General features: G+C 41.5%; 444 protein-coding genes, 4 pseudogenes and 4 riboswitches (2 of these 452 cut by a window edge). Of the genes and pseudogenes, 97 read left to right on the top strand and 351 right to left on the bottom strand.

Translation table 11 applies throughout. The features are described from left to right. The 3 genes from ABFG93_RS14635 to ABFG93_RS14625 all read right to left on the bottom strand — a co-directional run. Positions 1-2,541, bottom strand: the 5' portion of a protein-coding gene (locus tag ABFG93_RS14635; RefSeq protein WP_347548763.1) for a cell wall-binding repeat-containing protein. 1,605 nt of this gene lie to the left of the window's left edge; 2,541 of the gene's 4,146 nt are visible here — the first part of the coding sequence; it begins with the start codon at positions 2,539-2,541; its stop codon lies off the left edge, out of view. 257 nt (positions 2,542-2,798) lie between these two features. Next, the gene (locus ABFG93_RS14630; RefSeq protein ID WP_347548762.1) at positions 2,799-4,703 is read right to left on the bottom strand and encodes a cell wall-binding repeat-containing protein; all 1,905 of its coding nucleotides are present in this window, start codon (positions 4,701-4,703) and stop codon (positions 2,799-2,801) included. 333 nt (positions 4,704-5,036) lie between these two features. Then, positions 5,037-5,180, bottom strand: a complete 144-nt coding sequence (locus tag ABFG93_RS14625; protein ID WP_347548760.1) for a hypothetical protein — start codon at positions 5,178-5,180, stop codon at positions 5,037-5,039. Between the two features lie 214 nt (positions 5,181-5,394). On the opposite strand from ABFG93_RS14625, the gene ABFG93_RS14620 reads away from it, so the two are divergent. After that, positions 5,395-6,657: a helix-turn-helix domain-containing protein gene (locus ABFG93_RS14620; protein WP_347548759.1), complete on the top strand. Its 1,263-nt coding sequence runs from the start codon at positions 5,395-5,397 to the stop codon at positions 6,655-6,657. Positions 6,658-6,917: 260 nt separating this feature from the next. Beyond that, a complete protein-coding gene (locus ABFG93_RS14615) occupies positions 6,918-7,691 on the top strand; it encodes an HAD family hydrolase (RefSeq protein ID WP_347548758.1) in 774 nt (257 codons plus the stop codon). Between the two features lie 70 nt (positions 7,692-7,761). Here the strand turns inward: ABFG93_RS14615 and ABFG93_RS14610 are convergent, their stop codons facing one another. From ABFG93_RS14610 to ABFG93_RS14590, 5 genes are all read right to left on the bottom strand, one after another. Then, positions 7,762-8,751, bottom strand: coding sequence for a Gfo/Idh/MocA family protein (locus ABFG93_RS14610; RefSeq protein WP_347548757.1), 990 nt, complete (start codon positions 8,749-8,751; stop codon positions 7,762-7,764). A gap of 201 nt (positions 8,752-8,952) precedes the next feature. Further along, a complete protein-coding gene (locus tag ABFG93_RS14605) occupies positions 8,953-9,234 on the bottom strand; it encodes a hypothetical protein (protein WP_347548756.1) in 282 nt (93 codons plus the stop codon). 168 nt (positions 9,235-9,402) lie between these two features. Beyond that, complete coding sequence (locus ABFG93_RS14600) at positions 9,403-11,640, bottom strand: cell wall-binding repeat-containing protein (protein ID WP_347548755.1); 2,238 nt, start codon at positions 11,638-11,640, stop codon at positions 9,403-9,405. 221 nt (positions 11,641-11,861) lie between these two features. After that, positions 11,862-12,350 (bottom strand): VanZ family protein, encoded by a 489-nt coding sequence (locus ABFG93_RS14595; protein WP_347548754.1) that lies wholly within the window; start codon positions 12,348-12,350, stop codon positions 11,862-11,864. A 45-nt stretch (positions 12,351-12,395) separates the two neighbouring features. Further along, entirely contained in the window at positions 12,396-12,851 is a 456-nt protein-coding gene (locus ABFG93_RS14590) for an SRPBCC family protein (protein ID WP_347548753.1), read from the bottom strand. A gap of 187 nt (positions 12,852-13,038) precedes the next feature. Here ABFG93_RS14590 and ABFG93_RS14585 point away from each other — a divergent pair, with 187 nt between their 5' ends. Next, positions 13,039-13,176 carry a hypothetical protein gene (locus tag ABFG93_RS14585; RefSeq protein WP_347548752.1) on the top strand — a complete coding sequence of 46 codons (138 nt, stop codon included), beginning with the start codon at positions 13,039-13,041 and terminating at the stop codon, positions 13,174-13,176. Positions 13,177-13,187: 11 nt separating this feature from the next. Here the strand turns inward: ABFG93_RS14585 and ABFG93_RS14580 are convergent, their stop codons facing one another. The 4 genes from ABFG93_RS14580 to hutU form a co-directional block, all read right to left on the bottom strand. Beyond that, positions 13,188-13,322: a hypothetical protein gene (locus ABFG93_RS14580; RefSeq protein WP_347548751.1), complete on the bottom strand. Its 135-nt coding sequence runs from the start codon at positions 13,320-13,322 to the stop codon at positions 13,188-13,190. A 118-nt stretch (positions 13,323-13,440) separates the two neighbouring features. Continuing rightward, positions 13,441-14,448: an agmatinase family protein gene (locus ABFG93_RS14575; protein ID WP_347548750.1), complete on the bottom strand. Its 1,008-nt coding sequence runs from the start codon at positions 14,446-14,448 to the stop codon at positions 13,441-13,443. 11 nt (positions 14,449-14,459) lie between these two features. Continuing rightward, complete coding sequence (hutI, locus tag ABFG93_RS14570) at positions 14,460-15,719, bottom strand: imidazolonepropionase (protein ID WP_347548749.1); 1,260 nt, start codon at positions 15,717-15,719, stop codon at positions 14,460-14,462. After that, positions 15,719-17,398, bottom strand: coding sequence for a urocanate hydratase (gene hutU / locus ABFG93_RS14565; RefSeq protein WP_347548748.1), 1,680 nt, complete (start codon positions 17,396-17,398; stop codon positions 15,719-15,721). The genes hutI and hutU overlap by 1 nt, the downstream gene beginning before the upstream one ends. A gap of 195 nt (positions 17,399-17,593) precedes the next feature. Continuing rightward, positions 17,594-17,678, top strand: a riboswitch (cyclic di-GMP riboswitch). A gap of 46 nt (positions 17,679-17,724) precedes the next feature. Between hutU and ABFG93_RS14560 the strand changes: the two genes are divergently transcribed. Then, entirely contained in the window at positions 17,725-17,862 is a 138-nt protein-coding gene (locus ABFG93_RS14560; protein ID WP_347548747.1) for a hypothetical protein, read from the top strand. Positions 17,863-18,025: 163 nt separating this feature from the next. Here the strand turns inward: ABFG93_RS14560 and ABFG93_RS14555 are convergent, their stop codons facing one another. The 3 genes from ABFG93_RS14555 to ABFG93_RS14545 form a co-directional block, all read right to left on the bottom strand. Beyond that, positions 18,026-18,439, bottom strand: coding sequence for a hypothetical protein (locus ABFG93_RS14555; RefSeq protein WP_347548746.1), 414 nt, complete (start codon positions 18,437-18,439; stop codon positions 18,026-18,028). A 208-nt stretch (positions 18,440-18,647) separates the two neighbouring features. Next, positions 18,648-18,800, bottom strand: a complete 153-nt coding sequence (locus ABFG93_RS14550; protein WP_347548745.1) for a hypothetical protein — start codon at positions 18,798-18,800, stop codon at positions 18,648-18,650. Positions 18,801-18,983: 183 nt separating this feature from the next. Next, positions 18,984-20,306 (bottom strand): UDP-glucose dehydrogenase family protein, encoded by a 1,323-nt coding sequence (locus tag ABFG93_RS14545; protein ID WP_347548744.1) that lies wholly within the window; start codon positions 20,304-20,306, stop codon positions 18,984-18,986. Between the two features lie 271 nt (positions 20,307-20,577). Between ABFG93_RS14545 and ABFG93_RS14540 the strand changes: the two genes are divergently transcribed. Next, positions 20,578-21,045: a VanZ family protein gene (locus tag ABFG93_RS14540; RefSeq protein ID WP_347548743.1), complete on the top strand. Its 468-nt coding sequence runs from the start codon at positions 20,578-20,580 to the stop codon at positions 21,043-21,045. 51 nt (positions 21,046-21,096) lie between these two features. Here ABFG93_RS14540 and ABFG93_RS14535 read toward each other — a convergent pair whose 3' ends face one another. From ABFG93_RS14535 to ABFG93_RS14500, 8 genes are all read right to left on the bottom strand, one after another. Then, positions 21,097-21,627 (bottom strand): DUF1641 domain-containing protein, encoded by a 531-nt coding sequence (locus ABFG93_RS14535; RefSeq protein WP_347548742.1) that lies wholly within the window; start codon positions 21,625-21,627, stop codon positions 21,097-21,099. Beyond that, on the bottom strand, positions 21,611-24,577 hold the full coding sequence (gene fdhF, locus ABFG93_RS14530) for a formate dehydrogenase subunit alpha (protein ID WP_347548741.1): 2,967 nt from the start codon (positions 24,575-24,577) through the stop codon (positions 21,611-21,613). Before fdhF ends, ABFG93_RS14535 begins: the two co-directional genes overlap by 17 nt. Positions 24,578-24,924: 347 nt before the next feature. Next, positions 24,925-25,791, bottom strand: coding sequence for a transglutaminase family protein (locus ABFG93_RS14525; protein WP_347548740.1), 867 nt, complete (start codon positions 25,789-25,791; stop codon positions 24,925-24,927). After that, on the bottom strand, positions 25,788-26,753 hold the full coding sequence (locus ABFG93_RS14520) for an alpha-E domain-containing protein (RefSeq protein ID WP_347548739.1): 966 nt from the start codon (positions 26,751-26,753) through the stop codon (positions 25,788-25,790). The genes ABFG93_RS14525 and ABFG93_RS14520 overlap by 4 nt, the downstream gene beginning before the upstream one ends. 21 nt (positions 26,754-26,774) lie before the next feature. Then, entirely contained in the window at positions 26,775-28,220 is a 1,446-nt protein-coding gene (locus ABFG93_RS14515; RefSeq protein ID WP_347548738.1) for a circularly permuted type 2 ATP-grasp protein, read from the bottom strand. A 158-nt stretch (positions 28,221-28,378) separates the two neighbouring features. Further along, on the bottom strand, positions 28,379-29,200 hold the full coding sequence (locus ABFG93_RS14510; RefSeq protein ID WP_347548737.1) for a carbohydrate ABC transporter permease: 822 nt from the start codon (positions 29,198-29,200) through the stop codon (positions 28,379-28,381). Next, entirely contained in the window at positions 29,200-30,165 is a 966-nt protein-coding gene (locus ABFG93_RS14505; RefSeq protein WP_347548736.1) for a carbohydrate ABC transporter permease, read from the bottom strand. Before ABFG93_RS14505 ends, ABFG93_RS14510 begins: the two co-directional genes overlap by 1 nt. A 58-nt stretch (positions 30,166-30,223) precedes the next feature. Continuing rightward, positions 30,224-31,525 (bottom strand): ABC transporter substrate-binding protein, encoded by a 1,302-nt coding sequence (locus tag ABFG93_RS14500; RefSeq protein ID WP_347548735.1) that lies wholly within the window; start codon positions 31,523-31,525, stop codon positions 30,224-30,226. Between the two features lie 388 nt (positions 31,526-31,913). On the opposite strand from ABFG93_RS14500, the gene ABFG93_RS14495 reads away from it, so the two are divergent. Then, positions 31,914-32,513, top strand: a complete 600-nt coding sequence (locus ABFG93_RS14495; protein WP_347548734.1) for a YdcF family protein — start codon at positions 31,914-31,916, stop codon at positions 32,511-32,513. Between the two features lie 48 nt (positions 32,514-32,561). Here the strand turns inward: ABFG93_RS14495 and ABFG93_RS14490 are convergent, their stop codons facing one another. From ABFG93_RS14490 to pcp, 12 genes are all read right to left on the bottom strand, one after another. Then, positions 32,562-34,127 carry a response regulator gene (locus tag ABFG93_RS14490; protein ID WP_347548733.1) on the bottom strand — a complete coding sequence of 522 codons (1,566 nt, stop codon included), beginning with the start codon at positions 34,125-34,127 and terminating at the stop codon, positions 32,562-32,564. Beyond that, positions 34,120-35,568 carry a sensor histidine kinase gene (locus tag ABFG93_RS14485; protein ID WP_347548732.1) on the bottom strand — a complete coding sequence of 483 codons (1,449 nt, stop codon included), beginning with the start codon at positions 35,566-35,568 and terminating at the stop codon, positions 34,120-34,122. The genes ABFG93_RS14490 and ABFG93_RS14485 overlap by 8 nt, the downstream gene beginning before the upstream one ends. Next, positions 35,565-36,563 (bottom strand): sugar-binding protein, encoded by a 999-nt coding sequence (locus ABFG93_RS14480; RefSeq protein ID WP_347548731.1) that lies wholly within the window; start codon positions 36,561-36,563, stop codon positions 35,565-35,567. The genes ABFG93_RS14485 and ABFG93_RS14480 overlap by 4 nt, the downstream gene beginning before the upstream one ends. A 162-nt stretch (positions 36,564-36,725) precedes the next feature. Further along, positions 36,726-40,115: a hypothetical protein gene (locus ABFG93_RS14475; protein WP_347548730.1), complete on the bottom strand. Its 3,390-nt coding sequence runs from the start codon at positions 40,113-40,115 to the stop codon at positions 36,726-36,728. A gap of 136 nt (positions 40,116-40,251) precedes the next feature. Next, on the bottom strand, positions 40,252-42,009 hold the full coding sequence (locus tag ABFG93_RS14470; RefSeq protein ID WP_347548729.1) for an ABC transporter ATP-binding protein: 1,758 nt from the start codon (positions 42,007-42,009) through the stop codon (positions 40,252-40,254). Beyond that, a complete protein-coding gene (locus ABFG93_RS14465) occupies positions 41,984-43,726 on the bottom strand; it encodes an ABC transporter ATP-binding protein (RefSeq protein WP_347548728.1) in 1,743 nt (580 codons plus the stop codon). The genes ABFG93_RS14470 and ABFG93_RS14465 overlap by 26 nt, the downstream gene beginning before the upstream one ends. A 148-nt stretch (positions 43,727-43,874) precedes the next feature. Beyond that, complete coding sequence (gene manA / locus ABFG93_RS14460; protein ID WP_347548727.1) at positions 43,875-44,840, bottom strand: mannose-6-phosphate isomerase, class I; 966 nt, start codon at positions 44,838-44,840, stop codon at positions 43,875-43,877. Then, positions 44,840-45,763 carry an ROK family protein gene (locus ABFG93_RS14455; RefSeq protein WP_347548726.1) on the bottom strand — a complete coding sequence of 308 codons (924 nt, stop codon included), beginning with the start codon at positions 45,761-45,763 and terminating at the stop codon, positions 44,840-44,842. Before ABFG93_RS14455 ends, manA begins: the two co-directional genes overlap by 1 nt. Positions 45,764-45,959: 196 nt before the next feature. Beyond that, on the bottom strand, positions 45,960-47,444 hold the full coding sequence (gene xylB, locus ABFG93_RS14450; RefSeq protein ID WP_347548725.1) for a xylulokinase: 1,485 nt from the start codon (positions 47,442-47,444) through the stop codon (positions 45,960-45,962). Between the two features lie 75 nt (positions 47,445-47,519). Then, positions 47,520-48,851 (bottom strand): xylose isomerase, encoded by a 1,332-nt coding sequence (gene xylA / locus ABFG93_RS14445; RefSeq protein WP_347548724.1) that lies wholly within the window; start codon positions 48,849-48,851, stop codon positions 47,520-47,522. A 228-nt stretch (positions 48,852-49,079) separates the two neighbouring features. Next, entirely contained in the window at positions 49,080-49,379 is a 300-nt protein-coding gene (locus ABFG93_RS14440) for a TIGR04104 family putative zinc finger protein (RefSeq protein ID WP_347548723.1), read from the bottom strand. A gap of 99 nt (positions 49,380-49,478) precedes the next feature. Continuing rightward, entirely contained in the window at positions 49,479-50,090 is a 612-nt protein-coding gene (gene pcp, locus ABFG93_RS14435; RefSeq protein ID WP_347548722.1) for a pyroglutamyl-peptidase I, read from the bottom strand. Between the two features lie 332 nt (positions 50,091-50,422). Here pcp and ABFG93_RS14430 point away from each other — a divergent pair, with 332 nt between their 5' ends. After that, the gene (locus ABFG93_RS14430; RefSeq protein WP_347548721.1) at positions 50,423-50,587 is read left to right on the top strand and encodes a hypothetical protein; all 165 of its coding nucleotides are present in this window, start codon (positions 50,423-50,425) and stop codon (positions 50,585-50,587) included. Positions 50,588-50,651: 64 nt separating this feature from the next. Here the strand turns inward: ABFG93_RS14430 and ABFG93_RS14425 are convergent, their stop codons facing one another. Continuing rightward, positions 50,652-52,058 carry a zinc ribbon domain-containing protein gene (locus ABFG93_RS14425; protein WP_347548720.1) on the bottom strand — a complete coding sequence of 469 codons (1,407 nt, stop codon included), beginning with the start codon at positions 52,056-52,058 and terminating at the stop codon, positions 50,652-50,654. Between the two features lie 151 nt (positions 52,059-52,209). Between ABFG93_RS14425 and ABFG93_RS14420 the strand changes: the two genes are divergently transcribed. Together ABFG93_RS14420 and ABFG93_RS14415 are read left to right on the top strand one after the other, a co-directional pair. After that, the gene (locus tag ABFG93_RS14420) at positions 52,210-52,695 is read left to right on the top strand and encodes a zinc ribbon domain-containing protein (RefSeq protein WP_347548719.1); all 486 of its coding nucleotides are present in this window, start codon (positions 52,210-52,212) and stop codon (positions 52,693-52,695) included. A 14-nt stretch (positions 52,696-52,709) separates the two neighbouring features. Beyond that, on the top strand, positions 52,710-54,269 hold the full coding sequence (locus ABFG93_RS14415) for a zinc ribbon domain-containing protein (protein ID WP_347548718.1): 1,560 nt from the start codon (positions 52,710-52,712) through the stop codon (positions 54,267-54,269). A 9-nt stretch (positions 54,270-54,278) separates the two neighbouring features. Here the strand turns inward: ABFG93_RS14415 and galE (ABFG93_RS14410) are convergent, their stop codons facing one another. The 9 genes and pseudogenes from galE (ABFG93_RS14410) to galE (ABFG93_RS14370) form a co-directional block, all read right to left on the bottom strand. Further along, positions 54,279-55,265 (bottom strand): UDP-glucose 4-epimerase GalE, encoded by a 987-nt coding sequence (gene galE, locus ABFG93_RS14410; RefSeq protein WP_347552854.1) that lies wholly within the window; start codon positions 55,263-55,265, stop codon positions 54,279-54,281. Between the two features lie 63 nt (positions 55,266-55,328). After that, a complete protein-coding gene (locus ABFG93_RS14405) occupies positions 55,329-55,643 on the bottom strand; it encodes a hypothetical protein (protein ID WP_347548717.1) in 315 nt (104 codons plus the stop codon). A gap of 76 nt (positions 55,644-55,719) precedes the next feature. Continuing rightward, positions 55,720-56,048 (bottom strand): annotated as a pseudogene (locus ABFG93_RS14400) (beta-galactosidase trimerization domain-containing protein). A gap of 45 nt (positions 56,049-56,093) precedes the next feature. Further along, positions 56,094-56,363 carry a beta-galactosidase gene (locus tag ABFG93_RS14395; RefSeq protein WP_347548716.1) on the bottom strand — a complete coding sequence of 90 codons (270 nt, stop codon included), beginning with the start codon at positions 56,361-56,363 and terminating at the stop codon, positions 56,094-56,096. Between the two features lie 249 nt (positions 56,364-56,612). Beyond that, positions 56,613-58,148: a UDP-glucose--hexose-1-phosphate uridylyltransferase gene (galT, locus tag ABFG93_RS14390; protein ID WP_347548715.1), complete on the bottom strand. Its 1,536-nt coding sequence runs from the start codon at positions 58,146-58,148 to the stop codon at positions 56,613-56,615. 24 nt (positions 58,149-58,172) lie between these two features. Then, entirely contained in the window at positions 58,173-59,351 is a 1,179-nt protein-coding gene (locus ABFG93_RS14385) for a galactokinase (RefSeq protein ID WP_347548714.1), read from the bottom strand. 23 nt (positions 59,352-59,374) lie between these two features. After that, the gene (locus ABFG93_RS14380; RefSeq protein WP_347548713.1) at positions 59,375-60,364 is read right to left on the bottom strand and encodes a LacI family DNA-binding transcriptional regulator; all 990 of its coding nucleotides are present in this window, start codon (positions 60,362-60,364) and stop codon (positions 59,375-59,377) included. A gap of 257 nt (positions 60,365-60,621) precedes the next feature. After that, positions 60,622-61,185, bottom strand: a complete 564-nt coding sequence (locus ABFG93_RS14375; protein ID WP_347548712.1) for a class I SAM-dependent methyltransferase — start codon at positions 61,183-61,185, stop codon at positions 60,622-60,624. A gap of 151 nt (positions 61,186-61,336) precedes the next feature. Further along, on the bottom strand, positions 61,337-62,371 hold the full coding sequence (gene galE, locus ABFG93_RS14370) for a UDP-glucose 4-epimerase GalE (RefSeq protein WP_347548711.1): 1,035 nt from the start codon (positions 62,369-62,371) through the stop codon (positions 61,337-61,339). A gap of 340 nt (positions 62,372-62,711) precedes the next feature. On the opposite strand from galE (ABFG93_RS14370), the gene galU reads away from it, so the two are divergent. Beyond that, positions 62,712-63,605, top strand: a complete 894-nt coding sequence (galU, locus tag ABFG93_RS14365) for a UTP--glucose-1-phosphate uridylyltransferase GalU (RefSeq protein WP_347548710.1) — start codon at positions 62,712-62,714, stop codon at positions 63,603-63,605. Positions 63,606-63,642: 37 nt separating this feature from the next. Here the strand turns inward: galU and ABFG93_RS14360 are convergent, their stop codons facing one another. After that, the gene (locus ABFG93_RS14360) at positions 63,643-64,026 is read right to left on the bottom strand and encodes a DUF4870 domain-containing protein (RefSeq protein ID WP_347548708.1); all 384 of its coding nucleotides are present in this window, start codon (positions 64,024-64,026) and stop codon (positions 63,643-63,645) included. Positions 64,027-64,167: 141 nt separating this feature from the next. Between ABFG93_RS14360 and ABFG93_RS14355 the strand changes: the two genes are divergently transcribed. After that, positions 64,168-66,147, top strand: coding sequence for a LuxR C-terminal-related transcriptional regulator (locus ABFG93_RS14355; RefSeq protein WP_347548707.1), 1,980 nt, complete (start codon positions 64,168-64,170; stop codon positions 66,145-66,147). A gap of 74 nt (positions 66,148-66,221) precedes the next feature. Next, positions 66,222-66,788, top strand: coding sequence for a histidine phosphatase family protein (locus ABFG93_RS14350; RefSeq protein ID WP_347548706.1), 567 nt, complete (start codon positions 66,222-66,224; stop codon positions 66,786-66,788). An 80-nt stretch (positions 66,789-66,868) separates the two neighbouring features. Here the strand turns inward: ABFG93_RS14350 and ABFG93_RS14345 are convergent, their stop codons facing one another. Further along, positions 66,869-67,366 carry a DUF6843 domain-containing protein gene (locus tag ABFG93_RS14345; protein WP_347548705.1) on the bottom strand — a complete coding sequence of 166 codons (498 nt, stop codon included), beginning with the start codon at positions 67,364-67,366 and terminating at the stop codon, positions 66,869-66,871. A gap of 238 nt (positions 67,367-67,604) precedes the next feature. Between ABFG93_RS14345 and ABFG93_RS14340 the strand changes: the two genes are divergently transcribed. Continuing rightward, positions 67,605-67,802 (top strand): hypothetical protein, encoded by a 198-nt coding sequence (locus tag ABFG93_RS14340; RefSeq protein WP_347548704.1) that lies wholly within the window; start codon positions 67,605-67,607, stop codon positions 67,800-67,802. 39 nt (positions 67,803-67,841) lie between these two features. Here the strand turns inward: ABFG93_RS14340 and ABFG93_RS14335 are convergent, their stop codons facing one another. From ABFG93_RS14335 to ABFG93_RS14305, 7 genes are all read right to left on the bottom strand, one after another. Then, positions 67,842-68,933 carry an iron-containing alcohol dehydrogenase family protein gene (locus tag ABFG93_RS14335; RefSeq protein ID WP_347548703.1) on the bottom strand — a complete coding sequence of 364 codons (1,092 nt, stop codon included), beginning with the start codon at positions 68,931-68,933 and terminating at the stop codon, positions 67,842-67,844. A 62-nt stretch (positions 68,934-68,995) separates the two neighbouring features. Then, positions 68,996-69,670: a methionine ABC transporter permease gene (locus ABFG93_RS14330; RefSeq protein ID WP_347548702.1), complete on the bottom strand. Its 675-nt coding sequence runs from the start codon at positions 69,668-69,670 to the stop codon at positions 68,996-68,998. Then, a complete protein-coding gene (locus ABFG93_RS14325; RefSeq protein ID WP_347548701.1) occupies positions 69,660-70,694 on the bottom strand; it encodes a methionine ABC transporter ATP-binding protein in 1,035 nt (344 codons plus the stop codon). Before ABFG93_RS14325 ends, ABFG93_RS14330 begins: the two co-directional genes overlap by 11 nt. Before the next feature lie 21 nt (positions 70,695-70,715). Continuing rightward, a complete protein-coding gene (locus ABFG93_RS14320; RefSeq protein ID WP_347548700.1) occupies positions 70,716-71,522 on the bottom strand; it encodes a MetQ/NlpA family ABC transporter substrate-binding protein in 807 nt (268 codons plus the stop codon). 169 nt (positions 71,523-71,691) lie between these two features. After that, a riboswitch (SAM riboswitch) is annotated at positions 71,692-71,800 on the bottom strand. Positions 71,801-71,901: 101 nt separating this feature from the next. Next, positions 71,902-72,819: an alpha/beta hydrolase family protein gene (locus ABFG93_RS14315; protein WP_347548699.1), complete on the bottom strand. Its 918-nt coding sequence runs from the start codon at positions 72,817-72,819 to the stop codon at positions 71,902-71,904. A gap of 49 nt (positions 72,820-72,868) precedes the next feature. Beyond that, positions 72,869-73,423, bottom strand: coding sequence for a TolB family protein (locus ABFG93_RS14310; RefSeq protein ID WP_347548698.1), 555 nt, complete (start codon positions 73,421-73,423; stop codon positions 72,869-72,871). Then, positions 73,389-73,919, bottom strand: coding sequence for a TolB family protein (locus ABFG93_RS14305; RefSeq protein WP_347548697.1), 531 nt, complete (start codon positions 73,917-73,919; stop codon positions 73,389-73,391). Before ABFG93_RS14305 ends, ABFG93_RS14310 begins: the two co-directional genes overlap by 35 nt. 338 nt (positions 73,920-74,257) lie before the next feature. Between ABFG93_RS14305 and ABFG93_RS14300 the strand changes: the two genes are divergently transcribed. Next, positions 74,258-74,404: a BH0509 family protein gene (locus tag ABFG93_RS14300; protein ID WP_347548696.1), complete on the top strand. Its 147-nt coding sequence runs from the start codon at positions 74,258-74,260 to the stop codon at positions 74,402-74,404. 74 nt (positions 74,405-74,478) lie between these two features. Here the strand turns inward: ABFG93_RS14300 and ABFG93_RS14295 are convergent, their stop codons facing one another. The 55 genes from ABFG93_RS14295 to ABFG93_RS14025 form a co-directional block, all read right to left on the bottom strand. After that, positions 74,479-75,471 (bottom strand): nucleotidyltransferase family protein, encoded by a 993-nt coding sequence (locus tag ABFG93_RS14295; protein WP_347548695.1) that lies wholly within the window; start codon positions 75,469-75,471, stop codon positions 74,479-74,481. Positions 75,472-75,498: 27 nt separating this feature from the next. Then, positions 75,499-77,304, bottom strand: coding sequence for an ABC transporter ATP-binding protein (locus ABFG93_RS14290; protein ID WP_347548694.1), 1,806 nt, complete (start codon positions 77,302-77,304; stop codon positions 75,499-75,501). A gap of 18 nt (positions 77,305-77,322) precedes the next feature. Then, positions 77,323-77,778 carry a S24/S26 family peptidase gene (locus tag ABFG93_RS14285; protein WP_347548693.1) on the bottom strand — a complete coding sequence of 152 codons (456 nt, stop codon included), beginning with the start codon at positions 77,776-77,778 and terminating at the stop codon, positions 77,323-77,325. Beyond that, complete coding sequence (locus ABFG93_RS14280) at positions 77,768-78,034, bottom strand: PqqD family protein (RefSeq protein WP_347548692.1); 267 nt, start codon at positions 78,032-78,034, stop codon at positions 77,768-77,770. Before ABFG93_RS14280 ends, ABFG93_RS14285 begins: the two co-directional genes overlap by 11 nt. 119 nt (positions 78,035-78,153) lie before the next feature. Further along, positions 78,154-78,810 (bottom strand): hypothetical protein, encoded by a 657-nt coding sequence (locus tag ABFG93_RS14275; RefSeq protein ID WP_347548691.1) that lies wholly within the window; start codon positions 78,808-78,810, stop codon positions 78,154-78,156. Between the two features lie 70 nt (positions 78,811-78,880). Further along, on the bottom strand, positions 78,881-79,072 hold the full coding sequence (locus tag ABFG93_RS14270; RefSeq protein WP_347548690.1) for a hypothetical protein: 192 nt from the start codon (positions 79,070-79,072) through the stop codon (positions 78,881-78,883). Between the two features lie 202 nt (positions 79,073-79,274). Further along, complete coding sequence (locus ABFG93_RS14265; protein WP_347548689.1) at positions 79,275-80,273, bottom strand: metallophosphoesterase; 999 nt, start codon at positions 80,271-80,273, stop codon at positions 79,275-79,277. Between the two features lie 31 nt (positions 80,274-80,304). Then, on the bottom strand, positions 80,305-82,092 hold the full coding sequence (locus ABFG93_RS14260; RefSeq protein WP_347548688.1) for an ABC transporter ATP-binding protein: 1,788 nt from the start codon (positions 82,090-82,092) through the stop codon (positions 80,305-80,307). After that, a complete protein-coding gene (locus tag ABFG93_RS14255; RefSeq protein WP_347548687.1) occupies positions 82,089-83,285 on the bottom strand; it encodes a nucleotidyltransferase domain-containing protein in 1,197 nt (398 codons plus the stop codon). Before ABFG93_RS14255 ends, ABFG93_RS14260 begins: the two co-directional genes overlap by 4 nt. A 26-nt stretch (positions 83,286-83,311) precedes the next feature. Further along, the gene (locus ABFG93_RS14250) at positions 83,312-83,752 is read right to left on the bottom strand and encodes a lasso peptide biosynthesis B2 protein (protein ID WP_347548685.1); all 441 of its coding nucleotides are present in this window, start codon (positions 83,750-83,752) and stop codon (positions 83,312-83,314) included. 47 nt (positions 83,753-83,799) lie between these two features. After that, a complete protein-coding gene (locus tag ABFG93_RS14245) occupies positions 83,800-84,090 on the bottom strand; it encodes a lasso peptide biosynthesis PqqD family chaperone (RefSeq protein ID WP_347548684.1) in 291 nt (96 codons plus the stop codon). Continuing rightward, on the bottom strand, positions 84,083-85,018 hold the full coding sequence (locus ABFG93_RS14240) for an aldolase (RefSeq protein WP_347548683.1): 936 nt from the start codon (positions 85,016-85,018) through the stop codon (positions 84,083-84,085). The genes ABFG93_RS14245 and ABFG93_RS14240 overlap by 8 nt, the downstream gene beginning before the upstream one ends. Before the next feature lie 93 nt (positions 85,019-85,111). After that, entirely contained in the window at positions 85,112-85,885 is a 774-nt protein-coding gene (gene istB, locus ABFG93_RS14235; RefSeq protein ID WP_347548682.1) for an IS21-like element helper ATPase IstB, read from the bottom strand. Between the two features lie 2 nt (positions 85,886-85,887). Next, positions 85,888-87,426: an IS21 family transposase gene (gene istA / locus ABFG93_RS14230; RefSeq protein WP_347548681.1), complete on the bottom strand. Its 1,539-nt coding sequence runs from the start codon at positions 87,424-87,426 to the stop codon at positions 85,888-85,890. A gap of 195 nt (positions 87,427-87,621) precedes the next feature. Continuing rightward, a complete protein-coding gene (locus ABFG93_RS14225) occupies positions 87,622-87,747 on the bottom strand; it encodes a paeninodin family lasso peptide (protein ID WP_347548680.1) in 126 nt (41 codons plus the stop codon). A gap of 14 nt (positions 87,748-87,761) precedes the next feature. Continuing rightward, positions 87,762-89,690 carry an asparagine synthase-related protein gene (locus ABFG93_RS14220; RefSeq protein WP_347548679.1) on the bottom strand — a complete coding sequence of 643 codons (1,929 nt, stop codon included), beginning with the start codon at positions 89,688-89,690 and terminating at the stop codon, positions 87,762-87,764. Between the two features lie 238 nt (positions 89,691-89,928). Further along, the gene (locus ABFG93_RS23125) at positions 89,929-90,063 is read right to left on the bottom strand and encodes a transposase (protein WP_431522094.1); all 135 of its coding nucleotides are present in this window, start codon (positions 90,061-90,063) and stop codon (positions 89,929-89,931) included. A gap of 256 nt (positions 90,064-90,319) precedes the next feature. Next, positions 90,320-90,688, bottom strand: coding sequence for a hypothetical protein (locus ABFG93_RS14210; RefSeq protein ID WP_347548677.1), 369 nt, complete (start codon positions 90,686-90,688; stop codon positions 90,320-90,322). Positions 90,689-90,753: 65 nt separating this feature from the next. Then, positions 90,754-90,888: a hypothetical protein gene (locus ABFG93_RS14205; protein ID WP_347548676.1), complete on the bottom strand. Its 135-nt coding sequence runs from the start codon at positions 90,886-90,888 to the stop codon at positions 90,754-90,756. A 132-nt stretch (positions 90,889-91,020) separates the two neighbouring features. Then, on the bottom strand, positions 91,021-91,329 hold the full coding sequence (locus ABFG93_RS14200) for a sugar transferase (protein WP_347552853.1): 309 nt from the start codon (positions 91,327-91,329) through the stop codon (positions 91,021-91,023). A gap of 366 nt (positions 91,330-91,695) precedes the next feature. Next, entirely contained in the window at positions 91,696-93,255 is a 1,560-nt protein-coding gene (locus ABFG93_RS14195) for a lipopolysaccharide biosynthesis protein (protein WP_347548675.1), read from the bottom strand. An 85-nt stretch (positions 93,256-93,340) separates the two neighbouring features. Further along, positions 93,341-95,767 (bottom strand): right-handed parallel beta-helix repeat-containing protein, encoded by a 2,427-nt coding sequence (locus ABFG93_RS14190; RefSeq protein WP_347548674.1) that lies wholly within the window; start codon positions 95,765-95,767, stop codon positions 93,341-93,343. An 87-nt stretch (positions 95,768-95,854) separates the two neighbouring features. Beyond that, on the bottom strand, positions 95,855-97,072 hold the full coding sequence (locus ABFG93_RS14185; RefSeq protein ID WP_347552852.1) for a glycoside hydrolase family 88 protein: 1,218 nt from the start codon (positions 97,070-97,072) through the stop codon (positions 95,855-95,857). A 24-nt stretch (positions 97,073-97,096) separates the two neighbouring features. Then, a complete protein-coding gene (locus ABFG93_RS14180; RefSeq protein WP_347548673.1) occupies positions 97,097-97,306 on the bottom strand; it encodes a hypothetical protein in 210 nt (69 codons plus the stop codon). After that, positions 97,299-97,565, bottom strand: a complete 267-nt coding sequence (locus tag ABFG93_RS14175; RefSeq protein ID WP_347548672.1) for an acyltransferase — start codon at positions 97,563-97,565, stop codon at positions 97,299-97,301. Before ABFG93_RS14175 ends, ABFG93_RS14180 begins: the two co-directional genes overlap by 8 nt. Positions 97,566-97,685: 120 nt before the next feature. Further along, on the bottom strand, positions 97,686-98,879 hold the full coding sequence (locus tag ABFG93_RS14170; protein WP_347548671.1) for a glycosyltransferase: 1,194 nt from the start codon (positions 98,877-98,879) through the stop codon (positions 97,686-97,688). Positions 98,880-98,883: 4 nt separating this feature from the next. Further along, complete coding sequence (locus tag ABFG93_RS14165; protein ID WP_347548670.1) at positions 98,884-100,083, bottom strand: glycosyltransferase; 1,200 nt, start codon at positions 100,081-100,083, stop codon at positions 98,884-98,886. 3 nt (positions 100,084-100,086) lie between these two features. Further along, on the bottom strand, positions 100,087-101,253 hold the full coding sequence (locus ABFG93_RS14160; RefSeq protein ID WP_347548669.1) for a polysaccharide pyruvyl transferase family protein: 1,167 nt from the start codon (positions 101,251-101,253) through the stop codon (positions 100,087-100,089). Positions 101,254-101,266: 13 nt separating this feature from the next. Continuing rightward, positions 101,267-102,298, bottom strand: a complete 1,032-nt coding sequence (locus ABFG93_RS14155; protein ID WP_347548668.1) for a glycosyltransferase family 2 protein — start codon at positions 102,296-102,298, stop codon at positions 101,267-101,269. A 56-nt stretch (positions 102,299-102,354) separates the two neighbouring features. Then, entirely contained in the window at positions 102,355-103,557 is a 1,203-nt protein-coding gene (locus tag ABFG93_RS14150; protein ID WP_347548667.1) for a glycosyltransferase, read from the bottom strand. A 15-nt stretch (positions 103,558-103,572) separates the two neighbouring features. Next, a complete protein-coding gene (locus tag ABFG93_RS14145) occupies positions 103,573-104,202 on the bottom strand; it encodes an acyltransferase (protein ID WP_347552851.1) in 630 nt (209 codons plus the stop codon). Between the two features lie 14 nt (positions 104,203-104,216). Then, the gene (locus tag ABFG93_RS14140; RefSeq protein ID WP_347552850.1) at positions 104,217-104,957 is read right to left on the bottom strand and encodes a glycosyltransferase family 32 protein; all 741 of its coding nucleotides are present in this window, start codon (positions 104,955-104,957) and stop codon (positions 104,217-104,219) included. An 18-nt stretch (positions 104,958-104,975) separates the two neighbouring features. After that, the gene (locus tag ABFG93_RS14135; protein ID WP_347548666.1) at positions 104,976-105,326 is read right to left on the bottom strand and encodes a helix-turn-helix domain-containing protein; all 351 of its coding nucleotides are present in this window, start codon (positions 105,324-105,326) and stop codon (positions 104,976-104,978) included. A gap of 25 nt (positions 105,327-105,351) precedes the next feature. Further along, entirely contained in the window at positions 105,352-106,482 is a 1,131-nt protein-coding gene (locus tag ABFG93_RS14130) for an aminotransferase class I/II-fold pyridoxal phosphate-dependent enzyme (RefSeq protein ID WP_347552849.1), read from the bottom strand. A gap of 22 nt (positions 106,483-106,504) precedes the next feature. Then, on the bottom strand, positions 106,505-107,143 hold the full coding sequence (locus ABFG93_RS14125; protein ID WP_347548665.1) for an acetyltransferase: 639 nt from the start codon (positions 107,141-107,143) through the stop codon (positions 106,505-106,507). Position 107,144: 1 nt separating this feature from the next. After that, the gene (locus tag ABFG93_RS14120) at positions 107,145-107,744 is read right to left on the bottom strand and encodes a sugar transferase (RefSeq protein ID WP_347548664.1); all 600 of its coding nucleotides are present in this window, start codon (positions 107,742-107,744) and stop codon (positions 107,145-107,147) included. 8 nt (positions 107,745-107,752) lie between these two features. Continuing rightward, positions 107,753-107,917, bottom strand: a complete 165-nt coding sequence (locus tag ABFG93_RS14115) for a hypothetical protein (protein WP_347548663.1) — start codon at positions 107,915-107,917, stop codon at positions 107,753-107,755. A 33-nt stretch (positions 107,918-107,950) separates the two neighbouring features. After that, positions 107,951-109,024 carry an EpsG family protein gene (locus ABFG93_RS14110; protein ID WP_347548662.1) on the bottom strand — a complete coding sequence of 358 codons (1,074 nt, stop codon included), beginning with the start codon at positions 109,022-109,024 and terminating at the stop codon, positions 107,951-107,953. A gap of 29 nt (positions 109,025-109,053) precedes the next feature. Further along, positions 109,054-109,950, bottom strand: a complete 897-nt coding sequence (locus tag ABFG93_RS14105) for a glycosyltransferase family 2 protein (protein ID WP_347548661.1) — start codon at positions 109,948-109,950, stop codon at positions 109,054-109,056. After that, positions 109,913-111,064, bottom strand: coding sequence for a glycosyltransferase family 1 protein (locus ABFG93_RS14100; RefSeq protein WP_347548660.1), 1,152 nt, complete (start codon positions 111,062-111,064; stop codon positions 109,913-109,915). Before ABFG93_RS14100 ends, ABFG93_RS14105 begins: the two co-directional genes overlap by 38 nt. Next, positions 111,049-112,203: a glycosyltransferase family 4 protein gene (locus ABFG93_RS14095; protein WP_347548659.1), complete on the bottom strand. Its 1,155-nt coding sequence runs from the start codon at positions 112,201-112,203 to the stop codon at positions 111,049-111,051. Before ABFG93_RS14095 ends, ABFG93_RS14100 begins: the two co-directional genes overlap by 16 nt. A 56-nt stretch (positions 112,204-112,259) precedes the next feature. Continuing rightward, positions 112,260-114,080 carry a polysaccharide biosynthesis protein gene (locus ABFG93_RS14090; RefSeq protein ID WP_347548658.1) on the bottom strand — a complete coding sequence of 607 codons (1,821 nt, stop codon included), beginning with the start codon at positions 114,078-114,080 and terminating at the stop codon, positions 112,260-112,262. Positions 114,081-114,101: 21 nt separating this feature from the next. Then, positions 114,102-114,245, bottom strand: a complete 144-nt coding sequence (locus ABFG93_RS14085) for a hypothetical protein (protein WP_347548657.1) — start codon at positions 114,243-114,245, stop codon at positions 114,102-114,104. 267 nt (positions 114,246-114,512) lie between these two features. Further along, on the bottom strand, positions 114,513-115,169 hold the full coding sequence (locus ABFG93_RS14080; RefSeq protein ID WP_347548656.1) for a CpsD/CapB family tyrosine-protein kinase: 657 nt from the start codon (positions 115,167-115,169) through the stop codon (positions 114,513-114,515). After that, positions 115,156-115,890 (bottom strand): YveK family protein, encoded by a 735-nt coding sequence (locus ABFG93_RS14075; protein WP_347548655.1) that lies wholly within the window; start codon positions 115,888-115,890, stop codon positions 115,156-115,158. Before ABFG93_RS14075 ends, ABFG93_RS14080 begins: the two co-directional genes overlap by 14 nt. A 466-nt stretch (positions 115,891-116,356) precedes the next feature. Continuing rightward, entirely contained in the window at positions 116,357-117,265 is a 909-nt protein-coding gene (murQ, locus tag ABFG93_RS14070) for an N-acetylmuramic acid 6-phosphate etherase (protein WP_431522093.1), read from the bottom strand. 18 nt (positions 117,266-117,283) lie between these two features. After that, positions 117,284-118,252: an N-acetylglucosamine kinase gene (locus ABFG93_RS14065; protein WP_347548653.1), complete on the bottom strand. Its 969-nt coding sequence runs from the start codon at positions 118,250-118,252 to the stop codon at positions 117,284-117,286. Beyond that, positions 118,239-119,063 (bottom strand): carbohydrate ABC transporter permease, encoded by an 825-nt coding sequence (locus ABFG93_RS14060; protein ID WP_347548652.1) that lies wholly within the window; start codon positions 119,061-119,063, stop codon positions 118,239-118,241. Before ABFG93_RS14060 ends, ABFG93_RS14065 begins: the two co-directional genes overlap by 14 nt. Before the next feature lie 15 nt (positions 119,064-119,078). Then, positions 119,079-120,029: a carbohydrate ABC transporter permease gene (locus tag ABFG93_RS14055; protein ID WP_347548651.1), complete on the bottom strand. Its 951-nt coding sequence runs from the start codon at positions 120,027-120,029 to the stop codon at positions 119,079-119,081. A 19-nt stretch (positions 120,030-120,048) separates the two neighbouring features. Next, complete coding sequence (locus ABFG93_RS14050; RefSeq protein ID WP_347552848.1) at positions 120,049-121,317, bottom strand: ABC transporter substrate-binding protein; 1,269 nt, start codon at positions 121,315-121,317, stop codon at positions 120,049-120,051. Between the two features lie 21 nt (positions 121,318-121,338). Then, a complete protein-coding gene (locus ABFG93_RS14045) occupies positions 121,339-122,361 on the bottom strand; it encodes a serine hydrolase domain-containing protein (RefSeq protein ID WP_347548650.1) in 1,023 nt (340 codons plus the stop codon). Next, entirely contained in the window at positions 122,354-123,205 is an 852-nt protein-coding gene (locus tag ABFG93_RS14040; RefSeq protein ID WP_347548649.1) for a MurR/RpiR family transcriptional regulator, read from the bottom strand. Before ABFG93_RS14040 ends, ABFG93_RS14045 begins: the two co-directional genes overlap by 8 nt. A gap of 149 nt (positions 123,206-123,354) precedes the next feature. Next, on the bottom strand, positions 123,355-124,626 hold the full coding sequence (locus ABFG93_RS14035) for an exo-beta-N-acetylmuramidase NamZ family protein (protein WP_347548648.1): 1,272 nt from the start codon (positions 124,624-124,626) through the stop codon (positions 123,355-123,357). A 51-nt stretch (positions 124,627-124,677) separates the two neighbouring features. Beyond that, positions 124,678-126,774 carry a glycoside hydrolase family 3 N-terminal domain-containing protein gene (locus ABFG93_RS14030; RefSeq protein WP_347548647.1) on the bottom strand — a complete coding sequence of 699 codons (2,097 nt, stop codon included), beginning with the start codon at positions 126,772-126,774 and terminating at the stop codon, positions 124,678-124,680. Positions 126,775-126,798: 24 nt separating this feature from the next. Continuing rightward, positions 126,799-128,478: a serine hydrolase gene (locus ABFG93_RS14025; protein ID WP_347548646.1), complete on the bottom strand. Its 1,680-nt coding sequence runs from the start codon at positions 128,476-128,478 to the stop codon at positions 126,799-126,801. 447 nt (positions 128,479-128,925) lie between these two features. Here ABFG93_RS14025 and ABFG93_RS14020 point away from each other — a divergent pair, with 447 nt between their 5' ends. From ABFG93_RS14020 to ABFG93_RS14010, 3 genes are all read left to right on the top strand, one after another. After that, complete coding sequence (locus ABFG93_RS14020) at positions 128,926-129,939, top strand: tripartite tricarboxylate transporter substrate binding protein (protein ID WP_347548645.1); 1,014 nt, start codon at positions 128,926-128,928, stop codon at positions 129,937-129,939. A gap of 62 nt (positions 129,940-130,001) precedes the next feature. Next, the gene (locus ABFG93_RS14015) at positions 130,002-130,451 is read left to right on the top strand and encodes a tripartite tricarboxylate transporter TctB family protein (RefSeq protein ID WP_347548644.1); all 450 of its coding nucleotides are present in this window, start codon (positions 130,002-130,004) and stop codon (positions 130,449-130,451) included. 15 nt (positions 130,452-130,466) lie between these two features. Continuing rightward, entirely contained in the window at positions 130,467-131,984 is a 1,518-nt protein-coding gene (locus ABFG93_RS14010; protein ID WP_347548643.1) for a tripartite tricarboxylate transporter permease, read from the top strand. A gap of 48 nt (positions 131,985-132,032) precedes the next feature. On the opposite strand, the gene ABFG93_RS14005 is transcribed toward ABFG93_RS14010, so the two are convergent. The 20 genes from ABFG93_RS14005 to ABFG93_RS13910 all read right to left on the bottom strand — a co-directional run bounded on the left by ABFG93_RS14005 (position 132,033) and on the right by ABFG93_RS13910 (position 151,098). Next, the gene (locus tag ABFG93_RS14005; RefSeq protein ID WP_347548642.1) at positions 132,033-132,713 is read right to left on the bottom strand and encodes a response regulator; all 681 of its coding nucleotides are present in this window, start codon (positions 132,711-132,713) and stop codon (positions 132,033-132,035) included. 3 nt (positions 132,714-132,716) lie between these two features. After that, on the bottom strand, positions 132,717-134,312 hold the full coding sequence (locus ABFG93_RS14000) for a sensor histidine kinase (protein WP_347548641.1): 1,596 nt from the start codon (positions 134,310-134,312) through the stop codon (positions 132,717-132,719). Positions 134,313-134,474: 162 nt separating this feature from the next. Continuing rightward, entirely contained in the window at positions 134,475-135,764 is a 1,290-nt protein-coding gene (locus ABFG93_RS13995; RefSeq protein ID WP_347548640.1) for a TRAP transporter large permease, read from the bottom strand. After that, positions 135,761-136,240 (bottom strand): TRAP transporter small permease, encoded by a 480-nt coding sequence (locus ABFG93_RS13990; protein WP_347548639.1) that lies wholly within the window; start codon positions 136,238-136,240, stop codon positions 135,761-135,763. Before ABFG93_RS13990 ends, ABFG93_RS13995 begins: the two co-directional genes overlap by 4 nt. 85 nt (positions 136,241-136,325) lie before the next feature. Next, the gene (locus ABFG93_RS13985) at positions 136,326-137,348 is read right to left on the bottom strand and encodes a TRAP transporter substrate-binding protein (RefSeq protein WP_347548638.1); all 1,023 of its coding nucleotides are present in this window, start codon (positions 137,346-137,348) and stop codon (positions 136,326-136,328) included. A 13-nt stretch (positions 137,349-137,361) separates the two neighbouring features. Further along, positions 137,362-138,027 carry a bifunctional 4-hydroxy-2-oxoglutarate aldolase/2-dehydro-3-deoxy-phosphogluconate aldolase gene (locus ABFG93_RS13980; RefSeq protein WP_347548637.1) on the bottom strand — a complete coding sequence of 222 codons (666 nt, stop codon included), beginning with the start codon at positions 138,025-138,027 and terminating at the stop codon, positions 137,362-137,364. Between the two features lie 10 nt (positions 138,028-138,037). Further along, a complete protein-coding gene (hxlB, locus tag ABFG93_RS13975) occupies positions 138,038-138,592 on the bottom strand; it encodes a 6-phospho-3-hexuloisomerase (protein ID WP_347548636.1) in 555 nt (184 codons plus the stop codon). Further along, positions 138,561-139,214 carry a 3-hexulose-6-phosphate synthase gene (gene hxlA / locus ABFG93_RS13970; protein ID WP_347548635.1) on the bottom strand — a complete coding sequence of 218 codons (654 nt, stop codon included), beginning with the start codon at positions 139,212-139,214 and terminating at the stop codon, positions 138,561-138,563. Before hxlA ends, hxlB begins: the two co-directional genes overlap by 32 nt. 5 nt (positions 139,215-139,219) lie before the next feature. Next, on the bottom strand, positions 139,220-140,176 hold the full coding sequence (locus ABFG93_RS13965; RefSeq protein WP_347548634.1) for a sugar kinase: 957 nt from the start codon (positions 140,174-140,176) through the stop codon (positions 139,220-139,222). Between the two features lie 18 nt (positions 140,177-140,194). Beyond that, positions 140,195-141,202, bottom strand: coding sequence for a LacI family DNA-binding transcriptional regulator (locus ABFG93_RS13960; protein WP_347548633.1), 1,008 nt, complete (start codon positions 141,200-141,202; stop codon positions 140,195-140,197). 172 nt (positions 141,203-141,374) lie between these two features. Then, positions 141,375-142,652, bottom strand: coding sequence for a serine hydrolase (locus ABFG93_RS13955; RefSeq protein WP_347548632.1), 1,278 nt, complete (start codon positions 142,650-142,652; stop codon positions 141,375-141,377). Between the two features lie 12 nt (positions 142,653-142,664). Then, positions 142,665-143,852, bottom strand: coding sequence for a phosphopentomutase (locus tag ABFG93_RS13950; protein WP_347548631.1), 1,188 nt, complete (start codon positions 143,850-143,852; stop codon positions 142,665-142,667). 1 nt (position 143,853) lies between these two features. Next, a complete protein-coding gene (locus ABFG93_RS13945) occupies positions 143,854-145,008 on the bottom strand; it encodes a YhfX family PLP-dependent enzyme (protein WP_347548630.1) in 1,155 nt (384 codons plus the stop codon). 52 nt (positions 145,009-145,060) lie between these two features. Next, on the bottom strand, positions 145,061-146,155 hold the full coding sequence (locus ABFG93_RS13940; RefSeq protein ID WP_347548629.1) for an aminotransferase class V-fold PLP-dependent enzyme: 1,095 nt from the start codon (positions 146,153-146,155) through the stop codon (positions 145,061-145,063). Continuing rightward, entirely contained in the window at positions 146,152-147,075 is a 924-nt protein-coding gene (locus tag ABFG93_RS13935; RefSeq protein WP_347548628.1) for a phosphotriesterase family protein, read from the bottom strand. The genes ABFG93_RS13940 and ABFG93_RS13935 overlap by 4 nt, the downstream gene beginning before the upstream one ends. A gap of 14 nt (positions 147,076-147,089) precedes the next feature. Further along, a complete protein-coding gene (locus ABFG93_RS13930; protein WP_347548627.1) occupies positions 147,090-148,385 on the bottom strand; it encodes a YhfT family protein in 1,296 nt (431 codons plus the stop codon). 21 nt (positions 148,386-148,406) lie between these two features. Next, positions 148,407-148,766, bottom strand: a complete 360-nt coding sequence (locus tag ABFG93_RS13925) for a DUF2620 domain-containing protein (RefSeq protein WP_347548626.1) — start codon at positions 148,764-148,766, stop codon at positions 148,407-148,409. A gap of 13 nt (positions 148,767-148,779) precedes the next feature. Then, entirely contained in the window at positions 148,780-149,142 is a 363-nt protein-coding gene (locus tag ABFG93_RS13920; protein WP_347548625.1) for a PRD domain-containing protein, read from the bottom strand. A 69-nt stretch (positions 149,143-149,211) separates the two neighbouring features. Further along, positions 149,212-150,144 (bottom strand): GntR family transcriptional regulator YhfZ, encoded by a 933-nt coding sequence (gene yhfZ, locus ABFG93_RS13915; protein ID WP_347548624.1) that lies wholly within the window; start codon positions 150,142-150,144, stop codon positions 149,212-149,214. Between the two features lie 147 nt (positions 150,145-150,291). Further along, positions 150,292-151,098, bottom strand: coding sequence for a histidinol-phosphatase (locus tag ABFG93_RS13910; protein WP_347548623.1), 807 nt, complete (start codon positions 151,096-151,098; stop codon positions 150,292-150,294). Positions 151,099-151,418: 320 nt separating this feature from the next. Between ABFG93_RS13910 and xylE the strand changes: the two genes are divergently transcribed. Both xylE and ABFG93_RS13900 read left to right on the top strand, forming a co-directional pair. Beyond that, positions 151,419-152,828 carry a D-xylose transporter XylE gene (xylE, locus tag ABFG93_RS13905; RefSeq protein WP_347548622.1) on the top strand — a complete coding sequence of 470 codons (1,410 nt, stop codon included), beginning with the start codon at positions 151,419-151,421 and terminating at the stop codon, positions 152,826-152,828. Positions 152,829-152,971: 143 nt separating this feature from the next. Then, on the top strand, positions 152,972-154,153 hold the full coding sequence (locus ABFG93_RS13900; RefSeq protein ID WP_347552847.1) for an ROK family transcriptional regulator: 1,182 nt from the start codon (positions 152,972-152,974) through the stop codon (positions 154,151-154,153). 83 nt (positions 154,154-154,236) lie between these two features. Here the strand turns inward: ABFG93_RS13900 and ABFG93_RS13895 are convergent, their stop codons facing one another. Continuing rightward, positions 154,237-155,286 (bottom strand): aldose epimerase family protein, encoded by a 1,050-nt coding sequence (locus tag ABFG93_RS13895; RefSeq protein WP_347548621.1) that lies wholly within the window; start codon positions 155,284-155,286, stop codon positions 154,237-154,239. A 655-nt stretch (positions 155,287-155,941) separates the two neighbouring features. Here ABFG93_RS13895 and ABFG93_RS13890 point away from each other — a divergent pair. Next, positions 155,942-156,433, top strand: a complete 492-nt coding sequence (locus ABFG93_RS13890) for a GNAT family N-acetyltransferase (RefSeq protein WP_347548620.1) — start codon at positions 155,942-155,944, stop codon at positions 156,431-156,433. Between the two features lie 80 nt (positions 156,434-156,513). Here ABFG93_RS13890 and ABFG93_RS13885 read toward each other — a convergent pair whose 3' ends face one another. Together ABFG93_RS13885 and ABFG93_RS13880 are read right to left on the bottom strand one after the other, a co-directional pair. Beyond that, positions 156,514-156,762, bottom strand: a complete 249-nt coding sequence (locus ABFG93_RS13885; RefSeq protein ID WP_347548619.1) for a hypothetical protein — start codon at positions 156,760-156,762, stop codon at positions 156,514-156,516. 136 nt (positions 156,763-156,898) lie between these two features. After that, a complete protein-coding gene (locus ABFG93_RS13880) occupies positions 156,899-157,402 on the bottom strand; it encodes an ankyrin repeat domain-containing protein (protein WP_347548618.1) in 504 nt (167 codons plus the stop codon). 135 nt (positions 157,403-157,537) lie between these two features. Here ABFG93_RS13880 and ABFG93_RS13875 point away from each other — a divergent pair, with 135 nt between their 5' ends. Further along, positions 157,538-158,014 carry a hypothetical protein gene (locus ABFG93_RS13875; protein WP_347548617.1) on the top strand — a complete coding sequence of 159 codons (477 nt, stop codon included), beginning with the start codon at positions 157,538-157,540 and terminating at the stop codon, positions 158,012-158,014. Between the two features lie 231 nt (positions 158,015-158,245). Here the strand turns inward: ABFG93_RS13875 and ABFG93_RS13870 are convergent, their stop codons facing one another. Both ABFG93_RS13870 and ABFG93_RS13865 read right to left on the bottom strand, forming a co-directional pair. Further along, positions 158,246-158,821, bottom strand: a complete 576-nt coding sequence (locus tag ABFG93_RS13870) for a transposase (protein WP_347548616.1) — start codon at positions 158,819-158,821, stop codon at positions 158,246-158,248. Positions 158,822-159,014: 193 nt separating this feature from the next. After that, entirely contained in the window at positions 159,015-159,977 is a 963-nt protein-coding gene (locus ABFG93_RS13865; protein WP_347552846.1) for a 2-hydroxyacid dehydrogenase, read from the bottom strand. A gap of 165 nt (positions 159,978-160,142) precedes the next feature. Between ABFG93_RS13865 and ABFG93_RS13860 the strand changes: the two genes are divergently transcribed. Further along, positions 160,143-160,571: an acyl-CoA thioesterase gene (locus ABFG93_RS13860; protein ID WP_347548615.1), complete on the top strand. Its 429-nt coding sequence runs from the start codon at positions 160,143-160,145 to the stop codon at positions 160,569-160,571. 60 nt (positions 160,572-160,631) lie between these two features. On the opposite strand, the gene ABFG93_RS13855 is transcribed toward ABFG93_RS13860, so the two are convergent. From ABFG93_RS13855 to ABFG93_RS13800, 12 genes are all read right to left on the bottom strand, one after another. Continuing rightward, the gene (locus ABFG93_RS13855; protein ID WP_347548614.1) at positions 160,632-162,098 is read right to left on the bottom strand and encodes a sodium:solute symporter family protein; all 1,467 of its coding nucleotides are present in this window, start codon (positions 162,096-162,098) and stop codon (positions 160,632-160,634) included. Beyond that, entirely contained in the window at positions 162,098-162,319 is a 222-nt protein-coding gene (locus ABFG93_RS13850; RefSeq protein ID WP_347548613.1) for a DUF3311 domain-containing protein, read from the bottom strand. The genes ABFG93_RS13855 and ABFG93_RS13850 overlap by 1 nt, the downstream gene beginning before the upstream one ends. After that, on the bottom strand, positions 162,316-163,920 hold the full coding sequence (locus ABFG93_RS13845) for an amidohydrolase (protein WP_347548612.1): 1,605 nt from the start codon (positions 163,918-163,920) through the stop codon (positions 162,316-162,318). Before ABFG93_RS13845 ends, ABFG93_RS13850 begins: the two co-directional genes overlap by 4 nt. A 4-nt stretch (positions 163,921-163,924) precedes the next feature. Beyond that, complete coding sequence (locus tag ABFG93_RS13840; RefSeq protein ID WP_347548611.1) at positions 163,925-165,169, bottom strand: Zn-dependent hydrolase; 1,245 nt, start codon at positions 165,167-165,169, stop codon at positions 163,925-163,927. Between the two features lie 378 nt (positions 165,170-165,547). Next, a complete protein-coding gene (locus tag ABFG93_RS13835; protein WP_242057220.1) occupies positions 165,548-165,640 on the bottom strand; it encodes a putative holin-like toxin in 93 nt (30 codons plus the stop codon). A 201-nt stretch (positions 165,641-165,841) separates the two neighbouring features. Continuing rightward, positions 165,842-167,215: a M28 family peptidase gene (locus ABFG93_RS13830; RefSeq protein WP_347548609.1), complete on the bottom strand. Its 1,374-nt coding sequence runs from the start codon at positions 167,213-167,215 to the stop codon at positions 165,842-165,844. A gap of 300 nt (positions 167,216-167,515) precedes the next feature. After that, a complete protein-coding gene (locus tag ABFG93_RS13825) occupies positions 167,516-168,961 on the bottom strand; it encodes an aldehyde dehydrogenase family protein (protein WP_347548608.1) in 1,446 nt (481 codons plus the stop codon). 24 nt (positions 168,962-168,985) lie between these two features. Further along, positions 168,986-169,729 (bottom strand): SDR family NAD(P)-dependent oxidoreductase, encoded by a 744-nt coding sequence (locus ABFG93_RS13820; RefSeq protein WP_347548607.1) that lies wholly within the window; start codon positions 169,727-169,729, stop codon positions 168,986-168,988. Between the two features lie 14 nt (positions 169,730-169,743). Continuing rightward, the gene (locus tag ABFG93_RS13815) at positions 169,744-170,802 is read right to left on the bottom strand and encodes a tartrate dehydrogenase (protein ID WP_347548606.1); all 1,059 of its coding nucleotides are present in this window, start codon (positions 170,800-170,802) and stop codon (positions 169,744-169,746) included. A 9-nt stretch (positions 170,803-170,811) separates the two neighbouring features. Continuing rightward, on the bottom strand, positions 170,812-172,029 hold the full coding sequence (locus tag ABFG93_RS13810) for a M20 family metallopeptidase (RefSeq protein WP_347548605.1): 1,218 nt from the start codon (positions 172,027-172,029) through the stop codon (positions 170,812-170,814). Positions 172,030-172,041: 12 nt separating this feature from the next. Beyond that, positions 172,042-173,508 (bottom strand): sodium/pantothenate symporter, encoded by a 1,467-nt coding sequence (panF, locus tag ABFG93_RS13805; RefSeq protein ID WP_347548604.1) that lies wholly within the window; start codon positions 173,506-173,508, stop codon positions 172,042-172,044. After that, positions 173,505-173,789, bottom strand: a complete 285-nt coding sequence (locus ABFG93_RS13800; protein ID WP_347548603.1) for a YhdT family protein — start codon at positions 173,787-173,789, stop codon at positions 173,505-173,507. The genes panF and ABFG93_RS13800 overlap by 4 nt, the downstream gene beginning before the upstream one ends. Positions 173,790-174,017: 228 nt before the next feature. On the opposite strand from ABFG93_RS13800, the gene ABFG93_RS13795 reads away from it, so the two are divergent. From ABFG93_RS13795 to ABFG93_RS13785, 3 genes are all read left to right on the top strand, one after another. After that, a complete protein-coding gene (locus ABFG93_RS13795; RefSeq protein WP_347548602.1) occupies positions 174,018-175,211 on the top strand; it encodes a PucR family transcriptional regulator in 1,194 nt (397 codons plus the stop codon). Positions 175,212-175,619: 408 nt separating this feature from the next. Beyond that, positions 175,620-176,621, top strand: coding sequence for a glycosyltransferase (locus ABFG93_RS13790; RefSeq protein WP_347548601.1), 1,002 nt, complete (start codon positions 175,620-175,622; stop codon positions 176,619-176,621). A gap of 212 nt (positions 176,622-176,833) precedes the next feature. Beyond that, positions 176,834-177,424, top strand: a complete 591-nt coding sequence (locus ABFG93_RS13785) for a polysaccharide deacetylase family protein (protein WP_347548600.1) — start codon at positions 176,834-176,836, stop codon at positions 177,422-177,424. Positions 177,425-177,777: 353 nt separating this feature from the next. Here ABFG93_RS13785 and ABFG93_RS13780 read toward each other — a convergent pair whose 3' ends face one another. The 5 genes from ABFG93_RS13780 to ABFG93_RS13760 form a co-directional block, all read right to left on the bottom strand. Next, positions 177,778-178,452 carry an MgtC/SapB family protein gene (locus ABFG93_RS13780; protein WP_347548599.1) on the bottom strand — a complete coding sequence of 225 codons (675 nt, stop codon included), beginning with the start codon at positions 178,450-178,452 and terminating at the stop codon, positions 177,778-177,780. Positions 178,453-178,682: 230 nt separating this feature from the next. Further along, positions 178,683-179,357 (bottom strand): MgtC/SapB family protein, encoded by a 675-nt coding sequence (locus ABFG93_RS13775; protein ID WP_347548598.1) that lies wholly within the window; start codon positions 179,355-179,357, stop codon positions 178,683-178,685. Positions 179,358-179,563: 206 nt separating this feature from the next. Further along, entirely contained in the window at positions 179,564-180,421 is an 858-nt protein-coding gene (locus ABFG93_RS13770; RefSeq protein ID WP_347552845.1) for a YitT family protein, read from the bottom strand. A 110-nt stretch (positions 180,422-180,531) separates the two neighbouring features. Continuing rightward, the gene (locus tag ABFG93_RS13765; RefSeq protein ID WP_347548597.1) at positions 180,532-180,675 is read right to left on the bottom strand and encodes a hypothetical protein; all 144 of its coding nucleotides are present in this window, start codon (positions 180,673-180,675) and stop codon (positions 180,532-180,534) included. Positions 180,676-180,805: 130 nt separating this feature from the next. Then, positions 180,806-181,144 (bottom strand): hypothetical protein, encoded by a 339-nt coding sequence (locus ABFG93_RS13760; protein WP_347548596.1) that lies wholly within the window; start codon positions 181,142-181,144, stop codon positions 180,806-180,808. A 425-nt stretch (positions 181,145-181,569) separates the two neighbouring features. Between ABFG93_RS13760 and ABFG93_RS13755 the strand changes: the two genes are divergently transcribed. Continuing rightward, positions 181,570-182,991 carry a peptide MFS transporter gene (locus ABFG93_RS13755; RefSeq protein WP_347548595.1) on the top strand — a complete coding sequence of 474 codons (1,422 nt, stop codon included), beginning with the start codon at positions 181,570-181,572 and terminating at the stop codon, positions 182,989-182,991. 101 nt (positions 182,992-183,092) lie between these two features. On the opposite strand, the gene ABFG93_RS13750 is transcribed toward ABFG93_RS13755, so the two are convergent. Beyond that, complete coding sequence (locus ABFG93_RS13750; RefSeq protein ID WP_347548594.1) at positions 183,093-184,631, bottom strand: plasmid pRiA4b ORF-3 family protein; 1,539 nt, start codon at positions 184,629-184,631, stop codon at positions 183,093-183,095. A 168-nt stretch (positions 184,632-184,799) separates the two neighbouring features. Here ABFG93_RS13750 and ABFG93_RS13745 point away from each other — a divergent pair, with 168 nt between their 5' ends. Next, positions 184,800-185,522: a hypothetical protein gene (locus tag ABFG93_RS13745; protein WP_347548593.1), complete on the top strand. Its 723-nt coding sequence runs from the start codon at positions 184,800-184,802 to the stop codon at positions 185,520-185,522. A gap of 100 nt (positions 185,523-185,622) precedes the next feature. On the opposite strand, the gene ABFG93_RS13740 is transcribed toward ABFG93_RS13745, so the two are convergent. The 6 genes from ABFG93_RS13740 to gabT (ABFG93_RS13715) all read right to left on the bottom strand — a co-directional run bounded on the left by ABFG93_RS13740 (position 185,623) and on the right by gabT (ABFG93_RS13715) (position 193,374). Beyond that, entirely contained in the window at positions 185,623-187,005 is a 1,383-nt protein-coding gene (locus ABFG93_RS13740; protein WP_347548592.1) for an APC family permease, read from the bottom strand. Next, positions 187,005-188,366: a 4-aminobutyrate--2-oxoglutarate transaminase gene (gene gabT, locus ABFG93_RS13735; protein ID WP_347548590.1), complete on the bottom strand. Its 1,362-nt coding sequence runs from the start codon at positions 188,364-188,366 to the stop codon at positions 187,005-187,007. The genes ABFG93_RS13740 and gabT (ABFG93_RS13735) overlap by 1 nt, the downstream gene beginning before the upstream one ends. Before the next feature lie 13 nt (positions 188,367-188,379). Continuing rightward, positions 188,380-189,039, bottom strand: a complete 660-nt coding sequence (locus ABFG93_RS13730; RefSeq protein WP_347548589.1) for a GntR family transcriptional regulator — start codon at positions 189,037-189,039, stop codon at positions 188,380-188,382. 200 nt (positions 189,040-189,239) lie between these two features. Further along, complete coding sequence (locus tag ABFG93_RS13725; RefSeq protein WP_347548588.1) at positions 189,240-190,355, bottom strand: NAD(P)/FAD-dependent oxidoreductase; 1,116 nt, start codon at positions 190,353-190,355, stop codon at positions 189,240-189,242. 204 nt (positions 190,356-190,559) lie between these two features. Next, complete coding sequence (locus tag ABFG93_RS13720; protein ID WP_347548586.1) at positions 190,560-191,993, bottom strand: aldehyde dehydrogenase family protein; 1,434 nt, start codon at positions 191,991-191,993, stop codon at positions 190,560-190,562. Between the two features lie 19 nt (positions 191,994-192,012). After that, positions 192,013-193,374 carry a 4-aminobutyrate--2-oxoglutarate transaminase gene (gene gabT / locus ABFG93_RS13715; protein ID WP_347548585.1) on the bottom strand — a complete coding sequence of 454 codons (1,362 nt, stop codon included), beginning with the start codon at positions 193,372-193,374 and terminating at the stop codon, positions 192,013-192,015. Between the two features lie 146 nt (positions 193,375-193,520). Between gabT (ABFG93_RS13715) and ABFG93_RS13710 the strand changes: the two genes are divergently transcribed. From ABFG93_RS13710 to ABFG93_RS13680, 7 genes are all read left to right on the top strand, one after another. Further along, positions 193,521-194,918 (top strand): sigma-54 interaction domain-containing protein, encoded by a 1,398-nt coding sequence (locus ABFG93_RS13710; protein ID WP_347548584.1) that lies wholly within the window; start codon positions 193,521-193,523, stop codon positions 194,916-194,918. 342 nt (positions 194,919-195,260) lie between these two features. Continuing rightward, positions 195,261-196,238, top strand: a complete 978-nt coding sequence (gene speB, locus ABFG93_RS13705; RefSeq protein WP_347548583.1) for an agmatinase — start codon at positions 195,261-195,263, stop codon at positions 196,236-196,238. A gap of 91 nt (positions 196,239-196,329) precedes the next feature. After that, on the top strand, positions 196,330-197,745 hold the full coding sequence (locus ABFG93_RS13700; RefSeq protein WP_347548582.1) for a sodium:solute symporter: 1,416 nt from the start codon (positions 196,330-196,332) through the stop codon (positions 197,743-197,745). Then, complete coding sequence (locus ABFG93_RS13695) at positions 197,742-199,190, top strand: aldehyde dehydrogenase family protein (protein ID WP_347548581.1); 1,449 nt, start codon at positions 197,742-197,744, stop codon at positions 199,188-199,190. The genes ABFG93_RS13700 and ABFG93_RS13695 overlap by 4 nt, the downstream gene beginning before the upstream one ends. Positions 199,191-199,264: 74 nt before the next feature. Next, on the top strand, positions 199,265-200,638 hold the full coding sequence (locus tag ABFG93_RS13690) for a purine-cytosine permease family protein (RefSeq protein ID WP_347548580.1): 1,374 nt from the start codon (positions 199,265-199,267) through the stop codon (positions 200,636-200,638). 29 nt (positions 200,639-200,667) lie between these two features. Continuing rightward, a complete protein-coding gene (locus tag ABFG93_RS13685) occupies positions 200,668-201,459 on the top strand; it encodes a carbon-nitrogen hydrolase family protein (protein WP_347548579.1) in 792 nt (263 codons plus the stop codon). A gap of 13 nt (positions 201,460-201,472) precedes the next feature. Further along, a complete protein-coding gene (locus ABFG93_RS13680) occupies positions 201,473-202,123 on the top strand; it encodes a cyclase family protein (RefSeq protein ID WP_347548578.1) in 651 nt (216 codons plus the stop codon). Positions 202,124-202,203: 80 nt separating this feature from the next. Here ABFG93_RS13680 and ABFG93_RS13675 read toward each other — a convergent pair whose 3' ends face one another. Then, positions 202,204-202,617, bottom strand: a complete 414-nt coding sequence (locus tag ABFG93_RS13675; RefSeq protein WP_347548577.1) for a hypothetical protein — start codon at positions 202,615-202,617, stop codon at positions 202,204-202,206. Between the two features lie 132 nt (positions 202,618-202,749). After that, positions 202,750-203,958 carry a Ger(x)C family spore germination protein gene (locus ABFG93_RS13670; RefSeq protein ID WP_347548576.1) on the bottom strand — a complete coding sequence of 403 codons (1,209 nt, stop codon included), beginning with the start codon at positions 203,956-203,958 and terminating at the stop codon, positions 202,750-202,752. A 161-nt stretch (positions 203,959-204,119) separates the two neighbouring features. On the opposite strand from ABFG93_RS13670, the gene ABFG93_RS13665 reads away from it, so the two are divergent. The 4 genes from ABFG93_RS13665 to ABFG93_RS13650 are packed head-to-tail and all read left to right on the top strand — an operon-like array spanning position 204,120 to position 208,252. Then, positions 204,120-205,715, top strand: a complete 1,596-nt coding sequence (locus ABFG93_RS13665; RefSeq protein WP_347548575.1) for a spore germination protein — start codon at positions 204,120-204,122, stop codon at positions 205,713-205,715. Between the two features lie 39 nt (positions 205,716-205,754). Beyond that, positions 205,755-205,988: a hypothetical protein gene (locus ABFG93_RS13660; RefSeq protein ID WP_347548574.1), complete on the top strand. Its 234-nt coding sequence runs from the start codon at positions 205,755-205,757 to the stop codon at positions 205,986-205,988. A 30-nt stretch (positions 205,989-206,018) separates the two neighbouring features. After that, complete coding sequence (locus ABFG93_RS13655) at positions 206,019-207,116, top strand: GerAB/ArcD/ProY family transporter (RefSeq protein ID WP_347548573.1); 1,098 nt, start codon at positions 206,019-206,021, stop codon at positions 207,114-207,116. Positions 207,117-207,142: 26 nt separating this feature from the next. Beyond that, positions 207,143-208,252: a GerAB/ArcD/ProY family transporter gene (locus ABFG93_RS13650; RefSeq protein WP_347548572.1), complete on the top strand. Its 1,110-nt coding sequence runs from the start codon at positions 207,143-207,145 to the stop codon at positions 208,250-208,252. Between the two features lie 98 nt (positions 208,253-208,350). Here ABFG93_RS13650 and ABFG93_RS13645 read toward each other — a convergent pair whose 3' ends face one another. From ABFG93_RS13645 to ABFG93_RS13605, 9 genes are all read right to left on the bottom strand, one after another. Beyond that, complete coding sequence (locus ABFG93_RS13645) at positions 208,351-209,832, bottom strand: cell wall-binding repeat-containing protein (protein ID WP_347548570.1); 1,482 nt, start codon at positions 209,830-209,832, stop codon at positions 208,351-208,353. A gap of 192 nt (positions 209,833-210,024) precedes the next feature. Continuing rightward, complete coding sequence (locus ABFG93_RS13640) at positions 210,025-210,837, bottom strand: alpha/beta fold hydrolase (RefSeq protein WP_347548568.1); 813 nt, start codon at positions 210,835-210,837, stop codon at positions 210,025-210,027. A gap of 217 nt (positions 210,838-211,054) precedes the next feature. Next, positions 211,055-212,098, bottom strand: a complete 1,044-nt coding sequence (locus ABFG93_RS13635) for a Gfo/Idh/MocA family protein (RefSeq protein ID WP_347548567.1) — start codon at positions 212,096-212,098, stop codon at positions 211,055-211,057. 14 nt (positions 212,099-212,112) lie between these two features. Further along, positions 212,113-213,198, bottom strand: coding sequence for a Gfo/Idh/MocA family protein (locus ABFG93_RS13630; RefSeq protein ID WP_347548566.1), 1,086 nt, complete (start codon positions 213,196-213,198; stop codon positions 212,113-212,115). 25 nt (positions 213,199-213,223) lie between these two features. Beyond that, complete coding sequence (locus ABFG93_RS13625) at positions 213,224-214,045, bottom strand: carbohydrate ABC transporter permease (protein ID WP_347548565.1); 822 nt, start codon at positions 214,043-214,045, stop codon at positions 213,224-213,226. Next, positions 214,045-214,983, bottom strand: coding sequence for a carbohydrate ABC transporter permease (locus tag ABFG93_RS13620; protein ID WP_347548564.1), 939 nt, complete (start codon positions 214,981-214,983; stop codon positions 214,045-214,047). The genes ABFG93_RS13625 and ABFG93_RS13620 overlap by 1 nt, the downstream gene beginning before the upstream one ends. Before the next feature lie 206 nt (positions 214,984-215,189). Further along, entirely contained in the window at positions 215,190-216,461 is a 1,272-nt protein-coding gene (locus tag ABFG93_RS13615; RefSeq protein WP_347548563.1) for an extracellular solute-binding protein, read from the bottom strand. Between the two features lie 40 nt (positions 216,462-216,501). Further along, positions 216,502-217,257, bottom strand: coding sequence for a sugar phosphate isomerase/epimerase family protein (locus ABFG93_RS13610; protein WP_347548562.1), 756 nt, complete (start codon positions 217,255-217,257; stop codon positions 216,502-216,504). A gap of 201 nt (positions 217,258-217,458) precedes the next feature. Further along, the gene (locus tag ABFG93_RS13605; protein ID WP_347548561.1) at positions 217,459-218,463 is read right to left on the bottom strand and encodes a LacI family DNA-binding transcriptional regulator; all 1,005 of its coding nucleotides are present in this window, start codon (positions 218,461-218,463) and stop codon (positions 217,459-217,461) included. Between the two features lie 698 nt (positions 218,464-219,161). Here ABFG93_RS13605 and ABFG93_RS23120 point away from each other — a divergent pair. Beyond that, positions 219,162-219,339, top strand: a pseudogene (locus ABFG93_RS23120) (IS5/IS1182 family transposase); the annotation flags it as partial. 432 nt (positions 219,340-219,771) lie between these two features. Continuing rightward, positions 219,772-220,185, top strand: a complete 414-nt coding sequence (locus ABFG93_RS13600; RefSeq protein ID WP_347548560.1) for a hypothetical protein — start codon at positions 219,772-219,774, stop codon at positions 220,183-220,185. 236 nt (positions 220,186-220,421) lie between these two features. On the opposite strand, the gene ABFG93_RS13595 is transcribed toward ABFG93_RS13600, so the two are convergent. Then, on the bottom strand, positions 220,422-220,625 hold the full coding sequence (locus ABFG93_RS13595; RefSeq protein WP_347548559.1) for a hypothetical protein: 204 nt from the start codon (positions 220,623-220,625) through the stop codon (positions 220,422-220,424). A 401-nt stretch (positions 220,626-221,026) separates the two neighbouring features. Beyond that, complete coding sequence (locus ABFG93_RS13590) at positions 221,027-221,305, bottom strand: hypothetical protein (RefSeq protein ID WP_347548558.1); 279 nt, start codon at positions 221,303-221,305, stop codon at positions 221,027-221,029. 577 nt (positions 221,306-221,882) lie between these two features. Between ABFG93_RS13590 and ABFG93_RS13585 the strand changes: the two genes are divergently transcribed. Further along, positions 221,883-222,227 carry an enoyl-CoA hydratase/isomerase family protein gene (locus ABFG93_RS13585; RefSeq protein ID WP_347548557.1) on the top strand — a complete coding sequence of 115 codons (345 nt, stop codon included), beginning with the start codon at positions 221,883-221,885 and terminating at the stop codon, positions 222,225-222,227. Continuing rightward, the gene (locus ABFG93_RS13580) at positions 222,227-222,379 is read left to right on the top strand and encodes a hypothetical protein (protein ID WP_347548556.1); all 153 of its coding nucleotides are present in this window, start codon (positions 222,227-222,229) and stop codon (positions 222,377-222,379) included. Before ABFG93_RS13585 ends, ABFG93_RS13580 begins: the two co-directional genes overlap by 1 nt. A gap of 233 nt (positions 222,380-222,612) precedes the next feature. On the opposite strand, the gene ABFG93_RS13575 is transcribed toward ABFG93_RS13580, so the two are convergent. From ABFG93_RS13575 to ABFG93_RS13545, 7 genes are all read right to left on the bottom strand, one after another. After that, positions 222,613-223,230, bottom strand: coding sequence for a malonate decarboxylase holo-ACP synthase (locus ABFG93_RS13575; RefSeq protein ID WP_347548555.1), 618 nt, complete (start codon positions 223,228-223,230; stop codon positions 222,613-222,615). Beyond that, positions 223,224-224,906, bottom strand: coding sequence for a biotin-independent malonate decarboxylase subunit beta (gene mdcD, locus ABFG93_RS13570; RefSeq protein ID WP_347548554.1), 1,683 nt, complete (start codon positions 224,904-224,906; stop codon positions 223,224-223,226). The genes ABFG93_RS13575 and mdcD overlap by 7 nt, the downstream gene beginning before the upstream one ends. Next, positions 224,872-225,195 (bottom strand): malonate decarboxylase subunit delta, encoded by a 324-nt coding sequence (locus ABFG93_RS13565; protein ID WP_347548553.1) that lies wholly within the window; start codon positions 225,193-225,195, stop codon positions 224,872-224,874. The genes mdcD and ABFG93_RS13565 overlap by 35 nt, the downstream gene beginning before the upstream one ends. An 18-nt stretch (positions 225,196-225,213) precedes the next feature. Beyond that, complete coding sequence (locus tag ABFG93_RS13560; protein ID WP_347548552.1) at positions 225,214-226,071, bottom strand: triphosphoribosyl-dephospho-CoA synthase; 858 nt, start codon at positions 226,069-226,071, stop codon at positions 225,214-225,216. Between the two features lie 14 nt (positions 226,072-226,085). Next, on the bottom strand, positions 226,086-227,735 hold the full coding sequence (gene mdcA, locus ABFG93_RS13555) for a malonate decarboxylase subunit alpha (protein WP_347548551.1): 1,650 nt from the start codon (positions 227,733-227,735) through the stop codon (positions 226,086-226,088). Positions 227,736-227,764: 29 nt separating this feature from the next. Next, positions 227,765-228,685: a malonate decarboxylase subunit epsilon gene (gene mdcH / locus ABFG93_RS13550; protein WP_347548550.1), complete on the bottom strand. Its 921-nt coding sequence runs from the start codon at positions 228,683-228,685 to the stop codon at positions 227,765-227,767. 67 nt (positions 228,686-228,752) lie between these two features. Next, the gene (locus tag ABFG93_RS13545; protein ID WP_347548549.1) at positions 228,753-229,430 is read right to left on the bottom strand and encodes a GntR family transcriptional regulator; all 678 of its coding nucleotides are present in this window, start codon (positions 229,428-229,430) and stop codon (positions 228,753-228,755) included. A gap of 324 nt (positions 229,431-229,754) precedes the next feature. Here ABFG93_RS13545 and madL point away from each other — a divergent pair, with 324 nt between their 5' ends. Next, complete coding sequence (gene madL / locus ABFG93_RS13540; RefSeq protein ID WP_347548548.1) at positions 229,755-230,171, top strand: malonate transporter subunit MadL; 417 nt, start codon at positions 229,755-229,757, stop codon at positions 230,169-230,171. Continuing rightward, complete coding sequence (gene madM / locus ABFG93_RS13535; RefSeq protein WP_347548547.1) at positions 230,152-230,916, top strand: malonate transporter subunit MadM; 765 nt, start codon at positions 230,152-230,154, stop codon at positions 230,914-230,916. The genes madL and madM overlap by 20 nt, the downstream gene beginning before the upstream one ends. 177 nt (positions 230,917-231,093) lie before the next feature. Here the strand turns inward: madM and ABFG93_RS13530 are convergent, their stop codons facing one another. After that, positions 231,094-231,438 (bottom strand): helix-turn-helix domain-containing protein, encoded by a 345-nt coding sequence (locus ABFG93_RS13530; RefSeq protein ID WP_347548546.1) that lies wholly within the window; start codon positions 231,436-231,438, stop codon positions 231,094-231,096. 417 nt (positions 231,439-231,855) lie between these two features. Here ABFG93_RS13530 and ABFG93_RS23115 point away from each other — a divergent pair, with 417 nt between their 5' ends. Together ABFG93_RS23115 and ABFG93_RS13525 are read left to right on the top strand one after the other, a co-directional pair. Beyond that, a complete protein-coding gene (locus tag ABFG93_RS23115) occupies positions 231,856-231,972 on the top strand; it encodes a hypothetical protein (RefSeq protein ID WP_431522092.1) in 117 nt (38 codons plus the stop codon). 37 nt (positions 231,973-232,009) lie between these two features. Beyond that, positions 232,010-232,228 (top strand): DUF2922 domain-containing protein, encoded by a 219-nt coding sequence (locus tag ABFG93_RS13525; protein ID WP_347548545.1) that lies wholly within the window; start codon positions 232,010-232,012, stop codon positions 232,226-232,228. A 1,973-nt stretch (positions 232,229-234,201) separates the two neighbouring features. Here ABFG93_RS13525 and ABFG93_RS13520 read toward each other — a convergent pair. Beyond that, a complete protein-coding gene (locus ABFG93_RS13520) occupies positions 234,202-234,978 on the bottom strand; it encodes a TerC family protein (RefSeq protein WP_347548544.1) in 777 nt (258 codons plus the stop codon). A 924-nt stretch (positions 234,979-235,902) separates the two neighbouring features. Then, positions 235,903-236,784, bottom strand: a complete 882-nt coding sequence (locus tag ABFG93_RS13515; RefSeq protein WP_347548543.1) for a phosphatidylinositol-specific phospholipase C/glycerophosphodiester phosphodiesterase family protein — start codon at positions 236,782-236,784, stop codon at positions 235,903-235,905. Positions 236,785-237,379: 595 nt separating this feature from the next. On the opposite strand from ABFG93_RS13515, the gene ABFG93_RS13510 reads away from it, so the two are divergent. From ABFG93_RS13510 to ABFG93_RS13495, 4 genes are all read left to right on the top strand, one after another. Next, complete coding sequence (locus ABFG93_RS13510; RefSeq protein WP_347548542.1) at positions 237,380-239,032, top strand: PhoX family protein; 1,653 nt, start codon at positions 237,380-237,382, stop codon at positions 239,030-239,032. Positions 239,033-239,311: 279 nt separating this feature from the next. Beyond that, positions 239,312-239,521 (top strand): twin-arginine translocase TatA/TatE family subunit, encoded by a 210-nt coding sequence (locus tag ABFG93_RS13505; RefSeq protein ID WP_347548541.1) that lies wholly within the window; start codon positions 239,312-239,314, stop codon positions 239,519-239,521. 76 nt (positions 239,522-239,597) lie between these two features. Continuing rightward, positions 239,598-240,320 (top strand): twin-arginine translocase subunit TatC, encoded by a 723-nt coding sequence (gene tatC, locus ABFG93_RS13500; protein ID WP_347548540.1) that lies wholly within the window; start codon positions 239,598-239,600, stop codon positions 240,318-240,320. A 401-nt stretch (positions 240,321-240,721) separates the two neighbouring features. Beyond that, positions 240,722-242,449, top strand: coding sequence for an alkaline phosphatase D family protein (locus ABFG93_RS13495; protein ID WP_347552844.1), 1,728 nt, complete (start codon positions 240,722-240,724; stop codon positions 242,447-242,449). A gap of 525 nt (positions 242,450-242,974) precedes the next feature. Here ABFG93_RS13495 and ABFG93_RS13490 read toward each other — a convergent pair. The 4 genes from ABFG93_RS13490 to ABFG93_RS13475 form a co-directional block, all read right to left on the bottom strand. Continuing rightward, complete coding sequence (locus tag ABFG93_RS13490; RefSeq protein WP_347548539.1) at positions 242,975-244,108, bottom strand: Ger(x)C family spore germination protein; 1,134 nt, start codon at positions 244,106-244,108, stop codon at positions 242,975-242,977. Next, complete coding sequence (locus tag ABFG93_RS13485) at positions 244,105-245,211, bottom strand: GerAB/ArcD/ProY family transporter (protein ID WP_347548538.1); 1,107 nt, start codon at positions 245,209-245,211, stop codon at positions 244,105-244,107. Before ABFG93_RS13485 ends, ABFG93_RS13490 begins: the two co-directional genes overlap by 4 nt. Then, entirely contained in the window at positions 245,192-246,709 is a 1,518-nt protein-coding gene (locus ABFG93_RS13480; RefSeq protein WP_347548537.1) for a spore germination protein, read from the bottom strand. The genes ABFG93_RS13485 and ABFG93_RS13480 overlap by 20 nt, the downstream gene beginning before the upstream one ends. A gap of 382 nt (positions 246,710-247,091) precedes the next feature. Next, entirely contained in the window at positions 247,092-248,147 is a 1,056-nt protein-coding gene (locus tag ABFG93_RS13475; protein WP_347548536.1) for a M14 family metallopeptidase, read from the bottom strand. Positions 248,148-248,599: 452 nt separating this feature from the next. On the opposite strand from ABFG93_RS13475, the pseudogene ABFG93_RS13470 reads away from it, so the two are divergent. Further along, positions 248,600-250,362, top strand: a pseudogene (locus tag ABFG93_RS13470) (sulfatase-like hydrolase/transferase). Positions 250,363-250,681: 319 nt separating this feature from the next. On the opposite strand, the gene ABFG93_RS13465 reads toward ABFG93_RS13470, so the two are convergent. The 7 genes from ABFG93_RS13465 to ABFG93_RS13435 all read right to left on the bottom strand — a co-directional run bounded on the left by ABFG93_RS13465 (position 250,682) and on the right by ABFG93_RS13435 (position 257,834). Then, complete coding sequence (locus ABFG93_RS13465) at positions 250,682-251,866, bottom strand: Gfo/Idh/MocA family protein (protein ID WP_347552843.1); 1,185 nt, start codon at positions 251,864-251,866, stop codon at positions 250,682-250,684. Next, positions 251,863-252,831, bottom strand: coding sequence for a sugar phosphate isomerase/epimerase family protein (locus ABFG93_RS13460; RefSeq protein WP_347548535.1), 969 nt, complete (start codon positions 252,829-252,831; stop codon positions 251,863-251,865). The genes ABFG93_RS13465 and ABFG93_RS13460 overlap by 4 nt, the downstream gene beginning before the upstream one ends. Before the next feature lie 31 nt (positions 252,832-252,862). Next, on the bottom strand, positions 252,863-253,978 hold the full coding sequence (locus tag ABFG93_RS13455; protein ID WP_347548534.1) for a Gfo/Idh/MocA family protein: 1,116 nt from the start codon (positions 253,976-253,978) through the stop codon (positions 252,863-252,865). 31 nt (positions 253,979-254,009) lie between these two features. Then, positions 254,010-254,660 carry a ThuA domain-containing protein gene (locus ABFG93_RS13450; protein WP_347548533.1) on the bottom strand — a complete coding sequence of 217 codons (651 nt, stop codon included), beginning with the start codon at positions 254,658-254,660 and terminating at the stop codon, positions 254,010-254,012. Positions 254,661-254,697: 37 nt separating this feature from the next. After that, positions 254,698-255,525, bottom strand: coding sequence for a carbohydrate ABC transporter permease (locus ABFG93_RS13445; protein WP_347548532.1), 828 nt, complete (start codon positions 255,523-255,525; stop codon positions 254,698-254,700). Then, complete coding sequence (locus ABFG93_RS13440) at positions 255,526-256,479, bottom strand: carbohydrate ABC transporter permease (RefSeq protein WP_347548531.1); 954 nt, start codon at positions 256,477-256,479, stop codon at positions 255,526-255,528. Positions 256,480-256,547: 68 nt separating this feature from the next. After that, on the bottom strand, positions 256,548-257,834 hold the full coding sequence (locus ABFG93_RS13435; RefSeq protein ID WP_347548530.1) for an extracellular solute-binding protein: 1,287 nt from the start codon (positions 257,832-257,834) through the stop codon (positions 256,548-256,550). Positions 257,835-258,508: 674 nt separating this feature from the next. Between ABFG93_RS13435 and ABFG93_RS13430 the strand changes: the two genes are divergently transcribed. After that, positions 258,509-258,769: a GlsB/YeaQ/YmgE family stress response membrane protein gene (locus tag ABFG93_RS13430; RefSeq protein ID WP_347552842.1), complete on the top strand. Its 261-nt coding sequence runs from the start codon at positions 258,509-258,511 to the stop codon at positions 258,767-258,769. Positions 258,770-258,997: 228 nt separating this feature from the next. Here ABFG93_RS13430 and trxB read toward each other — a convergent pair whose 3' ends face one another. From trxB to ABFG93_RS13390, 8 genes are all read right to left on the bottom strand, one after another. Then, positions 258,998-259,945 (bottom strand): thioredoxin-disulfide reductase, encoded by a 948-nt coding sequence (gene trxB, locus ABFG93_RS13425; RefSeq protein WP_431522004.1) that lies wholly within the window; start codon positions 259,943-259,945, stop codon positions 258,998-259,000. A 44-nt stretch (positions 259,946-259,989) separates the two neighbouring features. Further along, on the bottom strand, positions 259,990-261,714 hold the full coding sequence (gene arsA / locus ABFG93_RS13420) for an arsenical pump-driving ATPase (protein ID WP_347548529.1): 1,725 nt from the start codon (positions 261,712-261,714) through the stop codon (positions 259,990-259,992). An 11-nt stretch (positions 261,715-261,725) separates the two neighbouring features. Next, on the bottom strand, positions 261,726-262,091 hold the full coding sequence (gene arsD / locus ABFG93_RS13415) for an arsenite efflux transporter metallochaperone ArsD (protein WP_347548528.1): 366 nt from the start codon (positions 262,089-262,091) through the stop codon (positions 261,726-261,728). Positions 262,092-262,153: 62 nt separating this feature from the next. After that, positions 262,154-262,576, bottom strand: a complete 423-nt coding sequence (gene arsC, locus ABFG93_RS13410) for an arsenate reductase (thioredoxin) (protein ID WP_347548527.1) — start codon at positions 262,574-262,576, stop codon at positions 262,154-262,156. Positions 262,577-262,611: 35 nt separating this feature from the next. Next, complete coding sequence (locus ABFG93_RS13405; RefSeq protein WP_347552840.1) at positions 262,612-263,910, bottom strand: arsenic transporter; 1,299 nt, start codon at positions 263,908-263,910, stop codon at positions 262,612-262,614. A 7-nt stretch (positions 263,911-263,917) separates the two neighbouring features. Continuing rightward, a complete protein-coding gene (locus ABFG93_RS13400; RefSeq protein ID WP_347548526.1) occupies positions 263,918-264,262 on the bottom strand; it encodes an ArsR/SmtB family transcription factor in 345 nt (114 codons plus the stop codon). 205 nt (positions 264,263-264,467) lie between these two features. Next, the gene (locus ABFG93_RS13395; protein ID WP_347548525.1) at positions 264,468-264,971 is read right to left on the bottom strand and encodes a GNAT family N-acetyltransferase; all 504 of its coding nucleotides are present in this window, start codon (positions 264,969-264,971) and stop codon (positions 264,468-264,470) included. A 300-nt stretch (positions 264,972-265,271) separates the two neighbouring features. Further along, entirely contained in the window at positions 265,272-265,541 is a 270-nt protein-coding gene (locus tag ABFG93_RS13390; RefSeq protein ID WP_347548524.1) for a hypothetical protein, read from the bottom strand. Between the two features lie 430 nt (positions 265,542-265,971). On the opposite strand from ABFG93_RS13390, the gene ABFG93_RS13385 reads away from it, so the two are divergent. From ABFG93_RS13385 to ABFG93_RS13360, 6 genes are all read left to right on the top strand, one after another. Then, positions 265,972-267,525 carry an acyl-CoA carboxylase subunit beta gene (locus tag ABFG93_RS13385; protein ID WP_347548523.1) on the top strand — a complete coding sequence of 518 codons (1,554 nt, stop codon included), beginning with the start codon at positions 265,972-265,974 and terminating at the stop codon, positions 267,523-267,525. A 38-nt stretch (positions 267,526-267,563) separates the two neighbouring features. Then, positions 267,564-267,791 carry a hypothetical protein gene (locus tag ABFG93_RS13380; RefSeq protein WP_347548522.1) on the top strand — a complete coding sequence of 76 codons (228 nt, stop codon included), beginning with the start codon at positions 267,564-267,566 and terminating at the stop codon, positions 267,789-267,791. Next, a complete protein-coding gene (locus ABFG93_RS13375; RefSeq protein WP_347548521.1) occupies positions 267,779-268,849 on the top strand; it encodes an AMP-binding protein in 1,071 nt (356 codons plus the stop codon). The genes ABFG93_RS13380 and ABFG93_RS13375 overlap by 13 nt, the downstream gene beginning before the upstream one ends. Before the next feature lie 122 nt (positions 268,850-268,971). Then, positions 268,972-269,295, top strand: a complete 324-nt coding sequence (locus tag ABFG93_RS13370) for an AMP-binding enzyme (RefSeq protein WP_347548520.1) — start codon at positions 268,972-268,974, stop codon at positions 269,293-269,295. Between the two features lie 649 nt (positions 269,296-269,944). Next, positions 269,945-270,424: a transposase family protein gene (locus ABFG93_RS13365; RefSeq protein ID WP_347548519.1), complete on the top strand. Its 480-nt coding sequence runs from the start codon at positions 269,945-269,947 to the stop codon at positions 270,422-270,424. Between the two features lie 19 nt (positions 270,425-270,443). Further along, complete coding sequence (locus ABFG93_RS13360) at positions 270,444-271,517, top strand: transposase (RefSeq protein ID WP_347548518.1); 1,074 nt, start codon at positions 270,444-270,446, stop codon at positions 271,515-271,517. Between the two features lie 808 nt (positions 271,518-272,325). On the opposite strand, the gene ABFG93_RS13355 is transcribed toward ABFG93_RS13360, so the two are convergent. The 14 genes from ABFG93_RS13355 to ABFG93_RS13290 all read right to left on the bottom strand — a co-directional run bounded on the left by ABFG93_RS13355 (position 272,326) and on the right by ABFG93_RS13290 (position 287,772). Further along, positions 272,326-273,351: an SDR family NAD(P)-dependent oxidoreductase gene (locus ABFG93_RS13355; protein ID WP_347548517.1), complete on the bottom strand. Its 1,026-nt coding sequence runs from the start codon at positions 273,349-273,351 to the stop codon at positions 272,326-272,328. After that, entirely contained in the window at positions 273,326-274,702 is a 1,377-nt protein-coding gene (locus ABFG93_RS13350; RefSeq protein WP_347548516.1) for a UDP-glucose dehydrogenase family protein, read from the bottom strand. The genes ABFG93_RS13355 and ABFG93_RS13350 overlap by 26 nt, the downstream gene beginning before the upstream one ends. Before the next feature lie 142 nt (positions 274,703-274,844). Then, entirely contained in the window at positions 274,845-276,200 is a 1,356-nt protein-coding gene (locus tag ABFG93_RS13345) for an oligosaccharide flippase family protein (protein ID WP_347548515.1), read from the bottom strand. A 19-nt stretch (positions 276,201-276,219) separates the two neighbouring features. Further along, the gene (locus ABFG93_RS13340; protein ID WP_347548514.1) at positions 276,220-277,446 is read right to left on the bottom strand and encodes an O-antigen ligase family protein; all 1,227 of its coding nucleotides are present in this window, start codon (positions 277,444-277,446) and stop codon (positions 276,220-276,222) included. A gap of 49 nt (positions 277,447-277,495) precedes the next feature. Next, positions 277,496-278,644, bottom strand: coding sequence for a glycosyltransferase family 2 protein (locus tag ABFG93_RS13335; protein WP_347548513.1), 1,149 nt, complete (start codon positions 278,642-278,644; stop codon positions 277,496-277,498). 150 nt (positions 278,645-278,794) lie between these two features. After that, positions 278,795-279,766 (bottom strand): glycosyltransferase family 2 protein, encoded by a 972-nt coding sequence (locus tag ABFG93_RS13330; RefSeq protein ID WP_347548512.1) that lies wholly within the window; start codon positions 279,764-279,766, stop codon positions 278,795-278,797. Between the two features lie 37 nt (positions 279,767-279,803). Then, a complete protein-coding gene (locus ABFG93_RS13325) occupies positions 279,804-280,910 on the bottom strand; it encodes a glycosyltransferase family 4 protein (protein ID WP_347548511.1) in 1,107 nt (368 codons plus the stop codon). Between the two features lie 33 nt (positions 280,911-280,943). Beyond that, the gene (locus tag ABFG93_RS13320; protein WP_347548510.1) at positions 280,944-281,513 is read right to left on the bottom strand and encodes a CatB-related O-acetyltransferase; all 570 of its coding nucleotides are present in this window, start codon (positions 281,511-281,513) and stop codon (positions 280,944-280,946) included. 33 nt (positions 281,514-281,546) lie between these two features. Further along, positions 281,547-282,866: a nucleotide sugar dehydrogenase gene (locus tag ABFG93_RS13315; RefSeq protein WP_347548509.1), complete on the bottom strand. Its 1,320-nt coding sequence runs from the start codon at positions 282,864-282,866 to the stop codon at positions 281,547-281,549. 5 nt (positions 282,867-282,871) lie between these two features. Beyond that, a complete protein-coding gene (locus ABFG93_RS13310) occupies positions 282,872-283,801 on the bottom strand; it encodes a glycosyltransferase family 2 protein (protein ID WP_347548508.1) in 930 nt (309 codons plus the stop codon). Between the two features lie 445 nt (positions 283,802-284,246). After that, positions 284,247-284,915, bottom strand: a complete 669-nt coding sequence (locus ABFG93_RS13305) for a sugar transferase (RefSeq protein ID WP_431522003.1) — start codon at positions 284,913-284,915, stop codon at positions 284,247-284,249. A gap of 382 nt (positions 284,916-285,297) precedes the next feature. Further along, positions 285,298-285,999, bottom strand: a complete 702-nt coding sequence (locus ABFG93_RS13300) for a CpsD/CapB family tyrosine-protein kinase (protein WP_347548507.1) — start codon at positions 285,997-285,999, stop codon at positions 285,298-285,300. Further along, positions 285,989-286,732: a YveK family protein gene (locus ABFG93_RS13295; RefSeq protein WP_347548506.1), complete on the bottom strand. Its 744-nt coding sequence runs from the start codon at positions 286,730-286,732 to the stop codon at positions 285,989-285,991. The genes ABFG93_RS13300 and ABFG93_RS13295 overlap by 11 nt, the downstream gene beginning before the upstream one ends. A 272-nt stretch (positions 286,733-287,004) precedes the next feature. Continuing rightward, positions 287,005-287,772 carry a tyrosine-protein phosphatase gene (locus ABFG93_RS13290; RefSeq protein WP_347548505.1) on the bottom strand — a complete coding sequence of 256 codons (768 nt, stop codon included), beginning with the start codon at positions 287,770-287,772 and terminating at the stop codon, positions 287,005-287,007. 259 nt (positions 287,773-288,031) lie between these two features. Between ABFG93_RS13290 and ABFG93_RS13285 the strand changes: the two genes are divergently transcribed. Continuing rightward, positions 288,032-288,937, top strand: coding sequence for an LCP family protein (locus ABFG93_RS13285; RefSeq protein ID WP_347548504.1), 906 nt, complete (start codon positions 288,032-288,034; stop codon positions 288,935-288,937). A 37-nt stretch (positions 288,938-288,974) separates the two neighbouring features. On the opposite strand, the gene ABFG93_RS13280 is transcribed toward ABFG93_RS13285, so the two are convergent. The 4 genes from ABFG93_RS13280 to ABFG93_RS13265 form a co-directional block, all read right to left on the bottom strand. After that, the gene (locus tag ABFG93_RS13280) at positions 288,975-289,139 is read right to left on the bottom strand and encodes a hypothetical protein (protein WP_347548503.1); all 165 of its coding nucleotides are present in this window, start codon (positions 289,137-289,139) and stop codon (positions 288,975-288,977) included. A gap of 492 nt (positions 289,140-289,631) precedes the next feature. Further along, positions 289,632-289,760 (bottom strand): hypothetical protein, encoded by a 129-nt coding sequence (locus ABFG93_RS13275; protein ID WP_347548502.1) that lies wholly within the window; start codon positions 289,758-289,760, stop codon positions 289,632-289,634. Positions 289,761-289,879: 119 nt separating this feature from the next. Continuing rightward, on the bottom strand, positions 289,880-290,047 hold the full coding sequence (locus tag ABFG93_RS13270) for a hypothetical protein (RefSeq protein ID WP_347548501.1): 168 nt from the start codon (positions 290,045-290,047) through the stop codon (positions 289,880-289,882). A gap of 148 nt (positions 290,048-290,195) precedes the next feature. Continuing rightward, positions 290,196-291,593, bottom strand: a complete 1,398-nt coding sequence (locus tag ABFG93_RS13265) for a cell wall-binding repeat-containing protein (RefSeq protein ID WP_347548500.1) — start codon at positions 291,591-291,593, stop codon at positions 290,196-290,198. A gap of 566 nt (positions 291,594-292,159) precedes the next feature. Between ABFG93_RS13265 and ABFG93_RS13260 the strand changes: the two genes are divergently transcribed. Then, the gene (locus tag ABFG93_RS13260; RefSeq protein WP_347548499.1) at positions 292,160-292,777 is read left to right on the top strand and encodes a cell wall hydrolase; all 618 of its coding nucleotides are present in this window, start codon (positions 292,160-292,162) and stop codon (positions 292,775-292,777) included. A 30-nt stretch (positions 292,778-292,807) separates the two neighbouring features. On the opposite strand, the gene ABFG93_RS13255 is transcribed toward ABFG93_RS13260, so the two are convergent. The 10 genes from ABFG93_RS13255 to ABFG93_RS13210 all read right to left on the bottom strand — a co-directional run bounded on the left by ABFG93_RS13255 (position 292,808) and on the right by ABFG93_RS13210 (position 303,151). Then, positions 292,808-294,490 (bottom strand): glycoside hydrolase family 13 protein, encoded by a 1,683-nt coding sequence (locus ABFG93_RS13255; RefSeq protein ID WP_347548498.1) that lies wholly within the window; start codon positions 294,488-294,490, stop codon positions 292,808-292,810. Between the two features lie 125 nt (positions 294,491-294,615). After that, on the bottom strand, positions 294,616-295,635 hold the full coding sequence (locus ABFG93_RS13250) for a LacI family DNA-binding transcriptional regulator (protein ID WP_347548497.1): 1,020 nt from the start codon (positions 295,633-295,635) through the stop codon (positions 294,616-294,618). 45 nt (positions 295,636-295,680) lie between these two features. After that, positions 295,681-297,150: a glycoside hydrolase family 32 protein gene (locus tag ABFG93_RS13245; protein ID WP_347548496.1), complete on the bottom strand. Its 1,470-nt coding sequence runs from the start codon at positions 297,148-297,150 to the stop codon at positions 295,681-295,683. Positions 297,151-297,207: 57 nt separating this feature from the next. Beyond that, positions 297,208-298,656, bottom strand: coding sequence for a sucrose-specific PTS transporter subunit IIBC (locus ABFG93_RS13240; protein WP_347548495.1), 1,449 nt, complete (start codon positions 298,654-298,656; stop codon positions 297,208-297,210). Positions 298,657-298,959: 303 nt separating this feature from the next. Next, positions 298,960-299,736, bottom strand: coding sequence for a sorbitol-6-phosphate dehydrogenase (gene srlD, locus ABFG93_RS13235; RefSeq protein ID WP_347548494.1), 777 nt, complete (start codon positions 299,734-299,736; stop codon positions 298,960-298,962). A gap of 27 nt (positions 299,737-299,763) precedes the next feature. After that, positions 299,764-300,129, bottom strand: coding sequence for a PTS glucitol/sorbitol transporter subunit IIA (locus ABFG93_RS13230; RefSeq protein WP_347548493.1), 366 nt, complete (start codon positions 300,127-300,129; stop codon positions 299,764-299,766). Between the two features lie 28 nt (positions 300,130-300,157). After that, positions 300,158-301,171 (bottom strand): PTS glucitol/sorbitol transporter subunit IIB, encoded by a 1,014-nt coding sequence (srlE, locus tag ABFG93_RS13225; protein ID WP_347548492.1) that lies wholly within the window; start codon positions 301,169-301,171, stop codon positions 300,158-300,160. A gap of 13 nt (positions 301,172-301,184) precedes the next feature. Beyond that, positions 301,185-301,733: a PTS glucitol/sorbitol transporter subunit IIC gene (gene srlA / locus ABFG93_RS13220; RefSeq protein ID WP_347548491.1), complete on the bottom strand. Its 549-nt coding sequence runs from the start codon at positions 301,731-301,733 to the stop codon at positions 301,185-301,187. Between the two features lie 13 nt (positions 301,734-301,746). Then, positions 301,747-302,175: a transcriptional regulator GutM gene (locus tag ABFG93_RS13215; RefSeq protein ID WP_347548490.1), complete on the bottom strand. Its 429-nt coding sequence runs from the start codon at positions 302,173-302,175 to the stop codon at positions 301,747-301,749. A gap of 28 nt (positions 302,176-302,203) precedes the next feature. After that, entirely contained in the window at positions 302,204-303,151 is a 948-nt protein-coding gene (locus tag ABFG93_RS13210) for a sugar-binding transcriptional regulator (RefSeq protein WP_347548489.1), read from the bottom strand. Between the two features lie 346 nt (positions 303,152-303,497). On the opposite strand from ABFG93_RS13210, the gene fbpA reads away from it, so the two are divergent. Next, a complete protein-coding gene (gene fbpA / locus ABFG93_RS13205) occupies positions 303,498-303,659 on the top strand; it encodes a Fur-regulated basic protein FbpA (RefSeq protein WP_347548488.1) in 162 nt (53 codons plus the stop codon). Between the two features lie 116 nt (positions 303,660-303,775). Here fbpA and ABFG93_RS13200 read toward each other — a convergent pair whose 3' ends face one another. From ABFG93_RS13200 to ABFG93_RS13090, 23 genes and pseudogenes are all read right to left on the bottom strand, one after another. Beyond that, positions 303,776-305,368 carry an ABC transporter substrate-binding protein gene (locus ABFG93_RS13200; protein WP_347548487.1) on the bottom strand — a complete coding sequence of 531 codons (1,593 nt, stop codon included), beginning with the start codon at positions 305,366-305,368 and terminating at the stop codon, positions 303,776-303,778. A 24-nt stretch (positions 305,369-305,392) separates the two neighbouring features. Then, positions 305,393-306,601, bottom strand: coding sequence for a M20 metallopeptidase family protein (locus tag ABFG93_RS13195; protein ID WP_347548486.1), 1,209 nt, complete (start codon positions 306,599-306,601; stop codon positions 305,393-305,395). Positions 306,602-306,735: 134 nt separating this feature from the next. After that, complete coding sequence (locus ABFG93_RS13190) at positions 306,736-307,197, bottom strand: hypothetical protein (protein WP_347548485.1); 462 nt, start codon at positions 307,195-307,197, stop codon at positions 306,736-306,738. 117 nt (positions 307,198-307,314) lie between these two features. After that, positions 307,315-307,787 (bottom strand): annotated as a pseudogene (locus ABFG93_RS13185) (GNAT family N-acetyltransferase). Between the two features lie 282 nt (positions 307,788-308,069). Then, the gene (locus ABFG93_RS13180; RefSeq protein ID WP_347548484.1) at positions 308,070-308,468 is read right to left on the bottom strand and encodes a VOC family protein; all 399 of its coding nucleotides are present in this window, start codon (positions 308,466-308,468) and stop codon (positions 308,070-308,072) included. Positions 308,469-308,543: 75 nt separating this feature from the next. Beyond that, positions 308,544-309,266 carry an ATP-binding protein gene (locus ABFG93_RS13175; protein WP_347548483.1) on the bottom strand — a complete coding sequence of 241 codons (723 nt, stop codon included), beginning with the start codon at positions 309,264-309,266 and terminating at the stop codon, positions 308,544-308,546. Further along, positions 309,263-309,748, bottom strand: a complete 486-nt coding sequence (locus ABFG93_RS13170; RefSeq protein WP_347548482.1) for an ECF transporter S component — start codon at positions 309,746-309,748, stop codon at positions 309,263-309,265. Before ABFG93_RS13170 ends, ABFG93_RS13175 begins: the two co-directional genes overlap by 4 nt. 2 nt (positions 309,749-309,750) lie before the next feature. Then, on the bottom strand, positions 309,751-310,341 hold the full coding sequence (locus ABFG93_RS13165) for a cob(I)yrinic acid a,c-diamide adenosyltransferase (RefSeq protein ID WP_347548481.1): 591 nt from the start codon (positions 310,339-310,341) through the stop codon (positions 309,751-309,753). Positions 310,342-310,353: 12 nt separating this feature from the next. Next, positions 310,354-310,788, bottom strand: a complete 435-nt coding sequence (locus tag ABFG93_RS13160) for a bifunctional adenosylcobinamide kinase/adenosylcobinamide-phosphate guanylyltransferase (protein WP_347548480.1) — start codon at positions 310,786-310,788, stop codon at positions 310,354-310,356. Beyond that, a complete protein-coding gene (locus ABFG93_RS13155; RefSeq protein ID WP_347548479.1) occupies positions 310,740-311,345 on the bottom strand; it encodes a histidine phosphatase family protein in 606 nt (201 codons plus the stop codon). Before ABFG93_RS13155 ends, ABFG93_RS13160 begins: the two co-directional genes overlap by 49 nt. Then, positions 311,303-312,094, bottom strand: coding sequence for an adenosylcobinamide-GDP ribazoletransferase (gene cobS, locus ABFG93_RS13150; RefSeq protein WP_347548478.1), 792 nt, complete (start codon positions 312,092-312,094; stop codon positions 311,303-311,305). The genes ABFG93_RS13155 and cobS overlap by 43 nt, the downstream gene beginning before the upstream one ends. After that, on the bottom strand, positions 312,091-313,581 hold the full coding sequence (locus tag ABFG93_RS13145) for a cobyric acid synthase (protein WP_347548477.1): 1,491 nt from the start codon (positions 313,579-313,581) through the stop codon (positions 312,091-312,093). The genes cobS and ABFG93_RS13145 overlap by 4 nt, the downstream gene beginning before the upstream one ends. Next, entirely contained in the window at positions 313,578-314,141 is a 564-nt protein-coding gene (locus ABFG93_RS13140) for a bifunctional adenosylcobinamide kinase/adenosylcobinamide-phosphate guanylyltransferase (RefSeq protein WP_347548476.1), read from the bottom strand. Before ABFG93_RS13140 ends, ABFG93_RS13145 begins: the two co-directional genes overlap by 4 nt. Beyond that, on the bottom strand, positions 314,132-315,193 hold the full coding sequence (cobD, locus tag ABFG93_RS13135; RefSeq protein WP_347548475.1) for a threonine-phosphate decarboxylase CobD: 1,062 nt from the start codon (positions 315,191-315,193) through the stop codon (positions 314,132-314,134). Before cobD ends, ABFG93_RS13140 begins: the two co-directional genes overlap by 10 nt. Next, positions 315,168-316,130 carry an adenosylcobinamide-phosphate synthase CbiB gene (gene cbiB, locus ABFG93_RS13130; RefSeq protein WP_347548474.1) on the bottom strand — a complete coding sequence of 321 codons (963 nt, stop codon included), beginning with the start codon at positions 316,128-316,130 and terminating at the stop codon, positions 315,168-315,170. Before cbiB ends, cobD begins: the two co-directional genes overlap by 26 nt. Next, a complete protein-coding gene (locus tag ABFG93_RS13125; RefSeq protein WP_347548473.1) occupies positions 316,127-317,596 on the bottom strand; it encodes an adenosylcobinamide amidohydrolase in 1,470 nt (489 codons plus the stop codon). The genes cbiB and ABFG93_RS13125 overlap by 4 nt, the downstream gene beginning before the upstream one ends. A gap of 2 nt (positions 317,597-317,598) precedes the next feature. Further along, the gene (locus tag ABFG93_RS13120) at positions 317,599-318,636 is read right to left on the bottom strand and encodes a FecCD family ABC transporter permease (protein ID WP_347552838.1); all 1,038 of its coding nucleotides are present in this window, start codon (positions 318,634-318,636) and stop codon (positions 317,599-317,601) included. Continuing rightward, positions 318,620-319,603, bottom strand: coding sequence for an ABC transporter substrate-binding protein (locus ABFG93_RS13115; RefSeq protein WP_347548472.1), 984 nt, complete (start codon positions 319,601-319,603; stop codon positions 318,620-318,622). The genes ABFG93_RS13120 and ABFG93_RS13115 overlap by 17 nt, the downstream gene beginning before the upstream one ends. 133 nt (positions 319,604-319,736) lie before the next feature. After that, positions 319,737-319,918: riboswitch (cobalamin riboswitch) on the bottom strand. 115 nt (positions 319,919-320,033) lie between these two features. Then, entirely contained in the window at positions 320,034-320,447 is a 414-nt protein-coding gene (locus ABFG93_RS13110) for a ferritin-like domain-containing protein (RefSeq protein ID WP_347548471.1), read from the bottom strand. A gap of 140 nt (positions 320,448-320,587) precedes the next feature. After that, the gene (locus tag ABFG93_RS13105; protein ID WP_347548470.1) at positions 320,588-322,006 is read right to left on the bottom strand and encodes an NAD-dependent succinate-semialdehyde dehydrogenase; all 1,419 of its coding nucleotides are present in this window, start codon (positions 322,004-322,006) and stop codon (positions 320,588-320,590) included. An 18-nt stretch (positions 322,007-322,024) separates the two neighbouring features. Further along, positions 322,025-323,413 carry a hypothetical protein gene (locus ABFG93_RS13100; RefSeq protein ID WP_347548469.1) on the bottom strand — a complete coding sequence of 463 codons (1,389 nt, stop codon included), beginning with the start codon at positions 323,411-323,413 and terminating at the stop codon, positions 322,025-322,027. 95 nt (positions 323,414-323,508) lie between these two features. Next, the gene (locus ABFG93_RS13095; protein WP_347548468.1) at positions 323,509-324,657 is read right to left on the bottom strand and encodes an iron-containing alcohol dehydrogenase; all 1,149 of its coding nucleotides are present in this window, start codon (positions 324,655-324,657) and stop codon (positions 323,509-323,511) included. Between the two features lie 168 nt (positions 324,658-324,825). Beyond that, positions 324,826-326,433 carry a sigma 54-interacting transcriptional regulator gene (locus ABFG93_RS13090; protein WP_347548467.1) on the bottom strand — a complete coding sequence of 536 codons (1,608 nt, stop codon included), beginning with the start codon at positions 326,431-326,433 and terminating at the stop codon, positions 324,826-324,828. Positions 326,434-326,827: 394 nt separating this feature from the next. Here ABFG93_RS13090 and ABFG93_RS13085 point away from each other — a divergent pair, with 394 nt between their 5' ends. The 16 genes from ABFG93_RS13085 to gvpU all read left to right on the top strand — a co-directional run bounded on the left by ABFG93_RS13085 (position 326,828) and on the right by gvpU (position 335,135). Beyond that, complete coding sequence (locus ABFG93_RS13085; RefSeq protein ID WP_347548466.1) at positions 326,828-327,106, top strand: hypothetical protein; 279 nt, start codon at positions 326,828-326,830, stop codon at positions 327,104-327,106. Continuing rightward, positions 327,093-327,554, top strand: a complete 462-nt coding sequence (locus ABFG93_RS13080) for a hypothetical protein (protein ID WP_347548465.1) — start codon at positions 327,093-327,095, stop codon at positions 327,552-327,554. The genes ABFG93_RS13085 and ABFG93_RS13080 overlap by 14 nt, the downstream gene beginning before the upstream one ends. 602 nt (positions 327,555-328,156) lie before the next feature. Continuing rightward, a complete protein-coding gene (gvpJ, locus tag ABFG93_RS13075) occupies positions 328,157-328,417 on the top strand; it encodes a gas vesicle protein GvpJ (protein ID WP_347548464.1) in 261 nt (86 codons plus the stop codon). Between the two features lie 37 nt (positions 328,418-328,454). Further along, on the top strand, positions 328,455-328,937 hold the full coding sequence (gene gvpT / locus ABFG93_RS13070; RefSeq protein WP_347548463.1) for a GvpT/GvpP family gas vesicle accessory protein: 483 nt from the start codon (positions 328,455-328,457) through the stop codon (positions 328,935-328,937). 33 nt (positions 328,938-328,970) lie between these two features. Beyond that, the gene (gene gvpQ, locus ABFG93_RS13065) at positions 328,971-329,432 is read left to right on the top strand and encodes a gas vesicle protein GvpQ (RefSeq protein WP_347548462.1); all 462 of its coding nucleotides are present in this window, start codon (positions 328,971-328,973) and stop codon (positions 329,430-329,432) included. 22 nt (positions 329,433-329,454) lie between these two features. Beyond that, the gene (gene gvpJ / locus ABFG93_RS13060) at positions 329,455-329,715 is read left to right on the top strand and encodes a gas vesicle protein GvpJ (RefSeq protein ID WP_347548461.1); all 261 of its coding nucleotides are present in this window, start codon (positions 329,455-329,457) and stop codon (positions 329,713-329,715) included. A 67-nt stretch (positions 329,716-329,782) separates the two neighbouring features. Further along, complete coding sequence (gene gvpO, locus ABFG93_RS13055) at positions 329,783-330,055, top strand: gas vesicle protein GvpO (RefSeq protein ID WP_347548460.1); 273 nt, start codon at positions 329,783-329,785, stop codon at positions 330,053-330,055. 21 nt (positions 330,056-330,076) lie between these two features. Continuing rightward, a complete protein-coding gene (gene gvpN, locus ABFG93_RS13050; protein ID WP_347548459.1) occupies positions 330,077-330,994 on the top strand; it encodes a gas vesicle protein GvpN in 918 nt (305 codons plus the stop codon). Positions 330,995-331,007: 13 nt separating this feature from the next. After that, positions 331,008-331,775: a GvpL/GvpF family gas vesicle protein gene (locus ABFG93_RS13045; RefSeq protein WP_347548458.1), complete on the top strand. Its 768-nt coding sequence runs from the start codon at positions 331,008-331,010 to the stop codon at positions 331,773-331,775. After that, positions 331,775-332,029: a gas vesicle protein GvpG gene (locus tag ABFG93_RS13040; protein ID WP_347548457.1), complete on the top strand. Its 255-nt coding sequence runs from the start codon at positions 331,775-331,777 to the stop codon at positions 332,027-332,029. Before ABFG93_RS13045 ends, ABFG93_RS13040 begins: the two co-directional genes overlap by 1 nt. Before the next feature lie 10 nt (positions 332,030-332,039). Beyond that, complete coding sequence (locus ABFG93_RS13035; protein ID WP_347548455.1) at positions 332,040-332,846, top strand: GvpL/GvpF family gas vesicle protein; 807 nt, start codon at positions 332,040-332,042, stop codon at positions 332,844-332,846. A gap of 24 nt (positions 332,847-332,870) precedes the next feature. Beyond that, on the top strand, positions 332,871-333,146 hold the full coding sequence (locus tag ABFG93_RS13030) for a gas vesicle protein (protein ID WP_347548454.1): 276 nt from the start codon (positions 332,871-332,873) through the stop codon (positions 333,144-333,146). Continuing rightward, positions 333,112-333,396, top strand: a complete 285-nt coding sequence (locus ABFG93_RS13025; protein ID WP_347548453.1) for a gas vesicle protein K — start codon at positions 333,112-333,114, stop codon at positions 333,394-333,396. The genes ABFG93_RS13030 and ABFG93_RS13025 overlap by 35 nt, the downstream gene beginning before the upstream one ends. A gap of 28 nt (positions 333,397-333,424) precedes the next feature. Next, complete coding sequence (gene gvpJ, locus ABFG93_RS13020) at positions 333,425-333,751, top strand: gas vesicle protein (RefSeq protein WP_347548452.1); 327 nt, start codon at positions 333,425-333,427, stop codon at positions 333,749-333,751. An 18-nt stretch (positions 333,752-333,769) separates the two neighbouring features. After that, positions 333,770-334,714, top strand: a complete 945-nt coding sequence (locus ABFG93_RS13015; RefSeq protein WP_347548451.1) for a YtxH domain-containing protein — start codon at positions 333,770-333,772, stop codon at positions 334,712-334,714. Positions 334,715-334,742: 28 nt separating this feature from the next. Further along, positions 334,743-335,135 carry a gas vesicle accessory protein GvpU gene (gene gvpU / locus ABFG93_RS13010; protein ID WP_347548450.1) on the top strand — a complete coding sequence of 131 codons (393 nt, stop codon included), beginning with the start codon at positions 334,743-334,745 and terminating at the stop codon, positions 335,133-335,135. 21 nt (positions 335,136-335,156) lie between these two features. Here gvpU and ABFG93_RS13005 read toward each other — a convergent pair whose 3' ends face one another. The 14 genes from ABFG93_RS13005 to ABFG93_RS12945 form a co-directional block, all read right to left on the bottom strand. Beyond that, positions 335,157-335,474: a hypothetical protein gene (locus ABFG93_RS13005; protein WP_347548449.1), complete on the bottom strand. Its 318-nt coding sequence runs from the start codon at positions 335,472-335,474 to the stop codon at positions 335,157-335,159. A gap of 145 nt (positions 335,475-335,619) precedes the next feature. Continuing rightward, the gene (locus ABFG93_RS13000; protein WP_347548448.1) at positions 335,620-338,358 is read right to left on the bottom strand and encodes a cell wall-binding repeat-containing protein; all 2,739 of its coding nucleotides are present in this window, start codon (positions 338,356-338,358) and stop codon (positions 335,620-335,622) included. A 200-nt stretch (positions 338,359-338,558) separates the two neighbouring features. Next, positions 338,559-339,839 (bottom strand): D-serine ammonia-lyase, encoded by a 1,281-nt coding sequence (locus ABFG93_RS12995; RefSeq protein WP_347548447.1) that lies wholly within the window; start codon positions 339,837-339,839, stop codon positions 338,559-338,561. 116 nt (positions 339,840-339,955) lie between these two features. Beyond that, positions 339,956-341,803, bottom strand: coding sequence for a cell wall-binding repeat-containing protein (locus ABFG93_RS12990; RefSeq protein WP_347548446.1), 1,848 nt, complete (start codon positions 341,801-341,803; stop codon positions 339,956-339,958). 217 nt (positions 341,804-342,020) lie between these two features. Continuing rightward, a complete protein-coding gene (locus ABFG93_RS12985) occupies positions 342,021-343,901 on the bottom strand; it encodes a peptidoglycan-binding protein (protein WP_347548445.1) in 1,881 nt (626 codons plus the stop codon). 176 nt (positions 343,902-344,077) lie between these two features. Then, entirely contained in the window at positions 344,078-346,849 is a 2,772-nt protein-coding gene (locus tag ABFG93_RS12980; RefSeq protein ID WP_347548444.1) for a cell wall-binding repeat-containing protein, read from the bottom strand. Between the two features lie 141 nt (positions 346,850-346,990). Further along, a complete protein-coding gene (locus ABFG93_RS12975) occupies positions 346,991-348,604 on the bottom strand; it encodes a cell wall-binding repeat-containing protein (RefSeq protein ID WP_347548442.1) in 1,614 nt (537 codons plus the stop codon). Between the two features lie 198 nt (positions 348,605-348,802). Beyond that, complete coding sequence (locus ABFG93_RS12970; protein ID WP_347548441.1) at positions 348,803-351,253, bottom strand: cell wall-binding repeat-containing protein; 2,451 nt, start codon at positions 351,251-351,253, stop codon at positions 348,803-348,805. A gap of 337 nt (positions 351,254-351,590) precedes the next feature. After that, a complete protein-coding gene (locus tag ABFG93_RS12965; protein WP_347548440.1) occupies positions 351,591-355,565 on the bottom strand; it encodes a cell wall-binding repeat-containing protein in 3,975 nt (1,324 codons plus the stop codon). A gap of 471 nt (positions 355,566-356,036) precedes the next feature. Then, entirely contained in the window at positions 356,037-356,204 is a 168-nt protein-coding gene (locus tag ABFG93_RS23110; protein ID WP_431522091.1) for a hypothetical protein, read from the bottom strand. Between the two features lie 188 nt (positions 356,205-356,392). Further along, on the bottom strand, positions 356,393-361,915 hold the full coding sequence (locus ABFG93_RS12960) for an alpha amylase N-terminal ig-like domain-containing protein (RefSeq protein ID WP_347548439.1): 5,523 nt from the start codon (positions 361,913-361,915) through the stop codon (positions 356,393-356,395). 184 nt (positions 361,916-362,099) lie between these two features. Then, on the bottom strand, positions 362,100-362,486 hold the full coding sequence (gloA2, locus tag ABFG93_RS12955) for an SMU1112c/YaeR family gloxylase I-like metalloprotein (RefSeq protein WP_347548438.1): 387 nt from the start codon (positions 362,484-362,486) through the stop codon (positions 362,100-362,102). A gap of 89 nt (positions 362,487-362,575) precedes the next feature. Continuing rightward, positions 362,576-363,343, bottom strand: coding sequence for an SDR family oxidoreductase (locus ABFG93_RS12950; RefSeq protein ID WP_347548437.1), 768 nt, complete (start codon positions 363,341-363,343; stop codon positions 362,576-362,578). A gap of 116 nt (positions 363,344-363,459) precedes the next feature. Beyond that, complete coding sequence (locus ABFG93_RS12945) at positions 363,460-363,753, bottom strand: hypothetical protein (RefSeq protein ID WP_347548436.1); 294 nt, start codon at positions 363,751-363,753, stop codon at positions 363,460-363,462. 205 nt (positions 363,754-363,958) lie between these two features. After that, positions 363,959-364,053: riboswitch (cyclic di-GMP riboswitch) on the top strand. Positions 364,054-364,075: 22 nt separating this feature from the next. Here ABFG93_RS12945 and ABFG93_RS12940 point away from each other — a divergent pair. Both ABFG93_RS12940 and ABFG93_RS12935 read left to right on the top strand, forming a co-directional pair. Continuing rightward, positions 364,076-364,198: an anti-repressor SinI family protein gene (locus ABFG93_RS12940; protein ID WP_347548435.1), complete on the top strand. Its 123-nt coding sequence runs from the start codon at positions 364,076-364,078 to the stop codon at positions 364,196-364,198. A gap of 120 nt (positions 364,199-364,318) precedes the next feature. Continuing rightward, positions 364,319-364,654 (top strand): helix-turn-helix domain-containing protein, encoded by a 336-nt coding sequence (locus ABFG93_RS12935; RefSeq protein WP_347548434.1) that lies wholly within the window; start codon positions 364,319-364,321, stop codon positions 364,652-364,654. A gap of 268 nt (positions 364,655-364,922) precedes the next feature. Here ABFG93_RS12935 and ABFG93_RS12930 read toward each other — a convergent pair whose 3' ends face one another. Together ABFG93_RS12930 and ABFG93_RS12925 are read right to left on the bottom strand one after the other, a co-directional pair. After that, positions 364,923-365,186 carry a hypothetical protein gene (locus ABFG93_RS12930; protein ID WP_347548433.1) on the bottom strand — a complete coding sequence of 88 codons (264 nt, stop codon included), beginning with the start codon at positions 365,184-365,186 and terminating at the stop codon, positions 364,923-364,925. Between the two features lie 12 nt (positions 365,187-365,198). Continuing rightward, positions 365,199-365,321: an anti-repressor SinI family protein gene (locus tag ABFG93_RS12925; RefSeq protein WP_347548432.1), complete on the bottom strand. Its 123-nt coding sequence runs from the start codon at positions 365,319-365,321 to the stop codon at positions 365,199-365,201. Positions 365,322-365,630: 309 nt separating this feature from the next. On the opposite strand from ABFG93_RS12925, the gene ABFG93_RS12920 reads away from it, so the two are divergent. After that, positions 365,631-365,960: a helix-turn-helix domain-containing protein gene (locus ABFG93_RS12920; protein ID WP_347548431.1), complete on the top strand. Its 330-nt coding sequence runs from the start codon at positions 365,631-365,633 to the stop codon at positions 365,958-365,960. A 75-nt stretch (positions 365,961-366,035) separates the two neighbouring features. Here ABFG93_RS12920 and ABFG93_RS12915 read toward each other — a convergent pair whose 3' ends face one another. The 23 genes from ABFG93_RS12915 to ABFG93_RS12805 all read right to left on the bottom strand — a co-directional run bounded on the left by ABFG93_RS12915 (position 366,036) and on the right by ABFG93_RS12805 (position 386,976). Beyond that, positions 366,036-366,203: a hypothetical protein gene (locus ABFG93_RS12915; RefSeq protein ID WP_347548430.1), complete on the bottom strand. Its 168-nt coding sequence runs from the start codon at positions 366,201-366,203 to the stop codon at positions 366,036-366,038. Between the two features lie 324 nt (positions 366,204-366,527). Then, positions 366,528-366,950, bottom strand: a complete 423-nt coding sequence (gene fabZ, locus ABFG93_RS12910; RefSeq protein ID WP_347548429.1) for a 3-hydroxyacyl-ACP dehydratase FabZ — start codon at positions 366,948-366,950, stop codon at positions 366,528-366,530. Positions 366,951-366,968: 18 nt separating this feature from the next. Beyond that, positions 366,969-367,256, bottom strand: a complete 288-nt coding sequence (locus ABFG93_RS12905; RefSeq protein ID WP_347548428.1) for a DNA-directed RNA polymerase subunit beta — start codon at positions 367,254-367,256, stop codon at positions 366,969-366,971. A gap of 49 nt (positions 367,257-367,305) precedes the next feature. Next, positions 367,306-368,307, bottom strand: a complete 1,002-nt coding sequence (locus tag ABFG93_RS12900) for a rod shape-determining protein (RefSeq protein WP_347548427.1) — start codon at positions 368,305-368,307, stop codon at positions 367,306-367,308. Between the two features lie 138 nt (positions 368,308-368,445). After that, on the bottom strand, positions 368,446-368,718 hold the full coding sequence (spoIIID, locus tag ABFG93_RS12895; RefSeq protein ID WP_048311390.1) for a sporulation transcriptional regulator SpoIIID: 273 nt from the start codon (positions 368,716-368,718) through the stop codon (positions 368,446-368,448). 504 nt (positions 368,719-369,222) lie between these two features. Further along, a complete protein-coding gene (locus ABFG93_RS12890) occupies positions 369,223-370,884 on the bottom strand; it encodes a sodium:solute symporter family protein (RefSeq protein WP_347548426.1) in 1,662 nt (553 codons plus the stop codon). A gap of 12 nt (positions 370,885-370,896) precedes the next feature. Further along, positions 370,897-371,196: a DUF4212 domain-containing protein gene (locus tag ABFG93_RS12885; protein ID WP_347548425.1), complete on the bottom strand. Its 300-nt coding sequence runs from the start codon at positions 371,194-371,196 to the stop codon at positions 370,897-370,899. Between the two features lie 453 nt (positions 371,197-371,649). Beyond that, a complete protein-coding gene (locus ABFG93_RS12880) occupies positions 371,650-372,543 on the bottom strand; it encodes a M23 family metallopeptidase (RefSeq protein ID WP_347548424.1) in 894 nt (297 codons plus the stop codon). Between the two features lie 242 nt (positions 372,544-372,785). Beyond that, complete coding sequence (gene spoIID, locus ABFG93_RS12875; RefSeq protein ID WP_347548423.1) at positions 372,786-373,784, bottom strand: stage II sporulation protein D; 999 nt, start codon at positions 373,782-373,784, stop codon at positions 372,786-372,788. Between the two features lie 173 nt (positions 373,785-373,957). Beyond that, on the bottom strand, positions 373,958-375,286 hold the full coding sequence (murA, locus tag ABFG93_RS12870; RefSeq protein ID WP_347548422.1) for a UDP-N-acetylglucosamine 1-carboxyvinyltransferase: 1,329 nt from the start codon (positions 375,284-375,286) through the stop codon (positions 373,958-373,960). A 29-nt stretch (positions 375,287-375,315) separates the two neighbouring features. After that, positions 375,316-376,065: a YwmB family TATA-box binding protein gene (locus ABFG93_RS12865; protein WP_347548421.1), complete on the bottom strand. Its 750-nt coding sequence runs from the start codon at positions 376,063-376,065 to the stop codon at positions 375,316-375,318. Between the two features lie 168 nt (positions 376,066-376,233). Next, complete coding sequence (locus tag ABFG93_RS12860) at positions 376,234-376,467, bottom strand: DUF1146 family protein (RefSeq protein WP_347548420.1); 234 nt, start codon at positions 376,465-376,467, stop codon at positions 376,234-376,236. A 200-nt stretch (positions 376,468-376,667) separates the two neighbouring features. Further along, on the bottom strand, positions 376,668-378,197 hold the full coding sequence (gene nuoN / locus ABFG93_RS12855) for an NADH-quinone oxidoreductase subunit NuoN (RefSeq protein ID WP_347548419.1): 1,530 nt from the start codon (positions 378,195-378,197) through the stop codon (positions 376,668-376,670). A gap of 3 nt (positions 378,198-378,200) precedes the next feature. Continuing rightward, positions 378,201-379,700: a complex I subunit 4 family protein gene (locus ABFG93_RS12850; RefSeq protein WP_347548418.1), complete on the bottom strand. Its 1,500-nt coding sequence runs from the start codon at positions 379,698-379,700 to the stop codon at positions 378,201-378,203. After that, positions 379,697-381,523 carry an NADH-quinone oxidoreductase subunit L gene (gene nuoL, locus ABFG93_RS12845; RefSeq protein WP_347552837.1) on the bottom strand — a complete coding sequence of 609 codons (1,827 nt, stop codon included), beginning with the start codon at positions 381,521-381,523 and terminating at the stop codon, positions 379,697-379,699. Before nuoL ends, ABFG93_RS12850 begins: the two co-directional genes overlap by 4 nt. A 40-nt stretch (positions 381,524-381,563) precedes the next feature. Beyond that, the gene (nuoK, locus tag ABFG93_RS12840) at positions 381,564-381,878 is read right to left on the bottom strand and encodes an NADH-quinone oxidoreductase subunit NuoK (protein WP_347548417.1); all 315 of its coding nucleotides are present in this window, start codon (positions 381,876-381,878) and stop codon (positions 381,564-381,566) included. Continuing rightward, positions 381,875-382,390 carry an NADH-quinone oxidoreductase subunit J gene (locus ABFG93_RS12835; RefSeq protein WP_347548416.1) on the bottom strand — a complete coding sequence of 172 codons (516 nt, stop codon included), beginning with the start codon at positions 382,388-382,390 and terminating at the stop codon, positions 381,875-381,877. The genes nuoK and ABFG93_RS12835 overlap by 4 nt, the downstream gene beginning before the upstream one ends. Continuing rightward, positions 382,387-382,806, bottom strand: a complete 420-nt coding sequence (gene nuoI, locus ABFG93_RS12830) for an NADH-quinone oxidoreductase subunit NuoI (protein WP_347548415.1) — start codon at positions 382,804-382,806, stop codon at positions 382,387-382,389. The genes ABFG93_RS12835 and nuoI overlap by 4 nt, the downstream gene beginning before the upstream one ends. Before the next feature lie 19 nt (positions 382,807-382,825). Beyond that, a complete protein-coding gene (gene nuoH, locus ABFG93_RS12825) occupies positions 382,826-383,833 on the bottom strand; it encodes an NADH-quinone oxidoreductase subunit NuoH (protein WP_431522002.1) in 1,008 nt (335 codons plus the stop codon). Then, positions 383,833-384,930, bottom strand: coding sequence for an NADH-quinone oxidoreductase subunit D (locus tag ABFG93_RS12820; RefSeq protein WP_347548414.1), 1,098 nt, complete (start codon positions 384,928-384,930; stop codon positions 383,833-383,835). Before ABFG93_RS12820 ends, nuoH begins: the two co-directional genes overlap by 1 nt. Before the next feature lie 2 nt (positions 384,931-384,932). Further along, entirely contained in the window at positions 384,933-386,093 is a 1,161-nt protein-coding gene (locus ABFG93_RS12815) for an NADH-quinone oxidoreductase subunit C (RefSeq protein WP_347548413.1), read from the bottom strand. Continuing rightward, a complete protein-coding gene (locus ABFG93_RS12810; RefSeq protein ID WP_347548412.1) occupies positions 386,090-386,608 on the bottom strand; it encodes a NuoB/complex I 20 kDa subunit family protein in 519 nt (172 codons plus the stop codon). Before ABFG93_RS12810 ends, ABFG93_RS12815 begins: the two co-directional genes overlap by 4 nt. After that, positions 386,599-386,976: an NADH-quinone oxidoreductase subunit A gene (locus ABFG93_RS12805; RefSeq protein ID WP_347548411.1), complete on the bottom strand. Its 378-nt coding sequence runs from the start codon at positions 386,974-386,976 to the stop codon at positions 386,599-386,601. Before ABFG93_RS12805 ends, ABFG93_RS12810 begins: the two co-directional genes overlap by 10 nt. 587 nt (positions 386,977-387,563) lie before the next feature. Here ABFG93_RS12805 and tnpA point away from each other — a divergent pair. The 3 genes from tnpA to ABFG93_RS12790 all read left to right on the top strand — a co-directional run bounded on the left by tnpA (position 387,564) and on the right by ABFG93_RS12790 (position 389,627). Then, entirely contained in the window at positions 387,564-387,962 is a 399-nt protein-coding gene (tnpA, locus tag ABFG93_RS12800) for an IS200/IS605 family transposase (RefSeq protein WP_347548410.1), read from the top strand. Positions 387,963-387,973: 11 nt separating this feature from the next. Beyond that, the gene (locus ABFG93_RS12795; protein ID WP_347548409.1) at positions 387,974-389,086 is read left to right on the top strand and encodes a transposase; all 1,113 of its coding nucleotides are present in this window, start codon (positions 387,974-387,976) and stop codon (positions 389,084-389,086) included. A 145-nt stretch (positions 389,087-389,231) separates the two neighbouring features. After that, complete coding sequence (locus ABFG93_RS12790; RefSeq protein ID WP_347552835.1) at positions 389,232-389,627, top strand: DUF1697 domain-containing protein; 396 nt, start codon at positions 389,232-389,234, stop codon at positions 389,625-389,627. Between the two features lie 46 nt (positions 389,628-389,673). On the opposite strand, the gene ABFG93_RS12785 is transcribed toward ABFG93_RS12790, so the two are convergent. From ABFG93_RS12785 to ABFG93_RS12715, 15 genes are all read right to left on the bottom strand, one after another. Further along, positions 389,674-390,075 carry a F0F1 ATP synthase subunit epsilon gene (locus ABFG93_RS12785; RefSeq protein WP_347548408.1) on the bottom strand — a complete coding sequence of 134 codons (402 nt, stop codon included), beginning with the start codon at positions 390,073-390,075 and terminating at the stop codon, positions 389,674-389,676. A 303-nt stretch (positions 390,076-390,378) separates the two neighbouring features. Then, positions 390,379-391,788, bottom strand: coding sequence for a F0F1 ATP synthase subunit beta (gene atpD / locus ABFG93_RS12780; protein WP_347548407.1), 1,410 nt, complete (start codon positions 391,786-391,788; stop codon positions 390,379-390,381). A 310-nt stretch (positions 391,789-392,098) separates the two neighbouring features. Further along, positions 392,099-392,962: a F0F1 ATP synthase subunit gamma gene (locus ABFG93_RS12775; protein WP_347548406.1), complete on the bottom strand. Its 864-nt coding sequence runs from the start codon at positions 392,960-392,962 to the stop codon at positions 392,099-392,101. A gap of 49 nt (positions 392,963-393,011) precedes the next feature. Then, positions 393,012-394,520, bottom strand: a complete 1,509-nt coding sequence (atpA, locus tag ABFG93_RS12770; RefSeq protein ID WP_224590839.1) for a F0F1 ATP synthase subunit alpha — start codon at positions 394,518-394,520, stop codon at positions 393,012-393,014. Between the two features lie 19 nt (positions 394,521-394,539). After that, positions 394,540-395,094: a F0F1 ATP synthase subunit delta gene (locus ABFG93_RS12765; RefSeq protein ID WP_347548405.1), complete on the bottom strand. Its 555-nt coding sequence runs from the start codon at positions 395,092-395,094 to the stop codon at positions 394,540-394,542. After that, positions 395,091-395,600 carry a F0F1 ATP synthase subunit B gene (gene atpF, locus ABFG93_RS12760; protein ID WP_347548404.1) on the bottom strand — a complete coding sequence of 170 codons (510 nt, stop codon included), beginning with the start codon at positions 395,598-395,600 and terminating at the stop codon, positions 395,091-395,093. Before atpF ends, ABFG93_RS12765 begins: the two co-directional genes overlap by 4 nt. Before the next feature lie 107 nt (positions 395,601-395,707). Then, positions 395,708-395,920: a F0F1 ATP synthase subunit C gene (gene atpE, locus ABFG93_RS12755; RefSeq protein WP_121681967.1), complete on the bottom strand. Its 213-nt coding sequence runs from the start codon at positions 395,918-395,920 to the stop codon at positions 395,708-395,710. 66 nt (positions 395,921-395,986) lie between these two features. Beyond that, positions 395,987-396,697 carry a F0F1 ATP synthase subunit A gene (gene atpB, locus ABFG93_RS12750; RefSeq protein WP_347548403.1) on the bottom strand — a complete coding sequence of 237 codons (711 nt, stop codon included), beginning with the start codon at positions 396,695-396,697 and terminating at the stop codon, positions 395,987-395,989. Between the two features lie 19 nt (positions 396,698-396,716). Then, the gene (locus tag ABFG93_RS12745; RefSeq protein WP_347548402.1) at positions 396,717-397,085 is read right to left on the bottom strand and encodes an ATP synthase subunit I; all 369 of its coding nucleotides are present in this window, start codon (positions 397,083-397,085) and stop codon (positions 396,717-396,719) included. Next, the gene (locus ABFG93_RS12740; protein WP_224884423.1) at positions 397,086-397,274 is read right to left on the bottom strand and encodes an AtpZ/AtpI family protein; all 189 of its coding nucleotides are present in this window, start codon (positions 397,272-397,274) and stop codon (positions 397,086-397,088) included. A 366-nt stretch (positions 397,275-397,640) separates the two neighbouring features. Continuing rightward, on the bottom strand, positions 397,641-398,270 hold the full coding sequence (gene upp / locus ABFG93_RS12735; RefSeq protein ID WP_347548401.1) for a uracil phosphoribosyltransferase: 630 nt from the start codon (positions 398,268-398,270) through the stop codon (positions 397,641-397,643). Positions 398,271-398,447: 177 nt separating this feature from the next. After that, positions 398,448-399,695 (bottom strand): serine hydroxymethyltransferase, encoded by a 1,248-nt coding sequence (gene glyA, locus ABFG93_RS12730; RefSeq protein ID WP_347548400.1) that lies wholly within the window; start codon positions 399,693-399,695, stop codon positions 398,448-398,450. A gap of 137 nt (positions 399,696-399,832) precedes the next feature. Then, complete coding sequence (locus ABFG93_RS12725) at positions 399,833-400,405, bottom strand: TIGR01440 family protein (protein WP_431522001.1); 573 nt, start codon at positions 400,403-400,405, stop codon at positions 399,833-399,835. Between the two features lie 14 nt (positions 400,406-400,419). Then, positions 400,420-400,863 (bottom strand): ribose 5-phosphate isomerase B, encoded by a 444-nt coding sequence (rpiB, locus tag ABFG93_RS12720; RefSeq protein WP_347548399.1) that lies wholly within the window; start codon positions 400,861-400,863, stop codon positions 400,420-400,422. A gap of 2 nt (positions 400,864-400,865) precedes the next feature. After that, the gene (locus tag ABFG93_RS12715; RefSeq protein WP_347552833.1) at positions 400,866-401,492 is read right to left on the bottom strand and encodes a low molecular weight protein arginine phosphatase; all 627 of its coding nucleotides are present in this window, start codon (positions 401,490-401,492) and stop codon (positions 400,866-400,868) included. Positions 401,493-401,646: 154 nt separating this feature from the next. On the opposite strand from ABFG93_RS12715, the gene hflK reads away from it, so the two are divergent. Both hflK and hflC read left to right on the top strand, forming a co-directional pair. Continuing rightward, entirely contained in the window at positions 401,647-402,609 is a 963-nt protein-coding gene (gene hflK / locus ABFG93_RS12710) for an FtsH protease activity modulator HflK (protein WP_347548398.1), read from the top strand. Beyond that, entirely contained in the window at positions 402,602-403,534 is a 933-nt protein-coding gene (gene hflC / locus ABFG93_RS12705; protein WP_347548397.1) for a protease modulator HflC, read from the top strand. Before hflK ends, hflC begins: the two co-directional genes overlap by 8 nt. Positions 403,535-403,633: 99 nt before the next feature. Here the strand turns inward: hflC and ABFG93_RS12700 are convergent, their stop codons facing one another. Continuing rightward, a complete protein-coding gene (locus tag ABFG93_RS12700; RefSeq protein ID WP_347548396.1) occupies positions 403,634-404,191 on the bottom strand; it encodes a manganese efflux pump MntP in 558 nt (185 codons plus the stop codon). Positions 404,192-404,331: 140 nt separating this feature from the next. On the opposite strand from ABFG93_RS12700, the gene ABFG93_RS12695 reads away from it, so the two are divergent. After that, entirely contained in the window at positions 404,332-404,592 is a 261-nt protein-coding gene (locus tag ABFG93_RS12695) for a DUF2533 family protein (RefSeq protein WP_347548395.1), read from the top strand. 45 nt (positions 404,593-404,637) lie between these two features. On the opposite strand, the gene ABFG93_RS12690 is transcribed toward ABFG93_RS12695, so the two are convergent. The 5 genes from ABFG93_RS12690 to prfA all read right to left on the bottom strand — a co-directional run bounded on the left by ABFG93_RS12690 (position 404,638) and on the right by prfA (position 409,006). Next, positions 404,638-405,678 (bottom strand): L-threonylcarbamoyladenylate synthase, encoded by a 1,041-nt coding sequence (locus ABFG93_RS12690; RefSeq protein WP_347552832.1) that lies wholly within the window; start codon positions 405,676-405,678, stop codon positions 404,638-404,640. Positions 405,679-405,866: 188 nt separating this feature from the next. Beyond that, the gene (locus ABFG93_RS12685) at positions 405,867-406,307 is read right to left on the bottom strand and encodes a GNAT family N-acetyltransferase (protein WP_347548394.1); all 441 of its coding nucleotides are present in this window, start codon (positions 406,305-406,307) and stop codon (positions 405,867-405,869) included. A 73-nt stretch (positions 406,308-406,380) separates the two neighbouring features. Continuing rightward, entirely contained in the window at positions 406,381-406,989 is a 609-nt protein-coding gene (gene spoIIR / locus ABFG93_RS12680) for a stage II sporulation protein R (protein ID WP_347548393.1), read from the bottom strand. Positions 406,990-407,082: 93 nt separating this feature from the next. Continuing rightward, the gene (gene prmC / locus ABFG93_RS12675) at positions 407,083-407,931 is read right to left on the bottom strand and encodes a peptide chain release factor N(5)-glutamine methyltransferase (protein WP_347548392.1); all 849 of its coding nucleotides are present in this window, start codon (positions 407,929-407,931) and stop codon (positions 407,083-407,085) included. A gap of 4 nt (positions 407,932-407,935) precedes the next feature. Beyond that, complete coding sequence (gene prfA, locus ABFG93_RS12670) at positions 407,936-409,006, bottom strand: peptide chain release factor 1 (protein ID WP_347548391.1); 1,071 nt, start codon at positions 409,004-409,006, stop codon at positions 407,936-407,938. Positions 409,007-409,148: 142 nt separating this feature from the next. On the opposite strand from prfA, the gene ABFG93_RS12665 reads away from it, so the two are divergent. After that, on the top strand, positions 409,149-410,483 hold the full coding sequence (locus ABFG93_RS12665) for a CoA-disulfide reductase (RefSeq protein WP_347548390.1): 1,335 nt from the start codon (positions 409,149-409,151) through the stop codon (positions 410,481-410,483). A 37-nt stretch (positions 410,484-410,520) separates the two neighbouring features. On the opposite strand, the gene ABFG93_RS12660 is transcribed toward ABFG93_RS12665, so the two are convergent. From ABFG93_RS12660 to ABFG93_RS12620, 9 genes are all read right to left on the bottom strand, one after another. Continuing rightward, positions 410,521-410,889 (bottom strand): hypothetical protein, encoded by a 369-nt coding sequence (locus tag ABFG93_RS12660; protein ID WP_347548389.1) that lies wholly within the window; start codon positions 410,887-410,889, stop codon positions 410,521-410,523. Between the two features lie 236 nt (positions 410,890-411,125). Continuing rightward, complete coding sequence (locus tag ABFG93_RS12655) at positions 411,126-411,752, bottom strand: thymidine kinase (protein WP_347548388.1); 627 nt, start codon at positions 411,750-411,752, stop codon at positions 411,126-411,128. A 296-nt stretch (positions 411,753-412,048) separates the two neighbouring features. Further along, on the bottom strand, positions 412,049-412,255 hold the full coding sequence (gene rpmE, locus ABFG93_RS12650; RefSeq protein WP_347548387.1) for a 50S ribosomal protein L31: 207 nt from the start codon (positions 412,253-412,255) through the stop codon (positions 412,049-412,051). Between the two features lie 155 nt (positions 412,256-412,410). Beyond that, the gene (gene rho, locus ABFG93_RS12645) at positions 412,411-413,676 is read right to left on the bottom strand and encodes a transcription termination factor Rho (RefSeq protein WP_347548386.1); all 1,266 of its coding nucleotides are present in this window, start codon (positions 413,674-413,676) and stop codon (positions 412,411-412,413) included. Positions 413,677-414,125: 449 nt separating this feature from the next. After that, positions 414,126-415,094, bottom strand: coding sequence for a class II fructose-bisphosphatase (gene glpX / locus ABFG93_RS12640; protein ID WP_347548385.1), 969 nt, complete (start codon positions 415,092-415,094; stop codon positions 414,126-414,128). Between the two features lie 93 nt (positions 415,095-415,187). Continuing rightward, the gene (locus ABFG93_RS12635; RefSeq protein WP_347548384.1) at positions 415,188-416,477 is read right to left on the bottom strand and encodes a UDP-N-acetylglucosamine 1-carboxyvinyltransferase; all 1,290 of its coding nucleotides are present in this window, start codon (positions 416,475-416,477) and stop codon (positions 415,188-415,190) included. A 109-nt stretch (positions 416,478-416,586) separates the two neighbouring features. Further along, entirely contained in the window at positions 416,587-417,240 is a 654-nt protein-coding gene (fsa, locus tag ABFG93_RS12630) for a fructose-6-phosphate aldolase (RefSeq protein ID WP_347548383.1), read from the bottom strand. Between the two features lie 186 nt (positions 417,241-417,426). Next, positions 417,427-418,290, bottom strand: a complete 864-nt coding sequence (gene fba / locus ABFG93_RS12625) for a class II fructose-1,6-bisphosphate aldolase (RefSeq protein WP_347548382.1) — start codon at positions 418,288-418,290, stop codon at positions 417,427-417,429. 296 nt (positions 418,291-418,586) lie between these two features. Then, entirely contained in the window at positions 418,587-418,955 is a 369-nt protein-coding gene (locus ABFG93_RS12620) for a response regulator (RefSeq protein ID WP_347548381.1), read from the bottom strand. A gap of 190 nt (positions 418,956-419,145) precedes the next feature. Between ABFG93_RS12620 and ABFG93_RS12615 the strand changes: the two genes are divergently transcribed. Next, a complete protein-coding gene (locus tag ABFG93_RS12615; protein WP_347548380.1) occupies positions 419,146-419,676 on the top strand; it encodes a DUF2529 family protein in 531 nt (176 codons plus the stop codon). A 147-nt stretch (positions 419,677-419,823) separates the two neighbouring features. Here the strand turns inward: ABFG93_RS12615 and ABFG93_RS12610 are convergent, their stop codons facing one another. The 10 genes from ABFG93_RS12610 to ABFG93_RS12565 form a co-directional block, all read right to left on the bottom strand. After that, a complete protein-coding gene (locus ABFG93_RS12610; protein ID WP_347548379.1) occupies positions 419,824-421,440 on the bottom strand; it encodes a CTP synthase in 1,617 nt (538 codons plus the stop codon). A gap of 330 nt (positions 421,441-421,770) precedes the next feature. Next, entirely contained in the window at positions 421,771-422,253 is a 483-nt protein-coding gene (gene rpoE, locus ABFG93_RS12605) for a DNA-directed RNA polymerase subunit delta (protein ID WP_347548378.1), read from the bottom strand. A gap of 364 nt (positions 422,254-422,617) precedes the next feature. Beyond that, positions 422,618-425,878: a fused isobutyryl-CoA mutase/GTPase IcmF gene (gene icmF / locus ABFG93_RS12600; RefSeq protein ID WP_347548377.1), complete on the bottom strand. Its 3,261-nt coding sequence runs from the start codon at positions 425,876-425,878 to the stop codon at positions 422,618-422,620. 13 nt (positions 425,879-425,891) lie between these two features. After that, complete coding sequence (locus ABFG93_RS12595; protein WP_347552831.1) at positions 425,892-426,506, bottom strand: TetR/AcrR family transcriptional regulator; 615 nt, start codon at positions 426,504-426,506, stop codon at positions 425,892-425,894. A 42-nt stretch (positions 426,507-426,548) separates the two neighbouring features. After that, entirely contained in the window at positions 426,549-427,502 is a 954-nt protein-coding gene (gene meaB, locus ABFG93_RS12590; RefSeq protein WP_347548376.1) for a methylmalonyl Co-A mutase-associated GTPase MeaB, read from the bottom strand. A 14-nt stretch (positions 427,503-427,516) separates the two neighbouring features. Continuing rightward, a complete protein-coding gene (locus ABFG93_RS12585; RefSeq protein ID WP_347548375.1) occupies positions 427,517-428,659 on the bottom strand; it encodes an acyl-CoA dehydrogenase in 1,143 nt (380 codons plus the stop codon). A 70-nt stretch (positions 428,660-428,729) separates the two neighbouring features. After that, positions 428,730-429,872, bottom strand: coding sequence for an acyl-CoA dehydrogenase (locus ABFG93_RS12580; RefSeq protein WP_347548374.1), 1,143 nt, complete (start codon positions 429,870-429,872; stop codon positions 428,730-428,732). 20 nt (positions 429,873-429,892) lie between these two features. Beyond that, complete coding sequence (locus ABFG93_RS12575) at positions 429,893-430,747, bottom strand: 3-hydroxybutyryl-CoA dehydrogenase (RefSeq protein ID WP_347548373.1); 855 nt, start codon at positions 430,745-430,747, stop codon at positions 429,893-429,895. An 18-nt stretch (positions 430,748-430,765) separates the two neighbouring features. Continuing rightward, a complete protein-coding gene (locus ABFG93_RS12570; protein ID WP_347548372.1) occupies positions 430,766-431,944 on the bottom strand; it encodes an acetyl-CoA C-acetyltransferase in 1,179 nt (392 codons plus the stop codon). Positions 431,945-432,119: 175 nt separating this feature from the next. Beyond that, positions 432,120-434,222 carry a heterodisulfide reductase-related iron-sulfur binding cluster gene (locus tag ABFG93_RS12565; RefSeq protein ID WP_347548371.1) on the bottom strand — a complete coding sequence of 701 codons (2,103 nt, stop codon included), beginning with the start codon at positions 434,220-434,222 and terminating at the stop codon, positions 432,120-432,122. A 204-nt stretch (positions 434,223-434,426) separates the two neighbouring features. On the opposite strand from ABFG93_RS12565, the gene cls reads away from it, so the two are divergent. Beyond that, positions 434,427-435,611 carry a cardiolipin synthase gene (cls, locus tag ABFG93_RS12560; RefSeq protein ID WP_347548370.1) on the top strand — a complete coding sequence of 395 codons (1,185 nt, stop codon included), beginning with the start codon at positions 434,427-434,429 and terminating at the stop codon, positions 435,609-435,611. Between the two features lie 82 nt (positions 435,612-435,693). Further along, positions 435,694-436,650, top strand: coding sequence for a UV DNA damage repair endonuclease UvsE (uvsE, locus tag ABFG93_RS12555; RefSeq protein ID WP_347548369.1), 957 nt, complete (start codon positions 435,694-435,696; stop codon positions 436,648-436,650). Here uvsE and ABFG93_RS12550 read toward each other — a convergent pair. The 7 genes from ABFG93_RS12550 to bacA all read right to left on the bottom strand — a co-directional run bounded on the left by ABFG93_RS12550 (position 436,622) and on the right by bacA (position 442,820). After that, positions 436,622-437,395, bottom strand: a complete 774-nt coding sequence (locus ABFG93_RS12550; protein WP_347548368.1) for an alpha/beta fold hydrolase — start codon at positions 437,393-437,395, stop codon at positions 436,622-436,624. The two genes, uvsE and ABFG93_RS12550, sit on opposite strands and share 29 nt — an antisense overlap. A 28-nt stretch (positions 437,396-437,423) precedes the next feature. Beyond that, the gene (locus ABFG93_RS12545) at positions 437,424-437,594 is read right to left on the bottom strand and encodes a XapX domain-containing protein (RefSeq protein ID WP_347548367.1); all 171 of its coding nucleotides are present in this window, start codon (positions 437,592-437,594) and stop codon (positions 437,424-437,426) included. A gap of 256 nt (positions 437,595-437,850) precedes the next feature. Next, positions 437,851-439,512 carry an arginine--tRNA ligase gene (argS, locus tag ABFG93_RS12540; RefSeq protein WP_347548366.1) on the bottom strand — a complete coding sequence of 554 codons (1,662 nt, stop codon included), beginning with the start codon at positions 439,510-439,512 and terminating at the stop codon, positions 437,851-437,853. Then, positions 439,509-439,934: a DUF1934 domain-containing protein gene (locus ABFG93_RS12535; protein WP_347548365.1), complete on the bottom strand. Its 426-nt coding sequence runs from the start codon at positions 439,932-439,934 to the stop codon at positions 439,509-439,511. Before ABFG93_RS12535 ends, argS begins: the two co-directional genes overlap by 4 nt. Before the next feature lie 232 nt (positions 439,935-440,166). Continuing rightward, complete coding sequence (speB, locus tag ABFG93_RS12530; protein WP_347552830.1) at positions 440,167-441,045, bottom strand: agmatinase; 879 nt, start codon at positions 441,043-441,045, stop codon at positions 440,167-440,169. An 8-nt stretch (positions 441,046-441,053) separates the two neighbouring features. Beyond that, positions 441,054-441,881, bottom strand: a complete 828-nt coding sequence (speE, locus tag ABFG93_RS12525) for a spermidine synthase (RefSeq protein ID WP_347548364.1) — start codon at positions 441,879-441,881, stop codon at positions 441,054-441,056. A 156-nt stretch (positions 441,882-442,037) separates the two neighbouring features. Then, a complete protein-coding gene (gene bacA, locus ABFG93_RS12520; protein WP_347548363.1) occupies positions 442,038-442,820 on the bottom strand; it encodes an undecaprenyl-diphosphate phosphatase in 783 nt (260 codons plus the stop codon). Between the two features lie 174 nt (positions 442,821-442,994). Here bacA and ABFG93_RS12515 point away from each other — a divergent pair, with 174 nt between their 5' ends. Then, the gene (locus ABFG93_RS12515) at positions 442,995-445,067 is read left to right on the top strand and encodes a transglycosylase domain-containing protein (RefSeq protein WP_431522000.1); all 2,073 of its coding nucleotides are present in this window, start codon (positions 442,995-442,997) and stop codon (positions 445,065-445,067) included. Positions 445,068-445,096: 29 nt separating this feature from the next. On the opposite strand, the gene ABFG93_RS12510 is transcribed toward ABFG93_RS12515, so the two are convergent. Both ABFG93_RS12510 and ABFG93_RS12505 read right to left on the bottom strand, forming a co-directional pair. Beyond that, positions 445,097-445,351, bottom strand: a complete 255-nt coding sequence (locus tag ABFG93_RS12510; RefSeq protein WP_347548362.1) for a DUF2164 domain-containing protein — start codon at positions 445,349-445,351, stop codon at positions 445,097-445,099. Between the two features lie 194 nt (positions 445,352-445,545). After that, the gene (locus ABFG93_RS12505; protein ID WP_347548361.1) at positions 445,546-446,073 is read right to left on the bottom strand and encodes a YwhD family protein; all 528 of its coding nucleotides are present in this window, start codon (positions 446,071-446,073) and stop codon (positions 445,546-445,548) included. A 187-nt stretch (positions 446,074-446,260) separates the two neighbouring features. On the opposite strand from ABFG93_RS12505, the gene ABFG93_RS12500 reads away from it, so the two are divergent. Then, positions 446,261-447,574, top strand: a complete 1,314-nt coding sequence (locus ABFG93_RS12500) for an NCS2 family permease (RefSeq protein ID WP_347548360.1) — start codon at positions 446,261-446,263, stop codon at positions 447,572-447,574. A gap of 53 nt (positions 447,575-447,627) precedes the next feature. Here the strand turns inward: ABFG93_RS12500 and ABFG93_RS12495 are convergent, their stop codons facing one another. Beyond that, the gene (locus ABFG93_RS12495) at positions 447,628-448,656 is read right to left on the bottom strand and encodes an oxidoreductase (RefSeq protein WP_347548359.1); all 1,029 of its coding nucleotides are present in this window, start codon (positions 448,654-448,656) and stop codon (positions 447,628-447,630) included. A gap of 171 nt (positions 448,657-448,827) precedes the next feature. Between ABFG93_RS12495 and ABFG93_RS12490 the strand changes: the two genes are divergently transcribed. Beyond that, positions 448,828-449,262 carry a hypothetical protein gene (locus tag ABFG93_RS12490; protein ID WP_347548358.1) on the top strand — a complete coding sequence of 145 codons (435 nt, stop codon included), beginning with the start codon at positions 448,828-448,830 and terminating at the stop codon, positions 449,260-449,262. A gap of 99 nt (positions 449,263-449,361) precedes the next feature. On the opposite strand, the gene ABFG93_RS12485 is transcribed toward ABFG93_RS12490, so the two are convergent. The 3 genes from ABFG93_RS12485 to ABFG93_RS12475 form a co-directional block, all read right to left on the bottom strand. Then, positions 449,362-449,856, bottom strand: a complete 495-nt coding sequence (locus ABFG93_RS12485) for a YwgA family protein (protein WP_347548357.1) — start codon at positions 449,854-449,856, stop codon at positions 449,362-449,364. 111 nt (positions 449,857-449,967) lie between these two features. Further along, complete coding sequence (locus ABFG93_RS12480) at positions 449,968-451,281, bottom strand: HD domain-containing protein (protein WP_431521999.1); 1,314 nt, start codon at positions 451,279-451,281, stop codon at positions 449,968-449,970. Between the two features lie 178 nt (positions 451,282-451,459). Further along, positions 451,460-452,692: a dicarboxylate/amino acid:cation symporter gene (locus ABFG93_RS12475; RefSeq protein WP_347548355.1), complete on the bottom strand. Its 1,233-nt coding sequence runs from the start codon at positions 452,690-452,692 to the stop codon at positions 451,460-451,462. A gap of 557 nt (positions 452,693-453,249) precedes the next feature. On the opposite strand from ABFG93_RS12475, the gene ABFG93_RS12470 reads away from it, so the two are divergent. Further along, positions 453,250-454,083: a lipoate--protein ligase family protein gene (locus ABFG93_RS12470; RefSeq protein WP_347548354.1), complete on the top strand. Its 834-nt coding sequence runs from the start codon at positions 453,250-453,252 to the stop codon at positions 454,081-454,083. 48 nt (positions 454,084-454,131) lie between these two features. On the opposite strand, the gene pta is transcribed toward ABFG93_RS12470, so the two are convergent. Next, positions 454,132-455,103: a phosphate acetyltransferase gene (gene pta, locus ABFG93_RS12465; protein ID WP_347548353.1), complete on the bottom strand. Its 972-nt coding sequence runs from the start codon at positions 455,101-455,103 to the stop codon at positions 454,132-454,134. Between the two features lie 335 nt (positions 455,104-455,438). Here pta and hemQ point away from each other — a divergent pair, with 335 nt between their 5' ends. The 3 genes from hemQ to gerQ all read left to right on the top strand — a co-directional run bounded on the left by hemQ (position 455,439) and on the right by gerQ (position 457,294). Continuing rightward, positions 455,439-456,185 carry a hydrogen peroxide-dependent heme synthase gene (hemQ, locus tag ABFG93_RS12460; protein ID WP_347548352.1) on the top strand — a complete coding sequence of 249 codons (747 nt, stop codon included), beginning with the start codon at positions 455,439-455,441 and terminating at the stop codon, positions 456,183-456,185. 210 nt (positions 456,186-456,395) lie between these two features. Next, positions 456,396-456,827 (top strand): cell wall hydrolase, encoded by a 432-nt coding sequence (locus tag ABFG93_RS12455; protein ID WP_347548351.1) that lies wholly within the window; start codon positions 456,396-456,398, stop codon positions 456,825-456,827. Between the two features lie 20 nt (positions 456,828-456,847). Further along, complete coding sequence (gene gerQ, locus ABFG93_RS12450; protein WP_431521998.1) at positions 456,848-457,294, top strand: spore coat protein GerQ; 447 nt, start codon at positions 456,848-456,850, stop codon at positions 457,292-457,294. Between the two features lie 232 nt (positions 457,295-457,526). Here gerQ and ABFG93_RS12445 read toward each other — a convergent pair whose 3' ends face one another. The 7 genes from ABFG93_RS12445 to ABFG93_RS12415 all read right to left on the bottom strand — a co-directional run. Then, entirely contained in the window at positions 457,527-457,895 is a 369-nt protein-coding gene (locus ABFG93_RS12445) for a DUF423 domain-containing protein (protein WP_347548350.1), read from the bottom strand. An 82-nt stretch (positions 457,896-457,977) separates the two neighbouring features. Continuing rightward, positions 457,978-459,228 (bottom strand): ABC transporter permease, encoded by a 1,251-nt coding sequence (locus ABFG93_RS12440; RefSeq protein WP_347548349.1) that lies wholly within the window; start codon positions 459,226-459,228, stop codon positions 457,978-457,980. Beyond that, positions 459,225-459,917, bottom strand: coding sequence for an ABC transporter ATP-binding protein (locus tag ABFG93_RS12435; protein WP_347548348.1), 693 nt, complete (start codon positions 459,915-459,917; stop codon positions 459,225-459,227). The genes ABFG93_RS12440 and ABFG93_RS12435 overlap by 4 nt, the downstream gene beginning before the upstream one ends. 53 nt (positions 459,918-459,970) lie before the next feature. Further along, positions 459,971-460,210 carry a helix-turn-helix domain-containing protein gene (locus ABFG93_RS12430; protein WP_347548347.1) on the bottom strand — a complete coding sequence of 80 codons (240 nt, stop codon included), beginning with the start codon at positions 460,208-460,210 and terminating at the stop codon, positions 459,971-459,973. Between the two features lie 2 nt (positions 460,211-460,212). Continuing rightward, positions 460,213-460,359, bottom strand: a complete 147-nt coding sequence (locus ABFG93_RS12425) for a YvrJ family protein (protein ID WP_347548346.1) — start codon at positions 460,357-460,359, stop codon at positions 460,213-460,215. After that, positions 460,356-460,919, bottom strand: a complete 564-nt coding sequence (locus ABFG93_RS12420; RefSeq protein WP_347548345.1) for a sigma-70 family RNA polymerase sigma factor — start codon at positions 460,917-460,919, stop codon at positions 460,356-460,358. Before ABFG93_RS12420 ends, ABFG93_RS12425 begins: the two co-directional genes overlap by 4 nt. A 156-nt stretch (positions 460,920-461,075) precedes the next feature. After that, positions 461,076-461,373, bottom strand: partial view of a YaaR family protein gene (locus ABFG93_RS12415; RefSeq protein ID WP_347548344.1) — the 3' portion only. The gene runs 134 nt beyond the window's last position; the window shows 298 of its 432 coding nt (coding positions 135-432); the start codon falls outside the window, past its right edge — the gene reads right to left on this strand; it ends in the stop codon at positions 461,076-461,078.

Raw genomic sequence — 461,373 nt, 5'->3', positions numbered from 1 at the left:
TTTGTTCATATCATATCCATCTACTGGGTCAGCTGTACCGTAAACCGCTACTTCCCAAACACCTGATTTAGGACTTTTCGCTACATAGTCTTCTACTCCAAGGCCCTCATAACCAGCATAACCCTGGAACGCATTAACCTGGTCCCCATCAGGATTCATAACAAGCATGCGGACACGGCCCTGGAACTCATCGTTTTCTTTAAGAGCTTCAAGCGCAAAACGCACTTCCTGAGCACCTTCTTCTACATTAAAGAAATAGCTCTTAGTCTTAGAAGACTGTACTTCATCTTCATGGGTTAAACGGAAGCGATCTTCAGATGTAAAATCTTCTCCAAGAATGATTGTCTGGAATGAACGAGCTTCTGCATAAGCCGTATCTGGGTCATCAATTAACAGAGTTCCAGCATTCACACCAACGCTCATTTTGCTCTTATCATAAGTTACGGTCATTTCTTTAAATTCACCCGGTGCGAGCTCGATGCTATCAACGGAAGGTGTAAACCATTCAGAGTCTGAAGTGATGTTAAGGCTCTTTGGTTCATCCGTTGGATTTTCAACCGTAACAGTCACTTCTTCTGGTACTTCTTTGTTACGAACATAAAGACCAGGACCGCCTGAAACTTTCTCACCGTGGTAAACAGTGACGTTCACTTCTTTAACTTCATTGATATAGTGTTTGCGAATGTATTCATAAGCAGCGGGAACATCAATTAGTCCCGCTCCTTCTGCTACTCGCGTATAGCCATCAACGTGTACAGCTGTTTGGATTAATGCTTCACGAGCAAGCTCATAATCAAAAGGAATACGATCCTTTAATGCCGCTTGCTTCAAAGTTGCTACAGCTCCTGCAACATAAGGAGAAGACATACTAGTACCCTGAAGAACTGCATAGTTACCTAAATGCTCGGGGTATGAAGCATATGCTGATCCCGGAGCAACAAAGTCCGGTTTCTGCTGGCCGTCTTCCGTAGGTCCATTCGCTGAGAAATACCAGAGTCCTTCGCCTTGAACAGGAGAACCGTCAGCATTTTTACCATACGGATAGTAGCCATATTCAGTTGCCCACATCTTGCTATTAATGTATGCACCGATGGATAGTGCCTTCATGCCATCTCCAGGAGCGCCAACTGAGTCGACCCCAGGACCATCATTACCAGCAGATGTGACATAAATCGTATCGAACAGTTCACCCATGTCTTCAATGATTTTCGCATAGGCTCCTGAACCATCGTTTAGGTCTGGCGAAGAACCAAGACTCATGTTTACAACATCTGTTCCGAATCCACCCAATTCTTCAGGTACTGCCGCTAGATACATAGCATTTGCAATGCTCCAGCCATACGTTCTTCCAGCCGAGTCAAACACTTTAAGTCCGTAAAGATCTGCTCCAGGGGCTACTCCTTCAGCAGCTACAGCACCTGTTTCATTTTCATTCGCAGGGCCATTCGCAGCTGTGATACCTGAAACATGTGTACCATGTCCATCTCCATCAAAGAAAATGGAAGCTACAGGCCATGGATAAAGAGTTGAATCCGGGAATTGATGTCCTGGATAAGTAGGGCTTGGTGAAGCAACTCTAAAGTTCGCACCTGCGATTTCATCTTCCTCATTTAGATCTAAACTATCTACGTCCCCTTCTCCGTACGGCTGTTCATCAGTAAAATCTATATCCTGGTCTGTATCAATATAGATCTCATCGTCAACGAGAAGAACTCCGAACTCTGCATCGCCTTTTTCATCGCCATTCAAATCTCTATACATAGGATTTCCGTCTTGATCTGAATCATACGGAGCGGGATTCAACGTACCGAAATAATATGTATCATCTTCAGCATCAATACCCTCAGTATTGTACGTGTTGTCTCCAACAGTAATAGAGTCACCTTCTTCTCCACTGTCCTGGAACCAAACATCACCTTCACCAACAGTATCCACTACACCTTTAACTTTTGAAGAAATAACTTCTCCATCGTCACCATACTGAGTAAATGCTTCGTGGCCAGGATCCACACCGGTATCAATAATACCTACTTTTACACCTGTCCCATCATACTTATCATGAAACTCATCAACACCGGTTGCTGAATGTGTTTCTTCTGTTGCAGGCTTCACAATTTCTTCGGGGTTTTTCACCTTAGGTTTAAGATCGGTATCTTCATTCTCACTCTTCTCTAGGACTATTTCACTATTCGCTCCAATCATTCCAACAGAATCCAGGCGGTAAACCTGCAGAACCTTGTGAGTTGGAACTTCAGCTAAATACAAATAGTTATTTGTATTCTTCTTCACTGTTACTCCAAGACTCTCTAGTTCCTTTGTTAGATCCGGACCACCATGTTTATTAGCAACAATAATTAGTTCTTGCTTTGCCTGTTCACTCGCAGCAAGAGATGCAATTTCTTGAGTTACCGGAAGCTTAAATTTCTTTGTTTCAGAGAGAGCAGCCTCAGCTTTTTCGGGGCTATAGCTCATACCAGCGAATGAAGAAGCAACGAGTGAAGCGCCTGCAACAACAGACAGGACTTTTTTCTTAAACGTCATTAATAAAAATCCCCCTTAGTTTTTGTAAAATCCGTCTAATCTCCCCTCCTCAAGCGATTGATTATTATAATAATTCACTATTTTCAGTTTAATTATAATTAGATTAAGAGTCAATCTATAACTGTAAAAAATGTGAAAAAAATTGATATTTTGTAGATATTTTAGGACTTTTGTCCATAAAAGCATAATAGTGGAAAGAGCAAAAAAAGTACTTTTGATACAAAAAACGCCATGATTTACATGGCGTTCTCTCCTATCTATTCAAAAAGTATTTGATCTAGATTCCAGGCCTTTTCCAGAGGGATGGCTTCTGAACCTCCGAGAATGCGATAGTCATTTATTCCCTGGTTATTTAAATAGAGTAGGGACTTTTTAAGTGAATCGTACTCTCTTGTAGGATGAACGAGGACAATTGACTCCCCAGTTAACGAGGCAGCTGCCCCTCCTGTCAAAGCGTCAGGATATTTCATTCCGGTGGCAAAATACACTTTTTCACTCGAATCTGATAAGCCAAAGTGGAGCAGCACTTTAAAATTCGTATCATAGCGGTCTTCTCCACCAATACGCTCACGCTCCATTGCAGGTATAGATGCAAATACGTTAGCGTCAACTACTTCTTCTCCACCAATCACATAGGCTGTTTCTTTAACATCCTGCTTTAGATAGGTTATCGACTCTTCAGGCAGAACATGATCTTTGGTAAATACCACAGGTGCTTCCAGTCTTGCTGCAAATGATGAAATTGAAAGAGCGTCCGGGAACTTTTCACCTGAAACGATGAATGTTTGATTTGTATCACCATCAACGATTTGAGCTATTTCGGTTGCTGTGTCATATCGATTATCACCGGCAATGCGAGTCGTATTGATTCCGACTGATTCGATCCCATTTAACACCTTCTCTGGTATAGCATTTTCTCCGCCTATGATAAGCACATGATCAGGAGAAAGTCTCTCTATTTCACCCATTACATCAGCTGAAAGCTCATTTCTTTTTGTTAGTAAAATCGGACTTTCTAGTTTTGAAGCTAGAGGAGACGCTGCAAGACTATCTGGAAATTCATCTGAGCGTGCAAGTACGATAAACTTTCCTTCAAGACTTTGACCATCTATTTCAAGCGTTTGGTTCTTTAAAGTCCTCCAGCTATTTCTTGAAATTTCAATAGCCGTCTGAATGGCTGTGTCACCATAGACCCGCTTATATTCTGAAACCTCGTTAACAGCTGACTCAACATTTAATAAGCCGCTTCCGAGTAAATAACTGCCACTTAACTCTTCAGCAGTTGATTTCATTAACTTAAAAGTTTGCTTGTTTGTTAGATATGGGGCATGTTTTTTCAATAGAACGGCTGATGACATTGCAATCGGTGCTGCAACACTTGTGCCATCATCAAAGGCATATGTACCATTGAGAGATGTACTATAGATATCCGTACCTGGAGCTGCTATGTCAACTAATGAACCGTAATTAGAAAAAGAAGCTTTCTCCGTGGTCCCAGTCTCTACTGCAGCTACTGATAAAACCTCCGGATATGCAGCGGGATAAACAACAGCTGAATCATTATCGTTCCCAGCAGCCCCTACAACTAATATGTTATTAGCTATAGCTTCATCAATTATCGTTCGTAGCGCGAATGAATGATTGTAACTTCCAAGACTGAGATTAATCGCATCTGCTCCATGGTCAATGGCATATCGTATGCCCTCAACTACTGTTGATAACTTTCCCGTTCCATTCTCTGTCACCTTCACCGGCATAATCATTACCCCTCGAGAAGGTGATGCAATCCCGATCTTATTATTCGTTTCAGCTCCAATAAGTCCGGCTACCCTGGTTCCGTGTCCATCGACGTCCTGAGGCAATTTAGCTGGTGTTATTAAATTCACACCCTCCGTTATATTCGCTTTCAGATCTGGATGGTTTAGATCTACCCCAGAATCAATAACCGCTACGACTGAGGAAGTATCATTTTCTCGTACAAGATCCCATGCACCCGATAAGTCGATCTGCTCAACCCACGCTTTTTGATAAGAAAACAATGGGTCATCAGGTTGTGCATTCATCAGGTAGACCGGCTGATCTTCTTCAACATGTTCCACTTCTTTATTTGTTTGAAGGCGATCAATTGTTTCATCCACCTCTGTCGCTGGGACCTCGATCACCCTCACTTTACTCGGTGTTTCTGAGACCCGAGACGGTGCCCTTTTTTGCTCATATGTAATGAGGAGCTTCTCTGTATCTTTGCCAGCTGCTCGCAGCTCCTCATGGTTCAATGAAAATATGAAACTAAAAAAACATAAAAATAGAATCGTTTTCGACTTCAGTTGTAACACCTCTCTCTAACAAATCGTCCTGTCGATCCATTGCATAACGAATATTTCGACAAATCACTAGAATAGTATCACACTGAGGTTCAGAAGAAAATGGAGAACTTTATGGAATGAGTTAATGGGGTGTATTAATATGTCACGTTTATTGGGGAATTATTATAAAAACTATACACGTTCCTGATGTAAATGTTGTTGCTGGATAGTTTGAAGTTTTTCTTCGAGGATATGCTGTTCTTTTCGTACACTTCCAATAATTTGAATTAAATTTGTGATGATTCTTTCCAATCGTTCAACCCGATCTTCCTGCAATTTCGACACCTCCTTTTCATTTTCATCATTTTACCATATAATGGTCAGTATAGTTCGAAAATTCATTCGACATTCAATGTTGGGAAAACGATTTGGAAAAAGGGCAGTTAAACGGCCAAAACACATCTATATTTCCCAATCTCAAAACTATTCTCTTTTCTGAGAATTTTTAGTAAACTGTAATCAAATAGTTCTAGGAGAAAGGGAGCAAAGAATGATTGGGGCAAAAATCCGATACTTTAGACAAATGAAAGGCATCACGCAGGAACAACTTGCTTCCGGTATCTGTTCTATTCCTTACTTAAGCAAAATTGAACATGGACTTGCCCAGCCAAGTGAAGAATTAGTCGAACATTTATGTAATGAATTAGGTGTCTCTCTTGATCAAGTTGATGATGAGGACAAGATGAAACAACTGCACAATGACCTGGATTCCTGGTACAAAGAAATGCGTTTGCGAAATTTTGAAGAGGTTATTAGTTATAAAAAGCGCATTGATGAGGAGATTGATACAGTAGAAGATCCTGATATGCTTACTAAGTATTTACTCCTTTCTTTTAGATACCACATCCTTTTCAGAGAGTCCGATAAGGCCAATGACCTTTTAGAACGACTTTATCATGTTCAGGAAAGATTATCTGAGGATCTTGAATACTTCTATTATTATTTTTTAGGTTTATATTACTACCAAAACACCAAATTTAAAGAAGCAAATGAACAATACAAGAAAGCTCATTTTCTATTAATTTCTATGAAATCTAATAGTGCAGAATGGGCAGAATTTTATTATCAGCAGGCACTTGTTCATAATCGACTTAGTCAAATTACACTATCAAACAACCTGGCAATAAAGTGCCTTGATTTATTTAATAAAGAATACAATTTTAAAAGAGCTTCTGATACAGAAATTCTATTAGGTATAAATAATAGAGTAATATTAAATTACGGTGAAGCAGAACACCATTTCCAAAACGCATTAAAATATGCTGAATCATTCAACGATAAACGTCTAAAAAGTATTATTTATCACGATCTTGGTTACGTTTATTCCTTTCAAAACAATTCGGAAATGGCCTTACAATACTACCAATCTGCACTTCAAAATAGTGAAATGCACGAAATTGAAGATCGAGCTAAAACCATTTATCTAATTGCATCAGAATATTTAAAAATTAATAACTTTGAACTTGCAAGTCACTGGATTGATGAAGGTATGGATTTAGTGAAAAAAACAGAGTTCCTGGAATATATACATCATTTTAAAGTTCTGATATTGAAACTTAACAATAGTCAGTTTGACAACCAGGAACTTCTCTTAAAAAACGCTGTGAAGTATTTTGAAGAGAAAAATCATTGGTTTTACGTTTCAGAATATGGTGAAATGCTGGCAGACCATTATTTTAATAATGGCCAATATAAAAACTCAAGTTTTTATTTTAGATTAGCTAATGATGCCAGAAAAAAAATCATGAATTAGAAAAGGAGAAATAAAATGAAAAAGCTAATTGTAAACGTATTACTAATTACGAGTATGGTGGGAATCGTAACATTGGGACAACATGATAGATTTCCTGATTCACACGATAGAGTACCTGACTCAAGCCCAGCTAAAGCTGAATTGCACATTTAATAGTAAAAAGCCTGATGCAGATAAAAACGGCATCAGGCTTTTATTTGCCCTACATTCCCTCCAAAGGATATACTAGTCATAACTTATAAAAACAGGAGCGTGCTGAAATGGCCTTTTATATGTTTGATGTAGACGGTGTTCTGACAGACGAGAATGCCAGACCAGATAAAGATGCGGTAGCGTTAATTGAAATTCTTGCAAAAGAAGGTCATGTTCTTTCCTTCGTAACAGGACGATCACGCGGATGGCTTGGGGATTATTTATTCCCTTTATTTGATGACAATATTGACTGGTCCTCGCTTTATTGTGTGTCAGAGCATGGAGCAATTAAGGGACGTGGAACGGATGTCTCTTCATGGAATTTCGATGATCACTATGATATTTCTGAGGAAGTTAAAAAGAAATTATATGAAGTGAGTCAGAATGAAAAATATGAAGACCTGATCCAATGGGATAATACGAAAGAAGCAATGGGGACGGTTGAGGCTGTACATGGTGAGCCTGGAAATAAGGAGCATTTAGAGAACACGCGTAAAGCGCTTCGTGAATATGCTGAGGAAGTTGAATCCATTGCTAATGATTCTAATAATAAAACAGTCGTTTCTACTTACGGAGTTGATGTAATCCATCCTGATTTATCCAAAAAAATCGGTGCGGAATGGATTATTGATGAAATCAAGTCAGCTGAGGAAGTCTTTGTTTTCGGTGATAGCGGCGGTGATATGGTGATGGCTACTACCGCTAGAGACAAAGGGTTATCGAACATTACTTTCCACTGGGTTGGTGAAGGTGATTCACCTGAGGAAGACGGAATTAAAACGATCTCAAGCTCAAATTCCTATTCAGAGGGTACAATCGAATTATTAAAAAAACTTGGCTAACCTTCTGAAAAGCAATCATTCTTAAAGTATTAGAAAAACACATTGGCTCTTAAGCCAATGTGTTTTTTGGTTAGCCGATTTCTTCCGGACTATTTTTTTCAATTGAACGATAGCATGCTTCAATGGCTTTCAAATTATTAATTGTTGCTTCGCCTGAATAGGATGGTTGTTGGTTATTTTGCACACAATCTGCAAAATGGTCAATCATCAGTGTATATTGTTCCCCATCGGCTACTTCTTCTCGTGTCTCCCCATTACTATTCGTAACGTAAACGAATCCACCCGCATCAGGGGCATCTGGACGATAAGCGAATGGCACTTTAATGCTTCCTTTCGTTCCGAGCACTTCATAGGTGTTACTCATCTGACGCTCAAAGCTACAATCGAATGAAGCTGTTACACCATTTGCGAATGTGAAAATACCTGCTGCTGACATATCCACACCAACATCAGGTGGCACCTGAGCTTCAGCATAGACTTTTTTCGGCTCATTAAGAATGAATCGAGCTGAGTGTATACAGTAGCACCCAACGTCCCAAATGCTTCCTCCTCCAAGTTCACGGTTAAGCCTTATGTTTTCGGGCTTATCGCCAATGAAAAACGAAAAGTTTGTTCGCATGTGTTTTACGTCACCAATCTCACCCGATGCGATCACATCTCTGACAAGGTCGTGCTGAGGATGAAATTGGTACATAAACGCTTCCATGAACGTTACACCATTTTCTTCACACACCTGAACCATCTCACTCGCATCCTGAGCTGTGATTGCTGCAGGTTTTTCACAAAGCACATGTTTCCCTTTTCTAGCTGCTTCAATTGTCCATTTTTTGTGGAGCGCATTAGGTAACGGAATATAAACTGCATCAATAGAATCGTCTTCAAGCATTGCCTCGTAGCTATCATGATAACCGTCAATTCCCATTTCCTTAGCGAATTTTTTCGCACGCCCGCTTCCACTTGCCACACTCACCACTTTTGCATTGCTTGAATTGATAATCGCAGGGATTACAGCTTTCCTTGCAATGTTCGCAGTACCCATGATGCCAAACCTCACTACCATCTAAATATTCCCCTCTCTATGTATTGACTTTTCACCTTAAATTTACCAGAAAAATCGATTCATTTACAATTTTACACCGTCATCCTTATCCACCCCCAAGGAGTAAAGCGTTAAACCGAAACATTAAGTAATCCCTTTAATCCCCCCTTTTGATTATAAGGAAAACAGGAGGCGGCCTCATTTTGAGGCCGCCTCCTTTTATTAATCTACGAATTTCCTAATAACATCAATCAACTCGGGACGAATACTTTTCTCAAGATCTCTAATCTGTGACTCATTACGATATTTCTTTTCAATAAGATCTCTTTGACTGCTGTTTTCAAGCATCCAGTGAAGCCAATTCTGATCTTCTGTTTCTGTGAATTTATCACGATTTTCATATTTATCATGCAAATCATTTAATAAGTGTCCTAGATTCTTTTCAGGATGCTCATTCCAATATGTTTGTAGAGCATCGCATAGGATTTCAATTTCCTTGTGCATTGCATCACATCCTTTTGAGTAAAAATGATATTTCTGGCTGGTTTAGTTTAAATGGGTTAAAACTATACCTGGCACAGTGATACACCTGTCACCCTTTCTAACAAGAGCCTATTTCTAATAGAATACCATAAAAAACAGCCCACCATAATAGTGGGCTGTTTTTCCTAACTATTTAGCCAATTTATTTATTCGATCTTCAACTGGTTTACTAATAGCTGCTTCTCCACCAAGGAGATAATATTCACGGCTAATGGAAGAGTTTAAATAATCCTCTACTTCCTTTGTAAGGCCGTCCTGTTTCATTAAGATGACTGGGGCACCCATTGCAGCTGCAAACGGGGAGCCTGGAAGTGCGTCAATAAAGATATCTCCATTTGCAAAGAATACACTGACGTTCTCAAAATCAAACGTTTCAGCAATTTTGACACTTGTTTCGTAACGGTTATTTCCTGCCACACGCTTAACCGTTGATACTTGACCTATTTCTTCCTGAACAGCAGGTGATACCGCATTGTCCCCTCCGATAATGGTTGCCTTTACCGGTTTAGCTGCATTCATGTACACCTTCGCTTCTTCACTTAATTTTGCTGCTGAGGTTAATAATATTGGAATTTGTTTCGACGCTGCATAAGGAGCAATGGAAAGAGCATCTGGTGACTGATCATCTCCGGTCGTTACGATGATCTCATTGCTGTTCCCAACCTCATTTGCAACAGCTACTGACGTTTCATAGCGATTACCTCCACTAATACGTTCAATATCAGCAAGATATCCTTTCGAAGCAAGCTGCTTTTCTACTGTTTCAGAAATGGCTGCTTGTCCTCCAAGGATATAAACTTTTTCTGGTTTTAAACGATCTAATTCAGCCTCGACTAGAGCCGGAAGCGCATCACTTTCCGTTAATAATAATGGGGCATTGTGCTTTTTCGCAAGAACACTACCTGTAAGAGCATCCACTGATAAATCTCCTCTTCCAATAACGACAACATCAGAAGATTGTTTCCATCCTTCTTTCGAAATTTCAACGCTTGTTTCATAGCGATTATTTCCTGCAAGGCGTTTCGGTACTTGAATTGAACTTGACTCTGTTACTAAGTCTGTTTCAGGATAATAGAATGATAGAATTTCATTAAATGTACGGCCGTCTTTCGATTGCTGATATGCTCCGTACTGACTCATTCCAATTCCATGGCCATATCCACTTCCTGATACGACAATTGAGTCACCTTTGGTTTCAATGCTCTTAATATAAGGGCTCTTCATAATCGTCGTTCCAATCATGAATCGAATATTATAGGAAGTGTCTTCAATTTTCATTGTATGATTCTTTAAGATTCCATCTGCATTCAATACAAATCCATCTTTGTTTTTGAGAAAATAGGTAATCGTCATACTGCCCTTCAACACTTCATCAGATGTAAATGGTGGCAGGGTGAATGACACATTTGAAATCTCAGTGATTTTGATTTCATCTGTTGACTGGATTTTCCCCTTTGATGTCAGCCATGATTTCATATTCTTGATTTCCGTTGCATCAGCACTTAGTTCACTAACGCTATTCCACCAGGATTCAGGTTTCTTCAAATCAAGCTGGCTCGTCTCAATTTGCTTTTTGCCCAGTGTATAACTCCATGAGTCATATCTCGTCACTATTTTTTCATCATACGGATCAGCTTTTGTCTGTAAATAAGGTAATAATCTGCTTCCCCAGGAATTCGTATTCGACATGACCATACCACCGTTAGTAGAAGAATAGAATGCCCCTATGTATGAGCCATTGCTCTTCAAGGTTTTTCCAGCTGTCGCATCAATCGCTTCATTCGTTGTTTTTTCCCAGTCATATCCTTTGTAGACCTGACTCGATTGACTATCTGTCAACTTGTCTTTTCGTGGAATAGCAAAAGTTCTTGCTGCGATCGACTGGGCTTTTAAGGCTTCCATTCCACCTTCGTACCCCCATGAAGCAGGCATCTCACTTGGAACGACACCCTTTAAATACTCCTCCATTGAGAGTGTATTAATTGGGCGAATGTACTTGCCTTCGACTACAAATTCCATTTCGCCTAGATACCTTTTTTCCCCAAGTTCCACAAAGCTGTCCATGGCATTCGTTATGGTTGGGACAAGCTTCATAGATGATCCAAAATTCTTTAGTTGCAAGCTTCCTCTGTAAAGAACCACATTGCCTGCTTCTGCCTTAACGCTGTACTCATTTAATCGATCGCTTTCGAGTACAATGTCGCTTCCCTCAATTTGATAACTGCCATACACGTTAAATGCCAGCATCGAGTTATCTTTAATGTAGTTTACAAGTTTAACAGAAACCGTCTCCCCTGCTGCCTGTACGCCGTTCATCGACAAAGAAAATGCTAAAATGCCAACCAAAAGTGACGTGAGAATTTTCAAACCCTTTTTCCCCCTGAGATTTATTATGATATGAAAAACTAGAGATTTTCTCCCTTTTTAACACTTTAGCATAAATTTGCCATTAAAATATCAATCATATTACAAATCTTACAAAAATAACATAGAAGACCCATGAAACATGTCGAATGGAAAAGATCAATAGGTTATTTTAACTATAAAAGTTTTTCAATTGCATTATTCCAACACAAAAAGCCCTCCAATCAGAGAGCTTTCCATTTGCGACATAGTTGCCATGAAAGATATAGTAAAACGCCATGCACTCCTCCTGCCGTATCTACGAAAACATCCATCATGAGTGCCGTTCGAGATGGCAGAAATGCCTGAATGAATTCATCCATCACACCCAAAACACACGTTACAAGAACAATGAGGAAGGGTTTTAAGACTAGTGGTTTCATATGTAATAAGGACATTAAGACAATCGAAACGAAACTATAAACAAAAAAGTGACCAAGCTTTCTAATTATAAAGTAAGTAACTCCGGCTTCTCCATTGGTAGCAATACTAAGAGTTAACGGTCCATAATGAATTTCTTTCGACTTTAGATAAGAGGAAACCACACCTTCGAAATGAGATGATGGATCCACTCCGACCAGAGTCAATACAGCTATGGATGACAGCATTAGTCCGAAGAAAAACCACGCCAACGCCAGTGCTAACATAGCTGTTTTCGATACATAAGCAATCATGATCCCTGCTCCTCTCAGGGCAAGTATAGCCTTAAAGAAAACATGTTATTCAGCTGTTTCAGCCATGATTTTTAATTGACGCGCACGTTCTTCAAGTAACTTCCTCATGTATTTTTTCAAAAATAGCGCATCAGCAAGTGAGCCTACTAACCCAAGTGGAGATCGATAGATAAATTGATCAACCATCAATGTCACATGCTCGATTTGCTCAAACCTGTGTGTATGAACAAATGATTTAAAAGCGCCTGAAACCATTTCATCTATAAACCAATCTGGCTCATGCATAGCAGTGATTTGAGCTGTTAATTTCTGTTTGATTCCAAAATGAACAGCTTCCCAGGTCACTTGATCTCCATTTTCAAGAAGTCCTTCCGTTACACCGTCCACGGCTCGTTCATGCGTTTGTTCAGTACTTTTCACGTGTGCCTCAACATTTCTTGCGAGGTTGAAGCATGTTTCAATCGGAGCATCAATCAATGTTTCGAGATAAATAACAGGCAATCTTCCACTCTCCTATGAAATTTGACATAATTAATTACCATTTTATTGAATAAGTCTGTGGCATAAAGATTATTTAACATGATTCGACAAAAACGACTAACTTTTTCGTTCCATTTAACCGATAATAAGCATAACACGATTAAAATGCCTACATTGCGAACCATGCAGGTAAACGAGGTGGAATGAAATGAACAAAAACTGGAAAACACCAGAAGAAATCCATTTTCTAAAAAAACGAAAGGAAAAGCTACTTCTCATAGCGATTCCTTTACTATCTATATTACTCGGAGTACTAATTGCGATTGTTTCTAATAAGGGAATTTAAACAGTGAGGCGTTATCCTTCATATTTAGGTGCAGTAACCTGTTTATGCTTGCTTCTCTTGTACTCAGCTTCGGGATTCGGCAAGCTTTCAACAGGTGTTTGATTGTTTGTTATAGCAGCATTTGGTTGAGCTTTGCGCTTTTTCATAAACAACCTCCTTTCGTTTCGCTTTAGTGTTCCTCACATATGATTTCTTTATGAGAGTGTAAAACGTTCCTATATCACTGATAAGGGATACAAAAAGAAACAGAAAGAAATGAACATTTTAGTCAATGCTCATTTCTTTCTGTTTACGATCCCAGTATCCTGAGAGGAAGCAAAGCATGACATGGACGCCGGCTTTTATAGTGGCTTCTCTAACGTCTAATCTTGGGTCAAGACATACAATATCCATGGAAGCTGCCTTACTTGCCTGACCAGCTAAAAAAACGGCCTCAAAAAGCTCATCTGTTCGCATCCCGCCAGGCGTTGCAGCTGGTGCGCCAGGGGCAAAAGCAACATCAAGAACATCCATATCTACCGTGACATATATAATATCTACGTCCTCACTTAAGGCATCAAGGGACTCTTTAACCGTTCTAGAAATCCCATACTTTCTCATTTGCGTCATCGTTTTATAGGTCACACCGGACTGATCAGCATAGTGTTTCAGCGCCTGGCTGTTGAAAAAACCGTGTACTCCAAGCGTATGGATATGCTCTCCTTTCACAATGCCTTCTTCAATCAGAAGTCGCATAGGCGTTCCGTTCGTTGGTCCCTCATCAAGGGATCGCAAATCGAAATGAGTGTCAAACTGTAACAAGCCAATTGTTTGCTCTGGATGTGCCTTCTTCCAGCCTTGAACTAGTCGGGCGGTAACAGAGTGATCCCCTCCCAGGCAGATTGGAAGGGTGTGGGGATGGTTCATTCTCATCGCATACATGACTTCACGAATCGCCTTATAAGAAGCGGCAATATCCGTGATTGACTGTTTAACATCGCCAATATCAAGGATTCCCATCCCATTCAGTTCAACATCCGCTTCGATGTGGTATGTGGAGAAGTACTTCCAAGCGCTTCTTAAAGCATTCGGCGCTTCACTGGCTGCTGAAGCACTGATGGAAGAGCGTGATAAGGGAATTCCAAGAATAACGGCATCGTAATTTTCAAAGCGATATTCCCCTGAAGGTGGAAGGGTTTGAATCCATTCGCTTACATTTCGAAAGGGTTTTCCTTCGGCTTTCCGAAACTCAACAAATGGCCTTTCAAGCATCGGATAAGGGTATGTGCTCATACAATCCTCCCCTACTCCATAATAATATGGCCGTTTTTTATCACCTTATCAATATGATTTTCTCCAAAATGGTAGTGAAGATGATGATGGGTGGGCACGGAAAAAATAAGTAAATCTGCTTTTTTCCCAACCTCGAGACTTCCAATACTACTGCCCCTTTTAATCGCATGGGCAGCATTAATCGTAACAGCTGCCATCACTTCAGAAGGTGTCATCTTCATCATCAAGCAGCCAAAATTCATCATAAGTGAGGTCGAGACAGTTGGTGAGGATCCCGGGTTACAATCAGTAGAAAGCGCCACCGGTACACCCCGATCAATCATCATTCTTCCCTTTGCCATCTTCTTTTGCAAGAAAAAAGCTGTTCCCGGAAGTAATACAGCTACAACACCTGCTGCTGCCATTTGGCTCGTTCCAGCTTCTGATGCGCATAGTAAGTGATCTGCCGAAACAGCCCCAACCTCTGCTGCTAGCTCCGCACCTCCAAACGCCTCCAGTTCATCTGCATGAATTTTAGGTAAAAGTCCGTAGCGTTTTCCTGCATGTAGAATTTTCCGTGATTGATCGACTGTGAAAACGCCTTTCTCACAAAAGACGTCATTAAATTCCGCTAAGGATTCTTTAGCAATTATAGGAATAACGGCTTCGATTAGATAGGCCACATACTCATCTGGAGTTTTCTTGTAAGGTGCAGGTACAGCGTGTGCGCCCATAAATGTACTAACGACATCAATAGCATGGCTACGGTTTAACTCTTTAGCTACCTCAAGCTGCTTTTTCTCTGTTTCAAGATTAAGTCCATACCCACTTTTCGCCTCAACTGTTGTTACACCCTGTTTAATTAAACGATCAAGACGTGTCAGACTCTGATCATATAGCTCGTCAAAGGAAGCTTTGTTCGTTTGCTCAGTCGTTGCATAGATCCCGCCACCAGCGTTCATGATATCCATGTAAGAAGCACCTTTTAACCTCATCGCAAATTCTCGCTCTCTTGAACCAGCAAAAACAAGGTGTGTATGCGGGTCTACGAAACCTGGTGTTACAAGTGAACCGCTCGCATCAATCACTTCTGCTTCACTGATTAGACCCGGATAGATTGATTCAAGCTCAGCAGTTTTTCCTACTGCTACAATCTTGCCTTCTTTAATAAGAAGGCTCCCATTTCTTATAATGGAGAGATCTGATTCATCTGGCCTTATAAGAGGCTTGACTGAATGCCCCTTTAACGTGATAAGCTCATTGGCGTCTCGAATAAAAAGAGGTTGATCCATCAGACTCCCTCCTGACCGAGCGACGGCATTTCAATCCCATGCTCCTTTGCGAAGGTAATGGCTTTTGGATAACCTGCATCTGCATGTCTTACAACCCCTAAACCAGGGTCAGTCGTTAAGACACGATTTAGCCTCACCTCTGCTGTTTTCGTTCCATCCGCTACAATCACCATGCCTGCATGGAGTGAATAACCCATCCCTACACCACCACCATGATGGAAAGAAACCCAGCTTGCTCCACCTACAGCATTAATCAGGGCATTTAATATTGGCCAATCGGCTATAGCATCGCTACCATCGCGCATGCTCTCCGTTTCTCTGTTTGGTGAAGCGACTGACCCCGCATCAAGGTGATCCCTTCCAATCACAATCGGAGCGGTTAACTCACCTGAAGCGACCATATCATTGATCATTTTTCCAAATCTCGCCCGTTCTCCATAACCGAGCCAGCAAATTCTTGCAGGAAGACCCTGAAAAGCAATTCTTTTCTGAGCCATCTTAATCCATTTACAAAGGTCTTTATTATCGTTGAATTCAACGAGTAACCGTTCGTCAACCTTCCGAATGTCTTCTACATCTCCTGATAAAGCTACCCAGCGAAAAGGTCCTTTGCCTTCACAAAACTGTGGACGAATGTATTCTGGCACAAAGCCTTTGATTGAAAAAGCCTCCGCCACTCCTTCGTCAAACGCAACCTGACGTATGTTATTGCCATAATCAAAAGCGATTGTCCCTTTTCGTTGTAAATCAAGCATCGCCCTAACATGAATAGCGATGCTTTCATTAGCACGCTTGCGATATTCATCCGGGGAAACCTCCCTTAATCGCTTTGCTTCTTCTACAGAAAAGCCCGATGGAATGTAGCCATTTAGTGGATCATGTGCGGAGGTTTGATCTGTTACAATTTCCGGTATCACGCCCTTTTTCACAAGTTCAGGAAGTAGGAGCGCAGCATTTCCTGGAACACCAATTGACAATGCAGATCCAGAAGCCTTTGCCTTTTCTGCTTCCGCAATCGCTTCATCAAGATTTTCAATCATTTTATCGAGATAGCCCGTCTCAATTCGTTTTTGAATTCTGGCCGGTTCAGCTTCAATACATAGACTTACCCCTTCATTCAGTGATACTGCAAGGGGCTGTGCGCCCCCCATCCCTCCAAGTCCAGCCGTGACAGTTAATGTTCCTTTTAAACTCCCCTTGAAATGCTGCCTTGCACATTCAGCAAATGTTTCATACGTTCCCTGAACGATTCCCTGACTCCCAATATAGATCCAGCTTCCTGCTGTCATCTGTCCGTACATCATTAAGCCTTTTCGATCCAGTTCATGAAAGTGCTCCCAATTTGCTTTTGATGGAACAAGATTGGAATTTGCAAGCAGGACTCTTGGCGCCTGCGTATGTGTACGAAAAATGGCAACTGGCTTACCAGATTGAATAAGAAGAGTTTCATCTGACTCTAACCTTTTAAGAGAATCAATAATGGCCCCAAAAGCCTGCCAGTTGCGTGCTGCTTTTCCAATTCCCCCATAGACAACGAGGTCCTCAGGTCGTTCAGCAACTTCCTCATGAAGATTATTCAATAGCATTCGCAGTGCTGCCTCTTGCTCCCAGCCCTTTGTGTGAAGTCTTATACCAGTATAAGGATGATTAGCTACAAAACGTTCATAGTATCCTGTCATACCTTCACCTCTTCTCAGGTAGTTGAAGTTAGACATTGGGAAATAACGTTTACAAAACGGTAATATGATTAAGCATATTAATCACATTTTCCCAATATACATGTTCAATGGAATAGGGTATACTAATGATTGAAGTCATTTTTCGACAATTTCCATGGTCAGATGACATCGTTTTCTTATAACATTTTGCAAATCGTACGAGAATGGCAAAATCATTGAAAAATGATGACGCAAAGCTTTAGGGACTTCTCGGTGTTCCGAAAGTCAGCCAGCTGCCGAATACGGCCTCCACTGCGATTTAGTAAGGAACTAGGGGGAGTTTTAAGATGAGGGGATCCTGGGCTACACCTGAAGAAATCCAATACCGAAAAGAGCGCAAGGAAAAATTGATCTATCTTCTTTTACCTGTATCCGCTATTGCTATTGGTGGTGCAATTGCGTTTCTAACCCAAATGACTTATTAATGAAGTAGATGGAGAGCTAAATGGTTCTCCTATTTTAATGCCTTCATTCATCTTGTAATCATTTTCTTTCAGTTAGTTTCTATTTCGGCGTTTGACATGCCATTTCCTTTTCTCTTTTGTCCATAAAAAAGAAGCCACAACCAAATGTGGCCCCTGATCGAAATTATTTAATGTTAGTTTTCTTGCTAGATGGCTTAATAAACTTCTTTATTCCAATTAAAATCAGTCGAATCACTAAATAGATCAAGAAAAGAACTATAAACCCCTGAAGACCAATGACAGCATCTGCAAACTCCATATTTCCTCGACCTGTAATTTTCTGCTGAATTTCAATTGCAAATACAACAACAAGCAAAACAGTAATGGTATAGATAAATGAAATGGCTGTGATGCTCCATTGTGATAGAATTCGAAATAGCATTTGAACAACAATAAACCCTGCCATTCCAAGCAATCCGATCACCCAGAAATGGAGGTCTTTATCAGTTGCTGAAAAACCAAGACCAAGCATGATCTCAATGAGCACGTCGTGAAGCTCATTAACAATTGCTACAATTAATTTGATAAATTCGCTCATATCTCACGTTCCCTCTTCATCCCATTAATTCTATTCTAGACAGATTGAGAACAGGTTACAAGCAAAATAAGTGAAACTTCATCAGAGGGGCTTTATCGCACTCTGAGAGTTGGGTGAACCAATGGGGCACAGTAGTTGGCATCACCTAAATGTCTAACTTACGTCGCCCTTAAGAGTGGAAAAAAAGAAGCGATTGCGCTTCTCTCTCCTATTCCTTATTGGACGCGACCTGGTCAATATACGCTTCATTATTCACGGGAACTTTAGTCATATCGATACCGCAATAAGGAAAAATCCATTCTCCCTGGTAATTGCTACTGTAGGACGGCTTGTTACATTCAGTACACGTTTTTTCTACCATTCTCCCACTCCATTCAGGCGGCATCCTTCATTACTGCTCTCTTTTTATTAGAATGCTATTCAATGCCCTTATTCACAAGCTAACAAAACATATTTTACCAAACTACATAATATTTTCAAGTTTCCTATTCAGAATAATAATGGGGGTAGAGTGAAACTTCCATCTGCAGGGTTGGTTCTTTTGCTAGAGAGGGACGAGCTTGCTAATAATGGTAGGGCGCCCAATTGAGATATAATGAATTGGAAACCTGGATACTTCATGTAAGGAATAACAATTTCTTCCGTCAATTACTACTGGAGATTTCATCAATCTTTGAAAAGTAGAAAGGTCGATTTCTTTAATTTCTGCCCATTCTGTGAGGATAAAAACAGCATCTGTGTCAATTAACGCCTCTTCGATCGTCTCTTTGAATACGACTTCCTCAGGAAGGAAGCCCTTTGCATTAGGGATGGCTATCGGGTCGTAAGCCACGACTTTAGCACCTGCTTCAACAAGCGATCGTGCAATTGGGATCGATGCCGCTTCCCTCATATCATCCGTATTTGGTTTAAAGGCAAGACCAAGCAGTGCGATAGTCTTTCCTTGAAGATCTCCAATCGTTTCCTTCGCCTTTTGGAATAATTTCAGCTGCTGTGAATTGTTTACTTCGATGACGGACTTAAGAAGTTTAAAGTCATGATGGTTATTTCCAGCAAGCTGAACGAGTGCATTGGTATCCTTAGGAAAACAGGAGCCTCCATAGCCAATTCCTGCTTTTAGGAATTGCTCACCTATACGCTTATCTTTTCCCATCCCTAAAGCAACGTCTTCAATATTTGCCCCCACTTTTTCACAAATTGCAGAAATTTCATTAATAAAACTGATCTTTGTTGCGAGAAATGCGTTTGACGCGTATTTAATCATTTCAGCACTTTTAAGGTCTGTATGATAGATAGGAAGCCCAAAAGGAGCATTAATGCTTTCAATCACCGATGCGGCTCGTTTATTTTCAGCGCCAATAACTATTCGATCTCCGTTAAATGTATCATGAATGGCTGAGCCTTCTCGTAAAAATTCAGGGTTTGAGACCATTTCAATGGTTATGTTTGAAGCAGCCGCTTCCTGAATGATCGTTTTTATCTTATCATTTGTTCCAACAGGTACCGTACTTTTCATGACGACAATCGTATCCTGGGTAATAGAGAATGCGATGTCATGTGCAGCTTGCTCAATAAATTGCAAATCTGCTGTTCCATCCGGAAGCTGAGGTGTCCCTACTGCAATATAAACCACATCCGCTGATGAAAGCCCGTTAAGATAGGAGGTCGTAAATGATAAATGACCGGATTGAAGGTTCTTCTGCATCAGATGCTCCAGGTGAGGTTCATAAATAGGGGACTGACCATTATTCATCACCAATACTTTCTGTTGATCAATATCGATACAGATAACATGATGACCAATTTCCGCTAAACTAACACCTGTTACTGACCCTACATACCCTGTGCCAACCACAGAAATATTCATGACACATCCCCTTTCCTTTGTTGTCTACTTTCTATTATATAAAATTTGAATTAAAGAAAGAGACCATACACTGATTCCAAACAATACTTTAACATTTATCCCCTCCACCATTAAGGGCAGTAATATACAAGCTCAACTGCCCCTAAAGGTCCGAATGGTTCAACTAATCATCAAATAGCCCCTTCTAATGGAATATCATGAAATCTCTACCTACTATGCACAAAATCCGGTATGATAGTGACTAAACTGCTCAATAGAAAGTGTGAAAAGTGTGACGTTCTTTACCTATTGGAAGTGGCCAATTCTTGCTCTTATCATGATGGGCGTTCTTTTCATCTCCTCTCATACGCCCTATCAGGAACAGGATTTGAAACCATTCTTTAAAGATTTCATCACGATTACCGAAAATGATTTACCTGATGTAGAATTCACTTACGACGGTGCACTTGTCACGCCATCCGAACCATATCAATACGTTGAGTTCTTTCTAAGAAAGGCTGCCCACGTTGGCTCCTTTGGACTTCTTGCGTTTTTCTGTGTGATGACTTTTAAGAAAAGGTCATATGGTCCTATATATGGCTCTCTTGTTGCATTTGGATACGCGATGTTTGATGAATTTCATCAAAGCTTGATCGAGGGAAGGACAGGTCATTTAATTGATGTTCTTGTACCGGATACAATGGGTATCCTCATAACGTTTCTGGCAACGACTATCCTATTAAAACGCCGCACAACATGAAAAAGCCCCGCTCAGCGGGGCTTTTTACAACTATATAAGGTTGGTGTAAGACTAAATATCCTGTCTCGTTTCTGACGCTCTCGCTTTATCACTAACCTGTTCTTCTTGCTCAGTCGACTGGCCCATTCCTTTTAGAAACGTGATCAGAATCGTTAAGGAGCGATTCACTTCCGGATCTTTCAGGAGTCTAAGCAAATCCAGATAACCTGTCTTTTGAGCATCTTCCGAATGCTTTGAAACATTTTCAATCCCCTTATTTACTTTTAAAAGAAGAGGTTCGAGTTCCTCAACATTGATTTTTCCAGCAACACCGAACAGGAGCATGAGGTTCTTTAAAGCAGTCGTATTTTCGGGCACATTCAATAAATCAACAATCACTTTTAGAACACGGTCACCTTCCCCAAACAATCCACTAAGAAGAGAAAGGACACCTCGCTCCTTCATTCCCCCAACAACATTTAGAGCCTGGAGAAGCGCATCTTTGTTCTCAATCAGAGCATCTTCAATCTCTCTTAAATCATTTGCTCGTTGTTCCTCTGCCGAGAGCTCAATCCGTCTGATTTGCTTAATGGCTTTTGCCATAATTGGTTGCCTCCTTCGTCACCATATCCCCGGGGAACATATAGTCTTTTCTTGCCCATTTTCGTTCAACCATAACACCTTTCTGTGGTTGCGGGTTCCCATATCGGTGATTGATCTTTGGAAGAGGAGAGGTTCCCTTATCTTGAAGAATTTCCATCTTCGCTTTTAATTCTTTATATACTGGAGTATCCGTATCTTTATCAGCATAACTGCTTGTTAATAGGTTGACAGCTGCATCATCACTATCATTTAGCGGAATATAGATTTCTTTTCCTTGAACACGATTGGTTACTAAACATTTGATTTTTACAGCTCCATAAGGAGAAGTTAATCTTACTAACGTGCCATCTGTAAGTCCGCGTTCCTCGGCAAGCTCAGGTGACACTTCAACAAACGTACTCGGTGTTTTTGACGTGATGCCTTCGTTTTTGTATGTCATATTGCCTTCGTGGAAATGTTCGAGTAAGCGTCCATTATTAACATGAAGATCATACTGGTCTTCAAATTCAAGCGGCTTCGTCCATTCAACAGGGAAGAGACGTGCTTTTCCATCAGGGAACGGAAACTCATCCATGAATAAGAGTGGAGAATCTTTCCCATCTGCATAAACCGGCCACTGTTGACTGTTATATCCTTCAAGACGCTCATACGAAACACCTGCGAACATATTAGCAAGCTGAACAGCTTCAGTCATAATCTCGCTCGGATCTGAATAGTCCCATCCTGCGCCCATCTCATTCGCAATGTCCATAATGATTTGCCAGTCAGGTTTAGAATCTCCTAGTGGTTCAAGTGCCTGGTATAAACGCTGGAAACGACGCTCTGTGTTCGTAAATGTCCCTTCCTTTTCAAGACTCGGACTTGCTGGAAGAACCACATCAGCAAATTCTGCGGTCTTCGTTAGGAAAAGATCCTGTACAACGAAAAAGTCCAGCTTTTCGAATGCAGCATGTACATGGTTGATGTTTGAGTCAACAATCCCCATATCCTCTCCTTTTAAGTACATCGCTTTTAATTTTCCTTCATGGATATGCTCAACCATTTCGTGGTTGTTCAAACCAATTTCCTGCGGTAATGGTGTACCCCATGCTTTTTCATACTTTTCGCGTACCTTCTCGTCAGTGACATTTTCATATCCAGGCATTTTATCTGGCATACTTCCAAAGTCACTTGCACCCTGAACGTTGTTATGTCCGCGAAGTGGGTAAGCACCTGTCCCCGGTTTTCCATAATTTCCTGTCACAAGAAGCAGATTGGAAATAGCTGTACTTGTGTCAGCCCCTCCACCATGTTGCGTCACTCCCATAGCCCAGAGAGCAACGGTTGTCTTCGCTTCATGGATCATTTCAGCAATCTGAATTAACTTTTCTTCAGCGATTCCAGTTACCTCAGAAGCATAGCTCATCGTGTATTGATCAAGACTTGCGATATAGTCATCAAGTCCATTAACGCGATCCTTCAGAAATGCTTCGTCAGCCCAGCCCTGGTCGATGATGTATTTTGTTACAGCAGATAACCAGACAAGGTCAGTCCCTGATGATGGGCGAACAAATAGATCCGATCGTTCCGCCATCTCATGCTTCCTTAAGTCAGATACAATTAGTTTTTGGCCATGAAGCTTATTAGAACTTTTCACTCTTGTTGAAAGGACCGGATGTGATTCAGATGTATTCGACCCAATGACAATGACGAGTTCTGACATCTCAATGTCTTTAATTGAGCCCGCATCACCACCATGGCCAACTGTTCTAAATAAACCTACCGTTGCAGGCGTCTGGCAATAACGTGAGCAGTTATCAATGTTATTCGTTCCAATAATGCTTCGACCAAGTTTCTGCATTAAATATGACTCTTCATTCGTACACTTGGAAGAACTAATGAAGGACAACGCATTCGAGCCATGGTTCTCTTTGACTTCAGCGAATTTGCTGCTAATGAGCTGAAGTGCTTCTTCCCATTCTGCTTCACGGAAAGAATCCCCTTCTCTAATGAGAGGTTTAGTTAGACGCTCGTCACTGTTGACGTAGTCCCACCCAAACTTTCCTTTCACACATGTTGAAATGCCGTTCGCTGGCGCTTCAGCCTGTGGCTCTACCTTTAAAATATCGCGGCCTTTAGTCCAAACATCAAAGCTACAGCCGACACCACAATATGTACAAACGGTCTTTGTTTTCTTAATGTCATTTTCGCGCATGGCAGATTCCATATCTGAAATCGCAAGAATTGAATTATAGCCAGTTTCAACGTTTTTCGTTAACTCAATCATTGGACGTAGCGTGTCTTTTTGAATCCCTGTTAATAATCCTGTTTCGCCTTCCATACCCTTCTCCATCATCGCATTACATGGACATACGGTTGAACAGTGTCCACATGAAACACAAGAAGATTCGTTGATTGCAACATCGTTATCCCAGATGACACGAGGACGTTCTCGTTCCCAGTCAATCGTGAGCGTTTCGGTTACCTGTACATCCTGACACGCCTCAACACAGCGACCGCATAGAATACATTGATCTGGATCGTAACGATAGAAGGGGTTTGAATTGTCAACAGGATCTGGCTTTGATTCAAACGGGATACTCTGGTGATTCATTTTCATTTGTTTAACTGTATTATGTACTTCACACGTTCCGTTGTTGTAATCACATACGGTACAATAAAGCTCGTGATTATAAAGAATTCGGTCCATAGCAATGTTTTGAGCTTCCTTCACGTGCGAAGCAGTCATATTAATGCTATCTCCATTGGATAATTTCGTCGAACAACCCCTTACAATCTCTCCGTTCACCTCAACCATACACGTGTCACACGTTTCAATTGCCCCAAGACTTGGATGATAACAAATGCTTGGCAAATCAAGCTCGTTTTCGTTCAATGCCTGAAGAACACTCTTGCTCTCGTCAACGGCAGTGCTTCGACCATTAATCGTTATATGAATGGAATCTGACAAATGACATCACCCTTTTCTAATATTCTGAACTCACTCCTCTTCATTTACCCTACATCTAGAAACTTTAGACATATTTTTGCAAGATAATGATGAAGAATTTTGATCGTTTTCTCTGTTATTTAAGTTAATTAGGGATCGCGTGAAACGCATGCTTGCATAAAGTGAAACTTCCATCAGAGGGGGTTTTGCTTCATCCCCCTCTGATGATTAGTTGAACCAATCGGACCTTTAGGGACAGTTGACCCCCACCTAAACGTCTCGATTGATTTATACTTTAGGTGTGGGTTTTACTGACCCTTAAGGCTGGGTTCACAAGTAACGTGGAACTAAAAAAACGGGCAGCATTCTTACCCGCTGACCCGCTCTTCTAAATTTTTCACGCCAACGCTTACGTTAAGCGTATGTGCCCCGCCAATATAGACACCTTTTAACGGAGAAATGTCACGATAATCCCGACCTACCGCAATACGAATATGCTGTTCGGCTGCAATTGCGTTATTAGTAGGGTCGAGCCCGATCCATGGTAATCCCGGAAACTTCACTTCAAGCCATGCATGCGTAGCGGCATCTCCGCGGTAAGCTGAATTTTCACCAATGTAGATATAACCGCTTACATAGCGGGCAGGGATACCCCGATACCTGCAAAGCGCAAGCATAAGATGGGTGTAATCCTGACAAACGCCTGTCCTGTGCGTTAAAATTTTCTCTGCTGTTGTTTCAACGTTTGTTGCTCCAGAAACATATTCCATTGTGTTATAAATATGTTCGTTTAACTTCACAGCAAAATCAAGCTCATCTCTGGCGTTTTCCAAGAGGCTTGCTGTTTCCTCTTCCATCACACGGTTTGAGATCGTTGTATATTCCGTTTCGACCATAAACTCATTATGAGCTTGCTTGAACGACTCAGAATGGAGTTCATTTCGCTGTTCATCAGTAAGTGGTAAGGTGACATCAATGTTGAGAGGTTGTATTTCCACTGTAGATACCGTTTCAATCTCAAGGTCCTGATGCTCCCCCCACAGATAGAACGTTTCAACATAATTACCCCAATAATCCGTATGGCCATAAGTTTCACTAACAGGGTTAATCAGAACGTTGTAGGCGTGAAGCGTCTGCTGCTGATCATGAAGTGGCCTCAACCTGAACTGATTAATACTCTGCCTTACTGGCAAATCATATTGGTAGGTGTTCGTTTGGGTAACTTCGTATTTCATGGTATCACAACTTCCCCCAGATAATAGGTTTTTGTAATATGCATGCCAATTGTCATGCACCTGTGCTGAAAGCTTTGAAGAAATGTATGGGCGCCCTGGCCCAGAATTTCTTCAATTGAAAAGTCATACAAATCATTCGCCAGGTGCTCCAGTTCCTGTGCAAGCGATTCTGAGTAATGTTCAACATGACCATCTTCAAGCGCTACGAAGGCATTACGGACCTTCTGAATGCAGTACATCATCGAGCGAGGAAATTCTGCGTTCAAAATGAAAAATTCTGCTACATTACGACTCTTGATCAGCGGTCTGTACGTTTTAATATACGCTTCATGGCCACTAACCGATTGAAGAACAGACCACCAGTGATGATACTCAACAATTTCCTTATTCTGATAGCTTTCTAAATCTTTATGATAGTAGACGTCCAATATGCGGGCTGCTTTCTCAGCTCTTTCCAGATGTTTACCCATTTCCATGAAAAGATAAGCATCTCCTCGTGGCATTGTTGCTTCCACGATTCCCTGAAAAAGCAGTGATTCCTTCTTCACAAGTTCACAGATGTCACTGACATCATCCATTGTCCAGGGAGTATGGCTATGTCGCTTTAATTTTAAATAAAACGAATTAATGCTTTCCCATAGTTCGTTGGGGATGATTTCACGGACAGCACGAGCGTTTTCTCTTCCGATCGTTATCGCATTTAAAATCGAGTTCGGATTTTCCATTGAAAAAAGTAGAAATTCTATCACATTATGGTCGCTTGAACGCTCATACTTCTGATCAAATACTTCCTGAAACCCACTTATCTCAATAAGCTCATACCAGTTTTGATTCATTTCCTCAATCGGATTCGCATTCTCAAGACGACTCGTCAACTTAACCGCAATTAACCTCGCATTGTTTTCTGCACGTTCTACATTTCGTGTTAACCAATACAGTGAATCTGCCACTCGGCTGAGCATGAATGCCACTCCTTCCCTTATTTACACATTAATCGGATTTTCTTCAAGTACCCACGTATCCTTCGCACCGCCGCCCTGTGAAGAATTCACTACGAGGGAACCTTCTTTCAACGCCACACGTGTGAGTCCACCCGGGAATACATGGGTCTTTTCTCCTCCAAAAATAAAGACGCGAAGATCGACATGGCATGCTGCAAAGCGATCCTCCTTAAAGGCTGGAAGTCGCGATAGCTTAATCGTTGGCTGGGCGATAAATTCAGATGGATTTTCAAGAATCTGCTTCCTGTAAGCTTCGATCTCTTCCGGAGTGGCATGCGGACCAATTAACATGTTATAGCCACCTGAAGCATTTGTATGTTTAACGACCAGTTCAGAAAGATGATCAAGCACATAGTTCAACTGATCTTCATATCTAAGGAGATAGGTGTCGACATTCTTTACGAGTGGTTCTTCATTTAAATAATAGCGGATCATATCAGGAACAAAATGATAAATCGCTTTATCATCTGCCACACCATTTCCAATCCCGTTTAGAATCGAGACGTTTCCTGCTCGATAAACATCAATTAGTCCTGGAACTCCTATAAGAGAGTCCTCACGAAATTCTAATGGATCCAGGAATTCATCGTCGATTCTACGATAAATGACGTCTACTTTTTTCAAGCCACGAGCCGTTTTCATATATACTTCACGCTCACGGACGACAAGATCTCTACCTTCAACAAGCTCAATCCCCGTTCTTTGAGCAATGAAAGAATGATCATAATAAGCAGAGTTATGCACGCCTGGCGTTAGCAATACAATCGTAGGATTTTGACTGCTCTCTGGTGCGAGTGAAGCCATCGCTGAGTGAAGATATGAGAACTGCTGTTCAAGCGATTGAACAGAATACTGGTTAAAAAATTCCGGATAAACTTTTCGCATGACATATCGGTTCTGGAAGACATAAGAGAGGCCAGAAGGATTGCGGAGATTATCTTCTAATACACGATATTCTCCACTGTCATCTCGAATCAAATCGATGCCCGCCATAAAAATGTGCTGCCTTCTAGGAAGGTCAATGCCTGCGACCTGGTGGAAGAAATGCTGGCAATTTACCACAATATCACGCGGAATGATGCCGTCTTTTAAAATGTTTTGTTCATGATAAACATCATCAAGAAAGGCATTAAGCGCATCAAATCGCTGCATTAATCCGCGTTCAAGCTCCTGCCATTCTTCTGGAGGAATAATTTTCGGAACAAAATCAAACGGCATCGTTCGTTCAGTTCCTTCGTTATCACTATAAACGGTAAACGTAATGCCCTGACGGAGAAAATCACTCTGCGCAAGCTCATATCTCGATTGAAGTTCTTCAGGTGAAACTTCGTTTATCTTTTCATGGAATGGCTTGCAATGCCCTCTCGGTTCCTTGCCGTTTTCAAGCATTTCATCAAAATACCCATCGATCTTATACGAATTAAACACTCGCACTCCCCCTCCACTTATGTATCATATTTTCGTAAACCTTACCCATTTTTCGCACTATTCTAACAAATTTCAAGATTGAGAGTCAAAATTCCTCTATTTTGATTATATTTCAAACAAAAAAGAACAGCATCTGCTGCTCTTTTCAATCTCTCTAATTATCCTTTTACAGAACCGGCAAGCAGTCCTTTCACAAAGAATTTCCCGAGGAAAATGTATACAAGTAAGGTTGGAAGTGCGGCAAGAAGCGCACCTGCCATCTGAACATTCCACTGAACAATCTGACTGCCGGATAAGTTCTGAAGGGCTACCATAACAGGCTGCTGATCAGATGTTGTAATGGTTACGGCGAACAGGAATTCATTCCAGATATTCGTAAACTGCCAGATTGCGACAACAACAAATCCCGTAATCGACAGGGGTACCATAATGAAACGATAGATTCCGATAAATCCAGCACCATCAATTTTCGCAGATTCAATCATAGAATCCGGTATACTCGCATAAAAATTCCGAAACATAAGTGTTGTAATTGGAATGCCGTACACCACATGAACAAACACCAGTCCAGCAATCGAGTTATAGAGCCCAATTTCTCTAAGGAATTGAATAAGCGGAATTAAAATGCTCTGATAAGGAATAAACATTCCAAATAAAATAATCGTAAACAATGCGTTTGCACCTTTAAATTTCCACTTTGAAAGAACATATCCGTTTAAAGAGCCAATAAGGGCAGATAGGAAAGTTGCTGGAATAACGAGATAAAAACTATTTAATAGATTCGGAGCAAGCTTCGTAAAAGCTTCTGCATAGCTGCTAAAATCAAATGTAGTTGGTAGCTGCCACATCTGACTTAACGTTACTTCATCAAGTGGTTTGAGACTCGTAATAATCATGACGTAAACGGGCATCAAATAAAAACATGATAAAGCGATTAGTAGCACATAAAGAAGCGGGCGTGTGAACGATCTTAGCGCCATTATGCTTCCCCCTTTCGACTCGACCAAAGATAAGGAACAATAAAGATTGCTACGGCAAGAAGCATCACAATTGCAATCGCGGCACCGTTCGCATAGTAGTTTCCGCGGAACGTTGTCTCATACATATATACACCGGGAACATCTGTAACAAAATTCGCTCCAGGACCGGTCATGGCATAAATCAAATCGAAAATCTTCAATGAGATGTGTGCCATAATGATAATAACGCTTACCGTAATCGGTCGAAGAATTGGCATAATGATTTTCCAGTACACTTGAAATTCATTTGCGCCATCCATTCGTGCCGCTTCACGTACTTCTTCCGGAACGCCACGTAAACCGGCAAGATACATCGCAACAGAGAAGCCGGTCATTTGCCAGACAGCTGCAATCACAACCGCAATCATTGCAATAGGGATTCCAAACTCAATCTTCCCCCAGCCAATTGCGGGGAAAATGGTCGTATCGGTATACCATTTGGAATCAAGTCCTATCTTTTCAAGAAACAGATTCACTCCGGTTGAAGGGTTTAGCAACCACTGCCACACAACCCCTGTTACGACGAAGGAAAGCGCCATTGGAAAGAAGAAAATGTTTCTGAACAGGGACTCCTGCTGAATTTTTTGATCAAGAAGAATCGCAAGAAATTGACCAACAACAATGACCGCTAGAATAAAGAGAATCGTAAAAAATAACGTATTCCTCAAATCAGCCTGAAAGCGAAAGTCACCAAACAGGTAAATATAATTTTTAAGTCCAACGAATGAAAAATCCGGCACAAGCGAGTTCCAATTGCTCAACGATACATAACCGGTCCAGCCTATAAACCCGTATACGAAAACACCGACTAATAGAATCGAAGGAACAAGGAAGCCAATCGCAAGCCAGTGGTCTTTCGTTAAAGAACGCCTTTTGCGAGTTGTTGCTGTACGTACTGACTGTTCCACCGTCGTTTCACTTTTCATAGTTTATTTCCTCCCGCTATAGAAAAAGGGAGAAGAACGATCCTTCTCCCAGCTTTTTTTACTTTAGATCACCAGACGCATCTTCCAACGAGCTAATGAACTGATCAACCTCCTGTTGGGTAACAAAGATATTAATCGCCTGATTCACTTTTGTAACAAAGCCTTCAGGTGCTGCAGATCCGTGCGCAAGGCTTGGTGCTAGACTTGCACTCTTAAAGTCTTCAATTGTTTCTTTTCCATACTCATCATAGTTCGATAGATCCGCATCGACACGAGCAGGAATGGACCCTTTTAAAGGATTAAACGCATCCTGTCCTTCAACAGAACCGAGTACAGATAAGAATTTCTTAACGTCTTCAGGATTTGAAACGCCTTTTGGCAGGCCAAATGTATCTGTGATAACCATAAACATACCGTCTGTACCTGGCGTTGCTACCCACCCAAAGTCTTCTTTCACTTTTAGGTTAAGATCGTTTACAAAATAACCTTTTGCCCAATCTCCCATCACATTCATAGCAGCTTCACCATCTGCGACAAGCTGAGAAGCATCCTGCCAGTTTCTCGAGCTATGATCTTCATTTATATAGCCTAGCATTTTCTTGAAATTTTCAACGGCTTCTTTTACTTTAGGATCGCTAAAGGACAGCTCACCAGTAAACAGCTTTTTATAATCATCTGCTCCAAGTGTACCTAGAAGCGCCGTTTCAAATAGATGAGTCGCAGTCCATGGTTCTTTGTCTCCAAGTGCAAGCGGTGTTACGCCAGCTTCTTGAAGCTTATCGGCAGCGGTGAAAAACTCTTCGAACGTGGCAGGCGGCTCTACGCCATTCTCTTCAAATACTTTCGTGTTGTACCAGAGCACATTTCCGCGGTGAATATTAACTGGCACAGAGTAAATATCGCCATCTTTACTAACTAGCTCAATTAAATCCTCAGGAAACTTATCTTCCCATCCTTCAGCTTCATAAAGGTCGTTAAGCGTTTCCATTTTTCCCGCAGCTACCCAACCATCATTTAGCTCGGAACCACCGTGAACCTGGAACGTTGCGGGAGGATCGTCACCCTGCATACGGCTAGCAAGGACTGCCTTTGCATTTGTACCTGCTCCTCCAGCAACAGCTGCATTTTCTACTTCAATATCTGGATATTTTTCCTTAAATAAGTCGATTAACGCATTCAGACCGTCTTCTTCACCAGCTCCTGTCCACCAGCTGAAAATATCCAGTGTTTCCTCACCTCCGGAGCCTCCCTCGCTTCCGCTACTATTCGTTTCTCCGGAACTAGAACAGGCAGCAAGCGGCACAAGTGCCAAAATGAGAACAAGAAACCATCCCGTGAACTTACTAAATCTACCTCTCATACGTTAAATCCCCCCAGGTCATTTATTACTATTAGTTTATCAAAGGGGATTACGCACTAACTTTGTAAGCGCCTTCATATTTTTGTCATCATCTTCACTTTCTTGTGGTCGTATACATAAGCTAGTACATATCCTGAAGCTTCTTACGTTCAGGAGGATCATGTGAAACTTCCTTCAGAGGGGGTTTTGCTTCATCCCCCTCTGATGGTTAGTTGAACCAATCGGACCTTTAGGGGCAGTTGACCCCCACCTAAACGTCTCGATTGATTTACATTTTGAGGTGGGGGTTTTACTGACCCTTAAGGCTGGGATAAAAGGTCTTTTACTGGATAGAGTCGAATGTGATAGTAAGAGAAGAATTGATCGTATAGGACGAGGAGAGAGAGCAATGAGGTTATCAGAAATGAACACTGATCGTCTATCAATAGAAGAGCTGACGACTTTTATGTTTGATGACACGAGCGATGACGGAAAGTCTGGGGACTGTATTCTCATATTTGGTGCGAAAACCATTCATCGAGTCGAAAAGGCAGCCAGATTGTATCACAATAAGCGCGCTCCCGCTATCCTTGTAACAGGATCGGCAGCACGATGGGGGGAAAATGAGACACCTGAAGCTATCTGGATGAGAAATCATCTGATTGATTTAGGTGTGCGCGAGGAACACATTCTTCTTGAACTTGAAGCGGCCAACACAACTGAAAATGTGTTAGCTTCGCTTATGGTCCTTCAACGGGCATTCGGTCTGCATACGTTAAAAAGGCTGCTGATTGTAAGCTCGCCTTTCCATATGAAACGCTGTTTATTAACGTTAAAAACGTACATGCCTGACTGGATTGATTACACACTCTGTGCAGATGATCGCAAAGTAGGACAGCGTTCGAATTGGTGGACAGATCCTATTGAGAAAGCACGAGTATTGAAAGAGGTGAACTCGATTTCAAACTATGTAAAAAAAGGCATTATTAAAGATGGTCCGGCCATATGAAACCTGTGGCCTTTTATGCTCTGTTAGCTGGACGAGCTAACAGAGCTTTTATGACTTAATAACGTTTAACCTATCACGGTACTGCGATGGAGACACACCTGTTTTTCGTTTAAACACTCTACTAAAATAGTTAGGATCTTTGTACCCAACCTCATAACAAATTTCTTTAAGGCTTTTTAAAGGATCAATCATCGTACGCTTTGCCGCTTCAACCCTTACTTCAGTGACGTAGTCAATAAATGTCATGCCGCTCCTGTCTTTAAATAATTTGCTTACATAATAAGGACTGAGACGAACGTGCTCAGCAGCATCCTCGAGGGTTAACTGTTCATGGTAATGGAGGTGAATGTATTGCTTCACCTGTTCTAAACGATCTCCGCCATGCATTGAACGCCACGACTGCACACTTTCATTTAACTTATGCAGCTTTTCTCTTGCAAACTTTCTACCATCTTTTATGTTTTCTGCATGAAGATATGTATAAGAAGCGAGGGAGATGCCATTATTCTTCATCATGCGCTCTGCAACAAGGAAAAGTTCATTTAACTTTTGGACAAATCCTGCACACTCAAATCCTGATAACGCCTCAAAATAAAACTCCAATTCCTGTGTGGCTTTCGCAAAGTCTCCATTATTAATCGCAGTAATAAGTTTCGTTTCCTGCTCGTGGATCACATCCTGTTCTTGATGTATGAGGTTGTTTCCTTCCTGATAGAACACATAGGTGACTTCGTCATCGTGAGCCACCGTATTAACAGCATGAAGTGCTTCTCGATAAGAGTCGACATACTGAGATGCTACTGTATAAGGTCGTCCTATTCCAGCACATACGGCAGCATCGAACTCTTTTGAAAACTGATGAAGCAGATTCCTAAGATACGGCTGTAGTATTCCTTTGATCCGCTTATCCTTCTCTTTAAGGGTTTCGCTAAAAAGAAAACATGGAAAGTAGCGCTTCTCTCGCACACCAAACATTACTTCACCAGGGCCCCTCTCTTTCATCTTTTTCTTTATCCGATGACACATGTCACTCCACACCTTGTCGTCTTCACCGGGAAATTTAAACACAAGGGCAAACCCTGCTGTTAGAGGAACACCGAGCAGTTCACTCCACTCATCTGGACTAAATTCCGTCACTTGATTCATCAATATAGAGTTCACCCACTCGCTCTCAAGGAAATGAATGGCTTTCGCAAGTTGATGCTCCATATGTACTTTTTCAGCCTGCTGCTTTCGTTCAACCATAAGCTCGGCTGAAATTCGCTCAAACGCAGCAAGAATTTCCTTTTTGCGTCCTGGCTTTAGTAAATATTCCTTCACCCCCTGCTGCATAACCTCTCGCGCATAGTCGAATGTATCGAAGGCAGACAGCATAATAAAGCGAACACCAGGCAGTTGCTTTTTAATGGTTTTAACTGCTTCAACCCCATCGATCCCCGGCATTTTAATATCCATGAACATAATATCCGGTTGAAAAATTCCCGCACGTTCTATCGCTTCTCGTCCATTTTTCGCTTCTTTAATGGTGACATGATCTCCATATTCACGTGTGATCATCGTCCCGAGCGCTTCCCTTTCTACTTGCTCATCATCGACTACCATCACTTTAAGCATATCGCTCGCCTCCTCTGACGACGGAATAAGGCAGATTCAAACGGACAATCGTCCCTGATTCTGGAGAAGATTCAACCGTCATTTTTCCAGCCTGACTGGTAAAAAGTTCAATTCGTTTCTTCACGTTTTTCATACCAAGACCAGTGGAGTGTCCCCGTCTGTTCTCCTGTTCTACTCTTTCTTCATCTGAGAGAATTTCTACTAAACGTTCCTTAGCCATTCCTACACCATTGTCAATCACTTCAACGACCACTTCTCCCTGAATCGCATAGACGTGTAAGGCAATTTTCCCGCCTTCTTCGTATGCTTCAACTCCGTGAATAAACGCATTTTCCACAATCGGCTGTAACGTGAGCACGGGGATTTTACAATCAAGCACCTCATCATCTGTAATGACATCAAAGGACACACGATCACCAAACCGGGACTGTTGGATAAAAAAGTACTCTTTTACAATATTGATTTCATCTCTTAGCGTCACATCTTTATTAAGATTTCCAAGATTGTAACGAAGTAATGCTGAAACAGATTCAATAAGCTCACTCGTTCGATCGGCTCCTTCAATATAGGCTCTCCGTGAGATCGTGTTTAACGTGTTGAATAGAAAATGTGGGTTGATCTGACTTTGAAGACTCTTAAGCTCCATTTCTTTTAAAAGCTGATCGAGTTCAGACTTTTGCTTGATTTCTTTAATTAAACCTCTTATGTTTTCCTGCATCCGATAGAATGTATCTGCGAGCAATTGAAGTTCATTCTTGGATTTAACAACGACCTTTTCAGCAGTGAAATCTCCTTTTGAGAGTTTACGAGCTGCAGCAGCAAGCTCATGGATAGGAGCAGTAATGCCGCGAGAAAACCAGAATGCCATGACAAGACTAAACAAAATCATCGATACGAATAGAGAGATGCCCATCCATTGTAAATAATTACTTTTCTGATCCATCTGGTTATAAAACGATCGGTATTCTGTGAGCTCCGAGTTAATAAGGGTCAGTGTGGTCTCCTGAATATACTTTGAAATCTGGGCTGATTCATTCAAATGACCTGAGTACTGATTGATGTCCTGTCTTTGAAAAGCTTGAACAGTAATGTCACACTCAAGCAAAAAACTCTCAATCATATTCTCATAGTTGGTTACTGTAAGGTAATTCGATTCATTCTTCACATTTTCAAGAAGCTCGTCTTTCTTCCTGGATAATGTTTTACGTTCTTCAGCATACGCTTTCAATTCATTCTGCGTTCTTTCTGTCAGATACGCATTCATCGCCTCATACACCTTATTCGTTTGTTGTGAAAGCTCGTTTAAGACTATAAATCGCTGAAAGCTAGTGTGATAGTCATCTATCGTTCGCTGACTATTATGAAAGAGGTAAAAGGCGACACCGTTCATGAGGACAACAAGCAGTGTGAAAAAGAGAATAAACCTTGCCTGGATTTTCATGGCAGCCTGATCCCTCCTGGGGTAGTGTCGTTGATTCGATTGATGTCTTCTAAATGAATTACCTCTGTGAGTGTGTGATGATAAGTGGAAACTTCTTTCCCTTCTTTTAATTCAACCATCAGCTTCACCGCTTCAAATCCCATCTCATATGGTTTTTGAACAACTGTCGCTTCAAGCTTTCCCTCTTCTATTAGTTTAATGGTTTCAGGAAGAACATCGAACCCGATAACGTAGACCCGATCAGTCATACCAATGCTTTCAAGTACCTGTACAATTCCAATGGCGTCCAGTGCACTGGTTCCATAGAAAGCATTTACCTCCGGATGCTCTTTGATCATTTCATAGGTTTTCTCTGCAGCCTGAATTCTAGTAATCTGGGAGGCGTCAATCGCGACGACTTTTACTCTTTCATCGTCTTGGATGGCATCTTTAAACCCTTCCACGCGCAGCTTCTGATTGGCAGAGTCGAATCTTCCTGTAATGATGCCAACATTCACGTCTCCCTCTGTATCTTTCAATAGGGCCTGCCCTGCAAGAAAGCCGGCATAGTAATTATCTGTGCCAATGTACGCAAAACGTTTGCTGTTAGGTGCATCCGTATCAACTGTGAGAAAAGGAATGCCTTTTTCAACAACGCGGTTAATAAGCGCTGGAGATACATCCTGATTCAGTCCCTGTGCCATGATGCCATCAACTCTTGCAGCGGCTGCCATTTCGATCGTTTTGATATGCTCAGCAAGATTGGCTTGCTTCGGGCCTGTGTATTCCAGCGCAACATTGTATTCTTCCGCTGCCTTTCGCGCCCCCTCTTCAACAAGACGCCAGTAATCATTGTCCATCTCCTCTGTTACAAGAACAAAATGATAGTCTGGCTCAACATAGGAAGCAGAAGATCGCTCAGGCGTGATGTTGAAAGCCCTTACAGAATAGAAAACAAAAAAGGAAAATGACAGAATTACAAGCAAACTACCAACACCATATACCAAGCGTGCCATTCTTCTTCCTCCCTTATATTTTATCGTCACCGGTAACGTGACTGACCCCCTAAAATGATTTTAAACCTATTATATCGCTAATTCACCCCTCGTCATCAACCACTTTTCAAATAAAAAAGCGCTGTCCCCGGATAAGTACTTTTTCGGGAGACAGCTTTCTTTTCATCGCCAACTGTTCCAGCGAGCAAGCCACTGCTGCTTTTTCAATTGCAGTAGCGTGTTTCCTTCTTTATCTTTGTTTTGCTTTTGCCATTCATAAAAGCTTGCAACAGCAATAAGCGTTGAACCTGCGATCAATAGATACGCCCACCACGGCATGTTTCCCCAGTATGGCCGGGTCTGTAGAAACAGGTTTAGTAATAGCACACTACTCCCTATAATGAAGTAAGATTTAATCCGGTAAAAGAAGCCTGCTAGGAGAGAAATAAGCGATAGGCTTCCTGCAATAAGCGCATCGATGATGGTGTTGCTCATCAAGGCGTCTGCTACTAAAATGGCAGCTACAATTGAAAGGACCAACCACTCAACCAATCTCATGATTCGCTCTTCATTTACCCATGTTCGTTTGGAAAGATAAATAGCAAGCCCTATCCATGGCAGGATATACACTTCGGTTACAATGTATTCGTTCAGGTCAATATGACGGAGAAGCGTATAGTATGGAATCAACAAGCTTACTGTTGTCACACTTTTTACAACGCGAGATGGTAACCCAACTGGAACTCTTCTAATTTGAAGGGCAAGAAAAGCAACGATAAAGATTGCTGGTAGCTCCTCCACCCAAAGAGTTTGGGTAAGGGCATTTCCATACACGTTTAATACAAGCAAGAAAGCCGCTACTGAATACCAGTCGAGATGATTTCCAAGCATCCTTTTCGCCTGAAACGAGAAAAGCTTTTGATGAATAAACAACCCTGCCGTAAGAATGAACGAAGCCGATACCACGTAGACAAGAGAAATCGTTTCAATGTTGTCGAGTGGAAGCAACATGATGAACAATATGATAAACAGGAGCGGCAAGACCGTAAACAACTGCCATCCTGACCTGTGCATCACATATAGCGTGATGATGGCATAACTAACAGCGAGTGCGAACGGAAGTAAAGGAATAGCGATGTATTGCACCGCAAATGGCACAAGACCAATCACCGCAAACGGCACTGCATACCACTTAATCCGCTCCTTCCACTTTTCGTCCAGGATGAGCCAGAGTCCGAATATGACAAGACCTGAAGCAAATCCAATATACGTCATAGCCTCTTCATTCAGTTCAAATGTGGTAACAATCGAGTAATAAAGAAATGGAAGCATAGTAAACCCTGCATAGAGAAACGTACGGATTTCCCATTCCCTTTTTCTTGTCAGAATCGTGTACAGATAGATTAGCAATGCAATTCCGTATAGAATGGGATCATTTTCTTGGTCAATAGCCGTATAGAAAATAGCCATCGGTAAATATAGATGCGCAGAATAGAAGAATGCTTTCTTTACAAACTCATGTTTACCTGCTATTTCTGCAATCCCAATCAGCACAATACTGCCTATCACCCACTGTAAAGTCCCCTGTAACGGAAACGCCTCAGCGGCAGAAAGATAAGCACCAAGAGTGAAGGCGCTGATAAGGTACCAGAGCATTAATTCATTTGTTCTCTTCACTATTAAAAACAGAACACCGGTCGCTCCAAGCAGCATTGTTGTTCTAATAAACAACTCATTGATTGGCGTGGTGATCAGGAACAAGAGGGCAAGTCCATAGACGCTAACACCCGTCCAAAACGTCGTCTCAGCAAGCTTCTCCTCTCCCTCACCTTTTTGATGCCATGCGTAATGGATAAGAATGATAATAACTCCTGTGATCCCTGCATGGAAGGGGAAGCCAAACACATTTTCATAGACCCTTGCTTGTGCCAATAGAGGAAAAAGGACAAGCAAAGCAAGCGACCAACTAACAGGGTTTAACCCTCGTGCTGAGACGCGAAGCCATGACCATTTTGCTTTTCTAGAGATCGTATAGTGAATCATGCCAACTATTAGGAAAAATAAACTGGTTAGCAGCCAGCTTTCTGTGACAAGCCCGATCAGAACAGCAAGGCTCATTGGCCCAAATGAAACAAACAGTGAACCTGTTTGAATATGTTTCGTATAACGCCAACTATTCCAGTAATACCCTCCTCCATAGAGGAGAAGCGCTGTTACAAACATGTGTGTCATTACAGTTTGACTTGAAGGATTTTGATAAAGCAGAGCGATTGGATACAGCCCGGCTGCTGCAAGGAAAACCGGTGCAAGCAATCCGAACACACGGAAGCGAGATAGATTAGCAAGGTATATATAATTCAAGCTGATTAAGAAATAGCTCAGCACGAGCAGCCATGAAGGATCATCCCATCTTAAGATTAAGCCTTTATAGCTAATAAAAAAGAACGCGCAAAATGAGACGATCGCACTCGTAAACTGAAATGACTTTTTCAGATACCCGGTTTGGAAGGGTTCAAGCATCTGTATCCCAATAAACAGAAAGCCAACAAGTGCGTATACCATAACGTCAACTGTGCCAAGGAGGGAATGCTCGATTAGCTGATAGATGCCATAGATCAAAAGGAAAGTGAAAACGAAATGGTATTCTTTTTGCTTTCCTATATACACCATTGCAAGATAGAGCACGGCAGTAAGAATCACGTTAAAACTATAGAAAACTTCACTTTCGTAAAAGAATAGGAGAAGCAAGGTTGATAGAACAAGATTTCCCTGCGCATAAATCGGAAGCTCTTTCGTGAAAAGCGCGACACTTTCTATGTGCTTTGTTTTCGTATAAGTAAGCAACAACAACCCATTAAACAGCACGATTCCAAAATAAAAGATATCTATAGAAGGATTGAACATCCCAATGAAAAAGTGAGCTCCAATACTGAGTGTTACAAACGAAAACCAGACAAACAATCTTGAACGCTGACGCATCGCCTGTAAGACGTAAAGCGGCAAGCAGAGGAGCACCCCGAAGAGTCCGAGCACTTCATTTCCATCTCCTGTAACAGAAAGCCATTCCCCGAACAGTTGGAAGTACCCTGCTGAAAGCACAACAATCGGCAGAAAAAGGCTGCCGAGGATCAGAAAAGCAAACGCGGTTTTCTCAATTTTCAACTTGTGTCCACTGAGCCAGCTTATGCCGAAGAACACAGCAGATATACCGGCGATCAGCGCGGTTTTCATGGCTGATGTCATCACTTCCCAGGTGCTGGTGGCCAGAACCAATGCCCCAAGCAATAGAAAGACTACGCCTATAATCAAAATCCAGGTTAGATTACGATCGCGCAGTTCCTGAGCTGATTTCACCTTTTTCTCTTTCTTTGGTTTTGCAGGTGGTTCAATTGCTTTTTGGTGTTTGGAAGATACCTCTGGCATTGGTTCAGCATGGTCCAGGTCCTCTGCAGGTTGTACCATCTTTTGATAAGCTGTTGCAACGACTTCATACGTATTCCCTGTTATGTAATCCTGAAGCCTGAGTCGTTTTAACTCTGATCGAAACGCTTCCTCTCTCTCTTTTGTTTCCAAGTTTCCCACCTCCACTAATTAACAACTTTTTCCTGCTTCTATTCTTAGTTTACTCATACTCGAAACTAGCTGACAATATGATTATTGGATTTTTCTTTTTGTTCAGTTAATTTATTGCAAGAAAAAAGAGAGGGGGTCAGGTACCGACCTGACCCCCTCTCTCGTTATACAATTCATCATAAGTCCCTCTATCAACGATCTCACCCTTTTCTAACACAAGGATTTGATCAGCACGCTGAATCGTATTGAGGCGATGGGCGATGACAAAGCTTGTTCGTCCTTCCATAAGCGCCCAAAGAGCTTTCTGGATGTGAATTTCAGTTCTTGTATCAATACTGCTTGTTGCTTCATCAAGGATAAGAATCGCAGGATCAGCTAGTACCGCCCTTGCGATTGAGAGAAGCTGACGCTGACCATGGCTGATTCCGCCGCCATCCTGTTTCAAAATAGTATCGTAACCATCTGACAATCTTGAAATAAACGAATGGGCGTTAGCAACACGTGCTGCTTCCTCCACTTCCTTATCACTTGCATCAAGCCTTCCGTAGCGAATGTTTTCCCGTACGGTCCCTTCAAATAAGAAGGTGTCCTGAAGCACAAACCCCATTTTGGCTCGCAGACTGTCTCGCTTTATTTTTCTAAGATCGTGACCGTCAACTTCAATTGTGCCACTGTTCACTTCATAAAACCGCATCAGCAAGTTAACAATCGTTGTTTTACCAGCCCCGGTAGGTCCTACAATCGCAACCGATTCCCCGGGATTCGCTAGAAAAGACACGCCTGATAATGTCGACTCGCCTTCTTCGTATGAAAAAGAAACGTTATTGAATGCTACTTTACCCTTTATCTGATCAAGCGTAATCGCATCCTGATCGTCCACTTGCTCGACTTCTTCATCGAGTACTTTGAAAACTCGTTCAGCCCCTGCAACGGCTGACAATATTGTATTAAACTGATTTGCAAGATCGTTAAGCGGTCGAGTAAACAGACGAGAATATTGAATAAAGGCTACGATCACCCCGATCGAGACCATGCCTTTCAAAGAAAGCCATCCTCCAGCTGCCGCAACTAATACAAAACTCAAGTTATTCAGGACATTCATCAGTTTTGGGATAAACCCCGAATACGTCATCGCCCAGAACCCAGACGTTCTGAGTGCTTCGTTCTTTTCATCAAGCTGCTTTAAAACTCGCTTTTCCTGAGAAAAGGATTTCACGATTTGCTGTCCAGAAAGCGTTTCTTCAATCACACCATTTAGATCACCAAGATTCCGCTGTTGTTCCTTAAAATAATAGCCAGTATGTTTTGTAATCCATTTCATCCCAATCAGCATAAGTGGAATGATGGTAAAGGTGATGGCTGAGAGCAACGGACTAAGCCAGAGCATAAGTGAGACGGCTCCAATAAGGGTTAAAACGCTTGAGAAAATTTGAATAACCGAAGTGTTCAACGTTTTACTCACATTCTCAATATCATTGGTTAACCTGCTCATAAGCTCTCCATGTGTCTTCTTATCAAAGAAAGGAATCGGGAGACGATGGAGGTGGTGAAACAAATCTTTCCGCATTCGATAAACGGTCTCCTGAGCAATTCCAATCATCCAGTAATTTTGAAAAAAAGTAGCTGCAGACTGCAAAATATACACCAGTACGAGTACACCTAAAATGAGCGGAAGACCATTCAAGTCACCAACAACAAGGTAGTTATCGATCGCTAGGCTCGTCAGATATGGACCAAGCAGACTAAATCCTGAACTTATCACAACCATGAGAAAGACAACGGTTAAAAGTCCCTTTCGCTTTGACAGATAACGCCAGATTCTTGCAACAGTACCTTTCAAATCATCTGGTCGCTTCTTACCAGGCTGTTTAGAAAGATTGTTGTTTGAGCTCATTGAATGCCTCCTCTCCATACTGAGAAATATAAATATCACGGTAGACCGGATGATTCATAAGCAGGTCATCATGCGTTCCTTCGCCAATGATTTCTCCTTCATCAAGTAGGAGAATGTGATCCGCCTCTTTAATCGAACTGATTTTTTGAGCAATAAGGAAAATCATCCCAGGAAACTCCTGCCCCTTTAATGCTTCTTGAAGTCTCGCTTCTGTGCTCTGATCAAGCGCACTTGTACTGTCATCTAGAATCAAAATGTCCGGGGTGCGAATAAGCGCGCGGGCGATTGACAGTCGCTGCTTTTGCCCACCTGACAGGTTAACTCCTTTTTGACCAAGGATCGTGTCATATTGCTTCGGAAGCGACATAATAAAATCATGAATTTGCGCTGCTTTAGCAGCAGCCTCGACTTCTGTTTGATCGGCCTCTTCTTTCCCCCACCGAATGTTTTCGCCAATCGTACCGCTAAACAGAACCACCTCCTGTGACACCATGCCGATTCGACTTCTTAACTCTTCAAGATCAAGGTCATGTAAATCAACATCATTTACTTTAATGACACCCGATGCAGGATTGTATAGCCCCGGGATAAGCTGAACGAGTGACGACTTTCCTGCACCTGTCGCTCCGATCACGCCAATCAGCTGACCAATTTGAGCGTTAAAACTGATGTCTCTTAATACATCATCTTCTGAATCAGGATAATGAAAATGGACGTTTTCAAACTGGAGCTTTTCGATCTTATGAACGGATACACCGCCCGCGTCTCTTTTGGTTGTAGGTGTCACGAGCACCTCCTGCATTCGCTCTGCGGAAGCTTTTGCTCGCGATAAAAGCATGAGAATAAACGAAAACATTGTCAGTGCAACAGTTATGCGCGTGCCGTAAGTAATAATAGCTGCTACTTCCCCGACCTGCGCGCCTCCTCCAACAACCTTCAAGCCACCAAACCAGATCACAGCTACAATGGCCGCATTCATTAGAATTAATAATACTGGTGTAGCAAGCTCGATTAGACGAAGAGATGTAACCGTTTGGTTCATTAAATTGTCATTCACACCTTGAAAACGCCCCTGTTCATGATCGCTTCTCCGATAGGCTTTCACGAGCCGAACGCCTACGAGATTTTCACGCAAGACACCGTTTACGCGATCAAGTTTGTCCTGTACTGAACTGAAGAGAGGCACCCCCTTTTTCATCACAAAATAGAGAAACACGCTGACGAGCGGGATCGCAGCTGTTAACAATAGGGCCAATTGAACATCAACGACAAATGCCATCACGACGCCACCCACCACTAACAAGGGTGCCCTCACCATAATGCGAAGACCCATAAATACAACCAGCTGAACCTGGTTTACATCATTTGTTAATCTTGTAATAAGCGAAGAAGTAGGAAACCGATTGAAATCTGCGAATGCGAAAGACTGCACTTTTTCGAAGAGGGCTTTTCTTAAGTCGAAGGCATAATGTTGACTTACATAAGAGGCGAGAAACGTGTTGATAATTGAACCAACAAATGAAATCACCGTGAGTACGAGCATGAAAATCCCCAATTTAGTGACTACATTGAGATCTTCTTTTACGATACCATTATCAATAATGTCCGCCATTAATAACGGCAGCCACAGTTCAACAACTAGCTCAACTAACATCAAAAGAGCCGCAATAAACGCAGCTACTCGGTATGGTTTAATAAACGATAATACATTCCGCATGGCACCCTCCTGATTTCCCTAAGACCTGCCTTAAAATACGATCATTATACCATTTATACCATTCTAAATGGTATTTAGGGACTCGAAGAAATATGTATACAGGGTCCTGAATGAAAAATGAAACCAGCTCTATGAGCTGGTTTCCACCTTATGCTTTATTACTCTTTGATACGATCATTTCTAGATCGCCTTCAAGTTTAAATTCCTTCATTGTTGATGGGATAATAAAATGATCGCCCTGGTTCACTGAAAAAGAAGCTTCTCCTGAAGAGATATGCCCTTCGCCGCTCAACACACTTACGAGCAAATAAGAATGATCCACAGTGCTGTTATATTCTCCATCAACTTCCCAGCGATAAACTGTAAAGTACTCGGATTCTACAAGTTGAATTTGCTTCAGCCCGTCGTTTTCTTTCACCACTGGATGAAAACCAGGATCCACGTGAGGAATCGTCGAGACGTCGATTGACCGTTCAATGTGTAGCTCTCTTGTGTTCCCATTTCCATCTGTCCGATTGTAGTCATAAACACGATAAGTAGTGTCTGAACTCTGCTGTGTTTCAAGGATCATCGTTCCCGCACCAATCGCATGAATGGTTCCGCTTGGCACAAAGTAAAGTTCACCTGGCTCAATCGGAACCCGTCGAAGCAAGCTGTCCCATTCTCCGTCTGCAATCATCTGCTCGAATGATTCCTTCGACTTGGCATGATGTCCAAAGATTAATTCAGAACCTGGGTCACAGTCAATGATGTACCAGCACTCCGTCTTTCCGTATGCTTCTCCTTCTATTTCTCGTGCATATGTATCATCAGGATGGACCTGTACTGATAAGTCACGATCCGCATCAAGAATCTTCACTAATAATGGAAAATGATCTCCTGCTTCATCATTAAATAATTCTCGATTACTTTGCCAAACTTCGTTCAATTTTTTCCCGGCAAGTGGACCATTTCTTACTTCACTTGGTCCATTTTGATGTGCTGAAATCCCCCAGCATTCCCCTGTCGTCTCGGTTGGGATCGAATAGCCAAATACATCCCTTAGCTTCGTGCCGCCCCAGAGCCGGTCTTTAAATTCTGGATTTAAAAAAAGTGGTTCGTGTTGATACATCATTATTCCTCCTTACGATTATTTTCTGCCTTCTGACGACCGTGCATCGCAGCGCCAACGATACCTGCCTTATCATGAAGCTTAGCCGATTCAATGGTTATTTTTCCACGAAGACCTTCATAGACATAGCCATCAACTTTTTCACGAAGGAGTGGAAGAATCATTTCTTTTGCCTTCATGACACCTCCGCCAAGTATAAAAACATCTGGATCGACAGAATGAACAAGATTTGCAATGCCAATTGCCAGGGCATCGACTGCTTCATCTATAATAGCAATGGCCATTTGGTCTCCTTCTTCAGCATACCGGAACACCTCTTCAGTACCACCACTTATACCGAGTCGTTCTCTTCCTTCCCGTGCAATTGAAGTACCTGAAGCCAGTGCTTCAAGAGAACCAGCATTCATATTGGCATGTTTCGGACCACCAGGTTTAATGATCATATTGCCAATCTCAGCACTATATCCGTGTTCACCCTGAATCAGGCGATTATTTTGCACGTATCCACCGCCAATTCCTGTACTAACAGTTATGTAAAAGGAGCTGTCTTTACCGTGGCCACCGCCAAACATGGCTTCACCAAGCGCAGCAGCATTTGCATCATTCACAAGATAAACCGGAATTCCAATTTCCTTTTCAACAAGCTTTGTAATCGGTATGTCCTTCCAGCCTGGTAGATTCGGCGGTGATACAACAATGCCATCAAACGGATTGAGAGGACCGGGACAGCCAATCCCAATCGATTTAGCTGAGTATGCCTTCTTTACATCCTTAATTAATGCGATCATTCGCTCAATTATTGTTTCGTAACCCGCCTCTGCTTCTGTAGGAATTTGCTTATACTGAAGCATCTGGCCGTTCTGATCGACAAGTCCGACACGAAGATTCGTGCCTCCAAGATCAACACCAATGTAAACGTTCTCCAACGACCTACCTCCTTAAGAATCTTTTCTATTATATTATCATGAAAAGCGCTGAAACGAAGGGGTCCAATTAAAATGTGACTATTCGCTTAAGATATTTTAGAAGTTATTGAGGGGAGATCCACGGTATAAGGTGGATCTGAATCAAATCAGCATACAAACAGCGAGTGCCGAAGCACTCGCTGTTTGGTTATGTTTTTTAGATTCGGTATTCGTTTAACTTTTGATTTAACTCTTTTGTTTGTCCATATACGGACTGGTATAACGAAAATAGCTTATGATAAGCTTTTACATTCTCATCATTCGGTGTAAACTGCTTTTTGACTTTTAGAAAAGAGTCCGCACATGCTTCTAGAGTCGGAAACCATCCGCATCCAAAAGCTGCAAGCATTGCCGCCCCAAGCGCTGGTCCTTCTTCACTTTCATGTCTCGTGACAGTCGCGTTAAAAATATCAGCCTGCATTTGAAGCCAGCTGTCATTCTTCGCACCACCGCCAATTGAAACAATCTCATCAATTTCTTTGCCACTCTCTCTAAAAATAGCCAGAGACTCATTCAATGAGAAGGTAATGCCTTCAAGGACTGAACGAACGAGATGCTTTCGTGTGTGTGAAGCATCGATGCCGATAAAACTTCCTCTTATAAGAGCGTCAGCATGTGGACTTCTCTCTCCTGATAAATAAGGAGTGAATAGGAGCCCATTCGAGCCTGCAGGGACGTCATCTAGATCAGATAAAAGTTCTTCAAAAGGGGTATCTTCAGCAAATTGCTCTTTAAACCAGCTTAAGCTCTGGCCTGCAGAAAGAGTCACACCCATCGTATAATATGCATTTGCTTTTCCATGATTAAAATAATGAATTTTACCATCAACAGTAAGATCAGTATCCTCCTCATAAGAAAGGATTACACCCGAGGTTCCGATACTGCAAAGTGTTTTTCCCGGTTCGAGAATCCCTGCCCCGATAGCTCCGCAAGCATTATCAGCCCCACCTGCAAAAACACTAACATTCGTTAGACCTTCTACAAGACCATCCTTAAAAGCGCCAACCCTTTCAGTTGATTCTATTAAGGGAGGGCATAGTGATCGACTGATACCTGTCCTGGATGCAATTTCATCACTCCAGGTTTTCTCACTTACATTCATTAATAGCGTCCCTGCTGCATCCGAATAATCCATGTAAAGCTCACCCGTAAACCGATAGCGCACATAATCTTTCGGCAAAAGAAAGAGGGTTGCTTTCTCATATAGATCAGGTTCATTCTCCTTCACCCAGAGTAATTTAGGGAGTGTAAACCCTTCAAGTGCAGGATTTTTTGCTATCTCGAGAAGACGTTCCTTCCCCACCTGTTCCTCAATGGTACGGCATTGTTCTGTTGTACGCGTATCATTCCAGAGAATAGCCGGACGTAGCGGTTGATACTGTTCATCCAACAAAACAAGACCGTGCATTTGACCTGAAAAACTCATTCCATCAATGTCTGATGCCGGGATCTCCTTTGTCAATTCATGTAATGCATCAAGTGTTTTCTCTACCCAGTCTCCGGGATTTTGTTCGCTAACCCCCGACTTTGGATGATGAAGCGGATAGCTTCTTGATACCTCAGCCTGAACCCGCCCAGTGCGATCAACAGCAATCACTTTCACCGCACTTGTTCCAAGATCAATTCCTACGACATAGCTCAAGGGAGTTCCTCCTTACCTGGATCCATGCTTACCATTTGAATCCTTTACTTATTTAACTGTTTAGTCCACTCTAACTTATACACGAACATTAGAGAAAGCGTTCAATAAGTATGAATTGATTTCTGCTTTTAACTTTTCCATACGTCCAGATTTTGTCTCAATATTTGAAAGACCTAATGCATACTGTTCAAGCTTGTGAAAATCCGTTTTTCCTTCGATAATTTCTTTACCGATTCCTTCAGAAAAGCTGGAATAGCGATCCGATATAAAGTTCTCAAGTACACGGTCTTCAAGCATCTGATGTGCAGCCTTTAAGCCGATTGCAAAGCTGTCCATTCCAGCAATATGTGCATGGAATAAATCTTCAGGATCAAAAGAGTTTCGACGAACTTTTGAATCGAAATTCAGACCACCTTTTCCAAGTCCATCATTCTTAAGAATCTCATACATCGCAAGGGTTGTCGCATACAAATCCGTTGGAAATTCATCTGTATCCCATCCAAGCAGCGTATCACCCTGATTCGCATCAACAGAGCCCAGCATTCCATTGATTCGAGCGGTATGAAGTTCATGTTCAAAGGTGTGCCCAGCAAGCGTTGCATGATTAGCTTCAATATTAAATTTAAAATGATCCTGCAAATCATAGTTTTGTAGGAATGATAGAGATGTTGCTACATCAAAATCATATTGATGTTTAGACGGTTCTTTTGGTTTTGGTTCAATGAGAAATTGTCCAGTAAAATTAATTTCGTTCGCATAATCAAGCGCCATGTGAAAGAAACGCCCAAGATTATCAAGCTCAAGCTTCATATCTGTGTTGAGCAACGTTTCATACCCTTCACGTCCACCCCAGAAAACATAATTCTCTGCGCCAAGCTCTTTCCCAACTTCTAGGCCTTTTTTTACCTTAGCAGCTGCATAAGCAAACACATCTGCTTCAGATGTTGTCGCAGCACCATGTGTAAATCGCGGATGCGTGAACATGTTTGCCGTATTCCATAGAAGTTTAGTAGAGCTTGTCTTCATATAATCCTTTATCATCGATACAATTGTATCAAGGTTGTCATACGATTCTTTAAGTGTTTCTCCTTCTGGTGCTACATCTACATCGTGGAAACAAAAGAAAGGTGCGTCAAGCTTATCAAACAATTCAAAAGCCGCTTCTACTCTTGCTTTCGCTTGATCCATGCCGCTATATTCACTCCAAGGACGCAGCATTGTTCCAGCCCCAAATGGATCTGCTCCATCTGCGGTAAACGTGTGCCAGTATGCGATCGAAAAGCGAAGATGCTCTTTCATCGTTTTATGACCAATTTTTTCGTCAGGATTGTAATATTTAAATGCGAATGGATTGGAAGACTGCGCTCCCTCATACTGAATGCGGTTAATATTGTTGAAATACGCCATAATATATTCCTCCTTGAGTATAATTAAAGCTTCTAATAACGATTTTCTCACTTTATAAGTTAACTCTGAACTTCCTGTCAAGCTACTTTCGATTCTGATTAATCGTGTTTCACAGAATCAATTATGTAACTGCTTTCATAATGAATTATAGCACCACTCTGTTAGTTTGTCTATTAGATAAACAAAGATTTAAGAACACGTTATTGTTCTTACTAAGTTAAGGTTATTTCACCACATCGACTCTTCTTCATTCGTTACCTTATAAAAGAAAGGCAAAAGTAATAACACTATCAAGCTCGTGGTGATCTCAATAGCTATAATGATTGGGAACTTAATCCCAACTAACACTAGAGGCAACCAGAGCATCGCAACAAAGGTCGGAATGATCGATAAATTATTTCTTGAGTCACGTGTTATATACTGCTTGCCTCGGCATTTTGGACAAGTGATTGCTTTCTTAAATGTAAACATTGAAGCGAACGTCTCTTTCCACGTCCATTTCTTGTGGCATCGTTGACAAATTGCCATTACTATCACTCCCTACTCTTTCTACGATTTAGAGGCGATTGTGGTTTCACGGTTCAAAAAAAGCTGAACCAGATGGCTCAGCTCTTTTTGAAAACGATACTATTCTTCATCTGAAAGGGTATTTATGATAATCCTGACCGAGTCACGTATACTCGTAAATGGGAAGCCGGTATGTGCAGAGTGATGGAGTGTCATCTCGAAAGTAGGTGGCACATGTACGAAGCCCGCTGGAATATCAAGCCCTTTTTGTTCGAGTGCATAGAGCACGCTATACATCACGTTGTTACACAAATACGTTCCTGCGGTATTTGAAATCTCTGCTGGAATGCCATTTTGTACGAGTGCGTCGGTCATTTTTTTAATAGGAAGCGTTGAGAAATAAGCAGCTGGTCCCCCCTCAACAATTGGTTGATCAACCGGAGCATTTCCTGAATTATCTTCCACACTGTCATTCACATTGATCGCAATCCGCTCAGGCGTTACCTTCGTCCGATCTGCTGCAAGTCCCAGCATAATGAGGGCAATCGGTTCGCATTGCTCAATATACTCAATCAACATTTCCGATGCCCGTTCGTAGTCTACTGGCAGGACTCGTGAAATAACCTCAAACCCTCCAACTACTTCTTCATCAAATTCTCTAACGATTTGCTCGGTTGGATTATGACGATGTTCAAGAAAAGGTTCAAATCCAGTTAAAAGCAACTTGCTCATCCAATTCTCCCCTTTCACATAGTAGTAAGAGTCCAAGACAGGTGCAGACTAGTTTGCATACTGTTCTATTACCTAAAAGGATGAATTTCAACCTTGAATTTTTAGTAAATTTCTACCATAGCGTAGTGAGTAGCGTCACTGGCGTCACCGGTAACGGGTCTGTCCCCCACCCCTTTAAAGCAGAGATTTATCTACTTAAATGAGAATCACCGTCATATAGACTATTAGCACTATTTCAAAGGAAAGTGATTCATTAACAGAGGACGGAGTGAAATGATTGATTCATAAGCTCATAGGGAACACCATTAAAAACAGAACTGGTGGTGTAACCTTTGGGCTATTTCTTACTTCTTATTCTTTCACTCGCAATCCTCATTTTTCTGATCCGAGTGCCGTTAACAGAACGATTTCCACCTGCCATTCGCAAAATGGGAGTGATCTTTCTCGGAGCAATCTCGCTCGTATTTCTTGCGTTACTGATTTCTTCGTTTATCTAAAAGTGGGGGTCAGGCGCAAGCCTGACCCCCACTACACTACCGCATTAATAAAGTGGAACTTCTATCAGGGAAATATAACAGCGTTTGTTAAGTCAATATGTTCCACTTCTTCTCGGCTATTGATCAACCAATTTCCATTACTCTTCACTAGCTTATAGTGAAAAGCACTTGAAGTAACTTCTGTTCTAACGTTTTGATCACCTGGTTCATGGTTAGCGGAATCCATTGTAATGAGAACATCTACCTCTGCCACTTTCCCTGAAGAATGGATCACGAGACTATCCATATCAAATGCAGCTTCTAGCACCTCTCCCGTGAATGCCCCATTATTTTGTCTAACGGAGACAAAGCGATCTTCGAAATAGGAATAAAGCTCTGGCGTCAGGTTCGTAAAATAACTGGTGTCCAGATGTTCATATGCATTAATCCAATCTCTCAAATACGTATTCACTGCCTGAATAATTGGTTCAGATTGATTAACGCTGGCAAATACCTCTGTCGTTTCAGATGGCACTTCCTTCTCGATTACAACCGGTTCTGGCTCACTATAATCAATTGCTAAATAGACATCTTCCCCCTCCAAACGGACTGAAGGACTTTTCACAACACCTACTTCAAACGTCTTTTCAACGTGCATGACAACAGATCCGTCGATTGGAAAAGGTCCAATTTCGCCTGTTTCCCCCACCGTATTACCCGTACCTTTTCCATTAATAAATAGAACAGCATCTTCATAATTAGAATTCGGAGATACATACGCCCCATTCACAGGAAGATCGATTTGTTCTGTTTCCCCAGGGTATATTAATTCGACTTCGGCTTCTCCCCGCATCTTATACCCTTCATTCTCTAGTTCTGCTTTTAACTGATAGAAGCCAGGTATGAAAGGGCCTGTTTTCTTCGCAGTACCATTAAATTCGCCAGCTTCTTCCTCATTAACAAAAAGGGTTGTATCTGGAAACTGCGTGTACACCTCTACGTAAATTGGAACAGGTGTGATCGCGTAATTATTGAATATCAAAAATGTTTTTCCCTCTTCTACTAACTTCATTTGAATAAGTAAGTCTTTATTAGGTTTCACGTATTCATGATCCTTTAAAGCCTTCGCTTGACGCTCAAGATCTTGAATAAGAAGCATACGCTGCTCGGGATGATTCTTAATTAAATTCGTAAAACTTACGATTTCTGACTTATGTGAGAGAATGGGATTCACATGAGTGACCATCGTGGCCATCTCATCGTAATCCTCCTGCATCATCGCCTCTCGAAACCGATCAACTGTGCGCTCAGGAGATGATAGTACTCGTAACGTGTAGAAACTTCCACCCAAAATAATAACCAGCGCGACTACAATCATTACCCAGATCCCCCATTTTCCATGGCGTACCTGGTCTGATTTCGTTACCTGACGTCCGCATTTCACACAAAATGCACTGGTCTCTTCCCTGCTACAGTACCCACACCAATTCATTCTCCCACCTCCTGCCATTATTCCAAATCATATGGCAGAAATTACTATTTATGACCTCTTTTTCATACGATCTTCTTATGCACTTTTTTAACATGTATAGTGACTTTTTACATAACTATGAAAAAGTACACGCTAAAAAGGGGGGACGGTCATGTCTGATTTACAGACCAAAATTGGTGGAGGGTTATCCAAACTTCAAGACGGCTTACAGCAAGGGAAAAACAAACTTCAAACTGCACAGGAGGTATCTCAGCTTAAAAAAACCGCAAGTGACGCTGCTACAAATCGATCAAAAATTATCAATCAGCTCGGTGAACTTGCTTATCGTCTCGTAAGGAAAGGCGAAGTTCAGCATTCTGAACTAAATGAACAGGCTCAGCGCGTTCAACAATATGATCTAGAACTCTATCAGGCGAACAAAGCTCTAGAAATGCAGCTACGAAAAGAATCTAGCGGTCAGGCTTGTGAGTGCGGAGCCACTGTTAGCGACGAAGATAGCTTTTGTGGAAGCTGTGGAAGCAAGGTACAAACTTCTGAAGCACCAACTTCAGTTCCTATCAGATCATGCTCACTATGTCAGGAAGATGTCCCTCAAGCCGCTCTATTTTGCGGTTGTTGTGGGGCTAAAAATGGGTAGGAGGCGTTTACAGCATGTATTGCAGAACCTGCGGTAACGAGGTTCCATTTGGAGATAATTATTGTCCGTTCGATGGGACATTTCAGCAACATGATCAGCAACCACATGTAACCACAGAAATTACCCCGAAATTCTGTTCTGATTGTGGCACTTCTAATACAGGTGAGCACCTTTATTGCATCCAGTGTGGAACATTCCAATTAACCTTTATCCCATTTAGATATGAACGTGTTAAAGAAGCGGCTGATCCAACTAAAACACTTCCAGACCTAAACCGCATCAACAAAAGAATGGCTATACTTTGCGCCTTTCTTGCATTTTTAATGGTGGGGATCGCGTCACTTCTCTTTGCAGAAGGGTTCCAGGAGCAAGCAGTTGCCTTTCAAGAAACCTTTGAAGAGAACACGGGCCTCGCCCCGGATGACGTCGTGAATAGTTTTTATTTCGATTACAGTGGGGAAAGCTCTGTAATTCCAACTGATCCTTTCATCGGAATGACCGATTACTGGATGTCAGCGCATCTGCTCAATTCCAAGCTTTCGTTTGATCTACAAGCAGGACCTGAAACATTTACCGGTGGCGTACACATACAGTCAGGAGCACTGATCCTTTTACTCCTTCCAATCGCCGCCCTGCTGGTGACGGGCTATTTCTACGGTAGAAGAAATGATCTTGATACACAGCAATATTGGATATCCTCCCTCTTGATCGGAGTCATTTACGGTGGCCTAACAGCCATTATTGCGCTATTTGCAGGTTTTTCATTCGATGGATCGGTAAAAGAAGAACTGATGACAGCAAGTTTAGCGATTGAAAATAGTTATCCTTTTTTTAGAGCACTACTTGTCGGATTTTTAATCGGAACGATCTTTTCCTTTATGGGAATTTTATTTGGCAGCGGGACTATGAAATCACTTACGTCCTCCCCACTTAAAGAAGGATTACGAACAATCCTTATTGGAATCTCAACCTCTATCGTGATCACGGTTTTTCTGCTCTATCGCTATATAACGGACACCGAAGTGGCCTGGCTAACCTATGAAACCATGCCGGCTAGCGTCTTCATCATTATCGCTGTCCAGGGTGGCTTGCTTCTCTGGAACGTCCTTAACCTCTCTCCACTAACCATCGAAGTGAACGGAATCGGTGAAAATATGCAGGTCATTTACTCGATTTTATCTGGCCTCAAAATAGATTCCAGTGACCCTTTGTTTACACTGGCATTCAGTGATCCAGGAAACCTGAAGTATTTGTTAGTCGGATTACTGATTCCGATCACTCTCTTTATCTGGTCAGGATATCGTCTCCAGCAGCAAGGTCCCATTCAATTTCATCGAATGGTGCTGTTTGGTTTTATTTACGCGTTTCTCATCGGATTACTTACAGCAGGGACGAATACTGGATTTGAGTTTTACGGAAGAGACATGATAGAAACGATGAGCTTCACAGATATCCCTTCTCTTTTCATAGGGTTCTCTTTCATTAGCACTTTCTTCAAATGCTTTATCTTCTCAACACTACTCGCCATCGCGGGGGCTTATTGGAAGAAAGTAAGGGGTCAGACACGTGTCTGACCCCCTTTTTCAATCGTCATACCCTCCTGGATTACTCTGATGCCATCTCCAGGCGTGCTCAACAATTTGGGAAAGTTCCGGATAAACGGGGTTCCAACCAAGCTCATTGATCGCATGTGCTGATGATGCAATGAGAATAGCAGGATCTCCTGCTCTGCGAGGAGCAGTTTCAGCCTTTATCTCTTTTCCAGTCACACTTCTACATGTATCAATCACTTCTTTCACCGTGAACCCTTTTCCATTTCCAAGATTGTAGATTCCACTTTCATTCGTTTCCTTCATCTTTTTCAGTGCAAGGTAATGAGCCTGCGCAAGATCAAGAACATGGATGTAATCACGCACACACGTCCCGTCCTTCGTATCATAATCATTTCCAAAAATGGACACTTTCTCACGTTGACCAAGTGCAGCCTGGAGAACGATCGGAATTAAATGAGATTCCGGATCGTGGTCTTCGCCAATCCTTCCCTCAGGATCTGCACCAGCTGCGTTAAAATAACGAAGTGAAACTGACTTAAAGCCGTATGCATCATCACACCAGCGAAGCATTTTCTCGATGGCAAGCTTTGTTTCTCCATAAGGATTCGTCGGTTTTGTAACGTCATCTTCTTCGATTGGTATCCGTTCTGGATTACCATATGTTGCCGCTGTCGACGAAAAGACGATGTGCTTCACATTATGTTCCACAAGCTTCGACATAAATGCCTGCGAACCCGCCACATTATTCCGATAATATTCGAGTGGATTCGTAACACTCTCTCCTACAAGTGAACTTGCCGCAAAATGAACCACAGAATCGATCGAATGATCCGCAAAAATTTGATCAAGCACTTTGCCATCTGTTAGGTCCCCTTTGTAAAACGGAACATCAAGCACTGCCTGTTCGTGCCCTTTCGATAAATTATCCAATACTACTACTTCTTCGTCCATCTCGCGTAAATACAGAACGGTGTGGCTCCCAATATAACCGGCGCCTCCTGTGACCAAAATCGCCATCATTATCCCTCCATTTTGTAAAATCAGGGTCGAATCCCCTCGTTATTTCCCGGAAAATACTACTTACTTCGAACGAAGCACATGAGCTGCGAGTGGAGCTAAAAGCATCTCCCCTGAAAACTCCTTATGTGATACAGGATCGACCCACGTTCCCTCCGGAAGCGTCAATGTACCTGCTTCTTCAGTTGAATGGTTCACAACACTCAAGAAAACGGATTCATCAGCCCCAGTACGCGTAACTGCTTCAATGTTATCGCCTGAAGAGGCCATAATGCCTACACCTTTTTCTTTAAATATATCCAAATACAGTGCATCCATTAGTTCATTATCAAGCGCAGAACCGATATAATAAAAGTTTCCTTTACCAAATTGATTCATCGTAACCGCCGCCGTTTTTTCATAGAAGCAGTTACGTTATTCAGCAAGTACTTCAGCTGTCGTTGGTTCAACGAGATCACACCAGGTCCCAGGTCGAAGCAACTGAGTTCACACCGGAAACAGCACCTCTAACTCCTTCAACCGTATTGCATTGGCCAAGTTGAAGCGACTCATATTCGTTAATTCCCACTCCTGCAAGCTCTCGAAGAACACCAGGAAGGGTATCTCCCACAACAAAATTATTCTGTTCCTTCACACCGGAACGATAGGACAAAATCACCGTTCCGCCTTGCTTAGCAAAACGCGAAATCTTCTCGTTAACCGTTGATCAGTCAGGAAATAAACCGGTACAACAAGCACTTTATACCTATCAAGGTTGCTTTCCTTCGTAACGATATCCGTCATCGCATTCAAATGGTGAGCTGGACTATAGAAACGAAGGAAGTCTCGCTACACGTCACTATTTACCGTATAATGCCGTCTGGCTCCAAAAGAAATAACCGTCCCATTCGGATCAACCGGCAAAATGTCAGGGTACTTCTGAACCATCCACGCAGGTGGCGTTGCCGTTGGGATCCCAAGAACAACCTTGATGTCATTCGCCGTCAAAAGCTCAATCGCTTCATCGTACAACGAAAAATCATACTTTCCTTCTTCAGGATCCATTAACTGCCAGCCGAACTCGGCAATCCGAACAACGTTTACACCAAACTCTTTCATCAGTCGAACACCTTCCGTCTATCGCTCTTTCGGCCACTGCTCCGGGCAATAATCAACGTCAATATACATATCATCAGCTCCTTCTGTATCAATACTATTGCGTGAAACTAAGGATCAGAGTGGTTGCTTCATCCTCCTCTGATCGTTGGATCTTTAGGGACAATTGCCCCCACTTAAACGTCTTAATTGACCTACATTCCTGAGCTGGTGGGTTACTTAAAGAAGCCAGCCAGATGCCGGCCAGTAGGATTATTTTTCAGTTAAGTACGTGTTCAGAGCAACTGTAAATCGATCAAACGCCGCCTGGCCGGAAGGATCCCGCTTGAAAACTCCTGCGTGACTTAGAATGTCAGAGAATACTAACCCCACTTCATCACGTAAACGCGATGCGACGTTCACTTCCGTAAACTCAGTGTACTTTTCTAAAAGCCCTTCCGCCCATGTTGCATGCTTCCTAATCCGATCATCCTTTTCAATGCAGCTAATCGGATCATCAGAGAGAAAACATTCTCCTAGAAGCTGAAGCTCTTCTTGTAGTCTTCCCGGTAGCACCGCAAGCCCCATTACTTCAATTAAACCAATGTTCTCTTTTTTAATATGATGAACCTCTGCATGGGGATGAAAAAGCCCCATCGGATGCTCTTCTGTCGTACGATTGTTCCGAAACACAAGATCAAGTTCAAATAATGTCCCATTTCTCCGTGCGATCGGTGTAATCGTGTTATGGGGTTCATCACCCGTAAACGAACGAATGTTAGCATCTTCGTCACTGTACCCCTTCCAGAAATGGAGAATGCCATCAGCTAATTCTGCTAGATCTTCTCTGTTTTCACCCTGCAACCTGAGAACAGACATTGGCCATTTCACAATTCCTGCTCTCACATGAGAATAAGTCGAAAGTGAAACAGAACGCTCCATTTCTGCTTTCGCCATCGGTAAATCGTGTTTGCCACCCTGGAAATGATCATGACTCAGAATCGAACCACCTACAATTGGTAGATCTGCATTCGACCCGATAAAGTAGTGTGGAAACTTCATTACAAACTCAAGCAATCTGTCAAACGTTCCACGCGAGATTTTCATCGGCTCATGCTCCCCATATAACACGATCGCGTGCTCGTTGTAGTAAACGTAAGGAGAGTACTGTAAATACCACTTTTGCGCTTCAAGCGTCACAGGAATAAGGCGAAGATTCCGTCTTGCAGGATGATTGGCGCGTCCCGCATAGCCGACATTTTCTTTACAAAGCAAGCATTCCGGGTAACCGCTTGCTTTTACCTTTTTGGCTGCCGCAATCGCTTTTGGGTCCTTCTCTGGCTTGGAAAGATTAATGGTTATTTCCATATCGCCATAGTCAGTAGAGGTTAGCCAGTCTTCATTCTTCGCAATTCGATCGGTGCGAATGTAATGAACACCTTTTGAAAACTGGTAAAATTCTGCCGTCGCAGCTTCTGGGCCTGTTTCCTTATACGTCTTTTCGAACTGATGCACTACACCTGAAGGTCGCTCTGTTAAACAGCCCATCAGTTTCGTATCGAGTAAATCACGAAATGTAACAGTGTTTTCTACTAATCTCCCATTTCGGGAAGCCCAGTCGAGGATGTTTTCTAGTATCTCAACTGGACTTTCTGGAATATCAGGATGCTTTTCCACGCCTTGATACTCATCTAACTCGAGTACATCAAGAAGCTGATTTCGAGCGTACGCCAGGTCCCATTCACTGATGAGCTTTTTCTTTATCCCGTAACGGAGGAGACGATCGATTTCGTGATAGATGACAGTCATGGTTTCTTTCCACCCCTCTAAAAATTACAGTGCTTCAGTTATGTGATTTATTTCTCTTGCACCAGCACCTATTTCAACCACGTAAAATTCAGGTAATAATCCAGTTTTCTTTTTATATGTGTTTGCTGTGTTTGTTTGAAATGCTTCGAGGTAACAATTTTCGACAATGCTAATTGTGCAACCACCAAATCCCGCCCCGGTCATACGTGAGCCTATCACGCCATCTTCTGCCCAAGCAGCTTCAACTAACGCATCAAGCTCAAAGCCAGTTACTTCATAGTCATCTCGTAAAGAAATGTGCGACTCATTCATCAGCTGACCAAAAGCATTAATATCTCTTGCCTTCAAACGCTTTGCCGCTTCAATCGTGCGAGCGTTCTCATAAACCGCATGTTTTGCCCGCTTTTTATCAACATCATTTGTTATGATGTGCTTATGTGCTTCAAATGCTTCAATTGTTAAATCACCGAGCGATTGAATGCTGAGGTGATCCTGCAGCTGTGAAAGTGCGCGCTCGCACTCAGACCGGCGTTCATTGTACTTAGAGTCCGCGAGCCCCCTTCGTTTGTTTGTATTCGCAATAACAAGCGAGGCATCTTTTAGTTCAACAGGACTATAGCTGTAATCGAGAGTATTACAATCAAGAAGTACAGCGGAATTTTCTTTCCCCATCCCAATCGCAAATTGATCCATGATCCCACAGTTCACACCAATGAATTCATTCTCTGCACGTTGGTTCATTTTCACCATCTCAACCATGTCGACGTTTAGCTCGTTTAATTCATTTAGTAACACAGACGTTGCAAGTTCGATCGAAGCAGATGAAGAAAGACCGGCACCGTTCGGGATATTTCCGAAATAAAGGACGTCAAATCCGCTTACAGAAAAGCCCTGTTGCTTAAAGATCGACACGACCCCTTTAGGGTAATTCGCCCAATCGTGCGCTGCTTCATAGATCAGATTTTTCGCATCAACTTCAATGACGCCCTGTGATGCAAAGTTCATCGAGTAAAAACGAAGCAAAGAATCATCTCTTTTTCTAGCGACAGCATACGTCCCAATACTCAGTGAGCATGGAAAAACATGGCCGCCATTATAATCTGTATGTTCACCAATCAGATTGACACGCCCTGGCGAGAAAAAGCTTCTGAGACTTCCACCCTCTCCAAAAACTTTTGAAAATTGTTCGAATAACGCTTTCATATTAATCACCCAACCTCATTTAATTATTTGCTGCTTTTCCGTAGCTTTAGCTTTGTAGACATCGTCACTTTCTTAGCGATCTTTCGTCCTGAAATACGCTCCATTAAAAGGCCAACTGCCGTCTCACCCATTAATTCTGTATAGACTTTCACCGTACTTAAAGCAGGGTACACATACTTTGATACACTAATATCATTTACGCCAATTAAGCTCACACGCTCTGGTATAGTTATACCTTGTTCATGAAGAGCGCGAAGACAGCCGATCGCCATTGTGTCATTTCCGACGAAAAAAGCAGTAGGAAGTTCATCTCCAAACTCATCAATCGCCTGGTTCATAAGGGCATATCCATCATCAACCGTAAAGGAACCGGTATAAACGTAAGCTTCATCCGCTTCACCGCGTGCATCCATATAAAGTTTAAACGTTGACTCACGTTCATCCTGAAGCTCAGCGCTCGCATCACGGAAAGTCTCTCTTCCACCAATATAGCCGATGCGTTCGTGCCCTCTACTCACAAAGTAATCAAGCACTTTATAAGTCGCCTTTTCAAAATCAACGACAACAGAATCATACATCTCTTGACCAGGGTCATAATCGACGAAAACGATATTCGGTGTCACCTTTGTGAGCGAAGCAATTTCATCATTACTGAATTTCCCAACAGCAATCATGCCCTGAATATTTTCTTTCTCAAGATCCTCATAGTTATCTTTAAAAATTTTCACGAGGTCAAGTCGTTCTTCCTGACAGCGCTGCTCAACCCCGAGTCGAATCGACATGTAGTAGAGATCGTTTAGCTCTTCCTTTTCCGTATACCAATGGATAACCGCTATTTTCGGAGTTAGCGACTTTTTACCGCTTTTCTTACTATAAGAAAGCTCTTCCGCTACTTCGAAAATGCGTTTCTTTGTATCATCTGAGACAGATAAGGTTTCATCATAGTTCAGGACACGTGAAACGGTCGATGGAGAGCATTTCACTTTTAGTGCGATGTCCTTAATCGTTGCCATGGCCATCATCCTTTTTCATTCTCTTAGTCTGCTTCCAATCAAAATACCTTCGATTGATAATCAGTACATATTTCAGCTTTAGCATCATTTGAAAGTGAATGTTTTTATAATTGTCTTAATTTTTACATATCGAGGTGAAGACAGTCAAGTAAATATTTACTAAAAATTTACTTAATGGGGGTCAGACCCCTCTCTGACCCCCACCAGTTGCATAGAAAAAACCCTTTCTTTTATACAAAAAAGAAAGGGCCTTTTATTTATACTTTTGCTAACACTCCGTATACCGCTTCATGAAAATGATGCACCTCTGGCTTCAAGCCGTTCTCTTCAAAAATTCTCATCATCTCTTCAGAAGAAATCCGTTCATGTAAAGGCGGACCCATGTCCATCTCAATCGCTTCCCATTCAAGTGAAAGGAACATTTGTCCTGGTTTTAAGATCCGTTTAAACTCTTTAAATGCCTTGGTAAGATCTGGCACTTCATGAAGCACAAAAGCTGCAATCGCTTTATCCGCGACTTGATCGGGCAGGTTAATACTTTCAAGGTCGCTCACAACATAGTCAATGTTATTTCCACTTTGCTCTAAAGCACGCTTACGAAGAAGATCAAGCATTTGTTTTTCAATGTCAACCGCATAAACCTTCTCAACTGCACCTGCAAATGGCAGGGTAAGATACCCATTTCCAGCACCTAAATCTGCCACATGATCTGTCGCTTGCAGATCTAGAAGTGACATGACCTGTTCTGGCGAAATGATTTCTCTTCGCTTTGGATCTAGAAGTCGATCCGCTTTCCCGGGCTTAAAGCGTCTACCAACCATCTGAATACCTCCCTATATAAATGTCTTTCAAATCTCTGTTCACTTTACAAGTATTATATAGAGCACTATTCTTAAACACAAAAGGTCTGCTTCCAATAAAGGAAGCAGACCAGATTGTCCTCTGCACGAAGACAAATGTCTTTCGAGGGGGTCAGGTACGTACCTGACCCCCTTCCCGTTTATACCCATCAGGGTTGCCCGACTGCCAGCGCCAGGTGTCACAGCACATTTCTTCAATTCCTCTTTCTGCCACCCATCCAAGTTCTTTCCGTGCTTTCGTTGGATCGGCATAGCATTCCCCAATATCACCAGGGCGACGTGGAGCGATGGAATAAGCTACTTCTTTTCCAGTCACTTCTTCAAACGCTTTGACCATCTGAAGAACACTGTAGCCATTTCCTGTTCCGAGATTATAAGCGTTGACACCAGTTGTACCAAGAACATGCTCAAGGGCTCTTAAATGACCATTTGCAAGATCAACCACATGAATATAATCACGGATTCCCGTGCCATCAGCTGTGTCGTAATCGTCTCCAAACACGCTAAGCTGTTCAAGCTTCCCAACAGCAACCTGACTAATAAACGGCATCAGGTTATTCGGAATTCCGTTAGGATCTTCTCCAATTCGCCCGCTTACATGGGCACCGATCGGATTAAAATAGCGCAATAAAGCAATACTCCAGTTCGAATCAGCCACATGAAGATCACGAAGGATCTGCTCAATCATGAGCTTCGTCTGGCCATAAGGATTTGTCGCGCTGAGTGGCGCCTCTTCTGTAATAGGCATCACATCTGGCATACCGTACACAGTAGCCGATGAGCTAAACACAATGTTTCGAACATTGTACTTTTCCATTACTTCACAAAGTACAAAGGTCCCTGTGAGGTTGTTGTGATAATAATGAAGTGGCTTTGCTACGGATTCACCAACAGCTTTCAATCCTGCGAAATGGATAACAGCTTCAATATGGTTCTCTTCAAAAACCCGTTCAAGCGAAGCACGATCGAGCAAATCAACTTCATAGAAAGGAAAATCTCTTTCTGTTAGCTCACGTACACGATCTAGCGACTCCATTTTACTATTTGAAAAATTGTCCACTACTACGATATCAGATCCGTGATCTAGTAACTGTACACACGTGTGACTCCCTATGTATCCTGCTCCACCTGTTACCAAAACAGCCATTTAAATCCCCCCATTAACAATAATCGAACACCAATAAATCCCTTCTTATCATACCATATGCATAATGGGTTTTCATGGGAAATCATCAAAAAACGAGCTACAGGAAGAAGGTCAGACAATAAGTTCTCAATAATTTAATTAATTTACGAATACTTTGTGAGAATAAGAAGGAAACCAATCGTTCCTGTCGAAAAATCTGAGTATAAGGAATTCCCTCTTGGAGTCTGTCCCTGCTCAGTGCTCAAGCCGTGATAAAGCAGGAAAAAAGTCGGGGAATATGTTAATATTAGTAAGCACTTAAATGAAGTTTGAAATCATATAGTTACTGGGAGGATTCAACATGAGAGTTAGGAAAGCGATCATACCGGCTGCTGGTCTGGGAACAAGGTTCTTACCAGCAACTAAAGCCCAACCTAAAGAAATGTTACCAATCGTGGACAAACCAACAATACAATATATTGTTGAAGAAGCTGTCGCTGCTGGTATTGAAGATATTATTATTGTAAGCGGTCGCGGAAAACGAGCGATTGAGGATCATTTTGATAAATCCTATGAACTTGAAGAAACGTTAATTAAGAAACAAAAAGACGAAATGTTAAAAGAAGTTCAGCAAATTTCTAACCTTGCAAACATTCACTACATCCGTCAAAAAGAGCCAAAAGGACTTGGCCACGCGATTAACTGCGCAAGTCGTTTTATCGGAAATGAACCTTTCGCAGTTCTACTCGGAGACGATGTCGTGAAATCGGAGCAACCATGTATTGGACAGTTAATGGATAGCTATAACCGTTACCGCACTTCCATTGTCGGCGTTCAACAGGTTGCAGATGACGCAGTTTCAAAATATGGCATCATTGCACCTAAAGGGGAACAAATTGATAACGGCATTATTCCGATTAAATCACTTGTTGAGAAGCCGTCCCTTGAAGAAGCTCCTTCTAACTACGCTATTTTAGGTCGTTACATTTTAACGCCTGAAATTTTCACGATCCTTGAAAACCTTCCTAAAGGTGCTGGCGGTGAAATTCAACTAACGGATGCGATTAAAGTGCTTAACGAGCAACAGGCTGTATTCGCACATGAATTCGAAGGTCAGCGTTACGATGTAGGTGATAAATTCGGATTCATTAAGGCAACAATCGACTTTGCACTTAATCGTCCCGACCTTCAAAAAGATGTGATGAACTATTTAAAGCAAGTTGTTGATCAGGAGTTAACAACAAAACAGTCGTAAAAAAAACCGCATTCCCTATAAAGGGAAATGCGGTTTCTTAGTTATTCATCTTTTCAAGCTGTTTTAGAGAGAACTCACCGGCTACAGGAAGCTTATACATTTTCCCCTGATACGCTTTTACCATTAACACAATCCAGACAACCAGACTGAGCGGCGGTAAAATAAGCACCGATACGATTGTTCCGATAACCGGGATCACATTCAATACAAGACTTGCAACGAAAAGTGCTCCGAACACCACAATTGACTGCATTGCGTGAAAGCGAACAAATTTGTTTTCCTTTTCAATTAGTAAAAAGATAAGTCCTGTAATAAATCCAAGTACATAGGTCAACAGTCCTGCGACATTTTCATCCATTCCACTGGATGTTTTTCGAGGTGTTTGTTCCACTTTTTCGGGACCATTATTGCCGACTTCCATTGATACCCCTCCCTAATTTAGTTAATTCTGAATATTTCATAAATTAATTTTATCAGAAGCAGGATTGAGGGGGTAGTATACGAAAGTATACTACTTATACTATAGGATGCAACTTTATGCATAGGAGTGTGAAATAAAATTATGCTTCCAGATCTTCCAGTTTATGACGAAGATGACCATGGAAAACCCTTTCCGTTTAACATTACTAGAGAGAAAGAGCTTGCTATTTTTTCCCATTTGATTAACGAAGGCAAGAGTGGGATTTTATCCATTTACGGACAGCCCGGAACTGGGAAAAGCGAATTGATTATTCATTATCAAAAGGAAGCCCTGAATAGAGGTGTCGAATTTTATCTAGTTAATGCCCAGTATTCAAGAGCAGAACCGGGTTCTTTCTTAAGATTGTTGCTCGAGCAAATTGGAGTCTCCAATCCTTACGTCCCCCCCCTTGAAGCGATCAACATGCACATTCACCAACTCGAAAAAAAAGGAATTCGATTTGTGGTGGCAATTGATTCTTATGAGCGTTTTGAGAAGCTTGATGAATGGTTTAGACAATCGTTCCTTCCTTCCCTACCTGCATCAAGTATCCTGATTTTTTGTGGACGTAAGCCGCTCAATGCGTCATGGAAGGCTTCAATCTGGTACCCGTTCATTCAGTCCATAGAGCTAACAAATTTTACGATTGGACAATATGATGCTGCATTCCAAACGCTTGATTCTGAGCTCACGAAAAAGGCTTGGCACTTCTCATCAGGAAATCCTTATGCTCTCTCCCTTTGCGTACAAAAGTTACATCAAACAAATGAATGGAAAGAAAGTGACGAACAATCCGTCTATCGAACAGTAGTAAAAGAGTGGCTTAGTGAATTAGAGGATGATCATTTACTTCCTTATATTGAAGTGGCATCGATTGGACGGTACATTCAACAGGAGAAAATAGAAGTGATGCTTGATCGAGAGATGCCACGAAAGGACTTTGAAGCGCTTGTTTCTCTTTCATTTTTTGAAGAAACAGAGTCGGGATGGTATTTAAATTCGCTGTTTAAAAGAGCGATGAGAGATGACCTCCGCAGAAGAAAGCCTTCGTACTATGAACACCTCTGGAAACGTGCCCTAATCTATTGTCGAACGTTCATTCAACAGCAGGATCGCTTAATGGAGTCAGCTGAAATTAGTGAATTTTTCTATCTTCTCAATGAACCAATGATGCGAGCGGCGCTATTTGATCACGAATCCCTTTCATCTTATAGTATGACATCCGCGAGAAATGAGGATTGGCCAGAAATTCTTCCTTTTCTAAAGGAAAACTCGCTTATAAAGTCTCAAGTTAGCACGGATTTTGTTGATGAAATGAGTGGCAAAACTTATCAACATCACGTACCGGAGAACATTAATCAACTGGAGTCATCGTTCGTTACGCAAGAAATGATCGAGTCAATTGGTGTTCAACATGTTAAACTGCTCTGGAATCATGACGGTGTTGTTTCAGGTGTCGCATTCCTTATCCCGATCCAGGCATCAACACTTCCAGATTTAAAAAGAAGACCTGTTACACGAAGCTATTTTAACCAATTATCACTAACAGAAGAAAAGCGAATTTCGGCTAGGAAAACACCCTCCGGTTGGGTCATACGGTACCTTGGCGTCAAGGACGTTACACGAATGGAGGATCGAAAAGCTTTACTTTATCATCTCCTTCCACTCATTCTGACAGAAGGAATCCTGATCGCCTCCACGCCACTCCCTTTTTACCAGGAGTTATTAAACCAATTTCGTTTTGAAGAAATACCTGAAGCCGAGCACTATGATTACGGTCCATCAAGACCATCAAAAACCTATGAATTGGATTTGCGAAACTCGCGTCTGCCGCTATATCTTGAAACCTTCGCGAAAGCTCTAGGAGTAAACTTGATCGAAACGCCACTCGACCACTTCGAGTTCACACCTAGAGAAAAGGAAGTTGCTACCCTTGTCATTCAGGGGTACTCAAATGCGAAACTCGCAAAAGAACTATCCCTGAGCGAAGTAACCATCAAGAAGCATCTGAGCCGTCTTTATGAAAAAACAGGTGTAAAGAATAGAACACAGTTAACTAAGGTGATTTTGGAAAGGAGGTAGGTGGTGGTGGGTGGGGGTCAGACACGTGTCTGACCCCCACCACATCACCACTTTAAAGAGGTGATACAATTCAAATGAAAACGACAGAAGTTTATCTTGTGCGCCATGCCCATTCTATCTACAATTCTGATGAGTACGGGCGTGGACTTTCAGAAGAAGGACGTGAGGATCAGAAACGATTAACTGAGCTGATGAAGAATATCCATGTTGATGTGATCCTCTCAAGCCCGTATAAGCGTGCAATTCAAACGGTAGAGGGCATAGCAAAACATATTAATAAACCTGTGCAGACTATAGCAGGTTTTAAAGAAAGAGCACTTGCAGACGGGCCCGTTGAAAACTTCCAATCAGCGATTGAGTCTGTTTGGTCAAATGAGCATTTCAGCTTACCAGGTGGTGAATCCAATGAAGGAGCAAGACAGAGAGGCATTCTGGCACTGAAAGAAGTGCTACATAGGTATAAAGGAAAACGTATTGTGATTGGCACTCATGGAAACCTGATGGTGTTGATGATGAGCTATTTTAATAGATCCTATGATGTTCACTTCTGGAGAAATCTTGATATGCCTGATGTCTATCGATTAACATTTGTTGGAGAGGAATTAATGCAAGTGGATCGAATCTGGCAGCGTCAGACATAACAAAAGCAAGGCACTAGGCGTGAAAACGCCTATGCCTTGCTTTTTCTTCTATTACATAACGAGACACATATGTTTCTATATTATTCAAGAAGACCTTCTTCCCTCACTTTTGCTTCTACTGTTTGCCCTACATTCCGATTCCCTTCATTTTCTGGCCCATTACTAAAGAAGCTTTCACTACAATGGGATTGCGTCAAATAGTAAGCGTTATACAGGAGACGCCGATCCTCTATTGAAATTCCACCATTCGGAAACAAGTACGTACAGTGCTTTTCAATTGGCGTTCGCTTATCCTTTTGATCAACATAATAGAAAGTATCCGTAACAGCGCCATACTCCATATCTTCTGTTGATGTGAGGTACATACCATCCTCTTCATAAGGGATTAGCGTAAATCCCTTCTCCTTTTTTAATTTCGGTGCCCCTTCCACGTTGTAAATAACGATCAACTGGCCTTCAAAACCTTCTGGAACAAGATGAATCATATCGGTTTGGTCATGATTGACGGCAGATTTTGATGCACACGAAGCAGTTACCATAACGACAAGCATCCATACAAGCAGCATGACCCATTTCATCAACTTCTCCCCCCGGCTTATCAATGTCCCTTTTCTTTTTCGACGGGGATAACGCCTCTTCCTTCATTTTAGTAGTGCCTGTCACCACCCGCATTAGCTCAGAAGTTGTCGAACTGGAGTGGGCCTTATGAAATCTCCATCTTCAGACTGAGATGAAAACCAATCCAGTGGCCGGTTTATTTAAACCTTTATCAGCGTAAACTGAAATTAAGGAAAGTGACGAAGGGAGGAACAAAACATGGAGAACATTTACGCGTACTTGAACAAGAAATCATTAACCGTAGGTAATCACACTAATTTAAAAGGAGGAGTTCAAATGACGATTCTTTTACTCATTAAAAACTTTTTCAAGTCTAATCCAAAGCAAGATAGGCAAATCGCACAGCATCGTAACCGTCACATCGATCATCTAGCGAATCACACATATCACATTTAACCCCTGGCATCTTCAATGATCGCCAGGGGCATTTTTTATTCAACTTAATGTCACACTTAATGCTTCAAGTCCCAGAATAGCTTCTAACACGTCTTTCTTTGTGACTGGTTCAGGAAAGTGGATCGATTCTCCTTCTTTTGTTGCGTGTTCAGCGATCACTTCTCCTACCGCTTCAATTCGCTCTGATTCAATTCCAATTGTTTCAAGAGAGAAAGGCAGTCCTACCTGCTTGTAGAATGTAAATAACCCCCTAATCTCTTCCCACTCCCCTTCAAGGACAAGCTGTACGAGAATGCCGTACGCTACTTTTTCACCATGAAGGAAAGAATGCGCTTCGCTCACGTTTGTGAGGCCATTATGAATCGAGTGTGCGCCTGCAATTCGACCATATCGATCACCAAGGCCGCCAACCATTCCCCCCGTAAGAAGGTTCGTTTCAATAACCCGAATGAACGCTTCACTTAGGTAACCTTTCTGATGGTCCTCTACCGCCTTTTCACCATCCCGAATCAGCGTATCGCGACAGTTTTTTGCCGCTTCATACGCGAGGCGAACCGGGATCGAAGTAGAAGGGAGCTTGTCAATTAACGCTCTTGCTTCATACCATTTTGCTAGCGTATCTCCTATTCCTGCTTTCAAATATGCACCAGGAGAGTTCAGAAGAATGTTCGGCTCAACGAGAACAAGATATGTGCTTCTTGGGAAAATCGTGTACGTATTGAACTTGCCATCATCGGTATATTTCACGCTTAACGGCGTAGTAGCTGCACAGGTAGAAGCAAGTGTGGGAATGAGCGCGGTGTCAATACCCAGTTCATTCGCAACCGCTTTAGCTACATCAAGAACTTTCCCACCGCCGACACCGATCACAAGATCCGCACTATGAATCCTTGCTAATTCAGCCTGCCTTGCAATTTCGGTATCTGAGCATTCTCCAGTGTATGTAGAATAAGCATGCTGAAACTCTGATAAATCAGGAAAGTACTCCTTAGCTGCTTCCCACGAACGATATCCAGTTATAATAAAAACCTTTTGAAATCGCCCTTCATTAAGAAAACGTGGCAGATCCGTTAATACACCGGGGTAGCACCGATAATGTCCCGGTGTGCCCCTTACTTGAATTGGTTCCATCTGTTCATCTCCCTACAGTTACTAAACTCAATTTCCATTCAGTTTGTTTTAAGACCATCGGTTTAATCCTTCTTCAAACGTGCTGACAGGACATTACCAAACGATTGAAGCCCCTGAACAAGCACAATTAAAAGAAAGACAGTGACATACATAACATCCACTTCATATCGCAAATGTCCGTATCGATACGCGAGATCTCCCAGTCCTCCTGCACCGACCAGACCAGCCATCGCCGTTGCACCGATTAATCCAATCGTTGCAATCGTAAGTCCAAGTACAATCGAGGAACGTGATTCCCTGACAAGCACATGCCAGATGATATGCCGCGTCTTCACACCCATCGCTTCATACGCTTCAACAACCCCACGATCAACTTCTAGAAGCGCTGACTCCATGAGACGGGCAATGTAAGGAGCAGTAAACACAACAAGCGGCACAATCACTCCTTTTACACCGATTGTCGTACCTGCAATCATCTTTGTAAAAGGTAGAATGAAGAATAGTAGAATAATAAATGGAATCGATCGAATCACATTGATGACCGCGTTCAGTAGGCGAAAAAGTAATTTGTTTTCAAGCGCTTTTTCCGGTCTCGTTAGCACCAGCAGTACCCCTAACGGAAGGCCGATCAGAACCGAGATTAGTAACGAAATACCTACCATCTGAAACGTTTCAATAATCGCTTTCCAGATGTCGACACCCCATAGATCAATGAATTCTGAAATTTTAGCTGACATGTGTTTTCACCTCCGGAACATAGCCTTCAACGACAACACCTTTATCTTCTAAAAATGCTACAGCCCTCGCCGTTTCGGAAGCTTCACCATCGAGATGAACGACGAGTCTTCCAAACGGTTGATCTTTCAGTTGAGTAATGTTCCCGGCGAGAATCGAAGGATACACGTCAAATTTCTTACTAACTAGAGCCAGTGCCGGATTTCCGGAACTCTGACCGACAAAGGAGAGCGTTACAATCTGGCCGCGTTCTTTTAAATTTTCAACTAATGATTCTGGGAGCTCGTCCTGAAATAACGACTGAACGAAACGTTTTGCGGTCCCTGTTGCAGGCTTGCTGAAAATATCAATCACACGCCCCTGTTCAATAACCTGGCCGTTTTCCATCACGGCTACTTCATGGCAAATCTTTTGCACAACATGCATCTCATGTGTAATGAGCAGAATTGTAATCCCGAAGTCGCTGTTGATCTGCTCTAATAAGGAGAGGATCGATTCTGTTGTATCAGGGTCAAGTGCACTCGTTGCTTCATCACAAAGAAGCACTTCAGGCTCATGTGCTAGAGCTCGCGCAATGGCTACTCTCTGTTTCTGACCACCGGAGAGCTGGGCAGGATAAGCATCACGCTTATCCGATAGCCCAACAATCTCCAGGTATTTCGTTACCCTTGACTCAATTTCTTTTTTTGGAACGCCCGTCAGTTTAAGGGGGACGGCGATATTTTGATAGACCGTCCCTGTTTTTAATAGATTAAAAGATTGAAAAATCATCCCTATCCGCTGCCGCGTTTTCTGAAGCTTTCCTGTTGATAATGAAGTGAGTTCTACATCATTAATAAACACTCGGCCCTCAGTGGGGCGTTCGAGAAGATTCACCATGCGCACAAGAGTACTTTTCCCCGCTCCACTATAGCCAATGACGCCATAAATGCTGCCTTTCTTGACTGTTAACGAAACATCATCCACTGCTTTCGTAACAGTATGACCACTCTTATATGTCTTCGTAATGTTTTCTAATCGAATCATCTTGTTCGCTCCCTCCACTGATTACCAGGATGCTACGACAGAACCGTTAAATTCATCCTCGATAAACTGCTTCACTTCATCAGATTGATAATATTCCACAAGCTTCTGAATTCGCTCGCTATCCTTATTTTCCGTTTGCGTTGCAATAACATTGACCCACGGTGAATCCTCTGGCTCCATCACAAGGGAGTCCTCAGTAGGTACTCGTCCACTTTCCATCGCAAAATTCGTATTAATAGCTGCAATAGCTAGCTCACCTAGCTGTCTCGGAATCTGTGAAGCTTCAAGTGGGACAAACTCCAGATTATGAGGGTTTTTTTCAATGTCTTTAATAGTAGCCTTGACTCCAACTCCGTCTTTGAGTTCAATAATGCCGGCTTCCTCAAATAGCATTAGTGCTCTCGGTTCTCCAGTAGAATGGTTCGGCAAACCAACTTTATCTCCATCCTGCAACTCATCCAGACTGTCGTATTTATCGGAATAAATGCCCATTGGGAAATTAATCGTTGTTGCCACTTTTGAAAGTTCCAGACCACGTTCTTTCACAAAGTCATTTAGATAAGGCTCATGTTGAAAAACATTCGCGTCAATTTCCCCTTCATCAAGTGCTGTGTTCGGCATTACATAGTCATTAAACGCGATCACTTCAATCTCAAAACCATCTTCCGCCGCAACTTCCTTCACTTTGTTCATCACATCTTCATGTGGACCTGCTGTTACACCAACCTTTAGAGGACCTTCCTCCGCATCACCCGAAGCCTCGCCCCCCGAACAGCCAGCTAAAATAACTAAAATAAGTGCACCCAGTAAATAAAATGATTTCTTCATTCTCCATTCCCCTCTCTTTTATATAACTATTTAAAGCGTTCTAGCACTAAAATCCCAAAGCGTAAAAGAACCTCGGCTTTAAACAAGTCCCCCTCTCAAATAAAAAACTCCCCCTGTAACGTACAGAGAGAGTTGAGTGATTTAGAATAATCATTCATGCTTGAACTCCCTCTCATCTTTCAAACGATCACTCGTTTGCTGGAATTAGCACCTTTCTCACGAACTGAGATGGTTGCCGGGCGTCATAGGGCCAGTCCCTCTGCCACTCTTGATAAGAGTTTTCAATATTATTTAACTATTTAAAATAGTATAGTACCTTTTGTGTAGCGCGTCAAGTACCGAGTGCCTGTCACCACCCGCTATTTGTCGAAGAATGTCATCATTCTTCTTTAACACTAGCTAAGTTATCTTCAAACCATCCTGCAAGATGCTTTAATCTTTCCACTCTCAATTCGGGATGACCACTTCGAGAAAGGTTATGATCTGAATCAGGAAACCTCACAAACGTCGTCTTCTTCCCACGGTGCTTTAGGGCGATGTATAATTGCTCGCTCTGTTCAATTGGGCAGCGGTAATCTTTCTCACTATGAAGAATAAGAAGCGGTGTTTGAATCCGGTCAACATACTTCAATGGCGAATGTTCCCAGAGTTTTTCTGGATCTTCATCAAGATCACTTCCTACCTCCCACTTCGTGAAAAAGTAGCCGATGTCACTTACGCCATAGAAGCTCTGCCAGTTGGAAATAGAACGTTGCGTCACAGCGGCTTTGAAACGATCGGTTTTCCCAACAATCCAGTTTGTCATAAACCCGCCGTAACTACCTCCTGTCACAAAAACCCTCTCTTTATCAAGAAAGCTCTTTTCACTAAGAACAGCCTCCACACCTGCCATTAGATCCTCATAATCTCCACCACCATAGTCACCACGGCACCCGTTTACGAAGTCCTGTCCATACCCATGACTACCTCTAGGATTCGTATACAAAATAGCAAATCCCTTCGCTGCAAGAAGCTGAAATTCATGCACGAATGAATTCCCATACATCATGTGAGGTCCGCCATGAATTTCGAGAATCATAGGATAGCTTTTCTCTTCCTCAAATCCGATCGGCTTCATAAGCCATCCCTGAATCTCCCACCCATCCTTTCCAGTGTATGTAAACGATTCTGGTGTTGAGAGTGACTGACTTTGAAAAAGTTTACGATTACTCTCTGATAAACGGCATTCTTTCACTTGATCTCCACCAAAGGTAAACGTATAAATGTCTCCTACATTCATCGGGTCACTAATCACCACAGCCGCTTCGTCCGTGGCTGCCAGGTAGTGAAACGCGTAGTGGTGCCTGTCACCCCCCCGCTATTTGTCGAATGGTGCGATCTACTCCTATAAAGTAAATGCCGTTATTGCCGCGTTCACTTGCTTGGAAGTAAAGGCCTGTCCCATCCGAATTCCACATCGCACCAGGTGACGCACCTCCCCAGTGCATGTCTGAAATTAATACATCTGTACATTCAAGGTCATATGCCTCAGTAAGGCACCTAAAAGCTCCTGAAGATAAATCAACTGTCCAGACTTTATTTAAGGTTGCACCTTCATGCTGAAAATCATGACCAATAAAGGAAAGAGAACTTCCATCTGGTGACCAGTTTGGAGCCGTAAAGCTTCCTCCTTTTGTGTTCAATTGCTCTGGCTCACCTCCTTCCTCCAATCGATGAACAAGTAAATCAGATCGCATATAGGAACCCGGCTCTTCATAGCGACTTCTCTCATACGCAACCCTTTTGCCATCAGGTGACCAGCTTAGATTAGAATGATCATAAGGAGCATCTGTGAGCCATTTAACCTTACCGGTTCTGGACGTAAAGTCAACGAGCACAAATCTGCACATGGGTGCCATCAAGAAAACCTTTCCCATCCGCCTTGTACTGCAGATCGTTCACTACTAAAGGTTTACGCCCTTCGGTTTTCTCATCTTCGCCATCTCCATCACTACTCAACACCAGGAGCGACGTGCCATCGGGCTTCCAAATTGGCTTACCAGACACTCCACGAACGAGTTCTGTCAACTGCCTTGCTTCTCCACCATCAGTCGAAATCAACCAGACCTGATTTTCTCCTGAGCGATCTGAAACAAATGCGATCGTTTTCCCATCTGGTGACCAGCGTGGGGAATGATCTCTATGCTTGCCAGAAGCAGCTGTCCAATCATGCTTAATCTCCGTGTTTCGGTTCATAATGACTAGATTTGAAGCATACTCCTTTTTATCTGTGATCACTTTTTTCACATACACAATATAAATCCCATCAGGTGAAAATTGGGGATCTCCGAGAAATGTTAGATCATAAAGAGAGCTCTCGTTCATAATTGCCTTTTCCTGTTCCATTTCAGCTTCCATCCTTCACACTTCCTTCCTACTCTTTTTAGTTCCATTGCATAACTTAAACTCCTGCATATATAAAAAGAGTTAACCTGTCCCTAAATAGTACAAGCTGATTATTCCTGTATCTCATTCTTTTAATCAATCACACCTCCAGAAAGCGAACACCAGTTCCTGTTTTTTGATTTTTCCGCTGAACCTCCGCTCACTTTCATAACAAAATCACATCAGTTATATACGATACATCTCAAAATGGTATTTGAATCATCTCATTGTGAGATGTATAATAAAATTAACAAATTGAAAGCGGTTACCGAATCGGAAAACTACCGCTTAAAATACAGGGAGGATTTACAATGAGCCAGCAAGCACGAAACCAATTTATTGATCTTTTGTGCGACAGAACAACAATGAACAGGGAAGAAGTTCTAAGAATGTCTGATGCGGAAGTAGAATATTTTCACTGGCTCTACTTTGATGACTCACCAGCGGACTTGATGTAAGATAAATAGAAAAGAGCGCCGGATGCAAGATCAAACTTTGATCTTGCATCCGGCGCTCTTTGTTTAAGTAAGCTTCATTTCTTATTAGCTGGAATTAGCTCCTTCACTCCAGTATATAAGCCAATAACCCTATGTTTAGAATTATCATAGCTTAGCAGATGATAATCAACAAAATTTAAATACTTTAAAACACCGTTTGTATTCCTTGAAATAAAATAACGGTTTTGTCGTTCATACGGAAAACACCTTATTTTTCTCATGAAAGGAAAATCCTGATATAAGATTGAGAGTGTACGAACGACTCTAGTCCAGGTCTGGTGACCCTTTGCATCTTGCTTCAAACGAGTAAAATCAATACTCTCGTCACTTACAAATAGCAATTGCATAAGATCAACATAGCTCTTAATTGAATCCAAATTATGTCGCCACGCATGTAGACACATCATATAGAATGTGTGATAGAAAGATAGTTCATAAACATATTCATACCCCTCCATTAAAGTAGCTTCTTCCCAGAACTCTGCTATATCAAAGTTTGATGTTTTCCCTTTTATCACATCCCAGTGAATTTCTACACAGAGCGGAATCGGAGATCCGAGTAATTCTTTGCTAAAACTACAATGGAAATGGCCAGGCAAGTTTTCGTCCTCGAGAACAAACCCTAATTCTTTAACACAAGCGATGGCTTTATGAATTTCGGAAACATTGACTAATAAATCGATATCTGAAGTAGGCCTGGCACCTATATGTCCGAAGTACCTTTCTGAAAAACAAACACCTTTTAATGGAATGGCCTCAATCCCCTCTTGTTCAAATGCTCTAAATATCTCTTCTGCTTGATGCTTAATAAATATATTTTTGAACAGGGTTTGAGTATATCCTTCTTTTAGAAACCCTTGAAAGAAAAGAGGGGTTTTATCCAAATGTCCTCGATCCTTTAATAAAGTATAAAGTTGAGGATAGATACAAGTTAGTTGGTCACTATTCATCATTTTCTCATAATACAAATCATCTTTAGGTAAAACTGTCTTTTTTTGATAAATAGTTTGTAGAAGTTGAAACACCACTCAGCATTCACCCTTTCAATACCAAGACTAGGAAATAGCGGTTTTTTCAGTAGAAATGTGATTGCCGTTTAATTTTTGATAGAGACCACTTTGAAGAAGGAGTTGATCGTGAGTTCCACTTTGAACCATCCTTCCTTCGTCCATCACAATAATCAAATCAGCATTCTGTACGGTAGAAAGGCGATGAGCGATCACAATCGTTGTTCTTCCTTTCATTAACTGCTCCAGCGACTGCTTAACGTATCTTTCCGTTTCACTATCCAAAGCAGAAGTAGCTTCATCCAATAGTAGAATTGGTGAGTTTTTTAAAATAGCTCTAGCAATCGAAATCCTCTGCTTCTGTCCTCCCGATAGCTTAATGCCCCGCTCTCCTACCTCAGTATCATAGCCCTCAGGTAAGGATAAAATAAACTCGTGAATACATGCGTACCGTGCTGCCTGGATCATCTCGATTTCCGAAATCTCTGGACGAGCTATGAGCAAATTCTCTCTAATTGTACCTCCAAATAAAAAAGTTTCCTGGGGTACATGAGCAATCATACTTCGTAATTCAGAATGTGAATATTCATCTGTAAATCTTTCGTCAATACATATTACCCCATCCTGCGCACGATAAAATCCCTGCAAAAGGTTGAATAAAGTCGTCTTACCAGCACCACTCGGCCCAACCAGTGCAACCACCTTTCCAGCTGGAATCGTCAGATTAAGCTTTTGAAAAATCGTTTTATTATCATCGTATCCGAATGTTATATTCTTGAATTGAATAGAGTTTGAGGTATTTCCAGTAAGTCGGATCGGTGTAGACAAGTCATTTGAGTCTACCGGCTCATCCAGAACATTAAAGACACGCTCCAATGCTGAAACAGAACGTTGAAACCCTGCCCACTGTCCGGCAAGACCTGTTAATGGATACACAAGGTGATTTACAAGATTGATAAACATGATGAGTGCACCAACCGTCATGACAGAGGCAGAGACATAATAGGCTCCGATACACAGACTAATCATAAACGATAAGGAGCTGACAAACTGCCCTCCAGCATAATACCACCCCTGAAGCTTTGCATTTTCCACTTCAAGTCCGTAAAGATCTTTATTCTTCTTCTCGTACTTTAAAAATATTGATTTTTCTAAGGTGAAAGCTCGGATTACTTGAAAACCATGGAAAGTTTCATTTTGCAGTGTGCTTATACGCCCAAATAGACTATGAATCTTTCTTCCGTTAACACGTAATAAAAGACCAAAAACTACTCCAGCAACCAGGGCAGCAGGTGCAATCAATAAACTAATGAGGGAAAGAGTCCAATTGATTTGAATGAGAAAAGTAAAGACAGCCATATAAATAAGCGGAAGCCTGATTAAATTAATGAGGTTATAACCAATTACACCGTCAATGTTGTGCACATCATTGCTAAAGTGAGACAAAAGCTCACCCGAATGAATACCAGAAGCTCTCGATGGAGGTAGTCTTAAAATATGGTGAAACAAATGGTTTTTCACATCACGTTTGACCGCATTTGTTGCAGCTGTTTTATAATAAATATCAAGAAAAGAAGCTAAAATACTAATTAGAATTAACCCTGCACCAAGCGGAACAAGCCACTTGATCTTCTTAAAATCACTCTGAATCGCCGCATCGGTTATGTTCCCAAAAAACCATGCAAATGTAATCGTTAGTGCAATATCGAGGAGCATCAATATAAATAGAATATAATAAGCTTTCTTATGCTTTAAGATAAAAGGCCTTAACATCTTAAACGTTCGTCGAAAATCCCCCATAGAAAAATAGCGTCTTAAATTCCCTTTTAATTTCGTTATGTTAAAACGGCTCATCTTACTCACTCCAACAAGCTACTGGTGTAGCTGGTTCTTTTTGTTTAAGTAGACACGAAGCAACCCTGAAAGCCATGGAAATGTCATGAGTGTCTTACACCACATTAGAGAGTGCATCCGTTCAGCCTTTAGATAGACCTTTCGTTTTTTCACGGAAACAAGCTTACCAATAATATCAGCCTCTATAACAGGCTCATCCAAGCCGAGATTTGTATCTCCTTTAAAAAAGTAAACACATTTTCTGTTCATTAACTCTGAACGAATGAAACGATGACCAACCAACTGACCGGAAGAAGAATAGAACAGTACAACATCACCCTTTGTTAATAAGGAGGGAATACATTCAACAAACTGGCACTTATCACCCTTCCGGATGAAAGGAAACATGCTGTTTCCTTCTGCCGGAAGTTCAATACTTCCATTTTCTTGTACGAGCTGTTTCAGAACAGAAAAAGTCTCCTGGTTAACTAACATGATGGACCAATTCGCACTGAATCAAATCCATGATAAACTCTTCAATTTCTCCTTCGTCAGGCTGTTCATCCTCAGGAAATTCCTTATGAATGGCTTCGAGAAGAGAGTCAACGGTCTGTTCCTCATGTAAAAGCGACCAACAAAATCCACCTACACCATTCAATTTTGTAACCGTATAATTATCTGTATTCAAAACGACATATTCATCATCAAGCCTGGTAACATCATACGTTTTATTCTGAATGTAACGCTTCATTAAGAAATCAACTCCCAGAACGAATTATTCTTTTGAAAATAGAGGTTGTAGACTGGAACATTCGAAACGAGCTGCTGAAGTTTTTGAAAAATTCTCCTTGTCTCTTCATGACTGTGTTCCTAATAGAAAACTTTATCAATTAACTGAAGCAATGCATCAGATTTGGATATCTTCTCTCTTCGATTTGAAAGTGATTGATGTAAGAGTTGGATACTTGCTAATGAAGCTTCTTCTAAATCACTCGAATCTAGTTCACTATTAAAAGGTGAATTATAAACAGTTACACCTTGATCAGTAATTTTAAGGATGGACGCTTCATCGGAAAGTAATTCGCGAGGATGTGATAGCTTAGCTGCAGTTGATTTACCCGCTCCAGATTGTCCGGAAAAGATGTGTGCTTTCCCCTTTTCAATTGCGCAGGAGGAATGGATGAGAAGCCCCCAGTTGTGATGGACGATGAAAGAGCTGTATAAATTCATCAGGGCATGTTTTAAAGCAAGTTCATCGTGAACATATAGGGTGGCTTCTTTGTAATCTGGATCAACTTCGATTAAGTAATCTGAGCGTTGATAGGTTATTTTCGTGTGGTCTTTTATGATTTTGACGTCGTAGTCTATGAAAGGGATGCCGTAATTATCTTCTAATCTAATCACCATGTCAGGTGCTTTCACTTCATTAACTCTTCTACTTTTTATTGATAATATCTTCATCGGTTTAACTAATTTATTTTGAATCACAAAAATATGATCTCCAATTTCAAAGGAAATGTTCCCCATATTAGATCTCCTTTATTAGATGTGCTGTGTTCATAAGAGGTTAATAGATATTCCATTAACCTCTCGATAATTATTTGTTCTTGTGTGGCTTCTTTGGGGTGTAAGGATCATGAGGATAATTGCCACCATTACTGTTTCCGTCGTCCCCCGAAACAGGGCCGTGTCCTTTATTCCAGCTTTGTGAAGTTTCAAACCGAATGACCTGATGAGTCATCACTTTTGGACTTCCATACTTTTGAACTACTTTTTCTTGTTTCTTCATACCTTCACCCTCCTTGTTCAATATAAAGAACAAACTTACAGAGCTCATTACTCCATCAATCTACCAGCACAAAAAATAAAGCACTATACTGCTGCTCCGATTAATTTGATTATACAACACGTATCGTTCTTGTTAAAGAACAAAATGAAAATATTTAATACAACACAAAAAAAGTCTCACCTGTTAAGATCAGACTTTTTACTCATTCTCCTCCAGTTAAACTAAGAACATTAATTTCTGGAGTATTAAATAACCTGAAATTCATAACCGAAATTGCGTCGCTACTGCCAAGTCCTGCACTGACATACTGCTTTGTCCCTTTATACTCCCAGAAGCCTTTTACACGATCTTGTGGAGGCAATATCCCTCCATTATTATACCAGGGCTCAGGTACAAATAAAGCACCCAGAAAAGGAATACGAATTTGACCTCCATGGTAGTGACCAGCGATGATTAGATCATATTTTCTAAATTCATAGTCTTTCTGCTTCTTAATATAATCAACTCTAGCATCAATGACTGGATAGTGATTTAGAGCGATTAAAACATCTGAATCATTTAATTCATCAATAACGCTAATTCTATCGACCAGGGTACTCTCATATGCGCTATATTCAGGAAGTACCGCATACTTCGGTCGCACTTTCCCATTATAATCTTGTCTTACAGCATCAGAAGTCATAAGAGACATTTCAAAATCCGCCAAATAGAGTTTGGCTTCTTGATTATTGATTGATTCAATGCTTTCAAGAAGCTTCACTCCCCTCTTCTCCATCCCAGTAACAAACTCGTTTTTCATAAGATTACCTTTTAAATCTAATCCATAGATTTCGGGATCCGTGTTACCTGGAGTAAAGAAAGCATTCTCTTTATTTTTAATTCCATCAAGTAAAGTGTAAAAATAATCATAATTCTTACTCTCCAGACTATCTAAAACATCACCTGTAAAAACAATTGCATTATAGTCTACCGAGTTAATAGCATCTAGCAACTTCTTATTATTGTTGCCAAATTCCTTTTCATGAAGATCCGTTACCTGGAGAATGGTGAAGCCCTCAAATTCATCAGGTAGATTCTCTATTAAAATATTTTCCTTCACAATGATAAGACGATTGTTATCCCAAAAGGTATATAGAACAATAGAAAAAGTCAGTATTAAAGAGGTTCCCACCATCAACATCTTCCAGCGTCGTTTTTTCAATGACGATCGCCCACCATTCACAATTCAATTATTAAGTCGCCTTCACCTGATTCTGTAGTAGCTGACTGAACACATTCCGTTTCTCATTCGCAAGCTGATTAAAACCACCTTTTTGAATAACCTCACCTTCCTCAAGCACAACAACCTGATCAGCATTTCGAATAGTTGATAAACGATGGGCAATAACCACTATCGTCATTTTACCTTTCAACCGATCGAGTGCTCCTTTAATCTTAGCTTCATTCTCTGTATCCAGGGCACTAGTTGCTTCATCTAAAACGAGGATCGTAGGTTTCCTAAGAATAGCACGTGCAAGTACAAGACGTTGCCTTTCTCCCCCAGACAGCTTGATTCCTCTATCTCCAATTAGTGAATCAAGACCTTCTGGTAGCTTCTTTACAAATTCTGCAGCAGACGAAAACTCAAGCGATTCCCATAAATCTTCATCACTAGATTCAGGTGCAACTAATAGAAGGTTCTCGCGTATCGTCGTATTGAAAAGAAACGGGTCCTGTGCAACATAACTTATGGAACGCCTAAGCGATAAGAGGTGCTCGCTCTTCAAAGCAACACCGTCAATAAGGACCTCCCCTTTTTCTGGCTGGTTCAATCCCATCAACAAATCAATTAACGTACTTTTCCCAGCCCCAGATCGTCCAACAAACGCAGTCATTTTATTAGCAGGAATCATGAGGTTCACATTTTTCAAGGCATAAGGTCCGTCATTACTGTAACGAAAGTAAATGTTTCGACATTCGATTTCTTCTTTAAAGTTGATTGGTTTAATCGTACTCTCACTGACATTATATTCCATTGCTTCATCGCATTCATGCTGTAGAGCCTTAACTGCCTTAAAAGAAGGAAGCGTTGTTGCGATTTGTTCCATAGAGGCTTGAATTCCAGCAACCCTTGGCCAAAGTCTTGAGAAAATCACAATGATTAATGTTAGCTGTCCAACCTGGGCGTTAAACAAATTAATTGCCATATAAATAAATACCGCAATTAAAATAGCAGAAGCAGCTTTATAATATAATTGCGACGTTGTTTTCAATTTAGTATATTCAATTTGCTCATTCTGCATTTTTTCAGTTATACCGTTAAACCAGTTCATTCGTGACTGTTCCAGTGTATTGCTTTTGACATCTTTAATGCCGTTAATGTGGTCGGTAATGCCTGCCATATAACTTCTGGCATGTTCGTAATTACGATTTCCAAGTGCAAGAGAACGCTTAAGGAATTTTCGGTTGAAAAAAATGAGAATAACTCCACATAACAAAACAAAACTAGTTATAGTCGGTGCTAGAAGAAATGCTAGTCCAATTTGAATAGAAGTGAGAATAAGAGAAGATAAAAATTGGAGTAATGAGTTCGTACCAGCACTTGCCCTGGCTACTTCAGATAATAATATATTAATAAGATCTGACTTTCTTTTCTTAACAAAAAATCCCCAATTAGAATGAAGTACTCTTCTATAGGTTTCTATCCGAATATGCCTAAGAAAACCTTGATTTATAGTTGTATTCCGAATCGTAACTTGTCGTTGAACGATATGCTGACTAATAACAAGCACAATAAAAAATCCAAGTATAAGAGGTAAGCCCAAGTGAGCTGGAATCCCTTCAAGAAACCAAAAAACCGCTGAGAAAGGAATATTTTCAACATCTATTTCAACAATACCAGTCATACCAATTAATGGAATGAGCAAAAGAATTCCCACACCTTCAAGCAAACCAATAAGCATCAATGCTATAAGGTTGACATACATTACTTTCCCAGAATATTGATGGATTTGCTTTAAAAAATAAAAAATGCTACTCATAGAGCGGTCCCCCTTTGGGGTAATACTGCCTTCAACTTTCTCCAGCCCCATAAAAGTGGTCGTAATGGGAAATATAGAAAATGGATAGTTTTGGGTAGCGGCAGCGTCTCCATATCCTCAGGATACGGATAAAATAAACTAAGCAGAAATAAAAGTTTTCGCTGAAATGACAATAAAGTAAATACGTGATTTTTATGATATTTCGCTATATACTCAGGCACTGGATCTGTGTGTAAATTAACCATGTTTTCAAAGTAAAAAATTGCTGCATTTGCAAGCTTTACTGAATGGTTATTCGGATTTTTAAATTGAATAGGTACATTTGCCTCAAGTAGTTCGGTGGCAAGAATAATACTTTGTTCACCTATAGAAAAATAGTGGAATTTCTTTAATAATTTATAAACTTTTTCCCAATCAAGAGAATAATCCATCAGCTGCTTCATATCGATAAGCCACCTTAGTCTTGACCATCCATGGCGTGCACCGTGGGAAGCTAAAAATAAAAACAAATCTTCTCTACTAAGTAAATATACAGGTGAACCAGTCAAACTATTTTGTCTTCTCCTTTCCCATAACTCACTAAAACTAGGTTCCTTACCAGGGCCAGGATTCAGTCTCCAGTGTACTTCTACTTTGATTCTCTTTTGTGGATGGAAGTATGTTATATGATGATGACGCCATTTCCAATCACCTAACACCGTCTCTATATAATCATCTTTTTCATAGCCCTTCTCTTTCATTAAATCTTCCACCTTGGCAAGATCTTTAATTGAAATAAGAAGATCTAAATCACTTGATGTACGTAGTGATACATCACCATAAAGATCTTGAGCAAGAATCGGTCCCTTTAAATTTAATGACTTGACGTTCTTATTTAAGAACGACCTGCTAAGTCTCTCCATTTCCCCGCTTAAATGAAGCATTTTGAACGTATTTTCCTTGTAACTTTGTGATAAGTTCTCAATTACAAAGTGTGGGATATTATTATCGCTTACACCTTTTAACTTTTTGTATAACAATGGATAAATACGATGATGTCTTGCCTGTTGTACAAATAAATTCCAATCAACTTCTGATAATAAATCATCTTCTGACTGCAATTTAGTTTCTATTTTTTCTGAGCTAAGGATCTTCAATATCAATCGTAATTCTTTTGGAATATTTTCTAAAGATAGATTAACAGATTTACCCATGATTCTTCCCTTCTGTCCTATAATAATCACAACTTTTTAGCAAACTTCCCCACTACGGTAAACCTCTCCATCCCCTCAGCTCCAGTAATATAATAAGGGCCGCTACGTAACCAGGCATGAGCGATTAATTCTCCGGATTCACCTTTAGCAGTTCCAAGGTACAACGTGCTTTCAATCCCACGTCTTTCTAACATTCTCATAGCTGCAATAGCCTTTACCAGGCACTGGCTTTCCCATAAGGTATATTTGCTCATGATGTGAATTGATTGTGAGATCTTTCTTAAGGTTTGCTGGTGTAACCCATTTATTTCATAATCCGTTTCATCCATTTGCAATCCAAGTGTTGGTGCTACTTTTGAAAAAGAAACACTTTTGTCTAAACGTGCCTTCCCTAAATGATAATATGATTCTAGTAAGAGGCTTCTCGTCTGATTAATCAATGAAAGATATATTTTCAGCTTCCTCATTTTTCATTTAGTCCTTTCAATAAATACTACGGGAAATCAGTGTTTAGTCATTCCACCTTAATAAGACCCTCTTCTATTAAATGCTCTAGAAAGTTATGAACGTCTGCTTCACATACATCTCTTTGAACATTGAATTCTTCCATTAAGTTTGTAATCAATATTTCGATACTTATTGGATCAGCAATTCGATCCCAAATTTCTCCTCCGACATCGCCTAAATTATAATATTTTCCATTCTCAATACTAAGAATTATTTTTTCGCCATCCATATCTGATGCTATATTTCCTGGTACCTGTCGAACTAATTTTTTTTCTTTACTTACACTAATATCAAGCATGTAAAAGGTCCTCCTCTTTTATTTGAGTAATAATTAAATCAGCTAGTTCTGCAGCGGAAAAACGGAATTCTGGGCGTCGGAGTTGATACAGGAATATATCGTTTGCAATCTTTGTTGTTATTTTGAAGTGCCATTCCAACTTATCAGAACCAGAAATAATTTGATTTCGATAGGTATGTGTGAAAAGGGTTTGTAACTTGTTCAACTTGGTTATTTGGTTTAGTTCCACTTCACTTTGTTCCGTTTTTACTAACTCAAAAACTCCAGCAAGAGGTAACGGTTTATTAAAGAACTGATCCTTTAATGGCACTGCAAATTTAGTTTCCCTATCAAAAAGTGGGCGATATTGACTTGAATCCATTCCAAATTGGTGCAAGCTTTCAATCCATAATTTTTGTTGAGGGTAACTGGGAACAACAATTGATTCGCCTTTATTAGAAATTAACACTGGAATAATATCGTCGGTAAGTAATTTATAGCCTCTCTTCATAAATTCGGAAGCCAATGTTGATTTGCCTGCTCCTGAGTCCCCGACTAAAGCATATACTTTACCTTCAATTGAAATTGCACTTCCATGAAGAGGTAATATTTCTCTTTGAATAAGTAAAATCCCCATACAAGTTCCTAATATATATAGCTTAATCTTATCTTCTTCAGTACCATTGAAAGGGCAAACTAATATGGTATTACCATCTTTAACGCAAAAAACAGCAGTATCTTTCACCTGAAATAAAGTGTGATTCTTTTTAACTTTGAATTTCCCAACTTCCCCTTCTTCATTCCAAACTGTGGATAAATCTTCTATTCTAATATTTATATCCTCAGGAAACTGGTTATCTCTATTAATTAAATAACCTAATTCTTGAAAATAATAATCACTTCTTATGATAAATCCAAAAGCCTTAAACAAATAAGTTTCTCTATCCATATAGCTCACTCCAAATTTTTTTTACAAGAAAGCTGTAACCGTCAAGTAGAAACAAACAATTTTCCACAAATAATATTAAACAGTTTTCCACAATTAAGATTCAACAGGTGATGCATCAAAAATTGCTTTCCGATATTTCATCCTTATACTATCTGCCTCCTTATCAAATGTAAGAATCTCACTCCGGTGTAATAACCTATCTAGAATGGCCGTGGTGAGAGTGGGATCACCAAGGAATTTCCCCCACTCTCCAGGACCTTTATTAGAAGTCAGTATAAAAGCTGCTTTATCATATAAGTCGTATATAAACTGAAAAAATAGATGAGCTTCCTGAGCTTCATATGTCATATACATCACATCATCTATAATAATGAGATCCGAAGATACAATGCGTTTATATCTAGTTTTGGATTTGCTGATATAGTCTCTTGTCTTCAGAATGTACATCAGCTGGCTCATTGAAGTGAAGGATACTTGATATCCATTCTCCACGGCATGTATTCCTAATGCGACAGATAAGTGTGTCTTACCAGCTCCAGTTGGACCCATCATAATTAAAGTGAAGTGTTCATCTATCCAATGAAGTTCCTGTAACACATGGAGTTGCTTTTCTCCGATGGCATTCTGTTCCTTCAGGTCATATGTTTCGAAGGATAAATTCTCCGGGAAATCCGCCCACTTCATCATCTTTTCCATGTTTTTTTGTTCCCTGCAACGAATTTCATAACTTAATACTTCATGAATGAGTTCGTGGTACGTCCAATTTTTAGCTTCTGCTTTTCTCAGAATTTCCGGTAGCTTCTTTCCCGTCTCTGCGAGACGGAGGGTTCGACACTTTTCCTGTAGATGGTCATATACCTGGTTCATTTTCACTTACCTCCTGACAACACTTCGAGATAGATATCCGCTGATCGTTCTGGTGCAACGATCGCTTGATACTTTTCATTTGTCTGCACATCTTGTGGGGAGGTCAGAACCAATCTCTCTTTTTCTATCGCTAACGATTTGACTACATCACGAAAGTCATTTGCGCTTGTCATATTCATTTGTTTTATCTTTACAAGAGCCTCTTCCACCTCATTTGGATAGTTCTTGATGGAAGATTGGATCACTTTCAGTTGATCAACTAGGTGACGAGGATAACGTTCTTTTAATACTCCCATAAACCACTTGATAGAAGTCTTGTCCGTAAAGAAATCCTCGATTTCATATATAAGTAAATCTCTTTTTGAAGTATTCTTATTTCGATGTTCAGGGGCGGTTATGGTTTCTCCTTTTTTGTCTGTTATTTCATGCTTCGCGATAACTTTTCCAGCTTCTTTTAATCGAATATATAGGAATCCTTCTTTTTCCATGACGTAAGCCGTGTTTGCTGCTCCGTACCGATAGGTACCTTTCGGTACACTATAACGGTTACCGCCATATCGAATGATATTGTCCTTTTGAATGCTTCTTGTTATACTTGGGCTATGAACATTATCGAAAAGATAATAGGTATTTGAGACTTGGCGTAAGTGCGGCTTTTCCAGGGCGTGCACCTCGACTGGTCTCTTTTTTATATTGTGATGAATTTTATAGTTCCCGGTGCGTTTCAGCCAGGCTAGGCAGGAAGCATTCCAATCCTCAATATTGTTATAAGTTCGATGGTTGCTGAAATTGTTCTTCACGAATTTCACAACTTGTTCGACTTTCCCTTTTGATTCTGGATCACTCTTTCTGCACAAATAAATTCTGAATTGTCTTGCCTGGTAGTACTTCGTGAATTCTGCAGTCATAATTAAGTCACCGGCATTTTCGTTAATTGCCAAAAGGGCATCCTGGTCATAAACCATCTCCTGGGGCATCCCACCGAAATACTGGAACGCTTTCTCGTGTGTGTGGATGACATCGGTGGTTCGGAACGGCCGATCTAGCCATTCTACATATTTGTATCTCGAATGCGATAAAATGAATGCGATGAAGTATAAGCGATGCTTTTTCCTTTCAGCATCTTCCACAATTGTTTGACCGAAATCAACCTGAGCTTGTAGACCCCTCGGCACTTCTGGTATCGCACTGTAAGTGCGATGAGCCTTTACTTTTGGAATGTAATACTTGTCACGCAATTCATTTACATAATTTCTTACTGTATTCTCACTCACATCCTTTACTTTTAGTTTTTCCTCCAGCCAGTCATAAATCTGAGCTGATGTTAAATCAGGATGCTCTTTCAACCATTCCATGATATGTATTTGATATGGATCTAATTTCTTCCCCCTCATCTTTAACGAAGTTATAAACTCCTCAAAATCATCTGGACTCATTTTCAAATAATCAATCACCCTATTTCTAGATATTCCTAACTTCCTAGCTATTTTACTTTTTGAAAAACCTTGCGAGTATAATTGGTGAATTTCAACATAAGACATATAACGTTCCACTCCTGGATCCTCACTTTCAATAAACTAACTCTAGTATATTGAAGGGAGGGGCTAATTTGGAATAACTGTTTAATCTTATTTGTGAAATTCTGTTTAGTTTTAATTGTGAAAAACTGTTGAATCTAGTTTATCGTTTACAAAAGCCCTTATATTAAGTTATAAGGGCCGAGGCTAAATAAGTATTTAACTATAATGGATTGTTTCATCAACATCAGGCTGTACTGCATCTGGAGTTTTAAGACCAGGTCCGGCCATTGTCATTTCAACCTTAAGTACTTCTAGCTCAGGTTTCATCCATGCTCTTTTCATTATTCCACCTCCTTTCAGTTGTATTTTTTAACAAATCGATAAAAAATGAGACTGCGCATTAATATTCGAAAATTCATTTCATAAACGTATGACGGCTTAGGTTTATACTTCAAGGATTCTATTGCTTGTTTAATGATTTTAATATTCAGATATTCCGTCACAAGAGAATCCCTACACATGTTTTCTAATTCCTCAATGAACTTTCCCCAAACCGGCATCATGCGATGTAGACCGTCTGCACCTTGAATCCCTCTTGAACGTTCATTCAGTCTCACTTCATCTGGCAAGATATTTTTCATTGACCTCCTGATAAGCGACCTAGATAATCCACCATTAACAAATTGTTCTTCTGGAACTGATAAGCAAAACCTCGCAACTCTCAAATCATTTGTAGGATCACGACCCCATAAAGAATAACGTAGCGATAATTTTGATCCATAAGTACCTGTAATATTCCAATAAAATAAATCTTGAAATTGTTTCTTTTTAATATCGTAAACACTATCCTTTGAATTCCCAGTTAAATCAATTCCATAATCCCTTAGTTTCTCAAATGAATTTAACTTATGTTCAAATTCAGGATTAATCATCTGTAGAATTTGACTTGGTTGTTTCTTCAAGGAAGACATCGAAAATATTTTCCTTCTAACAATGGAGAATATGCGAGATTTACTAACACCTATATTTTTACTGTAAAGATTTATTTCATTATAAAGTCTCAACAGTTGCATTTTCCTTAATAAACCAGCCTGGTAATCCAGCACAGGCCCCCAAGAAATAGTCCAATTACCTCTTTGTCCATTTAACAGAACGCCTATGTTTTGCGAGTGTGCTTCTTCAAAAATCCCCTTTAACCAAAAAGTATTCTCAAAGAACTTATACGGCATCTCCAATACTTCTAGCCAATCATCTATATCAGTGAGAGGCGTTTTCCCTTCAAAGTCTAGATAGTTATCTTGAATGTTGCCTACATGATCGACAGTAGCCTTTATTAATGGTCTTTCATCAGCTAATCTATTTTTAGGGGTCCAATCAACAAAATCTTTCGCTGGTATATAGCTAAACGTATGTAATTGTTTGTTTTCTCGTTTTAGCGAGTTTGCAGCAATCCCTACAACTGAACCAGAATCCAGCCCCCCACTAAGGTGTGCACCTACTTTACGATGTGTACGAAGTCTTGATGTAACTGCACGTTCGAAAACTTCCTTTAAAGCTTCCTCGTATTCTTCATTTGAATTTAATTTTAGTTTTTCACCTTCTAGTAAAGTATTGTATCTTGTAAGCTTTAATTCACCCTTTATTAAAGAAATACTATGAGAAGGAGGCAGTTGATTTATATTCTCAAATACAGTAGAAGTGGTATCAATGGATTCGAAATTCCACGGAATACTAAGAAAATCAGCCATCCATTCTTCTCTTAATTTATGCTCGATAAAAGGTAATTGAAATAATGGTTTATTAATTGAACAAAAAGCGAACTTTTGATCACTGTAATAATAGTAGAGTGTTCTACTGCCTGAAAAATCTCTTGCCCCAAAAAGCTCCTGCTTCCTTTCATCCCAGATCATAAATGCAAAATCACCAATCAAGAATTTCGGGGTATCTTCACCCCATTTTATATAAGCTAGTAAAATTAATTGATTGTCAGTCATTGTTTTTCTATCTACATGATCTATTTGCAATATATCAAACAGTTCACTTCTATTATCAATAATGGCGTCCGACGTAATGACCAATTGTTTTTCATAATCATAAAATGGTTGCTGCTCATTTATTGATTCTGGTGTAATCCATTGAGCATGACATCCCAGGAATACATTTCCCTTGAGCCAAAACTGGGAATCATCGCAAGGAAACTCTTTTAGAGAGCCCATTACATTATTAACTATGTCTAATGAGATTGGCTCTTTATTAATATGATAGATCCCTGTGATAGCACTCATTAAATGTCTCCTCGATTCTAGATTTCAAATCATTAATAGTACTGCCTTTTTTAAAAATTCAAAAACCTTAATAAAATCTAATGACGTTCTATATAAAGAACAATACTACATTTAAATTAAAAACACAAGGTATTTTTCTATGTATGAATGTTTTTTGAATTATTTGTCTCTTCAAACAAAAAGTGGTTTAAATGAATATGAGTGTCAAAAAGCTGTTTCTAACTTCGTTTAAAGTGAGTCATGTCCGGTAACCGACTGCCCGACGTTTCATCATCTTGATTTTATTGTTGATCCATTCAATTTTCCCGTTAGAAACGTCATATCGGATGCCATTCGCAATAAGTTCTTTCCATTTTTGAATGATTTCGGCAATCGCATGGCGCGGTTTGTATGTTGAAAAAAGATAACGGTCGATCCACTGATCGACCGTTGTCGTGATCTATTCCGTATTTCTGATGCTGTAAACGCGACGAATTCCTTAAAGCGCATGATAAAGCTTTCCAGATCTTCGTATTGGGCAAGCCAATTCTCTAACTGAAGGAGGTCTTTGAACGAAAGATTGTTTGAACCAGTGATGAGGCACCTTGTCACCTTTCGTCTCTTCGATTGAGGTGAGGTCTCTGTCTCTGTTACAGCGATGTCTGGTTCCGCGCATGGCCAATGTTTAAGCGCTTTTGTGATGTTTTTCGGCTACATCCCTTGCTCACCTGGCATACGTCACCCGTTTTATGATCAGCTAGAGAAATGGCGAAACGGTGTCCTTTATGAAGGGCAAAATCATCTAAACAAACGGTTTTTGGTGAGCTGCGATTTTCTTGCATCTCATTGACTCTGTGCTCAGCGTATTCATAATTCCACCGTTCAAGAGAAGTGTAGGCGATTTTATGAGTTATGGAAACGTAACGAATCGACGTATACGTATAAAGAGAGAGAAAAACATCTGTTTCTTTAAATTGATCCGTTGTATGACCACGAAATGGAATACCACGCCATTTCAAACTCCAAACTGCTGTGCATCGGCTGCATTCCTGATAATAGACAGGAACATTTACGGAAATATGCTTCAATATTCTCCGCTTATCGTACTTATGATTGGAACTTTTTGTTTCAGTTCAAAGTCTGGAAGATCAATCAAATCAATGATAAACTGGCGGTACAAGCAGAATTCTTCTTTCTTTGGTTTGGTTACTTTTACCATAAAGGGGATTCTGCTTTTTTCGTGTCTTAAGGCTTAAACCACTTTTGTTGGTGTAGAGCCTCCAAAAAGTTTTAAGTAAAATTTTAAAATCTAATTTCAAACTATGATTTTCAACATAATACACATATAACGCTAACCTTTCATCCTAATTAAGTTTATTCCTTCCTGATACTTGTGCGATTCCGGTCTAACATTATGTCTCTTCACTTCTAGTTCCGTATAATAAGGAAGATACTTAATTAGTAATGGTCTTGGTCCAATAAAGCTCATTTCACCTTTTAAAATATTAAAAAGTTTAGGGAGTTCATCAAAACTTAATTTCCTAATAACCTTTCCAATTTTCGTTATTCTTTCACTCTGGCAAGAGATCCCCCTGAAGAATCTGCTAGACACGAATCTCTTATGTTCATAAAAGATTAATGTATCGAAGTCTATTTGCATTTTTCCAAATAACTCTTCACGGTTGTCAATGATAGCGTCAGCAGTTATTACCAGCCCCTTGTTATAATCGTAGTATAGCAGTCTCTCCCCAATTTGCTCAGGTGTGATGCATATCATCTTAAAAATACATTTTTCTTATTCCAAATTTTGATATAATCTGCCAGTTAATCCCCCGAATATCCATATCCCATCTTTTTTAGATGAAGTTCTTTATTTATTTTTTAGTCATTATAATGAATGCCCACAATCGCACTTCATTTTTAATTAGTAGTTTTCAACAACATTAGTTCTTTAACAAGAACATAACATATTTTTTTTTGGAATTTCAATATATATTGCGGTAACCAGTTCCTATCATATTTTGTCCTATTCTTTTACAGTTGATTTTATTGTTAAACCACCTCTGATTTTCATCAGTAACGTGATTAACAAAGGTTTTGCTACTCCATATAGATGCTTAAATTCATCCGTTTTATAAAATATCACTATAAATATTAGATTAGGTACAACAATGCAAACTAGAAACTTTAAAACTAGTTCCAATATGGAAACTGTATTAATAAATTTACAAATAAAATCAGTAATAAAGTATGTGCCTGTTACTAGTCCAAAATAATATAAGTATTTCTGAAAATAGATTCTCACTGGTAATTTAAAAACCTTTCTGTAAACTATTAAAGGAGTGAACCAAAATGGTAAAACCAATGTACTTAGTAATGTTCCGATAAATACCCCGGATATACCTATATATTGTACTAATATAATTGAAATTCCTAGATTCAATACTGCCTGACAAAGTGGTACATAACGATCTTTATGAAAAATACCCGAGGTTGTTTTAATAGTAGTAACTGGATTCCTCATTCCCCTTTCAAAGAAAAGAATTAATAGAAGTAAAACTACGCCTTCATTCATTAAAAATTCTTTTCCAATCCACAAAACAATAAATGGTTCAAGTACTATCAACAAAGTAATAGAAAAAAAAGAGTGCAACCAGAAGCTGAGTAACCAAATTGAATTAAAAATACCATAGATTTTATTAATACTTTCTTTAGCTACTAAATTTCCTACACTATGATAAAGATTTGAAAAAATTTGATTAGTGAATGTTTTGCAAATTTCAATAAGCATTTTATAATTTGAATAGATACCTACAGCTGTTACACTAACAAATGTTGCTATCAAGATATTATCTGAACTTAATATTATAAAGGCACCAATGTTCTGCAGAATAATTGCTTTAATATTTTTGGTGATTGTCTTTCTAGTTTCTATATCTAATGATGAAGTTACTTTGTCTCTTAGGAATGGATACATTCTGTTTACAATAATTACCAACACTAAGGTAGTCAAGAGGGTAACACCAATATCAATAATTAAGTAAAGTATATAGTTTTGAGTATAATACAAAATTGCAATTTTGATGCCTATCGAAACAATTTGCGAAATAGAATAAAGACCAGTTACGATGTAATTCTTTTGGCAAACACTTAAAAATGAATTTTTATGTAAATAAAGGTAAGGGAGAACTGTGTTAATAAGGAAAATAAAATATATTAAATTAATGTTATCGACACTTGTATCCTTCACAATGTATCCAAGAAACGGAAAAATTGATAATCCTAATATCAATACGATAATTGCAATTACAAGATAAGCTTTTTTATATAATTTCATTAGGACATTTATTTTTTCGTGGTCTTCTTCTGCAACTGGCTTATATAAACTGTAGACTATACTCGCTCCAATACCAGCCTCTGCAAGTGTTAACATTAGCAAAATATTTGTAAATAACGCATTAATTCCTAGATACTCCACTCCAAGAGCACTGATAAATACTGTTCTTGATATAAAACTGAGAGCAGTGACCACTAATTGATTTCCCAATCCCGCCAAAACGTTGAGCATTGAATATTTTACTCTCATTGTGGTCTCCTCTTATCACTAAATTATTAATAGCCCTATCACAGATGATCTGTAATAGGGCTATTATTTTGGAATTATTGAAAGTTCAACTAATATCTATATTGTCATACATAACAGTATTATTATTTACGTTAAATGTCGTGCTTTCAAATACGCAATTTGCTATAACCATACCTTTTTCCAAAGCTAAATATTGCAAATCAAGTCTGGAATTTTCAAAATAGCAGTTTATTATTTTTGAAAACAAATTTTCTGCAAACAAGTTTTTTTGAACATAGGAATCGATAAGTTTACTGTTCATTAAAACTGTATTTCCAATAATAATCCCTACATTACTAAAAAGCAGGTTATTAGCGTTTACTCTTCGAGTATTATTGTAACTATTTATATTGATATCGCCTCCCAAAATACCAGTCTTTGCCCTGATAAACTTACTATTGGTAATATTACAAGCTTCCAAATTAACTCCACCTTCAATTACAACTAAACTACTCACGGATGATGGTCTTCCAGCATAACTTTTAGGAGCTTGAATATTACATTCATAGTTTTTAACGGTGACGTTCTCTATTACGGCGCCTGTAAGGACTAAAGCAAAATTTGGAGTTAATGAAGTATCATTTCTCCAATCTCTTTCCACAACAATATTAGATATAAAACATCTTCCATAGTCATATCTGCTTATATTGTATTCTCCTATTCCTATATCAGTTATCGATACAGATGTTCCACCTTTTGTTTCAGACACTTGAAAACTTGTTGGTGTAACATTAATCGTGTAGTAAAGCTTGTTTTTATTAATGCCTGAGGGAACTTTACTGTTCTCCCATTCCTCAAAACATATTTTGGCCCCATTCCCCATTCCATGAGGTGTATTATATTTATAAGTCCCAGTTCCGACTTCAACTGAAATGGGGGTTCCAAAATATCCATAATTACTAGAGCCATAAAATAATCCTTCTTTTATTGAACAGTTAGATATATGGGCTCCCCTAATATCTTGTAGCTTCACATTACCTTTATAACAGAATGCACCATTAACAAAATTATCACCTTTAACAGTTAGTTCACAATGAATAAAAGTATTGTTAATATATTTGATATACCAATTATTTTGGAAAGAACTAATCCCCCCAACATTATAACCTTCAAAAGTGTTACTTTCTAAAACAACATTTATTCCATCTGCGTTTACAAAGTGTCCTCTAGCATTATTAAATATATAATTATTAAATATATAAATTCTAGTGTTTATTTCAAAACCTTCTTGGTCCAATTCTGGCCTCCAAGTCGGTATGTTACTTTCAGACCATTGTGACTCGATATCTATGCCGAACATTGGTGAAGTTCCATCGACCGTAACTCCATCATCAGCGTAACCAATATGATGTATTTTGTTATTATAAACGTATACATCATTTGGAGCGCCTAAAGAAACTCCTTGTCTTCTACAATGATGCAAGTTGGAATTATGGATAAAAATTCTCGATCCTATCTGTTCCTGAGTGTATTCACTTGGGTCAAGCTTATATTCAAGCCATCCTGTATAAATAGCATCACCTGTGCAATCACTTATTTCAATATTTGTTACTTCAATGTTTGTACAACCATTGATCTCGATACCATGCCCAAACTCATGAGTGTAACTTTGACTGTCCACTTTTGCTCTGATTGCAGATATTTCGGCATCGGTTATGTTAGAAGATGAAATATCAATGACAAAAACCATTTTATTTACCTCTTCTATTGTACCAAACCAACCTCTACCTGAGGGATTCGCAGGTGCAAACCCTCCATTATTCCTCACCCCCTTTAACGTGCTGCTAGATACGGTGCCTTGATATTGATAAAAACTATAACTACCAGTTGCTATACCAGGGATACTCCATAAACGATAAGCTCTTAATAGACCAGGATCGTTATATCGATCTATAATTTCGCTTCGAATAAAATTAGGATTATTATTTAAAGAACCGTCGCTATTTACTCCACCTCTATAGAATTTAATACCAAGTTCATAGACATGTGATTTTTTATCTCCTGTTATTTTACCACCAGATAATTTTACATTTTTCACACCAGTTAAATCTATTACTCGATAGAATGGTGATGAATTTGTTTCAAGCTCTAAGCTACTATTTTCAGACATTTCGAAATGAATATTACTCGGTACCACAATACACGAGTAGGATGAGCTATTCATCCTAAGTTTATAGTAACCTTCAGGCAAAATTACATGATCATACTGGTTTTCTTTAGCCCAATTTATTGCATTATTAATTCCATTAGTAGTTTCTAAAGGGTTTGTCCCATCGTTTTTAATATCCCATCTATCTAATTCAATTCGATAAGAAACACTACTATTCTCTTGTCCTGAAAGATTAATCTTTGAAGGGAGCCATGTTGAAGTAGTGCTATTGTACATTAGTAAATCGTTATTGGTTGGAGGGTTAGATGTAAGATCTATATCTAATAAATCTCCAAGGTATGCTTTTATTCCTTTAATATCCAATCTATACCACCTCTCTTTTTACTAATGTATGATTATCTTTTGAGATGGTATAGGTAAAGTATAGAGGAAAATAATTTATCACCCTTTTTAAAAAAACTCCTTATAGTGATTAATGTTCAGAGTGCATTCACTACTAATGTGTTTATTAATCACTCTAAGTGAAAATCCCTGAGTAAATGGCAGTATATTAAACAACCTGGAATACATTCCTATATCTTTCGTATCTCCCTGTGAAAAATCAATAGCACCAGATCGTCTAGTAACACTCATTAGATATGAGGTTGCCAATTTTTCACTAGCGATACATTTATCCGTTAATCCCTCTATGCTAGCAGCATTGATCATAAACCATGCTAACACAGCAGTGACAGATGAATCTGGTCTACTTTCATTTCTGCTTACTGTCCAGTTCCAGCTACCATTTCCCTGTTGAAAAGCAATAGCACTACTTGTGAAACTAATAACATTGGTTCTAAGAATTGCTTTGTATTTATTATTATTTGGCAATTCATTCCACGAATCGATAAGACCTATTGCATACCACCCCAGTCCTCTTCCCCAGCCATAAAGACCTAGAGGAACCTTACTTTTAATATGATAGGCGTGACAAGGTATAAAATACTTATTTAACATTCCATATTTATTGAATTCTTGTATTTGCTTCACAGCCAAATCAATACACTTTTCTTCTTTATAACGAACACCAAATGCGATTAAAAATGGACAAATAAATCCAATAGTATCTACGTACCTATATTCATCCATTGATTTCCGATATTTAACAGTACCATCTTTACCAATGTGCTCCTGAATCATATTCCACACGTACTCTAAAGCTTGTTTATATTTATCAGTATCTATAAAATCAATTTTCATAATAGCATAGGCCAAAATTGCACTGTCAACATGTGTAGGAGACTCTCTCCATTGACCATCGCTATTAAATTTAACATTCATATATTGTAAAATAGCTTTTTTAATTTTATCGTCCTTAGAAATTTTATAATTCTCCATTAAACCAAGTATTAATGTTCCTTCTTGCCAATGCTGAATGGAAGACTTTGTATAGTTCCCCTTCAATCGATCAATGATCACCAATCTTGTGTTATCCGTTACTTTTATTTTAGGTGTTTTAGATAACCATTTAATACTCTTTTGTGTAACACACTCATTCCATTTTTGAAAATCTTTATACCTTCCAATCCTAACTCTTGAAAACCAATCAAATATTAATGGAATTACATCTAGTAAAGCTACAAGAAATACTATCAAAATTAATAGATAACTAATATATTGGAACACTATTGTTGATTTCCTTTCCTTATAGCTTTATTTAACATAACCAACTTCATTATTTAACTCGTCCGCCATTAATCTAGACATTTCTAATGTGATATCTCCTGGTATCGTCCATTCCCTTTCATAAACATGGGATTCGAACATTTTAGCTTTGTGCTTCTTTATATATTGATCTGTATAGCTTAAAATTCTAGCTAGATTCCCTCCAACAATGACTCCCTCTGGTACTAATTTAGTCACCACACTTCCAGCTGCCTGCCACGATCGTATTTTTTCCAATGGATACTTCTGGCATAATTAACGCCCTAGCACCTATAAATACATTATTTCCTATTTTGATTTTAGCTATTTTTGTATAATCTAAGTATCTTTTAGTACTTGCATCATGTGCAAGCAGGTAAGCTTGAGGAGCAAAAGTTACATTATCACCTATCTCGATTAGCCAACAATGAGCATAATCAATTGTACATCCCGCAAGACCATGACAATTCTTCCCCATTCTCATTCCTTTTTTATACAAGCTTCTAACGTTAAGTCTTCAACTGACAATAATCCAAGTCTTATCAAAAGTGATTATTTTACTCTGTTTAGCATTTTTACCTCCACAAAAATATAATCCTTATTTTTCTATCAAATTATAAAATTTGGTAATTTCTGCTTCAGTTCCATTCTCCTCTGAGAAAAGCTTTTTAGTGAATTTGTTTTTAAGATGACTAGTATTAATTAACAACTCAATTTTGTTAGCCACAGATACAGGATCCATTTCAGCAATTAGCCCATTTACATTATCGCAAATATGATTTTTTGCCGTTCTAAAATTAGTAATAATAATAGGCTTGCCAAGTATTTTTGCTTCATCAATTGAAATTGACTTACCCTCAAATTTCGATGATTGGATATAAATATCAGCATGTCTAATATAGGGATAAGGATTTTCTTTCAATCCTAAAAATATCACTTTATCTCCTATTTTTTTTTCAGAAACCATTCTTTTCAAATCAGACTCCATATTCCCTGCACCCATTAAATACCATTTAATATTTAATCCTTTTTTTATCAATAGGTTTATGGCCTCCAAAGTAATATCCAATCCTTTTTCACTCGCTAGCCTTCCTACAGAAATGAGTTTTATACTTTTTTCATCATAGATATCATTTTCTATATTTTCTAAAGAAAGTTTTCTAATTATCTCCGGAGAAACAATGTTATATATACAGCTTATTTTCTTTTCACATTCAGGAAAAATTCCCTTAAGTAGCTTAACAAGCTCTTCAGACACTGTAACTATGTTGTCTAATTTTGCAAAGTATGGTTTATCATAGCTAGCGGTCATACCAAGTTTGTTGTAATCTGTATGAATCCATCCAATTTTTCTAATTGCCTTTACCTTATCTATGCAGAAATAAACTGGGTTTTTTTCAAGATACCCTATCGCAGTATCGTATGACTTATTAATATCCTCTATAACTTTTGATAAATACCTCCAAGCTCTTTGTTCGCATTTAGCACTGTTTTTTTCTGTCTTAAATAAATACCCAGTAAACAGTCTCCAGAACCCTACCTTATATCTCTGTTCTTTTAAGCAACCTGTAACTGCTGCTTTTATTGGCATATCAAAAAACTTATATGCTGTTGGTTCTGAGAGCAAATTCACCTGCTCTGGTAGTTTTTTTAGAAAAATCCCCTCATGTTTAAACAAAAATAAATCAACATTATACCGAGAGTAATCTATAGTTTCCAATAAAGAAAGCAGCGCTTTTTCAGCCCCTCCACAATTCAAATTATTCATGATGAACAAAACATCTTTTTTCATTTGATCACCCATTATTAATCAGATTATATAACTTTTCTATTTCACTCTCTGTACCAAGGTGCTGTTGTTTTAAGTTTGTAGAGTATGATTGAACAAGGTCTCTATTATTCATCATTTTTTCTAATCCGTTTGCTACACAACCTGCATTAATATCAACAATTAATCCATTTTCTTCGTTATTAATTTGATCGCTTGCTGTACTAAAGTTAGTTACCAGGATTGGTTTGGCGAGAATTTTGGCTTCATCAATTGCAATAGCTTTACCTTCGAATAAAGAAGTTTGAGCATATATGTCTGCTTGCTCAATGTACGGATAAGGGTTGGATTTAAGGCCTAATAGAATAAAGTGTTTCTCTAAATTGTTTTGTTTTATTAGTCGCTCTAATGAATTCCTTTCAGAACCTTCACCTATAATGTACCACTTAACATTGTATCCCTTATCGATAAGCACCTTGCATGCTTTAATAGCTAGATCGAAGCCCTTTTGATAATGAAGTCTACCTATTGATAAGATGACGGTTTCACCACTCGCTTCTGGGAAAACATTTTCTTTTTTTTGATTAGCCATACTATTAATAAACATAGGAGATACAATGTTATAGATTACGCCTACTTTACTCTTTTGTTCAGGAAATGTTTTTTTTAATATATTTGCACACTCTTCAGAAACAGTGACTATAGATTGGAGATTATTGAAATATATCTCATCCATCTTCTTATTCATACCCATTTTATTATAATCAATATGGACCCATCCAATCTTCTTGTTTGCTTTAATGTTATCTACACAAAAGTAAGTAGAAGTCTTTTCCAAGAAACCTATTGCTACGTCATAATTACCCCCAATTAACCCAATTGTTTTCGATAAATATTTCCAACTTCTTTGTTCACTAATTGAATGATTAGAGGATAACCGGTTTACAACCGAATACGCTGTACGATTAAACGCAGACTTTAACTCACCTCTCATTAGGAAAGTTATTATTGATTTTTGCAATGGTTTACTAAAGGTCTCATAAGCTTCTGGTAAAGGGAGTATTCTTACGTTATCAGGTAGGTGTTCCATGAAAATCCCATCGTGGTTAAACAAGAATAAATCGACATTATATTTTGTATAGTCAATCTGTCCTAATAAATTCACAAGACTCTTTTCACCCCCACCAGCAGATAAACCAGGAATTACAAACAATAGATTTTTTTTCATGGACTAGACCATTGAAAATAGGTTTGTTAATTGATTAACTGATGTATAGGACATATGTTTAATAGATGGAATTGACCGATTTAGAGTAGTTTTCATTTCTTCCTCACTCTTAACCAATTCATCAAAAGAACTGATTATTTTATTAACATCAGAAATATCATTAATACCCATTACTAATTTTTCCTCTCCAAATATGTCTTTAGCAATACCTTTTGATTTGACACTATAACCTAATACCATTGTAGGCACAAAACTTGAATAAGCTGCTATTGTGGCATGCGTCCTTGCGCCTATAAAAAACCTCATTCTTGAAATATACCCCTTATATTGAGGTGCTGTTAAATTATCAGGTAATATAATGACTCTACCAGAACTTTCAAATTCATTATAAAACCGATAAAGAACTTCATAATCGTTATTACCTTCTGCTATCACGTGTGGGGTAAGAGCAATGGTCATATCAGTTGAACGAAGTATGTGAGTGATCAGCTGACTTAAAGCCCCATAGGATTTAGCATTTCTTTTCATAACCAGAGGACTATAATTTAACCCTATTGTATTACCTTCAATAAAACCTTCTGGTAAAGGCAGTTCTTCACTTTCCATTGTAAATGCAGGATCTGCACAGAGTTTAACATTTTCCAGTCCCAAATTAACAAGCATATTATATGTGAGGGTTTCTCTAGCAAGAATAAGGTCATATAACTTTAAATCTTCTAATTTCCTATCAGACATATCCTCTTCCCCGATCGAACACCCCCATAATACTAATTTTTTCCCTGATGCCCTCACTCTCTTATTAATTTCATACCACCCCGGTTGTTCACCATAACAATAATTATCTCCACCAATGGATAAACAGACATCTGCTTCATTAATATGTTTAATAACATTATTGTGTATTTTCCCAAGAGCATATGACTCATCATTGAATACCTTTACTTTTATAGAAGAGAAAAACCATTCATAACTATATTTTTTAATTCTATCGTTTCTCCCATCAAAAATACCATCTAGTTTAGTGATGACATTATCTGTTTCAGGCATATCAGAGACAAGAAATACCTTTGAGTTAGGAATTCTTTCTTTTATCATCTCTACAGAGGATCTTACAATCGCTTCACAACCTCTATTTAAACTACCACCATGAAAAAGCATTAAAATTTTCACTAATAGTGACCTCCTATTGATTTCTATGCCTGCTATATGAGACTAAGGAAAGTAAACCAAAAACCAATTCTTTTTTTATCATAAATAGTAGAGCTTTTTCATATCTCCCCATGCTCTTTATAGCATGTAACGGTAGTAGCTCTAGTGCTTCTTTTACATACTTATGATTAATCATTTGTTTTATATATTTATATCTTGTGATAAAAGGAACATCCTTTGTAGGCGTAAAATATAGATGTACATAGGACATGACTGTATATATTAACTTTATTGATTTCAAACTATTAACCTCATCTTCACCTAGTTTCAAAGAAAGTTCTTTAAAATAATTCAACGAATACATCTCCGAAGCTGGTTTAAAATAATCTTTCTCAATAATATTTCTAGTAGCACTTCCTTTTACTTCTCTATAACAATAACCAGTGTAATCAATATATTTTGCAGATTCTGCAAAACACATAAACAGCAAATTAAAAACCCCATCTTCTCCCAGTGATATATGCTGCGGAAATTGAATGTTATTCTGTTGTAATACTTCATTTCTATACAATTTATTCCAAACTGCATTACACTTATCTGAGGCAAGAAGATAGGAAGTTAGCTCAATATCAATATATATTTTTTTAAAATTGGTATTGATGGGGAAAGGGTACTTCTCAACTGATTCTGGTCGATTAGAATCAGTTTGAAAATTTGATATTACAATATCGCAATAGCTAGACCTTGCTGCTTGATAGTGTACGGCGTACATATCTGGCATTACGTGATCATCAGCATCTACAAAACCAACGTATTCCCCACTTGCCTTACGTAACCCTGCATTTCTAGCAGAACTAACACCTTGATTTTGTTGATTTATTAATACAATTCTAGGGTCTATTCTTTCATACTCCTCAATTATTATCTTACTGCTATCAGTTGAACCATCGTTTATAAAAATAAACTCACAATCTTTAAGAGTTTGGTTAAGTAGAGACTCTATGCAATATGCAATATATTTTTCTGCATTATAAACAGGAACAATAACACTAACCTTTGTACTCATATTTAAGTACCCCTTAAAAAAAAAATCCCTCTTTGCTTTTGAAAGACAAAAAAGGGTTAGTTACTTATAACGCTATAAAGTTTATCTAGTTCCTTAGTATTTGAATAATTTTGTCCTGTATTCCTTTTAATAAGATTACTTCTCAAGTGTTCTTGTTTTATTAACATATCAATTGCTTGCGAAATTCCCTCAAAACTTAAATCGCAAATAATTCCATCTATTCTATCTCGGATCTGACTTTTGCTTGTAGGATAGTTTGTAATCAGAATTGGTTTTCCTAATATTTTCGCTTCTGTAACTGTAACGGCTTTCCCTTCGTATCTTGATGGTTGTACATATAAATCACACCCTTTTATATATGGATATGGATTTGTTTTCTTTCCTAAAAGAATAAAATGTTTTTCTAATCCAAACTGTTGAATTAAGCTTTTCAATTCAGTCTCATAACCACCATATCCTACGATATACCATTTTATGTTCTGATACCCTTTACTCTGTAAGTGATTAAGTGCTCTAATGGCAAGGTCAAAACCTTTAACATAAGACAATCTACCAACGGAAAGTATTTTGAATGTATTTTCATTACTTTCAGGAAATTCAATACTCTCACTTGCCATCTTATTTATTAAATAAGGAGACATGATGTTTTCTACTAGAAATACTTTCTCTTTCAATCCAGGATATATCTTAATAAATGATTTAGTAACCTCTTCAGAAATAGAGGCAATATGATCGAACTTATTCCAAACGTTATAATCTAATTTATTATCGATTTCCAATTTAGTATAATCAGTATGAATCCAAGCAATTTTCTTATTGGCTCGTACTTTACTTGCAATAATATCGTGTGGCCATGCGTAGCTAATAGCAATGTCATAACTTTTGGATGGTGAAGGAACAAAAAAAGAAGAATATTTTGTAGCAAGTTGCATTTGAATGTAACCAGAACCTTCTTCTAAGTTTAAAAATTTTGATTTAGTGTAAGCTATAGATTTACTTACTAACCTTACAAATAATAGTGAATAATGACCTTCTTTAAAGCATTGTAAAATTGACTTCCTAAACACACTATATTTATCTATTTGAGGTAATGTGTTTACACTACTCGGAATTAAATTCATAAATTCACCAGTATGATGAAAAATCAGTAAATCAACATTAAACTTATCATAATCAAATACTTTAAGCATGTTGATTAAACTTCTTTCAATACCTCCAATTTCCATGTTATATACTGAGATCAAAATATTTTTCTTCATAATATATTCTCCTTATTAACTACTTTTAGTGCTTTTAATTGGAGAATGACTTATATACTTAGGCTCACGTTTGTTAATGAATAACGTGTTAGGTGGAACAACTCCTTTTACAACACTACCAGCACCTATCACTGAATTATCTCCGATAGTAGTATTTTTTAAGATCACAACATTTGCCCCTATCCACACATTATTCCCTATTTTTACTTCACCTTTTATGAGATTACTACCATTACTTGAATCGTTATAGTTATGATCATGATCATTAATACACACATTAGGAGCTATTTTTGTATTTCTTCCTATGGATATTGAATTTATACAATTAATTACACAGTTGTCATTTATGAAGGTTTTTTCACCAATCATTAACTTTCCATCATAATCAATTCTAATACTTACATTCTTTCTCATAAATACAAACTTTTCTATTACTACTTTTGCTTCTTTATTGAAGACTTCAATTTTAGTACCTTTCTGTTGAAAAAAAATAGAAGCTTTTATATTACTATTAAACAGAATCTTGTTGAATAAAGCTCTACTTATACCCCTTAAATATGAACAATTCATTATGATAGTAATGAAAACACCTCTACGACTGCTTTCATTCAATTGCGTTTTAACTATCTTAGTCAATATTTTCATCACTTGCATTCTCCTTAATCGTTGATGAATTTGGTTCTAATCCTTGCTAAATTATCTCCTCCAATAACTTTTACTATGTTATTTTTCAAAAAACCTTTTAGTCTTATCCTTTTTGGTAGCCAACTTTTATAGAAGTGATGCATGGTATATGTTTCGGTAGAGGCAAAATTCCGACAGTTTATATAATCAAATGGTGAAAAGAATTTTTGAGGATAAAATACTCCTATATCTTCAATTTCTTGATATTCTCCACTTCTAGTTACTCCCTTTTTCTCTAATAAATCAGTAACTAATGCTACGTTTGTTAAATCATCAAAGTTTCCATTTGCTTTTACAAAGCTCTTATTTGTATATAGATTCAAAAATTCCCCCACTAATTGATTATTTTTCATGCTTCCAATTGTGCTTGTTGCTATATAATTTTCCTGCTCAAAACCCCAAAACGAATCATGGTGTAATAAATCGTCAAAGTTCTTATAGATTTCTACGTCAGTATCTAAGTAGATCCCCCCATAATGATATAGAGCATAAACTCTTACAAAATCACTAACAAAAGCAAATTTTTTTAACTCGTATGCCTCAATTACATAATTGTTTATATTCAAGTTGAAATTCTCTTCATTCCATTCTATAATTTCGTAATCAGGTAAGTGTTTCTTCCATGTCTCGATACATTTTTTGATAATAGAAGGTTTCTCCCCACCTCCAAACCAACAATAGTGAATGATTTTTGGTATCAACTTTATTCCCTCCAATCTTTTCAAACTAATTTCTTATCTACTATTTTCGCTTGAGATATATTCATTCCGCCACTTAATAAACTCCAGTATCGTTTTATACTCCCGAAGCTGTTCCTTACGTAATCCTGATTTCTTTAGTTCATCTACAAAATCAACCCATTCTTGATCTGATAAATGATGTTTTTTTCCATCTTCTTCAAGCAACATATTTAGCTCTACATCCAGGACGAATGCCAGCTTTTCCATGACTTGAATAGAAGGATTTTGTTTTAGATTTCTTTCGATATTACTAAGGTATGATTTTGAAACCTTTGCCCTTTCTGCAAGTTCTGACAATGTAAGGCCTTTCGCTTTTCGAATTTTAAGTATATTTTGTCCTATCATGCAATATACCTCTTCATTTTCTGACTCATACCATTTCCCTAACTGGTTCTTTCATATGAAGAGCCTTTTTAAAACAGTCAATAATATATAGCTGATCTTGTTCTAACAGGTTAGATCCGGATGGAAGACAGATTCCAGAGCGAAATAGCTTTTCTGCTACATGCTCCTGAATACCATGAGAATAATATTTTGCTTCTTGATATAAAGGTTGAAGATGGAGTGGTTTCCACACTGGCCGTGCTTCGATATTATGCTGTCTCATAACCTCCAGAATCTCCCTAGTTGATGAGAACGCATCTTCATTGATCGTGAGCGCAGTCAACCAGCGATTGGACGATGTACCTAACAACTCTGGCATGAAATCAACTTCCTGAAAATGAGCCAGTTCATTATAGTAAGTATCAAATATCTTTCGTCTCGCTGATATACGATCATTCAGTACTTCCATCTGAGCTCTTCCTACTCCAGCAAGCAAATTACTCATCCGGTAGTTATACCCAAGTTGACTATGCTGATAATGATGGGCCTGATCACGTGCTTGAGTTGCAAGAAAACGAGCTTGTTGAATGGCATGAATATCGTTCGAAACAAGCATTCCGCCACCTGAAGTTGTAATAATTTTGTTGCCGTTAAATGAATAAATTCCGAATTTACCCAGCGCTCCACTCGCTTTTCTTTTGTAGGTTGATCCGAGGGATTCAGCTGCATCTTCAATGACAGGAACTTCATACTGATTGCACAACATCAAGATCTCATCCATTTTTGCACTCTGGCCGTATAGATGAACGACGATAACTGCTTTTGGAAGCTTCCCTTCCTTTGCAGCATCATTCAATGCTCTTTCCAGTGCCAGTGGAGACATATTCCATGTATCTGGTTCTGAATCAATAAAGACTGGCTGTGCTCCTTGATAGAGAATCGGGTTGGCACTTGCTACAAATGTTAGCGTCGAGCAGAATACATTATCACCAATCGTTACTCCTAATAAAGAAAGAGCCAGGTGAATGGCTGCAGTTCCTGAACTGACTGCAATTGCCTCACTGGCTCCTACATAAGTAGCGACTTCCTTTTCGAAAGCATCCACATTTGCTCCAAGTGGTGCGATCCAATTAGAATCAAATGCTTCTTGAATATACGTTTGTTCCTTCCCGCTCATATGTGGCGGAGAAAGATAGATTCTATTGTGCAATCACATCACCACCTCTCTTAATAATTTTGGCTGGGCACCCCACAGCTGTTGAAAAAGACGGTAGATTCTCGATAACGGTTGCGCCTGCCCCAATCACAGACCAGCTTCCAACGGAAATACCAGGTATGACTGTAGCGGATGCGCCTATATGTACTCCTTCACCAGTTGATACGCATCCGGTTAACGTCGCGTTTGGTGACACATGACCAAAGTTTCTTACCTTATTCCCATGCTCGATAATCGCACCAGTGTTGATGATGCAATGATCACCAATTGTTGCTTCAGCATTGATCACTACATCTGGCATAATAACCGTTCCAACTCCAATTACTGCTGATCGACTAATAATAGCAGTTGGATGTATAACGGTTAAATAATGATCAGGATGTAACTCTAGTTTATTTGAAACCATTTTTCTAAAAGCGTTGTCACCGATTGCAATGACAACCTTCACATCTGGTTTCAGATACTTTTCTACCGATTCAATTGGAGCATAATTGATTTCCTTTTCCCGTTTATAATCAGTATATTTATCATCAAGAATCGCAGTGATTTTGAACTTGAGAGAGCTGATCATCTCCTGAATCACTTTACTATGACCACCGTTACCAATGATAATGACTTCCATATTAGATCACTTCTTTCGATCCTCTGAATTTTTCCATCGGTACCTCTTCTTGTTGATTAATACCTTCCTTCTTCAAGACTTTATAGATTGTGATACATAAAATTTTAAGATCCAATAGAAAGGATTGGTTTTGAACATACCAGGTATCCAATTTGAATTTCTCTTCCCAGGAGATGGCGTTTCTTCCATTTACCTGTGCCCAGCCTGTCATTCCAGGTTTCACATGATGGCGCATCTTTTGATCATCTGAGTAAAGTGGCAGGTAATCCATTAACAATGGACGAGGACCTACTAAACTCATCTCCCCTTTGAAAACATTTAAGAGTTGAGGGAGTTCATCCAGGCTATATTTTCTAAGAAACTTACCAAGCTCAGTTAAACGAGAATGATCAGGGAGCAATTCACCATTTACATCAGTTCCATGTCCCATTGTTCGAAACTTACACAGATAAAATGGCTTTTCATGTAACCCTGGCCGTTGCTGTTTAAACAGGACAGGAGCACCCATTTGTTTCTTAATTTTAAGACTCAAAACACCAATGACTGGCGAGAGAACAACAAGTAGTGTAGTAGCTATCGTTACATCGAATAATCGTTTCATCCCTGATCCTAAGATGTTTCTTTCATATTGAAAACACTAGCGGATAAAAGGTTATCTCTGATCTCATCTACCAAATCAGACGCATTTAGATCATCATTACCATTGCCTTTATCTCTTGCCTGTATCAAGATTTCTTGAAGTTTATCTTGGGTAATGCCAAGTGTTGACCCCATATAACTCTCTCCTTCTCATTTTATGATTAATCATTACCATGTTAGAAAATTGCTCTTATAAATGATATTTAAGCTAATCACATTTTCGTAATAGTAATAAGCTAGATAGCAAACAAGAATGCAATAATAAATCATCTTCTGATCTCGTTGCTTAAAGAGATCTACGACCCAGGAAATAAGAATAAGTTGATAGAGGCCAAAATAGATCGAGAATCTTGCAAAGATCCAGCTCTGAGTTGAAACGATCATAAACACCACACTGAGTAAGGTCATATTTACAATAACATCACTTTTTGGAAACAGCTTCTTTAGCTTTACTCGTCCGAGATAAGCGAGTATTAAAGGAGCAGCCATGACAACAACTCTTAAGCTACTTGCACCACCTTCATCAAAGTCGTCGTACCTTCCATACTGAGTATCTTCAATCGCTGAGAATAAAATAGATGAAAACTTCTCAAATCCCATCACGATAATAATTGAAAGAATTAGTAGTGCGATCGTAGCTTTAGACCATGGTTTGAAACGAACCACAAAATAAATAGGAAGTAGGATAAGGGCACTTTGATGAATAAAGGATGCCAATACAACGATCAGAGAGTATTTAATAAAATCTCCTTCTATTAAGTACTTAGTTGCCGTGAATGCAATTGCTCCAGCTAGTGCTTGTCTAATCCCATTCATCGATACAAGAAAAAGTCCGCCAGTAATATAAACATATAGACTAAGCTCTATCCGTTTCGAATAAGTCGCAAGAATGATAACGATAAGCAAATTAGTGAATAACGCTGTCGTAAAAATCATGATTTGTGGATCAGCAGAGATTGTCTTCAAAATCATTTGAAGGATTCCAAATCCAATGTCCTTCTTGCTTAATACATATTCCCACGTGAAATCATTGTCTTCATAGATATTGACATAATTGAAAGTGTCACCAATGTTTGATCTCAGACCTGCTACCAGGATGAGGGTCAGCATCGCTCCGAATACCAACAATTTACTCGGTCTCATGATTTGTGAGTAGCCGTGGGTAATAACAATAGGTGAAGCATACCTCGCAAAATAAGCAAAAATAAAAACTATGGGAAGTGTGATCCATAGAATCGTCATAAGTGGTTTCCTTTCGATACCATATTCGATTACAAAGGAGTAGTTAACCTTACTGTTTTTGCCATAATATACAAATACAAAGCTACTCCAAAGGGGGTTGCGACTAGTGTTAATCCCTTTGCTGGTGCTTCGTTTAAGTACCTCATATTTCGTTCCATCATACTGCTTGAAACATAATGAATGGCCTGTCTGAATTTATACGAAAGAGTAGCAAACGGTAGTTTCATAAGTTCTCTTCGATAAAATGAAAACCCTCTCGGATTTTTACGATACTGTCTAAACATGTTTAGGGAAGAACCATCCTCTAAATATTCAACACAACAGAGTACTTCATTTAATAAAACCATTTCAAAATACTGATCGAGCTTGTAATACTTGTAAGCTAAGCCTACATATTTCTCGTTTTCATAAAGAGGATAAGTGAAATCTCTTGTTAATTCTGTTCGGTAAACTAGCTTTTTATCACCTGTTACTTTGTGCTTACTATATAAATGAAAAAGAGTTGAGCGTATCAACTTTTCTGGAAAACAAGATCCAATAATTTCTCCATTCATATAAGAATCAAGTCCAATGATTCCGCTCACTTCATTGCTTCCGTATTTCTCCCAGCACGATAAAATTTTCTCTACCGCATCATCTGGCATATAATCATCTGAATCAATACAAACGTTCAATTCTGTTTCAATGACTTCATAAGCGGTATTATGGGCACCATGCATTCCCTGATTCTCTTGTTTGACGTAAATGATTTCGACAGAACGTTCTTTGATCCAACCGCTAACTAAGTCCTCCGTTTCATCTGTAGAACCGTCATCTACGATTAACCATAGAAAATCTTTGTTAGTCTGTCTTTTTAAACTTTCATAACAGCTATGAAGACAAAAGGCCCTATTGTACGTGGGGGTGAAGACCGTCAACTTCTTCAAAAACTTCCCTCCCCATTTTCATATAATTATTCTGGAGCTTCGTGGCCGTTTTCCTAATATCATAGTCGCTTGTTGTTAATGAAGAAATAGATTTCTTACGTATCGGCCTAGACTCAGCAAACTCAATTAATTCACTTATCCAAATCCGTTTATCTTTTAAGGAAATCTGATGGATTAGATTCAATCCAAGATCAATCTCATTCGTAATGTAATCTGAAATAAAGCAAGGTAAGCCGGCTGCCTGTGCTTCAACAAGAGTAACTGGTAAGCCTTCATGAAAAGAAGGGAATACAAACACATCGAAAGCTTGCAAGATTCGATTAATATCACTCCGGATCCCAATGAACTTCACATTGTTTTCCAGTGATAACTCCTTCACTTTCTTCTCCATTTCTGAACGGTATGGCCCATCACCCGCTAATATCAGAACAGAATCTTTCTTCCCTTGTTGGAACCTATTAAATAAATCAATGAGGAATGGATGGTTCTTCTGACGAGCAAAACGCCCTACATGTCCAAGTACAAACGTTTTATCACCAATGTTTAATTCTTCTCTAACACTTTTTCTTATTTGATCCGAATAAGAAAATTGTTCAGGCTCGATTCCATTTTTTAAGATAATGGAACTTTTCACTTTTTTGGAATACAGCCAATTTGATGCAAGGTGAGAACAAGCATAAAAGTGTGTAGCATTAGTCTCAACAAATTGACCTGCATACCACTTATATATTCTCGCTGCCTTCCCTCCTTCACTATTCGTATTATGACTATGTGCAATACGATTTCTTATCCCGGCCTTCTTAGCAGCTCTAAGCACAAGTCCGCTCATTTTATCCATATGCGAATGAACTATTTGATAATAGGAATGAGCTTGAAAGAAACGATTAAGTACTCTCACATATCCACCGTGTCCTACCTCACTTACATAAGGAATTCGATAGATTTTACCTCCCATCGCTTTTATTTCTGAGTCAAATACCCCTTCTTTGCAGGTGAGAAAATCAAATTGAACTTTTGATCGATCAATATTTCGATACAAATTCATAATAAGTGTTTCTGCTCCGCCTCGGTTCATGTTAACGACAACATGAAGGACTCTTACCGGATTGCCCAAGTAACCTCCTCCGTTTCTTTTATATAAGAGGTGTAGATCATGCTCTTATGAAGCAGGATTTGATCTACGCTAAAATCAGATACTATTCTTTTTCTACCATTTTTTCCTAGTGCTTTTCTTGTAACCTCATCAACTGCAAGACGCTTAATTTTAGTAGCTAACTCTTCAGGACGATCATGATGAACAAGCCATCCCGTTTCATTAGGTACAACAAGCTCTCGATGCCCTCTGTTTTCTACTGCAATAACTGGTAGCTCACAGGACATCGCTTCCATGATATTGACTGGTAAGCCTTCCCGCAAACTGGAGGCAACCGCTACATCGCACATCGGGACAAGTTCCTTCAAATCTTTTCGATAACCGAGAAAATCAACCATATGGGTGAGACCAAGTTGATAAGCGATTGTTTTGCAACTTTCGAGAAGAGCACCCTCACCTGCAAGCAATAACTTTATATGTGGTACCTCATCCTTTACTAAAGCCAGTGCTTCAAGCAAGTACTTCTGATTTTTGTTGTGGTTGAATTCTGCTGCGTAAAACAACAAACAATCATCTGGTTGATATCCAAATGATTGTTTTCGAACACTCTTATCTTCCTCTAACAATGGGCTAAATAAATCAGTATCGATTCCAACTCCTCTGACATGTTCAATCTGGGTTGCGCTGAAACGCTTCAATGCAAGCTGATAGTCTTCCTGATTTATAGTGATTAAACAGTCCGTATCACTCGCTAACTCCTTTTCGATTGGATAATAGACGAGCCAGTTTATAAGTGGAGAGCCTTTACAAAAGTGAAACCCGTGAGCTGTATATATGACCTTTGTACCGTTGGTTCTTGCTTTACGAGCCGCTAACCTGGCAAGCACTCCCCCCATAGGTGTATGACAATGAATAATGTCATATTTGTTGTTATCCATCAGCTGTTTCAGTTTCTTGTATGCCTCGAAATTCTTCAGCCTAAAAGGTGAACGTTGGATTGGTATGTTGAATTTAAGATCCGTATCCGGTAATTCTATATCTCCACTAGCCGCTACGTGAACCTCCCACCCCTGTTCTTTAAACCATTTCAAATAGGGTAAATGAAAAGCCTTGAAATGATAATCAACTGTTGCGCAAAACAACACTTTTTTCTTTTCCACTCTTCCACCTCCTACCCTGATGATATTCTTAATAAAGAACGATATAGCACTAAAATTTATCCTGATAGTAATGGTTGAGACTCGACTCGATGATTAGCTAATAACAACAATCTATTTCGTAGGGCTTCCTTGTCCATCTCTATAAAAGACTCAATTAACTCTTCGATTTCCTGTAAATACAGCTCAGACGTTTTACCAACATAGATGTTTGGGTAAATGTGTTCCGCATGCACTTCTTCTTTATTTAGTAATTCTTCGTATAACTTTTCCCCTGGCCGAATTCCGCTATACTCAATTCCTATATCATCCACTGAATGACCTGAGAGTTTAATCAGGTTTGTTGCCAGGTCCACAATTTTAACCGGTTCTCCCATATCAAGAACGAAAATTTCTCCACCTTTAGCAAGGGATCCTGCCTGGATAACAAGTCGGGAAGCTTCTGGTATTGTCATAAAGAATCGGATCATATCAGGGTGAGTTACTGTTATAGGACCACCTTTTTCAATCTGTTTCTTAAATAAAGGAATAACGCTCCCGCGGCTCCCCAGAACATTTCCAAATCTCACTGCAACGAATTTCGTAGTACTCTGACGATCAAGGTTTTGAACAACCATTTCTGACAAACGCTTGGTAGCCCCCATCACACTTGTTGGGTTAACGGCTTTATCAGAAGAAATCATCACAAATGTTTTTACATTGTTCCAGCTTGCTGCGTTTGCAGCATTTAATGTTCCTATTAAGTTATTTTTAACGGCTTCTTCAGGATTTCTTTCCATTAGTGGAACATGTTTATGAGCTGCAGCATGATAAACAACATCAGGTTGATAATGCCCCATTACACTAACCATTTTGCTTGCATCTTGTAGGTCAGCTATTTCTGTGACGAAGTTTATGTCTGTGTTTTGAAATACTTCCTTTAATTCCATTTCAATTGAATAAATGCTGTTTTCTCCATGTCCTAAAAGAATCAGTGTCTTCGGATGAAAGAGTGAAATTTGCCTGCAAATTTCGGAACCAATTGAACCTCCAGCACCCGTCACAAGAACGACTTTATTCGTAATTGAGCTTGAAATCGTATCAATATCTAATTCGACTGGTTCACGTCCCAATAAATCCTCTACTTTTACATCTCGAAATTGATTCACTGAGATTTTCCCTGTCATCAGGTCTTCAAGCATAGGAAGGATTTGCGTTTTTGCTTCTGTTTTTGCACATTCCTGAAAAATGGCTTGCAGTTCCTTTTTATTTAACGATGGAATCGCTATTATGATGTTTTCAATGTCTAACTCTTTCACTTTCTCTTCAATCAAATGGATCCCGCCCAATATTGGAATCCCATAGACGTCTAGATTTTGTTTGCGTACATCATCATCAATAAATCCTGCTGGTGAAAGATCTGAATCGTTGTATTTCAGTAACTGTCTCACTACCATAGTTCCTGCTGAACCAGCTCCAACAATTAGCGTCTTACGTTTGCTATTCGATTTGTTCATAACCGTGTCCCGATACATTCTCCAGCAGAAACGTGAGCCGCCAATAAGTAATAAATGCAAAATCCAGGTAGCTATTAATAAACGAAAGGAGGTTTCTTTCAAAACAAGCTGTTGAACAATTGCAGCCATAAAGATGGATAGGGTAACTGTTTGTAAAATAACAACCAACTCTCCAACACTGGCATATTCCCAAACCTTCTTATACAAGTTAAAACGGAAAGAAAATAGATGATGACTTAATAAAATCACGACTGAGCTTAAAACAATAGAGAAAGAGATAACATGAACAGTTGCTCCAACCAGGAATTGACTGAAGAATATAGCTGTCAGTACAATACAGGAATCAATCAAAATAAAAAAAGGTAACCTTTGTCGGTAGGTCATATTTTCCCTCCTTTCATCTTTCTACTTCAAGAGAATCTTCCTTTTTTCAATCGCAGAGTCAATGAGTTTTTTAATCCCATACAATTGATCTTCTGAAGCATCCTGTTTAATGTATCTGATTGCTTTCTTAATCGATTTTGGATAATCTTCAGCTTGTTTCACCATTACAGCCCCCTTGTAAAAGAATAAAGTTCTAAGTATAAGGTTTTGTTAATAAACCTTATACTTAAAACTTTATAAAGAATTAATTTCTACTTCATAAATATAATAATGGGCATCTAACCCATCCTCACACCACACTATCGACGACTGGCGTCTAAGGTTCGTAAACCCACAGTATGACCGAGTGCCTACATTGATAATGGCAAGAAGGCATCGCCAGATTATTAAGTTGTTGCGATTCTATTCTTAATAACGAACAACATCCCATAGTCACTTCTTATTTATGATTGCTCCAAGGAGATTCGCATGAGCAAGTTCAAGTACTCTTCTAGCTTTCGCCGCGTTTTCAAGTTCTGTTTTCCCTCTATTTAAGACCAGAATAACCCCATCACAAATGTTAGCAAGCATCCTCGTTTCTGTGGAAGCTAGGACAGAAGGTGAATCGATTAATACAATATCATAAGTACGAGCCACTGTTTCAAGTAGTTCTCTCATCATTTCATTTCCTAATAGTTCTGCTGGATTGCTTACTGGTAATCCACTAGTAAGAATTTCAAGCCTTCCTATTTCAGAATGATGAACGGCTTCCTGAAATGTTTTTTTGTAACTTAAGACATCTGTTAGTCCTATCTCATTCGATATTTTGAAAATCTGATCTACAATGGGAGAACGAAGATTTGCATCAATTAATAATACTTTCTCTTTTTGTTGCGCCATTGAAACAGCCAAGTTTGCAGTAGTTGTAGACTTGCCTTCTCCCACACCAGGAGATGATATAAGAAAAACACGCTCCTCATTTTCTTTCGCTAAAAAACGCATGTTCGTACGAATGGTTCGAAACTGATCTGAAATAATTGAGTTTGAATTTGATAAGGTAATAAGGTTTCTTTTCTTTAAGGTAGCTCGTCCTGTCTTATTTAACGTCAACTGACTCACTCCTAACCTCATAGCCTTTTGCTTTCCTCTTCTTAGATACAAATTTCTTCTTATTCATATTTGATACACTCCCTATAACAGGTACTCCTAGTATTGTTTCAACGTCACTTTCACGTTTTACTGAACCATCCAATGAATCTAGTAAAAAGATTAACCCTACTCCAGCAATTATTCCGAAAATCGCTGCAGCCATTACAACTTTATTTTGAGATTCATTAATAGGGTATGGATTAAGTTTCGCCTCAGATAACAACTGAACTTCCTTGAAGTTTAAAAGCTTAACGATTTCACTCTTATATGTTTTGGCAGTGGCATTCGCAATTACAACTGCAGCTTCAGGATTAGTATCTATTACTGAAATTCTTACAACTCTTGATTCGTCGACCTGCTCAACCGTAATTCTACTTGCAATACCTTCAGCGGAACCCTGTAAATTCAATTCGTTTTTTACTTTTTCCATGATGATAGGATCTTTAATCATAACCATTAAAGTCTTCATATCTTGATTTTCTGTACCAATAATAATTCTTGTCGAAGTTTCATAAAGTGGCACGCTCGTATATTGGCTATAGAAATAACCTCCCGTTGTGGTAAGGATGGCAAAAACAATTACAATCCATAAACGCGATTTAATAACTTCAAAATAATCTTTTAAATTAATTTCCTTGTCTTGAGAAATTTCGCTACCATTTCCATATTGAATTTTAGTCATAAGGCCCACCTTTTTAATAGAGTTTTACCCTTACCCTGCTTATTCTTTATAATGAACACCCTATTCCAAAATTCTACTACCAGAGGAAATTCATAGATAAAAACAAGCCTCTCGAAGTAATTTTTGTTTTCTAGTAACTGTGATTATTTACTATTTTAGTTCTATATAAAGAACATGTCAACAGCCAAATTACAAATTTTCAGATAAGGAAATATAAGCTTTATATAAATAAACGGATCTTTAAGATATTCATTTGTTTTTTCTCTAGTTAACACCTTATGTTCTCTACCTTTATCCTTTTTACAAAAAACCACTTAAACTATATTTGATTTTTAACTTAAAATTCTCTCAAAAAAATTTTTAACATTTTCATATTTTTTGTTCTAATTTCCACTGTAGACCTTTAAAATTTTTACAAACAATAAAAGGCCCTCTATTATTGTAGAGGCCCTTAATATTTATTCACTCACTCCCCCTCTATCCCCTCCATCACCTCCGCAAAATTCCCATCTTTCCGATCTAGTATTTCGTTTGCTTCTTTCGCCCCTATTTTCATCAAAATCATCAATATCGCTATCCGTGCATCGCCTTCTGCCTGCTCGCTATAGTTTGCAGCTTCTTTTTCTCCGACTCCCGTTAACTCCTGAATAATCGAAACCGTCCGCTTCCGAAGTTTTTCATTAGAGGCCTGGACGTTCACCATTAGATTCCGATACACTTTGCCGAGCTTGATCATTGAGGCGGTTGTAATCATATTTAAAACCATCTTTTGTGCGGTACCGGCTTTTAGCCGGGTTGATCCGGTCACGACTTCAGCTCCTACCGGCAATTCAATCGGATATGTAACAAGGGTCGAAAGCTTAGCCCCACTGTTGCAAGAAATGGCTGCTGTTCGAACACCCATCTTCATTGCAGCTTCTATCGCTCCTATCACATATGGCGTTCGCCCGCTTGAAGCAATTCCGATCACCATATCGTTCACTCCAACATATTTTCTAACATCCTCTGCGCCCGTCTTTTTACTGTCTTCTGCGCCTTCAATCGGATAGCGGAGCGCGCGATCGCCTCCTGCGATAATGCCATTTACAAGATCTGCAGCAACGCCGAACGTTGGCGGGCACTCAGAAGCATCAAGCACGCCAAGACGGCCGCTTGTACCAGCTCCGAAATAAAAGAGTTTCCCTCCATTCTTCATGACAGTTACCGCTTGATCAATCACCTTCTCTATTTGAGACAGAGCTCCCTTAACAATCACTGGTACGCTGTGATCTTCTTCATTCATCAGCTCGATAATTTCAAGCGTTGTAAATTGATGAAGGGCTTCCGATTTCGCGTTTCTCATTTCCGTGTTTGCCGTCTCGTTCACGTCAGTCATCTTCATCTCTCCACTCCATTAGCCGTCAATCGCGTGATGAGACGACATCAAATTTTCTTTCAGTTGTACTGTTATCGAGATACCTCCAGTGATCAGAGCACAAATACAGGCTCCTGCTGCTGGAGAAAGGGTTGGATAATTAACCTCGCTGATCACATTTTTCTCAACCATTCTCTTAATAAAGCTTCTTCTAAAAAAGATAGATTGGAAGAGTCCTCCACAAATAACAAGTTTGCCATTCCCTACCTCAATTGCTTTTACCAAACCAATTAAATGATCTATTGCGCTTTTGACAATCAGCTCTGCAGTACGATTCTTCCGTTCTGCAAGTACGAGCACGATCCGAGCAAGCGAAGCAATTTTCATGCGAGCGTAAGGATCCTCATAAATAGCTGTAATAATCTCAGGTGAACTTTTCAGATTCAGAAAAGCTAGCACCTCATTGCTAAACACTTCATCGCCTTCTTCTCTTCCATCATGCATCATCGCAACCTTACGAAGCGCTTGTCTTCCGATGTCATACCCACTACCTTCATCACCGAACAGATAGCCCCAGCCACCTACCCGTTTCGATTCATCATTAATGGAATAAGCTATTGATCCTGTTCCAGCAATCAAAACCGTTCCTTCCATCGAAAAAGTCCCGCTTGCAAGCGCGCCGTAGGCATCGTTTCTTACCATCATAACTCCACCGAAATCCGGAAACACCTGCGTGATCCATTTTTTCCAGCGCTGCTGATCTTCTTCTCGGTCACCGCCTGCGGTTGATACAAAAATGCCCGCTATCAATCTACCATGTACCCCATCGATTAACTCTTTCATTACATGGTGAATCGCCGCACGCACATCTTCTTCCTCACGCGATTTAAGATTCGTCGACCCAGCGGTGCTTTTCACAAGAATCACACCGTCACAATCGCATAAGAGCCCCTCCGTTTTCGTTCCGCCGCCGTCAATGCCAATATAGTAGCTTTTATTTGATTGCACCTTGCGTAAGTCCCTCCATGAACTGTTTTGAGGCAATGAAGAAGAGAACGATCATTGGCAATGATGCAAGAGTAAGCCCGGCGAAAAGCGCACCCCAGTCTGCCGAATATTCTCCAAACAGCGAAAGCATGCCAACTGGAATAGTCTTCTTCATATCATCCGTTATGAAAATCAGTGGGAAGAAGAAATCATTCCAGGACTGGATAAATTGAATGATCATTACCGTTCCCAGCGCCGGTCTCATCAGCGGAAGAACAACATTCCATAGAATGCGAAGATTTCCTGCCCCATCAATTCGTGCTGCTTCTTCAAGCTCCCGCGGCATCGTTCTGAAGAACCCAGTTAGAATGAGAATCGACAATGGAATACCGGTTGCAACATACATAAAAATAAGTGACCAGAGGGAGTTTAATAGATTAAGATCCTTCATTAATATAAAAAGCGGCACGATTCCTAGTTTAATTGGAAGCATCATTCCCATAAGAAAGAAAAAGAAGATAATGTTATTCCAGACAAACGTAAATCGCGCGATGTAAAAGGCTGCAAGTGATGAAGTGATGAGAATTAACAGGACTGACACGACGCTTACAAACACGCTGTTCATGAAATACGTTGTAAACGGAATGATCTCAAGCAGATTCCGGTACGTATCAAGGTTGAATGTCTTCGGAAACGCAAGCGGATTAGTGAAAATTTCAGCGCTTGTTTTAAACGAAGAGAGGATCATTAATAGAATAGGATAGATGCTGACAGATGCGATTAAGAAAGCAAACACATAGTAAAACGGCTTCGTCCAGATGGTATGGTTCATAATATCCTCCTTCCCTTACATATCCACTTGTTTTTTCTGCATGTATCTGAGATAGAGCGCGGTAAAGAACGAGATGAACAGGAATAGAACAACTGCAAGCGCCGATCCGAGTCCTACAGCGGTTGTCGATCCTCCCGCCGATCCACCAAATGCGAGACGATAGAAATAAACCGCAAGCGTATCTGTTGAATGGTAGGGTTCACCCTGCGATCCCTGCATAGCGTAGACAAGTTCAAACGCTTCAAATGATTGAATGAACGTCAGGACCGTCATGATCATGAATGATGGCACCATTAACGGTAAGACGATTTTTCGAATCATCGAAAAGCCATCAGCACCATCAAGCTTGCCTGCTTCAAACAGTTCTTTCGGAATCGACTGCAAACCAGCAAGAAAAATAAGCACCCCGAATCCTATTCCATACCAACAGTTGACGAGAATAATCGAAATAAGAGCCGTATCCGGATCACCGAGCCAGGCCTTTTGCAATTGCTCCAAACCTAGCTTTTCTAGAATCACATTCAGTGCTCCGTAGTTTGGATTTAAAATCAGTTTCCATAGAAAACCGACAACGATAACGGATAAGAGTCTCGGCAGAAAGTAAGCGATTTTCAGAAATTCAGAGCCTTTTACTTTTTTGTAAATAATATAAGCAAGAATAAAGGCGAGGCCATTCTGGAAAATCATCTGAAGCACGAAATACAAAATGTTGTGGCCGAAGGCATTCCAGAATAAGCCTGAAAAAGGTTCAAGCGTAAACAGGTCTCTGAAATTCTTTAAACCAACAAACTCACCGCGTACTATCCCCTTCCAATCAAAGAAGCTATAGGTAAGTGCTGCAAACAATGGATACACAATAAAAAGCCCATAAATAATCAAGGCGGGAATAGGGAAAAGATGGATGGTCCATCTTTTCCAGTCCCTCTGTTTTTTAATTTTGACAACTGAATTCATGGCTGGTTTCATATTCTCCGCCCCTTATGACTTATTGTAGTGGCTCATACCAGGACTTGGCGCTTTCCTGAACGGCATTCGCTACTTCTTCTGGCGTACGTTCGCCAAGGTACATGCCCTGTAGCTCTGTTTCAATCGTTGCTTTCGTAGAAGGATTACCTCCTGAAAAATGAACAAGCATCATGTATGGCGTCGATTGCTCTTCTACAGCTTTACCAAGATCATTTACAAGCTGATCTTCTGATTCAATCCCTGGAATCGCACTGATCATTTTAAATTCTTCTGTGAACATTGTTCCGAATTCCTCTGTTGTCATAAACTGCAGGAATTTCTTTGCGGCATCCTTGTGCTCAGAATTTGCATTGATCGCATATGATCCATCTACCCAAGTTGTAATCGTCGGGTCTTTTCCAACAGCAGACGGCATTGGGAAGAAACCAAGCTCAAGCTCAGGGTTCATTTCACGAAGCACTTCAATTTCCCAGCTTCCAAGCGGGAACATCGCTACATCACCTGTGAAGAACATCGTGCGAATATCCTCCATCCCAAGCCCTTCATAGTTCTCAGGGAAAAACTGTTTTAATTCATCCATTGCTTCAATTGAGCTCTGGAACTCTTCACTAGTAAAATCTGATTCTCCAGCTGTGATTTTCTCAACAAATTCATTGCCGCCATAATGCGCTGGTCCGAAAATACCGTGTGAAAGTGACAGCAGCCAGCCTTCTTTTGTTCCAAGTGAAATAGGTGTAATGCCTTCATCCATAAGCGTCTCATTAAGCGTCATGAATTCTTCCCATGTTTGAGGCTCTTCAAGACCAAGGTCTTCAAAGATTTGCTTATTGTAGAACATTTGCGTTGTACTGATGTTCAGTGGTACACCGTATTGCTTGTCATCAGATCCTTTCGACGCTGCTAGCGTTTCCTCTGGATATTGATCAAGTCCCTCTAATCCGTCAAGCGGCTCAAGATAGCCTGCATCGGCAAGCTCAATTCCCGGTGCATATGGACGAAGGTGAAGAATGTCCGGTCCCTCACCGCTTTGAAGCGATGTATTTAAAATTGTATTGTATTCAGTATTCTTCGATGGTTTGAACTCGATGTTAATGTCTGGGTTCTCTTCATTAAACTTATCAATCACCTTCTGATAGCTTGCTTTGTCTTCTGTTCTCCAACTTCCAATTGTCAATGTAACGCTGTCTTCGCTCGCTTCTGAATCTCCTCCATTGCCTCCACTTTCAGAGCTACATGCTGATAAAACAAGAATAAAGGCTAGAAACCCAACTAACGTAAACGCTCTCATTTTCTTCAAAACTTTTCCCCCTTATTGGTTAGTAAAATAAGCATGGATCATGGAATGAAGATGCGGCCTGATCCGGACCATGTTGTGCTGTCTTCCGTAATGAATCATATTCGTTAAGAAGGTTACGATCAGCTCCTCCTGTGGATCAATCCACAGACTTGTTCCTGTAAACCCCGTGTGGCCGAAGCTTCCTTCTGACCACCTCCTTCCACATGATAGCGGAGCCCCATGTCCGCTCCATACCTCAAAGCTCTGGCCTCTGTTTTGCATAAAGTGTGTCTGTGCACTCTTCATAAGAGCTTTCGAAAGTTCCTGTTGCGTATCTGGATAAAGAAAATAGTGACCAAATTTACCAACATCGCTCGCCGTTGAAAAAAGGCCTGCGCTTCCGCTTGCACCGCCGAGATGAAGCGCTTTTTCATCATGTACTTTGCCCTGAATGTACTGATTTTCGTACCATTCTGTCGAAGCAATATGGTCAGCTTTAGTCAGGTTGAAGGTTGTATTCATTAGTCCCCACGGCTTGAATAAACGGTGTTCACTGAACGTCGAAAGCGGCAAACCGCTTACCTTTTCGACGACTATTCCAAGCAAAATCATGCCGAGGTCGCTGTATTGAACCTGACTGCCCGGAGTGTGTAATAATTCTAAACATGTGATATCAGTAAGGATATCGCGCACTTCATCACGCTTAACGGCTGGAGCAAGGTCTGCCGGTAGACCTGTTGTATGCGTAAGTGCATGCTGAATGGTAACGTCTGGATGCTTAAATTCTGGGATGTAGGTTTGAATGGCGTGATCGAATTCGAGTGTGCTCTTATCAACCAACCATAGAATCGATGGAAGGGTTGCCACCACTTTTGTAAGGGAGGCAAGATCAAATCGTGTTGTTGTGGTCATGGTGTGGGTTTGATGGTTACGGTCAATAAAGCCGCCGTAAGCCTGATGAAAAACGACCTTTCCTTTATGCTGGACGTGAAGAACTCCGCCTGGGAGCTCCTTCTGAGTAACAAGTTCGTGTAAATACGTATTAAATTCACACATGCTTTTTTAAATCCTCAACAGCTTTTCGGGTGCGTTCAAGCGCCGCAACACTCTCCTCGTAATCGCGGCTTGTCATGCCAACGTATAAAATATCAATCACGTTAAGCTGAGAAATGCGCGAGCTCAGGGCACCGCTTCGTATGCTTTTTTCAAGGGAGCTTGTGAACAGCTTGATATCAGCAAGCTCTGACACGGGATTTGTGCCGTATTTAGTTAGTGTAATAACAATTGCCCCGTTATCTCTGGCAATTTTCAACGATTCAATAATGTCTTTCGTCTGACCTGAATAGGAGATCCCAAACACGACGTCTTGTTCACCAAGGTTTGCTGAGATCGTGCCCTGCGTATCATAATCGACAGCTGCTTCACACCAGCGGTTGATGCGTGAGAGCTTTTGTTTAAAGTCTTGCGCAATTAACCCGGATGCACCGATGCCGTAGAGAGCAATTTTTCTCGCCTGACCTAGCGCTTCAATCGCTTTCTCGACTTCTTCTTTCGAAAGAACGGAGATGGTATCATTGATCGATTGAATATTGTTGTTCGATACATTTGCGATGAACGAATCGACTGTCCCATCAATCGAGATCTCCTGGTAGGTATTGCTCGAATGCTTTGTCGCAAGATCACCGGCAATCCGAAGCTTTAACTCCTGAAATCCCCTATAGTTTAGCGTGCGTGATAGTCGGATGATCGTTGCTTCACTAACATCCGTCCGTTCTGACAGCTTCTGAATCGACAGGTTGATCACTTCTTCTGGAAAGTTGATGATGTACTCTGCTACTTTCCGTTCTGAAGGCTTTAAAGAAGTGATGGATTCTTGAATGCTGATTAACCCTCCGTTCATTTATAAACCTCCTTTCGTTTGAATTTTCTAATAAGTTAATTCCAGTGTATCAAGTTTTATTTATTAAATAAATACTTATTCTGAAGTTTTATTACATTTCTATTGAAAAAGCACTTGTGACCATTAGTCACAAGTGCTAAAGAATCAATTTAGTAAAGCAAGTAGTTCTCTCTTACTTCCTTAAATTCGTTCAAATCTTCCTGCCACTGTTGCTCCATTTCTTCTACGCTTTGTCCCTCTTCAATCGCTTCACGAATCCAGCCATTTCCGACTAGCAGGTCAAAGAATGAAACGCCCGCACTGTTTTCTGCGCGGAATTCGAAGTCCTCTGGATAAAGGTCATGGATTGTTTTCACAAGACTAAGACCAGTTTTAACTGGCTTGAAAGCTTCCTGATCGGTTACATGAATTTGAACCCCATGCGTTAATTGACCCGCATGTTTTGAAAAAGAAGGTGTAAATGATGCGGCTCTGAAATCCACTCCAGGAAGTTCAAGACCATTCAGCTCTGCTGCAAGCTCAGTTGAATTGATGAACGGAGCACCGATCAATTCAAATGGCTTTGTTGTCCCGCGTCCTTCTGACACGTTTGTTCCTTCAATTAATGCCGCGCCTGGATACACAAGTGCAGTATCAAACGTTGGCATGTTAGGAGACGGAAGCACCCACTCAAGTGGCGTGTCATTGTAGTACATATCACGCTTCCAGTGATCCATTTCCACTACTGTCAGATCAGCGCCGATGCCAAACTCCTCATTAAAGAGCATCGCAAGTTCTCCAACCGTCATCCCATGACGAAGCGGAATTTCATACTTTCCAACAAATGACGAATACTCATCATTAAGGACAGGACCTTCAACCGCTTCACCACCAAGTGGATTTGGACGATCGAGCACAATAAACTCAATGTCATTTTCCTCTGCAGCTTCCATTGCGTAAGCCATCGTATAAATGTAAGTGTAGAAACGCGTACCCACATCTTGGATATCGAATAGCAGCACATCGATCCCTTCTAGCATTTCAGGTGTGGGTTTTTTCGTAGCTCCATAGAGACTATAGACAGGAAGCCCAGTTTCTTCATCAATGTAATATTCCACATATTCTCCAGCCTGAGCACTTCCTCGAACCCCATGTTCAGGACCATATAAGGCTTTCAATTCCACATCAGGATCATTGTGAAGTAAATCTACAATACTCGTAAGCTCTTGATCAACACCAGTTGGATTTGTAATAAGACCAACGTTCTTTCCTTCAATAAGTTCTTTCTGATCATTTAGCAGGGCCTCAACGCCAAGCTCAAATTTCTTCTTATTCTTATCGTGACCATACGCATGACCTTTTCCATTGTTATCAGCAAACGCTACCGACAGTGACGACAGGACGAGAATAGACGTTAGCACCATTACCAACCACTTTTTCATAGTATACCTCCCCGTTTGTCAGGGAAGAGAAACTCTTCCCTGCTTCTAAAATTAATACGTTAATCCATGACCAAATTTATATAGAACCCCGCTATCTTCCCCTGGGATCGTAATTGGCAACTTACCTGTAGGAGCATTCCCACCAAATATCGTTGCTGCTGTCGCTTCAAAACTTGCCGTTCTAAAGCCATATTGTGCAATGTAGCTATCGACACTCGGATATGCCATGATGTCGTATGGATTGCGAATACCAACAGCAATGACGTCTGCATCTGTAGAATTCATAATGCTATCAACCATCACCATTTGTGGGTGTTCAGGTGAGCGTGTGCCGACGCTATACGTATACGTTCCGATGATAATTTGATCGGCTGATTCAAGCGTCTTCTGCTGCTCTTCAGTTAGCGCGTAGCTTGAATTCACTTCAATTACAGTGGTGTTCGCATGTTGAGCTTTCACAGCTTCACCAAGCGATTCAACAAAGCTTCTGCCAACAACGACAACATGCTCGTCGCTTTTTGCATCAAGCGGAAGCACATTCTCATTTTTCACAAGCGTGATTGATTTGTTTGCAGCTTCCTGTTCAATCGCCTTATGCTCTTTAGATCCGACCATTGCGAGCGCTTCCTGAATTTGATTGTCTAAGCTCGTAGGATTTTCAGACTTAATCACACCGCGCTTTACTTTTAACGTCAGGATCCGATCAACAGAGGCTTCAATTCGTTCCTCTGAAATTTCGCCTGTTTCTACCGCATCAAGCAATCCACCAGCTACTTCAGCAAGACCAACCGGCATCAAGACGATATCTGTACCAGCTTTCACAGCGCGAATCGCTGCATCAACAGCACCAAAGTGATCCTGAATCGCCCTCATGTTCATAGCATCCGTTGTAATAACACCTTCATAACCCATTTCCTCACGCATGAGCTCTGTAAGTACTTTGTGGGAAAGCGTTGCTGGCAGTGAAATTTCAGTGCCATCTTTTTGTGAAATGACTTTCGTATCATCGATTTTCGGGAATGTCACATGAGCTGTCATAATTGCGTCGATTCCAGCTTCCATCGCCTGCTGAAAAGGATAGAGCTCTACTTCCATTAGACGTTCTTTATCATGTGGAACTTCTGGAAGACCGAGATGTGAATCTACCGCTGTGTCACCATGGCCAGGGAAGTGCTTTGCTGTTGCAGCAACGCCCGTTTCTTGAAGCCCTTTCGTGTACGCAATCCCAAGATTCGCAACAAGCTCAGGGTCTTCACCAAACGAACGAACCCCGATCACTGGGTTATCTGGATTGTTGTTCACATCCATGACTGGAGCAAAGTTCATATTGATTCCAAGTGAAGAAAGTTCCTCACCAATCGCATGGCCGACATTTTGTGCGATTTCTTCTGAACGTGTTGCACCAAGGGCCATGTTACCTGGCATATCTGTTCCAGACTGAAGGCGTGTCACGATTCCGCCTTCCTGATCAATTGTCATTAATAAACCGTATTTCTCTGATGCCTCCTGATAATCAGAAACAAGTTTTGTTGTTTGTTCGGTCGTCACTACATTTTCTCTGAATAAAATGACGCCGCCAAGATGGTATTTCTTAACCTGTGCTTCAATTTCAGGAAGCATTTCCGTGACATTTTTTCCGTTCCAGTTGCGATAATCAGGCATTAGCATCTGGCCAACCTTTTCCTCAATCGTCATGCCATTGATTGCGTTTTGGATGATGTCATACTGCTCACCTTTTTGCTTAATAAGAGAAGCCTTTGAAGCTTTCTTTGACGACTTATCTACTTTGTAATCAAGAGCAATTCGATCGGAATCTGATCCATCCGAAACGCTAATAAATGTACGCCCACGCTTGCCTGTTAGCGTTACATTTCCGTCATCGTCAACTGTGGCCACATTCTTATTTGATGACTTCCATTTTAGGTTTTGCTCCGTTTTCATAAAATGACCGTCATCATAAATGTGAAGGGCATTTAATGTAATCGTTTTTCCGTCAAATTCCGGACTCGCTTCAGGGACATTTTCCATTAAAATCAAATCTGTTCCATCGCTCTCAGCTGCTGTTTTCCCCGGTGTTAACAGCGCCTGTGAGAAAACCATAAGTAACGCAAGTAATCCCACAATGATCCGTTTGCTACGTACTCCCATTTCTACCCCTCCTGGTTTAAAAAATTAATATGAGCGTTGCACCCATTTGTCACTATTCACATTGAGATTCGTTCCATTTAGTTCTACGTTATCGATATACCAGCCGCGCTTGTTAACTGATCCGTCCGTGCTGTAGGTAAAGCGGATAAATTTAGTGCCTGCTGGTAGAGTGAGTTCCTCTTGCTCCCAGTCCATGCTATTTCCTGTGAGCATCGCGGCTTCAGTCCACTCACTTCCATTCTCCGATACTTCAACCGTCCCTACGTCATAGCCTGCCTCCATCCGGTACCATGTATCAAAAGTAAGGGTGGATTCTTCTTTAACATCGACTTCAGCTGTTAGGTGCTTCGACTGATTATCGCCATAACCGGCAAACCAGGCATCCGCTTTTTTATCCATCGCAACTGGGATCGCATCTGCTACTTTTCGTGCAAACTCCCTTCGAGTAGGAGAGGTTGAAACGGTCTCACGTGTTGGATGCACACGGTTTGTTAAGAGAATTGCAATCGTCTGGTTTGTTGGACTCACAACAATAGATGTACCGGTATAACCTGTGTGACCAAGGGTCGTACTCTCAGAAAGCCCATCCATGAACCATCCCTGCTGAAGCTCCCAACCAAGCCCGTGATCGTCACCAGGAAACTGAGGAATACGGTTTTCAGTTAAAAGTTCTACTGTTGTTGACTCCAGGATACGCGTTCCGCCATAGAGGCCTTCCATGAGGAACATATGAGCAAATTTCGCTAAATCTGATGCTGTAGAGAACACGCCCGCATGACCTGCTACACCGTCAAGTGACCACGCACTTTCATCATGAACCTCACCCCAAACGAGTCCTCTATTCGTCCATGGCTGATACTCGGTTGCGGCAATCCTTTCTTTCAGGCTCTCAGGCGGATTGTACATCGTGTCATCCATTTCGAGAGGCTGTGTGATTTCCTGTTTTACATACTCATCGAGGCGCATACCGGATAAACGTTCAACAAGGGCACCAAGCGTTATCATGTTTAGATCGCTGTATGTATACTCAGTTCCTGGCTCCGATTGAAGTGGATAGTTGAAGACATATTGCAGGCGGTCTTCACGACTTCCTTCTACAGTATAGAGAGGAATCCATGGTTTAAAACCAGATGTGTGTGTCATTAGCTGCTCGATGGTCACACTCTCTTTCCCATTTGCAGCGAACTCTGGAATGTACTTCGCGACAGGATCATCCAGCTTGAATTCCCCATCCTCATAAAGTGTCATTGCGGCTGTTGTCGTGAAGAGCTTGCTAATAGAAGCAAGATCAAAAATCGTGTTCTCGCTCATTGGAATCGGCTCGTCCATTTCCGTAAAATCACCATCCGTGTATTGAGCAGCGTATCCGTAGGCTTCTTCCTTCACGATGTGACCTCTTCTTGCAACGAAAGTAACGGCGCCAGGCATCACCTGTTCATCAATCGCCTCCTGTAAAACGTTATCAATTTCGTTTAGCGGCGCCTCCCGCATCCCAGCTCCTTTTACAGAACCTGGATGAAGAACTGGCGACGTTGGTCCTGGGTTATCCCATGAAAAAACCGGATGACCTTTGCTAGACTGATGCGTATTGACCTTACCCTCTTTTTCAATCGTCGGACCTGGAGCAGCTAATCCGGATCCGGGAGCTAATAATGACGTTCCAAGTGCAGTTGTTAGCAGCAGCGACAGCGTTTTCTTCCTCATATTGCCCTCCTTTTTGTTTTGAATAACGAATGAACCAAAGCCTCCTTCTCTTTAATATTCTTAATATGCAGAATATTCTTTCTAAAGTTTAACCCCATCCATTATAGTCGTCTATACCACTTTGGTCACGCATCGGTGTAAAAAGTTGGATTTCCCGTGACCTTATTCCTGCGTCTTTAGAATGAATTTGAAGTATTGTGACGTTTGTACCATTAAATTTATGTAGGATTGTTTCAGAAAGAGGGAGGAGGAGATAGGGGGTCAGACACTCGTCTGACCCCCTATCTCCTCCTCCCTCTTTCCTTCCCTCTAAACTTTATGAACAAAATGCACAAAAAGGAACAAACCTTTCTTATTTCCGTTTTCTTAAAATTTCGTCAACGATGAGATATATTGTGATTATAAGTTTTGAGAGCGATTACATAAATGAGAGGGGTTATTAACTTGATGAAAAAGAAGAACACGCTGATGTCTCTTTTGTTAGGAAGCGCACTTGTATTAAGTGCATGTGGAAGCAGTGAAAGTTCCGGGGAAAGTTCTGCTGAAGGTAATGGGGAATGGACTCCTGAGAAACCAATTGAAATGATTGCACCTGCAGGAGCAGGTGGCGGATGGGACACAACAGCAAGAACAATTTCTAAAGTAATGGAGCAAGAGAACGTGATTGATGAACGCATAGCTGTTGCAAACAAACCAGGCGGCGGTGGATCTGTTGGTTGGTCATATGTTGATAAAAAAGGAGGTAATCACACCCTCTTTGTGACATCACCTCCAATACTGTTCGTCCCATTAAATGGCCAATCTAAACTTGGTCATAATGACTTCACACCAATAGCTGGTGTCATCGCAGATTACTCAGCCTTTGTCGTTCCAGCCAATTCGCCTTATGACAACATGAATGATCTGGTGGAAGCCCTTAAAGAGGATCCAACATCCGTATCAGTTGTCGGGGACTCAGCACCAGGAAGTATGGATCACATGGCCTTCGTGAAAGCAGTAAAGGCAGCTGGCGTTGATATAAAGAAACTTAAATATGTATCTGCTCAGGATGGAAGTGGTATGAGCATGCTGCTTGGGAATAAAGTTGATGTGTACTCGACGGGTCTTGCCGAAGCAACAGAACAGGCTCGTGCTGATAAAGTAAAAGTTCTTGCGATTACTTCTCCAGAACCACTTGAAGGAGAAACCGTTTCAGAGTTTCAAACGCTTAAGGAACAGGGAATCGATGACCAATTTGTAGTCTGGAGAGGGATTATGGGACCAAAGGATATGGATCCTGAAGCAGCCGCATTCTATGAGCAGGCCGTAAAAGACATGATGGAAACAGATGAATGGAAGGCACAGCGCGATAACTTTGGGTGGAACGATAACTATATGTCAGGTGAAGAGTTCAAGAAATTCCTTGATGAAGAATATGAAACAATGGAAGAGCTTATGAGTGAAGTTGGATTAGCAAAATAATGATGAGTCGAAAGGTCAGTAGCTACTGACCTTTCGTTTCAATAAAAGGCAGGTGTGGTGAAATGTTAGCAAGTGTAGAACGTAAAGTAGCTATTAGTTTATTACTTATCTCTATTTTATATCTCGTCCTGAGTTTTCAAATTCCACCCTTCCCATATTCGATTGTGGATGCTGATGCCCTACCAAAAGGACTTGGATTTATATTAGTTGTGCTTTCGATCTTTCTTTTCATTCAAAACCCAATTGAAGACAGGAAGAAGAGCGATCTCAAAAAAGAGGAAGTGTTGATGCTTCTTGCAGTTGCAGGTTTAATATTCATCTATATCTTACTGTTTGAACTTCTCGGTTTCGTAGTTGTTACAATCCTATTCTTACTGGTTACATCACGAATCCTCGGATACACGAAATGGAAAACCCTGATCGCCGTTTCAGTTGGATTTACACTTGTTCTTTATTTTTCTTTTAATTATTTGCTTCAAATTTATTTACCGCAGGGCATACTTCCCTTTTAGAAAGGAGGATTTACCATGGATACGATTTCGAATATGCTTTATGGTTTCCAGGTCGTTCTAACATTTCAGAACATCCTGTTTGTTTTTGTCGGCGTTTTAGCTGGTACCCTAATTGGAATGCTCCCTGGACTTGGTCCTATCTCTGCCATTGCGATCATGATCCCGCTAAGCTACGGCATGGATCCTGCTTCAGCCCTTATTCTAATGGCGGGTGTTTATTATGGCGCGGTATTTGGCGGATCGACTTCTTCTATTTTATTAAATGCACCTGGTATTTCAGGAACGGTGGCGACCTCCTTTGATGGGTATCCACTCGCCAAACAGGGGCACGCCGGCAAAGCCCTGGCGATTGCCGCCATCTCATCCTTTGCAGGTGGAACCGTCAGTGTTGTCGCCCTCATGCTAGTGGCGCCTGTAATGGCAAGCTTCGCCGTTTCATTCGGTCCAACTGAGTATTTTGCACTCATGTTACTGGGACTTACTGCCATTGCAAGCTTATCGGAGGGTTCAACTGTAAAAGCACTAATTTCCGCAACAATTGGTTTAATGATTGCAACAATCGGCGTTGACCAACAGACAGGTACACAGCGCTTTACGTTCGGTAATCCGAACCTTCTTGAAGGAATCGATTTTCTGATTATTGCTCTTGGACTCTTCGCACTCGCTGAAGTATGTTCCTTGATCCTGTCTAGAAAATCAAAAATGATGGATGGCAACTCTAACGTCGGTTCATTAAGAATTACTAGGAAGGAAGCAAAGGAAATCTCAGGACCGATCGCCCGACATTCTGTGCTCGGATTTATCCTAGGCGTACTTCCAGGCGCTGGCGCGACAATTGCCTCCTTTATGTCTTATATTACTGAGAAAAAAATATCAAAGGATCCCTCATCGTTTGGAAAAGGGAACATCAAAGGACTTGCCGCACCAGAAACATCTAATAACGCTGCAACGAGCGGAGCTTTCGTACCACTATTAACTCTTGGTATTCCTGGTTCCGGAACGACAGCTGTTCTACTTGGTGCCCTCCTAGTCGTTGGGGTTCAGCCAGGGCCATTAATGCTTACCGATCACCCCGATGTATTCTGGGGAGTAATCGCAAGTATGTATCTCGGTAATATTTTCTTACTCGTCTTGAACCTGCCGCTGATTCCGTTTATCGCTCGTATCTTATATATTCCAAAAGCGCTTCTCATCTCACTTGTAATTATCTTTTGTATGATCGGAGTATACGGGGTAAGCTTCAGTACCTTCGATCTTTACCTGCTGCTCGCTTTCGGAGTGATTGGCTTTATTATGAGAATCCTTAACTTTCCCGCAGCGCCACTTATTCTTGCCTTTATCCTTGGTGGAATGATGGAGCAGTCGTTCCGTCAAGCTTTAACAATTTCCAATGGAAGCTATGCAACTTTCTTTGATAGCACAGTTACCGTTGTGCTCCTTATTATCTCTCTTTTATCACTAACGCTTCCTATTATTAAAGGAAAACTCGGCAAGAAAGCAGAGGAAAAGGAAGATGAACATTTAGCTTCATAAAATTTAAAAAGGCCATTCCGAAAATGATAGTTCGGAGCGGCCTTTTTTCTATCTCAGTGGCTGGTACCGACGTTCAGGTCTCCCAACCGTTCCATAAGATAAATCTGCGTCGACTTTTTCAATTGAAACCATATATTCTAAATACCTTCTGGCAGTTGTTCTACTACATCCAACGACCTTTCCAACTTCTTCTGCCGTCATGCCTTCAGGAAGATGATTAAGCAGAACCTCTTCCATCTTCGTTAGTGTCAGTGGATCAATTCCTTTTGGAACTGTTTGGGTAGAAGATTCAACCTTTCTAGTAAACAAGTGATCAACTTCTTCCTGACTTACAACCTTCTGACTACTAATTTGCCCTTTCGTTTGCTTAAAGTTCTCAAGCGTTCGTTTAAAGCGGTCAAAGATGACTGGTTTAATAATGTAATCAATCGCGCCTCCGCGAAGCGCCTCTTGGACGGCATCTATTTCCTTTGCAGCAGTAATCATCATGACATCCGTTTCTTTATAGTTTTCACGTATGTGCCATAGCAAACCAAGCCCACTTTCTTCTGGAAAGAAAATATCAAGCAGGACAAGATCCGGTTGTAAAATCTCCAAAAGTTCCTTCCCTTCTTGGATGCTTGAAGCCACTCCCATGACAGCATAACCAGGCACATTTTCTGTGAATTTCTGATTAATTCTAGCGATCCGATGATCATCTTCAACAATCAAAACTTCAATATCAGACATTCCTTATTCCCCCTTAGGAATTACAACGGTAAAAGCAGCCCCACCATACCGACTCTTTGAGATCGTGGCATATCCGCCTAGATAATCAAGGGCGTTTTTAACAAGGAAAAGGCCAATGCCTCGATCCTCTCCTTTTTTACTGCTAACCCCTCTCTCAAAAATACGGTCAATTTGTTCGTCAGGAATACCCTTTCCAGAGTCTTCGATTTCAACAATCAAATCTTTCCCAATATCGGTCATAAATAAGTGCACAATTCTTTCGTCCTGTTGCTTGTCGATAACAGCATCCATGGCGTTATCAACTAAATTACCAACAATCGTCACGATCTTTTCCTGTTCAATACGTGCAGGTAAGTCACTTATACTACTACCCTCATCAATCTTAAATTCAATATGAAGTTCATGAGCTCTATTGTATTTGCCTAATAGCAATGCAGAAAGTATCGGATTTGGTACAGCTTTCACTAATAGCTGTACCACCTCCTGATATCCAATTGCTTCTGAATGAATCAGTTCAATTGCTTCCTCATAAGATCCCAGCTGAATTAATCCTAAAATGGTATACAGCTTGTTTGAGTATTCATGCGTTTGTGAGCGCAGGACATTCGCATAGCTTTGTACTTGCGAGAGCTGACGCGATAGCTCCTCTATCTCCGTTTTTCTACGGAAACTAGAAACAGCTCCCGTAATTTTCCCCTGTTGAATGATAGGAATTCGATTCACGATCACATCATTCGTTCCTATGATTAGTTCTTGATCATGGTGTGACTCTCCTGAACTTAGAACTTCCATCATTTTTGTGTTCGGTAAGATCGAAACGATATGCTTTCCTTCGAGCTTCTCATCTAGCTCTCGATTAAGAATATGATGGGCTTCCTGATTGGCAAGTGTAATGTTCCCTTTTGAATTTACTGCAATGATTCCCTCTCTGATCGTCTCGAGGATTGTATTTCGTTCTAGAAACATCGATCCGATTTCTGAAGGCTCAAGTCCAAAGATTGACTTCTTGACCCCTTTTGCAATAAAGAAGCCCCCTGCCAAACCAAGTAAAAGGATGATTCCTATTAAACTAGCAACCTTAAGCTCAAACTGGTCGATTTTCTGCTCAATATCTTCAATCAGAAAACCGACCGAAACAATTCCTATTATTTCACCATCTTTCACAATCGGCGTTTTTCCTCTAAGCGAAGATCCTAACGAGCCTTCGGCTTTTGATACATAGGATTCCCCGTCTACCAATGCCTTCTGGCTATCTCCACCGACCATGTGTTTTCCAATCCGCTCTGGTAAGGGGTGGGCAACGCGCATGCCATCCTTATCGCCGACAACGATGAACTCCGCACCCGTTTGCAGACGAATGTCTTCTACTAATGGTTGAATGATACTCGTTGGATGATCTGATTCCATCCCTTCAACAACTGATGGCATGGATGCTACAGATTGAGCAACATTTAATGCCCGCTCACCCATCTGCTCTTCTACGCTAGTAGAATATAAGTTTGTAAAAACAAGACCTAGAATCAGTAAAACACTAAATAAAAGCCCAAGAATCATCAATGATAATTTTGTTTGAAGAGAAAGTGACTTCACTCTATACATGTATTCGCTTACACTTCCTGACTGAATTGTCTTTCTTTTATTCTAACGATGGTCTTGGTGAATAACAACAATACTTTTGAATTGAAAGAAAGAGGGAGAGGGAGAGGGAGGTCAGACACGTGTCTGACCTCCCTCTCCCTCTCCCCCTTCTTTACTTTTCAACTAGAATAGATTAGGATTAATGACTTTTGGTAGATAGAAAGCTACATCAGGTATAAAAGCCACTACCAGCAACACAACGAGCACTATTGCGATATACGGCATAACAGCTCCTAATGACCGTTCAACGGGTAATTTTCCTATTTTCGCAGCTAGAAGTAAACACAAACCATATGGTGGTGTCACTAGGCCAACTGCTAATGTCATGATCGTAACGATGCCCAATAAAATTGGATCAATCTCAAAACCGATCGCGACTGGTAATATCACTGGGATAAATAAAATCATCGCTGGTATGGCATCCATAAATGTTCCTATAAATAAGAAGAATGCAATGATAATCAAAAGAAAAACCCATTTGCTATCAATGTTATTGGCAAAGAATTGTTCAGCCCACACAGATAACTGATAGTAACTCATCAATTCACCTAGAGCATTCGCTGCTGCTAAGGCAAATAATGATAGCGAACTTAGTGTTAAAGTATCCACTAAAATTTTAGGGAAATCCTTTATTTTAAGAGTTTTATAATAGAATACGCCTATTAGTACTGTATAAAGTGAAGCGAAAGCAGCTGCTTCAGTGGCTGTAAAAATTCCTGTAATGATTCCCCCAATTAAGATTACTGGTGTCATTAATGCAGGAATAGTGCCAATAAACTGCTTCATGAAATTTCTCATTGATGCTTTTTGATAAGTCGGATAGCCCCTCTTCCTGGCAAGAATATAAACCAGCACCATCATGCCGAGTCCAACGAGAATACCAGGAATAATTCCTACTAAGAACAAAGCGCCGACAGATACATTCGTTAGTCCTGCAAAAATAATCATTGGGATACTTGGAGGGATGATAACACCAATTGTAGAAGAAGCCGCCGTAATACCGACTGCTGTTTCAGTGTCATACCCCTGTTTTTTCATGTTAGGGATTAAGATCTTTCCAACGCCTGCTGTGTCAGCTTGAGCAGCACCTGATACCCCTGCAAAAAGCATCGAAACGAGAATATTTGCATGTGCTAATCCGCCACGGATATGACCGACAATCGCTAGCGCTAAGTCGATTAACTTTTGCGAAATTTGGCCGCTATTCATCAAGTTAGCGGCTAATATAAACAAGGGCACCGCTAGTAAAACAAAGGAATCGAGACCATTCAGCATTTTAACTGGAACAGTTACTTCAGGAATATAGGGTACGTTCATAATTCCTAGCAGAGCTACAATTCCAATCACGAAAGCGATAGGAATACCTAGAATCATCAAGATAATAAAGAGACCAACTAACAGGATGCCAATCATTCGGTAACCTCCCTTTTGGAGAAATTTCTTATGTTACGGAGGATATGAGCAAAAGTATAAATGACCATCGTTCCACCCATAATCGGAATGGAGATCCATACATATCCCATTTTCAATTCAGGGATTGAAACCCAGGTGTAGTTCCAGAAGTTTTGAACAGCTTCCATTCCTAAATAAAACAACCCTGCACTAAATACGAGAAGAATAAGATCATTAAGGAGATATAAACTATTTTTGCTCTTTCCAGTTAATTTGTTCAATAATAGATCAAATTTAAAATGTTCTCTTCGATTGAGCATGACGGATGCACCCATGAATACTGCCCAAATAAAGGAATAAGTCGCAACTTCCTCCGTCCAAATAGCTGAAATACCCATATATCGTGTAATAACCTGGATAACAATCGTGATGAAAAATACTACTAGAAACAAGACACCGACTGTTAATTGAATTCTCTCAAGCAGCTTAATGAGCACGTCCACATTCCCCTTTCTTCTAACGTAAAGCTAATGATTTGAATAAGAGCGAAGGTACAAATCATACCCTCGCCTCATTCTTTCCTTATTTCAAATCACGAATTTTTTCTAACAGGTCGGTCGCACCGATGTCTTCTGCTGTTTTATCCTGAATAGGTTTTGCTAATTCAATGAAAGGGTCACGATCAATTTCATTCACTTCTGCCCCTTCATCAATCGCTTTTTGTTTATACTCTTCTTCTTGCTTGTGAAGGACCTCAATTTCTTTCTTTACTGAAGCTTCAGCTGCTTTTAATACTGCTTCTTTTTGCTTGTCCGTGTAAGAATCAAATTTCTCTCCATTAATGAGTAATAAGCGTGTGGTGTAGTCATGGGCGGTTTCCGTGATGTATTTTCCATTCTCAGTCTTATGATGATTTTGCTGAACAAAATACGGATAGGCATTCTCAGAGGCATCAACTACACCCTGTTGCAAAGCTTGATATAACTCGCCCCATGCTACAGATGTTGGTACTGCTCCAGTTGCTTCCCAATAGTCAGCAATAGCGCCAGAGGTTTGCGTACGGAATTTCATCCCCTCAATATCTTCCATTGCATTCAACGGTTCTTTTCCATAATAGTGACGTACTCCTGCTGTCCAATAACCCAGTACTTTGAATGTATTATTTGACTTCTCATTAATCGTCTTGGCAATTTGATCACCGACTTCTCCATCTACAGCTTTCTCCCAATGCTCATAACTATCAAACACGTAAGGCATTGCGAATAGATCAATTTCTTTAATGCCTGTTTTTGACATAAAACCAGGAGACACAAGGACAACATCCGCTCCACCAAGCTTAAGCTTTTCAACAAGCTCTGATTCACTTGTACCTAGAGTTCCTGCATGGACTTCTACTTCAATACTTCCATCTCCATTTTCTTCCGCTACTTTTTTGAACTCCTCCATGCCATATTGATATGGGTTTTCAGGTGAAGTTTGGTTATGTGCCGCAATGATTTTAAGTTTGCTATCATCGCCAGCTCCAGCTTCTTCACTGTTTCCGCAACCCGCTAGAACACCGACAGATAAGACCATAACTAACAATAAAGTAGATATATATTTCATAAAAGCTCCCCCTTTATTTTCTGAATCCGCTTTCAATTAATGAAGTACGATTTGCTTCTACTAGCTTTTCAACATATTGACTTGCGAGTTCTTGTAAACTCTCAAAATCTTCTTTTGTTGATAAATGAGCAGGTTGAACGAGTTGGCTTCCTATCCCAACAACTTTAGCTCCAGAATGAAAGTAGTCAAGCATATTTTCCTTATCGATGCCACCAGTTGCCATGATTTGAATCTGAGGAAGAGGTCCAAGAATGTTTTTAATATAATCGGCGCCCATGATGTTCGCCGGAAAAACTTTTACCATATCAGCCCCCGACTCATAGGCTGTCACCATTTCCGTTGGCGTCAAGGCACCTATAATGCATGGTACCCCATATCTTTTTGCCATCTTGACAGTATCTCGATTAACAGTAGGCGAAACAATAAATTGAGCACCCGCCATAATGACAGCTCTGGCCGTTTCAGCATCCAATACGGTACCTGCACCTACTACCAGCCCATTTAGGTTGCTTCTAACTTCCTTAATAAGCATGTCAACCTCAGGAGTTTCTGCTGTAATCTCGATCGCTTTAATGCCTCCGTCAAACAAAGCTTGAGCTATTGGTAAAATATTACTTCGATTCGCTTTACGGACAACTGGGACAATCTTTGCTTCTTGTACTTTTTGCAAACAATTCATTTTTTCACCTCTATTCCAAATTTGCGTGTTTTGCGGTCATTTTGTCATTATCCGTTTTCTTTGATTGATTTATCGTGTAGATGATGATGGCATCCAGGAGTAGATGAAGCGATTGATCAAATTGGTTTCCGAGTGGTTGAATCGTATCAGGCTCACCTGACAGCCTCTTTTTAGTAGCTGCAGGAACGAGCAATACATTATCGCTTATCTTAGCAAGTCTGGAATTTGCATTCGTAGTAACTGCTGAAATACGGGCACCTAATTCTTTGGCTTTTTCAGCAAAATAACAAATCGCCTGAGTAGAACCTGATCCAGAGATAGCGATCAACAAATCACCATTTTCGATATTCGGAGTAATGGTTTCTCCGGTAACAAACACTTCATATCCGCCGTGCATTAATCGCATCGCGAAAGCCTTTCCCATCAGTCCAGAACGTCCTTCTCCAGTCACGAAAATTCGTTTAGCATCCTCTATGTAGGATGAGAGCTGCTTCGCTTGATCTTCGTTCACTTCTGCTAACACCTGATTAATTTCATGAGCTACGGTGTGAATGACTTCTTTCATACTCCTGGATCGCCTCCTTGATTTGTGCAGCCATATGTTTACGGTTACCCTGTTTCGTAATGCCTCCCCCAACGATTAAGGTATCAGGTTCGTATGGAAGAATAGTTGAAAGAGTTTCAAGATTGATTCCACCTGCAACGGCAACTTCTAAGTCAGGGAATCCGCTTACAAGTTCAAAGATATCACCGGTGATGTTTCCATTTTTCTGCATGTCTTTTCCAAAATGGAGGCTGACAAGATCTACTCCAAGGTCATGAAGCTGTTCGATGCGTTGTTTATGAGTAACACCCAATAAATCCACCATCACTCTACCCTTAAACTCTAAAGCTACATCTAATATATCTGTAATCGTTTGGTCTGCGGCGAAAGCCATTACAGTCGTAATGTCTGCACCTGCTTCAAATGCCTGAGCCGCTTCATATTTGCCGGCATCGCAGGTTTTCATATCTGTTACGATGATTGATTTAGGAAAGGTTTCTCTAATCTTCCTTACAATTGGCATTCCATATTCTTTAATAACCCCTGTTCCAATCTCAATCCAGTCGATGGCCTCATATGTCTTTGTAAGAATGTCTAAACACTCGTCATCTGATAACCTGTCCAGGGCTAATTGAAGTTTCACCTATATCACCTCTCAATAAATTCTCTTTCGCCAAGCTGTGCAAGGACTTCCCCTAGTTCTGGTAACCCTTCATTATCTCCATAAACGCTTACAACCAAAGAGCCAATTGCATTTGAGAACTTAAGGGTTCTTTCAAGGGTCCATCCATTTAATAATCCATACACAAAACCGGCATCGAAGCCGTCTCCTGCCCCTACGGTATCGATCACTTTTTTTGGTGGAATTGGAGCGGCATGAACAAGGTCACCATTTTTAAAAGCACAAGCCCCGTTTTCACCTTTTTTTATTGCAATTGTTGAGATCCCATACTTTTGACAAGCTTGTGCAATTTTTTCGGGATCGCGGACACCGAAAAGTAATTCTGCCTCATCTTCACCTGTAAGCAGGACATCGACGTAAGGAAGGAGATCTGTTAAGCAACGTTTTGCTTCTTCGCGAGACCACAATTTCAAACGAATATTAGGGTCGAAAGTGATCATCGCTCCATTATCCTTTGCTATCGTCGCAGCTCGCTTGAGAAGAGAAATATTCTTATCTGGGTTAATTGCAGCAAAAACACCTGTGATATGTAACAGCTTGCAACTCCTCAATATATCTTCATCAAGAGTGGCTTCTGTCAGTGCTTCAGTAGGTGAATGATGACGATAATAGAACGTTCTTCCACTACCGTCTTCTCTAATTTCCTTGAAATTTAACGAAGTGGAATACTGATCCAGTAACTGTACTTCTGAAACATCAATTCCCTCACCTCTAGCAAAATTGCGAATGTATTTTCCAAACTCATCATTTCCTAATCGACTGATCCATCCCGTTTGTAAACCGAGCCTTGCACATCCAATTGCGAAATTAAATTCAGCTCCACCTGCTTTACGCTCAAAAGTGGAAGCATACCGCATTGGCCCATGATGTGAAGGATCAAATGTGATCATCGCATCTCCAATTGTAACAACATCTTTTTTCATGCCTGGTCCCCCTTCTCATTAGTAAACTGATTCTCTGATCATCAATTTAGGTTCAAAACGATATTCTGGCTGATTGTCTTTCATCTTATTTTTATTGATTTTATCTAACAAAAGCTCGGCTGCCATTTTACCCATCTTAAAAGTGGGCTGAGCTACTGCCGTAATTGGGGGAGTGTAAAAACTTGCATACGGCACATCATCAATTCCGATTACCGATAAGTCATCTGGAATATTCAAGGATTGCTGCTTAGAAAATCGAAGCACCTCTTTTAGCACGAAATCATTACCAGCAATAATACAATCTGGAGGCATTGGGAGTGCTAACATTTCTTTAAGTGATGAAGCAATTAGATCCGGCTCTACACATTGGATGTACTCTTCTTTTATTTCAATATCCCGAGAGTGTAAGGCTTTTTTATAACCTTCTACCCGCTCATACCGTGGAGAAATGTTATCTATAAAAGACGTGGTCATGATGGCGATATGCTTATGACCTTTACGAACAAAATGATCAACAGCTAATTCAGAAGCTTTTTCATTGTTAAGCATTATGGAAGATGCGGGAATATCCGGAACTGAACGATCTAGAAAGACGAGCGGATAATTCTCATCCAGCATTTTTTTGTAGAGTTCTCGGTTGTCACCAGTAGGAAAGATAATCAATCCGTCAACTTGTTTGGCACGGAGCATCTCTATATAACGCTTTTCCTTTACTGGATCATCATCAGCATTACAGATGATTGTGTGAAAATCTTCTCCATGACACGCATCCTCCACAGCTCTGCTTACTTCTGTTGAGAAAGTATGAAGGATGTTGGCAACGATAACCCCAATCGTTTTCGTTGACTTTTGTTTTAAGCTTCTTGCTACGATGTTTGGTTGGTAACCAAGATCTTTAATGGCCTCTTCAACTCTTAATTTAGTCTTTTCACTCATATAGTCATAACGTTTATTTAAATATTGAGAAACTGTGCTCTTCGATACTTGCGCCTTTTTTGCAACATCTGCCATAGTTACAGGTTTCATAAAACATTCTCCATATCTGAAATATTTTTACTAAACCGATTTAGTAAATCGATTTAGTTGTATTATAAAATGAATGTAAGCGTTTTACAACCCTTCAAGTCAAAAAAGTTTAAATTTAAATAAAAAGAAGGGAGAGGGGGGTCAGACACGTGTCTGACCCCCTCTCCCTCTTTTATTGAATCGATTCATATACAATGTTTACGACTTGTTTGGATAGCCCTCCAGTACTTGGGTAAGAGCCACTTTCAAGTGGGCCGTTATTTTGCTTATTAGTAAGCAAAATAATTTGAAGATTATACTCAGGATCAAAAATCACTTGTGTCCCAGTAAAACCTGTATGCCCGAAAGCAGATTGTGAATGCTTATCACCCATATACCAGCTTTTATTGAGTTCCCATCCATATCCCTGACCAAAACGCTGCGCCATAGTGAATGATTCAATCACACTATTATCATAAAGTTCAACTTTTCCATAGTTGCCGCCATTCAGCATAGCCTGTCCAAGAACAGCAAGGTCCCTTGCCGTAGAGAATAATCCTGCGTGTCCAGCAATGCCGCCATTTGCATAATAGCTATTCCCATCATTTACTTCTCCAATAAGTGTCTCGTTTCTCCATCTTTTGAAGTCCTCAGCATCTTCTGGAACTGTATACCCAAAATTAGGATCATCGACCATTTTGTACTCAAACGGATTTCCCCATGACGTTGCTGCAATATTATTATCTAGATGATCTGATGGGTTAAACATCGTATCTTTCATTTTCAAGGGCTGGTAGATATTCTCTGAAAGATACTCATCAAGCCGTTGACCGCTTATTTCTTCAATAACAAATCCAAGCATCATGAAGCTAAAATCGCTATAGCGACGATCTGTACCTGTTTCATACTCAAGTGGAAGTGCGTTAATATAGTCCAGAACTTCTGTTGAATTCTCTGCGTGAAAATAAGTTGGCTGCCATGGCGTTAAACCAGAAGTATGCGTTAGTAGGTCAGCAATTGTAACCTCTTCTTTCCCATTAGACGCGAAATCAGGGATGTACATGGCTACGCGGTCATTTAGAGACAGCTTCTCCTCACTAACAAGCTTCATAATTCCCTGTGTCGTACCCATGACTTTCGTTACTGAGGCAAGATCAAACATTGTTTTCTTTTTCATCTTGCGAGGATTTTCTAAAAGTACGCCCATGTCATATTTCTCTGCATACCCATATGCCGATTCCTTTACAATCTTTCCATCCTTCGCAACTAACACAACCGCTCCGGGAGTGACCTTATTATTCAATGCTTCCTGTACAACACTATCAATCTGTTCGAGAGTTGAAGGGTCCATCCCAACACCCTGTGGACTTCCATGACTAAGTTTTGAACTTTGTGCAGCGGCAGATGCTTTTGAAAAAAACGGTGCACTAATTGTAAGAACCACTAACATCACAACAAGTATTTTGTTCATCCATCTTCCTCCTTATTTCTTCAGAATTTCATTTAGAAAGCTTGTCCCTGCCTCAGGTTGCTCTATGTGAAAGTAGTCACTCAACGTTGCTCCTATGTCTGCCATCGTTTCTCTTGTCCCAATTGACACTGGTTTTACATTCGGGCCAGTAATCATCAGAGGAGTATATTCCCTCGTATGTTTTGAATGCCCGATCGTTGGATCATTCCCGTGATCTGCCGTTACGATCAAGATATCATTTTCTTCAAGAAGCCGAATAAAGTCACTAAGCCAAACATCCACTTCCTCGAGTAGTGATGCATACCACCTTGTATTCTGAGCATGGCCTGCAAGATCCGTTTCCTGCACATTTACTAGGAAAGCAGCATGACGTTCTTTTAGAAAAGTTTCCTTTAATTGATGAAGTACTTCTGCTGTGTTCACAATAGAATAATCAAGATCTTTCCCTTCGAGAACATCTGCTGTTTTTCCAATTCGATAAACTGGTAACTGCTGTTCCGCAAGCTTCTGGAATTGCTTTTCGACATGAACTCCATATCCAAGATGGCGAACATGGTAGTCTTCTCCATACACGCCCGCATTTGGACTATCCACCCCCCATTGCCCTGGTTGTCCTTCTTTCACAACTGAAATAAGATGGTCAATTGACGTATGGGGACCTCCCAATGTAATAACCCTGCTCGTATCAACCGAGTTTCTTACTACGTTTCCAACCTTTAAAGCGTGATCGAAGGATACCTTCGAAAGGTCGGCGGTCACATTAATAATATTTCCTGGCGTAGATTCAATGTTATCAGCTACTAGTATGGTCTCATCAATCAACAATACTGGGCGACCTTCCCATGGATAGTCTACTTTAAAATTTTCCCTTAAAAGATTTGCAGTTATATCTTGGTGTACGTCTTTCATCAAGCGCTTGGCTGATCGTTTTGGTAGACTTCCAGCAATCTCCTGATGCCCCATGTAAGTGTCAGCACCATGGTGCGCGAGCCTGGAACGTCCGTAAGCCCCATTTGTTTCTCCACTTCCGTCAACAAGCTGATTCAAACCAAGTGAATACATTGTCGGAATAGATAGCGGCACTGTTTCTCGAATGTGTTTGTACGTATTTGCCCTACAATCCCCGGGTTCATATTCAATACAATCATCCATTGCACCAATGCCAAAACTATCTAGAACGAGCACAATCATTCGTCCCATGCTATCCTCTCCTTTCGAAATGCACGATCTCTGGATAACCAGAATGTAAACCACGTACAAGCGCCACGTTCGCTCGTGTCACAAACACCTGTGTTCGAAAGGCAAAGATAGCCGTATCACCTATAGCAACAGGATCTCCCCGCTCAAGTCTCCCATAATAATCGATGTATTCAGAGGGTAGTGATTTCCCTTTTAAAAACGTGTCAAAAATCGTTTCAGCTGTCTGTCCAACATAGGCACCCGTCAAATTCCCACGTTCGTAGAATCCTCCTCCAAGCACATAAACATGGTCTGTATCCTCATGAGAGACTTCAGATACATAGATAATGGCTGGCTTTTCTGGAAGTGAACGCACTGCATGGAGCGGAGTGGTACCAGTTAGGGCGTGCCCTGGCTCTCCATGGGTAATCCCAGCCTGCTTCAACATCGGTATGGTTTCTGTACTCGTTGCACTCGGACCATTAACCTGCTGAATGCTAAATCCCGATTCTTCAAGTATTTCTTTTGCAGAAAGGATCGTTTTTAAGTTTTTTGTAAACGTAAGCTCTTTCCGCTCCTTATCCATTAATAGAAGTGGAAATGACGTAACGCCCACTACATCAATGCCAGGGAGTTTATGAAGATCAGGTACAGTTTCCTTAAGCTGATCTAGCGCAAACCCTCCCCACTGTCCAGGATAAATGGTATCCGATTCACAGATCACCCGAAGGATGACATCCTGTTTCTTTCCAAGTTTAATAGCTGCACCAGACACTTGCCTGGCACGTTCAATGGAGAACACAGTAACAACTTCAGGTTGAAACTCGAGAATGTCACCCCACTGGTGTTTCCCCGGTTGCACAAGATGGCCAACATTCCCAAGAGCAATCCCTGCTTGATGAAGTTTACGAGCTTCTTCAAATTCTACAGCAACCGCTTGTTTGATCCCATGATCAGCGATCCATTTACCGAGCTCACCTATTCGCCCGAGCTGTTTACTCATAAAATACAAAGTGAAATCATTCTCCCTGGCTGCGCGCGCCATACTCGTTACGTTGTCAGCGACCGTGTCAAGATCGATGACGTACGTATTCGGTGGAATGACACCAGCTTGATGCAGTTCTACTCCTGTTCTAATAAGTTCTGGATTCCTCTTCTTTGTAAGCGTAAGAAACAATGTCGTGACCTCCTGACCGACATGCAACACTCTTGCTGCCACGATGTAGAATTCATTCTGCTTGCATGACTTTCCTGAGAATACGAATGACGGTTTCTGCCCCTGCTTTCATTGGGTTGATTCGTAAACCGTAATGAAGTAGATCAGGCGTACTCTCTAGGAAACTACCAGAGACGCGATAAATCATTGGAACCAGTTCAAAACGAGATTCGGCACCCACTGGATAGGTTGCAGCACCAAATGCCTTACTTCGCTCAATTACTCCCTGAGCAATTGGTTCCTTGAGCTCAACAATGACATTCTTTGATTGGGAATTTGTAATGTAAGCCTCTTTAACCCCCGCTACTGAACCTTTATTTAAAAGCTCACATAAGAGATCTACTTGCTGGCTTTGGATCGCCAGGGAGACGGGTGCGAATGGGATGGAACGAAGTAACTCCATTGCTTCTGGTCCCTGCACCTGACTACCCCCAGAGTAATTTCGCTGTTGGATCGTGTCGATAGCTTTATCCCCGAGAATGATTCCAACACCTTCAGGACCGAGTAATTTAAATCCAGAAAAGGTAGAATAATCTGCTCCAAGCTCAACACCTATTTCTGGCATTTTTAGCGCACAATAGTTATCATCCACAGCCACGATCATCTCTGGCCTGACCGTTTTCACCGTATGAATGACTTCTTTAAGACGATACGTGTCATTGGGCTGTTGTCTTGCATGTTGAATATAGAAAACATTCGCATCTGAATGAGCAACTGATTTTGTCAAAGCTTCTAAATCATTGTAATCGACTGTTTCTGTTCGTAACCCGAGCATACGAATCGTTTCTTTAGTCGTCATGTAGATCGGTGCTGTATGGATGATGATTGAATCTCCAGGTTTTAGTAGGGCACTTAGTAACGAACGTATCGCTCCTGTACCTGATCCTCTTACAAGTGCGGCTTGTTCAGCGCCAAACATGTTGGCTAGAACATTTTCAACTTTAGCCGTTGTTCTTGGTCGCTTATATATGGGATTTACGCCTCGATCTCCATCTAGGAACATCTCGTTATCAGTAAATTCACGAGTCATACACTCGACTAATTCAAATTGCTTAATCGTTGCTTCTTCAATCGACATTTGAGGTAAAACAGATTCAGCATACTTCATATCTGCTTCATCGCTTTACGATTGAAAGCTCGAGCTGGATTACCTATAAGAAGCATGTGAATGTCTTGATCAGATAGTCCACTTTCTTTCAAGCGAGGGACAAACTGATTGAGGACATAGTCATAACCAATTCCTCCATGCTTATGCCAGTGAGACTTTCTGGTTAAATCTGCAGATAACAAAATCTTTGAACCATAACCTTTTTCAAATAAGAATAGAATCGAACGTATGCGATCCTCGTCGGGCCGATAATTATTCTTGCCAATCGTATCAAAGCCTACGAATGCTCCTGCTTCCACAACAGCAAGCACCCGTCCATTATCAGTATTGAGGTCCTGATGTCCAATAATTAATTGATCCATCGTCAATCCGAGCTTCGAATAAAGCTCAACTTGCTCGACTCCCATCGTTCCAAGCGTTGTATGGGTTGTGACAGGGAGACCGGTTTCAATGGCTGCGATTCCAGCACCAGTTAAAAGCTCTTCTTCAATAGGTTTAATTTCGTTATGACTGCTGCCAATTTCGCCAATGATCCCTGGGTACACCTCTGTTCCTTCGATTCCATTGTTTATTTCATTCATCATATGTTGAGCAAAATCTTCACGATTCCATGAAAAGGATTTCTCTGGAAGAAAAGGATCTTTGTAGAAACCTGTACTTGCGATAAGATGGACGCCTGTTGTCTCACTTAGTTTGCAAAGAAGCTCCGCATCCCGCCCCATTCCATCGTTCGTAACTTCTACCATCGCCTGGCCGCCCGAAGCTTTAAAGCGGCGAAGCTCTTCTTCCATTCCTCCAACATCATCAAGGATTGTATCAGGGTCTTTTTTAATACGTGATAAATCAATACAAAGGTGTTCATGTGCTGAACATACACCAAGGTCAGTTGGAGTGATTTCGCCTCTAACTGTCTGAATCATCTTAAAACCTCCTTTTACTGCGGTATTTGCATAATGCCTAGAACGACAAGGATATTAGCAAGAATACCAACGGCAATAGCACCAATCGGTCCAACAGCCATTCGCACAATCGGGCGACCTGCGATCTCATTTAATAAGTAGAAACCTGCAATAATAAAGAACCCTAGTCCTGGAGCAATCGCATTGGCGGCATTCGCACCACCAATTAAGAGGGCGACTTCTAGAATACGAGTCATTGCAGTTCGAATATTCTCACCTGACTGGCGAACACCTGGGTACTTATCAAGAAAACGCGCAATCTGACTGAGTAACATGACTTCAAGGAAAATCGTGATTGCACCAACAATGGCAGCTACCCATACATTCGGAACCAACAAGCCAACAACAAAAACAATTGTAAATCCGACCGGACCATAAACCCCTGTGGCAATGGCTGTACTTGCAACAAGTGGAATAAAGCCGAGCGCACGAGCACCCGCTGCGATTGCAGCATCTGTCACTCGTCCTTCTGCAAGCAAATTCAACGAGATAGGGTCTCCCGCCATAATGAGTAGATTAGTAGCAGCAGCAATAAGACCACCCATAATCATAAAATAAACAACATGCTTCTTAATTCGATTGACCCGCTCACTGAAAACAGATGCGAGATCAATACTGCTTCCTTCAGAGTCTGATTTTTGACGGACAGCATAGGTGATTAAGAAGATCATTCCTGTAATAAGGGCCATACCTTCCTGATTCAAAGTAACAGCTGTATCACCAAACGTCATGGCACCGCTTTCATTTAACCAAACAGCTAACTGCCTTACGATCGCTGAAACAATAAAAGTAAGGACACCTTTTTTGACGCTGAATTGTAAAGCAACGGCAAGAGCAGGAAACGCCATAAAGGTTACGACAACCGGTGATCCGACCTGTCCCATAGCATCAAGAAAGTTCAATGGTAGCTTCTCAAACAATGTTACAAACCCTTCTAATCCGACGAGCAATCCTGCACCATAAGCTCCACCTACAATAGCCGCAACAGGCGTTCCCCATTTATTTCGCGGTGTTATTAATCCAATAATGTCTGTCCCAAGAAGAATGCTGTGAATGAGGATTATACTTGCCGTAATCGTAAAAGGAATTCCAAAGCCTACAACGAGCCCAAAACTCATAGCAAATGCTGTTAAACCAAGCTCTTTCCGTCCCATTCGGCCTTCTGTATTTTCTGGTACAATCGGTCGTAAGCCATCGTTAAAAACGGCCAGGTTTAAATTTGCTAGAACGGCAGCCATTGCACCGATCAATATAATGAGCACCATTTCCATCTTGCTATTCCCCCTTCCAGATTACTGCGCTTTAATTGCTCTCATAATCATTGGCACAGCCGCTTCTTTATGATCCGCTGTAAAACCAAATGCTTTCTTTCCCTCCTGAACTGCCAGCTGAATTTTCTCTTCATTTGGCTTTCGACCTGGCATCGAAACAGTCTCGCAGCTTGCCTTGCCAACAATTGCAATTGCCATCGCAAGCGCACCGCCTCCACCAGTGTGGCATGCACCAACATAATAATCTGCCTGTCCAGTTTTTATCGCCATCGCCGCTTCTACATCTGACTTAATCGAGGTTTCTATCCCCTCAGGTCCGTGTTCCTTCACAAGTGCTTCTACTTCTTTTTTATCAACCTGACCACCTATTACAATCTTCATTTCGAATCTCCTCCTATTTCATTTCTTGAAAAATAGATACATAGTGTATTTTAAGAAAAGATAGCTCTGACTCTGGAATTTTCTCATTCCACATTGACTGCACCCAGGTAATTTCCTTTACAGCTTCATTAATTTGATCAGATTTCTCAACCTCTACAACTAGTTGATCTGGTGGACTATCAATGATTTCACCACGCGAAATACGAGTAAGCGCTGTTGCCAGGTGAGTGACAAGCATTTCCACCTTATTTTGGGGAAGGGTGCTTCCTGCTTGTCTAGTTAATCTTTGTACAGCTTTCTCTGCTATTACAGAGGCATCTGCACTAATGACGTCACCAGCTTTCAGAATTTCCAACCTCTCTTTAATCGTTGTCATAAAAGTCTAACCCTCCAATATACAGTATTTAGTATATTAATTTCATAGGAAACCCAGCAGGAAACCTAATTAATACCTTGGATAGATCTTACTTTCTTCAACTTGCCCTTGAAGATCGTTTACATCAAGCACAGGCAAAGTAATTAACGCTTCGCGGAGTTCCGGACGGTCCTTATGAAGCAACATAGAAGCCTCATTCACTTTTCTACTAATTTCTCGAGCTTTTTCTGAACGGAAGGATCCTTTCCCCAACCCATCAGAGTAAGTCATCTCATCCTTGTTCCAAATCGCAGCATCAATTTCATTGTTTTTAAGCATTTCCATTAGCTGCATATAGTTCACTTCAACTAACTCGACGTCAATACCTTCCACTTCATGCTCTGTTAACAGATGCTGATCAGCAGAGGAGTAATCAATTCCAACTCTCATCCCTTTTTGGATATGCTGGACCTTTGAATCTGCAAAAAAGACTTCATGTCCAGACACATACGAGTTGTTCCCAAACGTCTTCACAATTTCGATACGGTCATCCTCTTGAACAGCAAGTTCAGCTGCAAGTTTTGATACAATCACAAAATCATATCGCCCTGCCTTTAACGCTTCAATTCGATTCAATGAACCGCGCATAAACGCTAGATTGAAAGGAATCTTCATGTTCTCTAGCACCTGTACTAATCCGGTAGCAAGCCCCTCATATTTTCTTGAATACGGTAAGGGCATCGCTCCCATAACAGAGCCAAGTCCGGCAATATCCCAGAGAAGCTCCCGATTCGTTCTGATCAGGAAAGTCCCAAGATGCCCCCTTGCTTCAAGGTGAATTGCTTCAATTTCCTCAAGTAAACGAAGTGCTGCCTGAATCGTCCCCCTTCCAAGTGAAGTCTCTGTAACAAAATCACTTACGCGAGGAATCCGGCTTCCTGGCTCGATCGATAAAAGCTTAGCAGCAATTCTCCTGGCTGCAAGCCCATTCTTGCTGTATAATTTCTCCCATTTGCCTTCCATATCCTCACCTCAATATACAATATTTCGTATTTTCTAATTATAGAATAACTTAGTTTCCCGTTCGGTTCAATGAATATTCTGAAAAAAAGGAAAAAGGAGAGGGAAGGGGGTCAGACCCCTGTCTGACCCCCCTCCCCCCTTCTATTTCTACAACCCAACAAACTCCTTCTTCCGCTCTCTAAATACAGTCCAATTCCTAAATCCAATCTCCTTCAACTTAGCGCTCACTTCTTCAAACTCCTCCCCAACTCGGGATGGCCAGTGGGCGTCAGATCCAAACGTAACTCCTACACCATAATGGCAGGCCAATTCAAGCATGTCATTCGCAGGATACCAGCCACCACAGTCTTTATGCTTTCCAGAAGTATTAATTTCAATGGTTGCTTCTACTTCACCAAGTCGCTTTAGTGCTTTCTCAACTTCTGGTGTATGCACGTTTGTAAAGTCCGGATAAAATCCTTTCATCGCATCAATATGACCGAGAATATCAAATACACCACTTTCAGCTGATTCTACAATTAATTTGTAATAGTGCTCCTTCTGCTTTCGAACGTCTTCTTCAGTCACGTTCTCCCAGCGCCTTTTATCAAATATATTTGCTTCATTACTAAAATGAACTGATCCGATTATATAGTCAAAGGGATACTGGTCGTAAATGCTTTTGTATAGCGGATAATGCTCTCTGAAAAAGTCTGATTCTACCCCAAGCAACACCTCAATTTTCCCGCGATACTTTTCCTTAAGCTTTAGCACTTCCTCAACATATAACGAGAATTCACTTTTCGCCATAGCTATGCGTGGCATCGCACGATCTTCCTCGCTTGCAAAGAATGGCGAGTGGTCTGAGATGCCAATCATCTGCAGATCATTTTTAATTGCTGCCTGTATGTAATCCTCAATTGTTGCTTCTGCATGACCGCAGCGCTCATGGTGCGTATGGTAATCGAATTTCATAAAATCGCTCCTTCCATTTTCTTGTAAGTATTATTATCGCTATCCTACCACATCTTACGAGCCTCAATAAAATTCCGAGCGATTATTTACATACTTTACAACAGAGCCCAAAATTCGACTGAATCAGACATAAACCGGGTGGTGACAGGCACTCTCTTGCCCTCCATTCAATCACTAAATCATTTTTGAAAATGTGTAATAATTCGCGCATTCTTCGTTTATCCACTATACAAACTAAGTAAGGTTTGTTAAAATATCGTTATTGCAAGCGATTACAATCGAGAGGAGGAAGGGTAGTCAGTCGCTACTCTGTTGAACAGATGAAACTAAATAACAAAGCTTACATCGTTTTAATCACGCTTGTCGCAACTCTAGGAGGTCTTTTATTCGGGTACGACACGGCAGTGATTTCAGGAGCAGAAGGATCTCTACAAACGTTCTTTTCTGATCATTTACACCTTAGCTCACTGGTTCACGGACTCACTGTATCCAGCGCCTTAATTGGTTGTATTATTGGTGGATTGTTATCCGGTTACTTCTCGAAGAAAATTGGTAGAAAGTACTCCCTTATTCTGGCAGCTATCTTATTTTTGTTATCAGCTCTTGGCTCAGCTTATCCTGAATTTTTGTTTTTCAGTTATGGAGAAGATCCAACTTATTCTTTGCTACTTATGTTTAACTTTTATAGGATTATTGGTGGTATTGGAGTTGGTTTGGCTTCAGCTGTTGCCCCAATGTATATCGGGGAAATCGCTCCTTCTAACATAAGAGGAACCCTGGTATCACTGAACCAATTCGCTATCATTTTCGGAATGCTTGTGGTGTACTTCGTCAACTGGGGTATCGCTAAAGGACAACCGATGGAGTGGATGAACGATTTAGGATGGCGGTATATGTTTGCTTCAGAAGCAATACCGGCTATTTTATTCTTATTACTACTCTTTACTGTTCCAAAGACACCAAGGTATTTAGTTTCAATCAATAAAATTGAGGAAGCGTTCGCCATCCTTTCAAAGATTCATGACCAGACGATGGCAAAGGCCACGCTATATGAGATTAAGAACTCTTTTGATACCAATAAAGCAAGACTTTTTGCTTTTGGAAAAACGATTGTATTTGTAGGTATTTTGTTATCCATTTTCCAACAGTTTGTCGGGATAAATGTAGCTCTCTATTATGCGCCACGAATCTTTGAAAGCATGGGAGCAGCAAGAGATGCATCGATGGTCCAGACGATTATCATGGGCCTTGTTAATGTCATCTTTACGATTATCGCGATCTTAACGGTAGATAAATGGGGCAGAAAACCTCTTCTAATTGTAGGATCGATCGGTATGACAATAGGAATGTTTGGAGTAGCTGGAATGGCTTTCTCTGGAATTATTGGCATCGCCACATTAGTTTTCATCATTATTTATACGGCATCATTTATGATGTCCTGGGGACCAATCGTTTGGGTCTTAATTTCTGAAATTTTCCCGAATAAGATTAGGGGACAAGCCGTCGCGATCGCTGTTGCGGCACAGTGGGCGGCTAACTACTTTATTTCTTCCACCTATCCGATGATGATGGAATTGAGCGGTGGTCTTACCTACTCTTTTTATGGCATTATGAGTATTCTATCTGCCATCTTTGTATGGAAGTTTGTGCCTGAAACAAAGGGTAAATCATTAGAAGAATTAGAAATGCTTTTAAGAAAAAAGGACAACCAGGATAAGAAGTTGGCATAATGTTGTAAGAGCTCCTTGTAGTATGCGAGGAGCTCTTAACTGCTACCAGGAGTAGCAAAATGCGCACCTGTTTGTATACCGAATAAACTAAGTTTGTGTTAGAATAAAAGGAGGAATTTAATGTAAAGGAGAACGAAATGAAAATGACCCTTAACCATACCTGGAACCAACATGTCGTTAAAAGAGGAAATAAATCGATTGTGCTTCAGATCATCACAGAAAATACACCTATTTCCAGAGCAAATATAGCAAAAACCACCGGCTTAAACAAAAGCACCGTCTCCTCCCTTGTCAGTGAATTACTTACAGAAAATTTAATTTATGAATCAGGTCCTGGTGAATCAAGCGGTGGTAGAAGGCCTGTCATGCTATTCTTCAATGAACTTGCTGGCTTTTCCATTGGAATTGACTTAGGTGTCAACTATATGCTCGGCATTTTAACAGATCTTAACGGAAATATTGTTAAGGAAGAAAAAGTAAATTTTAATGATTTAAGCTATAAAAAAATAGAAAATCAGCTCTTAACGATGATTAAAAGCCTTTCAGCAAATACGCCTTCATGTCGATATGGCGTTGTTGGAATCGGAATTGGTGTTCCTGGCATTGTTAATAAAGAAGGAGAAATTTTGTTGGCACCAAACCTTGGCTGGAAAAATGTGAACTTGAAAGCGATCGTTGAGAATGAATTTAATATCCCAGTCATTATTGAAAATGAAGCGAATTCAGGAGCGTACGGTGAAAAGAAGTTTGGTGCTGGTCAGCCATTTGACAACCTCGTTTACGTTAGTGCCGGTATAGGTATTGGCGTTGGGTTGATTTTAAATGGGGAGCTCTACAAGGGGAATGACGGATTTTCGGGTGAAATGGGCCATATGACGATTAATACAAACGGCCCCGAATGTCGCTGTGGCAATCAAGGATGCTGGGAGCTATACGCTTCCGAAAAAGCCCTGCTTAACAGAGCTGATGAACTTCAATTGACCCCACCAAAAGGCAAAGAGCTCTGTTTAGAAGAGTTGATTAAGATGGCACGGACCGATCATTGTTCATCCGAATTGTTTGAAGAGATTGGAACTTATTTAGGCATAGGAATTAACAACATCATCAATACATTTAATCCAGAGCAAGTGATTATTGGAAACCGTCTAGCTTCCGCTAAAGAATGGCTCGGAACTCCTGTTAACACCCATGTTAAGAAACGCACACAGCCCTTCCAACAAAAAGACTTACGAATCGATTTCTCAGAGCATTCTACTCATTCTTCCGCTCTTGGTGTTGTAGCTTTTACAGTTGAAAACTTTCTGCAAATTGATTTAGTTAGCTAAACGATAAAGCGACGCCAATGGGCGTCGTTTTATCGTTTGCTGCTACATAACGAAAGAAATCGCCTTCTACCGTTTTAACGCTTTTATTTCATCACACCAAATTTATAACTTGTTTTGGTAGTATACTGCTTTCCTTTTTCAAGAATAATAGAAGGAAAATCGGCATGATTGATGGCATCTGGTGGTGCCTGTGTTTCGAGACACATTCCTAAATATTTTTCTGACGGGACGTCCCTTATATTAAAATTTTCCGGAATATTGTTTCCCGTATATAGCACAACGCATGGTTCTGTAGTCTCGATGATAAGTTGTCGCCCACTAATAGGTTCGCTTAAAATAATCTCATTATTATTCGTTTCATTTAACATGAATGGGTGATCATACCCATTCCCCACTAGTACATTCTGAGAATAAGAGGATTTAATCCCTTCTGCAATTCTACTTCCGTTTCTAAAATCAAAGGAAGTATCGGTCACATTCACCTGATTTCCTGTTGGAATTAGCTCTTCGTTTAGCTCAAGAAATTGATTGCTTTTCATCACTAACTCATGATCCACAATTGTTTCCTTCAAGTTACCACTTAAATTGAAATAGGTGTGATTGGTGAGATTCACTAAAGTATCTCGGTCAGAAACACCCGTATACGAAATGACCAGTTCGTTGTCATTGGTTAATAGATATGTAACAGTGACATCTAACTTCCCAGGGTACCCTTCTTCCCCATCTGCACTTATATAAGAGAACTCAAGTCCAACTTCATCTTTACGATCAATCTCCTGTGCCCTCCAGATCACTTTATCAAATCCATTTGGACCCCCATGCAGATGATTTTCACCATCATTCTTAGGTAGTTCATATGTTTCTCCATTCAACTCAAACTGCCCCTTCGCTATTCTCCCACCTACTCGTCCAATAACTGATCCAAAATAGGGAGAATAATTAAGGTAATCCTCCAGCTCATCAAATCCTAACACAATATTTTCTATTGAGCCTTCAGCATCTGGAGTTAGGATTTTAGTAATAATACATCCGTAATCTAAACAACTTACCTCCATACCATTCTCATTGATCAGTGTATAGAGTGAGACATCATTACCCTGCAGCTCTCCGAATTTCCTACTCGAGATTTTCAATTCTTCTAACCTCTCTCCTTAAGTTTTCTATGAATGTTGAATCATATCCTAAATCACCACTACACCAAAATTGGGAAGGCCACACTTACCTTCATCTTAATTATCTTAATAAAATCTCCTGTAAAGGCTTTCATCTTTTAATTATAACAATATCAACTTAATTTATCCACGAGACAAACTAACTTGAATGCTTATTTTATAAATACACGATCAAATCTACTATTGCTCTCATTCACTCTCATTATTGTGGAGCATGGTCCTAATCTGCCTTCCTCCCAAAATAGGTGCCATTACCCGATGATAAATTTACACAATTTTAATGATACTGAATACCTGTCCAAACAATTTAGACAAACCAACGTAAGATAACGTATGAAATGATAGCAATTCATTTCAAATAATAATTAGGAGAGGATTTCATGATTACACTTTTGCATAATTTGATTGACGAAGTTTTCAGTTGCAGTAAAAAAAGAAAGAAAGTAGCTAAGAAACGAGTAAAAACTGACGCTGCTGCAAAATAATCAATCACTGGAGTTAATGCTGTACCGTGCATTAACTCCATTTTTAACGATTACCATTAAGTTCTAGGAATAAGCTCATTACTTAGATTTAATCGCAATCATTTAATAATATCGATAAAGGAGCATAATTTATGTATATTCGTAATCGCATTAAGGAAAAGGACGATTCAACGTTAGTTTCTATATGCACACAGAATTTTGAAATACCCTCAAGTAAGATTGAGAATATCCTGAACCAGGCACACGAAGTCCTTATTGTTTGTGAACCAAATGGAAAAATAGCGGGGTTCCTTAGTTATCGTTTGAGAATTAACCATATGGTACTAGTTGATTATGTTGTTCTCGATCATAGTGTTCAAGGAAAAGGCATTGCACGGAAATTGTTACCAGCTTTCGAAAGCTACGTCATGAAACAGGGAATTACAACTGTCTATGGAATGGTGGACAAAGAGAACCAACAGGGGATTGAAAGCTTTAAAAGGTTAGGATTCGAAACAAAGGGCAGTTTCTTAACAAACTATATCATTGAAAAGAAATTGGATCAGGTGAAAGAAATCACTTCCAATAATCTTCACCTCAATGTAAGAAAACTTTCTCCAGTTCCTAAATTAGGGAATAGGTAAAAGGAGTTCCTCATACCAAATTAAACATCAACTCACAAAAAGCCGGCTTTCTCCATTGAAAGCCGGTCATTTATTGAGGATTACCACCCGTATTGCATAAGTAGATTTGATATGCCAGCGTTGACTGTTCTTGCTTCTGCAAGTTTATAGGTCTGTTCTTTTTCATCTACCGATAGGTGCACACCCGCTACAAGAAAGGCTTCAACCAGAAGAGGATCATTTTGTCTAATCGCTTCAAAAACCAGTGGCTCATCGTTAAATCGAGTGTTTGGATCTCCCCCTCTTTGTAATAAAAGAGTGACAAGATCAATTGAATGATCCTCCTCCATCACTGCAACAACAAGAGCACTTTTCTGCTCCTCTTCTACAGCGAAATTAGGATTAGCTCCTGCGTTCTCGAAGCCGAGTTCGATGGTAAAAAGACAACGCTTCTAAACGCTGCTATTATCGATCGCAATGAAGCGATCATTTCGATGTTACTATCTCCTCCTCCTGTACCGCTTTTATTAACATCTGCTCGTTACCCATCTCAAAATGAGCACCCATTTTCAAAAGCATATCAACGACCTCGTAATTCTCTTGCTCCGATGCAATTTCAAGAAGCAAGTCGTTATCTCCTTGATCTTCTTCAAGTGGCCTGACCGCACCGGATTTTAGAAGAAATTCCACCAATTCGTTCTTCCCATTCATAACTGCATAAGTAATCGGCGTAAGCCCCTCTTTGTTTGTTGTTTCAACGTCTACACCATCCGTGAACAATTGCTCTATTTCTTTAAAGGTCTCTTCGTCTAAGCTCTCCCTATGTAACAATTCCCATAGATATTCTTCATCACTCAGATTTGACGCTACAACCTCTTCTTCTGCACTTGCTTCCATTCCTGGATCCGCATTCTTTTCATATGAATGATTTTCAGAACAGGCAGCCGTTAAAAGGAAAAGCGGTACTAAGAAAAACAGCTTGTTTTTCATTTTTCTCCTCCATTAGATTGTAGAATCTAAACAAACAGGAAAATGACACATTTTATGAAATTGAGCCCAAGCTGAATGGGACAACTTATCTCACTCATACAATTCTAGTAGTCAAGCTTCAAGGAGGAAGGTACCTTGTCGCATTTTAAAACACGGCGCCAGCACGGTGGGGGCACAAAGTTGATCACGATTAGTTGTATTCTTCTGCTTTTAGGCGGGGCAATGACTTTCTGGATTCTTCAACAGCCAAAATCACAAGCTTCCGCAACGGTAAACGAATTTTACTCGCTTGAACAAAGCGGGGATTTTAAGAAGTCGTGGGAACTTTTTCACACAGAAATGAAAAATCGCTTTTCTGATGAACAATATAGTCAGCTTCGATCTCAGCTGATCACACAGGATATTGGTTCGACGTCGTATACATTTGAAGTTGGAAAAGTTAAAACAAAGAAAAATTGGAGATCAGGGGTAAGCGACATCATGATAAAGAAAGTTTTTGTTATGGAGGTCACACAAAAATTCCAAAATCAGTTCGGGAATTTTTCACTTGTGCAGGAAGTCTTTGTTGCGAAAGAAGATGGGGAATACAGAGTCTTGTGGGACTATAAGTAGTTAACTTGAGGGTTAAACAAACGTTTGATTAAGGGAAAGGTGCACCGAGATCCATATCTTTCCCTTCACTTATTTCTTTACTTTAGTGCGGTTTACCCGTTAGCCGTTATTTTGCTTTCGAGCTCATTTGTTCAGTTGATTCACGTTCTAAATCTTTGGTTGCTTACAGTCTTGCGAAGCACTCCCAAACCTGAAGACCTATTCAGCATAGTACTTTAAAATACCATAATTCTAATGCAGTAATTGATCTGCCTCCTTTCTCTTCGCATTCACAAAGTTACAATAATGGCTTCGCTTCTGAATCGCTGTACCCGGATACCCTTCCACTAGCGGTGATAAATTCATAAATGGTAAAAGCAGCGATTCTCTTGAAAAATAGAACCGATAACTGGACCACAGGTAATCCTCTGGACTCATTACGAGTGCTGCTTTTACTGGATTGAGGTGAATGTAACGGCTAACTTCAAGCATATTTGCAGGGGTATTGAGAGGCTCATCAAAATAACGTTTTTCAAAAACGTGACCTGATAAATCGTAGCGACCATTGAAGTAGTCTGCATAGCGTTTATTTATGAGAGACATGATTTTCGAAATGGGGTGCTCTTTCGAGCGTAGCTGAAGGTGAAAGTGGTTGTTCATCAAACAGTAAGAGGCTATTTCAAACGGATGTGTTTCGAAGACTTTCTGAAGAATGTAAAGGAAAGTTCGATAGTCCTGGTCGTCTTGGAACAAGACATCTTTCCGGTTGCCACAACTAACAATGTGATAAAAGTGATTCGGGAGCCAAACGCGCGATTTTCTTACCACTCCATCCATCGATGCGCGCTAGATCTTTGGTGTAATAAAGTAGTGACATTAAAGTATATATTTACCATCTATTTCTCTACTCCTTCCTTCGGTTCTTAAAGCATAATTCTTCAATTCCATACCGTCAATAACATCCTCTCGACACTTATCTACCTATTCCAACATAAAGCGGATGGTGCCTGTACCGCCCGCTTTATGTCACGTTATTAGGAGCATCTTCTCCTTCCAACACTTTCAATAAATTCGTTGCAGCGAGATCAGCCATTTTCATTCTTGTCGCAATACTAGCGCTACCGATGTGTGGCAGGGTTACAAGATTCGGGAGAGTTAATAGTGGATGGTCGAGGGAAACAGGTTCTTCCTTGAAAACATCCAAGCCAGCTGCCCAGATCTCCCCATTAGATAGTGCCTCATACAACGCATCCTCGTTCACAATGCCTCCTCTCGCCGTATTAATCAGAATCGCGCTTTTCTTCATCAATGCCAGCTGTTCATGACCAATCATATTTTCTGTTTCGGGAGTAAAAGGCGTTAAAACACATACAAAATCTGACTCCTTTAAAAGCTCCTCAAGCTCTACATATTTAATCTCTAATTCTTTTTCGGCATCCTGACTTCTGCTGCGATTATGGTACAGCACCTTCATATCAAACCCTTTCGCTCTTTTCGCAACAGCTTCACCAATTCTTCCTAAGCCGATGACCCCGAGCGTGGCACCATGTATATCCTGACCTGTCAGCTGCATCGGTGACCATGTTTCCCATTTTCCGTTCCTCAAATAATCAGAAGCCTCCGGGATACGACGAGCGGTGGCCATTAATAATGAAAAAGTGAGGTCAGCCGTTGTTTCCGTAAGAACGCCTGGCGTATTAGTAACAATGATCCCTCTTTCTTTCGCTTCATCAATCTCAATATTGTTATAACCAACAGCCATATTCGCCACCACCCGCAGATTATCAGCCTGCTCTAGCAATGAGCGATCAATTTGCTCTGTCAACAAGCATAGTAACCCCTCGACCTTTTTTATTTCCTCCTCCAGGACTTCTCTCGGAACCGGTACCTCTTCCTCCTCCCACATTCGAACATCACATTTCTCTTGAATTTGTTGGATAATTGCACCTGGTAATTTTCGTGTGATATAGACTTTTGGTTTCAATTTCATTCAACTCCTCATGTAAAATTGCGCTCTCTACACTTTTCACGATTCATTATTCTATTCCTCTACCAGTTTAGACATTACCCGGGAAATTTCGAACAATCCCGGAACTTTTAACTGAAAGTTGTGTTAATATGAAGAAAATGATCATAGAGGTGACAAACGATGCTTCGAGACTATCGATTTTTCCACCCGATTCGCGTCCGGTATTCTGAAATTGATGGACAGAAAATCGTCTTCAACTCGCACTACTCCACTTATCTAGATATTGCCACAACAGAATATTTTCGAGAAATCATAGGAGACCAAATGGGTGAGCTAGCAGAGAAACGCGCATTTGACCCTGTCTTAAAAAAAATCACAATTGAATTCGTCCAACCTGCAAAATTGGATGACATTGTTCAAGTTTATTGTCGTGTGAAAAAAGTTGGAAACTCGAGTTTCCAACTCGAACATACGATTACGAGAGGAGGAGAAATTCTTGTTGAGGCAGAAGTTGTGCAAGTGAATTACGATCCACGAACGGGAAATTCTCAGCCAATCCCCCAAGAGATTAAGCAAAAACTTGCTATTTTTGAAGATCTTACAATTTAATTAAACGTTTAATTAACTTCCACGAAATAGAGGGGATGCCTTGAATAGGCTCCCCTTCACTCATCCAATACTCTTATACTCTTCTGCCATTTGCATACTTTTAGACTGGGTCAGCGCTGAAATCACAATAACAATGACGATATTACACAGTAACCCAAGAATTCCAGCATGAATATCAAACGGAGTACTCGATGCTACTAGCTGGAAATAGTAGTTGATAAATGTTCCAATGATTAACCCAACAATCACTGCAGGTCCAGTGATTCGTTTTGAGTAAAGGGCTCCATATACTCCCGGAGCAAACTGAACGATGGAACCATACGCACCAAGTAAAAGTGCAATGAGCCCCTGCCCTCCAAATACGGTAATAAAATAGGCAAGACCTCCGATTACAAAAACGCCAATCCGCATCAAAACCAGCGTTATTTTATTCGATAAATCGGTTTTCACGTTACGGATAACCCCATCCGTAAACTCGAGAGATGCACTATGTGTAATTGCATCTGCAGATGACATCGCAGCAGCAAGTGCTCCAGCTCCAACAAGACCATAAACCCAGCCTGGTAAACTCAGTACTGCTGTTATTAAATAAGGAAGAATTTCATCAGGTGAGCCGATGACTGAGGAGTCTACCACGTTAGCTGCCGCAAATCCTACAAATAGAAGAGGAATTAAAAACAGCGCAAATACAGGATAAACAAGGACTGTTTTCTTGATTGCCCTCGCATTCGACGCATATGATTTCGAGAAAAGATGTGGCCACATGAGAAAGCCAATCACCGATACGAGAATGGTTGTTGTATATGCTGTCGGTGACATTGTCGATCCCAGATTACCAATCTCAAGAAATCCAGGTTTTGCTTCAACAAGCTCAGTGAACATTCCAGAAACACTGCTATGAAGCTGATTGACAATCGCAAGGCCGACAACCCAGGAGATAATAATCATAAGTAAACCCTGGAATACGTCAGACCACGCTGCTGCTCGCAATCCTCCAGTTGCAACGTAGACAACGACAATCCCGTAGGATACTAGAGCTCCAAGCCAAAAAGGGATTCGCCCTTCCGTCATTATATTGAAGATATAAGCCATACCTTTCATTTGCGTTGCAAGATATTGAATGGAAGCGAGAACGGCAATCAGTCCTATTAAGATTGGCAGAACTCGACTGTTATACCTTTTTTTCAAGAAGCCAGATACGGTATAAATATTATATTTTCGGCCAATTTTACCGATCTTCGGCCCAATAATGTACCACGGTAGAATGGCAAACGCGGTGTATGTAAGAATATAAAGAGCCGGTGCACCTTTGGAATATGCCCAGCCTGGTGCTCCAAGGAACGAGAATGCACTGAACACGGCGCCGCCCATCAAGAACCACATCACAAAAAGTCCTAACTTTCCACCTGCCACCGCGAACTCATCGAGTGAGCTTTTATCCTGATTTCGTCCAGCTAGAACCCCGATAACCAGGGCAATGACAAGATATCCGATCATGATGATCATCGCTATTTGCCAATCAGCCATTAGTTCACCTCCTCTTCGTCTTTATCCGGGTCTAATCGATATAAAATCAATACGATTAAAAAAGTGACAATGATCCACCCGATCACCCAGAACACGGAAAAAGGAAGTCCCATGACGAACGGCGTACTTCGATTACCTATTGAAAATAGCGGAAAAACTAGTAAAAGCATCGGTATGATTAGGGAGATGCAATAGATTCTAGTAAATTTCTTTTTACTCACGTAACGCCCTCCTTCTGACTTGTATATACAATGTCTCCGCTAATGACTGTTAGATCGACAGTGATATCTTTCAATCGTTCTGGATCACAATTTAGAATTGACTCATTCAACACTACAAGGTCAGCTAACTTTCCCTTCTCAATGCTGCCTTTTTCCTGTTCTTCAAAACTGGCATATGCACCTGACAACGTATAAGCTTTAATTGCATCCTGAATGAGAATTTCCTGACCTTCACCAATGACTTCTCCGGTTTTACTTCTACGTGTGATAGCAGCATAAATGCCAAGAAGCGGATTCACATCAGTTATTGGACTATCAGAACCAATCGCAAAAGGAATATCATTTTCAACGAAACTTTTTAATGGGAACATGATCTGGGTTCTTTCACCATAATCAGACACATAGCCATCACCAAACTCGTAGATAAAAGCAGGATTCGGTATCGGCACAATACCTGATTTTTCGATCCTGACTAAAAGGTCCTCAGGCGTCATTGCAGCGTGCTCAATTCGATGACGATGATCCGTTGAAGACTCACTTTCTTGCCCCGTTTGGATTGTTTCAATCATCATTTCAACTGCCCTGTCCCCAATCGCATGTGCTGTTATTTGCCACCCCTGTTGCTGAGCTGGTTGAAGATATTGATTTAGTTCATCCTGATTTACATAAAGTATGCCAGAATCCTCCGGGTCACTTGTATAAGGTTCACGTGTTTTTGCTGTTGGACCACTGCTGCTTCCGTCAATAAATACTTTAGCAGGACCAATCCGGAACCACTCATTACCAAGTCCTGTCATGATTCCGCTCTCGAGTCCCTTACTCACCATCTCGCCTGACTGATGGAGAGAGCCATAAAGGGCATAAATCCTTTGCCTTATCCTCTTTGACTTTACAGCTTTCTGGAGAGCTCCAATATGTGAAGGCCCATATCCGCCTGCATCATGGACACTCGTAATCCCCATTTTTAAAAAGTCTTCTGAAGCAAGTGTGAGGCCATCCTGAATTTGCTCTTCCGAATGCATCGCGTGCAAAAATAGATTCATATGCGCAGACTCCAGAAGCAGTCCCGTCAACTTTCCATTTTTTCGTACATATTTACCGCCTTCTGGGTCAGTGGTTTCATCTGAAAGTCCTGCAAGCTCAAGCGCTTTACTATTAACGCATGAGATATGACCACACGTACGTACAACGATAATTGGATGCTCAGTCGAAACCGCATCAAGATCCCACTTCGTCAGATGGCGACCGAGATAATTTTGATTGTACCCCCAGCCGCGGATCCACTCTCCTTGAGTTGTTCCGCTTGCTCTATCCTTCAACCTGGTTAGAATATCCTCAATGCCAGTAACGTCTTTACAATTAACACCCAGTTTATTCGTTCCATATAGTTCGAGATGGGCATGTGAATCGATAAACCCCGGGAGCAAGCTTCTTCCCTTCAAATCGACCTTCCGTGTCTCTTCATTTGCTAAGGACATTACCTCTTCCGTGGATCCTGTAAATAGGATTCTGTCTCCACTAATCGCCACTGCTTCCTTGATTGAAAAACCAGGATCAACCGTTACCACTTCTCCATTCACAAACACTGTCTCAACCTGCAAAGAATCACTCCTTTTCATTCTCCGAAATCCTCACAGCTGTCTGATAAAGCAAGTTAACTCCCTTCTCAATATCATCCATCTCCGCAAATTCTAGGGGATTATGACTGATGCCTTTCTCACAGCGAACGAAGATCATCCCATAATCACTGATGTATGACATAAAGAGCGCATCATGAAAGGGGCCGCTCATTAAAACAGGAGACTCAAATCCCAGTGCTTCATCTTCTGACTTCATAATGTCTTTAATCCAGTCCGCGCAGTACCTTGGCTCACTTCTCGTATCCTCACTAATTGTATGAGCCAGACTATGCCTGGAGCATGTCTCTTCAATGATCGTATAGAGTTTTTTCTCTAAATTCGTCCGATGCTCAAGATCGATGTCACGCAGATCCACTGTAAATTCAACTTTCTCTGGAATGATGTTTCTTGAGTTCGGGAAAACCTGCACACTTCCGACTGTGCCTACCGTTGTTTCCTTCCCTTCCTCTTTAACAAGCTGATCAAATTTAGTAATGATTTCACTCGCTCCAACCATGGCATCCTTTCGGAGAGGCATTGGAACAGAACCAGCATGCCCTGCAAAACCTTCCAGAGTGACCGTCAACCAGATCGGACCAGAAATACCAGAAACGATCCCGACTGGTTTATTCTGTGATTCAAGCACTGGCCCCTGCTCAATATGGAGCTCAAGGAACGCTTCAATATCACCTTTCTGATAGACAGGACTTTTCGAAAGATCAGGCTCAACACCGAATTCTTTCAGCGCTTCTTTCCGTGTCATACCACTTTTATCCTTACGTTCAAGCTCACCTTCTTCAAGCAACCCAGCAAGCGCCCGAACACCAAATACACCTTTATTAAAACGCGATCCCTCTTCATCTGAGAAACAAATAACTTCGATCGTCCGCTTTGGTGTCATCCCGTTATCCTTCATACTATGTACAACTTCAATCGCGCCAAGCGCCCCTGCAGTTCCATCGAATCGACCTCCGTAAGGCTGGGAATCGATATGGGAGCCGAGCACCAGGATCGGCTTTTCCTTCTCGCTGCCTTCTATTCTTCCAATTAAATTGCCGAAGCCATCAATTCTAGCTTGAAGACCTGCCTCTTCCATCCAGCCCTTTACGACCTCCACCGCTTCTCGATCTTCCTTCGAATGAGCAAGGCGACATACACCTGTTTCGCCAATCTTCCCGATCTTTGCCAATTCCTCAAGGTGTCCCTGTAAACGACTTCGATTAATCCCCATCCACCTTCACCCTTTTCATTGTTTTTATTCACTATAGCAAAGCAAGCCCAACACAGCATTGTACACAACGTAGCGTATTGACTGATTATTATATATATTTCGTCTATTTACCTTGCAACATGTCCCATTGAGGATGAAATTCATTCGACAAAATAACCGAAAAAGCGGGTGGTGACAGGCACTTCCGGCACAGGCACTTCTGCCTGCTGCTCTCCCCCTTGCCACCACCAGGCTAATTGCATATAATAAAATTAGATCACATAAATTAAAAAAGAACGCTGGTGTAACCCAGCGTCCTTACAGCTGCTCCGCATGAAGAGCGGCGGCTCAGAAGGCAAAAAAGTAACTCACCTTAAACCTTGGCCGGGGCAGGGTGGGTTACTTCTTTTTATTACTAGAAACAGTAATAATTGTGACCACGAGAGAAGCAAAGCTAATCATCAAAACAAGCGCCTCATATGTGCTCATCATTATAGGCAGCACCCCCTTTCATCAACGGGGTACCGCCGCCCACCCTGCATTGCAGCTGATACCTATCATCTTAACACAGACTTCTAGCTTGATTGGATAGACCATTTACCTATGTTGGTCTCAAAACCTCCAACAACCATTTCACATCACAAAAAAGGGCTTAATGAGAAGGTTCTTGCCATCTCATTAAGCCCTTTTCTATTACAACGGACGATCATCAAAATCATAGTCTGCTGGATTCGGCGCAACCCGCGCATTCTCTAGAGCAGGTGTATCGGGTCTTGCAACCTGGTAAACAGCTGACCCTACAATCTCCGCTACATTCTGGAGTTTCTCTTTGCTTATTTTATCAAGAGTATCTTCTGGAGAATGGTACCACGGTTCTAGAGGTGCATGGATGAACAGAGCAGCTGGGATTCCCTTTAGAAAGAAAGGAACATGATCACTTCGCCCGAGCTCGCCATAATCGACGGCACCTGAAATTCTTGCTCCTGCTGAAGCACCAAGGTCAGTTACGAGGTTTTTATTTCCATCAGGGGTAAACATAATCAACTCTCCTGCATCACGACTTCCTACCATATCCATTTGAAAATGAGCAACCATGTTCTCGACTTCTTCATCTGTTAAAGTATCAGCATAATGATAGGAACCGACTAATCCCTTCTCCTCCGCACCAAATGTTACAAATCGAAGCTCAGTATCCGTCGGTGTTTTCGCCATAATCCTTGCTAATTCAAGCGTCGCAGCAACTCCTGATGCATCATCGTTTGCCCCAGGTCCATTTGGAACTGAATCATGATGCGCACCAACAGTGATAATTTGACCGTTATCTTTATTCGGATGCGGTTCTTTCTTCGCAATCACGTTATAAGAAGTTTTATCAATCGGTCCGGCATTTTCTACGTTCACACTTGCTTGAACACTTCCATTTGTAAGCTGCTCCACTAGACTGAGTCCTGCTTCCCTTGTAATAGCCACGGTCGGAATGTCCTGCCCCTCATAAGCGTAGCCAAAAGCATTTCCAGATTGTCCTTCACCGTTAAACATGATGACACCAATAGCACCTTTATCATAGACGTTCTGGATCTTCTCATAAAAACTGAAAGAACCACGTTCGATTAATGCAATCTTACCTGCGACTTCATCACCAACTTCATCAGCAGAAGCAAGACCCACATAAACGAGTGAACCCGTTGCACTACCGTTGATCGATCCATTGAACGTATGAACATCACCCGTGAATGCATCCCCATTAAAGGAAACTGCTGCCGAACCACCATCCCACTCTTGAATGGTGAACGGCTGTAATTCCGTCTCATAGCCATAACGCTCAAACTCACTTTTTATGTATTGGACGGCTTTATACTCACCTTCCGTTCCTGCTGCACGAGGTTGTTTCGATAAAAGGGCAATAGTGTTATACATGTTGTCAGCACTTATTTTCTTAATTACTTTGTTATCAAACGCATGGTCAGCTTGTTCATTAGGAGCAGGTTTTGCTGCATCAACTGGGAGCGACATCGGACTAAGAACCAGTCCTGTTGCCAGTGCATAAGTAAGCGGTTTCTTATACAATCAAATTCCTCCTTAATAGATCTATCATCAGTATGATTATTCCACTTTTGGAATGTTTAGTAAATTGAACGCTTCGCCCCTTTGCGTGATGCCACTCCATAAACCGGACTTTTCACCTATTCGAAAATGAGCTAATGAACACCGATTTGGTCGAATCATAATAGTTTGTGTAGAGAAAATGATGCATATTTAGGAACTTTAAAAAGTTAAAATACTCTCCAACATCCCACTTACAAATATCGATAAATACTTACACAAATCGGGTAGTGACGGGTAGTGACAGGCACTAATAAGCAGGTCCTAATAAACCCTTACTGCAACATTCTTTAACTGCGTATAATTTCGGAGCGCTTCTAGCCCCTTTTCCCTACCAAATCCGCTCTTTTTATATCCACCGAATGGCATCTGTATGCCACCGCCCGCTCCGTAATTATTAATAAAGATTTGCCCGGCCTTTACCTTTTCTGCGACCTTATGAGCTCTCGCAATATCCTTAGTCCAGATTCCAGTAACAAGTCCATACTCAGTACTGTTCGCCATTCGAATGGCTTCTTCTTCTGTTTCGAACGAGAAAACAGAAAGCACAGGTCCAAACACTTCTTCCCTCGCTACTTTACTCGCAGGACCCAATCCATCAATGACTGTCGGCTGAAAATAGTAGCCACCTTCATATCCTTCAACAGGCTTACGAGCTCCTCCTAATAGAAACGATCCACCCTCGTCATGTACCGCTTTCATAAACTCTTCTATCCGTTCAAACTGTTTTCCGTTAAGGATTGGACCAATGTCAGGGTCCCTCTCCCCTGGTCCAATGACAGCCTTTTCCATTCGTTTAAGCACCTTCTTCAAGAAAACATCCTTCACTGAGGCTTCCACCAGCAATCTAGAACCAGCTGAACATGTCTGTCCCGCATTTTGCAGGATCGATTTTACGACCCAATCTGCTGCAAGCTCTTGATCACAATCAGCAAAGACGAGATTAGGAGATTTACCACCAAGCTCTAGCGTGACCGGGACGATATTACGAGCAGCTGCCATCATAACTGCAGAACCCGTCTCAACCGACCCTGTAAACGTGATATGGTTAACAGTTGGATGCGCTGATAAAGCAGCTCCAGCCTCTGCCCCATATCCCATAACAAGGTTAAACACACCGGGAGGTAGGGACGTCTGCTCGAACATCTCAGCAAGCTTCACCGCTGTCAGCGGAGTGTTCTCCGCAGGCTTCATGACAACCGTATTCCCAGTTGCAATCGCTGCTGCACAGCTCCGCGACGCCACTTGAATTGGATAATTCCATGGAATAATGTGCGCTGTTACACCAACTGGCTCACGCATCGTATAGTCAAGAATTCCCGGCTCCACTGGAATCGTTTCACCCAAAACTTTATCCGCCGCACCTGCATAATACTCAAAGTAGCGAGCAGCCGCTTCCACATCAGAACGCGCCTGTGAAATGGGCTTCCCCGTATCAAGCGTTTCAAGGTTTGCGAGTTCATCTGCTGAAGCACGAATTATACCAGCCATTTCAAACAATAATGCACCACGTTCATGTGGCTTAAACGCCTGCCATTCTTTCCCCTCGAAAGCTTCTGAAGCGGCATTTACAGCCAGGTCTACATCTTCATCATGACTCCTCGGGGAAAAAGCGATTCGCTCTCCGCTTGAAGGAGAGTACACGTTAATCCGTTCTCCACCTGACGCATCTATCCATTTTCCATTCACATAGTTTCGAAGTATCTTCACTTACTCCCCGCCTTTCCAACCTTCTTAAAGCCCGCGCCCTCCATCAATATTAAAAACAGCACCTGTTGTCATCCTAGATTCATCTGAACAAAGAAAAACGACGGCATTCGCTATATCGATCGGTTCAACAAGTTCTCCTAGCGGCACCGATTCCTTGAACTCATCCCGCTTAGAAGCATCTACAACCGCACCTGTAAATTCCCCCAGCATGCCCGTATCAGATGGACCTGGATTAATCGCATTTACACGAATCCCATCACAAGCGAGCTCAATGGCGAGCGCTTTTGTAAAAGAAACTACCGCTCCTTTTGACGCAATATAAGCACTTAATCCAGGACGAGCACGTTCTGCAGCAATCGAAGCTACATTGATGATCACACCGCTTCCCTGTTTCTTCATAAGAGGTGCTACTTCGCGACATGTATAAAACACAGATGTTGTATTCACCGTCATGATCTTCTCCCAGAATGACGTCGGAATGTCTTCAACAGGTCTCGCAGGCTGCGCCATACCAGCGACGTTCACAAGACAATCGATTCCACCGAACACTTCAATCGCAGCATCCACCACTTCTTTCACCTGATTCTCATCCGTCAGGTCTGCTTCAACAAGATGAAGAGATCCTTCCATAGCCCCATCTTTGTACATGTTGTCGTGAAGATCCGTCGCGAGGACATTAGCACCTTCTTCTAAAAGCCTTCGCACCGTAGCACTTCCCATTCCACCAGCAGCACCCGTTACGACCACAGTTTTCTCTTTCAACCGCATTCTCTCAACCTCCCTTATGCCTGTTCATGAATCGCTCGAATAATCGCATCACCGAGTACAGCTGTTTGCGATTTTCCACCCAGATCTGGGGTCAGAAACTCTGCCTCTACAAGTACTTTTTCAATGGATTGCAAAATGATTTCGCCTAAATCAGGTCGCCCGTTATGCTCAAGTAATAGTGCTGCAGACCAAATTTGAGCAATCGGGTTCGCAATCCCTTTTCCTGAAATATCTGGCGCAGAGCCGTGAATCGGCTCGAACATTGATGGAAACGCACCTTCAGGATTTAGATTCGCTGATGGTGAAAGCCCGAGACCGCCAACAATTCCAGCTCCAAGATCTGTTAGAATATCTCCAAATAAATTGGATGCAATCACCACTTCGAACGATTCAGGGCGGTTGATGAAATAAGCGGCAAGCGCGTCAATATACATGCTTTCAAGAGCAATGCCAGAATGCCTCTGATGGACTTCACTCACAACATCGTCCCAGAGCTTCATCGTGTGGATGATCGCATTCGACTTCGTAGCGCTCGTCACCTTTTTCTTACCGTGATTCTTTGCATATTGAAAACCATATTCCGCGAGGCGGCGTATGCCCTCCTTCGTCATCACTGTTGTTTGAACTGCCATTTCTTGATTTGTCCCGTGATACATCCGTCCCCCCATATTGGAGTATTCACCCTCAGCATTTTCACGAAAAACAACGAAATCGATTGGTGACTTCGTGATAAGAGGCGCTTTCACCCCTTTTAGCTGCTTAACTGGCCGCACATTTACATACTGCTGGAATTCTTTACGAATCGGCATGATCAAATCCCAGATCGTGATGTCATCCGGAACACGTGCATCACCAATTGCGCCGAATAAAATGGCATCAAACGCTTTAAGTTGATCGAGCGCATCCTCAGGCATCATTCTTCCTACTTCCATGTAATAATTACTGCTCCACGGAAGCTCCTCGAATTGAAGGGAAAAGCTTGAATCAAGGTGCGAGAGAGTATTCAATACTTTTACCGCTTCATTCATTACTTCCGGTCCAATTCCGTCTCCTGAAATGATCGCTAGTTTCATCAGGCTTCCCTACTTCCTCAAGAATTCTAGCGCAGCTTCACGATACAACTGCGTTGTTTCCACAAGATCTGCAATATCAACGTACTCATCAGTTTGGTGCGGAACCTCTCGATCTCCTGCACCCGTGGTTATAATAGGAACGCCAGCTAGGTGTAAAAATGTTCCATCCGTCGCTCCCGGTACTCCGTTGTAGACTGGCTTCTTTCCGGTTACATTCTCATACGCAGTTGCGACAGCTTTTACGACTGGTTCATCTCGATCCGTGCTTGTCCAAGGTCGATCCTCAATGACTTCAAAATCTGCTTTGAAATCTGGATCTTTCTCTGCCAATCGATTAAGAATAGCTTGTATTTCCTGTTTCAGAACCTCATGATCCTGACCTGGAACCGTCCGAATATCGAGCGTTGTCATACATTGATCAGGTACTACATTGATCTGTGGCTCCCCTGCAGTTGGAGCCATTAGAATTGTCGGGGTTATACTTGGCCACCCAAGTTCATCATGCTTGCCTACACGCTCCTTCTCGAGCTGTTCAAGCGCATCAAGTTCCACAATAATTTTTGCCATTCGTGTATTAGGGTTCACTCCGCTAAGTGGCATTGCACCATGTGCCTGTTTACCGTAAGCCTGAACCTTTATTCTCATTGCACCTTTTTGTGACACACAGATCTGATTTTCTTCGGGTTCACAAATGATTGCGCCATCCACATCTTTTGCCCAACCCCGTTCTATAAAATGTTTAATCCCGATCATCATGCCTTCTTCATCACATGGCACACACATGATGATTTTGCCACCAAACGTTTCACGATCCTGTATGAGCGAATGAATCGCTGTAATCGCGCAGGCCAGATTTCCCTTTGTATCATTCGTTCCTCTTCCAAACATTCGACCATCAACAATCTCTGCTCCGAATGGATCATATGTCCAGAGTGAACGATCGCCCTCCGTCACGACATCCGTATGCCCTTCAAATAACAATGTTTTCCCAGGGCGCCCCGTGTCGAGAATGCCAATTACATTCGGACGACCTGGTTCAACTTCCTCTATATGCACTTCAAGACCCATTTGCTTCATATAATCAGCGACATATTCTGCCACACGCTGTTCGTTTCCATCCTTCGTGTCAGGTCGATACACACTCGGGATTCGAACAAGCTCTTGAGTTAGCGCAACAACCTCTTTACTATCACGCAGAACACGCTGTTTCTGATCGACTAAAATCATCCGTCTCACTCCTTATGCACTCCAAAGTTTCGTGATTACTTTCTCCTGAACAACAGCATGCTGTCTGCTTGAAAGCAAACTCACACCAACATAAGCAACAAACGACACCAGGACTGGCAGGACGACCGTATGCATGCCAAATGCATTCGGCATAAATGTATTAAATAGAATGTAGCTTCCAACTCCGGTTAGAATTGATGCCATAGCGCCGCTTGCATTTCCTCTTTTCCAATAGAGCCCCATGACAACCGGCCAAATGAACGCTGCTTCCAATCCACCGAAGGAGAACAGATTGAGCCAGATGAGCAAATCTGGAGGATTAATCGCCATTGCGAAGACAAGAATCCCGATAACTGTTGTCACACCGATACTCAAGCGCTTAATTGTTTGATCATTTGCATCTGGTTTCACATAATTTAAATAAACATCTTTTACAACCGCTGAACTGACCAGAAGTAAAAGTGAATCAACCGTCGACATAATCGCGGCCATCGGCGCCGCAAGGACGATTCCCGCTAGCCAGGCCGGCAATACTTCCATTGCAATTCGTGGCATGACGGTGTCACCCACTTCAATACCCGGCAAAACTGCTCGAGCGAATACACCCGTTAAATGCATACCAAGCATAATAAATCCGACGACGACCGTACCGATAATTAGCGCTCTGTGCATACCTTTAGAGCTTTTGTAAGACATCGCTCTAACAGCAACCTGTGGAAGACCTACGACTCCAACACCTACAAGAATCCAGAACGAGGATACATAAAGAGGTGTCAGTGAGCGATCAGAACCAAACGGAGAGATTAAATCTGGATTTTCCGCAGCAAGCTCAGACACAATGTTTCCCATTCCCCCGCCTGCAATGACAGTACCGATCAAGATAATGAGCGTGCCGAAGAACATAACAATTCCCTGAACCGTATCCGTAATGGCCACCGCACGAAAGCCACCAATGATAACGTAAACTAGCACAGAAACTGCAAAAATAAACAACGCACCTGTGTACGAAAGACCTGTGAGCGATTCAATTAGCCTTGCTCCACCAACCCACTGAGCAGCCATCGCTGAAAACAGGAAAATAATAATGCTTATCGCCGATAGAATAACAACCCACTTACTCTGATAACGTTCCTTCAAGAAATCAATCAGCGTAACAGCACGAATTTTCCGCGCCATGATCGCAAATTTCTTCCCCAGAACTGATAGAACGAAATAACCCGTTGCAAGCTGTGTCATCGAGAGCAAAACCCAGCCAAGCCCCATCGTATAAGCAACGCCTGGGCCACCAATAAAACTACTGGCACTTCCATATGTAGCAATCATCGTCATTGCCAGAATAAATCCACCAAGCTGACGGCTTCCAAGGAAGTATTCTTGTAGGAAGTTCGATGTTGATTTCAAGTAAGTAGAGGCATAAAACCCAATTAAGAAAATGACTACAAGGAAAATGAGCAGCGGTAGCACCACTTGCCAGTTCATTGCTCATCCTCCTCATCAAAAGGAACTTCCTTAAACAAAAATACAACTGCTAGAATTACGAGGACCAATATAATGGCTGTGGTAAGAATACAGCTATAGAAAAACCACGCCGGTAGCCCCCAGATATAACTATACTCAGCCACAGGCTTCGAACCGAGCCCATATGCAAATCCGTACCATAGAATAAAATTTAATATTACCAGGCCGACACCAATTAAAGCTTCCTTATTCGCTACCCGATACCGCGGATCATCTTCAAAAACTTTATCATTCTGCTTCATGCTTTTCCCCCTTTTTATTTGACATCCTTCCATTATAAACAGCTGACCCTCTCCCTCCACAACAAAAATGACCTACCCTTCCATTCTTCATCTTTTTCAGATATATTTGAATTAATTGATTAATTAAACAATAACATCCCTTCAATAGAAGATCATTGGACATCCCGGAAAACATACCAACTGGTCATTTAACCTCACGTTAAAATTAATCGATCGGAGGAGTACACTTTGTCAAACGCCGCCTTTACCGTAGACGACATGCTAAGACGCCCCCATTTCAAGCAAGCGCGCGTCATCGCAGGTGCGAGAGGAGTTCAAAATCCTATTACCTGGGCGCATATTCTAGAATTGACTCAAGTGAAGCACCTCCTGAATGGAAGAGAATGTGTGCTTACGACTGGAATTGGGTGGGGAGCAAATCTCCAACACGCCAGCACCTTCATCAATCAACTGATTGAGAAAGATGTGGCTTGTCTATGTATTGAAATTGGCGATTACATTAAGACAGTGCCAAACTACGTTATTGAGACTGCTGAACAGCATAGTCTCCCTATTATCATTTTCGAAAGCGAAGTTCGATTCATTGATATTTCACAGGATATCAACCGCTTAATACTGAATGAAGCGAGACTCGCACCCCAACAAGAAAGCTGGATTAGTAAGTGGATGGCAGGAGTAATAAGTGACAACGAAGCTGTGACTCACCTTGAACATCTCATTAGCGAGCATACTCCATGTGGCACCGTTTGTTTAATTACCGGATTTGACTCAAACATCCCCTATCAACAGGACATCTTTAAATCCTTCTTCTTAAACGAGGGCTTCCAGCCAATTATTTTCCAGGATGAGCAAACACTCCTCTTCATTTTAATTGACCAGAGGACGCGAACCTCCCGAGAAAGCCGTCTTCACAATGTCGTTCAACAACTGGAAGCAAAAGTTAAAAGTTTATACGGTAACATTGGCTTTGGCGGAAGCTTTAACTCCGTCTCAGACATTTCAAAAAGTTTGCGTAGGGCGCAGGAAACCATCAACATTCAACATACCTTTCAGGTGCGAGAACCATTTTATAAAAACCTCCATCCAGAGCGTCTGATCTTAATGGATGACAGAGCAAACAGCCTTGAAGAATTAATCCGTGACTACCTTGGGGAAGTCATTCACTATGATAAAGAAAACAACACTGATTTATTGGAAACTCTCAGGGTCTATCTCGAAAATTATGGATCAAAGAAGGACACCGCCGAAAAACTCTTTATCGTTAGACAAACTCTGTATCATCGCATGCTGAAACTCGAGGAAATTCTAGGTGATAACTTTATCCAATCAGAGAAACGACTCGGCCTCGAAATGGCTCTACTTGGGTATACATACACAAAGCAAAAAGAAGAAATAGAAATGGTTAAAAGCAGGAGTAGATAAGGAAAGCCCCCGTCGGATATGTGTATCCTTTGGGGGCTTTGGATTTGGAAAAATTAATCAAACGTTTGTTTAGTAAGAACTCACGCCTTCCGATACGGCCTTCGCTCCGCATACGAAACACATTTATAACAAACAGGCTTCCGATCCCCCTGATCATCTAAATAATACTGAGGGCGAATGTTTCTTCTTACAAACCATGCATCTATCTATTCCAAACAGCCGTCGAAAGAAATCTTTCATCTGTTCTAGCCTTCCTCGTTCTTATAGCCTATTTATCTTCTATTCTAATCATTCCAAATCCCCAACTGAAACAGAAAAGCCTCACGCTAGCATTCGACATCATTCGGGCGGTGACAGGCACCGCTATGATATAATCGCCCCAAAGAACACACTAAAGGATGAGCATCTATGAACGTTATTCTCGCAACCCCTTTTTTCAACCAGCTGCGCGGTAATACGATTACGGTTCGGCGAATGGCGGGAGGGCTGGAGCGAGCTGGAATCAATACGAAGGTTATTTCGATAACGGAGCAGGTACCTAAGCCCCTCTCACTTCAAAATGCCGATCTGATTCACGGCTTCAATGCATTCCGCTTTTATCAATTTATGAAAACATTGAATGCTCCGATTACAAACTACATCATCACATTAACGGGGACCGACCTAAATCATGATCTAAAGAATAAAGATAGAAAACAGGACGTTGTTACCTGCTTAAAAGAAGCGTTAGCTGTCCATGTGTTTGAGGAAGAAGCCAAACAGCGCGTGTTTGAGGAACTACCAGAACTAAAGAATAGAGTATACGTCATTGCTCAAGGCACTAACGTCGCTGCTAAACACTCTTTATCTGCTAGAAAACAACGTACTCCGTTTACCTTTTTACTTCCGGCAGGCATACGCAAAGTGAAAAATGTGCCTTTTGCGATTAAGGGACTTCAGCCATTACGAGCAACACATCCAGGTATCCAACTAAAAATTGTCGGACCAATTATTGAAAAAGAAGAAGGAGAAACTGTTCGTCAGTTAGTTTCTGAGCAAAGTGATTGGGTGAGTTATGCTGGTGTCATCCCTCACAATGAGATGACCACGCTATATCACCAGGCTGATGTTGTCCTTAACACCTCTCATACCGAGGGGCAATCGTCTGCAATTCTAGAAGCGATGGGTCAGGGTCTTCCTGTACTCGTCTCTCAGAACAAAGGGAATATGAGTGTCGTCAAACACGGTAGTACAGGCCTCATCTATAACGGAAACGATGAATTCACTACTCATGCTGCTTCTTTAATAAATGATTCACATGTAAGAACCAAACTCGGACGTAACGCTAGAGAGTATGTGAAAAACTACCATTCTGCCGAACTGGAAATAAAGGCGATAGTGAAGATGTACGAGGAAAGCTTCCATTCATAAAGTGAAACTTCCATCAGAGGGGGTTTTTCTTCATCCCCCTCTGATGGTTAGTTGAACCAATCGGACCTTTAAGGGCAGTTGACCCCCACCTAAACGTCTCGATTGATTTACATCCCTGAGGTGGGGGTTTTACTGCCCCTTAAGGCTGGGATAAACGACAGGAGGAAAACCTGATGTTAAAAAGCCCATGAGTAGTTGACCACACAAGGGTCGTGTACGACTCTAACGATAAGGATGTAATACTAAACGGGACGAAAAGCACCAGTAAAACAGTCTTTTTAACATTTGATGACGGGCCTTCACGCGTACTCCCTAAGATTCTTGATATTTTAAAAAAGGAAGATGTCCGTGCGATGTTTTTCTGGCAGTCGCGACTGCTTTACGCGGAAAGACCGTGGAAAAGGGTGCTTGATGAAGATCATACGATCGGGACGCATTCATGCAAGCATCCTAATTTAACAAATCTCAGTTATCCAGAACAGTTCCGGGAACTCTCAAACAGCAAGCAAAAAATAGAGCGTATTACCGGGACTCCGGTTACTTATTTCAGACCACCGTTCGGCCAATATAACGCTGACACCATTAAAGCCGCTCAGGATCTAGGATTAACAACCGTCATGTGGCGAATTAGTTCGATGGACTGGGAGCTCGCTCACAATCCGGATCAGATTATGCATAACGTGGTTACAAACCTTGAAGATGACGCGATCATCCTTCTCCATGAATTGAAACAGACGTTAGCAATTTTACCAGCACTGATTCGAGAAATCCGTGCACAGGGGTATGAGTTTGCCCTGTTATAATGACAAGCTAAGTTCCATAATTATCAATACCATTTATGCCTGATCCCTACTACGACATTCACAGAAAAAGGGTGCAGAGAAGCTTCCTCTGCACCCTTTTCCCATATCTCCTAATAACTAAATCGCTAACAAAATCTTTATCAACCTCCATAATCTCTAAAAATATAAATTTCCTCTCGAACTGATTCACTGATGGCCTCTTCCCCACCAAGTAGCTTATAGGAGGTAACATCTGTTAATGCTTCGGCTGTTTCGTAAGGATGGTTTATATTACATACATGGCTTGCAATGAATATCTACAGTCCCTCTTTTCCCCTTAAGATGCGAGTTTTTAGTTTAACTTGTTTCTATCCTCATCCCTCGACCTCTACTTCATTTACCCCCTCCACATTTCTTAATAGCTGATAAATATCCGTCGTCTTGTTCTCCTCAAACGTCATTAACTTAAGCTCAACCTGAGGATTTTTATCTTTCGTATCTCGCACACGAACGTGGTGGATCTCAAAATCATGCATATCAATGACATCCATAAACGCGCTCACATCCACGCTCTTCTTAAGGGTTATTTTCGCCCGCATCTCACGCTGTCTAAGCGCCTTTGGGCCGATGCGTTTAATAATCCAGGGTAAAATATTCACGCTAAAAAGAATTAAACCCGCTCCAACAAACGCTTCATAATAAAATCCTGCACCGGCCGCGATGCCTAATCCGGACGCTCCCCAGATAATTGCCGCCGTGGTTAATCCAGAAATCGCATCATTATTTCTGCGGAGGATGACACCCGCACCAATAAAACCAATACCAGAAACAATTTGAGCCGCAAGCCGCATCGGATCCGTCCGAATATTTGTCGAAAGTTCCGCAAAAGCTTCAGCCGATTCGATGGAAACGATGGTTAACAGGCAGCTGCTAACCGCAATGACGATACACGTCTTAAGTCCAAGCGGTTTATGCTTCAATTCACGCTCAATGCCAATCAATAACCCGAGTAAAGCTGAAATACATAACTTAATGAGTACGATCACCATCGTTCCTCAACTCCAACATAGAATCTAAGCCGTATGCTATTACTCTATTCAATAGGAATCGTCATTAGAATGGAACGAAAGCTTACATATCGGCTGAATTCTACGTCATACCACTGTTCCCAGCTCCCCCCTTCCGTACAAAAAAGATGGATGGATGGAAGTTTATCAACTTCCATCCATCATAATTCGACACCTTTCGACCAAAAGCAGGTGGTGACAAGCACCGCTCCCTAGCCTTCTACTTCAACAAATATAGCGCCATCCAATTGTCTTAGTTTCTGATAGATACTAGTCGTATAATTTACTTCAAACGTCATCAACCGAAGCTCTACTTGATGGTCTTTCTCCTTTGTATCCCGCACCCTAACATGTTTAATTTTAAAATCTGCTTCCTGGATTGCACTCATGAATGCTGTAATATCAGTTCCTTTTTGAAGCGTGATTTTGGCCCGCATCTCTCTCTGTCTGAGTTGTCTTGGGCCTATTTTCTTTATAATAAGTGGAAGAATATTAACGCTGAAAAGAATCAACGACGCTCCCACAAAGGCCTCGAAATAAAATTCTGCACCTGCCGCAATTCCAAGTCCTGCAGCACCCCAGATAATCGCCGCTGTTGTTAAGCCCGAAATGGCATCATTATTCCGCCTCAGTATAACTCCTGCACCAATAAAACCAATCCCCGAGACTACCTGTGCGGCAAGACGCATCGGATCCGTTCGAATGTTCGGCGATAGTTCTGAGAAAGTTTCAGCTGATTCGATGGATACAATCGTTAGCAAGCAGCTGCTAACCGCAATGACAATACACGTTTTTAATCCAAGCGGCTTATGTTTAAGCTCTCTTTCAATACCAATCATTAATCCTAAACAAGCTGAAATACAAAGCTTCACGACAACAACAATCATGCTTTTACACCCTCATTTCCAACCTATATTCCTTTTATTTTACCAGTAATAGGATGAACGTTTCAAAGTGATTTTGTAATGATTAGTAGATTTCCACGCAATCACAGCAGCTAAACTTTAATAAACGAATTAAGAGTCGTACAAAGCTCTTATCTTCTTACGACTCTCATTCTGAAATCCCTACCCTTTAAAATCGGAATCACAGATTAATGGATATCCATCTTCTTAAAGCGTCCGCCTCTTACCTCAGCAATATCCGCCATCGCAAGGAAAGCAGACTCGTCAAGATCGGCGACGATGTCTTTTAACTTCGCTTCTTCAAGTCGCGTAATGACGCAGAAAATCACTTTCTTATCATCACCAGAAAAGGCACCTTCACCATGTAAATAAGTCACGCCTCTTCCTAATCGATTCAAAATCGCATCTCCCATTTCCTTATGGTTATCACTAATAATCCAGACCGACTTCGACTCGTCCAATCCTTTGATGGTGATATCGATCATTTTATATGCAACGTAGTAGGCCAGAAGCGAATACATTGCACGATCAAAGCTGAACACAAAGCCTGCGCTTCCAAGAATAAACAAGTTCACAAACATGATGATTTCACCAACCGAGAAAGGGAGCTTTTTGGTTGCCAGTATCGCTAAAATTTCGGTGCCGTCTAGAGAGCCGCCGAAACGAATAACGATCCCTACACCAATCCCAAGCACAACGCCTCCAAAAAGCGTAGCTAATAAAATATCATCTGTAAATGCCGGTACTGGGTGTAACAACGTCGTAGAAATCGAGAGAATCACAATTCCATACAGCGTGGAAAAAGCGAATGTCTTCCCAATTTGTTTATACCCGATATAAATAAACGGCAGGTTAAGGATAAATAAGAACAGACCTAAACTAATACCACTCAAATGCGAAAGCATAATGGAAATTCCGACGATCCCACCGTCAATGACCTGGTTTGGAACTAGGAATACTTCCAACCCGACAGCCATGATCACAGCACCAATCGTGATTAGGATGGCTCTTCTCACCTTCTCCTGAATAGGCGTTTTACGATGAATTTTACTTTCACTTACTAATTTCTCTAAAGGTTTACTTTCACTCACACGGTCTCCTCCTCAAAATTTAAACCAGACTTCTTTATTTCAAACTTCCCCAGATGTTCTTTTCATTAAAAATACGAGAGAAGGACTTCAACGAAATGATCGACAGAAAGTTCTGCTCCTACAATAATCGCTGCCCAGAAAGGGATAAGAACCACTCCCATAAGTCCGTAGCATTCAAGTGTTTCTTTCCAATATGATGATTTCTTCATCAAATTTTCCACCTCGACCTGTATTATTTAATCCCGTAAAGCTCAGCTAATAACGACATCACAAAATAACCCCTGTAAAAAGGAGGATTCAAAAAATGAATGACACCTATTCGATTAGCGAGTTAACGTATTAAATAATGCGAAATGAAAGGTAATTAGAGTGGTTAGCACGTATGTCAAGGAAGCCAAGGGCATCCGGAAATGCATCGCTTGGAGATAGAGCCCTCGCTGGATACGTGGGATGGATAGGAAGCTTATCGTGACGAATGTTAGAAACAAACGGCCCAATAACCTTCTGTTTTTCTATCGATACAGACGTCGGATGAGGGGTCATTTTTACATCAGGAAGATAGGCGAATTCAGTGATCGTTGGTTTATCAGCAGAGTGATAATCATATTGATTTAATTCCTGTGCAGGGTGAATTAGAACAAGAAAACCAAACAGAACCACCAGTAAAACCTGTTTCACCTTAACCCCTCCTCTCACTAATATCCGAAATCGTATCTTATCAATTTTATCACTTGTATAAATTAGATGTCTATTAAGAAGTAAACACGCCCCTACCATTCGACAATTAGCGCGTTGATTCGGGTGGTGACAGGCACTTCTCGCCTGGGTACTTCATCCTAAATTTAGTAATATTTTCGAAACATTAAAGGCACGTTTATTACGTTTAATCTTCCTTCTTCCGATCTTCCAAAACGGATTACACCCTATTTTGATAACGTTTTCAAAGAATATAATTTGTGAAAAACAACAATAAATCCGCCGAACACCTATGTAATTTTTACAAATTTATAAACATTTCAAAAAAATAAACTTTTTCTTTATAACTTTAAATTGACAAATAATTTGCTAAAATGAGGAAGTTATATAAAATTGGAGGTCTGATTATGGATACCACCGTTCAAGGAAAGCCACCTAAAGAAGGGAAAATGAAACACCCTCCTGGCTTGTACCTATTGTTTATCACAGAAATGTGGGAACGCTACAGCTATTACGGTATGCGTTCAATTCTAGTTCTTTATTTAACAGCTGAATTATTCAGCGGTGGACTTGGTATGGATCAGAGTTCAGCCTTACAACTGTATGGTATGTATACTGGCCTTGTCTATTTCACACCATTGATTGGTGGGTACCTGACCGATAAATTCATCGGATTACGGACTGCCATAACCATTGGGGGAATCACCATGGCCCTCGGAGATTTTACACTGTTTGCTGTCCAAGAACAATGGGGACTTTACATCGGTTTACTATTACTAATTATCGGTAATGGCTTTTTTAAACCGAATATTTCCACTCTTGTTGGAGAGCTATACAGCAAGAACGATAAAAGAAAAGATTCAGCGTTTACCATTTTCTACATGGGCATTAACCTTGGCGGGCTCATTTCACCATTAATCGCAGGTCTATTGTACGCGAATGTTTTCTATTCAAACACAGGAGGAGTCGAAGTATTTGGCTTTAAATACGCATTCCTGGCTTCTTCAATCGGAATGATTATTGGACAGGTTACCTTTAACCTCCTTTCCAAGAAGTACCTTGGTGACATCGGTAGAACACCGTCAAGTCATCGCGTCACACCAACGGTTAAAGGCAAAGCCAAGCCGCTTACTAAAATCGAAAAGCAGCGTACCGCTGTTATTTTGATCCTTGCTGTCTTTACCGTTACATTCTGGGCAGGGTTTGAACAGGCCGGTGCTTCTTTTACACTTTACACACGAGATTTTGTTGACAGAAGCCTCTTTGGATATGAAGTGCCTGTATCCTTCTTCCAGTCATTAAATCCAATGTTCGTTCTGTTACTAGCACCAATTGTTTCAGCAATATGGTTGAAACTTGCAAAATCGAAACGCGGTGACTTCGCGATTCCAACGAAAATGGCATTTGGCCTGATCCTTCTTGGGGTTGGATTTATAGTCATGGTACCAGCTGTCATGATGACAGGAAGCGATGAGCAAAACGTTGCGATGAAGGCGAGCATGCTGTTTATGGTCGTAACCTACTTCTTCCACACGCTTGGTGAGCTTTCACTTTCACCAATTGGACTGTCTCTTGTTAGTAAAATGTCGCCAGTGAAAATTGCTTCTTTATTAATGGGTGTCTGGTTCCTTAGTAACGCTGCAGCAAACTACCTTGCTGGTCAAATTGCAGCACTCACAACATCAGCAGGATATCTTGAAATCTTCTTGTATCTCGGCATAGCAGCTCTTGGACTTGGACTTATTCTCTTACTACTGTCTAAGAAGCTACAAAAGCTCATGCATCTTGAAGAATTCGATGAGGATCATGTTGCGAAGCAAATGAATTAAGGTAAAGCTAAAATTCAGACAGAAAAGCGGTTCCCTCTTTAATAAAGGGAACCGCTTTTCCTATATTTCGATATAGATTGACATATATCGGGTGGTGCCTGTCACCACCCGATATTTCTCCTTGCTTCTTCCACGTTCAACAACTGATCGACTAGACTCACACGAATCCCAAGCTTACTCGTCAGCGCATGAATCTTCAGCGCTACTCTTTCAGAATCTACGCTCACTTCGGTAGGGAGAAAAGTAAGTTTATCAAGCAATTCCACTAAAGAAGCTTGCAATTGGCTCCCATAATCCGTTCGTTCAAACACTTTATAATAAATAATGAGGGCTCCCTCATCCTCTACGCCGAGCACAACATTCGGAAAAAACGGTCGATCACCCACTCGCTCCTGAACAGCTTCGTCTTCGAAGAAAGAAGCAAATTCAACGCGCATTTTCACCTGTCTGTACTTTTGAACACGCCTAAGTTCAATTTCAGAGGTGTGCAATGGTTCTTCAACGTCCGGTTCCACAGCCGCTTCCATGACGCCCGTAGTCCATTTGCCCTTTTCACAGAAACGTGACGTCCAGCTTCCATCATATCCCTCTAATAAATAGTCAGGGTCTTTTCTAGCTTTCTCTGCCACAATAATCGCCTGTCTGAGAATCCCACAGAAAATTCTCGCTTCTTGATCAGAAAAATGCCATGGAAAATAACCAGGTGATAAACTGCGGAACATCGGCCACTCTTTCGCTCCCCGGAACCGCAGCCCCTGATTACGAATTGCCTTCAAATCAAACGAATCCAGCTCTTCCCGATCAGAGAAGGACAGCATTAAACTTCTCTGGTATTCAAGCATTGTTTCAGGATCGGTCTCCCCTTCAATAACCGCTATCGAATACGCCAATCCATCATTGCCAACGTGCACACCAAGCCCAAATTCTTGACCGCTCATGCCACGCACCGCACAATAAGCAAGCTCCCCTGTCTCAGGAATTTCTACGATAAACATCTGACTGCTATGCATCCAGTCCCAAGGCTGAAGCTTTTTATAACCTAGCGTTAGCTGAAAAAGCTCTTCCCACGGATCATCTGAAAAAGGAATACTTTCCGCTACACTTTCCCCACTAAAAACCGTTAACTCCTCATTAATAAGCTTCATTTCTCGAACACGCAGCTTCTGCCCCGGCTCAAAAAATGCCCGATTATCTTCCTCAGGAGCCGCCTTCATCGCCTTCGTACAGCGCGGGTATGTCACACTAGAATCCTCTGTCAGTATCTTTTCCAATAGAATCTCATGGTTCCAGTGCTCCCCAAAATCATAGACGTAGCTAAAACAGTCCTGTTCGTGTTTTAACACGTCTAAAAGCTTCACTTCCCGCTCATCAAGTGGCTCAGGGCCAAAAGAAAAATTTTCACCTAACTTTGGACCAATCGTCAAAACTGGCACAGATTCCTCGTATTGATGTTGGGTCACAAGCTCTTCTACTAGCTCAGGCTGTTTCACCATAAACTGATGAAGATGAGAGTTTGTCCAACCGAATACAATTTGAATGTAGTCATGCAGTTCCTGAAATGTCGCAGAACTATCTAACTCAAGTCGACGCCAGATCGGTGGCTTCATGTCCATCAGGCTAACTTTTATTTGATATATCATTGGATTCAATCCCTTCTAATCAATCGCAACATTCCATTTTTGCTTCATTATAGCACTTTTTAAAGTCAGGGAATGAGCTCATATTGTACTTTACAAAGTGCTAAACTCCCCTAATGAACAATATACATAAGAAAGAATTGTATCCAGAAATGTTCGGAGGAGTGTGAGATGAAAAAAAGCCTGCTTCTTACCCTCTCCATTGTTGGGGGAATCGCGACCATCCTTCTCAGCGTTCTAATCGGAGTACTGATTGGCAATGCAGATCTTGAAGGGAATTACACCGAAGAACTTAAGGAAATCAAAGCCAACATCACTGCAGCTGAAGAAAGACTGAAGGACGAAGAAAGCAAACTTTTATCCATCCAGGAGGAAGTTAATGCAGCGGGAGAGCGCCTTACTTCAGAAAATGAAAAACTAGAAAACACGAGAACGAAAGTAGCTGAAGTGAAGCAATTGATCGATCAAAAGGACACGCTAACAACAGAAATCGAATCTCTAAAAAATGAACAGGAGAAGAGCAAAAAGGACCTCAGCAAGCTTGATGAAGAGATAAAGGCGAAGCAAGGGGAAGTTAGTGAGCTTAATGACACGATCAAGGCCAAAAAGGTAGAACTCGATAAACTCGAAAAAACAATTGTCAGTAAAGGGGAAGAACCAATCCAACTCACCGCCGGACAGTATATTGTTGGCCCAGACGTACCTGAAGGACGTTATCAGGTCACGAACATTGGAAAAGGCACAAACTTCTTTGTCTATGATGCTGGTGGAATGGCTACCGTGAATACAATACTAGGAGACAGTATTGTAGGAACAGGCGATTATGTTTTCTTTACCTACGAAGGAAACATGATCGAAACACTTGGTCCGGTCAAATTAATCCCAGTAAAATAAAAGCTCCAGCTAACAGCTGGAGCTTTTTCGACATGATGTGAGCTAAATCGGGTGGTGACAGGCACTACCTACCAACAGGCACCGCCTAACGCCGCACCGCTTACATACCCACACCACTATCTTTATAGACGCCTTTCCGCATTCTCATAAAGAAGTACAATCCAATGAAGAACCAGATGGCGATCATAATCCATTCGTAAGGCCAGATGAGTGCTGCTGGCATTCCTGGTAAGTATAGCGTAATAAACCCAAAACTTAAGACAAGCGCAAGATAGCCATATACCGGTGATTTTGCTGCTCGAAACGGACGCTTCATCTCTGGTTCTGTTTTTCTAAGCTTAATAAATGACCACGCTACAAGGAAATACGCTGTCACAATACCAAGACCACCAGCGTCTACAATCCAGACAAGAGCCGATCTTCCTAACAATGGTGCTAGCATGGAAAGAATCCCAATAAATAATACCGCGTTTGACGGCGTGTGGAATTTAGGATGTAGACGACCAAACCAGGATGGAAGCATACCAGATTTCGCCATGGCATAAAGTACGCGGCTCCCACCAATAACAAACGAATTCCAGCTCGTAATAATTCCTGCCACACCACCAAGAATTAATAGTTTAGCAAATAATGCTGATCCGAATAAATTCCCCATCGCATCTGCGGTTGCTAGTTCAGTAGAAGCTAGCTGATCTGGACTAAGGCCAAGCGAAACCCCGATTGCGATAGCTATGTAAAAAACAATCGCCCCGATTACAGAAATAACGAGAAACTTACCTATTTGATCATGTGGAAGGTTTGCTTCTTCTGCGACCTGAGGGATAACATCAAACCCTACAAACAGGAAAGGTACCATGACTAACACCGTCATGATGCCACCCATTCCACCAATGAAATGAGGAGTTAAATTAGCAGGCTCTCCATTCACACCTGCACCGAAAATTAATAATAATCCAGCGGCCACAATCACTAGTGTAAACACCGTTTGTAGCACAGCCGCTTGCTTAAGACCAATGTAATTAATGAGCGTAATAATCACAGCTCCGGCAGAGCCGATCAGGACCCAGTTCAAATGAACATCCCAGCCAGCAATTGTCCAAAGGTATCCTGCTTGGTAATCCGGGAGCAAATAATCAATTACAGTAGGTAACGCAACAGCTTCAAACGTCGCAACGGATACATATCCCAATGTAATCGCCCAGGATGCGATGAACGACGCATTCTCTCCGAGCGCTCGGTGGACATACTCATGCTCACCACCTACTTTCGGCATGGCAGACGCCAGCTCAGCGTAATTTAGTCCGACACATATGACGAGGAATCCACCGATTGCAAAAGCAAGAACGGCTCCATAAGATCCGGCAGAAGTAAGCCACGTTCCTGATAAAACAACCCATCCCCAGCCAAGCATAGCCCCTAGCGCAAGAAAGAGCAGGTCAAACTTTGACAGTACCTTCTTGAGTTTCTTCTCTTTGCCTTCCATTATAAAACTCCTTTATCCAAATGATTGGTGGAAACCTTTCGGATGGACTCTTCTATAATGAACAACCCTTCTTCTAACTCATCATCAGTGATAACAAGCGGCATCAAGAATCGGATAACATTCCCATAAACCCCTGCCCCTAGTAAAAGCAAACCACGTTGCTGTGCTTCTGCCAGGATCTTTTTCGAGAGATCTTTATCAGGAGCTTTTCCCTCACCTACGATTTCAATCGCATTCATCGCACCTAACCCCCGAACATCTCCGATAAAAGAGAACTCCTTAGCTAAATAAGTAAATCTTTCTCTTACTTTCTCCCCAATTTGTAGCGCTCGTTGATTGAGCCCTTCATCTTCGATCACATCCAAAACGGCGAGTGCGGCACGACATCCGAGCGGGCTTCCGCTATACGTACCACCAAGCTCTCCTTGATCTGCCGCATCCATCACTTCTCTCCTCCCAATCACGCCGCTAATAGGGGTGCCGGCACCTAAAGACTTCGAAACAGTGATTAGATCAGGAACAATATCAAAGTGTTCTGATGCAAAATAACGTCCTGTTCGCGCAAAACCTGTCTGAATCTCGTCAGCGACAAATAGAATGCCGTGCTGTTCACAAATGTTCTTAACGGCCTGAACAAACGATTTATCCGGCACAATAAAGCCACCCTCACCCTGCACAGGCTCCATCACCACTGCCGCAATGGTCTCAGGCGCCACCTCTTTTAAAAGAAAATCGTTGAACTGTTGAATCATGAAATCACTATAATCAGCTTCACTCATTTCACCCGGTCTCCGATAAGCGTATGGGAAAGGGGCCTTATAGACTTCTGGTGCAAACGGACCAAAACCGAATTTATATGGTTTCACCTTACTTGTCATCGACATGGTCATTAACGTTCGACCGTGAAAGGCATTTTGGAACGTTACGATCGCCTGACGCCCTGTGTATTTCCTCGCAATTTTCACCGCATTTTCAACTGCTTCAGCACCGCTATTTTGAAGCAGCACTTTTTTCTGGTGGTTCCCTGGTGCTAATGCTGCTAGCTTTTCAGCTAACTCAATATATGGCTCGTACATCATCACATTAAACCCTGTGTGAATATATTTATCGACTTGATCATGCAATGCTTCCTTCACTCGTGGATGACAATGCCCAACATTGATCGTACCAATCGCACCAGCAAAATCAATGAACGTATTCCCATCAACATCCGTCACTCTCACTCCAGATGCTTCCTTAGCAAAAGTTGGAATCCCACAACTAACTGCGTCTGGAACTATGTTCTGCCGTCGTTCTAACAACTGACTCGCTACAGGTCCTGGTAAACTCGTTTTAATTGAAGCATTCTTTGACATGATCATTCACTCCTTTAGGTTAATTAAATACGGATCGTTGTCCGGATAAATCGTCCAATGTAGAAAGAAGATGGGCTTCAATCGCACGCGTCATCCCTTCTATATCTCCACTACGAAAAGCATTCAGTATACTCAGATGCTCAGGGATAGATTTCACTTCTTCCATCGGGATCGTATAAAATTCATCTTTCAAGATTAGATAGCAATCGGACCATTGATTGAGCGTTTCGATCTGTTGCAGCAAGAATTTATTTCTTGAAAGTTTGGCTGGATAAGCGTGGATAAGACCGTTTACCCGCATAAATTCTTCAAAATCCTTTTCTTGATACGCTTTCCGCTCATCATCTAATAACCGTTCCATTTCATGAGCGTTCTCTGGTGTTACAGTTGGAACTGCTAATCTAGCAGCATAGCACTCAAGCACCACACGTAAATGAAACACGTCAGCTAACTCTTTATCAGAAGGATTGTACACAAAAGCACCACGATGCGGGATGATTTCCAATAACCCCTCATTTCCCATTCTTTTAAAGGCAGCTCGAATAGGAGTTCTACTCATCTTCATTTCCTGACTGACCCATTCCTCCGTCACCCTCTGGCCGGGTAAAAGCCTTCTCAACATAATCGCACGCTTCACTTTTTCATATGCCAATTCTTCATTCCGCTTTTTAGTTGCCATCCTAAACCACCTATTGTGTCCAAAGATTGTATACAATTTATTGATTTATCTGACATTTTAGCTTAAGCGCGACTAATTTTCAATATATTCTGATAAAAAGGATTATCAACAAGCAAAATAGCCCTTTCCTCACATGAGAAAAGAGCTACCTTCCGACATCATTCGACCTAACTCGGGCGGTGACAGGCACCGCTAAACCGCTAACCAAATGCACTCCCAGGATCATATTCCTCCAGCTCAAGCTCGGTCCTCTCGCCAATGACAAGCCGCGCGAGCTCAGCACCTAAGAACGGCCCACTGGTTAATCCTGAAGCACCAAGCCCATTCGCTACAAGAAGTCCTTTTACACGAGGAACGGCTCCAACAATTGGCACATTCCCAGGGGTAAACGGGCGAAAGCCTACTTTCGTCTCAACGTAGGTACTGCACGAGAGCCCTGGAGCCACTTTCAATGCTCGTTCGATAATATGATTCACGCCACCCATAGTGACGCGAAGATCAAATCCGGCTTCGTCCTCCTGTGTCCCACCAGCAACAATCCTGCCATTTTCAAAAGGTAATAAATACTGAATGAATGGGGGCATAACGATCGGCCATTTTCCAGTATCCGTGTCAGGAAGTTCGAGATGAACGATCTGCGCTTTCTGAGGTGTAACCAAAAACCTCATTCCAAGCCGTTCCAATAACTGCTTCGACCAGGCTCCACCTGTCACAATAACGTGATCTGCTTGAAACATCTCACCATTTACTACCGCACCAGTTACTCGTTCATCGCTCCAATCAAGTGACGCATCTCCATCAACAATCTTCGCTCCGTGTTTTTCCGCTCCACTAATCAACGCATCTCGAAGTGCCGCCCCATTTATACGAGCTGCTCCACTTACATGAACCGAAGCATAGTGATCTGCTAATGGAGGAAATAACGCGTTCGTTTCAACAGTCGATAATCGTGAAACCTCCCCCATTTCAGGGGTATCTTTCCTTCGCTCCATCGCAAGCTTCAACTTCTTTTCGAGCTTCGTTTCACCAGAGTAAATGTTAATCGCCCCTACCTGTGCATAACCTGTTTCCATTTCTCCATCCTTCTTTAGTTCTTCTATTAAAGAAGGGTAATACCTTGCACCTGCTTCCACCAGTCGATAAAACGGCCCTCCTCGACGATTCGTTAGCCATGGACACACAATTCCAGCAGCTGCTTGTGTTGCTTGCCCGGCATCCTTACGATCTATCAGCATCACGTCAGCTCCCTGCTTAGCTAAATGATAAGCAGTAGAGGCACCGAGAATGCCAGCACCTATAACAATGATTGATTTCATTTCTTACACCTTTTCATAGTTTGTCTGTTAAGGTATTTTACAGGATTGAAGATCAAGACTCAATGTAACCCGGATTAATCAAACGTTTGTTTAATCGATCACTTCATACTTAGCGCACGAAAAACAGCCCCTTCACAACAAAGAAGGGACTGCCATTCGACACCATTCGAGCAATACCGGGTGGTGACAGGCACAGCCCACCACCTACCTCCTAAACACAACTAGCTTCATCTCCGTCATTTCCACCACGGCATACTTAATTCCTTCTCTTCCTGTCCCGCTCTCCTTCACACCGCCATACGGCATGTTATCAACTCGGAAGGTAGGAATATCATTAATCAGCACCCCTCCAACATGAAGTCGATCCGCAGCATCAAGCGCCGTATGCACGTTATCCGTATAAATACCAGCCTGCAAACCATAAGAAGAATCATTCACTAAATCATACGCTTCTTCCATCGAACGGAATTTATTAATCAACACAATCGGAGCAAATACCTCCTGACAGGAAACCTTCATATCAGAAGCTGCATTCAGAATGACAGTTGGCTCCAGTACATTTCCATCCGAGCACCCACCTGTAGCGATTTCTGCTCCGCCATTCTTCGCTTCCTCGATCCAGGACACCGCTCGCTCCACATCTCCTTCTGAAATCAATGCCGACACATCCGTCTCCTCATCCAGCGGATTCCCACACGTGAGCGCCTTCGCTTTCTGAACAAATGCTTCAACAAAAGCATCGTAGTTCGATTCATGCACATAAACCCGTTGAAGGGAAATACAAACCTGTCCCTGGTAAGCGAACGCACCCATTACGGCACGATCAACTATCCCGCTAACATCAACACCTTCATCCACAATCAAAGCCGAATTCGAGCCAAGCTCAAGCGTCACTTTTTTTAGGCCCGCTTTATTTCGAATGCCAATCCCCACCGCTGGACTTCCTGTGAACGTCACCATGTTCACCCGCTCATCCGTCACAATCCGATCACCAACCGTCTTCCCACTTCCAGTAATTACATTCAGTGCTCCATCAGGTAACCCTGCCTCCTCGAACAGCTCCGCAATAAAATAAGCGGATAGCGGCGTCTGACTTGCTGGTTTTAACACGATCGTATTCCCAGCTGCAATCGCAGGACCTACTTTATGGGCAACAAGATTCATAGGAAAGTTAAACGGTGTAATCGCCCCAATCACCCCGAGCGGCTCTCGCACGGTATAGCCGACTCTACCTTCGCCTCCGACTGCTGCATCGAACGGAATCGTTTCACCCTGGATTCGTTTCGCTTCTTCAGCAGCAAACTTATACGTCGCGATCGTTCGCGCTACCTCACCTTTTGCTGTCGCAATCGGCTTGGCCGCTTCAAGCGCAATAATTTCCGCCGCCTCATCCGCGCGATCGCTTAATTTCTGAACAAATCGCTCCAATATCGCCGCACGCTCATACGCTGGCATTTTTCTCATCACCTGCTTCGCCTGATAAGCGGCATCAATTGCGCTGTCCACATCTGCTTCAGTGCCCATTGGAATTTCCGCCAGGACGTCTCCCGAGTAGGGCGAGCTTAAATCCTTATAAGCGGAACCCTCTCGCCATTCTCCATTAATGTAAAATTTCTTCTTTTGTATCGTCGATTGCATATCCATCCCTCTCCCTTTTTTATGATTGAACTGGCGCAAGCTCAGCCAATACGTCCTGAATCACATCAAACGCCTCATTTAACTGATCATCTGTAATCACGAGCGGTGATAAAAGCCGAATCACATTCCCATATAAGCCTGCCCCCATCACAATCACACCACGGTTATGGCATTCTTTTAAAATTTTTCCCGTTAACTCTTTATCCGGCTCCTTCGTATTAGGATCCTTCACAATCTCAATAGCTAGCATCGCGCCAAGTCCACGAACTTCCCCGATGACATGATGTGCTGCCTGCATTTGCTTAAAACGAGAAACAGCCACATCCCCGATATGGTTGGCTCGTTCAACAAGCCCTTCTTCTTCCATCATGTCGATCACTTCAAGCGCCGCCACACATCCGAGCGGACTCCCGCAGTAGGTTCCGCCAATATCCCCAGGATTTGGTGCTTCCATAATGTCAGCTCGTCCTGTTACCGCACTGATCGGCAGGCCCGCCGCAATCGATTTTGACATCACCATTAAATCAGGTTCGATATCAAAGTGCTCGATCGCAAACATTTTACCTGTTCGCCCAAACCCGGTTTGGACTTCATCCGCAATAAAAAGAATCCCATACTTTTCACAGATCGCTTTCACTCCCTGGACGAATCCTTTTGACGGAACGATGAATCCGCCTTCACCCTGTATCGGTTCCATAATAATCGCCGCTACCTCATCCGAAGGAACTTCTCCAAGGAAGAAATCCTCCAACCGCTTCAGCACTTCCCGATCAAGCTCTTCCTCCGTCATGCTGGCGTGCTTTCGATAATAATAGGGATAAGCCATTTTGTACGTATCAGGGGCAAATGGGCCGAATCCATATTTATATGGCTTCACCTTACTCGTTAATGACATCGCAAGAAGCGTCCGCCCGTGATAGCCCCTCTCAAATGAAATAATTGATTTACGTCCCGTATACTTCCGAGCAATTTTCACCGCATTTTCAACTGCTTCCGCTCCACTATTTAAGAAAAAAGTTTTCTTCTCCCCGTTTCCAGGAGTGATTTCATTTAACTTCTTCGCAAGCTGAATATATGGTTCATACATCATCACGTGAAAACACGTATGAAGGTATTGATCAACCTGTGCTTTCAGGGCGTCAACAACCTTTGGGGGACAATGACCTGCGTTCATACTGCCAATCGCTCCGGCAAGATCGATAAACGTATTGCCATCTACATCCGTTAGAAGGGCTCCTTCCCCCTTTTCAACAAAGGTCATCATCGTATTAAAAGGACCGCGCGGCACGTTCTTCTCTTTAAGCTCCAATAACTCAGAAGCTTTTGGACCCGGTATCGTTGTTTTTAACTCAATGCTTTTTTTACGCTGCTCTGTTTTCATGTAACTGCCTCCTTCTCTCATCTTCACTTTTTATATATGCAAGCTTCATACCAACATTTTTCGGAAAATGGTTTTGGAGACTGATTTTACGATATGATAACCTTAAAAATAGTCAGATTTGCGTGAATGTAATGGAGGGATACAGCATGTCTTCAACCGATTTTCTAGAAAATGAATTGAATGCCATTCTACATGCATCAAAAGATAACATTGTTATTACTGATGGTGCCGGCGTTGTTCTCCGCGTTAGCCAGAACTGTGAAAGTGTTTATGGAAGGAAAGCCTCTTATCTAATCGGAAAATCTGTTATAGAGCTTGAGGAAGAAAGGATCTTTTCACCATCGATCACAAAACGTGTTTTAGCAGAGAACAAAGAACTTCAAATCATGCAGAAAACCCCTACAGGACGCGTCGTCATGGCAACCGGCCTACCTGTCTATGACGAGAGCGGCACGATTATTCGCGTCATCAGCTTCTCGCACGATTTAACTGAGCTTCAGCATTTAAAAGAAGACTATGAAGAATTACGCACACAAATGGATGTCTATGAAACTGAGATTCAGGAGCTCCGTGAGAAGGACAGGCTACCTGAAGAATTTGTGATCAAAAGCAGAGCGATTCAGATGATCTGGCAACTTGTTGAGCGTGTCGCAAACTCGGATGCATCCGTCGTCTTTCTTGGTGAATCCGGAGTAGGAAAGAACGTTTTTGCACGTGCGTTACATAAAGGAAGTGAACGTCGAAATGGAAGTTTTAGCGAAGTAAACTGCGGTGCGATCCCAGAAACCCTTTTTGAATCAGAAATGTTCGGCTATGAGCCAGGTTCCTTTACAGGGGCTGGCAAAAAGGGGAAAGCCGGGATGATTGAGCTAGCAAATCAGGGCACGCTGTTTCTTGATGAAGTCGGAGAGCTCCCCCTTGCCGTTCAAGCCAAGCTATTAAAAGCCATTCAGGAAAAAACGATTACGAGAGTTGGTGGGGTTAAACCGAAAACGATTGATTTCAGGTTAATCGCATCTACCAATCAGAACCTAGAAGATATGGTCAAAAAAGGGACATTTCGAGAGGATCTTTTTTACCGATTAAATGTCATTCCTATCACGATCCCGCCCCTCCGCGAACGAAAGGAAGACATCGCAACGCTTGCTGCTCATTTTCTTCAGCAGTTAAATGAGAAATACCGGACAAATAAGTTCTTCCACTCAGCCACGATCGAGGGCTTATCTGAATATGGGTGGCCAGGGAATGTGCGCGAACTGCAGAACATCGTCGAGCGCCTTGTGATTACTGCGGATGCAAGAATGATCTATCCCGATGCCCTTCCTTCCTATATCCAGCAGGATTCAGAGCAACAACTAACGAGCTGGTTACCTGGTCCTGAAGAAGAGCAGGGAAAAACGTTAAAACATGCACTTGAAGAAGTGGAAATCAGATGGTTAAAACGCGCGTTCAAGCAATACAAAACAACGTATAAAATGGCTGATTATCTTGGCATGAACCAATCAACAGTCGTAAGAAAGCTCAAAAAGTATCAGATTAAGTGAAACTTCCATCAGAGGGGGGCTCCTTCCCCCTCTGATGGTTAGTTGAACTAATCGGACCTTTAGGGGGAGTTGACTCCCAATCGCAACATCTTGATTGCCTTACATTAGAGATTGGGGGTTTTACTCCCCCTTAAGGGTGGGATTAAGTGAAACTTCCATCAGGTGTGAAGCGTGATCTCAATGCAAATTTGCATTAATTATGCATATCCGCATCAAAATAAAGCGCATTGATGCATTCATGCATTAAAAACATGTCTAAAACGTCGCATACGTAACATTAAAATTGGCACGGAACTTGCGACTGTATATCTGTGAGACTACACAACACAGGAGGTTTCCTATATGTATCAACCAAAAGACTCTTCTAAATCCCCGCGCTTTTGCGGTGTCCGCACGTTTATGAGACTGGAACAAATTCGTACAACAGAGAATGTAGACTTCGCGGTGCTAGGCGTTCCGTTCGATACCGCGGCTTCCAATCGTACCGGCCAGCGTCTTGGACCACAGCACATTCGAAACTTCTCGACTTTGCTCAGACCTTACAACCCTGACATGGAGATTAATATTTTTGATTATTGCTCTGGTCTCGACTATGGCGATATCGACGTTATTCCAGGAAACATTCACCGTACGTACGCTAACATGGTGGAAGGCCTTACTCCCCTTCTCGATGCAGACGTAACGCCAGTAATCATGGGAGGTGACCATTCTATTTCGCTCGGCAACTTACGCGCCTTCCATAAGAAATATGGTCCGGTGGCCCTTGTCCACTTCGACTCACACGGTGATACGTGGGATAACTATTACGGTGAAAAGTATATGCACGGCACACCGTTCAGACGTGCGGTGGAAGAAGGATTAATTGATACTGACCACTCGATCCAGGTCGGAATGAGAGGTCCACTCTATGGTCCCGGAGATATCGATGATGCACGCGATCTTGGCTTTGAAGTCATGCCAATGAAAGAAGTCCGTAAGCTTGGATTTGATGAAGTGATTGCACGCATTCATAAACGAGCTGGTGATCGCCCTGTCTTTGTTTCATATGACATTGACTTTGTTGATCCTGCCTTCGCACCCGGAACCGGAACACCTGAAGTCGCAGGACCAAATAGTTATGAAGCCCTTGAATATGTACGCGGTCTTGATGGGTTGAATCTCGTCGGCTTTGATTTAGTCGAGGTACTCCCAACGTATGATCATAATGAAATTACAGCGGCGCTTGCCTCATCGATTATGTATGAAATGATTACGCTCATTGCCTTAAAGAAAAAACACGCCCTTCTCACAACAAGCGAAGAAACAGCAAGTCAGTCGTAAGCAGGAAGGTTCTTTTCTACCCCTGCAAACTGATTTATCTGAATTCTTAAAACGATAGAAATCTGATCGGTACTTGTAAGGAGGAATTTCTTTGTTATTTCTAGATATCGCCATTATCATCGTTTATTTCCTGATTGTAATCGGAATTGGTGTCATTGGTTCACGTAAAGCGAAAACAATTGAGGACTATGCGCTAGCAGGTCGTAACCTTGGCTTCTTCATGTACTTCGGCTGTTTATCAGCCGTGATCCTTGGCGGGGCATCAACAATCGGGACAACTAAGCTTGGCTATGAGTTCGGCGTTTCAGGCATGTGGCTCGTGTTCATGCTCGGGCTTGGTATTATGGGTCTCGGCATCTTTTTCCTCAAGAAAATTGCTGGCTTCAAGGTTCTCACTATTAGTGAGTTTCTTGGAAAACGATTTGGAAATGAAGCCCGTCTTCTCAGCGCGTTAGTGGCATCAGTTTATGCCCTCATGGTTGCCGTCACACAGGTTATCGGAATTGGAACCGTCATGAACGTCTTGCTTGGTTGGAATTTAACTAGTTCGATGCTCCTTGGTGGTGGAATTGTTCTCTTTTACACCATTCTTGGTGGCATGTGGTCAGTTACCATGACCGATATTGTTCAGTTTGTCATCATGACCATTGGTGTATTTTTCATTATGCTTCCACTTAGCCTTTCAAAAGCAGGCGGTTGGGGCGCTTTAAATCAACAGCTTCCAGACAGCTATTTTTCGTTCACAGGCATTGGCGGAAGTCAGGTATTTCAATACTTTCTTCTTTTCTGTCTTGGAATGATCGTAGCGCAGGATATCTGGCAGCGCATCTTCACAGCGAGAACGAATAAAACCGCTCGCCTTGGAACAATCCTTGCTGGTATCTACAGTCTTCTTTATGGACTGGCTGTTAGTATCATCGGAATGTGCGCGTTTATTGTCCTCCCGAATTTAGGAAATTCACAGAATGCTTTTGCCAGCATGGCCATCGAAACAGTACCTACAGGTGTACTTGGTCTTGTTCTTGCAGGCGTTATTGCTGCACTCATGTCGACCGCTTCAGGCACACTGCTCGCGTCTTCAACACTGTTATCCAACGATATCGTCAAACGCTACTTCATCAAAGATGCGAGTGAGAAACAAAGCATGATCATCTCACGACTAACAACAACTGTAATCGGCGCAATCACGATTGTATTCGCGATCTGGATTCAAGACGTCCTTGTAGCGCTTGACGTTGCCTATGCCGTTTTATCAGGAGCGATCTTTGTCCCTATCTTACTGGGATTTTTCTGGAAGAAAGCGACTTCAAAAGCGGCCTTCTACTCCATCATTTCAAGTATTCTTGTCATTATCGGCGGTCTCGCCATTGAAGGGCTTCATTCCACAAACACGATCATGTATGGCATTTTAACTAGCTTCATTGTAATGATTGGCGTGTCACTTATGACGGAAAATCACCCTTCTGAAATCACCGCAACCGCGGAGGAAAGGAGCCAAATCTCATGACTAATCACCTTTACATGAACGGAAACTGGCACGAGGGCGAAGGAAATGAGCGTCCCCTCATCAACCCGGCAACAGAAGAAACCATTTATACGATAAAAGAAGCGTCCCGCGAACAGGCAACATCCGCAGTTGATGCTGCACGAAAAGCATTCGATCAGAGCGACTGGACGACTAATCCCGTAAAACGCGTGAACGCTCTGCGCAAGCTTGCTGATTTGCTAGAACGAGATGAAAAATCATTCGCAGATGCGGAAACTGAGAATACTGGAAAGCCCATTCTTGAAGCAACGCTCGATATTGGTGACTCCGTCGCCTGTCTGCGCTACTACGCGGAGTTAATCGAAAAGAAGGAGCCAGAAACGATCCAGATGCCAGACGGAACGACAAGTAAAATCATCGACGAGCCTATAGGTGTTTGTGCGCTAATTGTGCCATGGAACTTTCCGCTCCTTCTCGGCATGTGGAAAATCGCTCCAGCCCTTGCTGCTGGAAATACAGTTGTCTTCAAGCCTTCCGAGCTCACACCTGTAACGGCAATTAAGCTCGCTCACTTAATCGATCAATGTGATTTCCCGCCTGGCGTTTTTAATCTCGTCCCTGGTGCGGGTGATCCCGTTGGCGAAACACTCGTCACTCATCCTGAAGTCGACAAGGTTTCATTTACAGGAGGTTCTGAAACTGGGAAACACATTAATCAGCAGTGCGCTCGTGATTTAAAGCGGGTTTCCCTTGAACTTGGCGGGAAATCACCGCTTGTTATTCTAAAAGACGCCGATCTTGACGCCGCTGTTGAGTGGACGATTTTCGGTGGGTTTTTTAACCAGGGCGAAGTGTGTGTCGCCTCGTCTCGTATTTTAGTACACGAAGACCTCTATGAAGCTTTTATAGACAAGCTATTAAGCGATACGACAAGGATAACGATTGGTGATCCGACACGTGAAGAAACGGAAATGGGGCCTTTAATCAGCCGTGATCACTTGAAGAAAGTAGAGAGCTATATCGAACTCGGCAGTCAAGAAGGAGCAACAGTAAGTGCCGGAAGCTCTCGGCCTGATAACGGCTTTTACCTCTCTCCCGTCATTTTTACAAACGTCCATCAATCCATGCGCATCGTTCAGGAAGAAATTTTCGGCCCCGTCATCACGGTTCAACCGTTCCGCGATCAGGAAGAAGCAATCGCTCTCGCAAATGGGACGAAGTATGGTCTTGCGGCAGGCGTTCTTTCTAACGATGTATCTGAAGCTGAAAAAGTGGCATCACGACTTAAAGCAGGAACCATCTGGATTAACTCTTATCACACCCCTTATGTCGAAGCGCCGTGGGGTGGATATAAACAAAGTGGGATCGGACGCGAACTCGGCCCACATGGTCTCGCCGGTTTTACAGAAGTGAAGCACGTAAATACGTCTGTACAGCTCGCGAAAGCAGACTGGTACACTCATTGAACTCCCACTGGTAGGGGTTCAATGCGTCATTAATTATCGGAATATTGAAAAATTATTTTAAAGGGGGAAATACAATGAGTCAACTTACCGAACGCTTAGGTCACGATACGATTAACCCCACTCCAAAAGACAAGCGGAGCATGAACTTTTTCTCGACGTTCGCCCTCTGGCTCGCAGCGAACGTCGTCATCACATCCGTCATGACGGGGATGATGTTCGTACCGGATATTTCAATTGAAAAAGCGATGCTCGCGATTCTCATCGGGTCAGCCATCGGTGCAATTCCACTTGCACTCACAGGTAACATCGGAACACGAACAGGACTTCCAACGATGGTCATGACAAGAGCGGCTTTTGGTCAAAAAGGCGCCATTCTTCCCGCACTCGTGAACACGATCGTATTAATTGGCTGGAGCTGGATTCAGGCCTATATGGCCGGTCTATCCCTTAACTACGTCATCAGTTACACAACTGGCTATAGCAATATTAATTTGTTCGTCATTTTAACTGAAATTCTTGTTGTCGCCATCACCATTTACGGTCACCGTGGTGTGGAAAGCATTGAGAAATGGGTCTCTGTTGCCATGCTCATCCTATCTGTTCTTATTTTCTACAAGCTCTTTACAACCTACAGCGTCTCTTCACTGATTGAATTGAAAGCAAGCGAAAACCCGGCAATCTCAGGTATCATTGCGTTTGACATCGTCGTAGCCACAGCATTCTCCTGGATGTCAAGCGTCTGTGACTTCAACCGACACAGCAAATCTGAAAAAAGCGGCATGCTCGGAACTTACCTTGGATATATTGTAGCCTCCCTTATCGCAATGGGACTTGGCGCAGTCGTTAGTGGATTTAGTATCTTGAACAACATGGAACAAACCTACGATCCGACCGTTCTCCTTGCCGCATATGGATTTGGATTCATCGCTTCCATCGTCGTCTTTTTCTCGGTACTTTCAACGAATGTAATGGCGCTTTACAGTGCAACAATGTCATTTATGAATGTTTTTCCGAAATCAGGATTCTGGAAACCCGTTCTAGCACTAGGGATCGTGTGTACTCTTGGCGCTCTCTTAAAAGAAGCGTTGATGGTGAACTTTTTCAACTTCATTCTCTTAATCGCAACACTGTTCATACCCGTCTTCGCGATTGTCCTTGTCGATTATTTCATTGTCAAAAAAGCTTACTACGACGCTGAAGATGTGGCGTTCGACCATAAAGGACTCTACCGTTATCAAAGAGGTGTTAACATCGTAGCCGTCGTATCATATATCGCTGGCGCCCTCTTTGCTTACTACTTTACTTATGTTCAGCCACTAAGCATTGGCGCGACCATCTTAACATTTGTGCTTTCAGGTGGATGTTATTATGGATTAATGGCACTTACAAAGCAGCTAGGGGTTAGAAAAGCGACTAACGAAGAACTCGATGTGAAGATGGAGGCATAGAGTGATCTGGACCTTTAGGGGGAGAAAAAATGACGCATAAAATCGCAGCGGCTCAGGGGGCCTTTCATAATGGTGAAGTGGATCAGAACCTGACCAAAATGGAAACAATGGTAACGACCTGTCTTACGAGAAATCCTGATACTAAAATCATCGTTTTCCCTGAACTTTCCGCCACAGGTTACTTTTTATCTGAAGGTATAAGTGAGCTAGCAGAAGAAAAGGACGGTCCTATTTTTCAGGCGATGCAGCATATGGCCGCATCTAACCTCGTTTCGATTGTGTACGGATATGTCGAGAAAGATGAACGCGGGAATATTTTCAATTCGATTCAATACATTCATGCGAGTGGAAAGAACACCGGAAACTACCGAAAAATACACCTCACTCCGCTGGAAAGAGAGGTTTTCACAGCTGGCTCTGAACCCGTTACGATTACAACAGATATTGGTACGATCGGACTCATGATCTGCTGGGACCTTGCGTTTCCAGAGCTTGCAAGAAACCTTGCACTAAAAGGAGCCGACATCCTGCTCGTCCCATCTGCCTGGGAAGAACCTTATGATGGTCCCTTCCTTCAGTTTGGTGGGGCACGCGCGATCGATAATACGGTTTATCTTGTAGCATGTAACCATACAGGACAGTCGGGAGACCTGAACTTCTTTGGAAAGTCATCTATTTATGGACCGGACGGACAGGCTATAACAACCGCAGAAAAACAGTATGATATCATTACAGCAAACACAGATAACCACTGGCGTGACGAATTAAAACAAACCTTCTTTTCCATGCTAGAAGAACGACGGACCGACATATACAGCTAAAGGAGGGCCTCTTTTGAATTTTAAACAAATCATCGACCTATCGATTCTAATCAACTCGGAAACACCTATCTATCCTGGCGATCCAAAGCCAGACATTCATCCCGCAGCCGAGCTCGATAAAGACGGCTATCAGGTGACACAGCTTTATATCGGGTCTCATACAGGAACACATGTAGATGCTCCCTTCCATTTCCAAAAAGAAGGCGAGCGCATCGATCAATCAAGCCTGACGAAATTTATGGCACCAGGGCTTGTGATTGATGTAACCGGGAAAAAACCAGCAGAACAGATCACTATGGATGACGTGGCGGATCAAATTGAAAGTGTTGTGCCAGGTACGATCGTGTTATTTCACACTGGATGGTCGAAGCATATTGGGACAGAAACGTATTTCGAGCATCCCTATCTCTCGGTGGACATCATCAACAGTCTATTAGATAAAGGTGTAACAACCTTCTTCATCGACGCACTGAACGTAGACCCACCAGACGGATCGGCCTTTCCTGTTCATGAAGCCATTACGTCTGTGAATGGAATCATTGGAGAGAACTTCTGCAACTTCGATCAGATTAATTTTGCGAGTCCATTAATTATCGCACTGCCGCTGAAACTGGAAGGTCTTGATGGCTCACCGGTGAGAGCAGTTGCAGTGGAAGTAGAATAACGCACGACAAAGAGCCCTCTTTTTAAGAAGGGCTCTTGTTTCTGTTCGACATAGTTCGAGGAGTTCCTGTCACCGCCCGATTAATCTTTATCAAACAGCTCAAATTCTTCTGCAATTTCAGCCATTTTGGATGGCATGACTTCGTCGTTCATCACGTTCTTTGATTTGTTGAAGCGGGAAGGGTTTACCCTGCGTACGTTTGTTGTTTTGCTTGCTTTCGAATTCTGGACTCCCCCGAAACTACTTCCAACATAGTCAGGATACTTCACCTGTTGCTTATCCTGGTCGTTCTCGCTTCGCATTTGTGTTGCATTACCGTTCTTCCTCTTAGTCACAGAGCCCTTGACCTGGTCCCCAAGTCCCATAACCGTTTCCGATCCTTTAAGAACAGCGTTACGTGTTCCCGATCTCGCTCGTCTAGAAAAGGTTAGAAGCAAAACACCAGCTGTTAACCATCCCAATGGACCTCTCAACATATTCATTGCTTTCCTCATATTCCTATAACCTCCAGACCATTCAATTAATTACTTAACTATTGTGTAGCAAAAACAACAGAAATATTCATAAGCGTTTGCTCAAAAAGTGCCTGTCACCACCCGCTTTATGGTGGAATTTGTCGATTACAATCACTCTTGTCTATTCTCCTCAATCTCTTTTAGAGGGGAATTCCCAATTGTACCCGTACGGCTTATCGTGACATCAACCGTTACCTTCACTGGCAAATCCTTATATTGTTGATCCCATTCTTTCTTCACGGTTTTCCAATAATCTGGACTTGAGCGATGAATCGCTTTTCCAAATCCAAAAAGATCGGATTGAAACTCTTCTTGCGTAACTTTTAAGGCATCCTGGATCTTATTCTTTATATTTTCTTCGGTTTTCTTTTCTAGATCTTCTATTGTACTTTTTTTAGACAAATCAAGATGACTACATTCAACGTCAGAAACTTTACCCTCTACTTGGAGGTCGATTGTCCCACGGGGGTGGTTATTTATGGCCTTCGCTTTTAATTCTGCTTTCGTATCAATTAGTTCAATACCTATTTTTCCTTCCTCCCCGCAAGGCACTACAACGACCGTACTCTTCACCCTATCAATCGCATAGTGCACGCCTTTACTTTCTGAATCATTTAACCATCCTACCAATGCATCCTTATTGAATACGGCCGTCCCATGATATTGCAATTGAGTTTGAGGTTCAATATGGGCTACATTCTCTTTACTCTCACCTACAGAAACATCCCCTATCACTTCTACTCCCGTTAACATTGGCTCCATGCCAGCCTCCATTAATTGCCTAGAAAGTTGATCGAGAGTCACCGTCATAGTTGGAGCCCAGGTTTTTTCTGATGTTTCAAGTGAGGCATATAACTTGTTAGCTGGTATAGTTTCTAGCGAGGTTAAGACTTGCAGTACATCACCAGCATATGCTTCTTTTGAAACCACAATATAGAAATCATTTCGAATCTCAGGATCTCTCGACAACAAATCGATTACTTCCCCAATCCCTTCTTTTGCTAGCTCTTCTCCTATTACCAATATACGGAGGTGTGAGCCATAAATCTTCCTAGGTGCAATTGTAGTCAATCTTCTAAACCCTTCAAGTAACGTGTCTGCCGACTCTTGATAGACAGTTACTGGAGTCGTTTTACCCCCTGCCTCTTCAATCTCTCCAGGGTTCACTACTTGAGCTGTTACCAGGTATTCGCCTTCTCGTTTGTCAATACCATATGCAACGGCAATCGCTAACTCATTCAATTCTCTCGCGTCCCAACACCCACTGAGAAGAAGAAGCACGATTGCACCAATACTTAATTTGGAAAGTCTTTGTTTCATAAAGTATTCTCCTAGCTCGTTTGAATAGAACTTCTGGTCCATTACCTTAGGTTCTTCAAAACAGATCCTCCCCATACATTCAGTTCACTTTTAAATACCTGAATAAAATGAATATGACGGTGAAAAGATACAGCGAAGAGAGTAATTGAGGAGTTTTTGCCATGAGATATGTGCGTAAATTAAAAGATATGAAAAAAAAGCATTCAACCACAGACAAGAAATCAAAGGCATCTTCTTCAAGTCAGCCCGAAACACTTATGATAAATCTCGAAGAAAACTTGGAAGTAATCAAGAAAACATTAGGCGAAAGTTCTGATATTGTGATCCGTGACGTTCTAGCAGGTACTGATGGAAACATTCACCTTGCCGTCATCTACACAGAAGGATTAGCAGATAAAACCTTTATCCAGGACTTTATTATTAAACCGTTAATGTTAACGATAAGAGAAACTGAGATCTCCGACAAAGGTTCACAACACATGAGTTCAATGGATATATTAAAAAACTTCGCCCTTTCTAATGGAGATGTAAAAAAGATCGGAGATTTTGATTCCCTTTATCTACACGTTTTATCTGGAGATACAGTTGTGCTTCTTGAAGGGTACACTAAAGGCTTTTCCATTGGGTCAAGGGGATGGGAAGATCGAGGCGTAAATGAACCCTCGTCACAAACAGTCATTCGCGGTCCAAAGGATGGGTTCTCAGAAACCCTCCGCACGAATACAGCATTAGTTCGTCGGAAAATCAAAGACCCCAACCTATGGATTGAAACAAAACCAATCGGAAAAAAGACGCGAACTGATGTGGCACTCGTTTATTTAAAGGGTGTTGCAGATGATAAGATCGTTGAGGAAGTTCGTGAGCGCCTTTTGCGAATTAACATTGATGGCATTCTCGAAAGCGGATATATTGAAGAATTCATCCAGGATGAAACGTACTCGCCTTTTCCTACAGTCTTCAATACCGAAAGGCCCGACACCCTTGCGGCTGGTATTTTGGAAGGGCGAATTGCGATCCTTGTAGACGGTACTCCCTTTGCTCTACTAGTTCCGGCTGTATTTGTACAATTCTTTCAATCAAGTGAAGATTACTATCAACGTTTCGATGTAAGTTTTCTCATTCGAATCCTACGCTATGTTTCGTTTTTCCTAGCTTTAATTACACCGTCCGCCTACATTGCCGTCACAACCTTTCATCAGGAAATGCTTCCTACCCAGCTTTTAATAAGTCTGGCAGCCCAAAGAGAAGGAACCCCATTTCCGGCCTTGATTGAAGCCCTTCTAATGGAGCTGACGTTTGAAGTTTTACGTGAAGCTGGTGTAAGGATGCCGAGAGCAGTGGGTTCTGCTATCTCAATCGTTGGTGCTCTCGTACTCGGACAGGCAGCGGTAGAAGCCGGGATCGTTTCATCCGCTATGATCATTGTGGTCTCCTTAACTGCAATCAGTAGTTTTGTTATGCCTGCGATCAACATGGCCATTTCTGTTCGAATGCTTCGCTTCCCATTAATGTTTCTTGCGGCGACGTTTGGTCTGTTCGGAATGATCTTAGGATTAATAACGATCATCCTCCACCTTTGCAGTCTCCGGTCTTTTGGGGTCCCCTATATGTCACCTATGGCACCATTTAAATCAAGTGATCAGAAAGATGTGATCTTTCGCGCGCCAATCTCACGGATGTTTTCACGGCCAACATTCTTAAAGCCAAACGATAAGATTCGGGAAAAACCCCCCACTCCCAAACCCGAATCAAACTAACGATCGACAGGTTATCTCAAGTAGGGAGGAGAGAAACAGATGTGGCCAATCATCGGCATCAGTGTGGTAACAGCGGTGATAACGTTGTACGAAGTCCCTAAATTAATGAAAAACAATCAAAAAAGAGACTTATGGGTTTTCTCTATCCTTATGTTGATGGCATTCGGGTTAAGTATGGCGGAAACCTTACACCTCCCTATTCCAACGCCTTTCGATTTTATCACCTTTCTGTTTAGACCAATGAGCAGAGCCATTGAAATTCTATTAGGATGACAAATTACGATACGGAGGGTGAATTGATCAGTGGAGAAACTAAAAATATCAGCCTTGCAATTCACCAATATCGTTATTCTATTTACAATCGGAAGTTCCATTCTCATTATCCCTTCTGGTGTCGCGGAAGAAGCAAGACAAGATGGATGGCTTGCCGGAATTGTGGGGTTAGCAGGTGGAATTCTCGTCATTCTATTATTTAATGCGCTCCAAAAACAGCATCCCAATTTGACATTATCGGAAAGCTGTGAAGTCATTTTAGGAAAGTGGGTTGGAAAAGGGGTTTCATTCATCTTTATAAGTTTCTTTTTTATGCTTGCTTCTACAGTGATGTGGGATTTAGTGAATTTCCTAACAACACATATCTTAATTCATACGCCAATTGAAGTGATCAGTATTCTTTTTATAAGCCTGATCATCTATGCTACACGACTTGGACTTGAAACCATTGTTCGATGTGGTGAAATATTCTTACCGTGGGTGATTGGTCTATTCCTGGTATTAATTCTCTTCGCATTACCTGAAGCGAAATTCTCAAACGTACTCCCATTCCTTGAAGAAGGATTAAAGCCTGTCTTTAGAGGGGCAATCCTTTCAATGAGTATCCCTTATTTACAACTTATCGTCTTTTTAATGCTCTATCCTGCTGTACAATCTGTTCCTAAGTCCGGGAAAAGTCTATTGATCGGAACACTATTGGGTGGAATCGTTCTGATCAGCATCACGACTTCCTGTCTTCTTGTCCTTGGGATTGATAGCACGATCATTCAATCACACCCAAGTTATATTCTTGGGAAAAAGATAAGACTTGGAAACTTCATCCAACGAATTGAGGTAATCGTTGCCATTATATGGATGCTAACGATCTTTTTTAAGTTAGTTATTCTATTTTATTCTTCAACACTGGGATTCGCTCAGTTATTAGGCGTCAAAGATTACCGCACCCTTACCTTTCCTTTAGGAATAATATTAACCGTGCTTTCCTTAGTTATTTTTCCAAATAGTACATATGCCAATGAATTTGCAGGAACAGTATGGATTCCTTACAGCTTTACAATTTGTGTGCTTCTTCCATTCCTTTTAGTGATCATAGGGAAAATGAGAAGAAAGAAAGCAGACAACACTTAAGGTAGATTATCGGAAAAGGAGGTGGAATGATGCCTACTGTCAAAATAACACCTAAGCAGCTCTTTGTTATCATGGTTTTATTTGAACTTGGAAGCGCAGTTGTCGTTGGTTTAGGGACGGAGGCAAAACAGGATGCGTGGATTGCAATCCTATTAGGAATGATTGGCGGAATCGGGCTTTTTTACATTTACGGTTTACTATTCAATCGCTATCCTGATCTGCCATTGTCCATTTATGCGCAGAAGATTTTAGGTAAATGGCCAGGTAAAATTATCGCCTGTCTTTATAGTATTTATTTTCTTTATATTGGAGCAAGAGTATTAAGGGATTTCGGAGAATTAATCGTCACCTCTGCATTGAGTGAAACCCCACTGCTAGTCGTCAATATTCTAATAATCGTTATCATTATTTATGGGTGTATTCTAGGAATTGAAGTAATTGGGCGATCAGCAGAAATTTTCTTCATGATTTTCATGGCGTTAGGGCTCATTTTCATCGTGCTGATCTTCGTTTCAAACCAATTTAAAATCGAAAACTTACAACCTGTTCTTGGCGAAGGATGGATGCCCGTCTTGCAAACCGCCTACCCGTCAGTGCTCACATTCCCATTTGGTGAAATGGTGGTATTCACAATGTTTCTTCCGTTCTTAAACAAGCCGAACACTGGTCTGAAAACAGGGATGTACGCCATTCTTTTCAGCGGATTCATTATTACGACTACGGTTATCGTCCAGGTTGGTGTCATTGGCGTGCACCAAGCGGCAAACTCTACTTTCCCCCTCTTAGACACAGTTGGAAAAATCAATATTCAAGACATTATTCAACGCCTCGATCCGATTGCCATTCTCATTTTAATGATCGGAGGGTTTTTCAAAATTATTATCTTCTTATTTGCCTCTACTATCAGTTTATCATCAGCTGTTTCAATTCGAAACTTTCACATACTAGCTATCTTCATTGCCTGTTTAACTCTAGGAACATCGCTACTCATTGAAGACAACTATTTACAGCATATACAAATTGGGTTAGATGTCGTACCTAATTATATTCACCCTCCATTTCAAATTGGTATCCCACTCCTTCTCTTACTGGTTATGCTGGTTAAAAAGCGCCGTGCGCGAAAACGAGGGACTTAAACAAACGTTTGATTAAAGCGTAGAGCTATTGCTATAGGCAAAAAGCCCTCTCACATAAGAGGGCTTTAGCGGGATTATAGGTAATCCTACATATCTAACTACCTTAACGTATCCTCAACTGACTCCGACACCGCGGAATAACCACCGAGAATGGTAAACGTATGTGTTCCTTCATCATCGATTAAGTCGAGCACCGGATCAGGAACGCTATTCTTCTTAACAAGAACAATCGGTTCCTTCCACAGCGCTGCATACACAGAGCCCGTTAACGCATCAGCATAATTTTCACCCGTCGCAATTGTCATATAGTCTGCTTGAATCCCAAGCTTTCTGACAATGTTTACAGATGTTTCATAGCGGTTATCACCTGAAATCCTCATTGGATTATACGCTTTTAGCTGTTTCGTTACATTCTCACTAATCACACTCGTGCCACCAACAACAATCGTATCGTCTACATTGATTAACGCTGCTTTAGATGCCGCTGGCAAGTTGTTCGTCTCACTCAATAGAATCGGCATTCCATTAACTGCTGCATAAGGCGCAATGGACAATGCATCTGGAAAATTAAATCCATAAGCGACAACTGCTGAATCATAAGGCTCTAATTCATTCGCTATTTTCGCAGCTGTTTCAAATCGATTTTCTCCACCAATTCGTTTCACATTCAGCTTCATCGTATCCCTCAAGTATTTCTCTACAGAAGTTGAAATCGCCCCAGGCCCCCCAAGAATGACCACGTTAGTAGCCCCTAAATCACGGATAGCCGTTCTTACCGTTTCATGTAAACTATCTTTCGGATTTAATAGAATCGGAGCATCTAGATCATAAGCAAGCGGAGCGCCAGCTAATGCGTCCGGGAAATTCATGTCTCTCGATAAAACGACTGTATTTGTACCTGCTGGCCAACCATTGTAAGCAATTTGAAGTGCGGTTTCATAACGGTTGTCTCCATAGATTCTATAAACATCGTTCATTTCTTCTAACGTACTATCAAGAATTGAAGAGATTGCGTAAGCTCCATCTGTACCGCCTTCATTTAAATCAAGCGCAACGATATAGTATGTACCAGGAGTAACCGCATATCCGTGAACCTGCTGCCCTTCTTCTTCATAGTAATCAACAAGCTCAGCAACATTGCCATCCTCATCCGCTAAGTAATAACCTAAATTCACGTTGTAATCATATAAACTCGGTACATACAGCACATCTCTCTGCTCAATTTCAAGCTGAAAAATGTCTATATCGTATCTGTAAAACTGTCCGAAAATAATATCTTCCAATTCAATTGGATCAGCCAGCTCGAACGTATTGTTAGGCTCGTATTCTAATAATTCTGCTCGCTTCATGTCAGGATTAGATTTTTGATTCATCTTTTCCTCAAGCTTTTTCATTTCACCATCAAACAACTTCGGAATTTCATTTACGGAAGACGAATTCTTTTTCGCTTCTACCTTAGCTCTGAAATCTTGATAGTTTTCTACACTATTGTTTTCTTCTGCCTTTACTGGATGCACCTCACTAAAACCATTTAAAACCATCAATAGAAGAACCAGTAGAGCAACTCCCCATTTTTTCAAAAATACCCCTCCATAATAATATTTGTCATTTATAGAAAAAATTCCTATAACTCAAGTATAGATCTCTTTTTTACTAATACTGTCGAACTATGTCCAAAGTCCCAAATTAATTAAACACCCAACATGAAAAAGACTTTCTCGTATGTGAGAAAGTCTTTTTCATAGCTATATAAGTCTTACAAACGAAACTCCTTACCACTTATGAGCTTTCATCCTCGCAAAATGCCTCTCCAAAAGCTTATTCACTTCATTAGGCTTCTCGAGCGCCACTGAGTGACCTGCTCTACCAAGCACTTCACATCTTCCATTCTCCACTGCCTTCGCAATGTTCTCAGAAAGTTGAATCGTATACGCATGATCCTGTTCACCCGCAACAGCAAGAACCGGCATCTTCACTCCGCTCAGCTCCTCCAGGATACTCGTGCGATGAATCACCTGATGAGCCGCATCACCAATATCAGTTTCTAACTTTTTCATATAAGTGCGCCAGTAATTCCGTTCCTTCTCGAATTCAACTGCCTCAAGCGAAGCATCACCAAACATAATGTACATGAGTGTATCAACAACACCCTCAGCACCATGGTTTTGAAGCTGTGAAACGAGTGGCTGGAACTCCGCTTGCTTATACTCTGCTTCCCCTGAACTACCAAGCACGACACACGAACTGAGAAGATCAGATCGTCTTGCCGCAAGTCGAAGCGCAATAAAGCCGCCCATTGAATTCCCGATAAAATGACATTTCGAAATTCCTAGCGCTTCAATCAGCGCAGCGGCATCATCTGTAAGCGTATCCATACTAAGGTTTTCTAAATAAGACTTCCCACTTCTCCCCTGCCCTCGATGATCGTAGCAAATAACTCGATAATCTTTCGAAAAATGCTCCACCTGATGATGGAACATATACGAAGAGAAAAACAATGAATGACTGAATACCAGCACTGGTGCATCCTTCGGACCATAATCTTCATAATAGAGCGGCGTTTCGTTTACATCGATAAACGGCATTGGTAAACCTCTCCTTTGGCATGAGTTTGTTATGGGGTTGCTAGTGTAAACTTCTATATAAATAGCCGATACCCTTCTCGCTTAAAAAGTTTAAGCGACAGACATTAAAGGATATGACAGAACCAGCTTCCCTCTCTCCCCTGACCCAACCTCAAACTTCGACATAAACTAACATAATCAGGGTGGTGACAGGCACCGCATCGCGCCCCACCGCCCGCTACACCACCGCCCGCCCAGCACACACACGAACAACTCTTCTGGTTTCATTTGATTCAAGCGCAGCCAGGATCACCTGCAATGATTTCATTCCTTCTTCACCACTAACCGCTGGTACCGTATCATTCACAATACAATCCACGAACTTCTCAATCACATGCGTATTGAGCTGTCCGCCTTCTTCATTTGACTGGATCTTCTGAAGCTGATGCTTGACCACGTTGCCGTTCTTATACTCGACAACAAGCGAATAATCCGGGTCGCCTTCAAGACGTAACACCGCATTTTCACCATAGATTACCGTTGAATTGTCGCCTCCAATCACATATGACCAGCTTGCTGTCAGTGTACCGATCACACCTGTTTCCGTCTTAAGAATACAAACCGCATTATCATCCACATCGGTATTCTCCTTTGCCTTCGTTCCAACGAATGCACCAACTTCAACAATTTCTCCAAGCAAGTACCGCATTAAATCAGATTTATGTACCCCAAGGTCTCCCATGGCACCGATAAATGCTTGCTCCTTATCGAAGAACCAGCTAGTCGCTCCATCAATACTCCAACGCTCGGGTCCTGGATGGCCAAACGTCGTTCGAAAACTATAGATGTTCCCAACTTCTCCGCTCTCGATCAGCTCTTTCGCTTTCACATGGGAATCTACAAACCGCTGGTTATGGGCAATCATCAGCTTTTTGCTGTTTACCTCCGCCGCTTGAATCATCGCTTCCGCTTCTTCACGCGAAGTTGCCATCGGCTTCTCACACAGAACGTGCTTCCCGGCATTCAATGCCGCAATCGAAACAGGTGCATGGAGGGAATTTGGTAAACAAACGCTTACCGCATCAATTTCCTTATCTTCTACCAAAATACGATAATCCGTATAAGCCACCCCACCGTATTCACTCGCCATTTCCTCAGCCCGTTCCTTCACAACATCACATACCGCCACAATCTCCACATAGTCCTGAGACCGATACTCTGGTAAATGACGACGCCTCGCAATACTTCCACAACCAATAACCGCTACTTTCATTTTCTCCATCTCCAATCCCTCCATCATTTTAAAATTTCCCTCAGCGCCTCAGGCTGGCAGCACGTGCTCGTCAGCTGGTAATGCTCACCTTTTATTGAAGATTCATGAATGCCATGCATGATTTCTAACACATGGTAAGCGAGGTCTCCACTTGCTCGATGCGGTCTCCCAGAATGAATCGCATCGACCATATCAATCACACCAATCCCCCGGCTATTTTCAGTGGATCCATGGGTAAAAGGAACTTCCTTCCACTCCACTTCACCCGGTTTCCTTAAGAGAACTGGGCCCCCGAACGTATTTGGATCCGGTACACTTAACGAGCCTTCCGTTCCATAGATTTCTAGAAACGGCGTTTGCGTGCCCCACACGTCAAAGCTCGTAATCATCGTACCAATCGCACCATTTTCAAAATCCAGAACTCCCGCTACATGCGTAGGGGTTTCCACTTTAATCTTCTGCCCGTACTTTGGCTCACTTGTAATCGTCCGTTCAGGTGACGTTATTCGCGCAGATCCCGTTAGACGGCGAACTGGCCCAATTAAATTGATAAGCGCCGTTAAATAATAAGGCCCCATATCAAACATCGGCCCGGCACCAGCACGATAGAAAAATTCCGGATCAGGATGCCAGCTTTCCGGACCATGTCCCATCATGAATGCAGTTGCCGCAATAGGTTCACCGATCGCACGATCCTCGATGAGCTTCTTACACGTCTGAAGCCCTCCACCGAGAAATGTATCCGGCGCAGATCCTACTAGAAGTTCTCTTTCCTTTGCTTTTTCTAACACCTTTTTGCCATCTTCTAACGAAATCGCCAGTGGCTTCTCCACATAAACGTGCTTTCCAGCTTCCAACGCACGTAGGCTAACATCCGCATGTGCCGCTGGTATTGTTAAATTAAGAACGAGATCAATCGCTTCATTCACCAGCAGCTCTTCCACACTGAGTACATGAGGAATCGCATATTTCTTCGCTTTCTCGATCGCTTTTTCATGGTTAAGATCAGCTAGCGCAACGACCTCGAGACTATCCAGTTCTCGAAGATTCGTTAAATAGATGTCGCTAATGTTGCCGCAGCCAATCACACCAATTCTAATTTTGGCCATCTTCTCTCACTCCTTTTCCAAATCCCTATCCTTTTACAGCACCGCCTGTCAGCCCTTTTACAACCTTTTCTTGTGAGAACAGATACACAACGAGCATTGGTAGACTTGCAAGTGTTAATGCCGCCATTAAACCAGGCACATTGACGGAGAACTCTCCATAGAAATCCTGCAGCCCAAGTGGCAATGTCATGTTTTCTGGACTGGATACAAGCACAAGTGCAAAGATAAATTCATTCCAGAGATGAATAAAGTTATAAATGAAAACGGTCATGAGTGCTGGTGTTAGCATCGGAAGGATAATGCGCCAGAAAATACCAAAGTGAGAACATCCATCGATCTTCGCCGCTTCTTCCAATGACTTCGGAATTTCCTGCATGAATTGCGTTAAGATAAAAATCGAAATCGGTAGACTGAATGCGATATACGGTCCAAGTAGAGCTAGCAATGAATCGTAGAGTCCCATATCTTGTGACAGTTTAAAGATTGGGATTAATGTCGCATGAATCGGAAGCATCATTCCTGAAATAAATAGGAGAAAAAGCGCTCGGTTAAAGCGGAAGTTCATTCTGCTTAACGGATAGCTTGCTAGAGCTGCAATGAGCATAACGGCTACAACCGCTGCTACTGAAACAAGAATACTATTTAAGAAGTAGCGGGTTAATCCCATCTGAAAGACATCTGCATAGTTTCCAAGTTCAATTGACGTGAAAATCGCGAATGGCTTTTCAAAGAACGTGCTCTGATCTTTTAAGGAAGTTGAAATCATGTAAACAAATGGATAGCCAGTGAAAACGAGAAGCAGAAGTCCTACTAGATATAAAGGCATCTTTCTTAGTGTTTGAACCATTAGAAAGCTCCTTTCTTCTTGCGGTTATAATCAACGATCTGGATCAGTACCGTGACAACGAGCGCAATGAGAAACATAATAAACGCGATGGCACTTGCGTAGCCCATATTGAAATTAATAAACGCCTGCTTAAACATGTACGTCCCCATCAATTCAGTCGCGTGGTTCGGTCCACCGCCTGTCATAATGTAGAAAATATCAAAGGCTTTTAATGAACCAACAATCGCTAGAATCGATGAGCTTACAATCGTCGGCATTAGGAGTGGCAATGTAATATGAAAGAATTTCTGCCAGGAATTCGCGCCATCGATTTGCGCAGATTCATAGAGTTCCTCAGCAATTCCTACCATCGCTGCCTTAAAGAGAATCATATAGAAAGGCGAGAACTGCCACACGACAACTAATAAAATCGCAATCATAGCCGTATTTTCATCACTTAGCCAAGCTACATTTTCAAAGCCAAGGACGTTAACGAGTTGATTAATGATCCCGTTAATCGGATCAAACATGTACACCCACAATAACCCGATCGCAACCGTTGACATTAAGAATGGTAGAAAATAGACGCTGCTAAACAATCGAATGCCTCTAATTGGGGCAAACAGCATGAGCGCCATAATCATACCAAGAGGAATTTGAACGAATACCGATGTGATGACCACCCACGCATTGTTCGTAAGCGAGGTCCAAAAAATCGCGTCGTTGAACAATTGGATATAATTATCGAGCCCAATGAACGTTTTATCACTTGTTCCATCCCAGCTGTAAAAGCTATAGCTCAAGGTAGATAGAATCGGGTAGACCACATAAACAAGATAAACAATAAGTGCCGGTGCCGTGAATAACCCAATCGTTACTGCTTTCCTGACGTTTCTCTTCTTTGTGCCATGCATTACCCTGGCCGTCTCGCTCCTTCTCGTCACCTCAGCCGTTTCCATGTGCAACGCTCTCCCTTCTATTGATCAGAAAGAGGAAATAACTCCTCTTTCTTTTATCCCAGCCTTAAGGGGCAGTAAAACCCCCACCTCAAAATGTAAATCAATCGAGACGTTTAGGTGGGGGTCAACTGCCCCTAAAGGTCCGATTGGTTCAACTAACCATCAGAGGGGGATGAAGCAAAACTCCCTCTGATGGAAGTTTCACTTTATTCAAGAAGCTCTTCCGCCTTTGCTTCCATTTTCTTCGCCGCTTCTTCTGGTGTCATCGATAAGCCAAATAGTGCCTGCGTTGTGTCTTTGTGCAGCTCAGCAAGCTCAGGAGGAAGTGTCTGGTCATAAGGCATTTGAATATGGGAGGCATTTTGGGCAACTTCATAGAACCCTTTCACAAACTCATCTTCAGGCACAACATCCTTCACCGCTGCCAATGTTCCTGTGCGATCCGTGAACTTTTGTGCTGTCTCTTTACTCGTTAACGCTTTAATAAATTCAGCTGCTAATTCAGGATTCTCTGACTCTGCTGCCACTGACCACACCGGTCCAGTCGCACCGCCAACCTGCGTTTGATTTCCTTCACCACCAGGAATCGTTGGGAATGGGAAGAAACCTAGCTTCTCCTCGAATTGAGGAGCTTCTTCTCTTACGTTATTTAAGAAGGAAATCGTCATATCCATCATCGCAGCTTGTCCAGAATACATTAATTGGCGGCCACGTCCCTCGTCATAAGGAATCCCGTTAAATCCTGGGTTAAAGGCATCCATCTTAACTAACTCCTGAATGTATTCACCCGCTTCAACGTATGCTGGATCATCAAAGCCACGACCGTCTCGATTAAATGCACTTTCGAACAATTCAGGACCGCCAATACGACTCGCAAAGTTCATCAAGTAATAAGCTCCAGGCCATTTCGTTTTATTCGTTAAGGCAAGAGGAATCACATCATTCTCTTTCAACGTCTTAATCACTTCAGTAAATTCCTCATACGTTTTTGGTTCCTCAAGATTGTATTTCTCGAAAATTTCTTTATTATAAAAAATGACATCAAGCGATAAACCAAGTGGCACGCCATAAACTTTGTCATCAAATGTACCGTTATTTAACGCCATCTCCAAGTAATGATCCTGATCAATGTTTTCTGTAATATCCTGAACATTTCCCTGATCAACGAAATGCTTCAACCAGCCGCCACCCCAGCTCTGGAACACATCCGGCGGATTACCACCTGACATGGATACCGCTAGCTTCTGCTTGTAGGCATCATTTGGTGTTTGCAGCAATTTGACCTTCACACCTTCGTGTTCTTCTTCAAACTGTTTCGCTACCTCCTGGAAAAGGGCTTCACGCTCACCCGTTTCAATGTGCCAGACTTCAATCACCTTCTCATCGCCGTTTCCAGAACTAGAAGCACCCTGATTCCCACCACAAGCAGCCAACAAAAGCAGCGCAATTACCGATAATAAAGCCGTTACTTTTTTCATTATTTACCTCCCATAATGTAATAATGATGACCAGAACTAATTAGGAATGCTTGCTAAGGAAATAGTTCATGCTGATTTCGATACTCTCAAAAGGAGAGCGCTTACATTTATCCTGTTCAATAATCCACCAGTCCACGTTCGACTGATCTCCCTGACGTAACACCGCGTTAATATCAACTCCGCCAGTTCCAAGTTCAGAGAAGAATTGCTCGCCATCTGTGGTCATGTCCTTCAAATGAACAAGTGGTGTACGATCCTGATACCGTTTCATCCAACGAACCGGATCCTCTCCCGCTCGCGTTAACCAGTAAATATCAAACTCTGCCTTCACCCATTCTGGATTCGTTTCATCTAGGATCGTTTCAAGCGCAGTTTTACCACTTGATAAGCGATCTAACTCAAAATCATGGTTGTGATAGCATAGTGTGATGCCTTCTTTGTGGCATTCCTGACCAATGTGATTCAAGCTACGAATGAGCGATGAGTACCCTTCCTCGTTTCGTTTCTCAGGTGCAAGAAACGGGCAAACAAGCTTATTGCTTCCGATCTCGTGCTGGTATGCAATCACATGACTCAAGTTACTCTCAAGAACATCAAGCGGAGTATGACTGGACGCTGCTTTTAAACCAAAATCATCAATTACCTTTTTCAGTTCCTTCGAAGACATGTCATAATAACCCGCAAACTCAACGCCGTCATAGCCGATTTTCGCCACTTTTTCTAATGTGCCAACAAAATCCTTCTCGCTTTCATTTCGTAACGTGTACATCTGTACTGCAACAGGTATATTCGCCATTTCTTTTCTCCCCTTTGTTAAATTGGTATGACACCTTAAAGCGACAGCTAGCCATTCACCTCCTGGAAAGAGTTAACTACCATAATGTAATGGATTACATTTTAGAGAAAAAATAACCGATAAAACTCACTAAAATCCCCATTTCACCTTCACTAAAAAAGTAAACGATTACATTTTACCTGAACAGAATAGTCAATAAGACTAGACCTGTTTGTTATACCCACACGATTCTCTTATCACAAGCTTTGTATCAAGCACATGCTGTTTCTTTGTTAAAGGTTCCCCTTTAATTTGTTTCAACAAGAGTTCCATCGATCGTTTTCCCATTTCAACTAAAGGCTGAGCGATCGTTGTTAAAGCTGGTTCAAAAATAGCTGAGAACTGAATGTTATCAAAACCGACCACGGCAACATCTTCAGGTACGCGCAGCCCATGGGCTTTGATCGCCTTGATGGCCCCCATAGCCATGCTGTCATTTGCTGCAAAGATAGCTGTTGGGGTCTTATCCAATGCAAGAAACTTATTCATCTGATTATACCCTGACTCATAGGTATGATCGCCTTCCTGGATCAAAACACTCTCTACATCGATGTCGTGCCCAAGAAGAGCCTGTCTGTAACCCTTTAACCGATCCCTGCTTAACGGAATATCGAGAGGACCTGTAATCATCCCCACTCTTTGATGACCAATTTGAAGTAAATGCTCCACTGCATCACGTGCACTGCTAATATTATCGATGGCCACAGTTGGTGCGGTTAGTCCTTCAATATAATCGGAGGCTAGAACGACAGGATAGTCATCAGCAAGATCTGAAATGATTTGGTAATCCAGTCTTGTCGTTAATAAAATCATGCCATCCACTTGCTTCTGCTTCAGCTCTTCAATATAGCTGTATGCTTTTTCAGGTTCTTGATAAGTATTCCCCAAAAGAACCTTATATCCTGCTTGATTCGCGACGAGATCAATCCCTGCTATCATTTGCGGAAAGACGTTATTCATAATAGAAGGAACCATGACAAGAATCGTCTTCGTCTCCGTTCTTCTAAAATACCTTGCTAAAACATTCGGCTGATAATTCAACTCTTCAATCGCCTGGAGAACTTTTACTCGTGTCTTCTCCTTTACAGTCTCTGGGTTTTGAAGCACCCTCGAAACCGTAGCCGTCGATACATTTGCTAGCTTTGCCACGTCAGTCATGTTCGCCATGTCAATTTTCTCCCTAGTGTTTAAAATAACTTGTCTTATTCTAAACTATAAATGCCATGAGGAGAGATTACAACCATAAAATGTAATGGATTACATTTCGAGATGCTATATAACTTCAAATGGTGTCGTTGAAGCTCATTATAAAGAAAGTTTTGGTGAATTTCAATGTTTTTTGAAAGTTTGTTCTATTTAGTTTATTTAAGCCTTTCTAATCTTTTCTGTTAAGAGCATTAGCCTGTCTAGCAGTTGTTATTATTCATGCTATAAGTTCAGTTTTTGCTAACTACGAAATACGGAAAGTGCCTGAGTATATGGATATTAACAATGTACTTTTGTTATACAGATACTTCTGATAGTTTGGTACTCCAATGAAACTATTTGTTTGAAGACGAACTAGCTCTATCTGTTGTACATCACCAACTGCAATTGCTCTCTTTATTCGATAGAGTGGTCATGACGAGACAATGAGGGAGGATTTGACCGGATTCATCTACTAGCATGAGATCAATTAAATCTTTTATCATCAGAAACTTGCCTGAATGAAAAGAGTGCATAGTTGTTGTAACAACAGGAAAGTAAAAAAACAACGTTTCCCATAACTCCCATATTCCCTGCTTATTTGCTTCATGATAGGTATGATTTGAAATGTTATCATTTTGAACCAATAACAATCCTGAAAGACTTTTTCTAGATTATAAACAATGTTTCAAAAATCAGAGGAGTTTAAGGAAAAGTATAAAAGAGAGCGACCATCGAAGGGAAAAATGTGGAGATCAAACGATATCACGGCCTATCTCGAACCAATGGGTATGGCCTATTAAGTACTTCCATTCAATCAACATCAAGAGGATCGCAGCGATTGCGACCTCTCTTCTCGTGTTTATTTAGGAGTTAACTTGTAAACCCAATATAAAAACTTTCGTTTTTCACTGGTCTCGGACGGTTCTAGTGATTCATCATTAATCTCAGCTTTTAATCATTCCCCTTTTGAATGATCTCTTCTCAGTTTTATTCAACACTAAAAAGAACTAAGATACCCCTTGATTCTATTAAAGAAATTCTAAATCCTACTAAATAACTACATTAGCTTATTATTCTTTTAAGAACGGTAACTATTTAATCATTAATTTATACCAATGTGGATTTATTTGGGGTGCTTTAAAATAGAACTATCTCTTAATAGTTATATTTTCCCAACTCGAATTAAATTACTTTTATTTACTCATTTTGACATATATTAGAAGTTGTTATACGTTGTTTTCAGGAAGCAAGATAGCCAAAAAATAGAAAGAAATGGGGAATTATGTTTTGAAAAAACTTTTCACAAGGATGGTGCTTTTAACATTATCAATAATTCTAATTGTAGGTTCTTTTTCATTAAACGCAAGTGCACAATCAGAAGAAGCAAATAACTTCACAGAAGAAGATGTAAAAGATTTAGCTAAAAAACTAGAATTTGTATTTGAAGAAGCAACTACCAAAGATGCAGAAGGGAATATAATAAGTATAGATATCGAAAAAGTTGAAGCGAAGTACGGAACTAGCCCCGAGCTGGAAAATTTAAAGGAAGTCACAGAGGCTCAACAAGCGAATAGCAATGCAAATACAAATGATGATGATAAAATTACTACAGGTGAGTCAATCGATATTGGTCTTCCAATGGTTCCTAGTAATGATTATAAAGATTTCAATAATCCTATCAGTAAGAAACAGCAGCAGTAGACCGTTGTATTGAAGATAAAATTGCAAATGAATGGAAAGCTACTTTTTCAATCGCTGGGTGGACAACATTTTTCACTTGGATCTACGACGGAGAATATGATAAAGCCGCTAAAAAGCTACTAAGAGTTGGTGTGAAAGGTAATTTAGCTGGAATTGCAGCTACAATAATGTATTTCTATACATCATGTTTGTGGTCGGAGGAGGGTTGGTAAAATAGAAAAAACTTCGATCACCTCTCATGGTTGATCGAAGTTTTTCTTTTTTTTCTTATAATCTTTACTATCAAAAGCCCAAGTAATAAATGCAAAAAAGACACCAAGTAATACAGCTTGAAAAGCATTATCTAATAGATTCAATCCTTTATTAGAAAAGTAATCCAGTAAGATTAACAAAATAAACGCACCTAAAGATATGAGTGTACTACCTTTTAATAATTTCATTATTGCTCCCTTCTTAACTCTAGTAATTTATTAACAATTGTAACAATAACTAATTAGAAATAAATGGTTATTGATGAATATTACATAAACTACATCGGATTAACTAAATATATAATTATTATAATCATACTAATTTCCTAGGTGAAATCAGCGAGTCACAAGTTCTTCTATCCACTTTTATCCGCTTCGTATTGCTGATCGATTTCTTTCGCTCTTTCCAAACTAACGTCTTCTAAAGATTTCGTCACACTTGCCAATTCAGCCGCCTTGCTTTGCATCGATTGACAGCTATCTTGATAATTCGGGTTTTATAGCTGCCTTCACCTCAAATTCTCCCTCATTATTTAATTGGACCACTTTATCGTACAAATAAAGCCTTTGCAGTTGGTGATGTGCATCAATTAGAACCAATAAGACTCCAAAGTAATAACCACAGGTTGACGTTTATCACGGTTTTCAAGAATTGGAAAACATATGTTTACCTGTTGTTCATTCGCCAGATCAGTAAATAGTTTAACTAGATCTTTCTTTGCATAACCATCTTTGTATGTCACATCCGATGTGATCAGTGCTATATCTTTCTGCAGTAAGGATTCTCGCACCACTTCTTTTATTTGCTCTTCAGCTAGTTTAATCTTGATTTTCGTACTTTTTCGCAAAAAACTATAGACTTTGTCCACTTTCTTTATCATTATTTCAGATTCAATCTTTTTTTTATCGTATAGAATATCACGGCTATAATCCTTGCTAATTACCTTTGATAATAGATTCCTTAATGAATTGATAAGCGTCCACTTACATCACCCCTTTGTTCAATTGCAAAAGACAAACAATATACAGAAGGTTTTTGAGTGCCAAACTATGACTGCTTCATAAATGGCTGTGTCAACTACCTGGTCATCTCTTTTTTTCTCTTTTGTGAAAGAGTTTTTTAGGAAACTAATTGCTGCAAATAGCACTGCGAGAGAACGGTGTTCCACCCCGAATGATTTAGAGCACTAAAGAAATTGTTAAAGATCCTTATGAAAATGTTTAATACCGTAGAACATCCTGAACTCGGTGATGTTCCGATAATTGAAATAGTCCCTAAGCTCAGTCGAACGCCAGGTAAAGTTAACTATAGAGTGAACATATGGCAGATCCTCAAGTTTTAATACATAAACAAAATCATATAGGTTGGATTTTTTTGAACTGTTCTGAATCAGGAAATGCGATCACACTAGAAATTGCCCAGGAACTTGAAAACCAGCAAACTCGATGGAACTAGATGAAGATATTAGAGTGGTTGTACTAACCGGGAGCGGAAAGCACTTTTCAGTAGGAGGAGAATTAAAGTCTTTTAATGACCAGGAAGATCAAATTGATAAATACTTACTTCAAGTTACCAACCATTTCGTTACTATCCAAAAGGTTGTGATTGCTGTAGTTAACGGCACTGCTGCAGGGGCTGGCATGAGTCTTGCTTGTTGGACAGACTTAACCTATGCTACAACAAACTCAAAATTCACGTTGGCCTATACGAAAGCTGGTTTAACTCCTGATGGGGGGTCAACCTATTTCTTACCGAGAATCTCATTGGAACTAAAAAAGCACTTGAATTAATGATTCTAAACTCTGTAGTGGATGCAACATATGCGAAAGAGCTAGGATTAGTGAACCAGGTAGTTAATCCAGATGAATTAAAGGAGTACACCGAAACCATTGGTCGTTCTTTATCAGAAGGGGCAATGGAGGCTTTTGGAATTGATAAATAATAGCTTTGATAGTACGCTTGAACAACAGCTAAAGGATGAATCATTATCAATTTCGCGGCGAACCGTTACAAGAGTGGAAATGAAGGAATAAATGCATTTCTTGAGAAGAGAAAACCTGTGTTTTATTAAGAGCTTAAAGTCGATCTACAATTAAATTACAAAACAAACTCACCCATGGTATCCTGGTGAGTTTGTTTTATTAATCGCTCTATAAATGCATCGCTATTCCAACTCTAAAACACATTCTCAATCAATTCCGGTCCTTTATCCCTCTTAATTAAAATAGTAGACCCTCCACTTGCTACTTCCAATAAAGCAACCGCTCCATACCTTGTTTCAACTTGAACATCAATGTGACAGGGTGCCTTCTTTAACTCAGTTGTTAATTCTTTACTAATCGCTTTGGATAATCCCTCTGGTTCCCTAATGACAATATCCAAATCACTAGACTTACTTGCTGTCGCTACTCCGCTTGCAAGCTCAAATCCAACACTACCGGTCGGTCCCCATGAAAGGTTATAGGAAGCAAATAAACCCTCTACTAAATCAAGTGATTGAAGAGCAGGTAATTCTCTAAACCTACTATACTTCTTCCAACCAATTCCCTGAGCAAGTTGTTCTGGCGTGATCCGTTCCAGTATCTTTTGTTCTGCAAGTAAGGAAGCATGTCGCTGATTACGTGCTTCCCCCCTAATGCCAACTGGGATTAGCCCCTCATTAATGAGTGCTCTTCTTACGACTACAAAAGGAGCGCGAAGCAAAAAATCACTTACCCATGCCGGGCCTTCTTCCTCTAATAAATCATTAACACTACTGATTCGTAATAAATCATGAGGTAGTACGATTACCATTGTTCCTTCATCTTTTCCCTTACTTCAATAGAAGCCTTTCGTCCACCACTGATCGCTTCCGATGAAGTTAGACGATTACTTAAATCATTTGGTCCAAGTCTTGCATCGATGATCGCCTGTTCGAGCCTGTCTTTGACTAGAGCAATATCTTCTTCTCCAGGATGATCAGCGTTCACCCCATCAATTAAGTCATGAAGAGCACCTAATGTTGAGAATGAACGAATGTCATAAGCCATAGAAGGAACCTTCTTTGTCGCTTCTTCCAGTTCACTAATGGAACGTCTCGTGATACGTGCCGCTGATTGCTTCGACATCACATGGACGTTTACACCTTCATCATTAAGTGTAACTAATCGATTCGCTTGCATGCCGTGTGATAGAAAAGCTCCGGAAATGGCATTCCCAACGATAAAGCTTACAACAGGATGCCCCAAATTTCGAGCAGTAGCATAGGCATTAACAGCTGCTGCACAGGATTGGTGAAGCCCAAGAAGCTCTTCCTTATAACCATAGGCTTGACTGGGTACATCGATAACCGCAACAATCGCTCGTGGTTCACCTCCAGTATCCTCCTCAATCGCCTCATGAATGTATCTGGCAATAGTCCACCCTTCCTCGATTCCTACTTCGCCTTTTCTGGCTCTAGGGAATCGTCCATTTTCATTCGGCACGACTGAAATAAAACGAACCATCTTTCCGTTTAACTCATGATCTTTGCACAGTACAGACGGAACCTCGGCTTGACTTGAAGTGTCCGTAGCATCTGTTAAGGCTTTAAACCATATATGACCTCTACTGGTAGTAAGGTTTCCTTTTTCCTTAACCGCCCTTGACTCAAAACTCTTCTCATTCCACCTCTTTCTAACATCCGCTGGACCAACTGATTGTTGAGGATCAAAAGAGTTTAGAAACCGTTCAAATAGCTCAATCTTAGCACTTCGTGGCATTTCTTTCTCTTCTTTTGAGAAAGCTAGATGGACATGCTCTTTTATAGTCGAAATATCGTCTTCCACTAAATGATCCGCTAGACCTGACTCGACCCGCTGTTCCCCGCCAATCATTCCCCAGATTAACTGTCGATCAGCTGAGTCAATCTCTTCGATGCCTGCCTCTTGCTCGATAACCTCAGGTCCATTTAACCCAATCCGCGCTTCCCGCGTCATAATTAATGTATGACACAATCCAGCTGTAATAGACATCCCTCCGAAGGAACCGATTTTTCCAGGAATAACGCCAACAACCGGGACATATTGTCTCAGCGCCACAATAGCCGACCCAATTTCGGAAATAGACAACAATCCATAATTCGCTTCCTGCAGACGTACGCCGCCCGTATCAAACAAGAGAACCGGACGCACACGAATCCCCTGTTTATTATCACGAAGCGCTAACTCAAAAGCAGCGGCAATTTTCGCTCCTGATACCTCACCGATTCCACCGCCCTGGAAATTTCCTTCAATCGATACAACTACAGCCGGCTCACCCGCAATAGTCCCGCGCCCAACAATGACACCATCATCACACTGCGGGACAATCCCCTGCTTCTCAAGGTGAGGGGATTCAATCCCATCGAAAGGACTAAGCAGTTCTCTAAACGTGCCATCATCAAGAATAGTCTCAGCCCGACCTCTTGCATTTAACTCAACGAAGCTTTGCTTCAGTATCTTGACTGCCATTCTGACTCACCTCCAATGCTTGAGCTAACCTCATAGATACGACCCCTGGTGTGGCACCGAAATCATTGATTTTGATCGTAGCAGCTACATCATTTTGACTAAAAAAGCGTCCCAGTACCTTTTCCCATGTTTCCTGAAATCCGGTTGAACCTGTACGAATACTCACAGTTGTCTTAGCATCAATAGATGGATCAAATAAAATTTCGAGGTCACCTGATCCAACGACTCCAACATGCGCGCGATGGCTGAGTGTTTGACTAGCAGGAAATTCAAAGATTAACGTTTCCATTCTTGCACCTCCAGCTTTTTAATAAGTGGGTATCATGCTTCTCATACCTGACTTCTTCCTATTTAACTGTTCCACTTTGTCTAAAAACAACGTTGCCGCTAACAAATCCGCGCTTCCTCCAGGTGACGCATTATATCCTAGCAAGGATTGATTCAGTTTCTGTAAGCTTCTCCATCCATTTTTCGTGGACACACCACCATGTTTTACAATGATTCCCGCTTTCTTCTTAGCATCCAATAAGGCTTTAGCTCCTCCACGGTGAAGAATACACGTATCATCAAGAGAAGCAATGAGTGCGATTAATGCGTTCAATCTTGCATGGGTTTCAGATACGCCCTGCTCACGTCCCTTCCTTAAAACAGGTAATCCAATGTTAACTACGTGAGGAAAGCCCTGCTCGGCTTCACCTCTCGCACCGGGCACACCATACTTTTTCATAACACGATTACCATTTGAATTCCCTCCTGGTGCATGTCGATCTGAAAAACGAGCAATCTTACCCGCAGTAGCAGCCATCCCTCGATCAGTTGCATCCTGTCCTAGAGCAGAGGTGCTCGCTACTAGGAGACCCAGAGCCCAAATGGCCCCTTTATGCGTATTCGTACCATTAGTAGCCTGTAACATCACGAGCTCACCTTGGCGACCTATTTTGGCAATTTCTTCTCTCATCGATTGAGTTGGGTCCTGTAAATGAGTGACACGAGCCATCTCCCGGAAAGTACCTCTTAAGGATGTAGCTGATTTAATCATTAAAGGAAGATCCAGATCGTCATGTGCCCCATTATCAAGTCTGTCGACAAGCCCTGGCTTCGGCGTGAGTTCTGCTTCCTCTATTAGAGATTCAACAGCAACATTAGCGATTGTCTTATCGTCCATCTTAAGCTCCTCCCTTACCAGTTTCGAAACTTTTGTGGTGGTTCATATAAGCCATCGGACCATTCAACAAGCTCTTCTACACTTTTAGCAGCAAGCAAGGAGCGTTTTGCATCGGTCCTGCGGATCTTAAGATCCTGTGGTAAAGCAATCAGTCCCTCTTTTCTTAGCTTATCCGTTCGTTTAGTGCTGTGACTTAAGCCAACAGATGTGACACCGGCAATAGCAGCAATCGCTTCTTTTCTCTCCTCCATGCTTCGCGCTTTATACAAATAAGCAATGCCTTCTTCTGTAACGATATGGGTAACGTCGTCTCCATAAATCATGACAGGTGTGGTCGCTAGCTCGGCCTCTCTCCCCACATCAATTGCATCGAGCGATTCAATGAATACAGGAGTGTTACTAGACTGGAAGGTTTCCACAACTTGAACGACAAGCTTTTTACCTCTTGCAAGAGGGTCATCTTCCGTCATCATATTTAACCATGCCGGAGTCGAATGCCTTCTTCCTCTTGGGTCGTGTCCCATATTCGGTGCACCTCCGAATCCAGCGAGCCTTCCAGATGTGACCGTTGAGGAATTTCCTAAAGGATCGATCTGTAGAGTGGAACCAACAAAGAGATCCACTGCATATTGACCAGCAAGCTGAGAAAGGGTGCGATTCGAGCGTAAGCTTCCATCTTTTCCCGTAAAAAAGACGTCAGGACGCGCTGCTATGTACTTTTCCATTCCAACTTCTCCACCGAAACAATGAATACTATCTACCCAACCGCTCTCAATGGCTGGAATCATCGTTGGATGTGGATTCAATGCCCAGTGCTTGCAGATCTTTCCCTTTAAGCCAAGCGAATCACCATACGTTGGCAATAATAGCTCAATCGCTGCTGTGTTATAGCCAATCCCATGATTGAGTGATTGAACCTGATGCCGTTCGTATACACCTCTTATCGTCATCATCGCCATAAGAATTTGGAGCTCAGAAATATGACGAGGATCTCTTGTGAAAAGCGGCTCAAGCTGAAAAGGCTTGTCAGCTACTACAACAAAATCCACCCATGAACCCGGTATATCCACCCGTGGTAGATCATCCGTCACTTCATTAACCTGAGCAATGACGATCCCATCCCGAAAAGCTGCCGCTTCGACTAGAGTTGGGGTTTCTTCCGTATTCGGACCTGTATAGAGATTCCCCTCTTCATCTGCCTTCTCAGCTGCCACTAACGCAATTGAAGGAATTAAATCTACGAATAGACGACTGTATAATTCCAGATACGTATGGATGTCACCCATAGTGATTTTTCCATCTTCAAGCATTTGTGCCATCCGTAAGCTTTGCGGACCTGCATAAGAGAAATCAATCTTTTGCGCAATACCTTTTTCAAAAATATCAAGATGCTCCGGACGCGAAATACTCGACATAATCATATGGAGGTTGCTAACCTTTTCAGAATTCACTTCACTCAGGGCAGCCGAAAGGAAAGAAGCCTGCTTTTGATTGTTTCCCTCTAGGACCACCCGATCTCCAGGCGCTATTAGTCCTTCTAGTGCTTCCACTATTTTATCGGTTGGAATCACCTTTCCTGAAACGAACCCTCCTACATTTTCAATACGTTTAGCCTTTGCATCTCGTCTGGTTTTCCATGATTTCTTTGATTGTACTCCAAGCATTACAACACTTCCTTCCAATCATTTTTTGTCTACTTCCGGTAACGTTCCATTAGAATTCGAGCTGTTTTCATACCACTTTCAGAAACAGCTAAAGAGCGTGCATCTGGAAACGCCCTATCCGCGAAATCACTTAACACACGACCAGGGGGCAATTCTATGAATAATCTGACACCAAGCTCATAATACAATGTCATTACCTCATGCCAACGAACAGGATTGGACACGCTAAAGGCCAGATCTTTCTTTATACTCTCTGGATCACGAAGAGCACGAGCGTTTCGAATGCCTGCATAAGGAATAATTGGTGAACAAAACGCCAGCTCCTTCATTCTTTCATACAGACAATCGGCCACAGGATCTAGCAATGGACAATGCGAGGGAACACTGACATTCAAGAACTCAGCTTTTCTTGCCCCATCAGCTGCTGCCATTTCCAACACCAGTTGTATCCCTGTCCTCGATCCTGAAATGGTGATCTGATCAGGTGAATTCAGGTTTGCAAGGTAAACAGGATGATCTGAAACTCTTAAAAGAATCTCTTCCAGCTTAGACTTCGTTAGACCGACAACAACCCCCATTCCATAATCGTGAGGATAAGCTTTCTCCATCAATTCCCCACGCTCTTTCACAACCGAAATGGCATCACGAAAACTAATCACACCCGCTAGTACCGCAGCAGTAAAAGCCCCTACTGAATGACCAGCTACCATGTCAGGGAGTGCTCCTTCTGTTTCGAAAAGTCTACCGGATGCAACACCCCCTATTAATAAACTAAGTTGAACAGCTCTAGTGGATTTTAATTTTTCTTCAGAATCCAGTAAGATAACGCTTTCATTTAAGGTGTCCCTCGCTTCTTCAAACGTTTCCTTCACTGCCTGGTTATCTCGTAAATCGTGGAGCATTCCTGGTTGTTGTGATCCCTGCCCTGGGCATAGAAACGCAACGCTCACAATCGATCTCCTCCTTTTTAGTCGTTTGTCGACCAAAGTGGATGTGGAAGGGGGAAACCCCTAAACGTTAATTATCTAGTGGTTTTATCCCTTTCTCTTGAAACAACCGATTCCTTATACTAGCAATAACATCTTGATTATGTTGATGGAGTATTTCCCCTGCCTCTACCACGTTGCTTTCTTTCAAGAGTTTCACAATAACGTGATGCTCTTTAATTGATTTCCCGATATTCCCTTCTTTCGCAAAAGAAAGACTCTGAATTCTTAAAAGAGGCATTTTCAAACGTGTGTACATGTTCTTAATTACATCGCTATGACTCATGTCTACAATACACATATGAAACGAATGATTCATCTCGGTGTAATGGTTAATGTCATCTTCTTCATGCATTTGCTCGAGGAGCTTCTCCATCTCTTCTACCAGCTCTCCATTCACTCCATTTTCCGCGATCCGTTTCATTGCCAGTGACTCAAGCATGATTCGAATTTCTAACAAGTCATAGATTTCACTTTCCGTATAGCCTTTAACGACTGCACCTTTTCTTGGAATTCGTTCAACGAGTCCTTCAATTGTTAATAAAAAAATAGCTTCTCGAATAGGTGCCCTACTCGTCCCGTATTCTTCAGCATATGTATTTTCAATCAACTTTTCACCCGGCTGAAGCTCGCCGGTAATAATCTGATTTGTAATGTGTTCTGCAATATGATTGGAAAGTGCGTTTCTACTTAAATCGATCGAACTCAAGATGTCGTCCCCCTTTGTAGAAATGTTTCTTGTCGACTGTCGATTAAATTATAACGTGAATAAGTTTATATTTCAATTAATTTAGATAATTCAGAAAGTATTTGATATTTCCAATTCGTCCACTTATAATGAGTGATACGGTCGACAGTTGATTGACGTCTAATATTTTGGAAACGCTTTCTTTCCTGAGAGGAGTGATTACGTATTCACCATACCCGCTGAACACTACCAATAAAGTCAATGTTTGACGGTCCCTCTTTGCCATGCTTCTTGATGAGATGCTCTTCATTCATGGTTGGAATATAAAAGAAAGGTGGAATAAATTTGGTTGTTTATGGTGTTGCCTTGTTGGCAGTTTGCTTATTGGCTGGTGCGTTCATTGGGGACTTACTAGGCGTCCTTGTAGGTGTAGATGCGAATGTTGGTGGTGTTGGAATTGCTATGATCATCCTTGTTCTGACAGTGGATTACATGAAAAAGAAAAACAAATTGACTATTAATTTTGAGGCAGGAATTGCTTTCTGGAGCGCCATGTATATACCAATTGTTATTGCAATGGCTGCTAAACAAAATGTCGTCGCTGCTATCGATGGCGGACCTGTGGCAATTTTGGCAGGGATTGTCGCCGTTGCAGTCAGTTGGGCCATGGTACCTTTACTCAGTAATATTGGGAAAAAGAAATATGAAGCCAACGAAGCTAAGGTGATTGGAGGAGACAATCATGTTCGAAATATTAAGTAACGTTTTTAAAGATAACGGCTTAATTGTTTCGTTTGCTGTCATTGGTGCCGCAATGTACATTTCCTATTTCATCTCCGATAAACTAACTAGAGGACGACTTCATGGATCAGCAGTCGCTATAATCGTTGGTCTTGTGCTTGCCTATATCGGAGGGGTAACGACAGGCGGAGAACAAGGACTTTCAGACGTCGGGATCTTCGCTGGCATCGGGCTAATGGGTGGTGGAATGCTTCGTGACTTTGCCATTGTAGCCACAGCATTCGGTGCAAGCTTCGATGAAATTAAGAAAGCGGGTTTAAGCGGTGTATTAGCTCTCTTCCTTGGGGTTATCGTTTCATTTATAGTCGGGGTAGTCATCGCCTATGCATTTGGTTACACAGATGCCGTCAGCTTAACTACCATTGGAGCAGGTGCAGCAACATACATAGTTGGTCCAGTCACAGGTACCGCTCTAGGAGCAAGCTCAGAAGTGATTACTCTTAGCATTGCAGCAGGTCTTGTTAAATCGATCCTTACCATGATTGGAACACCATTTATCGCCAAGTATATTGGTTTAAATAACCCACGTTCTGCGATCGTATACGGGGGACTCATGGGTACCACAAGCGGTGTCGCCGGAGGATTAGCAGCAACTGATCCTAAGCTCGTGCCTTATGGAGCTATGACCGCTACCTTTTATACAGGGCTAGGATGTTTACTTGTTCCATCCGTGTTATTTTTAATTACCAGGTCTATTGTGGGTTAGGTTTACGAGTAATAGGTAGTAGATGGATTAAGCGGTTTATTTTGGCCATCTAACTCAAATAAAACATTTAAAAAGTCTTTCTCAGAAAGAGAAAGACTTTTTAATGCGCTTTAGCTACTATTGCTTAATCAAACGTTTAATTAATAAACTCTAGACTCTCTATAAAAATTCAATCCATTACCCCCCAACTTTTCTATTCTTCCATTTTATATAGTCAATCAACTCTTTATATTCACTCAACTCCCCATTTTCAATCCCAGCATCTCTCACATTTTTAATGAAACTTCTCCATTCTTCTCTCTCATTGATTGGGTTTTCACTATTTTTTTCTTCACCAATAATTTGATAAATATCCGTACCTAATTCATTTGCGAGCCGTTTAACCAGGTTGATTGATGGATTATTTTTAATATTTCTTTCAAGACTATTTAAATAAGATTTAGAGACTTTCGACCGCTGAGCTAATTCGGTTAATGTAATCCCTTTTTTCAGTCGATGTTTCCTAAGATTTTCTCCTATCATCCAACATCTTCACCTTCCTATATGTTGGTTCCTCTCACAACTATGATTATTTTGTTATATAGATCTTTTGGGACGGTTCGAGACCAGTGAAAAAGTAGTCACTTTCAAAAAATAAGCTTTTTAAGGGGGACTAAAATGTCTCGCCGTATAGCAAACGAGGCTTAGAAGCGATTCTAGAGGCTCGTTTTTTTTATCATTTTTCGTTGTAAAAAAGGTGGACTTTTTCACCAGTCTCGGACGGTTCTCGTGATTTTAAAACCACCTAAAAAATTTTCACCGCAATGCCCCTTTTCCCACTTTCAAATCGATATATAGGATGAAAGGAGGTGATTCACATGGCAACAGCATCCCTAATGGAAACCCAGCTTCGTATGGTTCTACGGTAAGACACTCTTCCGCAACAAGAACTTCAACAACATCAAGCCATCCGCAATAACAGATTCGATTTTCACAGTTGCACAGGCATTAGCACCACTTCAGCAGCACACACTGTTCGCAGTTGAACGCAATGATTCATCTGATCTTCAAGCGTAATTGAAAACCTATTCTACTAGAAAGGAGGTAATCCTTAATGGCTAAAACTCTTGAGCTTCAATTCAACACCGAGTTCAACAAACCGTTCTCTATCACGCTGAGTGATCCGATTGAACCTGTTAACCCGGTAGCGGTTTCTGCTGCGATGAATGCTGTGATCGCACAGAATTGCTTTTCAACAAGTGGTGGTAATGTTGTCGCGAAGAAAGGCGCTCGTATTATCGAGCGTAATGAAAGTGACATTGTGATTGGCTAAACGATTTTGAGGAAGGGCACATGGCACTGCTAACTTCATATCGAGCACCGGCTTCTTCATCTGTTGAAAAATAACGATGCAAGAGGTGTCTTTCTTAATGCCTTATTTAGCCGATGTTCAGAACGTGGAAGGCCTACCACACGTTTCAAAACTAAACTTGCCAGGTGAGCTGAAGCCGATGCAGAAAATTCAGCGTTCTCAGGCTAAACGCAGTTCCCGGTTTCTGTGGTGAGAAGCTATGGCGAGAACGGCCCTAACGGTTCGGCAAGGTAACCAGGCGTACTACGGTACCGGTAGCAGCACGCAGACGACGCACATTGGACTGGTTTGATGTGTAGAAAGCGAGCTGTTGAAGGAATTCAAGCGTTCAAATCGGGTGATACGGTGGACCCCTAAGACGGTCTCCGTATACTTCAGTAAAGTGGACGGCTACTTTTACAGTGCTGATGCGTTATTGTCAGCACTGTAAAGGTAGTCATTCTCTGTCCAATGTTTCCTATCTCATCTAGTGCCTTCAGTGGTTTTGAGAGCGGTTAATCAAGAGCTGAATAAGAAAGTCTACTGGTAGACTTCTTAAAAAGGTAAGAATGATTTATCTCACAAAAGTGCCAGAACGAAAAGTAAGACACCATAGACTTCACTCAATTTGATTGTGAAAAGTGGAAAAGGAAGGGTAAGAGATAGAATTAATAAATAAAAGGGGTTGTGAAGTCGAGTCAGATTTTGAATTTTATAATGAGAGAAATTGGACAAATAATCAATCTAGTAAGGTTAACAAAATAAACGGACCTAGAGATATGAGTATACTACCTTTTATAATCATAGTTGCTCCTTCTTTAATGCTAGTAGACTTATAAACATAGTGTAGCAATAACAAATTAGAAATAAATGGGTTTGATGAATGTTACAGAAACTACGTAAGATCAACTAACTATAGCTACTAACATAATCATACTAAGCGCCTAAGTTGTGTTTTTCCTTTTGACTGAAGAAGTCAGTGTGTCCCCCAAAAAGGGAGATTTTTTTCCCTTTTGACATGGAGAACGAAAAGCAAGCATCTTCAGGGGGACAAGGGATAAGTGGAGGAAGATTTTTAAGTTGTGAAGCGCTCGTAGGAAAAAAGTTTTTGCGCCCATTGAACGTCTGAGCGCTGTCTTAGGTGATAAAAGGGAAGGTTCGGGTGTCCTACCCTTTTCGAACCTTAGACAGCTTGCGAAGGTTTGCGCTTCGGAAGGCAAAAGGAAAAATAACCAATAAAAGAGCAAATCTCAAGGCTGCTTTCCTTCTGTCATGATTCTCTTCAACCCGTCATCGACTCCTCGTGAAGAAATAGCCAGGAACCTACGGACTGACCGAAAGCGGGGATAATACCACTATTTTTATGTCTTGAGTACCCGAGGCGTTACTTTTTGGCTCGGTCCATCATCACTTCCATTCATAAGTTCTTTCAGCTGAACTCATTTTAAATATAAAGAGCTCATTGGAAAATGTACCATCCCTTCAGAAGCGTTGAAAAAACAAAAAATCCCCTCAACTAAGACAAGACTCATCGGCTACAATCATAAATTGTAATTCGATAGAAGATGCGCTTTCATCACATCTCATTTGTCAAATTCCTCCCATAATATCCGGATTTCATAAAGCTTATGTTAATCTGTGAATCAAGAAGCTTCCCTGAGCTCCTTCCCCCTTGATTAAATATAAATAATACACTCCCCGATACTTTAAAGTCGGGGAGTGCTGTTTGTATAAGTTACTTCTATTGCTATTGGCAAATCTCTGAAAGAATTTCTTAACGTGGAAGATCTTAATATATAAGAATCAATATTTCACTTCTATTTTTTATTGTACGAACCATCCACCTTTAGTTGAAGGAAAAGTACTTGTTAAATTAATTTGGTACAGTTTCATTATATAAAACGCTAAACGATTTCTACTGCTGAGAGAGGAAGATTAGATGAATCTATTCCCGTTTAGGATTTATCTGAAATCTGAGATGGCTTTTTTGCCGGTGCAAACCAGCCGATTAGGGCAATACCGACTAAGACGCCATAGAATATCAAAGTCCAAGCTGGACTGTGGGGGAAATCATGATCTATGACCGCAATATCCTCATGGGCAAGAGTAATGACAGCAAGTTTGACACCGACCCAAGCAACAATGGCATATGCTGTGGTTTCCAAAGCAGGACGTTTTGTAAGAAGTTGCACAAACCAGGTGGCTGCAAACTTAATCAAGATAAGGCCCGCAATACCGCCGAGAAGAACGACAATAAACTGCCCGCCGTCCATACCGCCGAAATCGCCGAGAGGTGATTCTGGAAGACCAAGGGCAATCGCAACTGCAGCGAGTATCGAATCAATTGCAAAGGCGAGGTCAGCCAGCGCAATCTTCCCTACTGTCGGCCAGAAGCCTTTTCCTGCAGCTTCCTTTTCCTCGTCCTTATGAATATTCTCATTCTTTTTCCCGAGACGCGCCTGAATAACATGCTTTAACCCTAAGTAAAGAAGATATGCTGCTCCTATCGCCTGGATCTGCCAGACGTTTGCGATAAACGAAATGGCAAAAAGAGCTCCAAATCGAAAAACAAAGGCCATAATGATTCCGTAATTTATAGCTTTTCTTTTCTCATCTTCGGGTAAATGTTTGGCGATAACTGCTAGTACAAGAGCGTTATCAGCTGATAACAATCCTTCTAATCCGATTAGAATTAACAATGCCCAAGCATACTCTAGCCATAGTGACTCCATCCACTTTCTCCCCTTTCTGAAACTAAAATGGAATTTAAAAAGTTTCACTAACATTAGAATTTCCCATTAAGCCGTAGGTAATCCTATAAAGTATTCTTAGCGATTTTGATAGTCATTTCTCTTCCTTTATATTGAAAAGCTAACACCATCATATGGAGAATTAGATTTCCCACATTGTTTATGGTGAGGGTGCTGTAGTTTTTCATGCAAAAAAAGATTGTATACGTAGTTAAACTGAAATCTTTTTCTAAGACTTGCCCGCACTTTTAAACAATCACTCATGTTCTTTTATTACTTACCTTCTTTGTAACTTTTTGTTGGCTTTTAACATACCTTCTATTATAAACTTCAACAGCTGCAGCTAGTACCGCAATTAACAAAATTTTTCGTCTAAAAAAACATTTGCTAAAGCATAGACTATTCCTACTAATAGTAATAAATAACCGAATAAATTAGTTAACATTGTTACTATCCTGAAGTGATTATTGTCGTGTAAAAAAGTACCTAAAGCAGAGACTAACAGTAAGTAAGTAACCACCAACTGACATACAAGCACTTAGTAGAGATTAAATCAGAAATGCCAGCTCGAGCTTATGTAATAAAAAGATTTACAAAGTAGTCAAAATATACAACTTTTATTGTTTATTTTTGGTTTCCCCTTGAATCGCTTCAGTCAAATGCGCCACAACTTTCTCTTCCATCAATCAAGTCATTACCATCATGAAACGGCAGACACAAAGCATTTAAAAAGCCCAATCCCCTTACTAAATCAAGGGATACTGGGCTTTCGTTATTTTAAAAAAGTGACCCTATATTGAATAAAAGCCTATTGATTAGGATTTTAAAGCTTCTTACCTCTAATGAAGTTGCTCTTTTATACGAGAACTTTAATTGAAACAGAAAGGTGGTATATTAGCTACCGTTTTACCAATTGAGGTGAGGTTCAGTCGGATTTTCGTCATTTTTCTTAAGGAATTTCTGCAAGCCTGAAAGATCATCACTGTTTATTAAGTCGACACCAGCATTTAACAGTTCCTGCCAAACTGCTTTTCTCTCTTCAGACCGACTGTCCGGTGTAGCCCAGAATCGAACGATCCGTCCATTTTCATGTGCAGTAGAAACAATCCTGTGCAGCTTCTCCTGTTCAGCTTTTGGCATCTCCCCTTCTCCATTCCAAGAAAAGTGGTTATTCCAATTGTCACTAATTACAGAAATAAACTCATTTGAAGCATCAGAACCTAGATCACTCATGCGTCCATCATAGGTGGCATAACGGACAGTTTGACTTTCCATTAAGTCACGTGGACGGTTTCCAGAAACGATCACTGTTACGGATCCACGTTTTACACCAGATGGTACAAATTTTGTAAGCATATTTTGATAGTTGCGAAGCTGTTCATGCAATTCACGGTATGTAGCTTCATCCTCCGACTTAATATCAATCCACAGGAGAAAATCTTGATCATATTCTGCAAAGACTGGTCCTTTGTTATTCTTGGTGATTTCCGCTAAGGGGTTCAAATAAAGAGATTTCAACGTACGACCAGATTCGATCTCCTCTCGATCATGAGCGACAAAAAGATCTCCATCTTGAAGCCAGACATCTGCTTCTACACTGGTAAAGCCATTCTCCAAGGCATCTAATAGAGGACGGTCATGCCAATAATCATTATGCGCGTGTGCTTTTGATAGTGGTTGTACAGATGATGTTTCATCGGGTGAGTCGGAAACAGCCGCAGATACAGTCGTGAATGGAAATAATAATGCTGAAAAAACAAAGATCGACTTCAATAACCAACTTTTCATAGTCTCTCATGCCTCCTAAAGGTGTTGTTCTCCTTCCATACTAAAGAAGGAATTATCAATCTCAATATTAGTTACTGATAATTAATCAAACCTTTATATCCTATTTACAACCTAAACATCGTAGGTGCGTTCACGATGGGATAACTGCCGTCTGACCGTTTCTTTTTCCAACCAATACATACAGGCAATGCCTAATCAAATTCTTCATTTCCATTATCTTAGCGGTAATTTTCACAGATAAATCAGGTTATCTCGTATAACAAGCCAAGCTATGACACTATTGGATTGAATAAGGGACTTGTGGCTAAAGGAAATAGAAAAAAAAGAGATGGAATAACAAATGAATCCAATGATTTGCCTTGATGTTGCATCGACCTACTTTTATATAAAAATGGGAAAATATAGAAAAGTCGTGCATCTAAAGACTTGGTTTTGATCAATAGATCACTCTTAACATTCTCTTAAAATAAGGTTAAAAATGATCCTTTAAACTAAAAGTATCAACTTCGGTTGGGTTGATAGACGAAAACAGATATAGCTTTTTAAGTTTTTTAAAGAATGATTAGTCCAAAATTAAAGGTGGGAGAGAAAAACAATGAAAAGGCGTCAATTTTTAACGTATATGGGAAGCAGTACTGCTGCATTGGTCGCTGCTTCCTCAGGCCTGAACACCTTAACAAATCAAGCAAATGCCATGACAGCTAACCATTTGATGGATGGAGATCCAAAAGGAAAAGGAAAAGGGAAATCTCTAACAGCACCTTTTATACCTATAGATCGTACGTGGGAAAACGATCTAGTCCTTGCCAAAGGATATAGCTATAACATCGTTGCATCCTATGGAAATGTGATTAACTCTAAAGGTGAAAAATTTGGGGATGCCGCTGACCTTACTGTGTACTTCCCTATCGATAGCTTAGAAGGCGGAAATAACTCAGAAGAGGGTTTGATCTGGGTCAATCATGAATTTCCAGAGCCAGAAAATTATATGAAAATGCTTGGGATCAACCCGGATAATTTTGAAAAATCGAAGCTTGGCAGCTATCCTCAGCTTTTAAAAATGGAAAAAGAAGCTGTTGGTGGCTCTGTCATTCATGTTAAAAAAGAAAGCGGTGAATGGAAGCTTGTAAAGGACGACAAATTTAACCGCCGTGTAGACGGTACAACTTCGATTAAGCTAACTGGACCTGCCTCAGGAAGTAAAGCTGTGAAAGGGGCAACAACAGTTGAAGGAACACTTGGAAACTGCAGCGGTGGGCTGACGCTTTGGAACACGGCACTATCATGTGAAGAAAACACGTTCTACGGCGACGATTACGGATGGCCGAACTTCACGGACGAGCATTATGGATGGATCGTTGAGGTAGACCCATTTAATCTTGATCGACCAGTATGCAAACATACGGCACTGGGCCGCTTTGCTCACGAGAACGCAGCGATGGGAACAACGAAAGACGGCAGAGTTGTTATTTATATGGGTGACGATAAGCGCGACGAGTTTTTCTTTAAATTCATAAGTGATAAGAAATACAATCCGACGAACCGTGAAATGAATTTTAATCTGCTAGAAAGCGGAACGTTATATGTTGCGAATCTCGGGAACCAAGAATGGATCGCACTGGACTATGAATCGAATGAAAAACTGCAAAACTATGAAGCTAGCGGTGAAAAATTCTTCTCTGGACAAGCTGATGTGTTAACGTATGCCCGTGAAGCTGCTCGTGCAGTTGGTGCCACCCCACTAGATCGTCCGGAAGACGTAGAGATCCATCCGATTGACGGTAGCGTATTTTTATCATTAACCAACAATTCCAATCATGGAAATTTTTATGGACAAATCATTCGTTTTGAACCAGCTGAAGGGGACCACGGAAGTGAAAAGTTTACATTTCAGGTGTTCGTTGCCGGCGGAGGTGAAAGCGGGATTACATGCCCTGATAATCTTCATTTTGATAGCAAGGGCAACTTATGGGTAGTGGAAGACTTTGGTGCTACAGAAGATAATGTTTATGCTGCTTATAAAAACTGCGGAGTTTTTATGATACCAACAGACGGAAAGAACTACGGGACACCGTTCCAGTTTGCATCGGGCCCTCAGGGAAGTGAAGTGACGGGTCCCTGGTTAACACCGGATGAAAAGACATTGTTCTTGGATGTCCAACATCCAGACACATGGAATCAATATCCTGGATATGACTTTGGTCGGTCTTCTCTTGTCGCGGTACAAGGTGGCCACTTCAAAAAATAATTTGCTAAAAACGATATAAGTGCTCGAAACAAAACTTGATAGAAATCAAGAAAGTTTATCAAGTACGGGAGACATAATCACATGGTTATTGTTTGTACAAAACATGTTAAGAAAGGTTTAAAGCTGATTTATCTTCCACATGTTCTTCCTATTTCTAACGAGGATAAAGCAAATGGAAAAAATAAATGTCATCTTTGTGGGCATCCGCCTGATTATAAACTGTTTAATTATTACAATTCCAGGGTCCTCAGGATCTAAAATAGAAGGAGGTGCCGTTTCTTGCTACAAAACATAGGGATTCCAGGTTTAATCATTGTCCTTGTCATCGCGTTAATTATCTTTGGGCCATCGAAGTTACCAGAAATTGGCCGAGCATTTGGTTCTACGTTGAGAGAGTTCAAAAAATCAACACGTGAATTGGTTTCGGATGAAAATTCCAAAGAGTCCAACAAAGAAAGTTCAACACAAAAGGATGAAAAAACACTCTAGTTAGGTTTAACCAGAAGACAGAAGATTTAGTTTTTTTCTTACTTACATCTTCTGTCTTCTTAATGAGGTGATGTAAATGGAAGATAAAAATATTGAGCTTGTTGAACATTTAGGAGAATTACGGAAAAGACTCATGATTTCAATGGGATCATTCCTACTCCTGTTAACACTAACTTTTATTTTTGTACAAGACATCTATTACTGGTTAATTAAAGACTTACCAATGAAACTAGCCGTCTTAGGGCCAAGTGACATCTTATGGGTTTACCTGATGTTAGCAAGTATTATAGCTATTGCAGGGACGATTCCGATCGCTGCCCATCAACTCTGGTTATTCGTTCGACCGGCATTAAAAGAGAAAGAGCAACATGTAACGTTAGCTTACATTCCAGCCCTATTTATTTTATTTGTTGTCGGAATATCATTTGGTTATTTTGTGATCTTTCCAATCGTATTTCAATTCCTTATCTCTTTATCTGAAGGCATGTTTACAACCTTCTTCACGACTGAAAAATACTTTAAGTTTATGCTTCATATGACCCTTCCGTTCGGTATTTTATTTGAACTTCCTGTCATTATTATGTTTTTAACGAGTCTTGGTGTGTTAAACCCTTACCGGTTACAAAAAATTAGAAAATATGCTTATTTCGCCTTAATTGTAACGGCGGTTCTCATCACCCCACCTGACTTCATTTCGGATATCCTCGTCATTATTCCGTTGTTGTTTTTATATGAGTGCAGTGTTCTGTTATCAAAAGTGGTTTATAAAAGAAAACAAAAGGTCGCGGTGGCCACTTAGTCTTTTCTTAATAATTTTAATTCTAATCCCTAAAAGAAACAAAAGGGAACTGACCGGTTTCATTTGTTTCTTTATCTCCTTTATATTTTTATTGCTTTTGTTAACCCGGACTTTACAGTTTGTAAAGAACGAATTTTATACATAGCCGGACTAATCAGCCAGATAAATTCCAATTTTAAGGTAGATATCTAATTTATAGTAAGACTTTTCCGGTTAAAAGGAAAATATTCAAAATTCACCCCTACAAAAGTATTAGGCTTTGTTAACATGATTCTTTAAATCTTCAATTACCTTTAACTAGAGCTTCATTCTTCTTTTATATTGTTTTTTTATATTAGAGTTGTTCGATGAATCACACTATTGAAAGGAGCATTTAATTGAGAAAAAAACCGTTTCAAGAAATGGATGACATGTTCAAATCGGAATCTGAGCGATTATTAAGACGACCAATGAACAGAAGGAATTTTTTATCACAATCGAGCAAGGTAGCTGGAATTGCATTAGGCATGACACTGGCCAATAACTTTAACGGTCTTAAAGTGGAAGCGGCTCCTCAGTTTACAAACTACCCTTTTACACTTGGAGTTACATCTGGAGATCCACTTGCTGATAGTGTGGTCCTTTGGACAAGGCTAGCCCCTGAACCGTTGAATGGTGGAGGAATGCCTTATCACAACATTCCTGTACAGTGGGAAATCTCTAAAGATGAGAAGTTTCATAAACTTGTTGATTCCGGAACAGAGATTGCCCGTCCTGAACTCGGTCATTCTGTCCATGTCGAAGTAACAAATCTTCAGCCAAATCGACAGTATTATTTCCGATTCATAGCCGGAAAAGAGGTTAGTCCTCTTGGAAAAACAAAAACGCTACCTCCTCCCGGTGAACAACTTGCTAACCTTACGTTTGCCTTCGCCTCCTGCCAGCAATTCGAGCATGGTTACTATACCGCATACAAGCATATGGCAGAGGAAAACCTTGATTTAGTCATCCACCTTGGTGATTATATATATGAATATGGACCAAACGAATACATTGCAAAAACAGGAAACGTTAGAACACATAGCGGCCCCGAAATCATTACTCTTGAAGACTATCGTAACCGACTGGCTCAATATAAAAGTGATAAAGATCTGCAGGCCGCTCATGCTGCTTTCCCTTGGATCGTAACATGGGATGATCATGAAGTAGAAAATAACTATGCAGATGAAATTCCTGAGAAGGGTCAGTCTGTCGAAGAGTTTTTGAAACGGCGCGCCAATGCATACCAGGCCTATTATGAACACATGCCCTTAAGAAGGGCTTCCATTCCACATGGAATTGACATGAACCTCTATCGCAGATTCTCATATGGAAATTTGATTGATTTTCATGTGCTTGATACCCGCCAATATCGTGATGATCAAGCTAATGGAGACGGCATTAAGCCGCCAAGTGCAGAATCGATGGACCCAAATCGCACCTTGCTTGGACAAGCACAAGAACAGTGGTTGTTAGAGGGACTTAGTCGTTCAGAAGCGAAATGGAACGTGCTAGCACAACAAATTTTCTTTAACCAACTCGACTTTGATACCGGGGAAGGCATTAAGTACAACATGGATGCATGGGATGGTTATGCCGCCAATCGTGATCGTATTTTAGACCATTTGATCAAAGAGAAAGTGGAAAATTTAGTTGTCCTGACCGGAGACGTTCACGCTAACTGGGCGGGTGACATTAAAAAAGATTATAACGACCCAAGCTCAGAAATTTTGGGATCAGAGTTCGTTGGAACTTCTATTACTTCAGGTGGTGACGGGGCAGAAAAGCGGAAAGACACTGATGCGATATTAGCAGAAAATCCTCACATAAAATTTTTCAATGATTATCGAGGCTATGTACGTTGTACTGTCACTCCTGAAAAATGGACAGCGGATTATCGAGTAGTACCGTTTGTCAGTCAGCCTGGAGCTCCAATAGAGACAAGAGCAACGTTTGAAATTAGGGATCAAAGCCCAGGACTAAATCTTAAAAAAGATAACCCGTTAAAGACCAAAATTCATAAATCAAACGAAGTCGAAGGCGATCGTATCAAAGCACAAGAAGAAGCCCATGAAAAACAAATGAATAAAAGAGGAACCTTAACCCCCTGATCTAAATATGGATCTTATCAACTATTCCAGATTTTTAGCGACGAATTCATTTCGTCGCTATTTTTAATCTTTCTTGGGTTTAAGGATGACCTTGAATGTGATTAAATCATCGGGACGGTTCGAGACCAGTGAAAACTATCTATTTTCTCACGTTTTAGTTCAATATTACCTTCTAAATTCCCATAATCAATTAGCTTCTCCAAATAGGAGAAGCTTGGGCTTGTGTCGTATGGATCGAGCGATTAATCCCTTTCTTTCATTTGGTTTTTGCTTCCAATTATACAATTTCACAGGGGATCGTAAGCGATAATTCCATAAGGTGCTTGCTCTTACCTCTTTCGGGATATTAGCTGGTGTGATAGAAAGCTTTTTTTCAATTAAATAACGAGTTATCGTTGCTAAGTAACGCTTTCATTCTTCTCCTCTAAAGAAATCATTGGTAAATCGCTTTCTTTTTCCGGCCAATACATCCATATAAATTTGAATGATTTTTTCCTTTTCATCTATAGAATCATCTTCCTTTACTTATTCAATAATGCCATGTTGAATGACTTTCACCTTTACCTTTGGATTAAAAGTAATCGTTGGGTATATGTCTTTCCAATCCATCGTTTTCCAAGTGTCATGATGAAATGCAATCATTCTTCTGCCAATTCCGAGAGGATCACTATTTGCTTCCTGCAACTTTTTGATAATCTCATTCGCCTGTTCTGTAAGGCTTTTCGTAAGTGCTTCATTCAATTTCTTAATTTCCTTGTTGCTACTTAATTGGTCTTTCGGGTATTCTACTGCTCTGACTTCTAAATTGGTGTCTAGGTTTACTGTGATTGCTTGATCCTCACTAACCTCAATGTTTATCTGACTATTCACATCGATCACATCAACAGTGATATAGTTTAGAATTTTTGGCTCACGATCTTCACTAATTTGCTTGGTCATTCGAGCCATCTCACCTTTTTTACCACTCATCAACTGGTAAAGCGTTCCTTCATCCGGGGTCAGGGATTCGCCTGTGTATACTTGATCATTAAAAATGGCCACCCCTTTTAGATAAATAAGAGCTTCCTCCTCGTTGATATCTAATAGCGGTAATAAGAAATCCTGGCCAGGATCAAAAATTTCAGCGCAAACCAATTGAATATTTTGCTCGGGAATAATCGATGAGTCTTCAGCCCCTTCTAACAGGCCACTTATATACTCACTAACTCTAGGGACATCTTTTGCCTTCATGGAGATTATTCCTTCCGCAGAACCTTCCGCAACCGCTAACATCGCATTCAAATTACTTTTGGGCTCCCTATAAAACACGTCTAAGACTGGATATATTTTTTGTTCGGCCAGCGTACTCCCTAAGACAAGAACCTTCATTTTTGACGGGTCTATACGGTTAGGAATTTTTTGATCGATCTTGGTTCGTGTTTCTCTTGGAGTATTAGCGACCGCAGACACAATTTGGATACTTTCCTTCCCTGGACCTTGTTCCCCTTTCTCGATATAGGGAACAGAAGTCGTTGTATTGATTTGGCCATTTTCTGTTGTGTCCATCCCAACACTAAGAACCAACTGGGCATCTTTAAATAAGCGTTGATCCCAACAGCCTGTTGTGATGAGTAGACAACCTGCCACTAATAGGCCTCTTTTAAACAAGTTGTTCATCATTTGGACATCCCTCCCATGGCTTCTTTTTTGTGGAAGAGGTAAGAAGAAAGAAGTAGTAAAATAGGGATAATCAGTACAAAAAGAATGCCTAATTGTGAAACGTACGTGCTAAAACGAGAAACCAATTGCTCATCACCATTGAGGAAAAGCGTTATGCTAAACGCTAGTCCTCCTATCCAAGGGACATATTTCCAATGACTACTCGATTTAAAGAAATAAGCGATTCCTTTTGAAGCCATGTACAAATAAATCATAAAGGAAGTGGTTACTGATACGACCCATATAGATAAAAACACCAAATCAACGCGAGACAATACACTGAATTCAAATGCTTTCAACATATAAATGACTGGTTGTGGAACAAACTTGAGTTCCTCGGGGCTAAAATAAGAGAGCGTTACAAAGATGGTATACGTGTAAAATAAGACGACGACCAAATTTGCCCATGATGCCGTTTTCAGCGTCTTTGAGCTCTTGCCGATTACAAAGGGAAAGACAACCAATAACATCTCGAATCCTAATTGTGAGATCACCGCTTCCTTAGCCCCCTTTAAAAGATCAACCATTCCAGCTTCTCCAACTGGCAACAGATAAAGGAAATTAGCATCCTTTAACCCATAGGTCATGAGGAGGAAAAGAACCACCAGAAATAGCGAGACGAAGGAAAAAAAGCGACCGAGAACCTTCAAATTCCCCATACAGATGTAGATGCCTGTGCCTGTCATCAATAACGATATAATCCAAGAAGGGGTCTCAGGGAGGACCCAATTAGAAATGATTTGGCTGTGCAGAGTCAATACCAGCGCAGCAGTCATCGTGAAATAGACTAAATATCCGCAATTTAAAAGATTTCCGATCCACTTTCCTGAAATTTGAGGTACCATACTGTAAAGCATGGAGGACGGAAATCTCTGGCAAAGCAACCAAATGATCATAATGGAGAATTGTACCATGAGTCCGGCGATTAACATGGCGATCCAGGCATCCTGTTTGGCAGCAGTAAAGACATTAAAAGCAAGACTTAAGACCCCAATTCCGATCTGAGTTTGAATAATAAGGAAAAAAAGCTGTTGTTGCGTAATTTCACCTCCGATTTTTTCCATCTTTTTTCCACCCTCTCGTTTTTCCTTGCCTTTGAATCTCCTCAACTTGCGTGTCCGATGGTCTTTCATTCATTTTCCAAACCGGTACTCGGATCATTGCATCTTTAATTTCCTTCCACCTTAAGGGAGCTAAAGGGGCAAAATACGGGCTCCCAAATGACTCCAGTTTGCATAAATGAATTAAGATAATCATTAACGTAAATACAATGCCAATAAAACCAAATAAGCTCGCAGAAATTAATATCGGGTAAGTAAGTATCCGGACAGTGGTACTCATTTCATTCGATGGGACGACAAAAGAAGCAATGGCAGTCACTGCAATAATGACGATCATGACATTTGAAATTAGACCAGCGCGGACCACGGCATCACCGATGATTAAGCCCCCTACTATACCAATCGTCTGCCCGACAGGGCTTGGAAGTCGTATCCCCGCCTCACGAATTAATTCAATGGTGATTACCATTGCTAATGCTTCAACAATTGGTGGGAAGGCAATGTCAACAATGGATGCCTTAATGGGGAGAACCAAATCATCTGGAATCACTTCAAAGTGAAAACCAATAACGCCAATATAAAAACCGGGCAAAGCGATCGCAATGACAAAACTCATCAATCGAATGAGCCTCAAATAACTACCTGCAAGCCACCTCCCATTATAATCATCAGGAGTTTGATAAAAGGCAAAGAACGTAATGGGGAGAATTAGGGTTGTGGGGCTCCCTTCAACTATGACCGCCACTCTTCCCTCCAGTAAATTAGCGATTACGCGATCCGGACGCTCCGTAGCCAGCATCTGTGGGAATGGAGAGGATGGAGTATCTTCGATAAACTCTTCCATATACCCGGGGCTAAAAACATTATCTGAATCTATCGATTTGATACGTTCTTCCACTTTCTGAACAACCTTTGGATCTGCAAGACTAGTCATATAAACAATGCCTACGTTCGTGTTCGTACGCTTCCCTACCCTGATAAATCGAACGGTTAAATCGATGGTTTCAATTCGCTTTCGAATCAAATTGACATTCACAAAGAGATCCTCGACAAATCCATCGTGAGACCCTCTAACAACTTTTTCATTATCAGGCTCATCGATCGAACGATTAAAGGTCTTCACAACATGGAAAAGGTAACATTTCCTTTGCCCTTCGATTAAAATGACCGCATACCCTTTTAAAAGGGCTTGAATCGCCAGATGTAAATCTTCGGCAGGATCACCATTCGATTGAATTCTGGTCAGAATGTCCTCCGTTTTCGAAAGGGGATAAATGATTTTCTTCGTGACCTTCTCTTGATCTGCCAATGTAAAAAAATATAATAATACCATTTTATTTTTTAATTCTTTTTGCTTTAAATCATCAGAGTGATTGATTATATCTTTGATATAGCTCACATTTTCCTGAATCGAAGTGGAGATTTTTTGGGAGCTGTCCAGGCCTGAATTCTTTATAGTTTTATAGGTCTTCTTTCGTTTAAAAAAACGAGTAAGATTCATATTTTCACCCCACTTAATACTTAGCATCCAGTGTGGCCTAAAAAGAAGAGATTAATCCCTATAAAACAGTCAACAACATGAAAAAACTTATCCTTGTTCCTCATCTTTATGGATTTTCGAATCGTATTTAATAGAGTTGCGTTCAACCAACGTTCAGCCAACAAAAAAAGAGAGAGCCACTACCAAAAAGTAGTGACTCTCTCAACTAATACTACAATATAAATATCCTATTAAAGTTACAAAATGCTATGAAGAAGAGAAGTGCATGTGGGACACTTTTCTTCTCTATATTTACATTATTGAAAGGGATAGGAGTACGGGGGACGGTTCGGCCTAGACTTTTCACTAGTCCTATGGTCTCCCAATGATTCATCGTGATTGCTTATTCTCCTTCATAATTACTTTCTGGTAAGGTATCCCAGAAAGAGGTGTCAACTGACTCGATAGAATTATCAGCTAGTGCATTCAAGCTTGCTTTCATAGCTGTAACTGCCTGTTGAATTAAGTAACCATTGCTCTTCTGACCTAAGACGTAATCTTCACGATAGTGATCAGCCATTCCGCGCATTTCTAAAAGGAGAGTAGCAATTCCATACTCCATTGCTAATCCGTTTCTGCTAATTGTTGGCGCACTGCCTCCCGGATACTTAGAAAGGAGCCCATACCCCTTGGATTCTACGGCATTATAAACAACAGCACCCAGTTTCTTAGATTGTTCTCGAACCTCCCGGGCAACATCTTCATTTGTTGGATAAAGAATAGAACCAGATACGAGTTCTCCCGTGTCGCCTAATGTCGTTTGGGTTCCTTGATGATGGAGGTCTATCATATAATCAGGTTGATATTTTTGAAGTACCTCCTGGTGTAAAGCCCTCGTTTCTGGCTGTTCCCGGTCTACGTGATCACGGTTAAGGTCTACCTCATTTGCATTATATCTTGTATGAGTTCCCGATACGTAGTCTTCTAATGAAAAGTTGACATCTCCTTCTGCACCATCAACATTTAATCGTGGAGCTATGAGCACATTCACATTGTTAAGAATTTCTTGTACATTTTCTCCATTTGAAGATAGGTATTTAATAAGTTCCAGAGCGCCTTCGGTAGTTAAGGTTTCATTTCCGTGTTGCTGGGTCAAGAATAAAATGGTCGGATTGTCTTCATCCATACTGCCAAACTTAGCTAAGTATAGGTCCCTGCCTTTTACCGATTGGCCGTAGACCACCAGTTCTAATGCTTCAGAGCGCTTATCGACTTTTTCTAAGAAGCTCACCATTTCTTCATAGGAATGAAGGCGTTCGTTTTTAATCGTTTCATTTCCGCCGTAATTCGGCCCATTAGGTCCATTTTCTCCAGCTAGAACGGTTCCATTCCCTGTTAGAAATGATCCCGACGTTAATAACGTTCCGGCTACTGCTACCGTTAGAATCTTTTTCTTCACATTTATCCTCCTAGAAAAATATATTTTCTACCGTTTTATTCTTTTGGTGTGCTGCATAATAACACCATTTATTCTTTCTACTCACCACATTCCTCCTCAGTTTTTAATTACTTCATATAGTGAGTAGTTCTGTTTCTTGGTCTCCACCCCTTTTAATGACTTTCAAAACCAATCGTTTGCCCTATGATTTTTTCCAAACTAGTATAATTTACATAGGAGAGATTCAGCAGCACGGTTCTGGGTAATTCGGTCTCTTACATTTCATTGTCAAATTCATAAAACCACTTCACGATTAGTAACCCGTTTCTTATTTTGATGCTAGGTCTATTCCAATTTGTAAGTCGTGATGAACCGAATAGTAGGCGAATATATATGATGGGAAAGAGTTGAAGGATAGGAAAGGATTCTATTTCGGTTTGTTTTACTTTTTTCACTCTAGGAGGTAATGGTATATGGGGAAGAAGCGCTCGAAGCCTAACTTTCTTATTCTTATGGTTGATCAGGAAAGATATCCTTCTGTTTATGATAATAAAGAGCTGAGGGAATGGCGTAAAAAGAACTTGATCACACAGGAGTTACTAAAGGAAAATGGCTTTGAGTTTAGGAAGCATTACGCAGGGAGCACCGCGTGTTCTCCGAGTAGAACAACGCTTTATACTGGGCAATATCCTTCGCTTCACGGGGTTACGCAAACGAGCGGGGCAGCGAAGACACCCTTTGACCCTGATATCTTCTGGCTTGATCGCAATACGGTTCCAACGATGGGAGACTATTTACGGACTGCTGGTTACCAGACGTACTGGAAAGGGAAGTGGCATGCTTCTGAGGAGGATATCCTCATTCCTGGAACGAACAATTCATTACCGAGTTACACGTCTACTGGAGTACCCGATAAGCAGAATGTAGAACACTAACTTCAGGCGAGTCGATTAAATGATTTTGGGTTTTCTGGATGGGTGGGACCAGAGCCTCATGGTTCAAATCCTCGAAATTCTGGTTCATCAGCTGCGGTGGGGATTAGTGGCAGGGATGTTATATATGCTGCTGAAGTCGTTGAATTAATTGAGTCGCTCGAAAAGGAAAAAGCGACTGATAACTCCCCATAGATGATTATGAGCTCCTTCATTAATCCACATGATATTGCCTTATTTGGTGTGTACGCACAACAGAGTCCCCTATTCGATTTCAAGGTCGATCCTTCCGTTCCATACATTCCGCCTGCACCGACTTCAGGAGAATCGCTAAGTACAAAGCCAACTGCACAGAAAAGCTATCGCCGGACATATCCGAAAGCATTACAACCGTTAATCGACACCCCCTTCTATCGTCAATTGTATTATTCTCTGCAGAAGCAGGCTGATAATGAAATGTTCAAAGTGTTTGAAGCATTGAAGAACTCAAGCTTTTTGTGATCTTCCTTTCTGATCATGGCGAATTATTGGGTGCTCATGGTCAACTCTACCAAAAATGGTACAACACGTATGAGGAATCGATTCATGTACCATTGATCATTCACAGTCCTGCACTCTTTTCAGGGAGACAAAGCACAACGATGCTAACGAGTCATGTAGACGTCCTCCCAACGATGTTAGGGTTAGCTGGTATTAATCCTGATAAAGCTCAAGAAAAACTAAGCGATGATCATACTGAAGTCCACCCTCTTGTCGGTCGAAATCTCACCCCTCTGTTAAAAGGGAAAAAGAGGTTCACAAGAGCAAATGAACCCCTTTATTTTATGACCGATGATGATGTAACAAGAGGGTTAAACCAGGTAAGCGTTACAGGACAGCCCTATGACTCCGTCGTACAACCGAATCATATCGAAGCCATTATCACTACCCTTCCAACTGGGAAAGGTGAGAAACATGAGCTTTGGAAGTTTTCTCGCTATTATGATAATCCACAATTCTGGAGTAATCCAGGCGTTGAGGATGTTGTCCTCCATGAAGACACACCGGTTCCGCCGAATTCAGATCTACAATATTCCCACTGTGTGACAACGACGAAAACAACCCCTGTTCCTGATGAATTCGAGTTATATAACCTATCTAATGATCCTCTAAAAGAAAAGAACTTAGCGAATCCGGCATACCAAACACCTGAAACTCTTAAGGTTCAAAAACGCTTAAGCGTAGCTCTCAAGGAACAATGTCGCAAAAAGAGACTATCACCAAGCAGCGGCGAAGTCCCCGGTATGCCACCTTGTGAGTTTTAAAATTATTACGGGGAAAAGGTATTTGATAACACCCTGTCAATGAATTGGTTTGTATGAGAACGAATCACAAGAACCGACCCGTTGGTTACCAATAAAGAAGACGTCCCATCAGTTAAAAATGGACCAAGTCTGACAGAGAGTGCTACTTAATCAAACGTTTGATTAAGTAGCACTCTCTGGTTTAAATATGGGCCTTGAAGCGAGATGGTAGCAAACACCGCTTAAATAATAGCTCAATGTATTTAAACAATAGATTTCCTGATCCTTTGAGGGAAAGTGGATCAGCAGACTCGTTCCCGTGATTCCGAATATCTCATTGTTAGTTCATTAGACTCTCAGGCAAATAGGAAGGAATATGTTCCCACGATTTGTCTTCTGCGGATTTTTCAATTGCAGCTAAAACGGCCTGGTTTTTTAACCCATCTTCAAAATTCGGCACAGGATTCCTGTTCTCTACGACGCCATTTATGAACTCATAGATAAGGTGAATAAAGGTATGTTCATAACCGATAATGTGTCCAGCTGACCAGTATGCACCAGCATATGGATGGAGCTCTTCCGTGCAGTTAATCGTACGAAATCCCTGCATTCCTTCTTCATCGTCAGCGAAGTATACATCCAAGTTATTCATGTTCTCCATATCCCAACGAACAGACCCTTTTTCTCCGTTGATTTCAAATTTGTTTTTATTCCTATTTCCTCCCGCAAATCTTGTTGCTTCAAACGTTCCGATTGCACCGCTCTTGAACCTTGCCAAAAAGGCAACTGCATCATCGACCGTAACCTTTCCCATTTCATTACTGCTCGTCCTCGCTCTTAATCCACCGGTCATCTCTCCAACCGGCCGTTCTTTAATGAAAGTTTCAGTCATTGCGCTCACTTCTTCTAATTCACCCAATAAATAGCGGGCAAGATCAATGCTATGGGCACCAATATCTCCAAGAGAGCCAGATCCAGCAATTTCTTTCTTTAAGCGCCAGATAAGGGGGAAGTTCGGATCCATAATGAAATCTTGCAAATAGTTAGCTCGAAAATGATAGATTCGACCTAAACGTCCTCCATCGATTAGCTGTTTAACGTATTGTACGGCAGGAACAAAGCGGTAAGTATAACAGACCATATGAATGACATTGTTTCTCTTGACCGCATCATACATACGCTTCGCCTCTTCCACATTAAGTGCAAGGGGCTTTTCAATAATAATATGCTTACCTGCTTCAGCTGCAGCGATGGCGATTTCAGCATGTGAATCATTTGGCGTAACGATGTCGATCACATCAATATCATCTCGTTCTATCAACTTCTTCCAATCTGTTTCATAGGATTCCCACCCCATCTTTTCAGCCGCTTCCTTTAACGCTTCTTCATTTCTTCCAGCTATCGCCTTAAGAACTGGTTTTGCTTTCGTATCAAAGAAAAATGGAACATCTCGATAGGCATGACTATGAGCTTTCCCCATAAACTGATAACCTATCATTCCAATTCGAATTTCCTTCTTCTCTATGCCCACCACATTTCACCAACCTTCTCTTTTATTACGATTGATTTTAAGAGAGAGACTGCTTTATCGAATCCTTCTTCTGCAGACATCAAACTATCTTCATGTTCTATACTGATCGCACCGTCGTATCCAACTAATTGCAGCGTACTGATGATCTTCTTCCATATCTCTTCACCATTTCCGTATCCAAGCGTTCTGAAAATCCAAGAACGATTCAATTCGTCGCTGTATGGTTTTGTATCTAATACACCGTTCTTCGCCATATTTTCTGCGTCGAATGCAGTATCTTTCGCATGAAAATGATAAAGGGCATTATGTTTGGCGATTTCTTTAATGCTTGCAATCGGGTCCATCTGCTGCCAAAAAAGATGACTTGGATCAAAGTTTACACCGATATTGTCACCACACTCTCTTCTTAGGCGAAGAGCTGTTTCATTGTTATAAACTACAAAACCTGGATGTGGTTCAATCGCAACTCTCACATCATGCTTTCTTAGAAATTGACTTTGTTCTTTCCAATATGGAATAACCCGATTCTCCCACTGCCACTCTAGAACATCCGCAAAATCCTTTGGCCAGGGACAAGTAACCCATGAGGGATTAAGGGAATATTCGGACTCCCCAGGACACCCAGAGAACGTCACAACATTTTTAACGCCGAGCTTTGAAGCGAGTTTAACCGTTTGTTCGAACTGCTCATGGTGCTTACTGGATATCGCTTGATTTGGATGAAGAGGGTTCCCGTGACAGCTTAATGCTGAAATTTCAAGACCATGCTTCTCAATACCATGTTTGAATTGCTGAAACAACTTTTCATTATTTAACAACAGCTCAGGCTGGCAATGGACGTCACCAAGAAAACCGCCAGTGCCAATTTCAATTGCTTCCAACCCACTTTCAGCGATCCGCTCCACCGCTTCTTCAATTGAACGATCACTAAACAAAATAGAAAACACTCCTAATTTCAACACTCTCTCCTCCTATTCCGAAAAACTTTAATTAGAAATGCATCAGTTCATCAAACAGTTGCTCTGAAATCCCCTCTGGTAATGCTGCTGGCTGCTCACATGATGTGATGAGATGGTAATGCTCATTCCGATCAGAAGCATCGTGAAACCCATGCATAATATCGAGAACATGGCTTGCCAGCTCTCCACTTGCTCTTGGTGCTTTGTTGGTTAGAATCGCATGGGCCATATCTGCAATTCCGATTCCTCTACTATTTTCAATAAAACCATGTGTTAAAGGAACTTCTCTCCATTCTTTATCATCCTGTTTCCGGATACGAACAGGACCTCCAAACGTATTTGGGTCAGGGACTGATATACTCCCGTTTGTTCCATAAATTTCTATGAATGGCATGTTGTGATGCCAGGTATCAAAGCTTGTGATAATAGAAGCAACTGCCCCGCATTCGAAATCAAGCACCCCGTTAATTTGAGTCGGCGTATTCACCTGGATCTTCTCACCTTTTTTCGGTTCGCTTGAAATCGTTCTTTCAGAAAATGTAATATTCGTTGAACCGGTTACCCGTTTTACAGGTCCCATTAGAGAAACGAGAGCAGTGATATAGTAGGGTCCCATATCAAACATTGGACCCCCACCTTTTTGATAATAAAATCCCGGATCTGGATGCCAGTTTTCATGACCATGATTCATCATAAACGCAGTGGCAGCAACTGGCCTCCCAATCTCCCCGTCATCTATCAATTTTCTAGCAGTCTGAATTCCTCCCCCCAGGAAAGTATCTGGTGAATTTCCAACTAATAGATTATTTTTTTTGGCTAAAGCCAGGATCGATTGGGCCTCATCTCTTGTTACGGCAAGAGGTTTTTCACCATACACATGCTTACCTGCTGTTAATGCTGCATGTGCAATTTCTGAGTGGACAGCTGGAATCGTTAAATTAATGACGAGGTCAATATCAGGGCCACGGAGTAGCTCATCAGTCGTACAGGGTTTAGAAATACCATACATCTCTGCTTTCTTTCTTGCCCGGTCGAGATCAAGATCTGAACACGCAACAATATCAAACACATCGAACTTTTCAGCATTCTTAAAATAAATATCGCTAATGTTTCCACAACCAACTAGTCCAGCTTTTATTTTACGCACCTATAAAACCTCCCTGTTTAATTTTCACCTGCTATCTCGCAGCCCACTTCATCCCTTTTCTCATTAACTCAATGACTTCTGGCATTCTGACAATTTCTGCAACGTGCCCTAAAGAACAGTAATAGACATTCCCTTTCCCCCACTTTTTCGACCAGACAACAGGCATATCCACCTCGCCATTTTCTTTATATGGACCATCTGCAATGGGGAAACGAGTGACAGCATGCACGTTAACTGCTGGATCAACGTGCATATAATATTGCTCCGAGACAACAGTGAAATCTTCTAGCCCTTCTGTTAAAGGATGACTTGAATCCAAAATTCGAACTTGATACGTTACGCCATCATTTCCAGGATGAGCTACCCACTGCCCACCAACCATGAACTGATAATCTGTCTCCATACGGAATGAATCACCCATCCCTCCATGCAGCCCCGCTAAACCTGTTCCGTTTTCCACCACCTTCATCAAGGGGTCAAGCTGTTCGCGTGAGATTTGATCCTGAGTCCAGTTCGGAACAATCAAGTCATAATGTGATAAGTCTTCTTCCTCTAGCGTCGAAAGCGTGTTTGTTATGTTCACTTCAAACTCTTCTTCTTTTAGTACGCCTCCAAGAATATCTGCCACTTGTTCTGGTTCATGCCCTTCCCAGCCTCCCTGGAAGATCAATGCTTTTTTCATCTGAATCATCTCCATTAGTTCGATTTTTTAAATTCTCCTATCCCTTAACAGATCCCGCTGCGACCCCTTTTACGATCTTTTCTTGTGCAACCAGGTAGACTAGCAGAAGAGGGAGACTCGCCATGGTCAAGGCCGCCATAATCCCCGGAATATTAACAGAAAACTCACCATAAAATTCTCTCAATCCGAGAGGTAAGGTTGCATTTTCTCCAGAGCTAGTCAACACGAGTGCAAAAACAAATTCATTCCACATATGGATAAAGTTATATATCGCAACTGTCGACACGGCTGGTGTGAGTAACGGGAATAATATCTTCCAGAAAAGTCTGAAGTGTCCACACCCGTCAATCTTCGCAGATTCTTCCAACTCTTTCGGTAGGTCCTTTAGAAACATTGTAAATATTACAACTGAAATCGGTAATGCAAATGCCACGTAAGGACCAATTAGTGCCCAGATCGTATCGTAAAGTCCAAGACTAATCGTTAATAAATAAATAGGAATTAACGTGGTATGAATCGGAATCATCATCCCAACCAGAAATAAAATGAAAATTGGTTTATTAAATTTGAACTTCAATCGTGCAAGAGGATAACTCGCCATTGCTGAAAGGACAATGACGATCACGACAGATATCCCCGAGACAATTAAGCTGTTCAAAAAGTAATGAAAGAATTGAGAAGAAAAAATCAGCGAATAATTTTCTAATGTAAATACATCTGGCAGTGACCACGGCTTAGTCATGAATTCATATTGATTTTTAAAAGAAGAATTCACCATAATGAGAAAGGGAAACCCAGTAAAGACTAAAATGATGATGGCGAGCAGATACAATGGCATACTTCTGATTTTCTTTAGTAAGGCCATCTAAATTGCCCCTTTCCTTCTATTATCTAGCAGAAAAATGACTAGTGTGATGAGAAAAGCGATAATAAACATTGAAAACGAAACGCTACTTCCATAACCCATATTGAAATTCGTGAATGTTTCGGAATACATGTAAGTCGCCATTAATTCGGTAGAATTATTAGGACCACCATTTGTCATGACATAAATCAAATCGAAATATTTAAGCGAACCAATTATGGATAAAATCGAAGAAGTAACGATAGTAGGCATTAATAACGGTAACGTAATATTTTTAAATCGATCCCATTTTCTCGCTCCATCAATATCCGCCGCTTCATATAAATCTTCTGGAATCCCCACGATTGCTGCACGAAAGAGGATCATATAAAAAGGAGCAAACTGCCAGCAGATCGTAACGATAATTGCCCAAATTGCAGTTGATTCATTTCCTAACCACGCTTGTTGAAATGATTCCAAACCAATCAAACCAAGAAACTGATTGACAATTCCATAGCTTCCATCGTAGATAAAGGTAAATAAAATCCCTATTGCTACAGTAGACATTAGAAATGGCATGAAATAAACAGACCTAAAGAACCTCATCCCTTTAATCGGACTAAATAAGAGAAGCGCCATAATTAATCCCAGCGGTAATTGAGTTACTAATGAAGAAACAACAAGCAATGAATTATTTTTGAGCGTTAACCAAAAAACACTATCATGCATAAGATCAATGTAATTTTGTAAGCCGATAAAAATAAAGATATTATCGACACCAGACCAATCAAATAGACTGTAATAAAACGTCATGATGATTGAATACACAACATAAAGTCCATAAACTAATAGAGCTGGCGCTAAAAAACCTGCTATGACAAGCGCCTCACGATTCTTTTTTTGCCGACGTGTCTTCACTTTATCGCGGAGGAACGGAGTGTTAGAAATATAGGCTTTTTCAGTTTTTCCTTCCATAGAATCATCACCTCATTTTATTTAAAACTACCAGCTAGTAAATGCATCACTAGCTGATAGTTCAATACTTACTCCAACAGCTCTTTTGCTTTGGCTTCAACTTTCTCTACGGCTTCTTCAGGTGTGATCGATAAACTAAAGAGTGCCTGAGTCGTATCTAAATGAACTTCAGCAAGTTCTGGGGGTAATGTTTGATCATAGTATGGTTGGAGATATTCTGACTTAGCCAGTAAGTCACTAATTCCCTTTACATAATCGTCTTCATACTTAACTCCTTTAACTGCTGCAATTGAACCATCTGTGTTAGCGAATTTTTCTGCCGTTTCTACACTTGTTAATTCTTTTACTAATTCCACTGCCAGTTCCTGATTAGGACTTTTTTCTGCCACTGAGAAGACAGGACTAACTCCTCCAACCAGATGCTTTCGAGTTCCTTCACCGCCTGATAAGGATGGGAACATGAAGAATCCCAATTTTTCTTCAAACTCAGGTAGTTCCTCTCTAATTGTTCCAATCGTCCAGGTTCCCATCACTTCCATAGCTGCTTTGTTCGTGTAAAGGAGTTGTCTGGATTGCCCAGTATCATAATTCATACCATTTACCCCTTCTGGGAATGCGTTCATTTTCACCAGTTCTTGGATTTTCTTGGCTGCCTCTAAATAGGCTTCATCATCAAAACCTCTACCTGATCTTTCAAATGCTTCATTGAATAAATCTGGGCCACCAATTCTTTCCGCAAGGTACATCATATAAAATGACCCCGGCCACTTCGATTGGTTCGCAAGAGCGAAAGGAATAACGTCATTTGCAGTTAACGTTTCAACAATACCTAACAATTCCTCGTACGTTTCCGGCTCTTCTAAATCATACTTTTCGAATATTTCTTTGTTATACCAAACAGGTACGAAAGCAATTGATAATGGAACACCATATATTTTTTCATCGTATATTGACGGGGCAAGTGCTGCTTCTAAATAATGGTCTGGGTCTACCTCCCCGGTGATCTCTTTAACTTGTCCAGCATCAACAAATTTCTTAAGCCAACCTCCACCCCATGAATGAAAAACGTCCGGAGGATTACCTCCCCCCATCGCTACAGCTAGCTTGGTTTTATAAGGATCATTTTCTTGTCGAACCAGGTTGACCTTTACATCAGGATGTTCCTCTTCAAATCTTTGAATCGCTTCATCTAACGCAACTTCAGCAACTGCAGTTTCAATATGCCAAACTGTGAGTTCTTTCTTGTCTCCGTTATTTTCAGTGGAGGAACTAGTAGGGTTTGCATTAGGAGCCCCACAACCAGTGATTAATACAAGCATAATAACCAGAACCAAGATCAAGTTTTTCTTCTTCAATTCAAAACCTCCTCCATTTTGTTACCGCTTACATTTTAACTTACTTAGTTCATTCGTTGGACAAACTAACTACTTATTATAGTAAGTTAAATAAATCTAAATTGCAATAATATTAGCAAAATAATCTGACGAATTTTGGGGGATCACCGGAATCACCGGGACAGTTCTGCTGATTCAATTACTTTCACAAGACAAAAAACCAGGTAAACTAACAAGATATCTTGGTTAGCTCACCTGGTTTTTGAGTCTTATTATCATGAGAAAATAGTAACCTACAATGACTTACTATCATTTATTTTTCTTTGTTATTTAAAGAAAGAATCATGAGAACCGTACGAGACCAGAGAAAAAGTAGTCACTTTCCAAAAATAAGCTTTTTAAGGGGGACTAAAATGTCTCGCCGTATAGCAAACGAGACTTAGAAGCGATTCTAGAGGCTCGTTTTTCTTTTATCATTTTTCTTTGTAAAAAAGTTGGACTTTTTCACCAGTCTCGAACCGTCCCCGCGATTCCTGTGAGTCATTCATCTTTGCGTTGACCTTCCAGAGGCTTAAAAAGACTTTGTGAGCCAAAGTCCTTTTTATAACAGCTAATGAGTTGTAGACACGAATAGTATTACTTCTCTTAGGATAAAACAATACAGAAAGATGAAACAATTATAGGAGGTGTTTTCCATAGGACTAATATGGAGTTTGATCATTGGTGGTATTATTGGTTGGCTTGCTGGCGTAATCACTGGTCGAGATGTTCCTGGTGGAATTATTGGAAATATTATTGCTGGATTTGTTGGTGCCTGGTTAGGTACGCTAATATTAGGTAGTTGGGGGCCGGATATTGGTGGGTTTAACGTTATCCCAGCTATTATAGGCTCAATCATCTTAGTGTTAATTGTGAGCTATATCATGGGAAAAAGTCGCAACAAAAGAGAAACCTAACCTTCAACAAAAGCATGATATTTGAATTTTATGTTAGAGGTAAGGGCAAAGAAGCGCAATTCTGCGAAAGGAATGCGCTTCTTTCTTTTTATTTAGGGAATCACCGGGACGGTTCTGCTGATTCACATTCTTACAAAACACAGAACTAATCAAAAGAATGGTTAGCACCCTGGTTATTCTTTGACTCTTATTTGTGGTAATCTGTCTTACTTTGAAGTGAATCGATTCCTATAAAGTCTGACTCCAGTCAATCGAAGCATCACCTTCTAGATACCTTTCACAATCCATCGCAGCCATACATCCTGTACCTGCAGCTGTAATCGCTTGACGGTAATGCTGATCCTGTACATCTCCACAAGCAAATATCCCTTGAACACTCGTTTTCGTTGTCCCAGGTTTAACATCAATATAGCCAGTTTCATTTGTCTGGACTTTTCCATGAAGAAAACTGGTGTTTGGACGGTGACCAATGGCTACAAAAATCCCATCAGTCTCAATCACTTCTTCCTTATCTGAATCGTTTTCCTTTACCTTTAACCCAGTAACTTTCTTTCCACCTGAAAGCACTTCAATCGGCGTTTTGTTTAATCCCCAGGTGATTTTCTCGTTATCTCGGGCTCGATCCTGCATTATTTTTGAAGCCCTAAGGTCATTTCTTCGATGAACAACCTGAACTTCACTTGCAAACTTTGTTAGGAAATTTGCTTCTTCCATGGCTGAGTCTCCACCACCAATGATGACGACTTTTTTCCCTCTAAAGAAAAAACCGTCACAGGTTGCACATGTACTTACCCCTTTGCCAATGTTCTCTTTCTCTCCTGCAATTCCAAGAAGTTTGGCTGATGCACCTGTCGAAATAATCACAGACTGAGATTTAATATCTAGTCCATCTGCTTTGATCAGAAAAGGACGATCAGACGTATCAATATCTGTGATCCATCCCCTCTTAAAAGTTGCTCCAAAACGTTCAGCTTGTTTTCTCATATTATCCATTAATTCAGGTCCCATAATCCCATCTGGAAACCCTGGGAAGTTTTCTACTTCTGTGGTTAACGTTAATTGACCACCTGGTTCAGGGCCTTCAATGACAATTGGATCCATATTTGCTCTCGCCAGATAAATGGCAGCTGTTAAACCTGCTGGACCGGTTCCTAAAATAACTGCTTTATGAATCATTTCCATTCCTCACTTTCAAACTCGCTCTAATCGAGTGGATTAGGTTACGTTTGCCACGGAATTATCGCCATTCGGTTGGCTGTTCTTTCGATTTGATTCATCCAAGGAATTTCTGACAGCGCTTTTGATTTTAGGATTGGATCACTTGTATTTGTCATATAGAAACTTTGATTCACAATCCACCAGGTTGGGTGTAAGTCAGCTCGTAATAGATCTTCCTGTAATCGTTTTGCTTCATAAAAAGGGGTGGCTTCTGGCAAGGTCACAATCAAAATTTGTGTCTCATTTGGATCGCGAAGCTTTGGTAGAAGATGCTTAACCGCATCTGGAACGTTTCCAGATGAACGTTGGATTTCATTATGATAGGCTTTTGCTGCATCCAGCAGTAGCAATGTGTGTCCAGTAGGTGCCGTATCAATCACTACAAATTCAGTCGAAGAACTCTCAACTATATCAGCAAATGCACGAAAAACGGCGATTTCTTCCGTACATGGTGATTCAAGATCTTCCTTTAGATAGGCTAACTCATCTTCACTGAGAGAATCACTTGCTTCAGATAGCACTTCCCTTTTGTACTCCTCTACCACTTTTTTGGGATCGAGGTTACTCACGACAAGTCGATCACTTTTTTCCTGGTTTTTCAGACTGAAATTAAGGTGATCTGCCGGATCTGTGGTGGTTAGATGAACTCGATGGCCACGGGCTACTAAACCTTGCGCAACAGTTGAGGCAACAGTTGTTTTTCCAACGCCACCCTTTCCCATCGTAAAAATAATACCTGTTTGTCGTGTAGAGAAGGTGTTAATTGCATCATCAAGTCCATTCGAAGTATTCCATTCAAAATGATTGAGCTCCTCTTTTAGAAGAAACGTGTCGCCTGTAAATAGGTTCTGCAAGTTCTCAACCCCCGTTAACGAATAAGGAACAAGTGGGAGGCTATAAGTAGGTATCTTTTTTAAGTAATCTGACAATCCTTGAATGGCGTTTTGCTGAAGATCATAAAAAGCAGTAGAGACATGGTCACTTTCAAGGTAATGATCATGAACGCCATTCATTAATAAAATCTGATTCGTGATACCCACCTGAGACAACTCAATCGATGCTCTTTCAGCCTCATATGTAGCTGTCTCATCAGGACGAGTTACAAGGCAAAGTGTCGTTAAAGTTTTATAAGACAGGGAAGAAACTGCTTCATCATATTGTTTCTTCTTATTATCAAGGGCGGACAATGGCCCTAAACAGGATGCACCGTTTTCATTTTGTGCAATAAAACCTGACCATGCTGCAGGAAGTTGGAGTAGTCTCAACGTATGACCGGTTGGTGCTGTATCAAAAATAATGTGATCAAATTGATTGAGCATCGTATTGTCAGACAAAAAGCTTGTAAAAGCATCAAATGCTGCTATTTCAACTGTACAGGCGCCAGACATTTGTTCTTCCATTGTCTCAAGGACAGATGATGGAAGGGTCTCACGGTACGGAGAAATGGCTTTTTCTCGATAGATACGCGCAGCTTCCTCGGGATCCAGATTCGCGATGGATAAGTTAGGAACCGTTTCAACATTGGTGAGGTCATTCGTTAATTCCATTTCAAAAACATCTTGAAGGTTTGATGCAGGATCCGTGCTTACAAGAAGGATATTCTTCCCCTTATCAGCTAGAGCAATGGCGGTGGCTGAAGCTGTTGAGGTCTTTCCAACACCGCCCTTACCAGTGAAAAATAAATAGGGAGTAAGAGGCAATTTTGATGGATGAAAAGTTTCAAACATAGAAAAACTCCTTAATCCATTGGATTCAGTGTAATAGTAAAGTTCTTCGTTTCTTTATCTTTTTCGAGCAGTTTCACATCTAAACCAGTCCACTCAGCCAGTTCATTTGCGTTAGGATATTCACCTATTTTCACAATTTCATTATCTGCCAATACGAGTGGTAGCACCTGTTCGCCTTTTGTTTGAAGCAGTTCTCGAACAACCGGATGTTGAACAAAAGCAGCTGTATCATTAGAAAGGTTGAAGCGTTGGATATCCATATCATGTTTCTTTAAAACAGACATGTAATGAGCTATTCGAGTTAACTCAGGATCAACTCCCGGACCACAAACACCCGTTGAGCAGCACATTGCAGGGTCATAAATCTCAATTTTCAACTTGAATTCCTCCTTCAGTAGTTAGAAAGAAAGCCGAGAGTCTTCTCGGCTTTCTTAGACTTTTATTTACCTTCAGCAGCAAAACGTTGGATACGTTCAGCAATCTCATCACGAACTCGTTGGAAAAACGCCCATTTTTCCTCATCTGTTCCTTCTGCTTTGGCAGGGTCGTCAAATCCCCAGTGGTCACGCTTCACATGTGGAGGTGTCATAGGACACTTGTCATTTGCATCACCGCAAAGGGTAACCACAAAATCGGCATTGTTTAATAACTCAGAATCTATGACATCAGAAGTTTGATTGGTAATATCAATTTCAACTTCTTGCATTGCTTTTACAGCATTTGGGTTTAAACCATGAGCCTCAATTCCAGCTGAATGCACCTCATATTTGTCACCAAGATATTTTTTACCAAAACCTTCAGCCATTTGGCTTCGGCAAGAGTTTCCAGTGCATAGGAAATAGATAATAGGTTTTTTAGACATAAGGTAAAACTCCTTTTTGTATTGGTTTTGTGTTGTTACGAAATAATGAGTAGCCAGATGTATAATCCTGTAAGTGTGATAAATAGTGTGGGAATGGTTAAAATGATACCTATTTTAAAGTAATACCCCCATGAGATCTTCACACCTTTTAACGATAGTACATGGAGCCATAACAGTGTAGCTAGGGAGCCAATCGGTGTAATTTTCGGACCAAGATCTGAACCAATAATATTGGCATAAATTAAGGCTTCTTTTATACTTCCCGTTGTAGTGGTCGCATCAATAGCCAGTGCGTCAATCATCACTGTTGGCATATTGTTCATAATGGATGAAAGAATCGCTGCAATAAAGCCCATTGAAATAGTGGCAATAAATAGCCCCTGATCTGCTGCTCCCTGAACCACATCAGCAAGAATGTCAGTTAAACCTACATTCCGCAGTCCATAAACAACTACATACATGCCGATTGAGAAGAAAACAATCGCCCATGGTGCGCCTTTAATAACTTTCTTTGTTTCTACAGCGCTACTCTTTCTTGCGATAAGCAGGAATGCAATAGCGACAACCCCCGCGATAATCGAAACAGGAACTTGTATAAATTCACTTAAAAAGTAGCCAACTAGAAGGATCCCAAGGACACCCCAGGAAAGCCGAAACATCTTATGATCTCGTATGGCTTCTTGTGGCACCCGTAACTGTTCGACATCGTATTTTCCAGGAAGATCCTTGCGGAAATACAAGTAGAGTACCAGGATACTTGCTCCTAAAGCGAATAAATTCGGAACAATCATCCTAGAAGCATATTCCACAAATCCGATATCAAAATAGTCAGCTGAAACAATGTTCACAAGGTTACTTACCACTAATGGTAGTGAAGTCGTGTCCGCAATAAACCCACTGGCCATGATAAATGGTAAGATCATTTTTTCTTTGAAATTAAGATTTCTGACCATTGCTAGAACAATTGGAGTGAGGATTAGCGCCGCACCGTCATTTGCAAACAATGCGGCTACCACTGCACCGAGCAATGTCACATAAACAAACATTCGTAAACCATTGCCTTTGGCCACTCTTGCCATATGAAGAGCTGCCCACTCAAAGAATCCAATTTCATCTAAAATAAGTGAAATGATGATAATGGCAATAAAGGCAAAAGTCGCATTCCAAACAATGCCTGTTACCGTAACGACATCCTGGAAATCAACTACTCCTACTATGAGAGCTAGTATGGCTCCACCACATGCAGACCAACCGATACCAAGATTCTTCGGCTGCCATATAACAAGAACTAATGTTGCAATAAATATAAGCGTTGCTAATAAAGTCAATCGAATACCTCCATCAATCGCAACTAATGCGCAATCCTTTTTTCTCTAGCTCTGTTAACTTATCCATTTGTTCCGGGATAAGATCAAGGACACTTTCGATAATTGGATAAACATCACTGGATTGATTTAGCGAGTAAAAAATCCACTGCCCTTTACGCTGTTCTTTCACAAGACCTGCATCACGTAGTTTTCGTAGATGCTGACTGATCGCTGGCTGGCTCATTTGCAATACTTCGACAAATTCACAAACACAACATTCATTGTCTTTTAGAAGTCCGATAATCGTTAATCGTGTTTTATCACCGAGTAGCTTAAGCGCTTGTGCTGCAGTTTCTACTTCAATCAGTGTTTTTTCCATATCATCACCTCCGCCCAAAACTATTATATAAGCATATACTTATATTAGCAAGTGTGGATTAATCAGATTTTTTTCTTCCCCACACAATGTCTCCTTAGTAAAAATAATTTGATGAAAGGGTTACTATAAATTTCTTTTTTATACCAATTCTCTATTGCTTGATTATTTAATTCTTCTATTTATCCACTAGCACTCTAACTTTATATTAAGCGTTCCCTACTTTATTACTTCTTCTTTCTACCAAGATCGTATCACGCCAAACCCCTTCCATCTTACCAATACGTTCTCGTCGCCCTACTTCCCGAAACCCACATTTTTTATGTAACATGAGACTCCTTATATTTTTCCGGAAAAATTCCAGCCTGTAACATCCAGTAACCATTTTTTCACTTACTTCAATTAGTTTCTGTAATAGTAAACTCCCAATTCCTTTTCCATTACTTTTTTGACGAACATAAACACTCACTTCGCCAACTCCTGAATACACACTTCTATTCGAAACCCGACTTAAAGCCGCCCATCCCATTACTTTATTATCTACACTTGCCTTTATTCGACACTCAATTGGATGATTATCATTCCATTCTTTCCAAGTAGGGGCGTGATTTTGGAATGTAGCATTTCGAGTAGCAATTCCTTCAAGGTAAATTGCTTTAACTTGATTCCAGTCTGCCTCCTCAATTTTATCAATATAGATACGACTTTTCATTGAAGCACCTCTCTTAATTTAATCAATTACAATCTTCCTGTTTAATTCCTTCCTATAAGGATGCCTACATAAGTCATAAGTAAGCCGAAAGCATAACTGCATCCTATAAATAAACCAAGAGTTTTCCACGTCTTATCGGTATGCAACTGAATGTTTTCTAATTTAAAAGTAGAAAAAGTCGGGAATCACCGGGACGGTTCTGCTGATTCTCTTGCTTACACAAAACAAAAAAACAGGTGTGCTAATAAATATAATGTTAGCACCCTGGTTTTTCTTTGACTCATATTTGTGGAAATCTGTTTATACTTTGAAGTGAATCATGAGAACCGTCCCCGTGATTCTTACGTCTACCGTTGGAAGATGGTTTTCATTAATTTTTCCATGAGTGTATTTAATAAACCACTTCTTTACATCAATCGTTTCTTCTTCCACGTTAAGAACTCCAGAATGGATGTGCCCTACCATCCTGGTGATATTGAAATGAAAGATTCCGTTTGGATAGATTTCATCTCCTAGATCACTAGGGAGCGGGACGTAGTTTTTGTTCATCTGGATCTTTCTATGCTTCATTCTAACTCTCCTGTCAGGTGGTTGATCGTTTTTATTCTATCACTTCCTTCATAACATGAGGAATCATTCTTAGAAGCGGATTCAATCAAACGTTTGTTTAACATGCCAGTTGTTTGCAATTATGAGTGCACGATAATACCCGCTCCCTTTATTCCTATAGCCCATGGTTTTTGATACTTAACCACAAAAAGCCTACAATGACAAAGGTGGATCAATAATATTGCAATGCTGGGTCTAGTCGTGGATTTATTCAAGCTGTTATTGCAGTATAGAATCATGAGAACCGTCCCCGTGATTCTCGTGATTCACCTAAACTAATATTCACTTGAATTTTCAGATAAATAATGTTTACAATGAAAGTGAACATACTAACTGGTCAGTTTATCCATGAGGTTGCGCAACTCATACATTATTTAAGGGGGGAGCTAAAATGTCATGGCAAAAAGAAGTTGATGAATTACGAAGAAGAGAAGAAATGACGAAAGCTTTAGGGGGTGAAGAACGAATTGCAAAGCACCACTCACAAGGAAAATATACAGTCAGGGAACGTATTGATCGTTTATTAGATGAAGGAAGTTTTCATGAATTAGGGACTTTAGCCGGTAAAGCTACATACCAAGAAGGACGACTAACTGATTTCAGGCCTGGTAACTTCTTGTTTGGATCAGGTAGAATAAACGGCCAAAAAGTTGTTGTAGGTGCAGACGATTTCACTGTACGGGGTGGTGCAGCTGATGGAGCCATACTTGGAAAACAGGAGTATTCAGAAAGAATGGCACACGACTTACAACTTCCACTCATTCGGCTTGTGGATGGCACAGGCGGTGGAGGAAGTGTAAAAATGCTTGATGATACCGGTTACCCTTATGTTCCTGTAAACCCTGCCTGGAATTATGTTGTTAAAAATATGGGTACTATCCCGGTAGTCGCTGCTTGTCTCGGTTCTGTAGCGGGGTTAGGTGCAGCAAGAGTAGCTGCCTCACATTTCTCAATAATGGTTGAAGAAACATCTCAATTGTTTGTAGCTGGCCCACCAATTGTAAAGCCTGGGCTTGGTGAAGATGTTACTAAAGAAGAACTTGGAGGTGTACAAGTTCATAAGTCAAGTGGTGCAATTGATAACATCGCTTCCTCTGAGGACGATGCATTCAAACAGATTAAAAAATTCCTTAATTACCTCCCGCCAAATGTATGGAAATTACCTCCTGTTACTGAAGCGATCGATGATGCAAATCGAAAAGAAGATTCATTGTTATCTGTGATCCCTAGAAATCGAAAAAAACCTTATAAGATAAGAGAAATTCTCCCTATGATTTTTGATCATCACTCAATTTTTGAAATTGGCCGCTTCTTTGGAGGTGGAACATTAACAGGACTTGCTAGATTAAAAGGTCACCCTGTGGGCTTTCTAGCCTCAGACCCATTTATTGGAGGTGGTGCTTTAACAGCAGAGAGTTGTGAAAAAATTGAACGCTTCGTTGATCTGTGTCAAACCTTTCATCTTCCCATCGTTAATCTAGTAGATCAACCTGGGATGTCGATTGGCCTTCACTCAGAAAAGAAAGGTACAATACGCAAGGGCGTTCGAACAATTTCAGCCATTTATCAAACTAATGTCCCAATGATTGAAATTATTCTTAGAAGAGTCTTTGGGGTAGGCGGTGCAGGGATGACAAATGGACATGGTCTAAACAAGCGATATGCCTGGCCGTCAGGTGACTGGGGCTCTTTGCCGATAGAAGGTGGGATACAAGTTGCGTTCCGTCGTGAGCTTTCTGAGAGCGATAATCCAAAAGACTTAATGGATACCTTACTAGAGAAAATGGAAAGTATACGTTCTCCTTTTCTCACAGCTGAAGCATTTGGAATAGAAGAGATAATTGATCCACGTGACACACGTCCCCTGTTATGTGAATGGGTAGAAGATGCTTATGAGTTATTACCACAACAGATCGGATACTCTTTTCACTCAATGAGGCCATAGTGATTCACCATTTCAATAATATTGTTTGGGGTGAGGTTATGATTGGAACAACAGATCACTTCTCGAAAAATCTTAATACTGATCAAGAAATAGTGACAAGGCAACTCGAACGCTGGGCAGACGAGATTGGTAACAACATTTATTTTTACTATGGGGAGAACGACAAAAGCTACTCATATAAAAAATTCAATGAAATGACTAACTCGATTGCACACTATTTAATTTCCTCTGGAATTAAAAAGGGCGATAGAATATGGGTTTTCTAAAAAATCCTCTTGTAACAACTCTTGCTATGTTTGGTATTTGGAAGGCCGGTGCCATATATTGCCCAATAAACTTTAACTATACAGGAAGACTTTTGACCTATCAGCTTAATGATACTGAACCAGCACTCTTAATTACAGAAAGAAGAATGCTACCTATTATCAATGAAATTAATCAATATGTAACCATTCCTTCACTCATTGTCCACTCCCCACATGAGCAAGACTACGATTACAATAGCGAGTTTAGTAAGTATTTATTTGAATACCCTGCAAAAGAAGTACCTTTCGATGACCTACTTCATGGTAATACAGAAAATGTTATGATCTCTGTTCATTACTCTGACACCGCCAATATCATTTATACTTCTGGAACCACCGTTCCTGCAAAAGGCGTTGTACAGTCCTATCGCTGGATGAATGCCTACACACATTCCTTTAGACTCTTTAATAACCAGGAAGATATTGTTTATAATGACCTCCCACTCTATCATGTTGGCGGTGCATTTGCTTTTGTAGCACGAGCATCCTTCGTAGGTTGTAAGGTCGCCGTCTGGGATAAATTTAGTCCAATTAACTTTTGGAAGCGCATACATTTATCCGGAGCTTCTAATGCTATCTTATTAGATGTCATGATTCCCTGGTTAATGAAGGCAGTTGAAAAGGCGGATGACCACAAAAACCCTTTAAACAAAGTTTACATGCAACCTCTCCCACATTATCATCATGAAGTTGCAAAGCGATTTGGATTTGATTTTGTTTTTGCAGGATATGGCCAAACCGAATCTGGCAATGGTTTTGTATCAATAATTGAAGAATTGGGAGAAGGTAAAGGAACACCTAATAGCATGTTCAAAGGGTATACGCACAATCAAATAAAAGAAATAGCAAAGGACGTAAACATAATACTACGAGAAGGTTCAACAAAGCTTAAGAAAGGACATATGAGCGCCCCTTCACCTTTTATGGAAGCATGTATTCTGAATGAGAATGATGAAGAGTCGCTCCGGGAGAAATTGGGGAACTCGCTTTTAAAGCTAAATATCCATCTCTTATCCTGAAAGAATATTTCAATAAACCTGATGCCACTAACAAAGCATTTCAAAATGAGTGGTTCCATACCGGAGATGCTGCCTATAAAAATGAAGAGATTGATTACTATTTTGTTGACCGGCTTGGTGATGTGATAAGACACCGTGGTGAAAATGTATCCTCCTATCAGGTAGAAGATGCAATTAACAGTCATAGGTCTGTCCAAGTATCAGCCGTTTTCCCAATTCCAGCGCAAGAAGGTGATGAGGATGATATCGCGGCCTATATTGTGTTAAAACCAAATGAAGATGAAACAACTGACTCTATTATCCAATTCCTTAAAGGGGAACTACCCTTGTTTATGCTACCAAATCATGTTCGTTTTATAGAAGACCTACCACGAACACCCACGAATAAAACTGAAAAGTTTAAGTTGAAAAAATTACTTTCTGAGGAGCTGGCTTGTGATTCGTAGCATGTCGAATGGTTCTTTTTACTCCCCAAAACGTGTTCACTATGTTGAAATTGATGAAAAACAAAATTGACTTTAATGCCCATTATTCAACCTATCTTGATGTAGCCATTCTCTACTGAACAGTCTTATTTTAAACAAAGGAGGATATTTGATTGTTATCCCTACTTTATCAAAAATGGGAAGCTTATGCTTCCCTTACTCAGAGTAAAGCGGAGTCTATTGTAAAGGAGATATTAGAACAAGAAGAAACTGCATACAAAAGGACTAAGAAACACTAACTCTAGTTTAGCGTTTACAATAGAATGATTATCCGTTATTAGCGGGGAATTTGGTACCGTTGTTATTAGGGATTTTATCACCGTTACTAACACGGTTCGAGACTGGTGAAAAAGCCCAACATTTTTAAGCTAAAAAGAATCACCGGGACGGTTCTGCTGCTTCACTTGCTTAGACAAAACAAAAAAACCAGATGTGCTAATAAATATAATGTTAGCCTCCTGATTTTCTTTGACTCTTATTTGTGGAAATCTGTTAAAACTTATTTGTTGAAAACTGTTAACTCTAGTGGTTCTTACGCTCTTTTGGGGAAAGGTTCTAATCAATACTTTCGGGGTATAGTAGACTAAAACCCTCAAAGGTGGTGTGATAGATGTGTTCCTTCTTTGAAGAACAGATCTTTCGATTTGATGAAGAAGTTCGAATTCTTCATCAAACTCAAACAGCCGATGAATTGTTTTTTATTGTTGAAGATTTGTCGACCTCTTCACACTGCCCTTCTTGTGATTCTTTATCAAACCGACCTCACAGTAGATACTCTCGTCATGTTCGAGATCTCCCCGTTTCCCAATACCGTGTTCACATCCAGATTTTTCTTCATAAATGGTTCTGTGATCAACCAGATTGTCATAAGAAAGTTTTTACCCAAAGACTATCCTGGCTGCAGCCTTATAAAAGATATACGGAAAGGTTAGAAGGTGTCATGCGAAAGATCGCTTTTTCTAATAACTGCTTAACTGCCGAAAAGGTTTGCCGTGTTCTTCATATTCCTGTTAGTCACGACACCTTGCTTCGGCTTGTGAAAAAAGGTGTGAGTGATGTAACCCCATCTCCCTTTCGTGGGCATAGATGATTTTGCATTCAAAAAGAGAATGACATATGGAACGATATTCGTTGACTTGAAAACGAAAAAACCAGTTGACCTTTTAAATAGTCGGAAACATATAGATGTGACAAAATGGCTTAAAAAGCACTCGGAAACAGAGCTCATTAGTCGTGATGGAGCAAAGGGTTATGCCAAAGCAGTTCATAATGCTTCAGAACAGATATTGCAGGTTGCAGATCGATGGCATATTCTTAGTCAATTGTTTGAGGCCGTTAAGAAAACCATCTATCGTGTTATTCCATCAAGATGGTCACCTGACAATCAGAAGATCCCGATCGAAGAAGACCGATCAGTGTTTCCCAATCACCGGAAAACGGATGCCTCTCGAGTGAATAACGAGCAAAAACGGTGGAACCGCATCAAAGAAGTCCAGAAATTGCATCAACAAAAGTATACTGTGACGTCTATTGCAAACAAATTAAGCATCTCAAGAGGAACAGTTTATCAGGATCTAAAAATAAAGAAAAAACCCGTACATACGCGCCGTTCTCGTTTTGAATCTATACGTCCGATCATTCGCTCCTTACTGGTAGATAAGCAAACCGCCAATCAGATTGAAAACGTATGTCGAAGTAATGGATTTGACGGTGCAAGGTCTACATTGAATGCTCTCATAGCTCAAGAAAGACAACAGTTAAATCATAAAGGAAACCAAGAAGTCCTGTCACTTAGGCAAAAGATATTGAAGATTATATGGGATTTTAAATCAAAAGACCATTTGAATAGATTCGAAAAGTTACATCCTGACCTAACTAATACGTTCCCTTATATTCTGATACTCGATCAACTTGTAAATTCGTTTCGGACGTTGATGCGCAAGAAAAAGGCAGATCAATTAAGCAACTGGATGGAGAGGTATCGTCAAGTTGAGTTCGATCATATTCAATCTTTTATTAATGGAATGGAACAAGATATTTCAGCCATCAGATTGGGTATAAAAGAAACCTGGAGCAATGGTGTAACTGAAGGCCATGTCAATCGATTGAAGACAATCAAACGAATGATGTACGGTCGCGCTGGATTTGAAGTTTTAAGAAACCGTGTTCTCTATCAATTGTAGATATTTTAGAAAAACATCTCCTACATTCTATATAGTAAGTTCAATTAATTCACCAAAAGAGCGTAAGAACCACTCTAGTTTAGCGTTTACAACAGGACTTCTCGCTTTCCTCACCCTGATGCGCCTACAAAAGAAAGACCCATTAACTTGCACTGTGTAGTGCGAGTCTATTATATAGGAAGTTAGTCTTTACGATGGCAAAGATGGAACAAAAATATGTCAACACTGGGTATAATCAATGGCAATATTCACCGAACCTTCCCCGCGAATCACTAGGATCACTATTAATAAAAGATATATTCACGAGTTAACTCAAAGTGTAAACTATATAATTTTTTCACTTCACAGTCATTTAAGTAATAACATGGGCAATTTTATTTCTGATATCGTTTAGGTTCAAAAGGCTTTTAATGTATTTGTCTTGGAGTTGTATTTCCAAAAATTCAAAACACAATATATAGGAGATTAATTCATGAAAATAAAGACTCTTAAATTCTTTTCTTGTTAAATTATTTTTGTTAACCTTAAAAGCAATAATTTCCCAATTCACCCCATACTGTTTCACCATATTACTTTCTACAAAAATCTCAGTAGATTTTCAATCTCAAATAAATATCCATAACACTCTTTCATTACTTTTATATCCATTTCTAAATGCATTCCTTAGATTAATTCAGCTAACTGAATTAGATTAATAATGGCCTCATTTAACCGTCTGAACTATATTCTTGTATAAACATGGAAACCAGACACCATTTACAGTTAGCTAACAAAACGGAGGGAAAAAGACTAGTTTTTCACTGGTCGATTACTTCATCTTATAATAATTCACATACCAATCAGCAAACTGCTGCAAACCTTCTTCAATTGAAGTTTCAGGCTTAAATCCTACTGCTTTCTGCAATGCATCTGTAGAAGCATAAGTAGCAGGAACATCTCCTGGCTTAATAGGTTCAAAATCCTTCTTAAACTCAACTTCTTTACCAGTTGCCTTACTCAAACACTTCTCCAAGGTTTCAATAAATACCATCAACTTCTCTGGACTGTTATTGCCGATGTTATAAACCTTGTGTGGCACATTTTCGGTTGGAAAATTGTTAAGTAGTCTCTCAATACCGATAACAATATCATCGATAAACGTAAAATCACGATAGAGATCATTCTCAAAATCGCCATTGTTAAACACTTTAATTGGTTCACCAGCAAAGTATTTATTCGCAAAGCCAAAGTAAGCCATATCCGGACGTCCCATTGGACCATAAACAGTGAAGAAACGAAGTCCAGTCGCAGGAATATTGTACAAGTGGCTGTACGTATGAGCCATTAACTCATTTGACTTCTTCGTAGATGCATATAGTGAAACCGGGTTATCCACGAAATCAGTTTCTTCAAACGGAACTTTTTTATTTGCACCATAAACGGAACTAGAAGATGCATAAACTAGATGATCAACAGGATGATTTCTACATGCTTCAAGAATATTATAAAAACCGATAACGTTGCTTTGAATATAGACATCTGGATTCTCAATCGAATAACGTACACCAGCTTGAGCAGCTAGATTTACAACGATATTTGGCTTGTACTCTTCAAAAATAGTAGTAATTTCATTTTTGTCAGAGATATCCCCCTCAACAAAGGTAAAATGTTCAGAAGGTTTCAGTTCCTCAAGACGTGTATACTTTAGATTCACATCGTAGTAGTCGTTGATGTTATCGATACCGATTACTTTGCACCCTTGTTCTAATAGTTTCTTAGATAGATAGAATCCAATAAAACCAGCTGCTCCAGTAACAAGATATGTTTTATTAGTATCTAGAGGCTTGTAACTCATTGTTTCTCGACTCCTTTTCACTTTCTCTATACACTGGCATTCTTCCGATGGAATGGTATTCAACTCCAGCTTCTTTCATCTCATCAACTTTATAGAGATTTCTACCATCGTATACGAGAGGAGTTCTCATTAAACTTTTATATGATTCAGGGGTCATCGCTTTAATTTCTCCCCATTCAGTAAAGACAAAGCAAACATTTGCATCTTCTAATGCAGCCTCTACACTATCAACATAGGTTATGCTACCTTTTCTGTTAGAACCTTCTGGGTACAACTTAGCAAAATTATCTGCACCAACAGGATCGAATGCATAGATATCTGCGCCTTGATCTAATAATAAAGGTACGTTCTCAAGTGAAGCCGCTTCTCTTAAGTCATCTGTTCCTGGTTTAAAGGTTAATCCTAGTACAGCTACCTTAAGACCGTTAAATGTAATCAATCGGTTACTAGCTTTTTTGTATAGCAATGTCTTCTGATCTGTATTCACATCGATAGCAGACTTCACGGTTCTTAGCTCGTAGCCGTTTTGTCTTGCTAGATATTCAAGAGCTTTAGTATCCTTAGGGAAACATGAACCACCAAATCCGATACCTGCGTTTAAGAACTTGCTACCAATCCGCTCATCGTAGCTCATGCCTTTTGCTACATCTTGAACATCTGCCCCAACTAATTCACAAAGATTTGCAATATCATTCATATAGGAGATTTTAAGAGCTAGAAAATCATTTGAAGCGTATTTAACCATCTCTGCAGATCTTCTATTAACAGAAACAATTGGTAAGTTAAAAGGTTTATAAATATTAGTTAAAAGTTCCTCAGCCCATTTACTTTCAGTACCAATAATAATTCTTTCTGCGTAAAGCGTATCGTGCACTGCAGAACCTTGCGCCAGGAACTCTGGGTTTGACGCCACTTCTACTTTCACATCGTTGACTAGAAAATCATTTATAAATTGTTCAACCTTATCATTTGTTCCAACTGGGACAGTAGACTTTACAACAACAAGACAGTCTTTTTCAATAGTCTCAGCAATCTGCCGCGCAACAGTAGCTATATAAGATAAATTTGCGGAACCATCCGGTTGTTCTGGTGTACCTACACCTACAAATATCACGTCCGCATCCTTATAGGCAGTCATATAATCTGTTGTATAATCAATTCTTCTATCTGCATAGTTCTTTTGCATTAACTCTTCTAAATTAGCCTCATAGATTGGAGAAACGCCTGACTTCATTATATTTACTTTATCTTCATCGATATCGACACAAACTACTTTATGTCCTACTTCGGCAAAACACACCCCCGCTACTAAGCCAACATAGCCTGTTCCTGCTACTGCAATCCTATACATTATACCTCCCCTTTCACAGTGTTATTTTTAATAGAATTATCTTCTGAATCATAAATTCAATAAGTAAAATATTTAAATATTAATTTTCATCATCAAACCTCAAAGACTTAATTTAATTACTGTACTCTATAAGTTAGTAATATTAATAAGTATCTACTATACCTAAGAATAATAATACACTTCTAATTACAAAATATATAACGAAAATAACCAGGATTGCTTTTAGAAGTGGTAACAAATAGCGTTTGATCTTAATATTGCTAACCTTAAATATAGCACAAAAATAAACAATTTGAATTATAATAAAGGTCATACTTAAACCTAATAAACTAAAATAAATATCATTGAATATTTTTGCACCTAGCCAAACACCACTTGAAATCCCCAAAATTTGAAAAAAACCGGAAACTAATAGATATTTTTGTTTATCTATTACAATAGCTACTCCATTCACTGACATGGATAAAAACAAGAAAAATCCATATAATGTCATTACTCTCAAAATATTACCAGATACTATATAATCTTCCCCAAAGAGCAAAGCAGTAACTAAATCACCCAAGCTTAACATCATGACAATTGGTATAAAAGAAATTTTCATCGCTTTCTCTAAACTTAGGAGGGTGAATTCTCCAACTTGTTCACCTTTTCTATTTAATTCTGAGACCCTTTGAAAAAATACTTTTCCGAGTGAATTAGCCAATAGCGTTATTGGCATACCTAACACTCTCATTGACACAGAATAGTATCCTAATATTTTAGATCCAAAAAATATGCTTATTAATAATATAGGCAATTGTCCTTTTATCTGCAAAAAAATATTGGAAGGCATTTGATAAGTTAAAAAATTTTTATGTTTTTTAAAGGATTGAAGATAATGTCTCGTGTCAAAACAAAAAAAACCTTTAGGTAAGAATCGTTTCATATGGACTATTGTAAAAATTTGTCCTACCATAATACTTATATAGTAACCATATTCTAAAAAACCTATTAAACCTAATATTAATCCTAATACGGAAGCAATTGTATTATTAATTATCGGGTTTTTCATTAGAACGTCATACTGTTTCCTTCTATTTAACCATGTATAGCATAATTGTATTTGTTGTGATGTGAATATAAGAATTGTTATAGTAACGGCAACGAAAATATTATTTATATCAACTGTACCAAAAAACACTTCTGAAAAGGTATATACACAAACCCCTACTATGGAGCTAATTATTAAACTAACTGTAGAAACAACTTTATAAGTCTTTCCTGCTGATTCTTCACTCTCCTCTATCATGATCGCATTAGTCAATCCTAAATCGGAAAAGGATTTAACAATAATTGCTGTAGCATTAAATAACGCAAAGTATCCAATAACCTCAACACCATAAAGTCTAGTAAAGATAGGTAATGATATAATTGAAATCAACTGGCCCAATATAGTTCCAAATGAAATTTTACCTACATTCTTCATACTACTAGATATAGATATTTTTTTAAAATTCATATTACATCCACCTTAACCGCTAAGTCTCTTGATTATTATTCACTCTGCAATGACCCAAGCAAGATAGAATAGTTAACATAACCATGTATGGAAGACTTAAATAACTGACTACTGCAAAATCATTTACAAGTAATGAAATTAAAAATGCAATTCCAAGGATATATATGGGATTCTTATTAATTTTAAAGCGAGTATAAAGTTTGTTAAATATTAAAATCACACAACCATAATAAATACTAAAACCGATAATTCCAGAAGAAGCAAGCAACTCTACATAGTTATTATGAGCATATAAGTTGACTCCAATCATTTTATCAGCATAATCTCTAAAAGCTCCAAAACCATAACCACCTATAGGATATGTTTTAAAACACTCTATTGCACTAATAACTAATTGTTGTCTAACATTAAATGAGTTATCAGCTTCCCCTGTACCTTGCAAACCAGCAATAAACCCCTCTATTCGCCTTCCAACTGTGGACGCAAAATACTCATTATTTAATAACAATGAATAGGCTAACATAAATAGAGTAAACCCTGCTATTAATATAACGATTCCTCTTATTATTCTTTTTTTGTTTATTGAAACCATGTAAACAAAGACTACCCAGAATATAACTGGAATTATTATCGCTTTACGAATTGCTGTCAGAACACTAATAATATAGAGAAAGCTTAATGTGATACACATACTAATTTTTTTGAATTTACTTGTTTGTTTATAAAGGAGCCAAGTTGAAATTGAAAGACCAATCATTAAATAATACGTAAACATTGTAAACTGATCATTAAATGTTTTATAGCCGATTCTTGTCCACTGATTAAATCCTTCTAATTCATTAATAAGTGCTAAAACTGAAATGATTATCGTACTAACTAAGAAAGTTATTAGGGAAATCACGATTCTATCAAGCGACTTAGATGGAATATTCAATATATGCCAAGAAAGTACAAAACAATAAAAGTAATATGGAATTATCTGAATTAAAATAGAATAAGAAGATGTTGGATCACCAGAATAAAATGTACTAATTAGACCGAAAATTATTAGTATCAAGTAACCGATGATGAAATTTGTAAGTGTAAGAATACTATCTTTTCTTATTAGAGTAACCATACTTAAAGCAGATATGCCTATTAATACAGAAGTGAAAATCGCATAATTCATTAGATATTGAAAAGGTATAATAAATATCCCTAAGTAAATAATATGGAATTTAGATAGCTTACTTTTACTAATTTTCATATCAACTTTCCTAACTTACTTTAATGTGTAATTCTTATTTTAATTTACACTAAAGATTGATTTTTTCGAGAATTGGAATTTTATATAAAGAATCTGTTCCATTAAACTCCTGTGTTTCCTCATTTATAAAAGATAAATTGGTAGAATTATCTATATAATCTACATACTCTTTATATTGCACACTACCGTTAAAATAATTACCGTCTAGTGATATTTGCCTGTATTTCTCAATATCATTTGGTAAGAATTTATAATGCAGAAGAACTACTGAACATTTAGTGTTTTTATTCTTACTAAATGGAAACAAAAAATGCGACTTTCCTTGAATGTCGCCTTCTTCAAAGTAGCAAAGTGGATATTTAGTTAACCATGGATTTTGTTTAAATATCCTGCCCCTAGGTCCTCCAGTAACTAGATCTATAAAATCCCGATTTTCATACTTGTAGCTGTTTAAGTCAAAATATCTACAACTGTCTATATAATCAGCTTTATCATCAGATGATAAGTAAAATTGATCATTTGCATACATGTCAATCATTACTGCACGCATCCTATTAACGGAATTATTTTCGCAATGATTTATTAGTGAACTTATTTTCTCGTTTTCCATATTATGGTACGCGAATAATTCATCTGAATCTACTATAAGATACCATCTATTTAAACCATAGTAAGCAATAAGTCTATTTATCCATGCTTCTCTTCTATTAGTTGTATATTTATCTTCAACACAAAATAAATCAACATCCTCTTGTACCTTTAACCAATCTATTGTTCCATCAGTTGATCCATTATCGAGTATAGCGAAATGTTTGATGCCTATCTTTCTATGATGCTCTACCAACTTTCTTATTTTCAGCAAATCATTCTTAACCACACATAATAAGGTAACCTCTTTTTTATTTGTTTCTAAATCAGATGACTTTAGTAAACTTATATTATTTTTAAAGAATTCAAATGCAACTTCACTTTCATTTGGTTGAGCACTCAGAAATTTCTTGAATGATTGATACCATTTTTCGATACCATCTTTAACTTCAAGTCCACTGTCTTTATTAAATTTATAATTTTTATATTCCCTGTTTAATTTCTTATTAAGAAGAAATAATTTAAAGGGTGCTTTATAACCTAAATGTTCTCTAAAATACAGCCTAGTTGCTAAAGGAAATTTATAAAAGATTTTTTTAAATAAATTCATACTATAACTCCTAAAAATACAAATTATCTTGTCTTTAAAATTTCATGGCATATAGTTTCAAAAAGACATACTACAGTAAACATAAGGAGCAGCCTAAATAAAAAGGTTATACATGCTATATCAATTTCTCTCTTACTGGTATTAAATTAATTAATTAAAAAAACGAATTAAACCTAATCCGAATTTTATTCCGATTACCCTAGTAACCATGAATAATAACTTGTGTTTAGGTTTTGAGGCATATTTTAAAATATTGGAATTTTTCTTCAAAGCGTCTTCAATTTTCTGTTTATCTTCCTTGTTGAAAACATTGTATTTACTAATTGAAGAATATAAAGAGGTTACAAGCCTACTATTCATTACTTTTTGAGAAGAGTTATTTAATAAATTGTATGAAGGGTTATTTATATTTAGTGAGACTAACTCTATAACATCTAATACCCTTTTAACATTTGGCTTGGTTGTAATTGAACCGACTCTTTCCATTCTATGGACATACCAATAATGTTTCAGACACTGGAATTTTTCAGCATATAAAAACAATTTCATTGTCCAGTCTACATCTTCATGAAGATAGCCTTTCTTAAATGCTAAATTATTTTTCTCTATAACACTTTTTTTGATAATATAACGTGTAGCAGGCCATATTGTCTGAGAACTATTATAATTCCATTCTATAATAGCGTCCTTACTACTATTGTTTAATATGGAAGTAGGCATGTCCTTATCCATATATTTTTCAGACCCATCTGGGTATATTTGCATTAGACGTGTAATAAGAATATCTGTGTTATTTGTTTCAGATAATTTTTCATGAATTATATTTAAGGAGTTTTCAGTTATATAATCATCACTATCAACAAAAATTATATATTCGCCTGACGCACGATCAATACCAAAATTTCTTGCATCAGAAAGTCCTCCATTTTCTTTATGGACTACATTTACTTTATTACTATAAGATGAAGCATACTCTTCACATATACTTCCTGAACTATCTGTTGAACCATCGTTTACCAATATTAATTCATAGCCACTAAAATTTTGCGATAGTATACTATCAACACATTCCCTTAAATAAGTTTCTACATTATAAACAGGAACTATTATACTAAAAAACATATTTTTCACCTCTTTAAAAATCAGCGTTAACATAAAATTATTCTGCAGATAATTTATACAAGACTTTATACTTTTGAGAGATTTCTATCCAATTGAATTTTCCATTTAATTCAATAGAGTTTATCGATAATTCTTTGTATTTTCTTGATATATCAATGATTCTATCCGCAATTTCACGTGGATCATTCCATTCAACATGGAAGCCTACCTTACCTTCTTTAAACTGGCCATCAAAACCTTGATTCTTAGTATAGACTATTGGTAATCCTTGACTCATTGCCTCAGCATACACTAAACCAAAAGTTTCTGTTTTGGATGGCATTACAAATATATCATTCTTTCGGTAGATATCTATGAGATCTTCTTTTGCTTTTTGAGTTATATATTTCACATAAGGTTTACTCAGAATTTGTTGATATATAGAATCATCGACAATTCTACCCACTACAGTAAAAATTACACTGTAACCTTCCTCTTCTAATATATCTATTGACTTAATAGTATTGATTATATTTTTATTTTTATTAATAGTACCTGCATATACTAAATTCAAGCTATATTTATTTACTAAATCTTTATTATCACCTTTATTCTTAAACCAAAATTCGTCTATACCATTAGGGATAACTTCTGATTTATAAGAAATTTCCGCTTTTATTTTTCTAGGGACGTATTTCTCTAACACTAATTTTTTATAACTTTCCGAAAGAAAAATTATCTTTTCAGCTTCTTTTAATATCTTTATACCAAGCCCTCTCATATGTACCATATACTTAAAGAAGGTATTAACGTCCGTGTTTCTAACTGCTACTATATATCTTAATCCGTATTTTTTTTTCAACTTATATGCAATACATCCATCAGTAAATAAGGTATGCGCGTGTACTAAATCAAATTTTGTTACATCCAAGTTTAGCTTTAAACTCTTAAATATTTTCGCTTGCTTTAAATAAAAAAAATAACTATCTTTTTTATTAAATGATACTGGATGATGAACAAATTCTTTTGGTGGAATCACAAAATTTATTTTCCCACTTGTCGGCATAAAAACTGTATTATTTACCCCTAGAAGATTTAAATGTTGAACCATTTTATCAAAAAGAGTTGTATACAAGTAATTAGAGTTGATATGCAGAACTTTCAAACAATCACCTATTTCCAAATTAAACTATTAATATTATAATTGCTCTTTTTCTAGTAGCCTAATTGTATTTTTTGCCTTTTCAATATCTTTATCAAACCACTTACTATTCTTAATAGTTTTAATAGTCTCTGGCGAAAATCTATATTTAATCACTTTAGCTGGTATACCAACTGCAACTGCATAGTCAGGTATGTCTTTTGTAACGACAGCATTAGCGCCTATAACGACACCATCTCCTATCTTTATCCCTTGCATTATTACTACATTAGCACCACACCAAACATCATTACCAATTTTAGTTGGACTTGTTTTTAATGAATGTCCAATTAACTCAGAACTTATTTTTTGGAATGTAGTTATATAGTCAAGGCTATGTTTTCCTTGTCCAATCTTTACACTAGGTCCTATTGAGCAATAATTTCCTATATACCCATTGTTAATCATTGAATACGGCCCTATATAATTATAATTACCAATGTGGGCCGCTTCTTCAATGAATAATCCTTTTGTAAACTTGTTACCTATACCTATCTTTCCATATACCCCTTTTTTTCCTATTAGTATTCTATATATCCTAAACAACGCTTTTAATATAAATTCCATATAATTCACCTTACCTCAGATAAAAAATATTGATTATAGTCTCCAGTAACTATATCCAAGATCTTCAATTTCGCGCTTATTTAAAATACTTTTAATATCAACAATAACTTTTTTTTCGTTATTGGATGTTTTGAACATTCTATCCACTTGATCCATGTTCATGTTTTTAAACTCATCATGAGCTACAGCAAATACAACACAATCCGCATCATTAACCATGTCATATGGCACAATTTCAACCCCATATTCAAGTTTAGCTTCCCTAGTATCTACATAAGGATCAACAATGACTGGTTCCACTCCAAACTCATTCAATCGAGTTATAATATCTTCAACTTTTGAATTTCTTATATCCGGACAATTTTCTTTAAATGTGAGTCCTAAGATAACTACTTTTGCCTGCTTAACGGTTTTGTTTGCTAAAATCATTTTTTTTATAATTGCATCAGCTACAAACTCGCCCATACCATCATTAATTTTTCTACCAGTTAGAACGATCTGACTATGATAACCTAATTTTTCAGCTTCATAGACAAAATAATATGGATCTACGCCTATACAATGCCCTCCAACAAGGCCTGGTTGAAACTTAAGTGCGTTCCATTTTGTGTTCATTGCTTCAACTACATCTTTTGTATCTATTCCCATTCGGTCAAAAACCATAGCAAGCTCGTTCATGAATGCAATATTAATATCTCGTTGACTATTTTCCACGACCTTAGCTGCTTCTGCAACTTTGATTGAGCTAGCTTTATGAACACCTGCTTCAACCACTAATTTATATAATTCAGCAATTTCATTTAAACTTTCCTTATCCATACCGGCAACAATTTTAACTATCTTATCTAGTGTGTTAACATTATCTCCTGGATTTATACGCTCTGGAGAGTATCCAACTTTAAAATCTCTCCCACATTGCAAACCAGATTCCCTTTCGAGTATAGGAATACATATATCTTCTGTAACTCCAGGGTAAACAGTTGATTCATAGACTACTATTGAACCTTTAGATAAGTTACGGCCAATAATACTGCTAGCTCCTTCAACTGGAGAAAGATTTGGTGTTTTATCTAAGTTGATCGGCGTAGGAACTGCCACAATATGGAATTTCGCTTCTTTAAGCTTACTTTCATCTACAGTAAACTCTACTTTTGTTTGTTTGATTCTTTTATCCCCAATTTCGTTTGTTGGATCAATACCCGATTTATATAGGCTTACCTTTTTTTCATTCAGATCAAATCCGATTACATCAACCTTTTCAGCAAATGCAACTGCTAATGGCATTCCTACATAACCTAAACCAATAACAGAAATTTTCTCTTTTTTTTCTAGGATTCTTTCATATAAACTCATAAATTTCATTCTCCTATCTTCCGATTCACTAAAATTTTTCTTGTGAATTCTCTTATCTCAATAATAAAATCTACTGGTGAAGAAACAATCATTCTCCAAGCGTATAATAAAGAATAAAAGTAATTTTTATTTCGTTTGGTAGCAATTAGCATAACTGCGTTATGCCTAAATCGAAGGAACTTTAATTCACGTTTATTAAATAAATAAAAATAATTCTGTTTAAACTTATATAGTGTTTTTTCTCCAATTATCTTATTTATTCCATAAGAGATACCACCATTGTTATGTCTATACGCAATTACATCACATTGATTTAAATATCGAATTTTCAAATTCGCTTCTATAGATTTAAGCATTAAATAAAACTCTTGTCCAACCTTTGCGTCTTCAAAACCTCCAATTTCCTTTAGCTTTCCAACTTTGTACATAAAAGTAGGAGTACCTGTAAGATGTCTCAATATATGGAATTTTAATAAGTTTTGGTTGTCAAAGTGTTTTAAATTAGTGTATTCTCTGTAATCAATAACCACTTTTTTTTCGTTAACCAACTTTAAATCTGTAAATGACATGTCACATTCATTGTCAATCATAAATTTTAATTGTTTTTCTATTTTTTTTGGTAAATACTCATCATCATCATCCAGAAATGTTATATATTGTCCCGTCGCTGCATTTATACCATTATTCCTTGCTAATGAGCCTCCCAAATTTTCTGCGTTCACTACAAAAATAACTTTTGAATCATTTTTGTACTGTTGCATAAATAGCATTACTTCTTTTCTGTAACTTGAATTGGGAGAGTTATCATCTACAACTACTACTTCTGTATCTATATATGTCTGCTTTTTTATTGAATCAATAGCTCTTGAAAGGTATTTGACCTCACGTTTATATGTTGGAATTATGACGCTGACTCGATTGTCTGATACATTCATTTTAACTTTATCTCCTTAAACTCATAACCTTACATACCTCTCAGGCACAATTAACATTATAATAGATTAGGTATAATTACATATCGTTCTATTACTCATAATACAGAATTTACATTTCCCTTTGTAAAGCAAACTAAGCTTCATTTCCGATTCAATATTCTGGTTAAACTATAAATTATAACCTTATTATTGCTTTAATAAATAAAATAGCTGAAATTGTATTAAAAATTGTTGCGAAAATAAACTTGTTTTCTGATTGTACATAATAAAACTCCTACTTATGACCAAGAATGAGGAACTCAAGAAAAACTTGTTCTCAAAAGGCCTATTAACAAGATGAAAACCATTTTTAGTTCATTTAATTTGCTACCAAAACTTCAAGTTATTCGCAATAAAATTATCGTATTAGTTATTATCAACTTTTGAAATTTAAAACTCCGTTATATTACCTTGCACCTTCACCAGTGAACACAATTTTAACTGTTTTTACAATTATTTTAAAATCTATTTTAAGAGATCTGTTTTCTATGTAATAGAGATCAAGCTTCAACTTTTCTTTTGCGTCAATGTCATACCCACCATTCACTTGAGCCCAACCTGTAACCCCAGGTTTTACTGCTAAACGTTTAACAAAATGAGGAATTTCCTCATTAAACTGCGCAGTAAACATAGGACGCTCAGGGCGTGGTCCGAGCATACTCATATCACCTTGCAAAACGTTTAATAGTTGCGGTATTTCATCGATTCTTGTTTTACGAATGAAGGCACCTATTTTCGTGACACGGGGATCATCTTTAATTGCCCATTGAGCGCCTTTTATCTCTGCATCTAGACCCATTGATCGTAATTTAATAATTTTGAAATACTTCCCATTACGCCCAACACGCTCTTGTGAATAAAATGCTGGACCAGGTGTCTCAAGTTTAATAGCTACACAGAAACATAATAATATAGGAGCTACAAGGACTAGCCCAATTAAAGACAAGATGATATCCATGAGACGTTTAACTAATGGATAAACAGATCTTGGATATGAATACTTTTGAACTAGCGCTTCATCAATTGCTACTGCAAATTCTTCATGTAGATCATTTCGATCCCTATTTATAAACACTCAACTCACTCCTTTAAATAATCACCAGATTTTTTCCCGACTCTAAATTTAGTACCTCATTTTTTAACTAATTAGTAGTAAATATAAAGAGAGGATTAATATATTAGTTGACAACTTTGAAAACCAAAACTGTGTAATAAGTCAGCTGATGGAGGTTATTCACTCGCTCGTTAATTCGAATTTAGCGATTTTAATACGTTCCTCTAAAGAATAATTAAGTACCTTTGACTTTCAAGTAGTTTTTGGTCAGATGCATCCTGTTTTATATACCGAATTGACATAGCTAACTGCTCAGAAAACTTCAACTTATCAGCTCCCTATCTATGCGACAAGTAAGCATTAGTGTTTGTTAACATCCATAAATAAAAATCACCATTTATAATTACTTTTGAGCGTAATAATAGTAGTAACTACCATCCTTCATCTTCTTCCTATTCAACACAACCCCAAGCAACTTACTATTCACACTCTCCAACCGTTCTTTCGCCTTAACCGCAGCTTCCTTATCCGTCGTCCCACTACTAACTACAAGCACAGTCCCCTGCACCTTATTCGCAACAATCTGCGAATCAGCCACCGCAAGAATAGGAGGACAGTCAAAAAGGACAACATCATAATGCACCAATGCTTCTTCGATGAGACTATCCATCCCTTTTGAACCAAGAAGCTCTGAAGGATTTGGCGGAATAGGACCACTAGTTAATACGTTAAGATTTGGCACTTCTGTTTCTTGTGTCACATCAACTAATTCTGCCTGACGTGTAAGAACGTTAGTAATTCCTCTCGTATTCATAGTTCGGAATGTATAGTGAACCGTCGGCTTTCTTAAGTCAGCATCCACAATCAAAACGCTTTTCCCCTGTTGCGCCATTACAACGCCCAGGTTCGCAATCGTTGTTGACTTCCCCTCCATCGGTCCAGAAGAAGTAACCATAATCGTACGGATCTCTTCTTCAACTGATGCAAATTGAATGTTGGTTCGAATCGTCCGGTATTGCTCAGCAATTGGTGATTTCGGATTCTGGTGTGTTAATAAACTTCTTTCTTTATCAACATGAATGGATTTTCGATTTTTACGACTCAACCGTTTCACCCCTTACTGACTTTTTTGCATGTTTTCCTTTTGATGAGCCAACTTCTTTATCTTCAATAACTGCAATTGTACCTAGTACTGGCAATCCAAGTAACTTCTCAATATCATTTTCATCTTTAATTGTGTTATCAAGGTATTCTAATAGGAAGGCAAGACCGACACCGACCATCAAACCGACCACAAGCGCAATCGCCATATTTAATACTGGCTTTGGATTTACTGGGCTTGGCGTTCCTTCAAAATTCGCTTCAGAAAGCACACTAACGTTATCCACATTCATGATGTTGCTGATTTCCTTTTCAAAAACCTCTGCCGTGGTATTTGCAATCTTCACTGCCTGGGCTGGATCTGGCTCTTTTACTTCAATCGAAACAACCTGAGAGTTTTGTGCATTGCTCACAGTGATCTTTTCATTTAAGTCACCAGTAGACATATCGAGATTCAAACCTTCCACTACCTGATCTAGAATAGTGGGGCTTTTTATGATGACATTATATGTATTGATGAGTTCGACATTAGTTTTCACCTGGTTATAATCAAAACCGTTTTCCGTGTCTGCTTTTTGATTTACTAGAATTTGGGTTGAAGTTTGATAAATTGGGGTAAGCAGGAAATATGAGACAATACCGCTCGTTGCAGTTGCAAGAAGCGTAATTAATAGAATAAGAGATAGACGTTTTTTAAGAACTGCAAAAATTTCCTTTAAGCTAATAGTTTCTTCCATAGATGCCTCCAAAACAATCGAAATTATTTTTAATTCGTAACTAATTCAAACACAGTTTCCACTATAACACATAAAATAAGTAAAATTTAGCCTTTTTTCTCAAAAGTACCCACACGAAATTTGTCGTGGTACGAAAATACCACCTTTTCTTGTCGAATTGTGTAGAAGAAAGAGCTTTCATTCCAGAATTTACTGCAATATTTGACGAGAAATTTCATGTTAACTCTTTGTAAAGAGGTCCCTGTTAAAATAAGGACCTCTTTCTCATTGTTTTAAAACAAGCCCAGTATTTTCTTCCTGCGCACTTGTTGTGGAATTTCCTTGTTTACCATTTTCCCCGCAATGACATCCTCAGCGTTTTCTTGAAGCATGTACCTTGTTGAAACACCAAATTCTTTTTCAACGGTTTCAAGCGCTTCTAATAGGTCAAACGGTCTGTTTTTCGTATTGTGGGCATCTGATGCGATGAAATGAGTAAGGTTGCTCTGAATTAAATCAAAAGAAAATTTCTGGATTTTCTTACCCATCTTACCGGTCACACTCGTGCCCGTTAGCTGACTTAACGCACCTTCTTTTACTAATTGATAAAGTCGGTCTGGATTCTCCATAATTTCTCTATTTCTCTCAGGATGTACGATGATTGGGATAATTCCTTTAACCTGAAGATCAAACAATAGCTTATTTGCGTAACGCGGTAAGTGACTCGATGGGAATTCAATTAACATGTAGACGCCGCTCTCATTTACCGTTAATAACTCACTACCTTCTAAATCATCTACAAGCTCTCCGTAAATCCGGTTCTCTTGACCGGGAAGAATCTCAAGATCGATTCCTTCAAGCTGCAATTCTTTGTTCAGTAAGTTAACTTCTTGAAGAATGGTATTCTTCTCATTATTAAAGGTCCCATTTTTATGGTGAGGGGTAGCTACTATTTTCGTAATGCCCTGCTCATATGCCTGTCTCGCCATCGCTAGACTATCATCAATTGTTCTAGCGCCATCATCGATGCCAGGCAGAATATGTGAATGTATATCAATCATGATTTGCTCTCCTTTCCAATGCCTCTAAAATCAGTATTCTTCTAGATTAGCATATTCTTCCCTTTACATTGTAACTTCTTTACATTTTATATCGTCATATACAGGTGAATCCTTTACTATACTCTTATTATAGTAGAAACTCCAAAACTACTCTTCTGGAATGTATTTACTTTACTGAATTATTCGATTTATAATTAAAGTTAAGATTTCAATAGATTACAAGCAAGTCAATACCTCTATGGAAAGATGGAATGTGTGAATGAAAAAATTCTTACTTATTTTAGGTGTGATTGCTGGGGTTGTTCTTCTTGCCGGTGGTGGGTATGCGTACTATTTATATGATTCGGTGAAGGATACAGCGACTGACATGCACGAGCCTATTAACAGGGATTCGTCTGAGAAGCGAGTGAAAGAAGTAAACACTGAGAAAAAAGAACCGATTTCTATTCTCTTAATGGGCGTTGATGAGCGAGAGAATGACCAGGGACGTTCAGATACGATGATTATGATGACGCTAAATCCGCAGGATGAATCGATGTATATGTTTAATATTCCAAGAGACATCCGAACAGAAATTATCGGCCATGGAACGGTCGAGAAAATGAACCATGCCTATGCCTATGGCGGTGTCGAAATGACGATGGATACGGTCGAGAATTTCCTCGATGTGCCGATTGACTATTATTTCAAAGTGAACATGGAAGCCTTCCAGGATGTAGTGTCTGCGTTAAACGGTGTTACAGTTGATAACCCATTTGCTTTTGACTACGAAGGGTATTCGTTTCCTGAGGGTCAACTCGAGTTAAACGCTCAAGAAGCTCTAGCTTTCTCAAGAATGCGTTATGATGATCCTAAGGGTGACCTTGGTCGTAACGACCGACAGCGAGAAATCATTAAGGCAATCATTGATGAAGGCGCGAGCGTTGGTAGCATCAACAAAGTTGGTAGTCTACTTGATGCAGTTGGTAGTAATGTGAAGACGAATATGACATTTGAAGAAATGAATGATATTTTCAAAAATTACCGTAGAGCTCGTACAAACATGACCACATTTGAGATTCAAGGTCATGGGGAAATGATTGATAGTCTCTGGTATTACATTGTTTCGGATGAAGAGAAGCAAAGTATCACACAGAAATTGAAAAACCATTTAGAAATTAGTTAAGACAGAAAGCCATGCTCAGAAATTGAGCATGGCTCTTTTATTCGACTCCGGTTGAGTTTGCATTATTGTGGTTTAATAGAATACTTTTGATCTGATCTATGTAGGGTTTCGCCTTTCCAGTTGGTTCTCGGTCTTCTTCAACTCTTTTGACGAATTGTTCAAGTTCTCCCCATAGCATATGATCGTTTTGTTTATTTTCCATTTCTTCAACCATCCTTTATAGCATTTTCATCACTTTACCCTTTATCACTCAAGTTAATCTTGTATGTTTAAAAAATTCGTTAATTCACTAGTGGATATGACGGTCAACTCGTTTCGATGCGTGGCGATACTTATATGTGTGAATAATAACTGCTTTATTCGGGTAAAAAAGAAATAACTAGACAATTTCTAACAACGGAAAAGGTACTACTATTTCAAGAAACGACACTATCAGTAAGCGCTTTCATATATAATAAATGTAAGGCAATCCGATTCAACTGATTGTAAACTCGTTTGAAGGAGATGGGGACATGTACTATGAAGAAGATGGCAACTTTGCGAAAGGTTTTATGTGGGCCGTTTCATTAAGTATTCCTCTCTGGATCGCTGTGTTTGGTTGGGCGAAGATGGTCATGAGTGTGATGGGGTAAAGATTCGTTCGCGGTATAAATAAAAGAATGATGAAAAGACCTATCTGTTATGAGATGGGTCTTTAATTTGCGATAAGACTAATGACTACGCCTACCATGATTGCAAAGACAGGTAGTAGTGCATAACCAATAGTCTTATTTCTATTTTTTCTCCAGGCAATCTCTTCTGGTGTTAGCCAACTCCCCTTCATCTAATTTCCCCTATAGTAAAATAATACCAAAATAATTATATACATAGAAGTTATAAGATGGAAGCGAATTCAGGAACTTTTTTGATTTTTTGTGTTTTATTCTTGAAATACGAGTGAAATCACTCTGTTTTTAATGATCCGTGGCTCTGTGTGTTCTTTGATAAGATCTTTCTTATTTGGTCAATGTAAGGTTTGGCTGCACCAGATTGCTTGTTTTCACTTTCGACCTGTTTTACAAATTCTTGTAACTCTAACCACATTGAATTCTGTTGGTCTTCTCTGTTCATTGTAAAGCCTCCGTTTTCTGGTAAACTATCTAAGAATTATATCACCTATATAGAGAGTCGTATAGATAGTAATTGTAAATAAATTGAAAAAAAATAAAAAAAGGGGGTCAGACACGTGTCTGACCCCCTCTTTGATCTCTTCATTCAATTATTCAAACAACGACCAGATCTCATCTTCTACATCTTCGCTAACTGCATTCGGTCCGCCGAAGATGGTGAAGTAGAATGTTTCTTTGTCGATGAATAGATTTCTTACTGGTTCTGGAAGCTCAGTTTTCTTTGTTAATAGAACCGGCTCGTACATGTTCGCTGCAAGTACGGATCCCGTTAGAGCGTCTGCATAGTTCAATCCAGTTGCAAGGTTTACGAAGTCAACCGGCATATCCAGCTGTTTCACAACTTGAACAGATGTGTCATAGCGGTCACTTCCTGCAATTCGCTTTGCGTTTGGAAGTTTGGTGAACACCTCTTTGCTAACAACCTTTGTTCCACCGATAACGTACGTATCGTTGTAATTCTTTAATGCTTTAGCTGTTGCAGCTGGAACTTCCTTTGTTTTGGTTAAAAGAATTGGGCTGCCCTGAGTAGCCGCAATGGAAGCTACAGATAGTGCATCAGGGAAGTTTCCTCCGTACGTAACAAATGCTGTATCACTGAAGGAAGGATCCAACTCGCTTGCGATTAATGAAGCCGTTTCATAACGATCCTTCCCTGCGATACGATCGAAGGTAATATTCATTTTCTTAAGAGCATTTTCTACGTCTTTTGTTACAGCTGTTGGGCCACCTAGAATCGTAACGTGTTCAACACCGAAGTAGTTGAATGCTTCTTTTACAGAATCAGGAATGGATTTAGTATTCGTTAATAGGATTGGTGCACCCATCTGGTAGGCAAATGGTGCGCCTGCAAGGGCATCAGGGAAATTCGCCCCAGTTGCTAGTACCACATGTGGTGTATATCCTTCTTCAAAGCCTGCTTTCGCAATTTCGACTGCTGTTTCATAGCGATCTTCCCCAGCGATACGGGTAACGACCGGGTCATCCGAGTATGCGAATGCTGAGAAGTAGTAGCTGACGCCGTTGTTCTTATTTGCTAGATCTGAGACAGCGAAATAGTAGGTTCCCGGTGCTAATGCTTCAAAGTCAGCATTGTAACCCCATTCTGTGTCTTCATAATCTGGCGTTAGTTTCTTCATCGAACTGTCATAGATATCCACCTGAAGCTGTAGTGATGGCTCTTCTTCATCTGTACCAGCTCCGAAGTATAAAGAAACCTCTTCGTCGCCTTCGACTTTCAGTTTATAAAAGTCCTTATCGTTGTTTGTCAGTTTACCAGTCGCAATATCATCAGTCATAAGTAGATTTGCCTGAGCAAAGCTATTATTTGGTTCTACTTCGGTGAAGTATCCCATATCGTCATAACCGTTCAATGAAATGTTTTGAGCTTTCTTCACAAGCTCATCATGGGTTGATGCCGAAGCAAGTGGCCCTCCAAGAAGACTTCCTGCAAGTAATGCTGAAGACAAAATACCGAATGCTTTTTTCATTCTTTTCGTTTCCCCTATCATTCTAATTTTCTACATTCACATCCGTTACCGAGCATGTCCCCTGCTCCTTCATCACCCTTCCGTTTCATTACGCTAAGAAAAATTATATAGTTAAAATTTCGATTGCGCTATAGGCATTTTTTGTCGAATGGGAATTTATTTTTCGTGGAGTATGTGTGGTTGTGGTGGGGGTTAAGGGAAAACGCGTAAGAGGGGGTCAGACACGTGTCTGACCCCCATGCGTAGCTGGTGGGGGTTAAAGGAATGCGAGATAGTACGGCGAAAGGAGGAAGTATGACACTCTAACAAGGAGCGATTCGAATGAAGCTTGTATTGAGTCGAAAAGGATTTGATTCTGGAAGTGGAGGGCGCTTTGTTTTATGATTTTTCAGAAAATAATTACTTTAGTCTCATATGCCCTTAAACATTCCTTAATCTGGATAAAACTAGATTTTAGACTTAGTTGAAACTTTTTGAATAAAGGTATTCTGTTCCATATCTTTCCTCAGTTTCCTTAGTTATAATTGGTTTAATGCTTTTACTTATTACTAGAGAGGAGTTCTTGAATGAAATTTCTACAAGTACTATGTTCTGTGGCTGTTGTATCCTGCTTTTATCTATTCTTCTCAGAAGACAATGCAGCCGCAATGATGTCAAAGGGTTCAAATGGATCTGAGGTTGAACACATGCAATCGATCCTTGAGAAATTGGATTACTTCCATACAACACCAACAGGATACTATGGACCGATTACAGAGAGAGCTGTAAGTGATTTTCAGGCTGATTTTGGACTTGGCGTAGATGGCGTTGCTGGAACGAACACGCTTAACATGATAAGCAATATCGAGATGATGGCGCATGTTGTTCATGGCGAATCTCGTGGAGAGGCGTATGAAGGGAAGGTTGCCGTCGCTTCGGTAATTCTAAACCGTGTACAGTCTTCTTCATTTCCGAGTAGTACATACGGGGTAATCTATCAGCAGAATGCATTTACAGCATTGAATGATGGACAGTACTGGTTAGCACCGAGTTCTTCCGCATATCGTGCGGCGAAGGATGCTTATCTTGGCTGGGATCCTTCAGAAGGCGCAACGTATTACTATAACCCGAGCGGTGTGACGGATGAATGGATTTATACGCGTGATGTGATTAAGCAGATTGGGCAGCATTATTATGCGCGGTAGGTAGTTAATGGGGGGCTGCCCCCCGCTTCTTTAAAGCGTTAATAAATAAACTCTAGATTCATAAGGCTGAAGACGAATTTCTTTTATATCTCCATCTTGATCGCCACTGTAATTTCTAAGAATCAATTCCTTTGCTCGATAGAAAATCGATTCAGGTAATGTAAAAGCACATTCCTGTTCATAGAAATTATTAATCACCAGTAACTGCTGGTTCCCTAACGTTCTTGTATAAGCAAAAATAGATGGATGTTCTTTAAGCAGTAGCTCGTATGTTCCATCCACGATGACTTCGTATTCTTTTCTTAATTGAATAAGCTTCTGATAATAATGGAAAATTGAATCCTTATCTTTTAATGATTCCTCCACGTTAATGACGTTGTAATTCGGATTTACCTTGATCCATGGCGTTCCCTTTGTGAAACCAGCATGTGCCGAATTTTTCCATTGCATCGGGGTACGGGCGTTATCACGGCTTTTTGCATGAATGGATTTCATCACTTCGTCCTGCTTATAACTACCTTCTAGGACTCTTTCCTTGTACATGTTTAATGTTTCGATATCTTTGTAGAGATCAATCGAGCTGAAGCTCACGTTAGTCATACCGATTTCTTCACCCTGGTAAATATAAGGCGTTCCTTTCATCATGTGAAGAAGGGTAGCCAGCATTTTCGCTGATTTTTTACGGTAATCTGTATCATTACCGAACCTGGAAACAATTCGAGGCTGGTCATGATTATTCCAATACAGGCTGTTCCATCCCTGGCTAGCTAACTTATTCTGCCACTTTGTTAGATTTTCTTTTAGATCTTTTAACTCCAATAATTTAAGGTCCCACTTCTTTTTCCCAGGGATTTTATCAAGACTCATATGCTCAAACTGAAAAACCATGTTGAGTTCTTTTCTTTCATTGGCGGTATAGAATACCGCTTGTTCAGGTGTTACTTTTGGGCATTCTCCAACCGTCATCGTATCATAATTCGAAAAGACTTCGCGGTTCATCTCCTGAAGAAAATCGTGAACCCGTCCTCCGTTGTGCTGGAAGGCTTGATTTTCTTGCACACCCTTCTCAAAATCCTCATAAGACGCTAGAAATTCCTTCTTAGAAATCATATTGATGACATCCATTCGGAATCCATCGACACCTTTATCAAGCCAGAACTTCATCATCGAATAGATTTCGTGCCGAAGCTTCGGATTCTCCCAATTTAGATCCGGCTGCTTTGGTGAGAACATATGAAGATAATATTCACCTGTTTGTTCATCGTAGTTCCAGGTTGATCCACCAAAAGATGCTTCCCAGTCTGTTGGAGGTTCACTTACATCTCCGGGCCTCCAAATATAATAATCACGGTAAGGGTTGTCCTTTGATTTACGCGCTTCTACAAAGAATGGATGTTCATCAGAAGTATGATTAACCACTAGGTCCATGACCAGCTTGATCCCTCTCTGATGCATCTCAGACAGGAGTTCTTCCCAATCTGCCATCGTCCCAAATTCAGGCATAATGTCCTGATAATCACTAATATCGTATCCATTGTCATCATTTGGCGATTGATAAACTGGCGATAACCAGACAACATCAACACCCAATTTCTTAAGATAATCCAACTTTGAGAGAATCCCTCTTATATCTCCAATTCCATCTCCATTACTATCCATAAAACTCCTTGGATAGATTTGATAGACCACACTTTCTTTCCACCACTGCTTCATGACGTTACACTCACCTTTCAATATGTAAAGCTTTACATTTACCTAAAAAGGAAGCGAAAAGTTTCAGTTAACAAGGGTTAATTACCCGCCAACCCATGCGCTCCTCCTGATTAGGTTCAGATATGTTACTTTTCCGAGTTAATAGCTGCCACACTTTCTCTCATGCAAATTTCGTAAGGTATGATGGACTTTTCAAAATCAAAATGAGCGTTCTCGATCATCTTCATCATAATCGCGGCCCCTTTTTGACCTAGCTCGGTATAGGAGTAGTGAACGCCTGACAATTTTAACCTTGACGCTTTCGCTAATACGGTATCATCAAGCGCAAGCACAGATACCTCATCAGGAATAACAACACCACTGTCCTGTAAATAGTTAAGTGCCCCAATGGCCATGCCATCATTCGCTGCTACAACTGCAGTCATACCTTGTTTTATAGAATAAATTATCTCCATTTTATGATAACCATCTTCTATATGGTAATTACCGTTCACAATAATGTCTGGCTGACACTGGATACCAGCATCCTTGTGAGCATCGATATACCCTTTGAACCTTTCTTCCCCATTAATAGAATGCTTTGGCCCTCCAATAAACCCAATCGTCTTGTGTCCAAGGTCAATCAACCTCTTGGTCCCCTCATATGCGAAATGATAGTTATCAAAGGCGACGTAAGGGATCGCAGCCTGCTCTGTATTCTGAAGAAGTGATACAACCGGGATAGGTAACTTTTTAATGATTTCGGAATGTTCAGGTTGAAACACTCTGGTTGCAAACAGGATACCTTCCACCCGCTTAGAACGAAAAATCTCAAACTGCTTAAGTTCATTATCAAGACTTCCATTTGTGCATGTAATTAATAAATTATATCCTTTTGCACCGAGCACTTCATTTACGCCATTGATAACCCTGGGAATTCCTTCACCAGTTAAATCATGAACAATAATGCCAATTAAGTGCGTCTTCTGCTCGGCGAGTTCTCTGGCAAGAATATTAGGGGAATAACCTGTTTCTTCAATGATTTGCTGAATTTTCTTCCTGGTGCTTTCCTTTACAGGGCCTTGATTATTAAACACTCTTGAAACAGTCGCAATCGAAACACCTGCTTTTTTGGCGACCTCTGTAATGTTGATCTCTCTCTTCACAATGGCTTCCCCTTTCTACCAGCTCACAGCTTTACGCTCTACCTTCTAGTACTTCCATTTTACTGCTTCAAGTCTGCTTTTTCCATCAATTGAAAAGAATCGGATTCCCTTACTTTCATGATCAGGGAAAATGCGAGCAGTCATAGCGACTTCCCCATCATTTATAAACACTTCGACTGATGAGCGATCTACAAAAATATGAAACTTTACTTTTTCTGCGGAAAGATGACATTGCCTGATCTCTCCATATTCTTCGGCAAATTTCTCTCCTGAATTAGACCGGTCAAAAACAACTTTTTGGTTACCAGCATCATATTTAATAATTGTCTCTTCTAACTCACTGCATCGTAGAACGATTCCAACTTCTTTTGCGGTTATCAGATCAAACGCACAATATAATTCATACGTTGCACCTTCAAAATCATGATAGGTTTTCATCTGACTATTTATCATATCATTTATCTCTCGGTGGTCCTTACGCTTTTTCGCCATTTCCTTTACCGGAGTTTGAAGAAGCTTGCCATTTTGGATGGTCAACTCTCTTGGAACCGTTAAACAATGAGCCCAGCCGCTTTGATCTGTTGGATAAGCAATTTCAGGTAAACCCATCCACCCTACCATAAAGCGCCTTCCGGCAGGATCTTCCATCGTCTGAGGCGCATAGAAATCAAAACCATGATCAAGCTCTGTGAAAGCTCCATGCGTGTAATTTAACGCAGGCAGTTCTAATGCATTTCCGACCACATAACCAGATTGGTAGATATTTTGAAAGGCATCTCCAGAAGGCTCTAGACCCTGGGGTGAAAACATAAGGACACCCTGACCATCCAAATCGAAATAATCCGGACATTCCCACATATAGCCAAAGTTTTCTAATTGCGTCACTACTTCACCAAGTAAGTGCCACTCTTCTAGATTATGGGAACGATATACGATGACGGCACCGGTCTTGTTCTCACGCTGCGCTCCAATAATCGCATAAAAACTATCATTGTTTTCCCAGACCTTTGGATCTCGAAAATGATCTGTATATCCTTCTGGAACATGATCGATAATTGGCCTATTAGCTTTTGTAATGACTCCTTCTTTATTCATCCACGCCATACATTGATAAGGATGCCTCACCCAATTCTCATCTCTCGTATTTCCAGTATAAAATAAATAGAGTTTGTCGTCGTGCTCAATGCCGCTTCCTGAATAAGCACCGTGGCTATCGAAGAACTGATCGGGTTTAATTCCAGTTCCTACATTCTCCCAGGTAGCTAAGTCCTTTGATTTCATATGATACCAGTATTTTAGCCCATGAACGGGGCCAAGTGGAAACCACTGGTAGAACAGATGGTACTCGCCATTGTAAAATGAAAAGCCATTCGGATCATTTAATAGTCCTGTTTCAGGTTGAATATGAAAAGATTGACGCCACTGGCATCGATCGACTTCTGCTTTTAATTCGCTCAGTTCCTTCTGACTCACTTTTTCTAATGATCTATAACGCTGTTCTCTCGTCCACTCCATAATAATACCTCACTTAAAAGAATGAGGAGAATCCATAGACTCTCCTTAGAATGATTTCTATGCAACTTCTCTTTCTTGTTCCTGATGACTTGTTTTTGATTTTCGTTTTGATAGGATCATGGTCGTAACAAATGCCACTGCAAATGTGATTAACATACCAATTACATAAAATAAAATCGTATCCGCTTTAATAGAAATAATTCCCGGTAATCCTGCCGCCCCTAAAGCAATTGATTTTGTTTTGAAAAAAGTGACAAAGGCAGCACCAGCAGCAGAACCAATCATCGCCCCTATAAACGGATACCTCAACTTCAAGTTAACTCCGAACATCGCTGGTTCAGTAATACCAAGGAGTGCTGAAATTCCTGCGGCAGATGCAGTACCTTTCATTTTCTTGTTTTTCACAATTAATAAGACAGCTAATGTGGCAGCTCCCTGTGCAACGTTTGACATCGCAGCAATTGGGAATAAAAATGATCCGCCGGTTTTTACTATATCCGCTAACAACTGTGTTTCAACAGCTATAAAACTATGATGCATCCCGGTAATAACAATTGGCGCGTAAAGAAGACCAAGGATTGCACCGCCAATAAATCCAGTCGTATCATACATCCAGATCATGCCGTCCGTTACGAGATTACCAGCCGTTCTTGTTATTGGTCCAACTAAAGTGAACGTTAGCACCCCGGTAATAAAAAGCGTTAATAAGGGAGTTAATAGATTATCAAGCGCAGTCGGGATAACTTTCCTGAAGAATTGCTCTACCTTCGCTAAGATATAAGAAGCCGCGAGAACAGGCAAGACCGTTCCTTGATAACCGATCTTCTCAATTTCATATCCAAAGATATTCCAGACCGGTATCTCGCCACTCACAAGTGCTCCGCCATAGCCCCACCCATTTAGTAGGTCCGGGTGAACCATGATCATACCGAGTGTTGCTCCTAAGAAAGCATTTCCCCCGAATCTTTGTGTAGCTGAAAACCCAATGAGAATTGGTAAAAAGACAAATGCAGCGTTTGCAAATGTGTTAATTAGAGCTGCTAAATCCTCGATGTTTGGAGAAGCCTCTACCAATGACTGACCTTCATAAAACAAATCTGGAGCAGTTAAGAGATTGTTGATTCCCATTAATAATCCGCCAGCTACAATCGCCGGGATGATTGGTACGAAGATATCCGATAACATTTTCACAAATTGCTGTAGAGGATTAAGCTTTTTGGCACCAGCTTCCTTAACATCTTTCGTGGACATTTCACCTAACCCGGTCTGTTTCGCGAATTCACTATAAACCTTATTCACGGTACCCGCTCCAATAATAACCTGGAACTGGCCACCGGTTGAGAATGTACCCTTAACCGCGTCCATTTGATCTAGCTTTTCCTGATCGATGATTGACTCATCATTCAGCACAAGTCTTAACCTTGTTGCACAATGTGAAGCAGCTGAAACATTTTCTTTTCCGCCTAAAGCATTCAATATCTCTTGAGAAACTTGTTTATAATCCATGTTTACCCCCTCATTTAACTATGTTAGAAACAAAATGTAAAGCTTTACATTTTTCTTATAAAAAAGAAAGTCGTTTTATGTAAAGGTTTACATTTGACTTACAGTGATCTTATACCATCTTTTTAGGTTCGTCAATAGAAAAATGAGAGCAATTTAATAGTGCGAGTGGGTCAGACCCCTGTCTGACCCACCGCTTTTTGTTCATTCAACTTGCTTGATTCTGTGATTTCACTTATTCTATATATGTTCAGATCTTTTTAGTGGGAAAATGTGAGGAGGTCCAGTCTTCACATTTTCTCTTTTTCAATGCATGACCTGCCCACCTGTGACGTTAATCGACTGACCTGTCATATAGGATGCTTGATCAGAGCTGTAGAATACAACGGCATTTGCGACATCTTCGTACGTACATCCTCGTTTCATAGGTACTTTGTCGATATAAACCTGCTCAACTTCATTTTCTGAAATGCCCAATTTCTTTGCGTAGGATGGGATAAGGCTCTGGAACATTGGCGATTTCAATAAGTTTCCTGGCATGATTGAATTCACTCGCACGCCATGCTCAGCTAAGTCTAAAGCTAGACTCTGAGTTAATCCAACCCCACCAAATTTAGTAGATGAATAGCCTGCATTATGCTTGCTTCCCACTTTTCCTGATTTTGAATTAATTTGAATAATACTGCCTGTTCCCTGTTCAACCATGATTTTGGAAGCTTCTCTTGCACAGAGGAAATACCCCGTTAAATTAACTTTCATCATCAACTCCCAGTCCTTCAGTTCGAAGTTAGTGATTTTCGTGCTTTTCGCTGCTCCGGCGTTATAAACGAGAAGGTCTAACCTATCAAACTCTTCTTTTATTCGATAGAAAAACTCAACAACATTGCTTTCATTTGTAAAATCTACCGCGATGCCCATCGTTTCAACGCCATATGTTTTCTTTATTTCTTCTGCTACTCTCTTTGCCTGTTCTCCCTGTATATCGCCTATGACAACGTGATATCCTTCTTTACCCATACGATGTGATAGTGCTTCCCCTAGGTTTTGCCCTCCGCCTGCAATAACTGCTACTTTGTTTGGCATTGTTATTTCCACTCCTTCAATATATTATTAATCCCTACTAATTTTAATGACATTACCTACTTGTACGTGATTCATCTCTTTTTCCTCTAATACAAGCGTGCCAGGTAAATCAGGCTCCTCTTCGCCATTAAACTTAAGTGTGATATGTCCTAACGTTGATAGATTTTTGTTAACTGCACTGCCAACAGCGGTAATTCGATAATTATGATGATCAATCTGCAATGTATCTCCTTTTTTAATCTCACCGTTAAGATTGTTTTCTGAATGCAGTATACAATACTCGGCGAGCTCAGCAGGTGCATCTTCTTTAAACAGAATCATCATCTTTTCATCGTAAAATTCTTCCACTAATGGTCCAAGCTTATTTACTTTCGTTTGATAAATTACTTCCATATCCTCTTCCTCCTATACTGGACACTTGTTATTCATACATTCCAAAACTAGCAAGCCATGCGATAAAGACAGTTGGTACTCCTGTTAAAAATCGGCCGTATAAGACGGCAGGAACTCCAACTTCCACTGTTTCAGGTTTTGCTTCCGCAAGCCCTAATCCGACTGGAACGAAATCCGCAGCAGCTTGAGAATTAATCGCAAATAGTGCAGGTAATGCAAATTGTGGAGGAATATTACCTCTACCAATTTCTACACCAATTAACGTTCCTACCACCTGCGCTATAACAGCTCCAGGTCCCAGAAATGGCGATAATAAAGGAAACGAGACGATAGCCGAGAGAAGCATTAACCCCCATATACTTCCACCTAGAGGTGATAGAATATTAGCGAAAAGGTCTCCGATCCCTGACTCCAGAATAACCCCTATTAACATCGCAACGAATGCCATGAAAGGTAGAATGGTTTTTAAGACAGTATCAATTGTGTCACGCCCTGCCTGATAGAAAACGCCTACAACATTCCCCATCATTTTACCGACCCTCGCCATAATATTATCTGACGATTGCTCACTGATTTTCTTAGAGCTGTCATATTTCATGGTTTTCTTTGACTCAATTTCTTGTGGGTTTTCATTTAACTTGTCGGGTTCAGGTGTTGGAACTTCCGTCGTTTCCAAAACTGATACACTATTTTCTTTGACAGCTGATACGTAGATATCTTCCGTAATGTACTTTGCCATTGGTCCACTTTGTCCCGTTGGCATTAAGTTGATTGTCGGGATCTGTTTCTTTGGATAAAGTCCTGCACGCAATGTACCGCCACAATCAATGACAACACAGGCGATCTCTTCTTCAGGTACACTTGTTTTGAAACCATCAATCAATTCGCAACCTGATAGCTCAGCTACTTTTCTAGCAACCGTAGGGATGGTTCCACCGGTAATGGTAACTACTTTGTTTTTCTTCTCAGTAGGCGTAATGATTAATGGGCCACCAAAGCCCCCACTTCCTTTTGTTACTTTTATGGATTGGTATACACTCACCTTTCTTCCTCCTTTACAATTTGCTTAACGTTGTACTCAATTGAATGTTTTGTTGACGTGCTACATAAGAAGTTGTCAGATCAGTGATCCAGCCTCTCAATAGATTTGTTAAAAGTCCTACTAGTAGATATCTGAGTGCAAGTTCTGTATTGGAAAGCCCTAACTGTGTGATACCGTTTGCAATTCCGAGAAAAACAAATAATTCTGCTGGATTAACATGCGGAAAGAGTCCATTCATGGAATGACATGAATAACTTGCTGATGCATAATACCCCGGTTTGTATTTCTCTGGAAGGAACCTCCCAAGTGATAGTGTCATAGGATTGAGAAGAAAAAACGTCCCGATAAAAGGTAGTACAAGATATCTCGTAAATATATTTTTTGAAGAAGACATGGCCAATTTTTCAATCCGTTCTTGTCCAATCAGATTAATTACAGCATTCATAGCTACTAATAACACAATTAACAATGGGATAATATCTGTCACAAATCCCAGAAAGACTTCCGCTCCTCGTTCAAATAATCCAATAAATCCTTCAGCTGCTTTTACAATGAAATTCATTTAATCACCTCACCTATTTTCTAAAACCAGTTGCGAGTCGACCAAGGGGACTCTTAATTGGTTTCACTTCTTCCCCTCTTGATACCGTTTTGTAGACTTGAATAGCATCGTCGATTGCCAGCTTTGTAAAACGATCCATTTTGGAATAAATGGTTGAATCGATTGATAGAAGAGACTGTCCTACGAGAGGATGAACTTTTCTAAACCTTGCTAAAATGGTAACCCCTTGCATTTTCTCTGCTTCTACTATTTGATTATCTTCATCCACCGCTAGAAGAAGAACGACACCTGCTCTTATGATTCCCTTCGAGCGTCCGATCGCCACCCTTCCTGTCGAACGCATCGCGCTATACCGTTTGTTGAAGTTCTTAATCTGGAAGCTTCCTAAAACAGTTTGTAAAATCCAGGATAATAAGACCCCTGCCAATAATAAATAAACCAAAAGCACCCTCCTTTCTCCTTAACCAGGTTTAGATATGCTTAATAATTTCTTCCGCAGTTTCCTCATTGGTTACAAGCGTGTTAATAAATCCACCTCTTAAAGCACCAATAATCGACTCCACTTTCTCTATGGATTCCGCTACACCAATGGAGTAACGTAATTCCTTAAGCTTGCTTAACTCAACAGCTATCGTTCGCTCCGATAGTTCAGATTCAATTACATTACCTTCAATATCGTAGAAGCGAGAGCAAATATCTCCTACGGCATGATGTTGCTCAAGGATATTGATTTCTGAATCTCCAAAAAATCCTGTCCAGATCATGTTTGAAGATCGAATCGGAGCACCAATACCAACGATTCCAACACTCAACCGCTCCCATAAATCATGAATTTCTTGAAAAAAGGAGGACTGCATAATGTCATTTCTTGTTTCCTTAGAATTATAAACTGCTGCTGCATCAATAAAATGAGCATTACCTTTAAATGCTTGAGAAAGTTTGTACACGATCGTGTTGATATGATGGTTAGTATTCATCTTGCCAGGACCACCTACTAGCGGTACGAAATCAGCATTAATCTCTTTAAACTCTGGTAGATGATCCACCATGCTTCCAATCGTATTGCCCCAGGCAACACCTACGATATCGTGATCTTCCACAACTCTCTTTAACAACTCTGCTGCTGCTTTCCCAACTTCCTCTCGCTTCTTCACTTCATCTTCGCCTTCAGCTGATGGAGCGATAAGTACTTCTTGCATGTTAAACGCAGATGCAATTTTCTCTTCAAGAGCAATTTTCCGATCGTCATCACTATTGATCTGTATCGTCACAATTCCTTCTGCTCTTGCTTTCTTTAGCATTCTTCCAATCGTAGTCCTATAAATGCCTAATTGCTTTGCAATCTGGTTCTGAGTTAAATCCTCGTCATAATACATTTTGGCAATCTTTATTAGCAACCTCTGTTCATTCCAATCCACTCGTTCACCCCCTCTTGCACATATGAGCAATACATAATCATCTGTGCATTTTATGTTCTTTAGTTTAAACAATGATGAGAACGCTGTCAATGTTTAAATTGTCAAATAATTAGATGGTTGAGGCACTGACTCCTCATTGCCCCCTATCATTTCGCTTTTTGTTCACCTCTTTCTCCTGCTTGACATTTCTTTTAAATTCGTTAGAATGAGGAATTCGGTTATGCGAGCATGAAGAGTTTGACACATTCGTCACACTTCATCATCTTCACAAATTATTTACAACTTGAAGTGACATAAACCACGCTCGAAAGCCGAACTTGCTAGTAAAGGAAGGAGGTATGTATTTATGGGAGTACTCCGTAAAGGAATCATTGACCGTAGAACCTACCTTATTCGCAAACTACTAAACTCACCTGACCATCGTAAAGACCTGACTCAACTTCATGAGCTAACATTAAGTGAACTTGAAGAAGAGTATGCTGAAGCGAAGCGGAAACTAGTACAATAGGATATTATAAATAAAGCAGGCCATTGTCCGTCTCAGACGGACAATGGCCTGCTTTTGTTTTGAAAGGTGGGGAAGGGAAGGGGGTCAGACAGGGGTCTGACCCCCTTCCTCTCCTTTTACTTAAATTCCACCTTCATCATTTCAACACTTGAATTAGGATGTGGGTTAAATCCTTCAATGTTTTTCTTCCCTGCAACGACTGGCGTTGAGTGAACGAGAGGTATCCACGGGGCATCTTCATGAATCACTTCCAGCGCTTGATGATAGAGTTCATTCCGCTCCTCTTGATCAACTGTGGTTTGAGCTTCCACTAGAAGGTCATGCAGTTCATCGCTTTCATAACGGGAAGAGTTGCTGCTCCCGATCATTTCCTTGTCCAAAAGGGTAAATAGGACATTATCTGCATCACCATTTTGAGCTGTCCATCCGAGTAGGAAGGAGTCTGCTTCTCCGCCAATTACTTTTTCAACATAGGCTGCCCATTCATAGGTTTTAATTGTCGTTTCTACCCCTATTTCTTTGAAACTAGCTTGAATTGCTTCAGCTACTTTTTGTCCATCAGGCATGTAAGGACGTGATACCGGCATGGCCCATAGTTCCATCTCGAAACCATCCGGATAGCCAGCTTCCTCTAGTAAGCTCTTTGCCTTATCTAAGTCATACTCATATGGTGTAATGTCATCATTGTATCCTTGAATCGAAGGTGGAATAGGATTTTTTGCTGGCTCAGCTTGTCCTTCATAAAAGGCTTCAATGATTGCCTCTTTATCAACCGCATGATTCAAGGCCTGTCTCACTTTTTTATCTTCAAGTGGGCCTCTAGTCACATTTAAGCCCAGGTACCCAATATTCATTGAAGGACGCGTAAACGTTGTAAGATCCGCATTCTCCTCAATTTGTGGCACATCACTTGGCATAACGCCATCCATCATATCGATTTCACCCGTTTTAAGTGCATTCAAGCGAGCGGCGTTGTCCGGTATCGATTTAAAGATAACTTGTTCTAATTTTGGATACCCATCTACCCAATAGTCATCATTTTTCTCTAAGACAATTTTGTCATTTCGCTTCCATTCTTTGAAAATAAATGGACCAGTACCAACTGGATTTTCTCCATATCCTGTTTCATTCTCTTCTAACGCTTTCGGACTTGCTATTGAAAATGGGGTCATTGATAAGTTTTTCAGAAACGGGGCTTGAGGTCGGTTTAACGTAATTTGCACGGTGAATTCGTCTGCTGCCTTAACTTCCTTAATCACATGACCCTCATCTCCTTTAAAGCCTCCAAACATTGAACGATAAACAGCAAAAGGCTCTGCCTGATCCTCCTTCGGCTTCATCCAGCGTTCAAAATTGTAGACAACAGCCTCAGCATTAAAAGGAGTGCCATCATGGAACATCACGTCTTCTTCCAAGGTAAACGTATACTCTAGACCATCCTCAGAAACCTCCCAATCTGATGCCAGGGCAGGATGAACTTCAGTGTCCATATCACCAAATTGCACGAGCGTATCATAAATGTTCTCGGCTACTTTAAACGATTCCCCATCCGTTACGACAGCAGGATCAAGAGAAACAGAATCTCCTCCTCTACCAAAAATCATCGTCGTTTGCTTGCTATCTTCTGAACTACTCCCAGTATTCGACGAACATCCAACCAGGCTTAACCCGATCACTAAGGTTAAGGTTAGTATAAATAATCGTTTCAAACAGACACCTCCAGAAAAGTTCTATTATTTTGTTGAATGGTCGGTTTTATGATTAGAATGGGCAAGGACAACTTCTGGAAAAACAAGCGAAAGAAAAAGTTTTCCAATTCCAAGTATCGCTCGTTCATCTACATCAAAGCGAGGGTGGTGGTGAGGGTAGGTCGCATTGATTTCCGGATTACGTCCTCCAACAAAGAAGAATGACCCTGGAATCTCGTTAAGATAGAACGAGAAATCTTCTGCTCCCATAATCGGTTCTTTATCAGAGACATTTTCTTCGCCAAACAGTTTTTTCGCTAAATTCGAAGCTTTCATCGTCTGATCCGCATGATTACAAAGAGCCATGTGACCGCGCTTATAAAGGACTTCAGCCTTTGCACCATAAGCCTGGCATGTCATTTCACTAAATTGCTGAATCAACTGCTCAGTACGATCACGGACCTCTTCATCAAAAGTCCTAACGGTCCCTTTAATATGAGCCTGATCAGGGATGACGTTATGCGCATCACCACTGTGAAAAGCTCCTATGGTCACGACCACTGATTTCAAGGGATCAGTTATTCGACTAGCGATTTGTTGGAGGCTTAGAACAATGTGACTGGCTATGACAATGGGATCGACTGTTTGATGCGGCATGGCTCCATGGCCACCTTTTCCAGCAATCGTAATGTCGAACGTGTCAGCAGCTGCCATGGTATAGCCTTCATGAAAGGAATAATGACCGATCGGATGATCAGCCCAGACATGTGCACCGTAAATTTCATCTATACCTTCCAAACAGCCATCAGAAATCATCGCTTCTGCTCCACCAGGGGCAACTTCCTCTGCAAATTGGTGAATCAGAACAACATCCCCTTCAATGTCATCCTTCACTTGACTCAATACATTGGCGACCCCAAGAAGTGCAGCAGTATGTAAATCATGACCACAAGCGTGCATTACTCCAGGAATTTTCGACTTATAAGGGACCTCTTTTTGATCCTGAATAGGTAGGGCATCAAAATCTGCCCGTAACGCAATGGTCTTTCCTGGTTTACCACCCCGAATCGTGCCAACCACGCCATTTCCACCAACACCCGTTTTCACTTCGACTCCAAGCTTTTCTAAATACTGTGCAATCTTTCTTGGAGTTTCTACTTCTTGCAGGGACACTTCGGGATACATGTGCAAATCCCGTCTTAACTCAACAAGTGCCGGGTAAAGCGATTCTAGCTTTTGAAATAAATCAGTCATTCCTTTTTTCTCCTTTCCTCCAAATAAAATGTTGATGGTTTTTATGTTACCTTAATTTTAATTAAATTCCAAATTTTCTAATTATTGTAGCAGGGGGGTCAGACCCCTGTCTGACCCCCCTGCTACAATAATTTTTAATAAGTATCACTACTAATTACACCAAATCTATAAGTTGACTCACCTAAAGGAAATCCACCTTTTCCGTTCCAATAGAAATGTAGTCGATATACTGTCTCTCCTTCACTCGGAGGGGATAGAGTCATCCAATCCGAATCTAATTTTATATGTTCACCAGTTGTTTCATTAATTAAATTAATGGTAGATGGTTTTGGTTCCATAGTTTCGAATGAAATATTTATTGAATGCTTGCCAATATCAACAATTTTAGGTTTCTCATGTGAATCGCTATCAGAAGTTAACACTCCACCGCAGTCATTCCAACAAATGGTTTTTTCTAGGTGTGGGATTTTAACGTTACTTTGTTTTTCAATACTCCATATCTCCACATTTGGTTTAGGAGCCTCTTTTCCTTTTAATTCTCCACTACAAGCAGTAATCAATGTAAGCAATAACAATAGAGTTAAACGTATTTTCAAATCATGAAACTCTCCTTATATGAATTATTATTTGTTAGGAAAGCGCTTCTGTTAAATGAAGAACTCCTTTTTAAGAATACTCATTCTCAAACTGTCAACAAACTCACCTTTTCTAACTCAGTCTTGTCTTAAGATCCCTTCTTCAACATAACCCATTCTTTTATAAGACTTAATTGCCTTATAGTTATCTAATCCTACTCTAAGCCAAATCTTGTTAAGTTCTAATTCATTGAAGCCCCATAAAAGCATTTCGTTCATTGCAGATAACCCATATCCTTTGCCCCAGTAGTTTTTATCTCCTATTGCTACGCCTAATTCTGCGTGTTTGTTTAACTTATAATGTTCTTTAAATCTATCCAACCAATATGTTTTCCTTCTTGTGTAACAATGGCTTTTTGTTCATATCCATTAGTTTTGTTAATGCACATATTAATCCAATTCTGAGTCTCTTCTCTACTAAAAGGCGGATATTTCTCTGGCATATTTAAATGTTTTATCACTTCTTTATCAAAACACTATCGATAACGGTCTTCAACGTCATCAAGTGTCAATTCTCTTAATTTGACTTTCGGTAATGCTGTTGTTTTCATTTTCCATTCTCCCCCACTATTCAATTAAACTGTCCAATTCTTAGCTAAGAAGGGACAATTATTTATTTTTACTCGATAATCTCATAATTCTAATTCATTAATTCCTTACTTCCAATTATTTCAAAACTAATTCATTTACTCAACCTTTTCTCAATAGAAAAGACCCGATTCCTCAGTACAGAATCGAGTCCTATTATTGAATTCCTACTTAACTTCTATTAGCTGGTTAGTTAAAGAAATTATATTATATGATTGGTATCTGCAAGACAACATTTCTTTATATTACTTAGGTAAATTTAGTTGCCACGAAACCCCGAAGCGATCATTTAACCAACCGAACTTTTTACTGAAACCGTAATCATCTAAAGGCATAAGTTCTTGTCCACCTTCGTTGAGTTTCTGATAAAGATTGTCAAGTTCTTCTTCAGTATTACAAGTAACAAATATTGAGAACGAAGGTGTAAAGGAAAACTGATGTTTTACATTACTGTCAATGCACATAAATTCTTGCCCTTTTAAGGTAAAAGTAGCCTGCATTACAGTTCCTTCTTCCCCAGTTTCATTAGCTCCGTATCGAACAATACTTGTAATTTGAGAATCCTCAATAAGCGATGTGTAATAATTCATCGCTTCTTCTGCCTTGCCATCTTGAAACATTAAGAACGGTGTTACCTTTTCCACTATTAATCTACCCCCTTCCATATTTATCCTATAAGTATAATTCAATTCGTTTATAACATCTATACGTCTAGGGGGTCAGACAGGGGTCTGACCCCCTATAGGATGAAAGTGAGGTCCAATCTTTAAGCTGAGCTTCTCTTCTACTGTTGATTGATAGGCCATTATAAAACAAGTCGATGGCCCGCCAGATTTATAAATATCAAGATCAACTTGCACCATCGACTCATCAACGGTTTCATTGGTAACCAGTTGATTCAATTCATATAGAATTCCCTTCGATCCAACTGGCAAAACAGCTCGAACCCCTTCCTGTTCACAAATCCACCTGAATAACTCCAGCGGTGCGATAGCAGTTGGCTTCATAACGACTTCCTCCCCAACCAACGGCTTACCAATAACCGCAAACTCCAGTCCAGCACTCAAGCTAATCTCAGGCAGCTCGTTCGTTTTCATCTTCCCAATCACAACAACCCCAAGCGCTGACTGAAGCAACGGCATATTCGTTTCCGAACTACCTGTAATCGAAATTTCACTTAATCCTAGCTCCTGTATACCCCGCTCTACTCCGCTCACTAATGCCTTCCACTCCGAGTCCCCGCAGAAGTTATGCATCACCACAGAGATCGGTGTTGCTCCTAGTGCCATACACTCCATCACAGCAACTCGAAAAGCAAAGTAAGAAACGGTCTCATATGGAACGGGAACAACATCTTTCTCTTTACGTCCAATTCCCCCACTGTTATCGCTTGTGATCACAAGGTATTCTTCACCAAGAGGAATGATTTTGCCATCTCTCATGAACTCGCCAGACCTTTCTTTTCAAAAATCGTGGAGAGCCTTGGGATCAACACGATCGCAAGTCCCAGGTTAAGAACCGATCCGACAACGAGTGCCGGAACGAGCGCGACATAGAATCCTGTGCCAAGCATAAACAAAAACGGAAGTGGCGCGGCAAACGCATTTCCAACGAAAAACGTTCCAACTGCCCATTTTCGCTTATTCACTTCATAAAGGGTCGCAAACAGCCACACAAGCGTCGCCATTTCAGCAGCGACCAGCAGATGAAGCGGTCCGAGTGGCAGGCCAACGATCAACGCCGATAAAAGGTGCCCGAAGCCAGCGATTAACGCCCCGCTCCGACTTCCAAGTAGAACCGCCGCAACGAGCGCTGGAAATGCATCAAGCGCAACGCTCCCTACAATGGCTGGAATTTTAATCAGTGCACCAACGACGGCTAAGGCAATGAACATAGCAAGGATGCTTGCCCGTTTTCCGCTCATCTCTATTCTCCTTTACGCTTTCCGCCTCGAAACACATTTGCACTCCTTGCGTACTCCACGTCTTTAACATTGAGGCGGAAGTTAATGACGCGTGCGAGCGCGAAGAAATAATCGGATAGGCGGTTCAAATACTTCATTGGGACGGGAGGAAGGTTTTCCGCTACCTTCGCTAAGGTTACCACGTGACGCTCAGCCCGACGTGTGATTGTACGAGCAATGTGGATTGTCGCGGACGGCTTGCTTCCGCCTGGCAGGATAAATTTTTCTAATGCTGGTGCTTCTTCAATAAATTCATCGATACGTCCTTCGAGGTAAGTGATTGATTCTTCTGCAAGCTTCATTTCACGCTTCGGCGATACGTTCGCAAGGTCGCCGCCACAGTCGAACAGCTCATGCTGAATCTTCTCAAGGTCTTCTAGTAAGTCGGTAAATTGATCGGAACCGAGTTCGCTGAGCTCAACGATCGCTTGACCAACAAAGCCATTCGCCTCATCGACCGTACCGTACGCTTCCACTCTCACATCGTCCTTGTCCACTCGTCCACCAATGATGCTCGTCTTGCCTTCGTCACCTGTTCGCGTATAAATTCTCATGCTATTTCCTCCTTATTTTAGCTGTTGATTCAGTCCATACCAGATCACGTCTACTCGGTCAGCCGCTGCAGTCAGGTCCTGAAACGCCCAACCTGTGACATCGCGCCAGTCCCTGTCTTCCTTCTCCAGAGGAACAATTCCTTTTGTGATATCTGAGCCAATGATGACAACGGTTCGATCCTGACGCTCATTCTCCCATGACTGCCAGATTCCTAATAAAGAACCCCATATGGCTCTCCATTTCTCAAGGCCAACATCCGCTGTGAGCCCTTTAATCAATTGCTCGACACCTTCAAGCACAACCACGTTGCCATAGAAACGACTAACATCAAGGGGGACCTTAGGCGTATCGTAGGCAGATTGCCAGAAGTGATCCTCCGTTACGCCATAAAACGATCTCACCCATTTAGCTTTGCCATTATAGGCACCTCCCGTAACGAAGTGCATCGTACATTCCTCCTTAAGTCTTCTAGATTCCATTCAAGCTCAATGCCTGTACCATGTGGGATTTTCCATTCCCAGAACTCTGCTTGAGTTGGAGCGTATTTTGTTAACAGGTATCGTATAACCCCGCCATGTGTAATGATGACCGCTTTCCTATTAACACGATTCACCTGTTCAACGACTGCTTTAAATCCTTCATCGATCCGAGACGTAAATTCCTTAAATTCCTCTCCCCCAGGTGGAGCATAGCTGAGAGGGTCAGATACCCAATTGCGGTAGGCAACGTCGTGCTGAAGCTCTGAATAGGTGTTACCTTCCCACTCACCAAAGTGCATTTCGCGAAAAAGAGACAGCGGAACGTTTCTTTGGTCAGGGAAAAGGTGTGCTGCTGTTTGTGTACAGCGGAGTAGATCACTTGTGAAAATCAGATCACACTCATCCACTCTCGCAAATTCAGCTTCCTCACCAACAGGCACATCTGTCCAACCAATATAAGCCCTGCGTCGGTTGTCCTCTGTTATCCCATGACGAAATAATACAATAACCACAGCGTCATCCATACGAACACCTCCACTCCTTCAACACTTGCACCAAGCACATCTCCTGTTATGCCTCTGAACCAGGTGGTGATTTTTCTTTTCATTAGCCACGCTACCAGCAGTGTGACGCCGGTCAGCACCAGAAAGTACAGAAGAGTCTCGATTGAAACGGCGAACATCACACCAGCCGCTAAAAGGAAGTACACAGGATAACTCCATAAGCACGAGCGCTGAACCGCTTTTTGAAAAAAGAAAGCGAGCCCCTCTTCCTTTGCTGGTGCGATCATGACTAGAAACGCGCCCATCACACTTTTACTGAAGAAAGGGATGGTTGCGATCAATACATAGGAAATTGCACCAGCCTGGTGGGCGATTTCATATATGAAAAGAAATCGCGCACTGAGAAGCACGATCACAGACAGGACGCCAAATGCGCCTGTTCGCGGATCCTTCATGATCTCGAGCCGCTTTTCAAGATCCTGATACGAAAAGAACGCGTCGCTCGCATCCATCCAGCCGTCTAGATGGATGCCGCCTGTTAGGGCAATCATGAAAAACCAGAGAATAAACGCGGCTGCTAAGGTAGAAAATGGCGACCATTCGATCAGCGCGTAAAGTAGCGCTGCAGAAAGGATTCCCTGAAGTATCCCTAGAACAGGAAAGGTTTGAATCGAGCGCTTGAGCTGCTTCTGTTCCATCGGGATTTCGCGGCGAACCGGGATGATTGTGAAGAACTGCAGGTTAATGAGAAAGCCCTGCCACCAGCTCATACGTGATCACGCTGAAATAGAATGTCTTTGATTAGCTCCCATTTCAGATGGGGCTTGAGCTGGTTGGCGAGATCGTCGTACGTCTGATCCTTCACGTCCTTCTGATTCACCTGTTCTTGTGGTGAATGGCCCTTTTTGAAACGAAGGCGATTAAGCCAGATCGTGCGCCATTCATCATTGTGAAACAGGTGATGCAAATACGTTCCAATCACACGACCGTCTTCTCGGTAATAGCCTTCCGGGCGGTCCTGTAACTGAAGAAATGGTTTGTCCTCAGGGTCGATGAACCGTGTCTGTCCAAGATGAATTTCATATCCTTCGATTGAAGATAAAGCATTCGTTGCCGGATGAAGAGTCCCTTTCACTCGAGTGGTTTGTTTCTCTTTATGGAAGGAAGTTTTCGCTGGGATCAGTCCGATTCCTTTTTCCAAAGCACCGGCTTTACCTGTGTCTGAGCCAAATTCATCATAGAGCTGTTCCGTCAGCATCTGATAGCCGCCGCAAATGCCGACAACGCTACCGCCTTCTTTGACGTAGTCGTTTAAATATGTCGCAAATCCACGCTCCTTTAGCCAGGCGAGGTCGCTCATCGTACTTTTCGTACCCGGAATAATAATCGCATCCGGCTGACCGATGTCCCGGGCATGCTGGACCCAGCGGATCGTGACGTCCTCCTCGTTAAACGGTTCCATGTCGCTATAGTTTGATAGAAATGGAAGTTGAATTACGGCAAGCTCAAGTGTGCCATTTTTAGTGGAAAAGCGATCACCTATCGATAGGGAATCTTCTCCTTCAACATGGTGCTCGACATAAGGCAGAACACCGACGATCGGAAGGCCAGTTCGCTCCTCAATCCAGGTGATCCCGTCTTCGAAAAGTTCCGGATCGCCGCGGAATTTATTGATGAGGATGCCCTTCACACGAGCGCGCTCATTCGGTTCAAGCAGTTCTAGCGTGCCGATAATGCTTGCGAAAACCCCGCCACGATCAATATCTGCAGCGAGAAGCACGGGAACATCGGCCATCTCTGCAACCTTCATGTTCACAAGCTCGCGAGCCTTCAGGTTCACTTCAACCGGGCTGCCGGCGCCTTCCATCACGATCACGTCGTACGCGTCGTTCAGGTGATCAAGCGCGAGCTGAATGCTTTCAAGTCCCATTTGATAAAAGGATTCGCGGTAATCCTTCCCTGAAAGGGTGCGATACGATGTGCCGAACTGAATAACTTCAGCATGCTGATCAGACCTCGGCTTCAGCAAGATTGGATTCATCCAGACACTCGCTTCCGTCCGGGCCGCTTCTGCCTGTGCCCCTTGAGCTCTGCCGATTTCCTTTCCTTCGATCGTGACGTAGGAATTGTTGGACATGTTCTGGGATTTAAACGGGGCGACGGCATAGCCTTCATTCGCGAGCAGGCGACAGAACGCAGTGACGATCAAGCTTTTGCCAACATCAGAGGCGGTGCCTTGAATCATGATGCCATTCATTCACTCACCTCCCCTTTCTTTCGTAGCGGGATGCCTGCTTCAACGAGATATGCTTCGTCCGCATCCTTAACGATCCACTGGTGAAGTTCGCCAAGCAGGCGTGCGTAGACGTGGACTAGCTCACTTTTTAACGGTTCATGGCCGAGCTCATTGCTGACAATGATGAGCGTGCTGCAATTTTTTTCAATCTTGCTGATATCGTGCTGGATCGTTTCTTTCACTCTATTTTGAAATGAAGATTCTGACCAATCTCCATCACTAAACAGTTCATTGGAAAGTAAAGTTGTTAAGCAATCCAGAAGGACGATCGCATCGGAGTTCATATTTGGAACTGTAGCCCCAATATCCACCTGCGCTTCAACTGTTTCCCATGGAACACTGTTCGCGTCACGCTGATGCTTGTGATGCTCGATTCTTGACATCATTTCTGGGTCACTCGGCTGCCCGCAGGCGATGTAAGACAGGGACTTTCCATGCGCCCCGGCAAGCTCTGTCGCGCGCTTTTCAGCGAAGCTACTTTTCCCGCTTCTTACGCCGCCTGTGATAAAGATTAGCGCCATGCCAGCACCTCCATTAATCGTCTATTTTCGTCAGGGGTTCTGATCGCGAATCTAAGCCACCTTCCGTTCAAACCAGGGAAGTTCTCTGTGTGTCTTGGAACGATTCCTTCACTCATCAGATAACGTAGCAGTGGTGTTTGATCGGTGAGATTCGGGTCCTTCATCAGGTAAAAGTTCACGCTTGAGTTTGAGTAGCTGTAGTTCTTTTCTATTAAAAATGCATGGAGCTTATTCCGCTCCTGTGCGATTAACTTCCGGCTCGCGATAACGTGTCGTATTTGCTCCAGGCAAACTTCCCCTGCTAGTAAGGCTAGAGCATTTACGCTCCAGTGTGGTTGTAACGCTTTAATTGCGCTGATGACGGTAGGATTCGCAATCATGTAGCCGAGACGTAAACCTGGTATCGCATACATTTTCGTTAAAGAACGCAGGATAATGAGCTTCGGGTATGTCGCGATTTCGGGTGCGTATGAAGCGTCTGACAGAAAGTCAGCAAAGGCCTCGTCTATGATGAGGAAGCAGCTATGATTCTCTGATTCTTTTAAAAGTGTTCTAATCGCGGCTGGATCATAGGAAACGCCGGTCGGGTTATTTGGCGTGCAGAGAAAAATAGCGTCGAGATGAGGCATTTTATCGATTAACCGCGCCGGCACAAGCGGCCACTCGCCTTCTTTCAGCGTGTGATATTCAATTTCGCAGCCGGCACTCCTACACGCCATCTCGTATTCTGAGAACGCGGGCTGAACGATACAGATGCGTTGCCCTGCTAGAAAACGACCAACGAGCGTGATCAGCTCCGCTCCTCCATTCCCGATGAGAAGCTCGCTTTCCTGTACGCCTTCTTTACTTGCTAGCTTCGTAGTTAAGGATGACGCATGTGGGTCAGGATAGGTTGTAATGAGCTCATAGGCCTCCTGCCATTTTTGCTTAAGCGCTGGCGGTGGTCCGAGCGGGTTCAGGTTTGCGCTGAAATCGATGACCGTCTCGGGCTGTGTAAGGTTCATAGCTTCGTATAAGTAGTGTGGATTAGAGCCATGTGATGGTAGCGTCAAGGATGAGTCCTCCGATCCAGAGCGTGATAAGAAAGATGAGTGATGCGCGGTTCATGATGCTGATTGATTTCGGAATATGTATGGCACTGAGCGTGTTGGTTGGATCACCCATTCGTGCACGATTGGAAACCACGCCTTTGTACGTGTTCGTTCCTCCAAGCTGGATGCCGAGTAACGATGCTGTTGCCGCTTCGCCCCAGCCGCTATTCGGGCTAGGGTGCTGCCTTGCATCTCGAAAAAGGATGTGCCAGGGGTGTTTTGCTGTGTGTTCAGGCTTTCTGGTTAGCATCATTGCTAACCCTGTCAGTCGTGCTGGAATCCAGTTGACCAGGTCATCTAGTTTTGCGGATGCCCATCCATAAGCTTCGTATGTTTCGTTACGATAACCGACCATCGAGTCGCAAGTATTGATCGCACGATACATCATTGCCCCTGTGCTTCCGCCAATCAACGCCCAGAAAAGCGGCGCGGTGATGCCATCGCTCGTATTTTCGGCGACGGTTTCGACCGTTCCTCTCACAATCTCACTTTCTCCGAGATGCTCGGTGTCACGACCGACGATATACGAAAGTTTAAGTCGCGCTTCACTCATGTCACCTTTTCGCAATGGCCGGTACACCTCTAGAGCAGCTGTCCGCAGGCTTTTCTGAGCAATGGCGGTGGCGATCAGGATGGCTTCCCAGATGATGCCGGCAATTGGATGAATGCTGTAGGCGAGGTAGACTGTAATACCGGTTGTCATCATGACAATCACAAGGATGGTAAGCGTCATGGCTGCTCCTTTTAATCTGCGATACTTTCCGTGATTCCACCGTTTTTCAAAAAAGCCAATGAGCGACCCGATCCATTTAACCGGATGTGGCCATTTCGGCGGATCGCCGATGAGAAGATCGAGACAGAAAGCGATGGTCATGGCGATCAGGTGATTGATGATCATACGGAAACTCTAGCTCTGTATTTTAAAAGCGCTTCAGTCGTGCACGTGTAAACACCCTTGCTAACAAGCTTGCCTAATGTCGTGATCGTACCAGCGTATGGGAGGTGCTCTCCTCTTTGCGTCGCGGCGATTAGGATGCTGTCAGTTGAAGTACCTGTGGCCGTAGTCCCTGTGACGGAATCGGGAACATGCTGGTCATGCATCACCTTGACCTTCGCTTCCGTTGCGGTCATGATGCTCTGGATGAATGCTTCATCAGTCAGCGTTCCATTTACGAAAATCCAGGTGTTGATCGTGCCTGGAAGCGGCTGGTAGACGTGATCCGCACTTCGTGATGCGTCAACGGCGTTACCAACACCTGCTGTGACAACGATAAAAGCCGACACGTCTCCTTCTTCGATCAGTTGATAAGAAACATCCTCGAGTCGAACAGCCGTCATCATGCCGACAGTTTCAGTTGGGTCGATGTGATGGTTCTTGAGATAAGCAGCCATTTCAGCGCGGTGATCGGTGCAATTGTAGCTTTTATCAACATGACGATTGACGAACGTGTTGTACCAGCCAGTTCCGGATCCTACAACGCCTGATGACATTGTACGGAGCGGGAATGGGCTCTTGAGCGTAATCATTTCGTCCGTTCGCTCAAGATAACGATCATCGATTTGGATATCACTCATGTCTTCCGCCTGCTTCTCTGGTAACAGTAGCATTTGCGGTTTTGGTACGGTCGGATGCGGGTGTTTTTCGATGTTTGTGCGGTAAACCGATTGAATTCGCTCTTCGTTCAGGACGTCGTTTGGCTTATGGTGCATGTTGATTTGACCGTCATCAAGCAGGAGCAGGCGATCGCAATACAGGCCGGCAAGATTCAAGTCATGGAAAATCGAAATGACCGTTAGCCCCTGTTCGCGCGTCCATTTTCTTAGTAAATCGAGCAGTTCTTTTTGATAGGAGAGATCGAGATGGTTCGTTGGTTCATCCAGGAGCAGTATTTCCGGTTCCTGGGCCAGTGCCTGAGCAAGGAAAACGCGCTGACGCTCACCACCGGATAGCTCGTTCACATAGCTATCTTGAAAGGCGGCGATTCCGGTCTGTTCCATCGTGCGCTCAACGACCGCTTCGTCCTGATCACTCCACATCTGGAACCAGCCGGTATGATGTGCATAGCGGCCAAGTGAGACGGTTTCTTTTACCGTATAAGGAAAGGCTTGTTCAGCATGCTGCGGGAGGACGGCGAGCACTTTAGCCAGTTGTTTCGCCGAATAGCTGCTGATCGGCTTTTCTTTTAGCAAAATCGATCCCGTCTTCGCCTTCAGGATGCCGCTGATCATTTTGAAAATGGTCGTCTTTCCGCTTCCGTTCGGCCCAACGATACCGAGGAGCTCTCCTTTATTCACGTCAAATGAAATGTTGTCGAGCACATCATGGCCGGGATACCCTCCCGTTACGTGATTTACATTAAGCATGCTTATCCTCTTCTTTCCTTACGTCTTCGAATTAAAATGATCGCGAATACCGGTGCGCCGATTAAGGATGTGATGACACCGATTGGCAATTCGGTTGGTGAAATGATCGTCCGTGAGAAAAGGTCCGCGATGATCAGGAAGGCGGCCCCGAGTAAAATCGATAGCGGTAGAAGATGACGGTGGTCCGGTCCCCATAACAGTCGTGTTAAATGCGGAATGACGAGTCCGACAAAGCCGATCGTTCCTGAAACGGCAACGGCAGCACCGGTTAAAATAGAGCCTCCGATCAGTATCCAGAGCTTGCGCCGTGCGACGTTAACGCCGATGTGCTGGGCGCGTTCTTCGCCAAACGACATCGCGTTTAGCTCCTTACTACTGAAGAGCAGGATACTTGATCCAATGATGAAAAACGGCAGGATGATCGCGATGTACTCCCAGCCTCGCATTGAGACACTTCCTAGCAGCCAGCCGATAATCTGGCGCAGTTCTTCCCCTGTGAGGGCGATCATGAGCGAGAGCAGCGAGCCAAGGAATGAACTAAAGACGATTCCTGTTAAGATGATTGTTTCAACGCGCATGGATCGCTCAATTTGTCGTGCAAAAAAGAGCACGAGGAAAATGGTGATGATCGATGCGGCGATGCTCATGACGGGCAGGGTGAAAATGCCGATGAACGGGAGCGACAGATTGAAAAACAGGACGAGAACCGCCCCGACCGATGCTCCGGACGATACGCCGAGTACGTACGGATCAGCTAACGGATTACGCAATAGACCCTGAAAGGCGGCTCCTGCTATCGCAAGAGACGCCCCTACTAGACCTGCCAAGATGACGCGTGGCAGGCGGATATCCATGACAATTGTGGTAAACATTGGATCTGTTTTTCCCGTTGGAAGATGCAGGAGTTCTGCACCGATCAATTTTAGAATCGTGAGCACTGGAACAGAAACGGTTCCAATCGAAATCCCGATCAGCATCGCTGCGATAAGGAGCGCCGTTGCGGTTACGTAAGCGATGATGCGATTATTCTGCAAAGACATCCGGGTAAACCGCCTTGGCAAGTTCTTCTACTCCTTCAGCAAGACGAGGGCCGGAACGTGTGACGAGATCAGAGTGCACATCAATAACCTGCTCTTCTTTTACAGCCGTCACATCCTGCCAGCCGTCGCGACTTACTACTTGTTCAATCGGATTTTCAGTATAGTAACCGTAAGTTGTAATGATGACGTCAGGATTTGCTTTGATAATCGCTTCCTGGTCGATCTGGTTCCAGCCTTCTTGATCATGTGTCACGTTTTTTGCATTAATGAGCGTTAGCATGTCATCCATGAACGTGTTTTTACCTGGTGAATAAATTTCTGGTGCAGGAGCTACTTCAACAAAAACATCTTTCTGCTCCTCGACTTCTTCTGCTTTGGTTTTCACATCTTCAAGCTTCTGCTTCATATCAGCGATCGTTGATTCTGCTTCTTCTTTTTCACCTGTTGCCTGTCCAATCATTTCAATTGACGCGTACACTTCTTCAAAGCTTGTAGCGTCGTTTACTACGATGACTTTGATACCCGCATCGCGAAGCTGCTGAAGGCCTGCTTCTGAATTGTGCGCGCTTGAGCCATGAGCAAGAACGAGATCAGGCTTAAGGGAGATGATTTTCTCGACGTTAAACTCCATCCCGCCGATTTTTTCAATGTTGGCCGCTTCTTCAGGGTAGTTTGCGAAGTCAGATACCCCAACAACTTCCTCCCCTGCACCTAGATCGAAAAGAATTTCCGTGTTACTCGGAATCAGAGAGACGATTTTTTCTGGGTCTTCTTCTAGCGTTACCTCTTGATCGAGGGCGTCAGTGATCGTGACTGGAAAGGCGCTATTTGCAGACTGATCTGCCTGGTTTTCTTCATTAGTTGATTCGTTTGTTGTGTTGTCTTCCTGAGCTTGATCGGATCCACATCCGGCCAGTATGCCTGTAATTAAAAAGAGTAAGACGAGTAGTGAATAGAGCTTCTTCATGTGTGTTTCTCCTCCTGTTTTTGACAAAAATAAAATCCCCAAGCACAAGCATGGGGATGGCCGAATGGAAGTTGAGGTTAGTTGATACGTACATCAACACCTTAGTCCGTTGGCACATCCCTATCCTCGTAGGTCGCGCTTTGTGATACAGGCAGGTCTCCTGGCTCATGGTTATCGCGCGCTGCCCCTTCCCGTTCTTAATGAACAGTGGTTTATGCAGCTTGCAACCATTTACAGTGGCGGGACCGCGCTGGATTTACACCAGCTTCCCTTTTAAGTCTTCTTAGTGAAGACACCCGAATCAAATGCGTATGTAGTTAATTGGTTCTAGGATTTATTATACAGCATAGGTGTGAAAGGGGGAAGAGGGAGGGTGTTGTGGTGGTGGGGTCAGACCCCTGTCTGACCCCACCACCACACTCTTCTTTCATTAATACCGTTGCTTTGTTAAGAAATACAGAAACCAGACGGCGTGATTCTGTTCATCTGCTGCCGCTCGCTTGAATTTATCTTTAATGAAGGGGTCATCAGTCTGATCTGCGATATCAAGATAAAAATCAGCGGCTTTTTGTTCGTCTTTGAAAGAAAAATCAAGTCCAGGCACATATTCTGTAGGACATTCTTCAATTAGCTGAGGTGATGGCTGCTGCCCTGTTAATTGAGTATAAATGTAAGTGAATGCCTGGTAGTGTGCCATTTCATCATTACGTATTTCAAGAATTTGTTTTCTTTCTGTTTCATTCGGCGCAAGCTGTGCGAGCTTCGCATAACACTGAATCGCACTGTACTCTCCATTGATTGCTGTCGCAATATCATCTGCTAGTGTGCGGTAATATGGATACATGATCGAACCCCTTTTGAACACGTGATAGCACAGTATATGATAGAAACCCATGGTTTGGTGAAAGAAAAAAAGAGAGGTGTGGGGGTCAGACAGGGGTCTGACCCCCATACCCTCATACCTTCTCTCTCTCCCTCTACCCTCTACAACCCAACTGAAATATATTTAACCTCTAAATACTCTTCAATCCCATGGTGCCCGCCTTCACGGCCGAGTCCACTTTGCTTAAACCCACCAAATGGAGCCTGCGGAGTAGAAGGAAGGCCATCATTTAATCCAACTATTCCATACTCCAACTGCTCACTGATTCGAATGCCTTTTGTAATGTTCTCTGTGAACACATAAGCAGCTAACCCATAGATGGAATCATTCGCTCGTTTAATTGCTTCGTCTTCCGTCTTAAATGTTGTGATCGGAGCGACTGGACCAAATGTTTCATCATTCATACATAACATGTCATCATTTACATTGGAGATAACAGTAGGTTCAAAGAATAAACCGCCTTGTTCCTTCCCGCCGCAAACAATAGAAGCTCCTTTACTTACTGCATCCTCAACATGTTTTTGTACTTTCTCCACTGCGTTATTATCAATTAAAGGACCGATATCGGTGCCTTCATCAAGACCGTTACCGACCTTCAGATTCTTCACTTTTTCCACTAGTTTTTCTGTAAACGATTCAACAATCGATTCATGAACATAAATCCGATTCGAACATACACAGGTTTGTCCTGCATTTCGGAACTTGGAGGCAATAACGCCATCAACTGCTTTATCTAGATCTGTGTCCGCCATAACAATGACAGGGGCATGTCCGCCTAGCTCTAATGATACTTTCTTGACTGTTTCAGCAGATCCTTTCATTAATCGTTTTCCAACTTCAGTGGAGCCAGTAAACGTTAGCTTTCGAACGCGAAGATCTTCGAGCCAGGCTTCACCTATTGACTTCGCATCACCCGTTACAGTATTGATCACGCCTTTTGGAATACCAGCCTCTTCAGCAAGGGCTGCTATCTTTAAAGCAGTTAATGGTGTTTGTTCTGCAGGTTTAATAACCACCGTACAACCAGCGGCTAGTGCTGGTGCGACTTTACGAGTAATCATGGCAGCAGGAAAGTTCCATGGCGTAATAACAGCTACAACGCCAACAGGCTGTTTATGGACAAATAATCGTTTGTTCCTTTGTGTTGCGGGAATTTGTTCCCCGTAAATACGCTTTCCCTCTTCAGCGTACCAGGAGATAAACCCATTTGCGTATTGAATTTCACCAAGCGCTTCCTTTAATGGCTTGCCCTGCTCAAGGGTCATAGTATGAGCAAGGTCTTCTTTATTTTCATTGATGAGATCAAACCATTTACGGATAAGTTCAGATCTTTCGTAAGCGGAGTACTGAGACCAGTCTCGAAACGCGGAGTCAGCAGCATCTACAGCACTTATTGCTTCTTTTCTTCCACCGTTTGAAATTGTTGCTATCACTTCAGAAGTAGCAGGGTTTGTCACTTTCACCTTTGAAAGGGCGCTCCCCACTTCTTCTCCATTAATAATCATATGGTAATGTTGCATCGTTATCCTCCTGTTCAATTAAGAAATTCGTTTTTCTTTCTCGCTTTCAATGTCCTTCGTAAAGATTTCATCATTCTCACCAGTGAAGAACTTTTTACCATAAATCAAAATACAAAGAACGATACCAACGGCAAATCCCCAACCGGCTCCTTTCGTTGCTAAAACAGCTCCTATGATTCCCGCTATTCCGAGATCCCTGTGACTGCGAGATTCTAGGATACCAACGCGAACGCTTACATATCCCTGAATCAATAGGGTTAAGGCAAGGGCGATGCCTAGAATTGGTTGTACTAAACTTACGATAGGCAGTAATAGTAGCCCGGTATTGGTACCCCAACGGAAGGAACCAGAACCACCGAATAACGAGTTCATCGCTTTCTTACCTTCTTTAAATCGCTCGATGACGACAACTTGCATTGCTGCCCAGAGTGGACCAGCCATTGTAACATCTGGACCTAAAATACTCATAATTGTGTTCCGCCCACCGAAAACCAAATGAGCACGATTTGGATTATAATCAATTTTTTCATCACGGCGAACATCATCTGCTTCATCAATTAACGCTTTACTTTGTAGAACGTCACCAAATAACACGATGTAAGCTGCCAGAACTGTTGGTAAGGCAGTTAAAAATAACATCGCTGGCGGAAACCCTAGTCCAAAAACAGTATATTCACTCCAAAGAGTAGCGAAATCAGGATTAATAAGTCCCCACTCAATTGTTGGCCACGGTGCTTCACCAAATAGTGGTGCAATGATAACTGCTAGGATAATAATTGGAAAAATCCCCAACTTACCAATTAGCCCCCATAGAGCGCTTTTCGTTTTCAACTGATTAAAGTGTTTTGAGAAAATAATATAAAAAGCAATTCCCACTGCAATCGAAATCGTCCATGGGAAGCTTTCGAATCGTCCGCCAACTTCGAAGACAGAAATAACTGCTGCAAAACCGGCTCCTAGAATGACACCTGACTTAATAGCAGGCGGAACAAATGAAACGACTTTTTTCGCTAAGCCGGTTGACCCTAATAGGATCGATAATAGCCCGAGGGTTAACTGAAAGGCGACGAGTGCATGAACTCGTTCAGCACCTTCTGGAAAGGCTGAAACATAAGCCATAATTAAAGGGATCGCTGGTGTTATCCAACCTGGAACAACTGGATCGCCAAGTAAGTGATGTGTTAAATAGAAAATACCATTTAGAAGAACAACGGCCAGTGCTACTTCAAAAGGCATTCCTAATAGCTCTATCATTAATGGAATCGCAGCTAAATCTACTGCACACATTAATAGACCCTGAACATAATCAGGCCATTCAAATTTGTAGTGGATAAATGGAAGTCTTAGTTTGAATGGTCCCATCGGAATGTAAGGTGACTCCTCACCGTGTTTTCGGTTTTTCCACATTGTGTGAACTCCTTTTCTATTCGAATATGTTACGTTCTGATAAAGACGGTTAATTTTCCCTCTTTATAAAAATTAACTAGACTGGCCATGCTTCATTAATAAGCAGATTGATAGATTTCCTCAATATCCGTCTTGCTTAATTTGCGTGGATTATTATTTAATAGACGTTCAATTTGGCTCGCGTCTTCAGCCATTTCGGATAGAGCTGATTCTGGAATGTCGAAGGAACGTAATCCATCAGGAATATTTACAGCTTCACATAACCGTTTCATTGCGATTACAGCTTTATCTGAGGCTTCTGCATCCGATAGCGAGTGCGTATTTTCCCCAAGAGCTGTAGCGATGTCTCGGAACCTTTCCATGCAAGCAATCTTATTCCATTCCATTACATATGGAAGGAGCAAAGCGTTACTTACCCCGTGTGGAATATGGTAGCGTCCACCTAGAGGATAAGCGAGAGCGTGGACAGCACCCACTCCGGCATTACCGAATGCCATACCAGCCATCAAACTTGCTGTTGCCATCTTCTCCCTCGCTTCTAAATTCGTGGGGTTGGCATAGGCCTTTGGTAGATTACTAGAGATCATTCGAATCGCATAAATGGCTAACGCATCGGTTATGGGGGAAGCATGGACAGATATATATGCTTCAATTGCATGAACTAATGCGTCTACACCACTTGCTGCCGTCACAGAAGGAGGCATTGTTAGCGTCATCTCCGGAGCCACGATTGCAACATCGGGCAGTAGGTAATCGCTTACAATTCCTTTCTTGAGCTGTGCTTCTGTGTCAGAAAGAATAGAGATATTTGTCACTTCTGAGCCCGTCCCAGCAGTGGTTGGTAGGGCAATAATAGGTGCCCCTTTTTGAGATACGAGATTTGTACCGACCAGTTCAGTTAATTCCCCATTGAAGGAAGTAAATGCAGAAACACCCTTTGCGATGTCAATAGCACTCCCACCCCCAACGGCAATTAGCCCATCGTGTCTTCCTTCATTGAATAATTTCGTACAATCTTCTACAACAGATAGCTCTGGATCAGGCTTCACACCTGTAAACACCTCAAAAGTAAGCCCTTTCATAAATGCGGTGATTTGATCAACAACACCCACCTTTTGTAAGATCTCATCTGTTACTATGAGAGGATTTTTTACCCCAAGTCGTTCTAATTCTTCTGGTAAAGCTTCAGTAGCCCCTTTTCCTGTAATTAGTTTGTTTGCGATCTTGAAAGTTGAAATCGTCATTATGCTTTCTCCCTTCATTCTTTTATTAATAAATAATGCAATTCTTGTGCCAACTTTTTAAAAATAAGGATAGAAAGAAGCTATGACGGGGTAAAAGTGAATTCACGTTCAAAAAACGGTCAAATTTGATTAGTATATTAATCAAAAAGTGGAGGTCTGATTAAAATATTAATCAAACCTCCACTTTTTCATTTTCTGTACGATTGTAGATTGACTTACTTCTAGCACTTCAGCCGCTTTTCTAGTTGTTTTGTATTTTCTTAAAGCTTTCGTGATCATTTGACGCTCAACTCGTTCTATAGCTTCTTTTAAAGGAATTATTTCCTCATTATATAGAGAGCCCACCTTGCTTTTAGAATCAATCAACTCATAAGGAAGATCTTCAAGTTCAATTTGATCTGAAGAAGTGATCACTACTAGACGCTCAATCAAGTTTTTTAACTCGCGAATATTACCTGGCCATTGATAATCGTGTAAAGTATCCAGGACTTCTATGCTCAAGGTTTTACTTGTATCGTATTCCCTATTGAAGTCCTCTAGAAAATGGTGTGACAAATGGAGAATTTCTTCTCTACGTTCACGTAAGGAGGGGATTTCAATGGGAACAACATTTAAACGATAAAATAAATCCTCTCTAAAATCACCCACTTCCACAAGCTTTCTAATATTCCTATGTGAAGCAGCGATAATTCGCACGTTGATATGTTTAAGTTTAGAAGAACCGATTGGAATGAAGGCCTTATCCTCAATAACCTTTAATAGTTTTACTTGAAGCTCTAACGGTAAATCCCCAATTTCATCCAGAAATAAAGTGCCATTATCTGCTACTTCCAGTAATCCTTTTTTCCCTTTTGTTAGCGCTCCTGTAAAGGCACCTGGTTCGTAGCCGAACAATTCCGCTTCTATTAAGTTGGGAGGAAATGCCCCACAATTAAGCTCGAGAAAACTTCCATCTGAACGATTAGAATGCTCGTGCATATATTTAGCAATCATCGTTTTCCCAACACCTGTTTCACCTTGTAGGAGGACCTTTGCATCGGATTTAGCCACGCGGTCAATTACTGTAAATAACTTCATCATGATTTCGCTTGAATAGATTGAAGACTCAACTGATTGATGTGCAAACGTGGCATTTGAACTATTCCGAAGAGCTTTGAGTTCCTGGAGCTCATCGATTTGAAGCTTAAGTTTCAAAAGTTCTGTGATATCTCTTACGCTATTTACTACGTATAAAATGTCATGATCCTCATTAAATATTGGGGTGCCAGAGACAATAATTTTTCTTCCATTATGAATAGACTGCATTAACGTAATTGGCTTTTTCTCTTTCAGAACCTGGATGGAAGCAGATTTAGAAATATAGCCTGCTTTTATTAGGTCTTCCATATGATATCCAATTAACTGCTCAGCTTTCAGGTTCGTAATCCGTTCATAGGACTTATTCACTTTCACCGTAATCCCATATCCGTCTGTAATAAAAACCCCATCATAAAGTGAATTTATGATATCAGTGAAGACAGGGCTTTCAAGTAAAGCACTATATTGATTTTTTTCCACCTCTTGCACTTGTAAAGTAGAATGTTGCGTCGTCACATTCTGGATAATTTGTCCAATCGTTTCGCCAACATTACCACCGCTTAGGACTTCACTTAGATCATCAAGACTAAGAAGACCGACAACTTCATTATGATGATTCACAACATCAATCGCATCCAGCTCTGAATGAGAAAATAACTCTATTGCGCGTTCGATCCCATCTGATACGCTCAATTTCATATATACTCCCTCCAATCACTAACAGAAATTACTCTTCTTATTATCATACACTAATAATAAACTCGAAAAATTAGATAAAGTGAAACTTCCATCAGAGGGGGTTTTGCTTCATCCCCCTCTGATGGTTAGTTGAACCAATCGGGCCTTTAGGGGCAGTTGCCCCCCACCTAAACGTCTCGATTGATTTACATTCCTGAGGTGGGGGTTTTACTGCCCCTTAAAGCTAGAATAATGAATTAGCACCCTTCCACTATTATTAGCGGTCGTGCTATTGCAGACTACTGTTTGCGAGAGACAATTTATTATTTTTCAAGACTAACTAGACTGTTCTAAATAAAATGCAATACTTTGGGTCCTTTACCACTAAGAAGACCTATTATAGGAGGTAATCGTCATGATTATAAAGATTGTAACCATAGCCTCATACGTCTACTTACTCATTTCATCGCTGATTTTAGCTCGAGATATGTCAGGTGCGAACGACGATGTGTTTATTGCTCCAGCCGGATTTGCATTTGCGATCTGGGGTTTGATTTATTTATTGCTGCTCATTTCGCTCGTAAGGCAATTTACCGCAGATGAACAAGATCAAAAGCCAAAAGCTGTATGTGAAAATTTCATACTTATTCTCGTTAAGCATGCTCCTATCAGGTACCGCTGTGCTTGTTGGTGAAACGGCAGCACTCTTTTTTATAGCTGGCTCTTTAATCACTCTCGCCATTCTTTATTCGATCATTACAAAAAAACCTGATCGCTCATCGTTCTTCATTGTTCCTTTTTCTTTCTATTTAGCATGGACATCGATTGCAACGATTGTCGATGCATTTATCGTTGCTCGAGGTAACGATGTGGAACTGATTTTTGGTTTAAATGAGCTGGCATGGACGATTATTATGCTTATTATCGGCGCAGGACTTGCAGTGTACTTCAGCCTCTACAACGATGACTTAATTTATCCACTTGTCTTCCTGTGGGGTTATTTCGGGATATTTGTGAACGGGGAGAAACCTGTTCAACTTACGTATACGCTGAGTATTCTACTGATCGGACTCGTGCTATTTGTGATCTGGAAGGTGTATCGTGAGATTCGCGGGAGAAGGATGAGAGCGGAAGCGGTTTGATGGAGGTGTGTGTGATGTAAGGGGTCAGACCCCTGTCTGACCCCTTACATCCGTTCGTTTATAGTCCAATCATTATGTATGTTTATAACCACGTTGCTTTTGCCTGAGTGCTGAGCAACCGAACCTGGTTTTTATTTTGTAAGCTTGAAGCAATATAGAAATTCATAATGGACCTCTCTTTTGCCCTTATTCTATATAAGGGGGTTAGACACGTGTCTGCCCCCCCCTATATCTATCCCTCCTTTCTTTTTCATCGTTCTACCCCCACTACAAGGACTTATTTACTACTTCCTCCCAGGATACCTATTTTTTGAAATAAATCATTTTCACATGTAATAAATCTGTAATATTCGTCTTAAATCAGCTTGCCTGCTTGCTTAAACCTAGATTCCATAAGCAAAGTTTTATTACAAAGGTAATCTTTTTTAGCTAAAGATGGATAAGAAATGGTTCTTTATTCCAGTTTCGGACTAGAGGTGGTTTCAGGCTGTTTAGAACGAGGTATATTCCGATTAATCCACAGTTCAACCAACTGATAACAAACGGGTCAAAAGGCTCATTAATTACATTAATAGTGGAAATAGCGGAATAGGAGTGAAATCATGAGTATTCAAAAAAGTGCGGATAGCTCAAGTCTTGCTGAAGTTATTGACCGGATTTTGGACAAAGGTATAGTGATTGATGCATTTGCGAGAGTTTCCCTAGTTGGGATTGAAATCCTAACAATTGAAGCTCGCGTGGTAATTGCAAGTGTGGATACGTGGTTGCGTTATGCAGAAGCAGTAGGACTCCTTCGTGATGAGGTTGAGGAAGAAGGCCTTGCGAAACAGGATAATGAGCGAGTACCACAATTTAGCATTTAAATTTAATAATAAATTTCAATAGAGATGAGGGTGGATAATGGCAGAGAACGAAGTAGATCACACAAGTGGAAAGATCCTTTCGCAACCAGCGGAAGGCGGCTCACAACCACAAGGAAGCGGCGAGCGCCCTTCTGTTAATTTCGCCATCATAGGCGGTGTCGTTGGTGCAGGTATAGGCTTATTATCGAGCCCCGGTGCTAGCAAGAAGGTTGTTGAGAGCATCGGAAAGTCGGAAGCTGTGAGAAACGCTGGACAAGAGTTAAGAAAATCAGCTCAGGATTTCATTACTGAGCAGGCTCTTCTTACATTAAGGCAAACGGCGACTGGTTATATGAGTAAGTATGAAGGTCGTTTGCTCTCACCAATGAAGAAGAATAATGAGGAAACGAAGCAGGAAACTGAAGAACCTTCCTCACAATCAAATGAAGAAATCGAAGAAATTAAGGAAGAAAATAAGAATTTAAACGAGCGATTAGATCGTATTGAGAACATGTTGTCGAGTCTAGTGGATTCAAAATAATCGACATTCAGCTATCCCTAAAGGGGGCATTGGATGAGTAATCCTGGTAAGAAACTCGCAAAAAAGGTGATCAAGCATGCACCTGAACCTGTAAAAGATAAGGTAAAAGAAAAAGTTAAAGAGAAAGTAGTCGATGATTTTCGGGACAATGTGAAAGAAGGCATTCAATCGAAAGTAAATGAGGCTTCTGAGAAGTTAGAGAGAACGAAAGAAGAAAATGCCGATAAGGTTCATTCGAAAGCGGAAGACGCGAAGGATAAAGTACAGGATGTCCTGCTGTCCGTTCGTGAAAAACTCGGCAATGCGAAAGAAGCCGGTGAAGAGTTCCAAGAAAAGGTCTCTTCATCAAATAAGAGCCAAACGAAAATCAAAGGTGTCGGAAGCATAAAAAGTGTGACCGATATTAAGAGTTCCATGAATATTAAGAGCTCTACCGAAATTAAAAGTTCTGAAAACATTAAATCATCTAAAGACATTAAAAGTATAACTTCTTAAGTTATACGAAAGGAGAATGAAAATGGCTATTCAAAAAAGTGCTGATAGTTCAAGTTTAGCAGAGGTTATTGACAGGATCCTTGATAAAGGGATTGTCATTGACGCATTTGCTCGAGTATCCGTTGTCGGAATTGAAATTCTTACAATTGAAGCAAGAGTTGTTATCGCTAGTGTGGATACATGGTTACGCTATGCCGAGGCAGTTGGCCTACTTCGCGATGAAGTACAGGAAGATGGACTTGCCAACCAGACAAATGAAAGAAATGCACAGTTTAGTATTTAAGCAAAAATGAAATAGTTAGCGGGATGGCCTAAGGAGGCCATCTCCCCTATCTAAGCAGGAGGACACTATGGAAATTAAAGAAATCATGAATAATGTTGCTGATTTTTTCAATAATCATGTAGCTCCTCTCCATAAGATCACCTCAGTTGAGAAAAATGAAAATAAAAATGAAGGCTGGAGGGTCATTGCAGAGGTTATTGAAGAAAAGGAATATATGAAAAAGTATGCAAAAGATGAAATGCTCGGGACATATGAGGTCCTTTTAAATAATGAAAAAGAAGTGACGTCTTTCACGAGACGAGATGTTCGTTACAGAAGTGCAATTGGACAGGAAATGTAGGAAGAGCAGGAGGTATTTGACGTGACGGTATTAACGAACAGGACCAAGAACACTCGAGAGCTCATACAGGATGATGAAACGAAAGAATTGCTCTCTCGTTCCCTTCAATACCTGAAATCAGGTTTCCCTGTACATTTTATTGGCCCTTCTGGAGCCGGGAAAACCTCTCTTGCTCTTGCATTAGCGAAGAAAAGAAAACGCCCGGTTATGCTTATGCATGGTAATCATGAATTAAATAACAAAGATTTAATTGGTGATTTTACAGGCTATACGAGTAAAAAAGTGGTCGATCAATATGTTCGATCTGTTTATAAGAAAGATGAAAGTGTTACAGAAACCTGGCGAGATGGACGCTTGCTAGAGGCTGTCAAAAACGGCTATACGCTTGTGTATGATGAATTCACACGTTCACAGCCAACAACCAATAATATTTTCCTTTCCATTTTAGAAGAGGGAATTCTCCCCCTATATGGTTCTAAATTAACCGAACCTTTCATCAAGGTTCATCCAGCTTTTTCAGTTATTTTCACAAGCAATCCTGCCGAATATGCTGGAGTTTATCAAACGCAGGATGCCTTATTAGATCGTTTGATTACAATCAACGTGGATTACAAAGACAGCGAGCGAGAAATGCTAATCGTTTCTGAGAAAGCAAACCTGGTGATGAGTGAAGCACAAGCCATAACAAGGCTGATCTCACAGATGCGTGATCATTGTTCGAATGGCAACGGCCCTAGTTTGCGCGCTTCATTAATGATCGCAACACTCGCTATTGAATCAGATATTCCCATAGACGGTAAGAATTTTGAATTTCAGCGTCTATGTCTTGATATAATTGCGCACAGCGTCAGTCAATGCATTGACGATGAGAATCCGATCGCAAAAGCGGAAGAATTAATTATAGATGCATGTGAAAACATGGAAGTTTTTGAAGAGTAAAGGAGTGTTGACCATGAGTCAAAACGAAGAAATGGGCATTTATATCTTTTGTGCCATCCAAACGAATGAAGACGATCAATTTGGAACAATCGAACTTGAGGATGAGGAAAGGGAACTTTTCACGATTCGCTACAAGGATGCAGCCATGGTGGCAGCCGAAGTTCCAATGAAAATCTATCACCCGAATAAAAAGAACTTATTAACGCACCAGCAAGCCGTATCATTTGTAATGGGTCAGAAAGATACTGTTATCCCAATTAGTTTCGGTAATACTTTCAAATCTCGTGATGATGTGAAAGTTCTTCTAGAAAATCTTTATCCGCAATTCGAGAAACTATTCCCTAATATTAAAGGAAAAATCGAAGTGGGACTTAAGGTAATCGGAAAGAAAGAATGGCTTGAGGCGATGGTGAATGAGAATCCAGAAGTTGAGAAGATGGCTGCATCAGTAAAAGGTAAATCGGAAGCAGCGGGCTATTATGAACGAATTCAACTCGGAGGTATGGCTCAGAAGTTTTTTGCTTCCCTCCAACAGGATATTAAACAGGAAATTTTTGCTCCGCTCGAGGAAACATCTGAGGCAGCGAAAACCAATGATCCTCTCGGGGAAAAAATGTTATTAAATGCAGCCTTTCTTATCGACCGAGAAAATGAAGAAAAGTTCGATCAGCTAGTAAATGAAGCACATGATAAGTGGAAAGACAAAGTTGATTTTAGTTACACCGGCCCGTGGCCAGCCTATAACTTTGTTAATATCCGCTTAAAGGTTGAGGAAAACTAATGCTTCACAAACTGGTTACCGCGCCTTTTGATTTAGTCATAAAAGTCGGTGAGAAAGTAAAAGAAGAAGCAGATAAAGAATTGTATGACCTTCCCACTATTCAACAAAAGTTAATTCAACTTCAAATGATGTACGAGCTTGGCGAGATTCCTGAAGAAGCCTATACAGAAAAAGAAGAAGAATTGCTTATCCGTTATGAAATTGCTAAACGGCGAGAATTAGAGCAATGGGAAGAATTAACGAAAAAGGATTGAAGGTGAACAAATGGGCAATCTCATTTATTTATACGGTTTAGTTCCTAGTAATGAAGCAAATAACACTTCACTTCCTTCTACAAAAGGGTTTGATGGTGAACGCGAAATTTATACACTATCAATAAATGAAGTGACAGCCATTGTTTGTCAACTGGATTCCGATCACTATTCGGAAGAAACAATAAGCGACAAAATCAATAACGATATGGAATGGCTTCAGGAAAAAGCGTTTCATCATCATGAAACCGTTCAACAGTTGGCACAAATGTATACAATCGTGCCGTTAAAGTTCTGCACGTTATATAAAAATCAGGAAAGCTTGCAACATACCATTGAGAGAAATACAGAAAAGCTGAATGAAACGTTTAAGCTTTTAGATGGTAATGAAGAATGGAATCTAAAAATTTACTGCGATGATGAGCTGGTTAAGAAGCAAGTAAGTGAAAGCAATGCTTCGATTGAAGCCAAAAGGCAGGAAATTAGTGAATTACCTCGTGGCAGACAATTTTTTGAGAAGAAGAAAATTGATGAACTCATCAATCAAGAGTTAGAAAATGAGAAAAACCGCTTCTGTGAAGAGATACATGAAAAGTTAAAAAAGATTTCTCTCTTTGGAAGCATTAAGAAAAATTGGAGCAAGGACGTTACGGGGCGAAAAGAAAAAATGGCGTGGAATAGCGTCTTCCTTATCCCATCGGCTAACGTCGAGGAATTTATAGAAGAAATAAAGCTCGATGAAGAAATCTACGGACAAACTGGGTGGAGTTTTGAAGTATCCGGTCCGTGGCCGCCTTATCATTTTTCTAGTTTTTCTTAACCAAAGAAGTGAGGATTGAGAGCCATGACAGTAAGAGAGTCGATTGAAAACAAAGATATAGCCCTCATAGATATATTGGATGTCATTCTCGATAAAGGTGTGGCGATTAAAGGTGATTTAATTATCTCTATTGCAGGCGTTGATCTCGTCTATTTGGACTTACGTGTTTTGATTTCGTCAGTAGAAACCCTTGTGCAGCATAAGCAGGGTACTCGAAAAACGATTCATTCTGATCAATTCGATAAAGAAAGGGAGGCATTAATCAATGCAACTGGCCAACCAAACAAGTGGTCGAATTAACTTTGACCCGGACAAGGCAGAACAGGGATTAGCACAGCTTGTCCTGACCGTCGTAGAACTTTTAAGACAGATTGTGGAGCGCCACGCAATGAGGCGCGTTGAAGGTGGTACGTTAACAGACGAACAGGTTGAGAACCTGGGTGTCGCTTTAATGAATTTAGAAGAAAAAATGGAAGAATTAAAAGATGTATTTGGTCTGGATGCAGAGGATTTGAATATTGATCTTGGACCATTAGGAAGCTTAATGTAATTAAGGCCGAGCCAGAGGAGGCGTTTGTATGGCTGTTGAACATCCCGTTCAATCAAATACCATTGTAGATGTTCTAGAGAAGGTTCTGGATAAAGGAGTTGTCATTGCCGGCGATATTACAGTTGGCATAGCAGATGTTGAGCTTCTCACCATTAAAATCCGCCTGATTGTCGCTTCCGTAGACAAAGCAAAAGAAATTGGGATGGACTGGTGGGAAAATGACCCTTACCTTAGCTCGAAAGCTGCAGATAACAAAACGGAAGCACTGGAACAAGAAAACAAGAAATTACAGGAACGACTGGATTCACTTGAGAAAAGTTTAGGAAACAATCGCCTTAACCTGGCGGAAAAATAATATTTGGAGGTATTTACCATGACAGAACAAAACACGACTGTAGAAAATCAAACACAGGAAAAGAATGGAACGAACGGCAACAATAACAATAATCAAAACAAAGCGGGGATTAACGGACCGTTAACGAGAACTGTTACAGGCAGTATTCTAGGAGCCACAGTTGGTTACCTTGCAACACCTGAGAATGGGAAGAAGCTTATTGCTAAGATCGATCAGGAAAAACTTAAAAACAAAGGAAAAGACTTCGGAAATGCAACAAAGGAAAAATCAAAACAAGCAGCTGGATCTATCAAAACTTCAACTGCCAAGTTCTTTAAACGGGACAAGCAAAATCACTCTGAAGAAGACAATGAAGAGGATGTTGAAACCGTTGTAAATTCTGAGAATAATAGCTCAACAGATTCAGAGAATCATGACGAAGACTACAATGCACTCAAGCAGGAGAACGATTCATTACAAAACCGTCTTGAGCAAATCGAAGACAAGATCGATCGTCTGACTAAAGCTCTTGGAGAAGATGTTGAAGAGGATGAAGAAGAAGAGGAAGAAAAGCCCTCTTCGTCACGAGGAAAAAAACAGACGAAGAAATCGACTGAAAATGTAGATGAAGAAGACAGTGAAGAAGATGACGATAACGAACAGTCCTCTTCTGCAAAGAAACAGAAAAGAAACTCGAAATCTACAGAGCCAAAGAATGAAGATGACCAGGAAGATGCTGATACTGAGGATGAGGACGAGGAAAAAAGCCAATTGAAAGATTACCAAAATAGTGAAGACGACGATGATAGTGAAGATGAGAACGAAGATGACGATGAAGAAGTTGAGCAATCTAAACAAAAGAATACAAACAAGAAAAAGCGTCGTACATCTCGCAAATCAAACGCATCTAAGAAAGCTAACAATTCAGATGATGAAAAGGAAAAAGTAACAACACTATCTAGTAATGATGACACATCTTCTTAAGTAGATAGAACAGAAAGGAGAAGTGAAAATGAGCTTTGAATCAACCAACCAAAAAGACAGCATTCTTGAATTCTTCACACAAGCATCGAATAAACACGACTTTTCCCTGGATATTACACTTAACATCAACGGGGCAATTGTCACCGGGACAACCGTCTCTGCAAAAGAATACTTCGATATGCTGAGTGATTCCATTGGAGACGGTAATGACATTGCCCGGAAGCTGAGCGAAGAACTCGCAAACGCCGGGCAGGCACTCGAGGATACCAATGAAGCTCAGACTAATTTTATCCACCTAAAAAACACAAAAGTCTATCTAGGTGACAGTAAGCCTACTCCTTCACAGGGTAAAATCCTGTGGAGAGGTAAGATCAGCGAGGTTGATGGGTTCTTCCTCGGGAAAATATCTGATGCGAAGTGAATGGTAGTGAACTAATGGGGGTCAGACCCCTCTCCGGCCCCGTGCCAGAGAGGAGTCTGACCCCTTTTTCAACTCCTTCTTTAGCCTTCTCTCCTTCCGCTCTTCATACATCACCGATTTCTCCATCCTTTCCATCCTCACTTTCCCAATAACATTGCGGACGGAATCGTTTTTCTTAATTAGTTGATCGTATTCTGGGTTTTTCGTCAGTTCGGTAAACCAGCTAAATGCCATAAGCGCCGCGATGTTCTTTTCGATTTTTTGTTCATCAGGACTCTCTCTACCAAAGCTCAAAAAAACATCTCCAATAAGCGAAAAAAGTTCAAGAAATAGTTCCATTTCTTCTATCCCCTCTACAGCAATGTATCTTTTCAATATAAGCAAATAACTTTCTTCTATTACGTGTACGAGCGAAAGTGCTTATTGGTTTCAACAAAAAACGAGGGGGTCAGACAAGTGTCTGACCCCCTTCTCCCCTTCTCACTCACTTTCCGTTGGCTATTTGATTCTCCACTACCTCACTAATGGCAGCATTCCCGCCAAGAATGACGTATGAATTGGCATTGTCGTTTTGGATCAGATTATTTGTTTCATCAGGAATAACATCTTTTTTCACAAGATATAGTGGAGAGCTCTTATGTGCAGCAGCTACAGATCCTGTAAGCGCATCTGGATAATTCGCACCGCTAGCAACATAGGCTGTGTCGTAATTAGTATATAGTCCCTTCACTATTGCTGCTGCTGTTCCATACCTATTTAAACCTGCATACCTCGTTGGGTTAGGAATGTTGTTGGATACCTTATTTGAAATAACACTTGTTCCACCGATAACGATGTTCTTGTTAGTTCCCTTCAGTGCATTACCAGTCGCAGCTGGAAGCTCAGCTGTTTTCGTTAACAGGATCGGGTAACCATTTTCAGAAGCGTATGGCGCAATCGAAAGGGCATCTGGAAAGTCCATTCCATAAGCGATAATGGCCTGATTGTAAGACCCAAGTTTTGCTGCAATCTTTGCAGCTGTTTCAAAACGATCTCCCCCGCTAATGCGCTCTACTGTAAGCCCCATTTCATCAAGCTGATCTTTAACTGATTCTGGTACTGCACTTGTACCACCAAGAATAATCGCTTTCCTTGCTCCTAACCGGTCAATTTCCTTAACACTCTCAGATGAAAGGCTTATTTTACCAGATAGCAGAATAGGAGATTTCAACTTATACGCCAGAGGCGCCCCTGCTAGAGCATCTGGAAAATCAAGCCCTTTTGCTATTACCACTGTTTCAGAAGTTTGATAAGTGTGTCGACTCACTTCCACCGCTGTATCAAATCTGTCTTTTCCTTCTAGTCTCAGAATGGAATCATATTTTGTTTTAATAGTTAAAGACGGTCCAACCGATCGATTACCTGTCGGATCAGCTGCTTCAATTTTGAAAGTATAGGATGTATTCGCTTTAAGGTTACTTATTTCCGTACTTCGAATATCCCCGCTTAAGGTCTTAACTAGCTGACTTCCCTGGTAGATATAATAATTTGAAATTCCTGATTCATCTGTTGCAGGGGACCAGGATAACTTCAAGGAATCCGTTCCCACTTCAGTAGCTTTAAACGTTGTGTTTGCTGGCCAGATTGGGTCCTTAATGTCCCGACCATCACCTAGGTTAATTGAAACCCCCATCGTGTCACTACTGTAGTCGTTAACTTCGATAGCAACTTTTGTCTTAATTCCATTGTATAGCTTGCTGTTAGGGGTTGTTTCACTATTAAATACCATCTCGTACCCTTTGCGGTAATAGTGATTGTAGTCTACATAGAATTTATATAAGTCCAGATCGCTTCCATTTCTTTCACTTGCCTCTTCAAGGTCGACAAGCTTATGCCCTTCATCATCATTCCCTTCCCAGACTTGATCTTCATCAATATGCCACATCGCAACGCCGCCGGACACTGTCCTGTTTTCAAGTCCCCTGTCGTAGCCATCATACTGGCGATTTTCTATTAAAAAGTATTCTGAGGGGTCATCTGTTTGAATTTGAATCACGTTATAGTTATCGTTCTTAATCGAATTTATGTTTACTTTTTTGGAGGAAGATACGATTTCAGGAGTGACAAAGCCGAGCTGTATTTTCGACCAGGGATCGAAATGTGTTGGTGTCTGTCCAACATCCTCTCCATTCTGATAAGCCCATGAACCTCCGGCCATTACGCTATGAACATCAATACCAAGTGAAGATCCATCACGGTCATATAAGTCAGGTAAGCCAAGGTCGTGACCGAGTTCATGTGCAATGATGCCTATCGTAGCCATATGATCTCCATGCATTTCCCCAAACTGAGTATAGCCTCCATTGTAATAAATGTTCCCAACGCTCACCCCATCTAATGTTGGAGCTTCTGAAAACAGGCCGTACTTATGTCCCCATACTCTTGGCGAAGGATCATTATAGCTTCCTTCACCACCGGCAACAATTGTTACAATATGAAGTTCATCGACACTTATGTAGCCGTCTCCATTTTCATCGTATTGATGATAATTCACCATGCCGTCCGATGCTTTCAAAGCGTTAGCCACAATTTGTCTATATAGTTGATCTTCATTGTATTTATCTACCGGGTCCGGGTGGTTATAATTCAATTTAACCGACACGATTCCGTTACTTACACCACTCGTTTCTGTGGCTGGTGTGAACTGAAATGTTTCTGCAGAATTCTCTGCATAAAATGTGTTTAACGAGTTTCCAGTACTACTAAAGATTTTATTGCTCCATTCATTTTCGGAATACTTCGCTTTTGTATCATTAAAGCTTACTAAGAGAACAATGAGTGCCTCGTTAGTAGCACTGTTGGATTTAAAATCACCTGCATTCAGGTTCGGTGTTAATGCGGCGCGATTCACCTTAGGAAGGACGCTATCCATATGGTCTTTCACTGCTGCATTCTTTGGAACGGAATCAATGCCTACCTTCGAAGTAGTTGCAATTAGTTTAGATCCTTCCACTTTCGCAAAGTACCAGTATTTATCCTCACCCTGTAAAATAACATTACCATTTTCCGTTTCTACCCAGTGGCGAAATTCATCCCCGACTGCTTTAGAGCGAAAGGTTATTCCATTCGGTTGCTTCATAGTTCTAAATACATCGTTTGCTGGTGCCGCGAGAACATGGTTGTTCATTATAAAGAACAAACAAACAGAAAGTAGAATTGCAGCCAGTAATTTGACCTTTATCATACCGTCTCCTCCTTGCGCTATGAAACGCTTGTATTACCTATGATAATAGCATGGAGGGAATAACTGGAATAGCTTTTTCGTTAAACAAAAACCGAGAGATAAATTTATAAGATGACATGAATCGTTTTTTTTATAGAAAAGAGGGGGAAGGGTGGGAAAGGTGGGGTCAGACCCCTGTCTGACCCCAACAACCACTACTCCTACCCTCTTCGATAATCCTCTTCCCATACATTCTGAGGAACGAGACTGCCTCCCGTTGCCCACACAAGTTGAGTTCCTTTTCTGTTCTTCACAGGATCTGCTGTAATCACTGGTCCTATCATCCCTGCAAGCGCTGATGGTTCAAGCTTGATTCTCTCTGTGTCATAAATCCAGCGAAGCATCTGATACAAACGCTTATCATCAACTGTATACACCCCGTCGATCAAAGGCTTGATTTCTCTTCCTACGAAACCAGACGGACGTCCAACTGCAAGGCCGTCTGCAGCGGTGACATTGTCGATTCCGAAATCCTGAACTGAAACCTGGTCATGCAGATTTGTCATGAGTCCGAGCAGCATAGACGGGGAATGCGTTGGTTCTGCGAAGTAGCAATGAACGTCTTCACCAAATACTTGATGAAGTCCAAAGGCGATACCGCCGGGCGCTCCTCCAACACCACATGGGAGATAGACCGTTAGAGGGTTAGCTTCGTTCACTTTGATGTTCAATCTTTCTAGCTGCTTTTTCAAGCGTAACGCTGCAACGGCGTAGCCCATAAACAGATCCTTCGAGTTTTCATCATCGATAAAGTAGCAGGTGAGCTTCTTTTCACATTGCTTTCTTCCTTCTTCCACAGCGATACTGTAGTCTGCCTCGTGTTCGACAACGTTTACGCCTTTTTCGCGTAGCAGGTCCTTTTTCCACTGTTTGGCATCACTCGACATGTGCACCGTGACTTTAAAGCCAAGCTTTGCTGACATGATGCCAATGCTCAAGCCAAGATTTCCGGTAGAGCCAACTGTTATCGAAAAAGCAGAGAAAAACTCGGTGAACTTTCTGTCAGCAAGAACTGCATAATTGTCATCTTTCGTTAAAAGAGCATGGCCGAGCGCAAGTTTTTCTGCATGTTTGATAACTTCATAAATGCCACCCCGCGCTTTGATGCTGCCTGCGATGGGAAGAGTATCGTCGCGTTTTAGCAGAAGGCGACCAGGGATTTCTGTTTTGTAATCCTGTTCAAGCTTCTTTTTCATCGCATTAACTTCAGATAGAGGTGATTCGATGATGCCATTTGTTTCTGGATAGACTTTTTGGAAATAGGGGGCAAAGCGTTTCATCCGAGCCTCTGCGTCGAGAATGTCATTCAGAGATAGTGAGCTAATGTATGATGTTTCTCCTTTGTAAGGATTATTCCAGATGACTTCGTTTAATTGAAGGAGCTCGTTTAGCAAGGGGTAGTCGGCTTTCCATTGGTCGAGTGATTTTCCTGCGATTAGCATTTGGTTTGCACTCCTTAGGTGGGGTCAGAGAGGGGTCTGACCCCTCTCCCCTTTAATGTCACATTAAGAAAAAGCGAGAGTTAGCCATGCTTACTCTCGTCTTCAATTTCGTTTATTTATCTATTTAAAATAATGTCCAATAGTTCTTCTTCAACATCAAGAACGGTTTTACCACCAAACAGACCAAACTGATCAAAAGATTGAGCTTCTAATAAATCTACTGTTTCTTTTGGTAGATCAGGTCCAGGGGCAGGCTTTGGTGCCAAGAAAAGTGGGGCATTGTTCTTAGCAGCGAGAACCGCTCCAGAAAGTGCATCCGGGAATTTAATTCCAGTTGCAAAGTATGCTCTTTCACTACCCATCTTAAGATTTTTGTTGATCTCAAGATTAGTTTCATACCGAGTTTTACCCGAATATCGCTTATAGTTCAGACCTTTTACAGCATTTTCACTTATAACGCTATCACCACCAACTACGATAACGTTTTCGTAAGATCCAATTTCGGCCATCGTTTCTTCTGCGAGTTCTTTAGTGTTTGTTAGGAAAATTGGATAGCCATTTCTAGCAGCGTAAGGAGCTATTGATAATGCATCTGGAAACTTATGCCCATACGAAAGTATTGCTGTATTACTCGAAAGCTTGTCTGAAATGATTGCTGCAGTGTCATAGCGGTTGACTCCGCCCAAACGTTCAACCGTTATACTCTTGCTGATCCCCTTTATTTCTTTTACTACATCCTCAGAAATCGCATTTGCACTTCCAAGAATGATCACTTTGCTCGCATCTAGTCGCTTGAGTTCCTCTTTGATAGGTTCTTTTAGGTCTTTGCTCTCAGTTAATAACATGGGTGCATCTTCCTGATAGGCAAGTGGTGATCCAGCAAGTGCATCTGGGAACTCATCCCCTCTCGCAATCACTACCGTGTCTGCACCATTTGGCCAGCCTTCTTGAGATATTGCCACTGATGTCTCATAGCGATCTGCACCTGATAAACGATGGATCAGAGGTAATAGATCAGCAGATGCGAGGTAGGCTTTCGTTCCATCATTAAGCTTAACTTCATACCAGGCAAGATGATGGAGTGGCATTTCAGAGATGTTTTTTGTTGCTTCTTTGTTGTAGTCATTCGATTTATCACTCAATGGCCCACTTAGTAACGTAACCACCTGACGTCCATTTGCTGTTTTAAGTCTGGTAGCCTCAGTAGAAGGACCTTCACGGAAATTAGCTCCTTCCGCTGTGAACACAATATTACCTTCTTTAAAAGTCTGTGTTGAGTGATGGAGCGCTTCTTCAGGTAACTCATAATGGTCAGTGGTAAAATACAGATGTGTATCGTTCTTATCATCAGTATTGTATTGAAAATCACTGACTTGAAAATCAAATGGAATAGGTTCATAGTCTTTCTCACTAACTAAAAGACTGTAGCTATAGATATACTTGAATACTTCTTCCTGATAAGCTTCGAGATTTCGAGCTCCAAAATTCTCATCATCTTCGTTTCTGTAGATCGGGCTATTCACTTGCTTCTGACCGTTATAAGCAAGAACGGCAAAATACCAGCTCTCGATCACATCACGGTCATTATCATTTACAGTTGGAAGTTCACCGCTTCCACCTTCAAACTTGTCATTCAATATTTCCAGACCTTGTTGGATGTTATATCGAATATCATTCTTTAATTTGTCTTGTTCTGATTCTGGTGCATTTGTAACCTGCATGATGCCAATTCCACCATCACCATCTTCGTTCATAGCACTTTGATCCCAACCGCTTTCCTTTAAAGCAACGGCCTTAGCAACCTCTGGTGGAATCCCTTTTTTAATTGCTTCTTCAGTCAACATATCGCTAATCTCGTTATAAGAAAGTTCTTGTGCACTTACACCATCCGCAAAAGATAATCCATTACCTATTCCAGTAATGACGAGTAATGCGATAACCATACGAATTAATCCCTTTTTCAATTTCCCCTCCCCTTTCCATCTTTTAGAAGTATAGCAGATTAAGAGGTTTCCATGGAGTATTATGGGAATAAATCTTGTATGGGGTCAGACCCCTGTCTGACCCCCATACACTACACCCCCACACCAAAAAAGCGTCCGTCAGAGACGGACACTTTACTCATTTTTTTTAAGAGGGGTCAGAGTGGGGTCTGATCCCTCTTTCACCCCTCCTTCACCCTCAATGTGCTCTCTTCGCTCCAAGATACCTTGGTGCCCAGTAGCTGTTATCCAAATCGCTAATTGTAACGCCTGTTGAGGAGCCTGCGTGGATAAACTTGTTGTTCCCGATATAAATCCCACCATGAGAAGCTCCTGGTTTATACGTTTCAAAATACACAATATCACCAACTGATGGGGAGCTTACAGGTGTTGTCACATTCCACATCTGCGCCATTGTTCTTGGCAGTGAAATGCCCTGCTTATTAAACACGTATACTAGAAAACCACTGCAGTCAAAGCCCTGTGTCGGGGTATCCCCTCCCCATACGTACGGTACACCTATGTATACAGATGCATCTGCAATAAGGTCCATCACGCTGAAGTCTGAACTTGAACTACTCCCGCTCGTGCTGTCCTCATTTACATTTCCTTCATACCCTGTTGATTGCTTCAGTTTTCCCCATGTCGCGGGTCCAACAACGCCGTCAACGGTAAGCTTGTTCCGTGATTGGAATGTACGAACAGCTTGCTCCGTTCCATTTCCGAAATCACCATCAAGCGGTCCTGAGTAAAGTCCGATCGCTTTTAGTTTGGATTGAAGTTCTTTAACGAGCGTGCCGGTCGATCCTTTCTTTAAAAGGTCTCCATGGTCTTCGCCTGTAGAAGGTGATGAGTTTACCTTTTCTGTTAAGCCGTCAAGCGCATCCATTGTTTCCTTTGTCGCAGTACCTGTTACCTGCAGCTTCTTTGCTTTCTGGAAGTCCTTGACCGCTTTCTCAGTAACAGGACCGAAATAGCCTGTTGCCTCAACATGGAACGTGCCCGCTTTCTTTAGCTTGTTCTGTAAGTCTGTTACAGCACTTCCAGTAGATCCTACCTTGAGCACTGTTTCTGTCTGCTGGCTACTACCGCCCCTTGATTTAAGTGCATCGATCGTACTGTCGTCAGCAATCCCCGTTGCTGGCAAGCCTACGATACTTTGAAACTCTTTCACTGCTTTTTGCGTAATACTACCAAAAATGCCGTCCACAGCATAATTGTAGTAGCCGCGATTCTTTAGTATTTGCTGAAGATTCGATACCGAGCTTCCGCGAGAACCTATTGTAAGTCCGCTCGTCGCAGGTTTCGCCGCTTCTTTCTCGCTCAAAACGGATAAGGTGTTATTGTCTGCCACTCCTGTTTGTGATAGACCAGCCGCTTTCTGGAATTCCTGAACAGCTTTCTTTGTAATCTGGCCAAAAATGCCATCGACATTGTAATTGTAGTAGCCTTTCGCTTTCAGCTTTGTTTGAAGATCTGTTACCGCACTTCCGCGCATCCCAATAGAAATGTCCGAAGAAGTTGACGATGAGTTTGATGAACTCACTGAGCCTGAAAGCGCGCTAATTGTTGCAGCGTCTGCTTTCCCGGTTACTGAAAGTCCTGCATCACGTTGAAATTCTTTTACGGCATTCTGAGTGATTTGCCCGTAGATTCCGTCTACATTGTATGAATAATACCCTTCAGCCTTCAGTTTTGATTGCAGATTCGTTACCTGCTGACCTCTTGAACCAACCTGAAGAACGTTTGAAGATGATGGTTCTGACTTGGCAGCTGTTCTTGAACCGAGTGCCTGAAGCGTATCTGTAGTTGCGATCCCGGATACCTTTAAGCCGACAGCCTGTTGAAACTGACTAACCGCATCTTCTGTGATTGGGCCGTAATATCCTGTTGAGGTGTGATATGTAAAATACCCCTTTGCCTTCAATACATCCTGTAGCTCTTTTACATCCTGATTGTTCATTCCCTTTTTGAGCTCTTGATCCCCAAATGCTGCTTCTGCACCATCAGGTTGAACAAACATAACCCCGGCCACAAACGCAGAACCGGTTATTGCTTTTTTGACTAATGAAGGTTGCATCCAGATCCTCCTCATTCCAATTAAGTTGCTGCCACAAATATCGACACTTTGCATATACTATCGGCTACTATTCAACAAAGTTTAAGTGGTTTCCTGTTATTTTTTTCTAAAAATAAGAGATACAGGACAAATTCCCTGTATCTCTTAGTAAAAGTCTATTTCTTTTGTCGGATATACTACCGATATAGCGCATCTTGCACATTATTCGAGATAGCCGATTGTCCGCCCAACAACTTAAATTCTGTCACGCCTGAAATGGCTCCGCTCGTTTCTGCTGGAAGCTCGTCTCTCTTTACAAGTAGGAGCGGTGCCCCTTCTTTTGCTGCAAGAATTGAACCAGCTAACGCATCAGCAAAGCCAAATCCCGTTGCGAGATAAACTCTTTTCGCATCTGGATAGAAAGCTGCTTTCACGGCAGCTGCCGTTCCAAATCGGTTTTGACCTGAAATTCGCTCAGGTGAAGGAAGGTTATCATAGACCGTTTTGCTAATAACCTGGTCACCACCGATCACAATCGTATTGTCGATGCCTTCTAGCGTCTGTCCTGTTGCTTCAGGAACCTTACTTTTATCAACTAGTAGTATAGGATAACCATTCTGAGCCGCATAAGGTGCGATCGCTAAGGCATCAGGGAATTTAAGACCGTATGCGATGACCGCTTGATCCGGAGAGCCACCCATGCGCTTCGCTACTTTCGCAGCCGTTTCATAGCGATCTTTTCCGCTGATGCGTTCTGTTGTTATTCCAAGCGACTTAATCGCTTCTTCCGTGGAAGTCGAAATCGCATTCACACCGCCAAGAATAATCGCTTTCTTCGCTCCAAGATCTCTTATTTCCTTAGCTGTTTCTTCTGGTAATTCATTTGTTTTCGCAAGTAAAATTGGTCCCTTTAACTGATAAGCAAGCGGAGCACCTGCTAGAGCATCTGGAAAATCAAGTCCCCTTGCTATCACTACCGTTTCTGCTTCTGTATACGTTTTTCCACTGATGGTAGCTGCTGTTTCGAATCGATTAAGCCCTTCGATTCGCTCAGTTGTTTTTCCTGACGTTTTGACATTAAGTGTTGGGCCATTCTTTGTCGCGTACCCTTTCTGATCAACGGCTTCTACTTTAAACAAATACTCTTTATTCGAAGCAAGCCCCTGTACTTTTAGCGTACGGCTTGTTCCGTCTACTTCTTTAAGGAAACTTCCATTTTTAAAGATGAAATACGACTTCACTCCAGAGTCATCCGTAGCCTGAGACCAGTTAAGCGTCACCGTGTCTTCCTTAATGGAAGATGCCGCAAGTTTCGAACCAGTTGGCCAAACAGGTGGCTGTTGATCCTCTCCACCAGGTACTTTGACAGAAACAGTCATGGCCTCCTGACTTGGGTCAAGAACGGTAACCGCAACGCCTGAGCTTAAACCTGCATACACTCTGCTCGTCGGACTGGTCGAACTATTAAAACGCGCATTTCCATTCGCATTAAAGTAATGATCATAAAAATGGTATTGTTCTTGACTGTTGAAATCGAGCTTGGGAAAACCGATAACGCTCTCATTCGACTCCTCCAGATCAACCGCTTTGTGTGACTCATCGTCGTTGTTCTTCCCATTCTCGAGCTGATCTTCATCAATATGCCAGATTGCGATTCCAGGTTTCTTTACGAAGTCAGATAAACCAACATCAAATCCATTGTACTGCCTATTCTCAATTAGAAAGTATTCTGACTCGTCGGTTGTGTTTAATTTTAAGACAGAATAATCGTCTGATTTAAAATTCACAACCTCGTATGTACCATTGTCGGTAACGTCAATTGGTCTAATAAAGCCTAATACCATTTTGGACCATGCATCCATATGCGTTGGGTACTCTCCATCAAATTGTGAGTTATATTTTGTCCAGGAGCCACTACCCATCAGGCTGTGAATGCCAACACCCTCAGAAGACCCATCCGTATCATACAAATCTGGAAGTCCTAGATCATGCCCCATCTCATGTGCAATGATGCCGACCGTTGCCATGTGGCCACCGTGTTTTTCTCCAAACATCGTATAGCTACCTCCGGCTTTATGAGCGCCAACTTTTACACCGTCAAGGCGCGGTGCAGCTACATCATAAAGGCTTGACATGTGACCCCAGACAACTCTACCCGTATCATTGTAGCTTGCTTCACCACCAGCAACAATCGTTACAATATGGAGCTCTTCAGATGATAAGAAGCCATCTTTATTCTTATCAAATTGAGCATAATCTACTTTTGCATTCGACGCTGTTAGCGCATCCGTTAGAATTTGTGCATAAGCACCGAATGGATTATAAGTAGCTTCAGGACGCGGATGATCTTTATTTAAGAATACCTTTATAATTCCATCATTCACCGTTCCACTCGTTTCTTGTGCACCTTTGAAACCAAGCTTTCCCTGTGAAACTTCATCATAGTAGCTATTCAGCGTGCTTCCGTTCGTACCAAAGAAGCGGTTGGACCATTCAGCCTCAGAATATTTAATTTTCATATCGTTATATTCAACTAATAATACGAGCGTGGCATCATCACCCGTAGTACTTAGTAAATCAATTTGATCGTCGGGATTCGGGATGTCCTTTTGATTTGTTTTCTTATCAATAGTTGTGTGAAGTTTCTCCACTTCAACTGACGTTGCTGCATCTGCAGGTTTTTCGTCTATTTCATATTTATGAGTAGTCAGCTCCAATTCCTGACCGTTAATACGCGTGTAATACCAGTATTGATCGGGTCCCATTTGAATCACAGCATGATCCTCTGTCGTCCACCAGTTTAGTGTTTCACTTCCGTTTAGCTTTGCATTGAACGACTCACCTGTTGGCTGAATTATTTCTTTTGCCTCTCCCCTTGCTGGCATCGCATTCGCTTCACTCACAAACACTACCATCACCATCAGGCTACATAAAAGCACCCCAATACCGTACGCCCTTTTTTTCATCATTTTCCCCCTAGCATCATTCGTCGATCTTGATGTCTCGCATACTATCAGTCTACCACTTGATAGTTAAAATTTGCCATTATTCTGCATTTAGAGAAAAATGAAAGAGACCAGCTGAGAGCTGATCTCTTAATTGATATGATTTTATTCGACCCCAACAAGTTGCTTTTCAACCGAAGGGCTGACCGCTTTTGGACCACCAAGGATCGTAAAATGATAGATACCAAGCTTGTCTCTTGCTTCTATGACCGTATCCTGCATTTTTTCAGGATGAACAAGCAGGAAGCTACTATCTGTTTTAGCCGCGAGCACGCTACCAGTAAGCGCATCCGCAAATTCGAGACCTGTTGATACAAATGCTTTATACGAAGGGTTCAGTTCCATCGCAATGATCGATGCCGTCTCAAAACGGTCTGCGCCACCATATCGCTTGGCATTCGGAAGCTGGTTTACTAGATTATCAGATAAAACCTGCGTTCCGCCAATGGCTAGACTTTCAGGATAAATGCTTAATACCTGTGAAGTTGATTTAGGAATTTCGTCCTGTTTTGCTAGCAAAATAGGATACGTATTTTCAGCTGCATAGGATGCGATCGCAAGTGCATCAGCAAATTTTGTTCCATTTGCGATCACAGCTTTGTCAGAAGTCGGCATACTGTATGCAATTTCTGCAGCCGTTTCGTAACGATCGTCTCCAGCAAGTCGACTCGTCGGCACTCCCATTTTCTCGATGGCTGTTTCAACTGCTGGTGATAAGGCCTGTTCACCTCCGAGAAGAATCGCAAACTCTGGATTCAGTCGTTCGATTTCATCTTTCACGATATCGTCGAGAGACTCAGAATGCGTTAACAAAATCGGAGAGTTCAAGTCATAGGCAAGTGGGGCTCCCGCTAGCGCATCAGGAAAATCATCGCCACGTGCGATAATGACACCCTGCGCAAATTCCCAGCCAGCTTGTGACACTATCACTGCCGTTTCGTATCGATTTTCACCTGAAATTCGGGTTGAGTTGATTGGAAAATCAAGTCGGATCTGTTTCCAGAATTCGTCTGCGATTACTTTATAGCCTTCAGAAGATGGGTGAACGTTAGATGGAGTTGGAAGATAAGTAGGATAATCTTTTGCTATTGCATCGAACGTAGGAACATAGTGACTGCCTGTTGCTCCTGCAACAGCTTCAATAACATCATTAGCAGCGTTTGTTAGCATGATCAGTGATTGTTGCTGCTCGGCAGGTAATGCGTGAAACCCATTGTAATAACCTAGAAGATAGATTTCAGCGGTTGGATTGATTGCACGGATAATACCAAGGCTTGCTCCGTAATTTGCTCCAAGCTCTGCCATGAGTATTTTTACAAATTCCTCATTCTGTAATTTCGTAGGATCACTTGAAAGATATTGCAGAAAGTCATTTGCTCCAATTGAAATCGTAATGACGTTTTGAGACTGAAGCTTCGCCTGTGTTTGAGGGTTTTGCAGTTCATTTAGCAAGTCCATTGAAGTTGCGCCTGGCACGGTGAAAGGTTTTTGATAAGTCCCCAATAATTCTATTTCATTAAGGTCCTCTGCTATGTAGTCATTAAAACTTTTCCCAAGCTTATTATCTGAAAGCACCCCAGCCGCAAGCGAATCACCAAGAGCCGTAAAGTTAACAACTGCTTTTTCATCATTTGTAACAGTAGCTGATGCCATTGATGGAACGAGTAAAACAAACAGACAAACCAGTAACAGAAAGGAGTTGACTTTCCCTTTTCTCAACCGAATCCCTCCCCATATTCATTCTTAATAACGAATGGATAATGATAGTATTAGCTGTTTATTCTTTATTTCCTCTATTTACTTGGAAAACTTTCAAAATAAAGTAGACCCCACCTATGTTCTTAAGGTGGGGTCTACTTCCCATTCAAGATGGTATAAAGAATGCAGAGGCGTGAAGGCCCCTGCATCTCTTCGATCTTATTTCTTAAGCTTTGAAATCACATCTTCACTTACAGCATTTTCTCCACCAAGAACCTGGAAGTCATAAGCATCCATCATATCAACCGCTTCTGCCGTTTCAGCAGGAAGCATATCCGGCTTAACAAGAAGCATTGCAGCATTTCTCTTCGCTGCAAGAACAGATCCAGAGAGAGCATCAGCGAAGTTCATACCAGTTGAAACATATACACGAGCTGACGCATTCAAGTTCGTTGCAATATCAGCTGCAGTACCGAAACGGTTCTCTCCAGCATAGCGGGCTGAAGCGTGTAGACGATCGTCTAGCTTCTCGCTAACAGCAGTGTCCCCACCAACGATAATAGAATCATCAATTCCTTTAAGCGCATTGCTTGTAGAAGACGGAATTTCATCCGCTTCTGTTAAAAGAATTGGATAACCCTGCTCCGCTGCATATGGAGCGATCGCAAGTGCATCCGGGAAGGTCATTCCGTTAGCGATGATCGCCTTATCTGGAGATCCGCCAAGACGAGCTGCGATGTTCGCTGCTGTATCAAAACGATTGTCTCCCGCGATCCGTTCTACATCAACACCCATACCTTCTAGCTGGAACATCACGTAGCTTGAAATTGCACTCTTTCCGCCGAGGATAAATACTTTTTCAGTACCGAGACGTGTAATTTCTTCCTTCGTCATTGTGTTCAATGATCCGCTTTCTGTTAAAAGAATTGGAGCATCATATTTATAAGCTAGTGGTGCACCTGCTAGCGCATCTGGGAAAGAATCGCCGCGTGCTAGAACGACGGTATCTGCTGTATCCCAGCCTTCTTGAGAGATTTTAACAGAAGTTTCGTAACGGGTTTCACCTTCAATACGCTCAAGCCCAGCTTCTACGATACGTGCTTCTTCTGTTTGCTGAACTGTTCCGATCTCATCAAGGTACTCTGTGAATACTTCAAAGTCTACGAAGTTAAGCTCTTCTATACGGCCTTCAGCTGCTGCTGCACCCATAGCATCATAACCATCTCCACCAGTTGCGATATAAGCATTTGTTGCAACAGTGTACATCGCTTCTGGATCGATATCTTCATAACCATTTTCAGTTGTTACGTTAACATCAAGAATACGTTCTCCTACAGGAAGATCTTTATCGAAAGAGTATGACAGTCCAGAAACTTGAGCAAAGCGACCCTGTTCTGTTTCAACTGCGCTAACTCCATGCTCCAATGAAGAAATAATTTCTTCCCCGGTCAAATCAACCGTAACAAGGTTGTTACCGAAAGGCATTGTTGTTAAAACTTCGCCTAACGTAATCGGACCTTCATCGATCGATTCGCGGATTCCTCCGCCATTTGTAATTGCGATCGTCGCATCTGTGAATTGTTGTGCTTTGAAAAGCATTCCGTCTGTAATTAAGTTTCCGAGATTCGTTTCGCCGGTTCTTACAGATCCCCGTTTACCATCAAGGTAAACATCTGATTCGCCAACAACCTGCTTCTCAATTTCTTCTAACGGTTTTTTGAGGTCGTCATAAAGAGCCTGTGCTTCTGGATCAGCTTCTAAAGTGCTATCTTCGCTAAGGTCAAGCAACTCATTGTCCCACTCTGTTAGAACGCCGTCTGCATTAAAAGTTACTTCAACATCACCAAGGTATTTGCTATATTCATTCGCCTGTACGACAAGTGTAGGCTCTTCTGTTTCGTTTACAACGACTGCTTCTTCAATTTTCGTGTGGCTATGTCCACCAACAACAAGGTCGATGCCTTTAACTGTTTCAGCAAGCTCTACTTCTACCGTTTTTCCAAGGTGAGTAAGAGCAACGATTTTGTTGATCCCTTTTTCTTCAAACATCGCCACCATTTTTTCTGCTTGCTTCTGATGGTTCTGGAAGGAAATTGTGTCTCCAGGGCTTGATAACTCATCTGTTGATTCAATCGTTAGGCCGAAGACACCAACTTCTTCCCCGTTTACATCTAGAATAACAGCTGGATAGATGGTGCCATCGTCACCAGTCATGGCCATTTCATTTTTGTAGAGAGGTCCAAGGTCAGGGTCTTTACTATAGTCAATATTTGAGCTAACGATCGGGAATTTCGTTTGTTTAACAAATTCAGAGAATGTTTTTGGACCTTCGTCGAATTCATGGTTTCCTGGAACCATTGCATCGTAGTCCATCATGTTCATAAACTGCACGTCTGCAAGGCCTTTGTATTTATTGAAAAATAGCGTTCCAGAGAAAACATCCCCCGCATCCAACAAAATGGTGTTTGCGCGAGCCGCACGAATTTCCTCAACTGCTGTCAGTCTTCTTGGTGCATTATCGAGATGTGCATGCGTATCGTTCGTGTGCATAATTGTAAGATCAAAGTCACCAGCAGCAGCTTCTACAGGGGTTGATGGCGCTGCAGCAGAAATCCCTAATGCCAGTGCAGCTGTTGATAGAACGCCGAAAAGAGGTTTTTTCATATTCATTTACGTAATCCCTTCCCTTTCGAAAACTCATTTTTTGTCGGAATTTAAATGCGAATTTCATTATATACCAGATTGATAGGTTGATGGTCCTGTTTGTAAGACTATTCAACAAATTCTAACTCATCCTTTGTGACTAGTTTCATAGGTTAGGAGAAGGCGGAATGAGTCCGCCCTTTCACCTCTTTATCCCAGCCTTAAGGGGCAGTAAAACCCCCACCTCAGGAATGTAAATCAATCGAGACGTTCAGGTGGGGGTCAACTGCCCCTAAAGGTCCGATTGGTTCAACTAACCATCAGAGGGGGAAGAAGCAAACCCCCCCCTGATGGAAGTTTCACTTTATTTGCTCTCTAACTCGTTCATAACCTCTTCACTTACAGCATTTGTGCCGCCAAGGATATGGAACGAGTTGATATCATTTTCTTCAATTGCATCAGAAATCTCGCCTGGAATATCATCTTTCTTAACGAGGAGGATTGCTGCGTCTTCTTTAGCAGCAAGAACTGAACCTGCAAGAGCGTCAGCGAACTTCACGCCTGTTGCGACAACAGCTGTATCTGCATCAGGTGTTAGAACCGTTGCGATGGCAGCTGATGTTGCGTAACGATCATCGCCGCTATAGCGGACAGCGTTTGATAGACTTTCAAAAATGTCAGCATTGATGGCATTTTCCCCGCCTACGACAATTTGCTCGTCCGTAGTGGATAGGATTTTCTTCGAAACTGCAGGTAGCTTGTCGTCATTTGTTAGCACGATTGGGTAGCCATTCTTCGCTGCATAAGATGCAACGGATAGAGCATCAGGGAAGTTGAACGCATTCGCCAGAATTGATTTTTCAGGTGAACCGTCAAGTTTGGCTGCAATGTTAACAGCTGTTTCATAACGATCCTCACCCGCGATACGATCGACTTTTAGTCCGAGACCTTTTAGCTCATATTCCGTATACGATGAAATCGCTGAAGTTCCGCCTAGAATAATCGCTTTCGTAGCACCAAGACGCTCGATTTCTTTCTTAACGGCTGCATTGAGTCTATTCTGTTCAGTTAAAAGAATTGGAGCATCGTGCTTGTAAGCAAGTGGTGCTCCCGTTAGTGCATCCGGGAACTTATCTCCTCGTGCAAGTACGATCGTATCTGCGCTTTCCCATCCCTTTTTAGAGATTTCGACCGCTGTTTCGTAACGAGTTTCGCCAGAAGTACGATCCACTTTGTTATCCATTTGGATTTTCGCTAGAACTGGATCGTGGTCACTTGCACGTCCATCTTCTTCACTGAAATCTGCATTAATGTTAATGCTATCAATCGTTGTGCGCTTTGCAAGATTGTTAGAAACTAGAATGTGATCAAGTACTTGAGAGTTCCCCTGGTAAATGTACGTGTAGCGCTGTTCAGATGGTAGTTTTTCCATCATGTTTGTAAGAACGTCGCCTTCAAGCTTGTTGATCGGCGCAGAGAATTCGAAGTCGTTCAAGTCACCAAGAACTACAACATTCGAATCTTTCATGTTTGAAACAACGTCATTTACAAATCCATTTACGACAGCTGCTTGCTCCAAGCGCTGTGCTTCACTACCAAGAACGACCGGGTGATCAGCTCCAAATAGTGCGCCATCGCCGCCTTTAGAGTTGAAGTGGTTTGCTACTACAACAACTTTTTCACCGTTAAATTCAAACTCTGCAGCAAGTGGTTTACGAGAGTCATCAAACGCGTCATTCGTAGGATCAATGCGACCAGGATTTAGCGTTAAGCCATTCTCATCAACACCTACTGAAGATGTTGCATCGCCAGAATCTTTCTCAGGAAAATCAACACGTTCAGGGTTGTAGATGAAGCCAACGCGAATGTTACCACCTGGCTGTCCACCATCAGTTTTGTCGGCAGGAGCAATATCCGTAAATTTGTATGTTGGACCGCCTGCTTCTTCGATCGCTTTAATAATCGTTTTGTAAGATTCGCTTGCATCTGTCGTGCCATCATCCGTTGGACCATTGTTGTCCTGAACTTCGATCAGTCCAATGATGTCCGGTGTTTTCATATTATTTACGATTGAATCAGCGATTTTCGCTACTTTGCTTGCATCTGTACCAGCATAGAAGTTCTCTATGTTGTAAGTTGCAACAGTTAGATCACCTTCTGCTGATTCGATTTTCGTCACTTCACGCGCTGTATCACCTTCAATTACGGAAGGGAACGTGCCAGTAGGACGAATTTTGAAGTTGCTGTAATCGTAGCTCACTGTACCAGTAATGGAGCCATCAATTCTATCTCCCGTCGTAGCATTTAGATCAATTCCATCCACGTCGATCAACATACGCTCTGGATTGTAATCTTCAGGAGATATCAATAGACCCTGTGCTCGCGTGAATTGATTACCTTCACTTGCATTCACATAGACAGGGAGCTCGTCATACTTAATTGGGCCAGAAATTGTCGCATTTGGAATTTCAATCAACATACCTTCAAGACTCTCATAAAAATCAAGTCCGTCTGTTTGCGGGTCAAACGTTGTCATGTTGTCATCTTCAATGTTTTCAGTTGGAGGCGTGCGATCGTCTCCTATCACCATGGGAGCTGGAACTGTGTTTCCAGACGAAGTGATCGCAACGTTTGTTGCTGTGATTTGTGTTGTAAGAAGATCTGCTGCATCATCGTAGCCTTCTTCTCTCCACTCTTTCACCTGGCCATCTACTTCTACTTTGTCGCCAACCTCTACACCAGCGCCACCGCTTTTGTAAACGTAAATACCTTCAGATGTTGCGATATTGTCGTCAGGCTGTGGCTCCTGCATGTAAAAACCGTTAGAGCCGTCTTTTGCTGTGACGATACCAGCGATTTTAGTGACAGCCATTCCTTCATATGGAGAGGCATGATTGGCTCCTTGAATATCATGGATGCTAATTCCATTTGCAGATTTTAAAACGTCATATTCAAATGTAGAAATGTCGCTTGTTTTACCGTCTTTTGCTGCAACGGCTTTAATTGTAGTGACTTCTGTTAACTCAATTTGAGCTATGTACTCTGTACTATCAGCAGTTGGCTCGCTGCCATCTACTGTGTAATGAATGGTTGCTCCTTCTTCAGCTGTTGCAAGTGTAATCATCGTTCCTTCGAGTACAGATCCCGCTTTAGGGCTAGCTGTAACGGAGAACGCCTTTTCGATAACATCTGCAGCATTACGTGGAACAAGCTTGTATTCATTAAAGTTGTAGTCAATAACACCTTTTAGAATTTCATATGTTTTTCCAACTTCAAGGAGGGATTTCTCGTTTGGCTTAATGACAAATTCACCTGAACCATCTTCAGCAGTAAAGTTTCCATTGCTATCGACTGAATTAACAGTCACAGAAGTGAACTGAGTGAATTCGCCTTCGTGCTGTTCACCATTTTCTGCTGAGAGATCTGTTGAAGTGAGTGATTGAGGGGACGGGATGCCTTTGTCTTTAGTTGTTATAACAACATTAGTAGAGCTCGTCATGATTTGCTGCATTCCATAATAATCAGACATAGATCCTGTTACAGTCACTTCATCACCAGGCTGAGCAGTAATTCCGGCTGCGCGAACAATAATTCCAGCTGTGTCATCTTGGATAAAAAGATTTGTTTGACCACCAGTTTCAAATGAAGCTGTGGCAATTCCTTTTACTTTTACTTGTGTGCCTTTGGCTACTGATCTAGCATCAGCGATTGTTGAAAGTTCGATTGGTTCCGGATCTGGTGTAGTGTCGTCAGAAAGGTGTGCGCCGAGGAATGTGAAAGTGTCTTTTGCATGACTTGTCCATTCAGTCGTGAAGTCAAATGCGTCAGTTGCATCTGAGTCACCTGTTGTTACTGAGTCATTACGGACAAGTGTTACGTCTTTGGCGAAATCAGAGTCTGAACCAATTTGACCAAGTGAATCGATAATATCATCATTCTTTTTGAGCGTAACAACATCATTACCATTGAAATTAACGACAGTTTGATTCGTTACATCAGCTTGATCTAACATAGTCTGGACTGCTTGATCATGAGCAAGTACAAAAACTTCCCCATCTGCAAGTGTTCCTTCTAATGTTAAGGAATACTTTGGTTCTGTCTCTCCATTAGAATAGAGTTCAAGGGTATAATCAGCTAGATTAATTGAATTCCCTGTTCCATTGTAAAGTTCGAGAGCTTTGTTGTAGCTTCCACCTTCAATGTACTCTGAAATGATAAGATCTTGAAACGTTTCTTCAGCTGCAGAAGCATACTGTGAAACTGGTAACGCGAAAAAGCTAAGGACCATTGAGAAAATCAGCGCAAAGCTGATCAAACGACCTTTTGACCTTCGTTTCAAATTCCATCCCCCCGGATATGTAGTCGAATTTTGGTGACACTGCCATCAATTGTCAGTATACAACAACAATTGTCCTATATGTGTAAAAATTGAGTAAATTGTTTAAATTTTGTTTGCGCTTTCATTTTGGGGCCAGACCCCTGTCTGACCCCAAATATATAAATTAATTACTATATAAAAGTAGTTTTACTTTTTATTGACTATTCTTGGTTTAAACACACATAGGTAGATATACTTATAAAAGAAGAATGAAATTCACATAGAAAAACCACCCTTTCGATGGCTCGATTGGGTGGTTCCGAGGCAGGTTTATCTTCTTTTCTCTTTCATCTTTTCCCTGATGGTTGGAAGCCATCATGCTCTAGATAGGGAGAGATGATATTGAAGATCCTTGAGGGATCAAATCGAAGAGTTCATTCGTTGAATATTCGGTGGTTTTGATAACTTTTAAGAATCTGGGAATGGATTCTTTTAACGTGTCGTGGGTAAATTCAGTTCATTTAAAAAGAAATCTACGCCGGTGTAAGGGGTTACACCTTTCTCGGTTAGACAGTTTGTCCCCTGTCCTTTTCGAAGGTCTTCGCTTTTCATGGCAAAGACCTTTCTTGCTTGCCTCTCTGCAAAGCGTGCGGTCGTCATTGCACCACTTTTAACATCGGCTTCCATAATCACGACATGACTTGACCATGTGCTGATGAAGGGTGAGGGGGGTCAGACACGTGTCTGCCCCTCCCTCCTCTTTCATCGCAAAAAAAGTGTCCGCCGGAGGCGGACACTTCATGGGGTCAGAGAGGGGTCTGACCCCGTTTACACTCCATTACACCGTTCTAATTCAGCCCCTCAACCACCTCATCACTTACCGCACTCGTCCCACCGAGTATTATAAATGTATCAGCTTCTAGCTTCTTCAGTGCTTCTGCCGTTTCGTCCGGCATTGCCTCTGGTTTAACAAGGAGCATAGCTGCATCCTGTTTTGCTGCAAGTACTGAGCCTGTTAGGGCATCAGCGAAATCCATGCCTGTTGCGATAAAGACCTGCTTCGATGCATTAAGTTCCGTTGCAATAGCTGCCGCTGTTCCAAAGCGGTTTTCACCTGCAAATCGCTCTGGAGCTGGTAGATCGCCAAGCAATTGTTCACTGATAACAGCTTCTCCACCAGCAACAATGGATCCGTCTACGCTGCGCAATGCTCGCAACGTTGTTTTCGGAACGCTATCTTTTTTCGTGAAAAGAATTGGATACCCTTTTTCTGCTGCATAGGATGCTGCAGCGAGTGCATCAGGAAAGTCCATACCGTTTGCTACGATCGCTTTATCAGGGTTACCACCAAGGCTTGCCTGAATATTAGCGGCTGTTTCAAAACGGTCGTCTCCGTAAATTCGTTTTACTTTCAAGTCCAGTCCTTCAAGCTGATAGGAGATAAACTTTGGCACAGCTTTGGTACCACCTAAGATAATCACGTTTTTAGCTCCAAGTCGCTTGATTTCATCTTTTACTGACTTCTCAAGTCCCTTTTCTTTCGCTAGAAGAATTGGAGCATCAAGTTTATATGCCAGTGGAGCACCAGCTAACGCATCGGCAAAGTTATCTCCTCTTGCAATCACCACTGTATCCGCTTTATCCCAGCCCTGTTTCGAAATTTCGACCGAAGTCGCATAACGATCATCCCCGAATAAACGTACAGGTTCCTTCGGCTCAGGATCGCCCGCTTGGGACGTTACTTTCCATGTATATTCCTTCGTGTTCTTACCAATTGCTCCGCCATCATTGTTAAAGATTTCGTATTTGTTTTCTTCTGAAGGTGAAATCGAAATTGGAATCTCATTTTCACCATTCTCGAGCTTTACTTCATGTGAGAATGACATATCGTCGTTCACAATTACTTTTTCACCATTAATTGTGAGGTCGCCTTCTTTAATCGCATTCCCTTTGAATGTCACCGTATCTCCTTCAACAATTGCTCCTGTTTCAGGGGAAGTGACAACAACAGGCATGTCAATCCAGCGAAGAATTTCATCTTCTACTACCATTTTATTGCTACCCTGATTTGTTACCGTTATTTTCAGATCTGTACCTTCTGCACCGTAACCGTAATAACTCACATCGTCATCTGACTTGTCGTTACGTGTGTGATCGGCAAGGCCTTCCTGATCCCACGACTCACCTTTTACATACTTGTACGTTAAAACAGTTCCTTCCGGGAATGACTTTTGCAGCTCCCAGTCCGGTGATACAGCACCATTACGCGACATTTCCCATGCACTTGTACTCCAGCCGTTTTGACTGCCAGGCATGGTGACTTTCGCGCTAAGTGGTGTATAATCCGGCGCGTGAACTTTAAACGTTACATCAACCATCACAATATCCGGTGTAATGGAAACTTCGTTTGATGCTGTCTGATTTCCAGCCTGATCGTAAGCTACCACTTTATACGTATAGGTTTTACCATTCTGAACAGCAAAATCGGTATAGCTGACAGCCTCGACATTTTCTAAAAGTTCAATCGTCTCAGCATCCCGCTCAATCGCTAGAAGGTAGGGCTCATCAGGACCTTCAAGTGTCCAATTTAATGTAACTTGTCCGGATTCCTTCAGTGGCTCATCAAGCTTAACGGCCTCAGCAGGCGCTTTCGTATCATCTTGATTTTGAGAAAAGACAACTTCCTCTGTATTCGTTGTTTTCCATGTTGCACCACGGTCTGTTGAGAATGAAAAGCGGTATGAATACGTGCCTTTCTCAATTGGACGGAAATCAGCTTTGAACGCATTTGCATCATTATCTCCGCCCTGGCCTGTGTAAGATGCTTTCGTTTCAGTCCAGTCACGGTCTCCATGCTTCATCTGAAGCTTCCCAATTAAACCTTCTGCAAGACCTGTCTCTGTTGCTCCTGCAATCTTTACAGTCGCTTCAACCGTGAACGTTTTCGATAGATCAAGTACTTGATCTTCCACAGCTGTAACAGAACTAATCTCATATTCTCCATCTTTCCATTCAAAATGAGGCACAGCTGCACTTGTCGTTTCTACTTTAACCGACTCGTTGCCATCCCGATCCAAAGCGGTTACGGCAAAGTAGTACGCTTGCCCATTCGTCAGGTTATCGACTGTAACAGATGTTTGATCTGTCACTGCCACTTCTTCATACATCGCTCCTTGAAGCGTTGATTTGTAGACTTTATACTGTGCTGCATCACCTGTCCAGGAGAGCGTTGCACTTCCTTCTCCTGCTGCAGCTTTCAGCTCACTGACTGCATTTGGAAGTTCGAAGTTCTGGTCCTGATCAGCAATCAGCATCCGTCCTGTCATCGCAGGAATCGTCACGCTTACCTTGCCATCCTTCACTGTTACTTTATAATCCTTTGCTAGTCCGTCGGTGAACGCAATGTTATTTTTCAAAACATCTTTCACATCAAACTCAAGTGTTTGCGCGTTGTTGCCACGGTTCACTGCAATGACAGCTGCACCGTCTTTACTGGTGCGAGCAAACGCATACACATCGCCTTCTGCGTACAATGTTGTCAGTTCGCCGTATGCGAGAAGATCAGCGTTTGCCGTTCGAACTGCACCTGCATCCTGATAATGCTTCAATAACTCTTCATTTACATCGCCCCATGGATATGTGCGGCGATCATCCGGGTCCTTAGAACCTGTAACTCCCGCTTCATCACCATAATAAATCGTTGGTGCGCCAGGGTATCCCATTTGTAAAATTGCCGCTAGTTTCAGACGCTGCACGCCGAGTTCATGATCATAATTCGGATCAAATTCCGCACGCTCATACGTGTCTGTTCCCCCGCCAAGAACGTAGACGGCACGTGGTGTATCGTGCGAGCCCATCAAGTTCATAAGCGCATGGAAGGCTTCCTTAGGATAGTCTTCTTGGACGGCCATCAATTGTTCATCCGCACTTGCTGCATTTCCGCTCTTCAGGAAGTTCAGAATCGCGCCTTCGAAACGGTAGTTCATAACTGAATCATATTGATCTCCAAGGAAGTATTTCGAAGCATCATCCCAGATCTCTCCGAGAATGAGCGGTTCCTCCCCTTCTTTAAGTGTGGCACCAGTGCCAGCCATTTCCTCAGACTTTAATTCGTCGCGGAACTCGCGCCAGAACTCCATATCCACTTCATTGGCTACATCAAGGCGCCATCCAGATGCACCGTTTGTTAACCATGATTTCGAAGCAGAGTCTTCGTCATACATAATGTAATCAGAGAATTTCTGATTGTTCAATTCACTTGCGTAATCAACAGCTTCCCCTTCAACACTCTTGATTTCAGGGAGTGAATCATAACCCCACCACGCCTGATAATCGTAGCGTTCGTTGCCGTTTTCATCGACCACTTTTTCATTTTTAATATTGAACCAGTTATGGAAGCCATACTCATCATTAAACGTCTGGCCCTCTTTTTCTAGTTGCTTTCGCGCTTCTGTCTTTGCATCTTCTTCACTCATGCCATCATTCATCAAGTCATAAATGAGAGACCAATATTCATAAGCACCAACTACGTCATATTTACCATAACGATCAAAATAAATGGAATCATCACCAACATGGTTGAATACCCCATCCATGATCAAATGCATATTTCGCTTTTCAAGTTCATCTGTAAAAGCCTTGAACTCTTCTGGTGTCCCAAACATTGGGTCAATCGATTTCCAATCCGCTGCATCATACTTGTGGTTTGACGCTGCTTCAGCAATTGGATTCAGATAAAGAGTGTTAACACCGAGCGACTGAATGTAGTCGAGCTTTTCTTGAATCCCTTTTAAATCACCACCAAAGAAATCGTTGCTCCAGATTTCATCTCCTTCATACCCTGTACTGTCAGCAAGTCTCGGATTGTCTGGAAGCTCTCCCCAATTCTGATGTTCAATCGGCTCATTCCCTCTTGCGTTTACTTTCGCATCATCGTTATCCGGATTTCCATTGTTAAATCGATCCGGGAAAATTTGATACACAACCGCTTCTTTCATCCAATCTGGTGTTTCATAACCTGGATCAAATACCGTTAATTGATACAGCTCAGCATTCGCATCAATTGCTTTTCCTAATGCGCCCTGCTTCGTATCTTCCCCGTATTCTGCCTTCGCAGAGCCGTCTCTGACAATAAACTTGTAGCCATACAGGCCTTTTTCTTCAGGCGTTACATCTGCCTCCCAGAAATCAAGACCATCAGCTGTTGTGGCCTTTTCCATTGCAACGAGTTTGCTAGTTCCTGTATTTTGATTCTTAATATACAGGTCCGCTCCCGTGAGGTCATCTTTCTTTGCTGAAAGACGGAGAGTCACGGTTTTGCTTTTTTGTATGGCACCGAATGGAGCCCGGTAAGCTTCTTCCCATGAGTTATGTAGAAGACTCGCTTTTGAGATCGCCCCGTCAGACCCTTCTGCACTGTAATCTGTGCTTACATCTTTTGTTTCAGAGTTAAAGAAGAACGTAACGTTAGCATCTGTAAGGACATTTAGCTTCGCATTTTCTGCAGGATAATCTTCACCCCAGGTATTGCCAAGGACCACTTTATATTCATAGTTTCCTTTAGGAACCATTTCCGTAAAAGTGTAAACATTATCATAGTCATCATCTGTTAGAAGAGCTGTAGATTGCTCTGGACTCCATTCTGCTCCTGCATCAATCGCAGGTTGAATAGACCCGGCAAGCCTCGGCTGCTTTTCCTTAGCTATTGGTGTGTAATTAGTAGAGTTCGCTACTGCATGCGTCCCATCATGATAGTAAAATGTGACAGTAGTGGCCTCAGAGAGTGTGAGCTTTAAATTTCCTGTTCCATCTCCATAGCTTTCACCCCACGATTGGTTGATTGCTACTTTGTATTCATATGTTCCTGCTGGTAGTTCTGCTGTAAGTTCATAAAAGCCATTTCCCTTCGCTTCCATTATCGTTTCTTCTGCAGCAGGATCCCATTCCTTTGCAGCACCAAGCTCGTCCTGCAAATCACCAACAAGCGTAACAATTCGATCATTGGTCGGTTCACCAATCGTAAACGTACTGTTGTCATTTCCGTTTGGATTCATAGGATCTTTCATCCATTCTCCATTGACGATCAACTTGTACTGGTGTTGTCCGTCGGATAAATTATCAATCTTTAAACTCCAGACATTATCTTCACCTTTTTCAAGTGGAAGTGCACCATCCTGCCAGTTTGTAAAATCCCCTGCAACAAGAACGGTTTCTTCGCTCCCATCCCCTTCATACATGAACTTTGCGCTCGATCCATCAATAATTGGACTTCCTTCTGCCGCCTGAACCCCCGGTATCGCACCTGCTAGCAGTTGCAATACAAGCACAATAGCAAGCCACAGTGAAAGACCTTTTCGATTACGCCGTTTCATTCTTTTCCCCCTTAAGCCACATAGTTGCGAAACCGTTTGCGCATTTCCGTAAAAATAAGGAAATCGTTTGCATTTTTAAAAAATAAAAAAATAAGCGATTCTAGTTCCAAGAATAAGCAAACGCTTTCACGTCTTATTTTGCCACATCTTCTGGAAGGAATCAACTTATTTTTGTTAAATTATTCTACTTTTCATACAATTCAATCGGTAGTCCATCCGGGTCAGCAAAAAAGGTAAAGCGCTTATTCGTTAGTTCATCATACCGAATGTCTTCCATTGATTGAATTCCTTTTGAAGTCAGATATTGAACAGCTTCGTCCAGATCTTCCACTTCAAACGCAAGATGGCGTAGCCCTCTTGCTTCAGGATAACTCGGCCTCTCCGGCGCATCTGGGAAGGAAAACAATTCGATGCGCGTGTGCTCTCCCACAGCAAGATCCAGTTTATAAGATTGACGGTCTTCCCGATACGTTTCTTCAATAATAGCTAGCTCTAACATATCAACATAAAAAGCTTTAGAACGTTTATAATCGGAACATATAATCGCTACATGGTGTAATTTTGTAAACATTTCCATCACCTCTTTTTTAACAATACGGAGGACCAATACAATCGTCAACAAAAATCCCCGGGTTATCCCGAGGATTTGTCTAACATAGATTATAAAAGTGATTCTGCACCATCCACGTACATCGCTGTGCCTGTCACATGGCTTGAAGCATCGGAGGCAAGAAAATAAACAACATCAGCTACTTGATCAGCACTACCTGATTTCTGCTCAAGTGGATGGGCTCCCTCTGGATACTCGACCGGAATTTCGATTTTTTCAACGCTTTCCTTTCTATCAGTGTTTTGTTCAATGTTTGTATCAATCGCTCCAGGGCAAATTGCATTTACACGAATGTGATACTGTGCAAGCTCAAGTGCAGCCATCTTCATGAACGCAACCTGACCTGCTTTTGACGTACTATACGCGGACATTCCAAAATTAGAGAACGTTCGGTTTCCGTTGATGGAACTCGTAATGATCATACTTCCACCGTTTTTCTTCATATAAGGTATGGTGTGTTTCATCATTAGAAATGTACTCTTCAAATTGGTGTGAATGGTTTCATCCCATTCCTCTGCTTTCATTTCTTCAATTGAATTTAACGTACCGTTAATTCCTGCATTGTTAAAGAGGATATCAATCTGTCCCCACTCTTTCACTACCTGTTCAAGTCCATATGTAACGCGTTCTTCATCGGAAACGTCGATATCGAGTACAAACGCATCCCCACCCTCTCGAATAATCTCATCTTTCACATTTTCTGCACGGCTTTCCTTTAAATCAAACAAACAGACGCGAATGCCTTCTTTCGCAAAGCGCTTTGCGGTATCTGCTCCGATTCCAGAGCCACCACCTGTTATAACGGCCACTTTTTTCATTGATAACCCTCCTTTTTTCTTTCTATACCCGATGACTTAACTAGTTAGACAATTTTACCAAAAAAAAGAAAAGACCTGCTGTGAGGTCTTTATTTGTCACATTCACAAAATTCACTTTATTGCTCCTCTGTTTCGTCATTCGGCTGCTCTTCTGTACCATCCATATCTCCTTCATCCTTGTTCCCATCTTCATCCTGATCGCCTTCTTTAGTTCCATCTTCATTCATATTATCATCGTCTTCTTGGTCAATTGTACCATCATCTTCGTTAACATTTTCGGCATCTTCTGGCGCACCTTCTTGCATTTCAGGATCTTCTACGGGTCCTTCTTCTTCATTTGCATTCGAACATCCTGTTGCAAGTCCGATCGCAAGAGTAAAGGTTAATAGAGTCATTAGCCATTTTTTCATACTTTTCCTCCTTGTTCGTTATACTCGTATTGTTTCCAATACGTATGCAACTATTCAAGAGCAATAAATGATTCAAATCGGATAATTGACAAAAAAAGTCAAATAAAAATGAGTTTTCCCTACAAAAAACAACACCTTTTTTAGGTTTAACGAACTATGATAATAGTATCAATTTATGCAGTCGTTGCATTACAAGAAGGTATCCTCCAGAAAAAGGAAACCATTTTTGAAAAATATGGACGCAAAGTAACAGATCTAAGGGAGCGAGCAAACAGCTCCTATGATGGTTGTATTACCTGGATCCATTACAAGGAGGGTTGACATGAGTGTACATACGGAGGATAAGCTTGATCAAGAATGGATTGAACTCATCAAGGAGGCAAAGGAGCTAGGGTTAAAAATCGAAGAAATTCAATGCTTTCTTCGACAACAGAAGTATTCATAGGAACGTAAACGAAAGCGACATTATAAAATGTCGCTTTCGTTCTATTTACGGAACAATTGCACACTGCTATAATAAATAACAACGGAGAATTTTGTCGAAGTACAGGAGGGGTAACAAAACATGATAGGTGAAGAAGTAAAAAAATACCGTTTACGTAAAGGACTATCACTTTCGGAATTAGCAGAACGCGCAAATGTTGCCAAATCGTATTTAAGCTCAATTGAACGAAATATACAATCTAACCCCTCTATTCAATTTCTTGATAAAATATCGAATGTCCTGGATGTTTCAGTTGAGACGCTCTTACAAGGTGATGATCCCATTCACCAAAATGAGCTAGATTCAGAGTGGAAGAGACTTGTGAAAGAAGCGATGAATTCAGGCGTAAGTAAAGATCAATTCAAAGAATTCCTGGAATTTAACAAATGGCGTGCAAACCAGGGATCAGATAACTAATGTACGGACTAGGAGCCATCATATATGAAGGCTCTTATTGTTTAAACACAAGTATAACTAGCCAGTATCCATTTAAAGTTAAATGAAGTGTATAAATTATAGAAGCAAAACCCCAAAAGAACCCGGATAAAGCCGGATTTAATGTACGGTTTGATTACTAAAGTATACCTGATGATGTGGGGGTGGTATGGGTTACACTCAAATTAGGGCACAATCTTATTCCGTCGTGTTTCATATTTAGTCTTATATTCATAAAGTATGCCTATTCTCATTCCATTTGGGTAGGAATTTGCTTACTTCTAATAATCTCATTTAGTTCTGCATAGAGCTCTTTCTCATCCTTCATCAACCCCCTTATGTCCTGCTCATTGTTCTCAAGAGAGTTGACCTTTGTGAGAATAAATGCTAAATCACATTTCCCCTTGTATTCATCATTAATGTAAAGCCTGCATATCTCGTTATCTAGAGAGATGATTTTAATTCTCTTTCCAAGAATATAAGATACAAATGTCCCTTCACCCAATTTTATCATCTGCATTCCTCCTTACTTTTTTGAGGAATTGACAAGAAATCGCTTTACTTCTTCCTTCGATAGACCAATTTTTATTGCAATTGAAATAAGATCTACCCACTCCTGATCCAATTTTTCGTCAGTATGCGTCCTCATTCCCATCCCCCTTATTAAATTCTCCAATAACCGACACCAATAAAGAACGTTTTGTTCTTTATTTAGAATACACATCTAATATAGTCTTATTTTGGAAGTTTAAAAAGACTGAAAATTCCTTATTTAAGGCTTTTAACACCTATTAAACTTCTCATCTTTTCTAGTTACTTCCATTCTCTTATTTTTTTAAAAATTTTAGTAATTATATCCAACAATTGATCTAAAAACCATGACAATTGTTCTGTTTACAGAACAATGCGTTCTTGATAAAATTAAGTTATTAAATAATGATAAAGTAGAGGTATGGGAATGATAGGGGAAAAAATTAAACTTTATCGTAATCGAATGGGTTTATCCTTAACCGAATTAGCAAAGCGGGCCGGGGTCGCAAAATCCTATCTTAGTTCTATTGAGCGAAATCAACAGGCTAACCCATCTATTCAATTCCTTGAGAAAATAGCTGCAGAACTTAAAGTCCCGATGGAAGTTTTTATTCTCGAAGAAGAGAATGATGAGCCGGCGCTGGATACAGAATGGAAAGAATTAATTGAAGAAGCCATGCGGTCTGGCATTACAAAAGAGGACTTTGCGGATTATTTAGAGTTTAAGAAGTGGCAGCTGAATAGCAAAAACGATTGAAGCAGGCCGCGATCTGCTTCATTTATTTTTCTGGGCATTAAAAACTCCCGTCCAGAAAGGACAGGAGATCATCGTTTATTCAGCAGAGTTCTCGGATTTTTCGTTTGTAGCAGGCTCTTCCGTGTTGCTTCCGTTGTTCATTGAGTTGTTTTCTTCTTCTCCACCACCATTGTTACAGGCTGTGATCAACATAACAGCTACTAACGAAGTTGCAATTTTGAGCATGAAGTTCTTGTTATTCATTTCCAAAATTCCTCCCTGAACTCAATAGTTTTGACCGCTAAGTAACGGTTGAGTAAATCATATCAGGTCAAAAAGGGAAAATGTTGAAATTTACATAGTCTCTATAAGCGTTTTACATAGTAAGTACTTGTGTAATAAATTCAACATAAAATGAACATTTAGGAGAGTAACCTGTTAGCAGGACTTAGTGGGTTGCGGAGCTGATCCTGAAGGTTAAATAACTGTCGGCATATGAAATGAAATAATACAAAAAAGCCATTGTTAAACACTAAGGCGCTTAACAATGGCGTAATGAATTCAAAACAGTTGTTTGTTGAACTATTTTTACTTTAGCGCAAACATAATTTCTGCTTCTGCTGCTATTTCTCCGTCGACTGTGGCTGTTGCTTTTCCTTTGCCGATTGGTCCTTTGATTCGAATAATTTCGACTTCAAGGCGAAGCTGGTCTCCTGGCTTCACCTGTTTTTTGAATCGGCACTTGTCGATTCCGGTAAAGAAGGCGAGCTTTCCTTGATTTTCTTCTTTCTTCAACATTGCGACAGCCCCTACTTGTGCAAGAGCTTCCACGATGAGGACACCCGGCATTACCGGATAATCAGGAAAATGACCATTAAAGAATTCTTCGTTTGCTGTAACGTTCTTTATACCGACCGCTCTGACTTCTTCTTCCACTTCTAAAATACGATCTACTAGTAAAAAAGGGTAGCGATGCGGGATAATTGATTTAATTTCTTCACTATTTAACATAAATGAGTCACCCTTCCTTTATTTCTTTTCTTTCTTCACGATATCGGTTATTTTTACCCAGGTTTCTTTCTTAAACACATCGCCTGGGCTTCCATCACCAATCACACCGTAGCCGATCATCGCTCCTGCTACAAGTGAAGCAACGAGCAAGAGAACCACGAGAAGTAGGCGCAACCAGATCGGGATGAACCGATTTCTTGGTCTGCGCTCTACTTCTTCCACTTTATTATTCGTTTGTTTGGCCTCTTCATTACTAAATTCGCTCCGTTCAGAGGTCTGGTTCACCTTTTCATGGTTGTTCGCCATTATGATTACACCCTTACGAATAGTTTCCATTTCTTGTTGTATACGTTAGTTAAATAAACTTCTTCTTAGCAATTTTGTCAATATGCTCAAGCATAAGGCCTGTCCCTCTTGCAACACAGCTCATTGGCTCTTCTGCAACAAGTACTGGAACCATCAGCTCTTCAGCAAATAGCTGATCAATACCATGAAGCAAAGCGCCACCGCCTGTCATAATGACACCGCGGTCAATGATATCTGCTGAAAGTTCAGGAGGCGTTCGTTCAAGTACGCTCTTCGCTGCCATTACCATGTGCGAGATCGGCTCCTGAAGTGCCTGCTGGATTTCATCAGACTTCACTGTAATGGTACGCGGAAGTCCTGACACCATGTCACGTCCGCGAATATCAAGCTCTTCGTTCCGGCCGCCTGGAAATACCGTTGCAACGTTAATCTTGATTTGTTCTGCAGTTCGTTCTCCAATTAAAAGCTTATACGTTTTTTTAATGTAATCAAGAATCTCGTAATCGAACTTGTCCCCAGCCATTTTAATGGAAGAGGCGGTGACGATATCGCCCATTGAGAGAACTGCGATATCTGTCGTTCCACCGCCAATGTCCACTACCATATTACCGCTTGGCTGAAAAATATCCATTCCTGCTCCAATTGCTGCCACTTTAGGTTCTTCTTCAAGAAAAATTTGTTTTCCACCGCTTTTTTCTGCAGCTTCTTTGATTGCCTTTTTCTCTACTGATGTAATATTGGTTGGTGTGCAAATCAGAATACGCGGCTTTGATAGAAAGCTTTTTACATTAATTTTGTTCAAGAAATGTCTAAGCATCACTTCTGTTATATCGAAGTCTGCAATAACGCCGTCTTTTAAAGGACGTGTGGCAACGATGTTTCCAGGAGTCCGGCCGACCATTTGTCTTGCTTCTTCACCAACAGCAAGTGCTCTTCCAGTTTCAGTGTTAATGGCTACTACTGAAGGCTCATCAAGAACAATGCCTCTGCCCTTCACATAAATCAGTACATTCGCTGTACCTAAATCAATCCCTATATCACGTGAAAACATGACTTATCCTCCCTGTGTTCTATAACTCATCTATTGTTCCAGTCCTAGTATGTTTAAATAGCCTATCCATTAGTATATTGTATCACAAAAGTAGAACAGGGAAGAAACGATTTAGAAAAAAATGTCGTTTTCAGGGTATTATTTGACAGCTTCTTCTTTTTCCGTATCCTTTCTATATTTTATTCTAGTCGCTTCGCCGCCGCGGAGATGGCGTATCGATTTATGATACTCGAGAATGCCCTTCACCTCATTGGCAAGGTCTGGATTGATTTCTGGCAGACGTTCAGTTAAATCCTTATGAACGGTGCTCTTTGACACTCCAAATTCTTTGGCGATCACCCTCACCGTTTTCTTCGTCTCCACGATGTAATTTCCAATCTTGATGGTTCGCTCTTTGATGTAATCGTGCACACCACTCGCCTCCCTAAATTGGATGTGAGAGATGCGAAATGAGACTGATAAAGTGATCATGCTACGAAGCTCTAGTCATCAGGTCGACCTACATGATGTCAGGAGTATTGCATGCAAGAATACTTCGAAGCCTTACCACAACTTCTCACCTCTGCCCCTCATTTACTAAGTTTTGTAACATTTTATTAGGGAACAGGTGGTTATATTCCAAAAAGTCAAGAGGGACAAGGGTTTTATTTAAATTTTCTTTTATTTCCATTACTTTTATGTATATTTACCTTTCCAAAAAAACCTCCGTGCGTTCTGCACAGAGGAATTGTTTATCCATTCTTAAGGGGGATAAAGTGAAACTTCCATCCGAGGGGGTTTGTTTCATCCCCCTCGGATGGTTAGTTGAACCAATCGGACCTTTAGGGGCAGTTGACCCCCACCTAAACGTCTCGATTAAGTAACTTTATGAGGTGGGGGTTTACTGCCCCTTAAGGGTGGGATAAAACGATTGGTTTAACTAACATGATCATCCTTCCACACTTCCCCATCTTTATATGTGAGCTGTTCAGGATAACGTAGGTCCATTACTTCATCCTGTAGCTTTTGAGATGGCGGCTTTGTGCTTAGTGAGACAATAATATTCGTTAGAATCGCAGCAGAAGCTCCAAATACACCAGCCCCCGTGTCAATAATACCAAGAATCGTGAAACCGCCAAATTTAGCAAGGAAAATGTAAGTTAGCGTGACAAGTAAGCCGACTACCATTCCAGCTATGACGCCAGGTGCGTTTGCTCGCTTCCACCAGACACCGAGAATAAGTGCTGGGAAGAATGTACCTGAGGCAAGCGCAAACGCCCATGCGACAATCTGTGTGATCACGCCGGGAGGATTGAGAGCAACCAGTCCTGCAACAACTGTGGCAATTAAAATGGACCATCGCGCCACGGCCATCCGCTTTCGCTCGGTTGCCTTTGGATTGATAATTCGGAAGTAAATGTCATGTGAAAAAGAAGAAGAGATTGCAATTAATAGTCCTCCAGCTGTTGATAAGGCGGCGGCCATTGCTCCTGCCGCTACGAGGCCGATAACGAAAATGCCAAGATCAGCTATTTCAGGCGTAGCCATTACCACTATATCATTACTGATAGCGATCTCCTGCCATTGAAGAATGCCATCCCCGCTCGTATCAGCCATTGTGAGCAAGCCGGTATTTACCCACTTTTCGGTCCATGCTGGCAAGCTCTCGATAGGACTACCAGCAACCTCTTTCATCAAAATGAAGCGTGAAAACGCCGCGTACGCAGGGGCTGATAAATAGAGAAGCCCAATAAATAATAGAGCCCACGCTCCGCTCCACCTCGCTGCTTTCATCGTTGATACCGTATAGAAACGAACAATAACGTGGGGGAGACCTGCTGTACCGGCCATTAAGCTAAACATCAGGGCCATAAACTGCCATTTCGATGCGTTTTCAAACGGCGCAAAGTACTCGGATAACCCGAGTTCTCGATCAAGTTCCCCTAGTTCGGAAACGACATTTCCGTAGCTAAGCCATGGAATAGGGTTATTCGTGATTTGAAGAGACATAAAGATGACCGGAATCAGGTAGGCGAGAATTAGAATAATGTACTGAGCCACCTGTGTCCAGGTAATCCCTTTCATCCCGCCAAATGTGGCATAGATGGCAATAATGACCACACCAATCATAACACCAACTCTAGCATCCACTTCAAATAATCTCCCGATGACGACACCGGATCCAGCAAGTTGCCCGATCGAGTAGGTAAAACTGATAATAATGGTAGCAATGGCTGCAATGACGAGGGCTGTTTTACTTTGGAAGCGGTCACCAATGAATTCAGGCACCGTATAACGGCCATATTTTCGAAGCTGTGGTGCTAGTAAAAAGGTAAGCAGTAAATATCCGCCTGTCCACCCCATAATATAAGCGAGCCCATCATATCCGAGCACCATGACAGTTCCAGCTAATCCAATGAAGGAAGCCGCACTCATCCAGTCTGCGCCAATCGCCATCCCATTATAAATTGCCGGCACTCCGCGTCCGGCTACAAAAAACTCCGACGTCTGCTTCGCCCGGTTATAAACAGCAATTCCGATATAAAGACCAAACGACGCAACAATAAGTAATAATGATACTAGAAATTGCGAATCCATCCTTTACCCCCCTTATGATTGTAAGGTCTGCCCTTTAGATGCTTTTGCTTTTTTCTCTACTAAATTGTATTTCTGATCAATTCTATCTGTTATGTAAGCGTTAACAAATAATAAAAGAATAAAAACGAGAATAGATCCTTGAGCCCCCATAAAATAATGAAGAGGAAATCCATTAAACGTATACTTCGCTAACGTTTCAGCAAATAAAACCACACCAAACGAAACGCCAAACCAGATTACGAGCAGGATCGCAATTAAGCGAACACGAGATTTAAAGTAAGCATCCGCCTTCTTCTTATCGATTTTTCTCATCACATTACCTCCTCATTACTATTATTTTAAATTAAAAATAAGCTCCACAGTTTCTACAAAACCAAGTGGCACACGTGCAATTTCCACTATGAAATAAACGCCCATTATGCCTACTGGTAACAGTAAATACAGTGGCTTCCGTTTTCTAATTGTCATTGCTAGACTTAATACAGCCACAGCTAGTAATACGTATAAAATGATAGAGCCTCCTTCCGAAAAGTAGTCTGAATTTTCTATACTCTTCATTATCTTTCTATAGGAAATAGATGTCAATGCGACTATTTTCCCAGTAACTGTATTTAAGAGCTATCATTAGATCTACCCTTAAAAATACAAAAACTGCTCAACGTTTGAGAGGTCACCTAATAAGCTCGCTATTTCCCGGGAAAGGTCGAATGGTGTCATCCTTGTTTTCCAAACAACAAAAAACCCCGATTTCTCGGGGTGATAGGCTTATTGAGAATCCTTTGAATCTGATTTCTCTTGATCTGATTTTTGATCGTCAGATTTTTCTTCAGCTTTCTTGGCATCTTCTTCAGCTTTGTCCTCAGCATCTATTTCTGACTCTGTACCTTTATCTTCTACCTCAGTACCTTCTGAAGCTGATGGATTTGATACAGCATCTCCTGTTTGTTCTTGCTCAGGTCCTTCAACTGCGGATGAAGGCTGGTTAAAGACATCAAGCGGGTTAACAGGGACTCCGTCTTTACGAACTTCAAAATGTACGTGAACGCCTGCATCAGTATCGAACGTGTTTGTTCCTGCTGTACCAAGCTTATCGCCCTGGGTTACTTTATCACCCTCAGCAACTTCTAGCCCGTCAAGAGATTCATAAACAGTGACAACGCCATTTTCATGTTCAAGATGAACGACATTTCCAAGTAGCTGATCGTCTGTTGCTTTTACAACTTTACCACTCATAGCCGCCTTTACATCAAAGCTCGCTCCATCTTCTTTAGCGTAATCAATTCCTGCATTCTGGTAGTAGGTATTATTATAGAAAACGAGAGCTGCTTGTTGTTCTTCTGTGCTTGCTGCTGTATCGTAGAATTGTTTTTGCACAAATACACCACTATCTTCTGATGCAGGAACTTTAAAGACTTCTGAATCACCTAGAACTGGGACCGACTCGTCTTTTGCGTCAAAGGCACTTCTTTCTTCATCAATTCCACTTAAATCACGTGGTTCTGCATTTTCCTGTCCACCTTGCATCCAGAGAACAGCTGCCAGAACGATTGCTGCGAAACCAAGGTACACTGCTGGATAGATCCAGCGTTTTCTTGCTAGCTGCTTCCATTTAGAAGCGCTTTTTTCAATAGGATGAGATCTTTGTTTTTCATCTCCCATTTGTTCATCACCTCAGCAACATTGTGGTCAGGTTGCGAGGTTTATATACACATTGTTAAAAAAATATCTATTTATTTTTCGACAAAGGGATTTATTTTATGCATCAATCGGTTTATCTTTTCAATTTCTACCCCGTTATAGAGGTATATTGGGAATACCGCATATCCCTGAAACCCTTTTCCTAATGCCATTTCATTGTACTTAATCAATAAAAGCCGCGTATGCGGCCTTTTCTGTATTACTTATCTCTGTGCCGTTAAATTACTAACATACCGATCCATTTCGCTAATCGTTACGCCCTGATAATAATGCTTTACGATATCTTCATACGGTTTCCCTTCCTCAGCCATCCCATTCGCGCCATACTGACTCATGCCAACGCCGTGCCCATAACCTTTCGTCGTTACGATAATTTCATTACCACTTCTTTCCCAGTTAAAATCAGATGAACGCAAACCGAGAAGATCACGAATTTCTCGACCTGAATACGGTTGACCATTTACAGTAGCTTCGGCAACACGTTTCCCTTCTGTAAGGGTTTTGATCGTCCCAATTGATCCATCAGAAGGAAGAGCCACACCTAGCTTTTGCTCAAATTCACTAACCGTGAAGGTGACCGCATCCTCATATTTAGGCGATTTAAGATCCCATGGACTTTCAACGCTCCGTAAATAAGGGGCGGCATTTTCCCAGTAGTCCTCTGAATTCTCGGTATAACCATTACTTGTTGAGAAAAAAGAAGCATAAATCGGGTTCCCATCGTACGTTAAAATTTGACCTTCTGTTTCATTGACCGCTTCTTCAATTTTAGTATATTTTTGTTCAAAGTCTTCTCCCCAGGCTTTCTTCAGTTGCTCCATATCTTTGTACACCTGATCTTGAACGGTATCTGTTACGACCGCGCTCCCTGGAAGATCTCCCGGTGGATTGGTCAGCTTAGCGACGACAAAGGTTCTCGCCGTAAGCGCCTGAGCTTTAAGAGCCTCTAGATTAAATTCCGCCGGCATTTCAGCTGCTACAACACCTTTCACATATTCCTCAATCGGTACACTCATCGTTTCTGACTTTTGTGATCGATACACGGGGACAGCTACTGTTTCTTTCTCTGAAACCTTCTCCTTCGTTATCTCGCTAGCCGGAGCTCTCTCATTTGAACCGTAGGGTAAAACGAGAAGCGATGGCAGCAGGACAATGATCGCTGCAAATAGAACAAGCGTGACAAAAGTCTGTTTCATTCGCATGCCTCCCTCTAGATTGTTACCCCTATCATCGTATGGAGGTGGACAACCATTTAGAACAGAAATCAGGACTGACGAAACGAGAATAAGCCGGAAAGAAGGCTATACTTCCATTTATTTTTATAGGAACTTTTCAGCATAAAAAAAACCGCAGCCACAGCTACGGTTCTCATTCATTATGCAAATTTAGGTTTCATATTAACAGCTTGCTCATCAGAAGCTTCTGTAGCAGCTTTCTCGTTCTCATCAATACGAACGCGTTCAACATCTGCTCCAAGGCTTGCTAGCTTCTCAGCGAATTCTACATAGCCACGATCGAGGTGCTTAAGCTCATCAACACGGGTATAGCCATCGGCTACAAGGCCAGCGAGAATGAGGGCAGCTCCAGCGCGTAGATCAGTTGCTGAAACTTCTGCACCCTGAAGTGTAGAAGGTCCTTCAATGATTGCTGCGCGACCTTCAATCTTAATATTACCATTCATGCGGCGGAATTCTTCCACGTGCATGAAACGATTTTCAAATACAGTTTCTGTAATGACACTTGTACCCTTCGCTTGAAGCATCAGTGCCATCATCTGTGATTGCATATCCGTCGGGAATCCGGGATGAGGCATTGTTTTCAGGTCAACAGGCTTAAGTGTTTCTGGTCCTACAACACGAAGGCCAAGCCCTTCTTCCGTAATTTTAACGCCCATTTCTTCCATCTTCGCAATAAGTGGGCGAAGGTGTTCTGAAACTGCGTTCTCGATAAGTACATTTCCACCTGTGATCGCTGCCGCAACCATAAATGTACCTGCTTCAATACGGTCAGGAATAACAGCATGCTCAGCTCCAACAAGCTTTTCAACGCCTTCGATACGAATTGTACCTGTTCCAGCGCCACGTACTTTTGCTCCCATTGCGTTCAAGTAGTTCGCTAGACAAACGATCTCAGGTTCTTGAGCGACGTTTTCCATCACTGTTGTACCTTCTGCAAGAACGGCAGCCATCATAATATTTTCTGTTGCTCCTACGCTTGGGAAATCAAGATAAATTTTTGCACCTTGAAGTCTCCCTTTAATAGAAGCTTCAATAAATCCGTTACCGATTGTTACCTCTGCACCCATCGCTTCAAATCCTTTAAGGTGCTGATCGATCGGTCTTGAACCAATCGCACAGCCGCCGGGAAGTGCAATGCGGGCATGACCCACGCGGGCCAAAAGAGGTCCCATCACAAGAAACGAAGCTCGCATTTTACGAACTGCTTCAAATGGTGCTTCTGTTACCAATGTTTTAGTTGCGTCTACTTTTATCGTATTACCATCTATTTTCGTGTCAACATTCAGATAGCTTAATACTTCACTAATCGTGTGTACATCTGAAAGGGCAGGCACATCATTTAAAGTGCTTTTGCCTTCACCTGCCAAAATAGATGCTGTGATGACGGGCAAGACTGCATTCTTAGCTCCTTCTACCTTGACAGAGCCAGACAATCTTCTGCCACCTCGGACGATGATTTTTTCCAACGTATTCCCCTCCGCGTCCTATTTGTATATTAATATTCAGTCGTAATTATCGGTGTGCCAATTGTAGCGGTAATTCCGCCGCCTATTCCTGTATTGCGTAATGCTATTTGTATGTTCATTCTCTGGTTGTTCGTTACAAGATCTGCTTCCCACTCTTTATGGTATGCGGAAAGAGATACAAACGTCTCTTCATTGACTTCTTCGACCTTTGAAGCGGAGAAAGCTCCTAACAGCTTGTCTGCTTCATTATACAAAACAATGTCCATTGTAGCATTTTTGCTGCCCTGAAAACAAGTGAAAACAGGGGCTTCTTCCGTGACTAATTGTGTCATTTGCGCCTTAAAACGTTCGTACGTTGTTCGCCATTCCTCCTGGTGAAACCCGGAAATTTCCATGTGATAAATAAGATAAGTGCTCATGCGATTGTTTTCCGGATAGGAAATGAGTGTAACTGTTTCTTTTGTACCCTTTTCAGCGTCCACTTTTGTCCCAATCAATTTCAATTTTTCGTCACTCTTTGTAGGGGCACCCCATTTAAAGCCCTGTGCTCTCTCAGAAAGCGTTGACGTAATACTTTTGTACCCTAACGAATCCGGCATGAAACGCACTTTTTCCCTCGTGTAAAATGACCAACGATCAATTGTGTAATCGTGAGTCAGTAAAACGTTCGCCATTTCGGCTGCTTTTACTTCCGTATCGTCTTCGAATGAGACAGATGTCCCAGTTGAAAAACTTCCCAGAAGCATAATGGATAGTAGTCCGATTAGAAGCTTCATCATTACCCTCTCCCCGTTCAGGTCTCTTATCTTTCAGTGTGACCACAGGGAGAAGCGGCATACATGGAAGTTGTAGTCAGTTCCCGACAAATTCCGTGCGAAACTTCTGAAGTATATATGTTTGAGTAGTGTGTACAAAATGAGATAAACGACCGCTTGCGCTTTTCTTGTCTAAAAAAAATACTGAAGACGGATTGACCAGTTGTAATAATCAAGGAAGAAATTGCTTGCGAGGGAACCAATGCTAAGGGTCAGCAGGATCATGAGGACTTTGGCTTGTGGACTGTTTGGCTTTTTAAAGAAAATATCGAACCGAAAAGTCTGGAGCGCCCACCAGGTAATAAGTAAAAAAACCAGGTTAATCACAATCGAAAAGATCGATTGCTGCGCTAGTGCTTCTGTCATCGCTTTACCTCCCCTCTGCAAATGCCCCTTCGACAAAAGCATTTTCCCATCTAAAAGCCTATTATAAAAGATTTCATCTACTATAGATATCCTACTTTACCCCTATTAATAAAGGTTTTTTTGTGAAAAATAAGTATTTATAGACATAATATGTATTTCACCTCCGAAACAAACAAAAAACAGCAGGTCTACCTGCTGTTCTACCGATTAAAAATCTCTAGAAACTGAAAATGATCATGGATAAAGGTTAACGCAATGGATGGAAAGATACCAAGTAAGACAGTTCCTGCAGCCGTAATGGCTAGGACAGCAGTTATACCATTAGAAGTGTTGATTGGTAACTTCTTTTCGGATGGCCTGAAATACATTTGAACTAAAAACCCAAAATAATAAATGTAGGAAAGAACCGTACCAAACAGCATGGCAATCGATAAAATATATCGCTTCGGCTCCGTACCGAGCGCACTCATGAAGATTTCGAATTTCCCGATAAACCCCGCAGTCAACGGAATACCTGCCAGTGAAAGAAGATAGATCGTCATCGCTATGGTCAAATAAGGCGATCGTTTAAATAAACCTGCAAAGGAAGCCAGTGTAACCTCTTCCTTTTCTTCAGAAAGCGCATGAATAACAGCAAAGGCACCCAGGTTCATTAATAAATAGGCGACGAGATAGAACCAGACTGCGTCAAAGACTAGCTCTGAGAGCGCAGCAAATGGAACAAGAAGGTAGCCAGCATGCGCAATGCTTGAGTAGGCAAAGAGTCGCTTCGCATTTAGCTGCCTTAGCGCAATCACATTTCCAATCAAAATCGTAAGGACCACAACGAGAACGAGATACGGTCTTACTGAGACAAGAAGAGTTTCATAACTAATTCCCTCTGGCGTAATGATCTTTCCTGTTCCCGGAGCAAAAACAAATGGCACCATTAAGATCCGAAGCATAATCGCGAAACCTGCCATTTTTGATACAACACTGAGAAACGCGGTTATGGGCGTTTCAGCACCCTGATAAACGTCTGGCGCCCACATATGAAATGGAGCAGCGGTTATTTTAAATGCAAGACCAAAGAAAATCATGAGAAAGGAAAATACAGCCAGATAGCGGTTTTCAGTAACAACGTCACTTGCCATCAACCCTTGAATTTCATAAATATTTGTCTCACCAGTTAATCCGTACAGGTAGCTCATTCCGAACAGTGTAATGGCAGTAGCAATACCGCCATTTACGACATATTTAAATGCGGCTTCGTTCGCAAATGCATTTGTTTTTCGAATTCCAACCAGGATGTAAGAAGAAAGACTTAACAACTCAAGTCCGACAAAGAGCGTAATCAGATCTGCACTCGATGCCATCATCATACCGCCAAGTAATGCGGTTAACAGGAGATAATAATACTCCCCTCTTACTTCAACGAGATCATCAGCCGATGGTAATCCGAGCAGGAGAACAAAGCCAGTTCCAATTAGCATTAATAATTTGAACGCTTTTGCGAACGAGTCGAGACGATAGGTTTCATTAAGGATGGAAACGACGCCATTATCGAACTGAAGAACGAGACAGACAATCGCCGTACCAATTCCTGCGAGCGAGAGCCAGGCAAGAAGTGTACGGTCTCTCTCTCTTTTCATAAAAAGGTCAAGTAGTGATAGTGCGATGGCTGTTAGGAGAATAGTAAATTCCGGCATCATGCTGCCCCATTGATACTGCAGCAACGTATCCATGTTCATACCTTAACCCCCTATCCCGAGTGTACGAGCGATTTGTAGTGTATTGGAAAGCAATGCAGGGTACACGCCGATCCAGATAATCATACTGAGAAGAATGGCTGCTGGGACTAATTCGACCGGTGTTAAGTCTCTTTTCTGATCAAAATGAGGCTGTCGTTTCCCGTATGTAATCCCGAGCACCGCTCTCAGCATGTAAACGGCCGTCAGGATTAATCCGAGTAAACCGATACCACCAATCACCGGCATCGCTTCAAAAAGCCCAAGGAACGCCAGAAATTCACTTATAAAACCGCTCATTCCAGGAAGCCCGAGAGAAGCTAGACCTGCTGCAAGCAGAAATCCTCCAAATAACGGTGTCTGACTCGCTATCCCTCCCAACTCTTCAAGCTTTGTCGTCCCGAAACGGTCAATTAAGACACCAACTAGTAGGAAGAGAAGCGCAGCAATTAATCCGTGTGAAATAGTCTGAAAAACGGCTCCTTGTAGTCCAGCTGTATTAAATGCCGCAACGCCAAGGACGACAATGCCCATGTGCGAGATCGAAGCATAGGCAAGTACTGCACGGAGCTCTGTTTGGACAAGCGCAATAAAGGCACCGTAAAGGAGATTAATCACTCCTAGAATTGCAAGGATGACAGCCATTTCTCGTAGCTGCTCTGGGAAGAATCCCGCTCCGAAACGGATTAATCCATACGCCCCTATTTTTAGAAGAACCCCAGCATGAATCATGACGACAGCGATTGGTGCTTCAACGTGAACCCGTACCATCCATGTATGAAGCGGAACGATGGGAAGCTTCGTGCCAAAGGCGAGAAGCAGAAGAATAAACAACCACATTCTCGTGCCTCTGGATAGGAATTCAAGTGAGTCCGTTTCCTGCAGCAGCATTGTGAGCTCACTAATATTCGTCGTTCTCATTTCAACAAATAACACGATAATCACAATTAAGAGAAGAACCGATCCAAGTCCGTTATAGATCAAAAAGGAAAAAGCAGCCTTTTCCCGAGCAAACCCTCCCCACTTTCCAACAAGAAAAAACATCGACACAAGCGTGATTTCAAAAAACAAGAAAAAGAGGAACAGGTTTTCACTTGAGAAAACACCCAGTATTCCAAACTCCACCGTTAGAAAAAGGATGTAGAAGCTCTTCACGCTTTCCTGTATACGCAGGGCCGCGAATGAAGCAAGAAAAGTAATGAGCGCAGCAAGCATGAGAAACAGAACAGAAATACCGGTAACACCAAGATTATACGTAATCGGATATGGCTCATTCGGGCTAACCGACGTCATCAGTTCGAACCAGCTATGATACTCACCGAACTGGACTTCTGCTGTACTCCGATCAAACAGCCCGAAGACGAGAAGTGTCAGCGAAAGTGGAAGGGCTGTTCCAAGTACCCCAATCATTCTAACGAAGCGATGATTAGCAGGCATCACGCTTAGTAGGACAATTCCAAGGAGAGGTGAGAAAATGAGTATTGTCAGTAAATAGGACTCTGTCATTGGAAATAACCCCCTAAGGCTGCGATTAACACAAGGACGATCACGATCCCAGAGAACGCAATCGTTCCATACGTCTGCACCTGACCTGATTGAATGTTAACCCCAGCTTTGCCGAGACGCTGCACCATTCCTGTCAGTGCAGCCGCCCCTCCTTCGATAATAAACCTGTCAACGTACATCCAAAAATACCCGAATACCCGCGTTCCTCTAACAAAAACAACCTGATACAATTCATCGATGTAGTACTTCTTTTCAAGAAGCCGGTGGACACCTTTTGCATGGAGCCAGTCTCTAGAGAGCGTTTGTCTAGCATACATGAGCCACGCAAGTCCTATGCCGCTTATAGCAAGAAGACTTGCGATAACCGGGATCCACACAGGTGAATCATTGTGCATAAACGTGACTGCATATGGTGTGGTCTCAAGCCAATCACCAAGAAAGGTGCCAAACCAGTGCGTCTGGATGTATCCTCCGAGGACAGCAAGGCCGCCGAGAACCACCATTGGAATCATCATGACACGTGGTGATTCTTTCGCATCACGTGACCCCTCGCCAGAGAAAACAAGGAAATAAAGTCGGAACATATAAAAGGCGGTAAGAAAGGCCGTCAGAAGAGCAATCGCAAACAGGATATAGCGTCCATCCGCGTATGTGGCTGCGAGAATTTCATCTTTACTAAAAAATCCGGATAGAAGCGGAAAGCCTGAGATAGACAAACTCCCGATTAAAAACAGGCCAGCGGTTTTCGGTAGCTTTTTGCCGAGCCCGCCCATCTTGTGAATGTTTTGCTCGTGAACAGCATGAATGACACTTCCGGCTGCCAAAAAGAGTAGCGCTTTAAAAAAGGCATGTGTTGTCAAATGGAAAATGCCTGCCGTGTATCCCGCTGCGCCTAGTGCAAGCATCATATAACCGAGCTGGCTAATCGTCGAATAAGCAAGGACTCGTTTAATATCCTGCTGCACGAGCGCGATCGTGGCAGCGAATATTGCGGTTACACCGCCCGTCACCGCCACCGTCGTCATCGCTGCTTCAGAAACAGAAAAGAGCGGATACATCACGGCCACAAGGTACACTCCTGCTGCAACCATTGTCGCTGCATGGATCAGAGCGGAAACCGGTGTTGGCCCCTCCATAGCATCAGGAAGCCAGGTATGGAGTGGGAATTGACCGGATTTCCCGGCTGCACCAATAAAGATTAGAATCGCTGTCAGCGTGATCATGGAAGGGGCGATGTCACCACTTTGAGCTGAGTTGAAAATCTCATCAAGCTCGAGGCTTCCTGTTTGCCAGAACAAAAGAAAGATCGCTGCAAGAAGACCGATGTCTCCAATCCTTGTTACGATAAACGCTTTTTTCGCAGCGGCTTTCGCTTCAGGTTTATAAAAGTAAAAGCCAACAAGGAGAAAGGAACAAACGCCTACTAGCTCCCAAAAAATGTAGAGCTGAAGCAGGTTTGGCGATAGTACAAGCCCCGTCATTGAAAACGTGAAGAGCCCGAGATACCCGAAGAATGTCGCATAGCGCTCATCATTCGCCATATAGCCGATAGAATACATATGTACGAGAAAGCTGACGAGCGTCACAATCACGAGCATGAGGGCATTGAGCGGGTTAACTTCAAGGCCAACAGTTAGCATGACCGTATCGATTGAAAGCCAATTTGCTTCGATTAACTGGTTTCCGTTCCTCAGATGACTGAACAGGACCATGATTGATAAAAGGAATGCAGCACCTGTCAGGATCGTGCCAACTGTTCCTGCTTTTTTGTAGATCATTGGCCTAGTGAATAAAATGATGAGAAACGATAGAAGTGGCAACATGGGAATTAGCCAGACATAATCCACTTTTATGCCCCCTTCTCTACTTTTTGAGTGTGTTCATTTCATCAACGTTAACAGTTGCTCTGTTGCGATAGAGCGAAATCAGTATTGCCAGGCCTACAGCTGCCTCCGCTGCAGCCACCGTTATCGTAAAAAGTGAAAACACCTGTCCACGAATCGAGGCGCCAACACCGTATTTCGCAAAAGCGACAAGATTCAGGTTGACTGCATTTAGCATCAGCTCGATTGAAATGAGGACAATGACAGCATTTCGCTTCGTTAATGCGCCATATAGCCCCATACAAAAAAGAAGCAGAGCCGTAACGAGAAAGGCCGATAGCGGGATCGAACTCATAGCTCCTCACCTTCTTTTTCCTTGCCATCTTTTTTCGCAAGAATGACGGCTCCGACGAGGGAAACGAGTAGCACAACGGAGACAAGCTCAAACGGAATCACATAATCAGTAAAGAGCATGATCCCGATCTGTTCGGTATTTTTTTCATGAAGATTTTCTGCCTGTGGTCCAAGCGATAGGTTTCGTATTCCGAAGAAGATCACGAAAAAGAAGATCGCAATGCCTGTAAATACAAACCCTTTCTTCGCCCATCCCGTTTTTGGCTCTTCTTCCGAATGTTTAGTTAGCATAATTCCAAACAGCATAATAATCGTAATCGCCCCTGAATAGATCAAAACTTGAACAACAGCTACGAATTCTGCTGATAACAGAATAAATAAACCGGCGATTCCGAGAAACGTCAGGACAAGGGCCATCACCATGTGGATGACTTTCGTAAGATTAATCATTAGCAACCCACCGGTGATGGTCACAAGGAAAAGGAAGATAAAGATCAGCAGCTCACCAGTCATACTTTATTTTCCCTTCTGAGATTTGTATCGTTCTCATCGAGCCACTCGAGGTTTTTAAAAAGGTCATCCCGGCTGTATTCTGCTAACTCGAAATTGTTCGTCATAATGATTGCTTCCGTTGGACAAACCTCTGTGCACAAATCACAGAGAATACAAATCTCAAAATTAATGTCATAGGTTTCAATAATTTTTCCTTTTTTATTCGGATCCGGGTGAGGCTTTCCGGTTAATGAAATGCAGTCAGTCGGACAGATGGCGACGCACTGATTGCAAACGATGCATTTCTCAGGATAAAATTTCTGAATGCCTCGAAACCGATCTGGCATTTGAAGCGGTTGATCCGGGTAGGAATAGGTCACTTTCTCTTTCGTTAGATTGTTGAGTGTGTAAGCCAGGCCCTTCGCAAGTCCGCGCATGTTGTAATTCCTCCCTTATCTAGAATGAGCGAAAAATTTCAAATAGGATCGTTGTGAGAAAAATATTAAGCAGCGCAAGCGGTAACAGCACCTTCCAGCCAAACGACATAAGCTGATCGGCTCGAAGTCGTGGGAAGGTTGCTCGTATCCAGATCATTACGAAGATGATCAAGATGAACTTCAGTGCAAACCACACAGCACCAGGGATAAATGTTAAATAAGGAATCGCCTGCCAGCCACCTAGGAAAAGGATTGTTGTTAAAGATGCCATTGCGAACAGATAAACGTATTCTGCTAGCATGAAAAATGCAAAGCGAAATCCTGAGTACTCCACATGATAACCCGCGACAAGCTCGGATTCCGCCTCAGGTAAATCGAATGGTGTCCGGTTTAGTTCAGCAACAGAAGCAATGAGAAAGATGAAAAAAGCGAGCGGCTGTTTAAATAGAAACGCAACGGATTCCTGCTGTGCAATAATGTCATTTAAATTGAGCGAACCCGTTAGAAGAACGATGCCGATCACGCTCATCACAAGCGGAATTTCATATGAAATCATCTGCGCTGCTGAGCGCATGCTACCAAGGAGAGCGTATTTATTATTAGAGGCCCACCCTCCAGCTAGAATCCCGATGGTCGAAATTCCGGATATTGCAATATAGTAAAGCAGCCCAACCCCGATGTTCGCAAAAGAAATTTTCTCGGTCAGTGGCAGAGCGGCAATGACGATAAATGCCGGTGCAAATGCGATAACCGGTGCGATAATAAACAGCGGTCGATCCGCATCACGCGGAATCGTGTCTTCCTTCAAAAGGAGCTTTAACACATCTGCAACCGTTTGAAGAAGGCCAAACCGCCCACCTACTCTGTTCGGTCCATGGCGGAGCTGCATAAAACCAAGCACTTTTCGTTCCGCTAAAATCGCATAGGTGACGAAGCCAAGGACAACCATCAGCATTGCTGCTCCTATTGCAAAAAATCCGATTGTTTGCCAGTAACCAGGTGTGGATACAAGCATGTCATTGATCACTAGCCATCCACCTCCCCGAGGACAATATCAATACCGCCAAGAATGGCAATCAGATTCGAAATATTTTCCCCCTCCAGCAGCTCGGGTAAAATCTGTAGATTATAAAACGACGGGCGTCGGAACTTTAAACGGTACGGCTCCTTCTTTCCTTTCGATGCGATGTAGCAGCCAATTTCTCCACGCGGGGATTCAATTCTGACATACGTCTCACCCGCTGGTGGCTTAATGATTCTCGGAACCTTCGCCATGAACGCGCCATCGACAATCTGCTCAACTGCCTGCTCCACAATATTTAACGCTTCTTTGATTTCAGCCATCCGACAGTTATAGCGGGCCATCGCATCGCCTTCATGAAAAACGGGTACATCAAACGTAAAGCGATCATAAATGGAATAAGGTTCATTCTTCCGAAGATCCCAGTTTACCCCTGTACACCTTAGATTGGCTCCACTCAAAGAATATGAGAGGGCTTTTTCTCTGGAATAGGTGCCAACGCCTTTTATCCTCGCCATGAAAATCTCATTGCCTGTTACAAGATCGTGATAGCCTGCAAGCTGTTCCCTCATATACGGTACGAACTCCCGCACCTTTTCAAGCCACCCTTCAGGCGCATCCCATTTCACACCGCCAACGCGCATATAGTTAAACGTTAATCTCCCTCCTGATATTTCTGTTAGCAGATTAATAATAAGCTCGCGCTCACGAAACGCATAAAGAAATGGACTCATTGCACCGATGTCGAGAAGATACGTCCCAAACCAGACAAGATGGCTCGCTACCCTGCCAAGCTCCATCACTATGACGCGCAGGTAATCTGCTCGTTCAGGGAGTTCCAAACCCATCATCGTTTCAACTGCATGACAGAGGATGTAGTTGTTTGTCATCGCAGCAAGATAATCCATTCGGTCCGTGTAGGGAATGATTTGTGTATATTGAAGGTTTTCCGCTATCTTCTCCGTTCCTCTGTGTAGATACCCGATGACAGGTGTTGCTTCCTTAATGATCTCTCCATCAATTTTCAGGACGAGGCGAAACACGCCATGAGTACTGGGGTGCTGCGGACCTACATTCAAAAGCATTTCCTCAGTACGAATCATCGCTACACCTCCACATCGTAAGGTTCATAGTCTTTTCTGAGCGGATGCCCAACCCAGTCATCTGGCATCATAATTCTTGTTAAATTCGGATGGCCTTTAAAAATAATCCCTAGCAAATCGTAGCCCTCTCGCTCCGGCCAGTTTGCCCCTGCAAAGAGAGGTGTAAGGGAGTCGATTACTGGTTTTTCTCGATCGATCTTTACTTTCAATGCAACGCTTTGAGTGTTTTGATAGGAGTATAAGTGCGTGTAGATCTCCATATGTGTCTCAAAGTCTGTGCCATGTGTTTCTGAAAGGTAATCAAATGCAAGAAGCTCATTGTATTTCAGGAACTGAGCGAGCTTCAGGTATCCTTCTTTTTTCACAACTAGCGTTGGCACATCTTTGGCGAGACGATTTATATAGGCATCTTCTAAAGGATCTTCCTCAAGGTTCTCGCGGATAACCTGCAGGTACCGATCAAGAACGGGCTGATTTTGTGAAGGTTTTTCCTCTTCAACCTGCCCTTCTGGTTTAGCTGTTTTTGTTTTTGCTTTTGCAGCAGCTGCAGCTTTTGCTTTTGCCGCTGCGATCGCCTTCGCTTTTTCATCGTCGGAGCCTGAACTCTCCTCACGTTTCCTTAACGCGGCAGCCTTCGCCGCAGCGGCGGCTTTTGCTTTATCATCAGTAACGCCTGATTCTCTCTGTTTCCTGAGTGCAGCCGCTTTCGCCTTGGCAGCGGCAACCGCCTTCTTTTTGGCTAGTTCCACATCCTCTTCGCTAGATGTGGACTTCTCATCCGCTTCTATTGATTCGTTTTTTTTCATTTCTCTCTGTTTCCTGAGTGCAGCCGCTTTCGCCTTGGCAGCAGCAACCGCCTTCTTTTTGGCTAGTTCCACATCCTCTTCGCTAGATGTGGACTTCTCATCCGCTTCCGTGGATTCGTTTTTTTTCATTTCTCTCTTTTTCCTGAGTATAGCCGCTTTCGCCTTGGCAGCAGCAACCGCCTTCTTTTTGGCTAGTTCCACATCCTCTTCGCTAGATGTGGACTTCTCATCCGCTTCCGTGGATTCGTTTTTTTCCATTTCTCTCTTTTTACGTAGCGCTGCCGCTTTTCGCTTCGCTTCTTCGACAGCTTTTCGTTTTTCTTCAGCTAACTCTTCAGGAGTTTTGCCATCATTCATCGATTTGTCACCCGCTTCCCGGTTCTAGCTTCGTATCGAATTTTCTCCTGCAATTTATTAATGCCATAAATGAGTGCAGCTGGATTTGGAGGACAGCCGGGAATATAGACATCAACTGGAACGATCTGATCGACTCCTTTCACAACGGCATAAGAATTAATATATGGGCCCCCAGCTGTTGCACATGATCCCATCGCGATCACCCACTTTGGCTCGGGCATTTGGTCATATAAGCGCTTTAGCACTGGTGCCATTTTTTTCGTAACGGTTCCAGATACAATCATCACATCAGATTGACGTGGCGATGTTCGAAAAAAGGTACCAAATCGATCCAGATCATAATGTGAAGCACCTGAACCCATCATTTCAATGGCGCAGCACGCAAGCCCGAATGTCAGGGGCCAGAGTGAATTGCTTCTTGCCCAGGATTTAACGTTTTCAAGCGTTGCGAGGAATACATTCTGTTTCATTTCCTCGTATTCTTCGGGTGTGATGTTTTCTAAATTCAGATCCATTTCAACACCTTCTTCTTCCATGCGTATAGTAAGCCAATCAGGAGCATGATGATGAAGATCATCATTTCAATAAACGCAAAGAAACCGAGTTTCTGATAGGCGACAGCCCATGGATACAAGAAAACGGTTTCGACATCGAAAATAACAAATAGCAATCCGAATAAATAATATCGGACGTTATACTGAATCCAGCTTTGATGGAACGGCTCAATGCCGCTTTCATAGGTTGTTTGTTTCTCTTGGGTGGGCTTAGAAGGTCTGAGGAATCTTCCGGCTGTTAATGCGACAGCAGGAAGAAGAAGTCCAAGTAAAAGGAACATGATGACAAAGAGGTAACTATTTTGATACACGTTAAGTGATTCACCCATAAAGGTCTCTCCTCTCATCGTGCTGCAGAAATTGCTAGTCCTGTATACTAATTCAACATCTCTTACCTTAATCTTGCTTTTCTTGGTAAGTTTTTTAAAATTTTCGAATAGAGGGGCTGACATGATAGATAAACGGTTAAGAACTTTTACTGAAAAGCTATGGGCTAGAAATAAATACAGTGTGATGGCAAAGGGGGCTATGAGCACTACAAAAACGTCAGTTCTTCCATAAAAAAAGCTGACAAAACTGGAGAGCTTTTTTGAAATTAATAAAATGATCAAGGATTCTCTGAACTTATACTAAAAAAGGTATGCGGACAACACTGTAGCATATGTGGGGATATTTTAAAAAACAAGCAACGTAAGAGGAAAAAGAGGTTTTATCATTAAAATGGATAACTTAATGAATTGAGTCAACTCTCTTTTTTAACGTTTTTCCGAAAGAAGTCTCCCTCTTCAAGCCTGTGAAGGGCGAAGCCCAACGGTAAGGGGGAGATGAATTTCGGTTGAGCGTTAGCCCAAAGGCATTTTGCTTTTTATCCTAATATGGTATATTCAGTCTTATAAAGTGTAAGGACTGGTATACAATGAAATTAGATAGTAATAACCATTCAGTGTTCTTGATGTATTACCATCTTGTATTGGTTGTAAAATATCGAAGGAACGTTATTGATGACACGATTTCAGACTATGCAAAAGAAAAATTTGTATCCTTGAGTGAAAAATACAATATTACATTGGTCGAGTGGAACCATGACATTGACCATGTTCATATTTTGTTCAAAGCACAACCTAATAGTGAATTATCAAAATTCATCAATGCATACAAAAGTGCGAGTTCGAGACTTATCAAAAAAGAGTTTCCTCTCGTTCGAAAAAAGCTATGGAAAGAAATGTTTTGGTCACGAAGTTTTTGCTTGTTGACCACAGGCGGTTCACCGATTGAAGTCGTAAAAAAATATATCGAAAATCAAGGGATGAAGTGAGGTGATTTGATATGGCTAAACAAAATAAAGCGTATAAGTTCAGAATGTATCCAACAGATGAACAGACATTAGTAATTCGTAAAACCTTCGGTTGTGTTCGTTTTGTCTATAACAGGATGTTGGCAGAACGAAAAGAAACGTATGAAAATCTGAAAGAGGACAAGGAAGCGTTAAAAAAGGCGAAACATCCTACTCCGGCCAAATACAAAAAAGAGTTCGAGTGGCTAAAAGAAGTGGACTCTTTGGCGTTGGCAAACGCACAATTAAACTTAGATAAGGCATATAAAGCCTTCTTCAAAGGGAATGCCAAGTTTCCAAAGTTCAAAAACAAGCGTCACAAACAAAGCTATACAACGAATGTTGTGAACAGAAATATTCAGATATTGGGTGGTCATATCAAATTGCCTAAACTGAAAATGGTGAAACTCAAACAGCATAGAGAAATTCCATCTGAGCATATTATTAAGTCTTGCACGATTTCGATGTCTTCATCAGGGAAATATTACATTTCGATTCTGACAGAATATGAAAAAGAAATTGAAATCAAAAATATTCAAAATGTTGTCGGGCTAGATTTTGCAATGAATGGGTTATTTGTCGATAGTGAGGGTAAGAAAGCCAATTATCCTAAATTTTTTCGTCAAATGCTTGATAAATTAGCAATCGAACAACGTAGATTGTCTCGCAAAAATAAAGGTTCTTCAAATTGGAACAAGCAACGCATTCGGGTGGCAAAACTGCAAGAAAAAGTAGCAAACCAACGTAAGAATTTCCTCCATCACAAATCAAAAGAATTAGTAACTGAGTTTGACGCTGTTGTGATTGAAGATTTAGACATGAAGGGCATGTCACAAGCACTCAAGTTCGGAAAAAGTGTCGCTGATAACGGGTGGGGTATGTTCACTTCTTTCTTACACTACAAGCTAAAAGAACAAGGGAAACAACTTATCAAAATAGATAAATGGTTTCCATCTACTAAGACTTGTTCGAATTGTGGTTCTGCAAAAGAAATCAAATTATCCGAACGCACCTATCAATGCACCTGCGGGCTAAGTCTCGATAGAGATGTCAACTCCGCACTCAATATCAAAAAAGAAGGCATTCGCTGGTTAGCAACTGCCTAACCTAGTGTAAATATAAACTCTTGGAACAAGAGGGTTAGCTTGGTCCATTTCGTCAGCTAGTAAAAGTGGCGATTACCCAAGAAGCCCCCACTTCAACCAACCCGTAAGGGTGGTAAGTGGCGGGTAGTTCACAGAAAAGGTTTTAATCGAGCAAATTGAAGAACAAATTAAAGAAACGTTCGGCTTAACAGTACCCGTTATCTTGAGAACTTCTAATGAGTTAAAGCAAATTAAGGAACACTGTCCATTTAATAAAGAAGAAATTTCCAATGCAGAAGCATCGTCTGTTGGAGAAAGTCTGTACGTCTCGCTTTTATCTGAGCGACCATCAGAGGAGGCAGTCAAACAGTTACCTTCCTATTCTTTTGAAAATGAAGCCTATCAAATCAATGGAAGGGAGATCTATCTTCTCTCCCATGACAGTATCCGTAATTCCAAATTAACGATTAAGCTGAATAAGCTCAGACCTACCGCGACCGTACGCAATTGGAAAACAATCAACAAACTTCTTGATATGGTGACATCAATAAAACAGGCTTAAAAAATGAAAAAAAGCATCTGAGGATACACCTCGGATGCTTTTCATCTTACTTACCTGCCAAATCCAGGCGGTTGATTGCACGCTTAAGCGCTAGCTCAGCACGTCTGAAATCAACATTGTCCTGCTTCGCTTGATTCAAGCGTTGTTCTGCTCGTTCCTTTGCAGCACGTGCGCGTTCCACGTCAATAGCAGAAGGAAGCTCAGCAGACTCAGCAAGGATTGTTACCTGCTTTGGTCTTACCTCAACAAACCCACCGCTAACGGCCAGTACATGCGTGTCAGCTCCATTTTTGAAGCGAACTGCATTGATTGTAAGAGGGGCAACAAGCGGAATGTGTCCAGGTAAAATACCGAGCTCACCGCTCTTTGCTTTTACGCTGACCAATTCAGCTTCCCCTTCGTATACCGGGCCGTCAGGGGTGACTACACTGATTTCCAATGTATTCATCGTACCCCTCCCTGGGTGTGATCGTAATTAGAAAAGCGTAAGCGCCTTGGTCACCCCCGACAAGCTTAAGGTGAGCATCAATGTGGCGCTCTTTGCCACAATGATGCTTGACTTAATTAAGACCTCGAGGGGGTAGGCGCTGGAGCTAGACATCGTGAGCGTAAGCAGTCGCCTCCGCTTTTATTGTCTAGCTGCATGGGCCAAATCCTCCGGCTGTTTCACCCATTCGATTGAGACAAAAATCGTCTCATTCTCGTGGGCTCCAACATCCTGCGGATTTAAGCAGGCCCATTCCGCTTTTCATTATGCCATTTGCTTCGCTTTCTCTACTACTTCTTCAATGGTACCTACAAGACGGAATGCGTCTTCTGGGATGTCATCGTGTTTGCCATCAAGGATTTCTTTGAATCCTTTGATGGTTTCTTTAACTGGTACGTATGATCCAGGCTGGCCAGTGAACTGTTCAGCTACGTGGAAGTTCTGAGAAAGGAAGAACTGAATTCGGCGAGCGCGTGAAACAGTTAGCTTATCTTCGTCAGAAAGCTCATCCATACCAAGGATAGCAATGATATCTTGAAGCTCTTTGTAGCGCTGAAGCGTTTGTTGTACTTCACGCGCAATGTTGTAATGCTCTTCACCAACGATTTCCGGAGAAAGCGCACGGGAAGTTGATGCAAGTGGATCCACCGCTGGGTAGATACCTTGCTCAGATAGTTTACGTTCAAGGTTAGTTGTTGCATCAAGGTGAGCAAACGTTGTAGCCGGAGCCGGGTCAGTGTAGTCATCGGCTGGTACGTAGATTGCCTGGATTGAAGTAACAGAACCTTTGTTAGTTGACGTGATACGTTCTTGAAGCTGACCCATCTCAGTAGCAAGTGTAGGCTGGTAACCTACCGCTGATGGCATACGTCCAAGCAATGCGGATACCTCAGAACCAGCTTGTGTAAAGCGGTAGATGTTATCGATGAAGAGAAGAACGTCCTGTCCTTGCTCATCACGGAAGTATTCTGCCATAGTAAGACCAGTCAGAGCAACACGCATACGTGCACCTGGTGGTTCGTTCATCTGACCAAATACCATTGCTGTTTTCGTAATAACGCCAGAATCTTTCATCTCGTAGTAAAGGTCATTACCTTCACGCGTACGTTCACCAACACCAGCGAATACAGAGATACCGCCGTGCTCCTGTGCGATGTTGTTGATCAATTCCTGGATAAGTACAGTTTTACCTACACCTGCACCACCAAAGAGACCGATCTTACCACCTTTAACGTATGGTGCAAGTAGATCTACTACTTTGATTCCTGTTTCAAGGATATCAGTTGTTGTTGCAAGGTTCTCAAATACTGGTGCTAGACGGTGAATCGGATCGCGGCGAACTTCGCCAAGCTCTTCATCAAGGTCAATTTTTTCACCAAGAACGTTGAATACGCGTCCTAGTGTGATATCCCCAACTGGAACGGAGATCGGTGCACCTGCATCAAGAGCTGCAACTCCACGTACTAGACCGTCTGTTGAACCCATTGCTACGGTACGAACAGAGTTATCGCCTAGATGAAGTGCGACTTCAAGCGTCAATTCGATACTTTCCTCGGCACCAGTCTGCGCTATATAGTTAACTTTAAGGGCGTTGTAGATTTCAGGGAGCTTGCCGCTCTCAAACTTAACGTCTACAACCGGACCCATAACCTGGGTAATGTATCCCTTGTTCATCCTGTTCCCTCCTAACTTGCTTTAAGCTGCATTTGAAAGTAAGTCTTTCAAATAGCATTTATGTTTTGTACTAGTATTGTCTAGTTACACGAGCCAAATCCTTCGGCTGTTTCACCCATTCGATTGTGACAAAAAACGTCTCATTCTCATGGCCTCCAACATCCTGCGGATTTAACCGGGCTCGTTCCGCTATTCGTTTGTCTAGCTACGGCTCCTGACCCCTCGATCGCTTCACCTTTCCGATTGAATACAAAGAACATATTCATTCGAAAAGCCTCCAGCGCTTGTCGGGCCTAAGCGGCCACTTCCGCTATTCTAATGCCGTTGCACCAGATACTATCTCAGTAAGTTCCTGAGTGATTGCTGCCTGACGGGCACGGTTGTAAGAAAGTGTAAGATTGCCGATAAGGTCATCTGCATTGTCAGTCGCACTTCTCATCGCTGTCATACGGGATGCGTGCTCTGCTGCTTTCGCATCGAGAAGCGCTCCGTAGATTAAGCTCTCAGCATATTGAGGAAGCAGGACTTCAAGAATTTCTTCTTCTGATGGCTCATACTCATAGCTGCTGAGTGATTTGCCTCCACCTGTCTCAATATCAGTTAACGGAAGAAGCTTCTTCTCCGTTAGATCCTGCTGAATGGCACTTACATAGTGGTTGTAATAAAGATAAAGCTCATCAAAAGCTCCATCTTCAAACATGCCAACTGTTCTAGAGGCAATATCTTTAATGTCTGCAAATGCAGGCTGGTCAGAAAGACCAACGATGCTTTCAACTACAGGCATTCCGCGCTTTTTAAAGAAGGAGAGTCCAACTTTACCAGCAACGATGATTGCGTACTCATCAGTTGAGTTATGACGTTCGTTAATTGTTCGATATACATGACGTAGTACCGAGCTATTGTAAGCCCCTGCAAGTCCACGGTCAGACGTGATAACCACGTAACCCGTTTTCTTTACTTCACGGCTTTCTAGCATCGGATGACGTACGCCGCTTGATCCATTAGCAATGCTTCCTACAACCTCTTGAATTTTATCCATGTATGGAACGAATGACTTTGCATTCATTTCAGCACGGTTCAATTTCGCAGCTGATACCATCTGCATCGCTTTTGTAATCTGCTTTGTTTTCTTAGTCGACGTAATTCTCGACTTAATATCGCGTAAAGATGCCACTCATTTCACCACCTTTTAAGCTGGCCGCGGCGTTTCCGCCGCATCCCTCTTATTCAGATACTGCGAAGCTCTTCTTGAATTCTTCGATTGCACCGTTGAATTCTTTTTCGTCAGGAAGAGCTTTTGTTTCACGAATTGTATTGAAGATTTCTTTCTTATTATGTTCGATCCATGTCATCATTTCAGATTCAAAACGCTGAATATCGCCAACTGGGATATCATCAAGGAATCCACGAGTTAGTGCGTAAAGAATGGCAACCTGCTTCTCAACAGCAAGCGGCTTGTTAAGTCCCTGCTTAAGTACCTCAACCGTACGAGCACCACGGTTCAGCTTTGCTTGAGTTGCTTTATCAAGGTCAGATCCGAACTGAGCAAATGCTTCTAGCTCACGGTATGATGCAAGGTCAAGACGTAGTGTACCCGCAACCTTCTTCATCGCTTTAATCTGAGCAGAACCACCTACACGGGATACCGAAAGACCTGCGTTAACCGCCGGACGTACACCCGAGAAGAAGAGATCAGATTGAAGGAAGATCTGTCCATCAGTGATGGAGATAACGTTAGTTGGGATATAAGCTGATACGTCACCAGCTTGAGTTTCGATAAACGGAAGGGCAGTTAGTGAACCTGCTCCTTTTGCATCACTAAGCTTCGCTGCACGCTCAAGTAAGCGAGAGTGAAGATAGAATACATCCCCTGGATATGCTTCACGACCTGGAGGACGACGAAGTAGTAGGGAAAGTTCACGGTATGCAGAAGCCTGCTTTGTTAAGTCATCGTATACAACAAGAACGTGCTTGCCATTATACATGAATTCTTCACCCATTGTTACACCAGCATATGGTGCAAGGAATAAAAGTGGAGAAGGCTGAGATGCGCCTGCAGTTACAACGATTGTGTAGTCAAGGGCACCCTGCTTACGAAGCGTTTCAACAACGCCACGTACCGTAGATTCTTTCTGACCAATTGCAACGTAGATACAGATCATATCTTCGTCTTTTTGGTTAAGGATTGTATCGATCGCAATCGATGTCTTACCAGTCTGACGGTCACCGATGATTAGCTCACGCTGTCCGCGTCCGATTGGAATAAGAGAGTCGATCGCTTTGATTCCTGTTTGAAGTGGCTCATGTACTGATTTACGATCCATAACCCCTGGAGCCGGGCTTTCGATCGGACGAGTTTTTGTTGTGCCAAGTGGACCCTGTCCATCAACAGGTTGTCCCAGTGGGTTAACAACACGGCCAAGAAGCTCTTCACCGACTGGAACCTCCATGATGCGTCCAGTACGACGAACTTCATCGCCTTCACGAATTTCAGTGTATGGTCCAAGGATAATAATACCTACGTTGCTCTCCTCTAGGTTCTGAGCCATACCCATAACACCGTTTGAAAATTCAACAAGTTCTCCTGCCATCACGTTATCGAGACCGTGGGCACGAGCAATACCATCACCAATCTGGATAACGGTACCAACATCATCAACTTTAATATCAGTTTGATAATTTGCGATTTGCTGCTTGATCAGCGCACTGATTTCTTCAGCATTGATGCTCATGCATATTCACCCCTATCTTCTAGCTCTTCGCTGAAACTAATTCACGTTCCATGCGTTTAAGTTTACCGCTAATGCTTCCATCAAAAATGCGATTGCCGATACGTACTTTAATACCACCGATTAAAGTAGGATCGATCACATTCTCGATTCGAAGCGTTGTTTTGCCTACTCTTTTCGCAAATACTGCAGAGACTTTCATCTGCTCCTCTTCTGTTAGAGGCTTCACAGAATATACCTTCGCTGCCGCTGTTTGCTGCTGTTCATAAGCGAATCTTTCAAATTGATTGACAAGATCGAATACGATTGCCATACGCTTTCGTTCGATCAGTGTAAGAAGCGTATTCATCACGTGAGTGGAAAGAGACGATCCAAAGCTAGTTTGGATAATGTTCTTCTTCTCTGCTGTTGTGAATTTCGGATGCTCGAACACATTCATTAAGTCCGGCGTTTGATGAAAAACATCTTTTACAACCATTAGCTCATTCTTGATTTGCTCGACGTTATCGTTCTCACGAGCGATGTCAAAAAGAGCACCGGCATAACGTTTTGCGATTACTTCAAGATCTCTACTCATTTCTGATCGCCTGCCTGATCAAGGTACTCATCGATCAGCTGCTTTTGAGCACGCTCATCAAGTTCCTTTTCAACAACTTTTGAAGCGATCATCACAGATAGGGATGCTACCTGTTCGCGTAGAGATGCTACTGCACTTTCACGTTCACGCTTGATTTCAGCTGTAGCAGCTTCCTTCAGGCGCTCAGATTCAAGACGAGCAGCTTCGATCAATTCCTGACCTTTTTGGTCAGCCATTTGTTTCTGGTTCTCAAGCATAGCTTTCGCTTCCTGACGAACACGCTTCATTTCTTCGCGCTGCTCATTCAAAAATGCTTCAGATTCTTTACGGTTCTTTTCAGCCGCGTCAATTTCGTTAGCAATGTGCTGCTCACGATCTTTCATGATGCCCATGAGCGGGCCCCAGGCAAACTTCTTTAATAGTGCAAGAAGTACGATAAAAGCAACAAGCTGGAAAAGGATATCTCCTGCAGCAAATCCTGCTCCTAGAATTAAACTATTGAACACCGTGTTCACTCCCTTCAGAGGTCATACAAAACGAATGGCGAAGGTTTCATTTCGAAACTTTCTCCGCCATCATGAAACGATCCAAACTCACTATAAAGTTCTGTTACTTATTGACCCAATACGATGAAGGCAATAACAACACCGATGATCGGCAATGCCTCAACTAGTGCGATACCGATGAACATTGTTGTTTGAAGTGTACCGCGAAGTTCTGGTTGACGAGCGATTCCCTCTACTGTACGTCCTACGATAAGACCGTTACCAATACCGGCACCTACTGCCGCTAAACCTACTGCAATTGCAGCTGCGATTAAACCCATGCTAAACTTCCTCCTTATAATTCATATAATAGTTTTATATAATGACAAGCTCATTAACACTGTTGATTAATGGTCGTCTGCCACTTTGTGCGCCATGTAAACCATTGTAAGCATTGTGAAGATAAACGCCTGAATTGTTCCGACAAAGATACTGAATCCCTGCCATGCGAGCATAGGAAGAAAGGCTCCAAGCGCTCCAGCAAATCCTGCGCCACCAAGTCCTGCTAGAAGTCCAAGCAGAATTTCACCGGCGTAAATGTTTCCGTAAAGACGTAGACCAAGTGTTAATGTATTGGAGAATTCCTCAATTAACTTAAACGGGAATAGAAATTTAAGTGGACTAAAAAATCCTTTTCCATATTCCTTAGGTCCTTTCATTTTCACACCGTAATAGTGTGTAAGCACCACGACCATCGTTGCTAGTGTTAGCGTGATTGTCGGGTCTGCAGTTGGAGACTTCCACCAGAGTTCTGAATCAATTGCAATGGCGAATGGAAGACCAAGCATGTTTGATACAAAGATGTACATTAGTAGCGTCATCCCTAGAAACAGGAAGCGCCCACCGGTTTTCCAGTCCATCGTACTTCCAATAAGACCTTTTACAAAGTCCATCACCCACTCAATGAAGTTCTGCAATCCAGTAGGACGCATTGCTAATGAGCGAGTTGCTACAACCGCTAGTACGAAAACAATAACCGAAGCAATTGTAATCATGAGTACATTGGAAAGATTGAAAGTAAGTCCTAAAAAATCAGTTGTAGGTGCATGATGTTCCAACAGCTTTTCACCTCTCTTCCTACTTAAAGCGTATTTTAGATATTGAATCTATGAGAATGATAATGTAGGTGATCATTAACCCAATTACCACACCTAGCAAACTGAAGTGTTCCGGATATCTCGTTGCGATGGCAACTGCCAATCCCGCAACGGCCAATCTCGTTAGAAAACCGAGCGATTTAGCCTTCTTACCCTCTGCAGCGGCCTCTCCAAGACGATTGATTTTTCGGAACATGTTGAATAGGTTGTAAATGCTGAATACTGTACCAAGAATTAACCCGAGGAATAGTGCTTTATATGAGGTAATTCCCCAACCCATTACGAAAATGGCGAGCAAATACAGGGTAAGTTGCATGTAGCGGCGGAAACTTTGAGTATATTCTGTCATTTAATCTTCCCCTGTAAACTTATGTAGAAGACGAACCAATCCGTAGATTCCCCCTCCAAGTCCTAGAAGGAGACCAATAACAAGAAAAAGTGGAAAGGTGTCGAAAAGGCTGTCCATCCATTTGCCTAGAAAAATCCCAGTAAGAATTGATCCGACAAGATAAGATAGAATCGTTGTATAGAGTGCCATCGCCTTCAAATCGAGCGCCCCTTTGCTAAAAAGGTGTGTCACTTAAAAAGGTTATTTAGCAAATGAAAACCTTATCACTATACCCTTTGTAAGTCTACAATAGGGTGCCTATCATGTCAACGTGTTTAGGGGAAATGGTGTGATCAATTTCACAAATAACTTTTCTTTGAAAAAAGGCAGCAATAATAAGGATGATAACGATTTCAAGAGCTGAATGGATTTACTGACAGGATTCAGGTAAAGATTCCCTGTTAATTACTGCGAATTTTGTCACTGTTTTTTCACATTTACTGTCATCCTAACCGTTATCTTTAATCAAAAGCCAAAATAAAGAACCTCTCCGATTCGGAAGAGGTTCTAAGATCCTTACTTCGTCCCGTACAGGCGGTCACCAGCATCACCGAGGCCAGGAACAATGTATCCTTTTTCATTTAGCTTTTCATCAAGACCTGCGATGTAAATGTCCACGTCAGGATGTGCTTCGTGCAGCAGCTCCACGCCTTCTGGTGCTGCGATAAGACACATCATCTTAATGTTCTTTGCTCCGCGCTTCTTAAGAGAGTTGATCGCCTCAACAGCAGATCCACCTGTCGCAAGCATCGGATCAATAACGATAAATTCACGCTCTTCAATATCTGCAGGGAGTTTGACGTAATATTCGACCGGCTGGAGTGTTTCCGGATCGCGGTAAAGGCCAACGTGCCCTACTTTTGCCGCAGGAATAAGCTTAAGGATGCCGTCTGTCATTCCAAGTCCTGCTCGAAGAATTGGCACAAGACCAAGCTTCTTACCAGAAAGAACTTTTGATTTCGCTTCAGTTACCGGTGTCTTTACGATCACTTCTTCAGTCGGAAGCTCTCTAGTAATTTCATAAGCCATCAGTGCAGCTACTTCGTCAACAAGTTCACGGAATTCCTTTGTACCTGTTTTTTCGTCTCGAATGTATGTAAGCTTATGTTGAATTAATGGATGATCGAACACGTATACTTTACCCATCGGATGCTCTCCCCTTTTCAATTTGGTTTCGTTCAGAAATCTTCTTCGCAATTTTACAGAAAAACACACTCTGATTCAAGCTTTTAGAAGATGATGAAATATTCACTTACTTAGAGCTTGTCGTCTATTTATCCCTATAAAAAAGCCGGAAGAATTTCCTCCGGCTTTTACTGCTACTTAATAAGAAAGATTTTTGTACATCGGAAACTTATCCGTTAATGCGTGTACGCGCTCTTCTGCTTTCTTTAGAACCTCTTCATTTTCAAGCTGTTTTAGAACGTCGCCAATAATGCTTGCGATTTCTTCCATTTCAGCTTCTCCAAATCCACGAGAAGTGACGGCAGCTGTTCCGATTCGAAGACCACTTGTCACGAATGGACTTTGTGGATCAAAAGGAATCGTGTTTTTGTTTGTTGTAATGCCAATGTCATCCAGCGCTTTTTCTGCTACTTTACCTGTGATGTCAAGGCTCTGAAGATCAAGTAAAACAAGGTGATTATCCGTTCCATTAGAAACGAGATTAATGCCTTCTTTTTCAAGTGAAGATGCTAGCTTTCTAGCATTAGAGATCACTTTTTCTGAATAAGCTTTGAACTCATCAGAAAGCGCTTCGCCGAATGCCACTGCTTTCGCTGCGATGACGTGCATAAGGGGACCGCCCTGAATACCAGGGAAGATCGACTTGTCAATTTTCTTCGCAAATTCTTCATTACAAAGAATCATACCACCACGAGGGCCCCGAAGGGTTTTGTGTGTTGTTGTTGTTACGAAATGTGCGTAAGGAACAGGATTTGGATGATGACCTGTCGCCACAAGACCTGCAATGTGCGCCATATCAACCATCAAGTATGCATCTACTTCGTCTGCAATCTCACGGAAACGTTTAAAATCAATTTCGCGTGGATACGCGCTTGCACCAGCAACAATCAATTTTGGACGATGCGTCTTGGCTTTTTCAAGAACATCATCATAATTAATACGATGGGATTCTTTGTCAACTCCGTACTCAACGAAGTTGTACTGCACTCCACTAAAGTTAACCGGACTTCCGTGTGTGAGATGTCCACCGTGAGAAAGGTTCATTCCAAGAACCGTATCTCCCTGCTCAAGGATTGTGAAATAAACAGCCATATTTGCCTGTGCGCCTGAATGCGGCTGGACGTTTACATGGTCCGCACCGAATAATTGCTTCGCACGGTCTCTTGCGATATTTTCAGCGACATCGACATATTCACAGCCACCATAATAACGACGGCCAGGATAACCTTCCGCGTACTTATTTGTTAAAACTGACCCTTGAGCCTCCATAACAGCTTGTGATACAAAGTTCTCTGATGCAATTAGTTCAATCTTGCTGCGCTGTCTACCAAGTTCTTCTTTCATTGCCTGTAAAAGTTCTTGATCCTGCTTTGCCAGGTTTTGCATTGATATCCCCTTTCCATCCCACACAAATTTCCATTCGTTTACACGAACAGGAGTGATTCAATCTAGTTTGCATTGTACCACATAAGATCGAATCCGTACATTAGATAAATTAACTATATTATCGTTCGGTTTTCAACTTAAAAGCAGTGCTCATTTCTACCTGGATAAGACGCACGTTCTCCACCAATGAGTTTCGGGCGTGAGCGAGCCATCGTTAAGTGGGCATGACCAATCGATTTATGCATGCTTCGAACAGGAACAGCAACATGTCTAATGTGCATGCCAATAAACGTATCACCAATATCAATTCCCGCATCAGCGGAAATGAACTCCACAAGAACCGGATCACTCATTTGACTAAAGGCATATGTAGCCATTGATCCGCCTGCTTTCGCTGTTGGAACGGCAGCAACAATGTCATACCTTTTCGCGTACGCTGTTTCACGTTCCACAACGAGGGCACGGTTTAAATGTTCGCAGCATTGAAATGCAAGTTGAACACCTGTTTTCCTCTGGAAGGAACGAACGCTTTCAAAGATCGCTTCCGCAGCCGTGGTAGTACCAGAAGTCCCAATTCTCTTACCTATTACCTCGCTAGAACTCATCCCTATCACAAGCAAATGACGCTCTGTGAGGCGAGCATCAATCTGTAAATCCTGAAGCGCTTCTGATGTATGCTGTGTCAGCTGATTTACTGTCTGTTCATCCAAAGGTAACGCCCCCCTTATGCTTTCGCTTCGTACTCCGTGATTTTTCCAACTCTTCTCGCATGGCGCCCTGCTTCGTATTCTGTTTCAAGCCACACTCTGGCAATCTCAACAGCGAGACCCGGGCCAATGACCCGCTCTCCCATTGCAAGGACATTCGTATCATTATGCTGTCTGGTTGCTTTTGCGCTGAAAAGATCGTGGACAAGCGCACAGCGGATGCCATTCACCTTGTTAGCAGCAATCGACATGCCAATGCCTGTGCCACAAATAAGAATTCCACGGTCAGCTTCACCAGTCGCTACTTTTTCTGCTACAGGAATGGCGTAATCGGGGTAATCAACCGAATCATTACAATCGCAGCCAAGATCAATTACTTCCATCCCGAGTTCCTTGATTACATTGATGATGTCCCCTTTAATGTTTACCCCAGCATGATCTGCTCCAATTGCTACTTTCATTTCTATCCCTCCAGGCCGTTTTCTCTATTCATCCGTTCCAACATTCGGTCTACCGCTGCTTCAATTTCATGATAGGTTTCCCGATACTGCTCAATTGTACCACCAAAGGGATCAGAAATATCCATTGAAGGCAATTGATCCTCAAGCTCTCTCAATTCATCAAGATCCCTGGTCAGAGCTGCTTCAAACTCATTTCTCTTCACGCGTTCTTCTTCTCCTTCAAAGCTCGTTACATCATGTGAAAAAGCCGCTCGCTTCATTTCGATCTCAGCTGCTTTTTGCTGATACTCATCATACTTTTCCTCATCCACCGCGTACTCTTTCAATGTATAGACTTTGTCAGCAAGATCTGGAAAATCTCGCAGAACAAGTGCCTTATGGCTACTCGTCATCGTGAGAAGAATGTCTCCCCATTCTGCAAGCTGTCGATCAAGCATTTGAGCGCGATGTGTGAAAGCTAGCTTCTTCTCTGTTAAAAGAGTTTCCACCTGATGGCTGGCCGGAGCCCCGTTCGCCGCAAACACACCTGCTGACTTCACTTCAATGTTCTCGCTTCTATTTTTTAATATCACTTCCGCCATTGGACTGCGGCATGTGTTTCCTGTGCATATAAATACAACTCTCACCATGTCCACTTCCCTTCCTTCCTTATTATGAAAGATGCAGGGGGATAAATCCACCCTCTAATCCAACAGAACAAATGTGAAAAAATATGAAATTCTTGAAACCTTTTTGTCATCTGCACGTAATACTCGTTAGAAGAAAATCAAGGGGGGAAGTCACATGTCGCAAAGAAAAATCGCAGTTATTGCAGGGGCCGTTGTACTATTTCTACTCCTAGGAGTTATTCTCGTTACAAGCTGGTACACCGTTGATGAGTCAGAGCAGGCGGTGATCATGACATTTGGGAAAGTAGATGAAGAGATTAGCGATGCCGGCCTCCACTTCAAACTCCCATGGCCAATTCAGCAGGTAGATGTTTTACCGAGAGAAACATTCAGTTTGACGTTTGGCTATGATGAAGAAGATGGCAAAATCGTTGATTATCCAGAGGAAACGAAAATGGTTACTGGAGATGAGAACATTGTTCTCGCGGACCTTGTAGTTCAATGGAGAATTACGAATCCGAAGCAGTATCTCTACTATTCAGATGAACCAAAAGAAATTCTATATAATGCCACCTCCGCTTCCTTAAGAGGTGTCATCGGAAGCTCAGAAATAGATGAAGCGCTCACATCCGGGAAGGCTGAAATCGAAGGAAACGTCCGTGATCTGCTGACAGATTTAATCGACCGCTACGAAATTGGCATCTCCATACTTGATGTGAAACTACAGGATGTTGAACTTCCGAATGATGAGGTTCGTAAAGCATTTACAAACGTAGTTGACGCACGTGAACAGAAGGAAACGACGATCTATGGGGCAAGGAAATACAAAAACCAGGAATTAAACGTTGTTGAAGGACAAAAGGATGCGCGTATTTCAAAAGCAAAAGGTGACAAAGCACAGCGAATTGAGCAGGCCCGCGGGGATGTCGCGACGTTCAACGCCCTTTATAACGAATACAAGAACAATCCAGATATCACCAAACAAAGACTAATTTTGGAAACACTTGAAGAGGTCCTGCCTGATACGAAGATTTACATTATGGACGAAGGCGGCGACACAGTAAAGTATTTGCCGATTCAGCCAGCGGAGAAAAAAACCGAGAATGAAAAGCCGAAGGGAAGTGAAACGAATGAGTGATCAAAACGTTTTTAATATGGATGAACATAGGCGCAAAATGAATCCAGGTAAAGTTGTTAAAACTGGATTGCTCATCGTCCTCCTTCTCATCATCATCGGTGGCATTTTTAGTACCGTTTTCATTGTAAAAGAAGGAGAATACAAGGTAATTCGTCAATTTGGTGACGTTGTGAAAATTGAAACAAAGCCAGGATTGAAATTTAAGATTCCATTTATTCAGTCGATTACAACGCTTCCGAAATACCAAATGCTTTATGATGTGAATCCAGAAGAGATTACTACTAAAGATAAAAAGCGAATGACCGTCGATAACTATGCCGTCTGGTCGGTTAGTGATCCCCAGGATATGATTAGTAATGCAAGAACGATTGAAAATGCTGAGGCGAAAATGGGAGAATTCATTTTTTCTGTGATTCGTTCAGAGCTTGGTCAATTAGAGTATGACGAAATTATTAATGAGGAAAAGTCTAATCGGGGAAATTTTAATGACCGTGTTCGCGAACGGGTGAATAAACTGTTAGAACGTGATGCTTACGGAATCCAGGTGACCGATGTTCGCATGAAACGGACCGACCTTCCAGATGCGAACGAGCAATCTGTCTTCCAACGGATGATATCTGAACGGGAATCGAAAGCACAGGAATACCTTTCACAGGGTGACGCTGACTCTGATCGTATTAAAGCGGAAACAGATAAAGAAGTAGATACGATTCTTGCTAAAGCCGACGCAGATGCTCAGGAAATTCGAGCTGAAGGTGAATCAAAAGCTGCGAAAATTTACAACAACGCATTCAGTCAGGATCCGGAGTTTTATGAGCTATATCGTACGCTTGAGTCTTATAAAACAACACTGAACGATGAAACGGTGATTATGCTTCCTGCTGATTCGCCATATGCGAGGTTATTACAAGGGGTTACTGAGTAGGAAGCTAAGGCTGCTGGGACCTTCATGTGCTCTAGCAGCCCTTACTTTGCTCTAAATGAGACGTATATCCGCGATTTCGTAATAAAACCTCCCTCTCATCTAGATGATCAGGAGTTTCAGTCCAAAACCAAAGAGAATGCAGCCGCCAAGAAGCTCACTGTAGGAGCCGACCCAGTTACGGAACTTTCTCCCCATCATTAACCCGGCCCACGTTAGGAACATGCTGATCAGTCCAAATAAAAGAATGGTAACCACTACTCTTGCGCCATAAATGCCGAGACTCAAGCCAACCGAGAAGCTGTCGAGGCTAACGCTTACCGAAAATAATAAGAGACCAATACCGATTGGTGTCACAAATGGTTTATCATTCGAAGAGAGTGAAGATGCGGCCATCTGTAATCCAAGCATAAGCAATAGTCCTCCACCAATCATAGTAGCGATTGTGCCGAAATGTACGGATAAAAGGCGTCCAATCATCATTCCGCCAAGTGGCATTCCCATATGGAACAGGCCGATCACAGCTCCTATTTTTGCGATTTGACGAAGACGAAGTGGGATCATTCCCATACCGAGTCCAACAGAAAAAGCATCCATACCGAGAGCAAAAGCCATTAAGCTTAATGTCGCAAGCTCTCCAATTAATGCACTGGAAATCATTTCATCTCCCCCTCGGGACGTGCTATTCAACTTTTATGCACGTTCTCTTGAAAATAGAAGAGAAAGAATGAATAATAGATTACGAAAGGCTCCTTAAGGGTAGTTATTAAGAAACGAGCCACATTGGAGGAAACCATAATATGAGCGTTCACAAAGGGATTTCACAACAGCTTCGCCAAAAAAACCGGCAAATTAACTTATTTGTTCAACTAGATAAGGAACGAGAAGCAGCCATTACACGTGCGGTCGAACTTTGTCAGGCAGGCAAACCTTTTACAACTGACCGAATTAACGAACTTTCTGCTCAGATCAACGAGCTAGCGAAGCAAGGCAGCATTCCGACACGTATGTTTGTAACGAATGCAATGGTTGAGGAATTTGTTCAAAAGAAACATTGTTAGATGAATTAGAAAACCCGCTCAAGATTCCTTGAGCGGGTTTTTGCTTTATTCTTTGATTACACGATTGCTAGCAGCTTTGGTTAAACGGTTCATCACCGCCGCTCCTACCCCTTCATGTGTAAACACTTCACTATAAATTTCATCTACATCTGATTCATCAAACTTCCTTAGAACATCATATAAACGGTTTGCAACTGAAACGAGGTCATTTCTTGTTCCACAGGGGATCACAAGATCGGCATGATAAAATGCTTTCGACTCTTCTGTTGCAATAATCCCTACTTTAAATCCTTCTTCTCTCTGTTTATCCACAATGCTTTGCAGATAGGGTTTTGAACCATCCACAAGCGTTACTGGAGCAGATGGTGCATAGTGCTTATATTTCACACCCGGCGATTTCGGTTGATGACCGTCATCACTCAGAGCTGGATCAATGTTCACTTTGCCAACAACCTCTTCAAGCTGTTCTTTTGTCACGCCCCCGGGTCTAAGAATCGTAACTACATCGCCTGAACAGTCAACGACAGTAGACTCAAGCCCAACACCGGTTGAGCCTCCGTCAACAACCCCTGCAATGCGACCACTTAAATCATGAATCACGTGCTGAGCTGTTGTTGGACTTGGCTTTCCAGATAAGTTTGCGCTTGGAGCAGCAAGTGGCAAATTCGCCGCTTTTAATAGAGCAAGCGCGACTGGATGATCAGGCATTCTAATTGCGACCGTCTCGAGTCCAGCTGTCACATTTGAAGCAACGCTCTGCCCTCCCGGTAAAACAATCGTTAATGGTCCTGGCCAGAAAGCTTTCATCAGTTCATCGGCTTGCTTCGGAATCATAGTAACTAACTTTTCCACATGTGGACGAGAAGCAACGTGCACGATCAGCGGATTATCAGCCGGACGACCTTTTGCCTCAAAAATTTTGGCCACTGCCCGGTCAGATAATGCATTCCCGCCAAGTCCATAGACCGTTTCCGTTGGGAAAGCAACGACCTCATCTCGCTTCAAACATTCTGCTGCTTCCACAATCTGTGGATAATATTTTTCTATATCCACATTTTCATCCACATACCAAACATTTGTGTGGATACCTTCCACATTATTCACCCTCTTACGCGTTAATAGCTTATAAACCCGCTTATTTCGGGATAATAAGAGGTTATTCCACAGAATTCTACACAATTCTTAAAAACGCTTTCGCGCCTTCAACTATTATCCATCCACATAATGTGGATAACATACGTTCGATCTGTGTATAACAATGTTGATGATTTGCCCTATTGAAGCTGCTTTCGCATAATCACCCGCTCATTTGCTTGATCTGTGAATAACCTGTTGTTCTTCATATGAATCGGAAGTTCCTCATGGGTAATTGTCGAAAAACCAAAAACTTGAAAGAACAACGATTCTTCGTTTGATGTGAGATACAACTCGTCCAATTGGCATTTCTTAGAGAATTGAATCACCTGTTCAAAGAAACGAAGCAACCGTTCTGAGGTTGACTCGGAACGGTTTAACACCAGTGCCCGAAGAAGTCCTGAAGCTTCAAACGTTTCAAGACCAATGACACCAAACAGCTCTTTTGTTTCCGTTTCAGCAATAAGAAACGATTCAATATCAGGAAGCCCGTCCACTTCAAGGCCAGACTGTTTTACAATATTAAAAACCGCTGTTTCATCTGCAGCTGTTGCTTTTCTTACAAGGAACAAATCAATCATCCTCCTCCGCCTTTTTATAAGCATAAACTCGTTCTACTAACGACTTATGCGTGAAAGGAGGATGATAGACCAATTAATTGAAAAGGCCTTTGAACCAATCTGTGATCGCATCAATGATTTTCACAAGAAAGAAGTCCACTTCAACTTCTTCAGAAGGCTCAGCAGGAGCTGTTTCTTCCTCAGCCTGTACCGCATCACCATTCGAGAAATCAAGGAAACAAAGAGGTGGGAATAACACACACCACCAATTATCCCCAAGACCTTCTCCAATCTTAATTAGCACAGCCTCATAGTCACCCGCCGGATAAACAAATTCGCCATACAGCTTTGTTGGGAATGCGACTTCTCCGAACGTTACACGAAATGAATCATTGCTTCCGATTCCTTTAAGCTCTGTTTCTACGATTTTGTTAATTTCATCTAAATGATTTTTAATAACAGTTCTTGACGCTTCAATCGAAGTTAAATCGGCAACCCATTCGTTGATTGATTCATTCACCTGATCACGAATGCGACGCTTCACCATCTGATCTTCCTCACTATTGCTGTTTGCTAAAATGCGAAGACGAATCGCTTCGTCTGGAATTACCTGCTGGTTTGCTAAAGCAGCTTCCGAACTGTGGAGACTTGAAGCAAGAATAAAAATGGAGATTAATAGATTTATAAGTCCTTTTTGATTCATCTTGTATCCCGTCCCTTCTAGCTCTCATTCTGGCCAGAATACAACGTTCTAAACGTAGAACTCTTCATCAGAATGCGAGCTATTTCGACGGGACTAGTTTACGATACCAAAAACCATTCGCTCCTTGCCGCTGATGTCCTTCACAACTTCGACCTGAATGCGATCTACAAAGGACACTTCGAGCATCCGGGCAACCGTTCTCGCCTGCTTTTCTCCTACTTCAAAACCAATTAATCCTGGACTCGCCATAACGGCTGGAAGATCGGCTGCTAGACGACGATACAAGTCATAGCCATCTTCGCCTCCAACAAGTGCCTGCATCGGTTCATGGTCACGTACCAGGGGATCCAGCGCCTGATAATCTTTTTCTGAGATGTAAGGTGGGTTAGATACCACAATATCCAGCTTGCGGCCTGCTAATGGCGCAAGCAAGTCACCATGCAAAAACGCCACTGGCGCTCGAAGAAACCCGGCATTTTCTTTCGCTACTTGGAGCGCTTGTTCAGAAAGGTCAACAGCCGTGACATCGCTATTGTTTAATTCAAGAGCAAGGCTGATTGCAATCGCCCCGCTACCTGTTCCAATATCTGCGATCGATACACCTGCTGGATCAGGGTATAGTTTTCGCACACGGGAAAGAATACCTTCCACTAGCTCTTCTGTTTCAGGACGGGGCACAAGCACGTGATGATTAACGCGAAACATTCTGCCGTAAAACTCTTCTTTTTCCACAATATGCTGAACAGGAATACCACCTGCATGCTTACGTATTTTATCCTGAAATATCTCATAGTCAGGCATGTCGTCTCTCAGCATGAGCAATAGCTCTGTACGGGATACATCAAGCTCATGCTTCATAAGCCATTCTGCTGCAGATGCTTCTCTGCCATGGGATTCTAAAAAAGAAGAAGCCCAGTTAAGGGCTTCGAATACAGTCGTCATAAGGTCACTCTCCAGCTTCCGCCATCAATCGTGTTTGTTCTTCCGTAATAAGCGCATCGATAAATTCATCCATCTTCCCTTGAAGAATTTGATCGAGCTTTTGAATCGTGAGGTTAATACGGTGATCTGTTACACGATTTTGTGGGAAGTTGTACGTACGGATTCGCTCTGAGCGGTCCCCTGTACCAACGGCTGATTTACGGTTATCATCGTACTCTTTCTGTGCTTCCTGCTGGAACTTATCGTAAACACGAGCACGAAGAACCTTCATCGCTTTTTCTTTGTTCTTAATTTGTGACTTTTCATCCTGACAGGAAACAACCACACCTGTTGGTAAATGTGTTAAACGAACAGCTGACATCGTGGTGTTAACACTCTGTCCGCCAGGTCCGCTTGAAGTAAAGGTATCAACACGAACATCTTTGTCGTGAATTTCAACTTCCACTTCTTCTGCTTCAGGGAGAACAGCAACTGTTGCTGTTGAAGTATGAATTCGGCCACCTGATTCCGTTGATGGAACACGCTGAACACGGTGCGCGCCGTTTTCATATTTCATTTTGGAGTAAGCTCCGTCTCCATTAATCATGAAGATAATTTCCTTAAAACCGCCTAGCTCAGTTGAGCTGGACTCAATGACTTCAGACTTCCAACCCTGCATTTCAGCAAAACGGCTGTACATTTTATAAAGATCGCCAGCAAATAGGGCCGCCTCGTCTCCACCAGCAGCTCCACGAACTTCAATAATAACGTTCTTATCATCGTTCGGATCTTTCGGAAGGAGAAGGACTCTTAGACGCTCAGCATACTCTTCTTCTTGAGGAGTAAGCTCAGAAAGCTCTGCTTTTACCATTTCACGCATTTCTGCATCTTTTTCTTCTTCTAGCATCGCTTTCGCATCTTTAATACCTTGAAGGATTTCCTTATATTCACGATAAACTTGCACGGTTTCCTCAAGGCTTGACTGCTCCTTGGAATATTCGCGGAGTTTAGTTGTGTCATTAATGACTTCAGGATCACTTAACAACTGATTTAACTTATCATAACGTTCTTCTACAATTTCTAAACGGTCTAACAAGATCTTTCACCTCGTTTTCGTTGCATAACATTCTAATTATAGTATAGGATATTTACCCCGTCAAAAGCAAAAACTGCTTGAACTTCTTTTAATAAGGGTAAACTTTATAGAAGAAACGATTGTTGAAAGGTGCTGTTGGCATATGAAAATTGTGATTATTGGCGGTGACGCTGCAGGAATGAGCGCAGCAATGCAAATTATTCGGAATGATGAGGAAGCAGAGGTCGTCACACTTGAAAAAGGAAATATTTACTCTTATGGTCAGTGTGGGCTTCCGTACGTGATTAGCGGAAAGATCGAATCCTCCGATAAGTTAATTGCAAGATCAGTTGAAACGTTCCGTGATAAATATGGAATTGATGCGAGGGTCTATCACGAGGTCACTAGCGTTGATGCTGAGAAGAAAATCGTAACCGGGAAGAATCTTCAAACAGGTAAAGCCTTTTCGGAAAACTACGATAAGCTTTTAATTGCGACAGGCGTCAGTCCAGTTAAACCGGACTGGGATGGAATTGAGCTTGAGGGAATACATACATTAAAAACCATACCCGATGCTGAAAAAGTCATTTCAGATCTCGATGAATCAGTCAAAAACGTAGCTGTCATTGGTGGCGGTTATATCGGTCTTGAAATGGCTGAAACGTTCAGAGAGCTCGGTAAAAATGTACGGATTATTGAACTAGGGGCACATCTTGCAAGTATTTTCGATGAGGATATGGCTGAATTAATCCATGAGGAGGCAGAGCGGAACGAGGTTTCAGTGCATACCAACGAAGGTGTTCAATCCTTTAAAGGAGACACCCGCGTGAAAAAAATTGTAACGGACAAAGGCGAATATGACGCCGATCTTGTATTAGTCTCAGTCGGTGTAAAACCAAATACTGATTTTCTAAAAGAATGTGCTCTTCATACAAGGCAAAATGGCGCGATTCAGGTTAACCGCTATATGCAAACAAGCAAAGAGGACATCTACGCAGCCGGGGACTGTGCCACGCACTTCCACCGTGTAAAGGAACGAGATGACTTCGTTCCGCTCGGTACTACGGCCAATAAGCAAGGGCGTATTGCCGGCCTGAACATCATTGGACAGCCTAATACGTTTAAAGGCATTGTCGGTACATCCGTTATCAAGTTCTTCGGTTTAACGCTTGGACGTACCGGCCTCTCAACGAAAGAAGCAGAGGAATTAAACCTGCCGTTCAAGAGCTGTGCAACAGATGCAACGGACATTGCAGGATACTATCCGGAGGCAAGGGAACTTCGTGTAAAGATTATTTTCCGTGATGATAACGAACGCATTCTCGGTGGTCAATTCATCGGAAAATATGGCGTCGATAAACGGGTTGACGTGCTCGCAACAGCGCTTTACCATCAGATGACGCTTCATGACATTGAAGATCTTGATCTTGCCTATGCTCCACCTTATAACAGCGTATGGGATCCATTGCAACAGGCCGCGCGACGCGCCCAGCATTAAACTTGAGACATTAAAACCCTCTCCAGCGGAGAGGGTTTTATCGTGCTCGAACATGAATTTTATAACGTGGAACCGCATTATAAATTTTTGTGGCCAGGATTTTCTTTTGCTCACTCACATTCTTGTCATTTTTAAATTTCACATTCACCCAGGCATGATTCCCCGTAATTGAAACTGCTCCGGCATTAAATCCTTCTGCCTCAACCACTTCTCGAATTTTATCCTGATCATCACTAATTGTCGGCTTCTCTACTGCCATATTCCGATAGGATTGAGGATTCAGATTAATATCCGAATTCAACTCCTGTCCCTCTCCCCCCTGGCCATTCGCTTCAGGCGGCTTAAGTGGCGAACAGGCAGACGCAACGAGAACAAACACCATCATCATACAAGAAAAAACTTTCATACATCAGTCACCTCCTGACCTTAAGGTGTCCAATTGCTTCAACTATAAAGCAGTTAAAATATAGAAAAGCGGAAGTGACGGTTTAGGTCCGACAAGCGCTAGAGCCTCACAAATTGAACACGTTCATTGTGTTCGATTTGTGAGGTGAAGCGATCGAGGACCTGGTCACTGCAGCTAGATCATAGATCATAAAACATGGAGATGCTATTCTTAAAGTATAAAAAAAGAAGCCCGACTCATCGGACTTCATTAGATATTCCTTCTTGCTGTTTATCTCTTGCAGTTGGTTTACCAGGTACTTTATGGCAATGACGGCAGCGTGGTTCATATGATTCTGATGCCCCTACAAGGATAATGGGATCTTCGAAGTGAGCAGGTTTGCCATCAATCAAACGCTGTGTCCTGCTTGCTGGAGACCCACATACAACACAGATCGCCTGTAGCTTCGTTACAGATTCCGCAATCGTTAGAAGCTCGGGGACCTGTCCAAATGCCTGCCCACGGAAATCCTGGTCAAGGCCAGCCACGATCACACGTACACCTTCATCAGCAAGCTGCTGGGCAACCTCTACAATTCCATTATCAAAAAACTGAACCTCATCAATCGCCACCATATCCGTATCTTCTGAGACGCGGTCAAGGATCGCTATTGAATGATCAACCGGAACAGCAATGACTGACATTCCGTTATGAGACACAACAGATTCTTCACTGTATCTGTTATCAATTTTGGGTTTGAACACCTGGACTTTTTGTTTTGCGTAAGTCGCTCTTTTCACTCGTCGGATTAACTCTTCTGACTTCCCGGAGAACATACTCCCGCAAATAACCTCAATCCAGCCGTTGTGTTTCATCACATGCATGCAACCGCTTCTCCTTTCTCCAGCATAGGCATTAAAAATCACTAATGCCCTCTCTGTGGCAACAGCCTTTATCTTTGTTTATTGCTTATACTTTCATTCATTTTCTAATTAACGATTCTAAATGTATAGAGGAATTATTATTCGCTATCACGATTTTTGGCTCATTAGACGTTTGGAGAAGAAACGAGTGAGCAAATTCATTTGCTCTAATCGTTTCTTCCTCGAACGGTGGAAATGAGCCAAACTTATAGTGTTAAAAAAACAGGCAAGAAAGTAACACTTGCCTGTTTTTATTATTAACCTTTAAGGTTGTATTTTCTTCTAAACTTATCTACACGTCCACCAGCGTCATTAAACTTCTGACGTCCAGTATAGAACGGGTGACACTCAGAGCAGACCTCTACGCTGACGCCGTCCTGTTTTGTAGAACCAGTTTCGAATTCGTTACCGCAAGCACACTTAACAGTGATTGTTTCATAACCAGGATGAATTGCTTGTTTCATGAATTTCATCTCCTTCCGCCCTGATCCCTGAGGAACCAGAGTTATCTGAAGCTAGAAAGCCCGAAAGCCTTCTAGCTTCTGCACACATAGAAGTATTATAGCAGGGAGATTCATACAATGCAATTGGCCATGAACAGACTTATTCAGTTAAATGATTAGCGGGAAGAACCGCTTTTTTCCTTCTCAAACAGATCGAAAAACTCACTATTTGCCTTCGTTTTCTTAAGTCGTTTCAAGAAATTGTCAACAAATTCATACGAATCATCCATGCTCTTACGAATCGTCCAGAGCATTTCAAGCTGTTCTTTTGGAAGAAGTAATTCCTCTTTACGAGTACCAGAACGACGAATGTCAATTGCTGGAAAGACGCGACGTTCAGCAAGACGGCGATCAAGATGGAGCTCCATGTTGCCTGTTCCTTTAAATTCTTCATAAATAACATCATCCATACGTGAACCTGTTTCGACTAGCGCCGTAGCAAGAATCGTTAAACTTCCGCCTTCTTCAATGTTACGAGCAGCACCAAAGAATCGTTTAGGACGATGGAAGGCTGCCGGGTCAATACCACCTGAAAGCGTACGTCCACTTGGCGGGATAACAAGGTTATAGGCTCTTGCGAGACGTGTAATACTATCCAGAAGAATGACAACGTCTTTCTTATGCTCAACAAGGCGCATTGCACGTTCAAGGACAAGCTCAGCTACTTTGATGTGGTTATCTGGCGTTTCATCAAACGTTGAATGCACAACATCGCCATCTACAGAACGTTCAATATCCGTCACTTCCTCAGGACGCTCATCAATGAGAAGAACAATGAGCTCTGTTTCAGGATGATTCGTTGTTATACTGTTCGCAATTTCTTTTAGCAACATTGTTTTACCAGCTTTTGGAGGAGCGACAATTAATCCACGTTGTCCAAAGCCAACCGGTGCAATCATATCAATAATACGTGTTGAAAGACTTCCCGATTTGTTTTCAAAATTCATTCGTCTCTCAGGATAGAGCGGTGTAAGCGCAGGGAAATGGACGCGTTCCTTCGAGGAATCAGGGTCTTCTCCGTTTACGGCAGCAACGTGTAAGAGTCCATAATAGCGCTCATTCTCTTTTGGTGGACGTACTTTTCCTGAAACGCGGTCTCCGTTACGTAAATCAAACCTGCGAATCTGAGATGCAGAAATGTAAATATCCTCTGCACTTGATGAGTAATTGATTGGCCTTAGAAAGCCAAATCCTTCTGATGAAATGATTTCGAGTATTCCTTCCATGAAAAGAAGACCGCTCTGTTCTGCTTGAGCTTTTAAGATGGCAAAAACAAGCTCTCTCTTGTTCAACTTGCTATAATAAGAGACTTTATAAAGCCTTGCCTGCTCATACAGTTCTTTTAATGTCATTTGTTCTAATTCTGATAAATTTACTGCCATGTTGACACCACACTTTTTATATAATAATAGGTTTTACCCCGGTGAATACATAAGAAAACAAGAGCAAAAAGGTGAATTTAACCAATTTTACTTGTGAATAGTAAGAAAGAGAGAAAGAGTTGTTGAGATCCTGTGAGAGGCTAGTATGTGATCCATTCAGGCATCTCTTAAGTGAGAGTAGAGGAAGTGCACAACGAAGGTGTTGCTTAGCAATCGTTACTCTGAATTCCTAGGTTTGTTCATGTGCCTTGTTGATTTCCAGCCCATTTCCGCACTGTGAAGACGAAACGCAGGGCGAATGAGCCAAAAATCATACTTTCAATATATTTATTAACAACTTTGATTTCTTTGTTAAGTTTAGCTGAAATAATACAGCACCTTATAGTTTTACCAGATTCTCTACGAATATTCAACTTGAAAAGAGAGATCCGTGTTCACTTAGCGTTGATTTAAGGTCTAATGACGAGGTCTGGTTTCTTTTTCAAACTATGCTTTCCGTCAATAAAACGAACTGTTCCTGACTTTGCACGCATAACAACAGATTGTGTTGTTCCTGCTGTTCCCTTGAATCTTACACCCTTTAATAATTCGCCATCTGTTACGCCCGTAGCGGCAAAAATAGCATCGTCGCCTTTAACGAGATCCTCCATATAAAGCACTCGCGAAATGTCATCAATGCCCATTTCCTTACATCTGTGCAACTCTTCATCATTCTGTGGAAGTAACTTTCCTTGAATTTCACCGCCGAGGCATTTTAAAGCTACAGCAGCAAGGACACCCTCAGGGGCGCCACCGGATCCAAATAAAATATCAACACCGGTGTCTTCGAACGCTGTGTTAATAGCAGCAGCAACGTCACCGTCTGAGATCAATTTGATTCTAGCTCCTGCAAAGCGAACTTCTTCTATAATCTTTTCGTGGCGCTTACGGTCTAATATGACCGCCACACAGTCTTCAATGTCTTTTCCTTTTGCTTTTGCAACTGCTTTCAGGTTATCGAGCACGGAAGCGTTAATATCGATTTTGCCAACTGCTTCTGGTCCAACTGCGATTTTATCCATGTACATATCTGGAGCATGCAACAGGTTACCGTGATCAGCCACTGCTAGTACAGCGAGGGCATTCCATGTTCCGGCAGCAACAATGTTCGTTCCTTCAAGAGGGTCTACAGCCACATCTACGCGAGGACCATAACCTGTGCCTAGCTTCTCGCCGATATAAAGCATTGGCGCTTCGTCCATTTCGCCTTCCCCAATAACGACTGTTCCTTTCATTGGCACTGTATCAAACACGTCTCTCATAGCTGTTGTCGCAGCGTCGTCTGCTTCTTCTTTCTTACCTCTCCCCATCCAACGGGCTGAAGCAAGTGCGGCAGCTTCTGTAACCCTGACCAGTTCCATCGATAAACTTCTTTCCATAATGCTCTCCCCCAATTCGCACAATCTCTTTATTTAAACGCTTACACGAAAAGATGACAGAAGGGCGGTTTACACCGCCTAATGTCTGTTATATTAAGAACTTTCTACTTCTTTCAACTCTTCCTGATCCAACTTCTCACGCCAAACTCTCGCACCGAGATTGCTTAGTTTTTCGACAAGTCGCTCATAGCCGCGATCAATGTGCTCAAGTCCAGATACTTCTGTAATCCCTTCAGCCATCAGTCCAGCAACAACTAGTGCTGCTCCTGCCCGTAGATCTGAGGCACGAACTTTGGCACCCTGGAGTTTTACTGCCCCATTAATAATGGCAGAACGGCCTTCCACCTTCACATTTGCACCCATTCTACGAAGCTCGTCAATATGCTTAAATCTTGCACCATAGATCGTATCTGTTACGATGCTACTGCCATCTGCATTGGTTAGGAGCGAAGTAAAAGGCTGTTGTAAATCGGTCGGGAAGCCCGGGTATACAAGAGTTTTTAAATCTACGCCTGTCCATCCTTCACGCGGTGAGCGAATGTACACTTGATCTTCATTTGTCTCCACTTTCACACCCATTTCACGAAGCTTTGCTATAAGTGATTCAAGGTGCTGGGATATGACATTATCAATCACAACTTCGTCACCCATCGCAGCTGCCATGATCATATATGTACCCGCCTCGATCCGGTCGGGAATGATCGAATGATAGCAGCCGCTGAGCTCGTCCACACCATCAATTCGAATAACGTCTGTTCCAGCTCCTTTTATTTTCGCACCCATGCTTGAAAGGAGCGTAGCAACGTCAATAATCTCGGGCTCTTTTGCTGCATTTTCAATAACTGTCCGCCCTTTTGCACGTACTGCTGCAAGCATAATGTTTATAGTTGCCCCAACACTCACAACGTCAAGGTATATGCGCGCACCTTTTAACTCATCAGCACGGAGATAAATGGCACCCTGCTCATTGGTTACTTTTGCACCGAGCGCCTCAAAGCCTTTAATATGCTGGTCAATCGGGCGTGGGCCAAGATTACATCCGCCCGGTAGGCCGATAACTGCTTTCTTAAAACGACCGAGCATCGCCCCCATTAAGTAATAAGAGGCACGAAGCCTTTTCACTTTTCCATTCGGTAGTGGCATCGCAATCATGTCCTGTGGATTCACAGTTAATGTATTTCCGTTCAGTTCAGCCTGGCCTCCGATTTCTTCAAGAAGATCCCGGAGAATTCCCACATCAGAAATGTTCGGTAAATGATCAATCGTGACGGTGGAGTCTGCTAAAATAGCCGCCGGGATTAATGCAACCGCGCTATTCTTGGCACCACTCACTTGAACGGTTCCACTCAGGCGGTGACCTCCAGCGATCATTAACTTTTCCATAATGGTCTCCCTTCTTCGTCCGTATCTTATTTCTATGGCGATGTCGAAATTTGATACTTCTTAAGAATAGTATGGGCAAAAACAGGAAGTTCATGCCAATTTGTTCTTGTTATTCCATCTCTTTTTTTGCTTCTTCCCAATCGGAGAGAAACTGATCAATTCCTTTATCAGTCAGCGGATGTTCTAGCATTTGTAGAACAACTTTTAACGGCATTGTACCGATATCAGCGCCACGAAGAGCAGCTTCCGTTACATGCATTGGATGACGAATCGATGCAGCAATGATTTCAGTCTCAATCCCATGTACTGCGAATAGCTCAGAGATTTCAGAGATAAGATCTAGGCCATTTTGACCAATATCATCAAGACGTCCAAGGAATGGTGAAACGTAAGAAGCACCAGCACGAGCGGCAAGCAATGCTTGATTCGCAGAGAACACAAGCGTTACGTTTGTTTTAATGCCCGCTTCAGAGAATGCTTTAACTGCCTTCATCCCTTCACGATTCATTGGCACCTTCACTGTAATGTTCGGAGCGATTTCAGCAAGCTGTTTGCCTTCTTCAATCATTTCCTCAGCCGTCATCGATACGACTTCAGCACTGACAGATCCAGATACGAGGCTTGTAATTTCTCTTAGACGATCATGGAAGTTTACTTTTTCCTTCATCACAAGCGATGGATTTGTCGTAACTCCAGCAACAACACCCATATCGTGAGCTTCTTTAATATCATTCAGATTGGCAGAATCTATGAAAATTTTCATTGTGTTCGTCCTCCTTTAATTTAGAAAGCGTTTACGAGAAAAATTTTAACATATTTTGTTTTGCGTGAGCTGATTTGATTTTAAATTAAATGAAAAATAGTCTAAATGTAGTTGGTAGGGGGAAATAAAAACGGAAATCAGAAACCGCTCGGGATCGAGCGGTTTTGATAATCCGATTTAAGAAGTTTATGCTTTGTTTGAAGAACCGAACTCACGCATTTTACCGATAACTGTTTCTTTAATCGCGTCGCGTGCTGGTCCCATATATTTACGTGGATCGTAAAGGTCTGGTTTCTCTTCAAGAACAGAACGAACTGCTCTAGCAGAAGAAAGTTGACTCTCAGTGTTCACGTTGATTTTAGCATGTCCAAAAGTGATTGCTTTTTTCACGTCGTTTGTTGGAATACCAGTACCACCGTGAAGTACGAGAGGAACACCAGTCATTTTACTGATTGTTTCCATACGGTCGAAGCCAAGGTTAGGTTCACCTTTGTAAGGGCCGTGTACAGAACCAAGTGCAGGTGCGAAGCAATCTACACCAGTTTCGTTAATTAGGCGCTCGCATTCTTCTGGAATTGCGTAAGCAGCTTCAGCATCGTCAACGATTAAGTCATCTTCTTGTCCGCCAATGCGTCCAAGCTCAGCTTCAACAGAAACACCAACTGCATGTGCAGCTTCAACAACTTTAGAAGTAAGAGCGATGTTTTCGTCTAGAGGGAAGTGAGAACCATCAATCATAACAGAAGTAAAGCCAGCGTTGATCGCTTGCATACACTTCTCGAAGCTAGAACCATGGTCAAGGTGAATCGCAACTGGAACTGTAACCTTGTACTCTTCCATAAGAGCTTCAACCAATTTCACAACTGTTTTGAATCCGCCCATGTAACGAGCAGCACCTTCAGAAACACCAAGAATAACTGGTGACTTCTCTTCTTGTGCAGCTTGCAGGATCGCTTGAGTGAACTCAAGGTTGTTAAGGTTAAATTGGCCAACTGCGTAGCCTTCTGCTTTACCTTTGTCGAGCATTTCTTTCATAGAAACTAAAGGCATAATAAATCCTCCTCAATATAATTTAAAATCTCCAGATTGTTACCTGGAACATCTTAATAACAAATACCTGTCAATGGAGCATGCAGATACATCCAGAAAAAACTTTCTTCTTCAAGATGGCACAAACAACGTTATTTTATGTATGTCCCGCTTTAAGAATTTGAGGTTAATCTGAATCCAATTAATCTCTTCTACAAACTATCCAAAAACACGGTTCTATTATAGCATATCACTTTTATAAAAGAAGGGAAAAAGCCTGATTTAACGGGATTTGTTTATGTAAGCGCTATCCAAGCTTAAGAATGTTCAGCAAGTTCTTTTTTGACAGCCGCTTTAATCTCGTCAATATCAAACGGCTTTGCAAAATGGGTAATCGCGCCAAGATCCATCGCTTCATGGATCATATCCAATTCTCCATAAGCCGTCATGATTATAACGAGTGCTCGGGCTTCCATCTTCTTAATGCGCTTTAGGATCTCAAGCCCGTCCATGCCCGGAATCTTCATGTCGAGGATAACTAAGTCAGGATCCTCACTTTTAACAATCGATAAGGCTTGAACACCATTTGCAGCCTGGTAGGTCTGATAGCCATCTTTTTGAAAGATTTCATTAAGAAGGATACGTATTCCGTATTGATCATCTACTATTAGAATTTTCTTGTCCATCTGTGAGCACCTACTTTTTGGTTAGTCTTATAAGATTAGTTCGCTTTAAATTAGTGAATCCCTTCCTGATTATACCTTTCAGGCTGTAATTCGCAAGGAATACTTGTACGCGTTATAATAAGTACCGCGAACGTACCAATTCGAAAACTATTTCAGAATTATTTCATTATCTAAAGAAAGGCAGTGTCTTATGCTTAAAATATTTACTACTCAGTTGATGGGTAAGTTTAAAGGGATTCAAGACAATCATGAGATGGTCATTGAAGATATTTCGAGACTGTTTGCTCAAACGATAACTGGAGGTGGGACCGTTTATTTCTATGGAGAGCATGAACTTCAGGGAGCGGCTCTTGAAGCAGTTTATGGTACTGAGAAGCTACCTTCGAGTGCTATTTTACATGATCCATCGGTTTTGACTGATAAGGATTGTGTTATCTTATTCACGCGATTTAATGATGATCAGACAACAGCCGATCGAGCGAATCAGTATAAAGAAATGGGAGCTACGGTCGTTGGTATTTCCGCTACTCGTAAGGATGCTGATCCGCTTCTTGAACAAAGCGTGAACTTCTATATCAACACAGGCTTAACAGCAGGACTTGTTCCGAATGATGACGGCGAACGGATCGGGTATCCCTCTTTACTAACTTCTCTATACGTTTACCATGCCCTTCACTTAACAACGAGGGAAATATTGGAAGAACATGACTTTGATTTTTAATGACTAGTTCGAAAAGCTGATCGCCAGGTCCATTATGGAATAAGTCCTAGTTTTGTGATACTTTAATCAAATACAAAAATAAATATTTTCCTAAAATAAAATAAAGCATCTCCTTCGCATGAAGGAGATGCTTTTCTTCGCTACTGTTTATCTATTGTTAGCAATAGATGCGCCAATAAATTCTTTAAACAGCGGCTGTGGACGTGTTGGGCGAGAAGTAAATTCCGGGTGGAATTGAGAAGCAACAAACCACGGGTGGTCCTGCACTTCGATCACTTCTACAAGACGTCCATCAGGGCTTGTTCCTGAGAAGACGAATCCTGCTTCTTCCATTTGAACACGATACTGATTGCTAAACTCATAGCGGTGACGATGACGCTCATACACCACTTCATCATTATAAGCTGTGTAAGCTTTTGTGCCTTCAATCAGCTTACATGGGTATAATCCTAGACGAAGGGTACCACCAAGGTCTTCCACATCTTTTTGCTCTGGAAGAAGATCAATGATCGGATACTTCGTCGTTGGCTTAATTTCAGCTGAATGAGCGCCTTCAAGGTTTAATACGTTACGCGCAAATTCAACAGAAGCAAGCTGCATACCAAGACAGATTCCTAAGAAAGGAACTTTGTTTTCACGCGCATATTGAATCGCTGTGATTTTCCCTTCGATGCCGCGATCTCCAAATCCCCCAGGAACGAGGATTCCATCAACGTCAGAAAGAAGTTCATGTGCGTTCTCATGTGTTACTGTCTCAGAGTTCACCCATTTAATGTCGATATCCGCATCAAATGCATAACCTGCATGCTTTAAGGATTCAACTACTGAAATATACGCATCTTGAAGAGCAACATACTTACCAACAAGAGCAATCTTAGTTTTAGCTGAAAGGTTCTGAACCTTATTCACAAGCTCTTTCCACTCATCCATGTCAGCTTCCTGACAGTTTAACTTCAGGTGGCTGCATGTGATTTCATCAAGCTTTTGAGCTTGAAGTTCAAGAGGTACTTTGTAAAGCGTGTCTTCATCCTGTGCTTCGATAACGGCGTGCTCATCAATGTCACAGAACAGGGCAATCTTGTCTTTCATTTCTTGAGGAACAGGCTGTTCAGCTCGCACTACAATTACATTTGGCTGAATACCAAGACTGCGAAGCTCTTTTACACTGTGCTGAGTCGGCTTCGTTTTTATTTCACCAGCTGCTCTCAAGTAAGGAAGAAGCGTACAGTGAATGTACATTACGTTTTCTTTACCAATGTCGCTTTTGATCTGACGAATCGCCTCAAGGAATGGAAGACTTTCGATGTCTCCTACCGTTCCACCGATTTCTGTAATAACAACGTCCGCATTCGTTTCGTTTCCAGCTCGGAAAATACGCTCTTTAATTTCGTTTGTAATGTGGGGAATAACCTGAACTGTTCCACCAAGATAGTCACCGCGGCGCTCTTTACGAAGAACAGCCGAGTAAACTTTACCTGTGGTTACGTTTGAGTACTTGGACAGATTGATGTCGATAAAGCGCTCATAGTGTCCAAGATCAAGGTCAGTCTCAGCACCATCATCCGTAACAAATACTTCTCCATGCTGATACGGGCTCATTGTCCCTGGATCGACGTTAATGTATGGATCAAACTTCTGAATCGTTACGCTCACGCCTCGGTTTTTTAAAAGACGTCCAAGTGATGCTGCTGTTATTCCTTTACCTAGCGAAGAAACAACGCCGCCTGTTACGAAAATATACTTCTTCTGTTTACCTGTGGTCATATTTCTGCCCCCTCATGGTTTGTATTCTGCCCTTCTAGAAAGGAAGAGGATTCATCTGAAACGACTGATTTTATATTTTTAAATAAAATCAATGCTGATTGTTACAATTAGATCAACTTAACGGAAGGTTCACTTATTCTGATTACGCAGCGACTCATGTAAAGAGTTACACTGATCACTATATAAAAACAAAAAAACAAAAGTGGCACCTGTCCCAAAAATGGGGGGCACTTTTGTTTTTATATCGTATCTATAATTATATTAGTTTATTGGTGAAGCCCAAAAATGATTCTACCGATTTCGTTACTGAAAGTCAAGAAGCGACAAAAATTATTTCTTTTCTTTTGTCTCGTCCTCATCATCGTCATCATCAATATCATCATCGTCGTCTAAGTCTTCTGTATCGTCATCAAAATCGTCGTCGTCGAAATCATCTAGATCATCTACTTCAAGATCTTCAAGATCATCTTCAGCGTCTTCGTCAAATCCAAGTTCGTCCTCAGACTTCTTACGTTTCTTTGGTTTAATTGTTGTTGCAAGCTCTTCCTGTGATTGCTCAACAGGATACCAGCCTTTTAAACCCCACTGGTTGTCTCCAAGTGTAACAAATCGACCGTCAGTGTTCAGGTTTGTATAAACTTCAGCGAGTCTTTCTTGAAGTTCAGCAGAATTATACCCTTTCATTTTCCCGATTTGATCCATTAGTGTATAGAAAGAAACTGGTTTCTTTTGATCCTGCAGGATATAAAACATAATGTCAATCATGGATGTTTCTTGAATGTCATCAGCTGATAGTTGCTTTAAACTACTCATGATATCGGCACTCCCTTTCAATTGAATACACGCTTCTTTAATCAAGGATCTGTTGTTTGACATTTTGATTTTGGCTCTTTTTCTAATGTTACACTCGAATGAGCAAAAATCGTTCTAACGACTAAAAAAACTAGCTAATCGTTTTTGTTTTAATAACAACATTCATTGAATATAAAACAGTAAATCATATTATATCAAAATCATACCACTCATTATAAACAAATTTACTCAATCTATGCTACGATTTTCAAACAAATCTATTGAAACTAAAGGTTTCTTCTCCAAAACACCTAAAAAAAGGAGGAGGGTAGTCCCTTCCTCCTACAATAATATGAACAGTTGCGTTTGACAAGTTGTTAAACGTCTACATATTTCGACGGTATTTGCCTCCTACTTCATAGAGAGCGGTTGTGATTTGGCCAAGGCTTGCCACTTTTACTGTTTCCATGAGCTCTTCGAAGATATTTCCTTTGCTAAGGGCGGCACGCTTTAAACGCTGTAACGCTTCGTCTGTTTGATCAGCATGCCCTTTCTGGAAGCTTTTCAGATTAGCAATCTGCTGTTCTTTCTCTTCTTTACTTGCTCTGGCAAGTTCCATGTTCCACTCTTCTTCTGCAGGTGGATTCGGGTTTTTGTACGTATTTACTCCAACAATCGGAAGCTCTCCGCTATGCTTTAGCATTTCGTAATGCATGGATTCTTCTTGGATCTTACCACGCTGGTATTGGGTTTCCATTGCGCCAAGAACCCCACCTCGTGCATTAATCCGTTCAAATTCAGATAAAACTGCTTCCTCCACAAGATCCGTTAACTCTTCAATGATAAAGGAGCCCTGGAGCGGATTTTCATTCTTCGTTAATCCGTGCTCTTTAGTAATAATCATCTGAATCGCCATTGCGCGACGTACGGATTCTTCTGTCGGAGTCGTAACCGCCTCGTCATACGCATTTGTGTGAAGGGAGTTGCAATTATCATGAATGGCCATTAAGCCTTGAAGCGTTGTCCGAATGTCGTTAAAATCCATTTCCTGTGCATGGAGGGAACGACCGGATGTTTGCACATGGTATTTCAACTTCTGACTTCTTGCATTTGCACCATATTTCTCCCTCATGACCGTTGCCCAGATTCTACGCGCAACCCTTCCGATCACCGTATACTCTGGATCAAGCCCATTACTAAAGAAGAACGATAAGTTTGGTGCAAACTTATCAATATCCATACCGCGACTTAAATAGTATTCAACATACGTAAAGCCATTTGCCAGTGTAAAAGCAAGCTGCGATATAGGATTCGCTCCCGCTTCAGCAATATGATAGCCTGATATGGATACTGAATAATAGTTTCGAACATTTTCATTTATGAAATACTCCTGAATGTCCCCCATCATTCTGAGGGCAAACTCAGTTGAAAATATACACGTATTCTGACCCTGATCTTCTTTTAATATGTCAGCCTGAACCGTACCGCGAACCGTACTGAGTGTACCCGCTTTAATGTTTGCAAGCTCCTCAACTGTCGCTTTCCGTCCTTCCTTCTCTTCAAACCGATTGATTTGCTGCTCAATGGCGGTGTTCATAAACATCGCTAGAATAATTGGAGCAGGGCCATTGATCGTCATCGATACTGAGGTTGACGGTGCGCAAAGATCGAATCCTGCATATAGCTTTTTCATATCATCAAGCGTACAGATGCTTACGCCACTCTCGCCAACTTTTCCATAAATGTCAGGACGATAGTCTGGATCCTCCCCATAAAGCGTTACTGAATCAAATGCGGTACTGAGTCGCTTTGCATCTTCATTCTCAGAAAGATAATGGAAGCGGCGATTCGTGCGCTCAGGCGTGCCTTCTCCAGCAAACTGACGCTTTGGATCCTCGCCTTTTCGTTTAAATGGAAATACACCCGCTGTATATGGGAATGATCCCGGTACATTTTCTTTCAGAACCCAGCGAACAATTTCGCCCCAATCCTCGTATTTCGGAAGTGAAACTTTCGGAATATCCAGACCGGAAAGGCTCTTTGTTGTTAATTCCGTTACAATTTCTTTGTCTCGAATAATGGTCACAAACTCTTTCCCGCTGTACTTCTCTTTCACATCGGACCAGTTTTCGATGATTTTCCTCGTTTCCGTATGCATGTCATCCATGTTTTGATCTTTCATGCTTCCGAGCATCGAAATCGTTTCGTCATTTCCTTCTGTACCCTGTAACATCTCAATCGTTCCATGTAGCTGGAAGGCTTTGCGCGCAAGCTGAACTTGCTTTTCGACGTATTCATGATAACGACGTACGGAGCCTGAGATATCCTGAAGGTACTGCTGGCGCTGGGGCGGAATAATTAAATTTAGCTTTTCAACAATATCGCTTGTTTCAATATCTGTGGCCCAATCATTGCGGCATTTTCGATGAATCGTATCAACAAGCGCCTTAAATAGCGTATTCGTTCCTGGATCATTGAATTGACTTGCGATTGTCCCATACACAGGCATGTTATCGAGACTTTGCTCAAACAGCATGTGGCTACGCTGATACTGCTTCTTTACATCACGAAGCGCATCTTCAGAACCTTTTCGTTCGTACTTATTAATCACAATTAAATCAGCAAAATCAATCATATCGATTTTTTCAAGCTGGGAAGGCGCACCGAATTCACTTGTCATCACATACATCGAAACATCGGCAATTTCAACGATCTCGGCATCCCCCTGGCCAATACCGCTTGTTTCAATGATAACCAAGTCATATCCGGCGGCTTTCACAACGGTAAGCGCTTCACGAATCGATAGCGACAGCTCCGTTTTAGATTTACGCGTGGCAAGACTTCTCATAAATACGCGGTCATTATGGATCGCATTCATCCGAATACGGTCACCAAGCAAAGCCCCGCCCGTTTTCTGTTTTGTAGGATCGATGGATAGGATAGCGACCGTTTTATTGTCAAATTCATTAATAAAGCGACGAACAAGTTCATCGGTTAATGAGCTTTTCCCGGCTCCACCGGTGCCAGTAATCCCAATCACTGGTGCCTCTGTTGCCATCGACTTCAGCTTTTCGAATACCTTTTCAGCTGCTGCCGCTGTTTCTTCTCGCTCCACCCCGTAGCTTTCAGCGAGCGTAATCAGACTCGATACCGCCTGTGGATCGCGTTCATGGATCCGGTCAAGCTGATTGTCGATTTGTTTAAATGTTGGAAAATCACATTCCTTGATCATCATATCGATCATGCCCTGAAGACCAAGATCACTTCCATCATCAGGTGAAAAAATGCGTGAAATGCCATACTCGTGAAGTTCCTTAATTTCTTTCGGTATAATCACGCCACCACCGCCGCCATAAATCCGAACATGCTGTGCCCCTTTTTCTTTTAATAGGTCATACATGTACTTGAAGTACTCCATATGCCCGCCCTGGTAAGATGAGATCGCAATCCCTTGAGCATCCTCCTGAATCGCTGCGTTAACAACCTCTTCAACAGAGCGGTTATGGCCTAGGTGAATAACCTCTGCACCGCTTGATTGCAGAATACGTCGCATAATATTGATGGACGCATCATGTCCATCGAACAAACTTGAAGCGGTTACAAAACGAACATGATGAACCGGTTTATACGTTTCGATTACACTCACTGCTCTTCCTCCTCTATACGTTATTAGCTTCGACAGGATTAAGCGCTTGAATCAGAAATGCTTCCTGCATCTTTGTGTATTCTTCTATCGAATAATGAGACCTTAGCGCCCAGCGTCTGAACACCCACATTTGTCCCTGAACTAGAATGTTATGGGCCGAACCGTAAATTTCTTCATCCGTCAGCTGAAGCTTTCCTTCAGCCACACATTCTTGAATGAGATTTTCGAATATTTCAGCCATTCCAAGCTCTTTTTTCAATACATATGGAAGGGTTTCACGTGGAAGAGATTTAGCCTCCTGATACATGACAAGCACTTCATCCTGCATATCATCCATCACATGATAAAACGCATGAATGGCCTGCCTTAACCGTTCAATCCCACTAATATTCGGCTTCAACTGCTCTTCCAGCCGTTCGCGAACTTCATCGTAAATGCTGTCACAAACAAGGTAGAGCACATCTTCTTTTTTACGGATGTATTCATAAAGGGTACCGATGCTAAAGCCCGCCACTCGAGCAATCTCTCTTGTAGTGGTCCTGTGAAACCCTTTTTCTTTAAAAAGGGAAACAGCCGCCTTGATCATTTGTTCTCGTCTCTTCTGAATGAGCTTTTCATCCTTCACCATGGAAGGAACATTCTTTTTCACCTCTTTCTCAACCCCTTCCTATTATTTTTTCTTCATCATCTCACCGACATAATGATCTAGCAGTTGCACAGCAGCTGAGTATGGATCCACTGCACCGCTCGTCACGTCCTCAATCCAACCTTTATCACTGGCTTGTTCGCGGTCAACAAGCTTCTTCATCATCTCCGCATGAACAACTTCTATCACTTCCCGTTCAAGAAACGTTTTGCGACGCGCTTCCCGCTCGCCTGAACGCTTGCTGTATTCAAAATGATCGGTTAGTCGCTGCCACACTTCCTCAAGTCCTTCATTCCGGACGGAAACAGTTTGAACAATCGGGGGACGCCACGGTGCGTCATGCTTCACGATATCTAACATGCTCTCAAGCTCTGCTAAAAGCTTCGGAACCCCCGGCAGATCCGCTTTGTTTACAATAAAAAGATCAGCAATTTCCATTATGCCTGCTTTAAATACCTGAACCACGTCACCACTGCCAGGGTTTAAGACAACTGCAATGGAGTCTGCGATTTTCATAATGTCGAGTTCTGATTGTCCGACTCCGACCGTTTCAATTAAGATGACATCAAATCCGAACGCATCCATGAGGCGAACTGTTTCTTTGGTTGTGCGAGATAAACCGCCAAGACTCCCTCTCGTTCCCATGCTTCGGATGAAAACGCCTGCGTCAGTAAAATGCTCTGCCATCCGCACCCTATCGCCAAGCAGTGCGCCACCGCTAAACGGGCTTGTTGGATCAACTGCCACTACCCCGACCGTCAGCTTTTGTTTTCTAAGGTAAGTAATGAGCCTGTTCACAAGCGAGCTTTTACCAGCACCAGGCGAGCCTGTCAGACCAATATATTGTGCGCGCCCTGTCATCGGGTGAATATCTTTTAATAGCTCAAGTTTTTCCTCCGCATCATTCTCCACTAAGCTTATGGCTCTCGCCAGCGCACGTTCATCCTTGTTTGAAATTCGTTCTGCTAATGGATGCATCGCCTTCACCCTTATTAATCAGCCATCAGCATTCTTGAAATAACAAGACGCTGAATTTCATTTGTACCTTCGTAGATTTGCGTGATCTTTGCATCTCTCATATAGCGCTCAACTGGGTAATCCTTCGTATAGCCATATCCACCAAACACCTGAACAGCTTCCGTTGTGACTTCCATCGAAATATCGCCGGCGTACAGTTTCGACATTGCTGATTCCTTACCATACGGCAGTCCCTGACTTTCCTTCCATGCCGCTTGATACGTTAGGAGTCGTGCAGCTTCAATCTTCGTCGCCATGTCAGCAAGCTTAAATCCGATTCCCTGGTTTTCACCGATTGGTTTTCCGAATTGCTTCCGTTCTTTTGCGTACGCCGTTGCTGCATCAAGCGCACCCTGTGCAATTCCAACTGCCTGAGCCGCAATCCCGTTACGTCCGCCATCAAGTGTTTTCATTGCAATCTTAAAGCCCTGACCTTCTTCGCCAAGACGATTCTCGACTGGAACACGGCAATCTTCAAAAATGATTTCAAGAGTTGGTGACGAGCGAATGCCGAGCTTCTTCTCTTTTTTACCCATTGAGAATCCTGGCGTGCCTTTTTCAACGATAAAAGCGGTAATGCCTTTATGACGCTTTTCTTTATCTGTTTGAGCGAAAACGATATAGATCTCTGCTTCGCCACCGTTTGTGATGAAAATTTTTGACCCGTTCAAAATGTAATCATCGCCATCAAGCTTCGCAGTCGTTTTCATACCCCCTGCATCAGATCCAGAACCAGGTTCCGTAAGACCATATGCTCCCATTAGCTTTCCTTCTGCCATCGGGCGCAGGAACTTCTGCTTTTGCTCTTCTGTTCCAAACGCATTTAACGGCCAGCCTGCAAGAGAGGTATGAGCAGAAAGCGTTACGCCTGTAGAAGCACACACGCGAGAAAGCTCTTCAACTGCAATGACGTAGCTTAAATAATCAGAGCCAATGCCACCGTACTCTTCAGACCATGGAATTCCGGTTAAACCAAGCTCCGCCATTTGATCAAATAGCTTGCGGTCAAAACGCTCTTCTTCATCACGTTCCGCTGCAGTCGGCTCAACTTCTTTTCGAGCAAAGTCGCGCACCATTTTCCGTAGCATTTCATGTTCTTCTGAAAGTTGGAAATTCATATTGTTTCTCTCCTTTTTGGTCGGTTTGGACAATAAAACAGGTTTCGTCCCGGCTTAGTTTCGTAATTCTCTATTTGAGCAGGTTCCTACTAATGACGATCTTCTGTATTTCACTCGTTCCTTCATAGATTTCACATACTTTCGCGTCTCTGAACAAACGCTCGACTGGATAATCTTTGGTATAGCCGTATCCACCGTAGACCTGGACGGCTTCGATAGAAGCTTTAACGGCTGCTTTGGATGCAAAAAGTTTAGCCATCGATACTTCCTGCATGCATGGGATGCCTTTGTTTTTCAGATCAGCTGCGCGATAGGTTAATAGTTTGGCAGCTTCAACTTCCGTTGCCATATCAGCAAGTTTGAAGCCAAGGCCCTGGTTCTGGCCAATTGGTTTACCGAACTGGTGACGTTCTTTCGCATAGGCGGTAGCGTAATTTAACGCCGCTTCAGCGATCCCAAGGGATTGAGCGGCGATTCCGATCCTGCCGCTTTCAAGGTTAGCCATCGCAATCCTAAAACCCTGACCTTCTTCTCCAAGACGGTTTTCAACCGGAACACGGCAATCTTCGAAAATAATTTCAACGGTGTTGGAGCCGTTTAAGCCCATTTTCTTCTCTTTCTTACCGACGCTGAACCCGGGCGTATCTCGCTCAATGATGAACGCGGTAACACCTTTGCTACCTTTTTCTTCAGGATTCGTTCTCGCAAAAGCGACATACGTATCCGCAGCACCGCCGTTTGTAATGAAGATTTTTGAACCATTCAGGATGTAGTGGTCACCATCACGTACAGCGCGTGTTTTCATACTGCTCGCATCAGAACCTGAACTTGGCTCTGTCAGAGCAAATGCGCCAAGGTATTCTCCTGTCGCAAGCTTGGGGATGTAGCGCTGCTTCTGTTCTTCCGTTCCAAATGCCAGAATTGGCAGGGTGCCGACAGATGTATGAACAGATAGAATGACTCCAACAGTTGCGCTAACTTTTGATAATTCATGGATCGCAATAATATAAGATGTATAATCCATTTCCGCACCGCCGTAGGCTTCAGGGATCGGGATGCCCATTAATCCAAGCTCGCCCATTCGCTTGATTACCTCGCGTGGAAAACGATCTGTTTCTTCCATTTTCTCAATAATTGGCGCAATTTCCTTATCGGCAAAATCACGGACCATTTTCTGCATCATCTTTTGCTCTTCCGTAAACACAAGCTCCATGCTAGTTCCTCCTCATGATGTTAATCCTGGTACTGATAGAAGCCTCTTCCTGTCTTACGTCCGAGCCAACCTGCTTTTACATATTTACGAAGAAGCGGGCATGGGCGGTATTTATCGTCACCAAATCCATCTTGAAGCGTTTCCATAATATAGAGACACGTATCAAGTCCGATAAAATCTGCAAGTGTTAATGGCCCCATCGGGTGATTCATACCGAGCTTCATGACGCTATCAATATCATCAGGTGATGCCACACCTTCATAAACCGTGTAAATCGCTTCGTTGATCATTGGCATAAGAATACGGTTTGAAACGAATCCAGGAAAATCATTTACTTCTACCGCTGTTTTCCCGAGGTCAATGGCCAACTTTTCAACTGCCTGATAACTTTCATCCGTTGTAGCGAGGCCACGAATGATTTCAACAAGTTTCATAACAGGAACCGGATTCATAAAATGCATCCCGATCACTTTTTCAGGTCGCTTCGTTGCGGCTGCGATTTCTGTAATTGGTAGTGATGAAGTGTTCGTTGCGAGGATCGTGTGCTCCTCTGCAATTTCATCCAGACGAGAGAAAAGATTGCCCTTCACTTCCATGTTTTCAACCGCTGCCTCAATGACAATGTCAACTTTTTTTGCATCGTGGATATCAGTTGTAGGCTTTAAACGCTCCATCGTTCCGTTTAAATCCTCTTGAGTGATGCGCTCCTTGGATACCTGTTTTGAAAGATTTTTCTCTATTCTTACAAGTCCTTTATCGATAAACTCCTGTTTTAGATCATTAAGATATACGGTGTAACCGGACGCTGCACATACCTGGGCAATCCCTGCACCCATTTGTCCGGCACCGATCACCATCACTGTTTTAATTTCCACAATCATTCCTCCTTTATTTTATACCTGCACCATAATCGCGTCGCCCTGGCCGCCACCACTGCAGATAGCTGCAATGCCTGTGCCGCCACCCCGTCGCTTCAATTCATGGATAAGTGTGATTAAAATTCTTGCACCACTTGCTCCAATTGGATGTCCAAGAGCTACTGCACCGCCATGCACGTTTACCTTTTCTTCATCAAGCGAAGCAATTTTCCCGCTTGTCAGCGCAACGGCTGCAAAAGCTTCGTTAATTTCAAAAAGATCGATTTCTTCAAGCGTTTTTCCAGTTTTCTTTAGTAGCTCATTAATCACTAGACCCGGTGTCTTAGGAAAATCCTTCGCTTCCAGCGCAATCGCCGTATGAGCAATGATCGTCGCCATTACCTCTTTGCCTTCTTTTGCAGCACGCTCTTCAGACATGAGGACAAGTGCTCCAGCTCCGTCGTTTACGCCCGGGGCATTGCCTGCTGTAATCGTACCTTCAGCTCCAAAAACAGGCTTTAGCTTTCCCAGCTGCTCCGTTGTCGTGCCTTTTCGCGGTGCTTCATCGTGCTCCACAACGACCGAATCACCTTTTCGCTGCGGCACTTCAACAGGCACAATTTCCTCTGCAAAAATGCCTTCTTCTGTTGCTTTCACCGCTCGCTCCTGACTTCTGAATGCCCAAGCGTCTTGTTCTTCTCTTGAAACCTCATATTCTTCTGCGGTTGAATTTCCGTAGACACCCATATGGCAGCCGTCAAAGGAACAGGTCAGACCATCATGAACCATTAAATCGACAATCGGCTTATCGCCCATTCGCATGCCAAAGCGTGCATCTTTCATAATGTAAGGAGCATTGCTCATCGACTCCATGCCACCCGCTACAATCACTTCTTCATCACCAGATCGGATGATTTGATCCGCAAGTGTCACACTGCGAAGTCCTGATGCGCACACTTTATTAATTGTTTCTGTTTTTACTTCCCAGGGAATACCTGCGTGCCTTGCTGCCTGACGAGAAGGAATCTGCCCTTGACCTCCCTGAAGTACAGAACCCATAATGACTTCACCCACATCGGAAGGGTCGATGCCCGCTCGTTTCAACGCTTCTTTAATAGCTGTTCCACCAAGCTTAGATGCTTCCAATGACTTTAACGCCCCACCAAATCTTCCGAAAGGCGTTCTAACACCACTCACAATGACTGTTTTCCCCATATTTAACATCCTCCTCTTTTTGTAACCGCTATCATTATTCTGCAAAATGCGACTGAACGCTCGCTCACCTTATCTGTAAAGCAACAAAGGAAAGAGCTCATGCTGGTGGAGAAAAACCGACATAAGCTAACCCTTTCGAAAAAAGTTCACCTTATCTATCATCTTCGTAAAATTTCTACTGCACAAACTTCTGTACAATAGAGCGTTCAAGGATTTCCACAATATCAAGTGTTGCAATCTCTTCTTCTACTTCTTTCGCCTTCGTTCCATCGCTCATCATTGTTAAGCAATACGGACATGCACTTCCGATTACGGAAGGTTTTACGCTTAGCGCTTGCTCGGTTCTTGTCACATTGATGCGAGAACCAGTATCTTCCTCAGTCCACATCAGACCGCCACCTGCGCCACAGCACATGCCGTTTTCACGGTTACGATCCATCTCGATCACTTCTACACCAGGGATGCTGCGCAGAATTTCGCGTGGTGGATCATACACTTCATTATAGCGACCAAGGTAACAGGAATCATGATAAGTGATTCTCTCGTTTACTTCGTGCTCCGGTTTCAGTTTTCCTGCTTTAATCCAGTCATACAATAGTTCTGTATGGTGATAAACCTCTGCTTCAAGTCCGAATTCCGGGTATTCATTTTTCAATGAGTTGTAAGCGTGAGGGTCGATCGTAACGATTTTCGTAATGTTATGCTTCTGGAACGTTTCGATATTCTTTTGAGCGAGGTCCTGGAATAGGAACTCATTCCCTACGCGTCTTGGCGTATCGCCAGAGTTCTTCTCTTTATTACCAAGGATTGCGAAAGAGATGCCTGCTTCGTTCATGATTTTCGCGAATGAAGCGGCAATTTTTTGACTGCGATTGTCATAGGATCCCATTGAGCCAACCCAGAAAAGGTACTCAAATTCTTCGCCTGCTTTTTCTTTTTCCTTAACTGTTGGTACAACGATGTCATCACGCATATCGCGCCAGTTCTCACGCTCTTTGCGGCTAATGCCCCAGGGGTTACCCTGACGTTCAATGTTCGTAATAGCTCGCTGCACATCGCTATCCATCTTACCTTCCATTAACACAAGGTGACGACGCATATCGATAATCTTATCCACGTGTTCGTTCTCAACTGGACACTGATCTTCACAGTTACGGCATGTCGTACAAGCCCAGATTTCTTCCTCCGTGATAACGCTACCAATTAACGCATCGTTTACAAGGCCTTCAGAAGTTGCTGCCGTTTCTTGCTGGCCGCGGGCTTGGTATGCAAGCTGATTTCCAGCCGTGTTTGAAAAGGCGTAGGCTGGCATCCACGGGGTTCTTGACGTCACCGCTGCCCCCTTCTCAGTTAGATGGTCACGAAGCTTTACGATTAAATCCATCGGTGAAAGAATTTTACCTGTCGCTGTAGCCGGGCACATGTTGGTACAGCGGCCACATTCGACGCAGGCATATAGATCAACAAGCTGCTTCTGATTAAAGTCCTCAATCGTATTAACACCGTATGTTTCCTGACTTTCATCTTCAAAATTGATGGAGGAAAGCTGTCCAACCTTGTTCGTACGACCAAGAAAGACGTTTACCGGTCCAGCGATTAAGTGTGCGTGCTTGGACTGTGGAACGTACACCATGAATGTTAGGAGAACAAGAAGGTGAATCCACCAGAAGAAGAAAAATAGTGCAATAGCAGCTGTCTCATTAATCCAGGAAAAGAGAAATGCGATTCCTGAAGCGACAGGTGCACTCCACGAATATTCAAGGTCATGCCAGATTATTTCCATTCCATTTCCAAACAGAACCGAAATCATCAACAATCCAATAAATAAAAGGACTAATCCAGCTTTAAATCCCTTTTTAAGACGTGCAATCGCTTCGATATAGCGACGGTAAAAAGCCCAGATTACGGCCGTCAAAATCATTAGCGTTACTAACTCCTGAAAGAATGTGAAGGCTGGATAGAAAGGTCCAAGGGGAAGGTGTGACTCCGGTGCAAGGCCTTTGATCACCATATCAATTGCACCGAACTGAACGAGAAGGAAACCATAGAACATCATCACATGAATGGTTCCACTCTTCTTATCTTTTAATAATTTCTTTTGCCCGAATACTTTGACTAGAATCGCTTCCAGTCGTTCTTTCATGGAATGATCAAACTCTGCTTTCTTCCCGAGCTTAATGTATTCGTATCGAGTTTTTACAACATACCCAAACAAAAACAATGCGTAAGCGGTTACAAGAATGAAAGCAATCCAGTTAGCGATCAATAAAACATCCATGTTGGCAAACCTCTCCTTTCGTGTCATTCCTTCTTGTTAGCACGCTTTTCTATATGAAAACGCTTTTAAGTCAGAATGAAAGTAATTTTCTGACTTTAGTATAACACAAAAGACGCTGAATGAGCATTCAGTCAGAGAAAAAATTTTACTTTTTTCTACTTTAGGACAAACTAATACGACTCATATAGATCGGAGGGGTGTTAGATGGGTTTAGGATTCGCAATCATTATAGGTATGGTCTTATGGGCCATTGTAGATCTCGTTCTCGGTGCCAGAAAAAGACGAAACTCTCTCTCTATCTCTCGCCACTCGACAACAGAAAAGATTGACTTTATCGCTGATGGCGAAGACTTTTTCGAGATGCTACTAAAGGATGTCGATGCTGCTGAACGTCATATTCACATGATGTTTTATATTTTTAGAGATGACGAAACGGGATTGCGTGTCATCGATCACCTTTGCGAAAAGGCGTCTCAGGGAGTACGCGTTATAGTTCTTGCTGACTTGGCTGGTAGTCATGGATTGAAGAAAAAAACCATTCAAAGAATGACAGCGAGCGGTGTTCGTTTTTCTTATTCTAGAAAAATTTATTTTCCCCGTATTTTCACAACACTCAATGAACGTAACCACCGTAAAATTACTATTATTGATGGGAAAATTGGATATATTGGCGGTTTTAATGCAGGTAATGAATATGCAGGAAAAGATCCTAAATTCGGGTATTGGAGAGATTATCATCTACGTGTGATCGGTGAAGCAGTGAACGACCTTCAGCATCAATTTCTAGTTGATTGGCAAGCAGAAAATGAAGTCATTGACGATCACATCTACACCCCTCTCCCTACCGGAAACCACGCTTCGGTTAAGTTTCATATAACGAATGGGAGCGGTGGAGAAGAGTCATTCTCTTCATACATTGATGGAGCAACCAGTTCCATTGTAATTGGAACACCTTATTATATTCCTGGACGAATGGTGCAAAACAGCCTGCTGAACGCTATAAAACGCGGGGTATCGGTCATCTTGATTCTCCCAATGAAAGCAGACCATCCACTTGTGAAAGAAGCTTCTTTTCACTACCTCGTTGAACTTATCCAGGCTGGAGGCAAGGTTTATCAATATATGAACGGCTTCTACCATGCGAAGGTCATGATCATTGATGACCGTATCTGTGACATTGGAACCGCTAATTTTGATCAGCGGAGCTTTCACATTAATGGGGAGATTAACTGTATTCTCGAATGTCCAGAGGTTTTAAAGACCATTAAAAAAGTCATTAAAATGGATCTGCTGCAGTCAGAACGCCTTGATCTTGATCGACTAAAAAAGCGAACAATCGGAAACCGTTTGCTTGATCCAATCGCCCGTCTTCTCAGTCCATTTCTTTAACGGCGAATGTGCTATTTATCGTTTCATTTCACTTGTACAGGGAAATGTCCATCATCCACAGTTCAGAAAGGAATGCCTTTATATGAAATTGCGTTTCGGCTACGTTTCAAATGCACTTGCCCTTTATGAAGCGTCACCTGCTAGGACAATGACGTTCGCAAGCTGGTCCAAGCTCTCAAAGGAGGAACAGGAAGCGAAGCTCCACACGATTACAGAACGTAACCTTTCAAGCACGTTAAGGGCACTTCATTACAATATTGCCCACGAAATAGAGTTATACCGCATGTCGTCTTCTATTGTCCCGCTTGCGACCCATCCTGAAGCAAAGTGGGAATACATACATCCTTTCAAAGATCTATTCGCGGAAATTGGAAAGCTAGTTAAAAAGCATGGACTCCGCGTTAGCTTTCACCCAAACCAGTTTACGCTATTCACTAGCCCGAAGCAGCACGTAACAGAGAATGCGATCGGTGACCTTGATTACCACGTAACAATGCTTGAAGCGATGGGGCTTGATAATCGTGCGATAGCAAATATCCATATTGGCGGAGCATACGGTGATAAAAAAGCAACGCTCAAACGATTTTACGTGAACTTTGATACGATCCCTGACCAGATTCGCTCACATGTGACGCTTGAAAATGATGACAAGACCTATACAGCTAAGGAAACCCTTGAAGCATGTGAACGAACCGGGGTGCCATTTATTTTTGATTACCATCATCATATGGCGAATCCAGGCGATGGGCTTCCGGAAGATTTTTTACTGCGTGTACACGAGACATGGAAATCAAGGGGCCAACAACCAAAATTTCACCTCTCCTCACCTAAATCAGAAAAAGCTTATCGCAGTCACGCAGATTATGTGGATAGCGAGTTCGCTCTTCCCTTTATCAACATGTTGAAGGAATATGGTGAAGATGCTGATATCATGATTGAAGCAAAGAAAAAAGACCTTGCAGCACTCAAACTGGTTGAAGATCTTTCAGCAGTCCGTGGCGTCAAGCGTCTTACTGGTGGTTCGATTCAATGGAAGTAACGAAATTTCTCACAATATGATTAAATTCTCGGAACGATTTTGTTGGAAGCTCGTGAAAAGCACCAGCTACCCGGATGATCCTGGCAAAAGGTAACATATTTTTGTAAATCTGTTGGTAGTGATGAAAGTAAAAGGCTCGCTCTCCGGACAGGTGAAGAAACGGAACACGGAGCGTGCTCAGTTTTTTTGTACAGGAATACACACGACCTTTTTCATAAAACTGCTTTAACGACTCCACATCGGTCTTATTCGCATACGCTTTTAAATACTGAAATTCCGCTATCGTTTTAGCGTGACTTTTTGCTAAGATCCATGATAGCAGTTTCAGGTTATGGGCAACAGTAGATCCTGCTCTGAACTCTAGATCAAGAAGAACGTCATTCACTTCTGAAAATCCTCCGCACAAAATAATACCTGCTACTCGCTGCTGGTGTTTAATCGCGAAGTCCTGCACAACACTCCCTCCACTTGAATAGCCGATGAAAATCGCTTTTGGTATCTCAAGTGCATCAACAAATTCTTTCAAATCATCCCCAAGCAGCGATATGGATAAGGGGTCCTGTCCTTTCGAAGTATAGCCATGCCCTCGCATATCATAAACAATCACTCTAAAGTAACGTGATAACATACGCTGTTCATGAAAAACAACGTGTCCCATTCCAGGGGGATGTAGAAAAATAAGCGGAAGACCGCTCCCCTCATCTTCATAATAATGCATAATGTTTCTTAAATTAAGATAAGGCATTTGCCCACCCCCTTCTCCATTTTAATTACTAAAGTGACCAAAAACCCGAAAGAAAATTGTAGGCCTTAAACCCAAGATAAATTCCAATAATCCCCGCCACACCCGCAAACGCCGGAGGAGCCGGAATCGGCAGCTTCAAAAACGCAAAAACAAGCCCAACAATAGAGCCCGTTAACGTCGCAATCAAAATCGTCTTCATCACATCGCCCCTTTCCTTAAAGTATGACCAGAAAACTAGTCTATTATAAAAAAGAAAAGCGGAAGTGACCCGTTTAGGTCCGACAAGCGCTGGAGCCTCCCAATTTGAACACGCTTTTTGTGTTCCGAGTTGGGAGGCGAAGCGATCGAGGGGGCTAGGCGCTAGAGTTGGACACGAAGCGAGCCGGCCTATTTGATGAAATCCCATTTAAATCCCACCAAAAAGCCCTGCCGCATATGCGACAGGGCTTCTTACTTTACATTTTTTCTGGTGCGTTTACGCCGATAATCTCGAGCGTGTTTTGAACAGTTTGTTGAACAGCTTTCATCAGCTTAAACCGAGCGGAGCTTTTTGCAAGATCCTCAGGATCAATGACACGCTCAGCATTATAGAAGCTGTGTAGCGCTGCAGCAAGTTCAAATGCATAGTTTGTGATGCGATGTGTCATGCGCTTTTCAGCCGCTTCAGCAATCGCTTCTGGTAGTTCACCAAGCTTCTTAAGAAGATCTATTTCTTTCTCAGATGTAATAAGAGAAAGGTCAGCGTCTTCGGTTAATCCCATTTCTTCTCCCTGGCGAAGAATGCTGCAGACGCGGGCATGTGCGTACTGCACGTAGTAAACAGGATTTTCATTTGATCGTGATACGGCAAGGTCCATATCGAAATCAAGATGGGAATCAGAGCTTCTCATCGAGAAGAAATAGCGCATCGCATCAATGCCCACTTCATCCATTAGTTCACGAAGCGTAACAGCTTTACCAGTTCGCTTACTCATCTTCATTTTCTCGCCATCTTTAAAGAGATTCACCATCTGAATGATTTCAACTTCAAGCTGCTCTCTCTTATATCCAAGTGCTTCAATTGCCGCTTTCATTCGTGGAATATAACCATGGTGATCGGCACCCCAAATGTTAATCAACTTATCAAATCCACGGGATAGCTTATCCTGATGATACGCGATATCCGGTGTTAAGTAAGTATAAGAGCCGTCACTTTTAATCAGCACGCGATCTTTGTCATCGCCGTAAGTGGTTGAACGGAACCACGTTGCGCCATCCTGTTCAAACGTTTCACCGCGCTCTTTCAGCTTCGCAAGAACATCATCAATTTTGCTGGAAGAGTAAAGAGACGTTTCAGAGAACCATACGTCAAACTCTACGCCGAATTCCTTCAGATCCTTCTTTAGCTTCTCAAGCTCACGTTCAAGCCCATATTCACGGAAATAGGCATAGCGCGCTTTATCATCAAGCTCAAGTAAACGATCGCCTTCTTTTTCAACTAGATCTTTACCGAACTGAACGATATCCTGTCCCTGGTAGCCATCTTCCGGCATTTCCTTCTCTTTCCCAAGTGCCTGCATGTAGCGTGCTTCTAATGAAACCGTCAGATTATGAATCTGATTACCTGCATCGTTGATGTAGTATTCACGAGAAACGTCGTATCCTGCACGATCAAGAATATTGCAAAGCGTATCGCCAACAGCCGCTCCGCGTGCATGTCCCAAATGAAGGCTTCCGGTCGGGTTCGCTGAAACAAACTCCACCTGAATTTTTTCGTTTCGATTGGCTGATCGACCGTACGCACTACCGTTTTCTAAGATTGTTGGAATGAGTTCTGTTAAATAAGCTGTATCCATGAAGAAGTTAATAAAGCCAGGTCCTGCAATATCAATTTGCTTAATGCCCGCTTTTTCCATATCAAGATTCGCTTTTAAATCCTCTGCAATCGCACGCGGTGCTTTCTTCGCGATACGTGCTAGCTGCATCGCCATGTTTGTCGCATAGTCGCCGTGCGCTTTATCCTTCGGTGACTCGAGGATCACCTCCGGAAGCTCACTTTCTGATGCAAGATTCGCCTTCAGGACGGCCTGCTTTATTTCTTCTTTCAACTGCTCTTTCTTTTGTTCCACACTATTCATTGACTTGCTCCTTTCCAGGTTAGCGACAGCTCATGTCGCTGCGATTCGTCTTCTTCGAGGTAAAGCATATAGCGAAGGGTCAAACGGCCTTTATTCTTCTCACGATCGACTAGTTGCTCAATTCGCTCTGTGCGAATTTGCAGCGGCATTGCTCCAAACGGTGTCTTGTAGATGGTTTCTGACAGCTGACCGGGGGAAAATTGCTGTCTAATTGAAAGGGCTCCCCTTCGAATGACCGTCACCTGTTCTTGATCTATTTTAACAGTTGTTGAGACCTGTCCGAATTCAAGATCTTCTTCATAGCGTAAATAAAGCACCTCACCTTTTTCAATCAGGTTTCCCATTACTGTATGGTTTGAGGATTGTTTCTCTTTCCCGGACTGTATACGGGAATCAATCTTTAATTCGATCTGACCGCTCATTCTTTCACGTCCTAACTAAATCATTAACTTTCTTATTATAAGAAAAGCGCAAGTGCCTTGTCCACCCCCGACAAGCTTAAGACGAACCTCAGCGTGGTGCTTTTTGCCACACTGTGGTTTGACTTAAGACCTCGAGGGGGTAGGCGCTGGAGCTAGACATCACTGAAATTTCTTTCTTTTCTTTCAAGAAAAAAGAGACTGTATTCAAATTGAATACAGCCTCTGCACAGAATTATTTCTTGTGCGTCCAGCCAAGCAGCATTTCACGGATGAATTTACTTGCCGCGATTGGCGTTTGTTCAGATGGGTCATAAGCAGGTGCAACCTCAACAAGGTCTGCTCCTACTACGTTGATACCGGAACCTGCAATCGCAGAAATCGCCTCAAGAAGTTCTTTGGACGTAATACCCCCAGCTTCAGCAGTGCCTGTCCCAGGTGCATGCGCTGGATCAAGCACATCGATATCAATCGTAACGTACACATTACGCCCTTCAAGTGAAGGTAGCACTTTTTTCAGCGGCTCTGCCACTTCGAATTTATGCATGTGCATTCCTGACTCTTTCGCAAATTGGAACTCTTCCCGCATACCTGAGCGGATTCCGAACGAGTACACATTTTCAGCACCAATCAGGCCACAAGCCTTGCGAACAGGTGTTGAGTGAGAAAGCGGTTCTCCCTCATACTCCTCGCGTAAGTCAGCATGTGCATCAATATGGATCAACGCAAGGTCATCGTATTTCTTATGAAACGCCTTTAGAATCGGCCATGTGACAAGGTGCTCGCCGCCCATTCCAAGTGGAAACTTGCCGGCTTCAAGCAGGGAGTCAATGTACTCTTCAATCATATCAATGCTTCTTTGTGGGTTACCGAATGGAAGTGGAATATCCCCTGCATCAAAGTATTGAATTTCTTCCAAATGACGATCCATATATGGACTGTATTCTTCAAGCCCGAGGGAGGCTTCGCGAATACGCCCGGGACCGAAACGTGAACCTGGGCGGAAGCTTACCGTCCAGTCCATCGGCATGCCATAGATGACGACGTTGCTATTTTCAAAAGAAGGATTGCTTAGAATAAATACGTTACCTGAATAAGCTTCATCGAATTTCATGCTCATCGTTATTCCACAAGATCCTGAACAAATTTAGGAAGAGCAAAGCTTGCTGTGTGAAGTTCTTTTGTATAGTATTTTGTTTCAATCTCGTGGAAGCGGCTTTCAGGTACTTCAAGGGGATCATTCTTTTTCGAGCCAATTGTGAACGTCCACAGTCCACTCGGATAAGTTGGAATGTTCGCTGTATAAACACGCGTAATTGGGAAAATTTCTTTCACATCTCTGTGTACTTGAGAGATCAGATCCGCTTTAAACCACGGGTTGTCTGTCTGAGCAACGAAAATACCGTCTTCCTTAAGTGCTTTTGAAATGCCTTCATAAAAGCCTCGTTCAAAAAGCTTGGCAGCTGGTCCAACTGGTTCTGTTGAATCAACCATGATGACGTCATATTCACTTTCACTTTTCGCAATGTGCATAAATCCATCGTCAACGAGCACTTCAACACGCTCATCTTCAAGAGCACCTGCAATCGATGGTAAATATTTCTTTGAGTACTCGATTACTTTTCCATCAATTTCAACAAGCGTCGCCTTTTCAACAGATGGGTGCTTCAGTACTTCACGGATGACACCACCGTCACCGCCACCAACAACAAGAACGTGTTTCGGGTTCGAATGTGTGAAAAGGGGTACGTGTGCGACCATTTCGTGATATACGAACTCATCCTTCTCAGTCGTCATAACCATACCGTCAAGAACGAGCATCTTACCGAATTCTTCTGTTTCAATCATATCAAGGCGCTGAAAATCGGTCTGTTCTGTGTGAAGCGTTTGCTTAATTTTAGCCGTAATTCCGAAGCTCTCTGTCTGCTTCTCTGTATACCATAATTCCATTCAAACCACTCCTCTATTTCAATCTGCTACACTAATCCGTTCCCGAATGTCTTTTGTACAAACAGGATTAGTATATTGCAAAAGAATCTATCTAAACAAAGCACAAGAAAAGTATAGTCGACTCATCGTAAAAAGCAAGAGAAATTTATACTTTCATTAGAACAGGACCATCCATACAAAAAGGGCAAGAACAAATCTATAAATAGCAAACGGGATGAGACGCACTCGTTCAATGAATTTAATAAATGTTACAATGGCCAAAAGCGCAACTAGGAAAGCAGCAAGAAAACCTGTCACAAATACCGGGATATCTGAAATCGCTAAATACTGATAGCTTTTTAAAAGGTCATAGCCGCTCGCTGCGACCATCATCGGAACGGCAAGGATAAACGAAAATTCCGCGGCGGTTTTATGCGTTGTTCCAAGCAAAACGCCTCCAGAGATCGTTGCTCCAGAACGCGAGAAGCCTGGCCAAAGAGCAAGACATTGAAAAAGACCAATCGAAAAAGCCTGTTTAAGTGTTAAATCATCAAGACTTGAACTAACAGGCGTACTTTTCTTCAGATCAGCAATAATCATCAAAACACCACCAACGACAAGACCAATTACAACTGTATACGGGGAAAATAAATAGCTTTTAATAAAACCGTGTAATAAAAATCCTGCAACGACAGCCGGGATCATCCCTAAAATCAGATGAATGAGTGTTAGCCCACTCTTCGTTCTGTCAGGTGAAAGTAGCGATGCGAACCTTTTACGATACATGACCACAACGGCAAGGATCGAACCAAGCTGAATAACTATCTCAAATGTTTTCGCTCGCTCACCAGTAAAATCGAGCCAGTAGCCTGTCAATATCAGGTGGCCCGTTGAGGATACAGGAAGAAATTCCGTTAACCCTTCAACAATTCCAAGAATAATCGCAATGATAATCTCCATTCTCTTCTCTCCCCTAACTAAATGCCGTTCAATCTAAATGATTCAACTAACTATACTCCATCCTATTCAAAAAATGGACAAATATTTTTCTAATGTGATAGAAGTTTCACTGTTCTAAGCGTTTAAGAGTTTCTAGATTGTTACATACTAGATTTATACGAAAGATGTGGGGAGGTGAGCCTCATTAAATGGCTAAAAACCGAACAGTTCCAGTTCTGGAAACGGTGGGGGATGTTGTTAGGTAGGCTAATGATGATCTGCTTTGTTTTGCTCGGACTGTCGATTGGTTCGTTATATTTAATAGCTGTAATCATGGGGGCTCCAGAGCTTCAAGTCCCACAGACTACGATTTACTATGATACGAACAAACAGGTGATTGGGGAGAGTAATCAGGACGGACAGAACCGCTATTGGGTCGATCTTGATGAGATTGCTCCTCACCTAATTGATGCTACGATTGCGATTGAGGACCGTAGTTTTTACGAGCACTCTGGTTTCGATTTCAAACGAATCGCAGGGGCGATTCTTGCTGATATTAAAGCAATGGCCAAAGTTCAGGGAGCAAGTACGATAACACAACAATACGCACGTAACCTCTTCCTGGAACATGACAAAACGTGGAAACGAAAGATAACAGAAGCATTTTATGCCTACCGCCTTGAAATTCATTACTCTAAAGAAGAGATTCTGGAAGGCTATTTAAATACAATCTATTACGGGCATGGTTCATATGGAATTGAATCGGCAGCGCGAACGTATTTTGGGAAAGGAGCAAGCGATCTCACATTGGCGGAAGGGGCAATGCTTGCCGGAATTCCTAAAGGTCCTAGTTATTATTCCCCGTATGCCGATGCAGAACGAGCTAAGAAACGTCAAGGGACCGTTCTTGATGCGATGGTGACAAACCACTCCCTCACAGAGAACGAAGCACAGCAAGCTAAATTCGAAAACATGCCACTTCAGGCATTTAATGAAGAAGAAGTACAAACCGAGAACGCTCCCTATTTTGCAGCGGAAGTTAAAAAAGAACTCAAAACCAAACTATCCCTTGATGAACGAGTCATCGAACAGGGTGGTCTTCACGTCTACACAACGCTTGATATGGAGATGCAGCAATCAGCTGATAATTGGGTGAAATCAAGCATTGATAAGAGTAGCGACATTCAAGCAGCACTTGTTGCAATGGAGCCGAAAACTGGTGCAGTAAGAGCAATGATTGGTGGTCGCGATTATGAAGAAAGCAAGTTCAATCGCGCAACAATGGCAAAGCGGACGCCAGGATCAACTTTTAAACCACTGCTCTATTACGCAGCTGTTAAAAATGGCTTCACCCCGTCAACGCGAGTTCGAAGTGAGCCGACAACGTTCTATTATGACAACGATAAAGAAACGTATTCTCCCAATAATTACGGCAATGCTTACGCTAATGATGAAATTACGCTCGCTCAGGCGCTCGCCCTTTCAGATAACGTAGTTGCTGTTAAAACGCATATGTTTTTGGATGAGAAAACACTCGTTCAAACCGCAAAGGATTTCGGAATTACCAGTCCTCTTTCTGCTATTCCATCACTCGCGCTTGGTACGAAGCCTGTTGGAATGATGGAAATGACAGAAGCATACAGCATGCTCGCTAACGGCGGAAAACAAGTCGAGCCGCATTATATTGATAAGGTGACAGATCGAGATGGAAAAGTGATCTATCGCCATGAATCAGATGCGGAAGTAGTTCTTGATCCCGCGACAGCTTTCGTAACGACAAGCATGATGACAGGTGTTTTTGATGAATCATTAAATGATTATACAAAAGTAACAGGTTCTGGGATTGACCATTTACTGTCACGTCCAGCCGCTGCCAAAACCGGATCGACTTCAACCGATAGCTGGATGATTGGATTCACACCTCAGCTCACCGCAGCTGTTTGGATTGGTTATGATAAAGGAGAAAAATTAAATTTTCGAAATGATGGTTTTTACGCGAAAAAGATATGGGCGAATTTTATTGAAGAGGCACTTGAGGGGGAAGAAAGTAAGGAGTTCACTCCTCCTGAAGGAGTTGTTGCTGTAAAAGTTGACCCTCAAACGGGCTTGCTGGCAAGCAAAGCGTGTCCTGTAAAACGCTTAACCTATTATATAGAAGGAACAGAACCGCATGACTATTGCGAAGATCATCCCGGTCAATCCCTTTCTGAAGATGAAGGAGCAGGTAAGAAAGGGCTTCTCGATCGATTCTTCCAATGGATTAGATAGAAAAACGGGCGCTACGCCCGTTTTTCTAATTATCTAGTTCCTTCTGGATCTGGTTTCTTTAAAGCTTCTAAATCCTGTTCAATACTCATCCACTTTTGTTCCGTCATGTCGATTGCGTCTGTTATCCCACTATTGTATAGTGTTGGACCAATTTCGGACATCACAAAATGAAGAAAGTTCTCTGCAGCAAGCTCTCCAATTTCTTCATCACGCTCTTCATAGAAATAGGATTGGATGCGCTGAACGAGATCTTTCTTCTTTTCATTCGATAATTGTTTCCACATGGCCATCACCCTTCCTGTTTAATAGGTAAAGTATAACAGGTTCATAATGAGTTCCGCTTTCAACCAGAACAACCCGAGGAAAATTCCCCGGGTTGTTTTGGGTCCTAGCTATATGTGTTGCGTATAGATTAGTTTACGCTCAGTTTCACAAAACCTCAAGAGATTTCAAAATTTATTCAAAAAACAGTCAAAAGTTAGTCTTGAAGTCCCGATTTCACATCATCACTCGATCGCTCGTAAACGTCCTTATCAAAGCCAATTAGATAGTCACGAAGCATCTTTTTCGATTTCGCATCCATATGATTGATCACAACTTTCCCTTTCATGGATTTATCCATGTTGTTCACATGTTCTGGCATGCTTTTCCATGCTCGCTTCGCTTCAGGATCGACGAAGAACTCACATGCTCCGATTCCGTAGTAGAAAGGACCTTCTTCTTTTCTTTGCAGCGTTACCCATACAATCCAGGCAGTATGACCGTTCGGAACATCTTCACGTGTTTTAACTAGCTTCTTCCGTTTCTCAAGCGCACTGCGCGCGTGTAGGGCACCGACATCTACATACACTTCATCTGTCGTCGGATCAATGATCACTGGAGATACGTTATCGAGATTGATTGTACCAACACCATAACCACCGTGACCGTCAGTTGAGTCTCCACTTAAAATATTAAAGCCTGTTGAGGGCTTCTTAGCTGGCTTTTTCTCTTCTTCATTTGCCAATTGTGACTACCTCCTTCATTCACTATTCTCCGTCATCATTTTATCATAATTCCTCCATTGTATTCATCCAGGAGCTTTTGTGCCCGGCATAGCAGGACATTTCAAATTCCCCCTTGTCAAAATGCGTTTTTACGAATATTATAGAACTTGTGCTTAAAAAACGTTCGTATTTAATGGAGGTCTTACGATGTTTAACTCCTTTTTTCGTTTAAAAGAAAATGGAACAAACGTTAAAACAGAATTTCTAGCAGGATTAACTACTTTCCTGACCATGGTATATATCGTTATTGTTAACCCAATTATCCTTTCTTCAACAGGTGTACCGTTCAATACAGTATTTATCGCTACGATCATCGCGGCAGTTGTGGGAACACTCTGGATGGGACTTTTCGCTAATTACCCGATTGCAATCGCCCCCGGTATGGGGTTAAATGCTTACTTCGCCTTTTCTGTTGTTGGAGGGCAAAGTGGTGTGTCATACCAGGTCGCATTCGGAGCTGTGTTTATTGCAGGTATTCTCTTTATTATTCTTTCCTTAACACCATTCCGAGAAAAGCTAATCGAAGCAATTCCGACAAATCTTAAGCTCGGGATCACAGCCGGTATTGGTCTGTTTATCGCATTTATTGGACTTCGCATGACAGGCATTATCGTCGCTGACAAAGAAAATCTTGTAGGACTTGGCAATCTCCATTCACCTGAAGTTATTCTTGCGCTTGTCGGATTAATTATCACGCTTATCCTGATGGCTCGAAATGTACCTGGAGCGCTGTTCTTCGGTATGATTGCTACAGCCGTTATCGCCATTTTCACGGGACAGCTTGAATTTGGTAAAATGATGGAAACACCTGCCGCTCCAGAGTTCTTTATCTTCGGAAGTCCGCTTCAAGCTATTAAAGATATGATCGAATACGGATTATATGCGGTTATCTTCTCATTCTTACTCGTAACGCTATTTGATACGACAGGAACAATGGTCGGTGTCGCTGAACAGGCTGGCTTAATGAAAGGCAAGAAGATGCCCCGTGCTCGTCAGGCTCTTCTCGCTGACTCGGTTGGTACAACAATAGGCGCAATCTTCGGGACAAGCCCAACAAGTGCGTATATTGAATCCTCTTCAGGCGTTGCAGCTGGAGGAAGAACGGGCTTAACGTCTGTGGTTGTCGCTGTCCTCTTTATCATATCTGCTTTCTTTGGACCACTCGTTAGTTCATTGTCAGGACTTGCAGCTATTACGGCACCAACACTTATTATCGTAGGAAGCCTGATGATCGGGGCTGTTGGAAAAATTGACTGGAGCGAATTTGATGAGGCATTCCCTGCCTTCTTAATTATCCTGACAATGCCGCTTACTGCAAGCATCGCGACAGGAATTGCGCTCGGATTTATCACATATCCTATTCTAAAAATCGTTAAAGGAAAAGGACGCGAAGTTCATCCCCTTCTTTATTTGTTCGCTGTTCTCTTCTTCTACCAGCTAGCATTTCTGCCACACGCATAATAAATGCAGATCTATAATAAAGAGATGGCTCAAACTTGAGCCATCTCTTTTTGTTACATCCATTGCAACGTTCGCTTTTCCTTACTACTTTTTAGAGCAAGTTCAATCAATTTAATGACGTTCAGTGCTTGATCAGCCGTCACAGGCAGTGTCTTGTCCTCGCGAATTGCGCGATAGATTCCTTTGTAATACGTTTGATAGTATCCAGCTATAGTTGGAACTGTGGACTCTGCCTCATCTCTGGTTAAAATGCCGTATTGATCTTTCGTATCCTCTCCCCATCCTGAACCACCGGGGATCTTCCCTTCTTTTAGTGCAGCTTCTTGAGGATCAATCCCCCATTTTACAAATGAACCATCTGTTCCGTGGATTTGATAACGAGGGCCATGTTTTTTTACCAGTGAACCAGCATGTAAAATCACGCGTTGACGGCCGTATCTCAGGACAAGGTGGAAATAGTCATCTGTTTTTGCCCCGTCTCGTTGTGCCATGACGTCCGCCGTCACATCGTCCGGGGCACCAAAAAGGGTGAGCGCCTGGTCAATAAGATGCGAGCCAAGATCAAATAGGATACCAGATCCCTTCTTATCCTGTTCGCGCCAGCGATTTCGGACCTCAGCACGATACCGATCATAATGAGCCTCAAACGTCATGACCTTCCCGAATTCATTCTCGTCCATCAGCTTTTGGATTGTCAGAAAATCATTATCATAGCGCCTATTATGATACACACTTAAGAGGCAGTGATTTTCTTCAGCTAATTGAATCAATTGTTCACCCTCTTCAACGCTCACCACAAAAGGCTTCTCAATAACAACGTGCTTTCGGGCTTCAAGTGCCTGCTTTGCCATCGGAAAATGAAGTTCATTTGGTGTCGTAATGACCACTAATTCTATTGAATCGTCTGCCAACATATCCTCAAACGATCCGACCGTCACCTCAGGAAAACTAGCATGAACCTTATCAGGTTGCGATGAAACAACTTTTGTGACGTTCAGACCCTCTACTGCCTTTATTACCGGGGCATGAAAGGTAGCTCCTGAAAATCCAAACCCAACTAATCCAATGTTAACTTTCTTCATCTGCACAACTCCTTTTTCGTGAGAAATATGACTTTAGAACCCTTTTTCACATTCGACAAAAACTTTCCATTCCCTCGACTTCTTTTTCGAAATTTTGATACACAGAACGATTATAATAAACGTCTAACGGGTATTTAACGAAAGGGAAATAAATGTAAAGAAGGTGAAAATATGATGAAGAGGATCCTTTCTTCTAAAGCACTACCTGGTTCCATGATTGGAATAACATGCACGCTCATTTACATACTTATTCTTGCTGCCGGTGATTACAACCACACTGGCCTGGCAAGCTTTTTTGGTTTACTCAGTGCACTTATTCTCTATAGTTTACTTTCGACGTTCTGGCTACCTACCCTGCATGAATCAAAAGAAACGGTTAGCTTATCTGCCGGGATTACGTTTCATGTCGCTTCTTCCTTTTCACTTGTCATCATGATGGCAAGAAGCATACCTGAACTTCAGAACCTTATTATCCCTTATCTAATTACAATGCTCGTGTCACTCTTTATGATCCTTCTCCTATTAATCAATAGCGTTGTTCTTAGTAAAATTAACATTACTACTAGTTCCTCCGCTAACGAAAAAAAGCTATCAATTAAAAGTTAAACAAAAAAAGGTGCCAGTGCACCTTTTTTTGTTTACGCATATAAAGTGAAACTTCCATCAGAGGGGGTTTTACTGCCCCTTAAGGCTGGGATCACTCGATCAACAACCGAGTTTTCCCATAAATTCATAAGCTTCTTCAATCTCAGCATTTGAATAATTTTGCTTTCGCTTAATCGTGTGAACTTTCTCAACCACTTCATCCTTCGAGAGACGGTCGAAAAAGAGAATCGTAGAAACGAGCTCCAAAAAGCGTGAGCTCTGACTATTAATCTCGGAAATACACTCATTTAATTCTGGCATATGAAACTCATAGTGACCGAGAAAATCGTTTCCTTCATCTGTGACGGTATACTTGTATTGGTAGTAGCCGCCCTTGCTTTCCTTTACCTCATTTACAAGACCTAGATTACAAAGCTCTTCCACACGCAGCGTCAATTCTTCTGAGTATGGTCCATAAAAATGGAACTGGTATTTTTCATTAAATGGAAATTGGAGTTTCTTACAAATATAAATGATTTTTTGTAGTTTCTTGCGACCAATGACTTCTCCAGCTTCTTTCAGCACGGCTATCACTTTCGCGTGATCTTCTAGCAACCTGCACCCCTCCCATGGTCTTTTTTACAGGTTGTCCAAAAAGCTTTTTATTCGATAAAACCTGTAGCGGAAGCGAACTTCATCCCAGGGACCGCTTCTCTTTTTGAACAGCTATTCTAAATATAACAATGACTTTATACGACGAGTAGCATCAGAATTTCCCTCTAGAATGAAATCTGCGGGGAAATATAGTTTATGGTCGGTCCGTTTCTTACCAGAAATCGCTTCAACCACATCTGATTCACGTGAAAGCTCACGTAAATCACCACCTGGCTTCAGCAAATGGATCGGAAGACGTTCTTCTTCTTCACCTGGCCGGTAGAAATCATATGGCAAATCAGAAGATGAATCAACCTCAAGATAATAATCTGGATCAATTCCTGCTTCTTTAAAGGAGTCATACAGCTCTCTCCATGCATTCATCTGCTGCATTGGATTAAATTCGATGTATTTAAATAAGCGACGATTCATGAATCTCTCACATAAATCACGAAGAATTGCGTCCTCTTCTTCCTGCCAGATCTGGAAATAGTACATCACAACAGAATCGTCCAGCTTAAGGAAATCCTCGAGACTAATACCCTCTTTAAAAAGGGAATAAAAGTGGATCGGATCCTGCTTGAATGTATATCCATCAGCGAAAAGCTTTTTCGCTCGATGGAGGATTTTACTTAAAATCACTTCTGCACTACGTGTTACCGGGTGAAAATAGATCTGCCAGTACATCTGGTAACGACTCATGATGTAATCCTCTACCGCGTGCATTCCGCTTTGTTTGATCACAATTTGATCGCCACCTGGACGCATGACGCGAAGAATCCGTTCGATATCAAACTGCCCATAGCTCACACCAGTAAAATAAGCATCACGGAGCAGGTAGTCCATGCGATCGGCATCGATCTGACTTGAAATCAGGCTTACAACAAGCTTGTTGTCATGTGTTTTTGCGATAACATCTGCAACTTCTTCAGGAAAACGATCCCTCACTTTACGAAGCACCTGGTTGATTTCTGTATCACCAAGAATGACCATCCTTGTGAAATCTTCATGATCAAGGTTAAACACTTTTTCGAAGGAATGGGAAAAGGGTCCATGTCCAACATCATGCAGGAGCGCAGCACACATGCTTAACAATTGATTCTCTTCGTCCCATCCTTCATATTGAGAGAAAATGCCGTTAATACGCCTTACAATTTCATAGACGCCAAGTGAATGGCTGAAGCGGCTATGCTCTGCCCCATGAAAGGTAAGATACGTTGTTCCGAGCTGACGAACTCTGCGCAAACGCTGGAATTCCTTCGTACCAATTAACTCCCAGATTAAACGGTAGCGAACATGGATATAGCGGTGAACCGGATCTTTAAATACTTTTTCTTCGTTTAATCGTTCGAGCATTTCCGTGTGGACTCCTTCCGTCAAATTCATCCCTTCATTATATATTAGGAATTGCTAAATGAAAACCTTCTCCCTGTTCGGTTTAAACAACCAGAAAGGAGAAGGTTCATGTAGTACGGGTATAGTGAAAGAATGGAAGTAGCTTATTTATTACAGAGAGGCGCCATGATTAAGACGTTGTCTGTCATTAAATAACTGACTCCGCTTTCTATAAAACAGACTTAGCCTCTTTACCTTCACGCTTTTCTTCTGATTTTGAAATGTACATCGCACACGCAGCATCACCTGTAATGTTAACGGCTGTACGCGTCATATCAAGAAGACGGTCAACAGCAAGGATCAGACCAATTGGTTCAACCGGTAGACCAACCTGCTTCAGAACCATCGCGAGCATGATAAGTCCAACACCCGGCACACCTGCTGTACCAATACTAGCAAGAGTTGCCGTAACAACGACGATAATCAATTGAGTAAATGTTAAATCAACACCGGTAATTTGAGCGATAAAGACCGTTGCAACACCCTGCATAATCGCTGTACCATCCATGTTAATCGTAGCGCCAAGTGGTTGGACGAAACTACTAATTTGTTTCGGAACCTTAAGGTTTTCCTGGGCGGTTTTCATTGAAACAGGAAGCGTTCCGCTACTAGAAGACGTACTGAAGGCAACAGCCATTGCCGGTGCAAATGCTTTATAGAACTTAATAGGATTCTCTTTACAAAGGAAGTAAATCGCACTACCATAAGTGAAAAGAAAATGGATGAGTAACGCACCCAGAACAACGAGGAAATACATACCCATTGACTGAAGGGCTTCTTTACCCTGGCCACCGACTGCAGATGCAATAAGAGCAAAAGCACCGTATGGCGCAGTCTCCATAATGATCTTAACAAGGTACATCATAACATCATTACCCTGTTCAAAGAGGTCGCGAAGGGCCTTCGTACGTTCTCCCAAAATCGCAAGCGCAAACCCTATGAAAATCGCAAAAGCGATGATTTGCAACATATTTCCTTCAGTAAGTGCCTGAATCGGGTTCGTCGGAATGATGTTCAGGAGCGTGTCCATGATAGGTGGCGCTTCTTCCGCTTTGAAATCCGAATCTCCTGAGAACGACCCTTCAACACCGGGCTTGATTAAATAAGCAAGCGCCATTGCGATTGAGATCGCAACCGTGGTTGTAACAAGGAAAAATCCAACTGTTTTTCCTCCCATACGACCAAGCTTCTTTGGATCGCTGATACCTGCCGTTCCTACAACGATAGAGAAGAATACGATCGGTACAACTAGCATTTTAATTAAGTTAAGGAAAATCTGTCCAACCGGACCAAATAAATACTTATCAACCGGTCCAAATGCATCAGGTGCAAATAGATTGAAGATAACACCTACAATGATACCTAACACTAGACCTGCAATTATTTTAACCGTTAGCTTCATAAACATGTCCCCTCTCGTCCAATCGACGTATATGTAGATCTTCGTATGCTCTGTCTATTATCTATGAAACCTCTTACATACGTTTCCAGTTCTTTTCTGTATATACCCGCTTGCTAGCTAACTCGAAACTACCGTAATTACAATTATATCATTTTAGACAATTCTCGCAATTTCCTTTTTTTCGCAAGGTAGCTAATCGCCTATTAAATCAAAGTTTTAAAGGTAAAATTAAATTAGAAATAGGTAATAAGGATGAGTGATTCCCTATCGATTTCGCATAAAGTGAAACTTCCATCAGAGGGGGTTTTGCTTCATCCCCCTCTGATGGTTAGTTGAACCAATCGGACCTTTAGGGGCAGTTGACCCCCACCTATACGTCTTGATTTACTTCCGTTTCTTTGTGGGGGTTTTACTGCCCCTTAAGGCTGGGATAAAAACTGGATAATATTTTGGTGTGGCTTGTCATCACCCGGGAAATATTGTCGGAAGTTGTCTTAGGTTTGTTGTTTTCTGTCGTGCTATAATAAAGGATAGCTTTATGTAGAAAGGATAAGAAAATGGTGAATGATTCAATACTCTATCAGCCAAAATGGCGCATTATAGATCAATCAACACTTGGTCCATCTTTTGATGCCCTGCAGTCATTTGCAATGGACGATACACTATGTAACTCTGCAGGAAGTGGAGAGTCACCACCGATCATGCGATCCTGGGTGCATCATGACACGATTGTTCTTGGTATTCAGGACACTCGCCTCCCTTCTTTTGAAAAAGGGGTCCACTATTTAAAAGAGCTCGGATATCGCGTGATTGTCAGAAACTCCGGAGGACTTGCCGTCGTACTGGATGCGGGCGTATTGAACCTGTCCCTTGTATTTTCTGAAAAGCAGCAGCGCATTGATATTGATACCGGATATGAAGCAATGGTCGATTTTGTCCAGGATATTTTATCTCCTTATCACGTCACTATAGAAGACCGCGAAATTGTGGGCTCCTATTGCCCGGGCCGATATGATCTTAGTATTAACGGACGGAAATTCGCCGGTATTTCGCAGCGCAGGCTACGTGGCGGTGTAGCGGTTCAGGTATACTTATGCGTTGATGGAAGCGGTTCAGGGCGTGCCGGAGTGATTCAGGAGTTTTACAGAAGAGCGCTAAATGGAGAGCCGACAAAGTTTACCTATCCAGAAATTATGCCGAAAACAATGGCTTCGCTTAGTGAACTTGTCGGCAAAGAACTGACTGTAAGCGATTTGATGATGAAGACGCTGGAAACGCTGAAATCCTATGCGGACTCCATGTCTAACACCCATCTGTCGATTCCTGAGCTATCTTTATACGACTTCAATTACCAGCGCGTCTTCACCCGGAATGAAAAAGCGCTTCTTTAATGCTACAAAACCCCCGAAGAAATTCATTCTTCGGGGGTTTTAGCATCCTTATAGGCTTTGCATTGCTGTTATCAATGCTAATTTATACACATCTTCTTCACTACATCCGCGTGAAAGATCGTTAACTGGTTTATTAAGACCTTGCAGAACCGGCCCAACCGCTTCGTATCCACCAAGACGTTGAACCATTTTATAGCCGATGTTTCCTGCTTCAAGGCTCGGGAATACAAAAACATTCGCTTCCCCTTTAAGTGGTGATTCAGGAGCTTTTTTCTGAGCAACTTCAGGTACAAATGCTGCATCGAATTGGAATTCACCATCGATCACAAGCTCAGGTGCTGCTTCCTTCGCGATGCGGGTTGCTTCCTCGACTTTCTTTGTTTCAGGAGATTTTGCTGAACCTTTTGTTGAGAAGCTAAGCATGGCAACTTTCGGTTCAATTCCAAACATTTTTGCTGTTTCGGCACTGCTAAGTCCAATTTCAGCCAGGTCATTGCTGTCCGGAGAAATGTTGATTGCACAGTCAGCAAACACATACTTTTCGTCACCTTTTACCATGACAAAAGCACCTGATGTTTTCTTAATACCTTCTTTTGTTTTGATGATTTGAAGAGCCGGACGAACAGTGTCTCCTGTTGAGTGGGCTGCACCGCTGACAAGGCCATCTGCTTTACCTGTGTGAACGAGCATTGTTCCAAAGTAATTCACATTAAGAAGAATTTCCTGCGCCTGCTCAGCTGTTGCTTTGCCTTTACGACGCTCAACAAATGATTCCACGAGCCCATCCATTTCAGAATAGGAAGCAGGATCGATGATTTCTAGATCACTGTGCAACTCAAGGTTTAAGCTTGAGGCATCCTTCACAGCTTCTTCTCCGCCAATGACGATTGGCTTAAGAATGCCATCGCGCGCAAGACGGTTCGCTGCTGCTAATACACGCTCATCCGTTCCTTCAGGAAAAACGATCGTCGGGTAACCAACTTTAACTTGATCTTTCATGCTTGTAAATAAATCACTCATTGTATTCACCTCATTAGTTTTAATATCCAATCCCTACGATACTCTTTTTTCCCTAAAAACGAAAACAAATCCACGGTTGTAAGCCTTTGCACTTAAAAGTTCTATTTTTCTGACGAATGCCCGCTGCTTTTTAGACTCGGTTAACTGTTTCAATACACTCCTCCTACAGTACAAGAAATGTCCAGACTTTTGCTTTAAATGCTGTTGTTCCTTCTTTTTTTTGAATGCGATCGATCCTTCTGTCGGGTTTCAAACCCTCGTCACCTCAATTGCTTTTAAACACGGGGAAGTATTGGTATAGTAGAGGTGGAGAATTGATAAGGAGTGAATTAGATATGAATGAAGCAGCAGTTACTCTTGACGGCTGGTATTGCCTTCATGACTTCCGTAGCATGGACTGGACAGCATGGAAACAGCTTTCAAGCGATGATCGTCAACACGCTATTAATGAGTTTCTTACTTTCCTCGAAAAGTGGGAAGTTACAGCAGGACACAAGCAAGGTAGTCACGCTCTTTATTCGATTGTTGGTCAGAAAGCAGACTTTATGTTGATGCTCCTTCGCCCGACAATGGAAGAATTAAATGAAATTGAGAATGCCTTTAATAAAACAACGTTCGCTGAGTATACAATTCCGGCTTATTCTTACGTATCCGTTGTCGAGCTCAGCAACTACATGGCTGGTAAAGACAGCGATCCTGACAACGATCCACGCATTCAGGCGCGCCTTAAGCCAGAGTTAACAGAAGCCCCTTACGTTTGTTTCTATCCAATGAATAAGAAGCGCGAAGGCAATGACAACTGGTATATGCTTTCAATGGACGATCGTCGTGAAATGATGCGAAGCCACGGCCTGATTGGGCGCAGCTATGCTGGAAAGGTGAAGCAAATCATCACCGGCTCCGTTGGTTTCGACGACTGGGAATGGGGCGTTACGCTCTTCTCTGATGATGTTCTACAATTTAAAAAGCTTGTATACGAAATGCGTTTTGACGAAGTAAGCGCACGCTATGGCGAATTTGGAACCTTCTTTGTTGGTACACACCTTCCAAAAGAAAGACTATCAAAGTTTCTATATGTATAATTAGAAAAACCCCCACTGAAAATGCGATGTTTTCAGTGGGGGTTTTATTTTTGATTTTCATGTTAATGCTTCCTTCCACTTTTGCAGACTGCCTCCTTCACCTTCATGTCATATTCCTTTGATTCGTACATACAATGAGTTACGTAGAGCCATGGCATTTATCTTACTTCTAGCATACGGTATGGGGGACTACTGGGAAGAGGTGGGGTTGTGGCGGTAATTCAATACAATGAGAATGATGTTAATCTTCTGGCGCGGTTGATGCGCGCTGAGGCTGAGGGTGAGGGTCAGCTTGGTATGTTGATGGTGGGGAATGTTGGGGTGAATCGGGTCAGAGTGAGGTGTCTTGATTTTAAGAACATCAACAACATGGCAAACATGGTTTACCAGAGTCCCGGTGGATTTGAGGCAACACAGAAAGGGTATTTCTATCAGCGAGCACGTGAAAAGGATAAACGACTTGCTCGTAAAGCCATTAAAGGCACAAAGTATCATCCTGCAAGTTATGCGCTGTGGTTTTTTGAACCTGGTGGCCCCTGTCCTAGTCAATGGTATAACCAGTGGAACTCAGGTCGTTTCAAATCACATTGTTTCTTCAAGCCTACTGAAACTGAGTGTGCGGATGTGTATAACAGCTTCTAAGAGAATGCTCAAGGAGGGTTATGATGAACAATCAATACTGGAACACTTCACCAGCACAAAATCAGGGCGGCGGTTACAATCAGATGCCGCAACAGGGGGGACAGATGGCCCAGTATCCTTCAGGCTATCCCGGACAGGGGCAGCAAGTACAGGGCGCGACGTCTCCAGGGACTCAGGGCTTTCCGGGGCAGTTACCTGTCGAGCAATCCTATATTGAAAACATTCTCCGATTAAATCTAGGTAAAATTGCTACTATCTATATGACCTTCGAAAATAACGAGAAATGGAATGCGAAGGTGTTTAAAGGTGTCATTGAAGCAGCTGGACGCGATCATATTATTTTATCCGATCCGCAAACAGGCAAACGGTATATTCTTCTGATGATCTACCTTGATTACATTACGTTTGATGAAGAGCTTGAATATAGCTATCCCCTTCAGCAAATCACCCAGTATTCACCAAGATAACCTGCAAAAAAAGCTGCCGACTTTCCGGCAGCTTTTTGATTTCTTCGACACAGTTCGATATAAAGTGAAACTTCCATCAGAGGGGGTTTTGCTTCATTCCCCTCTGATGGTTAGTTGAACCAATCGGACCTTTAGGGGCAGTTGACCCCCACCTAAACGTCTAGATTGATTTACATTCCTGAGGTGGGGGTTTTACTGCCCCTTAAGGCTGGGAAAAAGCGGGTGGTGCCTGTCACCCGATCTTAAACGCGGCGACGATTAGGAGAATCCATGCTGTGATGAAGGCAACTCCACCGAGTGGGGTGATGGCTCCAAGGATTTTGATGCCGCTTAGGCTCAGTACATACAGGCTCCCTGAGAACAAAATGATACCAGCAAACATGAGCCAGCCTGCCCACTGCACAAGTCCTGTTGATAGCCTGTCTGCAATAAGCGCGACGCCAATTAAGCCTAGTGCGTGATACATATGATATTGAACACCTGTTTTAAAGGTTTCTAGCATTTTCGCTGACAATCGTCCTTCTAATCCATGGGCACCAAAGGCACCAAGTCCAACAGCAAGCGCAGCATTAAGCGCGCCAATGATTAAGAATATTTTCATGTGTTCATCCGCTCCCTCATGTCAATCTACTCTCCCATCATAGCGGATAGTCATTGAAGGAAGCAACGAATAACGAAATTGTTCATAGACCGTTCGATTCTTGTGACCATGAAGAACGCATCACTGCCGTTCTATTCACGATACGAAGACTTTCATTCATCAAAAACCAACCAGTTATCGGAAAGAGAATAATAGTAGCCCAGCCCGGAAAAGCGATGCCAGTGGTCACACATAGTAGTAGAAAACAGGGAGCGGTCACAACCTTTAGTCCCTGCTTGCCAGTCAAGAGTTCAGTTCTCCACTGAAATAAGCGCGCATAGTTTCCTTCTGAAAACTCACGCCAGTCTGCTTTTGACAGTCCAATCAGAGCATAAAGGGAGAAGAGCAATACGATTACTTTCACTATCGCTGGCAGTAGTACAATAGCTGCACTGCTCCATCCGACCACCTGTGCATAGAACTGCATTTTGCCCGCCGAACGAAGCAGCCATTTCACGTACACATCAAGGATTCTTATCTCGGGATCCCTCTTCTTAAATAGCCGTGTTGAGTTTTGGAACAGAAACGGCTTCGTTCGAACGATCAGCGGTTTAGAAGCCGCATTTCCAAGCAGTATTTTCGTGATGTTTTGCTTATAACCCCGCTCTTTCACAACATCATGAAAAAATGTTCCTTGAATTGTGAGCCTGCGCTTCAACTGAACAACGAGCAGTAGCAATAGACAAACACCTGTCACCAGAACAAGCCATTCATTTCTCCATATCACACCATTCACGACAAGAACCAGTCCAATGGAGCACATGTTCAAGAGCGAAATAGGAAGCCACCTGATCCAAATCGATGGAATCGCTAGCTCAATAAAATAGTGAGCCGCTCTTCCGTTCCAGCTGACAAGCAGTAAGAAAACCCCTGTTAGTACGCTTCGCTCAAGTCCCCATCCCCAGCCAGTTAGAAGCAATGGAAGCATCGCGCCGACACCGATGGCAGTTATTAACATCCCTTTCCCTAACGAATAAAGAATCCCCCATCTTTTCAATCCATTCATCAACGTCTTATTTTGTAGTAGATACACCTGATCAGCGTCTTCGGAATAAACTCTAAGCGCCCATGAAATTGAACACATATACAATGGAATGACCGCAGCCTGTTCCGGAATGCCTGAAAGCCATTCGGGCGCCTCCAGCCACCAGGAGCGGTAATAGGCGACCGAAATTACGAGACCCGGAATCAAAATATACAACCAGACTGTCCAATCCAGTGCCGAACTGATGGTGCGAAGCTTGTAACGACGATCATCATCTACTCTTTTTCGAAATAGTTGATATGCAATCATTTTTTCTGCTCCAGAGCATCGACACAGTCAAGCAGTGAGCCGTCTGTCACCCCTGCCCGCTCTCTCATTTCAGCAAGCGTTCCTTCTGTAAGAACTGTTCCTATTGAAAGCACGACGAACCGGTCGCAAATGCGCTCTGCCGTATCCAGCACATGGGTACACATTAGGATCGCTGCCCCCCGCTGCTTTTCCTTTTCAAGTAGCCTCAGAAAAACCTTCGTTGCCCTTGGATCCAATCCGAGAAACGGCTCATCAATGATGTACAAATGGGGTTTTAACATGAATGCTGTAATAAGCATCACCTTCTGTCGCATTCCTTTTGAGAAACTTGAAGGAAAGTTATGAATCACTTCTTCAAGCTTAAAGTAACTTGCAAGCTCGCGCGCCCATTCTTCCCAATCTTCAAGTGAAGAAGCGGCAGCTGCTAATTCAAGATGCTCCCAGAGCGTTAGACCGTCATAAAACACCGGCTGCTCCGGTACATAGGCATAGCGAGCACCGTTATCTAAGGTGACGCTCCCTTTCCACTCCTTCAACAAACCCAATATCGCTTTAATTGTTGTGCTTTTCCCTGCTCCATTTGCCCCTAAAAGTCCGACCAGCTCACCTTTTTCCACGTTGAATGTGATTTGCTGAATGGCCCTATCACCCTTTTCATAGCTTGCTTCCTCGATATTTACGTTAAGCATTTCACCCCCACCCCTCTATTCTCTCTTTACGAGAAAGGTAGAGAATAAGTTTCCTAATCCTTCCTTATCTTCTTCATAAATTGTTCAAAGTCCGGGACGTCTTCAAGATGATAGTTTTCTACCGCTTCCAAGATTTTTATATAAAGCTCTTGGCGAAGATCATCTCGGTACTGGTAGGAGGTTTGCCTGAGCTCTGCCTCCAGCTTTTTCTCAAACTGGCTGATGATGCGAGAGAAGGCTTCCTCGTCGTTTTGTTTCGCTTGCTGTAAAAGTGTATAAAGTCTTCTCTCCATAGTCATCCCTTCTTATTCGTCTCCTGTTCAGAAACGGCGTTTGTTAAGTCATCAATCTTCTTCTCAAGACGTACAAGTAAATAAAGCGAAATGACGATCGGAAATCCAAGGTCACCAATCATAGCGTTAATGACAGTTGTTAAGTTCATTGTCCGCTCTCCTTTCGTGCTTCCCTTAACTTCTCGAGTGCTCGTTTCCTTCTCCTGCTGACTGCCTGCTGGGAAATCCCTGATGCTTCTGCAATTTCAGTGTCTGTTGCTTCTATTCGATAAGATAGATCAAGGACTTCCTTCTGCTTACTGGTTAGTCTTTTGTAGGCAGAGTAGAGAGATTTAGAAGCGAACTGCTCTTCAAATCCGTAGTTCACACACGGCTTATTTCCTTCAACAAAATCAACCCAGGCATTCCCCTTCACTCCTACCGGTTGGTCGAGGGTGAGTGGATAGCGAAGGTTCTCGAGCCTCCTCTTTCGATCAAAGTTAATTGCGGTATAACGAATCAACTTCGTTACATAAGCAATAAAACGAATCTCAACGTAATACTTGTGAAAGAGAGCATTCACTTTTGCGAACGAATCACACTCAGGCTTCTCCCTTAGCTCCATCAAACTTGTCCAATGTTCCTCCTCTTGAATAAACGATTGAAAAAGGAGGTTTTCCTTCAATTCCTCAAACACATTATCCGTTAATACTGAATACCTTTTCTTCATCCTCACCTCTCCTTTCTCTTTGTGTAGGATAGAAAGTGTTCTGAATGCAAAAAATCACAACCACAAATTCGAACGTATGTTCTTATTTTAATTATAGAAAAAACTCATGTCCAATCACATGAGTCAATACTTCCTTTTTTCACTGGGTAGATAGAACTAGAGAGAGAGATCGATGAGCATTCCCTTGATCTCACCAACTAACGACAACAGGTTTACGCCAGCCTTCTCTTTCTCAAGGATTTCTTCTTGAAGCTCGACAAGCTTGCTTTCTATCGTTTCAACAAGTTTATACGTTCGACTTCTTCCATAAGCGTCTGTGCTATTCTTCTCTGAAAGCGACAGACCTCCGCTCACGACTTCTTCCAAAAACTGCTTAACCATTCGTTTATAGGCGGTTAAGTTTTGAAAGGTTCGTTCTTTACTGAGTATCTTACCCTGCTCGTCAATCTGTGTT

Source organism: Pseudalkalibacillus hwajinpoensis (genome assembly GCF_039851965.1).
GTDB lineage: Bacteria > Bacillota > Bacilli > Bacillales > Guptibacillaceae > Guptibacillus > Guptibacillus hwajinpoensis_E.
Note: the sequence above shows the minus strand (reverse complement) of the source record. Positions and strands in the feature narration are given on the sequence as shown.

What these genes read in the sequence shown, in the direction of transcription:
- ABFG93_RS13390 (WP_347548524.1), bottom strand. Translation starts at nt 265,541, where the DNA reads ATGAAGCATAGAAAGATCCAGATGAACAAAAACTACGTCCCGCTCCCT.
- ABFG93_RS12795 (WP_347548409.1), top strand. Translation starts at nt 387,974, where the DNA reads ATGGCTAAACAAAATAAAGCGTATAAGTTCAGAATGTATCCAACAGAT.
- ABFG93_RS13745 (WP_347548593.1), top strand. Translation starts at nt 184,800, where the DNA reads ATGAAAAAAAGCCTGCTTCTTACCCTCTCCATTGTTGGGGGAATCGCG.
- ABFG93_RS13400 (WP_347548526.1), bottom strand. Translation starts at nt 264,262, where the DNA reads ATGGAAAAAACACTGATTGAAGTAGAAACTGCAGCACAAGCGCTTAAG.
- tnpA (WP_347548410.1), top strand. Translation starts at nt 387,564, where the DNA reads ATGAAATTAGATAGTAATAACCATTCAGTGTTCTTGATGTATTACCAT.
- gvpJ (WP_347548452.1), top strand. Translation starts at nt 333,425, where the DNA reads ATGGCTGTTGAACATCCCGTTCAATCAAATACCATTGTAGATGTTCTA.
- ABFG93_RS14375 (WP_347548712.1), bottom strand. Translation starts at nt 61,185, where the DNA reads ATGGTTGGTAGACGCTTTAAGCCCGGGAAAGCGGATCGACTTCTAGAT.
- ABFG93_RS13635 (WP_347548567.1), bottom strand. Translation starts at nt 212,098, where the DNA reads ATGGAGAAAATGAAAGTAGCGGTTATTGGTTGTGGAAGTATTGCGAGG.
- gloA2 (WP_347548438.1), bottom strand. Translation starts at nt 362,486, where the DNA reads ATGTTTACAAAATTACACCATGTAGCGATTATATGTTCCGATTATAAA.
- pta (WP_347548353.1), bottom strand. Translation starts at nt 455,103, where the DNA reads ATGAGTGATTTATTTACAAGCATGAAAGATCAAGTTAAAGTTGGTTAC.
- ABFG93_RS13355 (WP_347548517.1), bottom strand. Translation starts at nt 273,351, where the DNA reads ATGAGTTACAAGCCTCTAGATACTAATAAAACATATCTTGTTACTGGA.
- ABFG93_RS12765 (WP_347548405.1), bottom strand. Translation starts at nt 395,094, where the DNA reads ATGAGTAGAGATCTTGAAGTAATCGCAAAACGTTATGCCGGTGCTCTT.
- ABFG93_RS13510 (WP_347548542.1), top strand. Translation starts at nt 237,380, where the DNA reads ATGAAAAGGCGTCAATTTTTAACGTATATGGGAAGCAGTACTGCTGCA.
- ABFG93_RS13120 (WP_347552838.1), bottom strand. Translation starts at nt 318,636, where the DNA reads ATGTCTTTGCAGAATAATCGCATCATCGCTTACGTAACCGCAACGGCG.
- hutI (WP_347548749.1), bottom strand. Translation starts at nt 15,719, where the DNA reads ATGGATCAACCTCTTTTTATTCGAGACGCCAATGAGCTTATCACGTTA.
- ABFG93_RS13800 (WP_347548603.1), bottom strand. Translation starts at nt 173,789, where the DNA reads ATGAAGCAGAATGATAAAGTTTTTGAAGATGATCCGCGGTATCGGGTA.
- ABFG93_RS12890 (WP_347548426.1), bottom strand. Translation starts at nt 370,884, where the DNA reads ATGGATTCGCAATTTCTAGTATCATTATTACTTATTGTTGCGTCGTTT.
- ABFG93_RS13275 (WP_347548502.1), bottom strand. Translation starts at nt 289,760, where the DNA reads ATGAAGGGGAGTTGGCTAACACCAGAAGAGATTGCCTGGAGAAAAAAT.
- glpX (WP_347548385.1), bottom strand. Translation starts at nt 415,094, where the DNA reads ATGGAAAGAAGTTTATCGATGGAACTGGTCAGGGTTACAGAAGCTGCC.
- panF (WP_347548604.1), bottom strand. Translation starts at nt 173,508, where the DNA reads ATGAACTGGCAAGTGGTGCTACCGCTGCTCATTTTCCTTGTAGTCATT.
- ABFG93_RS14000 (WP_347548641.1), bottom strand. Translation starts at nt 134,312, where the DNA reads ATGTATAGAGTGAAGTCACTTTCTCTTCAAACAAAATTATCATTGATG.
- atpE (WP_121681967.1), bottom strand. Translation starts at nt 395,920, where the DNA reads ATGGGTTTAATCGCAGCTGCAATTGCAGTAGGTTTAGCGGCAGTAGGT.
- ABFG93_RS14420 (WP_347548719.1), top strand. Translation starts at nt 52,210, where the DNA reads ATGTCTGATTTACAGACCAAAATTGGTGGAGGGTTATCCAAACTTCAA.
- ABFG93_RS14075 (WP_347548655.1), bottom strand. Translation starts at nt 115,890, where the DNA reads ATGACTAAAATTCAATATGGAAATGGTAGCGAAATTTCTCAAGACAAG.
- ABFG93_RS12700 (WP_347548396.1), bottom strand. Translation starts at nt 404,191, where the DNA reads ATGATTTCCAGTGCATTAATTGGAGAGCTTGCGACATTAAGCTTAATG.
- gvpJ (WP_347548464.1), top strand. Translation starts at nt 328,157, where the DNA reads ATGAGTATTCAAAAAAGTGCGGATAGCTCAAGTCTTGCTGAAGTTATT.
- ABFG93_RS14170 (WP_347548671.1), bottom strand. Translation starts at nt 98,879, where the DNA reads ATGAAAAAAGATGTTTTGTTCATCATGAATAATTTGAATTGTGGAGGG.
- ABFG93_RS13815 (WP_347548606.1), bottom strand. Translation starts at nt 170,802, where the DNA reads ATGAAACTAGCGATCATTTCAGGAGACGGAATTGGACCGGAAGTAATG.
- ABFG93_RS12805 (WP_347548411.1), bottom strand. Translation starts at nt 386,976, where the DNA reads ATGGGTGAATCACTTAACGTGTATCAAAATAGTTACCTCTTTGTCATC.
- ABFG93_RS13575 (WP_347548555.1), bottom strand. Translation starts at nt 223,230, where the DNA reads ATGGTAATCGTACTACCTCATGATTTATTACGAATCAGTAGTGTTAAT.
- ABFG93_RS12495 (WP_347548359.1), bottom strand. Translation starts at nt 448,656, where the DNA reads ATGAAGAAAGTTAACATTGGATTAGTTGGGTTTGGATTTTCAGGAGCT.
- hemQ (WP_347548352.1), top strand. Translation starts at nt 455,439, where the DNA reads ATGAATGAAGCAGCAGTTACTCTTGACGGCTGGTATTGCCTTCATGAC.
- ABFG93_RS13640 (WP_347548568.1), bottom strand. Translation starts at nt 210,837, where the DNA reads ATGCCGTTTATCGATGTAAACGAAACGCCGCTCTATTATGAAGATTAT.
- ABFG93_RS13260 (WP_347548499.1), top strand. Translation starts at nt 292,160, where the DNA reads ATGAAATTTCTACAAGTACTATGTTCTGTGGCTGTTGTATCCTGCTTT.
- ABFG93_RS13035 (WP_347548455.1), top strand. Translation starts at nt 332,040, where the DNA reads ATGGGCAATCTCATTTATTTATACGGTTTAGTTCCTAGTAATGAAGCA.
- ABFG93_RS13105 (WP_347548470.1), bottom strand. Translation starts at nt 322,006, where the DNA reads ATGCAACATTACCATATGATTATTAATGGAGAAGAAGTGGGGAGCGCC.
- ABFG93_RS12905 (WP_347548428.1), bottom strand. Translation starts at nt 367,256, where the DNA reads ATGGCGAACAACCATGAAAAGGTGAACCAGACCTCTGAACGGAGCGAA.
- tatC (WP_347548540.1), top strand. Translation starts at nt 239,598, where the DNA reads ATGGAAGATAAAAATATTGAGCTTGTTGAACATTTAGGAGAATTACGG.
- ABFG93_RS13315 (WP_347548509.1), bottom strand. Translation starts at nt 282,866, where the DNA reads ATGAGTTTATATGAAAGAATCCTAGAAAAAAAAGAGAAAATTTCTGTT.
- ABFG93_RS13030 (WP_347548454.1), top strand. Translation starts at nt 332,871, where the DNA reads ATGACAGTAAGAGAGTCGATTGAAAACAAAGATATAGCCCTCATAGAT.
- srlD (WP_347548494.1), bottom strand. Translation starts at nt 299,736, where the DNA reads ATGCCAAACAAAGTAGCAGTTATTGCAGGCGGAGGGCAAAACCTAGGG.
- ABFG93_RS13620 (WP_347548564.1), bottom strand. Translation starts at nt 214,983, where the DNA reads ATGGAAACGGCTGAGGTGACGAGAAGGAGCGAGACGGCCAGGGTAATG.
- ABFG93_RS12510 (WP_347548362.1), bottom strand. Translation starts at nt 445,351, where the DNA reads ATGTGGAAACAATTATCGAATGAAAAGAAGAAAGATCTCGTTCAGCGC.
- ABFG93_RS12920 (WP_347548431.1), top strand. Translation starts at nt 365,631, where the DNA reads ATGATAGGGGAAAAAATTAAACTTTATCGTAATCGAATGGGTTTATCC.
- ABFG93_RS14355 (WP_347548707.1), top strand. Translation starts at nt 64,168, where the DNA reads ATGCTTCCAGATCTTCCAGTTTATGACGAAGATGACCATGGAAAACCC.
- murQ (WP_431522093.1), bottom strand. Translation starts at nt 117,265, where the DNA reads ATGACTGACGTGAACGAGACGGCAAACACGGAAATGAGAAACGCGAAA.
- hxlB (WP_347548636.1), bottom strand. Translation starts at nt 138,592, where the DNA reads ATGAAAGAAGTCATTCACACCGTAGCTCATGAAATTAATCAGGTGTTA.
- speE (WP_347548364.1), bottom strand. Translation starts at nt 441,881, where the DNA reads ATGGAATTATGGTATACAGAGAAGCAGACAGAGAGCTTCGGAATTACG.
- ABFG93_RS14035 (WP_347548648.1), bottom strand. Translation starts at nt 124,626, where the DNA reads ATGAAAAAGTGGTTGGTAATGGTGCTAACGTCTATTCTCGTCCTGTCG.
- ABFG93_RS14300 (WP_347548696.1), top strand. Translation starts at nt 74,258, where the DNA reads ATGAGCCAGCAAGCACGAAACCAATTTATTGATCTTTTGTGCGACAGA.
- ABFG93_RS14175 (WP_347548672.1), bottom strand. Translation starts at nt 97,565, where the DNA reads ATGGGGAAGAATTGTCATGGTCTTGCGGGATGTACAATTGATTATGCT.
- ABFG93_RS12665 (WP_347548390.1), top strand. Translation starts at nt 409,149, where the DNA reads ATGAAAATTGTGATTATTGGCGGTGACGCTGCAGGAATGAGCGCAGCA.
- ABFG93_RS13290 (WP_347548505.1), bottom strand. Translation starts at nt 287,772, where the DNA reads ATGATTGATATACATTCACATATTCTGCCTGGCATCGATGATGGCGCT.
- hflC (WP_347548397.1), top strand. Translation starts at nt 402,602, where the DNA reads ATGAGTGATCAAAACGTTTTTAATATGGATGAACATAGGCGCAAAATG.
- ABFG93_RS13925 (WP_347548626.1), bottom strand. Translation starts at nt 148,766, where the DNA reads ATGAAGATTGTAATAGGTGGTCAGGTTGATAAAAAAGAAGTAGAAGCA.
- meaB (WP_347548376.1), bottom strand. Translation starts at nt 427,502, where the DNA reads ATGCATCCATTAGCAGAACGAATTTCAAACAAGGATGAACGTGCGCTG.
- ABFG93_RS13650 (WP_347548572.1), top strand. Translation starts at nt 207,143, where the DNA reads ATGATGCCTACTGTCAAAATAACACCTAAGCAGCTCTTTGTTATCATG.
- ABFG93_RS14125 (WP_347548665.1), bottom strand. Translation starts at nt 107,143, where the DNA reads ATGGAAGTCATTATCATTGGTAACGGTGGTCATAGTAAAGTGATTCAG.
- rpmE (WP_347548387.1), bottom strand. Translation starts at nt 412,255, where the DNA reads ATGAAACAAGCAATTCATCCTGGTTATGAAACAATCACTGTTAAGTGT.
- ABFG93_RS13775 (WP_347548598.1), bottom strand. Translation starts at nt 179,357, where the DNA reads ATGATTGTTGTTGTCGTGAAGCTTTGTATTTCAGCTTGTTTAGGATTA.
- ABFG93_RS13710 (WP_347548584.1), top strand. Translation starts at nt 193,521, where the DNA reads ATGTCTTCAACCGATTTTCTAGAAAATGAATTGAATGCCATTCTACAT.
- ABFG93_RS14320 (WP_347548700.1), bottom strand. Translation starts at nt 71,522, where the DNA reads ATGAAGAAATCATTTTATTTACTGGGTGCACTTATTTTAGTTATTTTA.
- ABFG93_RS14250 (WP_347548685.1), bottom strand. Translation starts at nt 83,752, where the DNA reads ATGAGGAAGCTGAAAATATATCTTTCATTGATTAATCAGACGAGAAGC.
- ABFG93_RS13330 (WP_347548512.1), bottom strand. Translation starts at nt 279,766, where the DNA reads ATGTTTTTTAGTATAATAGTTCCTGTTTATAATGTAGAAACTTATTTA.
- ABFG93_RS14345 (WP_347548705.1), bottom strand. Translation starts at nt 67,366, where the DNA reads ATGAAATGGGTCATGCTGCTTGTATGGATGCTTGTCGTTATGGTAACT.
- ABFG93_RS14225 (WP_347548680.1), bottom strand. Translation starts at nt 87,747, where the DNA reads ATGAAAAGAGCATGGATGAAACCTGAGCTAGAAGTACTTAAGGTTGAA.
- ABFG93_RS14495 (WP_347548734.1), top strand. Translation starts at nt 31,914, where the DNA reads ATGAGGTTATCAGAAATGAACACTGATCGTCTATCAATAGAAGAGCTG.
- ABFG93_RS13345 (WP_347548515.1), bottom strand. Translation starts at nt 276,200, where the DNA reads ATGAATTTTAAAAAAATATCTATATCTAGTAGTATGAAGAATGTAGGT.
- ABFG93_RS13160 (WP_347548480.1), bottom strand. Translation starts at nt 310,788, where the DNA reads ATGCACTTCGTTACGGGAGGTGCCTATAATGGCAAAGCTAAATGGGTG.
- ABFG93_RS13350 (WP_347548516.1), bottom strand. Translation starts at nt 274,702, where the DNA reads ATGTATAGGATTGCAGTAGCAGGAACAGGCTATGTTGGCTTAGTAGCG.
- ABFG93_RS12815 (WP_347548413.1), bottom strand. Translation starts at nt 386,093, where the DNA reads ATGAATGATGGCAAAACTCCTGAAGAGTTAGCTGAAGAAAAACGAAAA.
- ABFG93_RS14220 (WP_347548679.1), bottom strand. Translation starts at nt 89,690, where the DNA reads ATGAGTGCTATCACAGGGATCTATCATATTAATAAAGAGCCAATCTCA.
- ABFG93_RS14025 (WP_347548646.1), bottom strand. Translation starts at nt 128,478, where the DNA reads ATGAGGAAGAAAACGCTGTCGCTGCTGCTAACAACTGCACTTGGAACG.
- ABFG93_RS14150 (WP_347548667.1), bottom strand. Translation starts at nt 103,557, where the DNA reads ATGAAGAAAAATATTTTGATCTCAGTATATAACATGGAAATTGGAGGT.
- ABFG93_RS13565 (WP_347548553.1), bottom strand. Translation starts at nt 225,195, where the DNA reads ATGGAAACGTTAATCTTTGAATTTCCTGCTAGTCAAACACTCAGCCAT.
- xylE (WP_347548622.1), top strand. Translation starts at nt 151,419, where the DNA reads ATGAAACTAAATAACAAAGCTTACATCGTTTTAATCACGCTTGTCGCA.
- ABFG93_RS13335 (WP_347548513.1), bottom strand. Translation starts at nt 278,644, where the DNA reads ATGAATTTATTTAAAAAAATCTTTTATAAATTTCCTTTAGCAACTAGG.
- ABFG93_RS12960 (WP_347548439.1), bottom strand. Translation starts at nt 361,915, where the DNA reads ATGAAACGGCGTAATCGAAAAGGTCTTTCACTGTGGCTTGCTATTGTG.
- ABFG93_RS14405 (WP_347548717.1), bottom strand. Translation starts at nt 55,643, where the DNA reads ATGAATCAATTTGGTAAAGGAAACTTTTATTATATCGGTTCTGCGCTT.
- ABFG93_RS12695 (WP_347548395.1), top strand. Translation starts at nt 404,332, where the DNA reads ATGAGCGTTCACAAAGGGATTTCACAACAGCTTCGCCAAAAAAACCGG.
- ABFG93_RS13450 (WP_347548533.1), bottom strand. Translation starts at nt 254,660, where the DNA reads ATGAAAAAAGCATTGATCTTCCAGGGAGGCTGGGAAGGGCATGAACCA.
- ABFG93_RS13365 (WP_347548519.1), top strand. Translation starts at nt 269,945, where the DNA reads ATGTGTTCCTTCTTTGAAGAACAGATCTTTCGATTTGATGAAGAAGTT.
- ABFG93_RS12865 (WP_347548421.1), bottom strand. Translation starts at nt 376,065, where the DNA reads ATGATGAAGCTTCTAATCGGACTACTATCCATTATGCTTCTGGGAAGT.
- ABFG93_RS13900 (WP_347552847.1), top strand. Translation starts at nt 152,972, where the DNA reads ATGACCCTTAACCATACCTGGAACCAACATGTCGTTAAAAGAGGAAAT.
- speB (WP_347552830.1), bottom strand. Translation starts at nt 441,045, where the DNA reads ATGAAATTCGATGAAGCTTATTCAGGTAACGTATTTATTCTAAGCAAT.
- ABFG93_RS13740 (WP_347548592.1), bottom strand. Translation starts at nt 187,005, where the DNA reads ATGGAAGGCAAAGAGAAGAAACTCAAGAAGGTACTGTCAAAGTTTGAC.
- ABFG93_RS14245 (WP_347548684.1), bottom strand. Translation starts at nt 84,090, where the DNA reads ATGCTTGATATTAGTGTAAGTAAAGAAAAAAAATTAGTTCGACAGGTA.
- ABFG93_RS13110 (WP_347548471.1), bottom strand. Translation starts at nt 320,447, where the DNA reads ATGTATCCATATTACCGCACACTAGCAGATGATATTGCGACAGCAATC.
- ABFG93_RS12970 (WP_347548441.1), bottom strand. Translation starts at nt 351,253, where the DNA reads ATGAATATGAAAAAACCTCTTTTCGGCGTTCTATCAACAGCTGCACTG.
- gvpJ (WP_347548461.1), top strand. Translation starts at nt 329,455, where the DNA reads ATGGCTATTCAAAAAAGTGCTGATAGTTCAAGTTTAGCAGAGGTTATT.
- ABFG93_RS14060 (WP_347548652.1), bottom strand. Translation starts at nt 119,063, where the DNA reads ATGAACCATACCATCTGGACGAAGCCGTTTTACTATGTGTTTGCTTTC.
- ABFG93_RS12745 (WP_347548402.1), bottom strand. Translation starts at nt 397,085, where the DNA reads ATGACAGAATATACTCAAAGTTTCCGCCGCTACATGCAACTTACCCTG.
- ABFG93_RS13100 (WP_347548469.1), bottom strand. Translation starts at nt 323,413, where the DNA reads ATGTGGAAAAACCGAAAACACGGTGAGGAGTCACCTTACATTCCGATG.
- manA (WP_347548727.1), bottom strand. Translation starts at nt 44,840, where the DNA reads ATGATGTATCAACACGAACCACTTTTTTTAAATCCAGAATTTAAAGAC.
- ABFG93_RS14500 (WP_347548735.1), bottom strand. Translation starts at nt 31,525, where the DNA reads ATGAGAGGTAGATTTAGTAAGTTCACGGGATGGTTTCTTGTTCTCATT.
- ABFG93_RS23110 (WP_431522091.1), bottom strand. Translation starts at nt 356,204, where the DNA reads ATGACGACCGCACGCTTTGCAGAGAGGCAAGCAAGAAAGGTCTTTGCC.
- ABFG93_RS14510 (WP_347548737.1), bottom strand. Translation starts at nt 29,200, where the DNA reads ATGGCGCTAAGATCGTTCACACGCCCGCTTCTTTATGTGCTACTAATC.
- ABFG93_RS12985 (WP_347548445.1), bottom strand. Translation starts at nt 343,901, where the DNA reads ATGCAACCTTCATTAGTCAAAAAAGCAATAACCGGTTCTGCGTTTGTG.
- ABFG93_RS12950 (WP_347548437.1), bottom strand. Translation starts at nt 363,343, where the DNA reads ATGAAAAAAGTGGCCGTTATAACAGGTGGTGGCTCTGGAATCGGAGCA.
- ABFG93_RS12915 (WP_347548430.1), bottom strand. Translation starts at nt 366,203, where the DNA reads ATGAATAACAAGAACTTCATGCTCAAAATTGCAACTTCGTTAGTAGCT.
- istA (WP_347548681.1), bottom strand. Translation starts at nt 87,426, where the DNA reads ATGTCTTATGTTGAAATTCACCAATTATACTCGCAAGGTTTTTCAAAA.
- ABFG93_RS13385 (WP_347548523.1), top strand. Translation starts at nt 265,972, where the DNA reads ATGTCATGGCAAAAAGAAGTTGATGAATTACGAAGAAGAGAAGAAATG.
- mdcD (WP_347548554.1), bottom strand. Translation starts at nt 224,906, where the DNA reads ATGGCAGTCAAGATACTGAAGCAAAGCTTCGTTGAGTTAAATGCAAGA.
- ABFG93_RS12550 (WP_347548368.1), bottom strand. Translation starts at nt 437,395, where the DNA reads ATGCCTTATCTTAATTTAAGAAACATTATGCATTATTATGAAGATGAG.
- ABFG93_RS12585 (WP_347548375.1), bottom strand. Translation starts at nt 428,659, where the DNA reads ATGAATTTCCAACTTTCAGAAGAACATGAAATGCTACGGAAAATGGTG.
- ABFG93_RS14585 (WP_347548752.1), top strand. Translation starts at nt 13,039, where the DNA reads ATGAACAAAAACTGGAAAACACCAGAAGAAATCCATTTTCTAAAAAAA.
- ABFG93_RS13090 (WP_347548467.1), bottom strand. Translation starts at nt 326,433, where the DNA reads ATGAAATTGAGCGTATCAGATGGGATCGAACGCGCAATAGAGTTATTT.
- madM (WP_347548547.1), top strand. Translation starts at nt 230,152, where the DNA reads ATGTTCGAAATATTAAGTAACGTTTTTAAAGATAACGGCTTAATTGTT.
- ABFG93_RS14110 (WP_347548662.1), bottom strand. Translation starts at nt 109,024, where the DNA reads ATGACGATTCTATGGATCACACTTCCCATAGTTTTTATTTTTGCTTAT.
- ABFG93_RS13495 (WP_347552844.1), top strand. Translation starts at nt 240,722, where the DNA reads ATGGATGACATGTTCAAATCGGAATCTGAGCGATTATTAAGACGACCA.
- fabZ (WP_347548429.1), bottom strand. Translation starts at nt 366,950, where the DNA reads ATGTTAAATAGTGAAGAAATTAAATCAATTATCCCGCATCGCTACCCT.
- ABFG93_RS14425 (WP_347548720.1), bottom strand. Translation starts at nt 52,058, where the DNA reads ATGAATTGGTGTGGGTACTGTAGCAGGGAAGAGACCAGTGCATTTTGT.
- ABFG93_RS13170 (WP_347548482.1), bottom strand. Translation starts at nt 309,748, where the DNA reads ATGAGCGGAAAACGGGCAAGCATCCTTGCTATGTTCATTGCCTTAGCC.
- ABFG93_RS13265 (WP_347548500.1), bottom strand. Translation starts at nt 291,593, where the DNA reads ATGAAAAAAGCATTCGGTATTTTGTCTTCAGCATTACTTGCAGGAAGT.
- galE (WP_347552854.1), bottom strand. Translation starts at nt 55,265, where the DNA reads ATGGCGATTTTGGTCACAGGAGGCGCCGGTTATATTGGGAGCCACACC.
- ABFG93_RS12620 (WP_347548381.1), bottom strand. Translation starts at nt 418,955, where the DNA reads ATGGACAAGAAAATTCTAATAGTAGATGATCAATACGGAATACGTATC.
- ABFG93_RS14610 (WP_347548757.1), bottom strand. Translation starts at nt 8,751, where the DNA reads ATGGTAGTGAGGTTTGGCATCATGGGTACTGCGAACATTGCAAGGAAA.
- gabT (WP_347548590.1), bottom strand. Translation starts at nt 188,366, where the DNA reads ATGATCATGTCAAAGAATGCTTCAATTAAAACGAGTTTACCAGGACCT.
- ABFG93_RS13480 (WP_347548537.1), bottom strand. Translation starts at nt 246,709, where the DNA reads ATGAATCTTACTCGTTTTTTTAAACGAAAGAAGACCTATAAAACTATA.
- ABFG93_RS14145 (WP_347552851.1), bottom strand. Translation starts at nt 104,202, where the DNA reads ATGAAAATATTGACTAAGATAGTTAAAACGCAATTGAATGAAAGCAGT.
- ABFG93_RS13560 (WP_347548552.1), bottom strand. Translation starts at nt 226,071, where the DNA reads ATGGACGATAAGACAATCGCTAATGTTGCTGTTGAATCTCTAATAGAG.
- ABFG93_RS13690 (WP_347548580.1), top strand. Translation starts at nt 199,265, where the DNA reads ATGAGTCAACTTACCGAACGCTTAGGTCACGATACGATTAACCCCACT.
- ABFG93_RS12820 (WP_347548414.1), bottom strand. Translation starts at nt 384,930, where the DNA reads ATGATTCGTACTGAGGAAATGCTTTTGAATGTAGGTCCGCAGCACCCC.
- ABFG93_RS14255 (WP_347548687.1), bottom strand. Translation starts at nt 83,285, where the DNA reads ATGGGTAAATCTGTTAATCTATCTTTAGAAAATATTCCAAAAGAATTA.
- ABFG93_RS13125 (WP_347548473.1), bottom strand. Translation starts at nt 317,596, where the DNA reads ATGCTTAATGTAAATCACGTAACGGGAGGGTATCCCGGCCATGATGTG.
- ABFG93_RS14305 (WP_347548697.1), bottom strand. Translation starts at nt 73,919, where the DNA reads ATGGAAGCTGAAATGGAACAGGAAAAGGCAATTATGAACGAGAGCTCT.
- ABFG93_RS13310 (WP_347548508.1), bottom strand. Translation starts at nt 283,801, where the DNA reads ATGAATGTATCAGACAATCGAGTCAGCGTCATAATTCCAACATATAAA.
- ABFG93_RS14285 (WP_347548693.1), bottom strand. Translation starts at nt 77,778, where the DNA reads ATGTTAGTTAACCAGGAGACTTTTTCTGTTCTGAAACAGCTCGTACAA.
- rpoE (WP_347548378.1), bottom strand. Translation starts at nt 422,253, where the DNA reads ATGAGTAGTTTAAAGCAACTATCAGCTGATGACATTCAAGAAACATCC.
- ABFG93_RS12925 (WP_347548432.1), bottom strand. Translation starts at nt 365,321, where the DNA reads ATGAGGACGCATACTGACGAAAAATTGGATCAGGAGTGGGTAGATCTT.
- ABFG93_RS12475 (WP_347548355.1), bottom strand. Translation starts at nt 452,692, where the DNA reads ATGAAGCTAACGGTTAAAATAATTGCAGGTCTAGTGTTAGGTATCATT.
- ABFG93_RS12785 (WP_347548408.1), bottom strand. Translation starts at nt 390,075, where the DNA reads ATGAATACATTGGAAATCAGTGTAGTCACCCCTGACGGCCCGGTATAC.
- ABFG93_RS13610 (WP_347548562.1), bottom strand. Translation starts at nt 217,257, where the DNA reads ATGGCGAATATACCTGTTGCAGTACAGATGTACACGTTACGAAATGAA.
- ABFG93_RS14385 (WP_347548714.1), bottom strand. Translation starts at nt 59,351, where the DNA reads ATGAAAGCGTTATTCGAACAATTTTCAAAAGTTTTTGGAGAGGGTGGA.
- ABFG93_RS14525 (WP_347548740.1), bottom strand. Translation starts at nt 25,791, where the DNA reads ATGAAATACGAAGTTACCCAAACGAACACCTACCAATATGATTTGCCA.
- ABFG93_RS13840 (WP_347548611.1), bottom strand. Translation starts at nt 165,169, where the DNA reads ATGGGGATTAATCGAAGTCGTTTACAGGGACACCTTGAGGAATTGGCA.
- ABFG93_RS12430 (WP_347548347.1), bottom strand. Translation starts at nt 460,210, where the DNA reads ATGGAGAGAAGACTTTATACACTTTTACAGCAAGCGAAACAAAACGAC.
- ABFG93_RS12545 (WP_347548367.1), bottom strand. Translation starts at nt 437,594, where the DNA reads ATGAAGACGATTTTGATTGCGACGTTAACGGGCTCTATTGTTGGGCTT.
- ABFG93_RS14120 (WP_347548664.1), bottom strand. Translation starts at nt 107,744, where the DNA reads ATGAAACGATTATTCGATGTAACGATAGCTACTACACTACTTGTTGTT.
- ABFG93_RS14545 (WP_347548744.1), bottom strand. Translation starts at nt 20,306, where the DNA reads ATGAATATTTCTGTGGTTGGCACAGGGTATGTAGGGTCAGTAACAGGT.
- ABFG93_RS13195 (WP_347548486.1), bottom strand. Translation starts at nt 306,601, where the DNA reads ATGACTGATTTATTTCAAAAGCTAGAATCGCTTTACCCGGCACTTGTT.
- ABFG93_RS13920 (WP_347548625.1), bottom strand. Translation starts at nt 149,142, where the DNA reads ATGACAACGATTAAAGAGAGGTTGGAAATTCTGAAAGCTGGTGACGTC.
- ABFG93_RS14360 (WP_347548708.1), bottom strand. Translation starts at nt 64,026, where the DNA reads ATGGAAGTCGGCAATAATGGTCCCGAAAAAGTGGAACAAACACCTCGA.
- ABFG93_RS12420 (WP_347548345.1), bottom strand. Translation starts at nt 460,919, where the DNA reads ATGAAGAAAAGGTATTCAGTATTAACGGATAATGTGTTTGAGGAATTG.
- ABFG93_RS12535 (WP_347548365.1), bottom strand. Translation starts at nt 439,934, where the DNA reads ATGAGCGGTCAGATCGAATTAAAGATTGATTCCCGTATACAGTCCGGG.
- uvsE (WP_347548369.1), top strand. Translation starts at nt 435,694, where the DNA reads ATGAAATTGCGTTTCGGCTACGTTTCAAATGCACTTGCCCTTTATGAA.
- ABFG93_RS14505 (WP_347548736.1), bottom strand. Translation starts at nt 30,165, where the DNA reads ATGAAAAGTGAAACGACGGTGGAACAGTCAGTACGTACAGCAACAACT.
- ABFG93_RS14055 (WP_347548651.1), bottom strand. Translation starts at nt 120,029, where the DNA reads ATGAAACCAGCCATGAATTCAGTTGTCAAAATTAAAAAACAGAGGGAC.
- ABFG93_RS14395 (WP_347548716.1), bottom strand. Translation starts at nt 56,363, where the DNA reads ATGAAAGAGTTTGGTGTAAACGTTGTTCGGATTGCCGAGTTCGGCTGG.
- ABFG93_RS14205 (WP_347548676.1), bottom strand. Translation starts at nt 90,888, where the DNA reads ATGGTAAAAGTAACCAAACCAAAGAAAGAAGAATTCTGCTTGTACCGC.
- ABFG93_RS12425 (WP_347548346.1), bottom strand. Translation starts at nt 460,359, where the DNA reads ATGAACTTAACAACTGTCATTAACGCTATGATTGGTGACCTTGGATTT.
- ABFG93_RS12995 (WP_347548447.1), bottom strand. Translation starts at nt 339,839, where the DNA reads ATGCTAATCGCAGGAAAATCACTCGACCAATGGAAAGCCGACTACCCC.
- ABFG93_RS13910 (WP_347548623.1), bottom strand. Translation starts at nt 151,098, where the DNA reads ATGAAATTCGATTACCATACGCACCATGAGCGCTGCGGTCATGCAGAA.
- ABFG93_RS13950 (WP_347548631.1), bottom strand. Translation starts at nt 143,852, where the DNA reads ATGGGACGAATGATTGTGCTCGTTCTAGATAGTTTTGGCATTGGTGCA.
- ABFG93_RS13515 (WP_347548543.1), bottom strand. Translation starts at nt 236,784, where the DNA reads ATGAAAAGTTGGTTATTGAAGTCGATCTTTGTTTTTTCAGCATTATTA.
- ABFG93_RS14480 (WP_347548731.1), bottom strand. Translation starts at nt 36,563, where the DNA reads ATGGCACGCTTGGTATATGGTGTTGGTAGTTTGCTTGTAATTCTGTCA.
- ABFG93_RS13165 (WP_347548481.1), bottom strand. Translation starts at nt 310,341, where the DNA reads ATGAGAATTTATACGCGAACAGGTGACGAAGGCAAGACGAGCATCATT.
- upp (WP_347548401.1), bottom strand. Translation starts at nt 398,270, where the DNA reads ATGGGTAAAGTATACGTGTTCGATCATCCATTAATTCAACATAAGCTT.
- ABFG93_RS14465 (WP_347548728.1), bottom strand. Translation starts at nt 43,726, where the DNA reads ATGCGGAATGTATTATCGTTTATTAAACCATACCGAGTAGCTGCGTTT.
- ABFG93_RS14135 (WP_347548666.1), bottom strand. Translation starts at nt 105,326, where the DNA reads ATGATAGGACAAAATATACTTAAAATTCGAAAAGCGAAAGGCCTTACA.
- ABFG93_RS14030 (WP_347548647.1), bottom strand. Translation starts at nt 126,774, where the DNA reads ATGGGAGTACGTAGCAAACGGATCATTGTGGGATTACTTGCGTTACTT.
- ABFG93_RS13145 (WP_347548477.1), bottom strand. Translation starts at nt 313,581, where the DNA reads ATGAATGGCATCATGATTCAAGGCACCGCCTCTGATGTTGGCAAAAGC.
- ABFG93_RS13860 (WP_347548615.1), top strand. Translation starts at nt 160,143, where the DNA reads ATGCTTCGAGACTATCGATTTTTCCACCCGATTCGCGTCCGGTATTCT.
- ABFG93_RS12435 (WP_347548348.1), bottom strand. Translation starts at nt 459,917, where the DNA reads ATGCTTAACGTAAATATCGAGGAAGCAAGCTATGAAAAGGGTGATAGG.
- ABFG93_RS14085 (WP_347548657.1), bottom strand. Translation starts at nt 114,245, where the DNA reads ATGGTGAAACAAGCTGAAGATTATCCAAAATCGATTAAGAAAGCAATC.
- ABFG93_RS14275 (WP_347548691.1), bottom strand. Translation starts at nt 78,810, where the DNA reads ATGGGGAACATTTCCTTTGAAATTGGAGATCATATTTTTGTGATTCAA.
- ABFG93_RS13720 (WP_347548586.1), bottom strand. Translation starts at nt 191,993, where the DNA reads ATGCAATCGACGATACAAAAGAAGAAATTTTACATTAATGGAGAATGG.
- bacA (WP_347548363.1), bottom strand. Translation starts at nt 442,820, where the DNA reads ATGGAGATTATCATTGCGATTATTCTTGGAATTGTTGAAGGGTTAACG.
- ABFG93_RS14620 (WP_347548759.1), top strand. Translation starts at nt 5,395, where the DNA reads ATGATTGGGGCAAAAATCCGATACTTTAGACAAATGAAAGGCATCACG.
- ABFG93_RS14575 (WP_347548750.1), bottom strand. Translation starts at nt 14,448, where the DNA reads ATGAGCACATACCCTTATCCGATGCTTGAAAGGCCATTTGTTGAGTTT.
- ABFG93_RS14470 (WP_347548729.1), bottom strand. Translation starts at nt 42,009, where the DNA reads ATGAGCTCAAACAACAATCTTTCTAAACAGCCTGGTAAGAAGCGACCA.
- ABFG93_RS12685 (WP_347548394.1), bottom strand. Translation starts at nt 406,307, where the DNA reads ATGATTGATTTGTTCCTTGTAAGAAAAGCAACAGCTGCAGATGAAACA.
- ABFG93_RS12945 (WP_347548436.1), bottom strand. Translation starts at nt 363,753, where the DNA reads ATGAAAAAATGGCTAATGACTCTATTAACCTTTACTCTTGCGATCGGA.
- ABFG93_RS12610 (WP_347548379.1), bottom strand. Translation starts at nt 421,440, where the DNA reads ATGACCACAGGTAAACAGAAGAAGTATATTTTCGTAACAGGCGGCGTT.
- ABFG93_RS13280 (WP_347548503.1), bottom strand. Translation starts at nt 289,139, where the DNA reads ATGGAAAATAAACAAAACGATCATATGCTATGGGGAGAACTTGAACAA.
- ABFG93_RS13955 (WP_347548632.1), bottom strand. Translation starts at nt 142,652, where the DNA reads ATGAACAAAATACTTGTTGTGATGTTAGTGGTTCTTACAATTAGTGCA.
- nuoN (WP_347548419.1), bottom strand. Translation starts at nt 378,197, where the DNA reads ATGAACATGGATACGTTGCTGCAGTATCAATGGGGCAGCATGATGCCG.
- gerQ (WP_431521998.1), top strand. Translation starts at nt 456,848, where the DNA reads ATGATGAACAATCAATACTGGAACACTTCACCAGCACAAAATCAGGGC.
- ABFG93_RS14335 (WP_347548703.1), bottom strand. Translation starts at nt 68,933, where the DNA reads ATGGAACCAATTCAAGTAAGGGGCACACCGGGACATTATCGGTGCTAC.
- ABFG93_RS12500 (WP_347548360.1), top strand. Translation starts at nt 446,261, where the DNA reads ATGTTTAACTCCTTTTTTCGTTTAAAAGAAAATGGAACAAACGTTAAA.
- prmC (WP_347548392.1), bottom strand. Translation starts at nt 407,931, where the DNA reads ATGACGACTGTATTCGAAGCCCTTAACTGGGCTTCTTCTTTTTTAGAA.
- ABFG93_RS13095 (WP_347548468.1), bottom strand. Translation starts at nt 324,657, where the DNA reads ATGACGATTTCAACTTTCAAGATCGCAAACAAACTAATTACAGGAAAA.
- yhfZ (WP_347548624.1), bottom strand. Translation starts at nt 150,144, where the DNA reads ATGGAAGGCAAATGGGAGAAATTATACAGCAAGAATGGGCTTGCAGCC.
- ABFG93_RS13530 (WP_347548546.1), bottom strand. Translation starts at nt 231,438, where the DNA reads ATGATAGGAGAAAATCTTAGGAAACATCGACTGAAAAAAGGGATTACA.
- nuoI (WP_347548415.1), bottom strand. Translation starts at nt 382,806, where the DNA reads ATGCGCGGACTTGCGAAGGGCCTGGCTTACACACTCAACAATCTAACG.
- ABFG93_RS13005 (WP_347548449.1), bottom strand. Translation starts at nt 335,474, where the DNA reads ATGGAACTATTTCTTGAACTTTTTTCGCTTATTGGAGATGTTTTTTTG.
- ABFG93_RS13580 (WP_347548556.1), top strand. Translation starts at nt 222,227, where the DNA reads ATGATTCTAAACTCTGTAGTGGATGCAACATATGCGAAAGAGCTAGGA.
- ABFG93_RS12470 (WP_347548354.1), top strand. Translation starts at nt 453,250, where the DNA reads ATGGTGAATGATTCAATACTCTATCAGCCAAAATGGCGCATTATAGAT.
- ABFG93_RS12565 (WP_347548371.1), bottom strand. Translation starts at nt 434,222, where the DNA reads ATGGATGTTTTATTGATCGCTAACTGGATTGCTTTCATTCTTGTAACC.
- ABFG93_RS14490 (WP_347548733.1), bottom strand. Translation starts at nt 34,127, where the DNA reads ATGCTTAAAGTGATGGTAGTCGATGATGAGCAAGTAGAAAGGGAAGCG.
- ABFG93_RS13440 (WP_347548531.1), bottom strand. Translation starts at nt 256,479, where the DNA reads ATGGAAGGAAAAACTGAAAAAGCCTATATTTCTAACACTCCGTTCCTC.
- ABFG93_RS13595 (WP_347548559.1), bottom strand. Translation starts at nt 220,625, where the DNA reads ATGAAATTATTAAAAGGTAGTACACTCATATCTTTAGGTGCGTTTATT.
- hflK (WP_347548398.1), top strand. Translation starts at nt 401,647, where the DNA reads ATGTCGCAAAGAAAAATCGCAGTTATTGCAGGGGCCGTTGTACTATTT.
- ABFG93_RS14550 (WP_347548745.1), bottom strand. Translation starts at nt 18,800, where the DNA reads ATGGTAGAAAAAACGTGTACTGAATGTAACAAGCCGTCCTACAGTAGC.
- ABFG93_RS12440 (WP_347548349.1), bottom strand. Translation starts at nt 459,228, where the DNA reads ATGATTGCATATCAACTATTTCGAAAAAGAGTAGATGATGATCGTCGT.
- ABFG93_RS13790 (WP_347548601.1), top strand. Translation starts at nt 175,620, where the DNA reads ATGAACGTTATTCTCGCAACCCCTTTTTTCAACCAGCTGCGCGGTAAT.
- ABFG93_RS13810 (WP_347548605.1), bottom strand. Translation starts at nt 172,029, where the DNA reads ATGATTTTAGTCGATCAGAAACAGCGTGTTCTGCGTGATAGTAAAGAG.
- ABFG93_RS13085 (WP_347548466.1), top strand. Translation starts at nt 326,828, where the DNA reads ATGATTATAAAGATTGTAACCATAGCCTCATACGTCTACTTACTCATT.
- ABFG93_RS13935 (WP_347548628.1), bottom strand. Translation starts at nt 147,075, where the DNA reads ATGATTCAGACAGTTAGAGGCGAAATCACTCCAACTGACCTTGGTGTA.
- ABFG93_RS13230 (WP_347548493.1), bottom strand. Translation starts at nt 300,129, where the DNA reads ATGGAAGTAATTTATCAAACGAAAGTAAATAAGCTTGGACCATTAGTG.
- ABFG93_RS13725 (WP_347548588.1), bottom strand. Translation starts at nt 190,355, where the DNA reads ATGAAATCAATCATTGTTATAGGTGCTGGCATTCTCGGTGCCTCTACT.
- rho (WP_347548386.1), bottom strand. Translation starts at nt 413,676, where the DNA reads ATGGCAGTAAATTTATCAGAATTAGAACAAATGACATTAAAAGAACTG.
- hutU (WP_347548748.1), bottom strand. Translation starts at nt 17,398, where the DNA reads ATGACAGGATACTATGAACGTTTTGTAGCTAATCATCCTTATACTGGT.
- gvpO (WP_347548460.1), top strand. Translation starts at nt 329,783, where the DNA reads ATGGAAATTAAAGAAATCATGAATAATGTTGCTGATTTTTTCAATAAT.
- ABFG93_RS13025 (WP_347548453.1), top strand. Translation starts at nt 333,112, where the DNA reads ATGCAACTGGCCAACCAAACAAGTGGTCGAATTAACTTTGACCCGGAC.
- ABFG93_RS13375 (WP_347548521.1), top strand. Translation starts at nt 267,779, where the DNA reads ATGGGTTTTCTAAAAAATCCTCTTGTAACAACTCTTGCTATGTTTGGT.
- ABFG93_RS13320 (WP_347548510.1), bottom strand. Translation starts at nt 281,513, where the DNA reads ATGGAATTTATATTAAAAGCGTTGTTTAGGATATATAGAATACTAATA.
- ABFG93_RS13295 (WP_347548506.1), bottom strand. Translation starts at nt 286,732, where the DNA reads ATGGAAGAAACTATTAGCTTAAAGGAAATTTTTGCAGTTCTTAAAAAA.
- atpA (WP_224590839.1), bottom strand. Translation starts at nt 394,520, where the DNA reads ATGAGCATCAATGCTGAAGAAATCAGTGCGCTGATCAAGCAGCAAATC.
- ABFG93_RS14040 (WP_347548649.1), bottom strand. Translation starts at nt 123,205, where the DNA reads ATGAACGGAGGGTTAATCAGCATTCAAGAATCCATCACTTCTTTAAAG.
- ABFG93_RS13625 (WP_347548565.1), bottom strand. Translation starts at nt 214,045, where the DNA reads ATGGTTCAAACACTAAGAAAGATGCCTTTATATCTAGTAGGACTTCTG.
- ABFG93_RS13750 (WP_347548594.1), bottom strand. Translation starts at nt 184,631, where the DNA reads ATGATATATCAAATAAAAGTTAGCCTGATGGACATGAAGCCACCGATC.
- ABFG93_RS12810 (WP_347548412.1), bottom strand. Translation starts at nt 386,608, where the DNA reads ATGGATCTGAATTTAGAAAACATCACACCCGAAGAATACGAGGAAATG.
- ABFG93_RS13940 (WP_347548629.1), bottom strand. Translation starts at nt 146,155, where the DNA reads ATGAAGTATGCTGAATCTGTTTTACCTCAAATGTCGATTGAAGAAGCA.
- ABFG93_RS13835 (WP_242057220.1), bottom strand. Translation starts at nt 165,640, where the DNA reads ATGATGAGCACATATGAGGCGCTTGTTTTGATGATTAGCTTTGCTTCT.
- ABFG93_RS14415 (WP_347548718.1), top strand. Translation starts at nt 52,710, where the DNA reads ATGTATTGCAGAACCTGCGGTAACGAGGTTCCATTTGGAGATAATTAT.
- ABFG93_RS12635 (WP_347548384.1), bottom strand. Translation starts at nt 416,477, where the DNA reads ATGGAAAAGTTAATGATCGCTGGAGGTCACCGCCTGAGTGGAACCGTT.
- ABFG93_RS12580 (WP_347548374.1), bottom strand. Translation starts at nt 429,872, where the DNA reads ATGGAGCTTGTGTTTACGGAAGAGCAAAAGATGATGCAGAAAATGGTC.
- ABFG93_RS12445 (WP_347548350.1), bottom strand. Translation starts at nt 457,895, where the DNA reads ATGAAAATATTCTTAATCATTGGCGCGCTTAATGCTGCGCTTGCTGTT.
- atpD (WP_347548407.1), bottom strand. Translation starts at nt 391,788, where the DNA reads ATGAACAAGGGATACATTACCCAGGTTATGGGTCCGGTTGTAGACGTT.
- ABFG93_RS14595 (WP_347548754.1), bottom strand. Translation starts at nt 12,350, where the DNA reads ATGATTGCTTATGTATCGAAAACAGCTATGTTAGCACTGGCGTTGGCG.
- ABFG93_RS12930 (WP_347548433.1), bottom strand. Translation starts at nt 365,186, where the DNA reads ATGATAAAATTGGGTGAAGGGACATTTGTATCTTATATTCTTGGAAAG.
- ABFG93_RS14155 (WP_347548668.1), bottom strand. Translation starts at nt 102,298, where the DNA reads ATGAGTACAAAGGTTAGTGTTATTGTTCCTGTTTATAATGCAGAAAAA.
- ABFG93_RS13270 (WP_347548501.1), bottom strand. Translation starts at nt 290,047, where the DNA reads ATGAACAGAGAAGACCAACAGAATTCAATGTGGTTAGAGTTACAAGAA.
- ABFG93_RS12655 (WP_347548388.1), bottom strand. Translation starts at nt 411,752, where the DNA reads ATGCATGTGATGAAACACAACGGCTGGATTGAGGTTATTTGCGGGAGT.
- ABFG93_RS14240 (WP_347548683.1), bottom strand. Translation starts at nt 85,018, where the DNA reads ATGGATAGAGAAACTTATTTGTTTAAGGCTTTTGGATTTATCATAAGA.
- ABFG93_RS12860 (WP_347548420.1), bottom strand. Translation starts at nt 376,467, where the DNA reads ATGACAGAAGCACTAGCGCAGCAATCGATCTTTTCGATTGTGATTAAC.
- ABFG93_RS13585 (WP_347548557.1), top strand. Translation starts at nt 221,883, where the DNA reads ATGGAACTAGATGAAGATATTAGAGTGGTTGTACTAACCGGGAGCGGA.
- gvpU (WP_347548450.1), top strand. Translation starts at nt 334,743, where the DNA reads ATGAGCTTTGAATCAACCAACCAAAAAGACAGCATTCTTGAATTCTTC.
- ABFG93_RS14130 (WP_347552849.1), bottom strand. Translation starts at nt 106,482, where the DNA reads ATGAGCGGGAAGGAACAAACGTATATTCAAGAAGCATTTGATTCTAAT.
- arsC (WP_347548527.1), bottom strand. Translation starts at nt 262,576, where the DNA reads ATGTCTAAAAAACCTATTATCTATTTCCTATGCACTGGAAACTCTTGC.
- ABFG93_RS13255 (WP_347548498.1), bottom strand. Translation starts at nt 294,490, where the DNA reads ATGAAGCAGTGGTGGAAAGAAAGTGTGGTCTATCAAATCTATCCAAGG.
- ABFG93_RS14290 (WP_347548694.1), bottom strand. Translation starts at nt 77,304, where the DNA reads ATGAGCCGTTTTAACATAACGAAATTAAAAGGGAATTTAAGACGCTAT.
- ABFG93_RS14020 (WP_347548645.1), top strand. Translation starts at nt 128,926, where the DNA reads ATGAAAAAGAAGAACACGCTGATGTCTCTTTTGTTAGGAAGCGCACTT.
- ABFG93_RS14440 (WP_347548723.1), bottom strand. Translation starts at nt 49,379, where the DNA reads ATGGCAATTTGTCAACGATGCCACAAGAAATGGACGTGGAAAGAGACG.
- ABFG93_RS14165 (WP_347548670.1), bottom strand. Translation starts at nt 100,083, where the DNA reads ATGAAAAAAAATCTATTGTTTGTAATTCCTGGTTTATCTGCTGGTGGG.
- ABFG93_RS12940 (WP_347548435.1), top strand. Translation starts at nt 364,076, where the DNA reads ATGAGTGTACATACGGAGGATAAGCTTGATCAAGAATGGATTGAACTC.
- fsa (WP_347548383.1), bottom strand. Translation starts at nt 417,240, where the DNA reads ATGAAAATTTTCATAGATTCTGCCAATCTGAATGATATTAAAGAAGCT.
- arsA (WP_347548529.1), bottom strand. Translation starts at nt 261,714, where the DNA reads ATGTTTGAAACTTTTCATCCATCAAAATTGCCTCTTACTCCCTATTTA.
- ABFG93_RS13485 (WP_347548538.1), bottom strand. Translation starts at nt 245,211, where the DNA reads ATGGAAAAAATCGGAGGTGAAATTACGCAACAACAGCTTTTTTTCCTT.
- ABFG93_RS13015 (WP_347548451.1), top strand. Translation starts at nt 333,770, where the DNA reads ATGACAGAACAAAACACGACTGTAGAAAATCAAACACAGGAAAAGAAT.
- galE (WP_347548711.1), bottom strand. Translation starts at nt 62,371, where the DNA reads ATGGCTGTTTTGGTAACAGGTGGAGCAGGATACATAGGGAGTCACACG.
- ABFG93_RS13360 (WP_347548518.1), top strand. Translation starts at nt 270,444, where the DNA reads ATGACATATGGAACGATATTCGTTGACTTGAAAACGAAAAAACCAGTT.
- ABFG93_RS13520 (WP_347548544.1), bottom strand. Translation starts at nt 234,978, where the DNA reads ATGGAGTCACTATGGCTAGAGTATGCTTGGGCATTGTTAATTCTAATC.
- ABFG93_RS13525 (WP_347548545.1), top strand. Translation starts at nt 232,010, where the DNA reads ATGGCTAAAACTCTTGAGCTTCAATTCAACACCGAGTTCAACAAACCG.
- ABFG93_RS13985 (WP_347548638.1), bottom strand. Translation starts at nt 137,348, where the DNA reads ATGAAATATATATCTACTTTATTGTTAGTTATGGTCTTATCTGTCGGT.
- galU (WP_347548710.1), top strand. Translation starts at nt 62,712, where the DNA reads ATGAGAGTTAGGAAAGCGATCATACCGGCTGCTGGTCTGGGAACAAGG.
- ABFG93_RS13630 (WP_347548566.1), bottom strand. Translation starts at nt 213,198, where the DNA reads ATGGCCAAAATTAGAATTGGTGTGATTGGCTGCGGCAACATTAGCGAC.
- spoIIR (WP_347548393.1), bottom strand. Translation starts at nt 406,989, where the DNA reads ATGAATCAAAAAGGACTTATAAATCTATTAATCTCCATTTTTATTCTT.
- ABFG93_RS13615 (WP_347548563.1), bottom strand. Translation starts at nt 216,461, where the DNA reads ATGAAAAAAGTAACGGCTTTATTATCGGTAATTGCGCTGCTTTTGTTG.
- ABFG93_RS12570 (WP_347548372.1), bottom strand. Translation starts at nt 431,944, where the DNA reads ATGGGGAAAACAGTCATTGTGAGTGGTGTTAGAACGCCTTTCGGAAGA.
- ABFG93_RS13605 (WP_347548561.1), bottom strand. Translation starts at nt 218,463, where the DNA reads ATGGCGAACATGACTGACGTGGCAAAGCTAGCAAATGTATCGACGGCT.
- ABFG93_RS12660 (WP_347548389.1), bottom strand. Translation starts at nt 410,889, where the DNA reads ATGAAAGTTTTTTCTTGTATGATGATGGTGTTTGTTCTCGTTGCGTCT.
- ABFG93_RS13395 (WP_347548525.1), bottom strand. Translation starts at nt 264,971, where the DNA reads ATGAAAAGTCGTATCTATATTGATAAAATTGAGGAGGCAGACTGGAAT.
- ABFG93_RS12480 (WP_431521999.1), bottom strand. Translation starts at nt 451,281, where the DNA reads ATGAATTTGACGGAAGGAGTCCACACGGAAATGCTCGAACGATTAAAC.
- ABFG93_RS13855 (WP_347548614.1), bottom strand. Translation starts at nt 162,098, where the DNA reads ATGGCTGATTGGCAAATAGCGATGATCATCATGATCGGATATCTTGTC.
- ABFG93_RS14555 (WP_347548746.1), bottom strand. Translation starts at nt 18,439, where the DNA reads ATGAGCGAATTTATCAAATTAATTGTAGCAATTGTTAATGAGCTTCAC.
- ABFG93_RS13765 (WP_347548597.1), bottom strand. Translation starts at nt 180,675, where the DNA reads ATGAAGAAATCATCATATTGGAAAGAAACACTTGAATGCTACGGACTT.
- ABFG93_RS12885 (WP_347548425.1), bottom strand. Translation starts at nt 371,196, where the DNA reads ATGAGAAAAATCGATAAGAAGAAGGCGGATGCTTACTTTAAATCTCGT.
- ABFG93_RS12715 (WP_347552833.1), bottom strand. Translation starts at nt 401,492, where the DNA reads ATGGTGAGAGTTGTATTTATATGCACAGGAAACACATGCCGCAGTCCA.
- ABFG93_RS13660 (WP_347548574.1), top strand. Translation starts at nt 205,755, where the DNA reads ATGTGGCCAATCATCGGCATCAGTGTGGTAACAGCGGTGATAACGTTG.
- ABFG93_RS12595 (WP_347552831.1), bottom strand. Translation starts at nt 426,506, where the DNA reads ATGGTGAAGGATGAAAAGCTCATTCAGAAGAGACGAGAACAAATGATC.
- gvpQ (WP_347548462.1), top strand. Translation starts at nt 328,971, where the DNA reads ATGAGTAATCCTGGTAAGAAACTCGCAAAAAAGGTGATCAAGCATGCA.
- ABFG93_RS13445 (WP_347548532.1), bottom strand. Translation starts at nt 255,525, where the DNA reads ATGGCCTTACTAAAGAAAATCAGAAGTATGCCATTGTATCTGCTCGCC.
- ABFG93_RS13965 (WP_347548634.1), bottom strand. Translation starts at nt 140,176, where the DNA reads ATGAAAAAAGATGTTGTTACAATTGGAGATGCGATGATCACATTTGAT.
- ABFG93_RS13685 (WP_347548579.1), top strand. Translation starts at nt 200,668, where the DNA reads ATGACGCATAAAATCGCAGCGGCTCAGGGGGCCTTTCATAATGGTGAA.
- ABFG93_RS13885 (WP_347548619.1), bottom strand. Translation starts at nt 156,762, where the DNA reads ATGGAGGAGGATCATTCAATTGATCTTGTCACTCTTTTATTACAAAGA.
- ABFG93_RS14535 (WP_347548742.1), bottom strand. Translation starts at nt 21,627, where the DNA reads ATGGCAAAAGCCATTAAGCAAATCAGACGGATTGAGCTCTCGGCAGAG.
- ABFG93_RS14350 (WP_347548706.1), top strand. Translation starts at nt 66,222, where the DNA reads ATGAAAACGACAGAAGTTTATCTTGTGCGCCATGCCCATTCTATCTAC.
- ABFG93_RS14015 (WP_347548644.1), top strand. Translation starts at nt 130,002, where the DNA reads ATGTTAGCAAGTGTAGAACGTAAAGTAGCTATTAGTTTATTACTTATC.
- ABFG93_RS13245 (WP_347548496.1), bottom strand. Translation starts at nt 297,150, where the DNA reads ATGGAGTGGACGAGAGAACAGCGTTATAGATCATTAGAAAAAGTGAGT.
- cls (WP_347548370.1), top strand. Translation starts at nt 434,427, where the DNA reads ATGGGTTTAGGATTCGCAATCATTATAGGTATGGTCTTATGGGCCATT.
- ABFG93_RS14045 (WP_347548650.1), bottom strand. Translation starts at nt 122,361, where the DNA reads ATGTGTGAATTTAATACGTATTTACACGAACTTGTTACTCAGAAGGAG.
- gvpT (WP_347548463.1), top strand. Translation starts at nt 328,455, where the DNA reads ATGGCAGAGAACGAAGTAGATCACACAAGTGGAAAGATCCTTTCGCAA.
- ABFG93_RS14200 (WP_347552853.1), bottom strand. Translation starts at nt 91,329, where the DNA reads ATGCAAATAGACTTCGATACATTAATCTTTTATGAACATAAGAGATTC.
- galT (WP_347548715.1), bottom strand. Translation starts at nt 58,148, where the DNA reads ATGACTGTCATCTATCACGAAATCGATCGTCTCCTCCGTTACGGGATA.
- rpiB (WP_347548399.1), bottom strand. Translation starts at nt 400,863, where the DNA reads ATGAAAGTAGCAATTGGAGCAGATCATGCTGGGGTAAACATTAAAGGG.
- ABFG93_RS13880 (WP_347548618.1), bottom strand. Translation starts at nt 157,402, where the DNA reads ATGAAAAACAAGCTGTTTTTCTTAGTACCGCTTTTCCTTTTAACGGCT.
- ABFG93_RS14010 (WP_347548643.1), top strand. Translation starts at nt 130,467, where the DNA reads ATGGATACGATTTCGAATATGCTTTATGGTTTCCAGGTCGTTCTAACA.
- mdcA (WP_347548551.1), bottom strand. Translation starts at nt 227,735, where the DNA reads ATGCTTGGAGTACAATCAAAGAAATCATGGAAAACCAGACGAGATGCA.
- ABFG93_RS13045 (WP_347548458.1), top strand. Translation starts at nt 331,008, where the DNA reads ATGAGTCAAAACGAAGAAATGGGCATTTATATCTTTTGTGCCATCCAA.
- ABFG93_RS13820 (WP_347548607.1), bottom strand. Translation starts at nt 169,729, where the DNA reads ATGCGGTTGAAAGAGAAAACTGTGGTCGTAACGGGTGCTGCTGGTGGA.
- ABFG93_RS12615 (WP_347548380.1), top strand. Translation starts at nt 419,146, where the DNA reads ATGCTTAAAATATTTACTACTCAGTTGATGGGTAAGTTTAAAGGGATT.
- ABFG93_RS13340 (WP_347548514.1), bottom strand. Translation starts at nt 277,446, where the DNA reads ATGAAAATTAGTAAAAGTAAGCTATCTAAATTCCATATTATTTACTTA.
- ABFG93_RS13175 (WP_347548483.1), bottom strand. Translation starts at nt 309,266, where the DNA reads ATGAGAGATGGCAAAATCATTCCTCTTGGTGAAGAATACCTTGTGATC.
- ABFG93_RS13665 (WP_347548575.1), top strand. Translation starts at nt 204,120, where the DNA reads ATGAGATATGTGCGTAAATTAAAAGATATGAAAAAAAAGCATTCAACC.
- ABFG93_RS14380 (WP_347548713.1), bottom strand. Translation starts at nt 60,364, where the DNA reads ATGGCAACGATTAAGGACATCGCACTAAAAGTGAAATGCTCTCCATCG.
- ABFG93_RS14270 (WP_347548690.1), bottom strand. Translation starts at nt 79,072, where the DNA reads ATGAAGAAACAAGAAAAAGTAGTTCAAAAGTATGGAAGTCCAAAAGTG.
- nuoL (WP_347552837.1), bottom strand. Translation starts at nt 381,523, where the DNA reads ATGTTGCCACTTCTATCGTTTCTCATCATTTTATTCACTAGGCCAATG.
- srlA (WP_347548491.1), bottom strand. Translation starts at nt 301,733, where the DNA reads ATGAATTTCATTGTAAAAGCAGCTGAAGGATTTATTGGATTATTTGAA.
- ABFG93_RS13755 (WP_347548595.1), top strand. Translation starts at nt 181,570, where the DNA reads ATGGATACCACCGTTCAAGGAAAGCCACCTAAAGAAGGGAAAATGAAA.
- ABFG93_RS14050 (WP_347552848.1), bottom strand. Translation starts at nt 121,317, where the DNA reads ATGAGAGCGTTTACGTTAGTTGGGTTTCTAGCCTTTATTCTTGTTTTA.
- ABFG93_RS13490 (WP_347548539.1), bottom strand. Translation starts at nt 244,108, where the DNA reads ATGATGAACAACTTGTTTAAAAGAGGCCTATTAGTGGCAGGTTGTCTA.
- ABFG93_RS13000 (WP_347548448.1), bottom strand. Translation starts at nt 338,358, where the DNA reads ATGATAAAGGTCAAATTACTGGCTGCAATTCTACTTTCTGTTTGTTTG.
- ABFG93_RS14325 (WP_347548701.1), bottom strand. Translation starts at nt 70,694, where the DNA reads ATGATTCGATTAGAAAACATTACGAAGACATATAAGAGTGGTCATACT.
- ABFG93_RS14560 (WP_347548747.1), top strand. Translation starts at nt 17,725, where the DNA reads ATGAGGGGATCCTGGGCTACACCTGAAGAAATCCAATACCGAAAAGAG.
- fbpA (WP_347548488.1), top strand. Translation starts at nt 303,498, where the DNA reads ATGGGAGTACTCCGTAAAGGAATCATTGACCGTAGAACCTACCTTATT.
- cobS (WP_347548478.1), bottom strand. Translation starts at nt 312,094, where the DNA reads ATGAGCTGGTGGCAGGGCTTTCTCATTAACCTGCAGTTCTTCACAATC.
- ABFG93_RS12740 (WP_224884423.1), bottom strand. Translation starts at nt 397,274, where the DNA reads ATGGCACTCTATACAACGATTCTATCTTATCTTGTCGGATCAATTCTT.
- speB (WP_347548583.1), top strand. Translation starts at nt 195,261, where the DNA reads ATGTATCAACCAAAAGACTCTTCTAAATCCCCGCGCTTTTGCGGTGTC.
- ABFG93_RS13380 (WP_347548522.1), top strand. Translation starts at nt 267,564, where the DNA reads ATGATTGGAACAACAGATCACTTCTCGAAAAATCTTAATACTGATCAA.
- ABFG93_RS14330 (WP_347548702.1), bottom strand. Translation starts at nt 69,670, where the DNA reads ATGTCAGCTAAAATTTCAGAATTCATTGATCTATGGGGTGTCGACATC.
- ABFG93_RS14005 (WP_347548642.1), bottom strand. Translation starts at nt 132,713, where the DNA reads ATGTCTGATATTGAAGTTTTGATTGTTGAAGATGATCATCGGATCGCT.
- ABFG93_RS13670 (WP_347548576.1), bottom strand. Translation starts at nt 203,958, where the DNA reads ATGAAACAAAGACTTTCCAAATTAAGTATTGGTGCAATCGTGCTTCTT.
- ABFG93_RS14485 (WP_347548732.1), bottom strand. Translation starts at nt 35,568, where the DNA reads ATGAAAATCCAGGCAAGGTTTATTCTCTTTTTCACACTGCTTGTTGTC.
- gabT (WP_347548585.1), bottom strand. Translation starts at nt 193,374, where the DNA reads ATGAAAACAGAGCAGCGTAAAAAAAGCATTGAGTTAAAAACAACGATA.
- ABFG93_RS13995 (WP_347548640.1), bottom strand. Translation starts at nt 135,764, where the DNA reads ATGATTGGCATCCTGTTAGTTGGTCTCTTTATTATCTTGATGATTCTA.
- ABFG93_RS13780 (WP_347548599.1), bottom strand. Translation starts at nt 178,452, where the DNA reads ATGGTGATCGTACTCATTAAGTTATGTATTTCAGCTTTACTCGGGTTA.
- ABFG93_RS14340 (WP_347548704.1), top strand. Translation starts at nt 67,605, where the DNA reads ATGGAGAACATTTACGCGTACTTGAACAAGAAATCATTAACCGTAGGT.
- ABFG93_RS13980 (WP_347548637.1), bottom strand. Translation starts at nt 138,027, where the DNA reads ATGAATTGTTTGCAAAAAGTACAAGAAGCAAAGATTGTCCCAGTTGTC.
- ABFG93_RS13285 (WP_347548504.1), top strand. Translation starts at nt 288,032, where the DNA reads ATGAAAAAATTCTTACTTATTTTAGGTGTGATTGCTGGGGTTGTTCTT.
- ABFG93_RS14280 (WP_347548692.1), bottom strand. Translation starts at nt 78,034, where the DNA reads ATGAAGCGTTACATTCAGAATAAAACGTATGATGTTACCAGGCTTGAT.
- ABFG93_RS14615 (WP_347548758.1), top strand. Translation starts at nt 6,918, where the DNA reads ATGGCCTTTTATATGTTTGATGTAGACGGTGTTCTGACAGACGAGAAT.
- spoIID (WP_347548423.1), bottom strand. Translation starts at nt 373,784, where the DNA reads ATGCGAATGAAACAGACTTTTGTCACGCTTGTTCTATTTGCAGCGATC.
- ABFG93_RS14115 (WP_347548663.1), bottom strand. Translation starts at nt 107,917, where the DNA reads ATGGGGTCAACACTTGGCATTACCCAAGATAAACTTCAAGAAATCTTG.
- glyA (WP_347548400.1), bottom strand. Translation starts at nt 399,695, where the DNA reads ATGCAAAACCTGGCAAAGCAGGATCAAGAACTTTTACAGGCAATGAAA.
- ABFG93_RS14195 (WP_347548675.1), bottom strand. Translation starts at nt 93,255, where the DNA reads ATGAGAGTAAAATATTCAATGCTCAACGTTTTGGCGGGATTGGGAAAT.
- ABFG93_RS13140 (WP_347548476.1), bottom strand. Translation starts at nt 314,141, where the DNA reads ATGGCGCTAATCTTTATCACAGGCGGCGTAAGAAGCGGGAAAAGTAGC.
- ABFG93_RS12880 (WP_347548424.1), bottom strand. Translation starts at nt 372,543, where the DNA reads ATGGGAGATGAAAAACAAAGATCTCATCCTATTGAAAAAAGCGCTTCT.
- ABFG93_RS13890 (WP_347548620.1), top strand. Translation starts at nt 155,942, where the DNA reads ATGTATATTCGTAATCGCATTAAGGAAAAGGACGATTCAACGTTAGTT.
- cbiB (WP_347548474.1), bottom strand. Translation starts at nt 316,130, where the DNA reads ATGATCATCAATCACCTGATCGCCATGACCATCGCTTTCTGTCTCGAT.
- ABFG93_RS14090 (WP_347548658.1), bottom strand. Translation starts at nt 114,080, where the DNA reads ATGACCTACCGACAAAGGTTACCTTTTTTTATTTTGATTGATTCCTGT.
- ABFG93_RS14520 (WP_347548739.1), bottom strand. Translation starts at nt 26,753, where the DNA reads ATGCTCAGCCGAGTGGCAGATTCACTGTATTGGTTAACACGAAATGTA.
- xylA (WP_347548724.1), bottom strand. Translation starts at nt 48,851, where the DNA reads ATGGCGTATTTCAACAATATTAACCGCATTCAGTATGAGGGAGCGCAG.
- ABFG93_RS13730 (WP_347548589.1), bottom strand. Translation starts at nt 189,039, where the DNA reads ATGGCAACTAAAAAGCGGAATGAAGAATTGGCATATGAAAAAGTGAAG.
- ABFG93_RS13040 (WP_347548457.1), top strand. Translation starts at nt 331,775, where the DNA reads ATGCTTCACAAACTGGTTACCGCGCCTTTTGATTTAGTCATAAAAGTC.
- ABFG93_RS13695 (WP_347548581.1), top strand. Translation starts at nt 197,742, where the DNA reads ATGACTAATCACCTTTACATGAACGGAAACTGGCACGAGGGCGAAGGA.
- ABFG93_RS12935 (WP_347548434.1), top strand. Translation starts at nt 364,319, where the DNA reads ATGATAGGTGAAGAAGTAAAAAAATACCGTTTACGTAAAGGACTATCA.
- ABFG93_RS13960 (WP_347548633.1), bottom strand. Translation starts at nt 141,202, where the DNA reads ATGAAACCTGTAACTATGGCAGATGTTGCAAAAAAGGCGCAAGTATCG.
- argS (WP_347548366.1), bottom strand. Translation starts at nt 439,512, where the DNA reads ATGAATAGTGTGGAACAAAAGAAAGAGCAGTTGAAAGAAGAAATAAAG.
- ABFG93_RS13675 (WP_347548577.1), bottom strand. Translation starts at nt 202,617, where the DNA reads ATGAGGAAAGCAATGAATATGTTGAGAGGTCCATTGGGATGGTTAACA.
- pcp (WP_347548722.1), bottom strand. Translation starts at nt 50,090, where the DNA reads ATGAGCAAGTTGCTTTTAACTGGATTTGAACCTTTTCTTGAACATCGT.
- fba (WP_347548382.1), bottom strand. Translation starts at nt 418,290, where the DNA reads ATGCCTTTAGTTTCTATGAAAGAAATGCTCGACAAAGGTAAAGCAGAA.
- ABFG93_RS13930 (WP_347548627.1), bottom strand. Translation starts at nt 148,385, where the DNA reads ATGGAAATGGTGCTCATTATATTGATCGGTGCAATGGCTGCCGTTCTA.
- ABFG93_RS12490 (WP_347548358.1), top strand. Translation starts at nt 448,828, where the DNA reads ATGATGAAGAGGATCCTTTCTTCTAAAGCACTACCTGGTTCCATGATT.
- nuoK (WP_347548417.1), bottom strand. Translation starts at nt 381,878, where the DNA reads ATGAGTTCGATCCCGCTATCGGCCTTTCTCGTTACGGCTCTGCTTCTT.
- istB (WP_347548682.1), bottom strand. Translation starts at nt 85,885, where the DNA reads ATGAACCAGGTATATGACCATCTACAGGAAAAGTGTCGAACCCTCCGT.
- ABFG93_RS13115 (WP_347548472.1), bottom strand. Translation starts at nt 319,603, where the DNA reads ATGAAGAAGCTCTATTCACTACTCGTCTTACTCTTTTTAATTACAGGC.
- ABFG93_RS12850 (WP_347548418.1), bottom strand. Translation starts at nt 379,700, where the DNA reads ATGACAGAGTCCTATTTACTGACAATACTCATTTTCTCACCTCTCCTT.
- ABFG93_RS12980 (WP_347548444.1), bottom strand. Translation starts at nt 346,849, where the DNA reads ATGATGAAAAAAAGGGCGTACGGTATTGGGGTGCTTTTATGTAGCCTG.
- ABFG93_RS14605 (WP_347548756.1), bottom strand. Translation starts at nt 9,234, where the DNA reads ATGCACAAGGAAATTGAAATCCTATGCGATGCTCTACAAACATATTGG.
- ABFG93_RS14260 (WP_347548688.1), bottom strand. Translation starts at nt 82,092, where the DNA reads ATGAGTAGCATTTTTTATTTTTTAAAGCAAATCCATCAATATTCTGGG.
- ABFG93_RS12835 (WP_347548416.1), bottom strand. Translation starts at nt 382,390, where the DNA reads ATGACTGGTGAGCTGCTGATCTTTATCTTCCTTTTCCTTGTGACCATC.
- ABFG93_RS13240 (WP_347548495.1), bottom strand. Translation starts at nt 298,656, where the DNA reads ATGGATTATAAACAAGTTTCTCAAGAGATATTGAATGCTTTAGGCGGA.
- ABFG93_RS12900 (WP_347548427.1), bottom strand. Translation starts at nt 368,307, where the DNA reads ATGTTTTCACGTGATATAGGGATTGATTTAGGTACAGCGAATGTACTG.
- trxB (WP_431522004.1), bottom strand. Translation starts at nt 259,945, where the DNA reads ATGATTCATAAAGCAGTTATTTTAGGAACCGGTCCAGCAGGTTTAACA.
- ABFG93_RS14580 (WP_347548751.1), bottom strand. Translation starts at nt 13,322, where the DNA reads ATGAAAAAGCGCAAAGCTCAACCAAATGCTGCTATAACAAACAATCAA.
- ABFG93_RS13155 (WP_347548479.1), bottom strand. Translation starts at nt 311,345, where the DNA reads ATGGATGACGCTGTGGTTATTGTATTATTTCGTCATGGGATAACAGAG.